This window comes from Marivirga salinae (assembly GCF_030503855.1).
GTDB lineage: Bacteria > Bacteroidota > Bacteroidia > Cytophagales > Cyclobacteriaceae > Marivirga > Marivirga salinarum.
The window spans coordinates 122,843-584,215 of the sequence record NZ_CP129971.1; the positions used below are offsets into that span (position 1 = coordinate 122,843).

A 461,373-nucleotide genomic window follows, 5' to 3' on the forward strand; every position below is an offset into this window, starting at 1 on the left:
GAATGAGTTTGAAAATATTAGTATTGGACTTTATACAGTCAAACAATGTATTCAAAAATTATCAGGAGATTTCTATATGCTTTTAGAGGAAAAGGAGCATACAAAGTTTGAAATTGAATTACCTAAAACCTTGCATTCCTTTTCACAAAAAACTGATTAACTATTCATCCTCGGTTACATTGATGGACATATCGCCTCCGATTGTTGTGGAAATCCCTATTCTTACTCCCCAACCTTTGTATTGGAAATTTTCATATTGGGTGGCCACTTCAACACGGAAGAATTTTAATAAACCCTCAACAGAATAACCTATTTCCGAATAATTATTGCTATCTGGCGTATACAAATAGTTTAGAAACACACCTTCTTTCAATCCCATAAATCGTGTAGCTGGAATTTGAGTGACTAATAATTTCCTGAATCGATGGAACAGGAAATTCTGTACATAATATTGGTCAGTGCTGAATCGGTAGTAATCAAGTAATCGGAATGATTTAACGGGATCTGATTGGGTAATAAAAGAACGATTACCTGGGAAATGCGCGTAATCCATAAATCCTAAAGCATTGTTATTCAAAAACCCACCAATATTAGTATTGATATAGGTTCTTCCTTTGGCGCCAAAATCAAATTCATCACGGTAACCAAATTCAAATTTATCAAAATCCACCTCACTGCCTCCTATATTTTTGAAGCCTTTATAATATTCCAATGTGAAACGAGTTTCTCTGCTAAATACTGGTAGTCTCACATTATTACGAATCCTATATTTCAAAAAAGGTTTATAATGAGCTTTGAAACTAGCTGTCAAGGCTGTTTGCCCATCAAAATCATCAATAGGATTAATGTTAACAGGAAAGTTAGGCGTAAACTCTCTATCCCATTCAATAATATGGAAATCACCATTATTCAATAAACGATTTCTCTCTTCATATTCTATTTCAGCTTCTATATCAAAACTTGCAGAGAATCTTCTATCAAAATTTAACTTGAGAAAATCTTTTTCATAAATCTTCATGAAATTCTGTTCCCAAATTGTCGTGAAACTTGTATTTATTAAGGGCTGTACTGCCGGTGCGTCATTGAACTGTTGTACATATCGCCCAACACGAAATTCTACTGCTCCTTTTTTGAACTGATACTTGGCTAAAACTTTACCTATTACTTTATTTCTGGCAACAGAATAGCGAACAGTAGGTTTTATTAAGGCATAAGAATTCCAATTGAAATAACTTCTGTCTATTTCTGAATTTTCTCTAGTAGTGTCATATTTAATTGGCAGCATTCTTTTGAGTCCAATGCTATAATCCATATTGAGTCCTTCTACTGTATTGTATTGAACTTTGAAAATAGGGTTATAAATTTTGAATCTCCATTGTTTTGCTGTATCCAAATAATAGCGCCCTCCAAATAAAATATCGGAGATCTGAAATGTAGATTGTTTTGCACTTTTAACAGAATCCTCCTCGGCTAATTTATCTTGAACAAGGTTAATACTGTCTAGTTTTACGTATCCTCTGCTCTCATCAGTTGACAATGGAATAGGACGGACTTGCACCCAAAACATAGAATCTTGATTATAAGCCCCAGAATCAATTTTAAAGTTATAAACTTCAATAATATCCAGCTTCGCTAAAGAATCCTTCTGGCTTTTTTTATAATCTTTCATGATACCCGAAAGATCTTCAGACTTTACCACTATCTCTTCTTTCTTTTTCGTTTCAGACAGCTGAGAAGCTTCTTCTATAATTTCCTCCGTCATCTTGCCTTGCTCGCCATCATCTTTATCCAAAATCTTGATTTTTTGAGGTAAAGCAGGATTTAATTCAATTTCATAATTACTGACAGAGGCTAAATATTTCCCTTCAAATGCAACACCCATCAATTTACCCTCAACATCAAACTGATGGGTGATCGGCATCCATGCCAAATCATTTATCTTCTGATAAACTTGTCGGATGCGAACTTTCACTCCTAATTCAATTTGTGCATCCAAATCTAAACGATAGAGTGCCCAATCCTCTTCAACTAATTGAATTTCTCCTTCAAACACATTAGGTGCGGGTACTTTTGGGATAACTTTTATTTTATTGATCAAATTATCACCATCCATAAAAGCACCTAAATGCATAAATTTATAATAATTAAAAGCTTTGGATGAGAGTGGGGAAATCACGGTAGCAATTTCATCCTGATAAAAACTCCCTGTAATGAACCGCATAGGATTCGCATTAAAATCAGTCTCTTTAGAAGCATAAATTGAAATTACTTTTTCGGAAAACTGATTGGGTCTCCTATAACTCACCTCACTTACCGATTCGGTAATAATCATCGTTTCAGTATCAATCCCTTGCTTTTTTAATACACTAGTCAGGTAAAACGGGATATCAGTGACTCTTCCTTTTCCTTTTACATAAACTCGTCCTGAATATGCATCAATTTGTTGCCGATGATAGCTACTTTTTGCAATGGCTTTACGCATCATCCAATTAGCAGGATCAGTTGCTTTGGCAGTAGTAGTTACCTCATTTAATAACAAACTTTGCTTTGGTAAAACCACATCCAACCTTATGCTTTCATCTGTTACTGTAATTTTCTTAGTAACCGATTCATATCCAACAAATTTATACTGAATGGTATAATCACCTTTTTTTAGTTGTAATTCATAATAAGCTTCTTGATTGGAGGAAGTCCCAGAACCGGTTTCCTCCACATAAATAGTGGCAAAAGATAATGCTTCTCCATCATCTCCATATACAACACCTCTAACGTCTTGAGCTTTAATTTGAAAAATAGAACAGAATAAAATACAGAGGGTAAATAGTTTCTTCATAAAATGGTTCAAACGGAGTTCAATTTAATAAATGGATTCTAAAATTTAACTATACAAATTTTATCATTTGATAATAACTATCAGTCAACTTCTACAATTTCTCATAAAGTTACTAATAGGGTCAATTTAATAGTAAGGTTGATAATTGAGTTCTAGTTGAAAAATAATTAGATGTACAACTTTTTCCCTATTATCCTATCTAAAACCGCATCTGGAACCAAATATTTTACTGAACGGTTATTTTTTATGGATTTTCTAATAAATGTAGCCGATATATCCATCATGGGAGCCTCCACAAATCGAACATTTTCATGATCTTCTAATTCTGATTTTTTTGCATTGGGACGAGGATAAACCAGTAATCCATAATCGCGTAGAATCACATCGCTATTTTTCCATTTAGGAAAACTTCTCAAATTATCTTCGCCAATGATTAATTTAAAATTGTGATTAGGATACTGGTCGGTTAAATAGGCTAAAGTATCTGAGGTATAGCTTGGTTTAGGCATATTGAATTCAATATCCGTAACTTTCATATGGAAATGATCTCCTATAGCCGCTTGGACTAAATCGTATCGATCAAATTCATGCGCCAATGATTTTTGCTTTTTGAATGGGCTTTGAGGAGAAACCACAAACCAAACTTCATCAATATCGGGCTCTTCCAACATAGTGTTGGCAATTATTAAATGCCCAACATGAATAGGGTTAAAAGTACCAAAAAAAAGACCTACATTTTTATTCATGAGCTTAATTTAAGCTTTCCCTATAAAACCAGCCACCATATCCTCTGCTTTTTTGAGGGATGTTGGCAAATCCTTATTAACCAAAGTAACATCAAACTCTTTTTCAAAAGTCATTTCAAACTTGGCTTTATATAATCTTTGGGATAGACTTGATGAGGATTCTGAATTACGATTTTTTAATCTTTCTTCTAATACTTCAAGAGATGGGACTTTAACAAAAACGGCTAATGCATCATCCCCAAAGTATTTTTTGAGCTTTAAACCTCCTTTTACATCTACGTCAAAAATCACGGCTTTGCCCGAATCCCATATTCTTTGAACTTCTTCTTTTAAGGTACCATAAAAATTTCCTTCGTAGACCTCCTCCCATTCTACAAACTCATCTTTATCAATACGGTTTTTAAATTCTTCAGGGGTCAGGAAATAATAATCAACTCCGTCAACTTCAGTTCTACCTCTTTTATCGCGCGTGCACGCAGAAATAGAAAAGCCTAGCTCAGGATGTTTATCTAATAAATGTTGTACTATAGTGGTTTTGCCAGCTCCGGATGGAGCTGAGAAGATAATGGCTTTACCGTTATTTTTCATTTTAGGGAAGCTGTTTCAGAAATTTTGTTTTGGATGGAATTTGCCAAATCTTTGGGAGTGCCATTGACTTTTATATGGTTCTTGAGACTGTCTTTGATTGTTTTGCTCAATAAATATTCCTTTCTGCAGCTTTCACATTCTTCCAAATGCTTCATCAATTCTTGATGTTGCTCTTCTGTAGCTTGTCCATCTATTACCAATAGTAATAGTTCTGTACACGCTTGGTTTTGCTCAACTTCCATGGTTTATTCGTTTATTAAAAAAATTTGGCGGTTACCTTTATTATGCAAATATGCCCAATGTTTTCCTCACCTAAAAATCTCCTGTAATTATTTTCGTTTATCCTTATAGCCCAAGGAACTAGCATATTGTTTTAATTTCTCTTTTAATAAATTTCTTGCCCTGTGCAATCTACTTCTGACCGTTCCTATGGGAATGTCTAAAATCTTAGCCATTTCCTCATAAGTGAATCCTTCAAGATCGCACAAAATAATTACTGTTCTGAAATCCACATCAAGCGAATTGAGTGCATTAGTGATTTCATCGCCAATTAAATGTTGAACGGTTTCAACCCTAAGGTCGGTCGTGATATTCTCATTAACAGAATCGGAATTATAATATGATTCTACTTCCTGATAATCTACCTTATTAGGTTGTTTACTTTTCTTTCTGTAATTATTGATAAAACTGTTCTTCAAGATTCGAAACAGCCAAGCTTTTGCATTGGTTCCCGTTTCAAAAGAATTTATGAACCTGTAGGCTTTCATGAAGGTTTCTTGCACCAAATCTTTGGCATCATCTTCATCCAAAGTAAGCCTAAAGGCGAAATTATACATCGCATCTATATGCGGCATAAATTCCTCATTGAATACTCTTTGTTTATCTTTGTTCTCGTATGACATACGCTCTCCCACAGACTAGTTTAATTATTGTATATAACCAAAAAATGGAGAGAAGGTTATACCTATGGATTCTTAAATTTACTTAAATTTTATTATGAATATTCTTATTCTTTGTGCGCAAGGTGGTGTAGCCGGTTCTACTTACAGTATTTCATATCTTGCAAAAGGTTTGGCTGAAAGAAATCATAACGTCTTTTTAGGATTGATAAAAGATTCATTTCTGGATAGCTTAGTCAAGGATTCAACAGTAAAAAGGGTCTATATGCCGTTTAAAGGCAAGACCGATAAAGTTACTCGTTCAATTATTAAAGAATTAATTGAGAAAGAAAACATTCAAATCATTAATGCTCAATCATCAAACGATCGTTACGTAGGGCCAATAATTAATTTCCTGCATCGTAAAAAAGTGAAAATTGTGCAGACCAGAAGGCAAAATCCTAAGAAAATGATAGGGTTAAATAAATTTTTTCAGAATATATTCAATAATTACTTCTGCGATAAGATTGTGGTGGTTAGTGAAGCTTTAAAAGAAATTTTTATTGAAAGAGGTATTCATGAAAATAAGCTTCAAGTAATTCATAACGGAACTCCCACTGAACAATATCAACCTAATTTAGAACTGCGAACCAAATTACAAAATGAACTAGGCTATACAGATGATGACATTGTAATTGGATGTGTAGCCCGTTATAAAAATCAACCACAATTTGTAAAAGCATTGCAATATCTTCCGAAAGAATGGAAAGTACTCTACGTTGGGCTAGATGAAGAAAACTATAGAAACCGGTTTCCTGATGAACCTGACATTCACGATGTACCACAAGAAGTGAAATGCATAGGCATTGTGAATGATAAAGCCACAGTGATTCAATACTATACTCTGATGACTGTAAACGTATTGCCTTCCACTATGGATGGATTTGGGCTCACATTAGTGGAAAGCATGGCTATGGGGACGCCAGTGGTAGCCACAGCTTTTGCAGGCATACCCGATGTAGTGCAACATGAAGAAAATGGATTGTTGTATGAAAATGAAAATTATGAAGAGTTTGCCCATCAAATCAAGCGTGTTGTAGAGGATCAAGATCTTAGAACTAAGCTTCTGGAAAATGGTAAAAAAACAGCATTCGAGAGGTTCTCAATTAAAAATACCATTAATAAGTATGAAGAGTTTTTTGAGGGTATTTTGCAGAGTTAGATTTGGGATAAAAGTTCCGTAATCCTCAAAAGAGGAATTAAATCTGTACCCAATAAGGAATAATGAGACATAAATAGAAATAATTTGATTGGATCTTAAGAAATCGAATTGATTAAACTAAAGTCTTATAAATCCTTTACTTTACATCTCTAAGATAAAAATGTCATTTTAAATACTTTATTTTGCAATGTATTGTTAAGCTTACTTAAGAAAAGAAGACAATACTCTTTAATGCATTAATTATCTTTAAATAAAAAAACTTACATTTTGAATAACCTATTTCGCAAACTAGTACCCAAATTTATAAGGGGGCCTTTTGAAAAAAACAAACTGAAATTCACTATTCTGAACTATTACAATTCAACTGATCAAGAATTTATTGATGAAGAGAAAAGAGATGCACTCAACTATTTGAAGGATAAAGGATTTAGTGTCTTCCCAAATCGATTTCAAGAGAAATACAAACGATCAGATATAGAAGTGCATGTTGACCCATCCAACCAACTTAAATATATTATTACAGATGGAAAGCGACTTTATTTCAAAAGAAAATCTTCGAAAAGAGGAGTGCGTAGAAATTATAACTTCCTTAAAATAGAACAAGATAAAAAATCACCTCACCGATATCTGACCAGCAAATTTAAAGTTGAAGAAAATGATATTTTGGTAGATGTGGGTGCGGCTGAAGGCAACTTACCATTAGAAGTGATTGAAAAGGTTAAAAAAGTTTATCTTTTTGAAACAGATGAAAGATGGATTGAGGCACTGGAAGCTACTTTTGCTCCCTGGAAGGATAAAGTAGTCATAGTTAATAAGTTTGTATCAAATGTAAATGATAAAAAGAATGTATCCTTAGATGTATATTTTAAGGATAAAGAGCCCTACAGTTTTTTAAAAGTGGATGCAGAAGGAGCAGAAGGCGATATTTTAGAGGGTTCACAAAAAACAATAGCAAACAGTGATAATTTAAAAATAGCGCTATGTTGCTATCACAAACCTCATGATGAAGATAAATTCAAAGCCCATCTCGAAAAAAGAGATTTTGAAGTTTCTTTTGCGGATGGATATATGGTTTTTCCTGAACCTAAAACTTTTAACCCTCCTTATTTAAGAAGAGGTGTATTAAGGGCTGTAAAATAAATGCTAAAATATTTCAGATTACTATTTAAAAAAGTGTGTTCTACCTTATTCAAACATTTTCATCAATTCCATCCCAACGCTATAATCTTTACGGACAGCAACACTATCGCCTTTTACTCTTTTAATTAAAAACCCATTTTTCGTGAAATATTGCTCAGCTTCAGCGTATTCCTCATCACCTAAATGACGACTTTCAAAAACGATTACTTTTGGTTTATGCTGATTTAAATCATATAATTTAATCACTTCAAAATCAAAACCTTCGACATCAATTTGCAATACATCCACTTCCTGAATTTGATATTTAGCTCTAAGAAAATCAAAGGTTTTAGATTCCACTTTAACTTCGTCAATATATTCCTCCCGACTAGCCGGAACTTTGATACCTTTTCTCTTTGCAATGATATCTATATCTCCCCGATCCACTTTGTCTTGTAAGGTTGGCTTATGAAAAGTAGTCAGTCCAGTGGCCCACCTTTCTCTGGTGAAACTGATTTTATACATATCCATCAAACTAATTTTATCACTTATGGCAATATTTTCCATATAAACACCTTCGTCTCGCATATAAAGAGGAAAAAGTTGATGTCGAAATACATCAGGTTGTGGCTCGATCAACAATCCTCTCCATTTATCTCGTTTCACATATTTATGAATTGGATCGTGGTTAATGCCATCATTAGCACCCACTTGGATTACAAATGGTCGATCAAGATTTTGGGAGACCTGATTATAAAAGTAGCCTAAAGTTCCTTTTTTAGGATTAAATAGATATCTATAAAAAAAAATGAAAATTACAGAGTTACGTGCCGATAATCTAAATACAAAATTTTTATAAGCTTGGGTAAAGTATTTTTTCATGCGTGATATAGTGAAGTTTTAAGGTCACATGGAATCTTTGATTAAAAATTCCTGCCTGCCGGCAGGCAGGCATCTTCATTTTAAATAAAATTTGAACCTGAATTTTTAAAGTCGATTTCATCCGAAAGGGTAATTAATATAAAAATGAAAGCACAATAATACGAAGAATCAGGTTTGAGAAAGAAAAATTAGATAATAATTAATTATACTCTTTTACTCGGTTTGATTATCTCGAATTAAACTGAAATCAATTCCTGATAGAATTTTTCATACTCTTCCACTGTTTTGCTGGTATGGAATACCGTTTGAATTCTATTTTGAGCTGCTTTTCCGTATTGAGTTATTAATTCAGGATTGTAAATATATTGCTTCATTCCATCTGCAAGTGCTTTTGCATTGGCTTTTGGAACGACTATACCAGACTCCCCAGAAACGACTAATTTCTTATTCCCAGGAATATCCGTTATCAATGGCGCCTTTCCTAATGCCATAGCTTCAATGGCCGCTTTAGTGATGGATTCACCATAAAGTGAAGCCAATACAAACACATCACAATTATTTTCTACTTCTAGAATATCCTTTCTAAATCCCAAAATATGAATCTTATCTTTTACTGGGCTCTCATTGATCAGCTTCAAGAATTCCGGCCTGTCCATATTATTACCTGCTAAGAATAATTCAAAAGGGGCATCTTTTTCTAAATAATGGGTTGCTTTTAATAAGTATTTTAACCCTTTCATTTTTCGGTCATTGGCCGTGCAGATAAATTTTACATTATCTGTGTTTTGTGTGTACTCTGACAAATCAGCTTTTTCATCTACCTGATACCATGAGACCTCATGTCCTTTATTAATAGTTTTGAAAATTATTCGATTGGAGAAAGAGTGTTTTCTAAATAGCTCTTCAATGGCTTTAACATTGCAGATTACAGCATCAACTCGTCTGTTAAAGTACTTCAAATAAATAAATGGATCATACCAAGCTATATTTCCAGTATACCCTCTATATAAAATTACTTTTACTGGTAATCCTTTGGCAGCTGGAACTCCATTGAAATACGCCAAACTATTATACATTTGAAAGATATCATAATCACCTTTTATCAGTTCTTCTCTAATAAAAACGATGCTCTCTTTATCTCTTTTTTTGCTTGGGTGAAATGGAATTACATTGATTCCGTGTTCCTTTAAACGTGGAATATATTCAGAATCTTCATAAGTCATTACCGTAATGTCATGCCCTTTTTTTGCTAAACCGATAAAAATTTCAGCTTCAGGCCTTACTGTAACAATGGATCTAAAATTACTGATGACTAATATCTTCACATTACTCTATTTAAAACTGTAATAAATTTTCTTAAGTCTATTGACTATCTTTTTGGATTGAGCTAAGCTAGGCTTATTCAAAGCGGAAGAATACTCTTTTCCAATATTCAGGAAATTTTGAGTGAAGGTTTTAGAACTAAACCCCCACTTCATAATAAATTGTATTCTTCCTGTATTTTTCCCTAACCTTTTGGTTGATTTTGATCCGAAATGATAAACTAGGCTATCTCCTTTTCCCTTAAAGATTCTAACTCCTGCCTCAAATATTTTCTTTGAAAAATCAGGGTCTGAGTACATTCCAGGACTGTATTCTATGCTTAAGCCACCAACCAAATCCCAAAGTTCAACTGGCATAATATTAGGTGGCCAAGTACTTCCACTCCAATCTTCTTTAATCAAACTTTTATACTCACTTAACAGCTTTTCTTCCTGAAAATTATCTAATCCATTTCCATAATTTTGAACCACAACACAATCGTTACCGGTATCAGTTGGCTCAATCAGGGTTGCCGAAAGCATAAACATTTTGGTGCCTAAAGATTTTATTTCATCATACAGTATTTTATCCCAGTCTGGAAGAACATACATATCATCATTCAAATACAGCATATAATCTGCTTGAAACAATTTTCTACAACTATTCAGAGCATAACAAACCCCTACATTAGTAGGACTATAAACATAATCAAGATCTTTTTGAGATTTCACCCATTCTAATGTATCATCTTTTCCCTCGTTGATAAACACTATGATTTGATGATTCAATTCAGAATGATTACGGATTGCTTTAATGCAGTTTTTAAGTATATCTAAATTATTCCATGTTGGTATCACAATAGAAAATACTGGTGAATTTTCCTTTTGGCTGCTATATGATTTGAAATTATCTAACATTCAATCTAATAAATTAGGTGTGTGATTTAATTTTTTCAGCTCTTTCTAATTCCCAAAGCTTTATAATCTTCAAATAGGTTTCAACGGCAGTAAGTAAACAAATCGTTAACCCTCTATAACCACCAAGAAAACCATGTTTTAGAAAATAATCACGAAAAAATCTCCAGAAAGGCTTAAAAATTAATTTAAATACATTGAACCTCTTACCCTGATCGTAAGCTGCTTTGGCTGCTATTCCAGAAAAATAATTGATCTGCCTAATGTGTTCCTCAATAGTGTGATAGGTATAATGAAACAAATCTCCTTTGAGAAACTTTTTGCTATTGCTTGAAAGTATTATTTTATCGTGTGGATTTGTGCCTCCCCATTTGGCATGATTTCTATCGAAAAGCCTTATTTTTTGATCAGGATACCAACTTCCGTGAGGAAAAAACTTACCACAATAAGAGGATAACCTATTGAAGTAATATGCATCATGGTTCCAATTCTCTTTTACTTCAAGGATTGATATAATAAGCGCTTCAGATAATTCCTCATCAGCATCCAAGGAAAGTATAAAATCGTTAGAAGCTTGTTGTAAGGCAAAGTTTTTCTGCTGAATATGTCCTTCAAATGGATTTGTTCTGAAATCACAATTAAATTCTGAACAAATTTCTTCCGTTCTATCGGTGGAGAATGAATCGACTACAATTATTTCATCCGCAACTTTTGCTAAAGAAGTTAAACATCTCTTGATGTTTTTTTCCTCATTAAAAGTAATAATAACCGCAGATAATTTAATCTTCAAGGAATGGGCGTTTAAAAAATTAAAAAGCCAACAACCTCTTCTATTCGAAAACTAAAGAGAGATTGTTGGCTAAAAAAAATATTAATATCTGTAATACTCTGGCTTGTATGGTCCTTCAACGGTAACGCCAATGTATTCCGCTTGATCTTTGCTTAATGAATCTAATTCAACGCCAATCTTAGCTAAGTGTAAAGCCGCTACTTTTTCATCTAAATGCTTAGGCAACATATAAACAGCATTTTCATAATTGTCTTTACGAGTCCACAATTCAATTTGCGCCAATGTCTGATTAGTGAATGAATTAGACATTACAAAAGATGGGTGACCAGTAGCACAACCTAAATTCACCAATCTACCTTCAGCTAATAAAATGATTTGCTTTCCATTCTTCATGGTAATCAAATCTACTTGTGGCTTAATGTTATCCCACTCAGCATTTTTATGTAACCAGTCTACATCAATTTCATTATCAAAGTGGCCAATATTACAAACAATTGCTTTATCCTTCATTGCTTCAAACAAATCTGAAGTAATGATATCTTTATTACCAGTAGCCGTTACAATAATATCGGCTTCCGGAACAGCTTTTTTCATAGGCTTCACTTCAAAACCATCCATTGCAGCTTGAAGCGCACAAATTGGATCAATCTCCGTAACGATAACTCTAACGCCAGCACCTCTCAAAGAAGCAGCAGAACCTTTTCCTACATCACCATATCCACCAACAACAGCAACTTTTCCAGCCATCATCACATCAGTAGCTCTTCTAATAGCATCTACTAATGATTCTTTACAACCATATTTGTTATCAAATTTAGATTTAGTAACTGAATCGTTCACATTGATAGCAGGCATCGGTAAAGTACCTTTCTTCATTCTCTCGTACAATCTATGAACACCAGTAGTAGTTTCCTCAGAGAGTCCGTTGATGCCTTCAGCAAGCTCAGGATAGTTATCCAACACCATATTGGTTAAGTCACCACCATCATCCAAAATCATGTTTAATGGTTTTTTATCTTCTCCGAAGAAAAGTGTTTGCTCAATACACCAGTTGAATTCTTCCTCTGTCATGCCCTTCCAAGCATAAACGGGAACTCCCGCAGCCGCGATGGCAGCAGCAGCTTGATCTTGCGTTGAAAAGATATTACATGAACTCCAAGTTACTTCAGCACCTAATGCCACTAAAGTTTCAATCAAAACTGCCGTTTGGATTGTCATGTGCAAACAACCAGCAATTCTAGCACCTTTCAAAGGTTGCTCCTTACCGTATTCTTCTCTTAATGCCATCAAACCTGGCATTTCTGCCTCTGCTAGCGTAATTTCTTTTCTTCCCCAAGCGGCTAGGGAAATGTCTTTTACTTTGTAATTCTCTGTATCTGTCATTTTAACTTATTTTCTTCTTTGTATATGCATTTAGCAACACAAAATTACCACATTAGTTTTAATAATTAAAGAGAGTATGTGTTTATTGGAGGAAATCTTGCTATTAAGACAGCAAGCGGACTTCCTTGAAGTGGTATTTCTTATGAATACCACTTTCATCCTCAATTTCAAGCACCCCATCAGGATGAACATTGCGTATTATCCCATTGAATTTTCCGATGGAATCTTCATAATAAGCCACTTTATCTTTAAGATATAGTTTCGATTCATACCATTCATGAATAAATCTGAAATCACCACTTCTTAAAATCAGATAATAATGCTCTAGTCGCTGAACGATGTCGAGTAATACTTTCTCCAACTCAAATTCCTTTTCAAATTGTTTTGCTAAAGAAGTTGCTGTGGGTAGTAAATCTTCTGTTTGATTTACATTCAATCCAATCCCAATAATGCTTTCAGAAATTCCGCTTTGATTGATAGAATTTTCAATTAAAATCCCCGCTACCTTTCTCTTATTTAAAATAAGATCATTCGGCCATTTCACAAAAACTTTAGCATCAGCAGATAAATTCTTCACCACATCCAAAAGTGCTAATGAAGCCATTCTATTCAACTCAAATTGCTGCGATGCTTTTAAGAAATGAGGTTTTAGAAATATCGAGAATGTTAGATTTTTTCCTTCTGGAGAATCCCATTGACTTCCTCTTTGCCCCTTGCCTTTAGTTTGGTGTTTTGTGATGATAATTGCACCTTCGTGAAGCTGTTTTTTGGCAGACATTTGTGCCATCAAATCATTGGTTGAATGACAGCTTGGCAGAGAAACGATATGTTTCCCTATAAATAAGGTGTTGGCAAAGATTTTATGCAATATTATTTCGTAGATTTACAGCAAAGAAACATCTTAGATTTGAAACCAAAAAATATTTAATGAATTCAGAAGCTTTAAGTAATTTAGTAGTGCAGGGAATGCAGGAGAGAAAAGCTCAAGACATCACTATTTTAGATTTAACAGAAGTAAAAAATGCAGTAGCTGACTATTTTGTTATATGTTCAGCAACTTCCGATACCCAAGCAGATTCCATATCTGAATCCATTGAAAAATTTGTTCATAAAGAAGCAAATGAAAAGCCTTGGATGACTGAGGGAAAAAACAATAAGGAATGGATTCTAATAGATTTTGCAAGTGTTGTTGCTCATGTCTTCAAAACCGACAAAAGAGAACACTATAATCTCGAAAGTTTATGGGGCGATGCTAAAATCATAGAGGTAGAAAGCGTTTAAAAATTTATCACAAACATAATGCTGAAGGCAAACGTTATGCAAGCAGCATTGTAATAGTTAAAAAGTAATGGCAGAAAATCCAAAAGCACCGAAAGACGGTAAAAGAAAAAAAATCATACCAAAGCCACCTCAAAAGCCAAATTATCAAATATGGGTAATTATCATTTTGATTTCAGTGGTATTTGGTATTTCATTATTCAGTGGCAGCAGTAATGCCATTAAAATTTCTGAAAAGAGATTTGAAAGAATGTATATGAGCAATGATGTTCAAAAAGTATTATTGCTTAAGAATCAAGGGGTGGTTGAAGTATATTTGAAAGAAGACGCCCTTCAAAATTCTAAATATATTCAGGAATTAGAAAATAGCAATCCTTGGAATTATCAGCAAGGACCTCATTATCAATTTGAAATTCCTAGCTTAGACATCTTTGACCAAAATTTCACTGAACTTGAAAGTCAGGTTCCACAGGAGGACAGAATTGGTTACGAAGTTGAAGAGCGCACACAATGGTCAGAAATGTTTTGGAGCTATGGCTTCTTAATATTCTTATTATTTGGTGTTTGGTTCTTGATGAGAAGAATGTCAGGACAAGGCGGCCCTGGTGGTCAAATCTTCAACATTGGAAAATCCAAAGCGGCTTTATTTGATGCTGAGAATAAAGTAAAAATCACATTTAAAGATGTTGCAGGATTAGACGAAGCCAAAGAAGAAGTGGCCGAGATAGTTGAGTTCTTGAAGAACCCTGGTAAATTCACCACTTTAGGTGGTAAAATCCCTAAAGGAGCTTTATTAGTAGGGGCTCCAGGTACAGGAAAAACATTATTGGCTAAAGCTGTAGCTGGTGAAGCTGAAGTACCTTTCTTTTCATTGTCAGGTTCTGATTTCGTGGAAATGTTTGTTGGTGTTGGTGCGGCTAGGGTAAGAGATTTATTCAAACAGGCTAAAGAAAAGGCTCCTTGTATTGTATTTATCGATGAGATTGATGCAATCGGTCGTTCCAGAGGTGGCGGAAAAATGCCAGGCTCAAATGACGAAAGAGAAAACACATTGAACTCTCTTTTAGTAGAGATGGATGGATTCTCAACAGATTCAGGAGTTATAATCCTTGCAGCTACCAATAGACCAGATGTATTGGATTCAGCCTTAATGAGACCAGGTAGATTCGATAGACAAGTAAGTATAGATAAACCCGACATTATTGGTAGAGAAGCTATTTTCAAGGTTCACTTAGGCCCTTTGAAAGTTGACAAAGATGTTGATGCTAAAAAATTAGCAGCTCAAACTCCAGGTTTTGCAGGTGCAGAAATAGCAAATGTTTGTAATGAAGCAGCTCTTATTGCTGCAAGGAAAAACAAAAAAGCTGTGGAAATGCACGATTTCCAAGATGCAGTGGATAGAGTAATTGGTGGTCTTGAGAAGAAAAATAAAATCATATCTCCTGACGAGAAGAAAATAGTAGCTTATCATGAAGCAGGGCACGCAGTTGCAGGATGGTTCTTAGAACATGCTGATCCTTTGGTGAAAGTAAGTATTGTTCCAAGAGGAATTGCCGCTTTAGGTTATGCTCAGTATTTACCAAAAGAGCAATTCTTGCATCAAACAGAACAGTTATTTGATGAGATGTGTATGGCTCTTGGTGGACGTGCTGCTGAGGAAATTGTATTTGGTAAAATATCTACAGGAGCCTTAAGCGATTTGGAAAGGATTACTAAAATGGCTTACAGCATGGTAAGTGTATATGGTATGAATGAGAAAATCGGTAATGTTTCTTACTATGACTCTAAAGATGGTGGTGATTATAAATTCACTAAGCCTTATTCAGAAGACACTGCTAAAGTGATAGATGAAGAGGTAGGTAAATTAATTGCCAAAGCTTATGAAACCACTAAGAAACTCTTAACTGAAAAAAGAGATAAGCTAGAAATCTTAGCACAGCAATTGCTTGAGAAAGAGATTATATTCCAATCTGATTTGGAGAAACTAATTGGTAAAAGACCTTTTGCTCAGCAAACAACTTATGAGGCTTATACTAATGGAAAAAATCAAGAGAAATTAGATAAGGAAAAGAAAGAAGAAGAGAAAAAGAAAGCGGAATCAGAAAAAGCTAAAGAAGAAACTACAGCGACTGACTCTACAAACTCTGATTCTACTGATCAAGAGGATAAAAAAGAAGACTGACAATATTTATTTTAATCAGCTTAATAGCCCTGCATTTTGCAGGGCTATTTTTTTGTGCTAAAATGTTTCAATTTACTTTCTAAACGATTGCTAATTTCTAAAGGAACTGATTCTGTTTCTATCACTTTTCCACTATTATCAGTTAACACATAAAAAGGAAAGTCTCTAATTTTTTGATCTTTTCTGAAGTTACTTTTCCTGAAAGCATTTGACTGTTCGGGCAATAAATGAAAACCCCCTACCCTATTTTGATAAATAAATGATTTCGTTTTATCAGGTATTTCGTATGCATCTATGCAGATATGAATAAAATTATATTGCTCTTTAAATTTATTTTTTAAATCTGCTAAAAGATTAAATTCAGTGGTCATACGAGAATCCCAAGTAGACCAAAAAACTAACACATGCTTTTTTTCAGAAGAATCCCGAGCAAAATAACTCTCCATTGATCCATCAATATCTATCCCAAAAAGGAAATCTATTTTTTGAATTCTAGACACCTCTTTTACTGCCTGGCTTTGAATTAAAGCCTCAGCAAGATTCTGCTGTTTTAAATCTAAATCACTTTTTAAAAATTCATAATTCTCTTTTAATTCAGATACAGTTAAACCTTCTCGGAAGAAATGTTCAAATACCAATAAATTTGATTCAGGATTATTAAAATCAGTATCAATGGTAGATTTTATTTCCTTTTTATTAAGTCCTTTGAACGAATTTACATGATAATTTTGATAGTATAATTTATACATCAATTGCCAATATTGGGTGTAGGCAGGAATAAAATTAATCCATTTTTCATCAAATTGATAACTGAATTTTTCAATAGCAAGATTATACAAATTTTTGGCACTTCGACTATTCCAAACAATAGTATTATAGTTCTTTTCTGCTCTAAATTGATCATCAGTTTGAGCAAGTCTTTTCAAACTATCTAATGCATTAGCATAGTACAAATCAATTTCATTTAGCTCCTCTAGAGCTGAATTATTTAAATCCACTTTAGCTGAATACCAATCACTTTTTGAAATCATCTTTACATTAGAAGAATTGATCTCTGGAGAGGATAAATTAATTTCAATATCTGTAGACAAATCCTCCATCCATAAATAATATTCTTTTTCACTAAAGCTAAGCCTGTAAAAATGAAACTTTGATTCTGCTAATTGAAAAATAGTTGAGGTGGGATAAATGAATTGGGGAGCGTAATCTAAAATTTGAGGATGTACAGCATCTTGAAATTTCACTTCAATATCTTCATCATGCAAAAATGTAATAGTCTTAGCATGAATATTTATGATAGAACTTAAAATTAGAAGAAAAACAAAAATGAACCTGACCATTATAATATTTATATTATTTAAAGCAAAAATATAGATATTAGCTGATATTCAAGTGTTAAAGTGCGATTAATAAAAATTTAATCCTTAACAGCTTTAAAAAGCTTTTTATAAATCGGCTTACGATATACAAATTGAAGCCATAAAACAGGATACAACAAAATGTCCATTAATATAAATGGTGATTTGAAAGTGATATCATCAATAATAAAAGATTGGTTTTCTTTCGTTTTCTCTACTATATGATGATGCTTCCAATATTTTAAAAAGAAAGGTAATTTGGTTCCTTCATCCACAAATTCAAAAACTGAATCAGAAGTATTGTCAAAAGTAATTTCACTTATCCAGTCTTGCTTAAAGAAAATAAAATTCAATTCTAAATGGACTTTATCTCCTTTTTTGCAGCCACCAAATTCTTTTAATTGAACTGGTGGAAATGGAGGGTTCAATGATAAAAACAGTTTTTCATTAAACCCTTCTTTAACCGATAAAAAATCTTGACTTACTTTGGTTTTAAGCTTTAAATGCATGAAAATGAAATCAATTTAAAGGGTAAATGTTTAAAATTACTCTTTAAATTTTGAGCCGTATTGGTGAGTAATTACTTCTTTATTCTCGAATCTAAGCTCAAAGATTTTATCGTATTCCTTTTCCTTAATTTCTTCCTGAGGACGTTCAAAATCCAAAGCTTCTATTTGTTCAAGAATAGTATTGCTATGACCTACCACTAAAATAGTGTCTGCATCCATTTTCTTCAATTGCTTTGCAAAATCTTCGAAATCTTTAGCATCATAGATTGAAAGTTCAAGATTTTGCTGTTCTGCTAATGGCTTTGCTGTTTCTCGCATCCGAACAAAATCAGTAGTGAAAACAGTATCGATATCAATATTTTTAAACCAGCTGGCTAAATCCACTGAACGTATCACTCCGTCTGTTGTTAGTGGTGGATCATTTTTAGGAACCATATCCTTTTCAGCATGACGAACCATATAAATAACCTTGTTTTCATTTTCATTTGAACAAGAAACTGCCAAAAATGCTACTAAAATAATCGCTATTAATATTCTCATTTAATTCTTATTTAAATTTATACTTTTGGAAATGCTACTATAAATTTAGCACCTTTTCCTAATTGACTTTCACACCAAACACTACCATTCATCTCCTCCACATACTTTTTAACAATAGACAAGCCTAAGCCTGTTGAAGTTTCGTCTCCAGTAGGCTGAGCAGACAAGGTCATATATTTGGTAAATAATTTCACTTTATCTTTTTCTGAAATCCCAGGCCCTTCATCAGCCACATACACGTGGTGATATTCATGATGACTTTCAGTACCTATAAAAACTTGACTTCCTAAAGGAGAAAATTTTAAGGCATTGCTAACTAAATTTTCAAATACTTGTTTTAAGAAAAAAGGATCAACCATTACCATTTTTCCGCTAATAATTTGAGAAATATCAATCGAGATATTTTTAGACTTTGCCTTTTCCTCAAATTCAGCTACAGTTTCTTTCATTATCGCAGCCATATCTGTTGCACTGACCTTATAATTTAAGCTCTTCTTTTGAATTGATTCTAAATCTAAGATACGTTCTACCAATTCTTTTAAATGAAGGTTTGAACTTTCAAGCTTTTCAAAAACTTCTAATTCCTCTTTATCCCATTTTTCGCTCTTAAAGCCCAAAATTGTAATTAAACCACTCATTTGATTAATCGGACTTTTCAAATCGTGGGCAACAATGCCAATCAATTCATCTTTTTGCTTATTTATATCTGAAAGTTCCTTATTTTTTCTTTGAAGTAAATGCCGTTGGTGAGTAATCTCGTCTTTATTTTGGTTTAATTCATTCAATAATTCCTGTAATTGTTCACTTTTGTCTTTTAAAAGCACATTGTCTCTTTGTCTCATTCTATTTGAGCGAACTAATAATAATCCAATAATGATTACAAAAACAAGACCTAAACTAACAGAAATGATTATGACCCACTGTAAATCTTTTTGACGTTCAGCAGCTATTAAGCTTTGGCTTTGGATTTCCTTTTCTTTATTCAAAAAAGCGATTTCATCTGCTCGATCTGAAACATTATCTCCTGCAAGACCCCAAATTAATTCTGAATAGTCATTTCCAAGATATCTCCTGATAATTTTATCTGCCTCAGCACGGTATAGATAACTCTCAAAATAGTTCTTAACTGTCATATCCCAGCCTTTTCCTAATTGATAAATGAATCTATATCCATCTCTCTTTACCTGGAACTTACTGTGTCTTTTTACTGGATTACCTTTTCCAATTTCAATCACATAAAATGGCAAGCCAACAAAGCCCACCATTTCCTTATTCCGACTTACTAAACGAATGATATCCTCATCATTTGGAACATCTACATAGTTTAATTCTAAATCAAATTTATTACTAAGCTTATCTAAATCATCTTTATAAGTAGTACTGGAAATTGTGGCAGCCTCAAAGCCATCAATATGTGTTTTCAAGGCTGCTCCATCCTTTAGGTATGGTACCGAGAGGTGGGTAATAAAAACACTGACATCAGGCATATATGAGTATGAAAATCCAACCAACTTTGCTCGATCATCGGTTTTTGAAATGACTGATATTCCAAATGCTGGAACATCAGATTTATTTACATATTCGAATACAGAATCGAAAGTTGGAACTTGCTCCCATTCAATGAATAACTTTACTGAGTACTTCTTTTCAATAAATCGAAGATAGGAATCCATCATTTCCTTTTCTATGCCCAATAAATTCCCTATCTCATCTTTATAAATAAAAGGCTCTATCGGATAATAATAAACCTTTACTTTACCTGATCCTTCATCAAGAATATCTTGAAAAGTTTTTGCTGACACAAAATTCCCTGTGAACAGAAATAAAAATAATATGATGGCTGATATTCTCAAATAATTGTGTTTCAATTCTTAAAATAAACAGAAAGCCTCCATTAAAAAAAATATTAAGCCATTTATGGACAATATTAATCAAATGCAATCCTAGCAAGAAACTAAATTTTATTGAGAAAAACCGTTGGGATTTTTACAGAAAGGTACAATCTACTTGTTAATCGTTGTTATTACTAAAGTCACCGCGCTTTATTGCCCTGTAAATTTCTACCCATGACATTGGGTTTAGTAAAGGATTAATTCTTACTGAATTCTGGGTTTGATTATAAAAAGCTTGTTCTTGAACAAACCATCTATGGTTCATTGAACCATCAGCGGGTAAAGATTTATACATCTGCTGAAGAGTTGCAGGATCTAAATTTTTATCCATATTACTAAATTCTTGAGGTAGACGAACGGCCAAAACAGCTTTTTTAAATGCTTCGGCAGTTGGAGGCATATTATAAACTTGAACCTCATCTAACATTTCTCTATCCTGCTCTAATTGGAAAATCACTTTTAAAGTAGAACTTTTTATTTTGGGCACTACATAGGTAGCTTTTTTAAAACCAACAGCACTGATAACTAGGCTATCTCCTTCTAATGCAGGCATGGAAAAGAAACCGTATTGATTTGTTGAGGTACCTCTTCCGAAAATAGGGGTATATATATGAACACCAGGTATTGCTGAACTGTCAGCGTCCAACACTACTCCAGTAAATTGAATTACTTTTTCCGGTTCATTCTTCTCTACTTGAGAGTAGGAGAAAAAAGACACAAATAACAAAATAATTAATATGGGAAGTTTTCTTTGAACCATATATCACAAATATAATAGATTTAAAACTAAATTATTAACGATTGAGTTACTCTTTAGTTATTGATGCCAAAAATTAATTTATAGATTATAATTTAAATTAGACGGTTAAAGTTCATTCAGCGTTTTGTACTTTTACTTTAGTAATTAATTAGCTTATGAGGCTCAAGAACTTTACTTTAAATTTCAGTGTACAATTCTATAAATGTCTTTCTGATGATTCTCGTTTACGTATGCTGTTTTTAGTCCATCAAAATCAGGAAATGTGTATTTCAGACTTGGAAATGATTTTAGATTTTACTCAGGCTAAAACCTCAAGACATTTATCATTTTTAAAGAATAATGGAGTGCTAAATTCCAAGAAAGTTGATCAATGGGTGTTCTACTATGTAAAAGAAGAGGTGAAAGATTTATTAGCCCAAACATTTAAATTCGTAGAAAAAGACCAACAATTACAAAAAGATTTAGAAACCTTTAAAGTAATGTATTCCAATAGAACACTTGCTTTAAATAAATTACACAGCAAAAAATGGGTGAAATAAATACTTATAAACATATCTTCTTTGATTTAGACCATACGCTTTGGGATTACGAGAAAAATTCAAACGAAGCTTTAGGCGAATTATTCCTTAAATATCAACTCGATACTCTAGGTATAAGTACATGTGATCAATTCAATCTTTGTTTTGAAGAAATTAATAGCGCTCTTTGGAGAGATTATAATAAAAATAAGATATCTCGAGATGGAATAAGAGAACAGAGATTTTTGAGAATTTTGAATCAGTTCGAAATAAATGACAACGATTTGAGTGAAAAACTTTCTACAGAATACTTGATGCTATGCCCTACTAAACCACACTTAATACCCTACACTTTTGAAGTACTTGATTATTTAAAAGATAATTATCAACTCCATATTTTAACTAATGGATTTAAGGATGTTCAGAAATTGAAATTAGAAAAATCCAGATTACATTCTTACTTTACAACTGTAGTAACTTCAGACAGTGCCGGTTACAAAAAACCTATGACCTCAATATTTAAATTTGCGATTGATAAAGCGGAGGCTAGAAAAAACGAGAGCATTATGATAGGTGATAATCTTCAAACTGATATTCTTGGTGCAAGAAATTTCGGAATGGACACTGTTTATTTCAATCCAAAAAAAGAGAAACATAAATCAAGTGTTACACATGAAATTGATTGCTTAAGCCAATTGAAATCTATTTTTTAGCAGTTATTTTCTCAACCCAACTGAAAAAATTATTCAACGTATCATAGAATGATTAAATTACAATTGGAATAATAATTGCTTACTTTATTCGAATATAAAAAATCATTATATCAATAAAATTGAATCAAAATGCAGAAGATACTACTAAGCGCTTTTTTATCCCTCTTATTTTCGCTTCAACTCTTAGCTCAAGAAAGCAATCAGCCTAAGGATCCTGCATTTGGAATTGGAGCGGAAGCTATTATTCTTTTGGATAGTGGACATAGTGTTTATAATGAAAATTTTGAACTGATCTTCACTCACACTACTAAAATTGAAATTCTTTCTGAGGAAGGGCTTAGTTGGGCTAATGTAATGATCCCCTACAGCGAAAATGACTCTTTACTATTTATTAAAGGGCATACTTACAATTTAGCTGAAAATGATTCTCTTCAAATAGATAGTTTGCAAAAATCAACCATTAAAAAAGAAGTTAATAATGGTATAGTGGAAAATTATTTTTCACTTCCTAAAGCTAAAGTAGGAAGCATAATAGAATATACTTATCAAATAAAAATTGCTAATTGGCAAGAATTAAATAGCTGGTATTTCCAAAATGATATCCCAGTTATAAAGTCAACTTACACTACTGAGGTTCCCAATTACTTATTATTTTATAAATATTTAGAAGGTTCTTTAAGCTTGGATAATTTTGACAGGAAAACTGTTAAAAAAATGATTAAAGAAAAGCAAACTGATGTTTTGATAGAAAATTTTGAAATAGATAGCGTGCCTGCCTACGTAGAGGAAGAGGATGTGCCAGGATATGATTACTTTATCTCTAAAATAAAATTCAAATTAGCTGAATATACCTTACCAGGTAAATCCACAGAATTCATACTCCCTCAGAATTATGAGGAATTAGCTTATAATTGGGCTGGTTCTCCTTATTTCGAGAATGTTTACAGCCGAAGTAGTTATTTACAAGATGAAATCGACAGAATATATCATCCTGAATTATTTAAAATAGATGTTATAAAAGGCTTTTATTTCTTCATTCGAAATAACTTTTCTGTAGACTTATCCTTTAATGAAAAAAGCTTAGAAGAAGCCTATAAAGCCAGAAAGGGTACGCCTCAACAAATCAACATGCTTTTAACAAAAATGCTTAACCAATCAGGTTTTGACGCCTATTTGATTGCTTTAAGTTCAATAGAAAATAGACCTACATATCCAGAAAACCCCTATTTCGAATTATTTGATGTTTATGTATGCATGGTGAGATACAATGGAGAAAATTATTTCCTAGATGCTTCCGATAAAAACTTACTATTCAATATGCTTCCTCCAAATTTCATTAACAATGGTGGTTTGGTTATTTCTCAGAAAGCACCAGGTTTTGTGCCTTTGGATTTTAATTTTGAGGATAATGAAATAGTAAATGCTGAATTTGAGATCTCAGATACTGCTACCATCAAAGGAACTTATGAGGTAAAGAGAAAAGGCTATGCAGTTTATTCTTTTGACTCACGTTTTCTTAATAACAATAGATCATACAATGATTATCTGATTGAAACCATATTTGAAAATATGGATTGGAATATTAAGAAACATGAAGTAAGTGATGAATTTGAAGAAAATAAATATTTAAAAGAGCACTTAACTTTTGTGAGACCGGTGGATTCCGTTGCAAAAAATTATATGGAGATTAACCCTGTTGTCTTTAATGAATTTTCAGATAACCCTCTAAAAGATGAAAAAAGACAAAACCCAATCACTCTATATACACCACTCATCAGGAAAGCTAGTTATTCTTATGAAATTCCAGAAGGCTGGACAATTTTAGAATACCCTGCTGATAAAAGTATAGGCTTACAAGATGGGAAAGGAAAGCTTATGTATCAGTACAAAAAAATAGGAAACACCTTAAAAATAGAATATACCATTGATTATGACCAAGTGATTTTCATGCCAGAGGAATACCCTATGATTAAAAAATTCTTAGATATAGTTAGTGAAACATTAAATCAAAAAATAGTTTTAATTCGTTAATTATGGTCTTTTAAATACTGTAAACTTTCAGCCACAACATCTCCCATCGTTTTGCAATTATTAAAATTAGGATGCTTATAATATTCAGCTAATTCCGCTTTCAAGCTAGCGATATTTTCAGGGGTTGAAATTACATCTTTTCGCATAGCTTTCATCAATTCTTTTAAGCTATGGTCAGATGCCTTCATTCTATTTACAATCAAAGAGCGTTCTTCTTTTTGATATTGCTTAACAGTGGCAGGTGTCATCAATTCCAAACCTAATTCAATAATTGGATTGTTCTGCTTAAAATATTGCGGCATATACACTGCTTTTCTGCCTTCATAGGATTGCTGATCAAAATCAATGGATTTAATTCGGTAATGGATTTCTTCAAAATCAGGTGTGATATCAATTACAAAATTACTAGAATGCATATCTCCTAACAATCGTACAAAACAGCGTTCTGTAAATTTCACAAATTCCTTGGCTAATCTGATTTTATTTAATTTATCATCATTCATATAATTTCTGATAAATTGATCTCCTGGAATTCCCGGAATATGCTCCTCAATTAATGTATCTCCATTTACGATATAACTCATCCTGTTTGGAGACAATAAATGTTCCAATTCTAAACCATAGATTCGGGAGGCATCAGCTTTTTTTATGTAGAAATAATCAAAATTATCATTAATTTGATTCACTATCCGCACTCGAAAAGGATATGTGTTCCCATAAGTACAAGCATCTACCCTATCTACATAAAGGTGCTCCATTACAGACAAATCACCATCTGCCTTTAGGATAGCATAGATATTTTTTAATCCGTAGTAGATATGCTTCATATCATCTTGAGGAAAAAACAAGGTTTCCCATAACGTATCATTATCCTCGCTATCATAAAGAGGAATTGCATTATTCGCCCTAGTTAAATCACTGTATTTGATTGGTATATCAAGTTGCCGACCATGATGCTTTAGGTACTTCACCAAATTATTACTGACCGGAAATATCTTCTTCTTTTTACTGATTAAAGCCATATTCGAATATAAAGCCTTTTCAGCGAAAATTTATTATGCAGTCTTTTTTCGTAGGTTTATTTCTTCAGTTTTCTCAGTAGATTTAGGATTAAGATTGATTTCTCCCATCTTTTTATGATTCGATTTATAGGCTGAGGTATCAGCATAATAAACTAATGACCAATTGCCATCCTTATCTTCTGTCAAAGCACTCATACTCTCCACCCAATCGCCTGAATTCATATAAATCAATCCTTCAATTTCTTTTAGTGCCGGCTGATGAATATGTCCACAAATGATTCCATCGCAATCTTTTATCTTCGCTATTTCAATCAATTGTTTTTCAAAATCATCAATATAAGAAACTGCTGATTTAACTTTTGATTTTACTACTTGACTGAGTGAATAATAAGGTAATCCTTTGCTTCTTCTATATTGATTATATTTGGAATTAACCCACAATAAAAAAGTATAACCCACATCTCCCAATTTGGCTACCCATTTAAGATTAGTGGTAATGGAATCAAAAACATCACCATGTACAACATAGAATTTCTTACCATTGCTTTCGATCATTAAATCTCTTTTAATAGTAAGATTACCCACTTTGAAAGGAAGAACTTGATCTAGGAAATCATCATGATTTCCTCTAAGATAAATGACCTCAGTTTTATGTTCCTCAATCATTTTTAGGATTCGGTTGAAAAAACGAGTGTGTTTTCTTTTCCAAGTGCCATATTTTTTGAGTTGCCATCCATCAATAATATCTCCATTCAATATTAATCTGTCGCAACTGCATTGCTTCAAGAATTTAACTAATTCTTTTGCCTTGGAGCCTTTCGTACCAAGATGTACATTGGATATAACTAAAGTTTTGTAGTGTGTTATCATGACCTTCGTTGGTTTCCTAAAGGTCATCATTGATTATTAATCCATTTTTAAGTCGTTGTTAAACAATTAAAAAGGATTTAAGCTAATCTTCAGCTTAAATAACATTGGTATAAAAATCAATCAACATTAAATTAACAATGAAGAATTGAAATTGAGGTGTTTTTAGACAGAACCTAATTAGAATATTATTCTCTTTTTTTAATAATAAGGCTTCTTCTTTGAACTGAACTAAATTGAATAAATCCTAAAGGTTCATTCTCTGGATTCGTGAGATTTTTAATATTCGTTGATGGATTTACAGGAGGTGGACTAAAAACTCCCCCATCATTGAACAATAGGTTTATAAATTCAACATAATATTGATAAACATCCTCATTTAAAGTATAAAGCTCCAGATCAACAGTATCCTTTTCTTCAAAAGATCCTGGAACTGGTAAGGATCGGAATTCTTTACCAAAAAATTCAGAAGTTAAAACAGAGTTAGAAAGTGCTCCTCTTGAATTTCTAAGCGTGTCATTTACTGTAATGTCTAATTTAAAATACTCTATACCTTCATTATTGAGCCTTCCGTTAACAAACATAAAATAGCCTTCACCAATTACTGGTTGTCCTAAATTTTGCAAATCCTCCTCAGATAAATAGTAAATTGAATCAAGAGTAGGGTTTTCTAATATTTCTCCCTTTGCTTCCAGTAATTCCCCATTTACTGAAATTTGAATTTTATATTCTGACCCAACATCTAGACTTAATGAATCAAAAGTCTGATATAAACTATCCTCAGAATTATAAATAAAATTACTAATTAAGTTATCCTTTGCATCTAACAAACTTATTTCAGCATTAGAAACTGGTTTCATATTTCCAGTATCATAATAATTCAAACTTTGTGATATTTTTATTCTCTGAATGGAGTTTTTATCCACAATTTCACCTTCAATCACTAGTCTAGTTTCAGATTGTTCTAAATCCAAATCAATTACTTCTTGACAGCTCCAACTTAAAAGAACAGCAAAAACCAGACTCAATATTTTATTTCTATTCGCTCTCATCAGTTAAAAGAAAAGTTATAGGTAACAGAAGGAATGATTCCAAACAATGCTGTCTTTACAGCAGCAGGCCTTGTACTCGTAATCGGCCCATCTTCTGATGCATTAAAAGTAGGATCATCATTATTCACTTGCCTAAATTCAATTGAAAAAGGGTTTTTACGATTATAAACATTATAAAATGAAAGGGTAATTTCATGGTTATAACGCTTCCAACCACTATTAAATTTATAGGTTAAGCCTAAGTCCATTCTGTGAAAATCTGGCATTCGGCTGGTATTTCTTTTACTATCATCATAATATGGAATATTCTGTCCATTCATGATGTATCTCCCTTCCGGAAATGATACAGCTGCGCCTGTTGCATATACCCAATTCCCAGAAAAAGATAGTCGCTCAGAAAATTTATGCGACAATACTAATGCAATATCGTGAGGTTTATCATAGCGAGCTAAATAAGGCTCTCCGCTTGCTACTCCTTCTATTTGTCTTTCAGTTCTGGAAAGTGTGTAGCTTAACCAGCCTGTGGTTTTTCCAATATTTTTTCTTAACATAAACTCAGCTCCATAAGACCAGGCTATTCCATCTGCTACTGCTGTTTCAATTCTATCATTTAATAAAACATCCTCTCCAGGAAGAAAATCCACTACATTTTGAAGCCATTTGTAATATCCTTCAACTGAGATTTCCCAAGCATTATCTTTAAAATTCCTAAAATAACCCAAAGCCACTTGGTCTCCGATGACAGGTTTTATATGATAATCAGCAGGAATCCATCGGTCGGTCGGAAAACCAGCGGTTGCATTGGTTGCCACTTGCAAATATTGGCGCATTCTATTATAAGAAGCTTTCAAACTAGTTTTAGAATTCACCATATACCGAATCCCTAATCTGGGTTCAAATCCTCCATAATGTTTTACCAATTCATTGCTTTGGTAAACATCAGTTCTAATTTCGTTTTCAGGTCTTTTGGGCAGACCATTTTCATAAATTGAAACCGAATCGGGACCAATCTTCGCAAAAGAAGAATAACGGATACCGTATTCCATACTTAATTTATCCGTAATAGTATGCTGATTACTGATATAAAGAGCCGTTTCCATTGCAAAATCGTTTTGTAGATTGAAATCCTGAATATTGGATTCTTGAGAGGTGATTTCTGCCGGAGCAAATACATGGTAAATTGCATTAGCACCAAAGAAAAGTGTGTTGTTATTATTTAGAAAATAATCAAAGTCCATTTTTAGATTATATTCTTGTAAACCTGAATTCCAATTAAAGCCTGTTCCAGCAGAATTGACATCAAATCCGTAATCGAAATTACTGTATAGCAAAGTGGTATTTAAAAACAATTTATCATTGAAAAGGTGATTCCATCTAGTTGAAAAGGTTGCATTACCCCAATCAAAACCGAATAGATCTTGAAATCCTAAATTATCACGACCAAAATAACCAGAGACAAATATTTTATCTTTATCACTGAATCTATAATTGAATTTTGTATTGAAATCATAAAAATAGAGTGTATTGTTTCTGATGTTCTCATCTTTAGCGAAAGCTAAAAACACATCTGCATAGGTTCTTCTACCTGATAAGAGCAAAGAAGATTTATCTTTCACAATTGGAATCTCAGCTGTTAAGCGACTACTAATACTTCCTATTCCTCCGGAAGCTTCAAATTCTTGGTTATTTCCTTCCCGCATTTGAATATCCAATATGGAAGAAATCCGTCCTCCATATTTAGCAGGAATTCCGCCTTTATAAATCTCTACATTCTTTACAGCATCGGGATTGAAAACAGAAAAGAATCCTAGTAAGTGACTAGCATTATATACGGTAGCTTCATCAAGTAGAATTAAGTTTTGGTCTGAGCTTCCTCCTCTTACAAACATCCCTGAAGTACCTTCTCCAGCAGTGGAAACACCAGGTAATAGTTGTAAACTTTTCACTACATCTACCTCACCAAAAAGAGCCGGCATAGATTTAATTCGTTCAATCTGCAGCTTTTCAGTGCTCATTTTTACTGAGCTAACGTTTTCATCACTTCTGGTAGCTGAAACCACTACTTCATCTAAGCGTGAAGTCTCCTCTTCTAAATTGAAATTGAGCGTAATATCATCAGAAATATCTACAGAAATATCTTTAGTAGTGTAGCCAACATAGCTTGCTTTTAGTGTATATTCTCCTTTTGGTAATTCAAAAGAATAATAACCATAAATATTGGTTGCCATTCCATTTCCAGGCTGATCTTTATCTACTACAGTAGCGCCAATTAAAACTTCTCCTGAGCCTGCATCTTTTACATAGCCGCTAACAGTGTACTTTTGGGCATATAATGAAGATGCTAAAAAAAATAGTAAAACGGTTATTCTAAAATGCATAAGGTTTGATAGTAGGGAATTATAATGCAAGAAGAACGAAGGTCATTGACTTTTGTTAATGAATTCATTAAAACTTAACAACAGCTTTTATAAATGGAGGATATAGAGGATAAATAAAACCGATGGTAATAAAATATTTAACCATCGGTATCAATTCAAGTTCTAAAATGAGAAAATTCTATTCAGCAGACTGAATTTTTTCATCAATATATTTTACTGCCTGATTGATAGTTGATAATTTTTCAGCATCCATATCTGGAATTCTAATATCGAAATTTTGCTCAAATTCCATTACCAATTCAGCGTAATCCAAGGAATCTATTCCTAAGTCTTTGATAAAACTTGCATCCGCAGTTACCTCCGAACTAGCTATACCTAGCTTTTCGACTAATATATTCGTAATGGTTTTTTGAATTTCTTCTTTTGGCATTTTGCTTATTTTTTCCACAAATATAACTATTTAAAGGGTAATCACTAAAATTTCAATACAAACTCTGTACCAACTCCTAACGCAGATTGAACTGATATATTACCTTGATGTTTTCTAACTATTTCTTTAGATAAACTAAGGCCTATTCCAGAACCATTTTTCTTAGTTGTAAAGAACGGAATAAATATTTTAGTCAAAGCTTCTGGCTCAATTCCAGCTCCATCATCTTTCACCGTAATAACGACTCTCTTTTTTGTGTCGAGGTTGGAACTAATCCAGATATTTTTTTCTACTTGCTCTGAATCAAATGCTTCCGATGCATTTTTAACTAAATTGATAATAACTTGTTCAATCAGTTCCCTATCTATTGGGATTTCAGGAATCCGTTCATCTAATGATTTATGAACCTTAATGGATTTCCCTTTTAGTTCTTTACTCATCAATAATGAAATCCCTTCTAAAAGCACATTTATATTTTCATTTTTTAGTTTTGGTGTTGGTGTATGTGTGAGATTTCTAAACTCATTCAAAAATCTAATTAACCCTTCACTTCTATTTTCAATGGTTTTAAGAGAATACATCAAGTCCTCCATATCATCTTTTTGGATCGGTACTTCCTCTGCACCATTTACTTTGTAATCGCTGAGCATTTCACGCGTTGTGCCCGTTAAAGATGAAATAGGAGTAACGGAATTCATGATTTCATGAGTTAAAACCCTGATCAGATTCCTCCAGGCTTCCATCTCTTTCTCATCAAGTTCAGTTTGAATATTTTGTAAAGAAACAAGCTTAAATTGTTTGTCATGCAATTGTAATTCAATAGCATAAACCGATAATTGCCTACTTTCTTCTCCAATATTTACCTGGATTAATTTACTCCCTCCTGTTTTAAGTTCTTTAAAAGTATCTACCAACTCTTCACTGACTTTAGCTAATTGTTGGATATTATTGACCTGATAAGAGGTGTTCAATAATTTTTTGGCAGCAAAATTATATAATTGTATTTCACCTGATTTATTAAAAGTGATAATCCCAATCCCAACATGCTGAACAATATTTCGAAAATACTGATATTCCGCTTCTTTTTCTTTCTGTCTATGTTTTATAGTGTTGATGATTGCAGAGTATTGCTGCTTTAATTCTTCATTTTTTTCTTCCGGTTCAAAATCTATTTCATTGTTTTTCAATTGTTCTAAAAAACGATTGATAGAGATTTCATTTGCCGCTTGTTCTTTAAAAAATGCTCTGGCTTGAATCACAATCAACACCAAAAATAATATACCCAGAAATGTAGATTCATTATAAACCGTCACAATTGCCCAAACAAAAATGGTTAAGGACAATAATACCAGCCGAATTAAAAACTTTTTTAAAAGTGGATTATTGAAGGTCATATTTACTTAATCTTCTATATAAAGAGGCTCTCGTAAGCCCCAACTCTTCGGCAGCCTTTGATATATTTCCCCCATGAATTTGTATTGCTTTTTGAATAGTATGTCTTTCTACATCCTCCAAATTAAAGCTATCATCCATTGCTGCTGATTGCTGTGAATTTGAATTCCCTCCTTTTGATAAAAAGAAAAAGTCATCTGCTTCCAAAGTAGATTGATCTGCCATTATTAAAGAGCGCTCAATGGCATGTTGTAATTCCCTGATATTTCCAGGCCACTGATATTTCTGCAATAGTCTTAAGGCATTTTGACTTATTTTCATATCGCCTTTTTTATACTTTTTAGCATAGATTTTCAGAAAGTGATCTGCTAAAAGGGGGATATCTTCTATTCGCTCTCTCAATGCTGGAAGATGGATTTCAACAGTATTGATTCTATACAATAAATCCTGTCTGAATTCGCCTTCATTTACCCTTGCATTTATATCTTCATTCGTAGCACAGATTAAGCGGGTATCGAATGGAATGGCTTCATTACTGCCTAAGCGAGTAACTGTTCTACTCTGTAATACATTTAATAATTTTGCTTGAAGGGGTGCACTTAAATTTCCAATTTCATCCAAAAATATGGTTCCCTTATCTGCAATTTCAAATCTACCTGCTCTATCTATTTTAGCATCCGTGAAGGCTCCTTTTTTATGACCAAAGAGTTCACTTTCAAATAAGGAATCAGTTAATGCTCCCATATCCACGCTCACAAAAGAATTATCTTTCCTAGTTGATTTTTTATGTAGTGCTCTAGCAATTAATTCTTTCCCTGTTCCGTTCTCTCCTAATATCAGCACATTGGCATCAGTAGCCGCTACTTTATCAATAATCGTGAACACATTCTGCAATGCCCTGCTCTCACCAATGATTGATTTGAATGGGGCGTCAATGGATTCTTCCAATTGCTGCTTTTCCTGTTCCAACCTGCTGACTTGATTATAAGAGTTTTTCAGTTGAGATGCCGCATGAATAGTGGCCACTAATTTCTCGTTTTGCCAAGGCTTTAACACAAAATCAGTAGCGCCCTTCTTCAATGCACTTACAGCCGTTTCCACATCGCCAAAGGCAGTTATTAAAATTACGACTGCTTTAGGATCTCTTTCTTTTATTTGCTCCAGCCAGTACATTCCTTCTTTACCGCTGGTTGTATCCTGACTGAAATTCATATCCAATAGAATCACATCGTATGTTCCCTGATTTAAAAGAAATGGAATTTTTCTAGGGTCTTTCTCAATGATGACTTCTTTCACATGTTTTTTCAACAGCATTTTAGCTGCAAACAAAACATCTTCATCGTCATCTATAATTAATACTTTATTGATTTCTTTTTCCATTTTATTTGAATTCTATGATGTATAAGATAAAAACAATGCCAAAGCCAAAAACGAGCTTTTGAGCTTACAATTTAAGAAATACCTTGAAAAAACTGTTCATTTTCGTACATTATTGTTACATAATCGAACAATTTTAGGATTTAAGCGAGAATATTTTTTCTTTAGGGAATGATAGTGGTAGCTTTGTGGTTTATAAAGAGAAATTACAAAAGCAAAAATTATGTCAACAGCAAAAAAAGGCGACAAAGTAAAAGTTCACTACACAGGTAAATTATCAGACGGTACCGTATTTGATAGTTCTTTGGAAAGAGAGCCGATTGAGTTCGAATTAGGTGCAGGACAGATGATTGCCGGTTTTGACAAAGCGGTAGATGGTATGACTATTGGAGACAAGAAAAGTGCCGACATCCCTAGCGCAGAAGCTTATGGTGACAAAAGAGACGATATGATGGTTCCAGTTCCTCATGACAAAGTTCCTGAAGAAATCAAACCAGAGGTAGGCATGCAGTTATCAATGCAACAGCCTGATGGTCAAGCTTTACCTGTTTTAGTAGCAGAAGTAAATGATGATCACATTGTTTTGGATGCTAATCACCCATTAGCAGGAAAAGACTTAAGTTTCGAAATAGAATTAGTTGAAATCAGCTAATCAGTTTAAAATTTTAAAAGTGAAAGCCCGGCAATTGTCGGGCTTTTTTTGTGCTCTATATTTTACCTCACACTCCTTTTCAAAATCATCTTAGCAAACAAACCCGGAAATAACCTCTTTAGTAAAACACCAAAACGCTCTGTTCCTCCAATTACAGTTTCCAATTTATCTTGTTCAACTGCTTTAACTATTCTTCTCGCGCATTCCCGCGCAGTCATTCCATTGGCTTGCGCATTATCCATTTCCCCAGTTGGCTTGCCGTCCGAACCTAAGGCATTTACTGAAACATCCGTCTTAATAAAGCCAGGGCAAACCATAGTGACCTTTATATTATCATTATGAAGTTCGGTGCGGAAGGAATCGAAAAAGCCGTGCAGCGCATGTTTAGCAGCAGCATAAGATGATCGCCAAGGAGAACCAAATTTACCCACTAGACTACTAGTGACCACAAAATGTCCAGCTTTTTGCTTAACCATATGTGGAGCTACAGCCTTTGTTAAAGCGATTGTTCCGAAATAATCGATTTCCATGATCTTTCTATCGACCGACAACTCGGTTTCTAAAGCCATACCTCTTTGACTAATTCCACCATTATTGAATAGTATATCAATCCTACCAAAATGAGCCAATACTTCTGCCACTTTTGAGTCAAAAGTTTTAATATCGGCCAAATCAAGGGGGAGAATCATGATATTCTTTGGTTTGGATGATTTGGCTTTTACTTCTTCCAAAACCTCTTGCCTTCTGGCAGAAATTACCACCTTAGCTCCCTTATTAATGAGTTCGTAAACAAGAGCTTCCCCTATGCCCGAACTTGCGCCTGTTACCCAGGCAATTTTATCTTTTACTTTTGTCATAATTAGCTCAATTCATCCTCTGATGAGCGAATTTACATTTTATCCTCTTCTTTTCTTTGAAATTTCAGGAAGAAAACAAAACTAATGTTATAGTTTTATAGAAAAATACTTTATATTCACACTTTCAAATAAATTAAAACCTGGTATGAAATACTTTTTCTCTTCTATAGGCATAATTTTGACTATTTTCTTCACTTCTTGTAATCAAACCAAGGAGAATGAAAAAAACGAATCAGAAATAAGGGTTTCCATCGATTCAGTTAGGGTGGATCCTAAAGGTGAAATAATTGATACAAAATATGGTCTGTATTCTTATGGATTCGATCAAGAAAAAAAGTTTATGTATAAGTTCAACACCAATAATCGCCATGGATTAGAGATAATTGATATGGGGAAAATGGAGTTAGTTGAATTTATTCCGTTTGAAGTAGAGGGTCCCAATGGCACTACCAGCAGAATTAGGTCAGTTCAATATATTTCAGATAATGAAATTATAATTACAAATAGTAAATCCATACTGATATTTAACAAAAAAGCCAAATTGCAACATAAATATCCCATTTCAGAAAACAAGTTTATGGGGGATTCAATACCAAAAGATCTAGAAATGGAGTCGAGTGGATTATTTGTCCCTGAAAAAAACCTATCCTTCAATTTAATCAATGAAGGTTTTGGCTATGTAAGGGGTTTTTCAAAATTAGATTTGTATGAAAATACTCGTCAACCATACTGGGTTGATGAATTAAAAAAACTGGATGATTATCATATATCCCTCAATTTAGATGGTAGAATGATAATGTTAAGAACTTATTTGCACACTATTTTTCAGGATGATAAATTCATATTAAGCCATGATATGGAAAATGAAGTTTACTACTATGACTTGAGGTTAGATAGCATCATTCATAAAAAATATACAAGTCAATTGAGTGCTAATAAAAATGAAGTTTATGGCAAATTAGAAGCTGAATCAAGAGAGGAACTAGGTGAAATCATGTCGAGCCGAAATAAAAGCATCCGATTTGGCAAGATTGTTTTTGATGAAGAAAGAAACCAGTTCTATCGTTTTTCATCTTTTTCAAGCAGCGATGACAAGGAAAAAGATGACTGGAGTATTATCTTGACTATTTTTGATAAGGATTTGAACCAATTAAAGGAAACTGATAATATCCCTTTAGATGAAGTTCCTGAAACTTACTTTGTGAAAGATGGTGAAATTTATGTTTACAAAAATATGGAGGATGAATTGGGCTTTTTGGTTTTGAGTTTATCCTAATGAACAAAATTTATTGCTGTATTCGATTTTTAATAATTCTGAAGTTATGAATTTAAAATCAGAAATAATTATCTTCTAATATCTTCACTTTCATTTCACGTTCTGAAATGCTTAATATCTTAAATTTAACTATCAAGTCACCTTCTGAGGTTTTAATAGTCAAAATAGATAGCTCAGGATTATGCTCATAAATTCCGTCTTCCATATAATGCGCATCAGCAGGATGCAATACTAAATATTCACATTTATTGTTAGAATAAAATGCATAGGTTGACCGAAACCAGGAAGGGCCTAAACGATCATCACCACAGGGATAATATACTTGAATTTCCTCTCCACTTTCCGCCAATGACCAGCAATTTCTATATGAAATGGAATCATCTTCTATGCAAGAAAAAAGAATTAGAATTAATAGAAAGGGAATTAAATATTTCAGCATCTTAAAGAAACATAATATGCTCTTTTAGTTGAAAATCATGATATCAATACCTAGTAACAAAAGCATCAGGAAAGCGATCTGCCATTTTGGCTTTTAGTTTATCAGCTCGTTTTCTATTTCTATATTCCCCTAAAATCAAGGCATAAACTTTAGTATCATTTAATTCCTTCACTTCAATAAATAAATTTGCTCTATACGATTTCTCAATGTTTTCGGAGAGTTTCAGCATATTATCAAACCCTTTGAAACTTCCCACTTGAACACCAAAGCCAGAAGGTTCTTTTCTCTTTACCTTCATTTCAAAGTAGGTTTCATTATCAATTTTTTGATCTGTTTGAACGGGTCTATTGCTATTTATTCTCCCATCTCCTGCATCTATCACTTCAATTTGAACTTCTGCCAACCCTTGATTTATAAATTTTAATTTTTCTGCAGCTGAACGAGATAAGTCAATCACTCTACCTTCCACAAAAGGCCCTCTATCATTTATTCGCACTTCCACTGATTCTTTGTTTTCCAAATTTGTCACCTTCACTATGGTTCCAAATGGAAGAAATTTATGGGCCGCAGTCAATTTTTTATGCTTATATTTCTCACCGCTAGCTGTCTGTTTACCTTCAAATTTATCAGCATAAAAGGAAGCAGTTCCTTTTTGAATTTGAGCAAATGAGACTCCAAGGCTAAGAATAAATAAAAAGAAAGTAAAAATTAGTTTATTGAGCATTTCAGTTCTTTTTTTGTGTGCATGAATTTAATGTTTGTAAAACTATTTTCACAATAATTTTTAAACGCTTATTTTGCCAATATTATAGAAAGATAAAAATTTGATTTCAGAAAAAGGACTTTTACGCCTAACAATTTTATTCGCAATTCTCTGCTGGCTTTCGCTAGTATTGGCAGATCTTTTTTTGCTATTTGCTGAAATTAATGAAGTGAATGCAGGAATCACTAAAGAAATCCCACAACTTTTACTTTCACTCTACATTATATTTGCTTATCTCTTTTTCAAAATTAGAATACAAAAGGCAGAAAGCATCAATTTTATTGATTTACTGTGGCATGTTTTTTCCACAGGGCTGATAGTTTCATTAATACAGCTTGCAGTTAGCTTATTTTTCTATCTATTAAGCGATACTAAATTGATGCAAAACCCCTTGATGGTGAATTTCTTCTACCATATTAATTTGGGTGCAGTTATTATATTTTTGGTTTCGACTTTCATTGTATGGAAAAGACTAATCCTATACCAAAAAAACAAACGCTTACTAGTTATATGGCAAATATTTGAATATTCTATATTGGCATCATTGTTATATAGCTTCTTCCAAATTGAATCTCAACAATGGTTATTTAATGGATTATTGGGTTTATTTATCTTATATGGCATAGTACTTTCCTTTAATTTAAAATGGATTGCTTACTTAAACTTTAAGCAAAAATGGAGAAGTATTCTACTTTTAGCTTTAGTTATTTTATATCTCTATTACTTCATCAATAATCTTTTTGGATTCTCCACAGAATTCAATCTGGTAATGGACTTATTAGATAATGTTTTTATTCTTTCTATAGCAGGTTTTATATTTTTATATGCACTGATATCCATACTAGTAATACTTTTCAACCTACCCACCTCCTCTGTTTTTGAGCAAAAAATTAGCGAGGTAGTAAATTTTCAGAGACTCAGCCAATCCATTCAAAAAGGAGACAATCAAAACCAAGTCTATGAAGTCCTTTTGGAAAGTAGTAATAATGCAGTCTTTTCTACTAGTGCCTGGTTGGAGGTTTATGAAGATGACGAGCCCAATGAAATTTTAAAGTCTAACATTTCAGATTTAAAAATCACTCAGGTTCGAAAAAGTATACAAGACAGTGGAATTTACGCATATTTAAACAAGTATAAAGCCAATAACTTCAAAAAGGAATTAAATCTTAATAGGTTAGCTACCAATTTAAATGACCCAGACTACGGTTCTGTTTTGGTGATGCCCTTGATTATTCAAGATCGACAAATTGGTTTATTGGTAGTCTTGAAGGATGTTTCTGATGGTTTCAATAAAGAGATGATCAATATCATAAGCTCCTTTGTGAATCAAGCTTGTATTTCCATAGAAAATTTCGAGTTATTAACGGAAGCATTAAAAAATGAACGATATACAGAGGAATTAAAAATTGCTTCTCGTGTTCAGAAAAGCCTTCTACCTCAGTCATTAATTTCGGATAAAGAATTTGAAATGCATGCTTTCTATGAATCAGCAGATGAAGTGGGAGGTGATTATTACGATTTCTTTAAAACTGCAGAGCATAAAACAGCTGTGATTATTGGTGATGTTTCAGGAAAAGGAACTTCTGCTTCCTTTAACATGTCTCAAATGAAGGGTGTATTTCATAGTTTGGTACAATTTGATTTAGACCCCAAAACATTTTTCAATAGAGCAAACCATGCCCTTAGTCATTGTTTAGAAAAAACATCATTCATTACTGCTGCTTATTATATTATTAACTCTCAAGAAAAGAGCCTAAGTTTTTCTAGAGCAGGACATTGCCCTGGGCTTCTTTACAGCAATAAGGATAAAAAAGCTGAGTATTTTCATAATAAAGGAATGGGCTTAGGGATTGTAAGAAATGCCAGTTATGAAAAATTTATTGATATCAGTAAAATATATTACAATAGCGGAGATATTCTTTTCTTATACACTGACGGGATAATTGAAGCAACTAATGCTGATGGTGAAGAGTTCGGTTATGACAGATTAAGAGACTATTTGGAGCAAAATAGTGACAAAAGCCCCAAAGAAATTCAAGACGGACTCATTAAACATTTATATGAATTTATAGGCTCTGAGAACTTAGAAGATGATTATACTGCTTTAATTATAAGATTTTTATAACATGGTATTCAACTTACTGAAAATAAGCACGTAATAAACTTAGTATGATTAACATAATAACACAAATAGAGGGAGAAGACCATATCTTAATGGTGGAAGGCGATGTTGATGCCAGTTCAAGTATTCATTTGGATGAAGCCTTAACTGAATTGGCAAATGACGATTTAGTGAAATTCATTCTAGTGGATGGAACGCAATTGAATTATATCTCTTCAGCAGGCTTGGGTGTTTTTATGTCCTATATTGATGATTTTAAAAGTAAGAATATCAAAATGGTAATATATGGTTTAAGCGAAAAGGTAATGAATGTATTTCAAATTTTAGGCTTAGATCAATTGATGACTATAGTAAGCGATAAGCAGGAAGCGAAGGAGAAGTCACATGAAGTTCAATCTTAAAGTATATTGCGAAAAAACACGCCTTAAAGATATTCGGGAGTTTATCACCGAAAAGCTGAAAGCGTACGTACATGATGATTTGGAGATAAACCAGATGGTTTTGGCAGTGGATGAAATCTGTGCCAATCTCATTATCCATTCCAATTATTGCAATGCTAAGGAAGCTATCAATCTTGAGGTTTTTGTAGAAAAAGATGGGGTTACCTTCAAAATTTCTGATGAAGGCGAAAAATTTAACCTTAATAATTATAAAGAACCTTCCATTCAGGAAGTGGTGCAAACCAAGAAAAAGGGCGGAATAGGATTAATGCTTGTCAGGCGAATTATGGACAAGGTTGAGTTTGTTAATAAAGAACAAAAAAACACTTGCATTTTGCATAAAAGGTTCAAACCCAATTAAAATCAATAAATTAATCCCTTCTCTACTTGCCTTATATTTTCCTGTGTGAATCCATTTGTATAAATTGCCATCCAAAAATTTAGTTTAGCCAAATGCGAAACATCAAAGGTTTAATAATTCCTCTTCTATTAATTTTCATTAGTTCTTGCAAGACTACTCAAAAACCGTCTAAATCTGAGGATATAACACCTCTTTTCACAATAGATTCCCTTTCAGTTTATCCTGATGAATTTATGTATGCTTATGAGAAAAGCAATAAAAATAAAGGAGAAACGGAGCCTATAGAAGACTATTTAGACCTATACATTGACTTTAAGCTAAAAGTTATAGAAGCCAAAGCTGAAGCTATAGATACTACGGAAGCTTACATTAACGAGCTAAACGGTTATCTAGAAGAGATAAAAAAGCCTTACCTCACTACTGAAAAGGTAAATAAAGAATTAGTGAATGAAACCTACGAGCGTTTACAGCAAGAAGTAAATGCTAGCCATATTCTTATCCGGGTGGATCAAGACGCAGCAGCAGAAGACACTTTAAGAGCTTACCAAAAAATCAGTGAAGTTAAAAGTAAATTTGAAGCGGGTGAAAGTTTTGAGGCATTAGCTAGAGAATATTCAGAAGACCCTTCTGCTAAAAGCAATAATGGGTTATTAGGTTGGTTTACTGCTTTTCAGATGGTATACCCATTTGAATCTGCAGCTTATCAAACAGAAGTAAGTGAAATTTCCCCAATTATTCGTACCCAATTTGGGTATCATATCATAAAGGTAAATGACAAAAGAGAAACCTTGGGACGGATTAAAATTGCTCATATTATGAAACGATTCCCTCCGCAAGCTTCAGCAGAAGATTCTGCAAAAACACAGGAAGCCATAAGAGACGTATATGAACAATTGAAATCTGGAGAGAATTGGTTCATACTAGCCACAAAAGAATCAGAAGATTTAAGTACTAAAGATAATGGAGGAAGCCTTCCATGGTTTGGAGCTGGTCGCTTACCGTCTTCACTTGAAACCGCAGCTTTTAGATTGGAAGAAAAAGGAGAAATATCGAAACCAGTGCAAAGTCCTTATGGATGGCATATTCTTAAGTTAGAAGATAAAAGAGGTGTCGGAAGCTTAGAAAGTATGAGAGAAAGTTTAAGCAGACGAGTTCAAAGAGACCAACGTTCCGATTTAAAGGAAGTGGAAGTAATTAGAAAATTAAAAGAAGAAAATAATTTCACCAAAAACTCTGAGGCTTATAATTTACTAAACTCAAAAGAAAACATAAGTAAAGATGATCTAAAAAAGAAAGAGCTAGAAATGACGCTTTTCACCATTTCCAAAAAAGAATTCTCTATTAATGATTTTCTAAATGAATACGATTCATCTAATAAACTAAATTTGGAATTAGAGAAATTTGAAAAATCAGAGCTATTCCAATATGAAGAAAACAACTTAGAAACAAAATATCCTGAATACAGATTTTTAAGGCAAGAATACAAAGATGGCCTACTTTTATTCGAAATTATGAATCAAAAAGTCTGGAGTAAAATTTCCGAAGACACTACTGCTCTAAAAAAATATTATGAAAAAAATAGAAGCGACTACAAAAGCAATGAAAAAATAAAAATAGCACGGATTACATTTTCAGATACTTCATCAATAAAGCCATTTAAAAAACCAATAAAAGGTCAATACTTTCCGTTAACTCAGCAGCTAGCGTATGATGATAGCAAAAAATTAAAAGAACAAATAAAAATTGATGATAGTATTGACCATAAAGTTTTTGTTGGATTGAGTTTACCAAAAAACATAAGTGAAAGCGACTCCATTAAGTTATTTAAAGACTTAAATCAAACATTTAGCAATATGGAAGTCGTGAAACTTATCTATTCCGATGAAAATAAAATATATTTGCAGTTGCTTTCAGAAGCAAACGAGCTTTTAGCCATAAATAATGAAAGAATTGAATCTGCTTCAACTGAAATTATAGACGTTTTGGAAGGGTCGAAATGGGATAATAAAAATGAAGGAGATTATTTTAAAAATGTAACTAAGAGCGGTATGATAGAATTAAATTATATCTTGGAAAGTTATCCGCCAGAGCAAAAAGCTTTTAATGAGGCCAAAGCAGAATTGATGGAGAATTATCAAAAACATCTTGAAAATGAATGGCTTACTGAGCTAAAGAAAAAGTACAATATCAATGTAAATGAGTCAGTATTGAATAAATTAAAATCAGAAATTGAGGAATAAATATCTAACAATATCACTATTATTATTTTCTATTTGCTTTTGGGGTTGTGATTATATCAACCTGAAAAATTTAAGTAATGAGGAAGAAGAAAGCGAAGAAGTAGAGGTGCCAGTAGCTCAAGTTGGTAGTTCAATATTATATCAAAATGATCTAGCAGGGATAGTTACAAGAGAAATAAATCCAAAGGATAGTGCAAATCTGGTTAATAGATACATTAATTCATGGATCAAAAAGCAATTGTTAATATCCGAAGCAGCTGAGAAAATTAATTTTGACCAAGCTTCAATTGAAAGAAAAGTATTGGATTATCGTTATGCATTGATGGTGCATGAATATAAAAAATATTATGTCGATAATAATTTAGATACTGTCGTTTCAAATCAAGAAATACAAGATTACTATCTGGAGAATAAAGATAATTTCGAATTAAAACAAAATATTATTAGAGGCTATTTTATTACGGTAACTAAAGATGCTCCAAAAATCAACCAATTAAAGAGCTTAATTAATTCTGATGATCCGAATGATTTTAAAGAATTGAAATCATATTGCTTTAGATTTGCTGAAACTTATTTTCTGGAAGATTCAGTTTGGATAAATTTTGATGAGGCAATAAGAAACACTCCATTTGTAAGTGTGACCAATAAGGTAGATTTCTTGAAGTCCAACAAATTTGTAGAAGATTCAAATGAGGAAAACCTTTACTTTTTAAGAATAAAGGAATATAAAATATCAGATCAAATTTCACCATTGGAATTTGTAAAGAATGATATCAAACAAATAATATTAAATAAAAGAAAGGTGGCTATTGCCAACCAATTAGAAGAGGAAGTTTTTGAAAAAGCGAAGAGTCAAAACAAATATGAAATTTACAAACCATAATATTCTATCATTTTTTATTGCACTTTCAATACTACTTTTGCCATTGTGTGCAAATGCTCAATCGGAGGTGAAAACAGTTGATAAAATTATTGCCAAGGTTGATAATTATATCATCCTCGAATCTGATCTAGCAATAGCTTATAAAGATTATTTATCAAGAGGATCTAACACAGGGCCAAATGGTCGTTGTGAGGTACTAGAAAACCTAGTTGTCAATAAATTATTACTAGCTAAAGCCGAAATAGATTCTGTAACAGTACCTGAAGCACAAGTGGATGCTCAATTAGAAAACAGAATGCAAATGATGGTACAACAAATCGGCTCTGAAGAAAAAATTGAGGAGTATTACGGTAAATCTTTGGATGAATTTAAAGTGGAGATAAGAGATGATGTAAGAGAGCAAATGATTATGGGAGAAATGCAAAGAACCATTACAAAAGGCTTAGAAGTTACTCCTAATCAAGTTCAAAAATTCTTTGACAACATACCTAAAGATAGTTTACCTTTCTATTCAACTCAAGTTCAAGTAGGTCAAATAGTGAAAAAACCTACTATGAGTAAAGAAGCAAAAGACAATATTAAAGCCCGTTTAAACGGCTTAAGAGAAAGAATAATGGAAGGGGAGAATTTTGAAGATATAGCTCGACTTTATTCTCAAGAGCCAGGTGCGAAACAAACAGGCGGAAATATCGGCTATTTTGAAAGGGGACAACTTGCTCCTGAATATGAAGCCACAGCCTTAAGGTTAAAGCCTGGGGAAATTTCAAAACCGGTTGAAACAGATTTCGGTTTTCACATAATTGAATTAATTAATCGAAGAGGAAATGAGTTTAACACCAGACATATTTTAATATTGCCGAAATTCACTCAAAAGGATGTGAACAAATCCATTCAATTTTTAGATAGTATAAGGAGCTTAATTATAAACGATAGTATTTCATTTGAAAAGGCTGCTGCAGAATATTCAGACGACATGAATACTTCATCAAGCGGTGGATATTTTATTGAAAGTGAAGCAGGAGGAACTAAAATTTCTGTAGATGAACTAGATCCGAATATTTTCTTTACAATCGATACTATGGAGGTTGGAAGTATAACAAAACCGCTAGTTTTCAGGCAACAAGACCGCTCTGAGGCAGTTAGAATCATATATTATAAAGATAAAGTAAGACCGCACAGAGCTGATATCAGAAAAGATTATCAAAAAATTAAGCAAGCGGCATTAAATAAGAAAAAAAGCGAAAAATTAGCGAAATGGTTTCAAGAGTCTAAATCGGAAGTGTTCATTGTCCTTGATGATCAATATAAAGACTGCCAAATTCTTAACTGAAAAATATGGAGAAATTTGAAAATGAAGTGGAAGCTGCAAATGCTTTACATGAAAAATTCGAAAGCTTAAAAAAAGAAATAGGAAAAGTTATAGTAGGTCAGGAAGAAGTAATCCGATTAGTGATTAGTTCTTTTTTCTGTCATTCTCACAGCCTTTTAGTTGGAGTTCCTGGTTTGGCAAAAACTTTATTGATTAATACAGTGGCTTCTGCCATGAATTTAAAATTTAATCGGATTCAGTTTACCCCCGATTTAATGCCTTCAGACATTATTGGTGCTGAAACTTTGGATAAAGACCGTAATTTTAAGTTTATTAAAGGCCCGATTTTTAATAATATCATCCTTGCAGATGAGATCAACAGAACTCCTCCTAAAACTCAAGCTGCTTTGTTAGAGGCCATGCAAGAAAAAAATGTGACCGTTGCTGGTGAAACTTATGTATTACCCGATCCATTTTTTGTGTTAGCTACCCAAAACCCAATTGAACAAGAAGGTACTTACCCATTGCCAGAAGCACAGCTAGACCGATTTATGTTCAATATCACATTGGACTATCCTTCTTATGAAGATGAACTAGACATTGTAAAGACTTCAGGACAAGAGCTTGAAGGTGTGAAAGCTGTTATGAGCTCTGAGGAAATACTTTATTTCCAGAAATTAGTTAATAAAGTTCCGGTTACTGATAATGTAATAGAATTTGCCGTTAAATTAGTACATAGTACAAGACCCAATACTGAAAAAGCATTCAATATTACGAATGAATATTTAGAGTGGGGAGCAGGACCTAGAGCTTCTCAGTTTTTAATAAAAGGAGCAAAATGCAATGCCTTATTAAGCGGAAAATATTCTCCAGATATTGAGGACGTAAAAGCAGTAGCTATACCAGTGCTTCGACATCGATTAGTTAAAAACTTTAAAGCTGATGCCGAAGGTATGAGCATTGAAAAAATTATTGAAGAGCTGATTTGGAAAGTAGAAGGAAAGGCGTAAAACGTATCCTTTAAAAGTGTCCCTAAAACTGATTCCCATATTAATTCGTAATTAAAAATAACTCTATAGGTAATTGACTATTTTAACAATTATTAATAAAAGGAGTTATTAGAATTATGAAGCTATTTTTTACAATTTTAGGAACCCTACTGATCTTCCAAGCTTGCGAAACAGCTCCGCCAGCTCAAGGCCCTAATGCACAAAATGCTAATAATCAAACCGATGATGATCAAGGAATAATCGTCATTAAAATCTCCACCAACTTAAATACCGAATTAACTGACTGGGTTTTCAGTCCTAGTAAAAGTATAAAAATACCTGACCTCCCTATTGATTCTATTATTTTCCAAGCCCCTGTAAGAAGTGTGAAAGAAGTACCTGGTGCAGAAGCGGTTCTATTTAATGTAAGTACCAACAGCTTTATTAGTAGTTCAATTTTAAAATCCAATGTTCGATATACTATCAAAAATTATCGTTCTGGAAATCTTAAAGGATATTTTAATTCTAGAGATTATGTATTAAGAGTAGGTTTGCGAAGCCAAGAAGAGGGTAATGCTGTGTCTATTCCTTATGAATGTAAATTGATAATTTATCATCAATTGTAAAAATATAAAAAGGCTCCCTATATCAGGAAGCCTTTTACTATTTAATTCTATTCTAGGGTGATTAAAGACCCAGCTCAATATTCAAATCTAACTTTTCACCAGCTCCCAATTCCACATCCGACTCTTCACCTACCACTTCTTGGAAGTTACCTTCTCCGTCAAAAGAAGCTATTACTAAATCATATGTACCAGAAGGTAAAAAGGCTAAATTATAATTGTCGTCCGCATCTACATTTGAGCTAGTAACTGCATTAGCAAATACAACACCATCTGCATTAGGCTCTGATTCGTTTTCTTGATATGCTCCATCATCATATGCATACACAACTAAACTTCCAGTAAACTCCCCACTAATGTTTCCTTCAATAGCGCCTACATTCGCATCTTCAATTAAACGTAGTGTTGGCTTTAAAATAAATTTACCCGAATTTCCAGCCTTCACAACTGACTTTCTCACATCAAAATCAATGACAATGGATGTTACACCTCCATCAGGAATGGTAAAATCTCCTACCACTTTATATCCAGTTTGCGCTCCGCTAGGAATTGTAATTTCCTCAATTGACTCATCTTCGAATTTAATGTAATGAGGAGGATTATCGCTACCAGAAGTAATAGAGCTTGAAAGACCTAATCTGATTTGATCATATAATCCACTCACCATTTCTCTTTCGTCTAAAAAGAAAGTTTCTCCACCTTGAAACTCCAATAAGTTAATAGCTTGAGGGTTTTCATATTCTTTAACAGTAGTCCAGCCTTCGGGGCCAAAAACTTCCACTTTAGATATACTAATGACTACTTCGGTCACATTTTCTGCTTCCAAAGGACCATCAGTCAAATAGAAAGACGCCCTGCCATTTCCACTTTCAATTCTATCGCAACCATAAAAAAGTACTAAAGCTGCTAATCCAAAAATTTTCCACAAATGTTTCATAATAATAATTTCCCGTTTTTATAAAAATACAACCGAAAGTTCAGGAAATTATTTTGTTTATCGATTGAAATAATATGTTTATCGACACATATGTAAGTTTTATGGAAGTATTAATGTTTAGTATGATTAAAAACAATAGCTTACTTTGCTAAAGCTTTTACAATCCTATCTTCTTGAATGACTACATCTTTCATTAATAAATTAAAAGGAAATTCTTTATGCTTTTTAGAATCTTTAAATGCATCCAAAATATTATAAAGACTTTTAGCCTTTTTTAAGGATAAATTCAATTCATATTCAAGATTACATTCTGAAACAAAATCATCACTAAACTCAGGAGCAATTAGCAAAGATTTAATAATATTGTAATCGTTTTTTTCAGCTAGCTTTACATAAGATTTTAATTGTCTGGAAACAGTGCTAAATTTATTGAATCCCTTGTCTTTCGAAGTTTTACATTCAACTAATATTAACTGTTTATTACCCAAATTCAATAAAATATCAATTTTATCTTTGCTCGTGTTTAATTCCTTCCGTAGCTTCTCATCAACATTAAATTTTAGTTCTTCAAATATTTTTTTAGTTAAGTCTTCAAATTGAATTCCAATATCAGCTTCCTTAATGTTCAATCCATTTTCCTTGATTTTATTTACATCTCTGTAAGCAAAATGCTCGTAATTTTCTAAAGATAGATTTTCTGCATCTTTGTATGATTCTAGAATATTAAGAATCGTATTTCCTCTAGTTTTGATTTCTAATTTAACACAGAATTTATTTAGATCTGTGGTATCAATTACTTCAAGAACATCGCGTGGTTTAATATTAAAATCGAGTAAATATTCGCTATTAAGAACATTATTATCTTGTAATTCAAATTCGTTTTTTAATAGCTCATTTGATTTTGGAAGTGTAGAATTTAAATCATTTAAAAGTTGTTCGTAACCTTCTAATGAAATCCCAACTCTTTCATCTCGATCAATTTCATCAAAATATTGGATTATATTCTCAACTTTCTCTTCAATTGTACTTCCTTTTAAGCTTTTGTTCGTGTTTAATCCATTTTCAAAAAGATCATTTAAGAATAATTTTTTGTCTGACAGCTTTGTACCATCTTTATAAATATCAGTTGTTAATAAAGCAATAAAAGGAATTCCTTCTTTGATAATTTTTTTAATTTTTTGATCTAAGCTTATGTTTTGCCACTCTATATTGTGTTTTCTACATGCTAAATTAATTTGAGGATCTTTTAGTGATTTCAATACTCTTCTAAAGTATTTATCTGCTACATCCTTTTTTCTTACCTTTCTTAGGTTTCTGATTATCTCATCTGCTACATAAACAGTATTGCTTTTTTTAGAGAAGAAAATCACTCCGATATTCTTAAGTTCATTGATTATATTATCAATATTTTGTTTCTCTATTGGTAAAACCATGTAGTTTATTAATCTCACTTCTTCTTGAGATAATTCTAACTTATTGGCAAGAGTTAGTAAAATTGATAATTCATCTTGAGTAACTTTTTTATCTAGATTATTCCCACTGTCATTATTATATGCAGTTTCTAAACAAGCTTTATAAATATGGTAATCTCTTTCTCTGAAATCATCTAGAGAATTATTTTCTTTATCAATTGTACTTTTTAACTCCTTTATTTTTGCTTTAAGTGATTTGATTTCGTTTTCATACAGTCTTGCAAGCCAATCACTTTTCATTATACAATTACCATCTCTGATTATTATATCTATTAAAACATCTAATTGGGAAGTTGTGTCTTTGAATTCGAATTCAATATATTTTTCAAATTCTACCTCTATTAATTTAAAAACCTTGGCAATATTAATATTGTCGATATTCTTCAGTTCTCGGTCACTCTCACTTAATATCTTATCAATATCTTTTCTATTGGTGGGATTCTCAGAGATGATCGAATCAATAATTTTGAGAAAAGAATTTTTCTCAAATGAGTTTAATTGGTCTAATACTTTTTCTAATTTCATGATTGTACGGTTTTGTCAATCATTCAATTTATTCAAAATAATATTCTAAAATTAGTATCAACATTTTTAATTAGACTTACGGTACAGATTTTTAGATGAAACGTTACTTTTATTCTTTAAGATTCTTCATATTGTCATTTCACTACAAGACACAAAAAAAGCCTCTCAGATTTCTCCGAGAGGCTTTCAAAAATTTATGATTTATTGATTCTTATTTAGAATCCTTTTTATCATCATCATTTACTTCTTCGTATTCCACATCATCTACACCATCACCGCTTTCGCCTTCAGGTTGTTGATCTGCTTGTCCGCCTGGCTGACCTTCAGCTCCACCAGCTTCTTGTTGCGCTTGGTAGATTTCCTGTGAAGCAGCTTGCCATGCATTATTCAAACCTTCCATTGAGCTATCAATTGCTTCAACATCTTGGCTGCTATGCGCTTCTTTCAATTTAGCTAGAGCATCGTTGATGGCAGTTTTATTGCCTTCAGATAACTTTTCGCCAAACTCTTTCATTTGCTTCTCAGTTTGGAAAATTAAAGAGTCAGCCTGATTGATTTTATCAATCTTCTCTTTCTCTTTTTTATCGGCTTCAGCATTTGCTTCTGCCTCTTTTCTCATTTTCTCGATTTCTTCATCTGACAATCCAGAAGAAGCCTCGATTCTGATTTTTTGCTCTTTTCCAGTTCCTTTATCTTTGGCAGATACATTCAAGATACCATTAGCATCAATATCGAATGTAACCTCTACTTGAGGAACTCCTCTTGGTGCTGGTGGAATTCCATCCAAGTGGAATCTACCGATTGAACGGTTATCCTTTGCCATTGACCTCTCACCTTGCAATACGTGAATTTCCACTGAAGGCTGATTGTCTGAAGCAGTACTGAATGTTTCTGACTTCTTAGAAGGAATCGTAGTGTTCGATTCTATCAATTTAGTCATGACTCCACCCATGGTTTCAATACCTAATGATAATGGAGTTACATCCAATAATAGAACGTCTTTCACCTCACCAGTTAATACACCACCTTGAATTGCAGCACCAATTGCTACTACCTCATCAGGGTTTACACCTTTAGAAGGTTTCTTGCCAAAGAATTTCTCTACTTCTTCTTGAATTCTTGGGATACGGGTTGAACCACCTACCAAGATAACTTCATCAATTTCAGAAGGAGATAATCCAGCATCTTCTAAAGCTTTCTTAACTGGAGCCATTGATCTTTTCACTAAGTCGTCAGATAATTGCTCGAATTTTGAACGACTTAATTTTCTAACCAAGTGTTTCGGCACGCCATCTACTGGCATAATATAAGGTAAGTTCACTTCTGTTTCAGTAGAACTCGACAACTCAATCTTAGCTTTCTCAGCAGCTTCTTTCAATCTCTGCAACGCCATTGGATCTTGTTTCAAGTCAATACCTTGCTCTTCTTTGAATTCGTTTGCTAACCAGTTGATGATTACCTGATCGAAGTCATCACCACCTAAGTGAACATCACCATTGGTAGATTTTACTTCAAATACGCCATCACCTAACTCAAGAATAGAGATATCGAAAGTACCACCACCTAAATCGTAAACGGCAATATTTTGATCTTTATCTCTTTTGTCTAATCCGTAAGCCAAAGCTGCTGCAGTAGGCTCGTTAATGATTCTTTTAACTTCCAATCCTGCAATTTGTCCAGCTTCTTTCGTTGCCTGACGCTCTGCATCGTTGAAATAAGCAGGAACTGTAATAACAGCTTCTGTAACTTCCGTCCCTAAGTAATCTTCTGCTGTAGACTTCATTTTTTGAAGTATCATCGCAGATAATTCTTGAGGAGTATAATTTCTATCTCCTACTTTAACTCTAACTGTGTCGTTAGCACCAGATTCTACTTTGTAAGAAGCAATTTTTTTCTCTTCTGAAATTTCAGAGAATTTCTTACCCATAAATCTTTTTACTGATGCAATTGTATTGGCAGGGTTGGTAATAGCTTGACGTTTTGCAGGATCACCTACTTTTCGTTCGCCTTTCCCTTCATCCAAAAACGCTACAATAGAAGGAGTAGTTCTTCTACCCTCACTGTTGGGGATTACAACGGGTTCATTACCCTCCATTACCGCCACACAGGAGTTGGTAGTACCTAAGTCAATTCCAATAATTTTTCCCATGATCTATCTTATTTTTCTAATTTTAAATTCATTTTTCACATCAAGTAACAATGGATGTGCCAATAAGAATTCCGTTCATTTTCTCTGACATTATGACATTCGTGAAAGAAATTCATGGGAAATCGTCAGCTTTTGAATCCTTTTGATTTTGAAAAACCTTTATTTTGTCATTGATTTAAAAAATCCATAGTCGTGATTAATGATATATAAAGGCACCTCATTATTTTTGAAAATCTTAATTAGTTACTTAAGTAACCTACACTGAATTTTTACCGTCAAAGTAATTATATTGGAACCACAAGATAGAAACTCGCACCTTACTTTTTACGCCTCTATAGCATTAAAGATGATTGTTTTTATAGCAGGCATTACCATTTTATGGATAGGTAAGCCTGTGGTCTTCCCCTTAGCGGCTGGTCTCTTACTTTCATTTATTCTTTTACCGGTAGTTAATTTTTTGGAGAGAAAATCCTTCCCTAAATTTTTTGCTATTTTGATTACTATATTGACCTTAATTAGCATAGTAGGTACAGTAATCTTTTTATATTCCAATCAGATTATTAAAATAATTGATCAGTTTGGCTCTTTCCAGAATCAAATAATTTATACAGTTAATAGTGTAGTAGAAGGCATCAATAAAAATCTCGACCTTAAAGAAAATCTGAAAACACCCGAGGTAATGAACAAAGCTAAGGAGGTTGTAGAAAATAATAAATTTCTCCCTCAGGTGATCAGTAGTGTTTTTAAATCATTAGGAAACATTTTACTTTTCCTCGTCTTCACCATCTTATTCCTAAACTATAGAACAGGATTGCTTAAGGCCATTAAAAAATTTGGCAAAGATCAAGAAACAAGGAATAACATAGAAGATGCCGTATTTAAGGCTTCTAAAGTTGGTAGAAACTATGTATTAGGATATTTACTTTTAATTATAATTCTGACAATCATAAACACCACTGGACTATTAATAATTGGGATTGAATACCCTTTGTTCTTTGGGTTTTTGCCTGCATTGTTTTGTATAATCCCTTATATAGGCTCATTAATGGGCGCCAGCCTCGTTTTGCTTTTTACGATATTTAATTATGACTCATTAGTATATCCTGTAAGTGTGGCAGGCCTTTTTTGGCTGAGTCAACTGCTGGAAAGCAATGTACTTAATCCTAAAATAGTAGGAGAGAATCTTAAACTAAGTGTGTTATTTGTAATTATTACGCTAATGGTTGGACAATTAATATGGGGAATAGCAGGGCTTATCCTTTCGGTACCGATGATGGCTATTTTTAAAGTTTTTTGCAACCATTTTGAACCATTGAAACCCATTTCATCATTAATTGGAACAGAAATACATATGGCCCCAGGAGAAACCCATTCAGATCTATTTACAAATATTAAAAGATTCTTCAATAAATCGGATAAGAAAGACTAGCCTATATTTATTTTAAATTCTCTGATTATAGAGGAGAATTAATCATCATAATATCAATATTTTTGCAGAGTGGAAATTCAAAAATCACATCATGAGTATAAAAGTGCTTCTATAGAACATCAAATTGTTTTAATAGCTGAAAATATTCGCACTCCTGAAAATGCAGGGATGATAATGAGGCTTGCTGATGCTTTCGGAATTCAACAACTATTTTTTGTGGGAGAACATGCCGTAGAGCTTAGCACAAAAGTAAAAAGAGCATCCAGAAATACTTATAAAACAGTTAACTTTCAATATATAGCTGATGCCACTGAAATTGTAACAGATTTCACAAATGAGGGTTTTACGCCAATAGCATTGGAAATTACGAACTCAAGTAAGCCATTAAAAGCATTTAAAGCCAAAAAAAATCAGAAATTTGTTGTCATTGTTGGAGGTGAAAGACAAGGGGTTTCTGAGACTTTATTAAAAATGTGCACCGAACATTACCATATTCCAATGTTTGGGAAAAATTCCTCAATTAATGTGGTCAATGCATTAGCTGTTGGACTTTACAAAATAACAGAGAACCATTAAATTGACTAAATCAATCTAGCTTGAAAAGTAAAAAGCCATTCACTTTTTACAATGAATGGCTTTAAAGTTAAAAATATTCAAACGATTTTATCCATTGGCTTTAGCCTGAACAATTGAATCAACTTTTTTTCTAAATTCCTCATCTTGTTGATAAGCCATCATAATATTTTGATATTTTTCTTCACTAATATCATGATTTTTAAGTGCTGCTACCATTTTAGACTGGGTTTTTTGATTATGCGCCATAACTTCTTGAGCAGCTGCATTAAATTTTTCTAATTCTTTTGGTTCAACTTCTTCATCAGACTGACCTTGTTGGATGGCTACTATCTCATTAAACCTTTCCAAATTCATATCATTTTCTTCAATGATTCCCATCACTTTTTTTTGTGACTCTTGTTGAACTTTGGTTACATCCAAATTCGCCTCTACAAAGGTCTCAATTTCATCATCACTATAATCTGTCGAAACTTCTTTCTGTTGCATTGGCATTTGCTGCTGAGCAAATAAAACGACTGCAAACATTGACATTATAGCGGTTGCGAAAATTCTTTTTTTCATCATTTTATGGTTTTTGATTAAAGAAATTATTTCATCTATAGCAACGAATTAGAAGTACATTGTTGCCCAAGCCAATAAAATTTCTGAAAGTTCTTGAAATACTGAAATAGAATAGCAGAATTTTAAATAGAGCTTAAATTGCTCATTCTTTGATAACAGCGAATACCTTTTGTAAATCTTCACCACCTAAATCATCCACAATTTTCAATTCATTCCATCCAGATTTAAAGGTAACAGCCATTTTATGTTGTCTATCCGTCTCCCCTATATATTCTTCATTGAGATACCAATACACTTTATTCACAGAAGATGTATGACCAACCTTGCAAATCACTTTTTGCAATTCACCATTAAAATCTACGGGGAGAAATAGCTTAGCATCCATATTTGGATAAATAATTTTACTACTTATTTCGGCTTTATATCTACTACATTCAGGATTGTGCGGTGGTATAGACTCTATAAAAGCTCCTTTTCTTCTTAGATAATACGCTATATCAGGTGGGTATTCTAATAGTTTTGTAGGTATTGCGCCTAAGTCATCCCAACAAGCTGAACAGGTTTGTAAATCCTTATTATAACTTAGATATTTCTTTTGATGATAATCACAACTTTTCATTGATCTCATGCCATATGGCGCATATACAGCATCAGCTTTCGGGCAATTTTCAGATGCTCTAAAGCCCGAAACAGAACAAATTTTCATTTCTCTAAAATCCATTTCATTAAATTCGAACCACTCTTTTGATGTTGATGGTAGTGCTTCAAGCAAATCAAAAAGTACTGGACCAGCAGAATTGGCTCCACTCAAGTTTTTATTACTCTCCCCATCAAAATTCCCGACCCAAACGGCAATGGTATACTCAGGATTTAAACCTACAGCCCAAGCATCTTTGTGCCCATAACTAGTGCCCGTCTTCCAGGAAAAATCTTTTGCATTATTAAATTTCTGCCAGAAATACTCACTTCCAGGCCGTTTCAAATCTTTTAACATATCTAGCGTAAGGTAAGAGCTTCCCGCACTGATCAATTGCGCTCCTTTTTGGCTTTTTGACTCAGGATCTTTCAAAATAATATTATTGGAGAACTTTCCTTCATTTGCAAAACCTCGATAAAGCATCACCATATCCCAGACACTGACTTCTGCCCCACCCAAGATTAGGGGCAATCCATATTCGTCTGCGGAACGAAAGAGACTTTTAATCCCTGCTTCCTGTAAGAAACTATAAAACTGAAATAATCCATAGCTATTGAGCAAACGAACCGCTGGTATATTCAGGGATTTCACCAAAGCCTCTTTTGCAGTTACAACCCCTTGGAAATCTTCGCTGGCATTATTTGGCGAAAAACCATCAAAATAAGTCGGCAGATCACGAATAAATGTTTCTGGTAGAATCAACCCTTCATCCATACTTAATGCATATAAAAATGGCTTCAAAATACTTCCGCTTGATCTGTAGGCCCTCACACCATCAACCTGACCTTTATTGGCGTTGTCATAAAAATCAGGTGAGCCAACATAGGCTTTAACCTCACCAGTTTTTGAATCTGCTATTAAACATGCCAGATTTCTAATGCCATCCGCTGCATAGAGTTCTTCATATTTTTGAGCGATGTAATTGGCTTTATCTTGTAAGTTTTTATCTATTGTGGTATTTAATATCTTTTGAGCGGGATATTGAGATCTTAAAAAGAAAGCTGCATGCGGTGCGGAACTTTTAAATGTGATAAATTCATCTGGAACAGGCTCCAGAATACTTAGTTGATAGCTAAGCTCATTAATATACTCCTTATCAAAAAGTTTTTTCAGTAATGCATTTCGCTTTTGAAATAATCTATTGTTGGTTTTGGAAGGATAAATCAAGCCCGGAGAATTTGGTAATACTGCTAAGGTGGCTGCCTCACTCCATGTTAGTGAATGAATAGGCTTGCCAAAGAATTTATGAGCTGCTGTCTGAAAACCAATAACATTCCCGCCATAGGGAGCATGTTGCAAATACATCTTAAGTACTTTTTCTTTCGAAAAATGAAAACTAATTTTGATGGCTTCAATAGCTTCAAGTACTTTATAAAAGATATTTCTATCATTCTGATGCCGTAATCGAACTACCTGCATTGGCAGCGTACTGGCACCACTGATTATTCTTCCTGATCTAATGTTTTGATAGGTCGCTCGGAAAACTGCCCCGATATCAACCCCTGAATGTAAGTGAAAATTTTGATCCTCATATAAAAGAACAGCATCTTCTAGTTTCTTCGGTATGGAGCTAGTATCTGGTGGTAGAAACCATTGCTCATTCTTATTCAGGAATACATGCAAGAGACTACCATCATCCGATTTTACTACTGTGCTATAATCAACCTCAAAATATGGTTTTCCAGGTGGGATGGAAAAATAAGTAATGGCAATGGAAATGACAATAATCAATCCCCACTGCCATTTTTTAAATTTAATCCATTTCCTCCACATATACTTTTCTGCTTGTGTTTTTGGCTTTATAATCAGGATTATACATAGCCTCCACTAAAGTAGCAGGCAGTTGATATTCACCTGCAGATACTGCATTTAACTTTACTACAAAGTCATATTCAATATTACCTTCCACATCAAAAAACCACATGGCTCTATCATCCCGAATATCCACATAATCTTCTTTATTGATATTCCACTGATTCATCCAGCTAGGAGCAACGGATTCCTTCAACCTAGTATTATCAATTTGCCATCCTGAAGGTAAAATTTGTACTAGAGCTATTTCAGAAGCCCTACTCGCTGGGGAAGTATTTTTTACGCTAAATCGAGCATAAAAAGTTTGACCCTGCTTTGTAGTTTCAGGATTTATAATCCTTCCTTCATCATCATAATATTCTACATCTAATGACAGGTTTTTCTCCACACTAGGAGCTTCATCCTTTAAAGGAACTCCATTCCAGGAAAGAGTAGCATATACTTTATCTACATTTGAATCATCATTCAAACTAATGCTGATATTTTTATTGAAATTGTTATTTATAGGCATTCTAAACCTGCCATTCTCATTAAATTCAACGGTACTTCCGTCAGCTAATTTAATTTCTCCACTGATTACTTTTCCACCACCAAAATCAATATTCGCCTTGTCAAAGTAATTTCCTAATGCTAGTAACATATAACCTGCGCTTTGGGTGCTTAGATATTCTGTTGAAGATAAAGCTTTAGCTACTTGTTTTGCCATCAGTTCAGCTGTTTCCATATCATCCATCAAAGTGGCGCAATACAGAATAATGGCATCATCACGATATTTAGAACCGAAATTATAGGAAAATGGCTCATACTCTTTTGTTTCTGTACTTGCTCCATCAATGATCTTATCCTTAACATTTTCCACACCTGATAGATGGTAGGCTGCTGCTAACATCCATTTTTCAGCATTGTTCATTTTCGAGAGTTCATTTTCCATTAACAAATTCATCTCCGAAATTGGTCTTTTCTTCGCTAGGCTAAGAATAAATACTCTGTTCACTCTTGTAGCTAACTTTCCACTTCTACGACTGGACTGCCTGTTCAGCCCGTTAATTGCACTTTCATACAAATAATCAGGAACCGAATATCCAAGATTTTCAGCTTCAATTAAGTAATGACAAGCATAATTGGTTCCCCATTCTGATGCTTTACTATTTCCTGGCCAATAAGAGAAACTTCCATCGCTAAGCAAAAACTGTTGTAAGCGGGTAATGCCCTCATTGATATTTTCATCGATTTCGCTAGATTCTTCTTCATCATAATAGCCCATTTTTTTCAGATACAGCTGAGGAAATACTGAGGAAACTGTTTGTTCAATACAACCATAAGGATAACGTATCAGCCATTTCAAGCGATGTTCAAAATCCATATTCGGAAAGATGTTAATATCTAGAGTGGCATTATTCGTACCCTCTAAACCTATTGAAGACACTTTCATATCGATATTTTTGCCTATACCAACATCCTGTGTTGTTTTATCATAAACCCTACTTGCTGCGGGGGTTATAGCAATATCAGTTTCATTCTCTACTTTGATATTGCCGGAACTGCCTTCTAACCTGATCTTCGCTTGTCCCACCACTTCCTTTACTTTCACTTTAAATTTAATCTGTGAATCTTCCTGATTACTAAAATCAACTGTTTTACTGGCATCACCGATTATTTCTAGTGGGCCAGTTATTTTTAAATCAAACTTGGCTGTTTTTACCAAAGGATTTACCTTGAATAAAGCAACAGGAAGGATAAACTCATCTCCAGGTTTTAATATCCTTGGAATTGTAGGCTGCATAATAATATCAGATTTAACGGGCACGGTTTTATCTGCATGACCATAGCTGCCATTTTGAGTACCCACTACCATTACCCTCACTGCTCCATTATAATTAGGCATATGGAATTTTACGGTAGCTTTTCCTTTTGCATCTGTCATGAATGGCCCCTTGAACATACTCACAGGTTTGAATCTTTTGGTGTCATCATTCAGGTCAGTTTGAGATTCCCTATAGTCCATTTCAATGCCACCACCAATGGAGAAAGTTTGGAACACATCATTTTTATTGGCACTGATTACATGTGAAAACACATCATAGGTCTCCACTTGAAGACCAATTTTTTTGTAAAAAGATGCCCAAGGATTAGGAGTCCTAAACTGAGTGAGGCTCAGAAGTCCTTCGTCTACTACAGCAATGGTAAATTGTGATTTTTTGCCGTTTGCAGTATTGATTTCCACCTCAAAATCTTCATTAGGCGTTAAATCTTGAGCCATCCTGATGTTGTATTCAAGCTTTGTATCAGGATCCTCAATCATAAGAGGAATAATACCAAACATTCTGATGGGTCTATCATTTTGTGTCTGATCATGTTGCTGAATAACAGAAACAGTCACATAAATATTCGGCACCATATCTTTTTTAATTGGAATATCAACCACTAGCTCTTCGGAAGACTGTTTGGAAGGATCTATCCAGAACCAATCCATCATATCACGTCCCTGCTCTATGGTGACTAAAACTCTTCCCGCTTTAGGATTTGGTAGTTTTATCTTGGCAGTTTCATATGGAGCATACTTTTCCTTATCGGATTTTAAGGCTAAATTCCCTTCGTTCAGATCTCCACCAGGCACGCTTCCGTAACGGTAGGCACTGAAGAAAGAAGAACTAACATGTCCATTTCCGCCATCACTTACTTCAATAAGAATATTCTCCTTGTTCCGCAGGACGAAAGCTGATATAATCAATCTGATCAGTAGTCGTTATTTTTCCTTCCGTTTCTAAATAGGTCTGGCTGTCCTCTTTGTATTTTAGCTGATAATTTCTTCTGTTATTGTACTGATACCACCATCTGCTATCATTTCTATAAACTTTATATTGAAGATTCTTACCACTCATTTTATTGCCTTTCTCATCCAATAAAACGACAGGAAACCTCACTTCTTCACCAGTTTTATAATAATTATAGCCGCTAGGGTCTTTTAAGCCAACATAATTAGGGTATCGATGGAGTTCCACTACATTATAATTTTCATTAGGCTGCCCTCCACTTTCAAATACTTTAGCAATTACTTTCGCTTTTAATGCTGAAGGAATAGTTCCTAAATCTGGAATTACCCAACTACTACTCAGAAGTCCTTCATCATCTAGTTCAGACTTTAAAATATTCTGACTCAAAGACTGAAAATCAACATCTACTCTACTGAAGTTAAAATCTTTATATTTTGGAAAATTGATTTCCCATGGGAGAATTTCAACACTGACTTCAGTTTTAAGATTAGCAGCAGGAGTTCCAAATAAGTAACGTGATTCTATATCAAAATCAAGTGTCTGATCAGTCCAGCTAAAAGTTCTTTTTTCTGGCCTCACTATCACTTTTAATTTCTCCGCTACTACAGTTTCAATTTTAAGATTTTCACTAAAAGATGATCCTCCCGCCTTAATTCGAATAGAATAATTTCCGGTTGGAGCTTTACTCTCTGTTTTAAACCCAAACACAAAAAATCCATCATTAGATCTTGGAACAGTGGCTTCATGGATAGTTTTATATTCTGGATCCCGAACGGTAATTGTTGCTTTATTATTTGAAGGGAATGTATTATTCGAGTTTCTAACTATAGCACTAACATGGATAGAATCTCCTGGCCTATAAACTCCTCTTTCTGTATATATAAAAGCTTGCGTTCTATTTCGACTTGAATGGGTGCCTCCTACATCAAATCCTGAGGTACTCCACTGCATTTCATCTTTCTTGAGGGCAGTAATTTGGTTGCCATTTTCAGCCAAAACATAATAAAAATAAGTACTCCCTGTGGATACATGACCATCAGAACCTGTGCTTAGTCGATCTCTTACATCTCCATTATAATCCAATAATTTGATTTTTACTCCAGAGAGCGGTTCAGCCGTTACTAGGTCAGTAGCAAAAATATGTGTTCCATTATTCGTTTCTTTGACTGTAATTCCTAAATCACTGACAAAAATGGGTTTATAAATCTGCCCTTTATCCTGTATATAACTTAACTTATTACTTTCAATTGGGATACTTACATCAGAAGGCGTGAAATTAATTCGAAGCAAAAAGATGCCATTTTCATAGGTGGAAAATAAATCGGAGAGATCAAATTCATTCAACACCCATTCATTTTTTTGATCCTTCAATTCAATGGTTTGGTTCTTTACAATTACTCCGACAGTACTTGAATAATTATTATTAAATGCTTCATTTCTTGTTTTCTCGCTCTTCAGCTGTTCTGCTGTAAGGAACTGACCAACCTTATCTGAAAACACTTTTTTCACTTCTAAATGGACACGTTTTAAATTAGTAGTGTAAAACTGAATTTTCTTTTTGTTGGAGGAAGGCAAAAGAATTCCATTTGACCCAAATTCAATCTGTGGCTGAATATTGGAAAGACTAATTTGCTCTGTTTTTTTAGCCTCAGTTTTTGTTCCCCATTTACTTCTAATACCCTTTTCAACAGTAACAGAATAAGTTTCTCCAAATTTAAACTCACCATCTAAGATGACTGCTTTTCCTAGTTTCTTAGGTGAGAATTTTACGTTAGGAGATATATTGATTAGACCAGTGATGTCTTGGTCGATATCCAACTCATCAGAAAAAGTTAATCTTAACCTAGGTTTTTTACCACTTTCATCTGCTGACAGCTTTGTCATTTTCATTTGAGTGATAGGCGCAATGTTGAAAACTTCTGAATAACCATTAGAAAGGGCTAAGTCATCTTTGTCAATAACAAACCTAAACTCCTGCTCATCATCATTTCTGTCAATTGGGCTGGATGTAAATTTGAAATTTTTATCATCTAATTGGCTCCAACTGAGTTTTATATCACCTCCTTTTATTTTGGTAGCTTTTTCAACAGCCTCAAGACTGGTCTTTTCAGTAAATGACAATCCACCACTATACAATACTTTTTTAGGATTGTTTCTGTCTACCAGTTCTACATTACCTGTCAAGCTATTGATATCCCTACCTATTACGAGCAAATTAAAGTTAATTTCATCCAATTTCTTCTCAGCAAAATCAGAGGATAATTTTTGTAGGTTGAGTTGCCCTTCAATTTTTTCCCGCATTGGTAAATCCCCTTCAGGAATAAATTTTAAGACTGTGCTACTAACCCATACTGCTTTTCCTTTCACTGATGGGCTAAAATCAAAAACATCAGAAGGGCTGCTTTCCACCTCATTTTCTTCAATAACAGGATTATTGAAAATCACCTGAACTTCATCATAATAATGAACTTCACCATTAGTGACATAGCTAACTTCTTTAGCAATTTCTTCCGATAATTCTAATGAGGGCACCTCAATGTTTTTCTCGGAATTTTCATTACAGGAAATTAAAAATATTAAGGAAATTAAAATGTAAGTGATTTGATTGAAGGGGAGTTTAAAAATCATGATTTATAGGCGTTATTTGAAAATTAGCCTTAAATCTAAATAAAATGATACAAATTAAAGAATATACAAATGGATTTATCATTAAAATAGAGAAATCGTATCAAGTTTCAGACTTAAGAATCCACTTTGGAGTCTCAGGAGCTTGATATTGTTCCATTTTAGCTAATAAACTTTGAATATTTTCATCACTCAAAAGCATCTCTCTGTTGATTTCTTTTAAGAATTTTTGTTCAGTCATTTGAGAAAGCATATCCAAAAGTGGTTGATAGAAGTTTTCTATATTCAATAAGCCAACAGGTTTTTTATGTAAGCCCAATTGACCCCAAGTCAAGATTTCAAAGAGTTCTTCCATGGTTCCAAACCCACCTGGAAGGGCAATAAAACCATCTGCCAAATCATGCATTTTCAGTTTTCTTTCGTGCATGGATTCCACCACGATCATTTCAGACAATTCAGTATGGGCAACCTCTTTGGTTTTCAAAAAATCGGGAATAACCCCTATCACTTCTCCCTTTTCGCTTAATGCACCATCCGCCACAGCACCCATTAAGCCAATTTTAGCTCCACCATAAACTACGCCAATATTTTTTTGAGCTAAAATTTTACCCAAAAGAAAAGCTTCTTCACTGTATTTTCCGTTTTTGCCTGCGCTTGAACCACAGAATACTGTTATTCTCTTCATAACTAATGATAACTTAAATTTAAGTCATATCAAATGATTTTCTGTTGCTTTCCATAATCCAGGAGTGCTTGATAAGAATCTCCTTTCAAATTTAATAGTTGTGCAAATGCTGGTTCTGTTTTAATTCCTGATTCTTTTAACCTGATTATCTCTTTTCTAAACTCTTCCTCTTTATCAATTAACACTTTATATTCAATAAGCATATGTTGATAAGCCATTTGCTGATTTGAAGGCTTATTTTGCGCAAAGATTTCTACTGGAAAATCTTCTAATTCAAAACGAACTATTACGGTTGGCTCATCTTGGAATGTTTTTTCCACTATTGAAAATCGGGGGTAATCATTAAAATGTTTCAGGATTTCTTTTTTAAAAACTTCCTTCTCTTCAAATGAGCAAACAATATCTAAATCACTATTTTTTATGGCTATGTCAATAGGAATTGTTCCAACTAGAAGAGGCTGAAAATTTGCCAGTTTATCCATGACTTCATTTTCAGTCAAAACTTTATGAGCTTCTTTTTGAAGCTGGTTCCCGTTTTTGAGATAGTCAATAGACTTAAAAATCATTTTGTTGTTTTTATTTAACAGTTTGAATTTTTGTTAAATACATAAAACAGTTTTACAAATTGTTGTACGGAAACAACACTCTTAAACCTTAAACAACATCCTCTCTCCCACACCTGCTTCAATTATTTTTCCATTGTCATATACTTTCTTCCCATTTACAAAAGTGCTTTCAATGGATGATTGAAAAGTATGCCCTTCAAAAGGAGACCAACCGCATTTGGCTAAGATGTTTTCTTTGGTGACAGCGTATTCCTTTTCCAAATCCACCAAAACACAATCAGCATGATAACCTTCTCGGATATAGCCCCGATCCTCTATTCTAAATAAAATCGCCACGTTATGAGATGCTTTTTGAGCAATTTTTTCCAAGCTGATTTTTCCTTGTTTGTAAAAATCCAAAAGGGCTAACAAACTGTGTTGGGCCAAAGGTCCGCCAGATGGGGCAGAAAAATATTTATTCTGCTTTTCCTCTAAAGTATGAGGCGCATGATCAGTGGCAATCACATCAATTTTATCATCTAACAAAGCCTGGAAAATTGTGTCTCTATCCTGAGCGGTCTTTACAGCCGGATTCCATTTAATGAAAGTGCCTTTTTCTTTATAATCAGCATCTGAAAACCATAAATGATGGATACAGGCTTCTGCAGTGATTTTTTTCTGCTCTAAAGGAATGGAATTATCAAATAATTCAGTTTCTTTTCCTGTTGAAATATGTAAAACGTGAAGTCTAGACCCATGTTCTTTCGCCAACTTCACCGCCAATGAGGAAGATAAATAACAGGCTTCTTCAGAGCGGATAATGGGATGCATTTCAATAGGGACATCCTCTCCGTATTCCTTTTTGAATTTTTCGGTATTGGCTCTAATGGTGGCTTCATCCTCACAGTGAGTAGCAATTAGCATAGGGACTTTAGAGAAAATATTGTTTAGGGTTTGTTCATTATCAACCAGCATATTTCCAGTTGAACTACCCATAAAAACTTTTACACCGCATACTGTCCTTGGATCGGTTTTTAATACTTCCTCAATATTGTCATTGCTGGCACCCATAAAAAATGAGTAATTGGCAATAGAGCTTTTAGCCGCAATTTGATATTTATCTTCTAATAATTCCTGAGTCAAAGCATTGGGAACTGTATTGGGCATTTCCATAAAAGAAGTGATACCTCCAGCCACAGCTGCTCTCGATTCTGTGAAAATATTGGCTTTATGCGTTAAACCCGGTTCCCGAAAATGCACCTGATCATCAATTAAGCCAGGAAAAAGGTATTTTCCATTAGCATCAATTACCTCATCTACCTCATCAGCATTGATACTAGAAGCAATTTTTTCGAAGCGACCGTTTTTCATCAGCACATCTAACTGCTGAATTCGCCCGTCATTTACTATATTTGCATTGACAATCAGAATGGTTTTCATATTTCAGTTAATTTTTCCTTAAAGAACAGACTTCATGTCGCAAGATACCGCATCCTTTCAAGATTTTAAACTCAACAAACAATTATTCAATGCCATTGATGATTTGGGTTATCAAAAACCGTCTGAAATCCAAGTTAAAGCTATTCCACGGATTTTAAACGGGCATGATGTAGTGGGTATAGCGCAAACCGGAACCGGAAAAACTGCGGCTTTTGTGTTACCTATTTTGATGAAATTAAAATATGCGCAAGGAAAAGATCCAAGAGGATTGATTTTAGCTCCAACTCGTGAATTGGCTATGCAGGTATATGAAAATATTTTGGAATTAGGGAAATATACGGATTTGCGTACGGTTTGTCTTTATGGTGGGATTGGCTCTAAAAAACAGGAAGCTGAAATAACTGCTGGTTGCGATATCATTGTGGCCACTCCTGGCAGATTATTGGATATTTACAATGCGGGTGTACTGAAAACTAAGCAAATTAAAACTTTTGTGTTAGATGAAGCTGATCGCATGATGGATATGGGCTTTATGCCTCAAATTCGAAGAGTATTGGAGCTTTTGCCGATGAAAAAACAGAATTTATTTTTCTCAGCCACTTTTCCTGAAAAAGTTGAAAAATACGCCTATGAATTTACTGACTTCCCCGAAAAGGTGGAAGTAACACCAGAATTTATGACTGCTGAATTAATCGAACAAAAATTATATCATGTCCCCAATTTCTTAACTAAAATCAATTTGTTGAAATATTTACTCGACAAAGAAGAATTCAGCAAGGTTTTAGTTTTTGTCAGGACTCGAACCAATGCCAATAATGTCTTCAATTTTGTAGAGCGAAAAATCACAAAAGATTCAAGAGTAATTCATGCCAATAAGGCGCAATCGACCCGAATCAATGCTATTAAAGATTTCAAAGAGGGTAATATAAAAGTTTTAGTGAGCACAGATGTTAGTGCAAGGGGAATTGATGTAGATGAAATCAGTCATGTGATCAATTTTGAGGTGCCTAATAAATATGAAGAATATGTGCACAGAATTGGACGAACTGGCAGAGCCGAACATCATGGCATTGCCATCAGTTTTGTAGATCCATCTGACATCTATCATATCGAGAAAATTGAAGAATTAATTAGCAAAAAAATTGCTGTTGAAGAACTTCCTAAAGAAGTAGAATTGATGGAAACTATGCCAAAAGAAAAGAAAGATATGGCATTGGAAATTGACCGTCAGAAACATCTGGACAACCCTGACTTTCAAGGGGCCTTTCATGAGAAGAAAAAGAAAAACCTTAGTGGAAAAGCAAGAGACAAGGCTTTTGGGAATAGACCTAAGGATAAGAGGAGGAAAAAATAAGTTGACAGCTTGGCGAGTTTTCAAGTTGGCAGGTTAATATGATTTGATTAATCGAAGAGAGGATGAATTGGTTCAATAACTTTTTGTCGATTGGATATTGTCAATTGTCTATTTATTAGGAATTACTGAAGGAGGTAGAATTAGTGAAAAAGTCTGGACTCTGGATTCTAGACTCTAAAATCTCAAGTATGAGTAAGTGGAAAACATTATTTACAGAATATAAATATATTTTAAGTTTAGGCTTTGTTTTCGCCTATTTTTCCAGTTTTGGGCAAACTTTCCTGATTTCACTTTATGTGCCTGATATTGAAAGTTGGTTGGGACTCAACAACACCACTATGGGGAGCTTGTATGCTACTGCAACTATAGCTTCCGCTTTTACTTTGCCTACTTTGGGCAGCTTATTTGACCGCATGAAACTAGGTAGTTATATGGCTATGATTTTGATCGGTTTAATGATCGCCCTCTTGGTTTTATCTTTTTCCATGCACATTATCATGGTATTTGTTGGGCTATATATGCTAAGACTTTTCGGACAGGGTTTGATGAGCCATACAGCAGTTTCCACCATGTCTCGATATTTTGATACCAACAGAGGAAAAGCTATTGGAATTGCGACTACAGGTCATCCTTTTGGAGAAGCTAGCTTACCAGTTTTGATGACCATAATTATCGGATGGTTAGGTTGGCGAGGCTCATTGCAGTTGAATGCTACCATAGTTTTAATCTTTATCATGCCTTTGGTTTATTGGCTATACAGCAAAAAGAAAAAAGAACAAGTTCAATCTGAACCCGATGTTGATTTGGGTAAAAGTAAAGTAAGCGCCTGGAAAATTTTAAAACATAAAGCTTTTTTAATCATTGCACCAGCTGTTTTTGCATTAGGATTCACCAATACCGCTATTTTCTTTTTCCAATTAAAACTAGGTGCTGCAAAAGGCTGGAGTGCCGCATGGGTTTCCTCCTCATTAGCAGCTTTTGCAGGGGCTAGTGCATTGGGAATGTTTATAGCTGGACCTTATATCGATAAATTGACAGCTAAAAAGTTATTCCCATTTGTTTTGATTCCTTATATTATTGGAGTTCTAACGCTCCTTATTAGTGATGTTCCCATTATCTATCCATTATCTTTAGCCTTAATGGGATTTGCAAATGGCTTCGGTGGAACAGTAAAAAATGCTCTCTTTGTTGAAATTTTTGGAGCAGATATTATCGGAAAAGTCAGGAGCTTGTTTGTAACGGTAATGGTATTAAGTACTGCTTTGGGCCCTTTATTTTTTGGGGTTTTGGTAGATGCAGGATATACTTTTAATGAATTATTCCTTCGTAATGCAATTGGAATTGCGGTTGTGATACTTTGGAGTTTTAGAGTTAGGAAGTTGTAAATCTTATATTTTAGCTAACAGGCTTTATACTTTATGTACCTTATTCATTTAATTTCACCCTATAGTATTCCGTATAATTGAAATATGAATGCAGTTGATGAAAAAATATTGAAAAATTGAATAATTTCATTAAATAAAAGAAAATCAAGACAATACTTCTGCTTGAGGACCAAGCACTTTCAAATGCTGGCTCGCTGCACTGTCATAGCTCCTAACCCCTCTGTCATTTAATTTGCAAACTTTCAAGTATTCATCACGTGCAGCCCGATTAGACTCCGTAAAAATAATAGTTCAAATGATAACTTAATCTCTGTTTGAACTAGAAATTACCGCTCCATTTTAGGCTAACAACACGAGTAATATTATATATTCTGTTGCTACTGTGTAGGCTATTTCTCCGGTTGAAATGATTTGTTCTAATAAATTTTCCATGTTTTTTTTATTAAAAGTATAAATAAAATTAAGATAAACCATATTTTGCATGCGAATTAGTAACAATAAAGTTAATAGAACTAGATAATAATAAGACCCATTTATTGATTATAAACTATCATGCCTCATAAATCGAACTTAGAAAAACACTTTCTTGAATCAATTGAACTCCCTAAAGAAGACCGCATCAAATACTTAGAACAGGTTATAGCGGAAGAACCAGAAATAGGCGTTGAGTTAAAGAAAATGATTGAAAATATCACTAAAGCAGATGCTTTTTTTGGAGAAATAGACCTGAATCTACAATCATATGTTGACCAACAATCAAAGCTTTCAGATTTAAATGGAGCCACCATAGATTCTTATAAACTCACTGAATTAATAGGACAAGGAGGCATGGCCACAGTATATAAGGCAAAAAGAGTGGATGGAGATTTTGAGCATGAAGTGGTTTTTAAAATGCTTTCCAGCATAATTGAGTCTGAAAACGCTAAAGTTTTCTTTAAAGAAGAACAACAAATCTTAGCGCAACTTAATCATCCTAATATAGCACGCCTTTATAATGGCGGGGTTACTAAAGATGGCATTCCTTACATAGTAATGGAACTGGTAGATGGAGTTCCAATAGATGAATATTGCAAGGAGAATAAATTAAATTTATCACAAAAGATAGATCTCTTTATAAAAGTAGGTCAAGCCATTAATTATGCTCATCAGCAATTTATTCTTCATCAAGATATAAAACCTAATAATATTTTGATCACAAAATCAGGAGAAGTTAAGCTTTTGGATTTTGGAATAGGTAAAAAGTTAGAGGATCAATCGGTCCCTTTAAATAAATTCATGGGAACCCCTGCATTTGCCAGCCCTGAACAATTATTAATGCAAGCAGTAAATACAGCAAGTGACATATATCAATTAGGCGTTTTATTATACTTACTAATTTTTGAAGAACTACCTTACGATAGGGATGTTAAACCGAGCAAAGTTGTAACCCAAATACTAAAAGACAACCCTCAGAATTTAACTACTATTAAAAGTGTTAATGGAATTCCAAAAGAATTGGAAGCAATCCTACTAAAATGTCTAAAAAAGCAGGCACAAGAAAGGTATAACTCGGTAGGCGCTTTATTAGAGGATATCTATAATTTCAAAACAAATAAACCAGTAAATGCCGTTCCCCAAAACAAAATCTACCTTACGAAAAAGTTTTTACAGAGAAACTCATTAAGTACTGCACTTTCTTCCCTAATACTTATCAGCTTACTGGGAGGTATCTTTTTCACAAGTAAGCAAGCTAAAATTGCCCTAAAGGAGAAAAATAAGGCGGAAAGTTCCCTAGTTTTTATTCAAGATCTTTTTAGTAGTGCTACACCATTGCAACAAGAGCAGAATGCAAAAGAAATAAAAGTATTTGACTTTTTAGAGAGCAAAAAAGATTTTGTTTTAGCGAATGAAAAAATGAGCTTAACAGATAGAATTGACATATTAAGCGAAGATGGCAGATACTCCTTAGTCAAAGGCGAGAATAACTATACTATCCTTAATAATAATACAAAAGAAAAAGTATTAGAAACTGAATTAGTTAATCCTGCAAATGAAGAATCACAAAACATAGATAAAACAGGCGGTACCAGTATGTTAATATTTGGTGCACTAAATAGAGCTGTTTCATTTGAATATAGTTCCGATACCACCCTGATTAAAGGCTATGATTTAACGAGTGGTGAGCAAATATACCAATTAGATACCATTACATTAGGAGTTTCTTATGCCGAAGAATTTGTAAAATCAGTGATGTTGGTGGTAGGACCAGAAGATAAAAAAATAAGAACTGGAAATGATACTGAGGTTCAAAATTTGCGAATGAGAGGAAAAAGAGAAGGCAGCGTAGTATTAAATAATTCAACCTTAAAAACATGTATTCATCCTATAGGAGAATTGAATGCCCTTCTTATAGTCGCTAGAGAAGGCGTTTTATTTTTTGATGTAGTATCAGGAGTTATAAAGTGGAATCAGGTAGATTTTCCTTCAGGGATAGCCGAAGCCATTTACATCCCCGAACAAAACTCAATTGTTCTGGCCAATGCTTATGCAACAGACTTCAATAAAGCGTTCGCAAAAAAAGTAATCTTTAATGTAGATGCCAGCACAGGGGAGCTCCTTTGGGAAACAGAATATAGTAGTAATTACAAACCAAACCGAAGCTTTGTTGTGGGCGACCGATTGTTATTAGATTATTATGGAATGGAAATATTCGACTTAAATACGGGTAAAAGCTTGGGGATGAATGTTGATCAAGAAAGAGTACTGAAATTTAGTAAATTATTTGACGGTGCATCAGCCGCTGCTACTCCCGGGCAAGAGACAAGTCTTTCTACAATAGCAACCTATATACCACCTGTTATAGCTGATGGATTTGCTTACTATTCAATTGGCATGGTGCAGGGCGACCCTTGGATGTATGGGAATGATAAACATATCCAGAAAATAGATATTTCAACAGGAGAAATAGTATGGACGTCAGAAAAAATAGTTGGGATAAATACTGAAATGACTCAAATGAATCTGGTAAATGATAATCTAATTTTAAAATATAAAGGGACAGGCCTCAAAAGTCAATACGAGCTCTTTTGGCTAGATATTCAGACTGGAAAAATATCAAAACGGGTGGAGAAAATTAAAACAGATAGAAATCAAGAATTAGTAGATTTTCAATATGGAAACGGTTATATGATTGACTATGATAAAGAAGGAATGTCCTATTATGATTTAAAAACTGCTGAATTAATCAAAAGAGAAGACAGGAAAAATCTAGCTACAAATTCTTCTTGGATCAATCAAGATATAGTCTTTTTTTATGAAGATGCTGTTGAAATAGTGAGAAACCAAAAACCCACTTCTTACAAAATGGATATGCCTGAGTTAGCTTATTCTTTAAATGGAAAAATTATAATTGAAGGAGCAAATGAAGTGTTAACTATTGATTCAGCTACTTTAAAAGAAGCTTCAAGGAAAAGCATGGAATCAAATTCCTATGTTGTTTTACCAGATGAAAATATTGCTATTAAGCAAGGAGAAAGATCAGTTACTTTTGTCGAACTTTAGATTAATGTATTTCAGGCTGCTTTCTGAGTTCTCTATGAAATAGGTCTGACTACGGTCAGACCTAACTGATGGGGTAATGTAAGACGATAGCCAGACTAGCAAAATGTAAGTCAGGCACAAAAAAAACCGCCTCCAATGGGGGCGGCTTTCCGGCTTAAAATGAAAAAACAACACCTAAACAAACACCTGTTTTGTTTAGGTCTCATTTTATGTTCCATTACATTTTTACAGTGAGTCCTAAAGTGCCATAGCTGAAAGATCCATAACCCGCTTCCATAAACACAGCAAAATTTTCGTTAAAGAAATATCTGAATCCCAGGTTTGGCCCGAAACTAACTACAACATCATCCTCAATATAATTTAAATCACCTGAATAATTTTCAATATTAAAACCGAAGATTAAAGTGGCATAGAAATCCCATTCTTCATCAATATCTAGTTCTAAAGCATCATTCAATAGTATATCGGTAAAATGAAAACTTGCCCTAGCTCCAAATGCTAAAATTGAATATCCTCCATCGAAACCAACTCTAGAATAATTATAGCTAGCTATGCCAGCATAAGGACCTACTCCAATATAATCTCCAACTCCAAGTTCATAGTTTGCAGTAATGGCTGGAATTGAAAAACTCCTTCCAGCACCTAAACCATAACCATAGTATCCAAAACCAAAGCCTGCATTAAAAAGATTATCTCCTTTTTGAAATGATTGAGCATTTGTATCGATTGACCAAAGGCTGATTATAGCAATTAATATTATTGTTAGTTTTTTCATTGTTTTATTTTTTGAAAATAAAACATGAGGAGCCTAAACTTCTCATGTACAAACTCTTATTTTATTAAGTTTATAGGAACAATATATTATCCATTCCATTATTAGTAAATGTATTATTAGCTTCAATCTGAGCTTCAGGGTCTGTGCTGCTAGAATTTAAGCCATTTAAGAAACTATCGGAACTAATAGTAATTCCCGTACCTTCTCCATTGGATATGGTGCAATCATTCATTTTCAATTCGCCCGAATTTATTGCAACATTTGATCTCCTCCATGCGCTATTTATGTAATCAATATCATCACTTCCTCCATAAGAAACTTCAACAAAACTGAATTCATTTACTGCAGAACTAGATTCAATTAATATACCTGCCCAGTTGATTCCACCTGCTTGATTAGCACTGGTAAACGTAATCATACTATTGGAAGTACCAATTGCTGATATAGTCCCGTTTGAATTTACAGTTAATTTCACATCCTCATTGAACCTCATTTCAGTGCCTTCTTCTATGTCTAAATCGGAACCAACTACGGAAGAGCCGTTAAATAAGTAGTAAGCAGATCCAGATAATTTAGCCATTGTCACATTATCAGATGTGGTTGAACCGTAGATTGTCACACCATTATCACCGTTACCTGAAAAGGTGGTATTCCCGTCAATTGCACCTACATCATTGAACTCTATATAAATCGCATACCCGCTATTATCAACAAAGTTATTACTAGCAAAAGTATTGAGCGATTCATTTCCACAATAGACCCCTACATCTTGACTGTTGGTTATAGTGGAGTTTGAAATCGTCAAATATCCATTATCTTGAATTCCTACATTGGCACTTCTCCATGCACTATTTTCATAGAACATATCTGAATTCCCAGCGTAGGAAACCTCAACATGATCTAATTTATTTGAGCTATAACCGGAATTAATATCTAAACCACCCCAGTGTAACCCTGCACTAATATTAGAGGAAGTCATTACAATCTTATTAGAAGCAGTGCCTTCAGCAATAATATTCCCAGTTTCATTTACTCTGAAAAACACATCTTCGTCAAAAGCAAACTGTACACCTTCTCCAATATTTAAGACGCTTTCCAGGTCAATTTCACCTGTCACTCTATACGATTGCTGATTGGCTAGCGCCACCATAGACTGGTCATCGGTCATCGTAGACCCATATATTCTTACAGAACTACTGTTGCCGTTACCAGACACATCCGAATTGCCATCAATTATACCTACTGCATTGAAAGGAATTGAAACTGGATATGAGCTATTCTCTTTAAAATTGTTGTTTTCAAAGGACCTTAGGTCTCCTGCAATATAAACCCCTTCCTCTTTACTATTTGAAACAGTAGAATTTTTTAGGGTCAATCTACCATTATCAGACACCGCTATATTCGCTCTTCTCCAACCACTATTTAAATACGCGATATCGCTATTGCCCGCATATGAAATTTCCGTGAAAGTCAATTCATTCTGAATATAACCTGAAATAAAATTAATACCTCCCCAATGTAAACCAGCAGGTATATTAGAGCTAGTAAATTTGATACTATCACTTTCAGTACCAACTGCATTTAAAAATCCTGATGATTCTACTCTAATAAATGCATCTTCTACAACTTGAACATATACACCTGCATCTACAGTTAACTCAGCATTTATATCTATACTTCTGGTAATAATATAATCTGGTAAGCTTGGATCATCATATACATTTTCCCAAGTTGTATTTTCATTAACATCTGAATTTATTTCAACAGGTGAAACTTCCGCTTCAATAGTGGCCTCCGCTGTACTTTCATTACCATTTCCGTCACTAACTGTTAAAGTGATGGTATATTCTCCAGCTAAATCAGCAGTAAAATCTAATGTAACGGTCTCTTCATTCACTAAAGTAGGAGTACTATTAGTTGGGGCTGATGTTACTTCCCATAGATAAGTCAAATCATCACCCTCAGGATCAGATGAATTTACTCCTGAAAGTTGAATAGTATTTCCAACATTAATTACATTATTATTATTTTCTGGAGCAATAAATTGATTATTTGAATCCGTAATGATAGCCTCAGGTGCTTCATTATCATTAACAGTAGCTGAAATAATCACATCATCAGAATCAGAATTACCATCTTCATCCTCAACTGTTAATGCAGCCACATATTCACCTGCTTCATCCGGAATAAATGTTGCCTCTGCACTTGATGCATTAGATATACTAGCACTACTTCCACTTGGCCTTTGAGTTAATTCCCAACTAAAGGTTAATGTTCCTCCCTCTGGGTCTGAGGAATTACTTCCGTTTAGAGTAACATTACTATCCACAAAAGCATTTATATCAGTACCTGCGTCTGCGTTTGGTGGCTCTCCCACTGTAGGTTCGTCTTTAGTACATGAAACCATAATAATGGATGCTAGTAAAAGCACCCCCCATTGTCTTATTTGTTTTAAATTTTTCATAATTGTTTAGATATAGTTTTTTCCTTTCTTAATGTTATACACCAACTTTTTCTTAATTGGGTCATATTTTAAAAAAAATTATTTGGTAATACTGCCACTTTGTAAATCCCCTCTACTTAAGGCCTAAAAAACAGGCTTCATGAATAAAGCCAGTTTATCTGTTATTAGATAAAAAGAATTGGTTTAAAAAATAATCTTGAACCAAGTCAATTCTTTATACAGCGTACAGAAAAACCATTTGATTTACCTTGTCTCCAAATTTCAATTCTATCTTTTCCGTAGCTAAGTCTTCCAGAATAACTATTTAAATCATTTTCAGGAGTGGTACTCCACCATCTTGTCTTACCTCCAATTCCATTAATAGGAAAATAACCATCAAGTTCTCGAAGGCTAGCAGGTAAACCGGTAAAGCCGCTTTCATTTGTACCATTTCCATTTTCAATCCAACCAGTGGTAGATTTCATCTTGAGACCAGCCACTTCCCAGCCGCCTAATGTTTCTGCTAATAAATCCCATTCTTCTTTACTTGGGACATGCCAACCCTCTGGAGCAAAACCCCGTGCATCAATTACAGCATACCAGTTGTAAAGTTTACCATATAGCGCCCCATTAGCAGGATCATTATCAAAGTAGCACCAGGCAGGTGTACCTTCCTCTCCAGCTTTTTCCCATTCTGCATCCGTTTTTGCACGTGGAATAGAATCTCCATTTTGAAAAACGCTTACATCCAAATTTTTCAGCATCCAAACCTGGTCTCCTATTGTAACAGTTTCAAAACTCTGAACACTAGTAGTAAATGCCTCTTCTTCACCATAGGCAGTTCCTTCATCATTTGTGGCATAGGCTCTAACGAAATACTTGGTTTCAGAAGCTAATTCTGATAATATGCTAGTAAAATCTCCATCTCTGAAGTCATTCGTTGTCATGCCTTCGTTTTCATTAATTTTGGGGTCAGAAGAAGTACTCCATACTACTCCTCGTTCAGTTACATCCGAAAGCCCCGTATCCGTAATAGTTCCTCCACTTTGTGCAGAATTATGTGTTATCTTGGAAACTGGTGTAGTCACTATCTCTGGTGAACCTTCAGGAGCTGCCTCTTCACTTTTATCATCGCAACTTCCACAAAGCAGTGCAATAAATACTAATAGTGTAATTAATTGTGTGCTTAAATTTTTCATAATTAATAATTGTTTTGATATAGTTTTTTTCCATTCATCATGTTACGCACCAATTTTTTCTAAATTGGGTCACATTTTTTAAAATTTTATTTACATTTTGTCCTTCACTATGAAACTATTATAAATACAATTTTTTCTAAATATATAGCAATAATAAGGCTAACTAAGGTATGTTACAACTCAGAAATAGTGTATGATGAGTTTCGATGAGTCATCAGATTAGCTGGATGAGTAAGCTATTTAGACCTGTAAAAAATCGCTAACCTTTTCTTTATAGCTTTTTGAGATTGGGAATATCTTTTTATTCATCATTTCTAATGAACCTCCATCACTTTTAAGGTATCTATTAATATACTCTGTATTTACTAGATACGATTGGTGAATCCTTAGAAAGTTATTTGAGTTAATAGCTTGCTCAATATACTTTAAAGTTTTACTTACAGTATTGGTGTTTCCATCTTTGAGGTGAATGATGCAATAATTATTATTAGATTCACAAGCAACTATTTGGCTATAAGGGACATAAGTTGTCCCATGCATATCATTAATAGCCAATCTTTCATTAGTAAAATGCTTTTCTTCTTTATTTATATCAGTAATGATTTTTGACACCACTTCTTTCAGCTCTGAAGCTTCAATGGGTTTTAGTAAAAAAGCTTCTGCTTTAAATTTGTAAGCAGGAATAGCATACTTACTGTGTGCAGTGGTAAAAATAATTCTAACATCGATATCTCCAATTGTTTCTAAAAATTCCAAGCCATTCATTCCAGGCAAATCTATATCCAAGAATAGAACATCTGGTTTTTCGGAAATCAGCATAGCTGTAGCTTTCACCAAATTTTGAGCCTCACCTACAATGGTAATTTGGTCACTACAAAATCTATTAAGGTCAAACTTTAAAGTCTCTAGACAATGAAGTTCATCATCTATTAATATTGCTCTTAATTTTCTTTCCATTAATAATTAGAGGTAAATATAAAACTACTTTTGTTCCAGCTGAAGCTCCATTTTCTAAATAGAGATCCTTTATTTCTAATCTCGCTTGATTACTGTCTAACAAATTTAAACGTTTTTGTGTCAGATCAACCGCCATAGATTTTTTCTTCCCTAGCTCAGCAAATTTATTTTCGTTATCATCATTATTCCTTCCTTTTCCATTGTCTTGAACTTCAAACCGAATTAAAGATTCTGATTCTAAGCTTATATTAACACTAATTAATTGGTTTTCCTTAGAATTATCAACTCCATGTACTATAGCATTTTCCAAAAAGGGTTGTAAAATTAGTGGAGGAATACTAACCTCTCGTTTATCAATGGAATCATCGACATCAACAGAATACTCAAAACTATCGTCTGCACGCATTTGCTCAATTCTCACATATATTTTAAGCATTTTCAACTCCTCATCAAGGCTAACATATTCGTTTTCACTACTTTCTAAAATATATCTTACCAGTCTAGAAAAATCGGTTAAGTAATCATATGCTTGATGCGAGTCGTTTTTGATAATTAAGGCTCTGATTGCATTGAGCGCATTAAATAGAAAATGGGGTTTCATTTGACTTCTTAACGCAGTCATTTTTACACGATCGATTTCTTTCTCAAGCGAAAGTTTCAAAACCTTTTGCTTTTCCCTTTCAAAAAGTTGCTGTTCATTTATAAGGGCCTCACTTCTTTCTATTACCTGCCTTTTCAGATCTTCGTTATATCTATTCAATAATTCTTCCTTCTCTTGGATTTCAGAAATCATGCGCTCTTTAAAAATGTTCCTTTCCTTTTGCATCAGATTAGACCGATAAGCTAAACCCAATGAAAACAATAGAATTTCTATTAAGGTACCAATACGCATGTAAATTACATCCAAAGCGAAAACAGATACAACAGCTCCAACTAAAAATAAAATGGATCCAACCATATAAAAAACCACTAATTTATTCTTGGCCTGTACTAAAATTACTATCTGCATATAGATGGTAGCTATGGTAGCTACTGTCCGTTCTATATAGGATAACCAATCATTAAATACTTGATTATTGAAAGTACTAATATTTAGAATAGATAGTAATATGGCTAGCAAAAAGAAGATTCTGACGTAATAGGCAGCTCTAAAGAAAATAGGGTAATCCTTTTTTGCATTTAAAAATAGTATGCCGAATTGGAGTGCTGCAAAATGAGCTATATATTGAAAGGTATCAGATATGAAAAAATTTATTCTCGGAAAATATTCTTCTATTTCAATGGTGATATTATTATATATAAATTCGGATCTTGAAAAGAGATAAATACCAAGCACAAAAATATAGAGGGAATAATAGAAATAAATTACTTTTCTTTCATATACATAAACACCAAGTGCATATAATAGAACAAAAAACATAATGCCTAAAAATCCAATGTTGATAAAATCAACCCAATATATTTGATTATAATCCATTCCTATTTTGAAAACATGGGTTATTGCCAGAGGCTATATTAGTAAAAAATGATTAATTAGTTTCAATAAAATTATAATCTTGATAGTCAAAGATATGCAATGATAAATAATCAAAACTATATTCGTTTTTCAATCCTTCCGTTCTTAGTATAAATTCATTTAACTTATCCTCCTAACAAATTCCTTTTTCTCGGGTTAGCCTTTTATCTTTGTAAGCTTATGGAAGTAGTCGAAAAACAAAATGGTCAGGTGGATTTTGAAAACCTTGACCCTAAAAAATATATCATTATTAAAGGCGCTCGGGTTAATAATTTGAAAAACCTTAGTGTTGCCATTCCTAGAAATAAATTAGTAGTAGTTACCGGATTATCTGGCTCTGGAAAATCATCCTTGGCTTTTGATACTTTATTTGCAGAAGGGCAAAGAATGTATGTCGAAAGTTTGAGCTCTTATGCACGCCAGTTTTTAGGCAGAATGGAAAAACCAGAAGTCGATTATATAAGAGGCGTTTCTCCTGCTATTGCCATAGAACAAAAAGTAAATACCCGAAATCCAAGATCTACTGTCGGGACAACCACCGAGATTTACGACTATATGAAACTCCTTTTCGCAAGAATTGGAGTGACCTATTCTCCTAAAACTGGAAAAAAAGTTACTAGAGATACCGTCACAAGCATTTCAGACGCCATCCATCAGCATAAGGAAGGTGAACGCTTTATGGTTTTGGCTCCTTTGATTGTACCTAAAGGCAGAACTTTGCAGCAAGAACTGGAGTTGCTTTTGAGTAAAGGCTATACTAGAGTGGTTCATAAAGATGAAGTTTTACAGATAGAAGATATTTTAGAGGAAAATCAATCCTTAAAAAGAAAAGACTTATTTATACTGATTGATAGAACTTCTGTTCAGAAAGAGGATGAAGACAATCAATTCCGAATTGCTGATTCCATTCAAACTGCTTTTTTTGAAGGGCATGGAGAATGTATTATTGATTATGTGGAATCAGATGGTAAAAAAGCATTTAATGATCGATTTGAATTGGATGGAATTCAATTTGAAGAGCCTTCCATCAATTTATTTAGTTTCAACAATCCTTATGGTGCTTGCAGAACTTGCGAAGGTTTCGGAAAAGTATTAGGGATAGATGAAGATTTAGTAATTCCTGATAAAACGCTTTCAGTTTATGAAGGCGCTATAGCTCCCTGGAAAGGCGAAACCATGAAAAAATGGGCAGAACCTTTATTGAAGCATGGAATCGAATTTGATTTTCCTATCCACCGACCGATTGAAGAATTATCAAAAGAAGAATATCAATTACTTTGGGAAGGAAATAAATATTTCAAAGGTTTGAATGCATTTTTTGATCACCTACAATCTAAAATGCATAAAATTCAGTACCGCGTAATGCTTTCCCGCTACAGAGGGAGAACCGTATGCCCGGATTGCAAAGGCACTCGCTTAAGAAAAGATGCAGGTTATGTGAAAATCAATGAAGCTTCTATTATTGATTTGGTTTTAAAGCCAATTGATAAATTAATTGAATTTTTCAGCACCATAAAACTCACTGAAAATGAGCAAAAAATAGCAGGTAGAATTCTCAAGGAAATCAATAACAGATTGGAATACCTGATGGAAGTTGGTTTGAGTTATCTGACATTAAACAGATTAACTTCTTCTCTTTCTGGGGGTGAATTTCAACGGATCAAATTAGCAACTTCATTAGGCAGTGCCTTAGTGGGTTCCATGTACATTTTAGATGAACCTTCTATTGGTTTGCATCCCAGAGATACTGCTAGATTAGTAAAAGTCTTGAAATCATTGCGAGATATGGGCAATACCGTAATCGTGGTAGAGCATGAAGAAGAAGTAATGCTGGAAGCGGATGAAATTATTGATATCGGTCCTGATGCTGGAGTTCATGGAGGAAATTTAGTTTTTCAAGGTAATTTAGAAGAATTAAAGAAGGCTGATAATACCCATACTGCCCGATTCTTAAATGGCAGCAATGAAGTAGCCGTTCCGAAAAGCAGGAGAAAATGGAAAAACAGCATCTCTATAAAAGGAGCTAAAGAAAATAATCTCGATATAAAAGAAGTGAAAATTCCTTTAGAGGTTTTGACTGTGGTAACTGGAGTCAGTGGTTCTGGGAAATCTACTTTGATTAAAAAGATTTTGAATCCTGCTTTAGCTAAAATGATTGGGCAAGGAAGTACTGAAAGCACTGGTAAATTTGAAAAACTTGATGGGGATTATAAAAAAGTAAAATCCATTGAGTTTGTAGATCAAAATCCTATTGGGAAATCTTCTCGCTCCAATCCGGTGACTTATGTGAAAGCCTATGATGCCATCCGTCAGTTATTTTCAGATCAGACTTTAGCTAAACAAAGGGGCTACAAACCTGCCTTTTTCAGTTTTAATGTGGATGGTGGAAGATGCGAAATGTGTCAAGGTGAAGGCATCCAGAAAATTGAAATGCAGTTTATGGCGGATATCGAGTTGACTTGTGAAAGTTGTAAAGGCCAGCGATTCAAAAATGAAATCCTTGAAATCAATTATAATGGTAAAAATATAGCCGAGGTACTGGATATGACTGTAGAGGAAAGTCTTGAGTTTTTTGCAGGCAATAATCCTATCATTAACAAACTACAACCCCTATTTGATGTAGGCTTAGGATATATCCGATTAGGACAATCTTCCAATTCATTGAGTGGTGGAGAAGCTCAACGAGTGAAATTAGCTTCTTACTTAGGAAAAGGTGGAAGCTTAAAAAATGATCACAACCTCTTTATTTTTGATGAACCTACTACAGGCTTGCATTTCCATGATATCAAAAAATTATTAGAATCCATTAATGCTTTAATCGAGCAAGGCAATTCAGTGATTATAATTGAGCACAACATGGAAGTAATTAAAACAGCTGATTGGATAATTGATTTAGGTCCTGAAGGCGGTGCTAAAGGTGGGAAAGTTGTTTTCGAAGGCTTGCCAGAAGATATGGCAAAGCTTAAGGATAATTATACAGCGGAGTTTTTGAAGGAGAAATTGTAATTCTGAAAGCCTAAGGCTTCTTTCTTTTAACCACAGAGATTCTCTAAGTATTTCACAAAGATACAAAAAGTGACAACTAGAGCTGTTGAATGGTTCTTACTAATTCTTCAAAATATTGCTTTGGAGACCTTTCAATGCGAACTTATTCTTTTTTATTAAAAAATAATTGAAAAAAAATATAACCGAATGAACGTTCATTCGTATATTTGCATCAATGGATAAAAGAGAACTCATATTAGAAGCCACTTTGGAATTAATCACGGAAAATGGATTTCATGCCACTCCAATGTCAATGATTAGTAAAAAAGCTAAAGTAGCGGCTGGTACAATTTACCATCACTTTGAAAACAAAGAAGTCTTATTAGAAGCTTTGTATGCTGAATCCAAAAAGAAAATGGGAAGAGCAATGCAATTGGCTACTGTAAATGGTGAAAATTATGAAACTGATTTTAAATCCATATGGATTTCTCTTTTCATCTTTTATGCTGATAATAGTAATACATTTCAGTTTTTGGAGCAATATGCACAGTCCCCTTTTATTAGAAAGGAGACTAAAGAAGAACAAAGAAAACATTATCAACCCATCATAGACTTTCTTGGTGAAGGAATTAGAAAAGGAAATCTAAAATCAATGGATGTGGAGATTTTAACAGAAATGGTGCACGGGACAGTAGCTTCAGCCGCTAAAATTTTTCATCAAAATAAAGGCTTATCCAAAAATGCAATTGATCAATTAGCACAGTTTGCTTGGCAAGCTGCAAAAGCATAAAAATTTTCAATAAAAACCGAATGAATGTTCAATCTAATGATAATAAAATGAAAACTGCATTAATTACAGGCGCTTCCTCTGGCATAGGCTTGGAGCTAGCAAAAATTCACGCACAAAAAGGAGACAACTTAGTTCTAGTAGCGAGATCAGAACAAAAGTTAAATGATCTTAAAGTAGAATTAGAAAGTAAACATAATATTAAAGCAACAGTAATTGCTTTAGATCTTTCTAAAACAGAATCTGCACATCAACTTTTTGACCTTACTGAAGAGAAAAATATTAAAGTTGATTATCTGATCAATAATGCTGGCTTTGGTGATTTTGAAGAATTTCACAAATCAGATTTAAATAAAGCCATGCAAATGATAGACCTTAATATAAAAAGCTTAACTATTTTAACTAAGCTATACTTAGATGGCATGTTGGAAAGAAAATCAGGAAAAATCATGCAATTGGCTTCCACCGCTTCCTTTCAACCGGGCCCATTAATGGCGGTGTATTATGCTACTAAACACTATGTTTTAGCTTTTTCAGAAGCTATAGCTGAAGAACTTAATGGATCTGGCGTTTCAGTTACTGCACTTTGCCCTGGACCAACCGCCTCAGGCTTTCAAAATGCAGCTGATTTAGGTGATTCTAAATTGGTGAAGAACAAGAAATTACCATCATCAGCTGAAGTTGCTGAATATGGATATAAATCCATGATGAAGGGAAAAAGAGTAGCCATTCACGGATTTCAGAATAAATTGATGGCTTTAAGTGTTCGTTTTACTCCTAGAAGTTGGGTCGCATCACTGGTGAAGAAACTATCTGAGAAAGGATGATAAACTAATCTAACTTATTCAATTTGAAAGTATAAAATCCATAATCATCATAAACTTCTAAGTTTAAGTTATTGAAACCAATTTTAGTGGCATTACTATAAAAGCTAAATTTCTCACGGTGGATGTGATCTAAGAACTCCATATCTAGGGTATAAATTCTTTCACTTCCATCGTGATATTGAGTTTTATGAAGTGTTAAAAACCAATCGCCACTGAAATATGCATCTAAAGAAGCATCATAGTATTCAGCATATCCGTCATCATAAAATGTGATTTCATCTCCCCTATAATCATCCATTAAATTTTTTCTAAAAAGAGCGAAATCCCCTTTGTAAAAAGCGCGGTCGAAATACCAAGTGCCTTCAATTCGATTCTCTCTTCTTTCCAATCTACCTCTGTCCGTACAAGAAGAAATAAAAATAACAACCAGTAAAAAGTAAGATAGCTTTTTCATAAGTCTGATTTTTGATTTATTCTACTAAATCAAAAATCAGACCAATTAGAATTATTTATAGCTATGACCAGGTTCATAAATCAACCTAATAAAACTACTTAAGCGTTCTTTTTCTTTGCTAATGGCATATCTCCTACCCTAAAATAATACTTTAAATTCAAATACTTATTCTTTGTACAAAATTGTAATATAAAAAGAATAAAAGAGTAGAAACGAATATTATATATAACTATTTCTGTATTTAATGTAATTGTAACTAATTAAGGCAAGATACGTGAATCTAAAAGACCATTTTTTTTATAAACTAAACCTTTTTATAATGAGCGTAATACAAATTATTTTAGCCATTTTTTTACCTCCTGTTGCTGTAGCAATGGGAAAAGGACTTACAAGTGCCTTCTGGATAAATCTAATCTTAACCATACTATTTTTTATTCCGGGTGTTATTCATGCCTTTTATGTGCTAACCAAATAATATTGTGGATCGAAAAAAAGAGAAAATTGCTCGCTTCGGCATTTTCACAAAAGGATTCGTCTATTGCTTAATAGGAGCACTTACTTTAACCGCTGCAATTAGTACAAGAGGAAAAAAAACGGGCACTGGTGGTGTATTAAGTACTATCGTAGAACAACCTTTTGGGCAGATATTATTAGGGATAACCGCTGCTGGATTGTTAGGCTATGTTTTTTGGAAATTCTATCAGGCTATAGCAGATCCTGAAGAAAAAGGAAATGACCTAAATGGTTTGTTTACTAGAGCAGGCTATGCCTCTTCAGGTGTATTTTATGGATTTTTAGCATTTACTGCATTAAAAATGCTCTTTTTTGCTGAAGAAGGATCTGGGGAAGACAATCAATCTTTTGTAGTTTCATTATTAAGTAAACCGCATGGGCAAATATTAGTAGGGATTTTTGCTGTTGCATTTTTAGGAAAGGCAGGTTATCAAATTTACATTGCTTATTCTGGTATATTTAAGAATAGAGTCCAAGCTGCCGAACTTGACAATAGAGTTGAGCGAATTATAATAAACTCCGGCTATGTAGGCTATACAGCAAGAGGCATTGTTGTGGGGATAATTTCTTATCTCATATTTCATGCTGCTTTTACAGCTAACTCAAAATCAGCTGGTGGCACTAAAGATGCTTTTAATTTTATTCAAAATGAATTTGGATTATTTGTTCTAGCTGTACTTGCCGTAGGTCTATTCGCCTTCGGTTTTTTTCTGTTGGTGAAAGCAAGGTATAGAACTATCAACATTTAAAATCTAAAAATTATGCAACTGAGGAAAAATAAATATTTGACGGAAAGTAATTACGATTCACTTGAAACTCTAGCAGCATTTGGCATAAGTTTCCTAGCTAAAGAGTTAGTGAAAAAAGGATGGAAAAAATTCACTAAAACGCCACCACCCGAAAGTCTTTACTCATCAAAGGTGAGTGCCAAAAAAGTGATACTGTTTTCAATGAGTCTTGCGCTTGTGAGCATGAGTATTAAATTATTGACACGCGAATTACTTGCCAAAGAATGGGACAAATTAGATGGTAAATTGCCCGAACGCTTAACTTAATTAAATACAAAAAAAATAATTTGACATAATGTTATGCAATCAGCATTTATAAATTATTGAAATAGTATCTGACTTAGTCAAGATGCTATTTCACTTAAATCATTTTTACAAACTAGAAATAATTTCTCCCATTTCTACTAAGGCCCACCATGTAGCGTATATAAGTGCAGCAATTATTGCTATTACCAACAGAATGATTAAAACTAAGAGCCCCTTGCCTGAACCCTGATGTTTACCCTCTTCATAATATTCCTGGGCCAAACGAAGATTTTTATCATTGGCCCTATACCAAACATCGAAAATGGCACCCAAAATAGGTATCGCTCCTATCAATGCATCAATTGAAACATTAATGAGCATTTTCGTAATCAATTTACCACCAGCTCCATTTTTCCGAATAGTGTAAATAAGCATTAAAGAAACAATGTATGAACTCAAATCTCCAACACCAGGAATTATACCGATCAGTGGATCTATCCCAAACTTGATTGAAGTTGAAGGTATTCTGAATTTTGAATCCATCAATTGTGATATTCTTCTGATCCACTTAAGGTCTGGCTTGGAGCTTGGTGTCATAAATATTAATTATGGATAGATTATATAAAACATTAAAAAATAATTCGAGTAAAAAAATATTAATATTTATTAAAGATTAAATCTAGATAGGCCTAATTGATAATAAACATCTTAAAAAATTTTATATGTCTACTTTCTTTAACAGAATTTCTGTAAATAGAGTTACCAAATAAATAGAGTCTATTAGATAATTACACAGAAACTGTTTGTAATTAGCTTTATTTCAGCTATAAAACATTTTTTTTGTGGTTTAATTTTAGAATTCATATAAAAGCAAAATTAATATGTCTGAAAACGAATTACTTGAGCAAATAAAAAAGAGGAATCCCAACGAACCAGAATTTATTCAAGCAGTAGATGAAGTAATTTCTTCTATTGGAATAGTTTTTAAGAAACATCCTGAGTATCACCGTTTGAAATTATTAGAAAGAATGGCTGAGCCTGAGCGATTAATCTCGTTTCGAGTTAATTGGCTGGATGATGCAGGAGAGGTTCAAGTCAACAGAGGATTTCGAGTACAAATGAATAGTGCTTTAGGGCCTTATAAAGGTGGTTTAAGATTTCATCCTTCAGTAAATCAAAGCATTCTAAAATTTTTAGCTTTTGAACAGATATTTAAAAATGCACTTACTGGCCTGCCATTAGGAGGCGGAAAAGGAGGGGCAGATTTTGACCCTAAAGGAAAATCTGATAACGAAATCATGAGATTTTGCCAGGCATTTATGAGCGAATTATATCGCCACATTGGGCATTTTACTGATGTTCCTGCAGGAGATATTGGCGTAGGAGGAAGAGAAATTGGCTATCTATTCGGTACATATAAAAAATTGCAAAATGAATTCACCGGAGTTCTTACCGGAAAAGGTAGAGAATGGGGAGGTAGCCTAATAAGACCCGAAGCCACAGGATATGGTTTAGTATATTTCTCTCAGTACATGTTAGAAAAAGTAGATGACAGTTTGCAAGACAAAAAATGTTTAGTCTCAGGTTCTGGCAATGTAGCTCAATTTACTTTAGAGAAATTAATTGAATTAGGGGCTAAACCTATTACTGCCTCTGACTCCTCAGGCTACATTATAGATGAAGAAGGCATCAATACAGAAAAACTTGACCTTATAAAAGAAATTAAAAATGTAAACAGAGGCAGAATTTCTGAGTACTTAGAAAAATATCCTAATGCTAAATATGAAGAAGTGGACTCAAACCAAGATTTTAATCCATTATGGAAAACTAAAGCCGATTGCGCTTTTCCTTGTGCCACGCAAAATGAGATCAACAAAAAGGATGCTGAAAACCTCAAGAAAACTGGTATAAAATTATTAACGGAAGGAGCAAATATGCCTTTGACTACTGAAGCAATTGATATCGTCTGCGAATCTGAAATCTTGTATGCTCCTGGAAAAGCCACAAATGCTGGTGGTGTAGCAGTTTCTGGATTAGAAATGAGCCAAAACAGAATCGGGGTATATTGGTCGAGAGAAGAAGTGGATGAGAAATTAAAAAACATCATGAAGAATATCCATGACAACTGTGTGAAAACAGCTGAAGAATATGATCTCAACCAACATGACTATTTAGCCTCTGCTAACATTTTTGGGTTTTTAAAAGTAGCCGATGCCATGAAAGCTCAGGGTGTTATTTAATTCCAATAATTTGCTAACATTGCAGTTAACTAAAACTGTTATGTTAGCTTTTCTTATTGATCCGAACCATCACTACTTTTCAGTTTAAACCTCTTTAATTCAAAATAAGTCCGATTATCAAATAATACTTTGAAAGTACAGCTGATTCTCCTAGTTTTCAAATTCACTATCAACCACCAAATATGAAATGGATATTAAGGCATCAATGGCTAAGTTTTAGAAGATCTCCTGCTTTTGAGAAAGATTTAGGAATAAAAATTTTCTTGGCTATTCTAGGCTTGCTTGTTTTAGTAAACTTAATTTTTGTAAGCGCCAATTTAAATGAAACCCTCCAAGCTTTAGGTATCAATAAAGAACCCACTCAATTGGTCAACCAGTTTCTCCTTTACTATTTCGTGAGTGAGCTGGCTCTACGTTATATAATGCAAACGGTACCGGTTTTGGATATTGAGCCTTATTTGCATTTACCGATACAAAAAAAGTTAATTACTCGCTTTTTAGTGATTAAATCCATTTTCAATCCTTACAACCTGATTGCACCTGCAATTTTTATCCCGTTAACTATCAGCACTTTCATCCCCGCCTTAGGAATTGAAAAGTCAATCGCTTGGCTAGCTTTTACGTTATTACTTTCCCACTGCCTTCATTTCTTCAACATTCTGATGAAGAAAAAATTGGAAAATAATCTTACCGTATGGCTAATATTCGCAGGCTTAATCACCTTGAATTTTGTTGGGGATCGCTTTATGAATTTTGAATTAATTCCGTTGGGTGATTGGGCGATGATTGTCTATAACTCACCAATTTTATTAATTCTTCCAATAGCGCTTTTAGGCTATCTAATATACATGAGTTTTCAATTTTTCTATCAAAATCTTTATGTAGAAGATCTATTTGATGCCAAAATGATGTCTGGCGAGGAATTTACAAGTAGACTTAGCAATTGGGGAAATAAAGGCTTGATGAACACACTAATTGTGCAGGAGTTAAAATTAATCTTGAGGCATAAAAGAAGTCGATCAAGCATTATGCTAGCAGGACTATTTCTATTCTATCCACTACTAATTTTTAGTATGGGACAAGAAGCACAATCAAAATCTATGGCGATATTAGTGAGTGTTTTCTTCACAGGAATATTTATTATTCAGTATGGCCAATTTTTATGGAGTTGGAATACGAACCAAATGGATTTCTTTTTGACCAAAATAAACCCCTACACTTATTGGGTAGAATCAAGATATAGATTGTTGATTTATTCTGTGATAATTACTGCTGTGCTTTCCCTTCCCTATTTTTATTTTGGATATGAGGTAATGCTCATAATGGGAGCAACAGCTTTATATAATATTGGCATAAACAGCATGCTGATTATGCGCATGAGCCTTTGGGGAGCTAAACCGATAGAATTAGATAAAAGCGCAATGATGAATTATCAAGGAGTTGGGGCAGCACAATTTGTAGTGGGCATTCCTTTAATTTTAGGGCCTATTGCTGTTTATTACGCCTTTTCTACAGTTTGGAATAACCAGATAGGGATTTCAGCTATTGCAATAGCTGGTTTGATTGGTTTAATTTTTAGAAAACCCTTCTTTAATTCCATTGCTAAAAAACTTAAAAAAGATAAATACAAACTTATTCACGATTTAACCATTTAGAAAAGTGATCAAAATAAACAACCTTAAAAAAAGCTATAAGAACATAACAGTATTAAATGTTCCTGAAATGGATATTCCAGAAGGGCAATCATTTGGTTTGGTCGGGAATAATGGCGCAGGAAAAACAACTCTATTGAGGATAATGCTTGATTTAATACGACCAAGTGATGGAGAAGTATTAATTGATGAATCAGCAGTAAACAATAGTGAGGAATGGAAAAGTTTCACTGGCTCCTTTATTGATGAAAAATTCTTAATTAGCTATTTAACACCTGAAGAATATTTTCAATTTATCTCAAAAATCAGAGGAGTAAGCAAAGGAGATCTTGAGCAACATTTAAAGTTATTTGAATCACTCTTTAATGATGAGATTTTTGGAAAGAAGAAATACATTAGGGATTTATCCAAAGGAAATAAAAAGAAGCTCGGAGTTGCAGCTGCACTTCTAGGAGACCCCAGACTTGTTTTACTGGATGAACCCTTTGAAAACCTCGATCCAACGAGTCAAATCAGACTGAAGAAAATTATACAGCAGTTCCAAGCTGAAAAATCAGTTACTTTCGTGATTTCCAGCCACGATCTAAATCATGTAACTGAAATTTGTGAACGAATTGTGATTTTGGATAAAGGTGAAATTGTAAAAGACATAGAGGTAACGGAACGTACTTTACAGGAGCTGACGGAGTATTTTGGGGAGAATATTTAAAGAGTTTATAATAAATTTTAAACTCTTAAGTTATATAGTCTTTATTTTAAAGAACTATTAACCTAAACCCATTTACAACATGAAACGCCTTTGTTTTATTATTTTTAACTTATGCTTTACAAATGCGATTATAGCACAAGACGAAATCCCTCACATTCCCATTTCATCTTACAATCCAGATGAATCAACTGAAGAACTAAACCAACTTAGCAGTTATTTCGAAAATGCAAAGCTTATTGGACTAGGAGAATCAACTCATGGCACTAGTGAATTCACTCTGATGCGCCATAAATTATTTAGGTTTTTAGTTGAGGAGCATGGATATAATACCATATTCCTAGAAGAAGATTATGCCACTTGCTTAAGAGCAGATGCCTACATTAAAGGTGCAGAAGATGACCCAAGTGAAGTGGTTAAATCATTTAACCAATGGCCATGGATGACACAAGAATTGGCAGATTTAATTGAATGGATGAGAGAATATAATGCTAATACAGAGAATGAACAATTAAGTTTTATCGGTGTAGATATTCAATACTTCAAAACCACTTTAGATGTGATTGATAGCATTTTAATTTCATACTCACCAACCTTAAAAAATGAATTAACAATTACAGAAACCACTAATAGTGAATTCATGTCAAAGTCTAATAATGAGGGTATAGAAAAATTTGAAGTAATATTGAAAGAAAGAAAAGCTGCTTCTGAAGATATTGAGTTATCAGTAGTCGATAAAAAAAAATTGAACCACCTAACAAGAGGCTTAAAATTTATTATAGAAGAAAAACACAATCTAAAATATGGTGCTTATAGAGATGTAAAGATGGCAGAAAACATCATGGCTCATTTTGAAGACGACCCACAAACCAATGGGATATTTTGGGCACACAATACACATATTTTAAATAGATGTGAAAATGAAAGGAAAGGGAATTGTAGAACTGGAGCAAATTTGAAGAATTGGATGGGCGATGAATATTATTCCATTGCTCTTGATTTTGACAAAGGCGCCTTCAATGCGTATTATTTATCAAATGAAGAGGGAGATAAAAATGATATAGATAATTATACCTTGGGAGAAGTTTCAGTTGATCCTGCAATAGAAGGATCTGTTGCATACCGTTTGCGAAAAAAGTATGATTCTGTAGTGTTCATGCCAACAGGAAGTTTTACAAAAAGGAAGGATAGAAAAATATCAGGAAGAACTGTGGGTGCAAGTTTTACGAATCGTTCTAAAAATGGCTCACAAACAATTTTTGAACCATTTTATGTTAAGAATTTTGATGCCATAATTGTAATTAAAAACACTAGTGCAACTGAACTACTGGTAGATTCTGCCAAATAAAAAAATAAAAGGGTGGTGACTAAGCCATCCTTTTTACAACCAAAAAGAATCAGGGCAAATAACTTTTCTCTGTTTCTTTTTGAATTTGAAGGTCATGGTGAGTTCATGGCTACCCCCACTGTACGGACCAATGTCTGAAATAATAAAATCGTAGGAATAGGTAAAAGCAAAATCTTCCATAGCGGAAAGACCTACTAAAGCACTAAAACTATCATCCTGACGAAAGGATGTTCCGAACCAGAAACTATTCTCTTTTTGGGCTCTAATATTAAAATCGAAATGTCCTGATGAAGGTCTGACAGATTTAAATAAAACAGAGGGTACTAAAAACCAACCTGATCTTTCGTCTCCTATATCAAGCTTGTATCCGATATTAGCAAAATAGTGTGCCTCTAAATCAAAAGTTTCTACTTGTCTTTCTCCTGTAGGCACAAACATGGTAGTATTGCTTATAATCTGAGTTACAGAAGCCCCGAAATAAAAGCGATCACTATAAAGCCAAATTCCAACTGATCCATCTGGAATAAATCGTGTAGGCATTAAGCGATCAATAATAGGATCATTTGAATTTTTAAAACTCAATTGCCCCATATCGATGGTGTGTTGCAATAAACCTAAAGAAACTCCTACGGCACCGTTAAGATTAGCTGTAAAAGGATGATTATAGGCATAATTCAGATGTGCAGAGGTTTGACTAACTGGCCCAGTTATGTCTTTTATTAAAATCGCCCCAATTCCATGATGCCCTCTTTTTTTCATAGTTGTTTGAAAGGGCATCTTTTTAAAAGGTGCATGATAACTAGCAAAAACGGTTTGAGGAGCATCTTCAAACCCTATCCACTGAATTCTACCACCCAATTTAATCTCATCCATATCCTGAGAACCTGCAATAGCAGGGTTTATCAGGAATTGATTAGTAGCATATTGCGTATACTGCGGCCTTTGTTGAGCCATCAAATAGTATGGAAACAAAGCCAAAATAAAAATCGATATGTAAATTATTTTTTTCAATATATCAATACAAAATAGTTATCGTTCCCGTCACTGCATCATAACCATCCTTTAAGTCTATTACATAATAATAAACTCCAGGAGCTAATACTTCCCCGTTAAACCTACCGTCCCACGGCTCATCGTAACCAATAGAATAAAACAACTCTTTTCCCCATCGGTTATAGATTTTAACTTCAGCATTAGGATATTGATTAATTTGATCTAATTGCCAAACATCATTAAAGGAATCTCCATTAGGAGAAAAAACATTTGGTGGTTCTACTGGAGGACGTACAACAACAGTAACCGAATCTACATCAGGACATCCATTTATTGTTAGTCCATCCACAAAATAAGTAGTGGTAATAACTGGGCTTACCTGTATTCTTGAATTTCTCACATCACTTTCAATGGAAACATCATTTCTCCATACAAAACTTTGCCCATCAGTTGCCTCTAAAATCCTGGTATCTCCTTCTCTAATACTGATATCATTACCCGCATCAATTGGATTATAAGGCACTACTCTAGCAGTGGCTGGTGGTGTAGTTTGAGGACATAACCCTTGAACATCAATTATGTTTGCTCTGTAATAGGTGTCTTCTTCTGGGAAGTCAACTAATTCTGCACTTGAAACACCTAAACTAGTCCAATTATCTAAATCAGTGCTTACTTCCCAGTCCAATACATTATAATTTCCTGGATCTAAACTTACAACCACGGAATCTCCAATACAGACTGGATTTGGGTTAGCTATAGTATTTCCTGTATATTGATAATCTAAGATATTAGCTGTTACTTCATTAGACATCACCTCATTTTCAATCACACATTCGGCACCGGAAATTAATTTCACTTTAATAATATCTTGATCTGATAAAAGCGTGCTATCAAATTCACTGCCTATTGACTCTCCATTAATAAACCATTCAAATTCTGGATTATCACCTTGATTATCCATATCTAATTCTACACTAACATCAGTATTTCTACAGACTAAGTCAGAAATGCTAATATCAATAGTAGGAAAAGAGGAAGGTACAACTGTGATAACTTTTGACAATTGATCGGTATTACATATAAAGCCATCAATATTTATGGAAACTTCCTTCTCCCCAGCTGAATTCCAGAATAATTCATAAGGACCAAAACCTGATCCGCTAATTATTTCTGCTCCATCAAAATCCCATGTATAATCTGAAATATCTAATCCTTCATCAACAAAGTTGACAACCGCTAATTCATGTTGGCAAATTGTATCGGATTCAACTTCTAAGTTATCAAGACTAAATACATTAAGTGTATGAAATGCAGTATCAGAAGGACATCCGTCTTTGCTTGCTACTACATATAAAGTTTTATCTCCACCTTCTGACCAGCCTAACTCATAGGTTTCATTTCCTAAATCATTAACAGTAGTTGCTCCATCAAAGCCCCAGTCATAGTTAGTACCACTTATCAAACTATCACCAAAACTAATATTTGCTGTTCCTTCCAAGCAGATGAAATCTGGAGCATTTATGGAAGCAGCGGGTTTTTCAAGTATGTCAATTGTTGTAGTATAAAAATCTTGACAACCATCCTCTAAAACACTCAAAGAAATCTCTATAGTACCCGCTGTATCTAATAGCAATTCAAAATCAGCCTCATTTTGGGTACCTATCTCTCCATTATAATTATAACTCCACCTTATAATACTAAGAGGGGAAATATCCCAATCTGGTACCAGCTTTAAAATATCATCTTGACACATAAAATCATCTGTCTGGAAAGTAGCATCTGGCAGTTGTTTTACATTTACTTGAAAGGTACTATCTGCGATACATCCCTTATTATTAATGTATACTGTCACATTTTTAATTCCTACAGTATCCCAAGTCACAAAATAATCCTCTCTTGTATTGCTTATTTTTGTTACCTGACTTGGATTATCAAAATCCCATTCTAATTCCCGACCATTTACCATTGGTAGGGTAAATACTATCCTAGCACTATCATTCGAACATATTTCTGTATCAGCTGAGATACTAAATGGAATTGGCGCTCCTACATTAATCACGAATGTGGAATCAAAATCATTACAAAGTGAACCATCAATGCTAAAGTTCACGAATTTCTCACCAATTGAATCATAGCTAAAGGTAATTTCTGTTGAATCAGTATTTGAATCTATTACATCCACCCCTTGGAAATCCCAACTCCAAGTTGCACCAGGATCAAAGAACTCTGGATTCACAGACGCCATTCCCAATGAATCTACACATAAGTTTGTATCGATTAATAAATTTGAGGCTGAATTATCATAAACCATGAGTGTTTGAAATGTTGTGTCAGAAATACATCCACCATCTTCCACAACTAAACTCAATTCTTTAAGACCACCAGTAGGCCATCTCACCTCAAAAGTTGAATCATTCAATTGCGTAGGAATACCATCTACCCAATCCCAATTGAGGAACCCTCCATCAGAAGTAGTTCCTGTGTAAGTTATTTTTGTAAGATCACCTAAACAATTTTCATCTGCTCCTAACTCGAAATCTGATGTTGGCTGTTCTCCAATAATAAAAGTTCTTTCAAAATCATCATCATTACAGGTTTCACCCGTAATCTCCAATCGAATCGTTTTAGGTCCAGTTGAGTTATAGGTAATTTCAAATAATGAATCTGTTACAATTTCATCCACTTCATCACCCGCTTCTAAATCTAAATCAAAATCCCAATCATAAGTAGCATTTTCTTCTGCCTCTCCTGTAAACCAAACGCGTGTAGAAGCTCCTTCACATAGCGAATCGTTTGCAGATGAAAATTCAAATTCTGCCAAGTTATTTACTGCTATAAAATCAGTAAATGATCGACTTCCACAATTTGCATTTGTAACAGTTAGCGTTACTGCTTTTCTTCCAGGAGTTTTATAAGTTACTATATAATTTTGTGAATTTGCAGGCGGAGTGTCTCTAACTGCCGTTTCTCCTGCTGCAGAATCTAGATCAAAGTCCCATTCAAAAGTATCGTTATCTAAATCATTATCTCCTTCATAAGTTATAGTACCCACAGCTACTCCAGTCGTTTCATCCAAACAAAACAGAGGTGCATCAAAAGTTGGATCAGGCCCAAGCAATACTCTGATGGTTCTGGTTCTGGTAGTGCTACAACCATTTAAAGTTGCTGTAACGGAAACGTCCGTATTAACATTAGTAGATCCTATATCTTCCCAAACAGCCGTGATTTGCGTGCTATCGGCATTTGAAGAAACAATCTCTCCATATGGCCCTAAATTCCAAGTATATTGGTATGAAGAATCTGGGTCATTTACTGTAAGTTCTCTTTCCACAAATTCACAGATGGTGGCTGGTAATCTAAAGTTTACGGTTGGTGAAGGATTGATAGTAATTTCTGGAAGTAGAATTGTATTTTCACAACCATTTTCTCCGATAATATCCACTGATATAAGATAGGTGCCAGGTGTATCCCAAATTACCTCATAAGCTTCTTGTCCTGCTAATTTTGAATATGAAGCGGCATCATCAAAACTTGTTCCCCAATAATATTCTGCAAAAATACCGGCAGCACCCTCTCCACCATAACTTACCAATGTAGGTTGTCCCACGCAGCCGACATCAACTGTAATTTCTCCTAAAGGTGTTGGTTTAACTACAACATCAAATTCTCTTACAATATCACAACTTCCATTAGTAAGTGTAAGTGCTACAGTTTTTGTTCCAGGTGTTGACCAAGTAATATTATTTGGATCACTGATATCCCAGCTACCATCAACTCCTGGATCAATGTTAACCACCTCATTTCCTCCTAAGTAAAATGTTAATTCATCAAAGGCACAAACTGGCCCCTGATCCACATTAAAATCAGTAGGTCCTTGCACTATATTAACATCAAAACTTACTGTATTTTCACATTCATTACTATTGATCACTGAAATCTCAATAGTTTTTGCTCCTCCAGCAGTATAACGAACACGGTAAGCTTGCTGACCTGCTACTTTTGTTGCATAATCCAAGTTAGCAGGATCAAAAGTCCAAATAAAATCATCTGTAAATGGATCAGCACTTCCGGTATAGGTTACAATAAACTCTTCTCCAATACAGAAATCTGTTGGAGCGTCATAAGTCATAGTTGGTAATGGTAATACTTCTACATCAACCACTGCTACAGCAGGACAATTGTTATCATCCTCTACTTCTACTCTAATTCTTTTAAATCCAGGTGTTGACCAACTGATCACAGATTCTCTATTAGTAGAAGCAGCAACATCTTCAATTCCGCCATCTGAATCTATTAGGTTCACATCTATACCACCTGTAAAATCAGTCCCTGCAACTCCGGTATATTCAAATGTAAAATCATCTCCTACACATAATGGGTTAGGGGTTGCAGTATATACCAAATTAGGTGCTGGATTTACAATGATATCATCAGAAATAGAGTTATTACAACCTCCGGTTCCTGTAATATTAACAGTTATGGTTTGAGTACTTACATCAGGAAATGTTAGTTCATATTCTTCATTTCCTAAATCAACTACAGTAACAGCATTGTCAATAATCCACTCAAAATCAAAATCAGATATAGTTCCAGTTCCATTATTAATTAGACCAACCCTAACTGGTGCATTTCTACAAACATCATCTGGCATATCAATTTCAAAATCAGGATATGGTAAAACTTCTATTTCACGTGTGAAACTATCCGTACAGCCTCCGTTATCTAAATCCAATGTTATCGTTTTGGTTCCAGGAGTTTGCCAGAATACTGAATAATTAGTATCGGTAGTGTTTTCAGTTATGTCTGCTGCATCATCTTCTTGGAAACCCCAATCTACATTTGTGCCAGTAGGTAAGCTACCATTGAAGTTGAAATCTACAGCTTCCCCGACACATACTCTATTGTCACTTCTTGTAAATGAGGCTACAGGAAATTGGTACACCGTTATTTGGTAATCCGCAGTATCAATACATCCACCATTATTTACGATTAATGAGAAATTTTTAACACCTGCAGTATTCCAAACTGGTGCAAAAACACCATTTTCAGGTTCATCATTGGTGGTGTCATTTGGCATATTGCCATAAATTATATCTACTCCATTAACTGTACTATTGGTAGTTAAAAGACTCATATCATAAGTAATATTAGCCGCTTCACCTTCACAAACATTTGAATCAAAATCCAAAGAAGTGTTGGCTGGGTCTCCAATATTAATTGCCAAGCTATCTGAGATGGTATTACATTGGCCCACTATTTCTAATTCAATCAATTTAGGGCCTGAATTATCCCATCTTAATTCATATTCCTCATTTTTAACTATTTCATTAACGATAGCTCCATCAAATTTCCAATTGAAAGTAGCTCCATCTTCTACTACACCCGAAAAGCTAATATTTATTGTTTCACCTATACAACCATTTGCTGGAAAAGCATTTAATTCAATGAAATTATAAACTGCATAATCAATGGTTTCAGTATTATTAGGACAACCATTCCCGGAAACATCTCTCACTTCCAGGATTGCTTGTTTATATCCACCATAATCCCATCCTTCAACAAATAAACTTAATCCATCCGCTGAAATGATCCCTGTTGCATTATCATCATTAGGTACTAATCTAAACCCAATTATTTCCACATCAGTATCAGTTGACTCTACCAATTCTATTTCATATGGATTAGGATCGTTAATACATACTTTCTCTTCAGCGTCAACCGTATATTCAGGTCCGGCTGATACATCTACTGTGGCAGTTTGAACGTCCACACCACAATCCCCATCAATAGTTAAGCTAATGGTTTTTTCTCCTGGAGTATTATATTCAACACTGAAAGTTGTATCATTTATTTGTTCAAAAATTGCACTGTCCCCAAAATTCCAAGTTGTATCAATATCTACCGTTAAAACATCTGGATAAGTCACAAAAACCGCAATATTTGTACAGGTATTGTTTGAGGACAGACCAAAATCAGGATAGAAATTTACGTTTATAGTAAAAGTTGTATCTACGGTACAACCTGCACCACCAATCATTTGTAAGCTTACTTCTTTTTCTCCTGGGCTATCAAATTCTACAGTCCAACTATCGGTACCATCAAAATTGAAAGTACCACCAGCTTGTTCTGTCCAATCAAAATTAGTTACTTCAGCAGCATTGCCTAAATAAGCAATTTCAAAACTTTGATTTTCACAAACACTTTCTGGAACATCCAAATCACCTAATTGTGGTAAATATCCAACATTTAATGTTTGGGTATCAATCGCTTGGCATCCGTTAGGCGATTGCACTGTAAGCTCGATGGTTTTAGTTCCTGAGGTTGGCCAATAAACTGTCCAAATTCCAGCTCCATTATAATTATCTACAATAGCACCATTCCAAATCCAGGAATATGAATTGTTAGCATCATAAATTGATGTTAAATCTACAGTTACTGGTTCGGTAGTACAAATAGTTCCTAAGTTAGGAATATTGGAAATTGGAGCTGGCAACACTGTAACATCTTCAGAAAACAAGATCTCACAATTACCATTCGAAATCTCCGCTTCAATAGTATAAGTTGCTGAAGTTCCTGTAACAGGAAAAGTAATTTCTATGTCTCTATCGTTACCGGATACCTGAGTATAAGTTACTCCGGTTGGCATTGTCCAGCTTACGGTATTAGATGCATTTCCCATATAGGTGAAATTAGCTGTAGCATTATCACAAATTTGGGTCTCCGTATCCATATCATCAGACGGAATTGGAAATATTTCTATGTCTTGAGTGACGGTAGAATCACATCCATTGATTGAATAGGTAGCCGAAATGGTTTTAGTACCAATAGAAGACCATGCAACATTCCAAACTTCAGGATCAGCTGTAGCAGCTTCAACTCCATCTGTACCAAAATCATAGCCATCTAAAGTTGCTCCTGCTATATCACTATCAAATGTAACCGACACTGTTTCGTCCATACAAGCTTCTGTAGGAGCTGTAATTTCAGGAACTGGCATAGGTGAAATTTCTATGGTAAAGTCTCTAATGACTGTACATCCATTTTTATTAATCTCTAGTGTTATAGTTTTGGTAGTATTTGCAGCGTCATAAGTATCCCAAGTGACGTCATATACCTCATCGCCTAAAGGATCTACATTATCAGCATCTTCAAATGTCCAATTAAAAGTGGTTCCAGCATCATTGGTATCTCCCGATCCTTCATAAACAAATCTGGCTGCTTGCCCTGCACAGGCAAATGCCGGATAAGATACAGCCGTAGTAGCAGGCTCTAATACGTCAATCGTATAAGTTTCTGTAGTTATACAACCATTATTATCTATTGATACTACAACATTTTTGGTGCCTGCTGAGTCCCATTCTAGTTCGAAATCAGTATTAGCATCATTTATACTTACCTGAGTACCTCCATCAAAATCCCAAGTAAAATCTCCACCTGCATCATTGCCAGTAAAAACAAATGACGTAGTTTCAGTAACACAAATTGAAGTATTGGGGTCAAAATCAATGACCGGTTTTTCAGCAATTTCAATTGTTTGAGTTAGTTCAGTGCTAGTACATCCATTTTCTGTAACTTGTAATTTAACAGTTTTAGTACCAAAAGAGCTCCACTGAACATTATAAGCTTCTTGACCACCAGTGGTTATTGGCGTTGCAGAACCATCAACTCCCCAATCCCAAGTAAATTCCAATTCAGGCGAGTTTAAGTTCAAATTAGCAGTACCCGTATAAAGCACCACTACATCTTCATCTGTACAAGCCCCTGCAGGTAAATCAAAGTCAGCTGTTGGCGTTTTACCTACATTGATATAAAAAGTAGTGTCTGTATCACAGCCATTTTGGCTAATATTTAAAGTAATCTCTTTGGAACCTAAACTAAGGCTATCCCAAGTCACATCAAATTCTCGATCTGTTGTTATTACATTTGAAACAGTTCCACCATCTAAAGACCAAACTAAGTCAGCAGAGGCATCTGCTGTTCCTATATATTCAAAGGTTGCGGGCTGTCCTGCACAAATATCAGTAGGGAAATCCACCTCTGTGGTTGGAACTGGAAGTACTTCAATAAAAAAGGTAGAATCATTTATACATCCGCCTTCATCAATTGATAAAATAATAGTCTTTGTTCCGGGATTATCCCACACTACTTCAGCATTAATATTATCTCCAGAATTTACTCCATCACCAAAATCCCAAGTAATATTGGCAATTGATGTATCTGCATTACCCAAATAATCAATGTTTACTGGATTAGTAGCACAAACACTATCAGGGGCGCTATAATCGAGGGTAGGTCTTCGAGTAATGTCAATGGTGACAGAATCGACTACCAAACAGTTTCCTTCTTCAATTTCGTAGCGAATGGTTTTGGTTCCTAAACTATCCCAACTAACATCAAAATTTCTACCTGGATCATTAATATTTTCAACGGTTCCTCCATCCCAATCCCAAGTAAATATTGCAGAATCTGTAGCATTCCCCGTGTATTCAATGTTTACATTTTGAAATTCACAGGCAGATGCCGGCAAATTGACACCTGGCGTGGGCACATTATTGACGGTAATTTGAATGGTGGTATCGGCTATACACCCATATTCATTCTCAATTTCTAAATTCAAATCGAAAACACCATTTGCATCATAAATAACGGAGTAGTCTTTAGTGTCTGCTCCTGTTTCAGATGAGGTGGAACCAGTAGTAGACCAAAAATACTCAATCATTCCTCCGGCTGGATCTTCAGATGCAGAAAAGGTTGCTAGATCTCCTTCACAAAGCTCTGTTGGCCCTACTATTCCCATCTCAGGATTGGGGAAACCTGTGATGACGATGGTGTCAGCTATATCAAAGCATTGTCTTTCACAGGGCGAAACCGCAACACCTTGCACCCAAAGGGTGTCTGATGCTTGGAAGATGGTATAGGTTAAATTTTCATTTTCTGTAGTATCTCCTGTACTCCAGACGTAGAAAGAACGATCTCCACCTGCTGCGGTTAATGTAATATCCTCTCCTATACATCCCTCAGTAGCAGAAGCCTGAATTTCTATATCATTACCTGCTATTGCTGCTAAATTCAATGATTCTATGGAGGTTGCATCTAAAACCTCATCAAAATAACGAATATAATCTATTGTAATATCAGCTACTGGATTGTCACTTAAACTACTAGAAGGTACAAAATATGATGTTTGATTTTGAAGGTTAAATTCATTGTCACCCTCAACTCTAAATTGTTCCTCACCATTTAAATAGACAACAATTTCATTATTATCGTAACTTATCGCAAGATTTATCCACTCCGTTGGAAAATCATTTGGATAATCAGGAGAAACTAAATCAGTTCCACATGCTTCCTCAGTTCCATTAGAACCTTGACCGGTGTAGTAACAAATATACCCATCAGGGTTAATAAATATTCCAGCTTTATTCTGATTAGAGAAATTCATAATAAAAACCCTTCCCTCATCATTATCGGCAGGAATATCGTCAACTTTAAAAAGTAATTCTACAGTATAATTATCTATAGAGGTCAAACTTCCGTTATCTACATCTAATCCTTGACCGGAAGTCATTTGATAGTGCTTATTATTATTATTTAAGCAAAGCTCTTCAGCATCAATAAAAGTAGCGGTGTCACTAGGTGGATTTGGCTCTAATGGATTAATCCCTGTCAGTCCATTATCGTTTTCAAGATCATTTACGAAATTGTAGCAGGCAGCAGGAACCAATACAGAATCCGGATGGAACTGAGCCAATGTAAGAAAAGGACTCAGAAGAAAGCCTAAGAGTATGAATGTCGATATTTTGTTAACCTTACTTACCACTTTACTATAAACAATTGTTTTTACAAGATGTATAATATGATTCCTTCGATAAACATATGTTTCCTTTATACCGCTATTGTTTTCCATAGAATACATCTTTATCATTTATATAAAGCTATAGATTAAGTTCTGCTAAAGAAATTGATTAACACATATAAACTGACGATGTAAGCTTCATTAATTATATTAAATATAATGATTTTTGAATAAAACCAATAATTACTTTGACTTTTCATACAAGCCTATCCATTCTTGGGGGCTCATTTTTTTGCATAACTCTCCTATTAACGTAAATGGTATGTTTTTTGGATTTTTAAATCTGATGCAGCTTTTGCCCATGTCTAACTTGGTTGACACTGTTTTTTGGTATTCATTTTTAAACCATTCCAATAATTCACTGTCAGAATAAATACCCATGTGGTATAGCGCTATATTATTCTTTTGTGATGCAATGCTGATAAAAGGAAGAGGTAAATCAGGATTAACGTGATAACCGCTAGGATATAAAGAATGAGGTACTACATATCCTATCATTCCATATGACATTTCTTCTTCAAATCCTTTCGGTAAATTATCTAGAATTGTCTTTCTAAATTTTTGAATGATAGGTTTTCTCTCTACAGGAATTGCTTCTATATATTCTTGGACAGTCTTTACATTAAATTGCATCTTTATTTTTTTAATTAAAATCTATAACCCTCTAAAAACTTCCCTCTCATTATACCAATAAACAGTCAATCTTCCAATTTCAGGATTCCAGATTTTCTGAAGAATTATATAATTAAACTCAGTTTAAACATTACAATGAAATAGTAGAGACGTATTTTACCTTATATAATTGACAACAGAAATACTGATTTAAAAAACTAATTGCACTAAAAAAGGGTAAGATTACTCCTACCCCTTAAAAACTCAGGTTAAAATTAAAACTGCTATGAATTTTATTCTCCAGCTCTTCCGCTAATGGTTTGTCCGTAAAACACCGCATTCATTAGCAATCGATTAGTTCCATACCAAAATGCTCTAAAATTAGTATTATCAGTAAATGAAATAACTTTCCCTCTGCCAACTCTACTTACCGTAACAGCTGAAGTTCCTTTTAATTTTTCTACATTTTCTTCTGAAATATAGCCATTCAATAATGGAGATTGCGTATATCTTAATGGATTAGCGTATTGGTTTTTAGATTTCTCCATAAACAAGGTACTGTTTCTAAATATAGGCATTCTCTCTTTTTCCAATCCATAAGTAAGCGGGTAACTTAAATCTAGTTCTACTTCAAAGATTGCCCCACCAATTACTTGCGCACCTCTATTGTTGCCCAAATCTTCGTAAGCTTCATAACCTGTGGTGTCAGGCTTACTTTCCACAAATTTCACCTTAGTCATTTTCTGATCTGATAGCCATTTAGCAGCAGATTTATAGGCTATTATAGTTCCGCCAGCTTGTGTCCACTCCTGTAATTTGTTTTTTTGACTGCCAATACTTCCATAGCCCCATCCATTTGGCATAATTAATACATTATATCGACTTAAATCTGCTCTTCTAAAATCATTCACATCTATTTTAGTAATAGGCATTTCATAATGCTGATCCATTAAAAACCAAATCTCCCCTGCATCATAAGGACTGATCCCATCACCCACTAACATGGCAATTTTTGGCTGATTAATTGATTCAAAAGAAGGACTTCCTAAGTTGATTCCGTTTGTATTTCCACTTTCTAATGAATAAATATTCACTCCAGAATTTTTAATTGCTTCTTCCAATGTTTGGTAAATCTGAATTGGAGACTGGTCTTGTTGCTTGACAGGAATTAGGATTGAACCGGTTGCCAAAGTGGCACCATCTTTTAAAATAATTTCTTTGGTATTCACTTTTGTTCTTAAACCAGCTTTTTGAATTTTATATAAGGCTTTTGGAGCATAGAAATCCTGCCATTCCAAAATATAAGCATATTCACTTTTACCTCCTTTAATATTCCCTTCTGGTCGATTTGCAGGATCAAATTTCTCTCCCAATAAACTTGAGTTAAATGTTCTTTTATCAAGGCTTTTATAATCCAGATTAAATGCCATTCCCATATTGAAAGCAGAAACATCATAGAATAAGCTATCTTTAAAGCTAGTTCTCACATCAAAAATGGCTTTGATTAAACGGCTTTGGTATTGCTTGGTAGGGATGATATAACTATTAGCTGCATCATAACCATTAGTGTTTCTAGCTAATTTATGGATTTCAATTTCATGTCTGTCCAGCATTTCCGCAAATCGAAACAATTTGGAAGCATCGTGATCAGAAACTACCCAAGCCTGCTCATTGGCTTCAGAAGCCATCTCCACAGAATTTTTGTAGAAGTCTCTTTGGAAACCGAGCAATTCTGCTCTCATTTCATAGCCCGCTTGAAGCGTACTTAAAGATGCTGTAAACTGATTTTTAATCGTAAATGGAAATTTTAAAATGCCATTTACACTTTCTTGTGCATGACCCCTTGAGCTCGCTTGCTCAAATAAAATCCCAATTGCACCTTGCACATCAGGGAAAGTGGAGCCTTTTCCATAATAGAAATCATCAAAACTTTCTTTACTATAATAAAGAGAACCAATTCTATCTAAAAACTCTGCATGATATTGCCCAATTTGTCCTGTCAAGTCTTGATTCTTTTGAGGTGTAATCGGATGCGTTCTTTCAGGAATACCAGGCTGGAAAAAGAAGGTACTATTGGTTCCCATTTCATGGTGATCGGTTAAAATATTAGGTTTCCATGCATGAAACTGTGCAATTCTGTTTCTTGATTCCACTAATTGAGTGGGCAACCAATCTCGATTCATATCAAACCAATAATGATTAGTTCTTCCACCTGGCCAAACCTCATTAAATTCTCTGTCATTAGGATCCGTCACCAAATGCTCACTTTTGTGCATATTGGCCCAAGTGGCAAATCGGTTCAAGCCATCAGGGTTAAAAGCTGGATCTAATAAAACCACTACATTTTTGAGTTTATCTTCAATATCTTGCCCTTTAGCCGCTGCTAAATAATAAGCTGTCAACATAGAAGCGTTACTACCGCTAGGTTCATTGCCATGAATAGAAAAACCCATCATAATTACCGATGGCATTTTAGTAATATCCAAATTTGAAGACAAGCCAGGATCAGTTAATTGCTTATGTTCCTCCTTGATTTTATCAATATCTGCATGATTATCAGGATGTGTAATTGTAAGCAATAATTGTGGTCTATCTTCATAAGTCTTACCTGTTTCTATAATGGTAATTCTGTCTGAAGCATCTGCTAATGCTTCCATATAATATACCAGCTTATCGTGAGTAACATGCCATTCTCCAACTTGATGACCGATAACACTTTCTGGAGTTGGAATAGAAGAATCATATTCCAAGCTATCAGGTAAAAAATAGGATAGGTCTTTTTGTGCTAAGGCATTTAAAGAATTGAAACCGCAAAGCAGTAAAATTATTATATAATGTTTTTTCATAATGATATCATATTTAAAAAATCAAATTACAAAAGATATAGAAAGAACACCAGCAGCTATTTTTAAGTGGTGAATATTATGTTTAAAAAATTGTTCTTCATTTAATGTAAAATAAATGTTAAATTGATATAAGGAATTGATTACCAGAATTTAACACTAAATAAATTATGTATTAATAATGTGAGTTTATTTTTAAAGTTAAAACTGAAGAAATGAAGAAAATTTTACTAAAATTTTATGGAACGATTGTGCTAATGATGCTTTTTGTGCAGTTAGCATGGTCACAAGGAACGACCAGTGCAATTATTACAGGAAAAGTTTCCGATAATAATGGTGAAGCAGTTCCTGGAGCAAATGTAATCGCAACACATACTCCATCTGGTGCGCAGTATGGAGTAGTAACGGATTTAAACGGTAAATACACATTACCTAACCTGAAAATTGGGGGACCTTATACTATGAAAGTGAGTTTTGTAGGATATGATGATAAAATTCAAAATGATATTTACTTACAATTAGGAGCAAAAAGGGAAATAGATTTTTCATTCGGAGGTGAAAGTGTAATTCAACTTTTGGAAGTTGAGGTAAGAGGATCAAGGCTCACTGCTGGTCAAGAGTCTGGTGCTTCAACTCAAATATCTCGGGATAATATTGAAAAAATGCCGACTCTTAATAGAGATTTGAATGATTTCACAAGACTTACACCTCAGGCCAAACAAGTTGACGGTGGTTTTTCTATTGCTGGTATTAATAACAGATATAATGCCATCTATTTTGATGGGGCTGTCAACAATGACGTTTTCGGTTTAGCTTCGAGTGGAACCAATGGAGGTCAAACAGGAGCTTCCCCTATAAGTATTGATGCAATTGAGCAAATTCAAGTAGTAGTTTCACCTTATGATGTTTCTCTAGGTGGATTTGCTGGTGGTGGAATTAATGCTGTTACTAAAAGTGGATCCAACAATTTTGAGGGTGGTTTATATACATATGCTCAAAATGAAAGCCTTGCCGGTGAAACCAATACAACATTAACAGAAAGAACTGGAAGTGAACCTGAACCTTTAGATGAATTTTCTACTAACTTTTATGGATTAAACTTAGGCGGTCCAATCATTAAAGATAAATTATTTTTCTTTGTTAATGCGGAATTACAAAGAGAAGAAACTCCATCACCATTTGATCTGGGTAGCTATCAAGGTAATACCTCAACAGCTGATCTAAATGCTTTAGGTGACTATTTGCAGAACACATATGACTATGATGCAGGTGGATTTGGAAACACAAGTGATCAGTTAGATGCAACTAGATTATTTGTGAAATTAAACTGGGATATTAATAATACTCATAAATTATTATTCAGACATAACTATACTGATATCCTTCAGACTAATAGAAATGGTTCAAATCAAGAAAGAATTAACTTTAGAAATAATGGTATCTTATTCCCATCAGTTACTAATTCTTCCGCATTAGAGTTAAGTTCAAATTTCGGAAGTAATGCTTCAAATAAATTAATTCTAGGCTTAACTATTGTAAGAGATGATAGAGATCCAATAGGTCAAGATTTCCCGACAGTTTTTATTGAAGATGGAGATGGTGGCATTAGTTTCGGTAGTGAAGCTTTCTCAACTGCCAATTTACTAGAACAAGAAGTTTTCACTCTTACTAATAACTTCAACCTTTATAAAGGAAAACATACATTTACATTTGGTACACATAATGAATTTATGAGCTTCAACAACGTATTTATACGACAAAATTATGGCTCATATAGGTATTTAAATATTGATCAATTTTTGAATAACGATGCACCTGATGAATATGATAGATCTTATTCATTAATTGATGAAGGAATTGGGGATGATACTGAAGCAGCAGCTAAATTTAATGCCATGCAGCTTGGTTTTTATGCTCAAGATGAAATTGAACTTTCTAAAAGAATCACTTTAACAGCTGGTTTAAGGTTAGATATTCCTATTTTGACGGATGATCCTGTAATTCATCCAACCTTCAATTCAGAAACCTTGCCTGCAATTGAGGCGGCTGGCTATGATATTGAAGGAGCCACAGGTGGAAAAGCCCCAGATGGTCAACTCATGCTTTCTCCAAGAGTAGGATTTAATTACGACATTTTCGACAATAACAAAACAATCTTAAGAGGTGGTTTAGGTGTTTTCACTAGTAGAATTCCTTTCGTTTGGCCAGGTGGAATGTATAATAACAACGGACTAACCGTAGGTGGTTTTAATGAAGAAGATGCACAGGACGCTGGAGCACCAGTTACTGAATTCATCCCTGAGCCTGCAAATCAACCAAGATTACCAGTTCCAACTCCTCAAGGACAAGTTGATTTATTTACTCAAGATTTTAAATTTCCACAAGTATTTAGATCAAGCTTAGCCATAGATCATAAATTAGACGGGGGTTGGTTTTTAAATGCTGAAGGTATTTTTACAAAAAACCTCAATAACGTTTACTACAAAAACATCAATTCTGATCCAACGGTTGATTTTCAATGGACTAATGGAGGAGATGATAGAAATGTTTACGTAGGAGAAAATATTGATGGAAGATACAATTCTATTTATTTAGCCAGCAACACTAATGAAGGCTATACTTACACCCTAACTGGTCAGGTTCAAAAGAACTTTGACTTTGGATTATTTGCCAATGTAGCCTATACTTATGGTGATGGTTTTGCAGTTTTTGAAGGTACGAGTTCTCAAAACTCTTCTCAATGGAGAGGTGCATTTAATGTGGACGGAAGAAACTTTGCTGAATATGGAAGAACTGATTTTTCTATTGGCAGTAGAGTAATTGCAAGCTTAAATTATAATGCTAACTGGGGTGGAACCGATAATTTCAACTCAGTTTTCAGTATTTTTTATAATGGTGAGTCAGGTCAGCCCTATTCATATGTATATGGTTCTGGAGAATCTAGTGCAAATAATATTAATAATGAAAGAGGGAGTACGAGTAGACCTTATAGTTTAATTTATGTTCCTGAAAATCAGGATGATATTTCATTAATTGATATTACAGATGGTCCAACCGCGGCACAACAGTGGGCAGCATTAAATAATTTTATAGAGGAAGATGATTACCTTTCAACTATAAGAGGTCAATATGCCAATAGAAATGGTGCTAGAGCTCCTTTCGTAAACCAAATTGATTTCAAATTCATTCAAAATTTTGCTTTTGATGCAGGAGGTAAAAATCATAGATTTCAATTTGAGTTTGATGTTTTCAACTTTGCAAACTTGTTGAATAGCGACTGGGGTGTAGTGTATAATAATCCATTTAACTATGAAATCTTGAATTTTGAAGGATACGAAGCAGATGGAACAACACCTCAATTCACCTTCACTGAGAATGATTTAGGTTTAGAAAGATATAATATTGTAAACAGAGCATCAAGATGGAGAGCTAGAATAGGTCTTCGATATATTTTTCGATAATATTTATTCAAAAATACTGTTCGAAATCCAAAACCCGGTTCAGCTATTGAACTGGGTTTTTTGCTTTCTCATATTCAAATGAAAATATTCGTATAATAAATTGAATTATTTGTCAATGTTAAGAAATTGTTAACAAACATATTCTTAATTTTAACTATTACTTAACTGTTTATCAGAAACATAAGATTTATTCTTCTTAGCTTTGTCCAAAATTTCAAATAAAATAATTCAACATGAAGAAAAATTTACTGAAGATTTGCGGACTAAGCTTGGCTTTGGCATTAATTGCCCAAGTTTCTTTTGCACAAACTACGGGTACTGTAGTCGGGAAAATTATTGACAATGAAACAGGTGAAGCTGTTACTGGAGCAAATGTGGTAGTACAAGGAACAACTATAGGAGCTGCTTCAGATTTAGATGGCGAGTTTAAAATCACAGGGGTTCCAACTGGAAAACAGAAATTTGAAGTTTCTTTCATTAGTTATGAAAGAATGACAATTGAAAAAAATGTAGCTCCTGCTCAAGATCAAGTAACTGATCTTGGAACTATTAAATTAAAAATTGCTGCCTTAGGCATGCAGGAAGTTCAGGTAATCGCTTCTATCGGTATTGATAGAGAAACTCCTGTAGCAATGTCTAATATCAAAGCTATCGAAATTGAGGAAACAATGGGTAACCAAGAATTTCCAGAAGTTTTAGAATCTACTCCAGGCGTTTATGCTACTAAAAGTGGTGGTGGCTTTGGTGATTCTGACATTACCATCCGTGGCTTTGAAAGCGTTAACGTAGGTGTTTTAATTAATGGTGTACCAGTAAATGACATGGAAAATGGTCGTGTTTATTGGTCAAACTGGGCTGGTTTAGCTGATGCTACTCAAACAGTTCAAATTCAAAGAGGTTTGGGTGCTTCAAAAGTAGCTATCCCATCAATTGGAGGTACAATTAACATCATCTCTAAAGCTTCTGATGCTGACAAAGGTGGTTCAGTTTCTGCTTCAGTTGGTAATGACGGTTACCAAAAGCAAATCGTTTCTGCTTCTACTGGTTTAACAGAAGATAATTTAGCCGTTACTTTTTCAATAGGTCAAGTTAGCGGAAATGGATATGTTGACGGTACTAGCTTTGAAGGTTATCAGTATTTCGCAAACATTGCAAAGAAAATCAATGATAACCATGAAGTAACCTTAACTGCAATTGGTGCTTCACAAGAACACGGACAAAGACAAAGCCGTTCTACTATTTCTGACTATAAAAATAGCGATAGAGGAATCCGTTACAATCCTGATTGGGGATATAAAAATGGTCAAGAAACTAGTATCGAGGATAACTTCTATACTAAACCATTATTTTCTTTAAACCACTATTGGACCATAAGTCCTAAATTAGATGTATCAACTGCTGCTTATTATTCAATAGGAACCGGTGGCGGTGGTGGAACTGCTACTAATGGTGGTGACTACGACAGAAGAGATGGTGTAGTTGATTTTGAAACTATAGTAGATCAAAATATCGATAATGGCGAATTTGGTTCAACTGCTATTTTAAGAGCATCACATAACAATCACCAATGGGCTGGCGCACTTTCAAGTGCTAATTACGCGCTTAATGAAAATATTGATATTTTAGCTGGTCTTGATTATAGATATTATAAAGGAGAACACTATCAAACTGTTACGGATTTATTAGGTGGTGAATATTTCCCAGATGATGCTGATGTAAATAACCCAAATAGAGCACTTCAAGTTGGCGATAAGCGTTCATATTACAATGACGGTATCGTAAATTGGGGTGGTGGATTCCTTCAAGGTGAATATTCTAAGGATAATTTGTCTGCTTTTGCTACTTTACAAGCTTCCAATACAAGCTACCAAAGGGTTGATTATTTCAATTATTTAGATAGTGATCCTAATCAAACTTCTCCGGTTTATAATTTCTTTGCTTTCGGAACTAAAGGTGGCGCAAACTATAACTTGACTAAAAATCATAATGTTTTTGCAAACTTAGGTTATTTTGAGAGAGCTCCTTTCTTTAATACAGTATTCCCTGTATTTACTAACGAAGCAAACATTGAAGCTGAGAATGAAAAAATATTGAGTTATGAATTAGGTTACGGTTACAGAGGTAGTAAATTCTCTGCAAACGTTAACGTTTATAGAACTACTTGGACTGATAAAACTTTCCAAATCACAGTTCCTAACCAAGGTCCACAAGGCACAAACTTATTTGCTAACATCTTAGGTGTTGAAGCAATTCACCAAGGTCTTGAAATTGATTTCCTTTATGAGCCAATTGATGGACTAACTTTCAACGGTATGGGTTCATTTGGTGATTGGAGATGGAATAACAACATTGAAAACGTTTCTGTTTTTGATGAAAACAACCAAGAAGTTAGAACTGTAAGTTTATTTATTGCAGATACTAAAGTGGGGGGATCAGCTCAAACAACTGCAATGGGTAGAGTTTCTTATGAAATTTTAGACGGATTGACAGTAAGAGGGGAGTATAGCTATTTTGACAATATCTATGCAAGATTTGATGTTTTATCAAGAACAACTGAAGAATCAGCTGGTGTTAATCCTTGGCAAGCCGAAGCAACTGGATTGGTTGATTTAGGTGCATCTTATAAATTCTCTATCTCAGATAAAGTGAAGGCTACTGTTTTAGGAAATGTTTATAACGTTTTTGACACTTATTACATCAAAAATGCTAGTCAAAACTCTCAAGACCCTAACAATCCATTAGTATGGTTTGAAACAGGAAGAACTTGGAGTGCAACATTCAGAGTTAACTTCTAATTAGAATATAAAACACAAAGAAGATATGAAATTATTTAATAAATTATATTTATTCCTCTTCGTAGCGCTTGCTTTTGCTTGTGATCCTTATGAAGAGACTTTCCAAGAAATTGAGGAAAGTACACCAGGTCCTATTGCTAACATTGAAATCACTCTTAATGATGATGATTACGCATTATTAGAAGAAGTTGAAGGCGCTGAGAGTGTTGCTCAATATGGCAACTTTGATAATGAAGAAGATGTAAGAGAATTTATTCCTATGATTCTTTCTCAGAAATACCCTCTTTTTGATAATAAGTCTCTAGTTACTGTTAACTATGACTTTTATAGAGGACGTGCTGATGAAGTAGAGACCGTTTACTAGAGCAGATCAATATGAAGTTACTTCAGAAGATTATAATAGTATTTCTGGTGATCCATCTACATATGGTTTGTTTACAGCTGCTCAAGCACCTTCTAATTATGTCCCCAACATATTAGCTGATACTTTAAATCCTGACGATTATCAATCAGGCGATTTAGTATTAGTTACGTATAATTATGCAGAAGAAGTAAATGACCCTTCTGTAAATGTTACTATGAGCGAAGATGAATATCAATCATTGGTAGATTACACAGAAACTACCAGAGGTGGTGATTGGATTGATTCTTTTGGAACATTGGAGTATTACTACGGTTCAAATTCATATTTCAGAAATTTTGATGGTAGAATTAACAGGAGAAAAGGGTACATTGAGGACAATGCTTTAAATGATGATCTCTTCGATGGTTCTACTACTCCTGAGGAAGACTCATTAAGAATTGAAGAAAGAATTCAAGATGGAATCGTTAAATTTTTAGAAATTAATTATCCAAATGCTACTCCGGAAGTAAATGGAACTGACAAATTTTTCTTTATCGAATACAACGTTTTTTATGGTGGAGATGCTGGTTCTATTGACTACTTTGTTAAATATCAAGTAGAAAACACAGCTCCAAATTTATCATTTACATTAGTTACCGGTCCAACTCAGGATGTTTTAAAATCTTCAGCACCTGCTATAAAAACTGGCGCATACTATGCTTTTGATGGAACTGAGTGGTCTGAAGAAAATAATAGTGATTACTATTATTTAAGCTCTGCTGATTACAATGCAATGGGCGCTCCAGGTCAATATGACAACTTTAGCAGTTCTGTTCTACCTGCTGATTATTTACCTGAATTATTAAATCAAAAATATCCTTACGCTTTAGAGGAAGATCAAAAAATATTGATCTATAAATATTTCTCATCTGGTGAGGTACAAATCAGAGGTGATTTATATACTTTCACATCAGGTAACTGGGAAGTTTATGGTAGTGTAATTAAGGAACAACTTCAATTTGCAAAAGAAGAAGGTGTTTGGGTTCCTGATAACACTATCGCTTATACTTTAACTGGTGAAGATTACCAACAAATTGGAAATATTGCCATTGAAAATGGTGACGTAGCTAGAGGAGAAAACCTTCAGTCATTTGGTAACTTCTATCAAAATTTCCCTGGTGGCGATACTCACTGGACTGACGAACAAATTGTGGCTGTTTTAGATCAATTCCTAAAAATCAAATACCCTGATTTAGGTCCTGGTCAAAAATTCACTATCACATATGTAGCTTACACAGGTTCAGCAGTTGAATTACAAATGAACTTAATCCAAAATGAAGAAGGAAATTACGTGATAAACGAATAATCTAACCTCACATACAATTTTTAAAGGCGTATCAGCTCTGTTTGATACGCCTTTTTTTTTGTGTAATTTTGTGAAAATTTAAAATACAATGATAAAAAATACCTTTTACTTACTGATTTCAATTGTTTTCTTTACTGCTTGTAAAAATCAAACTCCTCAACCAGAACAAAATGAGGAAGATGAAGACAAAAACGAAGTTTATATTCCCGAAATCATCGAAAGTTTTGATTGCTTTCCTCAGGATGGCGCTTCAACATTTGAAATTGTCACTTGGAATATAGAACAATATCCATTAGACACTGATACTCCTGGGGCCATTAAAACTACATTGGATACTATGAAAGTAGACATCATAGCCTTTCAGGAGGTTAAAACACCGGATAATTTGATTGAGGCTGTAATTGACAGCTTGCCTGATTGGGAATTTGTTTACGCAGATGTTCGATATAATCTTGAAATTGGCTATGCTTATCGCCCTTCTGAAATTGTTTCGATTGAATCATTAGAACTATTATTTCCTGATAGCAGCAATGCATTCCCTCGAGAACCAGTTTTTACAACCATAGAACATGTAAGCGGATTAAAAGTCAATCTTATAAACATTCACTTAAAATGCTGTAATGATGGCGAAGAAAGAAGAGCTGTTGCTAGTCAGTTACTGAAAGAATATATAGACACTAACTTATCAGATGAAGCTACTATTCTGCTTGGAGATTTCAATGACGAAATAGATGATGATAATAATCCATTTACAAATTTCATTGATGATAATGCTAATTATAGATTTGCTGATATGGAAATAGCAACAGGAAATTCTGAATTTTGGAGTTATCCTTCTTTCGGACCTGAAGGTAGCCATATCGACCATATTTTAATTTCAAACGAATTGTTTGACTTGGAAGTAGAAACTAAAACTTTAACATTAGGAGATTGCATATCAAGATATGAATATAATGTATCTGATCATCTTCCAGTTATGAGTACGTTTACCACTGATTAAATTTAATCCTAATAATATTTCCAAACCTCTGAACTCAGACTTCAGAGGTTTTTTTATACCCAATCATCCCCATTTCCTACCGCTAGAGATAAAGCCTTAAAATTCAGTAACCTTATTGCTTTAAGTAAGTTTTAACTATTCGTATGTTTGTACATCCATCTAGCTAAATATTTTTTAATACTTTACTATGAACAAGATTATCACTCGGATTATAGCCTCTATTGCAGTTTTAGCTATCATTATATATTTAGTATTTCCTAATATTTTCTCTTCCGAAGCAGAGAATAATTTAGAGACCCCACCTGCAGCAGGAAGCTCAAAAATTGCTATTGATGCACAAATCGTTGAATATGAAACATTCAAAAATGATATTGTACTTACTGGTTCCTTAATAGCAAATGAATCAGTCCAGCTAGCAAGTGAAATTTCTGGGAAAATTGATAATATCTATTTCAAAGAAGGGGAATACGTTAAAGAAGGTAAATTGCTAGTTCAAACCAATGTGGCAGATTTGAAAGCAAACTTACAAAGATTAAAGTATACTGCTCAGTTAAATGCTGAAATGGAAAAGAGACAAAAGCAATTATTAGAAAAAGAAGCCATAAGTAAAGAGGAATATGATATTGCTTTCACTAATTTTAAAACTACTCAGGCTGAAATGGATGCTTTACAGGCAGAAATTGATAAATCAAGAATTAGAGCACCTTTTACTGGATTTATTGGCTTAAGATATGTAAGTGAAGGAAGTTACATAACCCCAAGCTCTCAAATTGCTTCCCTTTATAATGTAGACCCCATTAAAATTGAATTTTCAGTACCAAGCAGATATAGTGGACTAGTGAAAAAGGGAAGTAAAATTACTTTTTCATCTGAAGCTGAAAATGAAGAAAGAAAAGCAACAGTTTATGCAATTGAACCACAAATTGATCCAGTTACCAGAACATTAACGGCAAGAGCAGAAACTCAAAATCCAAATAACGAATTGATACCTGGCCAATTTATTCGAATAAATTTGAGCTTAGAAAATAGGGAAAATGCTATTTTAATTCCAACTACAGCTATCATGCCTAAAGCAAATGGACATACTGTTTTTATTATTAAGGATGGAAGAGCACATTTGAAAGATGTAGAATTAGGTGCTAGAACTGCCAACCGAGTTGAAATTTTGAAAGGAGTTAATAAAGGAGATACTGTTGCAATTGCAGGGGTTCCACAGTTAAAAGATAGAGCAGAAATAGAAATTAAAAAGCTGGAAAAATAAAGAAATGGCCTCATTATCAGAAATAAGTATTCAAAGACCAGTTTTAGCCATTGTGCTTTCACTGGTCATATTAATTTTTGGCTTTATTGGATTTAATTTTCTTGGTATCAGGGAATATCCATCAGTTGATCCTCCAATTATTACTGTAACTACGGATTATGCGGGAGCCAATGCTGATGTGGTAGAATCTCAAATAACCGAGCCATTAGAAGAAGCTGTAAATGGTATTGCCGGTATTAGAACCATAACCTCAACCAGCGCAGAAGGGAGAAGTAGAATCACAATTGAGTTTAACTTAAGTGAAGACTTAGAAGCAGCAGCAAATGATGTAAGAGATAAAGTATCCGGAGCCAGAAGAAGATTACCTGAAGATGCTGAGCCTCCTACTGTTAATAAAGCTGATGCTGATTCTGATCCCATAGTATTCTTAAATATTAATAGTGAACAAAGAAGCTTATTAGAATTATCTGCCATAGCAGAAAATACTTTTAAAGAAAGATTACAAACCATTTCAGGTGTAAGTGAAGTGAGAATTTGGGGAGAAAAACGCTATGCAATGCGTCTATGGATGGATCCTATAAAACTTGCAGCTTACCAATTAACTCCCTTAGATGTATTAGATGCAGTGGAAAGCCAAAATGTGGAATTGCCCTCAGGAAGTATTGAAGGTGATATGATTGAATTAGTCGTAAAAACGCAAGGGCAACTTACCTCCGAGAAAGACTTTAATGATTTAATTGTAGCAGAGAGCAATAATAGTTTCGTTCGTTTTTCAGACATTGGTTATGCTGAATTAGGGCCACTAAATATGAGAACCGTCCTAAAAAGAGATGGGATTCCTATGGTTGGGGTGGTTTTAATCCCTCAGCCTGGTTCCAACAGCATTGATATTGTAGATGAATTCTATAAAAGAGTTGATAACATTAAAAAAGACTTGCCTGAAGATATCAATTTAGGAATTGGATTTGACCAAACTGAGTATATAAGGGAATCAATTAATGAAGTGCAGCAAACTATTATCATTGCCTTTCTCTTAGTAATCTTAATCATTTTCGCTTTTTTAAGAGATTGGAGAACCACTGTAATTCCAATCGCTACCATACCAGTCGCCTTAATTGGTACATTCTTCGTTATGTATTTGGCAGGTTTCTCTATTAATGTATTGACCTTGTTAGGTATTGTTTTGGCTATTGGACTTGTGGTTGATGATGCCATTGTAGTACTAGAAAACATCTATACTAAAGTGGAAGAGGGAATGGAACCAATGGAAGCGGCTAAAAAAGGAGCCATTGAAATTTTCTTTGCTGTTATTGCCACTACCGTAGCTTTGGTAGCAGTATTTATGCCTGTGATTTTCTTAGAGGGCATCACGGGTAGGTTATTCCGTGAATTCGGAGTAGTGGTAGCTACTGCCGTAATGATATCATCATTTGTGGCACTTTCACTTACACCGATGATGAGTAGCCGAATATTAAAAAGAAGAGAAAGGCATAATTGGTTCTACAGAAAAACAGAACCATTCTTTGTTTGGCTAAATAAAGGTTATGCTAGAAGTTTGGACGGATTTATGAAAGTACGATGGATGGGTATCCTATTATTCCTAGGTGCTGTAGGTTTAATCTACGGATTATTTAAAGTACTTCCTTCAGAGTTGGCACCTTTAGAAGACAGAGGAATGATTTCTGTAAGCACTACAGGGCCAGAAGGAGCTACTTTTGAATATATGGGTGAGTACATTGATAATTTAGTAGAGGTTACAATGGATACTTTACCTACTGATGGCTTAATCTCAGTTACTTCACCTGGTTTTGGTACTCAGGGAACAAATTCAGGATTCATGAGGATTATGTTGGTAGATGCTTCCAAAAGAGAAAAAAGTCAACAACAACTTTATGATGAATATACTCCAATTTTAAATGAATTTCCTGCTGCAAAAGCTTTTGCTTTCCAGCAGCAAACTATCGGTGGAAGAAGAGGTGGTTTACCAATTCAATATGTAATTCAAGCTACATCTCTTGACAAACTTCAGGCAATTCTTCCTGAATTTGTTGAAAAAGCGAGTAGCGACCCCACTTTCACTGTTGTTGATCAAGATTTGAAATTCACCAAACCTCAAATTGATATTCAAATTGATAGAGAGAAAGCCCAGACTCTAGGGATTTCAGTGATTGATATAGCGAGAACATTGCAGTTAGGATTAAGTGGTCAGCGTTTTGATTATTTCATTATGGATGGAAAACAATACCAAGTAATTGGTCAGGTTCAAAGAAATGATAGAAATGCTCCAATTGATTTAAGATCATTATACGTCCGAGCAGAAAATGGACAAATGTTGCAATTAGATAATTTAGTGACATTAGGTGAAAGCTCAACTCCACCATCTTTATATCGCTATAACCGATATATTTCTGCTACCTTATCAGCTGGTTTAGCACCAGGAAAAACGATAGGAGATGGAGTGAAAGCAATGGATGCAGTAGCATCTGATGTGTTAGATGAAACTTACAGTACTTCCTTATCGGGTGCTTCATTGGACTATTTCGAAAGTTCATCAAGTTTATTATTTGCTTTTGGTTTTGCTATTGTATTGATTTACCTGGTATTAGCTGCCCAATTTGAAAGCTTTAGAGATCCTGTCATAATATTATTTACTGTTCCATTGGCAGTTGGTGGTTCATTTCTATCTATATGGCTATTTGGAGAAACCTTGAATATTTTCAGCCAAATTGGAATCATCATGTTGATTGGCCTAGTTTCAAAAAATGCTATTTTAATTGTTGAATTTGCAAATCAGAAAAAAGCTCAAGGACTCAACGTGACAGATTCTATTACCGAAGCAGCCAAGTCAAGGTTTAGACCTATTTTAATGACAGCTTTATCTACCATTTTAGGAATTTTACCTATTGCTTTGGCCTTAGGGGCTGGTTCAGAAAGTCGAGTTTCTATGGGAATCGCTATTATCGGTGGATTAATATTCGCTACAGGTTTAACCTTGTATGTAATTCCGGCTATTTATTCTTATTTCGCAAGTAAACAAGCGCGTGTATCACGTGTTGAATCTTAATTTTTTATGATAAAGTATATTAGTATAATTTTTATCGGCTTTATTAGTTTCAATACTTTGGCCCAGGAAGTTAGCTTAAATAAGGCTATTGGTATTGGAATGGAAAATAATTTTTCAATTAGAACTGCTAAAAACATAGAAAAGGAAGCAGTAATCAATTCTGATTATGCTTTTTCAGGATTTCTTCCTGTGATTGATTTGACCGGTGCTCGAAACTTTGATGTGGAGAATGTAAATCAGGAATTTAGAACTGGTGATACCAATCAATTAGATGGTGCCAGATCAAATAGCATGAATTTCAGAGGAGACCTAACCTGGACTCTTTTTGATGGTACTAAAATGTTCTTAGATTACAAAACATTACAAATTGAACAAAACAGAACAAGATTTGAAACTCAAGCAGTATTGGAAAATACACTTGGGAGTATAATTCAATCTTACTTTCAGTTAGTCTTTGAGCAATATCAATATAAGGTATTGCAATCAGCTGTGAAATTATCAGAGGAAAGGTTAGAAATAGCTCAAGCCAATTATGAAGTAGGGAAATTCTCAAAAACAGAATTATTGGCTGCCCAAGTAGATTTAAATACTGATAAAAGTAATTTATTAAATCAGGAAGAGATCATGCAACAAGCACGTGTATCGCTTAACTTGCTCTTAGGTCAAGATCCTAATCAGGAATTCCATGCTACTGACAGCATGTCTGTAAATAATGAATTACAGCTAAATACATTACTGGACGATTTAGCTGAAAGAAACAAAGAGCTTTTAGCTTTAATGCAACAAGAAGACATTCTAAAAATTCAACATAAAAGTGTAAATACAGAATTGTTACCCCAGATAGATTTCAATATGGGCTATGGCTACACTAACTTTAACTCTCAAGCTGGTTTCTTATTACAAAATCAAGCAGTAGGACTAAGTTATGGTTTAAGCTTATCTTGGAGAATTTTTGATCAATTAGACAGAAGAAGGAGAAATCAAACCACCCAAATTGCAATTGAAAACAATGTAATTGCCATGGAGGAATTGGAAAATCAATTAAAAGGAGATTTATCCTCCGCTTATGTTCGCTATAAAAATAAACTTGATTTGATCAAATTAGAAAATGAAAATTTGGATGTAGCAAAAGAAAATGCTGAAATAGCCATTGAGAGATATAAAGTAGGTCGTTCTAACTCAATAGAGCTCAGAGAATTTCAACTAAACTCCATTGAAGCGGAAAGCAGGTTGTTAAATGCCATTTATTTAGCCAAGCAAGCTGAGATCAGTTTATTGGCTATTAGCGGAAATTTATTGACTCAGAAAACTGTCAACTAATATTTTTGCATGAAGATTGAAATCTTAATTTCTCTTATTTTTGCGCTAAATAAAGCAAACAATTATGTTCGAAAAACTTAAAGACAGATGGGATTTAAAATCTGGTTGGCAAGTATTTATAGTATTATTAGTATTTGCATGTACTGGGTTTACCGTCATGTTTTTAAAAGAACCTATCTTATCTTTAATAGCTGCTAAAGAAGAACGAAACTGGGTATTCACTACCATATATTATATCCTTATCCTTCCTGTTTATTTCATAATCCTCCTCTTCTATGGATTTATATTTGGACAAAGTACATTCTTTATTGGCTTTGTGAAAAAGACATTTAGTCGTTTTAAAAGGAAAGATAAATAATCACATAGAAACAGATAAAAACTAATATCAGAAGTCAGCTACAATATAGTTCCGGTCTAATCTAAGTGCAACATACTTCAAGCTTCCATCTTCCCACTCCTGACTTTATCGTTCCACCTTGAAGTTTACCCTTCTATTTTTAGCTCTGTTTTCTTTGGTATCATTAGGATAGGCCGGTTCGCTTTCTCCTTTTCCAAGATATTCCAATCTTGCTTTATCAATTCCATTACCTGTTAAATAATTAACCACAGATTGAGCTCTTTTCTCTGAAAGCATTTGGTTATATTCTTCAGGACCAGTGCTGTCGGTATGTCCAATAATAACCACTTCAATCTGACTATTATCTTTCATTACTTCCACCATTCTATTTAACTCAAACTTGCTGCTGGCTAGTAATTCATAGCTATCAAAGGCAAAGAATACATTATTCAACACAATCTCAGCTTTGTCCTTCACTGGTGCCAAAATCATATCGTTCGTAAAGCTTTTGGATTCTTTCTGATTGGTTAAATCTATATTCTCACTTATTGGTAAATAACCTTTCACTTTTGCAATGTATTGGTATTCCTTACCTGCCGGAAGTGTAATTTCATATTCACCGGTCGTAGGATCGGTTTCCACTTTACCAACTTCCACTCCATCTTGTGTTTCATAGGAAACTACAGCATCTAATGGTTCTTGAGTTTCCATATCCACAACTCTTCCGGAAATAGTAATAACAGGATCTAGCTCATTAAATAAAGGCATAGGTAATCGATAAATATTCATATCACCTACAGAATCTTCCTTAGTGTAGTAAGCAAAATTACCCTCAGCAGGCATACTGAAAAATAAATCGTCTCCACTGGAATTTACTTGTGGCCCCATGTTGTAGGGTTCACTCCAATTTTGCCAAGTATCATCCAATCTTCGGGTCATATAGATATCATTTTTACCAAACCCAATATATCCGGATGAAGAAAAGAAAAGGGTTTTATCATCTGAAGCTAAAAATGGAGAGGTTTCATCTGTAGCAGTATTTACATTCTCTCCCAAATTCATTGGAGCTGTCCATGTTCCGTCCCTTTTTTCAAAACTGACATATAAGTCTCTATCTCCATAAGAATTATCTCTTTTGATAGACATGATTAAGGTTTTTCTACTATTTGCTAAATAGAAGTTAGCTTTCTCTGCCATATTATAAAAATCATCGATGTCTAAGCTTTCTGGCTTCGACCATGAGTCTCCAGCTTTAGAACTTACAGACACACCTGAAAACAACTTATCTCTTTTTTCATCATATTTATTCCCGATCAGTAAAACCATGGTATTTCCATCAGGTGTGATAGAACTAACCCAATTAGGCCCATCACTATTAAGTGGCTCTCCTAAATTTTGAGCTTCTTGCCATTCATTGGTTACTGTATCTAAATCACTTACCCAGATATCTTCATAATCCTCTATCCCGCCTACATTATCAGGATGAAATTTCCTGCCAAAAAATAATTGCTTTCCATCCGGACTTAAGATAGGCTTTAACTCTTCATAAGGGCTATTCACTCTTTCATCTAACTTCTCAGAAACTAACTCTTCCTTAACATTGGGAACCAATTCCAATTGTAAATCTATTGGGGTTTCAGAATCTGTAATACCAATTGCATCAATACTGTAATAACCAGGAACAGCACTGCCGTCAAACTCAAGTTTTACAGCCGCAACATTATATTCTGTTAATTCAGTAAATAATCGTAAAAATCTACCTGGTTGATTTACAATTACTGGTTCCCTTTCGATCATAAGGTATTCATTGCCAGCTTCATCATAAAAATAGATTTTGGTAAGTGCACTAGGGTTATAAGACTCGGCTATTGCAATTTGCCTTATAGGCTTTGGGTTATCAAATCCAACCTTTACAAATTCTTCTCTTCCAGGTCTTCTGGGAGTCCATGCGCTTGGACTACCTTCACCCCATGGATAAACATTTGGCTTTCCTAGTAGCTGTTTTACAGAATATTGTGTTTCTTCTAACTCAGAGGAATATCCTATAACCTTATCAGCCCAATTAGCATCTTGAGCATAAGATTGAAAAAATGTTACAAAAATTAATGATAACAGTAGTGGTAATTGTCTTTTCATTTTCTTTCTATTCAGCCTTCAATATTCGAGCTTCTACTCTCCTATTATTTAACTTTGCTTCTTCAGTACTTTCTTTGCTTAAGGGTTGTGTACCTCCGAATGCTTTTGTTTTTATTCTATCAGAACTTACGGACTTGGAGGTCAAATAAGTTTTAACAGCTTTTACTCTTTTTTCACTTAATCGCATATTTGCAGACGCACTACCTCTGAAATCAGTATGTCCTTCTAATTGAATTTCCATATTTGGATATTCATTCATCATATTGAGTAATTTATCCAATTCACCATATGAATCTTTTAGAATTTCTGCCTTGCTTTGTTTAAAGTTTATATCGAGTCTTAAAGTAGCACCAGAACCTGATGGCATTAAGGAAAATAGTAATTCATCCATACCATCTTTGATTGCGATCTCTTCTTCAATTGCTATGTAACCTTCTGACTCTACTGTCACTTTATATTTGTTATTCTCCTTAACTTTAAATGAAAAGTCACCTGTCTCTTCCTCTGAGTGAAAAACTCTAATATCACCACCATAAGGTAAACTCTCCAAAGTTATTTTTGCTTCAATTGGGTTTTCAAGTGCTTCATTGATTACTTTTCCATCTAATGAAATCCATTTGCTACTTAGCTGCCCATGGGTCATTTGAGCTAAAAACATTAAAATAAAACTTAATTTAAAGAACAAACCTTTCATATGGTAATATCTGTTAATTTTTTATTAAAATAATTGTGTAAAACTAACTTTTAATATTGGAAAATATGAGATTATTCGATGAAAATATTGGAATTCTATTCGAGCGGCTTCTTATTAAACATCAAGTATCCAATATTGAACAGTAATAGAAAGGGAGTTTGGTCTTGATAATAATGTCCCGATATACTTATTGGACCTATAGGAGATTTATAAAATATCGCAGACATCCCAGATAAATAGTAATCAGGACTCAACTCGGTCTTACTTATAACATCCAGATTTTCTTCCCATTTAATCAACGGTTTAAAGGCATGTCCTTCTAAACGAAAATGAAAATCTTTATGTAATTGAATTTGATATTTGAGGCCACCCGCCATAAATAAGGGAGCACGAAAATTTTCCAAGTACTGACCCAAACTTTCAAATGTTGGGCTGTAAGCTGGTGTATTTAATAAAGTGCCTCTATAATTCGTAAAGGAATTAAGGTTAGAAGCCTTTGCAGTTATTGAAAATCCAAAGTCACCAAAGTTCACAGGGTAATATTTTTCTATTTCAGCATTTAGTTGAAACCAATTATGTCGTTTTACATTTTGATTAAGGTCAGAAGTTGAACCAGGAAGGTAGGTTTCCGTTCCATAATTATGTGTTAAACTAAATTCTACTTTAGACCCTTCAGTTGGAAAAACTCTTTCATTAAGATTAGAGTAGCTAACTGATAAAGCATGTTGCAATCCATAGAAGCGATTATAATCTAAGGTATCCGTTGTAATATAATCATCAATATTGGTATACTCATTAACTTTTCTTAACAAACTGCTTTTAAATTCTAGCTTCATTTTGTCAAAAATTGGCAAACCAATATTGACTCCGTAATTCCTATCAAACTGATTAATAGGAATCACCCTTCTACTGTCAAGAAAATTGCCAGTATTCAAAAAATCCCATCCGTTATATTTAAAAAACGGCTCTGCATAAAATTGATAACCAAAAGGGAATTGGATTTTTAATTTATATTGAAAGCTCTTATAAAACTGCCCTATCCCAACAGAAGTGTCGTGGTTGAATAATAAATAATTTAGGTGATCAAAACCTGCCCCCAAATAAAAATTGCTTAGGCCTGAACTACCTACATTACCACCAAAATTTAGTCGGATATTCTCTTCTCCTTCTGATGATAAATTGAATTTGTAATGCTCTTTATCTTGAATATAACCAATAGTAGGAAATACACTCCCAAAATACGGATCCGCTATCAATTTAAAATAATTCGTTTTTAATTCAGATATATCCAGCTCCTGTTTGCCTATCGGATTGATAATTCTCTCAATATACCTTTTTTCATCATCGCGAAAATCGGTGAACCCGAATTCAGAAAATTTTAAGGGTTCCATTTTATTTTTAAATAATGCACGTTCTCTTTTAAGTTCTTCTTGAGATTTTCGCATTTGTATTCTCTTTAACAAATCTGGGATCATCTTATTTGCGGCAACATATCCACTATCGATAATCTGAGCAGCTTTGGAAAAATCAAATCCCGTAAAAGCCTCCAAATCAGGTTCAATAAAAACATATTGGTTACCTAAATCCTTTGGGTCTACTTTATCCATAATCATATACAGCAATGATGTTGAAATTAGCTTCTTATCATTTTCAGGATATTCTTCAAAAATCTTAGTTGAAACATTTACACCAATTAAAAAATCAGGGTTATAGGATTCTCGCATATGAGTAGCAGGAAAATTATCATATATCCCTCCATCAAATATAAATTCTCCATTAATTTTCACAGGTTTATAAACATAAGGAACGGACATAGTTGCCCTAAGAACCTCTCCCAATTTACCGGAATCCATATAAACGGACTTTTGAGTAAAGATTTCAGCTCCAACAGCTTTAAATGGGACAAAAAGATTATCAAAATCCTCTCCAGCAACTTGATTGGCTTTTGCCATATACTCGGCTAAAGTGAAATTCAAAATTAAATCATTTGCTACTTGTGGTCGGAAGTTGGCTTCGAAAGTAGAATCAACTCCTAAATTGATCTCTAGCCAACTTGGATTAAGAGAGTTTTCAAAATAATAAGTATTAAAATCATCAGGAAATGTTCCATTAATCCAACTTTGGAATTCTGAAGACCTTGCCATTGAGTCTATTTCGAAAGGAGAATAACCTGCAGCATAAAAGCCACCTACCACTCCTCCCATAGAGGTTCCTATTATATAATCTACTGGAATTTCATTTTCTTCTAAAGCTTTGAGTACGCCAATATGCGCCAAGCCCTTGGCACCGCCACCGCTAAGTACCAAGCCCACTTTTTGAGAAAGAAGTGATTGATTAATAGTTATTAAAAGTATGAAAAGCAGAAGCTTTCTTACGCAATTCATTAGGTTCAGTTTTTATCTTTTTTACTTGAAGCCAAAAGATAAATAACTGAATTCAATTTCATTGCATTCCTGCCATTAAAACTTCATCATCACTATCAGGATAAGGGATTTTATCCAGTTTTGCCTTTACAAATCCTTTATATCGGTTAAAGTTAGTAAGGTAATCTTCTACTATTGGTTCTGATGGTGGTAGATCAACTTTCATTGCATCCACTTGTCGGCCATTCTTCCAAAATCTATAACATAAGTGAGGACCGGAAGCTAAACCAGTTGCCCCTACATAGCCAATTAATTGTCCTTGCTTTACTTTTCCGCCTGGGTTAATTCCACTTGCAATGCGTGACATATGCAAATATTGAGTAGAATAAGTGCCATTGTGACGAATTTTCACATTACGACCGTTGTATTTTTCATAGCGTGCCTTAGTAATTACTCCATCACCTGCTGCATAAATTGGAGTGCCAGTTGGTGCAGCATAATCAGTACCTAAATGAGCTTTATATCTTTTTTGTACAGGGTGAAATCGTTTTGCAGTATATCTGGAGCTAATTCTCGTAAACTTTACAGGATAACGTAAAAAAGCTTTTCTTAAACTTTTTCCTTCCTCATCAAAATAATCGACTCCATCTCCTTGATCAAATGCAATTGATAAAAATGGATTATTATAATGCACTAATTCAGCTCCTATTATTTCTTCTATTCCAACAGCCTTTCCTTCAATTACTCTTTCTCTATAAAGCACTTTAAATTGATCACCAGGATATATTTTGGTGAAATCAATTTGCCATCCATACATATCGGCCACTAAATCGACTAACTCTGGAGTACCTCCATTTTTCAGGATTTCTTCATATAATGAAGATTGAATAGTTCCACTAATTGATTTTTCTTGAATAGTAACAGGCTTTTTCTCCACATATACTTTCATGGAGTCTTTCAAATTGAAAACCACATATTCTTCAGGATTGGGCTCGTAAACCAATGCCCTAGCTGAAGGAAAAGAATCTTCCTCTTGATAGATGACTGTATATTTTTTGTTAGGAGCTATTTTCCTAACATCAAATACATTTTTTGATAGATTAGCTAATTGAAAAATAGTTTGATGAGATACATTATAGGCTAATAAAATATCAGAAATACTTTGATTACGCTTTACGGCATGCTCCTCTACTTGAAAAGAGTCTATTACCATACCATATAAAATAGTAGGTGCAAGTTGTAAAGGTTCTGTAGATACAGAATCTGATTTTACCTCAATTTTTTTATGAATTTCGCCTATTGAATTGTACTCAAATGTGTAAAAATAAGCTAGCGACATGACAGCCAAAACAACGACTGCACTCAATATTTTTCTCATCATTTTATTCTTACCTCTTTATACTGATTGCAATATTATTATATTTTATTAAAAACCAATGGATTAGCTATTATATTTTAAAGTGATTATTTAAAATTTAAACCATTTTATTGATATTTTTCTAAATGTAAAAACAAATTACGGTTTAGCTATGCGTATATCACTTAAATTTCTGATCATTTTAGATCATTTTTGAAAATATTTTTAGAACTATGATTTTTATCAGTTTTAATTGAATCAACAAAGCAACAGCTTTAATATGATCCAAAATATCTTCTAATAAACCATTCCCCGATCACTAAAAGAAAAATCAGTAAATAAGGAATAATGTTTTGAGTTAATGGAACAGTTTCACTTTCTCCACTTAAAATCCTTGGATACTCTTTAGCATTTAAGTAATCTCTCAAATCATCGGTTTGGTTTGAATAAAAAAACTTACCTTGATTTTTTTGTGCTGTTCTTGCTAAGAGGTCAAAGTCAGCTTGAAGATTCTGGCTTTCGATATCAAACTCTTCAACCACAAATTGTCCAACACTTTCAAAAGCTCTATCTTGAATAGTGGTAGTAGCGCTATACTCATAAATTCCCCCAGGTAAATTTCCCACCACAAAATCAGGCTTTAACCTATCAGGAGTGAACTCAAAATTGTAAATACTATCATTTGAAGATTTCAGTTCTAATTTGACAGGAATTCCATAAATACGATCATATACTTCATTGTAAATCTCCACCTGAAAATCAACTTCCTCATTGTCTGAAAAAGCTTCCTTTTTAGGGAATACCTTGAATCTGTCTTTTTGATTTTTTGCGGTCAAATATCGAATGCTTTTCATCACCCAATCATCGAAAAAATCATGGCTTTGCGTGTTTAGATATTCTACCATACGCCAAATCCTGAAATTTTGAACCAATAGTGTAGCTTGCCTGATTTCATCATTATTATAAAAAACAAAAACAGCTTCTTCCGTCTTAACATTTCCTACTTTTTTCATGAACAATCCCTTTGACAATGGATGAAAATTATGTTTTGCAAAAGGCATTGAGGCAGGAGGTAACTCATCTAATATTTCTTCTTGCTCATTGCTCAATTCAAACAGTTCAAAATTTGTATTGACATAAGCAAAGGCTTCATCAGATTCTGAGGATGGCACTAAATCAACCGATTCATTCAATTCATTGTGCCTTCTGAAATTCAATTGGGAGCCTGTAACAAACCATAGTGGGGTTTCAGCATTTTTCAATTTTCTGATCTCGCTATCAAAAGAATTTTTTATGTTGGGAAGATGAAATAAAATAGCCAGATCATATTCGTCTAATTTTTTTACATTTTCTTCACTAATCCCATCAATCGCTAAGGTGAAATCATAATTATCATTTCCATCGATTGCTGCAGAAAGTGCTTTAATATCGGGGTGTGGATAAGGTGCCAAAAGAAGAATATTCTTTTTTCCCTCTACTATATTGATGTAGGCATTTTTAGAATTGTTTTGAGTATTGAATTCATCTTCCAAAATTTCTACCTCCACTGTGTAATCCTGAAAGCCTGTTTTTTCAGCATCCACTAAAAATTGAACAGTAGATACTTCTCTTTCATTTTTAAATCCCACTAACTTTTGCGCTATAATTTCCCCATTATTTCGCAAACTCACTCGTGAATTTTCTCCTTCAAACCCAGTATGTAAAATATCTGCCTCTACAGGAAATTGATTACCTTGATAAGCTACTTTATTGTATCTAATTTGCTGTAAGACCACATCTTTCTTTTGGGTAGAATCTCCCAATCCAACAGTGGATAATTGAAATGGAAATGCATAATAGTCGGGAGAAATACCTTGATTATAGATCCCGTCAGAAAAAAGAATGACTTCAGAAATCAACTTATTATCAAAACTCTCCCCTGTATTTTTAATTGCTGCATTAAGGGGACTCTCTTTTCGATCATTTTTAATGCTGTCTTCTTCCGATAGAACGTTACCGTTGAGCCCTAAAATTGGAATATCAACTCCTTTTTTATCTTCCAGATCGGATCTTAATTGTTGTAACTCCTGCCAATAAATTTGCAAATCATTTTCACTTTTACTGAGGGATTCAGAATCATCCCAAAGAAAAATAATTTTGGATGGCTCGGATGTTGTTTTTTGAATATTTAAAAAGGGCTCTAAAAAAAGATAACCTATAATACTCACTACTAAAAACCGTAATACAAAAAGCACCTTATTCCAAACAGGAGTCCAAGGTTCCTTTTTACGGCTGTAAAGCATGTAGGCATAAACAAGGCCTAAAACCAAACATAAAATAAGCCAATAAGGTGAGTAAGCAGTTTTTAACATATCAATTGGCTAATTTTATAATTTATCATCATTATTAAAAAGAATTTTTACTAAGCTTTTATTTTTAGACTTATTTAGACTGCTAAAGGCACCAAAGCTTTTCCTGATAAATATGGGATTACATCATAAATGCTTTCCTGAATACAATACGCAATGTCTTTTTTAACATTTAATTTTGCCAATCTTTTTGCATGAGAAGAATCTTCCATATACTTCATCATATCTTTTCGGGCTGTGAGATACATCGCTTCTGCGGCTAATGGGGCATCACATGCAAATTCAAAATCACTTTTCAGCTGATGACAAAGTGCCCCTGCAAAAAGAGTGTCTTCCAAATTAAATTTTCCTTTCCAGCCCGCACATAATACTATAATGTCTTCCTCTTTGTTTTTAAGATAATTGGCTATTGCATCTAAATTCAAAAATGCACCAATCAAAATTTCTTTTGCTGCCAAACTTTTGTGGATGGCAAGAGTTCCATTTGTAGTTGTCACTGCTACCTTTTCTCCTTTCACTTTTTCATCCATATATTCAAAAGGAGAGTTTCCCATATCGAAACCTTCTGCTTTACTTCCATTTCTTTCGGCTGCAGCCAAATATCCATCATTTTGTAATGCTTTACATTCTTCTAAAGTTGCTACCGGCACAATTTCTTTCACTCCATTTGCCAATCCGCTCACCATGCAAGAGGTAGCACGCAATATATCCACCACCACTACTATCTTATTTTCCAATTCATATTGGTGCAAAAGATCTGGCGTTAAGCAAACATCTATATTCTTCATTATTAGGATTTAACTGAGTTGAAATGCAAAAATTGCAAATATATTTGAATTTATCTCCTTTATAAAGGTTTCATTCAAACCTGAGTTGTTTGTAATCTTAAACCATCACAGTCTTTCCAGACAGATTCTGGTAAGACTTTGGCTAAAAACTGAACTTCAAAAGACATTACAAAAAAGTGCTCTTTGCGAAAACTTTGCAGCTCGCGATATATTTTTGCGTCAAAGATGCCAGTGGACATGTTTTATTTTATAGTAGTAGTTAAGCAACTTCTAAATATATCCGAATAGGTAAACCCGTCATTTTCATTAATTTTGCGATCAATAATCGACTTATTGGTTGAGAACGCTCACTGAATTGACTAAATATTCTACCAAACAGAAAAATTCGTGCAAAAAATTAAACAGATAAATATTAAACCCTACCTTTTAATTGCAATTCTATTTATAATCGCTTGTGATTCCCCAAAGAAACAATCAGAAGTTCAAAATGGGAAAGAGCTGATTCAATATAGTCAAAACTTAAGCATTGAAGAGTTTACTGATTACTATAAAGTAAATGTCATGCAAGCTGCCAGCTCGGACAGCATTCAGTTCACTTACATTTTCTACAAAAATAATAAGCCAGAAGTAGAAGCAGATGCGCACATCTCAATTCCTGTTGAAAGAGTGGTTTGCCTATCTACCAATCATTTACCAGCTTTCACAGCGCTAGGCAAAACCGAAGCGATTGTGGGTTTTCCAGGCACACACTATATATATGAAGAAGCATTGCTAAAATTAGTTGAAAAAGGAAGTTTAAGAGATGTTGGACAAAAAAGCGGAGTAAATATTGAAATCCTAATGAGTTTACAACCAGATTTGGTGATGGGGTACACTATGGGTACTAGCTTTGAGCAATTAAAACCAATTCAAAAATCAGGAATCCCTGTGATTTTAAATGCTGATTATTTGGAAAATAGTCCTTTAGGAAGAGCTGAATGGTTAAAACTAACAGCCGTTTTGTTAAATAAATACCAAGAAGGCGATAGTATTTTTAAAAGTATTGAAGAAAATTATTTAGCTATAAAAAAATTGGCAGAAAAAACAGATGAAAACCCTTCTGTTATGACGGGAGTGATGTACGGTGATGTTTGGTATGTTCCTGGTGGAGAAAGTTATGCTGCTAAATTTATAGAAGATGCAGGTGGAAATTATTTATGGTCAGATTCTCAAAAAACTGGAAGCCTAGAATTAAGTTTTGAATCCGTTTTGGATAAGGCAAAAAAAGCTGATTATTGGATTGGGGCAGCATCCTTTACTCGTCTGGAAGAATTGAAAAACAGCAATACTAAATATGCTTTATTTGATGCCTTTGAAAATGATAAAGTTTATTCCTACACTAAAAGAGTTAATAAAAACGGAGCGAATGATTTTTTGGAATCAGGTTATTTGCGACCTGATTTAATCCTGAAAGACTACATTAAAATATTGCATCCTTCATTAATACCTGAAGAAGAAAGCACTTATTTCCAGCCATTGAAACCTTGAAAAAACTGACTAAATATCAACTGATTTTATTGTTATTGCCTCTTTTAGCAGTGCTTTTTGTGCTGTCTGTAAGTTTAGGTTCAGTAGTAATTCCTTTTGGGGAAATTATTGATATTCTGATAGGAAATGGATTGAAGGATAGTGCGAATTATCATATCATTAATTCTTATCGATTGCCCAAAGCATTGACTTCCATGTTTGCTGGTGCTGCCCTTGGTTTTGCAGGCTTACAAATGCAAACACTTTTCAGAAATCCTTTGGCGGGACCTTTTGTATTGGGAATCAGTTCAGGGGCAAGTTTGGGTGTGGCACTTTTAGTTTTATTAGGTGTTGGAGTAAACGGTGCACTAGCCTATTGGGGAATGGCAATAGCTTCCATAATGGGTTCTTCAGCTGTATTACTTTTGGTAGTTTTGACATCCGTTCGATTGAAAGACAGCATGTCCCTCCTTTTAGTAGGCTTAATGTTTGGCGCTTTTACCTCAGCTATTGTTAGCATTATGCAATATTTCAGTACTGCAGAAGACATTCAAAACTTCCTTTTTTGGACTTTCGGGGCTACTGGTAATTTGAGTTGGGAAGAACTTCAGATTTTCATTCCTGTAATCCTCATCGGGATTTTATTAGGCTATTGGCAAGCTAAACCTTTAAATGCGCTGCTGATGGGAGAAAATTACGCTCAAAGTATGGGCTTAAGAATTCAATATGTGCGATTATTCCTAGTCATTTCGACTAGTATTTTGGCAGGAGTTGTCACCGCCTTTTGTGGTCCTATCGCATTTTTGGGTTTAGCCGTTCCGCATATTAGTCGAATTCTTTTTAAAACCTCCAATCATTTTATTCTAGTACCGGCTACTTTACTTTTAGGAGCTTGCCTCTTGTTGATTTGTGATTTAATTGCTCAACTGCCAGGCATAGATTTAATTTTGCCTATTAATGCAGTAACTTCACTTTTTGGTGCACCAGTAGTGATTTGGTTAATTTTAAGAAGAAAAAATATAAGCAAGCATTTTGGATAATCTCAATTCAATACTGACCCTTTCTCAACTTTCTGTTGGCTACAAAAATGGTCAAGAGAATAATATTTTGATGGAAAATCTTAATCTAGATATTCCAAAAGGGAAATTCATTGCATTATTGGGAGCAAATGGAGTAGGGAAAAGTACTTTAATTCGAACCATTGCAAATCTCCAAAAACCTTTATCTGGAAATATCCTGCTCAAAGGAAAAAATATCACAGAATATGACAGAAAGGAATTTGCCAGACAAATAAGCTTAGTGTTGACTGACAGAATTCAAGGAGGAAATCTTAATGTAAGAGAATTGGTAGAAATGGGTCGGTATCCTCACACAAATTGGACAGGTAAATTGCGAAGTCATGATCATGAAAAAGTAGAAGACGCTATTCATTTATGTGCAATTGGTTATTTGAAAGATGCCAATATATTTGAAATAAGTGATGGCCAATTACAAAAAGCTATGATAGCCAGAGCTTTGGCTCAAGATGGAGAATTAATGTTATTAGATGAACCGACTGTCCATTTGGATGCTAATAATCGTTTTGCTGTTATGGAATTATTGCGAAAATTAGTGAATGAAACACAAAAATCAGTTTTAATGAGCACTCATCAGGTGGAGATGGCTTTGAAAATGTCAGATGAGCTCTGGCTAGCCAATTGTGGAGAAAACATAATCAACGGAACACCTCAAGAATTAACTACAAAAAAAGAAATTGAAAGAGCATTTCCTTATTTACAGAAACTGAAAATTGAACACTAAGGATATTTTGTAATCTCCCATTTAAATTCTCACAAAATAAATGCGCTCAATTCGTTTAAACAACCTTAATCATCGTTTCGATTTTCGGGACTTTTAACCGGAGTATAAGGTAAGTAAGTTCACAGAATCAAGACAGATTGATTTTTTTTATAAAAATGTTACACCTGTCATTTAATTGACAGCCGATCTCAAAAAAATCCAAAAAATATAATTAATTTTGGCACTTCAATAAAATTACTATCAACTCAACTGTGGGGAATTTTTTTAACAAGACTATTAAAATAAGTGAAGAAAAACACTATCTGAAAGTTGCGAGTCAGGGAGACCGCTCTGATTTTGGGGTTGTTCTAAGCAATGCTGAAAAAATTCATAATGCAATTCAATCCTCGAAAAAAGAATTGATTCTATTAGATTATACCAAGACCATTTTCAAAATGCCACATAATGAAGCTTTCAATTTGCTGAAAGTTTTTGAGTTGAAATTAACCGATTTCAGAAAGGTTAAAATGGCTATTATCATTAATCCTAGAACTGAAGAAATAGGAAGCTTTTGGGCTTCTATCTGTCAAAAAAGAGGATTTGATTTTAAAATTTTTCAGGATGCAGAAGAAGCTGAAACTTGGCTGTTAGAACAGAATTAAGCTGTTTGACATTCCTTACAAACACCATTCATTGTATAACTTATGCTATTCAATTGATATCCATTTTCTAATTGAACATCCGGAATTTTCACATCCTCCAAGCAGTAAGTTTGATTGCACTCTTGACAAATAAAATGTGCATGTTTATCTTGATGAACGTGCTCAGGGCAACTATCAGAACAAATGGCATAACGCATATTTCCATTGGGGTCTGGGGTTTGGTGCAAAATACCATTCTCCTCAAAAGAATTTAATGCCCTGTAAATGGTTACTCTATCATGGCTCGATTTTAAGTCTTTCTCAATATCATTTACAGATAAAGCATGCTTCGAATCCATGAAAATTTGAAGCATCTCCAATCGAATCTGCGTTTTACGCAACCCATTGGATTTCAAAATACTTTCTGCTTTAACTGTGGTTTCCATTGCTTTTTTATCTACCTCAAATATCGGAAAATTAAAAGAGAATTCAAATTAACGCAATGCATTTGCTTTAATCCTTTTCAACAGCTTCTCCTTGCAATTGTTTGTTATATAATTCCTTATAAGGGCCTTCTTTGCCTAAAAGTTCTTCTTCAGTGCCTTGATCCACTATCCTTCCATCATCCAAAACAATAATATGGTTAGCCAATTTTGCAGAACTCACCCGATGTGAGATGATAACGCTAGTACGATCTGCCATTATTTTCTTCAATGCATTAAGAATAGCGTTTTCCGTTTTAGTATCAACAGCAGAAAGCGCATCATCCAAAATCATAATCTTAGGATCGCGAGCTATTGCTCTTGCTATGGAAACTCTCTGTTTCTGACCTCCCGATAAAGTAATTCCCCTTTCTCCTAATTCAGTATCATAACCTTTAGGGAAATCTAAAATATTATTGTGCAAATCAGCATCTTTTGAGGCCTTTAAAATTTGCTCTTCACTTAAGCCTGAACTTCCAAAACTGATATTATTGCGAATGGAATCCGAAAACAAGAATACATCTTGAGGAACATAGCCAATTTGGCTTCTTAGATTTTCAACTTTGAAATCAGCAATCGGAGTATCATCTATCATAATTTTGCCTGCAGAAGGATCATACATTCGAGTGATAAGATTTGCAATTGTACTTTTACCCGATCCTGTAGTTCCAATAATAGCTAATGTTTCCCCTTGCTTAACTGAGAAACTCACTTCCTTCAAGGCCTTGATTCCGCTATCAGGATAGGTGAAACTCACTTTGTCAAAAAGGATCTCCCCAACTATATCTTTCTCTAAGTTTTTATGAGAAACAATTTCGGTTTTTGTATCCAAAAATTCATTTATACGCTTTTGAGAAGCCGCTGCTCTTTGAATTATACTAGTTACCCATCCTACGGAAGTTACTGGCCAGGTTAATAAATTGACGTAAATTATGAACTCAGCAATATTTCCAGCACTGATTGCACCGTTCATTACTTCAACACCTCCAATGTAAACCACCAAAATTACGCTTAAACCAACCATACCCATTATAAGCGGAAAAAATAGTGCTTGTATAAAAGTCAACTTAAGGGCTCTGAATTTATAGTTATTAGTTTCTTTCGTGAAGTTCTGCAATGAATCATCTTCTCTTACAAATGATTTCAGTACCCTAATTCCTGAAAAAGCTTCTTGCACTAATGTTGATAATTGAGACTGGCTTTGCTGGATTTCCTCGGAGCGTTTGTTGATCAAATTATTTACAAAATAGATGCTAATGGAAAGAAACGGTAAGGGAATTAATGAATACCAGGTAAGTGTGGCATTTACTGAAAACATGATAGGAATAACGATGCAGAAAAGTGTTATCAAGTTTACAGTATACATGATAGCAGGTCCTAAATACATACGAACCTTGCTTACATCTTCTGATATCCTATTCATGATATCACCAGTATTATTTCTTCTATAAAAGCTTAAGGGTAATTTTTGATAATGATTATAAATTTCATTTTTCAAATCATACTCTATATGGCGTGACATTACAATAATGGTTTGTCTCACTAAAAAGAGAAACAATCCCCTTCCCAATGCTAAAAGGATGATAATCCCCCCATATATTAATATAGCCGATGCAAATATCTCATAATAATTGGATTGCAAATCAAAGCCCTCGAACATGCGATACATTTCAATATTCTCTTTCACTAAATTGAAAGCATATCGCACTACTTGAGCGGGAAACACTGCAAAAAAATTGGACACAATCATAAAAATGATACCCAATAGCAACAGATATTTATACTTTAAAAGATATTTATTAAGATGTTTTAATTCTTGCACGGAATAACAACGTTTGATAAAGTAGATGGTTTAAAGCAAATGCTTTCCCACAAATTTGAAAATATTATATGCAAATATACAATTCCACTTACGGATTGATTTGATTTTTAAACCTATTTATCGAATAGATTTAAAATATTTATCAAAACAATACGATTTACAAAATACTGTCATTTCGCTATTTCCAATATTAAATTTTACATAGGAGCTTAAAGTAGAATCATCATTTTGCTAAAATTTAAATTTGTGGCCGTTATATTAGATTTATACAATTTTCAAGAAAATTGATTTGCAGGAATAATTCCGTTATTTTTGCGCTTGAATTTCCCGAAAAGATGGGAAAAACAGGAAACGACTTAAAGACATTAAATTAATTCCAAGATGGTAGAATTAAATGAACAAGAAGCTCAAAAAACATTTTCAGCATTCAATACAATCGCTGAAATGGGGCATGAACAAGTAGTTTATTGTTATGATAAACCTACAGGCTTAAAAGCCATTATTGCAATTCACAATACCATTTTAGGGCCTGCACTTGGTGGAACAAGAATGTGGACTTATCAAAATGATCAAGAAGCATTGATTGATGTACTCCGTTTATCAAGAGGGATGACTTATAAAGCTGCTATTTCAGGTTTGAATTTAGGTGGCGGAAAAGCAGTTATCATTGGAGACCCTAAAAAATTAAAGAATGAAGCATTTCTTAGAAGATTCGGAAGATTTGTTGACAGCTTAAGTGGTAGGTACATCACAGCTGAAGATATGAACATGAATACTTCTGACATGGTAAACATCTCATACGAAACAAAACACGTAATGGGATTGCCAGAATCTATGAAAGGTAGTGGAGATCCATCCCCTGTTACTGCATATGGCGTTTATATGGGCTTAAAAGCTACTGTAAATAAAGCTTATGGAATTGACAGTCTACAAGGAAAGAAAATTTCAGTTCAAGGAGTTGGTCAGGTAGGCCATTATTTGGTAAATCACCTTATGGAAGAAGGAGCTGAAGTTACAATAACAGATATCAATGAAAGCAATATCAAAAGGGTAACTGATAAGCACGATGTAACAGTAGTGCAGCCTGAAATGATATATGATGTGGATGCTGATATCTATGCTCCATGTGCAATGGGTGCTACAATCAATGATGACACTATTCAAAGATTGAAGGCGAATGTAATTGTTGGTGCTGCCAATAATCAATTAGCTGATGAGAAAAGACATGGTAAAATGCTAATGGATAAAGGCATTTATTATGCACCCGATTTCTTAGTAAACGCTGGTGGAATCATTAATATCTTCCCAGAATTGATGAAAAATTATAATAAACCTTTGGCTTTAGAGCAAACTGAAAAAATCTATGACAAATGTTTAGAGATTTTGAATAAAGCAGAAGCAGAGGGGATATCTTCTCACCAAGCAGCCATTGAAATTGCTGATAAGCGCATGGCTGATATGGGTAAGGTAAAATTAGCTTACTAAGTTTTGAATTATTAATTTTGCAGGGAAGGCAGAAGTTGTCTTCCCATTTTATTTATTTACCGTTCTTTTTATTACTGATTTATGCTGAACAGAAGGTCCTTAAGAATTAAAGTTATGCAAGCACTTTATGCCGTTCAAAAGTGCGAAGATGCAAATTTTGAGCTGGCAAAAGATTATATTGAAGAAATCTTCACTCCAGACCTTAATTCTATGGAGGTGCAAGACAAAGTACTCCTCAAACAAAACGCAAAAACTGCTAAAAAAATCTTCCAAAGTAATTATCGTGCAGAACAAATAAAAGAAGAACAGGACACCAATCCTGAAGTGCGTTCGGCAGTTAGTAATGCCATAGATTATTTTAGAAATAATGTCAAAAAAGATGTGTCTTTTATAAAGAAAGATATGTTAGAGGCTGTCAATAAGCTTTTAGAAAATTACTACTTATCTCTAAAGCTATTAGTTGAATTTTCAGAACTCACCAAAGAGGATATTGAAAAAAGACAAAAGAGATCAGCTGAAAATGGAAAACAAGTTTTCGAAAGTGAACTTAATCTTTATCATAATAAAGCCATCAAAATCATTAATGAAAATGATGCCTTACAAAATGAATTTATTCGCTTTGACATAAGTTGGAAAGATGATGAATTGGATGTTCAGGAGTGGTTTAGAGACTTACTTAAAAAAGCAGATTTCTATAAAGAATATACTCAACTAAATAAGCCAAGTTTTGAAGAAGATGTTTTGGTTTTGGATCAAATCTCGAGACAAATAATCTTAAAAAGTGAAGCCATTACAAACTTCATGGCAGAGCGTGATCTGTATTGGGAAGAGAATAAATCAGCATTAAAATCAATGTTGAAAAAAACCATTAAATCCATAGATGAAGATACACAACACATAGAATTAATTGAATTATCTGCAAATTGGGAAGATGACAGTGAGTTTTTTAAGAATCTTTTCACAGACACCATCAGCAATGATGATGAATACGAGAGTATTGTATCGGATTTTGCAAAAAATTGGGCAACAGAAAGAATAGCTATTGTAGATATGATCATTCTAAAAATGGCAGTTTGTGAAATGTTGAATTTCCCAAGCATACCAGTTAAAGTGACTATTAATGAGTATATTGAACTTTCAAAAAATTACAGCACCCAAAAAAGCAAGATATTTGTTAATGGAATGTTAGATAAGATCTCTGCAAAGTTGGAGAAGGATGGGGAAATCAAAAAAAGCGGAAGAGGCTTAATTGACAATAAATAACCAAGCATTTCCATATTCGTAAGAACTAAAAAAACTTTTGCAGTACATTTGAATCGTTTTTTAAGTACCGTATATTTACAGCTAAAGAAAAAAACATGAGCAAAGGAAGTAATTTATTCGCATTCATAGCAGGAGCCGCAGCAGGTACAATCGCAGGTATTTTGTATGCGCCCGACACAGGAGTAAACACAAGGGACAAGTTGACTTATCGCTTAGGTAAATACAAAGAAATGTTAGAAGATCTTTTGAATGATATTTCTAATGGAGAAGAAATAGGCTTAAGCGCTGCCCGTAGTGATGGCGAGAAGGTTGTTAACTCAGCAAAAGAAAAGGCTGAACAGTTATTAACTGATGTTGACGATTTATTAGGTCAAATCAAGAAAAAAGATCAATAATAAATTCAATTTTTAAATTAAATATCAAAATAAATTATGAAAAGTATATTTTATGCAATTTTTGCAGCAGGTTTGCTTTCACTAGCATCTTGTTCAGGAGACCTTGAAAAAAGAGTAACTGATCTGGAGAGAAGAGTAGCTGCATTAGAAGGAAATGGAGGCACTGCTTCAACTATCCAGCCAGCCGTTTCTGATCAAAAGAAACCTACTTTACAAAAGGCTAATGAAAAACCTGAAGGGCCTTTGCCAACAATGGAATTTGAAGAGAAAACACATGACTTTGGTAAGATTACAGAAGGTGATGTAGTAACAAAGGTTTTTACATTTAAAAATACTGGCGAAGCTCCTTTGATTATTTCAAACGCTACTTCGTCTTGTGGATGTACAGTTCCTTCTTATCCAAAAGATAAGCCAATTGCACCAGGTGAAGAAGGTGAGATTGAAGTGAAGTATAATTCAAGAGGCAAGAAAAACCAGGATAACAAAGTGGTAAGAATTACTGCTAACACTTGGCCAGCTACAAATAATTTAACAATCAAAGCATTTGTTGAGCCTAAGGCTGATAAAACAAATGCTGGACCCGTAAAACAATAATAATTAATGATACAATTTATTTTAGCTCAGGCAACAACAGGTGATGATAGCGCTTGGATGAGTCAATTACTCCTTTTTGGAGGTATAATTTTAGTGTTTTATTTCTTTATGATCCGACCGCAACAGAAAAAGCAAAAAGATCAAAAGAAATTTATTGCTGAAATTAAAAAAGGAGATAGTGTAGTTACCATCGGTGGCTTGCACGGAAAAGTTTTTCAGGTTGAAGAGGATAAAATTATTTTGGAAATTGATAAAGGAACCAAAATGATTTTTGAAAAATCAGCTGTATCACTAGAACAAAGTAAAAAACTTCAAGAAAAATAATTAATTATTGAAGCAATTTGAAAAAATATGGGAATGGTTGAGCAATTACTTATTGCCTCAATCAAATGAAACTATTAAAGTGGTAGTCTTGTGCATAGTCACAGCTACCACTTTTTGGTTTTTCAATGCGCTTAACGATAATTATTCAACTCGGATTACATATCCCATAAAATTCACTTACCCAGATTCAGCACTTGTGGAAGTAGAAGAACTTCCTAAAAAAGTAAGTATCAATGTTAGTGGAGGTGGATGGAATTTACTTAGAAAAACTTTTTGGTTTACAATTACACCAGTCGAAGTTCCTTTGGAAGACCCAGTAGAAACGAAATATATTCTAGGTAATTCACTTTATAGCCTTATTGCTGATCAAATGACTGAAATTCAATTGAATTTCGTAGAAAATGACACCCTTAAAATTGATATTGACTCAATGAAATCAACTCGATCAAAATTGATAGTTGATAGTTCAAAAATCAATTTAGCTGAAGGCTATGAAATTACTTCTCAAATCAGGCTCTCGCATGATTCTGCTAGTTTTTCTGGTCCAGAGCGTTTTGTTAAAGAAATACCTAACACTATCAATATCGATCTTGAAGAAGAGAATATTTCAAGTAACTTTTCAAAAGAAATTTACCTACCTACATTTGGCTCCAGCCTTGTTAGTAGAAACCCTGTGGAAGTTAAAATTGATTTCTCAGTGGCTAAATTCATCAAACAAGAGTTAATGCTTCCATTTGAAAAAATTAATGCTCCTGAAGATTCTAATTCATATAATTTTCAAGATAGCCTAGCTACCATGAATTTTAAAATTCGAGAAGAATTGGCTGGAAATTATAACTTAGACAGTATTAAACTATTTGTTGATTTTAATAATATCCAAGCTTCAGATTCTACTGTTTTGCCAGAAGCTAAAATGCTCCCTCACCAATTAAGGAATAGGGAAATTACCTTTCAACCTGTCAAGTTCAATTACAACGACCAATGAAAAAAATAGGGATAACTGGTGGAATTGGAGCAGGTAAAAGTTTAATCTGCGAAGTTTTTCAACTCTTGGGAATCCCTAATTATCCTGCCGACTATAGAGCTAAATGGTTGCAATCAAACGACCCAGAATTAAAAGCTAAAATAACTCATCACTTTGGAGATGAAGCCTATTTCGAAAATGGTGAACTCAACAGAGATTATCTGAGCAAAGAAGTCTTTGGTGATGATAAAAAACTAAAACTACTCAATAGTCTGGTGCACCCAGCTGTTGGTAAAGATTTTGAAAAGTGGTGCGCTCAACATGCTGACAAACCCTATATCTTAAAAGAAGCAGCTTTATTGTTTGAAACTGGCTCTTATAAACAATTAGATGCCACTATCAACGTGCATGCAAATCAGGAGTTAAGACTGAAAAGAACTTTAGAAAGAGATCCGCAAAGAACCAAAGAAAGTGTTTTGGCTATTATGAAAAAACAATTTTCAGATGAGAAGAGAATGGACTTAGCGGATTATGTGATTTATAATGATGAAAGTAAGTCAGTTATTAAGCAAGTGATGGAGTTGCATGAGGAGTTGGCGGGGTGATTTAGAGGGTCCGAGCAAGGATGTACTAACCAGCACGGTAAAATAGCATCGCAAAAATATTAAATCATCAACATACACATAAACATTCCACCGAAACCCATATCACAATTTCATTTTAGCCTAAATCTTACTAAATTAAGTTCAAAATAATTTTGAGACATAGCTAATTGATATATTATGAGTGATAGAATTCATACCCTCAGCGGGTACATACACGAATACCAAAGAAGCGTGCATCAACCAGAGCAGTTTTGGTCGAGAATTGCCGATTCATTTCACTGGAAAAAAAGATGGGACAAAACGGTAGAATGGAATTTTGAAGAGCCCAAAATTGAATGGTTTAAAGGTGCCCAATTAAATATTACGGAAAATATATTAGAGAAAAACCTTTTCACCATGGGCGATAAACCCGCTATCATTTGGGAGCCTAATGAACCTGGGGATGAAAATCAAATCATCAGTTATCGTCAGCTTTATGAAAAAGTAAATCAATTCTCTAATGCTATGAAGGCAAAGGGAGTGAAAAAAGGCGATAGAGTCATTATATATATGCCTATGGTACCTGAAGCAGCCATAGCTATGTTGGCTTGTGCCAGAATTGGAGCAGTTCATTCTGTGGTTTTCGCAGGTTTTTCCTCCAATGCTTTAGCAGATAGAATTAATGATTGCCAAGCAAAAATGGTCTTAACATCAGACGGGAATTTCAGAGGTGCTAAATCAATTCCTGTGAAAGCCGTTGTAGATGAAGCTTTAGAAAAGACTAAAACCATAGAAAATGTTATCGTTTTTAAAAGAACTGGTGAAGAGGTTGAAATGAAATCAGGAAGGGATATCTGGTGGGAAGATGCCATTAAAGGTCAATCAACAGAATGTCCAGCTGAAACCATGGATGCTGAAGATATGCTTTTCATTCTCTACACTTCTGGCTCAACTGGAAAGCCTAAAGGCGTAGTGCATACTTGCGGTGGTTATATGGTTTACACCAAATATTCATTTGAAAATGTATTCCAATATGACCAAGGAGATGTTTATTGGTGTACGGCTGATGTCGGATGGATTACAGGTCATTCCTATATTGTGTATGGACCACTTTTAGCAGGAGCTACAACAGTTATGTTTGAAGGCATTCCTACCTATCCTGATGCAGGAAGATTTTGGGATGTTGTTGATAAATACAAAGTGAATCAGTTTTACACTGCCCCTACTGCTATTCGAGCCTTACAAGCACATGGAACTGACCCTGTAGATAGTAGAGATTTGAGTTCATTAAAAGTTATTGGATCAGTTGGTGAGCCTATTAATGAAGAAGCCTGGCACTGGTATCATTCCCATGTGGGGAAAGGAAAATGCCCTGTAGTAGATACTTGGTGGCAAACCGAAACGGGTGGCATTATGATTTCTCCTTTAGCTGGCATTACTCCTACCAAACCTTCTTATGCTACGCTCCCACTTCCAGGTATTCAGCCAGTGATAGTGGATGCAGATGGAAATGAACTAAAGGGAAATTCAGTAGAAGGAAATCTATGCATGAAATTCCCTTGGCCGGGCATGCTGAGAACCACTTATGGCGACCATGAAAGATGTAAAAACACTTATTTCGCTACTTATAAAAATATGTATTTCACTGGCGATGGTGTGAAAAGAGATGAGGATGGTTATTACAGAATTTTAGGTAGAGTGGATGATGTGATCAATGTATCCGGACACAGAATGGGAACTGCTGAAGTGGAAAATGCCATTAATGAACATCCAAAAGTAATTGAATCGGCTGTAGTTGGTTATCCACACGAAGTAAAAGGACAGGGTATTTATGCTTATGTGATTTGTGATTTAGAAAATAGAACAGAAGAAAACCTAATCAATGAAATAAGTGAAACGGTTCGAAACATCATAGGAGCTATAGCCAAGCCAGATAAAATACAAGTAGTTTCAGGATTGCCAAAAACACGTTCTGGTAAAATAATGCGTAGAATATTGAGAAAAATTGCAGAAGGAGATACCAGCAATCTTGGCGATACTTCTACTTTATTAAATCCTGAAATAGTGGATGAAATTAAAGCGGGAGCTAAATAAATTACCAAACAGTTCCTGATGTTTCAGGAACTGTTTTTCAATTCAATACTGAAACCTACTTATTTTATACAAATAAAAGTAATTATTGTTATATTGGAGTTTATATGAAAACTCTATTCCCTCTATTCATATCTATCATATTCTGCACAGCTTTATCAGCTCAAAATCCTGATAGTTTAGAAAAATTATTGTCAACCGAACTATCCAAAAACGAAAGACAAGAAATATTAATAGCACTTTGTAAGACCTACCGAAATTCCAATCCAAATGCAATGAGGCTCTATGCCGAAGAGCTTATTATATTATCTGAAACTGACACATTAAGCAATAGTTATGCTTGGGGACAATATTATTTAGGCGACTACTTTTATTTAATTGATGATTTTGATAAAACTGAACAACACTTACTTTCGGCTTATGAGATTTTTCATAATAACGAAAACAAGTTGGGCCAACTTGAATCCTCTACATCCTTAGCCAATATATATTTTTTAAGAGACCGGTATAAAACTGCCTTAAACTTTGCTGAATCTTCACTAGATATGGCTTATGATCTGGAAAACAAAGCCCAACAAGCTAATCTATTAGCTTTAATCTGTGATATATATACTTATATGGAACGCTATAATTTAGCTATCCAACACTGTATTCAATCCTTAAAAATAAAAGAGGAATTACAAATTACGCAAGGAAAGGAGATTACGCTCAATACAATTGGACTCATTTATCAAGAAATGGGGACTTACGAAAAATCTAAGGATTATCTTTTAAAGGCATTGAAATTAGCAAAAGAAAATGGAGAACCTTACAATATTGCCACTACTCATAGTAATATTGGAAATTATTACCTGGCTATAGGGAAAATAGACAGTGCTTTATATAGCTTTAAAAATGCTATGGAAATAGATTCAGCAGCGGATGATAAAACCGGTTTAGCCTATTCCTTTTTTGATATTGGGAAAATATATCAAAGTAAAAATGTTTACAATGACGCATTACAATACTTTGAAAATGCAAAATCTCTATCGAAAGAACAAAATATGCCTGAATTAGAAGCTCGAATTGGACTGGAGACAGGAGATATTTATATTAATAAAGGTAATTATCAAAAGGCAATAATTGAATTAAAAAATAGCTCTACTATTGCTCAAAAAATCAATTCTTCCAGCATATTGAAAGATACTTACCAAAAATTATCGCGTTTATACGACAAAATGGGAGACAAAGATAATGCATTGATTTACATGAAGTTATTCATGCTAGAATCAGAAAGAAAATTTAAGGAAGAAAACATTAGGGCTATTGCTGAAATTGAAGCTTTATACAATATTGAAAAAAAGGAAAAGGAAATAGGTCTATTACAGAGAGATAACAATATAAAAGAATTACAAGCAGAACAAAGAAGCTTTTTCATTATTGCACTTAGTGCAGGATTATTCTTACTTATAATCTTAATCCTTATTCTTTACAATAGAAACAAACTGAAAACCAGGGCAAATCAAGCATTAAACGAACAGAATATTGCAATACAGGAACAAAAAGAAGAAATAGAAACCCAGAAAGAAGAATTAACTGAAAAAGGAAATGCATTAGCTGATAAAAACCAGCAGATTACCGACAGCATCACATACGCCAAACAAATTCAAGATTCTTTATTACCACAACTTCCAACAATCAAAGAAGTATTGCCTGATTCTTTCATCTTTTTAAAACCTCGTGACATTGTCAGCGGTGATTTTTATTGGTTCACACGCATTGAAGATAAAATTGCTTTTGCTTTGGTTGATTGTACGGGTCATGGAGTCCCTGGAGCATTTATGACTGTTCTGGCAAATTCACTTTTAAATCAAATTGTAGTTGAAACAGGCATTACATCTCCTGATTTGATTGTTTCTTTACTCGACCAGAAAATACAGCAAAATTTACATCAACAACAACTAGAAAATGCCAATACAGATGGTTTAGATATAAGTTTAGTAATGCTAGACAAAAAAAGAAAGAAGCTAGAATACACAGGTGCCAAAATTCCTCTTTATATATATCGAAAAAATAAAATTGAGGCAATAAAATCTGACAGGTTTAGTGTGGGTAGTACTCAACAGGAAAACAAAGTCTTCACAAAAAAGGAAATTGAATATGAAGCTGGCGATATAATCTATTTAAGCTCGGATGGTTATCAAGATCAATTTGGCGGCCCAAAAAATAAGAAATTTATGAAAAAGAATTTCCGAAATTTACTCACAAAGATTGGTGGATTAAGTATGATCGAACAAAAGGATCAATTAGAAGATAATTTTATTCAATGGAGAGGAAGTAACCCACAAACAGATGACATATTAGTAATTGGGCTTAAACTTACATAATGGATTTTAGAAGTTATAAAAGACTAATATATTACCTGTTAGCCTTTTTAGGAGTCTTCCTTTTTCTTGTATTTAACTTGCTTGAATTTGAGCTTCTTTCCGAGGAAGGGGAAATAGACACCCTATCGGATGCCTTTTGGTATTCTATTGTTACTTTAACCACAGTGGGGTATGGTGACTTGGTTCCTACCTCAACCGGAGGCAGAGCTATTGGCTACGTACTGATTTTTTTAAGTTTAGGAGTTTACGGTTTACTGATAGGTCAAGTATCATCAATTATTTCGAATATTAAGGAAAATAAGAAAATAGGAATGTACGGAACAGATTTCAAAAATCACATAGTAGTTATCGGTTGGACAAATTTTGGTAAAACCGTGATTGATCAGCTCATTAAAGCTGGAAGAAAAGTAGCTATTGTCACTAAAAATAGAGAGAATATAGACCTATTAAAAGAGCTCTATCAAGAGAAGAACTTATTTATACTATATAGTGATTATGAAAATTTCGAATTGCTTGAAAAAGTTAATATCAAAAAATCCAGTACAGTTTTTATAAATTTAGAAGACGATACAGAAAAATTAGTTTATATCCTGAATCTCAAAAAAGAATATGAAGGCTTAAATTATACCGTCACACTTGAAAACTCTAATCTGAAACAGACTTTTATGAGTGCTGGCGTGACTCATGCTATTTCTCGAAATGAAATTGCAAGCCAATTATTGGCTAGCTATATGTTTGAGCCAGACGTAGCATTATTTTCAGAAGAAATTTTAGCATTCCCTACTACTGATTCTGATTATGACATGAAACAATACAAGGTTTTAGAATCAAATCCTTATAATGGACAGCAATATGACAAAGCATTTTATGATTTAAAGAAAAATGAGAATGTTATATTATTAGGCTTGGTAAGAATTGATAATGGGGAAAGAATAGTCTATAAAAACCCGTCAGATAATTTCAATATAAAGGAAGGTGATTATTTACTTATGCTAATGAATCAAAAAACAGAAAAAAATATACGAAAAGTATTCCAATTACATGAAGGAGTTTAGTCTTCCAATCCATAAAATTCAAAATCTTTTCCTTTCCCGTATGCAGTAAGCTCGCTCAAATTAAATTCTTCCAGAGTGGTTAAGTCTTTACATACAAAATCTTTGTGACCTGTGGCTTTGGTTACTCTAAACTCATGCACCTCTCCATAATTAATTAAATAATAATCCTTTCCGACCCTTACTGTTTCTATTGAAATTGACATTATTAAAACACTTATAAATATTCAGTTCATTGAACTGGCAAAATTATATTAAGTTTCGATAATATTTAGGTAATGACTTAAAACAAGGACAATTTAATATCATCAACAATTCATTTTATATTTAATTCTATCATTCTAATTGTTGATATCTTTCATCCATCGCATCTTGATAAGCAATTTTCAGAAGCTATACCCAATAACCATTATTCAGGAAATACCCCTTCAAAAAATGGAAAGAGACTTTTTTCAGCATAAGGTTTATACGAAATAGGCATAGTAAAAGTGATAAATTCATTCGGATGATCTTTTACGTATTGAGCCTCATATTGGAATACATATTCACCCTCATTGGTTTCAGTAATGATACCTGCCAAATGATCTTTATAAAATACTTTTCCTTGTCTCATTTATTCAGTTCTTTACTGTTTACAGGAGCCAACTCATGTCCAAACATGCGAAGAACCAGGTTAACCTTATCATGATTCATATTGGTTTTTCCTTGTTCTATTTTTCGGATTACAGTCAGTGCAACTCCTGCACTTTCCGCAAATTCTTCTTGAGTAAGATTAACTTCTTTCCTCCGTTCTTTAACAAAGTCTGCTAAATTGCTTCATTATATGCATAAACATATAATTAAAGGCCAAGAAAAGTTAAATTGTATTTAAAAGGCATACAAAATCACAATATGAAGTATAATTTTTTTCTAATCAGGATAAAGACAGAACTGTAATTCTATAAAATTCCCAACTTTCAAAACTCACATCAACCCATTTTCTGATAACGAATGAAGACCCCACCTATCTCCATTTCATTTCTCCAGGCCTATATTCCGCCTTTAAATTTTCTAAAATTTCATCTTGCGTAAAAAAGACTGGTTTAAGTTTACCTTGGGCATATAGTTCTGCCTGATCATCATAATGATCTGATTCAGGGTGGTCACTTACACCATAAGGAATAATGGATTTGGCTTTTACCTGCTCTCCAAATTCAACTATAGAGACATAAGAATCGCCCGAGTGTGCTCTAATATTTAATCCTTTCAACCCTACGTCAGGTAAATGACCTTCAAAATCACCCGAGGATGCAAACATGATTCCTGTTATTGAAATCCCTCCGCTAATGGGATAACTGGTTTCAAGTGAATCAAAACTATATTGCTCAGGGTCTAGCGTGCGCTGGTGTCTGTAGATATCTCCCCATTTCACCTTCCACGAGCCTTTTTCATTTTCAAGTTTTTCTATGGCTTCTTCAAAAGCCACCAGGTTGTAGAATTTAGTACCTATTCTTCTCTGATGAAAGCGTTTGAAAGTCCAGATATAAAATAAGGAAGTTTCCACAGACTCACTACTGCTATATTTATCCCAGGACTGTAGTAATTTCAAGGGTTCTTCAATTTTAGCAATTCTTTCTGGATCCTCTCTATTCACTTCAATCACTTCCTTCATTAAAGCTTGCAAATTTTCGTCTGCATTCTGGATATAGGTATCAAATTTAGCGGACTCAAGAGATGCAATTGTAGCATTTTGCATGCTATCCAACATCACCCTAGCTCTCCTGCCTCTATTCGTATTGATCTCATAATATTTCATATAATCCGGATAATCGTCTGGATTAGGATTTTCATTGGTGGTCGTTTCAAAAGGATCGTTGTTACAATTTTGGATATATCCACAATCAGGGTTTAAGAGCTGTGGCAATTCCTCTAAACTATGGTAGCCTTGCCATTGACTTTTCTTCAAGCTTCCATCCACGGGGCGTTGCCAATTTAAAGAAGTATCGCGCTTTGGTATGATGCCGTTATACAGATAGAATATATTTCCTTGGTCATCTGCATAGGTAATATTATGTACAGAAAGTGAATTGAGGCGCAAAGCGTCTTTAAATGATTCAAGGTTCTCCGACAGAGCCATTTGGTAAAGTTGGTTGAGCATGCCGCCTTTCTCTAGTCCCGCCAGTTTTATACTAAGGGGCTTACCACTTTCAGATTCGGATAAAATTGGGCCGTGAATTGTTTTCCGGAAAGTTATTTTTTGATATGTAAAACCTGAATCAGTCTTAATCTTCATGCTATCCTGGTAAGATTCCACCTCTAAATATTCTTCTCCAAAGCTGTAAAGAGAAGAGTCCTCAGGGTGATCAAACTGAATTTCATAAGTATCGGCTACATCAGGGCGATTGACTGTCCAAGCCCAACCTAAATTTTCATTATGTCCCATCACAGGAATAATTCCTGCGCCATAGCCAACCACTCCATAAAAATTCAAGCCTTCCTCACTTGTCAATTGTACTTCATAAGCTTCATTATAATTGAGGTGAGGATTAGTAACTAGTATAGCATTATTTGACTTGGTTTTCCCTTTACCTAAAGCAAAAGCATTTGATCCAATACTTTTAATATCATCCATCAAATATTCTACAATCATATCATCATTCACACGCACTTGACCCAATCCAGCAAAGGCATTGTTTTTATATTCTGCCAAAATAAACCAAGGCTCAAAATGAGTCAGTAATCGAGGGCTTACTTCAGGATTGTTTTCGAGATAGTAATTTATGCCCATTGCATATGCATCACACAATTTTTTGATTTTTGGATCTAAAGATTTGTATTCTTCCTTTGAAAGCCGTTCAATTTCGAATGCTTTTATCCGAACGTCATTGCTTTTTCCAGCTTCGCCTTCAATTTCTGCTAATCTTCCAATCGACTGAATGAATTTCAATTCAATTTTATGAAACTGATCTTCTGCACGGGCATAAGCAAAACCAAAAATGGTGCTTTCATCTGTTTCGCCTTTCACATGAGGGATTCCATAGATATCTCTATAAATGGTAACTTCTTGAGCTAATTTTTCAGCTGTGGAAGGTGTTGAGTCTGTAGTGTTACAAGCAAAGCTTAAACACAATATGAAGCTGAATAGTATGTAATTTATTTTTTTGTTCATGGATGTATTTCTGAGGATTTAATATTCAAATATAAGATTTGTAAAGGATTCTGAAATAATTACCAGTTTTCAAGTAATGTACAAACCTTAATGATTACAAAGAAAACTATTAATTTTAGTATCCAATAATGTGCTTAGTGTATTAATTTTATATTTCAATATTTTTGAAAAGATCATTCTGTCTTTCAAATGTTAAGCCCTGTTATTCGGCTAAATCTATTTCAGCATTTTAAAAGACGAATTGTGATCCCATTTTCGCTCCTTGTAAATATCCAAATAATATGATTTCCAATCCGAAAACCTTTTAGAATTGATGTAAAGTGGTTTTTATTATTATTTTAGATATCAATTACAATGCAACAGTTGTGATAACTATTAAACATATGCAATCTCCCTTCTTTTATATTAAAGCCACATTCATAATATAACCAATTAATTATTTTCAGACTTCCCTAGTGTCTACATAATTTCCTGAATGATAAAAACCAACTTACTCATATATTTTGTTGGTCATTTTTTTAGAGCCCATCGCTTTCTAATAATTCAACTACTTGACTTATCAGTTTCACTCTATGCTCTAAGTTTCTATAATTTATTTTGTTAGCTGTATCAGTAGTTTTATGGTAATCTTTATGTATTCCAGAGTGAAAAAAGATAGCAGGGATTCCTTTTTTGTAAAAGTTGTAGTTATCAGATCTTGTAAATAATCCTAATGGGTCACTTGAATCATTTAAGGAATAATCAAATTCACACTTATCATATGCATTATCTGCTTTAATCATAAGTTCATTTAAGGCTTTGGACTGATCAGATCCAATACAATAAAGGTATTTATTACCAAAATGTTTGTCGTCCTTTCTAGAAATCATATCAATATTAATGTTGCATATTATCTTTTCAGGATTGAAAGAATGCTTATTTACGTGATATTCTGAGCCTAATAGTCCAGCTTCTTCGGCAGAAGTTGCCAAAAACATGATATTATAATTCAAATTTCTTGCTTTAGAGAATCTCTCAGCTAGCTCTAATAAGGCGGCAGTTCCAGAGGCATTGTCGTCAGCACCTGCAAAGAACCGATCACCTATTTTTCCCAAATGATCGTAATGCGCACTGATTACAATGGTCTTGTCAGTTTTCCCTGTAAGCAGCCCGACAACATTAGCTGTTTTAATAGTGTTTTCTATTTTTTCAAATTTCGCTTTTACTTTTATCTTTGGAGCATCTTCTATTTTATTTTGTTCAATTAATCTATTTAATTGATTGATAGATAAACCACTAATATTTTTTACTTGAGAATTAGGGATAAGTATGCCATTGACATACTGAATGGTATCCCATTCGGCAATTTTACTCTTTGTCCTATTCTCTCTGGGCAGAGAATGTCTTTTTGCTAAGTAATGACTTTTTAGTGTGAGTCTTATCGACTCAAATTGTTTGTCATTTTCAGGATTTGCTAAAATCACACCAAAAGCATTCCTTTTTGCTAACTTTTTTTTGTATTTAATACCTGCTCTAAGGTTATCAATGAAAATTAAAACAAAGCGGTCAGCCACCTCAATTTTATTTAATTCCTCATCCGTCCCCATTCCACCGAAAACTACTTCCTTTTCAATTTCCTCATTTTGAACATCATTTCCCTGAAATACCATATTTTCAAAATTTGTGAGTTTGGCATTTGGGGTTTCAATATAGACTTCCCCCCAGTATTTCTGCTTCACTTCAAATTCTTCCAGATAGCTACTTTCACTAAAAGTATTTAACCCCAACTCTTTAAAGGTGTCAGAAATAAATCTCTCGGCTTTCTTTTGTCCCTCCGTGCCGATTCCTCTTCCTTCAAGGGAATCCGCTGCCAAGATTTTCACTATTCTCTTAAGGTCTTTTTTGTCAATTTCAGAATTCTGTTGTTGCCCGAATCCTGTTAAAACGAAACTTATTAAAATTGCTGTTAATACTAATCTTTGCATGAAGTTGTAGTTTATTAATATTGACTGGCTCTGATAAATGGGTTTAGAAAGCGTTAAGAATGCAAACTAATAAAAAGCACATTATAATTAAAATCAACTTTATTCGTACCTATAATTAAGCATCATTCTTACTTTTCCTCGCTCAATAAAGCCTCAATAATAGGATATCTAATCTCAACATATTTATCACTGTTCGACAAATAAATAACAACCAAATCCTCATTTATCCCTCTCATAATTTGAGATTTATAACCATTTGCTCCACCATTATGACCAGCAAATAGCCGCTTTTTGCCACTTATTTCAGGGTCGTTTATAAACCAAGCAAAGCCATATCTTATTTCATCATTAAAGGGTGTAAAGATTTCTTTAAAACTCGCCTTTGAGATTAATTGAGTTCCCCTTAAGGCTTGGTCCCATTTAAATAAATCTCCAACGGTAGAATACATTCCTGCAGCAGAAAATGATTGAGACATGTCCCAGTGAGGAGCATTTAAGAAACTATTCTCTTTTTGAATATAGCCTGTCGCTAAGTTTTGTTGAATAGTATCTTGTGAATAGTAACCGGTATTTTTCATATCTAGAGGCTCAAGTATATTTTCTTGCAACAATTGGGCAAAATCTTTACTTGTTACCTTCTCTACAATTACGCCAATTAAATAATATCCTACAATTCCGGAATACTCGAATTGAGCACCAGATTCAAATTCTAAATTTTTTTCACCATATTTCTTAACAAAATCTTCCTTTGTCATTGGTTTATACCTGTCCGTCAAGTCTGCATTCGGAATACCATGAGTGTGAGTAAGCAAGTGCCTTATTGTGATTTTGTCTCCAGTTTCTTTTTTAAAGTTTGGAAGATATTTTGTAATGGGCTCATCTAGACTTAGCTGACCATTTTCAACCAACTGCATAACTAAAACTGCAGTAAATTGCTTTGTAAGTGATCCTATTAAAAATTTCGTGTCCAGATTATTTTCAATCCCGAATGATCGATTAGCTATTCCATAAGCATTCTGAAAGATAACTTGTCCATCTTGCCCCACTAAGACTACCCCGTTTAAATGTTCTTTAGCATCTATCTCATCCAATATTCCTGAAATCTTATCGGTCTGACCGTAAGTTGAAATGCTTACAAGGAAAAATAATATAGATATTAGAATTCTCATGGTTTTTGGTGGTTATGGTGTAGCGTTAAAGCTATAAAAATTGGGATTAATAGAGCACTAATCTTTCTTTCTGCTCAACCCCACTATGTCGTTTAAATTCAATAATTGTGGTGTAATTTACAATTTCCACCTCAAAAAACTAAGATCATATTGATATATGCTTCTTTATTATTATTTGAAATTTTTTAATTTAGTTCTAATTGTTGGCTAGAGTTCATCCATATTATCATAACTAGAAATAGAATTGCAGCTATTCTGTGATATATACGATTTTTCAAAAGCACCAATTCGAATGTAAGAGTTAACATTAGAATTCGAGCAATCCACCTATGATTTAGCAAATCCGATTTTATAGGCAGAGATATTTTCATTCGGAATGCTTTCTTCCTCAGCCAGCCTTTTAAATATTTTCAGAAATTCAATTAAATAATTTAATTTATCTGCTTCGAAATTGATAGGAAAGCAATCATCACCTCCCAGTTTTAAGATCTTCTTTTTAGTTTCAAATTCGATTTTATCTGAAACAATGATAATGGGAATAATATTATTCGAGGCACGAACTGTATGACCAATCTTACTTAAGTTTATAAAGAAGATAGGGTCAATATAATCTGTATGAAATATGATTACATCAGGCGTATTGCTTGAAGTAGCTTGTTCAATGGCAACAATCAACTGGTCGATAGTGAATTTTTCAACTCGAGCAAACATATTCAAATTCGGCTCATTAGCAGCCTCATTACTTATGTAAAATATCCTCTTATTAAACACCTTATCTTTAGTTAAAGAAAAATCTTTAATCTCATTGGTCGAATGGTTATGTATAGCTTCCATAGTGTTACTGTTCAATTTCTTCAAATATTCCGCTCAATAAACTGTGTAATGTGTAACTGCTCTGGATCAAAAGGCTTTTGCAAATACCCCTTCGCGCCTAATGAAAGGGATCTGTTCTTGAAAGCTTCCTCTGACCTATTGCTTATAAAAACAAATGGTATATCGGAAAACATACCACTCTTTGAAATACTTTTAAAGAAATCAAAGCCATTCATATTTGGCGTATTAAAATCTGAAACAATCATGGAAGGGATATTCCCTTTAGAAAGCCATTTCATTCCAGCCAAACCATCATTTTTAAAAATCAATTCATAGTCAGTTTTCAACAAAACATCCAATAAAAATCTCATTGGCTCATCATCCTCAACTATCAAAATCGTGTGCTTCCTATTCATGTAACTTATTTTACGATATTATTCACATTATCAATGAATATCTTTATACTTTTCTAATAAAATACTGATTTTTACTAATATTAAATCATATGTATCATCATTTTTTTACATAATTATTAGATTATATATTACATCTAATATCATATGTATAAATTCACAGTACAAATTTATTTTATTAATTATCAGTATTTTACGCAAACGAATTAAAAAAGTTAAAACTCATTTTATTTATAAATATTACATACTACTACAAGGATATCTGACACCATTTGGTAATTGATGATTTATAAGAATTTATCGTGTAATATTTATTACATTATTTAATATTATTATTACATTACTTTGATAAAAATTGAATAGATGTAGTAATGACTAAACGACTAAAACAAGAAAGAAAACTATTTAGGAATATATTTCACTCTTACTATTCCGGAATGAATAGCAGTGAATTTTGGAAGACAACAAGAGGCTCTATTGAATTAAATTTAAATTATTAAGCTAGCTGATATCATGCAACTCAAAAGGCGTTATCATACTATGCATAGGGATATCATATTGATTAGCATAAACATTACTTTCTAACAAGGGGCCTAATGTTACACCGACAAACTTGGTATTGCTTTTACATTTTTGTAAGAATCTATCGTAATAGCCTTTTCCATAGCCAATCCTGTGTCCGCTTTTGCTTCCCACCACCATTGGGACTAAAACACAGTCAATTTTATCAACTAAATAAGGAGTACCATCTTGTGGTTCTGGTATCCCCCATTTATTTTCTAGAAAAGTAGTATTCTCTGTGATTTTTACGTGACTTAAAACAGGATTTTTCAAATCGGAAATTGCTGTAATGATATCAATTTTAGGTTTTTTGCTCCATAAAAATTGGATGAAAGGAAAGATATCAGGCTCCTTGTTTTTCTTGATAGGGATAAATGTATGGATGCTTTTAAACTGGTGTATTTCTTGAAATTCAATTAAACGATGGTAAAGCAGCTGATTTCTTCTTTCATATTCAGCTTGACTTAAAAACTTCCTTTTCTCTAAATAAACTTTTCTTAAAGTATTTTTATCCATCCCATCGCATTATATGGAATTGTAAATTAAAAGGATTAAAAGACTTTGTCAATTTTCTGATAAACTTAGGATCAGCCATATAAAAGCTTAGAAAATTCTCTTTCCGCTCTTGAAGCCCATTGCCTGGAAATAAAAAATCTTTTATCTCATCGATTTGCCGCATTTTATCAGAATGCTTTCGCTTTTCTGCAGCTAACATTTTCTTTTCAATTTTATTTAGCGAATTGCTAATCTTTTCAGTTTCAGCTTCTGTCATTTGAGATAAACTCAAATCTACTTCACCCGCAAAATGCTTAATATTTTCTAATATTGCCTTTAATTCTTTACGCTCTTCATTTAAATTCAACTTCTGAGCGGTAATCTTTTTTGTAATTTGCTTTTTCAACAACTCCCTTTCGGTAAACAAATCAAGTTTATTTAACTTCAGTTTTTTTATTTTATGCCGAATCCTGTTAGGGATAATCATTCCAAAGTTTCGTGGCAATAAAATAGGGAAAGGGATTTGAAATGATTCAAAAACAGACTTCAACTGCATCCAATAGGCTACTTCTGCAGGTCCGCCCGTGTAGGCTAAATTAGGTAAAATTGCTTCTTGATATACTGGCCTTAAAACAACATTAGGACTAAATCTTTCAGGATGATTTTCAATTTCTGATTTTATTTCTTCTTCAGTAAAAGTCAACTCGGTATTTAATACCTTGAACTCCCCATTCTCCTTTACAATTCTTTCTCTTAATCCATCCTTCAAATAAAAAAAGTTGATTTCTCGGGGATAGGTCTGGGTTTTATAGCCTAATTCATCTAAAGATGCCGAGCAATTTTCAACCAACTTATTAACAGAATTATGTAAAATATCATCCTGAATAATATTTTTAAATTCTGTTTTTAAGCTAGCATTATCTGCATCAAGCACCACTAAGCCATATTTACCATAAAGTGTGTTTACATATTCACGAACTGCATCAGCTAGATTAGCAGATTGAGCGTAAGACTTATGAAAAACACTATTTTCACCACTAATTTTATTTGCTAAGTCATCTAAACCATCCGTTTTCATTCTACCTACGGCACCACTCTGTTCAGTATTCCATTTAAATTTTTTACCCTCCAGCTGAACAGATTTTATCTCCTCCAAATCATGATCTTCAGAAGCCATCCAGTAAACGGGAACGAAATTATAGTCAGGGTATTTGGCTTTTAATTGCTTACAAGCATTTATGACGGTAATTATCTTGAAATGAAAATATAATGGTCCGGTAAAAATATTAAGTTGATGACCAGTTGTAAGGGTAAAAGTCTTTTCATCACCCAGACTTTCAATATTTTGTTTAACAGCCTCCTCAACTTTAGAAACTTCTGCGTATTGAGCCTCTAACACTTGAACAAGCTGCTTTCTATTAATGCTATGTTGGGATTTCTCCTGAATTTGACCTTCAAAACTTTCAAGGCTTGGGTAGCGGTGATAGAATTTTTTAAGCTCCTCTTTTTGTTGTACAAAATCAGTAAATATTGGCGCAAAAAGACCAGTTTCTGAAAAATCAATACACGCTACCTTCATATTTTAATGTTATTTCAAATTACCGTATAAATCAAACTCAGTTGCATCAGTGATTTCTACTTCAACGAAATCTCCAATTCTAGCATAGCTTTCTGTGGCATCAATTAACACTTCATTGTCTACTTCAGGTGAGTCATGTTCTGTTCTACCCACAAAAAATCCACCTTCTTTTCTATCTACCAAAACTTTGAAAGTTTTACCGATTTTCTCTTGATTTAATTCTTGAGAAATTTGAGTTTGTAATTCCATTACGGCATCGGTTCTTTCTTGTTTGATTTCATCCGGAACATCATCCTCAAAACTAAAAGCATGTGTATTTTCTTCATGAGAATAAGGGAAAACACCTAAACGGTCAAATCTTGTATTCCTTACAAAATCCATCAACTCCTGAAAATCTTCTTCAGTTTCTCCTGGGTGACCAGCAATTAAAGTAGTTCTCAAGGCAATTCCAGGCACTTTCTCTCTGATTCGCTCGATTAAAGCCTCTTGTTTTTCACGAGTAGTTCCTCTGCGCATCATTTTCAGCATTTTAGTGGAGCCATGCTGAAGAGGCATATCTAAATAATTACAGATATTGTCTCGTTCTGCCATCACATCTAAAATATCTTCAGGGAAACCAGTTGGAAAAGCATAATGTAATCGAATCCATTCTATTCCTTCCACATCGGAAAGCTGCTTTAATAATTCAGCTAAGTTTCTTTTTTTATAAATATCCAATCCGTAATAAGTTGAATCTTGAGCAATAAGCAAGATCTCCTTAGTACCATTTCTGGCCATATTTTTAGCTTCTTTCACCAATTCTTCTATTGGGCGAGACACGTGCTTTCCACGCATAATCGGAATAGCACAAAAAGAACAAGGGCGATCGCAACCCTCTGCTATTTTCATATAAGCAAAATGATTGGCGGTAGTAGTTATTCTTTCCCCTACTAACTCATGCTTATAATCAGCATTGAATTTCTTCAAAAGCATTGGCAATTCCATAGTACCGAAAAAGGCATCTACCTGCGGAATTTCCTTTTCTAAATCATCTTTATATCGCTGCGAAAGACATCCTGTTACGTATAATTTCTCAATTATACCCTCCTCTTTTGCATCTGCATAGCGTAAAATAGTATCTATAGATTCTTGCTTAGCATTATCTATAAACCCACAGGTATTGACTACTATGATGTTAGAATCATCTTTATCTGATTCATGCGTAACATCAATATCATTGCCTCTCAATTGTGTCATCATCACTTCGGAATCCACTAAATTTTTAGAACATCCTAGTGTGACCACATTAACTTTGTCTTTCTTTAATCCTTTCGTCTTCAAAATTTTCTCCTCTTTAAAATATATCTAAAACAGTATACATCAAATTTTATGATTTAATTCAAAAAATCTAAAGCACATCATCCACCTTTCAACAACAGCTCCTGTTTCAAGATGCAAAGTTAATCAAATATTATAGGAATTGTTTTCAGATGTGATGAATTACAATCAATTCCTGCCTAACTCGTTTAGCTTGTCAGAATATATAATATCTTTGCACCCCAATGGAATCAATTATCAAAAAAAGCTTAGTAATATTATTAATCGCAGGCATTTTTGCTTGTGATGTTGATAGCAATTGTGGAAGCATAAACGTGGATTATGTGACCTTTGGCACTGTAACACTTAATGCTAATTTAGAAGAAGCACCGAAAAATGTGAGCTTTGACAGTATTATCAGCCCACAAACTGACAGTATCTTTAGATATAAAGACAGTATTTCTATTTCAAGTTTCAGATTACCATTAAGCCCTGTAGAAAATCAAACAGATTTCTTTTTTTATTATTCTATTAATAATGCTAATGACACTGTTAAATATGGTGATACGATTCGCTTCACCTATGAAAAATTGAATAGAGTAGATTCTCCTGAATGTGGAGTTGATTTCGAGTTTGTTGGCATGGATACTGCTTATCAAACATTTGATTCTTTAGTTATTGTAAATGATACATTAAAAAGGACTATAAATGCGCCTAATATTAAGTTGTTTATTTTTTAGTCTCATCAGCTTTTCCGTATTCGGGCAAAGAACTGGAAGTAATGCAGAAGTTGATTCAGCTGAACAAAAAATTGTAGAGCCTGAAAGACCAAAAGTGCCTAAATCTTTCTTTATTCCAACAGGGATTAGGATTGGAACTGATTTGGTGGCATTAGGTGTAAATGCCTTTGGCAACAATCGCCAGCGATATGAATTTCAGGCTGATGTTGATTTTCATAGAATTTATTTAATTGGGTCTTACGGTATAAATCAATACCAAATTAGTGGTGAAAACTTTGAATATAGCAATGATGGTAATTATTTCAGGATTGGATTAGAAGCTAACTTTCTAAAATTTGATCCTGACTACAATACTTTAACTTTTGGATTACGGTACGCAAGAGCAAATTATTCTGAAAGCTTAACGACCAATATGACTAGCCCAATTTACGGACCCTATGAAGAAAGCTTAAATAATGAGACAGTAAGTGCAAGATGGTTTGAAATGACAACCGGATTGAGAGTAATGGTTTTAAAAAACCTATATATGGGCTATACTTTTAGAATCCAGTTGAACCGCAAATTATTTGATGCTTCTAGTTTCAGATCTTATGATATACCCGGATTTGGAAGAGCGGAGTTTAAAAACAGATGGACATTCAATTATTATCTGACCTATAGAATTCCATGGAAAGAAAAACAAGTGATGGAAAGATCACGGTAATTCATGACCTTTCCAAAAGCCTTTATTTAACGCTATATTCTTTCACTGCCTCTATAAAATATTTTACATGATCAGGATTAATATCCGGATAAACACCATGTCCTAAATTGGCAATATGTCTGTCCGAACCGAACTGTTCCAACATTCTGACGGTGTGTCTTTTAATCGTTTCTTTATCAGCATACAAAACACATGGATCAAGATTTCCCTGTAAAGTTTTGTTATTTCCAACGGCTTTTCTTACCTCTATAGGATTCATCGTCCAGTCCAGGCCGATGGTTTGATAATCAAGCTTGCTTAAATCAGGAAAAGCGGCATGGGCGTCTTTAGCGAAGATAGTTTTAGGAACATCCTGTATGGCATCAGCAATTTTCCGTAAATATGGAATAGAAAATTCTTTGTATTGTTCATGGGATAAAATTCCTGCCCAGCTATCAAAAACCTGCACTAAATCTGCTCCAGCTTTAATTTGAGCTTTTAAATAAGCAATAGTGCTATCCGTAATCTTACTCAAAAGTTGATGAGATAAGTCCGGCTCTGTATAAAGCATAGCCTTAGCCTTAGAGAATGTTTTGCTACCAGAACCTTCCACCATATAGGCAAAAATAGTCCATGGAGCACCTGCAAAACCAATTAATGGAACTCTGCCATTTAATTCCTTCTTAGTGATTTCAATAGCTTTCGTCACATACGAAAGGCTTTCTTCCACATCGGCAACTCGAAGTTTTTCGACATCGGCTTTTGATTTGATCGTTTCTGGGAAACGTGGCCCTTTTTTTTCCACCATTTCATACGGCAATCCCATAGCTTCTGGGATCACTAAAATGTCGGAAAAAATAATAGCAGCATCCACATCCAGAATGTCAACAGGCTGTATAGTAACTTCAGCTGCTAATTCTGGAGTTTGCGCCAATTCAATAAATCCACTAACACTCGCTCTGACTTTTCTGTATTCGGGTAGTATCCTTCCAGCTTGTCTCATCAGCCAAACAGGAGTTCTTTCCACTTTTTCACCTTTTGCTGCTCTCAGCAGCAGATCATTTTTTAATTCCATATTGCAAATATACATTCATATTATGCTTCTGAATTATAATAATGCTAAACTTTTACGTTTCTTTGCCGATTAAAGGATTAGGTTAAATCTATACTGTTATGTCAATACTTTTTAGTGAATTTAAGGAATGGAAAGAATACTGCGAGGAGAAAGGTGTTAAACTTTTTGAACCAGTATTGGAGTATGAAAAAGATCAAAAGGGAAAAGATGCAGATTTCGTATGGGAAAATTTGCAAAAAGCCTATGATGTAATGCGAGATGCCGTAAAAACTGGACTGGAAGAAGACATGCAATCTCGATCTGGAATGATTAATAATGGAGCCAAAAAGGTATATAAAAATCCCATAACAGTTTTAGATCCTAATTTCCAGAAATTAATTGCCAGAGCATTAGCTGCAAAAGAAGTGAATTCTTGTATGGGGAGAGTGGTAGCTGCACCTACCGCAGGAGCTAGCGGAATTTTGCCAGGCACCATGTTTACGCTACAGGAAATTCACGGATTAGAGGATAGGAAAATATTAGAAGGGCTTTTAGTGGGTGCTGGAATTGCTTTAATTATTGAACAAAAAGCTTCATTAGCAGGCGCTGTTGGAGGTTGCCAAGCTGAAACAGGAAGTGCAGCCGCAATGGCTTCTGGGGCAATTGTTTATTGTTTAGGTGGAGATATTGATCAAGTATTTAATGCAGTTGCCATTACCATTCAGTGCATGTTAGGTTTAGTTTGCGATCCTGTTGCTGGACTTGTGGAAGTGCCTTGCGTAGTAAGAAATGCAAGTGCTGCAGCTATAGCCAATTCTTCTGCCCAAATTGCTTTATCCAATGTAAGTGGTGTTATTCCAGTTGATGAATGTGTAGATGCCTTAGGTGAAGTAGGGCAAAGCATGGAAACGAAATATAAAGAAACTGCAATGGGAGGTTTAGCAGCTACACTAACAGGTCAAAACATTTCTAAAAAAGTGTTAATTCAGGATATAGAAATGCTACCTGATGAAGAAGAAAATGATTGATTCACTTTATGATATGACTGTAATGGTATAATAAAGGTAAATCCCAACTAATATTAGCCCTTCGTAACGGTCCACAATCTTATTTAAAGCCATAAATGGTAATATGAGTAAGGTAATTCCCATCATCCATATCATATCTGAATTAACTATTACTTCACTTACTTCTATCTCAGATATCAGGCTAGTTATACCTAATATGGAAAGAATATTGAAAATATTAGATCCCATTAGGTTTCCTAGTGCCATATCGGTTTCTTTTTTAAATGCGGCTACAACAGAAGTTACTAATTCTGGCAAACTAGTTCCTAATGCTACGATTGTAATACCAACAATACGCTCACTGACTCCCATATAAATTGCTAAATCCTTGGAACTATTCACAAACCAGTCTGAACCAAAATACAGCCCAGCTCCACCAATTGCAATTAAGGAAAGATCCTTAATCATATTCTTCTTTGAAGCAGGAGTTGGCTCTTCAACTTCAATCCCAAGTTCTTCAGGGCTTATGTGATTTTTTCTTGATCTTCTAATAATAAAAAACAAGTACAAAGCCAAAAGTAATACAAATCCAATACCCTCATAATCATTCACATACCCTTCCTGAACTAAGAAATATAATAATAAAGAACAGCCCATGGTCATAGGCCAATCAATTTTTATGGAATCAGAATTAACAGGAATGGGTGCTATTAGAGCAGTAACTCCTAATACTAGTGCGAGATTACAAATATTAGAACCAATCACATTCCCCATTGTAATGTCTGGACTTCCAGCAAGTGCTGCCTGAATACTAATCAATAACTCAGGAGCAGAAGTACCAAAAGCCACAATAGTAACTCCAACCACTAAAGGGGACATTTTTAATCTTAAAGCAATTCTTGAAGCACCTCTAACCAATAACTCTCCTCCTAAAATAAGTACCGCCAAACCAACTATGAGCAATATGGTGTTAGATAGAGGCATAAATTAACGAGTGTGTTTTTGTCCGTAGCTTAAATCTCCGGCATCGCCTAACCCTGGTAAAATATAAGCATTTTCATCAAGCTCTCTATCTAAGGAACCTAAATATATGTCATAATTTCCTGTGAGATTATCATTTATAAACTGTACCCCTTCCGGTGTGCCTATGGCTGCTGCAATGATAATTAATTCAGGTTTAGCAATTTGCCTTATATGTTCAATAGCTTTGATTAATGATTGACCAGTAGCTAACATTGGATCAGCCAAAATTAAAGTTCTACCTTCCAATGGAGGTAGCGCTTCATAACCCATTTCAATAGTGAAATTAGTTTCGTCTGTGTGTTTCCTATAAGCTCCTATAAAGCCCGAATCTGAATGATCGAATATATTAAGAAACCCTTGATGAAATGGTAATCCTGCTCTTAAAACACTCACTAAAACAGGGAAATCATGCATTAAGGCAACAGATGTCTTTTCTAGAGGTGTTTGAATATCTCTATTTTGATAGTAAAGAGATTTTGAGATTTCATAAGCTAATAATTCAGCTATCCTCTCAAGGTTTCTCCTGAACCTATAGCGATCTTTTTGAATATCGATTTCTCTCAATTCCGCTAAAAAATGGTTTGCAATGCTATTTTCTTTATTTAAAATATACATTTATGGTAGTAGGTTGACATTATTTGGAGTCAAAACCTAAATATAATTTTATTTTTTAAGAAAAAAATTAAAAAATGGAAATATCCGGTTCAGAAGTTCAATTCTACTCTTAAAAGATTTTAACTTTGCACCAATGATAGATTACAAACTACTACAGCAACTATGCAGTATTCATGCTCCTTCAGGAGAAGAATATATGGTGAAAAACTTCCTGCTCAACTATATTAAGAAAAATCAATCCGATTGGAAAGTACAACCAAAGCTTCATCACGGTGAGGATTTCCAAGATTGTCTTGTACTGGTTTTTGGAGAACCAACAACAGCAGTTTTTGCTCATATGGATTCGGTAGGTTTTACTGTTCGTTATGAAAATCAACTTATACCAATCGGTGGGCCGGAAGCTAAAAATGGTTATAAATTAAAAGGAGAGGATTCATTGGGTCCTATCGCATGCGATTTAGAACTGAATGAAGAAAATCAAACCTTTTATAAATTTGGAAGAGGAATCGATAGAGGAGCTAGCCTAACTTTTGAATGTGATTTTAGAGAAACTGAAGAACACATCCAATCATGCTATTTAGATAACAGATTAGGTGTTTTCAATTGTCTTAAACTAGCAGAAACCTTAGAAAACGGCATGATCGTTTTTTCTGCTTATGAAGAACACGGAGGTGGAACAGTGCCCTTTTTGGCAAAATTTATGGTTGAGCAATATGGTATTCACCAAGCCTTAATTTCAGACATCACTTGGGTAACTGAGGGAGTTAAACATGGAAAAGGAGTAGCCATTTCAATGAGAGACCGTAATGTCCCTAGACAATCATTTGTTCAAATGATTCAAAATATGGCGGATAATTCAGGAATTCCTTATCAACTGGAAGTAGAAGCAAGCGGAGGAAGTGACGGTAGAGAATTACAAGATTCCCCCTACCCTATCGACTGGTGTTTCATTGGGGCACCAGAAGATAATGTCCATTCTCCAGATGAAAAGGTCCATAAAAAAGATATTGAGGCTATGGTGGCTATGTACAAATTCTTAATGAGTGAATTATAAAAATGATCAAGATTATAGATAAGGAATTTATTCCATACATATCAGCTGAAGAAATCAACAGCAGAATAAAGGAGCTTGGAACCGAAATCAGTAAGTCTTATAAAGATGAAAAACCACTCTTGGTAAGTGTGCTAAATGGTTCTTTTATGTTTACAGCTGATTTAATACGGACAATTGATACTGCTGTGGAGGTAACTTTTATTCGAGTAGCATCATATGAAGCTTTAAAAACTACAGGAAAAGTTCGGGAGATATTGGGGCTGAAAGAGAACGTATTTGGAAGAGATATTTTAATTTTAGAAGATATAGTTGATACAGGCACTACTTTAGAGCATCTGATGAATGCCTTTAAAGATTTAGGTACGAAATCCATTAAAGTAGCCACTTTATTGCATAAACCTGATGCCCAAGAAAAAGCCGACAAGCCTGATTTTGTAGGTTTTGAAATTCCTAATAAATTCGTTGTGGGATACGGACTAGATTATGAAGGATGGGGAAGAGAACTTAAGGAAATCTATCAATTAAGATAAATGTAACAATTTTAAACATAAATCTTTTATATTTGATTTTCATTTATACCAAAACCAACAATTAATTTCAAGAAATTTTATTGTTAGGTACTGGTTATAAAACAGTTATAAATTTTATTGGAGTAATTGCCTAATAGGCTCTATTTAAATTACAATCATGTTGAATATTATATTATTTGGCCCTCCCGGAGCGGGAAAAGGCACACAAAGCGAAAAAATAATCGATAAATATAAATTAACTCATATTGCTACTGGCGATTTATTTCGGAAGCATTTAGGAGAAGGAACAGATTTAGGAAAACTAGCTCAGAAATACATGGATGAGGGGAATTTGGTACCTGATGAAGTGGTGATTGGTATGGTAGACGAAAAAATCAAAGAGACCCAATCCAGCAGCAGTGGTTATATATTTGATGGCTTTCCAAGAACAGTTCCGCAGGCAAAAGCTTTGGATACTTTATTGAAAGAAAAAGGCGAAAAAATTGCCGGAATGATTGCGTTGGATGTTCCTGAAGAGGAATTAAAAAAACGAATTAAAGAAAGAGGAAAGACTTCTGGTAGAACGGATGATCAGGATGAAGCCAAAATAGAAAATAGAATTAAGGTTTATCAAGAAGAAACTTTACCAGTTGCCAACTATTATGATGGTGAAGGTAAATACGTTAAAATCCATGGAGTAGGAACTATAGATGAGATTTTTAGTAAAATTTCAAATGAAATTGATAAATTAAAATAAAATTTATCCAATTTTACTGAAGCCGACCTATTCAAATTAGGTCGGCTTTTTTATTTCCTGCTTAAATTAAACTAAATTTGCGCCTTAATATTTAGTCCCATGGCCAATCCCAATTTTATTGATTATGTTAAATTTTGCTCTCGCTCCGGTAAAGGAGGTGCAGGTGCTGTTTCTATGCGTAGAGAAAAGCACGTACCCAAAGGCGGGCCCGATGGTGGAAATGGCGGCCGGGGTGGCAATATTATTTTAAAAGGGAGCACCCAACTTTGGACTTTACTTCATTTGAAATATAAAAAGCACGTAATAGCCGATGGCGGTGCCAATGGTGGTGGTGCCAGAAGTTCAGGTGCTGATGGCAAAGACATTATTCTAGAAGTTCCATTGGGAACAGTTGCCAAAGACGCTGAAACAGGTGAAATCAGATTTGAAATAACGGAAGAAGGTGAAGAAAGAATCTTAACGGAAGGAGGAAGAGGTGGATTAGGTAATGCTAATTTCAAAACGGCTACAAATCAAACTCCACGCTATGCTCAGCCAGGTGAAGATGGCAAAGAAGAGTGGATCATTCTAGAACTGAAATTATTAGCTGATGTTGGTTTAGTAGGTTTCCCGAATGCCGGAAAAAGCACTTTACTTTCTGTAGTTTCAGCAGCTAAGCCTGAAATAGCAGATTATGCTTTTACTACCTTAACTCCAAACTTGGGAGTAATTCCTTATCGTGATCACAAGTCGTTTGTGATGGCGGATATCCCTGGAATAATTGAAGGTGCAGCAGCAGGGAAAGGTTTGGGAACCCGCTTTTTACGACATATCGAACGAAACTCCATTTTACTTTTTATGATTCCTGCCGACAGCAAGGACGTCAAAAAGGAATATCAGATTTTAATCAATGAGCTGAAAGAATACAATCCTGAATTATTGGACAAAAATAGATTGCTAGCCATCACTAAATCGGATTTGATGGATGAGGAATTAATGCAAGAACTCAAAAAAGAATTACCAAAAGATTTAGAGCATGTTTTCATTTCATCTTTAACTCAATACAATATTAACGAGCTTAAAGACATGATATGGAAAGCTATAAATTCTTAATAAAGCCTATCAATCTTTCAGTTTTATCATTATACAACAATCACTTAAAGCTTCATTAATGCTACTAAGTTGAACTTTTAGGTCTTTTCTTTTTATCCTTTCTACTAGCTATTGGAAATTACTTTTTATGTTCTATTGCCTATTTCGTGAGAAAAAATACATCCATCTAAATTTTATCCACAATAGAAACCACAGAACACAATAGATTTTTTTAAACCAAAATCAACTTTGAAAAAGTAAATAGATATTAAAAAGAGCTTAAACCTTAAATGTCATCTTGTCAGTGAACTACCATTTGGCAAACTCCTTGTTCAACTATGCTGAAATTAGAATAGAATAACATAATATAGTTATGGCTAAAGAAGAATTAGACGAAAAAGATTTGAATAAAGAAGCAGAAACTGCGGAAGATATAAAAGACGAGCAAAATCCTGAAGAAGAAACTCAGGACAATAGATCTGAGGAAGAAAAAACTGCTGAAGCAGAAGCGCAGGCTAAAGATGAAGAATTGTCAGATTTCGAGAAATTAGAGATAGAACTGGCAGAGTCAAAAGATAAATTCTTAAGACTCTATTCTGAATTTGAAAACTTCAGAAGAAGAAATGCCAAAGAACGATTGGAATTAGTGAAAACAGCTTCTGAAGAAGTTATTTCAGACCTTTTACCCGTTATGGACGATTTCGAAAGAGCTGAAAAATCTTTTGAAGATCAATCTGAAAATGACGGATTGAAAGAAGGCTTTTCTTTAATCAAAAATAAATTTGAGAAGACCCTAAGCAATAAAGGACTAAAAGCAATGGATAATGAGCCAGGAATCGAATTTGATCCTGAAATTCATGAAGCTATTACCAAAATACCTGCTCCTGATGAGAAGTTGAAAGGGAAAGTAGTAGATGTTGTAGAAAAGGGATACTTATTGAATGATAAGGTAATTCGTTTCGCAAAAGTAGTTATAGGAGAATAAATAACCTTAAATAGGCAATTATACAAGATGTTTTTTGTTCCCGATAGCTATTGGGCTTGATCAACAATATCAAATCAAAAAAATATCTTTTTAAATATTAGAATATAGATAAGATGGCTAAAAGAGATTATTACGATATACTAGGTGTTAGCAAAGGTGCTTCGGAAGCAGAAATAAAGAAGGCTTACCGAAAAGTAGCCATCAAGTTTCACCCTGATAAAAATCCTGACAATCCAGAGGCAGAAGATAAATTTAAAGAAGCGGCAGAGGCTTACGAAGTATTGCGTGACCCGCAAAAACGTCAACGCTATGATCAATTTGGTCATGAAGGCATGAAAGGCGGAGCAGGCGGCTTTGGTGGCGGAGGTATGAACATGGATGATATCTTCTCTCAATTTGGCGACATCTTCGGTGGTGGCGGAGGTGGCGGTTTCGAAAGCTTCTTTGGTGGAGGCGGTGGAGGTCGTAGAAGCCGAGGCAGAAGAGGTTCTAACCTTCGAATTAAACTTAAACTAGATTTAAAAGAAGTAGCTCACGGTGCTGAGAAGAAAATCAAAGTAAACCGATTAGTTTCAGCAGATGGAGTGACCTACAAATCTTGCGAAACTTGTGGCGGTTCTGGTCAGGTGAGACGAGTTACTAATACTATGCTGGGGCAAATGGTCTCCGCAAGCACATGCCCTACTTGCCATGGATCCGGTAAATTTATTGATAAAAAACCACCTCATGTAGACAACACTGGTCTTCAATCAAAAGAGGAAGTAATCAGTGTGAAAATTCCTGCAGGCGTAACGGATGGCATGCAATTATCCATGTCAGGCAAAGGGAATGAAGCTCCTATGGGTGGAGCAGCAGGAGATTTAATCATCCTGATTGAAGAAATCGAACATGATGTATTGAAGCGTGATGGTAATAATATTATTTATGACCTTTATGTAAACTTTGTGGATGCCGTTTTAGGCACTACCGTTGAAGTTCCGACCATAGACGGAAAAGTGAAAATCAAAATCGAAACAGGTACTCAATCAGGTAAAATATTAAGATTAAGAGGCAAAGGAGTTGGTGATGTAAATGGATATGGCAGAGGAGATCAGTTAATTCATGTGAATGTATGGACTCCAAAGAAAGTGACTGATAACGAAAAAGAAATGCTGGAAAGCATGAGAGCATCAGAAAACTTCAAACCTAGTCCTACAAAAGCTGACAAAGGATTTTTTGATCGAGTGAAAGAGTTTTTTAATTAAGCCCTCATCCTTAATAATGCACAAGCGGACGCTTGCGCAATCTGACTTTAACATTAATTTAAACCACTATTCTAAAAAGAGTAGTGGTTTTTTTATTTAAGCAACAACCTATTGAACAAGCGCTCCGTAAAAGTCCCATTATGGCTAAGGCTTTACAGAATATATTACTTTTCACATCCCTTTCTTTTCTTGCCTCAACAGTAGTTGGACAAGAATTACATAAGCATTTTGAGCTTAAGGAATCGAAAGGAATAGATAAAATTGAACTAAAAGTTTCAACCAAAGCAGGAAAATCGTTTTTAAATGCAGTAGATACTGATGAGCCAATATTAATATTAGGTGCTAGCGAAAATGATGTGGCAGCTAGCTCCTTTAAAATTGAGAAGCTACAAAATACACAAAAAGTGGATGCAGAACTCACCTGCAAAAGCCATATGGGCTTAAATTTTACTGAATCAGTCGCTAGTAACTTCTTCTCTTCTTCAGAACAGATTCATGATATATGGCAAATTAATTTATCGGAACATCAAGCTTTTGATTTGAATTTGAGTTTTTTAATGGGTGAAGCAAATGTAGATTTAAGCAGACTAGCAGTTGATAGACTAAAAATCAAGTCCGCTAGTGCAGATGTAAAACTCACCTATAATGAGGCTATCATGAATAGCATTGCCATGGATACTTTCTTTGTGAAAGTTAATTTTGGCAATATTGAAGTGAAAGATTTGAATTATGCTTTGGCTAAAGAAATTATTGCAGAAGTAGGCTTTGGCACGATCTCCATTGATTGCGGCTCAGATTGGAAAATGAACAGTAGGGTAACAGCTTCAGTTGGAGCAGGAAACCTCAATATACTGCTTCCACCAAAAGAAATCCCCGTAATTATCAGAATAAATAACTCTCCTCTTTGTAATATTAGAATGGCTGAAAATTTTGAAAAAATAGGTCATAATATCTTCGGAAATCAAGCCTATATTGACAATCCAGAAGAAAGTTTAGAGTTTTTACTTGATGTAGGGATGGGAAATATAGCTTTTAAGAATAGGTAGTATCCTATTTTTTTTTGACTTGCTTTTAGTAATTGACAAATGTGAAATCTTCACCACTTTAGCATTCTCAAAATCAAAAGTACCCATATTCATAACAATGAAAATAAACTGCTCCTTTCTAATTTATCCAATATTATGTCATTTTTTCAGATATCTAAATAAAACTACTCCTACCACTTAATTATCTAGACTTCATATATATAATCTTACAGTAGATTATGATATTAATCATTTGATAATGATTAAATATATTGGAAAATATCAATAGAACTGTTCACCTATTCTTTAATAAGATTAAAAAAGCATTAGTTTTACTTCGATTTATGGAAGGAAGTTAATTTTTATCCATCCACATTACTTACTTTTATTAATTTTTAAAAACACTTCAATAATGATTAAATACATCCCCTACCTCTCATTCATAGTTTTATTATTTAGTTCATGTAAACCAGAAGAAGAAAGTTTACCACAAATAAACGCTAATTTTTCAGCCTCAGATCTTACCATTCTGGAAGGAAAAGCGGTAACATTTACGGATCTATCAACAAACAATCCTTCTGCTTGGGAATGGGATTTTGGAAGTGAAAATATTAACACATCAACAGATCAAAACCCCACTGTGATTTTCGAGACATCTGGAGTTTATGATATTAAATTAGTTGCTTCCAATGAAAGTGTAAGTGATACAGAAATAAAGTCCAGTTTTATTACTGTAGTAGAATCTTTAAATGCCAAATTTGATCTTAATGACTCCATAATTAATCAAGGCAATCAAATTCAGTTTACTGATTTGTCTACAGGTTCATCATCCAATTTAGAATGGACTTTTGAAGGTGGAAATCCAGCAAGTTCAACAGAATCGAATCCAACAGTTTCATATGATTCATATGGAGTATATAAAGTTTCACTTAAAGTAAGTTCAGAATTTCAGCCAGAGGGAAGAACAGCAACAAAAACAGTAGTTGTTTTACCAACCAATGGCTTAATAGCATATTATCCATTCTCTGGCAATGCAGAAGACGAAAGTGACAATCAATTTAATGGTTCAATTAATGGCGCCTCAGCCACTAGCGATAGATATCAACAAGCAAATCAAGCTTTCAGTTTCGATGGTTTGAACGATTACATAGAAACATCGAATCAAATTGATGAAAATCTTAGTCAAGGCACTTCTTTTTCTGCTTGGATTAATATTTCTGAAGTGGGAAGTACGGTAAGAATTATTTCCAATTACAACGGGACGGGTATTGAAGGAAATTGTCTAGAGCGAATAGGATTCGTTTTTGGAGTAAGTGAAGATCAAGAGCTTACTATTTTCTATGCAACGAACGGAAATGATTATGATGGGAGAAAAACGGCATCCGGAAAAATAGTAGCTAATCAATGGTATCATGTTGTAGGTACTTGGGATGGTACTTTCAATCCTTCTGGCTTTAAACTTTATATAGATGGAGTCAGAAATGATCAAAAAGATTTCGAGCAGGGCATAGTTAATTGCGGTGGTTTTCAGGAATCTGAGAATCCATTCCATATTGGCATTGGGCATTGTTCAACCGGACCCTGTGCCCCATTCAATGGTGCTATAGACGAGGTAAGAATTTATAATAGGGTGTTAAATGCCCAGGAAATTTTAATCCTAACTAAAAACTAGAGTCAAAAAACGAACTAACCTTCAAATAGAAATGTATTTTTAGTCTAATATGGCTTAATTAAATATTGATTATATTAGGCTTAAAATCACAAGATGATCCATTATCAACATTAGTGGATCAACTCTAAAGAGAAGATACGCAGCATACCATTTTAATATCCACCAACTATTTAAAGAATGGTTGGTGGATATTTATATAAAATTTGATCAGGTAAAACAAGAAGGTTTTTGTAAGGTGTAGAATTGAGACCATTTCTATGTAAGAAAAATAAACTACCTCAGCAACAAGCTATTATAAAACCATATTACCTTTTCATAACACTTTTAATGTTTACAAATTCTTTTAATCCGAATCCACCGTGTTCTCGGCCATAACCCGAATTTTTTACCCCACCAAATGGCATTGCAGGATCGGCTAAACCGAAGGAATTGATAAATACCATTCCAGTATCAAAGTGCCTTTCTGCCATTTCGATAGCAGCTTCTTCATCTTTGGAGAAAATCCCTCCACCTAGTCCGAAATGGCTATCATTTGCGATTCGCATGGCATCTTCATTATCCTTGGCTTTAATTAATGAAGCTACAGGTCCAAAAAACTCATCTTCGTAAGCTGGCTGTCCAGGCTGTACATTTTCCAAAACGGTAGCAGGATAATAAAATCCTTCTCCGTCAGGCATTTTGCCACCACAAGCTATTTCAGCTCCCCTCTCGACACTTTTCAAGACTTGCTCATGGATATCATCACGAAGATCTTCGCGTGCCATTGGTCCTAATTCGGTAGTTTCATTATTAGGGTCACCCATGTTTACTTCTCTCATTGATTTCACAAATTTCTCTCGAAATTCTTCATACACTTTTTCAACTACTATGAAGCGTTTTGCAGCTATGCATGTTTCTCCATTGTTGTAAATACGCCCCATTACACAAGCTTTTACTGCTAAATCAATATCAGCATCTTCAAAAACCAGATAAGCATCATTGCTACCCAATTCCAAAACCGTTTTTTTCAACTCAGCGGTCGCTTTCTGCCCTATATTTCTTCCTGCCTCAGGACTTCCTGTAAGCGTTACTCCTCTTACCAGTTTATTTTTTATTACCTCATCAGATTGATCATGACTGATCACCAAGGTAGTAAACAAACCGGCTGGAATACCTGCTTTTGAATAAATTCGCTCCAATAACTTACCTGTACCTGTCACATTTGAAGCATGCTTTAATAATACCGAGTTACCTGCCATCAGATTGGCTATTGAATATCGGACCACTTGATAGCTAGGATAATTCCAAGGCTGTATACCATATATCACACCAACAGGCGCATAAGATACGCGACCTCTTTCCCCATTTACCATATCCCGCTCTTCTGTTTTCAGCTCCTTAGGTCCGATTTCAGCAGTATATTTGCAAATGGCAGCACATAAATCTACCTCTTGTCTACTTTGCTTTAGGGTCTTCCCCATCTCATCAGTCATCAATTGAGCCAATTCTTCTTTAGCATTGACTAATTCTATACCTATCGCTTTTATCACTTCAGCACGTTTTTCAGGAGTGACTTCCTTCCAAGTTTTGAAGGCTTGGTGGCATTTTGAAATGGACTCTATCACCTCTTCCTTGGTCATGTATTCATAGTGGTCGAGACTCCTGCCTGTTGATGGGTTGGTGGTCTCTATTGCTTCTTTGGTTCCTACTTCACTCATTTTTTTATGTTTTAAGGTTCATACTAATTATCCTTGTTCCGTTGGCATCAGATATACATCGTTAATATTTACTCGGTCAGGCTGATTTAACGCATAGAATATAGAATTTGCGATATCCTCAGCTTCCATTTTGGTCATTTCCTTCATTCCTTTCAGTTTTTCTTTAATATCATCGTCAGTAATGCCTTCAAACAAGCTTGTATCTACCGCACCTGGCTCTATGGATGTCACGTTTATACCATACTGAGGAGATAACTCTTTTCTTAAACCTTCGGAAAACATTTTTACTGCGACCTTAGTGGCACAATACACTGCCCCGCCTGGAAAGTAATTGTGCGCTGCCGAAGACGACATATTGATAATGTGACCACTTTTATTCTTGCGCATGGTAGGCAATACAGCAGCCACTCCATTGAGTACACCTTTAATATTGACATCGACCATCTTTTCCCACTCATCGGTTTTGAGTTTTTCTACAAAAGACAAAGGCATCAAACCCGCATTATTGATCAATACATCAATAGATCCGTATTTTTTCAGAGTTTGAGAAACAGCTTTTTCAAAATCAGCAGGCTTTGTGACATCGGTTTTTACCACTAATGCCTTGCCACCATCCTTCTCAATTTTATCTTTTAATTGATTCAATTTATCTTCACTCCGTGCACACAATACTACAGAAGCACCTTCTTTAGCCAATTTCATTGCTGTTGCTTCTCCTATCCCGCTAGAAGCTCCTGTTATAAGTACTACTTTATTTTTTAAATCCATCTTATGTTTTTTTAGAATTACTAAATTTACTTTATACCTGTTGACAAATATATTTAGACTGGAGGCATTATCTCTTACACATTTTTTGCAGATACTTGTATAAATCCCAGACCTATTTAAATTTGAATAAGTCACAGAATTGATTGCTTTATGTCGAAATAATTGACTTTTCAGTATCTTTAAGAAATTCGCAGTAAGTTTAAAGTATATTACTTCGAATACCTTAAATCAACAAGGTGAATTTTACACTAATTCTATACTTAACATCCTAAATAAATTATAGAAATTGAAAAATGTAAACTTGATATTTCGTTTGATAAAATCGGTTTCAGATCTTAGAAAGTTCAACAATGTAAATTCACGCTATCATCGTGAAGCAAAAGCTATTATAAATAATTTGACGGACTCTTTTGACCTAGAGACTGCTCAAAACATCCCTTCGAACTTTAAATTGAAGCTACAATGGTATATGGCTGAGTGTCTTTACGCTTGCGAAAAATTTAATGAAATATCAGGTCGAACTTCCACATCGCAGCAAAAACGAGCCTACTTACTAAGTGGCGCTTTGGGAGCAATGTGTGATTTCATTATCGATGATGTTGAGATGAAAGCAGAAAAGATTAAGGAATTCAAAAATCCAAAAACGGAAGATCAATATACCGATGTAGTTGAGAAATTATATGCACTCTTTTATCATAGTTTCATAAACTCACTTGAGCTAGAGGTAAAAGCAAGAGTAATTCAATATTATGAATTAATATTTGATGCTCAATTGAAAAGTAAACAACAATTTAATCCCTCCATTACTCAACAGGAAGTGGATGAAATATGTAAGAATAAATGTGGATATTCTTTATTATATATTCGTTCGTTAGTAACCGGAGAAATAACTGAAATTGAAAAAAAGGCTCTATACGAATTAGGTGGATATATTCAATATTGTAATGACGCACAAGATCTTTATAAAGATTTAAAAAAAGGTCTGCGTACTTTTGCCAGCACAAGATCGGATCTTGAAACGATTGCTAGAGACCTTGACAAACAAAAAACAATTGCCTTTTCTCTGATCAAGGAAACTCCTTTTGATCAAAAGAAAAAAGATGAGTTGTTATTTTCTCTGCATATAATGAGCATTGGAATAATCGCAAAACTCAACAGATACTCCAAAATTTGTGATGGAAATTTTTCTTCCGAGAAGCTTTCAAAGAAAAGTAAAGAGGAAGTCCGGTCGCAACTAGCTATAAAAAAGTTGCTTTGGTATTCCTTTCCAAAAGTAATCAAGTACAAATATGAGGATGTAGATAAATCATATGATTTTCAACTCAATTTAAATAATTAATCTGTTTTTATTCCTCACTATTATTAGATTTAATGCATAAATTGAATTAGCAAATTACTAAAATGACTGATTTTTTAACTCGGCTTAATATATTGGGTAAACATGAAATTGATTATTCCATTTCTTTATTTGAAAACACTAGACTTAAAAAAGGTGACTATTTTGTGACTGAGGGAAGCATATGCAATCAAATAGGGTATATTTTAAAAGGGGGTGTAAGAAATTTTTCTATTCAACTAGATGGAGAAGAAAATACGACTTGTTTCAAATTTGAAAATCAGTTTATTACTTCCTATGAAAGCTTTAGCCAGAAAAAAGCTTCAAAAATCAATATTCAAGCTATTGAGGATTGCGATTTATTAGTAATCAGTTACAACCAGTTTCATGAACTGTTAGAAAAATTCCCATCCTGGAGATCCATTTTAACTTGGGTGATGGAACAAGAATATATTGAAAAAGAAAAACATCTCAGAAACCTTAATAATAAATCAGCGAAAGAAAAATATCTTCATGTGCATTATAACTCACCTGAAATAATAAAAAGGGCACAAATCGGTTATCTTGCCTCTTATTTAGGTGTTACACATAGGACGCTAAGCAGAGTTAGAAAAGATACTCTTCTTTCAGCATCATAGGACAAATGTCCTTTTTGTAGCCTAAAAGCAGCGGTAGATTTGCAAAAAAGATAAAATGCAAAAAATCGCTCAGGATGTTTACCACATTCCCTTAATGCCTAGAAACAGTATAAACTGTTACATAATTGAAGGAGTACTAATTGACTCAGGAATAAAAGCTTCCTATAAAAGGATTAATAAATGTGTGAATGAAGTCCCCATTCATAGTCATGCCTTAACCCATGCCCACCCTGATCATCAAGGTTGTAGTGACATAATCTGTCAAGAATTTAAAGTACCCTTATACTGCCATGAAAAGGAAGTTTCAAGAACAGAATCAGGTTTCGCAACCAAAGATTATCCTTCAAACACTAATGTTATTGCCCGTTTCCAACAAAAATATTGGGCAGGATCAGGTCATAAAGTATCTAAAACATTAAAAAATGAGGACTCCGTAGGGAATTTCAGAGTTATCGAAACGCCTGGTCATTCTTCTGGGCATATTTCTTTTTTCAGAGAAAAAGATGGTGTTTTAATAATGGGTGATGTAGCTACCAATATGAATTTATTGACTACTATAAAAGGTTTGCACCTACCCCCTAATTTATTTACTTCTGACAAACTAGAAAACATTAATTCTTTAATAAAACTGTCTGAGTTAAATCCAAAAATCATTTGTTTCGGGCATGGTCCTGTATTAAACAATAGTAATAAAACTTTTGAAAAGTTTGTGAAAAAAATCAGATAATAGATTTAAAAGACAAGCGATCTGACAATCTTAATTTTTACAAAAGAGCGTAACAAAAACGGGCTGAATTTTATAACTTAGAGGAAGTGAGATCAACTTAGTATTTTAATTTCATTCTTAGGAAAATACCACATGAAAACCACGCCCAAACACGATGAACGAATGGCTCAAATGACCTTTGCCTCAGTATATCCACATTATGTCACAAAAGTGGAGAAAAAAGGCAGAACAAAAGCAGAATTGCATCAAGTCATTGAGTGGTTAACCGGTTTTGATGAAAAGATGCAGCAAAAACTCATTGATGAGAAAGTTACTTTTGAGGAATTCTTTCAAAGAGCTAATTTAAATCCTAACGCTAAGCTGATTACTGGGATAATTTGCGGCTACAGAGTGGAGGAAATTGAAAATAAGCTAACCCAAAAAGTTCGTTATCTTGATAAGATAGTGGATGAATTAGCTAAAGGTAAGAAGATTGATAAGATTTTAAGGAAAGCATAACTAAGCGAAATCGAATAATAAATACTAAGGGTTGAATTATTATGAATACTCTTATATTTGTGCCTTCATCAATTCAATATTCATGAAATCGACATTAAAAATTCAGCTTCGAATTTTACACCAACCGAAGATGAATTTATAATCAAAGATTCCATCCCGATAAATACGGGACAAGTTGTGGTAAACTAATAACAATAAAATACACATGAAATTTCCTGCGGCACAAAGTATTCTTTTAATCATTGCAGCTTTAGTAACTATTTTAACTTGGCTAATTCCAGCTGGTAGCTATAATTCGCTAAGTTATGAATCAACCACAGATCAGTTTAGCATCCAAAACCAAGATTCTAGTTATAATTTACCCGCAACTCAAGCTAGTTTAGAGCAATTAAACATCAAAATACCGCTGGAGAAATTTACGAGCGGGGCAATCTATAAACCCATCAGTATTCCCAATACTTATCAGCAACTACCCTCCCAGCCTCAAGGAGTAATTGAATTTTTGTCTGCACCCATAAAAGGTATTATAGAAGCAGCTGATATTATTTTTTTGGTTTTAATCATTGGGGGAATGATAGGGATCATGAATGTTACAGGAGCATTCAATGCAGGAATGAGCTGGCTATCGAAAGCATTAAAAGGCAGGGAATTTTTATTAATCATTTTCACCACTTTATTAATTTCATTGGGAGGAAGTACATTTGGATTAGCTGAAGAAACTTTAGCTTTTTATCCCATATTGATACCCATTTTCATAGCAGCAGGCTATGATTCTATGGTGGGGCTCGCCAGTATTTTTCTCGGTTCGGCCATAGGCGTAATGTGCAGCACGGTAAATCCATTTGCCACCATCATTGCATCAGATGCAGCCGGCATTAGCTGGACGAGTGGCCTTGAAGGAAGAGTGATTATTTATGTGGTTTGTATGGCCGTGACCATTGCTTATATCCTAATTTATGCAAGGAAAGTAAAAAGAAACCCTGAAAAATCATTAGTAGATGCCAGTTCTACAAAATCTTTAACTTACATAAATGAAGCAAGTAAAGGTAATGACATACCGCTTACTTTGAGATTACGTGCAATTCTAATGATTTTCACAGCTTGTTTTGTTATCATGATAATGGGAGTATCACAATGGGATTGGTGGTTTGTAGAAATGACTACTGTATTTTTTGCAGGTTCTATTGTGATCGGCTTTATAGCCAAAATGAAAGAAAGTGCCTTTATTAATTCCTTTATTCAAGGTGCTGGCGATTTGCTTGGTGTTGCTTTCATCATTGGACTGGCAAGAGGCATTACCATCCTTATGACCGATGGATTGATCAGCGATAGCATTCTATTCTATGCCAGTGAATTTACAACCGGTATGAATAAAGGAGTATTCGTGAATGTGCTTTTCTTCATTTATCAAGGCTTAACTTTTTTCATTCCATCGAGTTCTGGAATGGCAGTACTGACGATGCCAATCCTTTCTCCGCTTGCTGACAATGTGAATATCGGTCGTGAAGTAATTGTAAATGCCTATCAACTAGGAAATGGTTTATTCAATAGCATCAGCCCAACTGGATTGGTTTTAGCATCTTTAGGATTGGTGAAAATTGGCTATGAAAAATACCTCAAATTTATGCTACCACTCTATGCAATTTTAGCCCTGATTGGAATGGTTTTCCTTACGATTTTGAGTTACTAATTCTAAAGTTTAAACAAGTAAAAATGATTAAAAAAATAATTAAATTATTTCTATGGCTGGTTTTAGGGCTCGTATCAATAGTTGTTGTTTTCGGTATAATCTACTTAGTAAATCCTAGATATGTCGAAAAAAAGACAATGAATATTTTTTATCCTACTGTGAATATCAAAGAGAAATATCAGGATAAAATAGTAGTTGAAGTTCCTGAGGTTTATGAGCTTATGCAAATTGCCAGCAGTTTGACAGGAACTTTCAAAAATGATCCTAATTTAATTAAAAGCAGTAGTAGCTACTACCAAGATTTTAGAAACCATTTCCAAGAATTTGAAAATCATGATTTGGTGCTGAAATTAAATAAAGCCTTTGAAGAAAATCCTTATGGAAATAATCAGCATGCAATAAGAATGCTTTCATTAGGTCTTGATATTGATAATCAAAATTCCTTGATTGATAATGGGTTCATAAATATTAATCCGGCAACAAAGTATTTTCTTAGCACATCTGTTTTCTTTCCATCACTTAACACTAACTTAATTGAGGATTTTGCCAAAAAATCAAACTTTAAGGACTTTTATAAAGAGCATAAAGGCTATTACAGTAAGTTAATAAATAATTATAATGAACTCTGCGATTTTAAGGGAATGCAGACTTGGTTAGAAAAGAAATTTACATCTAAGTATCAATCTTATCGGATTATTTTTTCGCCATTAACTGGTGGATTCCATAGTACAACAAGCTTTCCGAATTCCGATAGAAGCATGGATCAAACTTTTATGTTTGTGAGCGCTCCCAGAGAAAATATAGCGAACTTATCACCTAAAGAATTTGAAACCGCTTCTAGTCTTTCTTCAAGAATAGTTTTTACAGAAATAGACCACAATTATGTAAATCCTGTAACAGACCAATTTTTGAATGAGCTGGATGAGGCTATGGATGACTATAAAAACTGGAACGGTCAAAACGGAGGCTCTTACCCATCCAAGTATAGTACATTTAATGAGTATATGACATGGGGAGTTTTTAATTTATATGCATTGGATACTTATAGCGAAGAAAATATGGATACGATTATTCAATATCCTACTGACTTCATTACTGAAAACAGAAAATTCATTCGATTTAGAGAATTCAATCAAGAATTAATCAGACTATACGAGAGCAAAGACAAACCTAAAATTGAAGAGCTATATGAGCCTATTTTTGAATGGATGAGAAAGGAGTATGAAACTAGCAATTAACATTAATTAAATGAAAAGTCTACTACTCGATTCCCCTCTAAAAATATTTTTGCTTGATGCTATTGGGGCAATCATTACTGCCTTAATTTTAGGAATAGTTTTCACAACATTTCAGGAATACATTGGAATGCCTAGAGAAATATTGATTTCATTATCCTTAATTGCTGTAGTATTTTGTATTTATTCTTTTAGCTGTTTTTTTATGCTCAAAAGAAACTGGAAGCCATTTTTGAAAGCAATAGCCATTGCAAATTTATTGTATTGTGTCGCTACAACAGTTCTGATCATTGCATTATCCCATCAACTCACCATTGTAGGGCTGCTATATTTTATGGGTGAAATAATAGTGATTGGATTCTTAGTTTATTTTGAGTTTTTAGTTTTGAATAGAATTAAAAATTCTTAATTGTAAACAAACTCCCCATGCTCACTCTTAACCGTCACTTGCTTTAGAGCTGAAGCTTCTACCCTTCCGATGATTTGAGCATCAATATTGAAAGATTCGGAGATATCGATAATCTTTTGCGCATCTTTTTCTTCCACATAAAGCTCCATTCTGTGCCCCATGTTGAAAACTTTATACATCTCCTTCCAATCTGTTCCAGATTCTTGTTGGATCATTTTAAAGAGAGTTGGGGTAGGAAATAAATTATCTTTGATGATGTGAAGGTTCTCCACAAAATGAAGCACTTTAGTTTGTGCACCACCACTGCAATGCACCATTCCAGCCACTTTACCTGACTGTTCTTCCAACACTTTCTTAATGACTGGTGCATAAGTTCGTGTAGGTGATAAAACTAGTTTTCCAGCGTCCAAATCTACCCGATCTACTTTATCAGTTAATTTTTTTGACCCTGTGTAAATTAAATTATCTGGAACAGAAGGATCAAAACTCTCAGGATATTTAGCCATCAATTCCTTGCTAAATACATCATGACGGGCGGAAGTCAGTCCATTACTACCCATTCCTCCATTGTACTCATTTTCATAAGTTGCTTGACCGTAAGAAGCCAAACCTACTACCACGTGTCCGGCTTTTATATTATCATTCGAGATTACATCTGCTCTTTTCATTCGAGCCGTAACGGTGCTGTCCACAATAATAGTCCTTACTAAATCCCCAACATCCGCAGTTTCCCCGCCTGTACTGATAATATTCACGCCATTGTCCCTTAGCATTTGTAAAACCTCTTCTGTACCATTTATAATGGCAGAAATTACTTCACCCGGAATCAAGTTTTTATTCCTTCCAATAGTAGAGGATAATAATATCTTATCGGTACATCCCACACAAAGTAAATCATCAATATTCATGATGATAGCATCTTGAGCAATGCCTTTCCAGACCGAAATATCCCCAGTTTCCTTCCAATACATATAAGCCAATGAAGATTTTGTACCTGCGCCATCCGCATGCATAATGGTGCAATAATCCTCATCCCCAGTTAGGTGATCGGGTACAATCTTACAAAAAGCTTGTGGGAAAAGTCCTTTGTCAAGGTTTTTGATGGCATTGTGAACATCTTCTTTAGAGGCAGAAACTCCACGTTGGTTGTATCTATCGGACATGATTCTAAAATTTATACAAAATTAAGGGGATTGAAGAAAGGAAACTAATTGTAGGTGTAGTTTTTCATATCTAACAGAAATATATTTAAAGCTTAAAATGACCCCATTCGGATTTAATACCATAGTATCAGTTTATTCTTTTTTGGTTTTAGGTGTTACTTATCTTATGTTATTTAAGTTAAAAAATAATTTCCTTCTGTATTTCCTTCCAGATAAATACACTTTAAAAGCAAACTTTACCATTCTTCACAAGTAGCATTTTGCTTTAGAAAATAATCACTATCTTAACTTATCAAATAAAATAATCCGCAAATCATGAAAAAAATATTCAGTCTACTAATTTTCTGTATGCTGTCATCAGCACTTATGGCACAAAATACACCAGAATGGATGCGTTATGCCAGCATATCACCTAATGGAAAAGAGATAGCATTTTCTTATAAAGGAAATATTTATTCGGTCAGCAAAGATGAGCCTTTAGCCATTCCAATAAGTATTAATAATAGCTATGAATATAAACCCATTTGGTCTCCAGATGGAAAACATATAGCCTTTGCCTCTGACCGGCATGGAAATTTTGATGTCTTTTTATATTCTACTGAAACTTTAAAAGCTAACAGATTAACCCACCATTCCAACCACGATTTACCAGAAAGCTTTACTGCTGATGGAAAATCAGTTTTATTCACTTCAGGAAGGAAAATGAATGTTGATAACTCACAGTTTCCTTATGGTAGATTTTCTCAATTATATAGTGTCAACTTAAAGGGTGACATGCCTCAAATGCAAATCCCAATCCCTTTGGAGGCTGTTTCAGTTAATAAAACAGGGAATAAATGGCTTTATATGGATTTAAAAGGCTATGAGGATTATTTTAGAAAGCATCATGTTTCCTCCATTACTAGAGATATCTGGGAGTATAATCCTGCAGATAAATCTCACAAAAAATTAACGGAATTTGAAGGGGAAGATAGAGAAGCAGTTTGGTCAGATGATCAGGAACACATTTATTTCCTAAGTGAGAGATCCGGAACTTTTAATGTTTGGAAAATGAAACCAGGTAGTTCAGAAGAAGCGGTTCAAATTACAAATTTCGAAACTCACCCTCTACGCTCTTTAAGTATTTCTGAAGAAGGGACTTTGTCCTTCACCTATCATGGCGAAATTTATACCGTGAAGGAAGGAGAAACACCAGAAAAAGTAAATGTTCTAATTCCATATGAGCAAGAAGTTGTTACACAGCTCGAGAAAATGAGCTCAGGTGCAACAGAAATGGCCTTATCACCAAATGGAAAAGAGATAGCGTTTATTATCCGCGGAGAAGTTTTTGTAACCGGAACAGAGAGTGGAATGACTAAACGAATTACCAATACTCCAGAACAGGAGCGTTCAGTACATTTTCACCCAGAGGGCAAAAAACTAATCTATGCAGGTGAACGAAATGGGAGTTGGAATATATACGAAACTGAAATTAAAGATGATGAAGAATCCTATTTTCACGCCTCTACACTACTAAATGAGAAAGCTCTATTAGCCAAGGAGGAAGAAACTTTCCAGCCTAAATATTCTCCGGATGGGAAAGAAGTAGCTTATTTAAGCAATAGAACCACATTAAAAGTTTTAAATCTAGCTAGCGGTCAGTCACGCACTGTTTTACCTGGAGATAAAAATTATTCTTATTCTGATGGAGATCAATATTATGATTGGTCACCAGATGGTAAATGGTTTGCCGTAGAATTTCTTGATAAAAAAAGATGGGTTCCCGAAGTGGGATTAGTTAAAGCTGATGGAACTCAAGAAGTAAAAAATGTAACTGAAAGCGGTTATGCTGAAGGCGGTCCACAATGGATATTAGATGGCAAAGCACTTATCTATTATTCAGATCGAGAAGGATTCCGATCTCATGGAAGCTGGGGTTCACAAGGAGATGTGTACGCCATGTATCTTACGAAGGAAGCTTTTGATCGTGCTCAGCTAAGCAAAGATGAATATGATTTATTGGTAGAACGAGAGAAAGAAGAGAAGAAGGACGAGCCTGAAAATGATGATAAAAAGAAATCTAAAAAGGAAGATGATATAGATCCTGTAAAAATTGAATGGGATAACTTAGAAGATAGAGTCGAAAAATTAACTATTTCATCATCATTTCTCAATGGGATGAAAGTTTCACCAGATGGTGAAAAATTGTACTATCTAGCCTCTAGGGACAATAGTGTGGATTTATGGGAATTGAATATCCGTGAGAAATCCACTAAAACCATTGGTAATTTTAAAGGAGGAGATGCCGCTATGGTGATGGATGAAAAAGGAGAAAATATTTATGTGATGGCTGGCGGAGGTATTTCTCAAGTAAAAACAGCTGATGGCAAAACCAAAGGAGTGTCATACACAGCAGAAATGTATTTAGATGCCAATGCAGAGCGCGCTTATATTTTTGAGCACATGTGGCGACAAGTAGTAAGGAAATTCTATAAAAAGGATTTACATGGTGTAGATTGGGAAGGTATGAAAGCAGCATATCAACCAAAATTATCACACATTAATAATGACAGGGATTTCGCAGAATTAATGTCAGAGCTTTTGGGTGAGTTAAATGGTTCACATACTGGTTGCCGTTATTACCATAGTGATAATAAAGGGGATCAAACAGCTGCTTTAGGTATTTATGAAGATTTAAGCTACACGGGTGCAGGTATAAAAATTGCTGAAATTATGGACAAATCACCTTTAGCTATCAGTGGTGAAAAGATTAGTGTAGGTAGCATTATTAAGAAGATAGACGGCCAAACTATATCAGAAAATGATAATTATCTTCCATTACTTAATCACAAAACTGGTAAAACGGTAGTTTTGGAAATAGAGGAAGCGCAATCCAACCAAACTAAAACGGTAAAAATAAAAGCCATTAGTTTAAACGAGGAAAACAACTTACGTTATGAACGATGGGTGAAATCAAGAAGAGAAGCTACTGAAAAATTATCAGGTGGCCGCTTGGGGTACGTTCATGTAAGAGGTATGAATTCTTCTAGTTTTCGAGAAGTTTATTCCGAATTATTAGGACGATATAACGATAAAGAAGCCGTAATTGTAGATACCCGTTTCAATGGCGGTGGGTGGTTACACGATGATTTAGCTACCCTATTATCTGGTGAGCAATATGTAAAACTAATGCCTCGTGGACAACATATTGGTTCGGAACCGCAAGGTAAATGGCAAAAACCTTCAGTCGTTTTAGTGGGAGAAGGTAATTATTCTGATGCACATTTCTTTCCTGTGACTTATCGCGCACTTGATATTGGTAAAATTATAGGTATGCCCGTTCCCGGTACTACCACTGCCGTATGGTGGGAAAGACAGATTAATCCTAATTTAGTATTTGGTATTCCACAAGTAGGCGTTACGGATATGGATGGCAATTATTTAGAAAATCAACAATTAGAGCCGGATGTAAAAGTTAAAAATATGCCAAGTGAATTGATTGAAGGAAAAGACAGTCAATTAGCAAAGGCTGTAGAGGTGTTGCTAGAAGATTTGGATTAAGATAAAAGGTTTTACATTTTTCGATCAGATAATGAATAACAAAATATATAGCTAACAATCAAAAAAAGCTCGGAAGTAACTTCCGAGCTTTTTAATTTTTGAGATGATTTTAAGATTACTTTTTCTTAAACTCAGTAATCGTTTTCTCAATGATTTCACAGCAATCATTTATTTGCTCTTCAGTAATTACCAAAGGAGGGGCAAATCGAATGATGTTTCCGTGGGTTGGTTTAATCAATAAGTCATCTATCAAGGTTTTTGAAGAGATTGTGAATATCTGCTTTAGAGGCAGAAACCGCGCGTTGGTTATACATATAGCTTTTCTTTGCTCAAAATAATTTCGTTTAAATTAATTACTTTAGCAATTTAGAATAATCGTAAATGTCCAGTTTACTATAATGAGAAAGTATTTAGTAATAGTATATGTAATTTTTGTCTCCCAAATTAGTCTTGCTCAAGATTACTTGATTACCAAAAATGGAGAAAAGATTATTGTCAATTCAGTTAAAGCCAAATACAACAAGGTTATAACCTCACAACCATTTTTCAAAGGTAAAATAGAATATCAAATTGATGAAATTGACTATTATTATAATACTTATGAAGGCTCCTTTTATTATTTTATTCCTATTGGTGAAGGTAAAAACACCTATGAATTATACAAGAGAGAATTAGAGGGCAAAATAAAATATTATCGGAAAGTAGATTATAATAGTATTTACAGTCCGAATGGTAACATCAATACAAGTACAGAGCATGTATATCTGGAAAAAAATGGTGATTTTAAGAAAGTACTCTATCGTGGAGGGATTCCAAGGAAGAAGAAAGAAAAGATTGCCAATCTTAAAGAATTTGTTGCAGATGATAAAATTGCATTTAATGAAGTGAATTCAGATTACTTCCAATTCAATTCAGATTATATAAAATCTATAGTAAATAGTTATAATTTAAGAGCACATAGCTTTAATAGTGCGTTGGCTCAAGATTCAACTAATGTTATATTTTATAGAGTTAAAAGGCGACAGTATAAAGCACCTTTGTTTTTTAAAATAGGGGGCAATGAATACGACTTAGTAAGGTATGACTCAATTCAATTGAATATACCGAATGGCCAAGAAATAAAAGTCTGTATTAAGAATTCCAATGATCAAATATGCCGACTCATATTACCATCCAATTACGTATATAACTATTATGAATTGTCACTGGATAAATTTGGCGAAGGTTCAATAGTTAGAATGGGGAGAGAAAATGCAGCTTTTCACTTAAATAAAATTAAACATAAAGTCAGCAAAAGATAAACTACTTAAAAATAATTAGATATTAGTCGTTTTTCATCGACTATGGGTGATCCGAACAAGTTACAAACTCAATAGAGTAAGATTAAAGTTTTATTAATGAGAAAATTTTAATCATTGCAACACTAAATCCTTGTTTTGGGAAGCTCTTTAATAGACCGGGCCGGTTTTATGATCTAAGATTTTTTAATTAAACCAAAAAAAGCTCGGAAGTTATTTCCGAGCTTTTTAATTTTTGAGATGATTTTAAGATTACTTTTTCTTAAACTCAGTAATCGTTTTCTCAATGATGTCACAGCATTCATTGATCTGCTCTTCAGTTATTACCAAAGGTGGAGCAAATCGAATAATATTTCCGTGAGTTGGTTTAGCCAATAAGCCATTTTCTTTTAAGGCCATACAAATATCCCAGGCAGTTGAGCTGTCAGGAGAATCATTGACTACTATGGCATTTAATAACCCTTTTCCTCTTACCAAGCTCACAAATTCAGATTTATCAACAAATTTCTGCATTCTGTCTCTAAAAAGCTGTCCTAGTTTACGAGCATTTTGAGCTAATTTTTCATCTTTCACCACGTCAAGAGCAGTAACAGCAATGGCAGTTCCTAAAGGATTTCCCCCAAAAGTAGAACCATGAGTTCCTGGAGTTAATACTTCCATGATCGGGTCATTTGCTAAGACAGCAGATACCGGATAAAACCCACCAGAAAGAGCTTTCCCCAAAATCAAAATATCAGGCTCCACATAAGTTGATTGCTTTTCGCAATGTCCTTCACAACTACAATCACCACAAACAGCTAATAAACTACCTGTTCTAGCAATTCCTGTTTGGATTTCATCGGCAATAAATAACACATTATGCTTTTGGCATATTTCTTTACATTTCTTTAAATAATCGGTATCTGGACGATAAACGCCAGCTTCACCTTGAATAGGCTCTACTAAGAATCCAACAATGTTATCTTCTCCTTGTAATATTTTATCTAAAGCCTCCGTATCGTTATAAGGTATTTTAATAAACCCAGGAGTATATGGTCCAAAGTTCTTTTTGGCAGTTTCATCACTAGAGAACGAAATTACAGTAGTCGTTCTACCGTGGAAGTTTTGCTCAGCAACAATTACTTTACCTGCATTTGGAGCTACTCCATTTTTTTCAGTTGCCCATTTTCTGGCGATTTTCAAAGCGGTTTCCACTGCCTCTGCACCCGAATTCATGGGTAACACTTTATCAAAACCGAAGTAATCTGTGATATATTTTTGGAAAGGGCCTAATATATTATTGTGGAAAGCCCTTGAAGTCAAAGTTAAAGTCTCTGCTTGTTTCTTAAGGGTTTCTAAAATTCTTGGATGACTGTGGCCTTGGTTAACCGCACTGTATGAAGATAAAAAGTCATAATATTTTTTTCCTTCTACATCCCAAAGAAAAACACCATCTCCTTTGGCTAATACAGCAGGTAGGGGATGATAATTATGAGCTCCGTACTTATTCTCCATGTCAATGGCTTGTTGACTGTTCTTGATTTCTTCAATCATAGCTTTGTTGTTTAAAAATTCGTAAATTGCACTCTCTTAAAATGTAAATCTAACAAAATGGGACGGCAATCCCTTGCAAATCAAAAAAAATAAGGACGTATTTTTAAGCTAAGGTTTGTGATTATCAAAATATTGCCGATATTTGCAGACCAATTTGAAATCGACAACAAAAATAATTTAGATAGATATGGCACGAGTTTGTCAAATTACCGGAAAAAGACCTCAAGTGGGAAACAATGTTTCACACTCAAATAATAAAACCAGAAGAAGGTTTTTGCCAAATTTGCAAAAGAAGAGGTTCTACCTTCCTGAGGAAGATAAGTGGATTACATTAAAAGTTTCTACTAGCGCAATCAGAACCATTAATAAAAATGGGATCACTTCAGTTTTGAAGAAGGCACGTGAAAACGGTAATGTATTAGTATAATTTTCTATTGCTCAAAAATATAAAGCACAATGGCTAAGAAAGGAAATAGAGTTCAGGTAATTTTAGAATGTACTGAACATAAAGAAAGTGGTGCTCCGGGTACATCTCGTTACATCACTACTAAAAACAGAAAAAACACTACAGAAAGATTGGAGTTGAAAAAATACAACCCAATTTTGAAGAAAAATACTGTTCACAAAGAAATTAAGTAATCATGGCTAAGAAAGTAGTAGCAAGTTTAAAAGATAAAGATGCTAAAGGTTACGCTAAAGTAATCAAAGCGGTGAAGTCAAAAAACGGAGGATATTCTTTCCGTGAGGAAATGGTACCTTTGGATATGGCCAAAGAGGCACTTAAAAGTTAATTACAGTTTTTAAGGTTTAAATTGATTTAAGTCCCTCTTTTGGGACTTTTTTTGTTTACCCACTTCTGTTTCTTTTCTTTTCTTAATTACTTTAGCGCTTTAATTTCGTATTATTGTAAGCCTCTAACCACCATTACCTTTAAACCATAAAAGAATGAGTATTTTCAAGATTTTCTCCAAAGAAAAAAAAGAGTCCCTAGACAAAGGTCTGGAAAAAACTAAAGAAAGTTTTTTTTCTAAACTTGGACGAACCGTAGTCGGTAAATCTCAAGTTGATGAAGATGTTTTGGATGAATTGGAGGAAATTCTGATCAGTTCTGATTTAGGGGTAAATACTACAGTCAAAATTATTGGTAGAATAGAGGAAAGAGTTGCGCGTGATAAATATTTAGGCACAAGTGAATTAGATAAAATCCTTAGAGAAGAAATTGCTGGGCTTTTATCTGAAAACAATACTCAAGATTTAAAAGACTTTTCTCTACCTGAAGACATCAAAAAACCATACGTTTTATTAGTTGTGGGTGTAAATGGCGTTGGCAAAACTACTACAATCGGTAAATTAGCAGCTCAATATAAAAAACAAGGCAAGAAAGTAATATTAGGTGCCGCAGATACCTTCCGTGCTGCTGCAGTTGACCAATTGAAAATGTGGGGAGAACGAGTCGATGTCCCTGTCGTTTCCCATGGAATGAATACCGATCCTGCCTCAGTAGCTTTTGATGCCGTTAAACAAGGCGTTCAAGAAGAAGCTGACATTGTCATCATCGATACTGCTGGAAGGTTACACACCAAAGTGAATTTGATGAATGAATTATCCAAAATTAAAAGGGTGATTCAGAAATTTGTGAATGAAGCTCCTCATGAAGTTTTATTAGTATTAGACGGATCAACAGGGCAAAACGCCATGATTCAAGCTAGAGAATTTACTAAAGCCACTGAAGTTACCGCTTTAGCCATTACAAAATTAGATGGTACTGCCAAAGGCGGAGTTGTAATTGGCATTTCCGAAGAATTTAAAATTCCTGTTAAATATATTGGCGTAGGCGAAAAAGTAGAAGACTTACAAGTGTTCAACAAAATGGAATTTGTGGATTCTTTCTTTAAGCGAGTTTAATTCCTTCTAATCTAACACAAAGATTTTACGACCATCAAAGTTGGAAATCATCCAAAAGGAATTTATAGTTATAATATAAAGCACTTTTCTGAGGAGTTTAGGTATTATTACTTTACTAATTTCAGAAAATCGCGAGGTACTTCTAAGAATTCTTGATAGCACGAAGTATTAGGACAATCGTCATTTAACCTTGTATGCTCAGCTATTCTTATGGTTATAGAATCTTCCTCTATATCTACTCCTTTATACATTTCACCTATTTCAAAAGTCCGTTCTCTTACACCTACAATGCCACCTACAGTTACTAAGGCTGAATATTCAGAAATGAATTCAAAATCACCTTTTATAACTTGAATTTCATCTTGGCTACAATTGAAAAGAAAAAATGGAACAAGAAGTAAAAGCAGATATTTCATTTCAGCATTTTTTAGTTAAATCATAGACACAGAATCATTAAAATTGGATGGATTCAGTACCCAAAATTTTAAATAAACTAAAGAAAATGCTACTGTACTTTTCTTTTGTAAAAGTTTAATAATTCTTATACCTGAAATTTATTTTACCTAATAAACAACAACCAAACCAATAGTAGTAAAGGCAATAAGAAAGGAATAGAGAATCTGATAATATAACCAAAGAAAGACGGCATTTTAATACCAACCTGTTCAGCAATTGATTTCACCATGAAGTTAGGTCCATTTCCAATATAAGTCATAGCTCCGAAGAAAACTGCTGCAATTGAAATTGCTGTCAAATCAGCAACTGAGTCATAAAACACACCCCCATTTGCAAATTGAGTTACTTCAGTTAATACAGAAATACTCCCCCCTTGTGAAGCCATAGCCGCTGCTAAGAAATTCAAGTAAGTAGGTGCATTATCTAAGAAGCCGGAAAGAACACCTGTTCCCCAATAGAGTGTATTATGAGTGATTAAAGCAGCTCCAGTTTCAGATTTTGCAAAATCTCCTACTAAGTCTAATGCCGGCATCATAGTACCAAAAATACCCACGAAAATAAATGCAACCTCTCTAATTGGCTCAAAACTGAATTCATTAAGCTCATGCACTTTATCCTTAGCAAATTTATAAGACAGATAGGTCACACTAAGCATAATTATCTCACGAATATATGAGAATTCCTGACCATCATAAGTTATGCCAGGCACCCATGAGAAAACATTAGGATCAATGAAAACAGAAACGATAATCACCGCCAACCAAATGAAATTTCTTTTCCCTGTGATAGTGATCTTATTATCAAAAACTTCATTTTCATCCTCTTCAACTCCTGATTTATTTCTTTTATCAAGAAAATAGAAGGCTACCGATAATATTGAAAGAGCAAATATCCAAGCTGGCCAGTTGTGTTCTAGTGTCCAGAAAAAAGGAACCCCTTTTAAAAACCCTAAGAAAAGTGGTGGATCACCAATTGGGGTTAAAGAACCTCCAATATTACTGACCATAAAAATAAAGAATATAATATGATAAGCTTTTATTCTGTTTTTATTTAAACGAATGAATGGGCGAATTAAAAGCATTGATGCCCCTGTAGTTCCAATCAAGTTAGCCACAACTGAACCTATCAAAAGCATGGCAATATTCACAACAGGTGTTGACTTTTTATTCACCTTAATAACAATACCACCTGAAGCAATATATAAGGAAGCCAACAAAGAAATAAATTGAAAATATTCAAATGCAGCGTGAACAGGACTATGCACATTGTGAATTACAAATAAATAATAGCTCACTACTAATACTGCCAAAATCACTGCAATTTTAGGATAGTTTTTATGCCAGAAATGTTCATAAAACAATGGCCCTGTTGCTATCATTAAAAGCAGTAGCACGAAAGGAATGACCGTCCAAGCCGGAGCCGAATGACTTTCCTCTTCTTCACTATCTACATTTTCAGAATGTCCTTCCTGACTGCTACCTGCTTCCACTAATTCAGTAGAAGTATTAGGTTCCGCGGAAAAAGACTTTGGAACAAAAATAGTGGTAAATACTAAGGTCAAAAATATTGCTGAAATAGAAAATAGTGATGTTCTCATGCAAATGATTTTTCAAGAGTCCTCAAGTTAGGAAGTTTCCTATAAATATACTTAAGAGGATTTGATTAATTAAATGTTAAATTAATTGACTTAAGGCGATTTCAAAAGAAGTCTTTGAAATATTAACATCCGAATTACTAGCCTCAAACGTTTTACGGAGAGCTCTTTCAATTGTTCTGGATGTATCCTCAAAAATAGCTTCATCCGTGATTTCTGCGTTTGTGGTCATCAAATAAGCAAAAACTCTAGCCATTCCACAATTAGCAATAAAATCAGGAATTACAGCTACTCTATTATCAGCATAATCCGCAATTGGCCCAAAAAATATTCCTTTATCTGCAAATGGAACATTTGCTCCTGCAGCTATTACTTCTAGTTTAGAATCCAGCATTTCATCTAAGTGCTCTTTTGTAATGAGCCTTGAAGCTGCTGCTGGAATAAATACTTCAGCCTCCAAAGACCAAATCTTTTCATTTATTTCTTTAAAAGGGATTAAATCATCAGAAATTAATTCATTCCCTTTTCTATTTAAGAATAATTCAGTGAGCGCATCCATACTAAAACCGTCAGTATTGATTAAGCCACCATTTCGGTCAATAATTCCTACAATTTTAACTCCTGCTTGAGCCAAGAAATAAGCAGCAGAAGCTCCTACATTTCCCCAACCTTGAATAATAGCTCTCTTTTCATTTAAGTTACCCCCCCAAATATGATAATAATGTTCAACTGACTTTGAAACCCCGTAGCCGGTGATCATATCTGCTATAGTATATTTCCTTTTAATATCAGGACTGTAATTTGGGGCTTCTATTACTTTAATAACGCCCTGTCTTAATTGTCCAAGCTTTTTGATTTTTTCTGGTTCAGTTGCATTATAATGACCATTTACAACTCCTTCTTGTGGATGCCATAAACCATATTGTTCTGTAATAGGAATTACTTCATGTATCTCATCCACATTCAAATCACCACCAGTCCCGTAATAGTTTTTTAATAAAGGAATAACCGCTTTATACCATCTTTCTAGAACTCCTTTTTTTCTAGGGTCATTAGGATCGAAATTAATACCTGATTTAGCCCCACCAATTTCAGGTCCTGAAACAGTAAATTTCACCTCCATTGTTTTAGCTAAGGATTCAACTTCATGTTTATCGAGCCCTGGTCTCATTCGGGTTCCTCCGCCTGCTGCACCGCCTCTTAGTGAATTAATAACCACCCATCCTTCTGCTTCTGTTTCAGGATCTTTCCATTCAAATACTATTTCAGGTCGTTTATTCTCAAATTTCTCTAAGAGTTCTTTCATTTTTATTCAATTTAGTCGGTTCGTAAAAGTTTTTTGATTAAAATTCTTCATCTATGTTTCCAAAGCGCCAAAACTACAAAAATATATTTCAAATATCGCCTAGCTTTTGACCAGATACTGTATTAGAATGAGCACCGGTAACTGAAGCCAAAGTGTTCCATTCATTTCTTACATTTAAAACACCTAAAAATGCAAAAATCAAGGCTTCTTTATAGTTTACAATTTTTTGATCAGCCACAACAAACTCAAAATTATGATCTAGCTTGGATTGAAGTCTTTCAATCAAGAAATGATTAAATGCTCCACCACCTGTCAATAAAACTTTACCCCCTTTTTTAGCTGAAACCAGAACATCATGAATCTGAGTTGCTATATGTTCAACAGCAGTAGCAAGCATGTCCTCCAAACTGTATTTAGATTGGTCGATTTTAGAAAGGATATCCGGTTCAATCTGCTCTATCCCCAAACTTTTAGGGGATTTCTTTTTTAAAAAGGAGAATTCATTCCATACTCCTAGTAGTGAATTAATGACCTCTCCTGATTTAGCTATCAATCCTTTATCATCGTATTCTAGGTCTTTTAAATTAGCAAGCCTATTTAAAAGAATATTGCAAGCACAGATATCATAAGCAATCCTCTCGTTTTCTTCATTTTGGTAAGATAAATTAGCTATTCCTCCAAGGTTAATACAAAAATCATATTCATTAAATAGAAGTGCATCACCAATTGGCACCAAAGGTGCTCCTTGACCACCTTTTGCGATATCTAAAGTTCTAAAATCAGAAATAACAGGACAACCTGTAATAGCATGAATAAAATTTGGATTCCCTATCTGCAAAGTCAAGTGATTTTCAGGAACGTGAAAAACAGTATGACCATGAGAGGCTACGAAGTCCACTTTTAATTTATTTTCAGTGATAAACTCTTTAACAGCCTCTCCCATCCATCTCCCTAACGCTACATCTAAAATATTTAAATCTAGTCCATTAAGTTTTATAGACTCACTTAATTTAGATTTCATATCTTCAGGGTACGGTTTTGTATCAAAATTTAAAACTTCCCATTCCCATTTCTGATTTGATAAAAGTTCAAATTTACAAAATGCAATATCCAGTCCATCCAAGGAAGTTCCGGACATTAAGCCAATAGCATTATAGGTGTGCTTTTGCATAAAATTATTTAATTTTAATTTTTAATATAGGAAATATGAACTTAGCCATAGATGTAGGCAATACTAAAACTAAAATAGGTTTTTTTAAGGAAGACCGCTTAGAATCTACCAAAACTTTTGAATCACTTTATGAGCTCAATCAGTTTTTAGATTCTAAAAAAATAGATTCTACCATAATTTCCAGTGTTAATACTGCCTATGATAAAATTTTAGAAGAATTACCCTCGCTTCAAAAACCAATTCTATTGAATACTGAGACGCCATTGCCTTTCAAAAATCAATATAAATCCAAAACCATAGGGCTTGACAGATTAGCTGCTGTGGCAGGTGCTCAATTATTACATCCTAATAAGAATGTTTTAGTGATAGATTTAGGGACTTGTATTACTTATGAATTTCTTGAACAAGGAAAAACTTATCATGGAGGCGCAATTTCTCCTGGAATGAATATGCGTTTTAAGTCCATGCATAATTTTACGGCTCGTTTACCGTTGGTTAAACCTGAGGAAGTGGATGATTGGATTTCCAATTCCACAGAAGGGTCTATGCTAAGTGGTGTAGTCCATGGGATTCGAGCTGAGATTGATACTTATATTCAAGAAGTTGAAAGCAAATATGCACCGCTTAAGGTAATAATCACCGGAGGAGATGCAAAATTCTTTGAATCTAAAATAAAAGCTACCATCTTTGCAATCCCTGAATTAGTTTTAGTGGGTTTAAATGCGATTTTACGATATAATGTACCAGTATAAAACGGGCTTAATAGCAAGTATAATATCCATCATATTTATTTCATCATCTTATTCTCAAGAGCTGATCTCTCCTTATTCAGCTTATGGTATGGGTTTGTTGTCAGAAAAAGGATTTGTTTCTAATAATGGAATGGGAAATGCAGGCATTGCTTATCAAAGCCCCTGGTTTATTCCTGTTTTAAATCCAGCCTTATTAGGCAGTCAAAGATTTAGTTCCTTTGAAGCAGGTCTTAGCATCAGTCAGAATAATATTAATGATGAAGTAACTAGATTTCGACAGGTAAATGGTGGATTGAAATACGTATCATTAGCTTTCCCAATAGTACCTGGGAAATATGGCATATCAATTTCATTAAAGCCATTAAGCTCTAAAAATTACGAAATTTTACAAAGAAGGAGATCTGCTGATAATGATCCACAAGCTGAAGTAACACGTTATCAAGGAAGCGGAACTATTTCACAGTTCAGTTTATCGAATGGATGGAATATTAATAAAAATATAGCCATTGGAGTTGAAGCAAACTACAACTTTGGTAATTTAACAGACAGAACAATCTACGAAGATATAATTAATGGAGCAGATACAGTTTCCATTCCTTATCTAGTATCTGCTGAAAACACAGATAATTTTTCTGATTTCTCATTTATATTTGGAACTAAGTTAACAAAGAAATTAGGGGAAAATTATCTATCCTTAGGTCTAACATATGATTTAGAAGCTAATTTAAATACAACTCGAAATACTTATTTACAATTGCTTACTTCCTCTGAAACGCCAGTTACTCAGTTAAATGATTCTTCATCTTTTATAACTTCTGGTTTAGAGGGCACTACCACATTACCTCAGAAATTCAGTGGTGGAATATCCTATATGAGCCCAAATAAATGGGCAATAATGGCAGATTTCACCTATCAGGACTGGAGAGAATATCAAAGTTTTGGAAATTTTGAAAGTAATTATGTAGAGCAAATAAAAATGAACGTTGGCGCTGAATATACACCTAATGTCCAGTCAGGTACACGTTATTTTGAAAGAGTTACTTATAGAGCCGGTATTAACATTTCCAACGGCCCAATCGTTATCAATAATAATTCAATAAATTCTTTTGGCATTACTTTTGGTACTACCTTACCGATAACTAAAATTTCAAATATTAATTTAGCATTTGAGGTTGGTCAAAGAGGGACCTTGTTAAACAGTTTAGTTCAAGAAAATTATTTGAATTTTAATTTAAGTTTTACTTTTAACGATAGATGGTTTTTACGAAGACAGTTTGATTAAATTTTAAGAAAGATGAAAAAGATTCTATTAACATTAACAGTTTTAATTGGTGTTCAAGCCTTAACGTTTGCACAAGAAGGTTGGAACTGGCCAGAAGATTCGGATAAAAAAGCAATAGCAATTGAGAAAAATGCGCTTTATTCGGATATGCTTACTGCAGAAAAATATGAAGCAGCAAAACCTCCATTAGACTGGTTATTAAAAGAGACTCCAGACTTAAACCCTTCTATTTATATTCAAGGTGTGAAGGTATATGAAAATCTGGCAGAGATTACAACAGGCCAGCAGCAAAAAAATATTCAAGACTCTGTTGTGGTTTTATACGATTTGAGAATGAAATATTTCAATGACGTTGAAAATGTTACCAACAGAAAAGCAAATGATGCTTATAATGTATGGAAAGAAAGAAAGGATAAATATAAAGACTTATATGAGATTGAGAAAGAAGCAATCGAAATGTTAGGCGCCAAAAGCTTTACTTCCAATACTATTTATTATATGGATGCTGCTAGAAGATACAAATTAACTGGTGGGCCATTAACTGATTTAGATATCATAGGAATTTATGATCAGATCCAAGGAATTTTGGATGAAATGGAAGCTAATGGTGAAAGCAAACAAAGTATTCAGAAAGCCAGAGATTATGTTGAGAAATTATTCAACGCATCCGTAACTATTGACTGTAATATTATTGATGAAAAATTACACCCTAAATTCATCGAAGACGGTAGAAAAGTTGAAGACGCTGAAAAAATTGTAAAATGGGCCTTAGCTGGTGGTTGTACAGGATCTGATTCTTTTATCGATGCAGCAAAAGTAGTACAAAAAAACACTCCTGAATTCGGTTTAGCTAGAATGATTGCTCTAAGATTGAAAGCAAAAGGAGATTTAAATGGTGCTGAAAAGTATTTCTCAGAAGCTTTAGGATTAACTGAAGATAACATCAAAAAAGCAGATGTTCAAATAGAGCTTGCAGATATCGCTTCTAAACAAGGAAATAAATCACAAGCAAGAACTTATGCTTATAATGCATTAGAGTCAGATCCATCTAGAAAAGAAGCTTATACTTTAATTGGTGATTTATACTTAAAAAGTTTCCAAGACTGTAAAGGTGGACAAGATGTGGTAAAAGATAGAGCGGTTTATATTGCTGCTTATGACATGTATCAAAAAGGTGGAGACGCTAACAGAATGGGAGTAGCTAAAGAGCAATTCCCTTCAAATGAAGATATCTTTAACTACGATTATGAAATTGGTGATGAAATAGAAGTTGGATGTTGGATAGGAGAAACTGTCCAAGTCCGAATCAGGGACTAATATTCATCTTTTAAAAGATAAGCGGTCTTGATTTAATAATATCTTGACCGCTTTTTTTATTTTTGTGCTATGAAGAATTTCTATTTTTCCTTACTTATAATTTTTATTCAATCATGTTCTTCAGGTTTAGAATCTAAACAGAAATTTGAAGAATATTCTGGCCCTACAATGGAGGCAGATACCGTACAAATAATATATTCTGATTCTGCAGTAGTTAGGGTGATTGTGAAAGCTACCAAACAGTATGAATTTGAAAATGGCGATAGAGAATTCCCTAATGACATATTTATTGAATTCTATGAAACTGATGGGGCCATGTCTTCTACTTTAGAAGCAAACTCCGCTTATTATACAAAAGAAACAGACATTTATAAAGCAGAAGGTGATGTAGAGGTGATTGGATATATAGATCCCAGAAAAATGAACTCAGAAGAATTATTATGGGAACCACAGAAAGAAGAAATTTATACAGATAAATTTGTGCGGATTCAATCTGAAGATCAAATATCCACTGGTACAGGTCTTGTTGCTAAGCAGGATTTTTCAAGTTATAGAATTTTAAACCCGAGTGGAACCATCTATTTAAAAGAAGATTCTAGCGCCCAAGAAGAACAAAAAATGGGAATAGAGAAAGACACTACTACAAAAAAGAACCTTAAAAAACGAAATGTCCCCAAAGAATAGAAATAATAAAAATTCAACCGAAAACCCTAAGCCTAATTTTATAATTATCGGCTTAGCTTTTGCTTTCTTTGTCATCGGTATACATCAATCCCTTACTGTTGGATTCGAATATTCTTATTGGATTTTTATGTTATCCATAAGTCTCTTACTTTTACATAGATATCTTAAACAAAAAAAGCAGCAAACACCGGACTCAAAAAAATAATGGAAAGCAGTTATTTATTATATATTATTATTTCACTACTCTTTTCTGCATTCTTTTCAGGAATAGAAATTGCTTTCGTTTCATCAAATAAACTGCATATAGAGCTACAAAGCCAACAAGGAATTATTTCAGGTAAAATTCTTTCAAAATTTTTAGAACGGCCGTCTTCATTTATTGGAACAACACTTATTGGAAACACCATTTCATTAGTGGTTTATGGTATCTATATGGCCAAAATGATTGAACCAATATTAATAGGTAATCTCCCTCTTTTCTTTCAAAATGATATCTTCATTTTACTGGCCCAAACTTTTATCTCTACTATATTCGTATTGTTTATAGCAGAATTCACACCTAAAAGTATATTTCTACTCAACCCAAATGGCTTATTATCATTTTTTGCATTACCTCTTTGGCTCATTTATTATGTCACTTATCCAATTGTATTTTTTATAGTTAGTTTATCAAAGCTATTTATTAAATATGTATTGAGATTAAAATACGAGGAAGATAAGCCTGTTTTTGGATTAACCGATTTGGATCACTTCGTAAAAAACACAGTCCAACTAGACCATCAGGAAAGCAAAGTAGAATTAGATAAGAAGATTTTTAATAATGCGCTAGAATTCAAAACTATTAAAGTTAGGGAATGTATGATTCCTAGAACTGAGGTAGTTGCTGTAGATATTGAAGACACTATTGAGGAATTAAAGGATGCTTTTAATGATAGCGGCCATTCCAAGGTTCTTATTTACAAAGATACGATTGATGATGTTATTGGGTATTGCCATTCACTTGCCTTATTTAAAAAACCTTCCACTATCAAAGAAATTCTTACGCCAATAATTATAGTGCCTGAAACTATGCCTGCAAATGAATTGATGATCCAATTTATACAAGAGCACAAAAGCTTGGCTTTAGTGGTAGATGAATTTGGAGGTACTTCTGGCATTGTAAGCTTAGAGGATATTATTGAAGAAATTTTTGGTGAGATTCAGGATGAACATGATGATGAAGATTTAGTAGAAGAGCAAGTTTCTGCCGATACATTTATTTTCAGTGCCAGATTAGAAATAGATTATATAAACGACAAATATTATTTAAATCTACCTGAAGGCGATTATGACACCTTAGGGGGGTTTATTCTATCAATAACAGAAAATTTCCCTCAATTAAAAGAGGAAGTAAGTAGCCCTCCTTTTCGATTTGTGATTGATAGTATGGAGGAAAACAGAATCAATCAAGTTAAATTAATTATCACAAACCCAAATTAAGCTAAAAGTAATAAATGGAATCACTTTGATATTAATCATTTATACTATTATTTTGCGAATCTTTGAAATAAACAAACATGGGAGTATTTAATACATTAAGAGTAAAAATGGGGTCGGTATTGATCGCCCTAATAGGATTATCCATTTTAGCTTTCTTGCTAACTGATTTGCTTGGGCCCGACTCAATGCTTTTAGGTGGCGGGAGATCCAATGACGTGGGTGAAATAGCTGGAGAAACTATCAACTTACCTGAGTATCAGCGTAAAGTTGAAGAGTTTAAGAACAATTTCAGAGCTGGGAACGGCCGTGCACCTTCTGATCAGGAAATGACTTCTATTCGTCAACAAGCATGGGATTTTCTTATTATTGAGAAAGCATTTCAAGAGCAATATGATGAATTAGGTCTTGAGGTTACTAATGAGGAATTAGTAGATATGGTTCAAGGTAATAACATCAGTCCTATCGTAAGACAGAACTTCACAAATCCTGAAACAGGAGAATTTAATAAAGAGCAAGTGGTTAATATCATAAGAAATATTGCTCAAGCTCCTGCCGAACAGCAAGCTCAGTGGTATTCTTTTGAATCTTCATTGGTTCCTGCTAGAGCCAGAACTAAATATGATGAATTATTGGCTAGCTCTAATTACATTACACAAGCTGAAGCTCAAAGGGCTTATGAAAAAGAAACTGAAAGCGCAGAAGTAGAGTATCTATACGTTAATTACAGTGTAATTGCAGATTCTTTAGTTTCTCCATCTGATTCAGAATTAAAAAGCTATTATAATGAGCATAAAGATCAATACGAATCTGATGCGACAAGAACAATAAGTTATGTGAGCTTTGAATTACTTCCGTCTGGAGAGGATTCTACTTACATAAAAGAAGAAATCGAGGAAATTAAAAAAGAATTTCAGAAAGTGGAAGATGATTCAGCTTATGCTCGTGTAAATTCTGACAGAAGCAATTCTTATAAAACATATCCAATAGCTCAGCTTCCTAAAATATTAGCATCAAACACTAATATTTTAAAAGAAGGTGATGTGATAGGCCCATACATAGAAAATGGTGCTTATATCTTATATAAAACTTCTAAAATTTATGATGATACTGTTTCATCTGTGAAAGCAAGCCATATTTTAATAGAGGCTGAGGACGACAGTGATGAAGCAGATTCAAAGGCAAAGAAAGAAGCACAAGAAGCATTGCAAAAAGCTTTAAGTGGTCAAGATTTTGCAGAATTAGCTAAAGATTTAAGTGATGGACCTTCAGCTACTAGAGGTGGTGACTTAGGTTGGTTCAAAGAAGGACAAATGGTAGATGAATTTAATGAAGCTGTTTTCGCTAAATCAGGAACAGGTGTTATAAATAAGCTTATCAAGACTCAATTTGGCTACCATATCATTAATGTAACTGAAGAAAAAACAGCTAAAACTTATAAAATAGCTACTATTCACAGAGATATTATTCCGACTGAAACTACTAGAGATAAATTATATAGAAAAGCAGACTTATTTGCAGCTTCAAATAGCAGTTATGCAGAATTCACTGCATCTGCTGAAGAAAATAATTATAGGGTAAGAAGTTCAGGTAAAATGAGTCCTAGTCAAAGAACAATTGGAACATTAGGTTCGGCAAGACCTTTAGTTAGATGGGCGTTTACTGATGCTACTGTTGGAAAAGTATCTGATGTACATGAAACAGACACACATTTTGTAGTGGCAGTTTTAACTAACAAAACTGAAAAAGGAACTTCTGATTTTAACGAGGTTAAAGCTTTAGTTACCAGAGAATTGAAAAAAGAATTGCAAGGTGAAAAAATTAAAGAAAAATTATCTGGTCTGTCAGGTTCATTAAATGAAATAGCTGCTGCTTATGGAAGCGATGCAAATGTTTACAGCGCTACTGATGTTAATATTTCTTCCAATTCACTTCCAAATGTGGGTCAAGCACCTAAAGTAATAGGAACTATTTTCGGTTTGGAATTAAATACTCAGTCGCAACCTTTAGAGGCAAATAATGGTATAGTAATCGTAAAAGTTCTAAATAGAACACCAGCACCAGAAATAGCAGATTATGCTTCTTATAAAGAGCAATTAGCGCAAAGCAGAAGCAGTAATGTTTCCTTTGCAATTAAATCTGCAATTGAAGAAAAAGCTGATATAGTAGATGAAAGATATAAATTCTATTAATTAGAGCCTATTTGGCAATTACATGAGAATCATTGGATCAACTAGAAAATCAGAATCAAATGACTAATCTTAGTGTAATTAAATTTTAGAATTCATATATTTTATTATATACTTAATGTTATAAGGGGCTTTTTAGCCCCTTTTTTTGTGATAATAATTATTTAAATAATGAGTAAAGAAAAAGATATCGAATCTTTCAGAGAAAAATTGGAAGCCGTTTCAGAATGGCCTAGTCTTTATATGTTCAAATTCATCATTGAGGCAGACAAGCAGGATGAAATTAAAGATATATTTGAAAATCATGAGATAATTGTTAAACCTTCGAGTAAAGGTAAATACGTGAGCTTGACCATTAAAATATTAGCGAATTCTGCTGAACAGATTATTGAAAAGTACATGGAGACCAATAAGGTGAAAGGGGTTATTGCTTTATAATCAATGGAGTTAATGTAACAAATCATTTTCACAGCGGTTACAAATATAAAAGCAAAACATTATGTGGAAAGAAGAAAACAATACACTAAAGAGAACATTAGAATTTAAAGACTTTACTGAAGCATTCGGCTTTATGGCTAAAGTAGCCATTATTGCAGAAAAAATGGGACATCATCCGAATTGGTCAAATGTATATAATAAAGTGAGTTTTGAATTGACTACTCATGATAAGGGAAACACCATTACCGAAAAAGAACAGAAAGCTTGCGGAGGAAATTGATAAATTAGTTTAGAAAATCTTTAATTTTGGGGATGGAGCAATCAGAAACTCAACTTTACTTGGTGCCCACCCCTATTGGCAATTTGGCGGATATGACCTATCGCGCAGTTAGTATCTTGAATAATGTTGATGTAATACTAGCAGAAGACACAAGAACTTCTGGGAAACTGCTAAAGCATTATGATATTAAAAAGCCGCTTCAGAGTTTTCATATTCATAATGAGCATAAAAAGGTAGAGCAAGTAATTGAAGAATTAAAAGCTGGAAAAATAATGGCATTGATTTCCGATGCCGGAACACCCGGAATCTCTGATCCGGGTTTTTTATTGGCTAGAGAAGCCTTGAAAAATGGCATTAAGTTAGAATCCCTCCCAGGAGCTACTGCCTTAGTACCAGCCCTAATCAAATCAGGATTTCCAAATGATAGATTTATATTTGAAGGTTTTTTACCTCACAAAAAAGGAAGAAAAACAAGAATAGAAAACCTTAGGGAGGAAGATCGCACGATCATTTTTTATGAATCGCCTCATCGTTTACTCAAAACATTAAAACAACTGGCAGAGGCTATGGGAGAAGATCGTATGGCATCTGTTTCAAGAGAGCTTACAAAGTTATTTGAGGAAACTATCACAGATACATTGGAAGGCTTGATTACACATTTTGAAAATACTCCCCCCAAAGGAGAAATTGTATTGGTTTTAAATGCTAAATCATGATTAAAAGATTATTATTAGGATTATTATTATTTGCTTCATTTGAAGCTTTCGCACAAAACAAATTATCTGAAAATGCTGAAATGAGTTTGATTACCGTAGCTCCTGGTGACGAACTTTATTCTGGCTTCGGGCATTCGGCATTATGGGTGGAAGATAAAAGCAAAGGCTTAAGTGTAGTTTTCAATTATGGAACTTTTGATTTTGAAACACCTGGTTTCTATATGAAGTTTGTAAGAGGAAAGCTAGACTATATGCTTTCGGCTGGAAGTTTATCCTACCTAGTAAATTCCGCTAAAGCAGAAAAAAGAACCGTTATTCAACAAAAGCTCAATTTAAGCTTAACTCAGAAAAATGAAATTTACAACTTCCTTTTAAATAATATAAAACCCGAAAACAGATTTTATCAATACGATTTTTTCTTTGATAATTGTTCCACTAGATTCAGAGATCTACTAGAAGATGTTTTGGGAAATGGTTTGGTTTGGGAAAGAGATGCGGAAGGGCTTACATTCAGAGAATATCTAGACATTTATTTGGCCAATAAACCTTGGCAAGATTTCGGAATCGATCTGGTTTTGGGCCAACCCACAGATGAAATTGCGGACAAAAGAAATGAAATGTTCCTTCCCGATTTATTGATGTTACATTTTGATGAAGCCACTTATAATGGAAACCCTATAGTTGAGGATAAAATCATTATATATGAAGCAGAAGAAGAGGAAGCAAAGCTAGGTTTTCAAATTCTTCCTGAATATATTACTTGGTTCCTATGTCTATTTGGAATTTTCCTAAGCGTTAGACATCATAAATCTAATCTGAGCGATGTTTGGTTCAATAGATTATTATTTGTCATTTCAGGACTTGTAGGCTGTTTAATCTTCTTTTTATGGTTTTTATCAGACCACGTAGCCACCGTCAATAATTGGAATATTATATGGGCTTTTCCTCTGAATGTGATTTTAGCTTTTATACTTTTCAAAAAACCAGCAAAAAAATGGCATACAGTTTTTTATGCGATATTTGGAATTGCTCAATTTATGATTTTAGGCTTTTTCTATACTTTACCACAAGCCATGCATGCAGCAGTTTTGCCAATTGTATTATATTTTGCATTTAAGTCCTTTAATCTTCTTTACAGAACTAAAAAAATGAATGTATAACGGTTAAGCCCAACTTATTACTTGAGATAACATAGAAGCTTACTTTTCAAGCTAAACTTTAACCACAAAAGAATTAACAGAACACAATAGATTTTATATAAATATAAAATTAAACTGATGAAATTAACAAGCATCCACCAAGAAGCCATAAAACTAGTTAAAGAAGTTGGCGAGTTTATAAGGAATGAATCCGAAAATTTCAATACCGATAAAGTAGAACACAAAGGCTTTAATGATTTGGTCAGCTATGTGGATAAGGAGGCCGAGAAACGATTAGTGGAAGGTTTAGGAGAAATTCTCCCTGAATCAGGTTTTATTGCTGAAGAAGGTACTTCAAATAAGCAGGGTGAAGAATATAATTGGATTATAGATCCTTTGGATGGCACTACCAATTTTGTTCACGGTCTGCCCGTTTATTCCATCAGCGTTGCTTTGCAACAAAATGATAAGATTGTATCCGGAATTGTACTGGAAATTAACAGAGATGAATGTTTTGAAGCGGTGAAAGGTGAATCTTCTAAATTAAACGGTAAACCTATATCAGTATCAAAGAATATTAACTTATCTCAAAGCTTAATAGCTACAGGTTTTCCTTACAATGATTTTGATAAGATGGATGATTACTTATCCATCTTAAAATATTTAATGCAAAACAGCCACGGATTAAGAAGGTTTGGCAGTGCTGCCGTTGATTTAGCCTATGTAGCCTGTGGAAGATATGAAGCCTACTTTGAATACAATCTGAATGAATGGGATGTGGCGGCCGGAGCCTTTATTGTACAACAAGCAGGAGGCAAAGTAAGCAGATTTAATGGTGATGATGATTTCATTTATGGCAGAGAAATAATGTCTTGCTCCTCAGATATTTACGATGAACTATTAACTATTCTCCAGGACCGATGGAAGCACAATTAGAAGTAGAAGGAAAAAGAATAAATTTAGGCGCAGGCAGGACAGATATCTCAGAAAAAAATGGTAGGATTTTTAATTTCATTGCGGGTTTCTTATTTCTAGCAATGACTATAATTATTATACCTAAATTATTAAATGAATCAGAATCAAATTTTGCTGATAAATTGCTACCACTTTTGTATCTCGCTATAGCAATTTTTTATTTGGGTAAAGCTAGTATTGCTCAATCCAAAACTTCTAAGTATGCTCCGCATTTCATTGTTTCTGAAAATGTCATGAAAATCAAAACAAGTGTTTTTAAAAAATCTGAATTCATTAATTGGGATGATGTGAAGAAAGTTGAATTCGGTAAATATAAAATTGGAATAAAGGATAAGGCTGGCTTGCAATATTACCCTTATAAAACTCGCAAGGAAACTTCAATAGAATTGAAAAACTCAATAAAAGCTATCGCTCAACAAAAAGGAATAGAAGTAGAAAATTCGTTAAAAAGATAAGCTAGTTGAATTAACCAGCTTATCTTTTTTTAATATTAATAATACCTAAGCTTTTTTAACTTCCGGTACAAACCCAGTCTTGATCATAGGCTTGACCTTGATCTTTTAAATCATCTTCATATTCTTGTACTTCATCAGGAGAGCCACAAAATTCAGTAGTGACATCATCATTTTGTTCAGTACAAGTAGTACATACTTCCACTAAGCCACAAGAACTTATTAAAAGTATTAAAGCAAGGGTTGATAGTTTGGTTTTCATAGTGCTATTATTTACTCTTTATTATCTTCTTTTTCCTCTTCCTCTTCAGGATCTATTGCCGGTCTTTCGTCTCGGTTTGCTATTTCCCAAGTAGTATAGAATACTAAATCAGTTCTCTTTTTTAATAAATCAAATTCAATTTTATCCACTGTATCTGTATGCTGATGATAATCTGGATGAGTCCCGTTAAAATAGAAGATGATCGGAACACCATTTTTTGCAAAGTTCCAATGATCTGATCGATAATAAATTCTATCAGGATGATCTTCGGCATTATAGGTGTAATCTAAATCTAATTTAGTGTAATTTGCATTCATCGCCTCACTGATTTCATGTAATTCAGTTGAGATTCTATCAGACCCAATCAAATATACAAATTCTCTATCATCCATATGAACAGAATCAACTCTACCGATCATATCTATATTCAAATTCGTTACCGTATTTTCTAATGGGAAAACAGGATTCTCAGCATAGTGAGCCGAACCTAATAAACCTTTTTCTTCACCAGTTACTGGCATAAATAAAATACTTCTTTTAGGGCCATGTCCATCTTCTTTCGCTTTCACAAATGCTTCAGCTATTTCCAAAATAGCAGTTGTTCCAGAAGCATCATCATCTGCGCCATTATATACTTTTCCATCTTGAATGCCCACATGATCATAATGTGCAGTCAGAACAATTAATTCTTCTTTCTTCTCAGTTCCTTCCAAATAGCCTAACACATTTTCAGTTTCCATTATCTCGGTATTTATTTCTGCAAACAACTCAGCAGAAGCAGTATCTCCAATTTTCAATTCAGAAATTGGTTTACCAAAAACATCCTCCGCTAACTCATTATACAGCACTACGCTAGCTAACCCTTCTTTTGAAGGCTCCGTTCTAGATAAAGAACCATGAGTTGCGTAATATTTCCCATAACGCAAAACCATGTCCATTTTGCTGCTGTCTTCTGCAAAAATAATTGCTCCCTTTGCTCCAAGGTCTTCAATAACTTTTAATGTTGGAGTGAATTGCCCTTCAGCTTGAAAAGCTAAAAATTTACCTTCTGCCTCTATATTTTTTAAATCTTCTTCTTGAGCCTTATTTACATATACTAAATCAATTTTATTTTTTTCAAAAGGAACATTTGCCCAATAAACCATTTGATCAAGGTTCTGAACAGTTTTACCATTCACCACCAATTCAGCCTTTCCTCTATAAGTTTGATATAAATTAAACTTTTGAAAATAAGAACCATCAACAGGAGCTGTTAAGCCTAATGACTCAAATTGATTTTTAAGATAATCAGCTGCCATTTTTTGTCCCTTTTTCCCAGTTTCTCTGCCCTCTAAAGAATCAGAGGCTAAAAGGGTTAAATGCTCGGTTAAATCTTCATGTGTAATCGTTTTGGCATACTTTCTAGCTTGCTTTTCCATTACTTGAGCTGATAACAGACTGACAGCCATAAAACTCATGATTAGAGTGGAGAAAAAAGTCTTCATAATTAAGGGTTTAAAGGTAAATTTATTTAAATTTTTTACTGTTTATTGAACAAAATTCCTAAATAATATATTGTACTTTTGTGGCACGAAACAGTACGTGAATATCTAAAATATTTATTAAAGATACTTTCTAATATTATGAAATTAAACCCGCTGTACCAAGAAAGATTTGATGTGAGGCATAATGCACCGGATAATCAGCAAATATCAGAGATGCTGAAAACGGTAAAAGCCGATTCCTTAGAACATCTTATTGATGAAACCATCCCAAAAGCTATTCAGCTTAAGAAGGATTTAAACCTACCTGAGGCTCAAACTGAGTTTGAATTTTTAGAGTCTTTCAAAGAGATTGCTCAGAAAAATCAAATTTTTAGGTCTTACATCGGGTTAGGGTATTACAATACGCATACACCTGGAGTTATTCAAAGAAATATTTTGGAAAACCCGGGTTGGTATACTGCTTATACTCCGTATCAGGCTGAAATTGCACAAGGTAGATTGGAAGCTTTGATTAATTTTCAAACTATGGTCATTGATTTGACCGGAATGGAAATTGCAAATGCTTCTCTTTTAGATGAAGGTACTGCTGCTGCTGAAGCTATGAGTATGTTCTACGGTTTAAGAAAAGGAAAGAAAAAATCTGCTAAGGTTTTCTTTGTTGATGAAAATACTTTCCCGCAAACCATCGATATTCTTAAAACAAGAGCTAATCCGATGGGAATTGAGTTGAGGTTTGCTGATTTATCTCAATTAGATGTAACAGATCCTGATATTTTCGGATTTTATGCTCAACAAATAAACCTAAAAGGTGAAGTAAATGATCTTAAACCAATCATTGAAGCAGCCACTGAAAATAACATCCATTCCACTATTGGGGCAGATTTATTGGCTTTAACTTTATTGACTCCTCCAGGTGAAATGGGAGCTGATTGTGTAGTAGGTACATCACAACGATTCGGAATTCCATTAGGCTATGGTGGACCACATGCCGCTTATTTTGCTACTAGAGAGGCTTACAAAAGACAAGTTCCAGGTAGAATCATTGGCGTATCTATAGATAAAGAAGGGAATAAAGCCTACAGAATGGCGCTTCAAACTAGAGAGCAACATATTAAAAAAGAAAAAGCAACTTCTAATATTTGTACTGCTCAAGTATTGTTAGCCATCATGTCTGGTATGTTTGGTGTTTATCACGGTCCTGTTGGATTGAAAAAAATTGCAGTGAGAACTCATTCTCTTGCTAAATTATTGGCTAATGCCCTTACATCCTTAGGTTATGAAGTAAGTAATAAAAATTTCTTCGATACTATTACAATTCAGCTTGAGTCTGAAAAATTAAGAGAAAAACTTCACTCTTTATTATACGAAAGAAAAATCAATCTTAATTTAAGCGGAACACATACTGTTTCGATTGCATTAAATGAAACCACTCGTATTCATGATATAAAAGAGTTGATCGAAATTTTCGCTTTGGTAGTGGATGAGGATGCTGATAAATATTCTGTTGAAGATAAAATTAATCAATTAGAATTAGACTGGCCAAAGCAATTGATTCGTGAAAGCAGATTCATGGAGCACCCGATTTTTAATCAGTTTCATGCTGAGCACGAAATGTTGAGATATATCAAAAGGCTAGAAAATAAGGATTTATCCTTAGTGCATTCTATGATTTCATTGGGCTCTTGCACCATGAAATTAAATGCCACTGCCGAAATGATTCCAATCACATGGCCAGAATTGGCACATATTCATCCTTATGCTCCAAAAGAACAAGCTCTAGGTTATAGAGAAATGTTCATTAAGTTGGAAAATATGTTGACTGAAATCACCGGATTTGCTGCTACTTCTTTGCAGCCTAATTCAGGTGCTCAGGGAGAATATGCCGGTTTGATGGTAATCAGAGCCTATCACCAAAGCAGAGGGGACGATCATAGAAATGTTACTATTATTCCTTCCTCCGCACATGGCACTAACCCTGCAAGTGCAGTTATGGCTGGAATGAAAGTGATCATTACGAAATGTGATGATCAAGGAAACATTGATTTGGATGATTTAAAAGCTAAGGCGGAAGAATATAAAAATAACTTATCTTCCTTGATGGTAACTTACCCTTCAACTCACGGAGTATTTGAGGAAAGTATTCAAGAAATCTGTCAAATCATTCATGATAATGGTGGCCAAGTTTATATGGATGGTGCCAACATGAATGCTCAAGTGGGTTTAACTTCTCCTGCAAATATTGGAGCTGATGTTTGTCATTTGAATTTGCATAAAACATTCTGTATTCCTCACGGTGGTGGCGGACCAGGTATGGGACCAATTTGTGTGGCAGAACATTTAGAAGATTTCTTACCGGGCAATCCTTTAGTACCTACTGGTGGAAACCAAGCTATTACGGCTATTTCAGCAGCACCTTGGGGAAGCGCAAGCATATTAGCGATAAGTTACGCTTACATCTCCATGATGGGCAGCCAAGGGCTTAAAAGAGCTACACAGTTAGCGATATTAAATGCTAATTATATTAAGGAATCATTAGCGGGTAGTTATCCTGTGCTTTACACTAACCAAAAAGGACGTGCTGCCCACGAAATGATTATTGATTGTCGAGCTTTCAAAGAATTTGGTGTTGAAGTAGAAGATATAGCTAAGAGATTGATGGATTATGGATATCACTCTCCTACTGTTTCATTCCCAGTTCCAGGTACAATGATGATTGAGCCTACTGAAAGTGAAAGCAAAATGGAATTGGATAAATTCTGTACTGCTATGATTTCTATTAGAAAGGAAATACAGGAAATAGCAGACGGAAAAGCGGATGCTGAGCAGAACGTATTGAAAAATGCACCTCATACTATGTCGGTAGCATTAGCAGAGAAATGGGAATTGCCTTACTCACGAGAAAAGGCAGTATTTCCATTAGAATCAGTTCGTCAAAGCAAATTCTGGCCAAGTGTTAGCCGAATTGATAGTGCTTATGGCGATAGAAACTTGATGTGTAGTTGTATTCCAGTATCTGAATATGAAGATAAGCCAGAAGAGGCTCTAGCATAGTTTAAATAAGCTTAAAAAGTAAAAAGCCTTTCAGATTAATTTCTGAAAGGCTTTTTTATTGACTTTTATCAAGCTTAATCCTTATTCTTTCCCCACCAGTTGGCGGAGAAAGAAATCGGACTTAAACTAAAACAATATTGAATATTTAACTTATTAAGCTTCTACTGCTTTCTTTTTTCTCTTCGCTAAATCTAATACAACTGGAGTTGCAATAAAGATAGAAGAGTACGTACCTACTAAGATACCAACCAATAAAGCAAAAGAGAATCCTCTTAATACTTCTCCACCGAAAATAAATAGAATTAAAATTACCAATAACGTAGTTAAGGAAGTCATTACAGTTCTGCTTATCGTATTATTGATTGCCGTGTTGAAAGTTTCTTCATTAGTGGCTTTCGATTTAATACCCAAAGTCTCCCTAATCCTATCAAACACTACCACAGTATCGTTAATGGAGTAACCAATAACTGTTAAGATAGCCGCAATAAATACCTGATCGATTTCGAATGAGAAGCCCAGTAATTTTGCTATGGCAAATGCTGACAACACGAATAGAGTATCATGGAACAAGGCCACAACAGCACCTAAACCAAATTGCCACCTTCTAAATCGGATTAGGATGTAGATAAAGATTGCAATTAATGCAAATATTACGGATTCCTGAGATGAGTTTCTAATATCATCGGCAATGGTTGCCCCCACTTTCGAAGAACCGCTAATGGTAAAGTCATTATCACCCATTGCAGATTCAGTTTCCACGTAACTCATTCCGGTTGCTTCCGCTATACCATCAACGATTTTAGTTTTAACTGTATTATCTGCTTCTGTTGATTCTTCATTTACCAAATATGAAGTAGTTACTTTAAGGATATTATTGGCACCATAAGTTTTCACTTCAGTTCCAGCATCTTCCAGTTTTCCATTTAAAGCTACTTTAAGACTAGTAGTTTCAACTTGCTCTGCAAATCTCACTATATAAGAACGACCACCGGTGAAATCAACGCCTAATGTCAATCCTTTAGTAACCATTAATATAATACCAATTGTAATTACTATTCCAGAACCTATATAAGCCATTTTTCTCTTGCTCATAAAGTTGAAATTGATATCGTTCAATAAGTTCTTAGAGAATGGAGTAGCAAATGAGATCTTACTTTGGTCACCTTTTTTGCTCATCCAACTTACAATTACTCTTGTGATAAATACCGCTGAGAAAAATGAACATGCAATACCAATCATTAAGGTAATAGCAAATCCTTTAACAGGTCCTTGTCCTAACCAATATAAAATAGCACCAGTTAAGAAAGTGGTTACGTTAGCATCCACAATTGAACTATAAGCTTTTGAATAACCAGAAGAAATAGCTTTTAATAATGGTGAACCTGCTCGCATTTCCTCTCTGATTCGTTCAAAGATTAGTACGTTGGCATCAATGGACATACCAATTGTCAATACTATACCAGCAATACCTGGCAATGTCAATGCCGCATTCAATTGGGCTAAAATTCCTAAAATAAAGAAGATATTGAAAACTAAAGCTATGTTAGCAATCAAACCACCTTTAGAATAATAGGCAACCATGAAAATCAATACCATACCCAAACCAGCAACAATAGAAATAATTCCTTGTGCTCTAGCTTCTTTACCTAAAGTTGGACCAATGATTGCTTCCTCCACAATTCTAGTTGGAGCTGGTAAAGAACCTGCCTTCAAGATATTAGCTAAATCTTTAGCTTCTTCCATAGTGAAATTTCCCTCAATAATGGACTTACCATTTGGGATTTCTTGGTTTACCCTTGGTGCGGAATACACATAGTTATCTAAAACAATAGCAATTCTATTGTTGATGTTTTCTCTAGTGATTTTCGCCCATTTTCTAGCTCCTGTTGGATCCATGCTCATATCAACAGCCGGCTGACCTCCCTGATCAAATGTTTGTCTTGCATCGTTGACTACCTCGCCTGTTAATAATGCTTGGTTTCCTCTTTGAGTTCTTACTACATATAGTTCTAAAAGCTCAGTTCCATCATCCAATTTTCTTGGTTTTACATCCCATAAAAGTCTTGTGTTTCTTGGGAATAAAGCTTGAATATCTTCTCTTTGAATGATATCATTAATTTTAGATGTATCAGTTATTTCATAAACCAATCCATATTGACTTTTGATTAAGCTGAACAAAGGAGAAACATTTTGTGAATTCTCCAATGAATCAAGATTAGCATTTGTGGTTGTATCAGCCTCTTGTCCTTCAGTAGCAGTAGTATCTGTCTCCTCATCTTGCAATAAGTCTGCTAAATTTCCACTTTCTTCTTGATATGTTTCAGTTGAATCATCAGAACCTAATTCATTTTTCTGATTGGCTTTTTGTTCTGCTACTAATATTTCATTCGCTTCAGAAAGCGCTTCAGATACCTCATTGATTTCAATAACTTGTAAGAACTCCAACTTTGCCACACCTTGAAGTAATTTCTTTACTCTTTCAGGATTATCAACACCTGGTAATTCAATTTGAATTCTACCAGTGTTCTCTAGTTTTTGAATATTAGGTTGAGAAGTACCAAATCTATCAATCCTAGTCCTTAAGATTTCAAAAGAACGATCAATTGCATCATCAACTTCTGAACGAATAATTCTTAATACTTCGCTGTCTTCCGTTTGAAAGCTGATCCTATCTCTGTTAGCAGAAGTAGCAAAGAATTCACTTAATTTCTTGTCAGGGTTTTGTTCCTTAAAAGCTTGGTAAAATAAATCAACAAAGGAGCCCTGACTAGTTTTCTGTCTTTCTTTTGCAGTTTCTAATGCATTAATTAATGCTTCATCTCCATTATTACCGCTTAATCCTTTAATGATATCCACTGGAGAAACTTCCAAAGTCACGTGCATACCACCTTGTAAATCTAGACCTAAGTTTAATTCCATGTCTTGAACTTCCTTATAGGTGAATTCAACCCCTAAAAGGCTATAAACAGGAACATTGTAGACTGAATCTAAAAAACTCTGTCTTTTTGAATAATCAATATTTCCTTCCGCATTAGTAGCGTAAGCTGTGGCATCATCTTTTATGCCGTTTGAAACAAATGTGAATGACAAATAATAGATACATAATAATGTAACTATTGCTGTCATGAACACGATAAATCCTTTGTTTTTCATGTTAATTGTAGTATTTGAAGTGATTTTATAAAACCATGGAATTTCACGGTTTCATATGTTTAATTAATATTAAATTGATTGAATAAATGATCTGAAGAGATCAAAATTTTGAAATGACTAACTTACTATATTAGGGCGCATTTGGTGATATAATGAGCCTAAATAAAGTATAAAAGTAATTTTGATAAGCTTTTTCTACGCATTCAAGTATTGTGAAATCCTCTGTATTGGGATTAGGAATTTCTAACAACAAATCAAATGAATGGAATAAATTGAATTGCATTACTGGCAAAAGCACATCGTAAGCCATCATGCGATATTCCGCTTGTGGCTTTTCTTTTTCGCTTTGCTCTGTTTTCTCAACCTTTTCAGAAATATCAGCAACATAAGGTTGCTGAAAAAATAACAATACAGCCATTGCCAGTCCAAATATTAGACTGCCTGATTGCTTAATTGACCTTATGTTATTTTTCCTTTTCATTCTTAGGGATGCAAATGTAATTAAAAATCAGGAAATTCAATATAAAAAGATAAACTGATCACTTTCCACCACAAAACTTCAGAAGAAAACATATGGTAGCCAAAGGCTACTTGTACTTTAACCACTGAGTTGCACAGAGGATTTCGCAAAGGCCACAAATATTATAATTCTTTACCATGAATTCCTATCTAAAAGGGAATCAAACATACCTTATATATGTTTGATTGAGCTAATTCGTATATTAGAGAGCCTAACAACAGCTTTAGCTGTTCCTTTGTGTTACTTTGTGAAATACTTAGAGAATCTCTGTGGTTAAGAGAAAAGCCTTAGGCTTTCCTTTTGTTATCTCTTATGTTTTTCCCTCGGCCTCACCATTCCAAACATTAAGCGAGTGTCATGAAATTCTGCTCCAATTAAGATTCTTCTTTTTCTGATTTTCAACTTGCTGGCGGATCAAGCTATTTTCTTCCATTTCCAGATTTGGATCCTTAGCAATTATTGCCTGTGCACTTTGTCTTGCAATGGATAAAATGGGTTCATCCTCTCTTAAATCACCAATCAATAAATCTAATTGCCCGCTTTGCTGAGTGCCCATCATATCACCTGGCCCCCTTAAATTCATATCTACTTGAGCAATTTCGAAACCATCGGTAGTACGAACCATAGTTTCAATCCTTGTTCTAGCTTCTTTGCTTAATTTATAACTACTTACCAATACACAATAGGATTGCTCAGCACCACGCCCCACTCTTCCGCGTAACTGATGCAATTGCGCTAATCCAAAACGTTCCGCATTTTCAATTACCATCAATGACGCATTCGGCACATTCACACCCACCTCAATTACAGTAGTAGCCACCATTATTTTGGTTTCTCCTTTTACAAATCGAGCCATTTCAAAATCTTTATCAGCAGCTTTCATTTTTCCATGCACAATGCTGATCGGGTATTCAGGAAATGCCCTTGCTATACTTTCATAGCCATCCATTAAATCTTTCAAATCCAGCTTTTCTGATTCTTCAATCAATGGATAAACCACATAAACTTGCCTGCCTTTTTTTATTTCCTTTTTTAAAAATCCATTTAATTTAAGTCGGTTAGCATCATATTGATGAATAGTTTTGATGGGCTTTCGACCTTTTGGCAATTCATCGATTATGGAAATATCCAAATCTCCATAAACTGACATGGACAGAGTTCTAGGGATTGGTGTGGCAGTCATAATCAAAACGTGAGGTACGAAATTTTCATTCTTTTTCCACAAACGTGCTCTTTGTGCTACGCCATAGCGATGTTGTTCATCCACAATCGCTAAACCTAAATTTTGAAACTGAACTACTTCCTCCAAAAGTGCATGAGTTCCTACCAATATTTTTAACTCGCCCGACTTCAAACTTTCGTGAATTTCTCTTCTTGCTTTGGTTTTGGTAGAACCTGTAAGTAAAGCAATAGTAACCCCAATTTTATCTGCAAATTCTTTTAAGCCTTCATAATGTTGATTGGCTAAAATTTGAGTAGGTGCCATTAAGGCAACTTGTGCCCCGCTGTCAATAGCGATAAGTGCCGAAATAAAAGCAACAATAGTTTTTCCACTTCCCACATCGCCTTGCAGTAAGCGATTCATTTGCTTGCCACTCTTGAAATCTCCAAAAATTTCTTTGATTACTTTCTTCTGAGCATCAGTTAATTCAAATGGTAAATGAGATTGATAAAATTCAGTTAGTAGGTCAGTTTTTTGCAGCAATTGACCTTTGAATTTCTCCAGCCTTACCTTTTTTTGCATCAACAACCGAAGCTGCATAAAAAAGAATTCATCAAACTTCATCCTGAATCGAGCTTTTTGAAGCAACTGCTGATTTTTGGGCACATGAATTTGAACCACGGCATCTTTCTTTGCTAAAAAGCCATACTGCTGCAAAATATGAGCTGGAAGTGTTTCAGGGATTCTGTTGTAAGCTTCTTTTAGTAAAGTTTTCTGAAACTTGAAAATCGCTTTACTGTCTAAATACTTTCTTCTTAAAGTTTCTGATGTTGAATAAACCGGTTGAAGAAATTCATTTTGTGAAACAGCAGGAGTTAGCACTTCCAATTCCGGATGCGCCATAGTGTATTTACTTCCAAAGCGCTTTGGCTGACCATAAACCACATAATCTACCCCAATTTTTAATTTAGGGCTGATCCAATTAATCCCACTAAACCAAACCAATTCTATGGTACCGGTTTCATCTGCAAATTGTACTGCCAATCGTTGTTTACGTCCAGCACCTACCAACTGCTTTGATCGAATTTGTCCCTTTACTTGTACATTGGACATTTCTCCTTGAAGCTCTCTTACCTTAAAAAACTTCGTTCTGTCTTCATATCGAAAAGGATAATGCTGTAATAAATCGGCATAAGTGAAGATTCCTAACTCCTTATTGATGTGGGCTGCCTTTTGTGGCCCCATCCCTTTCAGAAATTCTATGGGTGTTTTGAAAAAGGAGGTCATCTTAATCCCACTCTAAAGTATTCAAACTATGAATTATATCCTTTTTGACATACTCGATGACTGGCGCCAATGAATCATTTTCTGTTGCGGTTCTAAAATAAAGTGCTCCTCTCAGAAAATTCTCAGTGGAATCGGTAGTGTAAAATTGAAACTGACTTGGTACATCTCCTTTCAATTCGGCTACCGAGACTTTTTTCCCAGTTGGGGTCATTAAAATTGTTTCTTGTATGGAACTAGCTTTGATTTGATGTTTTGTTGTTAATTTATATGCATCATCAATATTGGTTCTTAAGCTATCTCGATTATTATTGAGAGATTTGTAAGTGATATGAACCTCAGCTATAAATTCTGGATAGAACAAGGCAAACCAATATCGTCCCCTGTTATAGGATGAATCGGGTAATATTTTAGCATGAGCAGAATACTCAAAACTATAAGGAAATGAATCGGGTAAAGCTTTATATTCATGATCGGGCAAATCAATTCTATTATAACCATTGGGTTTAGGATAATAATCCGCTTCGCAAGCCAAAAATAAAATAGAGATGACAACAGACAGAATAATAGTTTTGAATAAATTCATAGAACAAATTTAAGGGCTTAAGTTAATCATAAATATAAATTGAGGAAAGATTTTGAGTAATGAGCTTATTTTTCAGGATGTGTAGTTTAAGCAAGTTCGTTTTTCTTTAAATTTAGACCTTTAATAGCAAGTTTTATTATGACCTCAGACGAATTTAGAAAGCATGCCCACTCCATGGTTGATTGGATGGCGGATTATTTAGATAATGTAGAACAATATCCGGTTATGGCTCAGGTAAAGCCAGGAGATATTAAAGCTAAAATTCCCGAAAGCTTTTCTGAAGAACCAGAGCAATTTGAAAAGATTTTCAAAGATTTTGAGGATAAAATTATGCCCGGCATCACCCACTGGGAAAGCCCAAATTTCTTTGCCTATTTTCCGGCATCAAAAAGTAAGCCTTCTATTTTAGGTGAAATGCTGATGAGTACTTTAGGCACTCAAGGAATGGTGTGGCTTACCTCCCCAGCTGCCACCGAATTAGAAGATCGCATGATGGAATGGATGCGCGATTTGTTAGGCTTATCAACTGATTGGACTGGCTCCATTCAAGATACTGCCTCCACAGGTACATTTAATGCGCTCATAACCGCCAGAGAAAAAGCTTCTGGTTTTCAGATCAATGAAAAAGGCTTTGCAGGCATGCCGAAATATCGAATTTATGCATCCGAACAAGCACATAGCTCCATAGATAAAAATGTGAAAATAGCCGGTTTTGGTTATGAAAACCTGGTCAAGATCCCAGTGGATAAAAATTTCGCTATGATTCCAGAGGAGTTAGAGAAAGCAATTGAAAATGATCTTGCCTCAGGATTTCAACCATTATTTGTTTTAGGTGCAATGGGCACAACCGGCACTACGGCTGTAGATCCTTTAGATGAAATCGGAGCTATTTCTCAAAAGTATAAACTTTGGTTTCATGTGGATGCCGCCTATTCTGGTGCAGCATTGATCTGTCCTGAAATGCGTTGGATGAGCAAAGGCATGGAATTGGCAGACAGCATGGTTTTTAATCCGCATAAATGGTTATTTGTAAACTTTGATTGTAGTCTATATTATGTAAAAGATCCAAAATCATTAACTCAAGCATATAGCATAACTCCAGAATATTTAAAAACAGATTTAGATCATGAGGTAAATAATTATCGTGATTGGCATATTCAGCTAGGCAGAAGATTTAGAGCCTTGAAATTATGGTTTATGTTGAGAAGCTTTGGAGCAGAAAATTTAAGAACTATTATAAGAAATCATTGCGAATGGGCACAATGGTTGAAAACTGACATTGAAGCATCTGAAAATTTTGAAATGCTGGCTCCAGTTTCTGTTAATTTGCTTTGCTTTCGATATAATGATCGCAAAATGAATGAGGAAGAGTTGAATACATTCAATGAGAAATTATTGAAAAGCATAAATACTACCGGTAAAATCTTCATCACCCACACCAAACTAAATGGAAAATACACCTTAAGATTAGTAGGCGGTCATCCCGATTTGAAAAAAGATCATTTGGAACGGGCTTGGGAGCTCATTAAAGAAATATCCAAATCTATTAAGATTACATAAACCCCTATTTCTTTGATTTCTCTCTTATAAAATATATCAATAATGAAAAAATAATGATGTAGAGTACGTTTATTTTATGAAAATCAATACTCGGGAATGATTGTAAACGCATTCGAATTGGATTTCCATTTGAATAGTAAATACTATTTTCATATAATGGATAGATCATAAGATTAAAAACATCCGGGATTATCAACATTGTTAATAAAGGCAGAATAATGATCAAACTCATAAAAACTGTGAAATTTTTAATTAGTAATGATAACAGATAATAGAAAGCACAAAGACTTATAAGATAAGGGAAATATCGAGGTATAAACTTTATTAAATAGAAGTGAGAACGTTTTTCAGGATCAATTTGAAATTCCGGCTTTAAAATAAATGTGAGTTCTGAAAATAGTATAATAAATAAGCCTGCAATCAAGCAGAAGAGTATCGAGATAAGGATTAAGCTTAAGATTTTTATTGCATCAAAATTAAAAAGTGAATAGGGCGAACGATTTAGCAATGAATACCCATTGGCAGCTATTTCCATATAAATGGAACTTGCGACAATCAAACCAATTAAAGAAGGAAGTAAAAAAGACAATATAGAAATATAACCATCGTACACATAAAGCCATTTATTTGAAAAACCTGATTGCCCAAACATCATATTAAATCTCTGTTCACTTAGATTAATTTGATTGATAAACATACCAGTTAGCAGCACCACTAATATTCCAAAAATAATCCACAGAGGCTTGTATTTTCTGATTTTATAGAACTCAGTAAGAAGAAGTGTTTTTTGAGTGTTTAGTTGATTAACAGTATTCATTATAAATAGAATTGATAGTTAGCGGTTCATTACTTGCTTTTAAGGTTTGATGGAATACAACCTTCCCTTTTTTAAGGGCTAGGATTTCAGGCTGAAGTTTATCTAAAAAATCAAAGTTGTGGCTTGCAATAAGAAAGCTAACCTCATGATTCTGATTTAATTTTTTTATCAAGGCTATTAAATCTTTCACCCCAGCTTGATCAAGCCCGTTGGTAGGCTCATCCAATAGAATAAGTTCTGGTTTATGAAGAAAAGCAATACCTAATCCAAGCCTTTGTTTCATCCCCATCGAGATGGCTTTCACTTTTTTATCTTTCTCATCGGATAAATCAATAATATCCAGTATTTCCGACACTCTGTTTTCTTTTAATTGGTAAAGTTTAGCCACATAAATCAAGTTTTCTTTTATGCTTAAATGAGGATAAACACAGGCATTACCAATTAATGAGCCCAATATCTGATTGTAAACAGATTTTGGGTAGAGTAAAATATTCTTTTCATTAAGGCGGACTATGCCTTTATGATTGGTATAAGTTTTTGATAAAATATTGATAAGGGAGGTTTTGCCACTTCCATTTTCTCCGATTACACTCAAAATTGAATTCTTATTCATTGTAAAATTGAGGTCTTCCAAAATATGTTGGTTTCCTATTGATAAGGATAAATCTTTTATGCTTAAAATAGCGGTGGTGGACTCCATAAATTCAAGCTTCTTGTTTTAAGGTGATAAGAATCTTTATAGTTACAGGGCAATTATAATAAATGATTTTTTAAATTACTAATTATTTAGTTTATGATTCAGATTTATTAATTAAGAATCCTGATTTCTTTAAGTTTATTGTATTTAGTTGAATTTTAGCTATTTAAAATAGCTATATCTAAGGATAGCCCATGGTGCCAATAGGTTATAGGGCGAAAAAATAAGCTAAATTTAAACTTGAATACCTATTTTCAGTTTCCTTTAGCATGAAGAAATTTATTTTACTTTTCTTTTTATCCTGCATGGCTTGCTCGGTTAATACTTCCAAAAAGGTAGAGTTGGAAAAGCTAAGATTCAGTTATACTGATGATGCTTACATATTTTTCAGAAATATGAGACAATCTCAATATGATTTGGAAGTGATGGAAGAAGGTGGCTGGCGAATTTACAGGCATGAAGACCGACAAGAAGATACAACAGATTTTTATTTCAATGTCACATTAGTTGTGAATTGGCGAGTGAATAGAGTTTATCCTATAATAGAAATGACAGAGCGTTATAAAAAAGAAGGACTAACTGTAAAATGGAAAGCCTTGGAATCTGAAAATAGTGGAGAGATCAAATTAGAAGGAAATCGAAGAAGAGATGAAATGCTATTTGTTACCAAACTCTACAACAAAATGACAGAAGAAGTGGAGTTTTTTATCTCAATTGGGAATAAAAAAACTCCGCTTTTTCCTAATACTGACGCTAAAGAAGCCTTTAGAATTAGCTTATATGATTTTTATCGGATGACAGCTTTACTTTAAAACTCCTCAAAAACACCATCATCCCATTCCTGCGCTACTTTAATATTCCCCAGTTCTCGCTCATCCCTGCCTGATGAAAGCATAATATCGCCATATTCCTGATAATCAGTCCAAACATTTTGAAAACTAGCAGCACTGTCAGACGCATTTCTAAAGTAATCCCATTGCAGTAATAAATGAGATTGAGGATCGATATAAGCTTTATATTTATTTTGAGGAGTAAATCCTACTTTCTCAAAAGTAAGGCTGATCACTTCAGCTTCTTCTCCATTTTTGGTAGTGTCTTGTCCAACATATTTTAATTGCACACCAGGATCTTTTAATTTAAAAGGGAAAACCAGCCAATAAGAATCATTCACCCAAATTTGCTTTCCTCTTTCAATGTATTTAGCTAAAGAATCAGCTTTCGTCAATTCTCTTTCTCCAATTTTCACTCTACCTGTATCTTGATTGATATTAATCAAATAAGTAGACTCTTGACCTGGAAAATCGATTCGTACATTGCCAGTGTATTTATCCCATATCAAATCACGAGCTCCTAGAAAATTCCAGGCGATGTATCGAGTATTATTCCAGTTTTCTTCCCCACCATGAGCTGCTATTACTTTATCAGCAAGCTCAACAGCCTTTTGATCTGATTTAGTAGCATCGAAAGAAGTTGAGTCTTCTTTTGTGGGCTCTTGCTTTTCCTCCGTTTTTTCGGTTGGCTGACAAGCAAATATTGTAAGGATAAATGTGCTAAGTAGTAGTATGTTTTTCATAATCTGTTAATTGATTTTACGCTAAATTGTTTTAATTCTCCTTTGTGAAACTTAGCGTGATCTTCATTTAATTTTGTGGTTAAATCAAAAAGGCTTTTTAAAAGTCACAATTTTCCTTAACACATCATAGTAAAGCGTTACAAATAAAATAATACTCATCAACCATATAACAGCTAAATTAAACTGCAAAGTATTGAAAATATAGCCTGCAAAATATTTCTCACCAGCATAAAACTGAGTTCTGAAATCAAGCACATGATCTGGCTGAGGCTCCATAAACACAGGATAGATTTTTTGAATTAACCTTCCATCATACTCTATAATCCTATTTGGATCATTGGTGTTTTTAACCAAATTGGCTACTGTTTTATTATAGTAGTTATCCCGTAAATATTCGAACTGCTTTTTCTTATCAGGGCTTTGAGTCAACATAAAGATTGCTTTCTCCTTTTTGTTATTCGCTTCATTAAAGAAGTTATTATAAAATCTACCCAGAGTATTTAAAAAGGATTCTGTCTTAATAGCCGTCCAATTATCAAATTTATCCACAGTCAATTTGTGATAGGCATCAAATTTATCTTCTCCTACCACGTCAAGTTCCAATCCTATTTCTCTCCTCAATAAATTCACCGCTTGTTCAAATTCTGGATCTTCTCTATTATCTAAATTATTCTTTAAGAACATCAATTTCGATTTAAGCTTTGGTAAATAATAAACCGTTTTATATTCCGATTGCGCCATTTGCCTTTCTAATTCATAGAATGGCTGTGTATATTCATTGGATTTAAACTGCGCTACCATTGAAGCTTCAAATGCCCAACGAGAAGCCATCAATTCACCAACAAGTGGCACTTGATCAGGAGTAGTTATTTGTGGATTGAGATTATCAAATTTCACCACCACCCCGCTTAAAATTAATTGTGGAATCAACAAAATCGGGATTAAAATATAAATCGTAATGGCTGAATTAAAAGCTGAGGAAATATTCAATCCCAACATATTGGCGAAGCAAGCGGTGGTGAAAAGTATCGCCCAATAAGTTAAACTCATGCCATCAACTTCCAATATCAAATCTCCTATTATGACATATGTAAAAGTTTGAACAGCCGAAAAAAGGAAAAGAATTCCAATTTTTGAGAATAAATAACTGCTTCTGCTCAAATGCAAAAAGGATTCCCGCTTTAATATTTTTCTGTCTTTTATGATTTCCTCAGCACTTACAGTAAGTCCCATAAATAGGGCTACTATAATGCTCATAAAGAAAAAAGCAGGAATATTAAGATTGTCTATAAATAAATATTCGTTCTTTTCATTCTCAGGATAGTACCTGATAATGTAAGCCAAAAGCATTGCTAAAATAGGAGCTTCCAGTAAATTAATTAGTAAATATTGCCTGTTTGCTAATTTGGATTTAAAATCTCTTCGGAAAAATAGTCCAACTTGTTTTGCCCAATTTGGTATTCTTAATTCTGGTTCTGGTAAAGGATCTGGGTTATTGACTTTTGGAATATTAAGTTGGTTTTCAAACAGGCTAAACCATTTTTTAGGACTTATTTTTCTTTCATCCGTGGCTTTTCCATATTCATTCACCACTTTGGTCTCAATGATATTGAAAATCTGCTCAGGATTTACATTTCCGCATTCAATACAAGCCGCCTGATCTTTGTCAATGGTATTAATTTGGTTTTTAAAATAAAGAACGGCTTCAACAGGATTGCCATAATAGATTTGAAAACCACCCACATCCAAAATCACAAGCTTATCAAACATGCGGAAAATGTCAGATGATGGTTGATGAATCACCACAAAAACCATTTTGCCTTTTAGGCTTAGTTCTTTTAGTAAATCCATTATATTTTCTGAATCTCTTGATGAAAGCCCCGAAGTTGGTTCATCCACGAAAAGCACTGAAGGCTCTCTTAGTAATTCCAAGCCAATATTCAGCCTTTTTCTTTGGCCACCACTAATGGTTTTATCTAGAGGTGAGCCTACTTTCAAATGCTTGGTTTCTGATAACCCAAGAGAAGCCAATGTATTGGAAACTAATTCTTCTATTTCTGCTTCTGATTTATCATCAAAACAAAGCTTAGATGCATAATAAAGGTTCTCATAAACAGTTAATTCTTCAATCAGTAAATCATCTTGAGGAACATAACCAATTATTCCTTTAATGGCATCAGGATCTTTATGAATATTAATCCCATTAATTTCAACTTTACCTTCAGAAGGATTTTCATTTCCGTTCAGCACATTCAACAAAGTAGATTTTCCTGAGCCAGAAGCTCCCATCAATCCCACTAATCTTCCTTTGTCTTCTGCTATATTCACATTATGCAGTCCTTTGTGCCCATTAGGAAAAGTAAAACTGATATTTTCTGCAACAAATGAGATATTAGAAGTATTAGTATCTGTTTTATAATGGCTAGCTACATCACTGTAGAATATGGTTTGTGATTTTTCGCCTTTTATAGTACTACCTGAAGGGAAAAGTGTAATAGCATTCTTTCTTAATGGAATACCATTCATATTTAACTGAGCATTCCCTAAGTTTTTCACAAAATACATTTCCGTGCCAGAGAGCTTTAATATCGCCACAAAGCCGTCTAAATGCTCTTCCTGAATAAAATAGGTAGGGTCAGGAACCATATCATTGTTCTCCGCAACTATCAGGAATTTATCGGATTCAAAGTCCTCAATATTTTTTGCTAGGGCAAAGGCTTGAATATAGGCAATGATTTCTGCTGGGAGTTTAATTTTCTCGCTTACATAATCAAGGATTTCTGTTTCTTCATCTGCAATTTCTCCATCTGCGAGAATGAGCTCTATAAGTTGAAGGGCAAGAACTATTTTTTGAGGATAGGTGAATTCTTCATTTATTTTTTTACAGATACGGGCTATTTTTTCATCTCTACCAGTGCCTTCATCTGAATGAGCAAATTCATCGAACATTTTAAGATGGCGTTCTGCTGATTCTTCAGAAAGGGTTTCATTTAGAAACTTTTTTACATTATCTCGCTCGTCTTCCGTAACAGTACCTTCTTTGGCAATTATAGCAAACAATTCCAGTAAGGCTTTTAATAAATTTTCACTCATGGCTTAGCAAAGAATATTAATATAATTAATGAATACAGAATGGATTGGATCAAAACCAAAGAAGGGCGATTGTAAAGGCAATGCCTCTGAAAATCAGCCCTTCTTTAGCATGAATTTTTAATGAGAAATCATCCGGTTACATCATCTCTGATTTTACCCATTTGATTGGTAATGTTGTCTAAAGCTTCATCTTCTAATAATTCTCCGCCTCTACCTTCATCCATCAATTTTTGAACATCTAATTTTTTATACTCTGCTTGAAGTCCTTCCAAATCCTTAATTAAAGTTTTGATATAATCATCTTGATCTACACTTTTTAACAATTCAATTAAATCAATCAATGGCTCTTCTTGTTTGATGATAACATCTACCAAAGGAATCAAAATTAATGATCTGGCTTCATCAGGAAGCTCATTAGGATAATTTTCAACTAATGCCGTTGCAATATATAGTCCTTCTATGAACGAACCTGCCAATAATAAAGCAGCAACTTTAGGACGATCTGTTTTTCTCAAATGATCATCTGCATTATTAATAGCTTCATTAACAATCATTGCTAATGAATCCGTATTAGAAAGATTCGCTTCAAAGCGTTCTACAGTTTGAGGATCAAATGAACCAGATAAAGCCAGTTGATCTGCTAATGGTCTGATTTCAGTTAAGTAATTCAAAGCTTTTTGAGATTTCTCATAAGCACTTAGATAAGCAACATCTGTCGCATAAACTCCTAAGTTTACAGCAGCTTCGTTGTTCTGACTGTAATTACTTACGTTTTTCACGTTGTGGAGCAAGCTTTCATTGAAATCAGCACCTGTTTCCATTAATAAGTAAGGAATTTCTGAAGGAGACGGCATTTCTTTTACCACGCCTGAAATTTGCTCTCTCACTTCTTCTTGAGCTTTTTCAAATGCTTCGGAATTCTTGTTCTCTTCTTCTTTCTTCTGTGGACTACACGCGGCCACTGCCAATACGGCTACAAATACTATTGATCTTAAATACATGTTCATTGTTTATGGTTTTTATTCTGAATCATTAAAATTATAAAATAATAATTATAAATAATATTGTTTTGCCAAGCAGATTTCGAAAAATTAATAAATAGAAGTATTAATAAAATAAAGTCAACCTAGTAAATCCTATTCGAATCTTTCTTTATTTGATTGGAATTAACTAATATGTTTTATAAAATCTCATATAACACCCCCTAAAATTTCACAGTGATAACCCTCTGAAATCTCAAAAACCTTGAAGATGAAAACACCTTCAAGGTGCAGTAGTTGGACGGGAAGTGGTGAGGAATTAATTTTATTCATTAGTAGTTACGATTCTTCCAATTTATTTTTTTGAATAATTGTCACAACTTTTCAATTCTTACGTAATTACATGTACATACATATAATTTCGATATAATGGAAAAAATTATTTATAAAGCAGAATCAAGAGGACATGCCAATCATGGATGGTTAGATACCCATCATACATTTAGTTTTGCATCATATTACGATCCAAATAGAATTCATTTTGGGGCACTGAGAGTATTAAATGATGATAAAATCACAAGCGGAACAGGTTTCCCAAAACATCCGCATGACAATATGGAAATTATCTCTATCCCCTTAAAAGGAGATTTAGCTCATGAAGATAGCATGGGCAATAATGCTACAATTAAGCAAGGAGATGTACAAGTAATGTCTGGTGGAACAGGCATTATGCATTCAGAATTTAACCCAAATAAGGATATTGGTACGGAATTTTTACAGATTTGGGTATTTCCTAATAAGGAAAATATAGAACCTAGATATGGTCAGGTGCATTATCCTGTGGCAGATAGAAAAAATAGTTTTCAAATGGTGGTTTCACCGAAAGATAGTGGATTAGATACCTGGATTCAACAAGATGCCTGGTTTCACTTAGCCGATTTTGAAAAAGATTTTGATAAAACTTACGAATTAAAGAAGAAGGATAATGGATTGTTTGTATTCTTACTAGAAGGAGAAATTGAAATTGGTGGGGAAAAATTGGAAAAGCGTGATGGAATTGGATTACTCAATTTGGAGGAAGTAAACATCAAAGCAAATGCAAATTCTGAGATGTTACTGATGGAAGTTCCAATGGATTGGTAATCATTATTTTTGAATCTTACAGGTAATTAAATGCCTGTAAGATTTTTAATATTTTAAAATTTCCAACAACTAATTACCTAAGTCTCACAATAAATCGTTTAGCTTGCAGGTTTATATTATGTTATGAACCAAAAGCTATATTCAACCCTATTAATATTTACCTTTCTCATTGTTTCCTTTGAAGATGTTAATGCTCAAAATGGCTTGAAAGGAAGGAATAATATCAAAGCTTCTCATAGCTTTTTCAGGTATTACGGTTTCCAAAATTCTCATTTCTTTCAATCAGAATATAATAGAGGGGTAACAAAATTTTTAGAAGTAGGTACCTATTTAGCCTCACATCCTGATTTTTACCTTTACGAATGGGTTAATCCACCGCCTGATGCACCTCGATTTGTTGAAGGTTCCGCACGAGCCTTTAATTATGGAGTCCAAAGCAATTTCCATCCATTACAGCTTTTCCTCAAAGAAGGACATCGTTTTCGGTTAGATTTATATATCAATGCAAAAGTAGGAGGACGCTATTCTCCAGTTCCTAATTATTCACTTCGACAAAAAGAACATTATTTCTTTTATAATATAGGTGGAGGATTGGCCTATCATCTTTATAAACACTGGGGTATTTTTATAGAATATAGTTACAGATCGCCTGCTAAATTCAGATATGGCTTAAGTATAAAATTTTGATGATGAATAAATTAATTTCTACCTGCTTTATTATAAGCATTCTCTGCTTTAGCTCTTGCATAAAATTATTGGAGGATGATTTCCCTGAGTTTGATAATGATTGGATTATTAACAATATAATGATTGCGGGGGATAGTATAGAAGTAGAAATAACCAAAACAACGTCCGTAAATGGTGAAGGAAATCCGCCAGTTGAAGATGCAGTTGTTCAATTAATGGTTGAGAATGAAACTTTTAATTTAACATATGATGAAAATTCAGCCACATACAAGTTGAATCAACAGATTGAAACGTCTAAAGATTATCACTTTGAGGTTTTTGATGCTTTAGGAGAACTTAAAAGTAGTTTTAATCAACTCATACCGCCTCCTCAGCCTATTTTGAATATCGAACATATTGATGTGGCTGGTACTGATGATGAAGGGGTAAGTCATCCTGCCATTAAAATAGAAGTCCCAAATAATCCATCAAAGGACTATTTTTATGTAAATATTCGTCTTTTAAAAATTTATGATTATGAATTTGAAGATGATAACAGATTCGAAATCTTTAAAATTGAAGATCCTATTTTGTTAAATGAAGGTGTGCCTTTTCCTTTATTCTCCAATGAGTTAATGACTGGAAACAGTCAGGAAGTCTTAATGAATTATACTGCTGGTATTGCTCCTAGAAGTAATGATGAGCCTTGGGTTTCTGAAGTCGTTCCTTTAGTGGTTGAATTATGGACACTAAATGAAGCGTATTATGAGTTCCTAAAGCAGAACTATCAATACGAAAACAGTCGCTATCCGATCATAGGTTCAGGAAACCAAGCGGCTATTTCCAATTTTAATAATATTGAAGGTGCCTATGGCATTAATGCAGGCTATTCCTTTGTAAAAACTGACACCATCTATCCTTCTGGAACCGAAAACTATTTTGACCAATGAACTGGATTAAAACCCTTTGCTTAAGTTTATTTATATTAATCAGCTGCGAGAATGCTTTCTCTCAGGAAGTTAATGTTTCGGGATACGTTAGGGATGCATCAGGGAAAGAGAAATTAATTGGGGCTCATATTATCAATCTCCAAACTAAAAAAGGAACAATTAGTGACCATAATGGCTATTTTAGCTTAAATGCTAGTCGTAATGACTCTCTAAGAATTTCTTATGCGGGCTACAAAAGTCAGACGCTATTAGTAAATGAAAGTAGCCAAAATATATACATTGATCTTAAGATGAATAGGGATCTAAAAGAAGTTAAAGTGACGGGTGTCAGAGATGTTTTCCAGCCCATGACTCAGCTTAAATCTAAGGATTTCAATAATATTCCCACTATAGGTGCGGCTCCAGATGTTTTAAAAGCAGTTCAATTATTCCCTGGAATTACTGCGCAGAATGAAGGAAGTAGTCAGTTGATCGTTAGAGGTGGAAGTCCAGGTGAAAACTTATACATGATCGATAACATACCTCTAATTTATGTCAATCATTTAGGGGGTTTTTATTCTGTTTTCAATCCAGATATGATTAATTCCATGGAAATTTATAAAGATGGTTTTCCTGCCCGATATGGAGGTAAATTATCTTCCATTATTAGCCTTTCGCAATATGAAGGAAATGCCGAAGAATTTAAAGGGAATTTCAGTATCGGCCCCATGGCCACTAGCCTTATGGTGGAAGGGCCTGCGCTCAATAAAAAAGCAACTTATATGCTAAGTGCAAGAAAAACGATGATTGATGGATTAATGGCATTAGGGACTACACTTTCTGAGGGCAATGACTTCACTTTTGCTTATGGCTTTCATGATATCAATGGAAAATTCACTTATAATTTGAATGATAAGCATACCTTATCAGCCAATTTTTATCAAGGCGATGATTACCTAAATTTATGGGCGGAATCTGCTTCAACTATTCCCAATACAGTAGGTAAAACACGATTGCAGACCGTTTGGGGTAATTGGCTGGGAGCTGTACAATGGAAATATAAACCCAATTCAAAACTAGTAGGAGAAAACAGTTTTTCGGTGGTTCGTTATCGCCTAAAGAACAACAGTTTTTATTATGAAGATGAAGATAATAACCAACCTACGTTTGACAACCGTTTTCAATCTTCTCTGATCGATAACCGCTTGCAATCTGACTGGAAATATTTTAATAGCAATTCCCTAATTACGTATTTTGGCGCACAATTATCTTACAAAATCCATCAGCCAAACAGTACGAACGCACAAAATATTATTACCGAAAATGAAATCATTCCTGTTTTAGAAGGCGCACTTTATTTTGATGAGCACATAGATTTCTGGAAAAATAGCTCTTTAAAAGTTGGGGGCAGATTTAACTTTTATCAGAATGATAGGTATTCAGATTTTGACTTTGTGCAGCGAGGGCAATTAGCAATTGGAGTTACTACTAATCAATGGCTATTAGCACGTTTTACCAGTGCAAGCCAATACGCACATTTGCTTTACACAACTGGAGATATTGGCGCAAATGAGATTTGGATTCCGGCTGATGAAGATGCCGCTGCTTCAAGATCAAATCAGCTTTCTTTGGGCTATAAAGCAAATTTCCAGCAAAATATGTGGCAATTAGAAAGCAATATCTACTATAAGGAACTGAATAATTTAACTACTTACAAAGAAGGCATAGCAGCTGTACTGGGAGATTCAAACTGGAAAAACAAAATCACAAGCGGAGGAACAGGAGAAAGTATGGGATGGGAAACTATGCTGCGAAAATCAAAAGGTAAATGGACGGGATTTGCCTCTTATACTTTATCGAAAACGGAATACCAATTTCCTGAAATCAATAATGGAATGCCTTATGTGTATGAATATGACAGACCTCATATTTTCAACATCAACTTGAGCACAAAGATTAATGAAAAATGGGATTTCTCTGCTAATTGGACTTATCAGACAGGTCTTCCTTTTACTCCTGCCATTGGGCTTCGAAATACACCAGACCCATTTAATCCTGAAATAGAGAGAGAAACCTTAATTTATGGAGAAAGAAATTCAGATAGAATGCGAGATTATCACAGGCTTGATTTAGGATTCAATTACCATAAAATTACAAAAAGAGGAAATAGAGCCATTTGGTCATTTTCAATCTATAATGCTTATAATCGCCAAAATCCCTATTTTAATTATTATCATGTTAATAACAATGATGATTTTACATTAGGACAACTTGATTTCTCTCAGGAACCGATGAAATTATACCAGAGAAGCTTTTTTCCAGTTATACCATCATTCTCTTATAAAGTTTTTTTTGATAACGGCATTTTTGATAGAAGGTCAAAGGAAGAGCGAGCAAACAGACCTAGAAGCAACTTTTGGTATCATAAAGAATAAAATTGGTCGTAAAATAGAAAAGGGTAGTATTGCTACCACCCTTTTCGCCTACAACCATAAAACTATGAACGGTAACCAGCCATCCACAGAAAGATTTCAATTTCAACCAAAACCTTCTATATCAAAGACAACCAAACTCTTAAAAGGGTTGGAATACAGTAAAAACTTTATTTGAGATTAGTTTAAAGGGAGATCATTTTGATCTTTTTTCAATATGCTGTTGAGAGATTTTGAATTAAAAACTAATGCCTGCGAAATCAGACCAAGTATAATCAGTAAGCCTAATTCTAAATAGGAAATACTAGCATTGCTTGTCACTATTGATTGTGAATTATTATACAAGGCTTCCCCTTCTTTCATCTGTATTTTGGAAAGATCATTGAGCAGCTCCACATTTTGATCATATAATGCCGTTAGTTGTGAAAACTGAAGTTTAGGATCATTTTCCATAATTCTTAACTGCGCATTGTTTTGAAGATAATCTTTAAAAATAGTACTCTCATTAATAGTAAGATAGGTTTTCTGATAATCAGCTATTAATGAGTCCATTATTACATTTATAGTGTTAATCTCATTTTCTATGATTTGGTCATCCTTTGAATCAAATTGCGTAAGTAAATACTTTTTTTCTTGGGTGGCATTAGCCATTTTGAAAATATAATTCTCCACTAATAGCCTATCTTTATAAACAGATCCAAATGTATCTCCCAATTCATTTAAATTATTGTTTTGCAAGCGATTATTGACCAGTACTATAATTAAAATTACAGCTAAAGCAGAAGCTAATTTAAGTTTCTGTTGTACGAAGTAGGAGAAATGCATAATCTTTCGTTTTATTTATTAAAAGGTAAGCAATTCTACCAAAATAAAACAGTAAGAAAGAAGAATTACTTACTTCTGTTAGAATAGGTGAAATCTTCCTTAAGCTAAAGATGAATTATTATAAGAATGACTAAATTCACAATGATGAAAACAAAAATTGCAATTCTGAGGGGGATCAATGTTGGTGGGAAAAGAAAAATCCTAATGGCTGATTTAAAAATGTTAATGCAGGATTTGGGCTATCTCAATATCCAAACCTATATACAAAGTGGAAATCTTATTTTTGAGATAGATGATAAGCATCAAAATAAGGGAATAGCAGAGGGAATTGAAACTGCCATTTTGGGAAAATTTGATTTCGAAGTTCCTGTGATTGTTTTGTCTGCAGAAGAAATAGAAAATGCGGTTACCAAAAACCCTTTTTACAAAGCTGATGCTGATATAAATAAATTACATCTCACTTTCCTAAATGAATTGCCTGATAAAGATAACTTGGCTTTAGTTGAATCATTCGATTATTCACCTGACCAATTTAAAATAATAGGGAAAAATGCATTTATTTATTGTGAAGGAAGTTACCATAAGTCTAAATTAACCAATGACTTCTTTGAAAAGAAATTAAAAGTAAAAGCGACCACAAGAAATTGGAAAACAGTTTTAAAGCTTTGGGAGCTTAGTAAATAATTAGGATAGCTAAAACCACAATGACAACATTTTTTTTTCACGGCAAAACTAAAATAGTGCATCTTATCGGTTTAAAGGCACTATTTCATTGTTTAATGGTGTCCCAGAGAGCATGATTAGTATTAAATTGCTATTTTTTGCTTTTCAATACTAGCTTTTTCATCCATACTTTTTCCATTGATGAAAAAGTATGCAAAAAATCTAGGTAAAATGATGCTACTACCCACAATTGCCAACGCCTGCCCGCCATTTTACCCTCCAGCCCGCTTTTTCGCTTAAGGCGAAAGCGGGGGAATTAGCTATTAATGAATTTATCAATATAACCTTATTTAACCTGTTTCTAAACACATTTTTATCATTTGACTAAAATTATTAACTCTTTGAGTAATTATGGTGTCTCAGCGAGGAAAACAGGAGGAAGCTGATAGTAAAAGCTACCACAAGAAATTGGAAAACAGTGTTGAAGTTGTGGGAGCTTAGCAAATAATCGTATCCACCATTATTAAATCAAATTTCAATTAATTCATAACTTCCACTTTGCACCCAAATAAAAGTTTCTCCCAGGAGCCGGCTGAAAAAACCGATTACCAAATGCATTTAAATCATTGCCCAAACTGTAGGTGGTATTGAAAATATTCTCCATTCCTCCGAAAAGATTCAATTTTATAGAACCAGGCACTTTGAAATCAATATTCGCATTTAAAAGGTGATAAGGATCGGCAAATATTTCATTATCATCAGTTAAGGGTGTTTCACTTACGAAACGGTAATGAAGATTTAAATTCAATCCTTTCAACATAGCAATATTTAGGGTTTGATTAAAAGTATGTTGAGGGACACCTGTTAATAAGTTTCCAGAAAAGTCAATTCCATCATCTTCATATCCATCAAAAGTAAATTGATAAAAATTATAACTCGTTCTACTGTTGATTTGGTTAATAAATCCTTGCTGGTTATCATACCAATTTGCATTCACTCCCCATTCAGTGCCTGTTTGATTAGTAGCTCCAGCATTTCTAAAAAGCGATACTCCATCCTCATTTGTATAAGAGGTAATGGTTTCCCGTAGTGCAGAATAAAAAAATGTGGCATCCAATTGCACTCTTTTACCATAATATTTGTGTCCAATTTCATAAGTCCTGCCCTTTTCAGCCTGTAAATTTCTGTTGATACTGCCTTCATTGGTTCTGATTTCATCTAAAGTCGGACTAGAAAAACCTTCACTTAAAGAAGCAAAAGTCATGTTACTGGAAGACCACTGATGCTTTAAAGCAATTCTTGGAATTAATTCATTATCAAAATTTCTATTGAATTTAAATGGTTCTGTAATTGCATTTACTCTTCTGTTGACATCATATTCCAGCAGATTACTACTTAGGCCTACTGTCAATTCCCATTTTTCATAACCGATTTGAGTTTGCAAGAAGAAAAATTTTCTATCGATATTTAAATCATCTACAAAACGGATGGTATCTTTTTGTCCATCCACATTTCCGTAATTATTAGCGGAATTATCCGCATATTGCCATTCCAACCCGGCATCCCACTGCCAATCAATAGCATCTACATTCATATCATAAGTCCATTGATGCCGCAAAGCAACTTCTCTGTTTTGATCTTCCTTATAATCCAAAATAAAAGGATTCTGAAACCATGTATAAGTGCCAGCTATATGAGTAGATTGACTTAAGTTTTCGCCAAAAAAACTAGTGTAGCCAACTCCATAAAACACAGTCCTTTGGTCAATGGATGAATTTTGAGGTGCACTACCTGCCCGAGCTTGAGTTGGATCTTCTGTAAATTGCTCAGCAGTTAAACCTCCTGGAATTTCATAGAATAAATCATTGTACAAAAGATGGAAATCCAGTTGGTGATTTTCATTGATTTGATAACGTGAAGAAAGTTGATAATTCTGTCTATCTAATTCATTATGATCTCTGTATCCCTCATTTTGTTGGTGATCAACTGCATAAAAGGTAGTCCATTTTCCTGATTCGATTTGTCCTTTTATCCCGGCATTTAATTGATTATAACTTCCACCTGAAACTTGAATTTGTAATGGACTTTCTTGCTGAGACGGAAAGTTGCTGATTTGCATAACGCCTCCCAAACCTGCTCCGAATAAGCTTCCTGCAGGGCCTTTCACTACTTCCAATTCCTGCATTTGCGTATTACTCAGTAAGTTCAGAGCTGTTGAGCCATTGGCTTCCGTAAAAGGTAAACCATTCCAGTAAACCTTAACATCACGCACTCCAAAAGGCGAGCGGATGGAGCTTCCTCTTATACTTACTCGATAGCTGGCAATAGCTCTTTGCTCTAGATTGACGCCAGGCAAAGTGTTCCAAGCCATCACTGGGTCATGAGGTGAGAATTTCTCCAGTTCTTTTGGGCTTAAATAAGCAATAGGAGCCGATTGCTTGTTAATTTGTTCTCCTTTACTGAAACCCGTCACCGTTACTACTTCAAGAATAGAGTCATTTTTGATTTCTTGTGCATTACTAAAGCTAACTAAGTTTAAAATGCAGGCGAAAACAATTAAAAATTTATGCATGAAGGTTATTAAAAATGTTGTGTGATGTTTTTACAACAGCGCTAAAGTAAAAGGGTTTTGATTATTAGGATTACCAGCTTCCACCAGCACCACCGCCTCCGGTCATTCCGCCACCGAAGCCGCCAAAACCACCGCCTCCACCACCGAAGCTACCTCCTCCGGAATTGAAGTCACCGAAAGAACCACCGTGGCTTCTGCCGCCACTGCCTAAAAGCATCATCAAAGTTAGCATACCCATGCTTCCGCCTCCCATATGGTGATTTCTTACTCTGCGAATACGAGAAATAATCGTAATAATGATAAAGAAAAATATTAAAAAAGCACCTAATCCAATTCCCTTGCCTGCATCATTATCTGCTATTTTATCAGCCGTATATTTCCCAGCAGCCAAGTCAAAAATTATAGTAGTAGCTTCATCCAATCCTTTATAATAGTTATTGTTACGGAACGCAGGTTTCATATATTCATTAATGATGGTGCTGGCTGCTCCATCAGGCACTACATCTTCCAATCCATAGCCGGTATTGATAAACATTTTTTTGTCTTGCATGGCAACGGTAATCAACAAACCATTGTCTTTACCAGCCTCACCAATTTTCCATTTATCAAAAACCTCAACACCAAACTGATTAGGATCATATTGACCATAAGTAGGCACTATTAAAATAGCAACTTGAGTAGAAGTGCTATCATTATATGCAACAAGTTTTCGCTCTAATTGCTGTTGCTCTCCTTTGTTCAGGGTATTTGTTAAATCATTCACCAACTTGGGTGGATTTGGTCTTGAAGGTATTTCATCCTGTGCAAAAACAGAAGTTGCCAAGAATAATGCTATGATAGAAAAGTATATATTTTTCATGCTAGTAGTTTACTGTAATTTGAGGGTTGAAGTTACGATGCAATTATCTTTTTTTAGAATATTTTACTTAAATTTAAAGCTATTTCATTTAGTAATTAGCTAAATATATTAGTATTTTAGCGATGTGAATTCATCTCAACACATAAAAGGAAGAGGCGCTCAACAACAGCTTTCCAATTCATTTTCTAAACAAGAATTTACTACGGAATGGGATGAGGGCGTGGATGAATATACTCATTTAGATAAACCCACCACTCAAATATTTTACGAACTTCCGAAAAAGATCATCAATAAAGTCAGCAGCCCTGATGTGGGCATGGAATATTCCATAAATCCCTATCAGGGTTGTGAGCATGGCTGTGTTTATTGCTATGCCCGTAATTCCCATGAATATTGGGGTTGGGATGCAGGCCTAGATTTCGAATCAAAAATTATTGTTAAAAAGAATGCGCCTCAATTACTTGAAAAAGAACTTTTAAATCCTAAATGGAAAGTGAAACCTATAGTGCTTTCCGGCAATACAGATTGTTATCAGCCATTGGAAAGAAAGCTGAGGATTACGAGAAGTCTATTAAAAGTAATGGCAAAATATCGACATCCTGTGGGAATCATCACCAAAAACACGGGCTTTTTAGAGGACTTGGATGTATTGGAAGATTTAGCCAAAGACAATTTGGTTCGCGTTATTTTATCAATTACAAGCTTGGATGAAAAGCTCAGGTCAGTTCTGGAACCCAGAACAGCTTCCTCCATAAAAAAACTGCAAGCCATCAAAATTTTGAGTGAAAAAGGAATTCCTGTTTCTATTATGAATGCTCCAATTATACCAGGTTTAAACCATACTGAAATTCCTGAAATCATAAAACGTGCTGCAGAAAATGGAGCTACTGATGCAGGTTATACGGTGGTTCGACTGAATGGCAGAATAGCGGAAATCTTCAAAAAATGGCTGGAGAATTATTTTCCTGATCGATTTGAAAAAGTATGGCATCAAATTGAGAATCTTCATCAAGGAAAAGTAAATGACTCCAATTGGGGACAAAGAATGAAAGGACAGGGAGCTGAAGCTGATATGATCAATCAACTTTTTCATATGGCAAAGAAAAAATATATGAAAGGGGGAGGAAAAATTCAGTTAAACACTTCCGCTTTCAGAAGAGGTGGTGCTTATCCATTATTTTGACTCAATCAACCTGCTATTGAATCATATTTTAGTATTTTTGATTTATGACATTTCTAAAAACATCTGTTTTATCCTTTTTATTCATTCTGCCATCACTTGTTTTATCTCAGACTACCACGGTAGAATTTCAAGTGAATATGAATGAGCAAATCACTCAAGGAAATTTTAACCCAAATACAGATTTTGTTGATATAGCGGGTTCATTTAATGATTGGGGAAGTCCCGCTTTAGTCTTAAATGATGATGATAGTGATGGGATTTATGCGGCAACTGAATCTTTTAATATTGGTCAGCAAATTGAATTAAAAGCTAGAATAAATGGAAGTTGGGGTGGTACTGAAGAATTTCCAAATGGTGGTTCTAACCGTTCTTTCACTATTGAAGAAAATGATGTGATAGAATTTTGGTACAATGATGAGGTTCCCGACAATGTACTTCAGGTAAATATTGCGGCTTCTTCAAATTTCGCTATCCCAGGCGAAGTAATTCAATTCACAGATTTATCAAATGGTAATCCTACTACTTGGGAATGGAATTTTACTGGGGGTACTCCCACTTTTAGCACAGAACAAAATCCTGTGGTTAGTTATGCCAATGAAGGAAGTTTTGATGTGAGTCTTACAATTCAAAATGCTGATGGAGAAATAGAAACTAAAGTATTTGAAAACTTCATCACCATAGGAAATACGGATACCTACTGGTGGAATGAGGCGGTCTTTTATGAAATATTTGTCCGAAGTTTTTATGATTCTGATGGTGATGGAATTGGTGATTTTCAGGGATTAATTCAAAAATTGGATTACCTAAATGATGGAAATCCTGCAACTCATCTTGATTTAGGTGTTAATGGCATTTGGTTAATGCCTATTCATCAGTCCCCCAGCTATCATGGATATGATGTGATAGACTACAGAGAAATTGAGAGTGATTATGGTTCTAATGAGGATTTTAAGGAATTTATAGCAGCAGCTCATGAAAGAGGCATAAAAGTAATCATTGATTATGTGATGAACCATAGCTCCAGTGAACACCCATGGTTTAGAGACTCTAAAAACTCTTCAAGTGAAAAAAGAAATTGGTACGTTTGGGAAGATACCAACCCGGGTGGAAGTGGTCCTTGGGGGCAAAATGTTTGGCACCAAAGCAATGGAGATTATTATTATGGTCTTTTCTGGGGTGGAATGCCAGATTTGAATTATGAAACTCCTGCAGTAAAGGAAGAAATGTTTGATATTTCCACTTTCTGGTTGGAAGAAATGAATGTGGATGGCTTCCGTTTAGATGCCGTAAAATATATTTATGAAACAACAGAAGGCTTGGAAGATGTTCCTGAGACTTTTCAGTTTTGGAAAGATTTCAGATCACATTATAAAGCAATAAATCCAAATTCATTTTCTGTTGGAGAGGCATGGACCTCCACAAATAAGGCGAGAGAATATGTTGGTAATGATGGTTTAGATTATGTTTTCGAATTTGACTTGGCAAATAGTATTATCGCTGCTGTCAGTAATGAAAATGCAGATGGTTTAATTTCAAAATCACAGGAAGTAATGGGCAGCTATCCATATTTACAGTTTGGGACATTTTTGACCAACCATGATATGGACAGAGTGATGAATGTCTTAAATAGCGATCAAGCCAAAGCCAAGCAAGCAGCAGAATTACTATTAACTTTGCCAGGGATTCCTTATCTCTATTATGGGGAAGAAATTGGAATGTTAGGTCAAAAGCCTGATGAAGATATCCGATTGCCAATGCAATGGAGCAATACTTCCAATGCCGGCTTTACAACTGGCAGCCCATGGCGTGCACCAGAGTCAGATTATCCCGATAAGAATGTGGCTGACCAACAAACAGAACCTACGTCTCTCTGGAGAACTTACCAAGATGTGATTTCAACTCGAAATACCCAACAAGCTTTGAAAACAGGAAATTACAGCGTTATCACTTCATCTGACAACTCTATATTTAGCTTTATCCGACAAGAAAATGAAGCACAAATTATTGTAGTTGCTAATTTGACCGGTGAAAACAAAAGCAATGTTGTATTGAATTCATCAAGCTCCAGTTTAATTGCTGGAGGTTACCAATTGGTAGATTTGCTCAGTGGAAATCAAGTAAGTTCGACCATCAATTCTGGTGGTAGCTTCAATTTGGAAATAGCCGAAATGGAAGCTCATTCAACTCATATTTATAAATTGATGACAGCTGAAGAAACCACTACATCGGTTGAATTTATGGTGGATATGAATGATTTAATTGAAAATGAAGGCTTTGACCCAAATTCAGAATCAGTGATTCTAATTTCAAGTGAAAATGCTATGGGAGCTGAAGAACAGATTTTAAATGATGAAGATCATGATGGAATTTATACACTTGCTTTAGCAGATCTTAACCTTGGTTCAGCCATTGAATTCAAATTTGGTATTAATGAGACTGAGAACGGTAGGGAAGAATTTCCCAATAGTGATAGACTTCGCGCTTACCTTGTGAAAGAGGGGGAGAATCAAGTGTTGAATACTTATAATCAGTTGGGAAGCAATATTACTGCAAATGAATTAGAAATTGATACGAAAAATCAGTTCCAAATTTATCCTAATCCTGCCAAAGAAAGTATTTACATAAAATGGAATGACCAAGCAACTGAAAATTTAAGCTACCAAGTGTTAGAAATGAGTGGAAGGGTGAAAATAGTAGGAAGATTTGAAAATGATGAATCATCTATTAACATTCAAAGTCTATCTACTGGGCTTTACTTTTTACAACTTAAAAATGGGAATGAAATGATAAGTAAGAAATTTTTGGTGGACTAAAGCCCACTTTAATTCCCCAAAATGGAATTATAAATGCTATTAGTTAAGCTATAAAGCCTCAACTTTCAATATAATCCTGAAAAATAACCTTGGTTATTTTCTTTTGTGTTCTCTTTTTTCTTTTGTGGTGGAAATGTGCTACTGATAATAGAACAAGCAAACATTACTTTTTAACCACAAAAGATACTAAAGAAAACAATAGAGTTTTCGCTAAAGCGAAAAACTTGTTAGTAGAATATGTTTAACTTAATAGCATTAGAGGCTTTACAGAGGTGTTGATTAGCAATTCTACAACAGTACCTATCTTCTTATATAGCTGGTCTTCAAATTAAATTATCCAACAAAAACAAATTCAAACAAGCAAAGAACACAACTTGCCAAACCAATAAAACCAACGCTATCTTATTCTCCAGAGGCAATTTAATAATTGCATAAAAACTATAAATTAAAAAGGAAATAATAGCCCAGCCTACATAATTTTGGATAGGGATTTCATTGTTTTCCCAATTCCAGAAATTCAATTCCATTGCTACAGGTTCAATCATGAAATCAATTAAAACGGTGATGAAAGTTGCCAAAAGTATTTTAACAATAACATTAAGCTTAAGAGGAAAAATGATACAAGCCACACAAAAAGTGATCAAAAACCAGTTTACTCCGATAATTACCGGAACCCCACCCAATTGTGGCCCCAAAGTGGCAGGATAGATATAATCTCCAAAGATCAACCCAAAATTTACGCCTAAATATTCTGCTGAAAAGCCAATTAAATAGCAGAATAGAAATCCCCATAATAAGCTTAGAGAATATTTTTTCTGATATAAAATTAAAATCAAAAAAGATAAGGAAAGATTAAATGCCGTTTTTTCAATAAACCAATCTTTGCTTTCAGATAGAATCCCTACAATCCCAAAAAAGTAAAAAGCCGTGATAATTATTCCACCAATAAGAGGACGAGATTTTATATTTTGAATAAAGGAGACCGATTGAGTTTTAATCATTTTACCGAAGGACTTAAATCGTCAATAATCTTGGCGGATAGCAAACATAATGGAATTCCTCCACCAGGATGAACACTTCCACCTGAAAAATAGAGATTTTTTATCTTTTGATGAAAATTGGGATGACGAAGGAATGCTGAATATCGATTATTAGAACTACTTCCATACAGTGCCCCTTGATAGGAAGAAGTCTTACTTTCGATTGTTCTAGGTTCCAATATGCTTTCTGTTTTTATATGTTGACTGATACCAACTTTCAGCATTCGCTCTAATTTCTGCAATACCGACTCTTTAATTTCGGGAATTAATTTATCCCAATCCTGTCCATTATTAGCTGGCACATTCACCATTACAAACCAATTTTCCATTCCTTCTGGTGCGTCCTCAGGAGTATGTTTGGAAGTGATATTTACATAAACTGTTGGATCGGGTGCAATGGATTTCATTTTGAAAATATGATGAAATTCATTTTGATAATCCTTGCTGAAAAAGATATTGTGTAAGCCAAGCTCATCAAGCTGTCTATCTATTCCCCAATAAAAAATCAATGCAGAACTACTTCTTTCCTGATTTAAAATAGCCTCAGGTTGTTTCTCTTCACTTAATAATTTCTTGTAAGTAGGGTAAATATCCATATTGCTCACCACTAATTCAGCCGGAACAAATTCTCCATTTTGCATCACGCCTTTCGCTTCTTTTTCCTCAACCTTAATTTTTTCTACTCCAGCATTATAGTGAAATTTCACGCCTAAACTTTCAGCTACTTTCACAAGCGTATCTGTAATTTGATACATACCGGCCTTAGGATAAAAAGTACCACGATTCAATTCTAAATTCGCAATGGATGTTAATATTCCTGGAGCCTGGTAAGGATCAGAACCATTGTAAGTAGCAAATCGATTGAAAAGCTGCACTAATTTTGGCTCTTTTAACTTCCGTTGATTCACTTGGTTCATGCTCTCGAACAAGCCAAACTTATAGATATTCAATAAGGCAGGCAGAATCTCTTTTGAAAAAAATGTGGAGGTTTTATGAAGTGATTTTTCTAAAAATATGCGAGCAGATTTTTCATATTTGAACTCAGCATTTTTAATGTAATCGGTTATAGTTTTAGCGGGGACATCAAAAACTTTTTCTACTTCTGCTCCAAATTTTTCAGGGTCAGTATAAGCTGTTATTCTTTTTCCATCTTCCCAGAAATATCGGCATGATTCATCTAATTTTTTATAAGGAAATTCAATATTGCTGTTTTCGTTTTGTAATTCTACCAAATCATCTACCAGTTCTGGTAAAGTAAATAATGAAGGTCCCGCATCAAATCTAAATCCATCTTGTTCAAAAACTGAAAGCTTCCCTCCTGGGTAACTATTCTGTTCGTACACATCTACTTTATAACCCTTCTTTGCCAAACGTATTGAGGTGGCTATTCCTCCAATTCCAGCTCCTATAATAATTGCGTTCATGAAATATTTTATTCGAGATTGCCAATTTAGCTTGATTTGTTGATTTTATGGAATCATTAATCAAGGAATTGATAAAGTAAAACACCAAATGTTTCTTAAGGTTTTGGATATTTGACATTGATGACAAGCCTAAAACAGATTTGAAAATGATAAATTGATATTTTAGCAAAACTATATTTTTAATTATATTTCTTCATTGGTTTCTTTAAATGAATACAATGAAACTAAATATAATTGTTACCTTTTGTAGATAAATTTTCAGGTTAATGAAAAAGCATAATTTCTTACAGAGAATTAAGAAATGGCTGTTCGATGCAAAATCGAATGGCTATATGTTGTTGATAGTTTTCTTTGTGAGTGGCTCTTTACTTATCATGAATTATTACACCATCCGAGTCCTTTCTGGGGTACGAGCCTACATTCAAGGCGAATCATATTACTCCAAAGGACAAAAAGATGCCTCACGCTATTTGTTAATGTATATTGATACACAAAATGAAGAATATTGGGAATTTTTTAAAGAAAATCTGAATATTCCTTTGTGTGATAGGGAAGCAAGAATAGCCTTACTGAATGGAAATAAAGAAAAAGCAGAAAAAAAATTAATTGATGGTAAAAATCACCCAGATGATGTTGAGGATATGGTTTGGTTATTTACAAGTTTTCAATCGATGCAGTTTGTACAAGACCCGCTGAAAAGCTGGACCAAAGCAGATTCCATATTAGTTCAACATCTTAACTTAGGCAATGAAGCTAAGTCCATAATTTTAAACGACACTTTAAATGATTCAAATAGAGATGATTTTAAGCAACGGATATTTGAACAAGGGATACAAATAACTATACAAGAAACTGATTTTCTAAAAAGCTTGGGAAAAACTTCCAGACAATTAAGAGATCTTATTTTTCTGGTAAATACCTTTTTAATTATTGTGATTGTAGGAGGAGCCAGTGTATTTTCAATGCGCATTATAAGTAAGCTTATAAACTCAGAGGAAAGATTAACTGAAAAGAATAAGGAACTTAAAAACACAAATGCTGAACTTGATAAGTTCGTTTATAGCGCATCTCACGATTTGAGAGCACCCATCACTTCTTTAAAAGGCCTGATTAAAGTCACAAAACTTGCAAAAGACCCAGATAAAGTCAATCAGTATTTTTCTTTATTGGAAAAAAGTCTAGAAAAGCAAGATGATTTTATCAAACAAATAATTTCGTTTTCAAAGAATAAGCGAGCAGATTTAATTATAGAAAGGGTTGATATTAAAGATTTAATTGGCAAAATCGTTGATCAATTAAAATACATGTATGATTTCTCTTCCTCTTCAATTGTAAAAACAGACATATCAATAAATCACTTTTATTCTGACCCAAATAGGTTAGATATAATTATGAGCAACCTTATTTCCAATGCCATAAAATATAAAGACCCTAATAAGGAAAAGAATATTGTTGAAATCAGTGTAATAAAAAAAGGAGATAGAATTCAATTATCTGTTAAGGATAATGGGATTGGGATATCTGAGACCAATAAAGACAAAATATTCGATATGTTCTATATGACAAAGCATAGCACGGAAGGAACAGGTGTGGGTTTATACATTGTAATAGAAACTTTAGAAAAACTGAATGGCAATATTACCGTTTATTCCGAGTTAGGGAAGGGAACGGTATTTACTGTTAATTTACCGGTTTATGTTTAAAGAAAATCTGCCATTTTTATTAGGTAAGATTTATAAAATAGTATTTGATGTTAGTATAAAATATGTTTTTAATCATTGATGATAGTGAAACCGATAGGTTAATTACCAGGCTATTACTTGAAGATTCTTATTCAAATCATAAAATAGTTGAGTTAGAAGGTGCTCAGGAAGGTATTGCGTGGTTAAAAAGAAATGTGCAAAGTGAAAAAACTTGTATACTTCTTGATATTAAAATGCCAGAAATAAACGGCTTTGAATTTTTGGATCTTTATGATAAACTTTCTGATACTGTTAAACACAATACCACTATTTATATGATTTCTTCTTCTTTGGATCCGAATGACATTAAACGGGCCAATGAGCATTATTACGTAAAAAATCTTTTAGAAAAGCCACTTAACCCTGACAATATTCGCCTTTGATCTATTTTTAAAATAAGAGTTGAAAAACTAATATAAATATTCAGTTCAATTGTAGCTTCATCATAATGTCGGTTTGAGCATCACTTCCCAGTTGAAAAACATGTTTATCAAAAGCTTCAAAGCCAATTTTTTCATAAAACTGAATTGCTTTTGGGTTTTCTTCCCAAACGCCAAGCCATAAATAATCTAATTCATTTTGCTTTGCAGTTTCTGCTGCTTTCTGATATAGTGCTTTGCCAATTTTCTGTCCTTGAAATTCCTTTAGCACATAAATCCGTTGTATTTCAAGTGACTTCCCAGCCATACTCTCAGTTTGGGATTCACCTAAGTTGATTTTTATATAGCCAATAATTTCACCCATAAGAATTGCAAAATAGAATTTCGAGTTCTTATTATTCAATTCCACTTTTAATTTTTCTGTAGCAAACTCTACATCCAAATACTGAAGCATATCCTCCTCCGTATTACCAGCTGCATAAGTTTCAAAAAAGGTTTTTTTGCTGATTTTTTGTAAGTCAGCTATATCTTGAAAAGTGGCTTGTCTTATTGAAAGGTTATTCATTTTTTTGATTAGAAAGCTAAACAGCTTCCTAGAAACTGATTGAAGATTTTTACTTTATTTTATCTATACGTTTTCAGACATCGCTTTAAATTCCTTTTGCTTCTTTTCGAACCATTCTATCATTTCTTCAGGGTTTTTCATGATTTCCTGCATTTCATTCATTGCTTTGATATGAGGCCGATCTCCCTTTTGAAACATTTCCATACCATGATTTTTACTCATTTCTGCAATTTCATCGAAAGAATTTGCCGTAAACTCTTTGTCGCAAGCTCCACCTAATTGTTTACAAGTCATCGTTTTCATAATTGGTTGGTTATATTATGTGAATTCTTCAATTGACTTTCAAGATACAAAATTTAACAATTTCAAATTGCGGATTTTCTTCTCTTAAGCTATTTTTCTATACATCATTACTTTATCTCGAATTTCAACTTATGAGCATTTTTCACCATTCTTTTTACCACCAGGCGATGAAAGGGCTTTACAACACTCATATAAATCCTTCCGGTTGAGTTATTGTACTGCACCAGTGTTATGAATTTAATGTTATGTAAATCTTCAATTTTGTTTGCAACAATAGCTCTAAAGTTTAAATGCGAATCGTTTGCACCTAACACTATTTCATTCTGAGTAATAGAGAATATTTTGAAAAACCCAATATATCCACCAACTTCAAAACGTTCATTATAATCAGCAGGCTTTTCAGTCTTTAAGCCGATTAATTTAGCTATTTTATTTCTCAAAGTAAATAAGCTTTTTATCCATTTGGGTGGATTATCCAATATCAAATGCGCAATTTCCTCCAAATTGTCTTTCTTATTTGTAGTCGAAAATGTGTCGTAAAAATCAATTTGATTGAGCAATCCTCTTTCCAAATATTCTGCTGGCGTGATTTCGTCTTTTACTTTACTCATGACACCTTTCTTTCTAATTGGAACAATTTTTCTAACTGGACTAGATTCAGTTTTTCTGGAATTATTTTTAATATGCTATTTCGAAAGGCAATTCCGATCGGGTTTTTCCAATGCGAAATTTTACCTATTTGCCAACTCTGATTAACGACTTGATGAGCCTTGGACATTCGTAATTTTTGATATGCTGCAAAAGCTCTTGAATCACTTTGATTTGCTAAACAATCCGCTAATGTGTAGGCGTCTTCAATGGATTGGCAAGCACCCTGCCCCATATTTGGCGTGGTAGCATGTGCTGCATCACCCATAAGACAAGCAAACTCATCATGCCACTTTTTTATAGGTTCTAAATCCTCCATAACCGTAACATGAATGGTATCAAACGCTGTTGCCTTGATGATTTCTTGGACGATAGGCGGATATTTTTCAAAATATAAACTCAATTTATCACTTGAAAACTCATTTTCGCTTTTCTCAAACGACTTGACTGCATACCAATATATTTTATCTTCGCTAAATTGAACAAAAGCAAATCTATCCCCCCTTCCCCAGATTTCATTTAATTCACTTTTATAAATAGAGGGTAATTTAAATTCTGTGACACCTCTCCAGCAAAGCTGCTTCATATTTCTAATCTTACTATTGGGAAACAAAGCTGCTCTTACTTTAGAATGAATGCCGTCTGCCCCCAGTAATAAAGAAGAATTTACTGATTTCCCATTTTCATACTTAAGTTGATAGCCTTCCTTTTCTTTTGTTAAATCTTTTAATTGATGGTCAGGATGAATCTCAGTTTGCTTCAAGTTGTCTAATAAAACTTCTTGTAGCTTTCCTCTATGAATGGCTATGGATTGTAGATTATATTTATCTCTAAAGTAATTCAAATCTACTTTAGAGATAACTTTCAGTTTATCATTTGTAATGTTCAGTGCACTTAGCGGGATTCCATTAGAATTCAATTGTTCTTCCAAACCTAAATTTCTGTAAACCTGCATGGCATTACTGGCTAAAATAATTCCAGCTCCTACTGGCTTTAACGTTTTTGCTTGTTCGTAAATTCTAGGTTGAAATCCTCGTTTTTCAAGAGCGATTGCTGTGGTTAAACCACATATTCCAGCACCAATTATATCTACTTTCATAACAATTTTTTAGATGTAGTACAAACGTACTAATAAATAACGAATAGTACAATCGTACTAAGTAATTATTTGTACATTTGTCCTAATAATTTTCTTAGCAATGAACAAAACAAAAGATAAAATATTAAAATGTGCCTTAAGCTTGTTTAATGAAAAGGGGGTTTCACAAGTTTCATTACGGGATATCTCTGCGGATATGGAAATAAGCTTAGGAAATTTAACTTATCATTTCAAAAAACGCGAAGAAATTATAGAGGCGCTTTATCTGGATTTAGTAAGTAAGTTGGATCATGCGTTTGAAAAAGAATTGCTTACTGAAAATTCCTTTGAGTTACTATTTGAAATACCAAGCGTAACTTTGTCCTGCTTTTATGAATACCGATTTCTCATGCTTGATTTTGTTTATATAAATCGTAATCATGATATGATAAGAAATCATTATCAAAAATTGATGAAAGTGCGTGAACACCAATTTGAAAGTTTAATTCAAGCTTTGATTAACGCCAAACTAATACGTGAAGAAATTATAGATAATGAATACAAGTATCTATTTCAAAATTTGAGAATTGTAGGAGATTTTTGGCTTTCAGCTAACTATATAGATAAAAATATCTCAGTTAAACAGAAAGATGTAATAGAAGGCACCCAATTATTAAACCAGATAATCTTTCCATATTTGACAGCTAAGGGACAATCGACTTTTTTCAAAGTATATAATTTATGATAATCTGTATAGCTTAAATCATTTTAAAAACTGATTCTATTCAAAATTGTTGATTCTGTTATTTATCTGTTGTTCATGCGTTTAACTTTTTCCCTTTGTTGAGCTAAAGTTTCTACTCCAAATTCAATTCTTTCAGCATCAGTCACCTGAGTGGTATCAATCTCACCTAATTTCCAAGGCTTGTCCCCCATTTTCTGATACTGTGTTCCATAAATTTGAGGCTCGCCTATGCTTAAAAGATATCTGTCAGTTGCAGCTGCCAATAACCATTTGTTTGCAGTTGAGTCCAATTCAATTGACTTTTCCATTAACTTCACAGCCATTGCATAGGCTGAAGAATCTCCACCATGCTGAAATACCATCGCAGCGTGTTGATAGTCTTTTGAGGTACGAACTTTGTTCGAATCGAGTAATTCAAACACTCTTTCTCTTCTTAAACTATCCCTTCTATTGACTTCCATCCAATTAATATTATCGGTTTGTCGGTCACCTTGATCGTTTTCGTAAATCTCGATAAGTTCTGAATTATCAGCAATTGGTTCATTAGATGCATCAGAATCATGCTCTTTGTTTCCCTCGCAGGAAACTAAAACAATTAATAAGATTAGAAGTGCATTAGTTTTCATAGGAGATTTTTATTTAGTAAAGCCCAATAATAACTTGAAAATTCTGATTGAGCGAATATCTCTTTCCTTTTTATGTGCGGTTTAACTCATTATCACTTTTCTAGCGTGCCCTTAAATCATTTACATATTCGTAAAATTTTCTGTTTGAAGCATCGATATGAATTACTCCACAGTCTCCACGTGATCCATAAAAAGCATTCATACGAACTTTTGTATAATCGTTGTTAAGTACTTTTATATGGTTTACATTTTCAATTGTTAGTAAATCAATAAAATCTAGTACAAAATCGCTAGTAAGATTAATACTTAAATTTAATGGTTCATTATCTTCAAAAGTCACAAAATAAAAAGGTTTACAATGAGAAATTATTTTATCGCCCTTTCTCTTATGAGTCGATATTTCAATTGTTGATGTGTCTGAAATAATACGATCATGAATTAAATTGATTTCTGTTTCTAAATCACTATTGATAAAAGCCTTAAGCCAGTTGAGGTTTTGCTCTTTCGTTATTATAGGATATTCTATTTCCTGCTGAGCATTTGCAGTTAGAGATGTTATGAATAAAGCTGTAAGTAGAATAAGTGATTTCAATAATTTAGGTATTCTGATGGTAGCGTCTTGATAAAAAACGTAGGGAGTAAAATAGCACCTTGCTTTCCTCTCCTACGAGCCAATACCGATTCCTAAATTTAAGTTATACTTGGCGGGTTTTCCAGAAACCGATGAACTTTCGTATTGCAGAATAACCCTATGTTTTTTTATCTTTTGTTAGACTCTTTTTCTACATTGAATTTGAGAATTCCCTCAATCATTTCCTTTTTCATAAGAAATGCGCTGTGAACTAAGCTATCTCGTTCTTTGTCGTATGTTATTCTAGAAAAAATGGCATTTCGCTCACTGAAATCCCGATATACTGAAAATTGAAATGCAGAATCTGTTGGGGTCACAGTTACTATGAAGTTTTCAATATTAGAAGTATCAACTTCAGCGTTCTTGACTTCCTGTATTGAAATTGGATAGTCCGCCAGTTGAACAGTTCTAATCCGTAATTGAGTTGGCTCATTCAAGTAGAATTTAGCAGCTTTTTGTGTTGTCGCTTCTTCAATTTGAATGACCTGCACCTTTCGTTCGAGTGAATATCTTTTTGCAACATCTCCTGGTATGTAATAGTAAGTTCTTACAGGCTTTTCTTCAAAAGCTTCAGAGTTCGAAACCACTGGTTCCTGTTTAGGTTCAGGTGTTGTGCATGCAGCAAGAAAAAGAATTAAAAAAAGTGTCAATGGGTTGAAATACTTCATGTTCTGAATTGAGTCTAACGCCACTGTATAAATTCGTGGCTGATTAAAAGTATAAAAATTTCAGTTTACTACCGAGGCAATCCGCAGGATTGGCTTATTAAATTAATTTTCATCAATAAGTCAATCCTTATCTTATGGATAAAGCAAGAGAGTTCAGGTAGTTTTTGTCATATTTTTTATTGTTACGAATAACCGCAAATAATCGATGAATGAGTTTAGACCGAACCGCATTTAAAACTAGCATTTTATTTTTTCCCTCTTCCACTTTTCTAGTGTAGTAATCTCTTAATTCCCCATCAACCTGGATGGCTGAAAGGGCTGCCATATGAAAGACTTGCTTTAATTTTTTATTAGCACGTTTAGAAACTCTTGCTTTGGTTTTTAAACTGCTACCAGACATAAATTGAAAAGGAGCTACACCAGCGTGACAAGCGAACTTTCTTGGGTCTGAAAAGTCTTTAAATCCTCTGGTAGCCACAATAGTTTGTATTGCTGCTTGTGTTCCTATTCCAGTTATTGAGGTAGATAGATTAAACTGATGCTTTAGATTATCATCGTCAGTTATGAGGTGATCAATCTGATCCTGTATGGATTTAAGCTGCAAGACCAGCGTTTTAATAATAGCCTTATATCGTTTGACTTTGTTTTTGTAGAAAGAGTCAGGGACATGTCCTTTTTGATCTTTGATTTGAGCAGTGTATTTAGTTTTGTCTGTTAAGATTAAATCTCTTTCATTTAATAAAAATTTGAGTTCTTCAATAACTTCATCATCTCTATTATATAATTTCACTAAGTCTTTAAATCGGAAAGCATAAATGGCTATTTTTTCAGAATCAATTTTATCATTTTTAGATCTAGAGATACCCGAACGGTGTTTGATCTGAGCAGCATTTTCAATCCACAGATCAATAGCCATAGCTTTACAAGCTTCAACTAAGGAGAAAATATAAAGTCCGGTAAACTCTGCACAAACCAAGCTGTTTTCAATATCAAAGCCATTTCTTTTAAGTGACTTTAAATGTACAATAATACTTTTAGAGTTGTTTTTACAAACTGAGTGATTGAGTTCACCATCTGTGTTTAAAGTAGTAATGTCAATTTTAGCTTTGCTAATATCAATACCAATAAAATTAGAATAATTCATAGATTTACTTTTAAGGATGAAACATAAAGGGATTAAGTACACTCCTAATGACCTTAATAGTCGAGACTAATATCTTATTGAGGTTTTGAGTACTTAAAAAATAGAATAGTACCTATAAGGATTCTAGATTTTATCTAGCGGATTGACTGGTTTACTATTCTACCTCCTTTCTTATTATAATACAATATCGTAAATCTAAGGTGCGGATTGACGGGCTATCTACAAAGAACAAAAGGCTCATTAACCTACTAACAGCCATGATTTATACAGAATGTTGAAATGAGTTTATTTTGGTTCCAGTAGCACTGTATTCTCAAACATTAATTTTTGATTTAGATGAGATTCTGTAACTCTGACTTTAATTTCTGTTTGACCAGGCTGTAAATTATCAATAACTAATTTTCCCCCAAGTGATTGAGAAACGGGAAGTTTTATAAAGCCTTGGTTATCATTTGGATAATCTGCTTCAAAGACCCTTTCGGTTGATAATTTCATTGCAACCATCATTATTTCTCCCTCATACTTTTGACCTGCTTTAAGACATTGTGTTTCATCAAATAAAACTGGATGAACAGCATCATATTGATAAAAAAGATCATCAAACTGTTTTCTATATGATTGAATCGTTTCAACTACAATAAGCGCCAAATTATTGCTAAAAATTACTTTGTTCGACTCAGTCACCTGATTCAAACTTTGTTCCAATACTTTATAACTTTCGGAAGTAGTATTTAGAGTTGTTATAAGCTCCTTTGTCTTAGATTTCGCCAAATCTATTTCATTGTCTTTTAATAGAAATGATATTGAATCATATGATTTCTTTAAATTGTCTTTTCGATGTTTGAGACGTACTCCTTCTAATCTAAAATTAGTTGCTTCAACTTCTTCATCCAACTTATTTGCCACCTCTGAAATTCGAGAATCAAGATATTTAGTCTGGGATAATAATAATTGATTTTCTTTATCAGCGCAGGATGATAAAGTTAAGATGATAGATATAATAATTAATGTTCGGAACATGGCAGTAATTCATTTCAACGTTAAGAATATAGGGCGTTGGGCAATTCAAAGCTCCAAACTACCAAAACGCTACATATTTTCTTAAATGTAATCATTTTCAGCTTTAGCACTATTTGCCCAATGACCTATATTTAGTGTTGGCAGTATTTTTTTATTCTAATTTATGGATAAGTTTTTTTAATGTACTACTGTCCATGCGATCTTTAAATTCTTGAGCAATTTTCGCTACTCTTTCGTCACTAAAGGAGTAAAGATCATTTTTTATGGCTTCCTTCAGCTCTTTCGCAAACAACTCTATTTTTGGTTTAACCCTACTATAGAAATTTTCCAACTTAGAGTGTAATAGTTCCTCGTGATCACTCATTTCAGGGATTTTGTAAATTGTATCACTATATGTATCAGAATGCTTTATTGAGTTGTTTAATTTCTGACAATCAACGCAATCATTATATCCTTCCAAAGTGGTAATATTTATGCTTTTACTTTTGAAAAATGATTTCATTGCCTCCCAATTGTAAAAATCTTTTGTATTTACATCACTGTAGGCAATTTTAATTAGTCGTTTCATTATTACCTCTATATTTTTGAATAAATACATGATTCTCATTTCAAGAAGAGACTCTAGATATTCTCTTGAAAAGTCCATGTCTTGATAGTATTGGCTAACTTCATCTATTCTCTCCCATTCCTCATCAGTAATTTTATGATAATTATTCTCGTCAACGTCAGTAATTTTGTTGCCTACCAACTCAAATTGCTTTTTAGCGTCTTGATACTCTTTTTTTAGGTTATCAACAGATTCTTGAGTTGCCAGTTCAAAATTTTCAAATTGGAAAAGAATGACTTGTTCAAGGTGATCTTTTTTTATTGACTTTTCAAAATTAAGAAAGCTATGATCTATATCCATTTGTCTTAAATTTTCAACAGTTTACGATTTATGTCCGTAAATTATACTATTTGTGAGATTTTCAAAATCTAAAGCAGTGTCGATAGAGGTAACTTAATTAAGCAACTCATTAATTTTCTTTTTGTCAAATGCGACCTCCCTTAATAATTTTAACTCGCTACTTTTAGTTAATTCTGTTTGCGTCAATTCTATGAATTTACTCAATTGATTTTTAAATTTCTTTAAATCTTCGCTGTCATTATTCGACATCTCTGAAAACTTTTTTGACAAACTAAGTATCAATTCTGTGTCCTTTTCAATTATATATTTTGAATAGTCAATTATGTCCGTGATAGTTTCTCGCTTTTGTTTAACCTTTTGGTATTTTATTTCATACTTGGTATGTATAAGCTGTAAACAATCTAAGTGAAGTTGACTGAAGCAATGACTGTATTGATTTTCTAGATTATTTTCAAAATCAGAACAACTAAAAGTCAAAAGCTTTTTTGCCCTATCTGATCCTAGTAGCTCAATAGCTTTGCAAAATGAATTACAAGTGATGTTATGCAAAAACTGATTTCTAAACTCCATTAATAGAAGAAGTTTTTGGTTTTCATCTTTCGAAAGTACTCCAATGTCAAAAAGTAAATCAATTTTATTCTTAAATGACAGACTAGAATTCTTATTTCCTAAAGCTTTTAGATCTTCTTTACTAACATTTAAAAATAAAAGCACCAGTTTTGTAATACTACTTTCTACACTAAGAGCAAATTCAAGTACTTTCGCTCTTTTTTTAATATTCATTTCATCTTGCATGTAGTATGATGTTATTACTGCCAACGGGCGCGTGTAAAAATCCGTGCGCCACTATTTATTAAGATGATGAAGATAGCAATTTTTACTTTGCTACCAATAACTTGAATGCCTTGACTGCTAAAGCTCTAAGTAGGCTATGATGCCGTCAGCCAAAAATTGCGGGAATTAACCACTTTGCTTTCCTGAAACTGCTGAAGCGCATGGTTTTTACATAGTGTTATCAGCTTCTATTCGAGTTCTAATAGTTCTTTCAGTCCATGTCTTTTGAGTTTTACAATCTCTTCAGAAACGCTTTTGTCAGTTTCTAACCCTATGAAAGTTTCATCATCCTTGTAGTTGACCAATATTCTTCGTTGACAGCTATCGAATTGAAAGTTTAAGTGATATTCGCTAACAATAGAATCCTTTACAAAGTATGCTGGCTCAGCATCTGGGTTCATCTCTCTTTCCCAATTATAATTTACTTCAATTCTATGTCCGTCAGAATGTAGAGTCAAGCCATTATCTGCAACTGAGTATGTTCCTTTGGTTACCACAAAGTCCGACATACAGTCATTGATTAATATATAGCTTGACTGAGTTGGAAATAATAGTTGCCCGCTACAGCAATCACACTCAAAATAGAAGTCACACTTCTTATAATTATCGAAATGTGTCTTAGAGCCGACTGTAAAAACCTTTCCTGTCAATGTTTCTTGCGCAAATGATTGTTCAAAGATAAAAAAGGATAGGAGCAATATAATTGTTCTAATCTTTGTCATTAGTGAGTAGTGGTATTGCTGATAACAATTGAATATAGTCACCCCCTGGTGACTATATATCTATTATACAGTTTTAAACATACTAATAATTTAATTGGAAACAAAGGGTGTAATAATAGACTTAAACGAATTTTTAAATCACTAACCGTAGATTTAAACGTTTATTAAACGTATAATTCTACATTTAACATATCGACATGAAATATTCATTAAGAGGATAGGAAAACTCCTTAATTCTCAGATGAATTAATAAAAAAATTTGAATTTGCTATGAAAATCTTAAATCAAAAACTCTTTAAGGTCAGCAATTTTGATGTTTCCTTCATAGTAGGCTTTACCAAAAATAACGGCAAAAACACCCATGTCATTTAGCTTTCGGATGTCATCTACATTGCGCACTCCTCCACTGGCTAATACACATATATCAGGAAACTCATCTAAAATACTTTGATATAAATCGAATGCTGGGCCAGCCAAAGAACCTTCTTTACTGATATCGGTGGTTTTTACATATTTCAAGCCTCTGTCATAGAAATATCGGATGTGTTCTATGATGTCAATATCAGTATTTTGCATCCATCCTTTATAAGCAATTTTTCCATTTAAAGCATCTGCGCCTAAAGTGATCTTTTCTCTTCCATAGGAGACAATCCAGGAAGCAAAAAGCTCTTTTCTTTCCACAGCTATACTTGCGGCCGTGATATAATCTGCTCCATATTCGTAAGCTTTGCTAATATCACCATCCGTATTGATTCCTCCGGTGAAATCGAGCTCTAAATCCGTATAACCATGAATGGCTTCCAAGATGTGATAGTTCACTGGAGAGCCTCTATGTGCCCCATCCAAATCCACAATGTGGACTACTTTTATCCCACTATCTTCCAGTTTTCTGGCTACATCTATTGGCGAATCATCATACACTTTAGCACCCGCAATATCTGCGCCTTCAACCCTAATAATTTTACCGTCTCTGATGGCGATGGATGGAATAATTTGAATCATAGTTAAAATGGTTAAGAGTATGATGTTAAAAAATATTAGCGATTTTACAAGCTACAGCCCTGTTACAATTTAGTTAAGCTTTAAAGGGCTTTGAAATTACAGCTTAAAATGGAATTTACAAAAGAAATAGGAAGAGAAAAATTTAGTTGTATGAATTTGAAATCATGCATTAAGTTAATTAAAAGCTAATTTTACAAGATTTTCTCCTTAATTTTGAACACTTTATGACGCAGTACGAAAAACAAATACATCATAGAATTAGCCGCTTTGTTCCTGAAAAATCTATTGATTTGGCTTTTAATTTATGGAAAGAAAAACCTTTTCGTTTTGTCATTGCTAAAGCTAGAAATAGTAAACTGGGTGATTTTAGGAAAAAACCTAGTGAAGATTGGGCTATCATCACAGTAAACGAAAACTTAAATCCATATTCATTTTTAATTACTTATGTGCATGAAGTAGCCCATCATTGGGTGTTTGAGAAATATAAAGGAAGGGTTTCGCCTCACGGAAAGGAATGGAAAAATGCTTTTAAGGAATTGATGTTGCCATTCCAAACAGCAGAAATTTTTCCTGAAAATATTCTGAAGGCATTAAATTTCTATATGATAAACCCAAAAGCAGCATCTTTGTCTGATATCCCATTGGCAAAAGCACTAAAAGCTTACGACCCTGCAAATCCTGATGAGATAAGTTTGTTAGAACTAAGCCAAGGAGAAAAGTTTATGCTTGAAAACAGGTTATTTGAAAAGCAGGAAACTCGAAGAACCCGGGTAAGATGTAAGGAAGTAAAATCAGGGAAATATTATTTAGTCCATAAAATGGCGATGATTATTCCTGAGTAGGGTTCATTGTCGTTTACTTAAGACATTTGCTCTCTACCACCATTTTAAACTAAAAGTAGCCAAGGCTACATTAACTTTTACCACAAAGATTCTATAAGTATTTCACAACTTGTCCCGTATTCATCGGGAAAGGAACACTAAGTGTCAGCTAAAGCTATTATTAGGCTCTCTGACATACCAAATTACTCAATAAAATTAATGACTGTTAACATAGGGGAAGTAAAAAAGCAAAAAATGACGTCCCTAGGCTGTCATTATATATTATTTTCTTTGTGAAACTTTTTGAAAAGCTTTGTAATCTTTGTGGTTAAAAGAAAACAGCCTTTGGCTGATCTTTCACGTCTATAGTGGTTAAATAATAAGGGTTGATAAAAAATTAGAAGTCCAATCTTTTCATCACATGCTCTTCTACTCTTTCACAAAAAACCTGAGGCTTTAAAGTTCGCCAATTTAAATGCTCAAACTGTCCACCGCAATTAATATATGTATCCACATTATATTGGGCCCATTCTTCCAAAACAAAATCTCGAAAATTCACACCTACTATCCAGCCATCTTCTACTTCATCAAACCATTCTTCATAATATTCATCATCCGAGCCATGAAAATTCAAGATGTTTTCACCTATTAGAATGTATTTGTTGATTCCCTGCAACAACATATGTTCAATGATATTTCTTTTCAGATGCATGATGTCATTGTGCAAAGTATCATTCCATTCCCCTATCATTTCAATTACTGCAATCCCATCATCATAATTAGCGTATAAGATTTTTATGTAAAGTGTTTCAGAACCAATAGGATCCCAAGCGGGATCTATATAATAGCCATAGATTGTATCAGTATAAAGCTCATAATTATATTCCTTTCCATGAAAAGGAGAATGCTCATCAGATGAGGAATCATAATATTTTAGCCAGTTGTAGTAGGGCTCGATGTGGTGCATTTTGCAGTACTAAATTATAGATTTAAAGTTATAAGTTTTAAGAATGGTTTTTGGGGTAAAAAAGTTTTAGAAATTTTTGATTTATTCTAAAGTCGGTAAAGTTTTGGTGCTAAAACCAAAATGGGGGACATAAATCATTCATTTAATAAAGACCCTCTCGGAGCTATTTTTACATCCAATTCTAAGCCTTCACTCTTTCCCAGCCTCAACAGCTTTCCTAACAGATCCATACTTCAGCAATAGCTTTTTAGCTACTTCATATTCAATTTCAAGCTCCTGCATAATCATTTTAGTGCCCCTATCCACCAATTTATCATTACTTAACTGCATATCCACCATTCTATTGCCTTTTACATGCCCCAATTGAATCATAGCTGTGGTAGAAATCATATTCAAAACTAACTTCTGAGCAGTGCCTGCTTTCATCCTAGTACTTCCTGTCACGAACTCAGGCCCAACAGGGATTTCGATAGGAAAATCAGAGACCTTCACTACTTCCGAATCAGGATTGCAAGTAATACAAGCAGTTCCAATTCCCTTTTCTTGAGCGATCTTTAATCCACCGATTACATAAGGCGTTCTTCCTGATGCAGCAATGCCAATTAAAAAATCCTTTTCAGTAATATTATACTCCTTCAAATCCTTCCAGGCTTGAGTTCTGTCATCTTCTGCAAATTCGACAGCCTTTCGGATGGCATTATCTCCACCTGCTATCAAGCCTATTACTTTATCATGTCCTACTCCAAAAGTAGGCGGACACTCAGATGCATCCAAAATTCCTAACCTTCCGCTTGTGCCGGCTCCGATATAAAATAATCTCCCCTCAGCTTTCATTTTAACTACTATCTTTTCCAATGCTTTTTCAATCTGCGGAAGCGCCTTTTGAACTGAATGCGCAACGGATTGATCTTCCTGATTGATCCCTTGAAGCAATTCGCCAATGGATAGATTTTCTAGATTATTGAAATTTGATTCTGATTCTGTAATACTCATGAATGCTGATTTTTATGATAAAGTGTCAAGCCTGCTATTGGGCTTTCCATAAAATTACCTGCTGTTAAATTATTTTTTGTTAATACCATTCTCATGATGGAATTAGCATGAAAAGCAACTCCTCCTACAAAATGAATTGGTAAATTCTGATGTTGCTTAAATTTCAAAACGGATTTTTCCAGAAATAATTGAAATGATTCTGAAATTAGCTCAAAAAAGAACTTTTCCTTTTGATGTATTAAAGAAAATTGAAAGAATTGAGCAAAAAATCGATTAGGATAAGACTTTTGATAAATCTGTTCAAGCACATAATCTAAATTGACTTCTGGAAATGCATTAGTAAATTCTTCAGCTAGTTTGCTAGGCATTTCATCTTCCAAATAAGCTTTGAGCGTTAATTTCCCAATAAAATTACCACTTCCTTCATCTCCTAAAGCATAACCTAATGAAATCATTCTTTCGGAAATAGTTGACCCATCATAATGGCAAGCATTGGCGCCCGTGCCTAAAATACAAACAATTCCTTCTTCATTTCCACAGCTTGCCCTTGCTGCGGCTAGCATGTCATCTTCCACAGAAATCTGATCACATTTAAAAAAATCTTTAAAAACCGATTTTATTTTTTCTTTATTCTTTTGTTGACCACAACCTGCTCCATAATAATTAATCTCATTTATATCTTGAAGATTTTTATCCTTAAAATCAACTCTCAAGCTTTCAATAAGCTCTTTCTCTGATATTAAATAAGGATTTATACCACTTGTTTTGAATTGTTCAATGGTATTGTCATCCATGATAAGTCGCCAATCTGTCTTACTCGAACCGCTATCTGCTATAAGCTGCATTAATCTTTATAATTATTTTAACGTGTAAATTTAACATGAACTGAAATTTATATAACTTAGGAATCAAATAATACTTAAAGTTGTGAAAAATAGTAAACTGATGGGACTTTTGGGACTAGATAAAATAATAGAATCATTACAAAAATTGCTAGAAGTACGTATAGCAATGATAAGAGAGGAAATAGAAGAAAAAGTAGCAGAGAAATTAGCTAAACTTTTGCCGCTACTTTTAGTGGTATCCACCATAAGCTTGTTGATTCTATTTGCCAGTTTGACATTAGCTTTTTATCTAACCGAAATTATGGAAAGCTATGTTTATGGTTTTGGAATAGTCTCATTAGGATATTTGTTACTGACCATCATCTTCATTCTATTGAAGGACAGTAAATTTATGAAAAAAGTATTTAGTGATTCCATCAACAAATCAACTAAAGTGGAGTAATTTTAATTTTTAAATTCAAGAAGCATGAGTAATAAAGATCAGCTACTAGAGAGAAGCAAGAAATATGAAAAAGATCTATCAGAGCAATTAAGCGAATATTCAGGTAAAGCTGAAAAGTTCGGGAAAAACGCTTTGATGATTGCTGGAGGAGTTTTTTTAGCTTACCAAGCTGTAAAGCTTATAACAGGAGGAGGCAAAAAAAACAGAAAATCTCAGGTTTATAAGGAAGTACATGAGGATGAAAGCGATTATGATGACTCCCCCCGAATTATTATAAGAAGGGATGAAAGTAGTAATAATAGTGGTATTATGACTTTGCTTAAAGCAGAGGTTGGCGGAATTCTGGTAGCAATAGCAAGAGATAAAATTCTGGAATTTTTAAGTCAGTTGGAAAATAGAAAATCTAATGACAGAGAAGAAGAAGCTTAACCATCTTATAACTCAAAAGGCAAACGGACAGAAATTTTTTGCCTTGCTCATTGATCCTGATAAAGTTCATGACAGAGCTTCTTTACAGCGCTTGGTCAATATGGCGATCGAAAATGAAGTAGACTTCTTCTTTGTAGGCGGAAGTCTGATTGTTTCTGATTTTCTAAGCAGTTGTATAGCTGATATTAAATCTGCCACTGATATTCCTATAATTCTATTTCCAGGAAATAATCAATATATCGATCTGCAATCTGATGCTATCCTTTACCTTTCTTTGATTTCAGGTCGAAATCCTGATTTATTGATAGGTCAGCATGTTTTATCTGCTCCGATTTTGAAAAGAAGTAAAATGGAAGTTTGGCCTACAGGCTATATGCTTATTGATGGCGGCAATAAAACCTCAGTTTCCTATATGAGCAATACGAATCCTATCCCTCATGACAAAAGTGACATAGCAGTAAGCACTGCCATTGCAGGTGAATTATTAGGTCTTCAGCTTATTTATATGGATGCAGGCAGTGGAGCTGATAAAATGATCAGTGAAAAAATGATTGCTTCTGTTAAAAGAGCAGTTGATATTCCATTAATAATTGGAGGTGGTATTAATTCCGTAGCTAAAGCAAAAAACGCCTGGAAATCAGGCGCTGATGTGATAGTTGTGGGTAATGCCATAGAGCAAAACCCACAATTATTGATAGAAATGACTGAAGCAAAGATTTTGCTCAATCAAAAATTACATAGAATCTAATAATTAAATACGCAGATCTATTCAGTTGATCTAAATATCAAGGAGGTATAAACCTTTATCGTTTAATTGCCAAATAGGCGCTATTTAAACGTTCATTAAAGATTCTCTTCTTCTCATTTTTCCTGCAGGAATTCCGAACATCATTTTAAATCTTCGGCAGAAGTATGCAGTATCTTTATATCCAACTTCATGTCCAATATCTCTGATGCTTTTCTTAGAAGTTCTCAATAAGGTAACCGCTTCTTCCATTCGCTGATACTCGATATAATCCTGAGGATTAATACCTGTTAGCATTTTGAAATATTGACCAACATAATCTTCCGACACATTAGCAACCTCAGCAAGCTTCTTATTGGATAAATCACCACCTAAGTGCTCATTTATATAGTTGAAGATGTCAATTAAACGAGGATCTTTAAAATAAGTACTATTAGTAGCCAATTGCTCAACAAATAATTTGTTACGAACAATATGTCTAAATAATTCAACTAGTAAATATTCCGTTAGGACTTTTACCATTCGGTCAGAGCCTGGTTCCTCGCTCTTTAATTCTTCAAAAACCTTATCGTGTAATGACTTGATGGTATCATTACTGAAAATGAATGGAGGAATGTCAAGTGATGCGAAAAAGTTAACAGAATCGAATACTTTCGCTTCGAATGAAATATAACTAAAGCTATCTCCACCTTCTATTAATAATTCATCATGACTAATGGAATTAAAATATTCCGCCTTGCCAGTTATGAATTTATCATTGGTAATGGTTTCGATTTGACTACCTCTACCGTAGGTGATTTGATGTGCTTTTCCACCAGGAATAAAAGCAAAATCACCTTCCTTAGCCAGTAATTTTTCTTCCCCCAACAGCACTTCTCCCTTATTGACCCAAATAACTTTGTTCTCTACTTCATAGAGGTTATTTACGGTTACAGGCTTTTGAATTTTAATATTCTTTGCTTTGACGAATTTAACGCCCAAAGACTCAATGATTTTGTTGTAATCTTCCATTTTCTTGTTTTATGAATGGATTAACTGTAAAAAGTAAAAGTATTGTTTTCAATAATTGTATAAATCTAATGAATAATAGCTTTATATCAAAACAAATAAAAAACGCACAACCCTAAATAGTATGTAAGGTTGTGCGTAATAACGAAGTAACTATTGAATTATTTTAAGATTTCCGCTTTAAATCCAAAAGAAAAATCCTATCGATAATCTTAATTATTTTAAGATATTTCTTGAAATAACAATTTTTTGTATCTCTGATGTCCCCTCATAAATCTGAGTAATTTTAGCATCCCTCATCAATCGCTCAACATGATACTCCTTAACGAAACCATATCCACCGTGGACTTGTACTGCTTCCACTGTAGTATCCATTGCAACTTGAGAAGCATATAATTTCGCCATTGCACTCGCTTGAGAAAAATCTTGCTTTTGATCTTTCAACCACGCGGCTTTCAAACAAAGCAAACGTGCCGTCTCTATTTGAGTTGCCATATCAGCTAATTTAAAAGCAATAGCTTGATGTTGACTGATTTCTTTACCAAATGCTTTCCTTTCTTTAGAATATTTTAAAGCTAACTCATAAGCACCTGATGCAATTCCTAATGCTTGAGAGGCAATTCCAATTCTACCACCATTTAAAGTAGCCATTGCGAAATTAAAACCAAAACCGTCTTCACCGATTCTGTTTTCTTTAGGAACTTTCATATCTTGGAACATCAAAGAATGCGTATCAGAACCTCTGATGCCTAATTTCTCTTCTTTTTTCCCTACTACAAAACCTTCAGTTTCTCTTTCAACAATCAAGGCATTAATTCCTTTGTGTCCCTTTTCTTTATCGGTTTGGGCAATTACCAAATAAACAGACGCACTGTTACCGTTAGTTATCCAGTTTTTAGTTCCGTTTACTAAATAATGATCTCCTTTATCTTCTGCAGTCGTTCTTTGAGAAGTAGCATCAGAACCAGCTTCTGGCTCTGAAAGACAGAAAGCTCCAATAATTTCACCAGTGGCTAGTCTTTTAAGATACTTTTCCTTTTGTTCTTCTGTCCCAAATTTTTCTAATCCCCAACAAACTAATGAATTGTTAACGGACATGGCAACTGACGCAGAACTATCAATTTTGGAAATTTCTTCCATTGCCAATACATAGGAAACAGTGTCCATTCCGCCACCATTATATTTAGGATCCACCATCATTCCCATGAATCCTAATTCTCCCATTTTCTTAATCTGCTCTGCAGGAAATTTTTCGTGAGTATCTCTTTCGATTACTCCAGGTAATAAATCATTTTGTGCAAAATCTCTAGCAGCAGCTTGAACCGCTAACTGCTCTTCAGTGAGTTGAAAATCCATCTATAAATTATTTTTTTGTCGTTTCAGTGCAAAAACAATGTGTTCCTGCAAAAGTTTTGCAAATATAGGAAAAATACATTTAATCTCGGATGCCTAGAAACATCAGTATGTAATATAACAATGTAACCAATGAAGCAATAGCTGCCACCAAATAAGTTCTTGCAGCCCATTTCAATGAATCTTTTGCCATATCATGTTCTTGTGGAGTAGTCACTCCAGAAGTTGTCATCCAGGCTAATCCCCTTTTACTTGCATCATATTCTACTGGTAAAGTGATAAAAGCAAAAAGTGTGAAAATAGTATAGCAACCTATAATAACCATTAATGCTATCTGAGGACTGATAAGACCATTAAGAATAAAAGCACCAAATAGCATAGCCATTAAAACAAAGTTCATGATTTTTGCACTTACATTTTGTATTGGGACCAGAGCCGACCGCAATTCCAAAAATGAATAAGCTTGAGCATGTTGTACCGCATGACCTACCTCGTGAGCAGCAATTGCCACCGCTGCAGCTGACCTATTATTATAAACCTCTTCACTTAAATTAACAGTTTTATTAGAGGGGTTATAATGATCAGTTAGCTGTCCAGCAACAGACATTACTTTGACATCGTGTATCCCATTATCTTTCAACATTTTTTCAGCAGCTTCTCTGCCCGAAATGCCTGAACTTAACCTTATTTGGGAATATTTTTTAAATTTATTCTTCAATTTGGATTGCACCGCATAACTAACTATGCCGAATCCTATAATAATTACTAAAATGAACATTTTATTCTATTGGTTTATTTTGTTAATAATATTGGTGGTAGAATATCCGTCTACCAATTCAATTGTCTCGACTTTTCCACCGTTTTCCATTACGATTTCTGCCCCTATAATGTTGCTAATATTATAGTCGCTACCTTTTACTAAAATATCGGGTATAAGTTGTTTTATTAAAGATAATGGAGTGTCTTCCGAGAAAAATACTACGGCATCTACAAATGATAATGCTGCTATAATTCTAGCTCTTGCTTGCTCATTATTCACAGGTCTTGTCGGACCTTTTAATTTACTGACTGAAGCATCTGTGTTTAGTGCTACAATCAATTTATCGCCTTTAGAAGCCGCCTTTTCCAAATAATCAACATGCCCTAAATGTAAAATATCAAAGCAGCCATTTGTAAACACCACTTGCTGATCTTTCCACTCCTGTCTTTTTTTGATTAAAGCTTCTAAATTCAATATTTTATCAGCTGTTGGCATAGGCTTGATTTGAATTTCTTTTTGGAATAATCATACTTATAAACAAAGATATAGAACCTACTACGATAATAGCAATAGAATTAGTGGTATGCAGAATGAAGGCGAAAATTATTCCTTCCTTTTCAGCCACTCCATATAATAACAATCCTGCGCCTACTAAATAATGAAAAGCCCCTATTCCGCCCTGAACTGGAGCGGCCATGCCAATCCCTCCTAATACTAATAAAATAAAGCCTGCTGAAAACCCAAGATTGGAAGTTGGCTCCATGCTGAAAAACATCACGTAGGTCATAAAGTAATAACACACCCAAATCCCTATAGTGGTAATCCAAAACAATCCAGGTTTTTTCAATTTTCTAACCGAAGTAATTCCTTCCACTAATTGACGAAGAAAAGCCGTTAACTTATTGAAGTACTTGTTTTTCCTTAAAAAAGCCTGATTTCTTTTTAAAAGAAAGAAAATCACAATACCGCCTATTAAAAAAGTGACCCCTACTATCATTAATGTGAGAAAGTTTTCTTCCAAGCCTGTAGCTTTATCTAAAAAGAGATTTAAAAAGAAATCCTTCAATCTACGAAATTCGATTATAAGTGTAAATGCAACTATTAATAGTAAGCAAATCATGTCGAAGATTCGCTCAGTCACCACACTCCCGAAACCTCTACTAACAGAAACATTATCCGTATTCTTCAAAATCCCACATCTAGATACTTCTCCCATCCTAGGGACTACGAAATTCGCAAGATATCCCACCATAACAGCTAAAAAAGTTCTGGAGGTTTTGAGATGGTAACCCATTGGTTCTAATAACATATTCCAGCGCCAAGCCCTCAAAAGATGGCTAAACATTGCTAAAGCGATAGAAAGATATATCCAAATCAGATTCGCATTTCTGAATCTTTCCATCATCTCATTAAAATCTACATCTTTATAGAGATACCAAAATAGTAAGGCTGCTATTGCTAATGAAAGCGTATATTTAAGAAATGATTGAAGTCCTTTTCTCAATGATTAGGGAAGTTTATTATTTGCATCTGGGAAAATTAAAGAAGGCTTAAATGATTTTGCTTCTTCAAAATCCATATGTGCATATCCAATGATGATGATGATATCACCAACCTGCACTTTTCTTGCAGCTGGCCCATTTAAGCACACCATTCCAGAGCCTCGCTCTCCTTTTATGACATAAGTCTCCAATCGCTCACCATTGTTGATGTTCACAATCTGGACTTTTTCATTTTCTATAAGGTTAGAGGCTTCCATCAAATCTTCATCGATGGTGATGCTTCCAACATAGTGTAATTCTGCTTGAGTAACCTTTACTCTGTGAATTTTTGATTTACAAACTTCAATTAACATACTATACTCTTCAAATTGGGGTGCAAAGTTATGAAATTAAATAGAGCCTATTAGGCAATTACCTGATATAAATTTATATCTGTTTGATATCCAGTACCAAATAATAAATCCTTAATTATTAGACTCCACTTAAATACATGTTATCTATTAATCTCACATTTCCCATAAACCCTGCAATGCACAGAACGGTATCTGGCGCCAAGTAGTTCTCTGTTTTGGTTAGTAAATCTTTATCGCTTACAATTTCAAAATATTCTAATTCTGCTTTATGGTTAGCAAAGAGTGATTCTACTTTGCTTTTTGCTGCTTCAGAAGATTGTTTCTCCATTAATATTGATTTCGCTTCTGTTAAAGCAATAGAAAATATTTTTGCCTTTTCCCTATCTTCTTTACTTAAGCGTTCATTTCTTGAAGACATCGCCAAACCATGAGGTTCTCTTTTAATAGGCACAGTAATAATTTCTAAATTAAAAAATAATTCCTCCACCAGTTTCTTGATGATAGTCAATTGTTGTAAATCTTTTTGACCGAAAAAACCATAGTCTGGAAGTACGATATTAAAAAACTTAGAGACAATTAAAGCTACTCCGCTAAAATGTCCTGGGCGGAATTTCCCTTCCATTACCTTATCCAAATCTCCAAACTCAAATTTTATTGTATTTCTTCCTGCATACATCACTTCATCGGAAGGTAAGAAAAGAACATCACAACCATTTTCCGCTAATAAACCTTTGTCAGCTTCTATGTTTCGAGGATACTGTTTTAGGTCATCCTGATTATTGAATTGGGTAGGGTTCACATAAATACTACAGACCACGATATCTACTTTTTCTTTTGCAGTAGCTACTAAACTCAAATGCCCATCATGCAAAGCCCCCATAGTAGGAACGAAGCCTATTTTTTTACCTTCTGATTTAAATTTTGAGATAAGGGCTTGTATTTCAGCAATTGAGCCTGTTGATATCATAAAAAAAGCGCTAAATTATAAAGTTTCGGAACAAATCTAGCTGTTTAATCAAAAAAATAATGGAAAGTGAGTATTTTTTTGTATTTTTGTGCTTCGTTTATGAATTAATCAAATCCAATAAGCATATGTCAAAGCTTCGAATTCTTTACGTAGCCAATGAAATCAATCCATTTTTAAAAACATCAGAAGTAGCAGAATTTGTACGAAAGCTCCCTCAAGCCATGCAGGAAAGAGGTATGGAGATTCGTATTTTAGTACCTCGCTTCGGACTTATTAACGAGCGGAAGAACAGATTACATGAGGTAGTGCGTCTTTCAGGAATCAATATCTCTGTGGGAGAAGAAGAAAAACCTTTAATTATTAAGGTAGCTTCTATCCCTAATGCTAAACTTCAGGTGTATTTTATTGACAATGAAGATTACTTCCAGCGTAAATTTGTATTCCATGATAAGGAGAATAATTTTTATCCTGACAATGATGAAAGAGCAATATTTTTCTGTAAGGGAGCGTTGGAAACAGTTAAGAAACTAGGCTGGGCGCCTGATGTAGTGCATTGTAATGACTGGATGACTAGCTTAATTCCAATGTACTTAAAAACCACTTATAAAAACGATCCAATATTTAAAGATGCAAAATCTGTATTTACTGTGTATAATACAGAATTCTCTCATAAATTTGGGACAGATTTGGTGGACAAGGTAAAAATGCTCGATATAGAAGATAGCATGTTGTCCAACCTAGAATCAGCCGATTATGAAGGGTTCATAAAAATCGGTGCAGAATATGCAGATGCAGTTATTAAAGCAGGTGATGAGTTTAAAGGAAACCTTGATGAATTATTTTCAACATTCGACAAAGAAAAGAAAGTTGACACCATTGAAAAAGGAGAAGATTTTGAAGAATCCTATTTCAACTTATATACAGAATTGGCAGGTTAATACTGCCACCTCAATTATTACAGGGCCAGCTCTCCTGCTGGCCTTTTTTTCCGCCTCATGTGAAGAACCTATAGAAGTAGAAAGTGATTTAGTTCCTGGAGGAAATAATACTGAAATAAGGTATATAGAAATCCCTCTTGAGGTTAAACATAGCGCTTTCGATTCTCTGCTTATTAGTTCTACAAATGTTAATGAAGGTTCTAGAAGGCAAGTTTTTGTTGGACACCAAAACAGCCCAGAAATCGGTGACTTTTCTGCTCAGGCATATTTTGGGGCACTTCTAGATAATGAGGCTATAAGAGACAGTGTGAAAGCGGGAAGTCAAGTAATAGAAACTAAACTGTTCTTAGATTTCAATTACTTTTACGGAAATGATTATAATAATTCTCAGCAATTTAAACTTTATCAATTAGATAATATTCTTCAACTTAGAGATGGGAATTATACTATTTATGACGAGATAAATACTGACGAAATAGTTTCAATTGACGAAAATACTTTTTTAAATCCAATTGATACAATTCCCAGTTTTATTAATTTAAAAGATAATCTGGGAGAAAAATTATTAAATCTAGCAAGAAATAAAGACCTGAATTTAGAGGATACTTATGATTCCTTAAAGGGTTTTAAATTAGAAGTTGAACCAGGACAAAATAATTTACAAGCTTTTAATTTAGCTAGTGGTGATTCGTATTTTGAAGTAATCTACCAATCTCCAACTGCAGATACATTACAGAGCGTAAGATTTAATTTAGTTGGATCAAGCTTTACGCATATAGATTTCCAACCTGGTTCTTTAATACCTAATAATTACAACGAAGGAAAAACTTTTGAATTAACTGATCCGAGTAAGGCATATTTTAATAATTTATTAGGAATAAGTCCGACACTTAATTTAGATCCTTATCTATCTTTTATTGATACTGTAGATTACATGCAAATCAATAAGGCGGAATTAACAATTGAAGATCAAGGTTTTAATGTAGTTGACAATCGCTCCGAACAATTTAGACCTATTCAGAATATGGTGCCCTACATCCTAAACGAAGAAGGAAATTTTTCTAAAAAAGGAGAGGATTTTTGGGCAATCCAAAATAATTTTAATTCAAATGGAGCAATCGCCAACCCAAATGGTGGCAGATTCCCTGGAAGCTTAAACTATGACGACAATAAGAAATCTATTAGAGGGGATATCAGCTTTTTCCTTCAAGAAATTTATAATGACCCCTCTTTTTGGGAAGACGAAAATAGGATTATTTTTACGGGTCAATTTATTTTAAGAAACTCTGATCCATTTATTGAGACACCAAAAATAAATATCGGAAACTTCGATAGCTTTTTGGTAAACAAAGAAAATATCAAATTAAAAATATATTATACCACTTTTAAATAAAATACAATATGTGTGGAATTGTAGCATATGTAGGTCATCAGAATGCATCTGAAATCATACTTAAGGGACTAAAGAGATTAGAATATAGAGGTTACGACAGTGCAGGTATTGCATTGATGAATGATAATGTTCTTAATGTATATAAAAAGCAAGGGAAGGTCTCAGAACTTGAGGCGTTCTTAAAAGATAAAAACACTAAAAGTACTATTGGTATTGGCCATACAAGATGGGCTACTCATGGTGCTCCAAGTGATGAAAATGCCCATCCTCATTTTTCTGAAAGTGGAGATTTAGCCATTATACATAATGGAATTATCGAAAACTATTCTTCTTTAAAGACAGAATTAGAAAACAAAGGCTACACTTTCAAAAGTGAAACTGATTCTGAAGTCTTCATCAATTTTATAGAAGATATCTATAAAAACAATGATGGCACTTTGGAAGAAGCGGTAAGATTAGCTTTGACGAAAGTAATTGGTGCTTATGCCATCGTTATAATGTCAACAAATCATCCTAACCAATTAATTGCTGCTCGTAAAGGAAGTCCCTTAGTAATTGGTGTAGGAAAAAATGAGTTTTTCTTAGCATCTGATGCAACACCTATAGTAGAATACACCAACGAAGTTATTTATGTAAATGACTATGAGATTGCCTTAATTAAAGATGGCGAAATCACTATAAGGGATACTAAAGATGTTAAAACCACTCCATATATCCAGAAAGTTGATATGGAATTGGAAGCCATTGAAAAAGGTGGGTTTGAACATTTCATGTTGAAAGAAATTTTTGAGCAACCGAAATCTATCAAGGATTGCTTTAGAGGTAGATTGATTGCAGATGAAGCCAAATTAGTATTGGGTGGGATAAGAGATTATGCTACAGCTCTTATAAATGCTGAAAGAATAGTAATTGTAGCTTGTGGTACTTCATGGCACGCAGGCTTAGTTGCTGAGTACATTTTTGAAGAATTTTGCAGAATTCCTGTTGAAGTAGAATATGCTTCAGAATTTAGATACAGAAATCCTGTTATTCGCGAAGGTGATATTGTATTTGCTATTTCTCAATCTGGTGAAACTGCAGATACTTTAGCTGCTATGGAATTAGCAAAATCTAAAGGAGCTATTGTATTAGGCGTTTGTAATGTAGTGGGTTCTTCCATATCAAGAGTTTCTCATGAAGGGGTTTATACTCACGCAGGACCAGAAATTGGGGTTGCTAGTACAAAAGCTTTTACAGCTCAATTGACAGTATTAACCATGATTGCTTTAAAGACTGCTTTAAGAAAAGGAACAATTGCAGAACAGCGTTATAGAGAAATTTTAGTTGACTTAGAAAATATTCCGAAAAAGGTAGAGAAAGCTTTAAAAACGGATGAACAGGTTAAAAAGATTGCTGAAATCTATAAAGATGCGAGAAACTTCTTGTATTTAGGTAGAGGATATAATTTCCCAGTAGCTTTAGAAGGTGCTCTAAAATTAAAAGAGATTTCCTATATCCATGCAGAAGGTTATCCAGCTGCTGAAATGAAGCATGGACCAATTGCTTTAATTGATGAAGAAATGCCAGTTGTAGTTATTGCAACTAGAGATAGTTCTTATGACAAAATTGTTTCCAACATTCAGGAAGTAAAAGCCAGGAAAGGAAAAGTAATAGCTGTTGTATCAGAAGGAGATTCCCTGATACCAGGCATGGTAGATCATACTATAGAAGTTCCGGGTACACATGAAGTTTTAATGCCAATGGTTTCAACAATTCCACTTCAATTGCTTTCTTATCACATTGCAGTGATGAGAGGTTGCAATGTGGATCAGCCTAGGAATTTAGCGAAGTCCGTGACTGTGGAATAATAGTTTGATAGATATTTTTTCAATAAATTGGGGTTCGGTATTAAAGTTTGAACAAGTTTAATAAAGTTTGAACATGTTTATTAAAGTTTGAACAACGATTTTAGATAAAAGAGGCCTTAAATGGCCTTTTTTTATGTCCTCTTTAAATCGATGAGTTTTTTTTTGCATTAAAAGTTTGAATAAAGCATCTTTCCAATATATTTTTTGTTTAATAAAGTTTGATATTCTGTTTACAATAGTTTGAACATCAATACAAAATATTAACTTTAAAAAATTTATCAAAATGGGGGCTCCTAAAAAATATAAAACTAAAATTAAAGATAACTACGGTGTTGGTGAAGGTATTGATTATAAGCCGTGGTACGAAGCAACAGAATATGTTCCAAAAACTGGCATCTACACCTCTCCAGGAGAGCGCGAGAAGAAACTAGGAAACAATACCAGAAAACTTGGAATAACAGTTCCAAGAATTCACCATTTACTTTCCAGTTACGAAATCTTCTTATTTACAGTTTTTGATTTAAATCCTAATATTATTGATATTAGGGAACAATTTCCACTATTGAAATTAGAAACTGTAAGAGACATTTTTAAATATTTTAATATAAAACAAAGACAGTCAGAGGAACCCCACGTACTAACGACTGATTTTCTAATTAGATTAGCAGATAGGACAGAACTTGCAGTGACTTTTAAGCCTACTGAATTCTTAACTAAAAGGCAAATGCAGTTATTTCAAGTAGAAAAAGAATACTGGAATAGAGAAGGCATTGTATGGAAACTGTGCACCGAAAAAGAAATACCTCCATCCAAATCTTACATTAAAAATATTAATGCATTACACGATAGTTTGAAGTTCTTTAAAAATGAACCCATACCATTCGATACTATTAATGCCATTTATTCATTTGTCAACGAATTTTCAAATAACTTAAGGAATCATTCTTTATTAGAAGTTGCGCAGATAATTGATGAAGATTTATCAATTGATACAGGTACATCAATTATGGTTTTTAAAGTCTTGATTGCGAAAGGGATTTTTCAATTAGATTTAAACCAAAATATCTTTTCAGAAAATGTTCAAATCAGTCAAATCAAAATCTTAAAAAATGGAGCTCTTAGTAAATCAGATATTGCAGCATAATTCCAATTTCTATAAAGTTCTATACTTTGATTTGAAATTAGATATTTGCGTATTAATCAATCTAAGCGAAGAACATAATAAACTTGAACATCTGGATATAGATTCGCTTACAAAAAACAACTATACAGAACCAACTAACCCACCCTCAAATTTTAATACCACAATCCTTAATGAAGTAATTTTAGAATTAAAAGATAAAACCTTAGAAAGGTGGGAAAAATCTTGGGAGCAAATAAAAGATCTTGTCACAGATGAACCTAATATTTTTGAAACTTCCTATTTGAATAAAAAGTGCAAAGAGGTTTCAGAACAGTATAATGTCTCAAGACATACTGTTAAGAGAAATATTTTTAATTATTGGAGAAATGGCAAGACAAAATATGCAATTTTACCGAAATACTACCTTTCTGGCGGAAAAGGAAAAGAGAGACAAATAGAACAAAAAAATGCCTTTAAAATAACAGAAAAAATAAAGGAGGAAATTCAAGCTGCTTACATAAAAAATCGACCTCAAGGTAAAGGAAGCACTTTAAGAGTAGCTTATCTAAACTACATCAGATTAAAATATAAAAAAGAGTTTGACAATAAGGAAACTAAAGATTACCCAAGTTTAACTCAATTCTATTATTGGGGTACCAAAAATTTATCAAGCAGTGATAAATTGGCAATAAAAAAGGGGGTATTGTCAAGAGATAAAGACCATAGATTGGTACCCGGATCTTCTTATAACAGCGTTTTCGGACCTGGTATTTTTCAGATAGATTCTACCCCCTCTGACGTGGAAATTGTATCCGAAATTGACTTAAATGAACCAATTGGATGTCCTACTGTATATTTCATTGCAGATATATTTAGTGGACTATGCACTGGAATTTACGTCACTTTAGAAAACCCATCTTATCACGAAGCTAGTTCGGCTTTATATTACTGTTTCAAAGGTTTTTCAATGTTTGCCAATGATATGCTTCTTGGTACTTTAAACAAGTTTGATGTTGATTCAACTAGTTTGTTTTATCCTAGTAATTTCCTTCCATATCAAATTGTTACAGATAATGGAAAAGAATTAGTTAGTCGTAATTCGAATAACATTATAATTGATCTGGGTATTGACATTGAGAACAAAGAAGCCTACAGAGCCGATTTAAAAGGTTTAGTTGAAAATTTTTTTAAAATCTATCACAAAGATTTAAAATGTTTCCCAAAAGAAATTGGGTATAAAAATGCGTCTGAGGGTAGAAGAGGTACTAAAAAAGCTAGAAAAACTGCGACTTACACTTTAAAGCAATATACTGCAATGATTGCAGTTGCAATGGCTAATTACAATCATAAATGTTCATTGAAAAAATATCCTTTAGCTCCTGAAATGATGAAGGATGGGCTAGTCGATCCATCGCCAATTGAAGTTTGGAATTGGGGAATGAAAAATAGAACAGGATTACTTCGGTCAAGTGATATCTCAAATCTCAAAGAATTAATGCTACCAAGAGCTGTAGGGAAACTAAATAAGCATGATCTTGAGTTTGAAAAAATCAAGTACGAAACGCCTCTTCATAAGGATTTGCGGAATATACAGCAACAAACAGGAGAAGTCAAATTAAATTATGATATTTCATATAATCCGAATAATATGAATACCATTAATCTTTTCTTCAACAATGAAATTATAAAATGTAGCATTAATGAGCAGAAAAACCCAGGACTACTTAATAAAAGTTTAAAAGAAATTAGAGCTTTTAACAAACTTCGAAAGAATGTAAAAAAAGAAAAAGAGCATGATAGAGATTCTGGGAGCATGAATCTTTTGGATATGGCCGATTCATTCAAAAAAGAAAATGACAAAAAAAGAAAATCTAAAGGACAAAAAAGTACTAGTAAAGCCAAGGTGGGCTACAATAGGGAAAGAGAAAAAGAACACGATAGAAAACAAAAAGAATTTAAATCCACTGAAGAGCCTAATTCAGATACAAAAGTCATTGATATCAATACATCAAGAGACAATAAAAGAATAGAACGTGATGTTGGTGATATTTTAGATGATATTTATAAAAATATGGACAATGAGTAATATACATGAAGCAGTTTATGTAAAGTCAGACAATCCTGATTTTGAGGATCACCCATTGATTGAAGCCTTACCAAGGCTGAATGACATTAAAGAATACTTCCAATATTGTGCAAGAAACTCCATTCACACTAGAGAAGAAGCAATTGGAAAACCTTATCATATCAGAAGAGATTATTTAAGCCAATTACAAAGAGATTTTGTATTGCCCAATTATGGAATTTGGGACGTTTACCAGATGATTGTCAATGCACTTTTTACAAGTTATTCATTTCGAAACCCTATTAAGCAAAACACCACAGAAAAAGTAATCAGAGATTATAGAGATCTATTACAAATAAAGGACCTTTCAGCAAAAGTTGCAGTAAGCAACAGTTGTTCCTTGTTTGGAATAAGTGGAATAGGAAAAACAACAGCAGTAAATCTGGCCATTAGCACTTTCCCTAAAGCAATATTGCATAAGAATTTAGAATGTGAGAATTTTATTCAAATCCCGATTGTAAAGGTAGAATGTCCAAAGGATGGTAGTTTAAAAGACCTATGCCGAAATTTTTTTGTAGAACTCGATAAAATTTTGGGTGATTCCACATATGAAAAAGATTTCTGTAAGAAAAGAGATAGCGAAAGTGACAGAATTAACGCTTTATCTAAATTAGTCCTTAAGCATCATATAGGAATCATAATAGTAGATGAGATACAGAATTTGGATGCACAAAAAAGTGGTGGTGAAAAAAGAATGCTTCGCTTCTTTTTAAATTTAGATAATACATTAGATATTCCTATCATGCTTGTAGGGACTAGAGACGGTATTTCAATATTTAAAGATGATGATAAGCTAATTAGGAGATTTACTGCAGCTGGGTTTTTGGAATGGAACCCTAAACCAGAAGACAGGGAGTGGGAAAGATTTATTCAACGCCTCTTCCTTTATCAGTATACAAAGGAGAAAGCTGATGAGAATATCGATTGGCCGCGATTATTTTATCATTATTCTCAAGGCATCTATGCACGCGCATTCCAAATTTTCAAAATTGCGCATCATATGGCTTTTGATTATAATAAAGAGAAAATTACCGTTTCCTTAATCAATCAAGTCATTAAGGAAAGGCTCTATATCGATGAGCCTTTATTTGAAATAAGGCGGAAAGAAAAAATTAATGAAAGTAATTATGATTTCCCAATAGAAGAAATTGACTACACTGATTACAGATCAATAGAAGTAAAAAATATATTAGTCGAGAAAAAGATTTCATCAAATTTTTTCAAAGGTAAGGTAACAAAAACGCTAGACAGAAATAAGGAATTAAGTGCGCAAGAAATAGCAGATAAAATAATCTTAGATTTCACATCGAAACCTAAAAAAACTAATACTGCAAGTAAAGAGAAGGATATTAATAAGGAAGAGGAAGTACTATCTGCAAATACCTTTGCTAATCTATTTTGTGAAGATAAAGACGAAACCTATCAAAAAGTAAAGGAATTTGGGGATATTTTCGACTTTGAAAAATTTAGCTTGTAAAAAATGCTTTATTATTGGCCTCAGACATATCCTGATGAGATTCTATACAGTGTGATTGCCAGATATTTAAAAATTTCCGGAAGTCGAGGTCCCAAGCATCTAATGATGAATCTTTTTGACAGAAAAACTATTAGTGCAACGCTTGATCTTCCTAGCGGACTAAAACATTTAATACACAACCTAGAAATGTTTGATAAGGATGTTGAAATGATTTTGGCCGATAACACCCTCTTCCCGTATTATCAGTCATTTTTAACTCCAACCAAAGCTGAGAAAGTTAGACATTCCATGTTAAGTAAATCAGGAGATATTCATACACTGATCGGAATTAACGCTGGGATTTTCCCCGCTGGAAAATCACCGAGATATTGCCCCTTGTGCGTTAAAGAAGATAAATCTGAAAATATATCACCATACTTGAGAAGAACCCATCAAATCCCATCAATACAAATTTGCACTCAACACAATATATATTTACTAGAATTGAATAAGAGTAGAGTTCATTTTAACAAACATGAGTTTTTATTTCTTGAAGACCACCTAGATCAATTTAGCTTAATTGAACAAAATGAATCTACTGAATACCTTAAAATTTGTAAGGATATTGAAAAATTGTTGAAAGGAAAGCAAAATACTTTTGATGCCGATGATTCTTTCTTCTATCGTAAGGAATTATTTAAACTTGGCTTAGTTAAAAACACAAATCAATTAGATATCCAGGGGTTATATGAAAGTTTTAATGAATTATATGACAACGCTTTATTGGCTAAATTTAAGTCATCAGTAAATTTGGTTAATCCTTCTTGTTGGTTAAAAGGAATATTTAGAAAACACAGAAAGGGCTTCGACCCCTCTCGACATATTTTAATTCATAATTTTTTCAAATATCTAGAAACAAAAAATGGAAGTCTGGAAATCAATGAAATCGAAAATATAAATTACCCTTGCTTAAATAAAGTATGTGAGCATTACAATCAGTCTATCCAAACTACATTTTCAAGACACATTGACAATAAATCCAAAAGGCAAATTACAGTGGTTGAATGTAATTGCGGGCATAAGTATACTTATAGTTACATTGCTAGTAAGCATAACTATTTTGTTAGAATAAAAGAATATGGCCCCGTATGGCATTCTAAACTAAATCAACTTTTGGTGGAGAAAACAATGAGTATAAGAGCTATTGCCCGAATGTTAGGCTGTGACTCCAAGACGGTCAATAGATTTAAATCTATTGTAGTAATAGGTAATTCTGAACATGAAATTGTATTGAAGAAAAAGCAAGAAATTTGGCAACAGCATATTAGAAAAAACCCTAAATCTGGGATTACTGAACTAAGGAAAAAGAAACCTACCCTATTTGCATTTTTATATCGGAATTGTAAAGAATGGTTACAAAAACAGCAATACTATAAATCTCAGCCAACTTCGAAATTAAGGATTAATTGGAAAGTAAGGGACCTTGAAATTCTTGAAGAATTAAAGATAGCAAGGTCAAATGCTCTGAAAGAAAATCCAAAAAAAAGGATTACAAAAAGCTTACTTCTCATAATGGTGAAAAAAGAAAAAATGTTTTATAACAATCAAAAGAAGCTTGAAAATTGCGAAGAATACTTATCTAAAATTCATGAGTCGAAGTATTTTCATAGAAAAAAAAGACTTGTTCTTTCTGCTTTAGAAATGAAAGACGAAAAAACCCAAATTACTTACTGGACACTCTTAAGAAAAGCAGGCATAAGAAAAGAATACCTTAACTATGAATTAATTCAAATTGCTAAAGGGATTGTAAATGGAACTTTTGAATTATCGAGACAATCATTCATTAAAACTGCATAATTATGGCATTTGAAGTTATCTCAGTACCAAATGCAGTCTTTTCAGATGATCAATGGCAGTTGGAAACCGAAGTCAAAAAACTAGGCATAAAACCTTATTATCAAAAAGAATACTTTCCAGTTGACAGGACTCCTAACATTTTAATTGGAGGGGAAATTGAAAATTTTGAACAATTAAACCCTAATGCCTTTCCAAAAGAAGATTTACTTTTTCAAGATTTTGGAAAAGGTGATTGCATTAATTTCAGGGATTTAAAGACTGGAGATTTTGATTTTTCTAATCCTAGAATATTATATAATGAATCAATGATATATCGAATAGAACATAATGGGGAATATTATGCTTTCTTTTGTTACGATCTATTTCGGGTATTACTATTCATCACTAGTGAAATAGGTTCATTCATTTTTAAAAATGAATTTTTAGAAATTGCCTTGGATCACTGTGAAATAATAGAAGAGGATTCTAAAAAAAAATTAATACTACAGTTTAATGATTTTCTTCCTATAAATTTATTAAAAAATCAAAATTTCATTTTCAATGTTGCTTACCTTTTGTTTTGCAAACCAGTAAAAAAATATTGGGATGATATTAAATTCAGTCCAACTATATCAAAAAGGGACTTTTCGTTCAGCCAATTAAATTTAAAAGATGTAAAGATGAATGTGTGCGTTAAAAAATACGCACATTTCAATTTAGTGCTTCAAATAAATGATATTGACATAAATGAGACATTACCATTTGAAGTAATAAAAGTAATCCTTCCCGAATTGACCAAGACTCAATCTGCTAAAGATCCTTCTGATAAAAAGAAAAAAGGATTGGAAAATGAATTTCCTATCTTCCCAGATGTTAGTAAAAAAGGTCACAATCAGCAAAAAAGAAGATCCAAAATACCCATAAGCATTGGTAATAACTTTGTAAAAAAACGACCGAAAATTGTTTATAAAAGAAGCGCAAGTAATAATAGGAAGCCAAGGAAATCAAATACCTACAATAAAAATATTCCTAACAAAGAATTGAGATTTAGTTTTGGAGGAAAATCATTTGATGTTAATAATGTTAAAGCCAAGCTTGAATCAAACCTACATTTTAAGGAATTTGATTACTCTAAAATCCCTAATGGATTATTCACCTTTTGTAAGGCTTTTGAAATAACTGCAAATGGCTTTGATCTATCTTTCAAGTATGAAATCAGAGATGTTCCTGAACACCTTGTATTTTCTAACATAAATGGACAGAAACGAAAAATCTTAATTATTGAAGTAACGGATCCTGATCCATTTTTTTTGTTAGAAGTGGATTCTTCAGATGGGAAATATATCTCAACTTTGGTTTTTGAAGATGTTGAAAATATTGAAAAGGAAGAGTTTTTAGAAAAAGTCATTTTAAAAATGAGTGCAAATGGAGGCGTTTGGCCAGCTCAATACTTGGCAGATTATAGTAGGCATTGGGGTATAAGACATCCAAGAGGTCTTAAATCAAAAAAATCAGAGGATCAGGAAAATTACGAAAAAGTACAGATTAAATTAGTTGCTAATTTAAAAGATTTTTTTGCTGCATAGCTTCCTTCTTGAGGAAAAATATGATTAGTAATCTTAAAGTATCAATTTTAACCATTGTCAAAATCTTCATCAGATTCATCGAATAATACGGACATATTATGTGATTCTAAGAATTTTTCCCTTAATTTAAGTCATTATTCTATCAATTTAATCCATAAATGACTGCAACAGCCAACCAAAACCCTGAGCAAATTGCCAGAGACCGTATTGATCAAATGCTGATGGGTGCTGGGTGGTTGGTGCAAGATAAATCCAAAGTAAACTTATCGGCAGGACTAAGTATAGTTGTTGGGGAGTATCTAAATTGTCCAAACTCAAAGAAGTTTTATTTAAAAGAAACCTGGTCAGAAGAAAACCCTGATGGCAGATGGAGAAAGTATTCTTATGATGAAATCATTGACAATATTGAGGCTGGATTAGAGAGTTTTAGAGTGATTCAGAAGGAATAAGTAAAGTAAAAAGTTCATTAACTTATTTTTACCTTTTTATCACACTTCAAACTAGCCAAAAGATGAGCAATAAGGAAACACCTAAAAGATTAGCTCCTACTATTAAAACCTTGAGGGCATTATTTGCAAAATCAGGTAATAGGTGTGCTTTTCCAAAATGTGACCATCCTTTAATAGATGAGGATCAAAACTTTATTGCACAAGTATGTCATATTGAGGACGCAATGCCAGGCGGTAGATTTAACGAGAACATAAGTAATGAGGAAGCAAGATTACATGATAACCTAATATTATTATGCTATAGACATCATATCAAAACCAATAATATTGAGAAATTTCCTGTTAAAAAGTTACGTGAAATTAAATCAAATCATGAATCTAAATTTTCCGAAACCTTTGGAGTTGAAGAAAGAACATTGATTAATATTTTCAACGACCTTAAAAGTATTAAAGATGATACAATAACTATAATTAAAACGCAGAATTTACAAAATGATAAATTAGATGAATTAAAATCACTATTGCTATCAAAACATCAAGAAGAAAATATCACAAAAAGCAATTATGTTGATGAAATCAATTCAATTTTAAAATTAAGGGATTCAAATAACCAAATTGCCGCTTTGAAACTTCTTAATGATTTTAAAAATAGTAAATGGGAAAAGCTTAATGAAATTGAAAAGTATAAATTGATTGCTAATATTGGTATTTGCCATTTGGATCTTAACAATATTAAAGAAGCAGCAAATTCATTTATAGAAGCTTTTAATTATAATCAAAAGAATGCTAAAGCTGCTGGATTTGCAGCTTTGGGATACTCTATTCTAGGTAAAACTGAAGCTGCAAGAGAAAAAATAAATCAAACCATCTTACTAGATCCAGATAATTCAAATGCCTATGTCGCCTTGATCAAAACCGAGATTGAAAATCTTAGTTTGGAGGAGCTCTTAATTAAAATACCTTTAAAAATCCGTGATACAGTGGAAGTGTCATTTGCATTGGGTGGATTTGCAAGGCATAAAAACGATTTTAAAGGAGCAATATATTGGTATCAAAATGCGACTGAGCTTGCAGTAAAAAATAAAGAAGATTTAAAAGCATCTTTGGCATCAACTATACTTGAATCTGTCACAAATCCTTCTTTGTTTTTGACTAATCAAATAGATAATGAAACAAAAAATAAAATTAATTATTGTATTGAATTACTTTCGGAATCATGGAGCGAATTTAAAGATTCAGATTTAAGAAAGTCTAGATCGTGGATTCTAATTAATAGAGGAATTGCTAAAAAATTTCTTGGAAATATAGAAGGAGCTTATGAAGATATCAAGCAGGCTAAATTAGAATCAGATAATAGCTATTTTGCAATTAGACATTTAGCTATTGTCTCTTTTGAAATGGATAAATTAGATCAATCTCTAGATTTATTTGACCAACTGAAAACATATGAAACGGAGGATGATAAAGATGAATTTAATATCGATATTTTTAGGTCAAGCGTCTTTCACAGAAAAAATGATTTCAAAAATGCAATACTCACGCTCAAAAATATCTTAAATGATGATATAAGTGAAATATCAAAAGTGCACGCTAAAGGAAATTTAATTTTAGCTTATTTAGCTTCAAACAACATTAACAAAGCAAAAGAATTAAGTTATCTAACAATCAAAGACCATCCAAAATATTTAAGAGGGTATATTGAAGCTTCTAAAGTCTTTATAAAATTAAATGACAAAAAAGAGGCTTTAAAAATTTTAGAACAAGGCTATGAATATTTGAACGATACTTCCAGTCACGTAGAAATCAAAGAATTTGCATTTCAGTATTCAATACTAGAAGAGCATAACAAGACAATTGAAATATTAGAGCCAATTATTAATCCTGAGATATACACGGAGTTAAGCAGGACATTATTAATGGCATATTATCATGCGGGCGAAACAGGTAAAGCGCTTAAACTATGCCAAGTAATAAGATCGAAAAATAGTCCGATAGACGTAATTGCGGATATGCAAAGTACTATATATGAATCAATAGGTGATTTATCAATGGCAATTGACGTCTGTGAAGAGTATTTGGACATATATCCAGACGATCAAAGAATTCAAATCCGATTGGCACTCCTTTATTATAAGATAAAGGAAAATAAGAAAGTAAAAGAAATCCTTGACAGCTTAAATATCTTGGGTGTCTTACCTTTAGATATTCAACATCAATTGGCTTACTTAAATATTTTGGTAGGCGAACTAAAAAGAGGTCTAAGTATAGCATTTGAAAATAGAAGAAACAATTATAATAATCCTGATGCTCACTTAAATTATATTAAGCTAGTTTCTGAATTCAACCAACTTGCCGAGCATGTTACAGAAACAGATGAAGTTAACATTGATACCGCAGTTAAAATCAAAAATGAGAATGACGAGATTTTAACCTATTATATTTTAAATGAATCTGAGAAACTCTTTACAAAAGAGCTTTTAATAACGGATCCATTTGCTCAATCTTTAATAGGGTCTAGAACTGGGAATGTAGTAGAAATAGACCAAGGTATCGGGGAACCTCAAAGGTTTGAAGTGGTAGGAGTTCTAAGTAAATATGTTTACGCTTATCAAGAAAGTATAGAATTAATAAAAAATAGATTCCCAACTTCAAAGGGGTTTAAGGTTTTTAATACAGGAAAAACTGGAGATATACGAAAAGATTTAAAACCTATTTTCGATTCCCTCGATCAATTGGAAAACTTTGATAACAAGCTTAGCCATTATTATAAACAAAGATTATTTACTATTGGAGCCTGTTCGGAATTAAAAGGTGAAAACCCCATAAAATTCTGGTCATATGTTATTAGTAACCATGAACTAGGACTGCATACTAAAATTTCTTTAAGAAGGAATTTTGTATTAGCTACTGAACTCATAGATAAAGAAGCTGGTATCGTCATTGATATTATAAGCCTTTTAACGTTAGCTTCAACATCTAATTTAGAATTACTTGAAGTAATCCCCAATATAAAAGTGCTCTCCCGTTCAACAATTGATTGTATTGACGAATTAGTCAGAGAAATAGATGGATTCAGATCTGATGGATATTTATTAGTTGGTAAACAAAAAGGTGAATATATTAAAGAGAAAGTTACAAAAGAACAGATAGAAAATAATAAGAAGCATTATCAGGGATTACTATCTTGGGCAGAAAATAATTGTGAAATATTGCCATGTAATGAAGCACTTACAATGAACGCATCAAAAAAAGACACTCTAAATAAAACAATAGGCAAACCTTTTATTGATTCAATTCTAATTGCAAAGGAACATGGTTATCTTTTTTTAGCAGAAGAAGAAACTTTAAGAGCAATAGCTTTGCAAGATTATCAAGTAAAAAGCTTTCCCACTTACGATTTACTTAATTTTAGTTTTAAGACGGGTACAATTAGTCTTGATTTATTTGATGAAGAAATTGTGGGACTAATTGGTTTAGGTTATAAGTATTTACCAGTTAACTCTGAAATATTGATGAAATGTGCTGAAAAAGCTGGTTATCAGCCAATCCCCCCTTTTGATCTCGCAATTAAAACTTTAGACTTTTCAATTAGTTCTGAAGATTCTTCTGTTCAAGTGTCAGCTGATTTCTTTTACATGTTGTATGCTTCAGTTTCTCTTCCAGAAATAAGACTAAAATTGATTGTCCCTATTCTGTATGTTTTAATTTATAGAAGGAATCCAGTTAAAGTACTTCGAAAATTATTAATTCAGATTGAAATCAAATTCAGCATTCTACAGAAGCAAAAGGATGAAATTCAATCTATTATTAGAGACTTTATTAAAGGTAAATATGGATAATACGTAATGTAAATTCCTTCTTACTAATGAGTCAGATGACTATTTAGATCCGATCATGCTAATGATTTAGGTTAAATGATGATTAGAAGTAAAAAATTCAAAGAATTGAAAATGGATCGGACAAAAGTGATAATATGGAGCCAGAATCACACCATATTAAGCTCACGCATGAAGTTGGTTAAATAAACATTTGAATTTGCCCTTTCAGAATCATACTGAATCTTTCATTTAAAATATTTCCAAGATGTAGAAGCATCAATTAATGGGACACCCCTAATTTTTGTCGATTTCATTAATATTTCATTGCAAGCTCCCATTCTTCCCAAAACAAGCATTGAAGCGATTAGTCCAGAATTATTGGTACCCATAAACTGTTTTGACTGACCTTAGACTCTCCAAATATTGTCAAAGTAAATGACCGATAAAATCCTATTTATCCAAAGTAACACGATTTTAGATATTCAATGGTCTTCCACCATTTATTTCTTCTATTTCAGGTTCATAAACAGTATCATCATCAGGTACGATACTAAAAATTACGTCAATATCAATGTATCGTATTTCATCAATAATGACTGGTTTCGTTTCCATAAAATTCCATTCCCTAGTGTCCTCATCTTTATACATATATTCTTCATCATCTATAATGATTTCCACTCGATAGTTTAACCAAACTTTCAGTTCAACGGATATGTAATCTTCTGATATGTTAGTAATACCATACTCTTCAATATCAGTTTCTACCTCAAGTATTGTTACATCGTGAACATCATAGTGATTAGAATATTCATAGTACTTTGAATCATCATCAAGTTGACGCTCAACCCATTCCTTTATTTCAAGTTGCAAGTTTTCAGAGTCATTAAAAATGATATCCTCAATTTGATCCAAACGCTTTTGGTGTTTATTGCCTTCTATAAGTTTTATTTTATCACTTAGGTACTGATCAAAGTCCTCAATAATTTCAAGGTGATTACTTTTGTAGTTTAGCATATCATTATCCTTTGAAAATGCTAAAACTTTAACTCCGTTTTCTTCTGCCCAGATTTCGACAGTCTTCAATGCGAATGCATCTGGGAATTCGCTTTTCTTACCTCCTGAACTAAAGGGAAACTTCTTTTCAAAGTAACTTTTAAAGATATCTCCGATGTTTAAAGTTGGATAATCAATTATTTCAAAATTTGACTGCGTTAATTTGTCACTCATGATGTCACGAAGCTCTTTCTTAAGTTGTATAGTATCGAAAGGTTCAAATTTGCTTGAAAGAGAAGGTATATTTCTTAAAATTCGAGTGTCATTTCTATATTTTTTAAACTGTTGCCCAGCTTCATTAATATTCTTTGTAATTCGGTTTAAGATTTCATCATAAGTTAATTGCGGTAGCACTACTTTAATTTCCTCTCTTTCTGCTAATTTGTATACTTCTTTTATTCTTTTACTCTCCAAAAAGTTATTAGCCTCAAAAATTGAGGTATCTATGAAAATTGTGTCCATAATTTCTTTCTTATGTGTAGTAATGACCAGATATCATCTGTTAATTATACGTTTTAAATATCGGGTAAAATATCCCATGACACAAGCCTTTGCGAATCGCTCTGATCGCATATTCATTTTTAGCGTTTTTAAGAACATTTACATGTAGAATTGAGCCATCACACCGCCAATTAAATCGTCAAACGTTAGTATCTCTAATTCACGATAATCACTTTCTATTTCTTTCCATTCATCAATACTAAAGTTCCATCTTCGTCCAACTACAAGAATTCTTTTTGGATTATGTACTTTAATTTGATATTTCTCTTCTACCCATCTTCTGTTATTTGGATCTTCAAAGTAGGTTCTGTAATTCCTTGTTTGAGATATATATGAGTTAATTTCGGTAGAAAAAGTCCCTCTATTGCATTTACCTACTATTGAATTTCCTTTTAAGTTGGGAAGTTTAAATTCAATAATGTCAGAATAGCCATTAGGTCGCTCAATAAAAAAATCCGGGATTATAGAATCTCTTTCTTCACTTTGCCACTCACACTTTATCTGACCAAAAACCTTTTTTCCTAGAAATCCCATGGTAAGAATGAATTTGTTTTCATCTATTTCCAAGAATCTGGTTATTTCAGGTTCTGATGTTTCAGAGTTCCCAGTAAGTTCAATGAAACGATTTAACTGTGGAAGTTTGGTGTATTTGTAATCTTCTTGGTCAGGCAGGGGATAAATATAATGTGCATCAAGTTCTATCAATTGCTCATTATAAAAACCAAAATTGATTGAGTAAGAATCATATCCTTCTTGAGAATCATCATAAGAAACTGGAATGAAATCTATCCATTTAATATGCCTAGTTTTTAAGCCATTTTCATCTGCGTCAAAAAAGAGTCCATTGACAATTCTTGAGAATTGTCTCTCTGGGATCATAAAACCATTGCTGTTAAAACCTAAGATCCCATCTTGAGCAGAGAAATTCCATTTTAGTTCTCTAAGCTTATCAAACCCTTTGTTTGATGGTAAAATTAAGTCCTCGGAAAAAGGAGGTAAGGGGAGTTTAAATGAGTTAGCAGTACCATCGTATTTAAACCCTATAACCTCATCAAAAAAGTCTTTTTCACCTAAGGTGTGATCATTACATAAAAATGTGTAGTGCTTTTTTTGTTCAATTTGCCAGTTCTTTCCTTGCCTGTATATTCAATTGCAATATGTTGTTTTCCAAGATGAATAATTATTGTTTCATGGTTTAAAATGAAACCAGTAAAGGATTTTAATAACTCAGGTTTTTTTGACAAATACTGATATAAGGGAAACCAGTATCGGTCACCCATTTCTTGGGCAAGATATCCAATTATTCCAGTGTAATCTAAAATTTCTGGTTCATTCTCTTTCATACATTGTTAATAAAGCCTAGCTATGATGAGTAGGGATTAGAATGCCCTAAAATTCTACTCTTGCATAGTCTCTTTTTGTTTTAAATTTATTAAATGTAGCGAAGTTTTAAATTTCCAAGAAATATTCCTGATCTATAAATTCGCATTCATTCAGCATATGTTAGAATTCGCTCATATTATTTGGTGCTTAAAATCTATCGAATGTAATTTACCAGATTCATCATATTTGTTCACATCACTATCAATACAGTAAACCATCAAACAAGAAGCTGGCTTTGCATTTATAGAAACTCTAGGCCAATACTGAAATTTAGTTTTATGTTTTTGATTGGATATAAGACTTAGTTCTCTTCTAACGCCTAAAATTTCTCTTAAATAGCTCTTTTTATAATTCGTATTTTTGCATTCGATTCCTAAGTATACTTGTTCGTGGGTAGGTCTATGACCATGACGAATTTTTGGTGCAGTTATAAGAATATCCAACTCATGATATTCTCCACGGCTTGGATGTCTTCTTTTCGAATTTGAAGCGTAACTTAGAGTCAAAAATTCCACATCTGTCCATATCTCAGCAATAACATTATCTGGATATAACTCATAATCGGATTTGGTTTTATACAGATCAAATCTCGGATATTTTCTGTTAACGGCACTTGGAGAAGACTTTAGTTTGTAGCTATTGTCATTCTTTAAGACTATAAAGAGTTTTTCGGTTTTATTTAATGATTCTAATACCTTGGATAAAACAAAAGCCTCATATATTTTTCCCCTAGTCAGTTTACTAGAAATAATCTGATTCTTTGATGACCGATAGGCTCCAAACAATTTCTCTAATTTTTTTTTCTGCTTATCTAATTCAGTTTGTATCATCAAAAACTAATTCCGTTATCCATTCCTCTATCTCTATTCCTTCTAATCACCTTTTGTAATTCAATTATGCCCTGTTCAAGTTTCGTAAAGTCTGGAATATCATAAAAATTGATCGTTTGTATTTGGTTCAGCCTTCTTTCATTATCGGTCAATTCAACTTCAAATCCTTGAAAATCTTTTCCATTCTGAATATCAACATTCTCGTTTATACGAAAATTGATCTTTCTCACATTTTCCTTTTGGTATATTCCAAATAACCTAATTAAGCGAGTTATGTACTTGTCTAGGAAAATTTCATTCGTATAAGTAATTTCTTGTGAGGCATAATTATATGCAACATCATGAAGATCTTCTAAATCAGACTTCTTAAGTTCAGATTGTAAATATTCGTATATCTCTTGTGCTTGACTATCGCTCATCATCAAAGTTTATCGTAATGAATGCCAATTAAATAAAAACATAAAATGTAACTATCCCAAAATAGTTGATATAATATGAACTACATTAATAATATATCAACTTCACTGTCCTTGTAACCAAAAAATGAAAGATTGAATATTTGCAGGTTTTGGTTGCAGATGAACTTGAGGAATAAATATAGGAGATAAATTATAAAATACATCCTAAAAACACAGGAGTTAATCGAAAAGTATGTGAATTATTAGATTAAAAAAATAAATAATTTGGATCGCTATTAAGGGTCATAAACCAAATGATATTCTGTCTGATGATTTTACATTCTTACTGACGAATTTGGTTATTCCTAACAAGTTTTTCAAATTGATATTTTCCCTAAAGTGTTTTTAAAACAGTGGTGGTGACATGAGTTAATAAATGTTGTATAAATATAACATTTTGCCTGATTTTCGTTAATTTGTTGTGTATATACAACAAAAATAGTTATGCCAAAGGCATACAAACTCTATTCAAATACAGAAATTCTTCAAAGAATCGGTAAAGCACTTAAAGACAGAAGAAAATTCAAAGGTATCACTCAGGAAGAACCCTCCTTTCAAACGGGCTATGATAGAGGAACAATAGTTCGTTTAGAATCAAGTGGTAAGGATTCCCTAGTGGTTCTAATTGAAATCTCAAGACATTTAGACATGCTGGATAGTGTAGTTGATGCAATAGATAGGTGAGGAACTTCCTTTGGAAGGGATCAAGGAAAAGAGAAGGTTGTTCGGAAAGTAATCCTTAGTTAACTGACCAGAATAGATTAATCTTAAAAATAAATCTAGGCTAGTTAAAACTTTTACAATAAGTTAACACGGTATTGATCTATATTTTAGGTTTTTGTTTTCTCAAAAGCAAATACTATCTTTAGGACTTATGGGGGTCTTAGATCTAGAAAAAAACAAGACCAAATTAAAGGCGAGCTAATAGCTCGTCTTTTTTTATGCTATTTTTATTTATTGAAAGGACAGATGTTTTTCAAATTGTAAAGCATTTGGGATTAAGTGTAATTCAAGTGTTATCATTCAGTCGTTACAATTCAATCGATTTTTCATTCTAAAATAAATCATCAACTATGAAAACCGAACCAATTGACATAAAATACCTCAACATTCCCAATATCTGTTTTTCCCTTACAGAAAAAGATGACGAAAGAGAAGAGAAGTTCATTAAGCAAAGAATGGAGAGAGGATTTGATGACAGCGAAACATGGGGCTTAGATCACACCATTGCTAGTTTCATTATTCCCCGATTGGAAAGGTTTCAAGAACTAGCGAATGAAAGATTAGACCGAGATAAAGAGCAAGTTCAAGATGTTGATACCCTTTTAGAAGCTATGAAACTGATTGAAAGAGACGGAGGAATCCATGATTGGAATAAAGAGGAAGAAGAAACGGTAATGAAAGGTCTTGCACTTTTCCCAAAAGTGTTTTTAAAGTTGTGGTGGTGACATGAGTTAATAAATGTTGTGTTTATACAACATTTTGCCCTTATATCGTTAATTTGTTGTATATATACAACAAAAATAATTATGTCAAAGGCATACAAACTCTATTCAAATACAGAAATTCTTCAAAGAATCGGTAAAGCACTAAAAGACAGAAGAAAATTCAAGGGCATTACGCAGGAAGAACTCTCCTTTCAAACCGGCTATGATAGAGGAACAATAGTCCGCTTAGAATCAACTGGTAAAGTTTCCCTAGTGGTTTTAATTGAGGTTTCAAGATATTTAGATATACTAGATGGTGTAGTTGATGCTATAATAGATGAAGAACTTCCTTTAGAGGGGATTAAAGAAATGAATAAATTATTTGGGAAGAAAAAATAAATTAGTTTTCTCCAAAAATAATTGTCTAATCAATATTGGAAATCAGATTGAATTGGTTTTCCGGTTGAAGGAAAGGATAAGATTTTGGAAACGTAGGTTCTAGTTACTAACTTATGGGTTAGTATTTAGTAGATTATCTCTAAAGAAGTTGAATTGTGTGGTATCCTATTTTAATTCTCATTTAATTGTAAGTACTATTAAACCTCCAGTTATTAATTTTTATCCAGTTGATGAAAAACGACCTTGTATCTTTAATTAACGAAAAGACTGAATTAATAGAAAGGATCAGCTTATTTGATAATGTAGTAATAATTTCGCCTTACAACTTCGGTAAAGAAACTTTAATCAACTACTCAATTCAAAAAGCGTCAGTTGAAAAGAAAATCGTGTCCATTTCTTTAAATATGCTTTTTTCAGTCTCAGAGGATGATTTTCTATGCAAATATGCTACTGTAATTCTAAACAGCCTAAAAGCAATTTTTAAAGATTCTTTAGAGTCTTCTTTGCGGAAAATGTCCTCTTCGAAAATATCTTATATCATTGAAGCCACCGAAAGTGGCGGTGATAAAATTTCAGTGCCGACTAGCAATGCACCATTTAATATCTTACAAAAGGAAGCAATTTTAAATCTACCAGAAAGGATAGCAAAGGAGAAAAAAATTGATTTATTGATATGCTTATCGGAATTTCAAAGTGTATTGTCATGGAATAAGATCAAACCGTCCTTTTTAGACTTATTCCATGAGATTACTACAAGACAGAATCATGTTAGTTACTGCATCTCTGGATCTCATATCTACCAAATGAACAAACTATTTGAAAATAAGAATAGCGTTCTTTATGAATTTGGCCACATTTTATATTTGGAGTCAATTTCAGTGGATGAATTTTCAGATTACATCGCGAATCATTTTGAGAAGCTCGGTAAGATAATGGATAGGGATTTGATTTTTAAAATTCTGGATGTAACTGAAGGTAATCTGAGCTACACTGAGTACCTCATTTCAGAAGTCTTAAAATCTAATAAGAAGATTATTTCCCATGAATGGGTAGAAAACTGTATTGAAATACTTCTTAGAAGATATATTGCTAGCTACAAATCGAAATTGAGCCAATATAATGTAAATCAGAGACTCCTCTTAGTTGCGCTCTCAAAATCAAACGGTAAAAAGATATACTCCTTAGATTTTATTCGAAAAAGTGGACTGGAATATTCAGCCAAGGTCGATAAAGTCAAAAATTCGCTACTTAAGGAAGGCACCATTTATACGATTTCAGATAAAACTATCAAATTCGCAGATCCATTGTTCAAATATTGGTTAGCGGAAAATTTTGATTAAATTGAAATTATATAAAGTATGGGTAAGCAAACATTAAAAAATCAACTGCTCCCTGTTAAAACTTTCATGTTCTTGCAGATCAATATATCCTAATTGATTGGTCATCAATTTAGTTTCCCCAATTGGAAAATCTCTTATTTTAGAATGATGATGTCCGTAAATCCAATAATCAGGTTTGAATTCCATTATAAAATCTCTCAATTCAACTGCGAAGGCCTCGTTCAATACACTGCCTTTGTATTTTGATGGGTAATTTAATTTAGTAGGAACATGATGTGTTATTACGATTGATTTTTCATCTTCATTACAATCTTTTAATTCTTTCTGAATAAATGAAAGACAATCCTTATGTAATTGATTATATTTTTTTGGTCTAAGGCTTAATCCATCGTCTTTAATCACCCTAAAATCATTCATACCATGCTTTATTTCATTTGCATATTGAGTTCCAATATAAGTCCAAAGTGTGCTAAATATGATTCTGTAATTCCCTATTTGAATTGATTTATTATTTAGCAAAATAACATTATCTCGGATATGTTCCTGAAATGACCCACTTCTGTCATTTATATCGGATCGGTAATATTCATGATTGCCAGGAATCCAATAGGTCATTTCAAAATTATCTGAAACATAATCAAAAAAGTTATCTGCAACATGCATCATGTTGAAAGGGATAATGTCACCTGCTAATATTAAAATATCACCTTCAGCTTGCAAGGGATATTTCTCAATAAAGGCTTTATTCATTATGAATTCTAAATGGAGATCAGAGGCAAATTGGATTTTCATTAGCTCAATAAATATAATTGATTGATTTTCTATTTTTAAAAGTTAAATCCACATTCAATAAAAACGACTATTAATGTTATTAATTCTTCCACTCACAATATCAGGATCATTTTCAGTAATACCATTTAGTTCTTTAAAAGCTCCGTCAATCAATTTAGAATGTTGTTTAATTTGTTGGAGTTTTAATTCTGATGCTGAACGAAACTTCTTGATTTTCTTATTTGATTCTTCAAAGTTCATTTCTTATTGAATTTTTTATCAATTGTAGATTTGATTTTTCCTGAGTCAAAAAAACATTCAGCTAAAGAGTCCATTCCATCTTTGAAATCCTTTTTTAGTAACTTGACGTCATTGTGGAGATCATTTAGACCAATCTCAATCTTAGAGATCTGTTCCTGCCTTTGATTGAGGATTTTCATGATTCTTAGCCGTTTTTCATTGTATTTATTCATAGTAAAGTTAATTTATGAATACTTTTTGGTTTTACTCCCTAAGCCAAAATGATATAGGATCAAAAATTGTTCCCCAAATCTAGATTAGATTCTATCTTTCAGGTCTATCCAAAAACTTTACACTCCGCAAATCAATCAATTCTAAATCACCGGAATCTAATTCAATTAGTGCTTTGGTAATAGTTTCATCTCGATTCGACATATATACGTATCGATGAAAGTACCCCTTATCATTAAAGCGGGGTCCATATTTAATTAGTACTCTTCTTAAGTGACTCATTTCAGAAATAGCTGTATTCCGATCTAAATATAAGGATAAATCTTTAAATCCGCACAAATAGTCTGTGTTCTGGGATTTCTTTTCAATCTACTTTTACAAAGTGGATATTGACATAAAAATAGGAGAACAATTGGCACATTTAAGAAAATCAAAAGGCTTTACCCAAGAGCAATTGGCTTCTATTTTGGATTTACATGAAGACTATATTAGTAAAATAGAAAGAGGACTGAGGAGCCCATCCGTTAAAACTTTACTATTGATACTCGATAAATTAGAAGTGAAGTACTCTTATTTTTTTGCTTCTTTGGAGAGTAATTGAATTAGAATTCTCTTTTAGGTATGTTAAAAGCACTTTTGGTAATTGATTTGACTGGATTACTAATAAATTAATTAGTAACAATAAAATTAGTAATTTATTTATTAGTAATTTTTAAGTTAGTAGCCTTGGTATAACATTAAGAATTTTACTACTTTCATTATCAGGTAGCTCAAGATCTGGAAAATTGATGCAATCCATTAGAGGCGAGAAATTATCTCGCCTTTTTTTAATCTCTATTACACTTCTACGGTTCAATGATTACACTTCACCACTGCCAGATTATAATTATTCATTAGCCATAAATCTCTATTATGAAAAGGCTCAAGGTAAGGTTCTATAATCATTCATTTCAATCATATCAGTAGTCTAAAAGCTTCAAAAGTTATTTACTTAAGTGCTAATTCTATTCTAGAAAAGAATTGGTGAAAAATAAAACTGAATTATACAATCTTTAAAATATGGTGAAAAATAGCTTTCGAAATCTTCTTCTGAAGGACTATAATGTATTGTCGTAAAAGCATGTTACTATGCTTTTCATGTACTTTAGTACAATTAATAAATAAATCCTTTTTGAATGATCTGTAAAGAAATGTATTTACCTTTATTTAGAGCGTTATATTTTCTTAAGATATTAATTAGAAATGATATGAATAACACAAGAATTTCTCGACATTAATAAAAGTGCAGCAATTTTAAAGTTTGAGTATGAGTAAACTTAATTCCGAAAATAACAATTTCTTATACTTCAATCCTATACCCTCATGGATTTACGATTTGGAGAACTTTCATGTTCAAGATGTTAATCAAGCAGCTTTAGATCATTATGGTTACTTAAGGGAAGAATTTTTAAACCTAAACTTAACAGATTTAATACCTCTAACTGAACTTGAGAAAGTAAAGAAATCACATACAGAATTAGAAGAAAAAGATAGTAACATTTTTTTTGGAACAATTGGTCATTATAAAAAGAACCACGAACTAATCCAGATGGAGGTTAGCGGACTGAAAATTGAATATGAAGGGCTGAATTGTATGCTTGTATCATGTCAAGATGTGACTGAAAAGCAAAATTACATTAAAAGACTAAAGGAATCTGAGGAAAGATTAAAAGCTGCCACAGCTATAGCTAATCTTGGCTATTGGAGGTTGGAATTGGATGCCAATACTCTTTCATGGACTGATGAGGTCTACAGGATTTGGGGTAGAGAGCGGGATAGTTTTGAGCTTAATTATGAAAGCTTTTACCAAACTATCCATCCCAATGATCGAAGAGCTTTTGATGAAGAACAACAAGATTCTTTTGCAGGGATAAAAGATCATGAAATTGTGCACAGAATTCTTTTGCCAGATGGGAACATACGTTGGGTGCATGAGTTGGGTCGATTAATTAAAAATGAAAAGGGAAAGCCTATAGCTTTTGAGGGTACTGTTCAAGATGTAACGCAAAGTAAAAATGAAGAACAAAGATTAAAACTTCTGGAGAGTGTAGTAACTAATACGAATGATGCAATTTTAATTACTGAAGCAGAACCCCTAGATGAGCCTGGTCCTAGAATTATTTATGTAAATGAAGCATTCACTAAAATGACAGGCTATTCAGCAGAGGAAGTAATTGGGAAAACGCCACGAATTTTACAAGGACCTGATTCGGACAAAAAGGAGTTAGCCAGGCTAGGAAAGGCACTACGTAATTGGAAAAGTTGTGAAGTTACTACCTTAAATTATAAAAAAAACGGGGAAGAATTTTGGATCAATTTCACTATTTCGCCAGTTGCTAACGAAAACGGCTGGTACACCCATTGGGTGGCAATAGAGCGGGATGTAACTGAACAAAAGCTTAAAGAGATAGAAAAAGAACTTTTAGGAAGAATCAGCTTGAATTTTAAAATTGAAAATGACCTAACCACTTCTACTAAGGAATTATGTAAAACTGTAAATCAATTTGGTAAGTTCGATTTTGTAGAAATATGGATACCTAATATTGAAAATTCTAAAATCCAACTGATTGCCAAACATGTAAGGACCAGTTTTGGTAATGTTTTTTATAAAAACAGCAAAGCCGTAAAATCCACTTCTATTGCTGAAGGATTACAAGGCACGGTAATGCAAAAACGAACATCCATTCTTTGGAAAGATGTTAATATTAATGAAGATTTTGTTCGTAAAGAAGCTGCCAAGAAAGCTGGTATTGAAACAGTACTAGGAATACCACTATTCTTTGATAAAAAAGTTATAGGAGTGCTTGTGATCGGTACTCAAAACGAAATCTCATATTTAAAAAAGTATGTAAAGATATTTGAACAATTTCAGAAATTTATTGGCTCAGAAATAAGTAGAAAAAAGCTTGAGAATGATTTAAGTCATCTTTATCAAGCTGTCCCTGATATTTTATGTTTAGCTGATTTTAAGGGGAGGTTTCAGAAAATGAACAAAGCAGGTTGTCATTTATTGGGATATTCAGAGGAAGAAATCCTATATCGTAATTTTGTTGAATTTTCACACCCTGAGGATCAAAATATTTTAAGTAATGCGCTTACAAAATTAAATAAGGGAAAAACCTCAATTAAATTCGAAAATCGTTATTTATCCAAAAATGGTAGTATTATTTGGTTAAGCTGGACTTGTAATTCAGATGTAAAGGAGGGGTTGATTTATGCTACAGCAAAAAATATAACAGAAGAAAAAAAGCTTAAGGAATTGAACCGACAAGCTAACACACTTGCCAAAATTGGAAGCTGGGAAATAGATGTTTTACAAGAAAAGATATTTTGGTCTGACATGGTTCATCAATTGCATGAAACAGATTCAAGAACTTTTGTACCACAAATAGATGGCGTAATTAATTTTTACAGAGAGGATTTTCGTGAAATGGTTAAGTCATGTAGGGATAATTGCATTGAATTCGGGCTAGACTTTGATTTTGAAGCTATTTTAGTTACTGCTAATAAAAATGAGCGATGGGTGAGGGCTATTGGTACAGCTGAATTAATAGATGGAGAATGCAAAAGGCTTTATGGTAGTTTTCAGGATATTCATGATCAAAAGGAAGCAGAAGTGCGTTTGCAATCTTTAGCTGATAATTTACCTGGTGTAGTTTTTCAATATATTTTGTTACCTGATGGAACGGACACATTGAAATATGTAACGAATGGTGCAAAACAAGTGTGGGGTTTTCGACCAGAAGAGATAGTTCAAAACAATGAATTAGTCTGGAATCAAATTAAAGCGGGGGGAAATTTCGATGAGGTACAGAAAAGTATTCAAGAATCCATTCGGTCAAAATCAAAATGGACTGCGAGATGGAAGTATGTTTTACCGAGTGGTGAATTTAGAACTCATTTAGGTTATGGCGCTCCATACTTTTTATCTGATGGATCGATTTCCTTTAATTCTGTGATTTTAGATATCACCCAAGAAGCCAAAAATGAAGAGCTTTTAGAACAGGCAACATCAATGGCAAAGATTGGCAGTTGGGAACTAGAGATGGTCAACCAAAATGAGGACTCCATGTATTGGTCACCGATGACTAAAGATATTTTAGAAGTTGATGACAACTACAACCCGTCACTAACAGGAGGGTTTGAGTTTTATGTTGAAGAAAGTAAGCAATTAATACAAAAAGCGGTTGATGAGTTAATAAAGGATGGGAAAGAATTTGATGAAGAGCTGCTCATTATAACGGGATCAGGAAAGGAAAAATGGATAAGATGTATAGGTAAAAGTGAACGAACGCAAGGCTCATGTGTTAAAATATTCGGAAGTTTTCAAGATATTAATAAAGCTAAATCTTTAGAATTTCAAATAAGTGAAATATTGGGCAGTATATCAGATGCTTTTTATGCCTTGGATAACCACTGGAATTTCACATATTTTAACAAAGCAGCGGAAAGATTATTGAAATTAGAAGCGGCAAATGTAATTGGGAAAAGTATATGGGAAATTTTCCCTAGTTCAATTAACACACCGCTAGAAAAGATTTATCATCAGGTTACCAAAACAGGTACACCTGAAACTTTTGAATATTATTTTCCTGGCGATGGAAAATGGTATGAAATAAATGCTTACCCATCTAGGACTGGGTTATCATCCTTTTTCAAAAATATTGATGATCGAAGAAAAGCTGCGGAAGACTTAAGAAAGGCATATGAAGAGAAAAACACAATATTGGAAAGTATTGGAGATGCTTTTATTGCAATCGATAAAAACTGGATCGTCACCTACTGGAATAAAGCTGCTGAGGAATTTATAGGGCGTAAAAGAGAAGAGATTATAGGAGAAAATTTGTGGGATGTATTTCCAGATGCTATTGATACTGTATTTTATGAGCAGTACCATAAAGCTGTAGAAACCAATGAGTCAATCACTTTTGAAGAATATTATTCAACTATTGGGAAATGGTTTGATATAACAGCTTACCCTTCTGATGAAGGCTTAACTATTTATTTTAAAGACATTTCATTAAGAAAGGAAGCAGATATTCGGCTACAAAAAGCTAATGAAAGATTTGAGAAAGTGACCGAAGCCACCAATGATGCTATTTGGGATTGGGATATTGAAAATAATACTTTTTATAGGTCAGAAGCAATAGACAACTTTTTTGGCAACGATACTGCAAAAAAACTTTCCGAGGAAGAATTTTGGAAAGATAAATTTCATCCAGAAGATCTTGATTATGTAAAGGAAACTGTAAATAATTGTTTAAATGATCCTTTATGTGACCGATTGGAAACACAGTATCGAGTTATTAATGCTCAAAATAAAATTGTATTTGTTAAAGACCGTGCTTTGATTGTTCGTAATAGTGATGGGAAAGCTATTAGAATGCTAGGGGCTATGACAGATATTACTGAGCGTAAGAACTTTGAACAAAAATTATTAGAACTCAATAGCTCCTTAAAAAAATATACTAAAGAGCTTGAACTATCGAATGAAGAATTAGAGCAGTTTGCTTATATCGCCTCTCATGATTTACAGGAACCTTTGCGCATGGTTTCAAGTTTTATGGATCTATTGAGTAAAAAATACGAGGATAGCCTAGATGAAAAAGCACTGCAGTATATTTATTTTGCAACTGATGGGGCTAAGCGTATGAAGAAGATTATTTTAGATTTATTAGAATATTCTAGGGCAGGAAAATTTGATGCTGCTCCTGTCAAAATAAACATGAATAAAATTACAGAAGATTACCAAGTATTAAGGAAAAAACTAATTGCTGAAAAAAATGCTGTTATAAAAATTGATAACTTACCGACCATTCAATCCTATACTGCTCCATTAACACAAACCATTCATAGTCTTATGGATAATGCTATAAGATATAGTAAAGACGACCTCAAGCCTAGAATTCGTATCTTTTCTCAGGAATTGGATGAGTATTGGCAGATTGGTGTGGAAGATAATGGAATTGGAATAGACCCGCAGTTTTTTGATAAAATATTTGTCATTTTTCAACGACTACATAATAAAAATAAATACACCGGCACAGGTGTTGGACTATCAATTGCTAAAAAGCATGTGGAATCATGGGGAGGTAAAATATGGCTAGAATCTTCAGTAGGGAAAGGGTCTACTTTTTATTTTACAATACCAAAGAAAAGTAAAAATGAAAAATTATGAAAGAAGCACATATTTTATTAGTTGAGGATAATGAGGGAGATATATTTCTTACCTTAAATGCTTTTGAAGAATGTAAAATTAAAGCGGAAATCAGTGTTGCTCGAAATGGGCAGGAAGCATTAGATTTTTTATTTCAAAAAAATAATGACCAAAATTCACAGTTACCTGATTTGATCTTATTGGATATTAACCTTCCAATTTTTACAGGGCATGATATATTACAACAAATAAAGGAAGATACTGATCTAAAGAAAATACCAGTTATTATGCTTACTACCTCCTCTAATCCGAAGGATATAAACAAAGCTTATGAGAACCATTGTAATAGTTATGTCGAAAAGCCTCTTGATATGGACGAATTTTTAAATGCAATATTGAAAATAGAAGAGTTTTGGTTGCAGTTATCGACTTTACCAAAATCATGATATAAATACAACATCAATAGACCTGTAGAAAGAAAATCTAATTATAGATGTTGCTAAAGTCAAAATAGCAAGGATTTTACTTTCTTCATTCAAATTCCTGGGGCTAACTCAACGCAGCTAACAGCTGCACCTCAAACGGGTGGTGGGGAATTTGGGAAAGGATGTGGAATGCTTCCTATCGTATTAGCACAACAGTTTGATCAAGGCACCATGCGGGTTGATGAGGGCAGGTGAACGCAGGAAGAGCGGTTGCAAATAATGGAGTTTACGGAATGGTTTGCAATCCGCTGTGTGTCGAGCCGTCTGCGAGTGCGACCCCGGGTGGTAGACCGAGAGTGACCGAAGGGAACGGGGGCTAGCAATGAGCGGAGAGTAACGGAGCGAACAAGGCTTGGCGTGGTTTTTAGTTAAAAAAAGCTGTAGCCGTTTTAATCATAAACTCTAACAGCTTTTTTTAAAAACCATGACAAGCCGCAGCCCGGGGGCGCCCGCAGGCGAGCCTAACTCTGGCAACCGGGGGCTGTTACTTTTAAATGGAGTTTACGGAATTTTAAAGGAACAGACCAGGGAGGTTGCCGTGATGTACTTGGGCTAAGCTGCAAGGGGCATGACAGCACTTGCCCCGAAGGGGTTGGCTTTTGGCTTTAAATACCTTATAAATTAACACTTATTTAAAGCCTGAAGCCAATGCTGGCGAGACCCTTTGCCGCAGCCCAAGGGCAGCACACCATAGTGCCTGGCCGTGCGGCTGGTATATCAAACAACAACTTTTTGGCTTGGGAGCCAAAAAGACCGCTTCCTTTTGCTTTTTTACCTCTTTATCTGCTTAACAAAAAAAAAGCAAAAGCTATGAGGGAAGGATTGTGCGGGTAAGTGCGGTTGGTTAGCCGAGGGCCTTTGATTTACCCTTTAGGGAAATTAAAGGCTTTCGGCTGAGGGAGCCATGGGCTTTGGCTAATTTTTTGGATTGTGGAAGGGATGTAGGGAAATTAGGCAATGCGCATGGTTTAAGCATGGTAGAAGACTGTGAATTGAGGTTTATTTAAAGCACTTAGATTTGTGATCTGAATATGCATTTGCTATAAAATGGATATTCTGGATTTGGAATTGTTGTTAAGAATGTTTTTGTAAGTTGAAGTATTAAGAAGTACAAAGTATTATATTTTACAGAATAAGAATATGATTTAACATATCCTTATTCTGTTTTTTTTTAAAATAATTTACGCACTCACAAATTTTTAAGATATTTCATCTAATATTTTTTTATTAAAACTTAGCTATCAGCCTGATAGGCATTAATAAGGACTGCTTAGTTAATCTAAAACGAATTTTCGTGTAAAATTCAATTTTTTCAATCAACCTTAAATTTAATGCAATACATATTTCCTCAAGTTCGGTTCCTGTACACTTGGCACATTGATCCCATATATTAATGTGGCCAACTTTTAAATCTTTAAAACAGGTCAAACCACATTTGGAGAAAATGGATTGAAATTCTGATAATGCTAAGCATGTATTCATCAATTTAAAATTTCCATACCCTGCCCTTTTATCTAAAAACAGCTGGTTTAAGAAGTCAAGGCTGACTTCTTTATTTCTTTTATACCCTCTCCAATTTGTATCAGGTTCTATCTGTATTATATTAAATTTTGGCTCTGATTTTAATGAATTATTATTTTGAGAATATCCTTGATAAATTGTCAAATAAATTAATCCAACAATTAAAAGTCCGATTCTATTCATTTGATACCTTAGTTAAAAGCTGCGAAATTTGTTATTGAAGTTTGATGACAGCAGTTATCGGTTAAAGCAAGTGCGTTAGTGCAAAGTTTTAAAATATCTTCCTTTTGGATTAAGTTTTCATGTGTTAATAGTAACAATTAAGCACTGCAGATTGCACTTGCCATAACCGAATATAGTTGCTGTTATTTTTCTAGTTTATATTTGGAAATATGAGGAGATACATCTCCACCAAAATATAAATAGCCGTTATGCTCTTCAACTGAAGTGGCTTCAGCTACGACCTCACCCGTTGTGTCGTGATATGCTTTTAAAATTTCTCCATTCTTACTCAAATGCATAATCATCCCATAAGGAACCGCCTCTGGTTGCAATATAGATGGGAGACCATAAACTAGTTTTTTAGCCATAGGTTTTGGATGTATTTCATCTAGTGATTTATTTCTTTTAGTAGAAAATCCAAGCCAAAAACTTCCGTCAGATCTTCTTGAAATTCCATTTGGAAACCCTGGTAAATTATCTATAAATACATCCTTAGTTCCCTTTTTATCACCTTTAAGCCAATATCTAATTATTCTATATTTTGCCGTTTCAACCATTAAAACAAAATCATCATTTTCAGAAACTGCAACACCGTTTCCAAAATATGTTCCATTAATCAGGGTCTTTACTTTTTCAGTTTGTGGATTGTATCTGTAAAGTCCTCCATCTGGTTTAGATTCCATTAATATTTTCCAGATATGCTTATTGCTAAAATCCACTTTTGATGATGTATTAGTGAAATATATATTACCGTCTTTAGCAATATCAACATCATTTGGTATTAAGAACTTGTTTCCGTTTTCATCTTTACTAGCTAAAGTTTTAATTTCACCATTTTGGTTAATGCTTATCAAGCCCCGTTCTAAGTCTCCACCAATAAGATTTTGATTACTATCAAAATGTAATCCCGTTACCCAAGATTCTGAATTTGCAAACACAGAAACTTTTCCTGACGGATCAATTTTTAAAACTCTACCATCTGTGAAGTCTGTTTTGGAAATATGTACTCCAGCATACAAATTCCCTTGATTGTCTACTGCAATATCCTCTGGACCAAACCAACCATCTAGATCTATCTGTTCAGTTGATTTTAACAATTCATTTTCAGCAAGCACTCCTTCAAGTTTTGGCATTTTTGGAGGGTTCCATGCTACTGGACTTATTGCTCTTGAATTATACATAATAGCCATAAAGGATATTGCTATTGTGGCAATTATTATGGCAAACGCTAGCGTTATTTTTCTTGTGATTTTCATTGTGTTTATATATTTGATTTATAAAACACAAAGAAACGACTGTCCTAATATCTAAACGTTGACATTTGTTAAGAAATAGAAATCTCTTTCCTAACTCGACTTAAAGACTCTGGGGCAATTCCAAGAAAGCTGGCGATTTGATGTTGAGGAACTCTTTGGGCAATTTTCTTATCGTAATTTTCCAAAAAATATAAGTACTTATGTCTCGCTGTTTTTGTCTGCATTGTTAAACTTCTTTCTAATGCACATATATGATTTCTCTCAGCTAAAATTCTTCCGAATTTTTCAAATTTTGAAGATTCTTTGTATAGTTGAATCAAGTTATGAAATGATAATTCATAAACGATACTGTCTTCAATTACTTCTAAATTTTCTAAAGATTTTATTTGATTTAAAAAGCTACTAAACACTGTAATAAATTGACTGTCGCAAGCGAAATATGTGGTAACCTCTTTATCCTCTAAGTTTTTATATGTTCGTAATAGTCCAGATTCAATAAAATACAAGGTCTTTGCTGTTTTCCCTTCCTCAAGTAAAACAGTATTCGATTTATACTCTTTTCGAATTAAATGTTTGGAAAATTCTTCCCATTCCTTTTCTGTTAATCCGATTGTTTTTTCTAATAAGTTACTTAGTTCGTTCATTTTTTTCGGGTGCTAACGATTAAAACCTACAAGAAGTTGGCGATTTCTAAGAACAAATTTGATCCCTTTACACAGGTTTATAAAATTTACTGGTTTTCATATTAACCTGGGGTATTGTTAACTAAAGGATGATACTTTTCCAATGCTATCATCAAAATAGCTTACTATTTTCTTTTTATAGCTTTCAGCAAACTCAGACTTCATAATTTGCGCATGCTTAGCTTCGCTAACTGTCCACAATTCAGAAGGAACAGGACAATTTTTCATGAATCTTTCCCCCATTTCTACAGGTGACCAGTTATCTGAGTGCGAATAAATGAACAAAATATTTTTTAATTTGGTAGCTTCTTTAATTCGTTCCACCATATTAATTTTTCTTCGATATTTTGGCATTAGGACGTTCAATATTTTCAAGGCTTTGTATGCAATTGGAAAATGAATCCAAAATTCATCTAATGTTGTTGCTGCACTTTCTATTATTGCAAAATCATAACAATGGTTGTTGTCGGCAAAGGAAATTGTTGCCCATTGCCCACCCAGTGAAACTCCGTGATATCCTATTGGTAAATCAGGGGTTAGATTTTTTGCTTTTTGACCAATGCTAATGATGTCCTCAAAGTAGGAAAAATTTCCATTTGTACTTTCTCCAAAGCCATTTAGGTCGAAAGCTAAAATATTATATCCATTCGATCTTAAGAAATCAGCATAGCCACTCTTTAGAAAGTAGCCCTTAGCTTCCTTTCCCATTGGATGGCCTAGTACTATTGTAGCCTTTGCATTAGGAACAAGCGATTTTGCAAACAATCCAAAAAGCGTCCCTCCTGAATCACTTTTTGTTGAGACTTTTTGCCATTCTGATTTTTTTTCAGCTGAAAGAGGGTTTTTCCATTTTACCATAAATTGACCAAAAAAAGGTCTTTTAAGCATTTTGTATATCATCTCCAATGAATTTAACTTTAAATGTTAGCAAGGTAAACACAGCCGAAATAAATCTACCTGACATAGGTTAGTTTGACTTTGTTTTTTTCTTTCTAATCCTACTTAAGCTTTCAGGATGAATACCAAGGTATTTTGCGATGGAGTCAATTGGAAGTTGGTGAATAATCTCAGATTTGTTATTAATGAGTTCTAAGTAAATTTCTTCCCTTGTCTTAGTTAATAGGTCTTTTTCTCTTTTCACTTTCTTTAAATAGAGTTTCTCCGTTTCATATCGACCTAATTTGTTGGCTAATAAAGAATTTTTATACGCAAGCTGTAATTCTGAATTTTCAACTACCTCTAATTCACAGTTGGTTGTAGCTACTATTTGAACATCTGAAGGGGTGGATTGAATTAAAGATGTGTAGGAGCAAAAGAAGTTTTCCGGAAAGAAAAAATCAATTATTCTTACATCTCCTTTGGAGTTCATTATATTGACTTGAGCTATACCATCAATCAAAAAGTAAATGCAATTTTCAATTTCACCAAAATCGCACAAAGTATGACCGACAGTAACACTCTTCTTTGACGTGCGGAAGGGTAAGTCTCCTTCATTGAAGTTTTTATCGATATGTTTTTTTATATATTGGGCTATATTCATAAAATTCTATCTAAAATTAATTAATCATGGATAAGAAAATATTACTTAATACATTCTAATTGTGATCTTCAATTTCGATTGCTGAAATATTGAAACAAACTAGAAGATTAAATTCAATGTAAAGTATAATTCTATTATTTACAATTTAAGCATAAATTCAAGATGGTTGAATATCAAGTTGATATGAAGTAAAAAATGAAAGTTTGAATGCGTTTTTTAAATTGGGTAGCATTATTTGGGATATGAAAAGTAGTAGGTGAAAATAGAATAAAAGGAGGTAAGTAAATGTTATGTGCTGGCTTTTTTATCCGTTTCTTTTGAATATAAGCTGAAGTCCCAATCCAATAAATACGTATCCGCTTACTTTTTTCATTATTTTTCCAATTCTATCATTACTCCGTAAAGTATCTGTCATAAAAGATGCTGAATAAGCTAAAAATAAGCACCAAATTGTTCCAGTGAGTAAAAATGTCCCGCCTAAAATTAGAAAAGGAATAGAACTATTTACATATTCAGGTTTAATGAATTGAGGTAATAGAGACATAAAAAAGATAGCAACTTTTGGGTTTAACACATTAGTCAGAAATCCTTGACGATATATTTTCCATAAGTCAATTTTTTCAAATTCGGTTTTTTCGTTGTCAAATATGTTGGATTTGTCAATGAGTGTTCTAATACCTAAATAAATAAGATAAGCAGCTCCAGTCCATTTTACGATATTAAAAAGTAGAATTGATTTAGCTAAGATTACAGATAACCCAAAAGCAGCAAGTACAACGTGTATAATGGCTCCACTTCCGATTCCGAGTACAGAATATATTCCTGCTTTTTTCCCTTGAGCAACACTGCGGGTAATTATGTAAATTGAATCAGCTCCTGGTGTCAGATTCATAATAATTCCTGCTAATAAAAATCCTAAATAGTTTTCAATTCCGCTCATTTTATATTTTGTTAGTCATTTTTTGCGCTTGCACATAAAGGATTAATGATAAAAAACATCCTAAGAATGTAGGTGTTCATCGAAACGGATCTGGATTATGCCTGAAAAAAAAAGATGCCATCAGCACCCCGACAGATCGCTAGCCAAAAGCTTTCAGAAGCTATGAGTCCATATACAATTTTAGCAGCAGTCTTCATAGTCTTAATTCCCCTTTCAATACTATTTGAGCTTCGCTTTTTATCCTTAATGCTGTATCGCTAATAAGTTCGACTTCCATAAATCCAGTTCTTTCAGAACATTGATAAGAATTCATTTTCATTTTATTCAGTCTTGTACTCCAATACTTGGATAAGAATGTATGAGTTCCTCCAGTTACTGGGTCTTCATTTGTTCCGCTCCAAGGCCAAAAGTATCTTGATTCAAAATCATAACCTTCTCTTTGAGAAATAGAAGTTACTAGTACACCGTTAATCGAATGATGAGAGCGTTTTAGTCTTTCAAAATCGGGTGATAAATTTTTTAATAGTTCACTACTCTCAATTTCTAGCAGTAGGATGTTGGTTTCCTTGTTAAACACACTATTTGATATTTCTTTAAGACCGAGGGCTTTCAGCAGTTCAGTGGGTGCTTTTTGCGGAACGGTATCGTAAACAGGGAATTCCATTTCGATGGAATGTCCATATTTTTTAATTATTAAATTTAAACCCTGAATATTTTCAAAATGAATTTTCTCCATCTCGGGACCGCGTTCAAATAGTACCGCAGATGCTGCTAATGTTGCATGTCCACAGAGGGGAATTTCCATTTTTGGAGAAAAATATCTTATTGAGTATTTCTTCTGTCCTTCAATTTGGATGATAAATGCTGTTTCCGAGACACCTAATTCTTTTGCAATTAATTGCATCTGTTCATTCAATATTGATTCATTCAAAATGCAAACACCGGCAGGATTTCCCTTAAAAGGCTTATCGGTAAAGGAGTCAACTATATATGTTTCTATTCTTGTATTCATTGTTTTATTGGTATTAACGATAAAGCCTGTAAAAAATATCTTGAAGTAGGTTTTTGTTGATGATGAACTTATTTCTGCATGTAGAGAGACTTGATGAATCAACGTCTTTATGCATCATCTCAGATAATTTTTTTGTGCAGCTTCCCGGCCTATTATTACGGACTTTCTGTGTTTACCCCATCTATACTCACCAAAGTCTCCTGTAGCACGTATCACTCTGTGACATGGGATTAAGATGGCAATTGGATTCTCACTAATAGCGGTGCCTACGGCTCTGGATGCATTAGGATGATCAATTTCGTTCGCTATTTTACCATAAGTAGATAAATTACCGCTCGGAATTTTAATCAGTGTTTCCCATACTTTTAACTGAAAAGGAGTGCCTTTTAGGTGAAGTTTAATCTTATCTATTTGAGACCAATCATTATTAAAAATTAACAAAGCATTATCTTGATGTTGATCTTTAGCTTGCTTGAATATGGCATTTGGAAACTCTAACTGTAATTGTTCAAATGCTTCTGTATGATCGTTGAAGAATGCCAAATGACAGATCCCTTTTGTTGTTGATGCGACTAAAATATCCCCAAAAGGGCTTTTCGCAAAACTATAATTGATGGCTATTTGACGAGCTCCATTTTTATATTCACCCGGAGTCATTCCTTCGATATTGATAAATAGATCATGCAATCTACCAGTACCGGAGAGGCCAATTTCATACGCAGTCTCCGCAACCGATACCTCATTCTGTTTTAGTATTTTTTTTGCATAGGAGGTACTTAGATACTGCATGAACTTTTTTGGACTGACACCTGCCCACTTTTTGAAAATTCGCTGAAAATGGTAAGGACTTAAGTGAACATGCTCTGCAACCTCTTCTAAATTAGGTCGATTTTTAAAATGGGTTCTAATATAGCTAATAGCCTGTTCTATCCTTTTATAATCAAAATGATTTTCTACTTCCATTAATTTTCTAGTTTCAACCAATGCAAAATAGTATTTATGATTCTTCTATTAAACCCACTTCTTGCTGAATTGTAATTTTCTAAAAAGTACCTTTAGCCTTTAATAGTTAATACTACTCTAGGAAATTCTTTTAAGCCGAAAGGATTTCTGCAACTTCAATTAATCTCCTAACACTATTATTACTTTAAATTATAATACGATAGCATATTTCCTTCTTTTTTGATATCACCTGTATAGACAAAACCAAGTTTCTTTAATAAGCTAATAGAGGAATTATTTGAAGGTATAGTTATTGCAATTATATTATCGTAATTGTGCAGACTTCTTATTTTTTCCAGAAATACCATACAAGCCTCAAAGGCCATACCTACACCTTCAAATTCTGGTAGCATAGCAAAACCAAAGTCAGGATATTCTTCTGTTTCCCTTTTTAAAAAGGTAATTATACCAACGGGAGTTTGAGAATCTTTCAATTCAAAAACGTGGTAATTGAGATTAACATCTTTCAAAATATTTTGAATGAAAACTTCAGCCTCGCTTACAGTTGAAATATTTCGTTCTCCTATGTACTTTTTCCAGCTTTTAGTATTTACCAATTCATTGAAAAAGCCTGCATCTAATAAGTTGATCGGTCTTATTTCTAGTCTTTCCGTTTTTAAGTATATTTCCATATATAATAATAAATTTTGTTAAGATACAGGCTTTTTAAAATCTAAAATTGACCTACTTCTGATGGCCATAAATCACTTCAATGTTTGGAAACATCTTATGGAAATTTATGAGCTGAGATAAGCTATTTTCAGCCACTTTTTGATCATCTATCCAGCCAGGTTCGATATTGTTTTCAAATCCATATTTTGTATGGCTAGCATCGCCAGTTAAAAGCTTAGGGCCCGCCTCTGTCATCAATAAATATGATAAGTGACCATTTGAATGACCTGGAGTATGAATACCCAAAAATGATCCGTCTCCAAAGATGTCGATAACCTGTTTGAATGGTTCCTTGCTTATACCTTTTGACCAATCCATTTCAATAATTTGTGATTCATTTGTTAAATGGTTAGAATGGTATAGTAATGGAATATCTAAATATTCATCTCCTTTCCCCACATACTTTGGTAGGGATGAATCTAATTCGGGTAATCCTGCAGTATGATCTCCATGTAGATGGGTGAAAAATATACCTTCTATATCTTTATTTTCTTTCTTTAATTGTGATGCAATATTTTGCCCTTCTTGCTGCTTTGATTCAATAATGAAATTTTTAGCTAATAAGCCTTTAATGTTTCCATCTTTTTGAAAGGTATTGTCTAGCCCTGAATTGATCATGAACCAACCTTTTTCTTTATGGTGAAACATAAACACAAAGACATCTACCCACATTTCATCACTTAAATTGTGATCTTTCTCCAGCTTTTTAGTGTTTAACATACCGTCCAATGGAACTTTAACTGAACCTGTATTGAGCACCTTAAACTGATCGATTGCTGATGTATTTTGAAATATTGTTTTCCAATTTTTATTTGTTATGCTGCTTTTTGGAAGCTCATAAGCAATTCTTTCTGGTTTTACAGAATTTTTCACAATGGTTGTTAGACTAGTACCGATCGTTAGTACTGCCACAACTATAACTGTCAATGAAATTTTCTTTCTTTTACTCATAATTTTGTAATTTTTTACAAAGTTATAGTCACTGCGGAAAGGAAACTTGAATGAATTTGCTGTTCTTCGCGATTAAAGAAGGGGGGACACCAATCATCTTAGTAAATGTTCGGCTTAAATGGGCTTGATCACTAAATCCTGCCTCATAAGCTGCCGTTGTAAGTAATTGACCATCCAATAATTGCTTTAAGACTATTTGCAATCGGTGCCAAAGTATATAATTCCGAATTGGTAAGCCTTTTATTTCTTTAAATAGATGGAGCAATCTACTTTCACTGAGGTGAGCCACTTCCATGAGTTGTTGGGTGGTAATTTCTTGCTTGATATTGGCTTTAATATAGTTTACAACCTCTTGGATTCTCTTCTCTTTATTTACTGTTTCTACAGCGCTTTTAAAATCTAAAGAACTTTCAATGATTTGTCTAATACCTGCCCAGTTTTCATTCTTTATTAAGCCTACAATTGTTTTTGTATCAATACTTGAAATTTGAGTAGAGGGATATTCAATTATTTGATCGCTTTTTAATTGATTGCTTAAAATCCATTCCCCTAAATTTGATTCAGGATCAATTTCTACACTAATAATTTCTATTCCATTTGCATCACATTCATGGGCATGGTTAGGAGCTAAAAGTAATCCTTTATGCTGCATCCAATTTCCATTTACATCTTTTGACTGAAATGTACCTTCGACAGCAACAACAAATTGAATAATGGGATGACTATGCTGGGTGACTGATCGAGCATGGCTACCATAAAATAGCCTTATGTCTTTCCATATAATAAAGTGGTTCATCATTTAAATATCATTAGACCTAAACACTAAGCTAAAACTTTTTCTTCTTCTGTTAAATTCAAAAATTCTACACCTCCAATAATTTGCCTTTCTACCAATGTTTAGGATGCATTTCAGTTACAAAGGAATCAACTTCCATATTTAATTCATTCACCAATTCATCAATTTCTATTTTCGTTGTATTATAATTAGTAATGCAAGCCCTAAAGGTAGAAATACCATTAATGGGATAAAGCGATAACCAAGATTTCCTATTCTTTAGGATATTGCTCATTATTTGTTCAGTGAATTTCGGGTCTTGTTCAAACTCCTCTTTTGTGAAGCATACCACTGGAAGATCAGTATGATTTCGGATAACCCAAGCATTTTTTAACAATTGACTTTTTAAATAACGTGCCATATCACTCTGATGATTAATTATTTGCTCATAGCCCTCCCACCCATAAGTTAATAAAGATAGATAAAGCTTTAATCCCATAAATCTTCTTGACCACTGGATTGAATGTGTAAATGGCTGGGTCACTTTGAGTTTATCAGCATCCTTTGGCATGTATTCTGTATTTATTTCGAAAGTTTTATTCAAAACATCATTTTTAGAGGTTAAAAAGATGCTTGCACCCATAGGAACTGACATCCATTTGTGTGCATCAAAAGTAATTGAATCGGAGTCTTCAATGCCTTTTAAATGAACCTTTAAATCATCACTTAATACCGCACCACCCCCAAAAGCTGCATCTACATGAAACCAGAGATTATGATATTTCGCTATTTCATTTAGTTCCACAAGATTGTCAATAGCACCTGTACCGGTAGTTCCAGCAGTACCAATGATCATTAATGGATCGTATACCGAATAGTCAAGCTTCTCTAGCTCTTGCTGCAAAATAGCTATATCCATTTTTAAATGAGAATTAATTGGAATTGCTTTAATAAGGTTGGTGCCCAAACCTACCACTTTTACAGCTTTTTGAATGGAGTGATGTGCTTCTTGAGAACAGAAAATGATGGGTTTTTTATCAATGCTAAACATACCTTCTGAAGCAAGAGCAGGATACTTATGATTTAAAGCACACAAAATTGCTGTAAGATTGGCCTCAGCACCCCCAGTTGTAAAAACACCGTCTGCCCTTTCGGTTTGATACCCAAATTTATTTGCAAATTCTCTAATCAATAGATCTTCTACTTCCACTGCAAAAGGTGCATGGCTCCAACCCGCTAATTGAGGATTATATGTTGCTGTTATTAAGTCAGCCATAATTCCAGCGTAATTGGAACGTGGATTGAAAAGGCCAAAGTATTTAGGATGCGGAGTATGGACAGAATACTTCTCAAGGCCATTAATAATATGATCAATGGCCTTTTCGGGATGTATTCCATTGGCTAATTCTTGTGAGAGGAGCGATTCTCTTATGTCTTTAATGTTTAGCTCTGGGTTAGTAGTTCGCTCTTTGGTTGAGCTGTAATAATCCTCCAGCTTATCAAAGACGTATTCAATTATCTTTTTTCTGCTCTGTTTATCAAAATCAAATTGCATAGGAATTCATCAATTATGTTTTAACAATATTCCTAACAATCATAAAATAATAAAACCCGATTCTTGCTGTTAATGATTTATAATTACAACACTGGAAGATTGCCATTTAAAAATCAGTCGTTATTCTTCGAGCGGTTTAAAAATTTTCTCAAATGCGTGGTAAACAGCTATATGTAGTGCATCTCCATGAGATTTATCTTCTAAAAATTCAAAGAACAATTCCGTATGCTCTGTTTTTTGTTGATTTAACTTATGAAACAACTCTTTAGCTGTTCGCTCCATAACTTCTCCCTCTTTTCCTACTGCTATGTAAATAGACTTATTTAAGTGATTAACCTTTGCTTGTTCATCCAATAGCTTTTCATCATCCCACCACAAACTTGGACTTACAATGATATAGTTATCAAATAATTCCGGCTTTTCGAATAGTATTTGCGTTGCGAACAGCCCTCCTAAAGATTGGCCAATAATAGTTTTAGATGAGTCTGTTTTAAATTTAGCTTCAATAAATGGTTGCAATTCTTTTTCTAAGAAGCTAATGAAGTTTTCAGACTTCCCCGATGTAGGAAATTCTTTTTGGTCAAGTTCATTTTTAGAAGGATAAGTAAAATCTCTTTTACGATCTACATTTCCAATTCCAACCACAATGGATTCCGGAATTATATTGATCCATGGGAATGAACCAAACTGAACAATGCCCGCTATATGTATAAAGTCTTCATCTTTTGAACCATCTAGAAGATAAATTACTGGATAGTTTTTTGAGCTGTCAGGCGAATAGCTTGAGGGTAGATAGATATTTAACTTTCTTGTTTCGTCTAGAATTTTGGATTGAATATTTATAGACTTTCCAATAGTGAATTCGGTTTCACTAATTTTTTTTGGCAAGGATTGCGCAGCGGTAATAAAGCCGTTCACAATTAATATGATTACTAATGGTATATGTTTCATTTTTTGGGTTTTCATAGTGGTTTTAAAATGCTAAATATTAAGTTAAGAATCTAGTTGTAATATTATTTCTGAACAACAAGTTTAATCGAGTAAAAATCAAGACTTAGCCCTTTGGCGCAAGATTGAGCCTATAATGATCTCAGTACTTTATTATTAAGGGCATTTCTGGCCTGAAATCTACTGTTGTTCCTGTTTTAAAATTATCGAAGGTTATAGTCATCAATTCTTCTTTGCCCATTTTAAAATGAAATGCATCGAAGTTGTTAAGAGTTGTCATGGCTTCCGACCGATCGTTTGTATTTCGGCTTTTGATCATAATAGATGTGGCCTCCTTTATACCGTTTGGATGATTCAAAAGATGTGTAAAACGTTCTGGCTTAAATTTCTTATGGTTGGGGACAATGAAAATAGCTGGTTCCAGAAAATGAGTGTAGATTGATTTTGACATCATGTAATAAGTACTGTCTTCCATCCAATCTTGTTGGTAAATAAAACTTTCAAATTCTTGCTGTGAAGTATCCTTGCTCAAGAGATGTAAACCTATGCCAAAAGGAGAAGCCTTATTAGTTTTCCAGTCGGGTTTTAAAGACATGCTTTTTAGATTGTGCTGAATATTATTCTCATTAAACTCTTGTTGATTTTCAACGCTGATTAGTTCGATATACATATTACCCACTAGGATATAACTGCCTGCTGTACCCTGACCTTTGTGAGGTTTCCCTTGATGCGTCACAAAACCATTTGATTCAAAAAGTTGCTTTACTTTTGAATGATCCTTACACCATATAAAGATATGGTCAATTCCAAGGCTATTATTGGAAATGATTTGCCCATTTGTTTTGGTAAACAGCACCAAATTAAATGCAATTAGTAGAAGAGTGGTTTTCATATGATTTAAGTACATAATTTTTCTTCCAATCTTGTTTTAGCAGTCATCCTCCATTCGCTTTTTAGCATACTTAAAATCATACTATCTCTTCTTTCACCATTGGGCTTGTACAAATTGCTTCTTAATATGCCCTCTTCTTGGCAACCGACACTTTTTATTGCATTTATACTTCTAATGTTTTGCTTATCCACTCGAAATTGGATCCTTTCCATCAAGAGTTCTTCAAAAGCAAATTCAAATAATAAATACTTACAATTTTTATTGAGTCCAGTGCCTTGAAATTTTTTACCATACCAAGTAAATCCGATTGAACAGGTCTTGTGCAAAGCATCTATTTCATATATTCTAGTACATCCTGCATACTTCTGCAGCTTTTTATCAAAAACACTAAACGGATAAGCTATCCCCTTTTGCCTATTCACTATTGCCTCTTCAATATAACTGAGGAGGTTCTCTTTAGATGAGACATCATGAAGCGTGTATTTCCATAGCCCCTGTTCCTTAGTCACGATATCCGATAGATTATGGACATCTAACAGCATCAAAGGTTTTAATCTCACCCTTGGATTCTCTAGGACGTAATGCTTTTCTAAATCAATCATTCCCATAGATTATGAAGAAATCTAATTACATTCTTGTTAGCAATCTTATCTGTAATTTGAGAGCCGAATTTAGAATCAATTACCTCAAGGACATGTGGATAGCAACTAGCATTTTCATGTTCTTTATAGAAAAAAGGTATTCTTGACTTATCTGGATGATCTTTGTGGTAAAAATAATCTGCACCAAAACAGATATTATCTTGAGCTCCAATATTGATTGCATGTTCAAGATGGTCAAAAAGAGCATTTGGATTACTATTATTCACAAAAGCTCTCAAAAAATTAAGTCCTATTAGTCCTTTTTGATCAATAATTTCTTGCGCTAACTCATCAGGTAGATTGCGTGGATGATCGAAGACATGTCGATAATTTGAATGACTGGCTATGATCGGAATATCAAAATTCTGTTTAGAAATGTAGTTGATGATATCGTAGGCTAAAGCATCACTCGTATGGGAAAGATCAATAGCAATTTTTTTATTATCTAAATAATCTATTAATGTTTTCCCATCTTCTTTTAAGCCAATTGAAGTATAATTCCCACCACCAAATCTATTTTCGGCATGGTGGGTTAATCCAATATATGTGATATTTCCTACTAAGCCTTTTATTTCCTCTAAGTTTTGTAAACCCTCTTTTAGCGATAAATCTTCATCGCAAAAGGCAGAAGCATTCTCAATAGAAGCCAACATTCCAATTCTTTCAATCTCATCTACTTCAGGAATAATTCGATTTTTAATCGAATTCAGTTGACTATTATTAATATTTAAACCATAAAATAGTTCAGCTTGCTTGATCCCAAGATGATGACTTCCTTTTGTAGTGAGAGCAAAAATTGCCATTATCTGGAGCTTAACATTTCCTTCCAGCAAGTATGGTATTGCGCATCCCAAATCCCTATCATGAAGATTTGAATTTGGATTTAGTAAATAATATAATAAGTCACAATGTAGATCTATGACAGGTTTCTTCATGATATTGATATTAGTCTTCACTAAATAGAAGTTCAAGAGTTCGGTTAGGCCTGAATTGCTCAAACTTAAACAGTTTTTGCATCCAAAACTTGAATGAATTTGCTAATAGCTGATAAAACTGATTTTCGATTCGCTATTTCTGTAAACCATTTTTAATATTTTATTGTCAAATTCAAGCTTTCAAATTCTTTTGATTTATTCTGACTTAAATTGTCAAATTCAAGTGTTAGATGGGTTCTATTTCCCTTTTTCAATTTAATAGGACTCTTCCGAATATAGTTCTTAAATTCGATTCCACCTTTTTCCGTTAGAATTTCAAATTCCACTCCTGAAAGATTTTTTATGCCATTTTGATGTTCAATCGGTTCGTTATGCTCTTTTCCTTCTCCTCGAAATGGAAGCCTGAAAGTCCAGGGTAAACTAGGATATTCTTCATTTGTTAGTATATCTATCGACATACCTTTTGGTAAAAAATCAGGTTGGTAAATTTCGCTTTTCTGGAATAGTTCATCCGTTAATTCTGAATTTACCAAACACAGACCAAAAGGTGAATTTCCGTTTCTCCGAAATTGAGAACGTTCCCAAAGTTTTGTCCTTCTGGTTAATTCGCTTTGAATTTCCTCCTCGTTCACCACCCATAAGATTTCAAGGAAAAAATTGCCAAAGTAAAATTTCCGGTTTTTTGTACCCTGACCTGGATGAATCCGACTACTCCCTTCGGATAAACCAAATTGAACCAACTCATTCGCTTCTTCTCCACTGTTACTAGAGAAAATAAATATGTGGTCTATTTTCATACTTTTTAGAATTGGTTCATTGTTTTTAAATCACTAAAAATATGCACAAGCTGTACATGCCTCTTAATTTGATCAAATCTAATCATCTTTACTAATTGAAAACTGAATGTGCTTTTTAAGCAACTAGGATTGATTTCCATCTTGTGCTTGTTTACTCAAGGGATGCATATAGGGCAGAGTACTGAGACGTTTTCCTATCTTAGAACACCGATAACCCTTAAGGCACATCGCATGATTGCCTGCTTTATATGCACCCTTTTTAAAAGCTTTCTTTTTTCAATCAATTAACGATCCGCTGAGATTTTCACCAATACTTTCCCTGTGTCAAAACCAGTATTAAGTATTAAGCAGGAACTCTCCAGCGTTTTAAGGATAAGCAATTCCGAACTGGATGGATTATTTTTTCCTACTAGCATGAAATGCCTATTCATCGGGTGTTCGTATTGGCCGTCTTTTGTTATAAAAAAACTTTCATGATTTTCATCATCTGATAAACCAATTTGATTTAGGAATCCCGAAAGGTCATCTTTAAAATTGGTATTGATATCATTCCAATCGGCTATTTCTGATTCCGGACCATATTGGAGTCTTAGTTCTTTTATAGGTAAATCGTAGGGTGTCAGAAACTCATGTTTTGTGAGTACATATTCAAATCCATCTTGACCTGTAATACTGTTATTAGATAGTTCTAAAATGTTCATTTCTTCCATTTTTTCGCAGGCTTGCAGGGGGATAATTAACAAAGCAGTAATTAATGAAATGATTCCAGTGTGTTTCATAATTGCATTTTTCATTATTGTTTTTTTTAATGATAGAAGTTTTACTTAAAGATTTCACTTGTTATTCCTGTTCTAATTTTTCGGTCATTTCTTTAAGGCTGTCCAAATGCGGACCAAAAGCTTTTTGATTCATTTTATGCGTCAAAAAGTATTGTATTGGAACAAATAAGACTATCGCAGCCATTGAAATGATTAATAGAAAAGGATCCAGAAAAAGACTTTCTGGGCTTTCTTCGCCCATAATTAAAAAAGTAATGATCATCCCAGCTACTATGCTGAGTGGATATAATAATGCAGCGATAATTTCGCTGAATTTCACATAGTCTTTGATTACCGCATGTTGAGATTTCAATTTTTTTAGGATGTTTTCATTGGGTTGATTTAATATTAGACTTATCCGTTTAAGAATACGAAATGATCTGAATAAGAAGTAGATCGCATATGCGCAAAATGCTATTAATAGTGAAGTCAATAAAGAATGACTAAATACAAATATTAATAACAGAAAAATCATTAACAGGCCAGCACCAAAATAAGCCTGTTGTCTCATGATCTGTTGTAACTTATTTAATGGATGGACACTGCTAGATGGTTTAAGTTTTCTTAAATCTTCCGAGCTGATGTTTGTTGTAGTAGTATCATCAGGATTCCAGTATTTTTCAAAATTCATAGCTCAATTATCTTTAAGTATTGTTTCTAATTTATTTTTGATACGAAATAGTTTCACATTACAGTGGTTTACACTTATTCCCATAAAATCTGCAATTTCTGGATTGGTAAATGCATCGAGGTGCATGGTAATGATTGTTTTATCAATGTCGTCCAGCTTTTTTATCGCCAAGTAAAGTCTGCTTCTTATTTCGCTTTCTTCATTATTTTTATCTCCAGGTATATATTCTACTTCTTTATCTAATGGAGAAGTAGTGAGTCTGCTCTTTTTTTTGAGGCTGGTAAGTATTGAATTCAAACTAAGCCTGTATAACCAAGTACTGAATTTGGATTCACCCCTAAATCGGTCTTTGGATATCCAGCAACGCATTAAGATCTCTTGAAACATATCTTCCCTTTCATCTGAAGTATCTATATACATATTGATCAATCTTTTGATCAGGCCCGTATTTTCATTGATATGTGTTAAGAATTCATTTTCATTCATCGATTAAACTCCTCATAATGGTTAATTACTATTTCTAAGAGTAGATAAAAAGAGCCCGTTTCAGACTCTTTCTTATTGGACGTAGTACAACTTAGTGGTTGATTTTGTAAAAAGCCTCTCCAATTGTAATTCCAGAACTTAACAAAAGAGAACCAGCAAGAATTACTATTATAGTAATTGCAGCTACCTTTTCGTTTTTCTTTAAACTGTTAAATTTTGACTGAATACGCATTGTTAAATCTTCCATGTTTTTAAACTTTTTTAGAGTGATATTTTTATAATTTTCTTATTAGTACTTTATGGAGCACAAAAATTACAGGATTCAGAAAAAAATTGAAATAAAATAAAAAAGTCGTTGCTCCGGCTGTATTAAAAGTGAAAATCTGTTTTTAATTTGTATCTAGAGTATCTTTATGAAAGCGCCAGTATGAAAATGGATAGATACTGACTTTCATTTATTTTTTGTTCTCGCTGGTAACTTATTTTCTTAAAAAGTCAGAAACAGCTTGTTTTACTAAGTGGACATCACAAAATGCAGCAATGTGGCCACAGTATCCTTTCAACTCGAAATAATCACATTCCAATATTTTTGATAATTCTCTAGAATAAATAGGATTTACTAGGTGGTCCAGTTCCGCTGTAATAATAAAGATTTCGGATTTGACAATGTCTACTATATTTTCTGGACTTATTTCCCTATCCTTGTAGATATTATGCTTAAGTATAGCTCTAGATTGGAATAATTTATTAAACGGGTTGTTAGGCCGACTGTATCTAGCTGAAATGACTTCTTGAAAATCTTCATTTTCGTAAGCTTCAAAAACTTGCGTTGGTGAAGTGCCTACAAGCAATCCGATGTCACTTATTCTGTTCATTGCATCATCCAAAGTCTCCTTGTCCTTACCAGCGTCTTCAATCAAAGTCACTGTTGTGTTCCATAAAACTTTGTCGTAAAATGATGCTTTTGTCGTTCCATTGATTGCAATTAATTTATTCATAAAGTCTGGATATGCTACCATCCATTCAAATGCTTGCATTCCGCCCATTGAAACTCCAATTAATAATTCTACATGGTCAATCTTCAAATGATTCACTAAAAGTTCATGCTGAGATTTTACCATATCTCGAATACCTATATTTGGAAAGCTCATATAGTTAGATGGAGATGAAGAAATGCCATTTCCTAATGCGTCTGCAACAATTAGGTATTTTCCATCTGTATCTATAATACTTCTTAAGTAGTCTAAATTGTCCTCACTGGTTCCTAAATGCCAGGTAGGCATAAAGACGACATTGCTCTTATCGTTATTTAATTTACCGAAAGTTCTATATCCAATTTTACAATCTTTAATTGTATCGTTCGCAGTTGTTATTAAATCACCAATATTTTGAATCTGTAATTTTGATTGTGCGAGACTAGGAAAATGGAAAATGCAAAATAGAATTATTGTGATGGCTAATTTAAGGCTCATAAGTATCTCTAGAGTTGATTGGGTTTTTAATATTCTACCAATTGAATTATAGGCTAGCTCAATATTAAAGTAGATGAGGCATTAATGCTTGTACGGATTTGCTATTTTTAACAGTCAAGTTCTGCGGCACTATATTGGTTTAGAGAAAGGTTGGAATGCAGAAGTTATTTGAATTTGTTTGATTTAATGTCAAAAAAAAGCGCTGGATCCCCACCCAGCGCTTATATTTCAACCAAAACCTTACAAAGTCATTGACTTGATAAGATGATTCAAATGTAGTTAAGCAGTTAGGAATTAGCAAATTGTTAATTCAAATATTTTATTTAGTTTACAGGATGCATGTCGCAAAGTAGCAGTAATTTAAAAATTAAATCAAAACATATAAATATGTGCTTTTTTGGTAAAATCTTAATTAAAATTAAATTTATATCTTAAGAAATACCATTAAATAGTGAGATATGCTTACTTATAGTATTATATTCAAATGCTGCAATATGTCTTTAGTGAATTTTGATAACGGCCTTTTTTCATGTTCCGAATTGTCAAGATAACTACCCCAAATAAATCGATCGATTTCGGATTGCTGCTTTCCTAAGCCTCTGTAAGACTCGATTAACCCATCATAATACGATGCATTATAGGCTTGAGCTTTACTAATAATCTCCTTTAAATAGTCTGAGTGTTCTTCATATAATTCTTTCAAATGAAATACTTTTATATTACTGTTTATGTTCGAGAAGTCAATTTCAACATCGTTTTTTAAAACCCAATCCAGAGAGGCTTGCTCTCCCTCTTTCGTTTTCAATATGAATTTACAGTTATCATTAAAGCCTTTAAAGTAAGGATGTATATCAATATCACCTATTAATTTTGTGTGATTACAAGTAGAGCAGGATGGGATCAAATTATAAAAAGATAATGCTAATTCAGGATATGACGCCTTTGGTTTAAAATGATCAAGTTCAGGACTAATTCTACCTTCTTTAATTGTAAAGGTATATTGCCTGTTGCAGTAAGGACATGCCCTTAAGTTTAAGCGTTCAAGTAACCAATGGCCATGACTGGAACGCATGACTTTATATTGGTTTATCATATAATTTTTAAATTCCTCAAAGTCGTCTGGATTGGCTACTTTTAATCTTCCATATATAGTGTGGATATTATCAAAATCTTCTGGCTTGGCCTTAATAATATCAGGTAAATTTGTAATGAAATATTCTTTTAACCGATTGGAATTGGCTCTTCGATTTGTAAGCTGTAATCTTGAAAGGTATTCGTCAATGATTTCTTCTAAATTATTACGTTCTATCTTTATCATTTTCCTGACTTTAATTTTTCAATTTCATCTCTTAACTTTTGAATCTCAGCATTAAGATTCAATAGTTCTTTATTAGGGTTTAGTTCATTATATTTTTTTAGTAGTTGACTTTTAATAAATGGTTCACCTACCAGAAGAATCTCATTATATAAATATTCATCAATTTTACCTTTATGAAGTTTTGCAAACATTTCATTTATTTTACGCTTAGCGAAATCACCAATTGGTACACCATCAAGAAAAAAGCCATTTTGTAAAAGTGAGTGGATATTAGCTCCAAATGTATTTTCCTGCATATTATCATATACCTGTTTACCATTATCTAAAAATAATACATTGTTTTTTGGGATGTCCGATAAAATAAAGGGGGAATGAGTAATCAGTTGAATATTAATGCTTTCAATATTAAAGTTCATCTGGCAAATACTATTAATAAGATGGTTAACAAATTGTCTCTGATATTCAGGATGAAAATATAACTCTATCTCATCTAGGATTATATTGATGTGTTTATAGCTTATTCTTCTGTGATTACTTTTAATGGAGCTTAAGTTTCTTATATGATAAAGTATAGAACTTGTTGTATAAACAAACTGTTTTTCTCCCGAGCTTAGCTGAGAAAATTTATACAGAGAATTATTTTTACCTTTCTCAGACAAATTAATTTCTGTACTGAAACAATGAGGTGGTATCAAATCTATATAGCGCCATTTTTTGAGATCCTTTCTGCGACTTATAGTTTCTGAAAATTCTTGTATTGAGTAATTCTGTGATGTTATGTGTCTTAGCTCAAGAAATGCTAAAATCTGTCTGATTCTATATGTGATATGGCTTCTGTGATTATCTATTTCAATTAGCAATTCCGTTAATTCTTCATTTCTCTTATCATCCCATTTATCCGAATACTCTGAAGCTAATGCTGCATAATTATCAAATGCATCATAACGACTTACTTTTATAGTTTTATAAGCAAGATATAATAAAGCTATTTCATATTCCGTATCTTTTTTAGTTGACTGTCTAAACCGGTATCTAGAGCTCCAAAAGGCTATTATTTTATTTTTTAATTCTTCGAAAAAATCATCTGGCATTTGTGTACCACTATTATTATTCCATTGTTTTTTGATGTGCAACCATTTATTTTTCACTAATTCAGGCTGAAGTTCAATTGATAAAGAGCTAACAATGTTTTTTTCGTTAATTTCAGTAAAAAGAACATTTTGTTTCATATTCTCATTAAAAAACAAAGAGAATAACCTGTCGATAGCTAATTCATTTTCTCTCAAAATATTGATATTGCCATCTTCCCTCATGGGGTTTAATACTAGTGGAGTTTGATAGCCATCATTTTTGTGAAAAACACCCTTAAGCCATGAAACCTTTTCAGCTTCTTTACCTCCTGACATATAATCAAAAGAATTAAATGCATGTAAAGAATAATTCATTACTATTGAGTAAAAAAGATTAAGACTCAGTACTTTTTTCTTTCTTAAACCCGTGCTTCTCCATTTATTTTCTGAAAATTTCAGAAGAAAAATCTTATCTCCTCTTTGCTCAAGAAGATAATAATAAGAACCTAGTTCAAAATACATTTGGGCATAAATCGATCTTACAAAGGTTAGATTCGCGTCAACAGAATGAGATAAAATTTTACAGGCTATATTATTTATTAAACTCAATATAATATCTATCAGAGCACTTTTACCGCTTCCATTCTTGCCCACAATTGCTGAAATAGATATCTGAGGTTGCTTTGAGAAACTTTGGTTGAAAAATTCCGGACTCAAGTTACCGTTCTCTTTTTTATTAATCTTGAGTCTTTCTTGATTATCGGTCTCCAATAGTTCATAATCTCTATAGAAGTAATAAGGTTTATTGGTTTGGAGATTTTTTTTTACTTGCTCTCGACATTCATTTAATATGTTTACTGCAATAATTTTAAGTTGGCTTTCCATGAAAGTAAATATTTTTGGTTGAAAGTAAATTAATTCTCAAAAAAACTAGTAATAATAGATTTATGCACAACTATTCTAAATTATATAAACTGTCAAGGAATGCAGCTCGTGCATTACTGATTTTTTCTTCGACTGAGTTTGCAGGATTTGGGTTCTTCCACAAGTTACTGTCATATATTCTTTCTACGATATTCTCCAAATATCTTTCGTAATTCATGCCTGACTGTGTGATTCCATAAACCTTATAAAGTCATTGACTTGTTTAGGGATTGGTAATATATACAAGCCGTTTATTAAATGCAAAATTAATTTTATAACTATTCAAAATTAGATAGAGCCCATTCTTTATTAAGATTGGCTTCCAATGCGGTTTCTTTGTTGGATTGAAACATCCAGAAGAAATCTAGGGCTGATCTTTCTTCTATTTGATCTATGGTTACCAGGGCATCGCTGATTGTTTTTTTAGCGTCTTGCTGTTCGAATATAAAGCTTGCTGCATTGATATAATCTCCTTCTTCTTTTAATGCTACTATCTTCCAATAGCCTGTTGGTATTTTATGGGCTTCATCAGAACCTGGTAATGTGCCAATTGACTCGCCATCATATAAGGGACCTGTCATGACATAGACTTCTCCTGTTTCTTCGCAAAGCTCTCTTACTTTCTTTTCTATTTTAGCCCATACACCTGAGTTTAGACTGCCATTTTGAGGGGTGATGTTGGAGAGGTAATTTGTTTGTTGCCAATCAGGATGGCCATCAAATGATGCTAGAGGTGCCTGATGTCCTCTATGTGTTTTTAGTTCTGCAAATGCCCCATCATAATCGCCATGATCTCCAGGATAGGGTTCTAATGTTTCATCATCTTCTAGCCATGGGTCTTTTTCCCAGTCCCGGGTTTTCTTTGAGCCATTGATTATATCAGGTGTTAACCTGTAGGCTACCCAGTCTGCGAATTTTGTATCGTCATTATTGCTGAGCGCATAGATGTCTCTATTGATTAAGTCATTTGTTTCTGGCGTGCCATATGGATAGCCTCCTAAAAAATGTTTGCAATGGATTTCGGGTCTGTTCTCCTGACTAAGAACTGAAAATGGAAGTAATAATAGAAGGAGGAGTAAAATCTTTTTCATCTTTGATTTTGGTTGTTGGTGGGTTTAATATAGTGATTTTATGCAAAAAGAATTGAAAAGTGATAAATAATGCATAAAAATACTAAATCACTTTGATGTTTTGAGGAAGGGAATTTTTAATCCCCTTTTTTATGTTTGTGTGGCTTGAGTGATGGTGTATTACCAGGTGTTTCTTTATTATCTCTTTGGCGCTTGTCTGGTTTTCCTGTTGATTTAGCAATCTTTTTTGGACCTGTTTTAATTCCCATAATGTACCTCCCTTTTATTTGGTTTGTATTGTTTATACAATATAGTAATTAATTATTAATGAGGAGGTTATAGTTTTCGAATATTTTTCTGCTGTTTGAATACTATTTGTAAATGAACGTTTGTAGATGGCTTTAAATAGTAAGAGATTAAGAAAAATTGTTGGCTATTTATAATCTTTTTATCTAATTTGATGTTAAATATTTTTGAGGTTTCTTAACTTTATAAAATGGCAGTACAAATCAAAAAAGAAATAGTAAATCAAAAAAAGTATAAGATTACTAAATCTGGAACTTTTTATATTGATCAAAAAGACATTATTAAATCAGATCGATTTAAGCAAATCGTTCACCGATTAAAGCCTGTTAGTAAGCTTAAAAAGGGATGAGTTGGAGCTTACTTCTTTTACCACTTTTAGGAGGATATTATTTTTTGTCTAGGTGTATTAAGTGGAAGTATTTTTATAGGCGTATTGAACGACAAAGACTCATTTTCAATTCCCTTCTAGTAGGATTTATCTTTTTCTTAAGTGGATATTCAATATGGTTTACACTTAAAAGCGTTTTCCCTTTCGAAGTTGAGCACTTTATTTTATTCAGCGGCATAAGTGTACAATTTTTCTTCCCTGCTCTCCTTTCATTTCTTATAGCTTTCTTATACACAAAATCCTTTAATTTGATTAAAAGGGAAAATGAAAATTGGTATTTGGCTGAAGTTATTCGCAAAACTGGAAATTCATTACAAATAGATTTTCTAAGAAGCTATTTTTTAGAAGAGATTGTTATGATGACCTTGAAAAATGGGAAAGTGTACGTTGGACTTGTCTCAGAATTACATGAACCACATCCGGATTCCTCTTTTGTTAGATTAATTTTATTTTATAGCGGCTACAGAAATGAAAAGATGGATGTGAATTTAGAAAAGGATTATAATCTCAATGTTTACAGTGATGGAAATGAAGATACGGATTTAGTGTCGGTGGTTATTTCTGAGCCTGAAATCTTAAGCATGACTTTCTATAATCAAGATGTTTATGATCGCCTGAATTCAGAAAATTAGAGGCTTTATCTGTAAATTATACTTATGTTTTTCTTATAAGTTCTCACTTCCTTTTGATAATAAGTATTTAAAATCTTCATTTGGTAAGATTTTAGATACTATGAAAGTAGCCGTTTCCTTATTGATTATTTTTGACAAGGTTAGATCAACGATTTTCCCTTGTACCAATTGCTTCCAGTTTTTCTTATTCAATGTTTTACTTAGTGTTTTGAGTTCTTCTAATTCATTAAATAGTATTTCTTGACCAAGACCAAGTATTTTGAGTTCTTTCATTACCTCATCAATTGAATTTTTACTGTCCTTAACCGTTTTTCGTTTCCTTGATCTCTGCCATTTTCCTAATTGTAATTCGCCTTTGATTGTAATTTGGTATTCATCATTAGAAGAATTTATAAAATATAATTTGGCAAGCTCATGGATTACTTCTCTTAATTCATCTTTACCCCTAGGTAAAACAATTCCATTTCCTGCTAAAATCCATTCAATAGAGTAGAAATGTTTGTCTTTTAGTTTATTTAATTTAAAAAGTATAAGGTATAAGATATCGTCAATAGAGTGTTCTTTGATGTTAATTAAGGGCTCCTTTTTAAGAATTGTATCTGAATGTGAAAGAACTGCAATGAATTTTTCTAAGAATTCAATTTTGTTGTTTAAAACTCTATTTACCTTTCTGTCCTTATCTTGGATTGAATCTCCACTCTTTATGTAATACCATCCAAAAAAATCACCAATTCCGTAGGATTCATAATTATTCCATAACCAATTATCAGGATCGGTAAATGAGTTATCGAAAACAATCTGTATTTTTTCATCAAAAGAATCTCTTTTCTCAATAGCATTTTTCAAATCATACTCACTTCTATTTTCCTTTTTGTAAAGCTCCTTTAAATCGTCAATGACAGGTGTTATCGATTCATTAAATTTTTGAAGCGATGATTTGATTCGAATATTTTCCATTTATTTAGCATTTTCAAACGGATCCTGCATGCTTTTTTGTTTAAGCCATACTGTTTAATCTTGTAAAAATACATCAATTTTCACCGCTTCTGTATTGGCTACATAGAGGAAAAATTCGCTTTGACTTTGGTTGAGGATGTTCTGCATCTGTTATATTATTAGAGTTTAGCAAGGAGCTCTTTTGCTTTGGTTCGATTATAAGCATCATCCGGTGAAATCTTATCATAAACCATGAAGTAGTGATAGTTTTTTCCTGCTAAATCAGCCCATTTGTTTCCTAATCTTCTCTTGGACGCACTATCAGGATTGTCTCTGTCGTCACCTTTCGTTTCAAGTAATATGATATTTCCTGATTTGGTTACCACTATGAAGTCGGGGTAATGATTAGATTTGAATCCATTGATCGAAAACCCCTTACTTCTACCAAGGTTTCTATGCCAGAATGCAATGTTGTTCATACTGGCAATATCTGTAATGATAGTAGTTTCAAAATTATTCATGGAGCCTTCACGCTCATATAAGGAATTGCTAATGGAACCACCTAATATGCCAGGCACAATTGCATCTGCAAATTGCCAAGTGGGTTTTGTCACAACCTTACCGATTTTGACCATGTCGTTAAACTGTTCTTCCGCATAAGCATCAGCATGTAGTCTTACCTTAGCTTTGATTTTTTCAGCGTAACTATACTTCCTAACCAAAATATCCTTCAATTGCTCGGGATTAAGGCTGGCTAAAATACGCTCTATGTATTTGCGTATTTCCTGATCAGAGATCGGATACATATTTCCTACAAGCTGAATAAGCTGATGTGCAATGTCTTTTACTTGGTTTTCTTTTGGTTTAGCCAGTATGTACTCCACCATTGGATCTTTTACTAACTGATCCTCTATTTTTGTGAAGCGTGGGGTGTATTCATCTTTACCCACTTTTTCAATATCCACTTTGTATAGGTCAGAAGAGATTTGGTCAAAGTCTATTTTGGTATCCTCATTTGATAGCTTGAAATTCTTTAACAGTGCTTCTTGATTTAGCAGTTCTTCACCTGTGCCAAATATGTCACCTTGAGGCGTTTCCAAATAAAATTGTGGGAGTTGTATTTCCTTGGCAACCTCTCTATGCTGCTCAATAAGTTTATATCTTTTTACTTTATCGCCCATTTCCATGAATTGGTTTTCGTCAATTGGTTGGCTTTGCTGTTTTTCAATTTCAGCCTCCATTTCTTTGTTTTGCTCTTCGGCCATTGATTCAATTTCAACTACTACAGCATCTTCTGAAGGAGTCTCTGCTTCAAACTCAGGATTGAAAGAAACACGGTCTTTGTCGATTTCATCTTCTTGATTCGTATCTGATTCTTGTTGTTCGGGGAAAAGGAAAGATTCCATGGGATCGCCTCCCGAGGATTTTTTTTCCTCCTCTGGCATTATGTCTCTTTGGCGATAATCCTTTTCACTGAAACCAGATGCTTGTAGGCCTTCTACAATATTTTGAAGTGTGTCATTGAATTTTGCTGAAGCAGTTAGCACATAGGAAACATTAAGTAAAGAAGCTGCATGCTTCATTACGTAGGGCTGGCGTAAGACACGCCCTAAGATTTGTTCTACATCTACTGCTGATGATTTGTCGGCAAGGGAAGCCAATATGTAAGCAAAAGGACAATCCCAGCCTTCCTTTAGTGCATTGATGGTAATGATGTATCGAACAGGGCAAGATTTATCCATCAAATCAATGCCTTTTAGTTCATCCCTATCTGCCGTTTTAATTTTTATTTGTTCCTCAGGAATTCCAATTTTCAGCAGTTGCTCCTTTAGCTTGTCAAAAGTGGTATTGTCATTATTCGTTTTGGGTTGTGCTTGAAACAGTACGATAGGGCGGATGTATTTTCCACCCTTTTTATGTTGGTCTATTGCCAGAACTTCTAGTTTTCTTTGAAGATGTAGCGCACTATTAATGACTTCTGTTTTATCATGGTGGTTATAAACAATTACGGGAAGCTTTACCATATGCTCCTTCTTCAGCTCAATAGCAGGTACTAAGCTGATGATGTTGCTGTTTTCCTTAGGTGTAGCAGTTAGGTCAAGAATGAAAGATGGATTGAGGTTTTTGAGCATGTCAACACTCAGCTTACTTTCAGCATTATGACTTTCATCTACTACTAAAACAGGATTTAAGCTCCTAATTACATTGATGAGTGCTGTTTCGTCTGTGTTGTCGAGTACATGAGAATGGTCTTTGTACTGCGCTACAAAAGGGGCTAATTGCCCATTTTCCTGGAATACTTTTCTATCTTCTTTGTTGGATGCTCGGAGACTGGCGAAACTCATTACAATAATAGTGAGCTGGTCTTGAACCACCGTAGGATTGAAGTTTGAGCCTTGGAGTAAGTCCTTTTTTTCGTAAACTTCTACTCTATGATTAAAAAGCGTGTCTAATCGTTGTCGATACGGATGTTCCGGATTGCTAAGATTGCTTACAGTTTGGTTTAATAAATTGCTCCATGGGACTAACCAAACAACTGCTTTGGGTAATTCACTACCAAAAGCATTGAAAATAGTGTGCAGTGCATTGCAGGCAATAAAAGTTTTGCCCCCAGCTGTCGGTACCTTGATACAGACGTTTGCAGCATTTGGGATATTGTTTTTATAGGGCTCCATACCTTCACCAGTGATGGGGTTGTAAGGACCAATCTTGTCTTCCCAATAATTATTAAAGGCCACATTGATTTTCTTGTATTCCTGCACGTAGCCCAGATATTGCTCAAGGTCTTGAATGACTTTATGTTGGTAGCTTTTTAATTCCATGCTTAAATTGTTTCAAGTTGAGTAATCCAATTATTGAATCGAGGTGATTTTGCTCTTAGATTTACTAGCCCAATATTATCGGCTAAAATGGTTCCATAAACTATTTTATTATAGCCATCAATCAGTCTATACAACCTCTTGGAAGGTGCATTTTTAGGATTATCATTGATTAATTCCGGATTTGGATATTGATCCAGTATTCTTATTAATTCTGGCTTATCCTTAAATTCTGATGACTCGAAAGTTGCCTCAAATGAATCAAGATTATTAAATAACAAACCTTCAAATTCATGCAATTGGTAATATGGCATAAATCTGTTTCTCAGGTCATCTGGTATCTGATTTAACATAGCTGATTCAAGAAATGTCATCCGTTCGGCTCTATCTACTATAGACTTAGATTCGTCCCATTCGGGATATTTGAACTTGTCAGGGATTCCATAATAGTCAATCAGCGTTGTGACTGTTGAATTGCCTTCTCTGAGATGTCCTAAAATTTGGTCTTTCAAGATTTTCCAAGGCACAATACCGCCAGCTGATTTCTTTATCAGCGGAGTTTGAATAAAAATATTTTTTGAAGTAAAGTGAGGTTCTAAAACATCTCTTATAAATTCCTGTTCTGTAGGACCCTCACAAATGATTACTAATCTCTTCATACACTTACTTGTTTGGTTGTCCTCCTAACAAAATATTTCTTTGCCACAAATCACCTACATTGTAGGTATCTAGCCACTGTTTCAAGTCCTCCTCCTTGAGCCTATTGAATTGACTTTCACCCTCAACTTGATCTACAGTAATAATATCTTCTGGTTCGAAGTGATTCACTAAATCTGCAGATTGAGTAGCTAAAATAACTTGAACCTCTTTAGCTGCTACACTTTTAATCATGCCAGCTAATTTAGAAATAGCAAAAGGATGTAAGCCCAGCTCTGGTTCATCAATTATAATGCTACTTGGAAGATTCGGTTGCATAAATAATGTGGTAAGTGCAATAAATCGTATAGTTCCATCTGATAAATCGGAGGCTCCGTAAATCGTAGATCCATATTTACTTTTCCATTGTAGACGCGTATAACCTTCTTTATTAGGTTGAAAAAAGAAATCGGAAAAGTATGGAGCAATGCTTTGAATCGTTTGAATTATTCTGTTGTAAACTATCTGATAGTTATTTTGAATAAAATACAGAAAAGCGCTTAAATTACTACCTTCTTCATACAAGTAAAATTGATCATTATCCACATGACTCATTTGACTAAAAGGAGAGTTTTTACTTGTATCATGGAAATGGTATTTTCTATAGCTGTTGAGGTGCTTTATCACATATTTAGCTCTATAATTGTCTGTAGCTTTTATCCTTGCCTCAGTTCCAAAATTTGCAATATTTCTCCCTTCATTTCCTTTGTATATCAAATACTCTGTATCAAAAATGAAGTGTTCTTCACCTAACTGCAATGTGGCTTTATATCCGTTGATGCCTTTGCCAAAACTTGTGCTAAAATTGATTGAATGAGTGTTTTCAGAACCTTTGTGTAACATCTTTTCTGCACCCCCTCTTAACGCTATGTATTCTTTAAGTTGTCTATCTTGCAAAGCATTCAGAAACTCGAAGAAAGAGATAAAATTACTCTTTCCAGAGCCATTTGACCCAATCAGAATATTAATAGGATTCACTTCTAGCCTAATGTCTTTAATTGATTTATAACCTTGTATTTCGATCCAATCCATAACTTAAAATCTGGTTATATCCCTCGGGATTTTCTTGAAAATGATATTGTGTTTTGCCATAAACTCTTTTGATAGCAGGCAATTATCTGCATAAATTACATATTTTTCAGCCTTGGTTTTGATGGTAGCCAAGAAATCATGGTCAAGTGTGGTGATTTCATCCGGATGGTAATAAAAATAATAGGCGGTTTGGTCACGCTCACCCAAATAATGTTTGCTTTCAGCCTTTTTATTTTGAGATTGCTTCAGTCGTTCCTCCTTCGCAATGACGGGAATTGAAGTTTTTGTTTCACTATACCAGATGTACTGTCTAATCTTATCGATTCCCACTTCTTCGTTCAAGTGTTCTTGATTTTCTCCAATGAATAGTGGCTCGCCTAGCTCGTAGTAATCAAAACTACCTCCAGTACCTTCTATTGTTTTTTTACCCTCTCCATAGCCTTTTGCAACACGTTTTACCCTTTCTGCTGTGATATCTTCTGCATAGTCTTCCATCTCAACAAGAATAAACTTACGATTGCCCCCATCTAGTTTATTGAGGTTAAGTACTGCATGAGCAGTAGTACCTGAACCAGCAAAAGAGTCGAGAATAATGGATTCTGAATCCTGAAAGGAGTTCAGCAATAATTCTAATAATCTTACAGGTTTAGGATAATCAAATGCACTCTTTTTGAAAATTCCTTCGAGATCAATACTGCCTGAACTTTTTAAACTAATTATAGAACGAAGAAGAAAGTCATTTACCTCATCTAAATATTTTATTGAACTGGGCTGTGTGTTTTCGTCTTTTGCAAACCAAATCTTTCCGCATTTATAAGAACCATCAGGTAATTCTTCAATCTCATCATAATTTACATTTGCTAAAAATGTGTCTTCTTTCCATCTCCAGCCTCTGTCTGGAACTTTACAAGGTTTATTAGATTTTGGATGAAGTACATCATAACGGGGACCAAAAGTTTGCCCATTCGGCCAACTCATATTAATCTTGCCCCATAGCTTATAATTACGATCAAGATTATTATATAAGGTTATTCCTCTGTCATATCCGTTTTTCTTATATAGTTTTTTAACTTCTGTTTCGGTTTCAGCAATTGATAGATTCTTCCGTTTAGATTTTTGAATGAGTTCTTCTATTTCATCAATACCTTCTTTTAGCTGAGTAAAGCGGTGGTCATGTTTACTTTGTTTTGAATAGAGAAGAATATACTCATGAATGTTACCGATTCCTTTATCATTCTTTGGCACTCTTTTATTCCATACTATCTGCTCAATAAAATTATTTGATCCGAAAATCTCATCAAGTAATATCCTAATCGTATGAATTTCATTTTCATCAATTGAAATAAAAAATACACCGTCATCCTTTAATAGTCTCTGAAGTAACCGCAATCTAGGATACATCATACAAAGCCATTTGTCATGCCTACTAAGATCTTCTCCTTCTTTTCCAACTATTTCTCCTAACCACTTTTTAATCTTTGGGTGATTCACATTGTCATTATATACCCACTTTTCAGTTCCTGTATTGTAGGGAGGGTCAATGTAGATGCATTTGATTTTGCCTTCGTATTCGGGTAAGAGAGCCTTCAATGCTTCCAGGTTATCTCCATGAATAATCATGTTCCCTGCCTCTGCTGAAGATTCGGCAGACACGCCTTTTTCGGCACTAAAGTGGTATTGATGCTCTAAAACACGAAAGGGTACATCTCTGTGATGATTGACTACCTTTTCTTTTCCTATCCAATTAAGTGTTGGCATTTAAAAATTGATTGATATGACTAAATCCTAAAATTACTGATTTCAAATATATGAATTTTATATGAAGGCTAAACGTTTAGGTTTAGTCTTAGTGTTGATAATTGTATAAGTTTGTATAATTCAATAAAGTATTAAAACTAACTTAATTCATTTTCGAAAATCAAGAAAGTAAATCACCGCAATTTGAGTTTGGTTCAGCACTGAATGACGAACTCTATGAGAATTTAAAGAGAGGTCCAGGCTTTATAGAAAGGATAAAACCTTTGATTGAGCAAGGAGCTGATATTAATGCTCGAAATTCGAATAAGGAAACGGTATTTCAGGCAACTGGAAGTTATTACAGCAAGTTAAATCATGATATTGTACGTTATTTGGTTTTAGTAGCTAAGGCGAACATAAATGCTCATGATGATGAATATGTTACAAGCTTGTATTCCTTGGCATTAAGTGAAGATCCTGAGCGGTTAAACCTATTCCTGGAATTAGGAGCCAATCCTAATTCCATAACACCAGACACTTTCGAGACTGTTTTAGACGATATTGAATCACTTCATTATTCAGCCTATGAAGTTTTTGAGAATAAGGAAGAATCTTTACTGGAGGCAATTGAAATCTTAAAATCTTATGGAGCAAAAAGCGCTCATGAATTATTTACCACTGAGCCAAAGGAATATCTTGCTGTGAATATGTTTTATCCTACATTTTTGGTTTCTAAATATGGGCAAATGAAGGTGGAAGATTTGACTAGTGATCCTGCTGTTTTAAAAGAGATTAATGAGTTGGAAAGACTCAAAAAGCAGTATGAAAATATTGGTGATGATAAAGAGCAATTAGCGTTTTATAAAGGGGTTGTGGGGAATCATGTTCGGAGAATTAATGTGTTGTTGGAGGGGTTGGAGGTTTTGAAGGGGGTGGAGATAGTGGGTTTGGCCAAATAAAAAGTCATTTAACCTTTAACTTTATTATATCTTTTTTAATCTTAGACATAATATCAAAGTTACATATCTAAAGTAAACTTCTATGAACCAGAACCTACAGCGTAAGATAAAGAAGCAAATCCATGATACTTTCGCAATTAAAATTGACCCTAAACCGAACAAAATAACTGTTGTTCAATCCAAGTTTAGAATTTCAAAAAAGTTAATGGCGGAAGCTTCTAAAAAAGTGATTCCCATAATGAAGGAATATTTGCAAGGAAAAGGTGAATATGAAAAGCGTGAGCTGAAGGAATTTGCTCAGATTGAATTGGAGAAAGAGTTTGAGGAGTTTATGAAGGGGTAAGTACTATTGAATAATGCAATCTTATACGGTCAAAGAATGCTAGTAAAATAGAAAGATTTATACTGGACGTATTAACCGGCAAGTATAAGCGTAGTGTGGGATTAGAAGCCCTTCACTTTCGGTTTAACTTTATGTTTATTAAAATTCAATTCGTTTAAATTTAGCCCTTTCGCGCGCATTATGCTTTTACAACGTGATTTATTCCTAAATTGCCATTTTTGCAAATTTAAATTTTTATGAGTCAACAACTAAAGAAGAAACATAAATTAATTGGAACACCTTTTTTGGGTTTATGGACTTCAACCCTTGGCCTTTTTGCAGGTTTAACAACAATTGTGCTTTATGGTGTCGCAGGAGCGGAATTCAAAGAGTCGCTTGGCCTTTCTGGAGCAATGCTTGGAATTTTGCTGTCGTCTCCGCATCTTAGCAAAGCTATTTTAAGAATACCCTTTGGAGCTTGGGTTGATGAAGTGGGAGGTAAAAAACCATTTCTAATTCTTCTCGGCTGTAGTATATTGGGGCTAACTGGTATTACAACATTACTTTACCTCTATTATCCTAACGAATTTGATTCAAGTCTTTTTCCTTTGTTGCTCTTTTTCGGAGTTTTAGGCGGTGCAGGTGGAGCAACATTTACAGTTGGTGCACCTCAAACTTCATATTGGTTCCCCAAGAATCGACAAGGTTATGCACTAGGAGTTTATGCTGGATTTGGTAATATAGGTCCTGGTGTTTTAAACTATGTCATTCCTGTTTTGATTGGAGTCATAGGTTTAGCAGCTGCATATTTAAGTTGGCTTCTTTTTCTTGTGTTCGCTACTCTAATATATGCCTATTTTGCAATGGACTCCTATTATTTTCAACTGAAAAAGAAGGGTGAAACAGACGAGCGTGCAAAATGCATTGGAAATGACTTAGAGCAGGATGTTTTTCCTTCTGGAAGTACTCGTGAATCACTCAAAAAATCTGCGTCAAATTATCGCACTTGGATATTAGTATTTCTCTATTCTATTTCATTTGGAGGTGGATTTACTGCACTTGCAGCTTGGTTTCCTACGTATTGGACTCTGTTTCATGATATGGATATAGTGAGCGCGGGACTTGTAGCTGCAATATTTACGATTTATGGTTCTGTTATCAGAGTGCCTGGAGGTAAATTTACAGACAAATATGGAGGTGAAATTGTAGCTGCCATGAGTTTTGGTATTATGGCTATAGGGGCATTAGTTTTAGTTATGTCATCTGCTTTTTACTCTTCGTTTATAGGAATGCTAATAATAGGTACAGGAATGGGTATAGCTAATGCAGCTGTTTTTGGCTTAGTCCCTAAATACGTTCCTGATGCTGTCGGTGGTGCTTCTGGTTGGATAGGAGGAGTTGGAGGTGCGGGGACACTTATAATAATACCACTTTTAGGTTTTTTTGTCGATACTTATGGTCAAATTGGTTATGCCCGAGGATTCATAGTTTTTGTCATTCTCAGCACGCTTTGTTCATTAATTTCTATTGCTCTAAGAGTGAATAACAAGAAACTTAATTATCAGGGCAAATAAACTTAGGATTAGTCAGATTTTTAAAATATTGTAAAGGTAGTTGTATGCCCGTGCTTTCTTTTCGTTCCCTGCTCTTTGTCAATTTTTTTGCTTTAGTACTTGTCTTTGATCGACCTGGCAAAATGTATGGATGAAGTTTGAAGGCATTTACTTTGCAGCCTTGAGAAACATTTAAATTATAGTCTCATGCCTTCCTGAAAAAATATTTTTCTCCATCTAATCTACGTTTTATTATGGATAAATTTAAAACTAATTTTATCTAGTCCCATTCGACAAACCAAGTACCGGATGCTTCCGAAAGGTCAATTATCGAATGAGCGTAACTAGAAAGCGTATCATAATATCTGCGAAATATCTCACTTAAAGTCCTTTCCGATTCGAAAACAGAAAGCAATGAGGCTTGTCCTTCCTTGTACTTTTGCATTGTCATGCTCCGTGCATTTTGGGCGTCCTCCAGAATGCTTTCTGCAAATAATGTTCTCTTTTGCTTTATCAGCCTGTACTTTTCCCAGCTTTTCCTTAGCTCGGTTTCTGCTTCAAGAGATTCAATATCCACGGATAGTTTCGCCTGTTCAAGTCGATTGAGACTTACTTTGTATTTTCCGGAATTAAGACCTGAAAATTTTAAAGGCAATGCCACCCCGGCAAGAAAAGCATTGAATGGTTGCCTGAACTCACTTCCATATTCATAACCAACAATTAAATTGATGTTTGGAAGGCGGTTCGCTTGTGCCTTTTGCACCCCGGCTTCTGCAGCATTTAGCTTGTAAGAAGCAGAGATCAAGTCAGGGCGGTTTTCAGAAAGCTTCTTCAGTAAAGAGTCAATATGGGGTATCTGAAGATTAATCATTAAATCTCCGTCAAACACCAGAGAGTCTTTTGGAATACCACCGAGCAAGAGATAGGTATTGGCTTTTAATTCTGTAAACCTGATTTTTAAATCCAATATGCCGGCCTTGAAAGTCCTTGTCTCAATGCGGATCTGTAGACTATCGATTTTACTCCTTCTATTAATATTCTGATTACGATCCGTATTTACTTGAATAAGACTATTCCATTGCTCAAGAATAGATTCCATTTTCTCTATCAGTAGTTGATTCTTCAGTACCTCTATAAAATTACGCGCGGCATCGGCACGTAAACGCAGTAAAAAATCTTCCAGATTGGCATTTGCAGCTAATTTTTCGGCACGTGCTTGTTCAATCCTGTAACGTCTTTTTCCGAAAAGTACAATGGGGATTTGCAGTTCATATTCGATGTTAGCTGGGAAATTGGAGAATTCTTCTCTCATGAATTGAGGTGAAAGCATCTCTAGCTCAGGATTTTCATAAACCTTAGCCGCTAAAAGCGATGCTTCTGTTGCTGAAACCTCATACTTCTCTCTGATGAATGAGAGGTTATGGAGGAGCACCTGCTGAAGATATTCATTAAAAGTTAGTTCTTGTACCTTAATTTCGTTCGCTTGGGAAATTGAAGCCGAGCTTGCAGAAAGAAATAGAAGAAAAAAAAACAATGTTCGTCCATTTAATGTAGAATCTGAAAAAATGGATTTGAAATTTAGATTCTTAACCAATTCAGTTTTTTTTGAAAGATGGTTTAAAAAATGAAAACCTGTGTTTTCGAAACACAATAGATTCCACAGCAAACCCTGTAAAGCAATAGTTAGCAACTATAAGCCGTACTTTTAGGGCTTCTGTGAAAACCATATTTTCTGTTTATCGAAGTTTAATGGCACTGATATATCGATCAGCTACATTATCCCAGTTAATAATATTTAAAACAGTATCGACAAAATCTCCTCTTCTATTTTTGTGTTTCAGATAGTATGCATGCTCCCACACATCAATAACCAGTAAAGGTACCACGCCCCATTGTGTTAATTTTTGATGGTTTTCGCATTGCAATAAGGTAAGGGATTGTGAATAGGGCTGATAGCCCAATATGCCCCATCCACTGCCTTCTACTGATTTTGAGATTTTGGAGATGTACGCTTTCAGGTTATCAAATGAGCCAAAGTCTTTTTCTATCTGTTTCAGTAATTCCGCTTTGGGTTCTGTTTTTTTATTGGTCAGGTTCGTCCAGAAAATAGAATGTAGCACATGGCTCGAAAAATGATAAGACAACTTTCTTGTCCATAAATCCACCTGATCAAGGTCACCTGATTTTAAGTGGCTTTTAATTTTTTCCAGGTCTTTGTTTGCACCCTGTACCGCTCCGCCATGATGAAATTCATAATGTAGGTGCAGGGTTTCTTCATCCATGTGTGGTTCTAAAAATGTTTTGTTGTATGGAAGTGATTTCTGAATAAAGTTTCCATTACTATCCACCAACTTATCGATTCCATTTTCATTCACATTTTGTGAAAATGCACTATTTAGGGGAAGTATACTAGCTCCTCCTAATATAGCTGAGTTACGTAAAAATTCTTTCCTGTTCATAATTAATCTGTTTTTTGTTAGTTAAAAGGTTATAAAATAATACCAATTTGAAAACCGAAGCTTACCGTGGCAGGCAACTCATTTCCAAAACGAAACGGAATGGGTATAGCAAGATAATAGGTCACCTTTTCCTTTTTTATTATTGGTTTGTTTATAACGGCTGTAAAACCATAACGACCATTCGTATTGAAAGCAAGCCTGCTTAAAAAATTAAAACCTCCGATGTTTCGGTAGATAACACCCGGGTGAAATAACAGGCCGGTTACACTGCTCCTACAATCATTAACTGAAATCGTAGGCACAAATTCTATACTATAAGCTATTTTAGCACTTTGTAGGAAGTTGATGCCAACGGGAAATCCCACCCTGTAATTATTATTAAAATTAAAGTGATTTTCATCCTTTGTAAATGTAGCAATTGGATGAACTATACTGAAGTAGCTTTTTATCTTTGGATAATTGGTTACTTTGTTATCTACCTGTGAGAGCGCAACTGTACTTGTTAAATACGATATAAGCAAAATAAGTATGAGTTGTTTTTTGGCTCCCTTCATTACTAGTTTAATGATTTATCAAATACAAGTATCGGAAAGGAATCTGTAGAAATTTGGGAGGATAACCTGATTACCCGAAATCCACCTCAAAAATATGCAAGTCGTCTACTTCACGATAATGAAGGCTCCAGCCATTTGTTTCAGCGATTTTTTGGGCTATAGCCAAACCCAACCCCCAGGTATCGGGATTACCGGATTGCTTGTAGAAACGGTTGAACAATTTGTTCTTCTCCAATACCGGTCCTTTCTTTTGCTTTTCGTGGCCTGTATTGGCAATTATGAGTTTGTTGTCCTGTGTTTGAATGTTTAGCATGCCATCCTCAACATTATGCAGAAAGGCATTTTTAAGCAGGTTTTGCACCAGGATCTCAGTAAGCATCGCATTTCCCTGCGCGACCAATCTATTTTGTGTTTTCGTTTTCACCGATATATTAAGGGCAGCTTTCTGTTCTTCATAATATTCCAGTGAGCGGCTGATAATTGTGTTTACGTCAACTTGTTCTGCAAGAAGAAACTGCCGGTTTTCTATTTTAGATAAAAGTAACAGCGTTTTATTCAGTTTCTTTAAGCGCTGTGTAGAGCCGATAATGCCTTCCAAAATCTCTGCTTGCTCTTTTGTGAGTTCAGCCTGTCCGATGAGTGCTTCCAGCCTTGATTGGATAACAGATAATGGGGTTTGCATTTCATGAGAAGCATTTTCAATAAATTGCTTCTGGCTTTCAAACACTTCCATGTTTTTAAGTACAAGATCCATAATGGTCTCATTTAGCAGCTGGAATTCATCTATCGGGGAGGTGGATAATTCCGGTAACTGCTGCTTGTCGAGACGAAAATGCCGTAGCTTTTCAAGCATTTCAAAAAACGGTTTCCATATTTTTTTGGAGATAATGCGGTGAGATAAATAAAATGAAAGCGCCAACCCCAGTAATAAACCTCCTAGTGTAATCGCAATTGTACCAATCATTTCAGCTGCTTCTAGGTGCGGCTTTACAATTTCCAATCGGTAATGTTTGCCCTGTAATTTCACAAAGGCGGTTAGCTTTCTATATTCATCCAGCTCATTATCCACAGGTTCATAGATAAGGATATCTGTATAGCTTTCTTTGCCTCGTTGGAAAACTGCTTCTTCAATAGGATAAAAGGTAAAATCATCCAGTGGGTTGTCTCCTTTGAATGGTGCATCAGGATTATCTTGGAGGTAAGCCAGTAGGTTGACTTTGCGGTTGTACAACACTTCATCTACATTTTGAAGTACATTCCAGCTAAGTACCAAGTAAAACAATATGGAAAAAATCCCGAACAGGATCAGGAAATATAGAATTTGAATGCGAGAAGTATAGGTAAGCAGCTTCATAATGTTTTGATTTGATAACCTACTCCATAGATGTTGTCTATTTCTACCTGTGCCCCAGCTTCTTTTAACTTTCTTTTGAGGTTCCTGATCTGTGAGAATAGAAAATCGAAGCTCTGTGCTTCGTCCACATAGTCGCCCCAAATATATTCAGCCAATGATACTTTGGAGATCACCCGCTTATGGTTGTTGATCAGGTGCGTAAGAATGGCATATTCTTTTTTGGTGAATGAAATATTATTTTCAAGGTCGTCTATCCCTACCAGGTACTGGTCAGGTTCAATAACCAGATTGGCATAGCGGACAAGTTTGTTGGTTTTGAATTGTTTTCTACGGATGATGGCTTTTATCCGGGCATTGAGTTCGGAAAAGTAAAACGGTTTGGTAAGGTAGTCATCAGCCCCAAGGCCGAGACCTTTTAATTTGTCATCCAACGAATTCCGTGCTGAAAGAATAATTACTCCATCGGTCTTTCCTTTCTTAAAAAGTGTTTCCAGCAGGTCAAAACCGCTCCCGTCAGGAAGATTGATGTCTAGGATAATGTAATCATATTCATAAAGGGAAATGCGCTCCATAGCAGACTGGAACCTCGTTGCAGAATCAAAAACAAACCCTTCTTCGGAAACAAAATCTTCCAGACTTTTTAGCAATTGGGGTTCGTCTTCTATTATGAGTAATTTCATAACTTCAAAATACGGTTTTAATTCTGTAGAAATGTTGGCGAAAATCAAGCTCTTTTGGTATTAGCCTTGACTTTGCGTGCCGTCAAAAACCAAATGTGGCTAATTTACGGTTGGTTTTCTTCATTATGGCATACAAATCTCTATTTGTATTAAGCAGTATATTTTATTGAACTATTATTTTGCTGTTTAGTTTATTCGCAAATAAGAATTTGGATACAAATAATATACATTCAAGGGAAATACCAGGTATCTTAATACAAATAGCGTCCTTCCTAAAAGCTAAATTTATTATAAGTTTTTTCTACCTTTTTTAGATAGTCCAGACACAAGCCAAGAAGCTTGCACTGGAGAATCTAACGCGTTTTTTTTCGTAACTTGATCGATTGGGATGATTTCTGAATAAAGTTTCCATTACTATCCACCAACTTATCGATTCCATTTTCAGTCACATTTTGTGAAAATGCAGTACTTAAGGGAAGTATACTAGCTCCTCCTAAGATAGCTGAGTTACGTAAAAATTCTTTCCTGTTCATAATTATCCTATTTTTGATTTATAATTTTTTAATGCTCTGATATTTATAAAGTTTTATTTTTTAATCTGCCCAAAGGCTTTCCCCACCTTTTTCACAGGTAATTTACAGGTTTTATTTCTGCACACATAAATCATGGTGTTGACTTTACTTAACTTGTTTTCAAGCAAAGGCAGGTTTTCTTTTTCTCCTCCCATGAATAAATTTTTATAGTTCTTCTCCTTTAGCCACTTTCAACTCATATTGCGCTGCGTTGTAATCACCAACTGATTTCAAATAATCAATTAGCGCCTGTAAGTAGAATTGCTGTGCCTGAAAAACCTCAAAAGGCTTGGCTGTGCCGTTTTCCTGCTTTTTAATGCTTTGATCGACTGCTTCGGCCGTAAGCTCCAATGATTCCTTTGCAATTTCTACTTGCTGCTTTCCCAGATCAATTTTTTGCTGAGCATTGGTTATTTCCTCCCGAATTTGAGCTTTCATTTGCTCAGATTCTATTTCTGCTAAGCTTATCCGGCTATTATAAACTTTAAGCTCTCCACCGGAAAACAGTCTTCCCAAAGGAATATTCCACATTAACGAGGCATTTAGTGCCCTTGTTGGATACTGTTGCCTGGTTTCGGGGAAACGGTTTGGTTCCATTGCGCGCACATTACCTGATAAATTTCCGAAATAAGACCCATAAGCACCTACTGCTAGTTCGGGAATTAGCAGACCAACTGTAGTGGTTTTCTTTTCGGTTTCGATGGCTTCCAGATCTAGTGCTATAGCTTTTATTTCTGCCCTGTTATGCCCTTCGACACTCTCCACTAATAAATCTTCTTCAAACTGAAGAACAGTCATCATGCTATCTGCACTGACTAACTGAATTCCCTTTTTAAAATTTAATATATTCACAAGCCTGGAAGATTTTTCCAGAAATCGCTTGTGGGCATTCGCCATTTCCACCTTTAGATGATTACGATTGCTTTTAGCCAAGAGTAATTCGGACTCGTAAAGCAAGCCTGACTCCACCTGATGATCGATTTGACTGGCAATAGAATCAGCCTGGCTTACCAAATTTTGATAAGCGCTTAACTCTGCCTGTGCGGCCTGCAATTCATAATATGCCTTGATAGCTTCTAAAATAACCTGATTTCTTTCCGCTTCAGTTTTGTAGGATGAAGCATCTGATTTCAGGGAAGCTGCTTTGGACTTGAATATGCCATCTGCAAAATCCCAGTTTGCATTTAAGCCAATCCCGCTCCATAAATTACTTCGATCTACTTCCAGGAAAAAACCTCCATCCGCATTCATGGCCGCTCCTGCCAGCTGATGTGTTTGCAGGCCAGCATAAATATCGGGCAGCCACCATTCATTAGCTTCAGTATTTTGAGCATTCGCCAATTCCTGACGTTCCTGATATTCTTTAATGGTCAAGTTATTAGCCCCTGCCAGCTCCATTACTTTCTCTAAAATAAGTGGAATGGTGTCTTGAGCCATAGTCAGGTGGCAATAGGCAATAAGCAAAACTATAATTGAAAACTTAACTTTTTCTCTAAAGATAATTTTTCTTCAGGTGAGCTTATGAATTCATCAACATAAGTTAAAATTATTACTTCCTTATTACCGTCTATGATACTCTTAATTGATACTTTCATTTTGTTTTTTTAGGTGTAATAAATATTTCAGTTTTAATATGCCAGAAACGTAGCTTTGCGTTAAAAATATTTAGCCTGACTAAATATTCCATTTCTTTTTATAGACATCTTGATAATCTGAATCACCACAGATACAATTTTTACTTAGGTTTTTAATGTAATTGAAATTACCTGGATTTTCTTTGTTAATTTTAGCTAGAATCTGCCACTGAGTTACATCAAAATTTTGCTTCCTACTAAACTCACTTTTTTCTATGACTAGTTCTGCTGCTAATAGGATTCCTGCCAAAGCAGATTGAAAAGAGAGTGGAACATCTACTTTCTCAACCAATTTACTATCTTTAAGCTCTAGCACTTTATAACCACAAATCACTTCTGAGTAGAAATCAGTTAGGTTTTTACCAATATATTCTTTTAGTGAATTCTTTTCTAAATCATTTTTCTCGGAATATTTGTCAATAAATTCATGATCAATTTTATTACTAGGTTGTAAATATTTATATAAAAAATTTTCTTGACCCTTCAAGTTTAAGGATTCAACCATTAAGGTTAAGTCACCTTTTTCTTCTTTGGTTGGAATATATATGCATGCCAAGCAAGAGTCTTCAATAAAATTTAAATGCCTTGATATCCCAACTCTAGAGTCGTCTGTATAAGCATTGATAATCTTTTGAGGTAGACTGCTCTGTATGTTTATTCTTTCTTCTTTTGAATCAACAGCTACAAGAACCATTTTAGATGTACAAGATCCTTTATAATCTTCCCCTATGTAGTTCGCCCATTTCTTTTTATAAGAAACAGGCTTAAATTTATTATCGTTTAAATGCTTTTTAGCTACATCTACTTTCCACTTATTTTCATCAGTCTCATTAAATAAAATATATCTTTGAAGATTAGATTTATCCAACTTTTCATGATCAATTAGGTTAATTCTTCCTTTAAGACCTTTTAATTTTGAAAGTGCCCAGACGGTTGCAGAACCAATTGCTCCAATCCCAACTAAGTCAAACTCGTCTAAATCTAAATTTTCAGTTTTAATATTAAAATTAGCACCATAATATTGATCTAGAATTGAAAATCTAACATTATCATCAATTGTGAATTTAAGTTCCTTTTCAAACACTGATCTGAATAAATTGGAGGCAGCTATACATGCAGCAATGCTAGCACCAAACGGATTCTTAGAAAATGCGAAACTTTGAGGTCTCGTAGTAGAGAAAAGGGCAGTCCAATTATCAGACCCAAGATAAAATCTGATTTCGCCTTTTAGCTGTTTTGGTTTTTTACAGGTTGATAGTATTATGCTTGGAGTTTTATCATTTTCAATGTCAATTTCTTTATTAATCTTTTTTGCATATTTCGAAAGTTTAGTAATGGTTTTTTCAGCTCCTATAAGATCACATTTGAAACTAATTCTCGGATAAAGTCTGGCTATTATACTTATAAGTAACTCCAAACAACATTTAGCCTCATAAGAACTATGGTACTGATCATCGAATTCGAGGCAAATGAGTTGATTATTTAATTTTTCTTTTATAAATCTATCCGAATCAGAAGACATCAATTTGTTCAAAGCCAACAGATCCTTTTCAAAATATTTTGCAAATCCCATTATTCCATAATAAAAGTTGACTGAACTAATTCACTGCTAAGTTCTTTCCAGCCTTTAAACCGATCAAGCTGATATACAGCCCAAAACTTGGTGTCGATATTATCGCGAGCAAAATTTGGCACCACTATAGATAAGCCTCCATATCTGGTGACAATACAGTTTTCATCATCAGCCAATGAGTGATATGCCTTACCGGGATGAGTATGCATTTGAATGTAAAGAGTTAGTTTATTATCGTAGGCAAAATCACCCAATCTATCTAATTCCTCATGAGAAACATAATACAATAGTCCTTCTGAAGTGCAATAAGACTCTTGCTCAGGGATATAAAGTTTTGAGACATTAAATACTTTTCCTTCAAGTTTACCCAGAAATAATACTACACTCTCTAATCCATCTCTTCCTATCTTTCGCATAAATAAATATGCATCTTCCATAATATCCATAGGGATATTTATTTTTGTAATTGATTCTAAATCTGTCATTTGCTTACAGGTCCTTTTTCCATTGCATCAAAAGTTTTGTTCCAATTTGAGATTGCATATAACTGTAGACTATTAAGAATATTATTAATGGCTCCTTTACCCGTATTTCTATATAAATGCCATGAATCACCATTGTGCTGAGGATGCTCATGATATTCTCTATTTCCTCTTAAACATATAAATATGTCATCGTTCAAATCCTTAAGTAAAATATTTTGAATAGTTGTTATTTTAGAGTTTGATTGTTGATCTGGATGTATTCTTATGTCTAATATTGGCAGTTGTTTCGTAACTTTAGAATCAAAAGGATTTATAAACTTTATAGAAGGAGGAAGCAAATCATAATTTCTGTAGTCAACCCTGATTGCAAATAAGAAAGAAGGGTATTGTCTTACTTTAAAGCCATTCTGAATTTGATCTAAAACACTATACTTGGTTAAAAAGAAAGCAAATTCAAAAAAAGGAAACTCCATACTTAGACAAATAATACCTTCCTTTCTATAATCATTTTCATGATCAAGAAATAAATTTACTTGCCGATCAAATTTTCTTCTTGTAACTTCAATATCTACAAATTGAGTCTCCTTAATTACATCCACCTCCGCCATCTCTTAATGTTAATTTCAAAAGATCATTATTAGCCAAACCTAGCTCTTCAACTTTTTTGGAAGTATCAAGTTGATTACCATTAAAGGTAACAATCCAATCACCTATTTCTCTACCGTGATTTTTAAGTGCTTTTTTAACAGATACAGAAAGTGGTTGATTTAAATTTACGTTTGTTATATTCTCAGTTTCAGAACCGATTCTAAACGTTAATGTAATTAATTGTGTTTTATTCATTTTTCTTTATATTTAATTTATATTTTAGAATTTGGCTTTAAATAGCCTTCATTAATAAATGCTGACCAACTTTTAAAAGTTGCCATGAAGTGGCAATTTTATTTGTCAAACTAGCATATAAACCTAAAGCCTTCATTTTATTGTTTGTATATGAAAGAAGATTCTGTTGATTGGGAACCAGTATTATCTAAACTAATTGCTTATGCTTATTCTTTGCTAAATAATCTTGAGAAAGATGACAAAGGTGAGGTTGCCAAGGATCTTGCCGTTGATGCAATAACTAAACATTTGGAAAATCCAAGTAAATTTGATCCTAAAAGGAATCCAAACTTTATTTGGTATCTTAAATATAACATATTGAGAAGCTTGGTTTATAACCATAATAATTCCAGTAGGGTTAAGTTGGAAAATCATTCTATTCTGTTCAAAGATAACAATGACGCTCCTGAGCGTTACTATTGTGAGAATATGAATATTGATGAAAATATTGATGCCAATATATTATTGAAAGAAATTAAATTATTGATCAAAGATGATAAATCATTAATTTCAATTTTTGAAAAACGATATTTTGAAGGGAAGAAAAAATCAGAGATTTGTGAGGAATTAGAAATCTCTCCAGATGAATATAACAATAGACTTAAAAGTCTAAAAAGAGTCTCTAAAAAACATCTGATTACTATTATCTAATAGACTAATTATGGAAAATTTAAATAGTGAGGTGATATACCTGAAATTTAAACACGACATGGCTGAAGTGGTAAGTTCATCAGCTAATTCTGCCAAAAATTTCCTTATTGAGGAAGGATTAGACTACGATAGTTTAATCAATTCAGCATTAAGTCAAATTAAGGAAAAAACTAAAAAGGTAAATAAGAATGCAGACCTATCAAAAGGGCAACTGTATTTTAGAAGAGTAGTGTTAGCTGGAGAGATAGCTAAACAGCTGCATGGAGAAATAACTTTTGGACATGTGAAATTTCAAAAGTTAATGTTTTTAAGCGAAAAAATTTGTAAATACAATTTAAAACATAGATACCTTAAACAAGCTGCAGGACCGATGGATAATAAGTTTATGCATAGTATTGATAGGGAGTTCAAAAAGCAAAAATGGTTTGAAGTAAAAAGGGTTGGTGCGCACAATAAATTTGTCTATAATCCTTTACCCGGTTTGAAAAAGCAAGAAAATTTTTATAAATCTTATTATTCAACTAATCACCACAAAATTCAGTGGCTTATAGACTCATTTAGAAGCTCAAGGACTCATAAAGTTGAACTGGTAGCTACTTTATTTGCATGTTGGGAAGATTTAAAGGATGAAAATGTTATTATTAATGAAAATACATTGACAAACAAACTATATCAATGGTCAAAGGAAAAGAGTAAATATAGAAGTGAAGAAATTCAAGGCGCTATTAAGTGGATGGAGGAAAACAACCTTAAACCAGAATCCCTTTACTAAAATTTATTTGAAATGTGTTCAAACTTTATTAAACAAAAATCTAAAATAAGTTCAAACTTTATTAAACAAGTGTTCAAACTTTATTGTTGAACCCTAAAATATAGAGGAGTCAATCAGATTGACTCCTTTTTTTGTGTTTTGAAATTACTGAAGATAGTGTAGCCGAGATTCCATATTTGTAGGCAGGAAATGGATTTTCATTACTTAGAAATCTGAGAAAACCGTTAAGCTGATGTTTATTCTCTCACTTGATTTAAAAATTTTATTTCAAAATCCTACCGTCTTCCATCACAATAGTTCTATGGGTATTTTTTGCGAAATTTTGGTCGTGGGTTACTATGAGTAAGGCTTTATTGAAAGTATTGACCAATTCATTAAAAATATCAAATACAATTTCTGTATTTTTACTATCTAAATTTCCTGTTGGTTCATCGCACATTAAAATAAGTGGGTCGTTAATCATAGCTCTAGCAATCGCCACTCTTTGTTTTTCCCCACCCGAAATTTGATAAGCCATTTTCTTTGCTAGTTTTTCTATCCCTAACTTTTTTAAAAGATCATAGGCATTATTTTCTAATAGCTCCTCAGAGAATTTATTCAATTTGAAACCCGGAAGCATGACATTTTTCAATACACTAAACTCATTAAGTAGGTAATGAAATTGAAACACAAAGCCAATCCTCTCATTTCTTACCAAGGCCAATTGTTTTTCCGTTTTGCCCGACATCAATTCATTGTCTATTATTAGTTCACCGGTATAATCTGAATCCATTGTAGAGAGAATATAGAGCAAGGTTGATTTTCCGCAGCCAGACTTACCTGTTACTGATACAAACTCGCCCCTTTTGATGTTAAAAGATATATCCTTTAAAACATCAATTTTTACAGGATCGTAAAATGATTTAAATATTGATTTGGCTTCTAAGGCAATTTTATTTACCATTTTATTTTCCTCTTATGATTTCCACAGGATCCACCCTACTTGCCTTTTGTGATGGAAACAAACCTGCTAAATAGGTAGTAGCCACCGCAAAAACAACGGCTATGGTATAATATTGTATTCCATAATCAACAGGATAAGTGTTGATAGTTGGCAGAGCCGAAGAATCAAAAGGAATATTATCTATCATCACCGAAAAAAGAAGGCCTAAAAAAACACCCGCTATTGCCCCTGTAACGCCAATACTTAATGAAATCGCAATAAATATTTTCTTAACATCCGCCCCTGAGAATCCTGTGGCTTTGAGAATAGCAATCGTATCCATTTTCTCATAAATCATCATATTGAGAATATTGTAGATACCAAAGCCCGCAACAATTAAAAGGACTATGCCTACTGCAAATTAAATTATGGTTCTTGCACTGCTACCAGTCTCAAACTGGGCATTCGCTGTTTGTATATCTTCTGCATCGACCCTAAAAATCTGCTTGTACTCTTTGGCTATAAATGGCGCCTCTCTTATTTTATGAAGCTTAATTTGAATATCAGTAATATAGGTGGATGGCTTGCCTAATAATTTCTGACAGGTGGCCAAACTAGCATAGCTCTGTACTTTATCTAATTCGGCAATTCCAGACTGAAAAAAGCCTACCACCTTTAATGAAAATTGCTCCCCATTCACAGTCGTCACTTGAATGAGGTCCCCTTTATTTGCTAGCATTTTTTCTGCAACTCCCTTACCTATAATTATACTATTTGATTGATTTTTTAAGTCCATATAGTTGCCATTAATTACATAATCTTCGAAATTGAAAAGCAATGCCTCTTGTACAACATCTACCCCGTTAATATTGCCGTTGAGCTCTACATTTCCCAAATTGTAAAATGCCTGAGCAGTTAATTTGGGAGCAACACCCAAAACCCTAGTGTCAGTGCTTAATCTTTTTAGGATATTTTCCACATTGTAAATTTCCTTTCGTGCAATGGATGGTTTTACAGAGGTGATAAAATTATGGTAGCTTTTGTAGGTCGGATCTAAATCAATAGGCTGTTGGTCGGATGGTCGTATATCATTATATAACCTAATGTGAGGGGTTCGGTTTAATACCAAACCATCTAAAAGCGCATTTAACCCTTCCATAAATCCCAAGAGAGAAACAAAAAATGCCACACTAAAAGTAACACCAATTGCAGCCACCATCGTTTGCTTTGACCTAGCCGACATCAGGGCTCTTGCTATTTCAAAAATGTGCTTAACTTTCATTCTTTTGGCATTCTAATTTCAGTATGCTCATCAATACCGCTAAGTATCTCGGTAAGGGTAAAATCCTTTAAGCCGATTTCTACTTCTTGAACAGAGCCATCTTCCAACATTACAAAGGATTCATTTATCAAATAGCTTGTGGGGATAGTTAATATATCCTTCTTACTATTGATAACAATATTCGCTTCTAAAGTAAGGTTCGGATATAGAACATCTGGTTCCTTAGAAAAAATAGCTCCCACTTTAAAAGATCTGGTTCGTTCATCCATCATTGGATAAATAAAACTAACCTGAGCCTCAAAAATATGCCCTTGGTAACTATCCATTCTGATGAGCACTTTTTGACCCTTTCGGATTTTTACAATATCAAATTCATCAACATTAAACTCAATAAGAAATTTTTCCTGTCCAACAACTGCCAATGGGTTCATTGAATTAGCCAGTTCACCTTGTTTTGCGTTAATTTTATAAACAAAGCCATCCAATTCACTTTTAATAGTTAAATCTTTCTCCGCAGATTGCGCTATTTTTAGATTGTTTTTGCTTTGAACAGAAGATAATTTTAATTGACGGTTGAGGTCTTCATAAGTAACTTGTGCTTTTTTTAAATTTACTTTGGCATTTTCAAAACTTAACTCTCTTTGCTCTAGCTCAATCTTTGAACCTATATTTTGCTGCCATAATGTTTTCTGTCTTACAAATAAAAGTGAATCATTAATAACTTTTTTGTGTGCCAACTCAATTGCATTTTGAGCCTCTAAAAGTTTTTCTTTATTCCGTTTATAATCATTTGAAAAAGCAGAAATTCGGGCATTATCTGTAGATAATTTAGCACTGCTATTTTCTATTTGAAAAAGGGGTTCGCCTTTTCTCACAAAATCACCTTCTCTTACAAAAATCTCTTCAATTTTACCGTTAAATTGAGTGAATACTTCATATTGATTTACGCTTTTCAGGATACCAGAAGCATAAACACTTTCGGTAATGTCAGATTTTTTTGGTGTTATCGTTTCAGAATTATTATTACATCCTGTTAAAACCAATAAACCAATTAATAGCGGTCGTATGAGCTCCTTTTTCATTTTCAATACTTAAACTGACATCATTATATTTAACGTTTCATGGCTATTATAGGGCTGGTATTTTTAGAAATGAATTTTCTAAAAATACCAGCTTACATTCATTATTTAGCCGATTTACAAAGTACTTAAGCCCTGCTTATTAGTCTTTGCTATTAAAAACCGTTCTTTCTTATCATCACTTGTTTTTATTCTCTTAAAAACTTTTACAAGCTCAAACCAAATTACTGAGATAAAACCAATCAATACACTTAGTAGTAATTGCTTTAGATTCAAGCTTTCGAATTCAAAAAAGCTTGTAAATGGATTTACATAAAGCATCAATCCGACAAGGAATATTGTTATAAAAATAATATACAAAACCATATTGTTCTTGTACTTCAAGGTTTTCAAAATGGAAAAATAAAAAGAGCGATTTATAAGCGTTAGAAAAATATTGGCAGTGATCAAGACAGTGAAAGTCATGGTACGAACAAGTGCTTCATTATATCCATTAAACACGGAATATTGGTAAACAAACAATGTTCCTGCAGTTATAAACAAGCCTTGAATAATACTTATAGAAAGTTCTCTCCAATTGAAAAATGTTGAGCTAAGCGGCTTAGGTTTCTGAAGCATGGTATTTTCCTCCATTGGTTCATTTTCATAAATGATGGAGCAAGTCGGCCCCATTATTAATTCTAAAAATATAATATGAATTGGTGAAAAAATATGAGGATAAGCCCAACCAAAAGCTAATGGGACAAAAACAGTCAAAATTATGGGGATATGAATGGATATGATGTATTGAATTGCTTTTTTAAGATTAGCATAAATCTTTCTCCCCATAGCAATAGCTTTAACCATTTTAGACAAATCATCTTCCAATAGAATCAATGATGCTGCTTGCTTTGCTATTTCAGTTCCTTTTTTACCCATAGCAATACCAATATGTGCAGCTTTTAAAGCTGGTCCATCATTTACTCCATCGCCTGTCATGGCCACTATTTGATTATTGGATTTTAAAGCATTGATTATTTTTAATTTGGCTTCAGGAAACATTCTGGTAAAAATGGTAGTCTCCCTAACACAACTTTTCATTTCTGCTTCTGATAATTCCATCAGCTCTTCTCCCGAAATTGTTTTATCATAATTTTGAAAGCCAATTTGTTTAGCAATAGAAGCAGTAGTAGCGGCATTATCTCCAGTAATGATTTTCACATGAATACCAGCAGAATAAAAATCTTCGAGCACTATGTTAATGTTCTTTTTTGGAGGGTCATAGAATGCAATTATTCCTTTAAGTTCAAAAGGTAAATCCTGTTGCTTTTCGGGATATTCCCCAACAGAAAAATCGGATACTCCTACCCCTAATACCCTGTAACCTTCTCTAGCTAAAAGTTGAATAGCCGAATGAATGTCTTTCTTCTCAGATTCAGAAAGATTAGAAATATTAATCAGCGCCTCGGGCGCCCCTTTAGCTGCTATAATTTTTTTATTTTGATTATCCGAAAAGACATGTGTCATCATGGGCGGTTTGCCTCCTAATGGATATTCGTGAATAAGTTTGAAATAGAGTCTTTTATCATTATTAGTTGAATCCGAATAGGCTTGGTGCAATGCCACCTCCATAGGGTCGAAAGGAATAGGCTCACTTGCCCACATGGCTAATTCAATTAATTCTTTTTCTTCCTCGTTTAACTTTTCATTAGGATCTACTATTTTATTGCTCTTTAATAAAAATAATTTAGCCAGACTCATTTTATTTTCTGTCAGCGTCCCTGTCTTATCTGTGCATATAACAGTAGCACTGCCTAGGGTCTCAACTGTTTTCATTTGCTTAACTACAATACCCGATTTCATTAAGCGCCAAGCACCTAAGGCCATGAATGTGGTGAAAGCCACAGGGATTTCTTCTGGTAAAATACTCATTGCCAAAGTAAGCGAATGGAGTAAACTACTCAATATATTTTGCGATTGCCAATAATTAATGACCCAGACCAATACAAAAACAATGGCACCGAAAATAGCCATCCATTTCACAAAATTTTTAATCTGTATTTCTAAGGGAGTTTTCTCTTCGCTTATACCTTCTAAACTTGTTCCAATTTTCCCTAATTTGGTTTCATTGCCAATTGCAGTAATTTTCGCAATTGCTAATCCACTGGCTACTGTAGTTCCACTGTAAACAAATTTATCTTCTTTATCTTTATCTTTAAAAACTGAAAGAGATTCTCCTGTGAGTATAGATTCATTTACTGAAAAATCATTTGAGTGGAGAATAGTGCCATCGGCAGTAATTGAGGTACCTTCCTCAACCATCAAACAGTCTCCCATAACAATATCTTCACTTTTTATTTCTTCAATTTTATCATTGCGGATAACTTTGCAATAAGGTTGAGAAAAATCTTTTAATTTATCTAAGGCATTTTTGCTTCTGGAATATTGATATAAAGAAATGGAAGTGATGAATAGAATGGCAACCACTAAAAACAAACCGTTTCCTGTCTCACCACTGATAAAATAGATAATGGAAGCAACCAATAATAATATGACCATTGGCTCCTTAGCAATGCGTTTCACAATATCTAGAATAGTATTTTCTTGTTTGTAGGTTAATTTATTTTGCCCAAATTTCTTCTTAGCAAGACTTACTTCTTTACTATTTAAACCTTTTATATTGAAATGATGCGCTGACATTCTTTTAGAAAGCTTTTAGTAATTCGGGGATACTATTACTGCCCAGAAAGCAGCGTAATTTAGTCTTCATCTTCGACTTCTGAATTTTCAAAAAGAATTGATGTATCATTAGATAACTCTGTGTGCCTTATTTGTCCACCCAAATAGCCGGTTCTTGCCACTAATCCGAAACTAATCAGGGATATCAATAAAATTACAAAAGCTATTTTTCTAGTGAGATTCGACTTTTTAAGTGTCATCAATATTCCCAAAATAGAGGCAACTCCAAGAACTATTAATGATACTAATGCAAAAACAGCAAAATCTTCATGTTGATCAATCATATTTTTAGCTACACCTTGTATATTTTCAGCAGTTTCTTCTGCCGCTTCACCTGTTAAAAAAGCAATGACGCCTCCTATTGCAGAAATTATAAAAACGTTATATGCAGCAATTTTTGTAGGGTTACTTTTTGTCCAAATTCCGTGTGCAAGAACGAATCCACCTAAAATTGAGCCAAAAACTGGAAGGTGATTTATTAATAGATGAATATGAGTTTGATCCATTGTTTTTATCTAAATATCGCCATGATATTTTTAGATAGCGATGATAATGGTCTTTTGGATTTATGATTTTTGTTGGGGTTTCTCTTTTACCCTTAAGCTTTGATTTAATGCAGATTATATTAGACTTTCATATAGAATAAGGTAAAAGTCAATTTTAAAAGCTGCCAATCAAAAGTGAAATTAAGAGATCTGTGGTTTAATTTGTATGTCCTCAATTTGCTCTATTTAAATAGCATGAGTTATTTGAAGTAAAATAGAATTTTTAGAAATAGAGCCCCGTTCCCGCCATGCCACGCATGCTCGTAAATTCACCTGCCCTATCCCTTCCCTTCAGCAATCTATCTCCCCAACGCTAACTTCCCTTTCACCAATTTATAAAGCTCACCACTCCAAATCACTAAAGAAGCCATGGCTACTAGGACTATAAACTCCAAGGCACTAACAGGTTGAAAGGCAAAGATCCTTTCAAAAAACGGTACTTCAATAATAATAATTTGTATTAAAATTGACACGAAAATGGCAATATTGATATATTTATTACTAAAAAAGCCAATATTGAAAATAGACTTTTTCAAAGAGCGCATATTGTATAGGTTGAATAATTGGGTAAAGGCCATGATAATAAAAACAGTAGTCCGTGCCTTTTCAATCCCTTCGGGCAAGTAATGAAAATAAACAATTAAAGAAAGTGATGTCATAATAACGGTCATGATCAGTATCAATGGCAATACAATTTTATTGAGTATCTTTTCTTTTTTATTTACTGGTTTTTCCTCCAAAACATCATTATGGCCTTTTTCAGTGGCTAAAGAGATATCACAAATACCATCTGTTACTAAATTGAGCCAGAGAATCTGTGTGGCAGTTAATGCCATAGGCAATCCCAAAAATATCAAAGTGACAAGCGTAGTGATTTCAGCAAAATTGGTAGTCACTAAAAAGAAACTGGTCTGACGAGCATTTGTAAATACTATCCGACCTTCTTCCACAGCGGCAACTATAGTGGCAAAATTATCATCTGCTAATACAACTTGCGCTGCATCTCTGGCTACATCAGTGCCCATTATTCCCATTGCTACACCTACATCCGCTCTTTTTAAAGCTGGGGCATCATTTACCCCATCTCCAGTCATTGCAATTAACTCGCCCATTGCTTGTAGTCTTTCTGCTATTTTAAGTTTGACGTTAGGTGTTAACCTTGCGAATACATTCACATTTTTAATAGCTTCATCAAATTCTAGATCATCCATTTGTAGCAACTGTTTTTCGCTTAATGCTAAGATTTCACTATTATCAGCTGAATCTATTATAGAAACCGATTTGGCTATTGCTATGGCTGTATTGATGTGGTCGCCCGTAGCCATAATTACTCTAATACCTGCCTTCTTGCAATTTTCAACTGCTTTCCTGGTATCGGGTCGTGGTGGGTCTATCATGCCTGTTATACCAGCAAAAACCAAATCACCCAAGTTTTGCTCATCTATTTTTTCCGTATTGGGATTTACTTTTTTATAAGCAAGACCAATTACCCGCATGGCATCTTCCGACCAAGATTCTATTTTATTGTGAAGAGCTTCACGGTCATGATCGCTAATTTTTACTTCCCCTTTTTCTGTTAAAATTTGAGTGGAAAGTTGTAGTATTTTTTCTGGGGCACCTACGATTAATAATTCTTTAATCTCACGATTAGCCAGTAAGGTCGCACGAATTTTATGTTTTGAGTTGAAGGGCAAGTCATCCAATTTTTGATTCTTATCTTCTTCCAATAAACTTAAGCCTGCTTTTCTTGACATACATAATAGTGCCCCTTCGGTAGGGTCTCCCATCAATTCATATTGATTTTTTTGGATGTTGTGCTTTATTTCTGAATTATTAGAAATGGCGGCTATTTTAATTATTCTTGATAAAATCTTATCATTATTAGGGTCTATGATTTTATTATTTTTCGTAAAATTACCAACAGGAGACCAGCCTTCTCCACTTACATGATAATCTGAATTGCCAAGCCCACCAATTTTTTTAACCGTCAACGTATTTTGGGTGAGAGTGCCCGTTTTATCCGTTATTATTGTTGTTACTGCTCCTAGAGTTTCCACGCTGGTGAAATCACGGATAATTGCATTTCTCTTGGCCATTCTTCTAGAACCAATCGCCAGAACAATAGCTAAAATGGCAGGCAATCCTTCTGGTATGGCGGCTACTAAAGCAGCCATGCTAACCAATATAATTTCATCCATTTCGTAATCGCCAGAAAAATAGCTAGCTAGGAATAATGAAATAGTACTCAGGATCGCAATAATCACCATTTGGCGAGCCAAAACATTGGTCTTTTTCTGGAAATTGGTCTTTTCTCTTTTAATACCACTTAAGGTTCGAGATATTTCCCCAATAGCAGTATTTAGTCCTATACTTGTCACCACAACTTTTGCATATCCTGATGCTACAAAAGTCCCTTTCCAAACCATATTCTTTCTATCTGCAATTACCGTCTCTACTGGAACAGCTTCGCAGTCTTTGCTAATTGGGATAGACTCACCCGTCAAGGAGGCTTCCATGCATTGTAGGTTTTTAGCTTCAATCAAACGACCATCAGCAGGTATACTCTCCCCCTCCTCCAATACAATAATATCACCCGGCACCAAATCACGTGAAGGAATCATGAAAGTAACTCCATTTCGAACTACTCTAGCCTTATGAACAACCATCTTTTTTAATGAATATATGGTTCTCTCCGCTTTCAATTCCTGAATGAAACCGATCATAGCATTGATTATAACTACTGCTATTATGACATAGGTATCCGTCTTATGTCCTGCAAAAAAAGCAATTAATGCTGCCACCAAGAGAATAATAAACATGAGACTTTTAAATTGCTTGAGCAGTATTTTCCACCAGGGCATAGCACTAATCTCTGGCAATTCATTCCAACCATGAAGGTTACGCAGTTCCTTTACATCCTCATCAGAAAGTCCATCCAATTTACATCCACACAAATTCAAGGTTTCCTCTATACTTAAGGCATGTGGGTTTAAAGCTTTATTTTTTTGAAAATTTCTAACCATGGACGGACCGTTTTGGAAGCTTAACTAGCTTCAAATTAATACTTATTTCTATCAATAGTGATGATAAAAATCAAGAGATCAGCTGATTAAAGTGTTGAAGAAATCCTATTGTAATTCGATAATATAATAAACCTAAACACATACCATCACTCAAAATGACGACAACTATCTTTCAATCCCTAAACAATTGTCATTCCTTTTAAAAAGTCAGATTTCTAAATTACACCTACTTAATCATGTTTTAATGCCTACTTAAATAACATAAAGATGTCAAATCCAGCATTTATATTATTTTTTGATGAAATAAACATAAAAGATATTGCCAAGGTGGGTGGTAAAAATTCCTCACTCGGGGAAATGTATAATCAGCTTACACCTAAAGGAATTGGCATCCCTAATGGATTTGCACTATCAGCCGATGCCTATCGCTTATTCTGCAAAGTCAACCAGCTTGAAAAACCACTACATGATTTATTACTTTCACTGGATACTAATAACTATTCAAACATAAAAGCTGTAGGTGAAAAAGCACGAAATTTAATAATGGAAGCTAAATTTCCACCAGAAATAATTGAAAGCTTAAATAAGGCCTACCAAAAACTTTCAACAGAATGTGGAATTGAAAACTTAGATGTTGCAGTTCGAAGTAGCGCTACAGCTGAAGATCTGCCTTCGGCTAGTTTTGCAGGTCGAATGGAATCTTTTCTGAATATCAGTGGTGAAAAGCAATTATTGGAAGCAGTTCATACTTGCTATGCTTCTTTATATACTGATCGCGCAATCAAATACCGTCATGAAATGGGATTTACTGAGCTTGATGTAGCTATTTCAGTAGGAATACAACAGATGGTTAGAAGTGATAAAGCCGCTTCAGGAGTAATATTTACCATTGACCCTGATAGCGGATTTAAGGAGGCCATTGTTATCAATAGCTGTTGGGGGCTGGGAGAAAATATAGTACAAGGTAGAGTCACTCCTGATGAATGGATCGTATTTAAGCCAACTCTCTCTGATAACCATTTAAACCCCATTTTAAAGAAGCATTGCGGTAAAAAGGAATATACAATGCGCTATGCTGAGCACTCAGAGAATGCATCAGCAGAAAAAACCATAATAAATATTGAAACCATAGAAGAGCAACAAAGGACATTTTCTTTATCCTCAAGAGAAGTAATTAAACTAGCCCAGTGGTCTTTTTTGATTGAGAAACATTATGGAAAAGCGATGGATATCGAATGGGCAAAAGATGGGTTGAATGACCAATTATATGTAGTACAGGCCAGACCTGAGACTGTACAAGGAAAAGAAAATAAAAAAATAAGGGAAATCTATTCGCTAAAAGATAAAAGTCAATTACTTGCTCAAGGTATTGCCCTTGGTGATAAAATAGCCTCTGGAAAAGCTCGAATTATACTAGACCCGAAGGATGGTGATCAATTACAACAAGGAGAAATATTAGTGACAGATATTACCAATCCTGATTGGGATCCAATACTGAAAAGGGCTTCTGCAATCATAACCAATAAAGGAGGGCGAACAAGCCATGCTGCAATTGTGGCTAGAGAACTTGGCACTATCGCAGTTATTGGGAGCGGAAATGCAACGGAGGCTATCAAAAATGGTCAGCTTGTGACCGTATCTTGTGCTTCTGGTAAAGGTCTGGTTTATGACGGCCTCCTAGAATGGGAGGTTTCTAAGCAGGATTTAAGTCAATTGGGCATGCCAAAAACAGCTCCAATGCTTATTCTTTCCGACCCTGAACGTGCTTTTGACCTTAGCCATTATCCTAATAAAGGGGTCGGCTTAATGCGCTTAGAATTCGCTATCAGCAATACCATACGAATTCATCCGCTGGCTTTAATAGACTATGAAAAAGTATTGGATAAAGAAATTAAGGCAGAAATTGATGAATTGACTAAAGGTTACGAAAGCCGTGAAAGCTATTTTGTGGATAAACTTTCAGAGGCAGTTGGCTTGGTGGCTGCTGCTTTCTATCCCAAAGATGTAATTATTCGCATGAGTGATTTTAAAAGTAATGAATATGCGAATTTGATAGGCGGAAAATACTTTGAACCGGAAGAAGAGAACCCCATGATAGGTTTAAGAGGTGCATCAAGGTATTACAGTAGTTTTTATAGAAAAGGCTTTGCATTGGAATGTGAAGCCATGAAAAAAGTTCGCACGGAAATGGGATTAAGTAATGTGAAGCTAATGATTCCATTTTGTAGGACGGTAGAGGAAGGAGAAATTGTGATTTCTGAAATGGAAATAAATGGTCTGAAGCAAAAGGAAAATGGACTGGAAATCTATGTTATGATAGAAATTCCCAGCAATGTGCTATTGGCAGATGAATTTGCTCAATTATTTGATGGTTTCTCTATAGGCTCCAATGATTTAACACAATTGACTTTGGGTCTTGACAGAGACTCTGAATTGGTAAGTTATTTATTTAAAGAAGAAAATCCTGCAGTAAAGGCACTCATTCGTGAAAGTATTCGTGCAGCAAAAAGGAATGGAATAAAAGTGGGTTTGTGCGGGCAAGCTCCTAGTGATATGCCTGATTTCGCCAAATTTTTGGTTGAAGAGGGTATTGACAGCATTGCCTTTAATCCGGATGCTCTAATTAAGGGCATTGAAAACATGCTTGAAGCTGAGAAACTTAAACCCATCTCTTTATGATAACTGTAGAAAAATACGGCATAATACTAAGCCCTACCGAAAATGAATTTGAAAATATGGGTGTATGCAATCCTGGTGTTTACCAAGATGGAAATACGGTACATATTTATTATCGAGCTGTTCAAGAGGGGAATTTTTCTACTATTGGTTATGCCAAAACCAATGAGCCATCTAAAATTATCGAAAGATACACTCAACCGCTTATTAAACGAGATTTTGAGTATGAGCAACATGGAGTTGAAGACGCTAGAATTGTTAAAATTGAAGATACCTATTATATGACCTATACCGCGTATGATGGGGTGAATGCATTGGGAGCATTAGCCATCTCGAAAGATCTTATTCACTTTGAAAAAAAGGGCCTAATTACTCCTCATATAAATTATCAAGATTATGTACGATTTATCCAACAGAGTGATCAGAGCAAGCTAAACCCCAAATACTATTATTTTTTCAACCTTTTTGCCGAGATAGGACTAGTCGATGATGAGTTCAGATACCTCAGAGATAAAGATATTGTATTATTCCCAAGAAAGATAAATGGAAAATTTGTAATGCTACACCGAGTCTGGCCCGGAATACAAGTTGTCTATTTTGAAGATTGGAAAGATTTAACGCCATCATTTTGGGAGCAGTATTTTAAAAACCTTACAGATTTTATTGTTATAGATCCCAAAGATGAATTTGAAGTAAACTATATAGGAGGAGGTGGTCCGCCTATTGAAACAGATGATGGATGGCTAATGATTTATCATGGTGTACAAGAATCTCCAACAGGAAAGATTTACCATGCCAAAGCCGCCTTGCTTCATATTGAAAAACCGGAAATTGAAATAGCTCGATTGCCCTATCCGCTTTTCTCTCCAACAAAAGATTGGGAGGTGGAAGGAGTTGTAAACAATGTCGTTTTCCCCACTGGTCATGCCCGATTTGGAAATCAGCTTTACCTCTACTATGGTGCGGCAGATAAGCATATTGCGGTGGCAAAACTGGATATAACTGATTTGCTGTGTGAGCTCAGAAAACAACCATAACCTAATATTATCATGGAAACCTCAAAAATGAAAATGTTAATAGTAAGCTCCTACCCACCTCGGCAGTGTGGAATAGCTACTTTTTCAGAAGATATTATCAATTCAATAGCAACAGTTTTTGGCAATAGTCTTCCAATTGAAGTCTGCGCCTTAGAATCTAACCACAATCATTTTAATTATCCAAATGAAGTGAGTTATGTATTGCAAACATCCGAATTAGACGAATATCGCATTCTTGCAGATAAAATAAATGCTCGTTCAGATATCGGATTAGTTTGCATACAACACGAATTCGGATTGTTTGGTGGTGAATATGGAGATTATTTACTTTCCTTTTTGTTGGCATTGAGTAAGCCTATCATAACAGTTTTTCATACGGTTTTGCCCTTTCCCGATGAAAAAAGACTTAAAAATGTGCGAGCTATTGGTGATTTATCCAATCGAATAATTGTACTCACCAACAGGTCAAAAGAATTATTGATAGATCGTTATGGCTACCCAAACTCTAAAATAGGAGTGATTCCTCATGGCACTCATATTGTATTGTGGGAGGAAAAGAAAATAAATAAATATCAATTTGGGTATAAAGACAATATCATATTATCCAATTTTGGTCTACTAAGTGAAAATAAAGGTATAGAAACTGTTTTATACGCCTTGCCGGATATCATTGAAAAATATCCTGAAGTAATCTTTTTGGTCATTGGGAAAACGCATCCTGAGGTAGTCAAAAGAGAGGGAGAAAAATACCGTAATAAGCTCAAAAATATCATCAAGGAATCTAATTTGGAAAAGCATGTAGTTTTTATAGATGAATATTTAGCCTTGGATCAATTGTTAAAATATATTTCTCTTTCGGACATCTATTTATTTTCTTCAAAAGACCCACATCAGGCAGTCAGTGGAACTTTTGCCTATGCAATGAGTGGAGGGTGTCCTATAATCTCAACCCCTATTCCGCATGCTGTGGAATCTATTAAAGATTCTGGAATATTGTTGGAGAAATTTGATGATCCAAATGAATTTAGGGATGCAATATTGCACCTTATAGAAAACAAAGAGCAAAGAATTGAAATGGGAAAAAGAGGTTATATTGCTACACATGCCTCTACTTGGGAAAACGTAGCCATTCAATATGCTTTGATTTTTGGAGAGCTAACCAATAAAATGGAAGAATTGCGATTCAACTTTCCTCCAATCAAGTTAGATCATATAATCAATATGACCACCAAAGTTGGTATGCTTCAATTTTCAAGACTAAGCGAACCTGATGTGGAGTTTGGCTATACTTTGGATGATAATGCAAGAGCATTAGTATATATAGTTAAATACCACTCTTTTAACAGAGATTCTACTTCCCTAAAATTAGCCTATACCTATTTGGCATTTATTGAAAATATGCAAAGCGGAAATGCAGATTTTAAAAATTATATAGATTATAATGGAAATTTTACATCACAAAATGAAGAATCAAATCTTGAAGATGCATATGGACGTGTATTTTGGAGTTTAGGCTATGTTTTAAGCAAAAGGGAAATACTTCCTTTAGATTTTGTTCTAAGAGCGGAAATTCTTTGGAAGAAATCCATCAGTTGGATTGGTGAGATAAATTCCCCAAGAGCAATTGCCTATATCCTAAAAGGACTATACAAATACCATAAGGTTCATCCTGAGACGCATATAAAAGAACTTACTTTAGAGTTATCCGACAAACTATTGAATTATTACAATCTAAGTGCTAAAGCAAATTGGCACTGGTATGAGGACTACGTTTCTTATGCCAATAATATACTACCAGAGGCCATGATGTATGGCTTTTTGGTAACCGGCAATAAAGAGTACAAAAAAATAGCAGAGGTAACATTTGATTTTCTTTTGTCGCATTATTTTATGAAAGGACAGATCAAAGTAGTTTCCAAGAAGGGATGGTTCAAAAAGAAAAACGAAAGAGAATTCTACGGGGAGCAACCAATTGAAGTCGTTTCCACCATAGTGACACTTGATCTTTTCTATAAAGTAACCGGAAACCAAAAATATAAAAATCAATTTAAGGTAGCCTTCAGTTGGTTTTTGGGGAATAATCACCTTAATCAGATTATGTACAACACAAAAAATGGTGCCTCATATGATGGACTTGAAGATAATGAAGTCAATATAAATCAAGGGGCAGAATCTGCTTTATGTTTCTTCAATGCACAAATGATTATGGAAAAATATTTAAACAAACAATCGGCTCACAAAACAAAAGACACCTCTAACAAGCGGCTATTTGAGAGTGAACTGCAATTAAATAATTACTTGCTATCACAAAATCACAAACAAACAAAAGAATGGAAACAGGATGTAGAGGCAAAGTAATTAGGATGAATTCAAGGGTTCATGAAGTCTGATTTTCAATAAATAAAGGTAGTGAGTTTTTTAAGCCATGTTTGGTTTGATAGCAAATGTAAAACATTAGAAAACATGAAAACAATTAATAAAATATTACTCCTCACTGACTTTTCAGATGTTGCCAATAATGCCGTTGATTATGCATTACAAATAGCTAAAAAAGTAAAAGCAGAAATTGAAATTTTACACCTTATCTCTACTCCTGTAGATTGGGTTAAACTTACATTAGATAAAGAGAAGATGTTTCCTGAAACAAAGGCTGAAATTGGAATTGCAAATTCTAAATTGACAGAATTATTAAAGAAGTTCACAGATCAAGGAATAAAAGCAACAAAAACAATAGTCTATAATGAGGGGACTCAGAATATTTCACAATTTATAAAGGAAGATAAATATGAATTGATTGTAATGGGATCTCATGGCTACAAAGGAATTAAAGATTTTGTAGTGGGATCAAATGTCACTAATGTTATTAGAAATACAAAAATCCCGATTTTAGTTGTGAAAAAACCACTAAAACGAGATTCATTTAAACGAATAGTCATGTCCTCAACCTTTGAAGAAAAGCATAAGCCTTACTTTCAACATATGATAGGGTATGCAACCGATTTAGATGCAAAAATGGATTTACTATATATCAATACGCCATATCATTTTAAGGAAACAAAAGAAATAGATGAAATGCTTCTTTTATTTGATAAAGATTGCCCGGACAATATGTGCAATAAGCATCATGTAGATGCATTTAATGAGGAAAGAGGCATTCAGTTTTTTATGGATAAATCCGATGCAGATCTTTTTGCAATTGCCCCTGAAAGGAAGTCAAATTTTTCACACTTTTTTTCATTAAGTTTAACAGAGGCTATTATCCATCATCTTCAAATACCTGTATTGATTTTTCACGTATAAACTAGAATACTTGAGTAAGAACTATTAGTGTTAGAAAATAAGAATCAATAAAACAACAATAGTGATACATGAAGGCTGGTTGTAAATATTAAAAATGAAGAATCTAATAATTGATATATGGAATTCATTGATTACTATAAAGTTTTAGGACTACCCAAAACAGCATCTAATAAAGAAATTAAAGCGGCTTATCGTAAGCTTGCCAGAAAACACCATCCCGATTTAAATCCTAATAATAAGGAAGCAGAAAAGAAATTTAAAGCAATAAATGAAGCTAATGAGGTTTTAAGTGATCCGGAAAAACGTAAAAAATATGACGAGTTCGGCAAAGATTGGAAACATGCAGATGAATTCAAAAAAGCCCGCCAGCAGCAAAATCAAGAAGCTCAATTTGGTAGGGAAACTTATTCGGATTTTGGTGGATTTTCAGGAGATTTTTCCGATTTTTTTGAATCTATGTTTGGTGGTGGTGGAGGAAGAAGAACCAGACAAACAAAATTTAGAGGACAGGATTTTAAAGCTGAACTACAATTAAAATTAACAGATGTTTATAAATCACAAAAACAAACACTAACCATTAATGGAAAGAATATTCGTTTAACAATTCCTGCAGGCATTGAAAACGGTCAAACAATAAAAATAAATGGTTACGGTTCCCCAGGAGTAAATGGCGGTCCTAATGGAGATTTATACATTACCTTTTCAATAAAGAATGATACCAAATTTAAAAGGGAAGGAAGCAGTTTATATACAACTGCTGAATTAGACCTCTATACCGCATTACTGGGTGGTGAAGCTTTGATTAATACATTTGATGGAAAAGTCAAACTGAAAGTCGCCCCAGGAACTCAGTCAGGCACAAAGGTAAAACTGAAAGGAAAAGGTTTTCCAGTTTATAAAAAGGAAAAAGAATTCGGGGATTTGTTTGTTACTTATCAAGTGAAATTACCTACAAATCTATCAGAAAAGGAAAAAGAACTACTCAAACAATTAAAAAAAATAAGGGAAAATGGACTCAGATAATTTAATACTGGTTGAAAAATGTTGCTCAATTTTAGATGTTGAGGTTTCTTTCATTAACTCCTTAAATGAAAATGGCTTAATTGAATTGATTGTGGTGGAAGATGAAAAATACATTTCTAATGAACAGTTAAAAAGACTTGAGCGCGCAATACAATTTTACTATGGGCTTAATATTAATATTGAAGGCATTGATGTAATTTACCATTTACTCAATCAAATCAATGATTTACAAGAGGAATTAAGGATAGCAAAAAATAAGCTCAATTTATTGGAATTGGATTAATCGTGAATGTATGTGGAGAATTAACCATATACTTATAATTAACCTTTTAAGCATCTTTGTACTTTTTTTCAGCTAAAAAAACAACACTTTTTAGAATGTAAGCCTTATACCCGAAGTCCAATAGAAACCATTCTTAAGTTCTTCTTCATAAGTACCTTGGTCTGTAACAATAGTCGAGGGATTTTTAGGAAACGTCCATGTTGTGGCAGCATATAAACGGATTTTACCCATTTTATAACTTATCTGCACATCGGCTTCATAATCTAATATTTGAAATTTTTCTGATTCTAAAATTTGGGAATTTTGGATCGGTTGTGAAGCACCACCCATCCCTTTACCCTTTCCAGCACCTGTTTGCTCATTTCTCATGGTATAATACTCATTATAATATTGTTGCGAACCAGCATTGAGATAAACTGCAGGAGTTATTCGTAATTTATTTCTTATAGCATAAAATGTCCTAGTAATTTCTGCACCAAAAAACACATCTGTGCCTTCGCTAAAGCCTAAACTAACATCTGCAAAAATCATAAAGGCAGAAAAGTCATAACCTCCATGTACATTTATAAAAGTGCTCATTTCAGCTTGGACAACATAACTCAAGTCATTGAAAAAGTACTGAGAAATGGAAATACCTGCAGCGAATTGACTTCCATAATAATCATACCCCCCAGAAAAAGTGGTCAAATCTACCCTACCCTCTCCCGGAGTGGTCAAATATGAAAGAGCTGATCGGATAGAAAAACCCGACTTGTGATAATATCCTAACGATGGTGATAAATAGGGTGCCTTTGCTGAATCAGATCTGCCCATGAAATAATAATCACTATTATATAGAATCCCTATCCTTAATTCCGATTTATCAGATGTTGAATCTTGAATATGAGATTTTTTAGATTGGGCGTGTATCTCATGCATACAAAGAAATACGTTCATTAAGGTGATCAACAAAATACTATTCAATAGTTTCATGACAACAAAAAAAAGTTATTTTTTAATTATTAGCGCTTAGCTAATTTGAAAAACTGTAGCACGAGCTACCCTATTAATGTAGTCGTGTTACAGTTTTTGTTAATGGGACTCAGTTATTCATTTTTCCTTTTCGAGTTCCCATTTTACCTTTCATATTTTCCTTATCTGACCTATCCATATTCCGTTTCATCATTTTGTCTCTGAAGCGATCTTGCGATTCATAACGTTTGCCTTCCATGTCCAGACATTCCCCATCTTTTAATTGAAGTCGTTTTCGATCCCTTAATTCTACATTACCGTCAGGATTTACAATTGTCCCATTTTTAAGAGTGAGTTGCTCTCGAAGTTGCATTTTTTGATTGTTCGAAACACGGTACATTTGACCATTTTGAAACATTAGGTGTTCTTGAGCCATTGCTTTTTCCCTGTTTTGCATATGCTGACGAAACTGTCTTTGAGAAGCATAACGGTTACCTTCCATATCCAAACATTCGCCATTTTTTAGTCTCATTTGCTTTTGATTTTGCAATTGAAAACTGCCATCAGGATTTACGATACCTCCATTTTTCAGCCTAAGCTGTTCTTGCAATTGAATCTGTTCCTGATCTTTAATTTGGTACATTTTGCCATCTTTCATCATAAGATGTTCCTGAAGTCGGGTTTGGTCCCGATCCTGAGCAAGTAGTGAAACAGCAAACAACATCATGATTGCTGCTAATTGAATTATCCTTTTCATAACTGTTCTTATTATAATTAATCATTTATTACTCTTTCTTTCATAATCCACTTTTATAGACAACTACTTTATTATTTTCTATTTTCAGTGATTTAGCTTTATAAAAGTGGTTTGATTTCTCACCAACAAATGACGCAAAAAACAGGATCAATAAATATGATGTAATTCTTAACCTTCAATGTATTTTATCATTGAATACTACTCTAAAGTAAATTGATTTTCAATTGATTTATCTGGATCTACTATTCAATAGTATGCGCCTATTCAAGCTTGTTTGGATAGGCTGAAAATTGATTTAAAGGAAGAATAAAATATAATTAGCCCCCTGACCGTGATCTTTGAGCTGGTATTACTTGAGCGGCTTCTTCGGACAGGTGTAGAGGTTCTAGTTCTTGGCATAGTTGGTTGCATTCTCAAATTTGACCTTTCCCAAGTACGTTGATGGAAGTCTCTTGCACGGTTTATTTCATAACTGCGTGTGGGTCTAGTGGATCTACTAATATTTCTATCGTAAAATGAGTTTCTGCTTGAAATGGTATTTCTGCTTCCACCGTTAAGATTAGGATATTTTCGGCTGCTATTTCTGAGAAATACATCCCGACCGACAGTTGTAGCAGGTCTTTTTTCTAACCTTCTTTGATAATCTTGTTCGAAACGTCCATATTCTTTAAATCTTTCAACTCGCCTATTATCATCAGTTATCAATTCCCTGACCACCCGGCTTGAACTTCTATTCTCCCATTCTCGAACTGCAGTTCTAAAACCTGTTCTATCAATTCTTGGAACACGTGTATAATGACGAATTACATAATCACTAAAATGTGGGTATAAATGATGATGGTAAGGATATGCAAAATACCAATTCATAAAGAAATAGGAAGGCATTCCCACAATAATGATTGTATTTTCGGTCCCATAGTAATAACCCCAGTGGTACCAATAAGGATACCAATACCAGTAATTGGTAGGATACCACATAGGATACCCAAACCAATAAGGATAATGATGATAAATATCTACTCTTTCTTCCGATTTTTGAGGAGCATCATCTAATTCTTCTGAAGATTGGTTTACACCTAAATACAAAGGATCATATTCAATATCGGCATTCTCATCCACAAATTCATTTGATAATTTTTCAAATTCACGTAATGCTTCCGGATTATCAGCTAAGCCTGCTTCCCATTCAGCTACTTCTTCGGCATATCTTTTGGAGGCTTCTGTTTGAATTGAATCTGCTATTTTATTCACTAAAGCAGCATCTTTAGTATAAAATTCACCAACTAGTAAAGTCAGCCCAAGATTATCCACTAATAAGTGAATAATTTCCGGATTCTTCAGCAAGATTTTGAAAGCTTCTTGGCTTTTCTCAGGATATTCACTTAGGATATTGTCAATATTATTTTGTGCTTCCGAAGAAAGTATATTTATTTTCTTTAAAATGTTGAAATGTATAGTCCCTAATTCTATTGCAGTAGCATGAATAGCTTTGGGATAGTCTGATAAAATAGCTGAAATTTCACTTTCCTTTTTAGGGCCTCCTTCAACAATTTTTTCAATGAGTCCATTATATTTTGTCAGTTCCCAGAATTTTTTCTGCTCTTCTTCCGCCAAAAATTCTATTGTTGAATTGAAAGAATCCCCAATTGTATTTTGAAGTGCATTTAGTTTAACAAGAACTGCAGGCTCTCGAGTGCTCTCTAATATTGCTCCCCTTATTGGTTCAGGATAAAGTGAAAGAGCCTCAGCCGCTTCTTGACTTTCATAAAGTATCTTCATTGACTGACTATCCAAATCTTGTGCGACAAGCAAGCTAGTACTAAAAAAATAGGCTAGAAATATTATTATCAGCGTTTTCATAATATTAATTTTTAAATTCATTTTAGCAGTTTAGAAATTCTAATTCACTGATTTTTCATATCTGCCACTCTTTTTTGTTATCTTAATTCTAAAAACAATAGCCTTTTTCTCTTTTTCTACTATTACAGGAGCCATTGGCTGACCTTGAGGATTAAGGGTTTCGCTAGTAATCACAGGAGCCATTTTTTCCATAATAATATCTGTAGCCGTTTGGATTTCAACTTCATCTGAAATCTCTTCATATGTTCCCCATAGAATTACACTACGCCAATTCACCATATTCTCAATTATATCCACTTGAAAACATACTTCGTTGTTTTCACGCATTATTTCAATCTTAAGACCTTCTTTTGAGCGGGCAAAAATATAGGGGTCCTCAAAGGCATATCCAATTGGCACGATATAGGGTTTGCCTTTTGCTTGACATCCTATTCTTCCCATGAACTGGCTTTCTAGCACGTCATTTATTTGTTTATCTGTTAATTCACCAAGCATAACCTAAAGCCTTTAAAGAACAAAAGCGGGAAGTTATTTTTCCCGCTTAAGAACCAATGACAGTTTATTACCTTTTACAATTTTTATTCTGTCATGATTTGCATAACTAGCGGCTATTTCCCCAATATCAGATTATTTCTGTTGTTCGACATAACAGTTTTGTAGCCTTTTAGAGCATTATTTTCTATATGCCTATACGGGATTAAGACTTTCGTTATGTTAAATCAAAGCTAGGTATAAAACACTATACAAATCGATGACAAAATCATGATGTGCTTAAGATTTTTATCATTAATTATGAGTTAAAACAACTTGAAATACTGCTTTTTCTCTTAAAATCCTTTCATACATGAAATTTGATCTACGAAATGAAATTAGATGATTTAGTGTTATGAAAACGAAAGAAAATATACTGGGATAGAAGTGATAAAAATCTTTATGCTTGGGAATAAGAGTCATAATATTATTTTAAATTATTTGCCAAATTTGATTAGAGATGAACTTTAATAGCTATGATTATAATAGTAATGGGTTTGCCAGGGTCAGGAAAAAGTTTCTTTTCCCAACATTTAGCTAAAGCTTTAAATGCTGAATATTTAAGTAGTGACCGAGTTAGAAACACACTTAAAATGGGGGGCAAATATAGCTTGACTGACAAGTTATATGTTTATGAGTGGTTGGCTAATCTTGCTGAAGGAGCAATAGATAGAAAAGTAAAAGTAGTGGTAGATGCTACCTTCTATTTGCAGCAAACCAGAGAATTTTTTTTGGAAATTGCTAAAAGACGAAATGTAGAAATGAAATGTATTTTGATTCAGGCTTCTGAAGCCTTGATTAAAAAACGTCTGGAAGGGCACCGAAAAGAAAGTGAAGCTGATTATAAGGTGTACAAAAAAATCAAAAAAGAGTATGAGAATATCGATATTCCCTGTCTCCGACTTACTTCTAAATCTGATAATATCGATTTAATGTTGCAACAAGCTCTAGATTTTATTGATTCTAAAAAAAATGAAACCGTCTGATATACGACAATTGGCATCAAAAGGAAGCTTTGGTAAAAAACCGATTAAAGCTTCCATAATCGAAACTCATATTTCATGGGTGCTATTGAATGAGGACTTTGCTTTTAAAATCAAGAAACCCGTTAAACTTACTTTTCTCAATTTTTCTACTCTGAATTTAAGAAGACATTATTGTATGCGTGAATTATTTTTAAACCAATCCTACTCAAATATATACTTGGATGTTTTACCTATCCGCAAAGAAGATAATAATTGGACTATAGGGGATGGAAATGGTGATATCATTGACTATACAGTAAGAATGAAACGACTTCAGAATGAAAAGAAAATGGATGTTATGCTTAATGATGATAAGCTTAACAAAAAACATATCGAACAACTGTCAAAAACAATTTCAAGTATACATCAGGAGGCTGAAATCGTAAAAACAGATTTTAATTTGACTAATCTTAAGGAATTATTCAACGGTTTTGTTGATATAAAGCCTTTAGTATTGAAGTATTTCTATGTAAGGGATGCTAATCTAATTGATAGATCCATTGCATGGAGTAATAAGTTTTTGGAATCCCATGAAGTAAGAATGAAACAAAGAAGAAAGGAAGGCTTCATAAGATTACTCCATGGGGATCTCCATTGTGGGAATATATTCATTTCCAATCCTCCTGTTATTTTTGACTGCATAGAATTTGATGATAACTTAAGACAGATTGATTTATTAAGTGAAATTGGATTTCTATGTATGGATATAGAAGCACATGATGAGCCTAATTTGAGTGATTATTTTGTAGAAAAATACAACAAACTATTTAATGTTATTCAGACTAAAGAGGATTATGAAATACTACATTATTATAAATGCTTTAGAGCAACCATAAGGGCAAAAGTTTCAATTTTAAGTGCAGTCCAACAACAAAATTCCTCCAAACTTAAGGAAGCGCTTTCCAAAGCCAAAACCTACCTTAGACTACTAAAAACCTACCTTCCTTCAAAAGTTTACATTAATTGATAATAGAATCATTTGGCTGGTTTCCTCACAAATCCTTGGAGCCGCATTGAAAAAACACCTGCTGACAAATATCATTGAAACTACCAACCACTGTCATTTCAGCCCCCCCCTTAAATGTCCAATTTGCATATACTTAACGATTTAAACCCTGGGAATCATGAATGCAGTAAAACACCCTAAAAAATGGGAATTTGAGACCGATGTACTAATAGTGGGTACAGGAGGTGCTGGTCTAACGGCTGCAATAGTTGCCCATGACCACGGTGCAAATACGATGATAATCGAAAAATCTGATAAGGTTGGAGGAACGACTGCAGTATCTGGAGGTATAATTTGGGTGCCTATCAACCATCATATGAAAAAAGCAGGCTTAAAAGACAGCCGAGCAGAAGCGATGACCTATATCAAAAAACTGGCGGAGGACAGAGTTGATGATAGTATTATTAAAAGTTTGATCAATAACGGACCAAAAATGGTCAAATATATAGAAAATAAAACTCCTTTAAAGTTTGCTTTAATAAAAGACTACCCAGATTATCATCCTGATTGGGAAGGCGGTAAACCAAATGGAGGAAGATCTTTAGAGTCTGGTTTATTTGATACGAATGAACTTGGTAAGTGGAAGGGTAGATTGAGAAAAAGCCCAATTTTTGGATTTACCCCTATTACTTTTGAAGAAGCCATGAAATGGAAAGTGTTTAGCAATCCTAAGGATATGGATATGGATGTAGTTTCTGAGCGTTTGCAAAAAGGGATAGTAGGTTATGGGGAGGCATTGATTGGAAACCTTTTATCAGCTTGCTTAAAACGTGGAGTAGAACCATTGCTAGATACCTCAGCAAAACAATTAATTATGGATGACGAAAACAGGGTAATTGGATTGCGAGCAGATCATCATGGTGAAAACACCTACATCAAGGTGAATCGTGGAATTATTATGGCTTCCGGTGGCTATGAATGGAATGAGGCTATGGTAAAACAATTTTTGCCTGGTTCTCCAATGGGAATATCCACTTGTCCTCCTCATAATGAAGGAGAAGCAATCAGTATGGCTATGGAAGTAGGCGCCAATTTGGCCAATATGAGCGAAGCTTGGTGGTTCCCAGGATTGCAAGTTCCTGATGAAGAATATGATGGAAAGCCTTTAATGCGCTTATGCTTAGCTGAACGCTCTTTACCTCATACAATCATTGTTAACAAATATGGTAAGCGGTTTGTAAATGAAGCACACAATTACAATGATGTTGGCAAAACATTCAATGTATTTGATCCAGTAAAAGGAGAATATCCTAATGTGCCTGCTTGGTTGATTTTGGACAGTAAATTCTTTGAGAAATATGTATTTGTAACCTCAATGCCGGGAGATACTCCACCAAATTGGGTGAAAAGAGGCAATACATTAAAAGAATTAGCTGAAACAATAGGTGTTGATTCTGATGGACTTAAACAAACTATAATTCAATTTGATCAATATGCAATAAAAGGGGTAGATCTTGATTTCCATAGAGGTGGAAATACCTATGATAGATTTCAAGGTGATCCAGACCATCAACCTAATCCCAACTTAGGAAAAATTGAAAAGGGTCCTTACTACGCTATTCAAATACATAAGAGTAATCTTGGCACCAAAGGCGGCCCTAAAATTGACGTCAATGGCAGAGTTTTAAATGTTCATGATGAAGTAATTCAAGGATTATATGCAGTAGGAAATGCAGCTATGGGAGTTACTGGTCCTGGGTGTGGCGGTGCTGGCGGAACAATTGGTCCTGCTATGACCTTTGCTTATTTGGCAGCAATGGATGCTGCTATGCAGAAATCAGATTTGAAACCACAAAAAGAAGAAAGCTATGCCCGAATTAGTTCATGAAAAACAAATGAGGGCTCGAGTGCAAGAAGTTTGGGACTTTGTGAAAGACCAAAACAACTGGGCGCCTTTTCTTATGGGATATCAAAATCATCAGATACTTAATGACAAAGAATCCATCTGGAAACTAAAGTCATCAATAGCAGGAGTTACTTATTCATTTAAAATGGAAGTACTCATTACAGAATGGGAAGAAGGCAAAAAAATGGGCTTTGAACTGAGAGGTCTTACTCACCCTGTAAAAGGAAGCGGCACTGTCACTTTAAAAGAGGCCGGAAGTAGACTTACTGATGTGTCTTTCCACTTACATTTACAAGGAAGAGGAATAACTACCCCAGTAATGAATTTGGTAGTAGGACCTTTGCTCAAACCTATGGCCGAGCAACTTCTTGATAAAATAAATGAAGTAATGGAGCAAACTTCGGTAAGGGCTTAAATTATTCAAATAATCGCCTTCTTCAATTTCTGCATTTCCCGAATAATAATTCCATGATGATGGATTTCAATTACCCCCTCCTCTTTGAAATCAGCCAATGTTCTATTAAGCGATTCAGTAGCCGTTCCAACTAAATCAGCTATATCTTTACGAGAGATCGTGATCAGGAAATTCTCATTTTCTGAATTTTGAAACTGCTCATGCAATTGAAGTAAAGCAATGGCAGTGCGTTGTCTGATAGAAAAATAAGCTAATTCTAACATTCGATTTTCCGTATCAAATAATCTATTTGACAATATTTTTATAAAATCAACTGCAATTTCCTTATTATTAAAAAGGGCACTTAAGAATTCCTGTTTAGGAATTGAGAGTATTTCCGCTTCCTCAATCACTACAGCACTTTCTGTATATGTCTTATTTTTAAGTAAGGATATATATCCTAAAAAACTTCCTGGTTCTAAAAATCCAGTTACCAATTCTTTCCCATCTCTTGTGGATTTATAAGTTTTAACCAATCCTTTTTTGAGGTAATAAAGTTCATGGGGTTGTCTATCTTCCAAAAAAATCATTTCCTTTTTTTTATACGTCTTACTTGCTTGATTTTCCAATAATTTATTCAACTCCTTTAATTGACGTCTTTCATCTGTGATGTCATTTATACCTAAGCTGCCCTGCTGAAAGGATGTTTTCAATAAATAATTTTTTTGCAAACGCTTTTCAATAACATTAAGCAAATCAAGTCCTTCAAAAGGTTTAGTAATATAGTCATCGGCACCGAGGTTCATTCCAATCCTAAAATCAGCCTTTTCTGCTTTTGCGGTTAAAAAAATGAAAGGGATATCCGATGTTTTTTTATCCTTACTCAAGATATGCAATACACCATAGCCGTCTAATTCAGGCATGATTATGTCACACAAAATGAGATCAGGAATGTTTTGCTGAGCCAAAACCACTCCCTCTCTTCCATTCGATGCGGTTAAGATTTCATAGCTGGCAAGTGTCAAAATATCAGAAATGTTTTCTCTCATTTCGATATTGTCTTCTATTACAAGGATTTTCTGGCTCATCTTAATAATAATTTAATTTCTTGATAATGGATTACCATTCGAAAAGGGTATTATGGGCAGCTCAACAGTAAATGTACTACCCTCATTTAATTTACTTTTAAAGTGTATTTCTCCATCCAGTAGGGCAACATATTTTTTAACAATGTTAAGCCCTAAGCCTGTTCCCTGAATGTAGGAAGCATTATCTGCCCTATAAAAGCGTTGGAAGATATGGGGTAAATCCTCTTCAGGAATTCCAATCCCCTGATCTTGTACTTTAATAATCAATTTTTCAGAATTCACTACAGAACTGAATTGGATTACCCCATCCTCTTTTGAATACTTTATGGCATTTGATAATACATTGAGTACAATATTTCTAAGTATTTTTTTGTCCGTTTCTATTTTGCGAATTCCATTGTGCTTATATTCCAAAAATTGTGAGATTTGTTTTTGAAGACTCATTTCATTTTTGATGTCAAGCAAGTACGATTCTATGTCTATTAATGAATAGCTTGTTTCTACTTTTCCTTCTTCAAGTTTACTTAATGAAAGAAAATCGTTTAAAATTTCGGTTAAATTATTAACCGATTTATTAATTCGAAGAATATGTAAGTCCTTTACTTTCTCATAGTCTTTTCCCTTATGATTCTTGAGCAAGTAAGCTGAAGTAAGGATAGTACTGAGCGGTGTGCGAAATTCATGTGAAGCAGTTGAGACAAATCTTGATTTCAATTTGCCTAATTCCTTTTCACGTTCAAGATTTTTAATTAAAGTAAGCTCATTGCGTTTAGTGGTATTAATATTGGTAATAACGATTAAAATTTTATCAATGGAATTATTATTCTCTGGCAGCGGAACAGCTTTAACATTATAAAAATTATTCTTAATCAATACTTCAAAAGTGATCGTTTCGCCCTTAAAACTTTTTTTAAGCTCTGATTCAACGGCAATTTTTTCGGAAGTATGAAGATTGTCAAATACTTTCCCTTCCAAAAAAATTGCTTTATCAAGTCGTTCCTCGTATAGCCTGGTTCCATCTACCAGCAAATAATTCATGTCTTTGTTCATAATGCCAATAATACCGTTTGGAAAGTGGCGTGCCATAGCTTCATATAACCGCTGGCTATCCACTAAATTTTTCTCTGCTATTTCTCTAGCTATTATTTCCTTTTGAAGTTCCGTATTTGAATCTTCCATTATTTTGTAAGCTTCAGAAAGTTTTTTGGTTCTATCTTGTACTCTAGCTTCCAGCTCTTCATTTAGGCGATTGATTTTTTGAAGATTCTGCTTACGTTCAGTTATATCTGTTATAAAAGCTATTACGTACAACTTATTATTCTCTCTAAAATGTCCTAAGCTAATTTCTGCCATAAATTCTGTTCCATCTTTCCGTTTACCAAAAAGCTCCAGTCCTTCACCCATTGCCCTATTATGTGGGAAATTGCTGAAATTATTTCTATGCTTGATATGTGATTTTGAAAAACGATCTGGTATCAATTGTTCAATTTTCCTACCCTTCAACTCCATTTCATTGTAACCAAATAATTCTAGTGCATGGGGATTTACCATTCTTATATCACCTTTTATATCGGTAACAATTATACCTTCAGTTGCATTTTCAAATATTGCATTTAAATGCTTTTTGGCTTTCCGTTCATTTTTTAAGGTATGCCTATACCATACACTAAAACAAATAATCATCCAGACTGTAATACCTGCTAATATTCTGTTATTCGTCAAAATTGTTTTTCCATTAAAATCAGATAGTAGATATCCAGCAATAATGAATATGGTGGTTAATACGCCTATGAAAACAGCATATTTTTTACTTCCCGATAATAATAATATAAATGGTAGTACAATTAAATAGGCAATTGTGATAAGATTATAACCAGGCCTTAGCTCATAAAAAAACATGCCGAATAGCAGAATTACAGGGGCTAAAAGTACTACGGAGTTACGGTATGATTGATTTAAATTTCCCCTCATGTCAAATGTGAAAAACTATCCTAATTTACGACTTTTTCTATACTCTAAACAAAAGTATTTTTTACTTATGGAATATGTTATGACAATTGTTTTGGTTCTAAATGATATTTGTCATCATGAAAGGCAAAATTATAAGAGTACAATAACAAAAATCATCTTTTAAATATTTCTTTAGTAGTACATTGAAATAAACCTTTAAGTGGTCAAAGCAGGTATTGAAATGGCGAGAATCAACGATAACGGCATGGTAGTATTGAAAGAAAGATACTTATTTAGGCATGAAGAAACGGGGATAAGCGAAAGCCCTGAAGAAATGTTCAGACGTGTAGCCAATTCAGTAGCTTTAGCAGAATTAAACTTTGGAGATGAAAACCAAAATTTGGCTTGGGCAGAAAAGTTTTTCAAAATAATGGACGAGCTTCTTTTTTTACCCAATTCCCCTACCCTAATGAATGCTGGCACACCTAATCAACAATTAAGTGCCTGTTTTGTACTGCCGGTTGAAGACAATACGGAGGCAATTTTTTCATGTCTAAAAACAGCTGCTTTAATTCAAAAAAGTGGAGGGGGTACAGGCTTTGATTTTTCAAAAATCCGACCAAAAGGAGATAATGTTGCCAATGGCGGTAAAGCGGCAGGGCCTGTGGCATTTATGAAGATATTTGATGTAATGACTGAAAACATTCGGCAATCGGGCAAAAGAAGGGGTGCCAATATGGGCGTATTGCATATTAATCATCCCGATGTCGAAGAATTTGTCAATAGCAAAAGTACGGGAAAGAATTTGCAAAACTTTAACATTTCAGTAGGGGTTACAGATGCTTTTATGCATGCGATAAAACATGATTCTTCATGGGATTTGATTCATCCAAATACTGGAAAGAAAGTAAAGGAACTATCCGCAAGAAGCTTATGGCAGTCCATTATTAGAAATGCCAAAAATAATGGTGATCCTGGTTTGTTATTCTTGGATGAAATCAACAGATGGAATCCTACACCCAAAATTGGTATAATTAGTTGCACTAATCCTTGTGGAGAAGTGCCTTTGCTTCCATATGAAGCCTGTAATCTAGGTTCTATCAATTTAGCGAAAATGGTTGCTTCGCCTTATAAAAAAACTGTTAAAATAAAGTGGGACTTACTGGAAAATACAGTGAATACAGCTATTAGATTTTTAGATAATGTTATAGATGTCAATACCTATATTATTCCTGAAGTTGAGCAAATTACAAAAGGAAATCGAAAAATAGGATTAGGCGTAATGGGCTGGGCAGATATGCTAATTGAATTGGGAATTCCATATGCTAGTGATGAGGCAGTAGCATTGGCTGAAAAACTTATGAGGTTTATTAAAGATCGAGCCTGGCAGACATCTCAAAATTTGGCTAAAACCAGAGGAGTTTTTCCAAACTGGGAAAAAAGCACACATTTTCCGGATTTTCCCTTACGCAATGCCACTTGTACCGCCATAGCGCCAACAGGATCAATATCAATTATAGCTGGGGTTTCTTCTTCTATTGAACCCTTGTTTGCACTTGCTTATGAACAAAGAAATGTCCTTGATAAAAGGAGTCTTAAACATATTAATTTTTCCCTGATAGAATACTTAAAGGCAAATAGCATTTATACAGAAGAAATATTGAATTGCATTAATGCCAGAGGAAATCTGAAAGAATCCAATGGACTGCCAAAAGAAACAAAAGAACTTTTTAGAACAGCTTTAGAAATCAATTTTTCAGACCACCTCAAACACCAACTTGCCTTCCAGATGTACACCGATAATGCCATTTCAAAAACCATCAATCTTTCTTCATCTGCAAGCAAATATGATATTGATAAGGCATTTAAAATGGCGTGGTCGGGTAAAGCCAAAGGAATTACATTATATAGAGATGGCTCTAAAAGCAAACAGGTACTTAATAGTGGTATAGGTTTCCCTTCTACAGAGCGCACAAATTGTAAAGTTTGTACAGTTTAAATAAAATAACAAATGTGCTTATTAAAGACGATAGATGTCATGGAAATTGTTACTGATTTATGATAGATTGCTAAAGTAAATTAAATAATACGGCAATGAATACAGCAAAAACAATTTTAGGAATTGTGGCAGGAATTACCACAGGTGCAGTTATAGGTGTTTTGTTCGCTCCTGAAAAGGGAAGGGATACTCGAAGAAAAATGATCAAAAGAAGTACAGACTTGAGTGATGCCATAGACAAAAGGATTGAATCCAAATTTGAAGAATATGAGCGTAAATTAGATGAAATGGTGAAAGACTTAACCGGAAGAATCTCTCCGCTTACAAATACAAAAGATGAACACCGCAAAAAGGAGCATGTCAATTGATATTTAAAAGTATTCTTTCAGAAAAAGAGATTTTTGTATTCTAGAGTCAAAGTAATGTCGTTAAGTTTAGCGTTAAATACACCTTATCCATCAACTACTGCATAAGGGAATTTGTCTATACTTAACGACATTCAATTTAAGAGCAAAAGAGTTGTAAATAGTTTATTTTTCCTTCTTACGAAAATATCTCCTAAGAAAAATACTGTGCTTCAAAGCCTCCATATTTTGATTGAATCCATCGGATCCCATGCGGATATTTTCCATACTTTTATTAAGGTCATGCATGAAAACAGTATCCATAAGCAATGTGCCAATTGCGCCTTCACCTTTCTGTATCTTACTGGAAACCACTTTTAAATCTCCTGTTATATAGGCCAAGCTATCGGAGATTTCTTCAATGTTGACAATAGTTTGTTCAAGTTTATTGCTGAGTGTACTTTCAGTCAATAAGGCACCCAAAGTGCCTTTCCCCTCACTAATACCTTTCACTATATTGGATAAATCCCCAGTAATAATGGCCGTCTTTTGACTGGTCAACTTAATTTCTACAATGGCTTCTCTTATATTTTCGGAAATCACTGTATCCGCCAAAATACTCCACAGACTGTTTTCGCTATTTAATTTCTCAGAAATTTCCTTTAAATTCTTAACTATTAATGCCACATCCTCATTGGTGCGGTTGAGTGTATGCATCATTTGATCAGTAGCGACCGGCTCTATGGTTCTTAATAAATCCCCTTCTTCAATCATGTCGGCCTGTTGATTTACCAGATTTATATTTACCAACTTATTACCCATTAGCCCGTCAGTTCCAATACTTGCTATGGCATTTTTTTTAATATATTTCTGTGCGTTCTTCTGGATAACCATTACAACTCTGATGCTGGAATCACTGAAAATCTTAACGCTTTCTACAGTACCAATATTGATACCCGAAAAATGAACATTATTCCCCGTCATCAATCCATTCACGTCTTTAAAATCAGCTATAACCCTGATTTTTGAACCAAAAAGATTTTGATTGCTTCCAATGGTGTATAAAGCAGTGATCAGGAGAATTGTTCCTATAAACACAAGGATTCCCAATCGTATGTTTTTTGATTTTTGATTTTTCATAGTAGTCTCATTCAAAAAAGGATTTCACCTTAGAATCTTTTGATTTTTTAAGCTGGTTATATGTTCCATCATCATAGCACATGCCGTCAATCAACATGAATATTCTATTAGCCACTATCTTAATACCATAAATATCGTGTGAAATAATGATGGATGAGGTATTATACTTTTCCTGAATATCCAACATCAAATGACTAATCTCTTTGCCTGTAATAGGGTCAAGACCAGTTGTAGGTTCATCGTAAAGTATTATATCTGGCTTTAGAATCAAGGTTCTTGCTAAGGCAATCCGCTTTTTCATGCCTCCCGATAGTTCAGAGGGCATCATTTCTTCCGTTTCAGGTAAGCCAACATTAGTCAGTGCTTCATTCACTAGTTCATCTACTTCCTCCTTACTTTTTTCAATTCCATGTCTTCTCAATGGAAATTCTAAATTTTCCCGCACAGTCATAGAATCATAAAGTGCATTGCTCTGAAATAGAAAGCCCGTCTTCTTACGAATATCATAAAGTTCATTACTTTCCAAATTGGTTACTTCCTGTCCAAGCACTTTAATGCTTCCTGAATCTGGCTTTATTAAGCCAATAATACATTTAATTAATACTGATTTCCCAGAACCTGATTTACCCAATACAGTTAAGTTCTCACCCTTATTCAAAGTTAAATCTAGATTTCGTAGCACATGATTATCCCCAAAAGATACATTCAGTCCATCTATTGAAATCATCTTTTTTAGTGTATTATCAAGCTTAATATGGTTTTTCATTTTTTCCATAGATGACTTAAGTCAAGCCTAAAACATCAGTAATTTGAACAGCTAGTAAATCAAGGATGAAGACCAGAAAAGATGAAATCACTACAGCAGAATTAGCTGATTGTCCTACACCTTCTGTGCCCTTTTTTGAAGTAAATCCTTTGTAACAACCTATAATACCAATGGCAAAGCCAAAGAAAAATGTTTTGATAACCGCAGGAATCACATCACTATAACGCAGGGTTTGAAATACTTGAGCCCAATACAAATCCCAACTCACCACACCTTGAATATTAGCTCCCAAATAAGCACCGTATAGGGAAATTGCGTTGGCAAATATGGCTAAAAGGGGCACCATTAAAGTAGTGGCCATTACCCTTGTTACCACCAAATATTTATAAGGATTGGTACCGGAAACTTCCATAGCATCTATTTGCTCGGTAACTTTCATAGAACCAAGTTCTGCCCCTATGCCTGAGCCAATTTTGCCAGCACAGATAAGTGCTGTAATGACTGGAGCAATTTCTCTCACTATAGAAACTGCAGTCATTTTAGGAAGCCATGCCTCGGCACCAAAATCAACTAGTGTTGGTCTAGATTGGATAGTGATTACCAGACCCATAATAAATGCTGTAACTCCAATTAGTAGGAGGGACATATAGCCTATATAGAAACACTGTCTTAAAAATTCATTGAATTCAAAACGAGGCTTAAATAACTCTTGGAAAAATCGACCGCTAAAACGAGCTATTTCTCCAGCTTCGTTCAGCATTTTTTCGATATTTGTAGGTATCTTCATCCGGTTTTTCTTCTTTCTTTCAAATCGTTGAAAGATATTTTTCTACTATCATTAAAGGAAGTTAGTATATATTTCATCTCGGATGTATGACGAAAATCACTGCTTTTTTTGATATTTATCTCAACCTATTCACATTTAAGAAGAAATGGTAACCGAATGATTACAAAAAATGGGAAAAGGTTATAAAAAAATAGGACTGTCTCATATTTAGTTAGAAACAGTCCTATTTTTTTTGGTTCAAAAAGCTATGCAATTTTAATTTCCTTTTTAGGAAGTGCTTTTTCCACCTCTTTTTTTGGAACTTTGATTTTCAAAATACCATCCACATAAGTGGCTTCTGATTTATCAAATTTCACACTTTTAGGAAGGGCGAAAGATCTACTAAACGAACTGCTGCTAAACTCTTTTCTGGTAAAGCGCTCTGATTCTTCAATCTTTTCATCTTCTTTCTCAGCACTAATGGTCATAATATCGTTTTCAATGGTCACGTGGAAATCCTTTTTATTGTATCCCGGTGCTGCCAGTTCGATATTATATTCTTTACCATTTTCCTTGATGTTCACTGAAGGAATATTTCTGTCAATGCCTAAGTTTAACCATCCTGGCCCAAATGCACGATCATTGTCAAAAAAATCTGACAATAAAGTAGGGAAAAAGTCCCCATTCTTTTTTTCACTAAGTAAATTCATGGCTTTTATATTTAAGAGTTTGTAATAATTAACTACTGTAAATTTAAAGTTAAGTAGAGTGTAGAAAAATGACCTTTATGGCTGATTCAAAAGATTTTTATCATTTTGTAAATATTGATTTCATGTCTGGTAGATTGTATCATAAGATTTATTGACAAGCCCCAATGCAGATACCAATTAAGCATTATGTATCCCTTCCCAATAATCTCTTACAAATGCCAATTTTTGACTTTTTGTTATCTTATCTGAATTGCGCAAAGTAATCCTCTTCTGCTCAAAGTGCTTACTTTCATTTAAATGATTATTCAAAAGGTCTTTAGCTTTACCTTGTCCAAATATCAAAATGTCATCATAACTTAACAGCTTATTTTCCAGTGTTTTGATGTATGATTTTAATTCATTCTGAGAGATACTGTGGTTAGTTTTTTCATTATTGGATGCAAATAAAGGCATTGAACCAAACCTGGTATTATTACTTCCTTCACCTTCTTCTCTTTTGATTTTTTTGTAAGGAGAAATTACCTCATCTATAAAGGTGTAATTACCATCCGACCTCCCAATAAATTGTGCTTTAGAGAGATTCAGAAATACTGCGATTTTCTTTGAATCAGACATAACCTTAAATTTTAGATAAATTATGAAGTACTGAAAAAAATTATTGGGCTACCCAGCCGCCATCCACTGCCAGTGCTTGACCTGTTACAAAAGAAGATGCATCAGAACAAAGCCATATGACTGCTTCTGCAACTTCCTCAGGTTTCCCTAACCGGCCTACAGGTTCCATATCCATAAACTGTTTTTCTATTTTCTTATCCTTGCCGGTAAATCGGTCTATCATAGGCGTTTTAATAATACCTGGACAAACCACATTTACTCTGATACCTAATTTGGCATAATCCGAGGCGGCATTCTTTGTCAATCCAACAACTGCATGTTTGGACGCAACATAGGCAGGGGTTCCTGCAAAACCTACAAGCCCTGCAACAGAAGCATTATTGACAATGGCGCCTTTTCCTTGCTTGAGCATATGCGGAATTTGATGTTTCATGCACAGCCAAACTCCGTCAATATTTACATTCATAACATTAGTCCAATTATTATTGGTGCATTCATGCGCTGGGGCGGCTAATCCTTCAATTCCGGCATTATTGAAAGCAAAATCAATCCTTCCAAATTTTTCTATTGTTTGCTCTACCATATTGATAACATCGGATTCTTTAGACACATCACATTTTACAAATATTGCAGTGCCCCCTAATTTTTTGATGGTATTGAGAGTTTCCGAGTCTTCTACCACATCTGCAATGGTCACTTTTGCACCATGTTTGGCAAATAGGATAGCAGTGGCTCTTCCTATACCAAAAGATCCACCAGTAACTATGGCTACTTTATCTTTAAATTGATTTTCCATGATAATACTTGTTAAAAGAAATCTTTGAAATTAATCTAAATGTAGTATGCTAGAAAAAGAAAAGGAATGACTGGTGTAGCCATCATGTTGGATTTTTGTCATTAATTATTTGGGACTGAAATCTTTGTCTTAATACAAGCGCCAAGCCCAATTGTCAAACAAACTATGAACTTGAATTTTTTCTGGCTCTTTCCAGTCTTATTGGCGGTTTCTATATTGAGGATTCTTAAATTTATAATTGATTACTCAAGATATTTTAAAGAATTAAATTCAGTTGCTCACTGAAAAACTTGTAGCTTTGCTTAGTGCAAATTCGCATATATTTTTATCCAATATTTAATCTATATTACAAAATTGGCAAAAGTTAAATCAGCATATTTCTGTCAGGAATGCGGACATGAATCACCTAAATGGGCTGGAAAATGTCCTTCTTGCGGGCAGTGGAATACTTTCGTGGAGGAGGTAGTGACAAAAGAAAAATCTTCCAGTGGTTATCAATCATCTAGTAAAAGAGCCAATAAACCCGTTGCTATTCAAGAGGTAGAAAGCACGAGTGAAGCAAGAATTAAAGTAGCCGATCGTGAACTTAGCCGAGTTTTAGGAGGGGGAATTGTACCTGGTTCATTGGTTTTAATTGGCGGAGAGCCCGGTATAGGGAAATCTACTTTAATGCTTCAGATTGCCCTTCAACTTTCTAATCTTAAAGTGCTATATGTAAGCGGTGAAGAAAGTGCTCAGCAAATTAAAATGCGAGCAGACAGAATGGAGCATGATTCCAAAAATTGCTTTATCCTCACCGAAACCCATACTGCTGATATTTTCAGGGAAGTAGAAGCTTTAGGTCCAGATTTATTGGTGATTGATTCCATCCAAACTTTACATTCCCCAAAAATTGAATCTGCAGCAGGAAGTGTGGGCCAGGTGAAAGAATGTACAGCGGAACTGATGCGCTTTGCCAAAGAAAATAAAATCCCAGTATTTCTAATTGGGCACATCACAAAAGATGGAGCAATTGCAGGACCTAAAGTTTTGGAGCATATGGTGGATGCAGTTTTACAATTTGAAGGGGATCGTCATCTTACTTACCGCATTTTAAGGACTACCAAAAACAGATTTGGCTCTACTAATGAATTGGGCATTTACGAAATGATGCAAAACGGATTGCGTCAAGTTAGCAATCCCTCCGAAATATTAATATCACAAAAAGATAAAGACAGTAGTGGAACCGCAATTGGGGCTACCTTAGAAGGCAACCGTCCTCTTTTAATTGAAATCCAAGCCTTGGTGAGCCCTGCCACTTATGGTACTCCTCAGCGATCTGCCACGGGCTATGACAACAAAAGATTGAACATGTTGTTGGCAGTTTTGGAAAAAAGAGGGGGATTTCGATTAGGCATCCAAGACGTATTTCTAAATATTGCAGGAGGAGTTCGTGTGGAAGACCCTGCTATAGATTTGGCTGTATGTGTGGCCATTATTTCTTCCTTGGAGGAAATTCCATTATCATCAAAAACTTGCGTTGCTGCTGAGGTAGGTTTGAGTGGAGAAATCCGTGCAGTAAACCGAATTGAAAACCGAATAGCAGAAGCAGAAAAATTAGGCTTTACGGAAATATTGGTTTCCAAATTTAGTATGAAAGGAGTCGATACTTCTCGCTATAATATTGAAATTAAGACCTTTAGTCAGCTAGGAGAGGTAGTAAGCTATTTGTTCGGTTGATAATTAGAATATTATATTAGGTTTCATTTAACAGATAGATTTACTTCTTAAGGTATAAAATATATTTTCGATTTAATCTATTCTTACATCAAGTATTAAATGATATACTTTAACCATTTTTCCAACTGAATTAATTTTCACATATTTGAGTTTTTTCTTTCAAATTGAATTTTTATGCAAGAGTTTTTTCAAGAATTAGGGTTTTCAAGTAACATATTTGCCTTTGTAATTCTTCCATTACTAATTTTTTTAGCACGTGTGGCTGATGTTTCCATAGGTACTATGCGTGTAATCTTAGTGATGCAAGGTAAAAAAGGTCTTGCTCCGCTCTTGGGTTTTTTCGAATCCTTAATATGGTTATTAGCTATCGGTCAAATTTTTAAGCACATTGATAATCCGGTGAGTTACATATCTTATGCTACAGGCTATGCTTTTGGAACTTACATAGGCATAATTGTAGAAGAAAAAATGGCAATTGGAAGAGTAGTAGTAAGAGTAATTACTGCCTTACCTGCAAATAATTTAATTGATTATCTAGAACAGAAAAACCATCGGTATTCTAATATCGATGCCACAGGTAATGACGGAAAGGTGAATATCATTTTCACAGTTGTGAAAAGAAACGTTTTGAAAGAATTGATTCCTAAAATTCAAGAATACAATCCAAAAGCATTTTTCACTATTGAGGGCGTGAAAAAAGTTAGTGATGAAGATGCATCATATAAAGAAAATAAAGGCATCCTTATTGGTAAAATGTTGGATATTCGGAGTAAGTAAAATGGATGTTTAATTCTTTTATAAACAAATTTTATGATTGCTTTTTGCATACTCTAATCCATTATGCTAATTTGTATAAAATTACGTTTGTAATTTTAATTTTTTACTACCAGATTTAAAGTAGAATAAAAAATTGTTGTTAAATATGGCATCATTTTAGCTTATTCACATATTTAAAAAGAATCATAAATCCTCATGAAGGAAATTGCTATAAAATATTTCTTAATAATATTTATACTGGGGTTTAGTTTGAACCTTGCCCAAGCTCAGAATGAATCGCTGTTTGCTGACGTCCGATCTGCACTTAAGGCAGGTAGTTCAAAAGAATTATCTCAACACTTCCATGATAATATAGAGTTAAATATTAAAGGGGAATCAGGTAATTACAGTAACGTACATGCTGAAATATATTTAAAGGAATTTTTTAAAAAACACGAGCCTATCAGCTTTGAATATGCTCATCAAGGCAGTTCTAATGAAGGTTTGAAATATGCAATCGGAAATTATGTTCATTCCGAAGGTACTTATCTAGTTCTTATAAGGGCTAAAAAAATTAACGGTAAAGAAAAGATATATATAATTGATTTCTCCGAAGAGTAATTAACTGTAATCATCCCGTCTTCCAACCAAAATAGTTCACCATTCCTGCTAAAATTTTTCTTGCCTCCTCACTGAAACATCCTGTTGTAATCAATCTAAAAAACAAAGGAAACAGCTATTATTATAAAATAAATTAAGTTTTAAGGTATGGCACAATTTTAGCTGACTCACTTTTTTAAATTGAATTATTAATCCTAATGAAGGGAATTGGAATAAAATTTTTCTATCTCCTATTATTTTCAAGCTTTAGCAATGGGGATCTATATGGCCAAAACGAGTCCCTTTTTGCAGATGTTCGCTCAGCACTAAAAGCTGGTAGCTCAAAGGAATTGTCCCAATATTTCCATGATAATATCGGACTCAATATCAAAGATGAATCGGGAAATTATAGTAAAGTCCATGCCGAAATCTATCTAAAAGAGTTCTTTAAAAAACATGAACCTATTAGCTTTGAATATGCCATCCAACAAAGCACTAAAGAAGATTTGAAATATGCCATCGGAAATTATGTTCATTCCCAAGGCACTTATTCTTGTTCTCATAAGAGTTAAGAAAATTGATGGCGAAGAAAAGATATATATGATTGATTTCTCCTTGGAGTAAAAAACCTTATCTTTTCCAACTCAAATTTTCTTCTGGCATAACAAACCATAAAATAATATATACTAATATTCCTGGAAAAGCTGCGCTTAATATCGAAATTAAGACATAAAGTAAACGTACTTTTCCTGCATCCCAACCAAAATATTTAGCTATCCCACCACATACTCCTGCAAAAACTCTTTCTCTTGTTCTTTCTAATTTCTTTTCCATTTTTCTATTTTTATTATTTTCTAGTTCAATATAAATGCCAAACTTAAAAATCAGGCTTAATTCTCATATTTAACACTATTACCTTTTTTTACTGTTCATTTATGAACACTTGTTTTTACCATATTGAACACTGTTCAAAATCATTATATTTGTGGCTTTAATATTAAAACAATTCGATGCATAATATTGTAAAGTCTTTAATTTACTCTTTTTTACGCACATTAATGAATGTGAGTATGGCTTTTAGTTATCGTAATATCATAGTTACAGGTTATGATAAAATCAAAAATTCTATGCCCGCTCTATTTGTCAGCAACCATCAAAACACATTTATGGATGGTCTAGTTTTGGTAAAAGTTGGGCATAATATAAGACCCAATATTCTGGTACGTGCTGATATATTCAAATCAAAATGGGCATCCATTGCACTTGACATCATTCGTTTAATCCCAATATACAGGAAAAAAGATAATATGGGCAGTGTGGCTCAAAACAATGAAATATTTAAAAAATGTATCGATCTATTTAAGAAAGGTGAGCCATTATTGATTTTTCCGGAAGGGAATCATGCGATAAAAAGATTTTTAAGACCGATTCAAAAAGGCCCCGCCCGAATTGCTTTTCAAGCAGAGGAAGGAAATAATTTTCAGTTAGGGCTAAATGTAGTGCCTTTTGGTTTGCATTATGAAAGACATCCGAAAAGATGGCATGATCTACATGTGCACTTTGGAGATGCCTTTAAAGTAAGCGATTTTCAAAAAGTTTATGAGGAAAATCCCACCAAAGCCAATAAGCAGTTTAATGATAAAATCAGGAAAGATATATCAGCCGAAATGGTGGATATTCAATGGCATGCAGAATATGAATTTATGGAGCACGTGAGAACATTGTTAAAACCGTACGCCATGAAATGGGCTGAGAACAAGAAATCCATTGTCCATGCAGAAAATGAAGTAGTAAATAGAATTGCATATCATCTTCAGGAAAATGAAGATTTAACATCCTCACTGAAAGAGAATACAAATAATTATTTTCGAGAAGTAAATAAAAACAAGCTGTCGGAGGATTTTAAAGCTAAAAAACCAACAATAGTTGAGTTTCTATTTAAAGCAATTGGCATTTTAATAGGTTTGCCTTTTTGGATAATAGCTAAAGTGATCAATTTCATACCTGAATTTATTATTGAAAAAAAAGTAATAGCAGGAGTCAAAGACATTACCTGGCATATTTCATTAAGAACTGGGATTTCTATGTTTCTGTATCCTATATACTATTTATTGATTTTTATAGTATTAGGCTTTAGTATAGGTTGGATTATAGCGGGTATCACAGTTTTCACATTCCCATTAATTTCCGTTGTAATGTACGAAACAGAATATCATTATAAGAAATTGAGAAATGCATTTATTCTTTTCAAAAAGCCTGAAATAATAAAGCAAGAACAAGAATTAGTGAAGGAGTTTAAAGGCTTATTTGTGTGAAAAACAAATAGAAAAAAATGATATCTTAGCTAAAAATGATATGAATTAAATAAAAAGTCTCACTTTGGATTTCACTAAGAATTCTATGAAATGTACTGCTAAAGCTGATTATTTTCAACCCCATAGAAACACCCCATTGACCAGCTAACGTCTTTTTCTTTGTGATCTTGTGATGAAATAAAAGCAGCCCTCGGCTGTTTCTATTAAATTTTAGCCCCCTACAAAAGGAGCCAGAAAAAATCCAGCAATTACCAGTACAATCACAGCAATGATATTTAATAAAATCCCTGCTCTAACCATTTGCTTGATGCTTATATAGCCACTGGAAAAGACAATAGCATTGGGCGGAGTGCTAATGGGCATCATAAAAGCACAACTTGTAGCCATGGCGACCGGTATGGCTAACAGTAATGGATCAACATCCAATCCTTTTGCAATGCTTAAAACCATAGGAATTGCTATTGTGGTAAGCGCAACATTACTCATCACCTCAGTTAAGAATAGAGCTAATGCAGTTAAAATTAATAACAATAACCATAATGGAATATTCTGATACTGACTGATCGCTTCTCCTATCATATCTACAAATCCAGCGGTTTCCATTGCTTTGGCAAGTGTCATTCCTCCTCCAAATAATATTAAAATACCCCAAGGAAGATTTTTCATATCTTCCCAGTTCATCAACATTTTACCTGACTTATTGAGCGGGATTAAAAATGTAGCCAATCCACCAGACATAGCTGTAACCGTATCATTTAAGATTTCAATTCCTAAGAGTGAATTGATTTGAGATTTGAAAATCCAACATAAAGCGGTAATACTGAATATTACTGCTACCCATTTTTCTTCTTTACTCCATTTGCCAAGTTGCTTTAACTCTTGACTAATAAATAATTCAGCTTTCTCAATTTTAGTGATACCATGACGGAAAAGCACTTTTGTCAACATTTGATAAATAATGATTAGCATAACCGCCACTGTTGGAATGCCAATAATTAACCAGCTTACAAAGCTGATCTCTTTACCTAAAATACTTTTAACTAATCCTACTAAAACTACATTTGGAGGTGTCCCAATGATAGTAGCCATACCCCCAACATTTGCGGAATATGCAATCCCTAAAAACAAAGCTGCTTTAAAGCGATTGAATCCTGAAAATGTATTTTCATGTGCCTCCAATAATTTAACCACCGATAGTGCAATGGGCAACATCATAACCGCTGTGGCTGTATTGCTTATCCACATACTGAGTACGGCAGTAGCCAACATAAAGCCCAGAATTATGCCATTGGCATTTGTTCCAGTCAAGCGAATTAAGTTTAAGGCAATTCTTCTGTGAAGCTGATGTTTTTCCATGGCCAAAGCCAACATAAACCCGCCCATAAATAGGAAGATGATAGGACTAGCATAAGGAGCTGTGGCAGCGGTAAGATTAAACACCCCTGTACTAGGAAATAAAACCATAGGTAAAAGAGCCGTAGCAAAAATCGGGATAGCTTCAAATACCCACCAAACAATCATCCAAAGTGCAATGGAAAATACATCCCAACCTATTTCAGGAAACCAAAATTGGGGATTCGCGATTTGGATTATTAGGAAAAGTAATGGCCCTAATACCAAAGCCGAATATTTCAAAATGGTTTTTTGATGCATAATTACAGTTTATTTTCCAAAGGCTTATTCTTCTCAAAATATCTACACATATGCGTGATTTTGCACTCCTCACATTTTGGCCTTCTTGCCACGCAAACATACCTTCCATGTAAAATCAACCAATGATGGGCCACATGCACATATTCTGAAGGAATGTGTTTAATTAAGGTTTTTTCTACTTCAAGTGGGGTTTTAGCATTATTGTTGACCAAACCTAACCTTTTGGACACCCTAAAAACATGAGTATCAACTGCCATGGCTGGTTGATTATAAACAACAGAAGCAATAACATTAGCCGTTTTTCTACCAACACCAGGCATTTTTTGTAAATCTTCTACTGATTCGGGAACCTCGGAATTAAAATCTTCCACCAACATTTTAGCCATGCCTAGCAAATGCTTGGTTTTGTTGTTCATAAAAGAAATACTTTTGATATAAGGTAAAACCTCATCGAAGTGTGAATTAGCTAAATGCTCTGGAGTGGGAAAAGCTTCAAAGAGCGCAGGAGTGACCATGTTTACTCTTTTATCCGTGCATTGGGCAGATAAAATAACAGCCACAAGCAGTTGATACGGATTTTCATAATGTAATTCCGTTTCTGCTTGTGGCTGATTTTCTGAAAAATATTCTAAAAATGCTTCGTAGCGTTCTTTTCTTGTCATTTGCTAATCCTTTACAGGATGCAAATTAACAGCTTTTGAATATTCTAAAATAGTATTGATGGTTTTTTCTGAAGGAGCCATCATTCCTTCATCCATTTGCTCTCTCAGCCATAATAGTTCATGGTATTGCTCCAAGAGCTCCATGTCCTCACTTAAGGCCAGTTCGATTTGCCGATTTTCCTCCGGCTCTGTTTCTTCATAAACATATCGGATTAAATCGTCATGAGTAAAAATTTTGGTCATAGGCTATATTATATTGTTGCATCTTTTTCCTCAAATTAATGAGGGCATAGCGCATTCGTCCTAATGCAGTATTGATGCTCACGCCCGTTTGATCTGAAATCTCCTTAAAACTCATGTCCATATAGTGGCGCATGATCAGCACTTGTTTTTGTGCGTCAGGCAATTCCTGAATCAATTTACGAAGCGATTTATGCACATCTCTCTTCATTTGTGCGTCCTCAAATGTGCCTTCTGCAAATTCGAGGGTTTCGAATACACTATTTCCATCATCCATAACGATGGTAGGGTACCTTTTATTTTTCCTGAACTTATCAATTGCTAAATTATGTGCAATTCTTAAGATCCAAGGCAAAAATTTACCTTCCTCATTATAACGACCGGATTTTAAAGTTCGTATAGCCTTAATGAAAACTTCTTGCATTAAATCTTCAGCTACATACTGATCTTTAACAATCATGTAGATAGTTGTGAAAATTCTAGACTTGTGGCGGTTTACTAATTCTTCAAACGCTACTTCATTACCATTGATATACTGTCCGACTAACTGGCTGTCATCTAGCATTGTTTTTTGATTATTCATCTTAAAACACCTTGTTTAGTTTGGTAAAAGTTTATTCTATAGCGTCAATATTTAGAGGTATAACATTCATTTATTAGATCGAAAGTATTCAAATGATTTTAAAACACAAAAATATTTTTCGATTTATTTTATAATGACAGCAGAAATGTAAAAAAGGTTGGAGAGCACATAATAATAATTTTTAAATTACGTTATTCTGCATTTTTTTATAGAAGAAAATAGCTCCAAATTTCTTTTAAAATAACTGAAAAATTTATCTTGTCTATGAGAAATGTGTACATCATCTGTTTCTATATGTTTTTTTGAATATATCTTCATTTTATCTTAATTAATAATAGATTTGTACAGTTCTTTTGGTATATTTATCGAAATATTATGATAAATCGAGGAGAAATAACACAACTACTGGTTCAAGTAAATAAAGGGGATATGAATGCTTACAATAAAATATTCCCCGTTATTTATAATGAATTACGACATATAGCACATAGGATACGTTTTCAATATTTTGGAATAGAAACATTGAACACAACCGCTATTGTGCACGAGGCCTATTTAAAAATTATTAATTCTGAAGCTAACTGGAATAGTCGCGCCCATTTTTATGGGGTAGCAGGAAAAGCCATGCGTCATATTTTATTAAATGCAGCACGCAGAAAAAATGCCATAAAAAGAGGTAGGGATGCACAACATCTTTGTTTTGAAGAATGGGAAGAAAAAATAAATTTATCCGATGAATGTTCAGATGAATTGTTAAGATTAGATGAGGTTTTGACCGATCTAGAAAAAAAGGATAGTAAACAAGTGAAAATAGTGGAGTGTAGGTTTTTTGCCAATATGACCATAGAAGAAACAGCAATAGTACTTGATATATCACCCTCCACCGTAAAAAGAAATTGGCAAGTAATCAAAGCTTGGATTTACAGTCAGATTCAAGCCAAAAAAACGGCTTAAAAACAATGGGTTATTCTTGGAGTGAACTGGAAGACATCTTCCAAAATGCATTAAAAATGCCTGTCGCTGAGCGGGAAAACTATGTAGAAAATAAAGCAAAAAACGATGAGCGATTGAAACAAACTGTGCTCATGATGCTCCGAGATGCCGAAAATGCTGACCAATATTTTGACAAACTTCAAGAAGGGATTGCCCATGGATTAGAAGAAAAAAAGGAAGATATTTATCAACAAGGAGACATAGTTGATAAGTATAAGATTGTTAAGCCCTTGGGACGGGGTGGAATGGGTCAGGTTTATTTAGCTGAAAGAAATGACCGGCAATTCGAACAAAATGTTGCGATCAAATGCTTTTCTTCAGAAGAGGTAAAAGAAAATTTCTTTGAAAATTTCCGAAATGAAAAACAGTTTTTAGCTAACCTTAATCATACAACTATAGCGCATATTATTGATGGAGGGGTTACAGATAATGGAGTCCATTACATCATCATGGAATATGTAGACGGATTTCCAATTGATGAATATTTAAAAAAGCATGAATTATCTACTCAAGAAAAGCTACAGCTTTTTTTAAAAATCTGTGATGCCATCAATTATGCTCATAATAGATTAATACTTCACTTGGATATTAAACCATCCAATATTTTAGTCAATAAAGAAGGGCAAGTTAAATTATTGGATTTTGGAATTGCTCAAAAAATGGGCGAACCATTAAAACAAAATCATTTATTAGTCTCCCCTTTTTATGCTGCTCCTGAACAATTAAAACAAAAGCCCATTAGTGTTGCTACAGATATTTTCCAAATGGGGATTTTGTTGCACTTAATACTCTCAAATGATTTGCCATTTCAAAAAGGAGAAGATCCTACGTATTCAAAGAGAAGCCTCAAGTTTGCGGATGAAGAAATTAATACGGAACTCCTCTCTATAATTAAAGTTTGTTTAAATGAATCGCCAGAGGACAGGTTTGTTTCAGTTTCAGCATTAAGTCAAGAGATTGAAAATTATTTAAGCTCTAGACCGGTAAATGTACATAGCCAGAATTGGACTTACCTAGCCGGTAAATTTATTAAAAGAAATAAGATTAAGATTTTGCTTTCTGTATTACTGATTATATCCATGATAATTGGTATTGTCTTTTCATCTTATCAGGCTAATAAAGCTAGAGAAAGCGAACTGAAAGCAATTAAAACAAATGAATTTCTATTAGATATTTTCAAAAGTGCTGACCCTAATTTGACAGAAGGAAGTCTTACTATAAAAGAAATTTTGGATAACAGTGTAAATAGTATTGAGTCAAAATTTGAAGATGAAGAATTTAAACTTAGCCTTTATGATCGTTTAACAAATATTTACACAAATGTTTATTTATGGAATGAATCTAGGGAACTAGCTGAAAAAGTACTTAATAGATATAAAGAAATAGATAACTACAGCAAGCTAAAAATAATGAGTACGCTCGGAGGAAATTATAGAGAGCTTTCTGAATTTCAAAAGGCAGATTCAGTTTTTAAATTGCTGCTAAATAGAATAGAAGAGCCAAAGGGAAATTTACCTTTAGAATTTAAGATTGAAAACATACTAGCATTTGCTAAATCTCAACAAATACAAGGAAATTATGATACTGCCCTTCAAATTATTAATAAAGTGAATAATTACATCACTAATGACGTTCGTGAAATGTATAGAGCAGATATTTATAATCATTACGCCTCTGTTTATAAAGATTTATCCAAATTTGATTCAGCATCCTATTATCAGACAAAAGCTATAAACACACTAAAACAAAAAACAAGCCCAGAACATCATCATGCATTAGGTATTTACTATAATAATCAGGGAAATTTATTTAAAGATATGTCTCTCTACGATTCTGCTATAGCTTCATTTGAAAAATCAATTAGTTTAAAAAAGAAAATTGACTCCAAAGCAAATATTGATTTAGGGATCACTCTAAGTAATCTGGGAGGCGTTTATTATAAAAAGAAGAATTATGATAGTGCCTCTATTATTCTGAACAGAGCGATAGAAATATTTAGTAAACAGCTCAAACCAGATAACAATTTTATTGTCTCCACTAGATATAGTTTGGCAAATATTTATTACACCCAATTAAAATTTGAAAAGGCTTTATCAGAATATAAGGAAATACTAATTGCAGATACTGCTAATTTCGGGATGGAACATCCTTATGTGGCAGACGATTACATATCCATTTCTAATTGCTATATTGAATTAAATGAAACTGATAAAGCCTATGAATATTTGAAACGAGCTAAAGGCATAATTGAAACCAAATTTGATGAAAGTCATCAAAAGACTTCTTACCTCTACAATAAATTCGGAATTTTATTCGAAAAGCAAGAAAATTACGCAATGGCACAGATGTATTTTCAGGAATCTTACACTTTGGCTAACAAATATCTTGGAGAAGATCATCGCAATACCAAAATATATAAAGATGATGTAGAGCGTATATCCAAAATTATGAAAGGAGACGTTAATAAAATGTGATGTATTGAGAATTCTATTTGATACTGAACTATTTTATAAAAAAGCTATATAGCTTAAGTAATGTAGCTATTGAAGTTATTATTCTACAATTACTGATTTGGTTTTATTGTACTCCGAACTTCCCGCTTCAACTATGAAAAATTTGGGATTATAATAACTTAAATCATATTCTTTGGTGAATAGCCCTGATTTAGAAACGGTCTCTTGTTTTATTAAATTACCTATTAAATCATAAATTTTAATGGTGGTTGATTTGTCATTTTCTTTGTAAAAGCTAAGGGTAAACTTTCCAGTTTCTGTCTTTTTTAACTTAAAATCAAATTCAGGATTTACTAATAACTTTTTAGGATAGCTGACTCTCCCTTCTTTTTCAACGCTTTCTATTTGAACGCTATCACTAGAGCTTTCCTGAGCATGGGAAATCGATAGTGCAAAACAAAATAAAAAAAGTATAAGTAAAACTCTTATCATATTTAAAGGAGACAATTATTCTTCATCGAATTTTTCTAATGCAAAATCTTTGCCATTAAAAGATGCAAAAGTATTATAATTAACCCACTCCCCTAAATTTATATAACGCGAATTTTTATTTACTTCTAAATCAAGTGGTAAATGCCTATGTCCAAAAACATAGAAGTCATGATGAGTCTGCTTTTCAATCTCTTTTGTATAAGCCCATAACCATTCTCCTTCTCCCAAGAATTTCTCTGTTTCATCAGTGCTGCTGCTTATCCTACTGCTGGCAGACCATTTATTTGCAATACTTATTCCTAGATCAGGATGGATTTGACGGAACAACCACTGACAAACTTTATTATCAAACACTTTTTTAAGGAATTTGTATTGTTGATCGCCAGGTCCCAAGCCATCTCCATGACCAATCAACATTTTTTTATTATTGGCTAATAAAGTTATAGGCTCTCTAAAAACTTCAATACCCAATTCCTCTGTGAAATAACCAAACATCCACATATCATGGTTACCGGTAAATAGATAAATAGGCAAACCTGAATCTGCTAATTCTGCCAATTTACCTTGAAATCGAATAAATCCTTTAGGAATGGCTTTTTTATATTCATGCCAAAAATCAAATATATCGCCTACTAAAAATAAAGCAGAAGCATCTGTTTGAATTTGATCCATCCATTGGACAATTCTCTTTTCTCTTAGATGACTTTCTTTTAAGTTTGGCGCTCCCAAATGAAAATCTGAAGCGAAATATATTTTCTTTTCTGCCGGTATGTCCAGTTCGAGGGTTTTCATTATTGGCTACAAAGCTAAAAAAAGGATATTAAAACTTACCTTATTTCCATATTTAAGAACAGAAAACTTTATGTTATATAGAGCTTATTAGATAAATCAGCACATAAAAAAAGCTGAATCTTTTTAAAGACTCAGCTTTAGTTTTCCTAAACTAAATTTTAATTATTTACCTAAGAAAGAACTTAACATCCAGTGATGTTTCTCCATATCTTGAATAAAGGTATTCAACATATCTTCAGTACCAACATCACCTATGTCAATAGCTGCATTCATGGCATCCGTAAGATATGAAAGTAATATTTGATAATCTTTCAATATTTCTTGAACCATTTCTTCTGCAGGTAAATCTGTTGGAGATTCCTTAATATTAGAGTGCTCCATATAATCACTTATGTTACTTAGTGGTGTATGTCCAAAAACTCTAATTCTTTCTGCTATCTCGTCTATGCTCTCCTTGGCAATGTCATATCTCTCTTCAAATTGCTCATGCAAATCAAAGAAATCTGCACCTTTAACGTTCCAGTGAAAGTTTCTTAATTTCTGATAATGAAGATGATAATTTGCTAATAAAGAATTCATTACTTCAACAAGCCTTTGCGTTTCTGACTTATCAAAACCTAATTTTCTATATCTTTTTTCCGCTGTTGTACTCATATATTTATTTCTTAGTTTTAATTAAATAAAAATAAACCCTAAAAGATCAGCTGAAATTAGTTTTTATAATTAACTGAATCTTTCAGTTGATCGATTGTTTCTTTTCCTTTGGATGAAACGCTATCGATTTCTTTATTTAATGTTGATTTCAATTCATCAATTTTCTTCATTGAATCTTTGTAAGATTTATCAACATTCTTTTTCAATTTCTTTCTAGTTTTATCTCCTTTTTCAGGTGCATAAAGTAATCCCGCAACTGCTCCTGTTAATAATCCTAAGCTAAATCCTGTCAAAATTTTTACTCCGTTATTCATAGTGATTTTATTTAGTTTTTTATTATTTATTACTTATACTGTAATAACACTTTTAATTAAATAATGTTACATATATTGACAATTTTGTTGGAAAAATGTTAATATTGTTGACATATGACAAAAATATCGAACAACATAAAATATTTACGGACTGAAAAGGGTTTGAGTCAAACCGCTATGGCAGAAGCAGTTGGACTCAAAAGAGGCAATATTGCATCATATGAAAAGGAACTAGCACAGCCTAGTATCGAGAATTTGGTCAAAATAGCGGACTATTTCGGTATAGATATACATCAAATAGTAAATGAGGATTTACAATATTCCTCAAAAAAAATAAATGAGGAGAGAAACCCATTGAAAATTTTTGAAGAAAGTTTTCCTTTTCAGGGACTTAAAGACCGAGTTAATGCATTGAAAGGAAATCATAATTCAGATGATAAAATCAAAAGGCTAAAAGATCAAAACAAGGATATTCATAAAATGGTTGATGGTTTTAGAGCTTTTCATAAAATGAGAATCAGCTCAAACCAAAACCCAGAGGAACTCAACAAAAAGCTTTCAGCAGACTATGAAAACTTGTTGGATATATTGCAAACAGTTTTAAAAAGTAATACAGATTTGATTAAAATAATTGACAAAAACCATGACTAAATTCTTAAAACTATACTTTCTGTTAATTTTCATTTCAAGTTCATCTTATGCACAGAATTACCAAAAAGATGTGCAATCCATTGAATCCATTATGACAGCTTTAACGGAGGTTATTTCAGGTTCTGCAGATGAAGAAAGAGATTGGGAAAGGTTTAAATATCTATTCTCTGAAAATGCGAAACTGATTCCAACCCAGAAATCAGAATCTGGAGACGTGGCCTATAATTACTGGACTCCGCAGGAGTATGTAGATATGTATAAGAAAAATAGAGGTGGCACTGCTTTCTATGAACAAGAGCTCTACAGAATAACAGAATCATTTGGAAATATTGCCCATTGTTTTAGTACCTATGCTGTGCGAACTGAAGAAAATGGAGCAATTGAAAGACGGGGCATCAACAGCATCCAATTACTGAAAGCAAAAGACAGATGGTATATTATGAATGTATTTTGGAGCAATGAATCTGATGAGGAAAAGCTTCCTCAAAAGTATCTATCAAATTAATTGGTATTTATTTACCAAATACTTGCTCTTCTACAAATGTCAAAATAGTATCGCTCATATTAGAAATTGACTCAGGCCCAGTGCCATATCTTGATACATTTTTTCTAATCCCGTTTCGATTATAACTAAAATTTTGAGTAGGCAAATCTAGCATATCCGAACGATACTCTTCCTTTAAATTCATCCAGTCTGCAGCATCTATAATCCCAAGTAATGCTTCAAATTGTTCATCTTCTAACACCACTTCTTTTTTACCCGATATTTCTGTGTTTTCTTTGCCATTAAACACCAATCTTTTATCGCCATAAAGAGATAATTCAAAAACAGGACAAGGCCCCATGCATGCGGTAGTATTTAAGCTAAAAATCTCCTCTGCTTTTTGTGAGCTCATGCTTTTATTGCTTTTACAAGAAATAAAGGAAAATAGAATTAGAGATATTAAACTTAAAAAGGTTGCCTTATACATACTATTAATTTTTACTATTGATTTCTTACACAAACAAGAAAAAGTATTTTTAGTTACATTTTCGGACTAAGATGATTAATTTTAGTCAAAATAATTAAAAATTAAGTTATGAAAAAAATATTAACCTTAACCATTTGTATCATAATCATTGGATTTAATACAGCAAATGCACAAGTTTTCAAAAAATTTGATCCCGTAATTTGTCCAGTTGATCATAATAGTTATGATACTTCCGTACCTCCTCCAGAAAAATTTAAAGCATTTAATGCGCGTGGCGTTAAGCAAAACACTGCTGACATCATTGTAAATTACAATGGATTTGACGATAATGAAGAAGCTAAAATTGCTTATCAATATGCAGTGGATATTTGGGCATCCTTAATAAAATCACCTGTTCAAATAGTTGTTAATGCTAATTTTAGAGAGTTAGGACAAGGTGTTTTAGGGTCAGCAGGCCCTACAAATTTTGTTCGTGATTTTCCTGGTGCTGTAAAAAGCAATACTTTTTACCCTATAGCCTTAGCTGAAAAAATAGCAGGTTACAATCTTAATACTCCTGGTGATGCTGACATTAATTCCAATTTCAATAGTGACTTTGATTTTTATTTTGGTCTTGATGCAGACCCTCCATCTGGTCAGTATGATTTTGTTTCAATAGTGCTTCATGAATTAGGTCATGGATTAGGCTTTACTGGTGCAACTTCTTTTGAAAATGGTATTGGAAACTGGGCTTTAAATTCTAATGATGATGCTTCTATCTATACTAATTTTGTTGAGCTTGGAGACGGTACTTTGATTACAGATATTCCAAGTGGAACTTCTGAAGCCGGTAATGCTTTTACTAGTAATGATTTATTTTTTAATGGACCAATATCAGTTTCTTCACTAGGTGTTACTCCTCAGCTTTATGCACCTTCAAATTGGAACGGAGGTTCTAGCTATTCCCATTTAGATGAAGCCGAATATCCAGCAGGTGACGACAACTCTTTAATGTCTCCTCAGTTTGGTTCTGGTGAGGCAATTCATGACCCTGGTATATCATTAGACATTTTTGCTGATATGGGATGGGTTCATACTTATCTTAATCATGAAAACACAAACAATGTTACCAATAATCTAACAGATGCTTTCGAAATCAATTTATCCGTTTCTAGTGATACAGGCTATAATGAATTAAATCCCGTATTGGTTTATTCAACAGATAATTTTGAAAATAGTATAACAGTTGAAATGACCAGTGCAGGTGATAATGTAAACTATACTGCCGAGATCCCTAACCCAGGTGTTGAAGCAAATATCAAATATTACTTTGAGGGAGTTGAAGACAAGGCAGGGAGAATTTACACCGCCCCCTCAAATGCTCCGAATAAGTTTTATGAAATCAACATTCTGAATTTTACTACCAAAACTCTTCCTTATGAACTTGCAAATGGTGGCGACTTTGAAAGTAATGAAAATGACTTTCGTTCTATAATCCTTACAGGCAATGAAAATTTATGGGAGTACGGTCAACCTGGAAACGTATTGAATCAGACTACTTCTGGCGATAATGTCTGGAAAACTAAATTATCTGAAAATATTGGCCCACTTAATTCAAGCCTTAGTAGTGCATTAATTTCTCCAATCTTCGATTTCTCTGATGATACTAAAAATCATGAATTATCCTTTAAATTTTTAATGGAAAATGCATTCACTGAAGCAAACGGATTGTTTTCTTCCGGTCCATTTGGATTACAAGTTCAATTTAGCCTAAACGAGGGTCAATCTTGGGAAATATTAGGTGAGGCGAATGATCAAAGAGGAACCAATTGGTATAATGTAGAAGAATCAAGTCCTTCTGTTTTTCCTATAGAAGAAAATGCAGGGTGGATTCAGCAAACAATTGAAGTAATAGATGGGGACACAACATTTATTCCTACAGAAGCCAGGTATAATGTTAGTTTCCTTAGTGGAAATGATAAAGTGAATTTCAGGTTCGTTTTCTTCGTTGCTCAAGACTATGTTGCTGCAGGTTATGAAGCTGATGGTGTACTTATTGACGATTTTGAAATCACAACAAGTAGTCCTACAGCAGATTTTGTTTCTTCATCTGAAGGCTTAACATATCCTGGCGATGAGGTAAATTTTGAATATATATCAAAAGGTGCAACTGCTTTTGAATGGAACTTTGGAGATGGAAATACATCAACTTTAGAAAATCCATCACATATTTACACAGAAGGTGGTACGTATGATGTTTCATTAACGATTACAAGTCCTGATGGTACTGATACTAAAATCAAAGAAAAATTAATTAAAGTGGTACCAAGCAGACAAATTCCATACACTCTTGAAGATGGCGGGAATTTAGAAGGAGAGAATCAAGATTTTAGTATTCTTAATATTTCTGGAAGCGGATTCAGCCTAGGATCAAGTTCGATAGAAGGTAAAGCTGGAACAGCAAGTGGTGAAAATGCATTTGTGACTGCCATAAATGATGAGTTATATGTTGATGACTCTGAGGCTTATGTTTATACACCAGAATTTGAATTTACTGGTATTGGAAACTATGAATTTTCTTTTGAAACCAATTATCAATTTGAAGACAACTGGGATGGATTTATTGTTGAATACACAATAGACCGTGGAGAAAATTGGGTGAAACTAAATGATGAACAAGAAGAAGGTTGGTATAACCAAATAAGTGATCCACTTTCTGTTTTTGGTAGTGAAGTCCCTATTTTTAGTGGTAATACTGCTAACGAATTTGAAAAAAAATATACAGACGTTTCATTTCTGGGAGGTGAGGGTAAAGTAAGTTTCAGGATTAAATTCTTAACGGATGCTGCAACAGTAGATGTAGGTATGGCAATTGATAATATTGAATTATCAGGCCCCGAAGCTGGTCCAGCGATACCAGACTTTATTGCTGATATCCAGTCAGGTTGTGAAGGTACGGTTGTTACATTTAGAAATGAATCTATCGGTACAATTAAAGATTTAGAATGGAATTTTGGAGAAGGTGCAGAACCTCAAACTGCTAGTGGTTTAGGTCCTCATGAAGTAGTTTATAATTCTGAAGGGAATTACAATGTTAGCCTTACGGCAGAAGATTTTGTTGGCACTTCCATTACGGAAGAAAAAGAAGCTTTTATTTCAATTGGTGCTAGCCATACTCCTTCTATCACTGCTGGGGAAAGAAGCGAAGATTTTACAGTTTTATTAACGGCAACCGAAGGTCAAGCTTACCAATGGTATATGGATGGAGATACTATCCCTAATGCAACTGAACAAACTTACTTAGCGGTGGAGGATGCACAATATTCTGTAGCGGTAATAATTAATAACTGTTTAGGGTTTTCTGATGGTAATAATATCATTACTTCAAATGATTCTCCATTAGCAAGAAGCTTTTCTGTGTTTCCTAATCCTCTTAAAAATAGCAAGGAATTAAATATCTCTTTTGAAAATGAGTATATCGGTGACTATAGCGTAGAAGTTTATAGCTTAAAAGGTAGTAAGATTTTATCTAAGAAATTTAATAAACTCGGAATTCAAGAAGCTAAAGAAATGAACTTAAATAATGCTATTGAAGGCCTTTATTTAGTAAGAGTTACTACAGGAAATCAAAGTACTCAAATAAAAGTTCTAATCGAGTAAGAATTATTTAATCAATTTAAACCCACAAGATATTTCAAATCTTGTGGGTTTTTTTATTTATAAACCAAATGGTGCCTTATTTTCAAATCTCATTATTTCCTGATTTTTAGGATGTCGGAATTGAATATATTCTGCGTGTAACATCAACCTTTCTGACTTATTTCCATAAAGCGTATCACCAACAATAGGTGCATCTAAACCCTCTGGATGTGCGGAATGAACTCTTAACTGGTGGGTTCTTCCGCTTACAGGAATGAAAGTCACCATACTTTTCTCTTTATTCTGGCTTATTAAATTCCATTTGGTTAAAGCTTTTCTTCCCTTTTCAAAATCCACTTTTTGCATAGGGCGATTATCTTCATCCACAGCAAGTGGCAAGTTCACTTCTCCTTCTTTTTGCTTCAATTTCCCTTCCAACAATGCGCAATATCTCTTATGGATTGTTTTATCCATAAACTGCTTTTGCAAAAATTTATGACTTTCCAAATCTTTACTTATGAGCATAATTCCGGAAGTCAGTTTATCCAATCTGTGCGCTAAAAGCGGCCCCGTAGCTTTCGGATATTTATTCTGCATCCGAATTAATACAGAATCTTTTATTTCTTTAGAAGGAATGCTTAATAAACCAGCAGGCTTCACTATAACTGCAATTTGTTCATCTTCATAAAGTGTTTCGATTACCTTGTCTTCAGCCGTATATTGCAATAATGGGTCATCTTCGAGCTTTAAGCCTTTTAACATATGTCCTAAAATAGGTTTACATTTTCCGCTGCAAGCAGGATAAAATCTACCCTCCTTTCTTAATTCAGACTTAGGGGCCTTTCCCCACCAGAATTCACCCATTGCCAAAGGTTTGTATTCTTGGAGAAAGGCATATTGCAATAATTTGGGCAATGCACAATCTCCTGCTCCAGATGGAGGATAGCCTATTGGTTCAAAAATTTCCTCCACTCCTTTTCTCTTTCCATAAACATTTAAGAACTGATATTGGTCAAAAATCTGCTTTTGAAGTTTATTGGATTTTTGCTTTCTCTCCTTTTTTAATTGCTGGATTTGAGATTCATAAACGGCTACTTTCGATTGAATGGAAGCTATTTTCTTTTTCCATTCTTTATAAAATTTCTTATATACCAGATCTTTAGCAATGCTCTCTTTTCTGAGCTGTTCATCCAACTTATCAAAAGCACTAGGACTTAAATTCACCATTCCCTCTTCACGCTTTTCCTTTCTTATGGCTTTTGCAGCTTGCTTCTTTTCTTGCTCTGATTTTAATTCCAAATTAGAGATTTTAGTTTGCTTTTTTAGCTCTTGCATCAAGCTGTTGAAATTTTGATCTTCCTCAAGCATCTTGATTTTTCGGTTAATCTTCACCAATTCCTCCTCTCCTTTTTTATAGAAACCTTCCATTTCCATTCTATTATAAATAGGAGGAACAAAATTTACAGGAGCTTTCCCAGCATATTCTTGCCCAGAAAAAGAAACCAAATAGCCTAGCTGTCCAGCTTTATTTTGTACCACTAAAATGCCATACATCTTACCGCTGATTTCATTTTTAATTTTTACAGTTCTTAAGATTTCTTGCAATTCATTAGCTGCTAATTCAGTAAGCGGATGTGGTTCATAAGAAAAAGGGAAAGTAAATTTATTAGGTAACTCATAATTTGAGATGTCTGATTTGAAGTTTATGAAATAAGAATTCTGCATAGAAAGGAGTGATTATAATGCCGGTTGCTAAATAGAAGTTAGTGACTCAAAATTAAGTAATTTAATATTCTGCTCCACACTAAAAGTACTTTCAATAAAATGATCAAATATATTGATATAAATCATTTAAAGATCTGATCTATCTTACTAACTCCAAACAACCTATAACGTTCTGATAATTAAGGTATAAACACAATAATCATGAAAAATAAAAGAGTAGTAATAACAGGAGGAAGCGGGGCAATTGGAAGAGCGCTTGCCAAGGAATTATTGGTTAGAGGAGCTTCAGTATTGATTACGGATTTAAGAGAAGAGGATTTGAAAAATGCCAAAGAGGAATTAGGTTCTGACAAGCTGTATACTTTCAAAGCCGATGTAAGCCAAGAAAAAGAGGTCGCTAAATATGTGGCTTTTGCTAAAGAAAAATTGGGAGGTATAGACATTTTCTATAATAATGCAGGAGTAGAAGGTAAAGTAGCTCCATTAGATGAATATCTTTTGGATACATTTGACCAAGTAATAAATGTAAATATAAAAGGCGTTTACTATGGTTTGAGACATGTATTTCCAGTAATGAAAGAAAATAAAGATGGTGGAAGTATCATCATCACTTCATCAGTAGCAGGTATGATGGGCACACCCAATATATTGCCATATGTAACCAGCAAACATGCCGTGATCGGGATGATGAAATCGGCCGCATTGGAAGGAGCACCGCATAACATTAGAGTGAATACTGTTAACCCATCACCTGTTGATAATCGGATGATGCGTTCGTTGGAAGAAGGCTTTGCACCAGGAGCAGGAGCTGAAGCTAAAAAGGGTTTTGAGCAGAGTATTCCGTTGCAGCGCTATGCAAGCAATGAAGATGTGGCAAAACTCATGTTATTTTTAGGGAGCGATGATAGTAGTTTTATCACTGGAACAGTCAACCCTGTTGATGGTGGAATGACTGCTTGATTTTAAATTAGTTTTATTCTATTAAGTAATAATAAAGTTTGCATCATTTTTATATAATGTCTTAAATAGGTTTTAATCACACTTAAATAATATTATAAAGAAAGCTTTGAATAGTTGGGCATAAAGTTTAAAATATATGATTAATTTTGAAATTAAATTAATTGCCTAATGATATTAGCTGCTAGTGTAGATATTCCTATTTTAAGTGACATAGTAGTCATTTTAGGGCTTTCTATTTTTGTAATTCTCCTTTTCCGTAAATTAAAAGTGCCGCCAATTATCGGTTTTCTGATTACAGGTATAATTGCAGGGCCTTATGGTTTTCAATTAATTGATGCAACAGAAGGTGTAAAAGTATTTGCAGAAATTGGTGTAATCCTACTTCTTTTCATTATTGGAATTGAATTCTCCATCAAAAGCTTAATATCCATCAAGCGGGCAGTTTTCATTGGAGGGACGGTTCAAGTGGTGGGTACCATTTTATTGGTAATGTTAATTGCTCTCAATACTGGCTTCGATTGGAGCGCGGCTGTTTTTCTTGGTTTTCTTTTCTCTTTAAGTAGTACAGCCATTGTCCTTAAAATCATTCAAGATAAAGGAGAAACCACTACACCACATGGTAAAACCATTTTAGCCATTTTAATTTTCCAGGATATTATAGTGGTACCTATGATGTTATTTACTCCTCTTTTAGCAGGAGAATCACAAAATATTTGGATGGAAATCCTCATGATGGTGCTAAAAGCAGCATTTTTAATAGCTTTTGTATTAGTGAGTGCTCGTTATATAGTTCCTTGGTTATTCTATCAAATTGCTAAAACCAGAAGTAAAGAGTTGTTTATTTTGGTCATAGTATTGATTTGTTTCTCAATAGCTTGGTTGAGTGCAGCATTAGGACTATCGCTTGCATTGGGTGCCTTTTTAGCGGGGTTAATTGTTTCTGAATCTGAATATAGTCATCAGGCAGCAAGCAATATTCTTCCCTTTCACGAGCTGTTTACATCCTTTTTCTTCGTGTCAATTGGAATGCTTTTGGATATCTTTTTCGTGGCCGATCACTTTTTTATAATCTTAGGCTTAATGGTGGCAACTGTAATTGGAAAATCCTTAATTGCCACATTAGCAGGTGCCATGTTAGGTTATCCAGGAAGGACTTCCTACAGGATAGGATTCTCTATTTTTCAAGTTGGTGAGTTTGCTTTTATTTTATCAACAGTCGGGATCACTTATGCGGTAATTTCTGATTTGACTTATCAATATTTCCTTTCTGTATCTTTATTCACAATGGGAATTACTCCCTTTATGATGAGTATTTCACCAAAATTGGCTGATAAATTAGCTGCCAGTAAATTGGCCTCCAAATTAGGCAGTAAAACTCAAAAAATGTTTTTCTCATTTCCTACTAATCCAGAAGATGCTAGCGAAACACCTGAGGAAGAATTGGACAAACACATTGTCATCATAGGATTTGGATTGAATGGTCAAAATGTGGCTAAAGCAGCAAAAAGCGCAGGCATTCCTTATGTGATTTGTGAAATGAATCCTGATACCATTAAGAAATATAAAGCTTTAGGTGAGCCTATTCATTACGGAGATGCCATTCAAGCTGAGGTTTTAAAAGGACTAGGAGTTTATAAAGCTAAGGTTGTAGTGATTGCAATTTCTGACCCATTAGCCACTAAACGGATAGTTACACAAATCAGGGAGATTAGCAATACTATCCATATTATTGTAAGGACTAGGTTCATAGCTGAAACAGAAGAAAATTTACGTTTAGGAGCAGATGAAGTGATCCCTGAAGAATTTGAAACTTCAGTAGAAATTTTTACCAGGGTATTGAATCAATATTTCATCCCTCAGAAAAAAATTAAAGAATTTGTTCGAAATGTAAGAGCAGATAATTACGAAATGTTAAGAGGCGTAATTAAAAGAAATCCTATGCAGAAGTTAACAGAGGAGTTCCCCAATTTAACTACTGCCTGCTATGATATAGAAAAAGATAATGACGATATTACGGATAAACCGATAGCGGAAACTAACATTCGACATAAGTTTGGTGTTACAGTCATTGGACTAAAAAGAAATGGAGACTTAACCACACAAATAGGCCCTGAAACCACTCCAAAAAAAGGGGATACTATTTTTGTATTTGGTAAACCCGATGATTTGGAACAATTTTACGACAAAATTAGCATCTAATATTATTGCTTAAAATCAACAATTTAATATTTATATATCAGTGGAGAATACAGTTTTAACATCACTCGCCAAAAAATATGGCACCCCATTATATGTTTATGATGCTGATAAAATAGCATCACAAATCAAAAGATTGAACGATGCCTTTTCTGGCATTAATCTTAAGCTAAAATATGCTACCAAGGCATTGAGTAATGTTTCTGTATTAAAATGGATGAAAAAACATGGCACTGGATTGGATGTAGTTTCTATTCAAGAAGCCTATTTAGGATTAAAGGCTGGATTTGATCCCAAGGATATTTTATATACTCCAAATTGTGTTTCCATTGATGAAATTATAGAAGCTGTTGATCTAGGATTGATGATTAACATTGATAATATTTCCATTTTAGAGCAATTTGGTCATCGTTACCATGATACTGTCCCAGTGTGTATTCGATTAAATCCTCACATCATGGCGGGAGGTAATTCCAAAATTTCAACCGGTCATATTGACTCAAAATTTGGAATTTCCATTTTGCAGATGCGTCATTTACTAAGGGTGATTGATAATTATAATATCAATGTGATTGGCTTACATATCCACACTGGATCCGATATCTTAGATTCAGAAGTATTTTTAAGGGGAACGGAAATCATTTTTGAAGCAGCTGAAGATTTTCCAGATATCGATTTTATTGATTTTGGAAGTGGTTTTAAAGTGGCTTATAAAGAAGGAGATGTCACCACAGATATTGAAGAACTAGGCAAAGAAGTAAGCAAAAGATTTAAAGAATTCTGTAAAAAAAGAGGAAAGGATTTAGAGCTTTGGTTTGAACCAGGCAAATTCTTGGTTTCTGAAGCAGGCTATTTCCTTTCAAAGGTGAATGTGATCAAAACCACTCCAGCCACTGTTTTTGTTGGTCTAGATACAGGAATGAATCATTTATTGCGCCCTATGATGTATGATGCTTATCATCACATTGAAAATATTTCCAATCCATCTGATACTCAAAGAGTTTATACAGTTGTTGGATACATTTGTGAGACCGATACTTTTGGAACTGACAGAAGATTATCAGAGGTTAGAAAAGGTGATATTATTGCCATAAAAAATGCAGGGGCTTATGGATTTTCCATGGCTTCAAATTATAACTCTCGATACAGACCTGCAGAAGTTATGGTTCATAATGGAAAAGACCAGCTCATCCGGAAAAGAGAGTCTTTAGATGATTTATTGAAAAACCAAGTAATTGTTGATTTTGAATAAGCTCTATATTTTCTGCTTCAGCTGTATAGCTTTTATCCATTGCTTACCTACACTAGGGCAAGAAAATAAAGTAGATGATTTTAAAAATCAATCACATTTTATAACAGGTATTGGAGGGAGTTATGTAAATGTTTTGGACGAAGGCATTTCTCCTTTATTATATAATGGAATTGGAGGTGGCGTAATTTTAGGCCACTTTCAAGAAAAGGAGAATAGCATCAATACATCCTCTGCGAAATTCGATTTTAACAACCCATCAAGCAGTATTAGCAATGCTGAAATGTATACCTTTAGACTGGAAGGACATTACCAGCACTACTGGAAAATGAAGGATGATGAAAAATGGGACTGGAAAATAAGACCAGGATTTGATTTGTCTGCGAAATGGGCTTTAAGACAACATCTTAGTTTCACTAATAACAGTCAGCATATAGAGACCAGATTTTCAGTTGCTCCGTCTTTAATGATTGAGAATACTTTCCAACTTTGGAATAGAAATTTCAATTTTGGTTATTTCACGAGTATTCCAATATTGACCTATGCTACCCGCCCATTATTTGCCTCCACTAAGTTTCCCGCTTCGGTAAACAAAGAAGAGGTTGAGTTTTTGGATTATGTGAAAGACGGTGAGATCATAAGCTTTGGCAATTATTTCAAATGGTCATCTCAGTTTTATTTGTACTACCCACTAAAAAATGGTAACGGATTAAGGCTTGATTATTTCTGGAATTTTGAAAGCTATAAAGCTCAAAATCCAATGATAACAGGTGAACATTCCATCATGATTAGTACTTTCTTTAAAATATGAAATCAACTCATTTTATCATATTGCTCCTTATATTTTTTGGATTTTCTTCTTGCGAACGGCTTTTCATCAAAGAAGAGCCTGAACCCGAAAATGCGGCAATTTTTGATCATTTATGGGAAACAGTAGATGAGAAATATTCATTTTTTGCTGATAAAAATATTGATTGGGATTCAACTAGAGATGTTTTCAGACCTAAGGCCGTTAATGCAAAAAACAGCATTGAGTTGTTTAATGTATTAGCGGATATGCTTTTTATTCTGGAAGATGGTCATGTCAATATATCTGCAGGAATCGATTTATCCCGAAATTGGGACTGGTTTTTAAAATACCCTTCGAATTTCAATTTTGATGTGATTGAAAGAAATTACCTCATTCCAAGTGAAGATTATCAGATTTCGGGTCCACTTCATAATACTATAATAGACTCAGTTGGCTATATGTATTATGAAAGCTTTTCAGACAATGTAAGTACTTCCTTAATGGATTATTTAGTATTCAAATTTTTGATTAATGAGCAAGCAGGAAGTTTTCAAATCAATAGTTTAGATGGGCCTGTTGCTGGCTTAATAATAGATGTAAGAAATAATGGTGGAGGAAGTATCAGTAATGCCTTCACAATTGCCAATCGATTTGCAGGTGAGAAAATTAAAGTTGCCGATTGGTTTTATAAAACTGGCCCAGGTCATGATGAATTTTCACAAGCTGAGGAAAAATTTCTTGAATTTGATGGGGATGAAGAATATAAATTTAATAAACCCATAGTAGTACTCATCAACAGAAGCAGTTACAGCTCAGCAAATTTCTTTGCAAGTATGATGAGCTTTTTACCGAATGTTACCTTAATAGGTGACCAAACAGGCGGTGGTGGCGGGCTTCCTATAAACAACGAACTTCCAAATGGATGGCGCTACAGATTTTCCTCCACCAGAACGCTTGATGCAAATGGAAATAATATTGAATTTGGAGTAAAACCTGATATTGAAGTAGCGCTAGATTCTACAGACTTTATTGACGGAAAAGACAGAATGATTGAAGAAGCAATCAGTTTTATTAAAAACCAATAATTGCACTTTTCTAATATTTTTGATTACGCCTCAAAACGCAACATCAAGCTAAATTCAAACTAACTTTTATCATTTAAGAATACTTCTAAAGTTAACTTAAAGTATACATTTAATTCATACAGATAAAAATGGGGTAATATTAACCTAAGTATTTTTACTTAGTGCTATTTTGTTTAATAAATTCTCTATTTACTGTAACATATTATTATGTACTCAAAACCTTACATTTCGTGAAAGAAATGACTATTATATTTAACAAAAAAAAGATTCAAGTTATCAAAGGTTTTTTTATCCACAATTAACGCAAGTTATCCACACTTATCCACATAAAATACTTATAGGCTTGATATACAGCAACTTAAAACATATTTAGTTAAATGCAAAATGTGGACAAGCATCAGTAACCCAATCACTTAGCTTAAATCTTACCATAAAACAACTACCAAAGTAATAGATGTAATATTTAATAAATTCGGATTATTCGATTTGCTGTCTTATCAGCTTTTTACGGTATGCATTGAAAATTCTGGACTTGGAAACAAATCCTTCATATTTGCCATCTTCTAGCACAGGTAAATTCCATGCCCCCGTCTTTTCAAACTTCATCATAACAGATCGCATATTCTCTTTGCCTGTTACGAAGGTTGGCGGGCTGTGCATAAGGGTGTTTACAATAATATTTTTTCGAGATTCTTCATCAAACATTATTTCTCTAATATCATCCAAGGTTACGATCCCCATCAATTCGCGTTCTTGATTCACAACAGGAAAAATATTTCGTTTTGAGAAGCGAACCAAATCAACCAACTCTCCTAAAGTGGCATCAGGATCAATCGTGAGTAAGTCAGTTTCAATCACTTTTTTCAAGTCTATCAAACTTAGCACTTGCCGATCCTTATCATGATAAATTAAATCTCCCTTTTCAACCAAAGGCTTGGTGTACATGGAATACTTTTCGAAATAGGAAATAGTGCTATAAGAAATAGCAGAAACTATCATAAGAGGTACAAATAGTGTATATCCACTAGTGATTTCAGCTATTAAGAATATAGCAGTTAAAGGGGCGTGTAATACCCCACTCATGACACCACTCATGCCAACCAATGTAAAGTTACTGAGGCTTATAGGATCTGTCATTCCAGCCTTATTGACTAAATATGCAAACAAAAAGCCTGTTACACCTCCCAAAAATAAGGAAGGGGCAAAAATACCTCCGCTACCACCAGAACCTAGAGTTAAAGCAGTAGCAACTGGTTTTATTAGAATAATTCCGGCTGCAAAGAGTACAATTAAAAAGAAAGACTCAATGTCATCAAAAAACAAACTATTGTTTAATATATCTTGTGCATTTCCTTCAAGAAGTTTAGTAATGGTATCATAACCTTCACCATAAAGAGGAGGCAAAAGAAAGATTAAAAATCCTAAAGATACACCTCCCAAGATTGCTCGATTCAAATCGCCTTTCACATTCTTAATCAATCCTTCTACTTTCCCAACTACTCTAGTAAAATACAAGGCAACTAAACCTGTAAAAATCCCTAAGAAAATATAAAAAGGGGTGTCAGCTGCAATAAATTCATCTGTTAAATTAAATGAAAAAAGGACATCATCTCCCAGCAAAGTAAGCGAAACTAAAGCACCACATACGGAGGCAATCAAAAGTGGAATGAAAGAACTTATAGTAACTTCTGCCAAAATTACTTCAATACTGAAAATCACACCTGCTATTGGCGAATTAAAAATAGCAGAAATTGCTCCTGCTGAACCGCATCCAATTAATAAAGTACGCTGCTTATAATTCAAGTGGACTAATCGCCCGATATTAGAGCCAATGGCTGAACCCGTAACCACAATGGGGGCCTCCAAACCAACTGACCCACCAAAACCTACAGTAAGCGTACTGGTGAGCATTCTTGAAAAGGTTTTGGTTCGCTTTACTATACTTGACTTTTTTGAAATGGAATATAAAATATCAGTTATTCCGTGCCCTAGTTTTTCCTTTAAAATATATTTTGATAAAAGCAGTGTAAGTACTATCCCAATAAGCGGATAGCTGAGATATAGGTAATTCCCAAATTCCTGTTGGAAATCACGAGTTAAAAAGTTCTGGAGCAGATGAACGCTTTCCTTAAGTGTTACAGCAGCCAAACCTGCTATAATACCAATTACACCACTAGTAATAATGACAAAATTAGTGGTGCTGACATGTTTAACACGCCAAATAAGAAACTTAAGTAAAAGCCCTTTAAATTTCATGTGTATAAGTTTATTTTCAACGGCCACAACTTGCCCCGTATATATCGGGATACCCTATGAGAGAACCTGCCTACGTAAGACAGGTTCGCGATAAATATTCAAAACCAACTGAAATATATTTGTCTTTGAATATTTATGCTCATTTCATTCACGCAAAGGTATATAAATATAAAGCTATTCAAGCTTGAAATAAATGTAATTTACTACATTATCAACATAATTTGGGAATGCCATTATACCCATAGTATTTCTAAAAATTGAATCTAAAAAGAAATGAGTTTTTTGAAGTAAGACTGTATTAGTTAGCTTACTCGTCCTAATTTTTTAGCAATTGGTCGATAAATAATTCATATATCCCAACCTTTTGGCACACATCTTGGTCTTTAGTGTATAGTTTTACAAAAACTTTTAGACATGGATAGGTATAGAATAAATTTTGTTTGTAATAAACTACCTGACCAGAAAACTGGATTAAGTGGTTTTAAAGTAGGTGAGAATTACGAAGGACGAGCATTCAACGGACTATTTGAAATAAATGCGAAATGGGGCTCTGGAAATGAGAGTAAATTGATTTCAAAATCACTGTTTGACGAGTATTTTGAGTTAGTTCAGGAAAATCAATACGTTAAAAATTCTGCATGAAAAGATAAAAACCTGTCTAGTTTATAATTAGGCAAAACATATTTCCAATAAAAAAACCGAAGTTTAAGCTTCGGTTTTTTTATTGGATTTCAAATCTGACTCTCTATTCAGGCTGAGGTGTAGTTCTTAAATAAGGTTTAATAACTGTATGCCCTTTCGGAAATTTAGCTGGTATTTCTTCATCTTTTACAGCTGGGGTAATGATAACATCTTCTCCAAACTTCCAATCTGCTGGAGTAGCCACTTGGTGTTTAGCAGTCAATTGTAATGAATCAATTACTCTTAAAATCTCCGTAAAGTTTCTACCCGTGCTTGCCGGATAAACAATACTTGCTTTTATTTTCTTATCAGGCCCGATGAAGAAAACTGAACGAACTGTTGCAGTGGCAGAAGCATTCTCATGAATCATGTCATATAAAGTCGCAACTTTTCTTTCTTCATCTCCAATAATTGGAAATTCTACTGAGGTGTTTTGAGTTTCATTTACATCTTTTTTCCATTCATTATGTGATTTTACATCATCTACGCTGACTACAGCCACTTTAGTATTACGTTTTGCAAACTCATCTTTCAATTGAGCTGTTCTTCCGATCTCCGTTGTGCAAACTGGAGTAAAATCAGCAGGGTGAGAATATAAAATCCCCCAGCTGTCACCTAGCCATTCGTGAAAATCAATTTTTCCTTCTGTTGTATCCGCCTGAAAATTGGGTGCGGTATCTCCTATTCTAAGTCCCATAATTTCTCTTTTAATTTTAGTGAATTACAGGATTATAACGCTTTGTTTAAGAATGTGTTTATACAAAAAAGTTAAGTGATAAAGGTTACTCAATGAAAATTAACATTAGTCCATTTTTATTTATTAAAAAATTTTGGCTGCTACTTTTGGGATAAATGTAAATTAACTAATTTAAACTTCAAATATAGTTAAAATGAAATCGAAGCTTTTAATACTGATTTTAACTTTCCTTACTTGTTTGGTATCCTTAAAACCCATTAAAGCACAGAAAAAGTGGAATTTTGGCCCTAAAGTAGGAATGTATAATTATCAAATGGCCAATAATATTTCTGGAAGATATAATGACATTGATGTTAAAGTACATTTACCAATATGGAAAATTTACGAACCTCGCTTTAATTATATGGGGGTTTTTATTGAGCAACCACTAAAGGATATCCCATATTTTAGTATTACCTATGACCTATCTACTTTCGAACGTTATTTATTTATTTCCCCTTATGATTATAACCCACCACAAGGATTTGTTATACCTCAAGCAGGCGTATTCATTACAGAATATCAAAATTACACTTTAGGTATTTTGCCTTCCCTTCATATCAATAGAGGTTTAGATATGCGTTTGTTTGCAGGTTATGAAGTTCATTATTTACACCATAAAGATGAATCTCTAAACACCTCTGCTTACTCTGATAGATGGATTGAAAACAATAAAAGGCGAATTGAAGTAGCCAATAAATTTATAGAAGAGAATCCCATGGTATCATTCATACACCACCTGGCGGTAGGAGCTGAAGTTAAATATTGGAGATTAGGTTTTGAAGTAAAGTATTTAATGGGTATCAATTCACCACTAAGAAGTGTGAAATTTAATGAAGAATTTACCTATCCACTTAATACTTATGTAAATAGCTTATACTACTCACTTAAATTTTATATCCGGAAGGATAAAGGTTAAAGAAATTATTTAGAAATGGGATCATGCTTTAATGAACCCCATTTTTTTGGCATGAACAAATGCCTCCTCGGTATTTTCCAATAGTAATAAAGGCACTCCCTTTTCCTCAAACTCTTGAGATGTTTTTTGATCAAAATCATCTTTTTTTCCGATTTTTCGGATATAAACTGCTAATATTCTATTTGGGAATTCGTGTAAAGCTTGGCGATAAATTTCAGTATCTCTTTGTCCACTGTCCCCAATCAAAATAAATTTCAATTTAGGGAAAAGTGTCATCAATCGATTTATTTTATCCTGCTTATGTTGATGGCTTCCCCCACCTGTAAAAAGTAAATCCCGCAAGCCAGATTTATACTCTTGCAACAGGAATGGTCCTTTGGGTATCTTTCTGATTCTGAAAAAATCTTGCAAAAATTCGTACAAATTCCATTCACTACTGCTTACATAGAAAAAAGGATTTCCCTTGGATCTAAGTTTTTGGTAGAATTCTGAAACGCCCTCAAAAGGTAAACGTGTTTTGGCATTTTTGGTCATGATCAGTCGAAGCTTCTTAAAAAGCTGAGTGGCATGGGAAACTAAAATGGTATCATCAATATCTGAAATAGTGCCGAATTCAGCTTCCTGACCCACAATCAAAAATTCCCCTCTTGTTCTATATATTTCTTTATCATCATCATTAATAACATAGATAGCTTTATGCCAGCCGGGCTCAAAAGAATGTTCTGGCTCCACCCAAACACTGAAATAACCAAACTCATCGGTTTGTGTGGTGAAATTTTCTTTTCCTAATATAATTTGAACATCCATTTCAGGAATTGGAGAGCTTAAGTAACGTGAAAGCATTATTCTGAAATTCCTTCTTCTCTTATCCGAAGCTTTTGTCTCAAATTCTGGTCGATTTTCTAAAACACCCCCCTTCAGATAAATCAGACCTTGATTTCCATAGCCCATGAAAGGAACAATTTTAAGTGGAGAAATTATACCTAATAATCGTTTTAAGTAGAGGGCAAATCGTATATTTAGAGTGCGTATAATAATTTCTAAATTTTAGTTTAAATCAAAGATTCAATGAAACCATTGAATATCAAATACAATTAACATGAAACCCCAAAAGTTACTTTTTATCATCAATCCCAAATCGGGACATAATGATAAATCCAATCTGGAAAAACAAATCTCCAGTGTTTGTGATAAAAATAAGAAGGAATATGCGCTTTTCTATACATGTGGTAAAAATGATAGAGAAAAAATAAAAGAAAAGCAGTCAGAGTATCAAGCAGATACATTAGTAGCTTGCGGAGGTGATGGCACAGTTAATATGGTGGCTCAAGTTTTATTACATTCTCAAGTTCAATTAGGCATTTTGCCTTTAGGCTCTGCCAATGGCTTGGCTCATGAATTAGATGTCAATGTAGGGATAGATGAAAGTCTGGAACTGTTAATGAAAGGTAATATAAGGTCCATGGATGTTATCCAAATTAACAGCGAACTTATCTGCCTCCATTTAAGTGATCTGGGTTTTAATGCCCAAATGATTAAAGATTTTGAAGAAAGTGGTGAAAGAGGAATGCTATCCTATGCCAGGTCTTTTTTCGGATCTTTAATAAATAAAAAAACTAGGGAATTCAGAATTGAATTTAACGGAACAGAAAAAACAGTAAAAGCTGAAATGATTATTCTGGCCAATGCCTCCAGCTATGGAACAGGGGCCGTAATAAATCCCCACAGTAGAATGGATGATGGCTTTTTCGAATTGGTCATTTTCAAGCCAATCCCTGTAAAGGACTTAATTTCCTTGACTTTGAAATCTTTTCTAGGTGATATTAAAAACTCTCCCTATGTTGAAATTTATAAGGTAGAGGAAGCTACAATTTATTGCAAGGAGCCAGAGCTTTTACAAATTGATGGTGAATTAATAGGAGATAGAAATGAAGTTAAAGCCGTTATGCTCAAAGACGCGCTTAATGTAATATCATAATTATGGATAACGAAAATCTACAAAAAGAAAAAGTTCCGTTCAGAAAAGGATTTATTGCTATTATAGTATTAGCTATTGCACTCTTTGGTTTGTATAATTCAGCCCTATACTTTCTGAACTTTTTAGGACTAATTTAATAATCCGTCACCATCTTCTCTACTTCATTTAATTTCTTAATGGATGATCTACCTGATGTTGCATAGATAATTTCACCTGCTTTATTTACTACATAAAAATATGGCATATCTTTTTCATCCATTTTTAGTAAGTCTTCGTAATCGCCCATTTTTCCGCTATATACAATTACATGAGGATGCAGTTTTTCATCAACATCTTTCTGCATTTTCCTTATGGCAGAGCCAGAAGCTCCTCTTTTCAATCCCGTGAACATTGGAATAAATACTACATTAACATCAGGCTTCATTTCAGGAATTAGTGCGTTTGGATCAGCTTCTCTAATAAATCTCTCCCAAACAGGCTGAAACCATGTTTGCAAATCATCTTCTGCTTTTTTGCTAAAGGCAATGCCGATTAAGGTCATCTTATCTTGTGTAGCTGATGGAACCGTAATTTCTTCATCCGTTAAGCTGCTTCCGGTCATCTCCGGAAAAGTATCGCCAACTTGAGCGTTTGAAACATGAATTATGAGAAATAAACTTGCGAGTGTTAAGGTTAATTTTTTCATACAATTCGAAACGTTGGTTATTTAATTCTGTTTTATTCAAATCTACAAAATTCCAATATATACTCCATTTCATTTTTTTGATAATATGGTTTTAGTCTTAAATTGCCGCGATAATGCAAAAACCCGAGAATAAAATTTTCTTCCCCGCATTGGCTGGTATAAGAATTATTGCCGCATGGATGATTTTTTTACATCATATTGCGGGAGAAGTAAAAACCGTTTGGTTAAGCAGCATTTTTAAAGAATTCCATGTGGGTATTTTCTTTACTATCAGTGGTTTTTTAACTTACATTCTCTATTTCAAGAAATATAAAGATGGGCAATTTTCATTCAAAAGATTTATCCAAAAACGACTAGCTAGATTGCTTCCAATATATTGGTTCTTGCTTATAGTTGCAGCCGTTTGGCAATGGGAATCCTTAAAATCATTTATACTTTCCTTTTTACTACTGCAGAGCTATTTTGAAGAGTTTAAATTTTCATATGTAGGTCAAGCTTGGACTATTCCCGTCCAATTAATGTTTTACGCAAGCGTACCCTTATTTTTTTCATTAATTAAAAAATCTAAATACTCCTTCGTATTCTGGCCGCTTTCAATTTTACTTTTGGGATTAGTCTTAATGTATTCCTTTTCTACAATTTCATTTCATGGTTTTCTAGCTGATCTCGATTTTTTATTGATTTATACCTTTTTCGGAAGGGTTTTTGAATTTACGATTGGAGCGTTAATAGCTCATTTATGGCATAACAGAAATAATTCAAAGATCTCAAATTTTAAACCAACACTTATAGGAGCCATAAGCTATTTCATTATTCTAATTATTATCTCAAGCTTCCAAAACCCAGAAAATTCATATGGAATATATCACCCCATCGGATTAGTATTAAACCATATTTTTCTCCCTTTTTCAATCGGTCTGTTTTTAATTGGGCTTTGTTCTGAAAAAACCTATTTCTCTAAATTTTTATCTACTCCAGTTATGATACTGTTGGGCAATTCGGCTTATGCTTTTTACCTTATTCATTTAGGCTATTTTTCAGAGTTTATCTATTTTCATGTTTCCAGCAATTTGATCATCCGTTTTGTTAGTCTAAATATTCTAGCAGTATTGATATATAAATTCATGGAGCTTCCGGTGCAAAGGGCACTTTTATCATTTAGAAAATAGTAGCAAATATGCAAGAACATTTTTTCCATTGTCCGCATTGTTTTCAAGAAATTAGCATGCTAGTAGATTTAAGCATCTCAAAACAATCCTATATTGAAGATTGTGAAGTTTGCTGTAATCCATTACAAATCAATTTAGAAATTGATGAGGGCGAAGTAATATATTTTGAGGCTAACCCTGCTCAATGATTTTAATTAATACACTTCAATAGAATATAATTTTTACTAAATTGATATGAAATAACCCTACTCCATAAAATTATGAAAATTGATTGTTCGCATCAGCATATATTAGTAACAGGCGGAACCAGAGGAATTGGCGCTGCTATCACCAGAACCTTAGTAGAATGTGGCGCTACTGTTATTGCTCATTACAATAGAAATGAAGAGTCTGCCCAAAAGCTTAAAAAAGAATTAGGTTCGAGCATCCATCTCATCAAAGCCGATTTATCAGGCGCTATGGAAGTAGCCCGATTGTTCAGCGAAACCTTAGAATATTTTGATGGGAGATTAGATGGTATTGTTAATAATGCTGGAATCGCATTATCATCAGATATAAATAAGAATGCTATTGAATGGACAGATGATTGGTTGAAAACCATGGATGTGAATGTAAATGCAGTTGGTTTATTATGCAAAAGAAGTGTAGTGCAATTTCAAAAACAGGAAAATGGCGGTAGAATTGTAAATATTTCATCAAGAGCTGCTTTCAGAGGAGATACCGCTGATTATTTGGCTTATGCCACATCCAAAGGAGCAGTAGTTTCTTTAACCAAATCAATTGCAAGAGCTTTCGGCAAGCAGAATATTAAAGCTTTTACTGTTGCTCCAGGTTTTGTAAGAACTGATATGGCGCAACCATTCATTGACCAATATGGAGAAGGATTTGCTTTGGATGATATTGCCCTTACAAAATTAACTGAGCCGGAAGATGTTTCTCCCACTATTGCCATGTTGATATCTGGTTTAATGGATCACGCCACTGGGACTACTATCGATATTAATGCTGGAAGTTATGTCCACTGATATTTCAAAAGACAAGGAAAGGTGCCCTTGGTGTTTAGGCTTTGATCAATATATTCAATATCATGATGAAGAATGGGGAGTGCCTGTTCATGATGATCAAACCCACTTTGAATTTCTAATTCTGGAAGGGGCTCAAGCAGGTTTAAGTTGGGCAACCGTTTTAAAGAAAAGAGAAAATTACAGAGAACTTTTTGCCAATTTTGATGCAAAAAAAGTAGCTGAATTTGATCAATCCAAAATCGAAGAATTACTCCAAAACCCAGGGATAATCAGAAATAAATTAAAAGTAAATGCTACTGTAATCAATGCAAAGAAATTTCTGGAAGTACAGAAAGAGTTTGGAAGCTTTGATAAATACATCTGGTCATTCGTCAACCATAACCCCATCATCAATCAATTAAAATCAATGAAAGATGCACCTGTCACTTCACGTGAATCGGATGCATTGAGCAAAGATTTAAAGAAAAGAGGTTTTAAGTTTGTAGGCAGCACTATCATTTATGCACATATGCAAGCCTGTGGCTTAGTGAATGATCATCTTACTTCTTGTTTCAGATATAAACAAGTCATAGATAGCAAGTAATAAAACCTATCGGCTTACTTGTAGTTGTTTCTATAAACTTTGACTTTTCTTGCTTTCCTCACGGGAAATAATAAGATTAAATATCTGTGATAAGTTCATTAATAGCTAACTCCCCAACTTTCGCCTTAAGCGAAAAAGCGGGCTGGAGGGTAAAATGGCGGGCCAGCGTTGACATTTGTGGGAAGAAGCATCATTTTACCTAGATTTTTTGCATACTTTTTCATCAATGGAAAAAGTATGAATGATAAAGAGAGTATTGAACTGCAAAAATTGGTAATTTAATGTTTACTGCTTTCCTCAGGGACAGACACTGTATCACAAGAAAAAAAGCCTTTAAAGAACAGGACTCAATGTTCTAAGTTGGCTGAGGAAAACTTAGAATCCATGTTTGGTGTCACACCAACCATTTAAACCTCTGTTGAAAACCCTGTCAGATTTCTTACACTAGTTTCTGTTAAACGATCACTTTTCTTCTGCAAAAGAAGCTGTTATAAATCTGATATCCCCTACCTTTACGGTTTAAAGTAAAAGCCATTAAATATGACCATAGCTGATAAATCTGAATTCTACAGCAACAAAATAAATCTTTTCAAAAGCGAAGTTGAAAAATACCGAAAGCTTACCAATCGATTCGGGACTTTTCGTGTATTATATTTTTTAGCCACAATTGTTTTGTCTGTTTATTTCATCAATGAAAGAGATGGGTTCGCTACCTCATTAGTGCTTATTCCCTTTCCTTTAATATTTGGATGGTTGGTCAATCGTCATAAATCGAAAAAAAGATTACTGGAGCTTAGTCGAAATAGAATCTTAATTCTAAATGAGGAAATTGACCGATTAAACTTAAAATTAGATAAACTTCCGAGTGGTGATCGATTTAATGAAAGTTTACATGAATACGCTCCTGACATGGATATATTTGGAAGACATTCCGTTTTTTCATTAGTCAATAGAAGTGCTTTAACTTTTGGTCAGGAAAGCTTAGCGACTTGGCTTAAAAATCCAGCCACCAAAGAAGAAATCTTAACAAGGCAAGAAGCAGTAGAAGAAATCAAAAATGAATTTGAATGGCGATTAGAATGGTGGGCAGAAAGTCGCTTAAAAGAAGGAAAGGGTGAAGATGAGGACTTAAAAGGTCTTTTTAGTTTTTTCTCTAAGTCTGAAGAGGAGAAAATTAAGCCGATATTCAAATTCATTCCATATATAGCGCTTTTTCAATTATCGCTCTTTTTCATTTTATCACTCACTGGGTTTTTACCTTGGTCATTTGTGGGTTTAGGCTTTCTAATCAATATATTGCTATTGATCCCCATTCAGAAAACCATTATGCGCCTTCAGGCTGAAACGGAGCAGATTGCAGTCCATCTAGAACAGCATAAAAATCTTTTTAAAATGGCTGAGGAAAAGAAAGTGGAAGCTTCTTTATTTAAAAATTTACAAAGTCACTTTCAAAACCCTAAAGCCTCGCAAAAAATCAATAAGCTTTCCAAAATTCTCAATTGGATGCATTCTCGTGCCGGAATGATGTATTGGATAATTAATCCATTTTTGCAGATTGATTATTGGGTTTTGAATAATGTAATACACTGGAAAAACCAATATGGCAAATCTATTCAAGGCTGGTTTAATGCGATTGGTGATTGGGAAGCCATTATGAGCATGGCAGATTTTGCTTTTGCACATGACAACTATAAAAATGCTGAAATATTAGACACAAAATGTGATTTAAGAGCAAAAGATTTGGGACATCCTTTATTGGCTCATAATGAAAGAGTATGCAATGATTTTGAAATGATGGGCCCAGGTGCGGTAACTTTAATTACGGGTGCTAATATGAGTGGGAAAAGTACTTTTGAGCGCTCATTAGGTGTCAATATGGTATTGGCACAAATGGGTGCAGTCTGCTGTGTTGAAAGCTTCGAATTAAGTCCGCTACAATTATTTACCAGCATGCGAACGCAGGATAATTTAGAAGAAAACACTTCTTCTTTCTATGCTGAGTTAAAAAGATTAAAGCAATTGGTCGATATGACAAAAGTGCCACAAGAACGCCCGATTTTCTACTTACTAGATGAGATTCTAAAAGGCACCAATTCAGAGGATAGAAACATAGGAGCTGAAAGTTTGATTAGGCAACTGATGAAAACCAACAGCATGGGCTTAATTTCTACCCACGATTTATCCTTAGCAAAACTGGAAGATGAATTAGATAATTTCCAAAACTACAGCTTCAACAGTGATGTAAGCGGAGAGGAAATATTATTTGATTACAAATTGCATAATGCTCCTTGCCATACTTTTAATGCGGTGCCGTTGATGAGGAAAATGGGGATTGAGATAATTCCAGCTCCCTAACCCGCCAGCTGGCGGGGAATTTTTCTCACAGATTTATCTTAGTAGAAAATGATAAATACTTCCGCATGCCTCTGGCTGGTGGAAATTACTTGCTCCTCTGGAGCAATTTCTAATGTGCAGAATTGGTGAAAATTCAAAAACCATTACAAACAAAATTCTTCAAAGACCTTAGGCTGTGTAAATCAGCAAGCTAGGACTAACATCATAATTAAAATTTTATTAAATTTATGATATGATTAATGTCAAGCAAAAAGAATTTATTCTCCAAACCCTAGCGGAATATAACCCAAAATCAGTAGGTGTCTTTGGTTCTTATGCTCGCGGAGAGAATACCTCCACTAGTGATCTAGATATTTTGGTTGATTTTGAAAACTCTCCTGATTTATTAGAGATAATAGGAATAGAGCAAAAACTGACTGAAAAACTTGGTATTAAAGTTGATTTAATTACGACTCGCTCTTTGCATCCAAGCCTAAAAGATTATGTTGAAAAAGATTTAATAGCCTTGGCTTAATGAAGAAAAACCCTCTCATTTATTTAAATCATATAAAAGATTGTATTTTAAAAATTCAAGAATATACATCTAGTATTAATGAAAGAGATTTTCTAAATAATTCTCTTATTCAAGATGGCGTAATAAGAAATCTTGAGATAATTGGAGAAGCCACAAAGCAACTTGACCCTGAGTTTAGATTAAAATATCCGAATATCGAATGGAAGAAGATTGCGGGAATGCGAGACAAATTGATACACGATTACATTGGTGTGGATTTATGGGCAGTTTGGGCTGTAGTTGAAAAAGTAATTCCTGAATTTAAAGAAGAATTAACTATTATTATTAGTAGGGAAAAGAACAAAAACCAATAATCTCAATTCATATTCTTTCTCCTGCCTCCGACTGTTAGGAATTACTTGCTCCTTCTGAGCTTTAACTCATGTAAGGCATTGAATAAAGTGACACTAGATTAAATTAAAAATCAAAAGTTTTTCTGTGCGTTTTCCCCCTTTGAGGGCTAAGAGACTAAGCTAAAGAAAAACCCAAAAACTCAATATCAATATCGCCCACAGAATTCCTAGAAAGTGCCAGCCTTTGGTTAGTAGTTCATATTTTAAATGCCAATAAGGATTGGTTTCGGCTATCAGATATTGAACAGGATCTTTAGAAATTCTTTGGGTTTGGAGGATTAGATATCCCAAATAAGTATGAGCTGCTAAAAAATGTAGTGCATGCACGCCTGTCAAGACATAAAAAAAGGAGGAGGACACATCGGATGAAAACAGAACTTCTGATTCTCGTAAAGCTTTCCAGCCTAGAAACTGACATAAAGCAAAGCCTAGACCTAAAAAGAAGGTGAATCGCAAGGCAGTTAATAAGGATGAAATTTCTTCTGTTTTAAAAAGACTGTGGATCGGATGAATCATAAAACTGGAAGCTCCAATCAAAACGGTGCTTAATGCAAAAACTGCTGGGATTTCAATGTCTGTTTGTCCTTCATTTCCCAGACTCATAAAAAATGAAAAAAGAAGAAATAAAAAGATTAATGAGCTACCCAATAAACTCAAAATAAAAATCATTTTGTATGGGTGCAGTTTCTCTACCCTCTCAAAAAATGATAAATCCTCTTTCTTCGTATTTTTATCCATTTCTTTAAAGCAATCTGCTTATTTTATCCAATTTTCAATCCATTTTTAGCGTCTTTTTCAACGCTTAGCAGACTAATTTTATCTCCATCTACCGCTCCTAAAACCAAACATTCGCTCATGAAGTTCGCTATCTGCTTGGGTGGAAAATTCAAGACCGCCACTATCTTTTTGCCAGGTAAATCTTCCAATTTATAGAGATTAGTGATCTGAGCAGAAGTCTTTCTCATGCCCAACTCACCAAAATCAATTTGCAACTTATAAGCAGGTTTTTTGGCTTCAGGGAATTTGGCTGCTTCCACTATAGTTCCCACCCGCATTTCAACTTTGGAAAAATCGTTCCAGCTTATTTCATTAGTCTGTTCATTCATAACTCTTTATAATGCGTTTAGTTATTTTATTGTTAATTCTTGCTGTGAAAGTTGAACTATGCGCCATTCCCATTAGTTTGTTTTACCTTTGCATGGTGTTTACGAAATAAGAACGAAAAAGTAAGCACAAAATTTAAATAGCATATAAATTGAAGATTAAAGACTTTCTAAAATTATATAAAGATGATGCCATCTTGCAAACGATGGTGGCTTCCCTAAAACCCAACGAAGACCAGACCATCCAATTTAAAGGATTGGTGGGCAGTTTGGATGCCATAGCCGTTGCGGTTTCGCATCTTTTAAATCATCAAAACCAACTCATCATTTTGCATGATAAGGAGGAAGCGGCATACTTTCAAAATGACTTACAAAACCTTTTAGATTTTAAAGAGCCCCTCCTATTCCCCACTTCTTACAAAAGGCCTTATCAGTTTGATGATATAGAAAATGCCAATGTGTTGATGAGAGCTGAAATTCTGAACCGCATCAATAACAAATCCTCCACAGGAGAAATTATTGTGACTTATCCGGAGGCACTATCCGAAAAAGTAATCAATAAAAAATCATTAAAGTCGAACACCTTCACTGCCAAAGTGGGCGAAAATCTGGATGTGGAATTCATTGCAGAGTTATTACAAACCTATGACTTTGAACCTACTGATTTTGTGTACGAACCCGGGCAATATGCCATTCGAGGTGGAATCATAGATATCTTTTCTTATGCCAGCGATGAACCTTTCAGAATAGAATTATTCGGTAATGAAATTGATAGTATCCGTACTTTTGATGTGGCTTCCCAGCTTTCCACAGAAACGGTTAAGCAAATCAACATCATCCCTAATGTGCAAACCAAATTATTAGAAGAAAGCAGAGAATCTTTGCTTGAATATCTTCCAAATAACACCAAAATTTGGTTTAAGGATTATAAGCAAACCCTAGATGTACTTGAGCAATATTTCGATAAAGCTTCCCATTCTTTTCAGGAAATATTAGAAAGCACTCAGCAAACAAAAGTGGTTTTAGAACCCGAAATGTTGTTTGAAACCCCGGAAAGTTTCAAAAAAGGACTGGAAAAATATATTAAAGTAGAATTTGGCAATCGCTTTTATTTAAAAGCCAATCAGGAATTTGAATATCAAGCCAAACCCCAACCATCTTTCAATAAAAACTTTGATTTAATTGCGGAGAATTTATCCAGCAATCAGGAAGCGGGATTGGTTAATATCATTTCTTCGGAATCTTTAACTCAAACCGAGCGACTGAAAAACATATTTGAAGAAATTGACTCTTTCATCAAATTTCAGTCTTTGCCCCATACTTTGAGAGCTGGATTTGTAGATGAACAATTAAAACTAGCCTGCTATACCGATCACCAAATCTTCGAGCGTTTCCACAGATATAAAACAAAGGACAAGCAAAGCAAATCCAAAGCCATCACCATACGGGAATTGAAAAACCTTCAGCCAGGTGATTTTGTGACCCATATCGATTATGGTGTGGGGCGTTTTGCAGGTATGGATAAGGTGGACAATAACGGCAAAAAGCAAGAAGTCATCCGTTTAATTTATCGGGACAATGATTTGCTTTATGTAAGCATTCATGCCCTCCACAAAATTTCAAAATACAGCGGAAAAGAAGGAAACAATCCTACCATCAGTAAATTAGGCTCGCCTGAATGGGAAAACAAAAAGAAGAAAGCCAAGAAGCAGGTAAAAGACATCGCCAAAGATTTAATTGAACTTTACGCCAAAAGAAAATCTGCTCCTGGTTTTGCTTGCGAAAAAGATAGCTTCCTACAAGCCGAATTGGAATCTTCTTTTATTTATGAAGATACACCTGATCAGGCAAAATCTACTGCTGACGTAAAATCAGATATGGAACAGCCACACCCTATGGACAGATTAGTCTGCGGAGATGTGGGATTCGGGAAAACGGAAGTTGCCATTCGAGCAGCTTTCAAAGCGGTGGACAACAATAAACAAGTGGCGGTTTTAGTGCCAACGACCATTTTAGCTATGCAACATTTCAGGACTTTCTCTGAAAGACTGGAAAAAATGCCGGTTACAGTGGAATACATTAACCGATTTAAGACCACCAAGCAGATCAAAGATATTCTTAAGCGAACCGCAGAAGGCAAAGTCGATATTCTGATAGGAACGCACCGAATCGTGAATAAAGATGTGAAATTTAAGGATTTGGGCTTATTGGTGATTGATGAAGAGCAGAAATTTGGAGTTTCGGTAAAAGATAAATTGAAGCAATTCCGTGTGAATGTGGATGTACTGACCCTAACTGCCACACCAATTCCTAGGACTTTGCATTTTAGCCTGATGGGCGCAAGGGATTTAAGTGTGATTCAAACTCCTCCTCCCAACCGTCAGCCTGTGACCACTCAATTAAACACCTTCAATGAAGAAGTTTTGCGTGATGCAATTGCTTTTGAATTGCAAAGAGGCGGCCAGGTGTTTTTTGTGCACAACCGAATTGGAGATATCGAACAAGTAGGTAATATCATTCTCAAATTAGTGCCCGATGCCCGAATTGGCGTTGCCCATGGACAAATGGATGGGGCCAAATTGGAGAAAGCGATGATGCGCTTTATTGAAGGCGAATATGATGTGCTGGTTTCCACCAATATCATCGAATCAGGATTGGATATCCCAAATGCCAATACCATTATCATCAATCATGCACATATGTTTGGTATGTCCGATTTGCACCAAATGAGAGGTCGGGTTGGGCGTTCCAATAAAAAAGCTTTTTGCTATCTTTTGACTCCGCCTACCATAGGATTGAGTTCCGATTCAAGAAAACGATTGACCACTTTGGAAGAATTTTCTGATTTGGGAGATGGCTTTAAAGTCGCCATGCGAGATTTGGATATCAGAGGTGCAGGAAATATGCTGGGAGCCGAGCAAAGTGGATTTATAACCGATTTAGGCTTCGATATGTATCATAAAATATTAGATGATGCCGTTGCCGAATTGAAAGAAAGCCATTTTGCCGATTTATTTAAAGATGAATTAGCCAAAAAGGCAAAAATCATCGCACAGGATTGCACCATAGAAACCGATTTGGAAATCCTGATCCCTGAAGATTATGTGGGCAATATCACCGAAAGATTGAGCCTTTATTCTCAATTGGATAATATCAAAAATGAAGAAGAATTAGGTGTTTTTGAAAAATCATTGGAAGATCGTTTCGGAAAAATACCAGAGCCTGTTTACGATTTAATAGAAACCGTACGTATCCGCTGGAAAGCCGAAAGCCTTGGTTTTGAGAAATTGTTAATTAAAAATGGCAGTTTAAAAGCTTACTTTGTTTCTGCGGATAATAAAAAATACTTCAATTCAGATATCTTCGGCAGGATTTTAACTTTCGTTCAAACGCATCCTAAAAAGTGCAAAATGAAAGACTACAAAGGCAGACCGATATTGAAAATAGAGGATATAGAAAACATAGAACAAGCCAAAGCTATTATATTTGATATGGCTGGAGAAGAAATTACAGAATCATGACTTATCATAGAGATTAAATATTTCTAATCTACATTATAAGTTTGGGGTATAAGCCTCATTTAATCTTTTATATTGATATAGTTTATGCATTCCCTCAAAGGTCAAATAATAACTCCCAAACATCTTTTTTTTAGATTCCACTCAGCAAAAGTTCTTTATTTTTAAAAAGAAATAGTGATAGCACTTATAATATTTGTAGGGTTTAATAAATAGATTTTTGGCTCGCCTATCAATGAAAAATATTAAATCTCACTGACCAATCTAATTTTTTAAAACGCTCGCAATTTTTTGTTTGAAAGTAGAGTTTTAGTTTATTAACTTGTCGAAATTAAAAATACTCCTGAATGACATAAAAAGTATACTTAAGAATAGGATCTCCTGCTATTCTAGTAAGAAATAGTAGTTAGATCATTTTTACATATACGCTTATAAAAATAATGAATATTCCCCCTATTACTATAAAGTATAAGTCATGGTTATACTTATTAATTCTGTCATTAGTTTTTGCTGGAGTTTATATTTATACCTTTGATTCTAAAATTGCTGTTCTGGGCGACAATGCCTATTATTACATTTTGGGAAAAGCATTAGCTGAGGGTGAAGGTTACGTAAACATTTCAAACATAAACAAACCACCCAATTATCATTATCCTCCTGGCTACCCTGCAATTATTGGTCTGACTTTGTTTTTGGGTGCAAGCACCTTTTCTATAAAGGTATTAAATGGCATTTTTCTTCTTTTGACTATCTATATATTTTATTTTCTTTTCAAGAAGCTTCTAAATGAAGATATTGCTTTTATTGCCTCTTTAATGATTCTACTTAACTCACATATCTTGTATTATTCTTCTATTATGATGTCTGAGATACCTTTTATGTTTTTCAGTGGACTATCTATTTTACTGTTTTTCAAGGCATCAGAGAAGGGTTACAATATAAAGGATTTAAACTTTATTGGCGCTTTACTAAGCATGTTGATTGCCTATTATATCAGGTCGTTAGGATTGGCAATTTTTGCAGGCTTTTTTTTACATTTTATCATTAAGAGACAATGGAAATACTTGGTCATTTGTTTCTTCTTTTTAGTTGTTGGAGCCTTACCCTGGTTTATTAGAGGACAACATACAGAAAGTAGCTCTTACTTGAATCAACTTTCACTAATAAATCCGTACCAGCCAGCTTTAGGTAGGGCTGGATTTGGAGATTTTGCAGAAAGGGTTCTTGAAAATATATCTCGGTACATAACCTTCGAAATACCATCAGCCTTATTTCCAAATATCGATCCAGATTACTGGAATGATGCAACCCTAGGAGATTGGGTCATTGGTAGCATCTTGATTGGGATTGCTATTTTAGGACTAATAAGTCAAAGGAAACATAGATGGATTTTAATTGGCTATACTCTTGGAACATTTGGAATATTAATGATTTGGCCATCAGTATGGATCGGAGTCCGGTTTATTGTTCCGTTTATCCCCATATTAATTTACACTTTTCTCAACGGGATAAATGAAATATTTCAAAGAATCGCATCTGCTTTAGGTCAAAAATCTTTAACGCCTTTATTGCTTTTATTTATTCTACTATTTGCTTGGGGTCCAATTAAGAACCTCCACAAAACAGCAAAGGCTGACTATTATCCTGCTCTGAATAATTATTTTAAAATCGCCAATTGGTTAAGTAAAAACGTGAAGCAGGATGCAGTGGTCAGTTGCGCTAAACCAGCCCTGCTATATTTAAAGGCTAAGACTTTTACAATGAGGTATAAATTTGACCAAAATCCCGGTGAATTAATTCAAGATTTGGAAGATAAACAAGTTGATTATGTAGTTCTTGATCAGTTTTATAAAAATACTTATAAATATTTGATTCCAGCCATAAGAAATTATCCTCAGCGTTTTCAAAAGGTGATTGAACTAGAAAAGCCCAATACCTATTTATTAAAGTTTAAGGAAAAAAATGATTAATAAACTCTCAATCATCATACCTGCCTTTAACGAAGCTCGTACTATTGCCTTGGTTTTAGAAAAGATAAAAGAGGTGGAACTCATTAATAATATTGAAAAAGAGGTGATTATTATCAATGATGCTTCAACTGATAATACAGAAGAAACAATTCGAACTTATCAAAATAATAATCCAGAACTTACAATTCTTTATTTTTCCCAGCAAATAAACATGGGTAAAGGAGCAGCTTTAAATAGAGCCATTCAGGAAACCAGTGGTGAATATTTAGTAGTCCAGGATGCCGACCTAGAATACGATCCTAAAGAATATAATACTCTTTTACAACCTGTTGTAGATGGTGTAGCCGATGTTGTTTATGGAAGTCGTTTTCAGGGAGGTAATCCCCATAGGGTTCTTTTTTTTTGGCATACTTTAGGAAATAAATTTCTTACCTTTCTTTCTAATATGTTGACCAATCTTAATTTAACAGATATGGAAACAGGTTACAAATTGATAAAAACACCTATAGCTAAAAGTTTGAACTTGAGAGAGAAGCGATTCGGGTTTGAGCCAGAGGTGACAGCCAAAATAGCAAAAGTGAAAGATATAAGAATATATGAAGTAGGGATATCCTATTACGGAAGGACTTATGCAGATGGTAAAAAGGTTTGCTGGAAGGATGGATTTAGAGCAATCTACTGCATTATAAAATTTAACCTCTTCTAGTACTTTTTTATTAGATACAAAGTGCAGATATAATAAAATGTGTTATTGCCTTTTAGATAGAAGCAAATCAAAAAATGGCAATTTAAATTAGCAATATGAGGGATGAAAAATCATTCTTTTTTAATATGGTTGGGGAAGAAGTGGAAACGGCTTAGTCAGTTTTTCAACAATTGCTATCTTTACAGCGTATTGATAGAGTGAATAAATTTTTCCAAAAGAAAACCTACATCATGAACAAAAAAGTAATCTTAATGATATTGGATGGCTGGGGTTTAGCCACCAACAAAGAAGTTTCCGCTATAGATAAAGCCAATACCCCTTTTGTGGATAGCCTTTATGGCAAATACAAAAACAGCAAACTGGATGCCTCTGGTTTGGCAGTGGGTTTGCCTGAAGGGCAGATGGGAAATTCCGAAGTCGGACATATGAACATTGGCGCAGGCAGAGTGGTCTATCAGGATTTAGTGAAAATCAATAAAGCAATAGAGGAAAAATCCATCAAGGAAAACCCTGTTTGGGCTGAGGCCATGGATTATGCTAAAAAGAACAATAAAAAAGTGCATTTTATTGGATTGGTTTCTGATGGAGGCGTTCATTCTCACATTGGGCATTTGAAAGGCTTGTTGAGCCTGGCTCATGATGAAGGCGTTCAAAATTTATTCGTTCATGCCTTTACTGATGGAAGAGATACTGACCCAAATGGTGGAAAAGCTTATTTGAAGGATGTTGAAGAACATGCTGAAAAAACAGGAGCAAAAATCGCTTCCGTTACGGGTAGATATTTCGCCATGGACAGAGACAACCGATGGGAAAGAGTAAAATTGGCTTATGATGCCATGGTGAAAGGGGAAGGTAAAACGACTGACTCCATATCGAATGCCATACAGTCTTCTTATGATGAAGGCGTTACGGATGAATTTATCAAACCTATTATTCATACTGAAAATGGAAATCCTGTTGCCAAAATTGAAGAAGGCGATGTGGTAATTTCATTTAATTTCAGAACGGATAGAGGTAGGGAAATCACACAGGCTTTAACCCAAAAAGCATTCCCTGAGCAGGATATGAAGCCATTGGATTTGCATTACATCACCATGACCAAGTATGATGATACTTTCAAAGGCGTAAAAGTGCTCTTCGAAAAGGATAATTTGGTCAACACTTTAGGTGAGGTTTTAGAAAAACACGGCAAAAAGCAAATCCGAATTGCTGAGACTGAAAAGTATCCGCATGTGACTTTCTTTTTCTCTGGCGGAAGGGAAACGGAATTTGAAGGTGAGAAACGCTTGATGTGCCCTTCTCCAAAAGTAGCTACATACGACTTAAAACCAGAAATGAGTGCCTATGACATCCGAGATAAAATCATTCCTGAATTGAAAAAAGGTGAGGCTGATTTCGTTTGCTTGAATTTTGCCAATCCTGATATGGTAGGGCATACGGGAGTATTTGAGGCGGCAGTAAAAGCTTGCGAAACGGTGGATAGTTGTGCTCAGGCCGTGACCGAAGCAGCCAAGGAAAATGGATATGCGGCCATCATCATAGCTGACCATGGTAATTCCGATTATATGGTCAATGAAGATGGAAGTCCGAACACCGCTCATACCACCAACTTAGTGCCTTGCATTTTGGTTGATGATACCTTTAACGGTAGCATTAAAGATGGTAAATTAGGGGATTTAGCGCCCACTATTTTAAAAATTATGGATGTTGAAATTCCTAAAGAAATGACGGGTGACATACTGATTAGTTAATAAATTTAGAAGGGGTTTGATAAAACAAACCCCTTTCAATTTTCATTTATAGAACATGAAAAATCTCAACAGTATTCTTTTTGCGATTATAATAGTTTTCTTTTTTGCCTGCGAAACAGCGGTAAGGGAAAAACCCATCAATGAATATTATGATGTGGATGCCTTAATTGACAAACAGTCCAAGTTACTGACTGAACTACAGCCTACAATTGAAAAATCTATTGAAGTGGATGGCAAAAAGGAGAAAGATACTATGGAATTTGATTCCTTAGGCTGGAAAAACGAGCTGGAAGTCTTTAAATTGGCTGACATCAATAAGCCTACTTTATATGATGCTTATGAAGCCACTGAGGAGCAAACAACCGATGGAAAAATCTGGCGCTACACCACTGGAAAGCCTTCTTTAGGCATAGAATATTTATATGTATATTTTGATAATGACAGTGCAGTAACCAAACTGGAAGCTCGTTACCATGAAAACAATGCACTTTATGTGTCAGAAAGAAATTTTGAAATCACATTCAAAAAATCTGAAGATTATAGCGTATTAGATTCTTACAAAATCTTCGGCAGACAAAAAATGGCCATGAAAGATGAGGTTACTTTTTCTATTGAGAGTGAGGTGGTGGATTAACTAAGCCAACTTAAAAACTGATTCATATTTCTATTGTCTTGCTATTCCAGGTTTTTTTTTAGACAACCACCCCGTCCGCTAGCTAGCGGATGAGGGGTTTAAACTAAAACCCCACAGCCACCCGTTCCTTCACCACCCTCGTATTTCCTTCCGCAGTGAAAAGTTCAAAGTAAATTATATAATAGCCAGTTCTTACTTTTCTGCCATTGGAATCTACTCCATCCCAGCGGAAAAAGCCTGTCTTGCTTAGCGTTTCATTATTGGCCAAGGTGTTAACTATGGTGCCTTTCATATCGAATATTTTTACCGTGGCTTTTGTACCAGCATCTTCCAAACTATAATTGATTAAAGTGAAATTTCTGCCTGGCTGATTATGCGCAAAAGTCTTTGGATTGGCTTCAATATTGCCATAACTAGTGTTTTCCACGGTGAATTGAGAATTAGCTTTTCCAGGCGTGGCATAGCCCACTGCTGAAGCAGCAGAACTCCATGAATCTGCTTTATTTATAGGCGCTTCAGGATGGATTCTTTCCAATGATACACCATCCACTGTGCGTAAAAATGGCAAATGCAAATCATCCGAATATTCGAAATATTCCTCTAATTCCTGATTGGCTGAAACTACTCTTACTATTCCTTCTGCATTCGTTAAAGTAGGCAAATTCGCTTCTATGATATTTCCCTTAACATGAGAAGTGGGATAATCTTTAAGGGTGCTTGCTTTATCAGAAGTTAAAGCCAAATGTTGGCCTGGTGCTATGATTACATTTTCATTTTCCAAAATCACATTTTCATCACTATTACCTTCTATCGTCCAACCGCTTAGGTTAATATATTTACCCGAAATATTCAGTAACTCAATAAAATCAGTTCCTCCAGATTTTTGGTCGTACAGCACTTCATTTAAGACTATATCACCTTGTTCGGGCGGTTCTGATAAAGCAAAATTCACTTGATTAGCATCTGAATTGATGAGGTTTCCTACACAGTCAGTCAAGTTATTAGCACTTAAATTATAGCGAACTTTTACTTTTAATTCATCTGCTAATTTTAGTTTTACTGAACTTAAGTCCAACATATCTACGCTTTCGATTTGAATAGAAGGACTGATACTGAATTGATTTCTTCGGATTTGGGTGATAGCTATAACCTCATTAAAATAAGCAATAACTTCTGTTGAATTTGGAGCAAATGCATTTACCAATTCAGGCCCGTTTTGGTCTATATTCTCTTCTATTACTGAATTTTTCAATCCTGGTGTGCCTTGTCCATCAGCAATTGAAGCTCTCCAATTGGAAAATCCAAGACAAGGATTACGGACATCAATTATTTCCAATGACCATCCGCCTTCATCATATTTGAAATTTTCTTTGTACCAGCTGTCTCTATAAAATGCTTGATTGATAATGCTTTCATCTGTGATTAATTGTAAATCATCCCCTCTATTATTGAGATTTGGCCACGGGCTTAACCCAATTACCCTTGCATAAGGACTTAAATCTTCTTGAGCAGAACTTGGAGCCAATAACAAATATTCCCCTGCTTCAATATAATTTAAGCCTAAGCTAGCCGTATCTCGCTCATCCATAAATTTGACATCCGTCAGCGAAAATAGTTGGTCTGTTGGATTGTAAATTTCCACATATTGGCGATTAGGCAATTGCTGATCTTCATTCGGGTTTGCCATTATTTCTGTAATGATAAGTTCATTAAAACTAGGTTTTGCTGGACTGGTCAAAATGGTTTGCTGCTGGAAATCTACTAAAGCATTTTTTGATAAATCAGATACTCCATTTATTGTTAAAAAATAAGGAAATCCTGCTACCCAATCATTTTCCCAAATCAGCACAACTTTATTTTCACTCCATAGCTGCGCTTCCTGTAAATTTATTTGAGGAGATAAATCATAATTATCAGGATTCTCGGCACTTGCTGTGTCTAAAGGCTCATCAAAAGTCAAAAGCAAAATAGAATCTGAAAGAAATAATAGAGAATCGAAATGTGGAGGAACGATATCATATAAAAGGCCTGAACTCAGATTTTCAGAAATATTACCATTGCAATCCTCAACCTCATTAATAGTGATTTCATAGTTAATCTGATTTACTAATTCATTTGCTAGGTTTAACTTTACCGAATTATCAAACGCTTCCTCCACCAAAATTTCTGTGATTTCATTTTCAGGAGTGACAATATATTCCGCATTTGACAATGAATTTAGATTCATCTTTTTGTCAAATTGAATTTCTAATTGAGTGGGAGAAGTTGCTTTGAAAGAAATTATTTCAGGAGCATTACCCGTAAATTCCAAATCTACAATACTGTTCTCTCTCCCGGGAGTTCCACCAGCAATAGCCTCTGAAGCTCGCCAGTTATTTTGGTCAAAACAAGGCAAATTTGGATTGATAATTTCAATGGAATAGCCCCCTTCTGACTTTTCCTCATCTTGGTACCAACTTAAATTATATCCCAATCCATCCATTTGAATACCTTCTGGATTTTTGATGATCACACTATCTTCACCATTGTTAAGTGCCCGCCATGAAGAGGGAATTAATACTTCACCAAAGTCCGCATAGCTTTCTTCAGCTGAGGAAGGAGCCAAAATCAAATGTTCTCCAGGATATAAAATATAGGAAGGCAATGTACCTGAGGAAGAAGTATTATCAGAAATTTCCCAATTCTCTAAATCAATAAACTTATCAGAGCGATTGTAGATCTCCACAAATTCTTCATCCGGCAACCCCAAAACAGGAGTTGGGTCAGGAAAAAATTCAGTAATAATGACATCTCCAATTTCTGCCTCTTCTACTTCAAAATAGAAAAATTCAATAGAATCTGACTCTAGTATATTTCCCTCTAAATCGCTTATGCCTTCCACCGCCAACCTATGGTTAACTCCACTTTCAAATCCTTCCTGAAAATTAAGCCAAACAGTATCTTCATTATGCTGAATAGTAGAAGGTAAAATTTCTCCTGGGCTTAATAGATAACTATTGATATCCGTGGCTGATGATTCGGTAATTTCTTCTGAAAACAATAATTGAATCTCATTTGCACTTAAAATTTCGTATTCTAAAATCTCTGGAGGAATGGTGTCAAATACATAATCTCCCAAATAAATATTACCAAAATAAAAGCTATTACTTCGGCTGGAAGTAAAATAACAGATAAAACCCGAATAAGCCGTTTCATTAAAACTAGCTTCATTTCCAGTAGCTATGGTCCTAAAATTTTCACCTTTGTTTGGGTCAATGCCAATTTCCCAGTTTGCTTCTGCATCCCTTCTGACTCGAATGCGAACATCAAAAGCAGAGGCAAAATCACCATCTCCTCCCCTAGCGATTAATGTTTTGTTATCTCCATTTCTATAAAAGAGACTAATACCGTCATCACTACCGTTTTCTCCTATTTCCAGATAGTAACCTTCTTGAATACTCCCGTCAATTTCAAAATCTCGCAAATCAGCAGTGGTACTGATTAGATAAATTTCGACTTTATTCGAATTAGAAGGACTAAAATCCAGACTCACATCAAAGCGCCATTCTTTTTCATCGAGATTACCGTTTTCTGTTAAAGTAGATAAATAAGCAGGACGCAAGGATTCTTCCTCAAAATTGAGTTGTAATTGAGAGGATTCATTTACAATAAAATCATTGGTATCTCCTGTCCATTCAGGATTATTACTAAAATTACCATCCGAAAAATCATCTTGGAGTAATTGGGCGTATAGGTTGAAATAAGAACTGTACAATAAAATACTCAGGATCAGTATCTTTTTTATCATCAGGTTTTGGCTTGGTTCTGTTTCAAATATACTATTTTTGCGACTAAATCATAAAACGAAACATATTTCTGAGCGAATTTGTAATTAGGTTTAAAAAATAGAAAGATGAAAATAGCTGTTGTAGGTGCCACTGGCTTAGTGGGTGGTGAAATGTTAAAGGTTTTGGACGAAAGAAATGTCCAATTTGATGAATTACTTTTAGTAGCTTCAGCTCGTTCTGCGGGTAAGAAAATGAGCTTTAAGGGTAAGGAATATACTGTTATCACTTTGGAAGAAGCCGTGGAAGCCAAGCCAGATTTAGCTTTATTTTCAGCTGGAGGTAACACTTCTTTAGAATGGGCTCCAAAATTCGAAGAGATTGGGACTGTCGTAATTGACAACAGCTCAGCCTGGAGAATGAATGACCGCATTAAATTGATTGTCCCTGAAATCAACGGGCATGAATTGAAAATTGACCATCGTATAATTGCTAATCCAAACTGTTCTACCATTCAGATGGTAATGGCTTTAGCTCCTTTACATAAAAAATACAAAATGCAACGCATTGTGGTTTCTACTTATCAATCCGTAACGGGAACTGGGAAAGCAGCCGTTGATCAACTGATGGATGAAAGAGCTGGAAAAGAAGGAGAAAAAGTTTATCCACACCCAATTGATATGAATGCATTGCCTCATATAGATGTGTTTTTGGAAAATGATTACACCAAAGAGGAAATGAAAATGGTGAATGAAACCAAGAAAATCTTCAGTGATAATTCCATTGGACTTACTGCAACCTGCGTTCGTTTGCCTGTAATGGGCGGACATTCAGAATCTGTCAATGTTACTTTCGAAAATGATTTTGATGTAGCTGAAGTAAAAGAAATTTTAGCGAATACTCCAGGTATTGTTTTACAGGATGATCCTAAAAACAATGTATATCCATTGCCATTAAATGCGCATGGAAAAGATGAGGTTTTTGTGGGAAGAATCAGAAGAGACGAATCGGCTAAAAACACTTTAAATATGTGGATAGTAGCGGATAACTTGCGAAAAGGTGCGGCTACCAATGCAGTTCAGATTGCAGAATATATGATTGAACACAGCTTAGTTCATCCTTATGGAATTGAGCGTTAAAGAAGAATATTGGAAATTCATAAAAGACCATGAGCAGGATATTCCTGCTCAATTGGTTTTAAAGCAAAAGCAATTTCCAGATTTACCTTTAAAGGAACTTGTTTCCCAAATTGCATCTCGCCAAAAAGCAAAAACAAAATTACCTGAATGGTACGCTGAAAAAGTTTGGTTTCCTCCTAAGTTATCTTTAGAACAATGCAGTTCTCAGGCTACTGCAAAATTCAAAGCCAGTTTAATCTCAGGAAATAGCTTTGCTGATTTAACTGGGGGTTTTGGAATTGACACTTATTATCTCTCTCAAAATTTCGCGGAAAGTTATTATGTAGAACAACAAGAGGAGCTATGTAAATTGGCTAACTATAACTTTGATGTTCTAAACAGTAAAATTGAAATCAACCATTCGCAGTCTGAAGAATTTCTCAAAAACCTTCAAAAACCTTTAGACTGGATATATCTTGATCCTGCCAGAAGAGGAGACCGCAATCAAAAAGTATTTTTATGGGAGGATTGCAGTCCAAATTTAGTGGAGCTTTTGCCTCTGCTTTTTGAAAAAGCACAAAACATCATGGTGAAAGCAGCACCTATGCAGGATATTAGCCGAGCAATAGCTGAACTTGAAAATAAAGTAAAGGCTGTTTACATCATCGAATGGCAAGGAGAAGTAAAGGAATTGCTTTACATATTGAGCAAAGAGGCGGTGGAGAACCCGGAAATTCATGCTGTTCAGATATCAGAAAATGGAACTCCTATTTTCACATTTACTGCGAATAAATTAAAAGAAGCTGAGATTTCTATAAACTATGAATTACCTCAGCAATATTTATATGAACCTTCGCCCGCCATGATGAAAGCAGGATTTTTCAAGCAATTGGCTCAAAATTTTCAGCTTTCGAAGCTTCATCCCAATACTCATCTATTTACTTCCAATGAAATTAAAGAAGATTTTCCTGGCAGGGTATTTAAAATAGAAAATCAGGTTCCGGTACAAAAGAAGGAATTGAAAAAATACATTCCTGAAATGAAAGCGAATTTAGCAAGCCGAAATTTTCCTATGCCGATTGCACAATTGAAGAAGAAATTGGGATTGAAAGATGGGGGAGAACACTATCTTTTTGCTACAACTTTGAAGAATGTGGAGAAGATTTTATTGCTTTGTAAGAAGTTGAAGTAAGCACGAGCTAAGAAGCTCGCGCTAGCTTTAAAAGTGTAAAAGTTTTAGGTATTGAAGTAAGGATAAATGCAAGTCTGAAGCTTAGAGTATAGAGAGGCGAACCTTCGGTGCTGACCTTTGGAACTGCTAAGGTCAAACGGTACTCAGACCGGATTGAAAAAAAATAATAATCTTACAATAAGCAGCAATAAAAAAGGAATCCCATAGTATTTCAAAACCTTAATTCGGTTAGGTGCATCATTCCACCATAAGACCCACCAAGGTTTGATGTAACCCAAAAAAAGGGGAAGCCCGAAGCAAATCAAAATTAAATTAATATAATTCAAGTACTTATCCGGTTTAATCTATCGGTTATCGAAAATAACTTTAAATGCGAAACAAAATTAAGCATTTGTCGGATATTTACTTGAAACAAATTTTTTAATATGATTACAATTGCAGAAAACAAGCAATATTCTTTAAAAGTAGATATCACTAAAAACAGAGCATTCTTAAAAATCAATGGCTTCTGGAGAAACAAAGAAGACATTCCCGGATATTTACAAGACTGGGATGAAGCTATAAAAAAGTTATCGAAAGGCTTTACTTTATTAACAGATGCCACTGAGATGACCATTCACCCTGGAGATGTAAGAGATGTACACTCCAAAGCCCAAGAAAAAATTATAAAAGCAGAAGTTAAAAAAGTGGCAGAATTACACAGCAAAAATGTCTCCATCATGCAATTAGATGGTGTTTCCAGAAATAGTGGAATGCCAAAGAAAAATTTTAATGATAAGGAAGAAGCTTTGAAATGGCTAGATGCTTAATGGAAGATTAAATAAAGCTCGAGGATATTCTCGAGCTTTATTTCTACCTTACAGGTAAATCAAATCCAAAGCGTTGATTAAATCCAACAATTCCTTGTACCCCCCCTGAATGAATAGCCAGAATATGATCATCGGATGAGATATTATCTTTTTTCCATTCCATCATTAAGCCATATATCATTTTGCCAGTATAAACAGGATCAAGTGGGATAGCCGTTTTTTCATAAAATTCAATTATAAAATCTATTAACTCTTGTTTCCATTTCGCATAACCTCCGAAGTGGTATTTTGTGGTCAAATCCCAGTTGCCATTATCATTCCCTATTAAGTTTTTCAACTCATCTTTTACCCAATCTCCCTTTAAAACTGAAATTCCTAAAATTTTCTGGTGCTCGGCTTTGCCTTCGATTAAACCCGCTAAGGTTCCACCAGTACCGAAACATGCCGCTATCAAATTATAGTGCTTTGGAATAAAGTCATGGATTTCAGCAGTACCATTTAATGCCAAATCGTTTGTACCACCTTCAGGAATAATGAATGGGTTATCATATTTCCTTTTTAAATCATCTAAAAACTCAACTGTATTTTTCTTTCGATAGTCTTCCCTATTAATAAAGTAAAGCTCCATACCATACTTTTTCGCCAGATTTAAGGTTGGATTTTCTACTACCTCTCCTCTAATAATACCTATAGATTGGAAACCACTTTTTCTTGCTGAAATAGCTGTTGCCACAATATGATTGGAAAAAGCACCCCCAAAAGTTAATATTTTTTTATGCCCATTTTTTTCCGCTTCCAAAAAATTATACTTGAGTTTAAAAAACTTATTTCCTGATGCTCCTTGGTGGATTTTATCCAATCGTAGGATATCAAATATCAATCCGGCAAATTGAACCCTTTGAATGGGTACATCATCAGGCGAAAAGAATTTTTTGACAGACATAAAGCTAATTTATGGGTAATTAGCTAAATTTATTCTGTTCAACTCATTTTTGTTGAAAAAAAAACAATTTTTATGAAGAAGTATTACATCATTTTTATTCTAGCAACTGTACTTTTTTCATCTTGTATGAAATCAGTTTCTATCAATACTTTGCGCCCAGCAGATATCAACATTCCTAATGAAATTCAATCCATAGTATTGGTGGATAGAACTGCATATGAAAAAGAGGCAATTGGCGTTATTGAAGGGATTCTGACAGGAGAAGGGATTAATGAAGATCAAGATGGTGTGATGACCATGTTTTCCAGTTTACAAAATAGTTTGCGGGTTTCTCCTCGATTTGATGCTGTATTGGCATCTGAAAAACTAAAGGGTCAAACTATTTTAGGCTCATTTCCTGAACCGCTAGATTGGCGGCAAGTTGATCAATTAACCAGAAAGTATAATACTGATGGTTTATTGGCTATAGAAATATTTGATAGCAATTTTATCGTGACAAATGGAAAACGAAAAAACACTAGAACTGTAGAGGATGAAGAGGGTAATAAAAGAGAGGAAGAGTATACTGAATTTTTTGCTGAAGGAGTGGGAAATACCAGAATAGGTATTCGTTTGTATGATGCTAAAAACAGAACCGTAATTGATCAGGACATTTATACTGAAAATAAAACTTGGGAAGCTTCTGCCACTAGTTTGAAGGAAGCTTTGGCTCAACTCGTAAGTAAATCTCAAGCGACAAAATATTTAGCTCAAGCAGTTGGAAATAATTATGCAATCAAAATTGCTCCAATGCCTGTCAGGATTTCAAGAAGCTACTATACCAAGCCGAAAAAAAATGCCTATTTAAGCAAAGGAGCCAGACAAGCAAGTGTAAACCAATGGGAGTCTGCTATTTCTACCTGGAAAACAGGATTAAGAAGCACATCTGATACTAAAGAAAGCGGTAGAATGGCCTATAATATTGCAGTTGGGTATGAGATAATAGGTGACTTATTTCTAGCGCATGAATGGGCAGGAAGATCTTTTGTTGATTATGGGAATAAAAAAGGAAGAAGTTATGCCAGCCAGCTTAATAACCGCATGATTACAGAAGAAATATTGGATGAACAATTACGTCTGCCTGAACCTAAAACTCAAAATAACAAACAGAACGACATCCAAATTAAAGAGAAACAAGAAAAGCCTACCAAAGAAAAGCCCACCATACAACTTAAAGTGAAAGACAATTGATTTAATTAATAATTAGGAATTAAGCTTTAAAGATATGCTAGAAATCTCTGTTTAATAATGACTAATTCTTTAATTATTAATTACACTTCGTTGGCGGACAGCTTCAAAAATAGCAATCGCTCCAGAAACGGATACATTCAAAGAAGCAATTTTACCGGTTGTAGGGATTTTAGCTAAAAAATCGGCTGTTCTAATTAAATCATTACTTATACCATCTTCCTCCGAACCCAAAATGATAGCTAAAGGCTGTGCCATAGGTGTATCGTAAATCAAATCTTTCCCTTTCTCAGTACAAGCAACAACTTGTAACCCACTTTTTTGTAAATATTCTACAGTGCCTTTCAAACTGTTTTCTCTGCAAACTGGAATGTAATGCAATGCACCTGCAGAAGTTTTGACTGCATCTGAATTTATTTGAGCACTTCCTTTAAAAGGAATCACAATTGCATCTACCCCAGCGCATTCGGCTGATCGGGCGATGGCACCAAAATTTCTCACATCCGTAACTCTATCCAAAATTAAAATTAAAGGATCTTTGCCTTTGGCATATGCTTCATTAATCACATTATCCAGAGAAGCATAACTAACGGCTGAAACCATCGCAATTACACCTTGATGGTTCTTCATTGTGATGCGATTAAGCTTTTCAATCGGAACTTTAGTATAAGGCACTTTTCGTTCCTTGCAAAGTTCCATCAATTCGCTTACCAATTCATTCCGGACATCCTTTTCAATGTAGATATTATCCATTTCCTTACCGGAATGAATGGCTTCTATGACAGCTCGTGTGCCGAAAATATAGTCCTTATCGTTGAGTTTTGGTCTTTTGTTAAATGCTGCCATAGTCTTGAGTATTAAAATGCAAAATTCTTAATCTAAAATGGGAAAAGCTAATAATATAATGGTTAAATAGAATGATTTCCGCTAAATAAAAATTGTAAGGTAAAATGGGCTTTATTATTCCCTTTTTTACTATAATAAGATTTCATTTATCTAGACACCCTCATAATTCTCTCAAACAACACCCCTGTAGTACCCTCAAGGGGACAATCTCACAGATTTATATCACTAGAAAACAATATAGTTTATCGCTATTTTCATTTATCATCAAGTAATCAAATTGGATACTGTGATGTTAAATTACATTTAAAGGAAAATGTAATTCCGTGCAACTCCCCCCTTGAGGGGGGCTTAGGGGGGTGTCTAATCAACTTAACAAAAGCACCCATAATTTTTCAATTTTAAAAATAGCGAATACTTCACAAAAAAAATAGCCCACAATTGCTTGTGAGCTATTTTATAAATCAAATTTTCTAAACTTTACATTTTCTCATAGAGAACTCTAAGTTGATCCTGATACTCAACTGCTTGTTCGTTCATTCCGTATTGTCTCATTACTTGAACAATCTGACTAAGGATGGCAAAACTAATTTGCCTCTCTCTACCCATATACATCAATTCATGATTTACTAAGTAGCGGAATTGTTCAAAATTTTGCTCCCAAAGTGTGTTAATAATTTCATTAGCTTTCTCTTCATTTCCTGTTGCCAAATAAACTTGAATATAATCCAAAGCTGTCATATCATAAGGAACTACTTCATTCGGAATCTTTTTAATAATAAAATCAATTACCTCCAAAGCTCTTTTTTCATCCCCTTCACTTACTAATGATTTAGCCAATGCTGTATATACTGAGCGATGATTCAAGAAGAAATTTCTATAATTCTCATTATAATAAACATCCGGGTCAGCAGTATTAGTGAAATGGAAATTGTTCATCAAGTTATTGTACATCACTTCTGTGTTGACAAATTCTGATTGAACATCATATCTTTCAATTGGTAACAATCTGTATGTCAATCCTTCTTGAACTACATATTTCCTCAAATCCATTTTAATTCCATTTAAGGAAGTAGTATTGAAATAAATTGGTCGTTTCCAATCGTTTTCATTCATGATATCCAATATCATTAAATCCTTTTTCTCCAATCCATTTCCTTTCACATTCCAAACCATCCTATCCACAAGCATATCCACTTTATCTTCAGGAATTATACCTAAACTTTTAACATGCTCAGTATCAACATTCAAGCTTAATTGCTTAGAAGGCAACATATTGTAGCTCCCCACGGAAGTGGGTACTTCAAGGCTCTTATTATCATTTTTGATAAGGCTTAAATAGCGGTCTATAGGAATTGCACCTTTAATACCCGCATTAGCCATATAAGGCAAATAATCATTTTTACCTCCTTGCGCCACTTGTTCTTCACTTAAAGTTATTGGCAATGGTTCAGAATCATATGCATTTTGGCGCATTTGATTGATATACCAATCGGTATTGAAATAACTTAATACAATTACCCTAACATCAGTCCTAAATCCTTCTACTTCCTGAACAAACCAAAGCGGGAAAGTATCATTATCGCCACCAGTAAACAAGATTGCATTAGGCTCACATGATGCCAAATAATTTCGTGCTGCATCAACAGAGAAATATCGATCTGAACGATCGTGATCATCCCATCCTTCTGAAGCCATAATTCCTGGTACTATCAAACAAATCACTCCTGCTACAGCGCCTGCAACTTTAGGTTTTTTGATAGCTCTTTCCAATAAAGAAGCAACTGCCAATACACCAAAACCTATCCATATTGCAAAAGCATAATAGGACCCAGCATAAATATAATCTCTTTCCCTAGGTTCCGTTGCTGGGGAATTTAAATAAAGAATTAAGGCAATTCCCGTTAAGAAAAAGAATAAACCTACTACGCTAAAGCCCTTTACATCTTTTCGATATTGAAAGAAAATTCCAATTAAACCCAAGATAAATGGAAGCATATAAAAATTATTTCGTGCCTTATTTTCTCTCATGATTTCAGGCAATTCGCTTGTATCCTGGAACATTGTTTTCCAACCTGCTCCTTCAATATCGCTTTCTCTACCAGCAAAATTCCACATCAAATAGCGAAAATACATATGCCCTAATTGATAGCGGAATAGGAATTTAATGTTGTCGGCAAAGTTGGGTTTTTCATTCTGCCGCAAACCTGTCCATCTTCTATATTCTTCTGCATGGCCAGGAGCACCACTATACATTCTAGGTAAAATAGTGGTTCTTTTCGGATCATGTTGAGTCGTGATTTTATGATCTGTGATTTCATATTCCTCTTCACCTTTACTGTAAACAGGATCTCCTTTATCTTGAGAAACTACTTCTGCATCGAAATACTGACCATGCAAAAGGGGTCTTGACCCATATTGATCTCTATTTAAATAAGACAATAGTGTCATCACATTTTCAGGATTATTTTGGTCAATTGGTGGGTTGTAATTTGACCTAATCATCACAATAAAATAAGACGAATATCCTATTAAAATAAAAGTAAATGCTAACAGAAATGTGTGTAGCGTTATTTTCTCTTTTTTAATGGCATAATAAATACCATAGGAAATTCCTCCAACTAAAAGTAAAGCAAAAATAAGGGCTCCAAATCCAAATGGTAATCCAATTGAATTAATAAAGAAAATTTCAAATTGACCAATCAAGTTAGGAACTCCTAAAATGATGAATTGCCAGATAAATATTAGGATTGCACTGCTTATAAGTAGCGCAAAGAAAATACCTTTGAAGGTTACATTTTTGTACTTCTTGAAATAGTAAATCAAGCCTAAAGCTGGTAGCGCCACTATATTCAATAAGTGAACACCAATTGATAGACCAATAATATACGCTATTAAGATTAACCAACGGTTTTCAGTGGATTCATCCTCAATTAAATCCCATTTTAACATTGCCCAAAAAACTAAAGCAATTAAGAATGAAGACATAGCATAAACCTCTGCCTCCACAGCTGACCACCAAAATGAATCAGAAAAAGTAAAAGCTAAACTACCAATTGCTCCTGCAGCGATAATTTTTATGGTTTGTGCAGTATTTGCTTCTCCCACTTTAATTTTTAATATTTTATGAGAAAGCAAATTGATTGACCAAAACATAAAAAGGATGGTAAATCCACTACTTAAAGCAGAAACTAAGTTTACTGCAAAACCCACAGATTCTACATCACTTGCAGCAAACATGGAGAACATTCGGCCAATCAGCAAGAAAAACGGAGCACCTGCTGGGTGTGGCACTTGTAACTTATAAGCACTTGCAATAAACTCTGCACAGTCCCAAAAACTGGCTACAGGCTCTAAAGTGAAGATGTAAACGGCAGAAGCGATTAAGAATATAATCCAGCCACTGATGTTGTTAATCTTTTGATATGACATCATAAATCGTTTTGTTTTTTTATAACAGAGGCGAAAATAAGAAATTTCATGCTTTCGGGCATTAGAACGTAGCGATTAATTCGGGATTGCATTGATGATTGCTAAATTTTACACTTAACACCCTTGTTATTTCTACTACTCACTTAATTTTCTTAAAAATTTAAGTTCATAAGGAAAAGAATTATTCTGAGGAATACCTCTTCATCTATTTTCCCCTTGCATTATTTAAATAGATGGTGAATCTAAATATTTTAGTTATCCTTTATAGGATGTTTAAATAATAGGATACCAAATATCAAGCTATACAAAATGTAAAATATTGTTAAAAACCATAGGATGGATGGTAAATTAAGCTCAGAAAATAAGCCTTTAATTAAAGACAAGCCTGCAATCATAAAATGAGATGAATTAGCCATTATTATCGGGCGATTATATATTCCACCAATTAAATTTGCTTTAGACATCCAATTTAACATAGCAAATGCAAAGTATAAGGCTCCTATTATTTGCAACAGAAGTAATGATGTTTCACTTGAGGAAAGTTCCAAATAACCTATCCGCAAATCAGGAGTAAATGTTAAAACCACTCCTAATCCAAATAAAATTATTGAGCTGCTTATCATTATTAGTTTTGTGTTCATCTCACCAATATTTATTTATAAAAAGTTTATAATAATAAACCCTAGAAAAGATCAAATAATCAGGTAAAAAAATTAATAAAGCATGACCTTTAAGGTGAATAAGTAAGCTCATAGAAGAAAATCAAACTATGAAAGTAACTTTTCAATAGATAGAATTAATAAAAATTACTTCCCTCCTATAAATTCCCTTAAATTTGCCTTTCATTATTTATGAGATATTTTTTCACCATAGCATATAAAGGAACAAACTACCACGGATGGCAAAAACAGCCCAATGCAATAGGTGTACAACAAAAAGTTGAAGATGTTTTTTCCACTATTTTAAACCAAAAATCAGAAATTGTGGGAAGTGGAAGGACTGATAGTGGCGTACATGCTACGGCTCAAGTTTTTCAATTTGATTTTTCAGGTGAGCAGAAGGATGCAGAACAACTTTTATATAAAGCCAACAAAATGCTACCCAAGGACGTAGCTTTAAAGCATGTCTGGCAAGTAAAAGATGAAGCCCATGCACGTTTTGATGCCACAAGTAGGGCGTATCAATATCATATTGTGACTGAAAAAAACCCATTTGCTATTGACCAAGCATATATTTTCACTTACGATCTAGCAATTGATAAAATGAATTTAGCCGCAGAAAAATTGTTGAACTATCAAGATTTTGAAAGTTTTAGCAAAGTGAAAACAGATGTTTTTACCTTTAACTGCGATATATTTGAAGCCTTTTGGAAACAAGAGCAAGAATCATTGGTTTTTCACATCAAGGCTAATCGGTTTTTGAGAGGAATGGTGAGAGCGATTGTAGGTACATTATTGGATGTGGGGCAAAACAAAATAAGCATAGAAGATTTTGAAGATATTATAAAAGCTAAAGACAGAAATTCAGCAGGTAGAGCCGTTCCGGCAAATGGATTGTTTTTAACAGAAGTTCAATATCCTAAAGACATTTATTTATAAAATCAGCTAGTGAAGAAAGACAATATAAAAAGCGGAAATATTATTGATACAAACGTGCTGAGGCGTTTGTATAAATTCGTGAAGCCTTATCAAGGTCGCTTCTATTTCTTGGTGTTTTTAACTGTAGCTTTGGCAGTTTTAGCTCCCGCCAGACCATTTGTTATTCAAAAAGCAATTGATAATCCAATTGCTAACGGAGATTTTCAAGGCTTAATTAATATGACCTTGATTTTGGTTGGTTTACTTATTATGCAAGCCATAGTGCAATATGGACACACTTATTTATCGGGTTGGTTGGGTCAATTTATTATTCGTGATATCCGAATTAAGCTTTACCGTCATTTACTTAGCTTAAGACTGAAATTTTTCGATAAAACTCCTATAGGAAGGTTAGTAACAAGAAATGTTTCCGATGTAGAGACCTTATCAGATGTTTTTAGTCAAGGGCTTGCTGCCATGATTGGTGATATTCTCCAAATCCTTTTTATCCTCGGGATGATGTTTGCCATGAGCTGGAAACTTACATTGGTTTCACTGGCAACTCTACCATTGCTTTTCTTAAGCACTTATATTTTTAAAGAGAAAGTAAAAGTCGCTTTCAATGAAGTGCGAAATGCTGTTTCTAATCTAAATTCTTTTGTGCAAGAGCATGTAACAGGCATGTCTATCGTACAAATTTTTACTGCAGAAAAAAGAGAATACGAGGAATTTAAAAAGATCAATAACGAACATAAAAAGGCTAACATACGCTCGGTATTATATTACTCCATTTATTTCCCTGTAGCGGAAGTAATTCAAGCAACCGGAATTGGTTTATTGGTTTGGTATGGAGCAAAAGGAGTAGTAAATGAAGTAGAAACTGGCATTACATTAGGGATGTTGATTGCCTTCATTCTTTATATTCAGATGTTCTTTAGACCCATCCGTTTAATAGCTGATAGATTTAACACGTTGCAAATGGGAATTGTAAGTTCATCACGAATTTTAAATTTGCTAGACAGCAAAGAAAACATCCCTAATAATGGAGATTACGCACCTGAAAAAGTTAAAGGAGATATTTCATTTAAAAATGTAGAGTTCGCTTACAATGAAGAAGATGTAGTATTGAAAAACATTTCCTTTGAGGTGAAAGAAGGTCAGTCCGTAGCATTAGTTGGGGCCACAGGCGCTGGAAAATCATCTGTTATTAATTTATTGAGCCGCTTTTATGACATTCAAAAAGGAGAAATTACGCTTGACGGAAGAGATTTGAAGGAATATGACCTATATGCATTGCGTAAAAATATAGGAGTGGTATTGCAAGATGTTTTTCTGTTTTCAGATACTATTCTCTACAACATCACTTTAGGAAACCCTAATATTAGTCTTCAGGAAGTAAAAGATGCCGCTGAATTAGTAGGTGCAAGGAAATTTATTGAAAGACTACCGGGCGGATACGACTATAACGTGATGGAAAGAGGGGCTACATTATCAGTAGGACAAAGGCAGTTAATATCATTTGTTCGCGCTATGGTTTATAATCCTAAAATTATTGTGTTGGATGAGGCAACATCTTCTGTGGATACGGAAACGGAGGAAATGATACAAAATGCCATAGAAAAGATGATGAAAGGAAGAACCAGTATTGTGATAGCTCACCGATTATCTACTATACAAGAAGCGGATAAAATAATTGTGTTGGACAAAGGAGAAATCAAGGAAACCGGCACTCATCAAGAGCTATTAGATAAAGGTGGTTTCTACCATCAATTACATAATATGCAGTATAAAGAGATGGCTTCTTAGTAATAGGATGTTTTTGTAAATTGAGCAGTTTTACTATCGAACGAGGCGCCAGTAGCCTATCACAACCAAGAGTATGGCGATAGACTGAAAAGGTTTTCTTCCGCTAGCGTCCGGCTGGTGGATATTACTGCTGCATCAGGCGGATTTTATTGGTTGTTTTGCTGCCAGCAAGTTTAAATTCAGCATCTCAATAAGAGAAAAATCAAAAACTAGATTATATCGGATAGCTTGAGGTTTGAAGGATCTCTCATAAAATCGTTTTTAAAAATGGCCTATAAATAATTGGTCAGAGAAGATATACAAAGGCCTTATTTATTCTTTGCCAGAGGCAATAGTAACCATCACTAGCGGGACGCTAGCGATAGAATTTCAATTTAACTTTTGTAGTTGAATCAAGATCAGGCTTCTTAGCTATTTCTTCTGATCTAAATCCTCGTAAAATTCTCTTTCTCTATACGGGTGTTTGATACCAAATGCAGTTATTAACATAGTTTCAAAAACAGGACCTAGCCAAATAAGTAAAATACCAGTCCCCCCTAAAATAAGAGACTCACTGTATAATGTGTCCATATTTTGAATCCAAAAAAGAGCATGGAGAATACTAGTAATTATTCTGAGGATAAATGTCCAATTCTTACGCCATGTAATAATAATGAGGGTGTTTTGCAAAACAATTAGTAAACCAAAAACCAAGACGTAATCATTGAAAAACCAATCAAGGAATAAGTTTTCAAAGACAGTTCTTTTTGTTTCATCACTAAAAAAAGGCTCAAATAAAAAAAGTAATTGATAAACCCCATAAAACAATAAAATTTGAGCTAAGCTAATGGCAAGGCCAACAAAAATTCTTTTTCTGAGCATAAGATTGAATTATTAAAGTCAAAAGATACGAAAAGGCAGGAAATTCACAAAGTAAATATTTCTCCTAGTCTGCTATCAGTAGATATTCATTAAGCATGAGAAACTTAATTTATTGAGAAATCGTATCTTACTATATGGAAAAAGAAAGCCACCAAAAGAAAAAAGAAGCCTCTAACACAAAAAATAAAGAGTTAAAGAAAGAAAAAGAGGAGTCCACTGAAAAGGAACCAGACGAGGAAAGAAATGGAATTATACCTGAAGATATGGATTTCAAGAAATTCATGGGTTGCGGAGGATAACTTTTTAAAAATCTAGTGATAATTCCCGCTCTTATTTGTATGAAATTTCAGTATAAATTAAAAAAGGCAGTCAAAATTAATTTGACTGCCTTTTTTAAAGATAATTTAAACGAATATCAATTATTTATTTCCACCAGCTCTAATCATAGCACAACGGAATCCGATAGTAGCTGTAGATGAATCTTGTTCTATAAATCTTCTAGTACCAGGAGATAACCAATAAGCAACATCTGCCCAAGAACCACCTTTATAAACTCTAATATTATCATTGATTAATGAATTAATCGAGTTTGGATCTCTAGCTCCATTGTCATAATCACTTTGAGGATCTAAAGTACCGTCTCTTCTAACTGGATTTAAATCTTCGAAATCTTGGAATGAAAGTGGACGATATAAATCCCATACCCATTCGTTAACATTCCCAGCCATGTTATAAAGACCATAATCATTTGGCGGATAGTTATAAATATAGTCAGTTACGAATGCGCCATCATTCAATTTACCTGCGATACCACCATAATCACCACGACCTCTTTTGAAGTTGGCTAGGAAGTAACCCATTTCTTTTCCGTAAGGGTTTCTTAATGAGTGACCATCCCACGGATAAATTCTTTTATAAAGCTGAACTTCATCAACCCATTGCGTACCAATTAAAGCAGTAGCAGCATATTCCCACTCCGCTTCAGTAGGCAAACGATAATCAGGTAAAACAACACCTGTTTCTAATGGAATTCTACCACCTGATTCAGCCGGAACTTCAATACCTGCTTCTTCAGCTAATTTATAATTTACCATTATTGATCTCCATTTGGCATATTCATTAGCCTGCTCCCAGCTAACACCTACTACTGGGTGATAACGGAAACCTGGGTATCTCAAATAATGATCTACATAAGGATCGTTATAAGCCAATTTTCTAGCCCAAACAGTAGTGTCTGGCTTTACTGACTCATAATAATCTCTAGAAGAATCTAATTGAACATAGTGTAAGAACTCTAGCCAGTGAATGTTGGCAACTTCCGTTTCATCCATGTAAAATGAAGAAACCGTAACTGTTCTCTCAATATTATCTCTTGTATGAAGGATATCCTCTTCAAAAGAACCTAAAACAGTTCTACCTCCTTCAATATAAACTAAATTCGGTCCATCAGGCTGTCCACGAAACTCAGCCACCTGAAAGCCTTCTTCGCTATTATATTCTAGACCTGTTGCCGTACTTAATACTCCCGGCCCTTTGGCTGTCGGGTTGCCACTGCCGCAAGCAAACAATAAAGCTACTGCTACTGCAAGCATGGCATGTTGGATTCTAAACACACACTTTTTCATATCCTGTTATTGTATTCGTTTAATATACACTGTTTAATCACTTATATATCAATGCAATATATAAATAATTGGTAAATATAAGCTTACCAAACACTAAATTCAACTATTAAAATGAAATTTTAAAGTATTTTAATACAAATTCGACCAATATGTAATAATTTTAAATCAGTTACACTAAAACGTCTATCGGATTTGCTTTATTGTTTCACTCTTCTGTCCAAACTTTAGTGCCCTCCGTACAATTCGTGCAAATATCGATCTCACTTCTCGATTTTAAAAGCTTATTTCTAAATTCCTGATAAGCATCTCCAGTCCAGATAGAAGCAAAACTATCCCGATTCAAATTTCCAAGTTGATGAGTGGCATCTTTATCGAAACAACAAGGGACAACTCTTCCATCCCAAGTTACGACACAACTGTGCCACATTTTCCAACATTGGTTTAACAATTTATTTTTAATAGCATAAAATCCGTTCTCTAATTTTCTATATCGACTGTATTTCGGGTTATCAGGAATTAGCGGAGAACCATTTTTATAGTCATATATCTGTGCTGTTTTTAATTTCACCTCATCTACCCCCAATTCATCCGCCAATTTATAGATCTCAGGAATATCCTGCTCATTGGGTTTCACTACCAAAAACTGAAAAATAATATGTGGTGTATTAGATTTCAACTCTTTCTTCCATTTCACCACATTTCTAGTTCCTTCTAATACTTTTTCTAGCTTTCCTCCTATTCTATAGGATTCATAAGTTTCCTGTGTAGCTCCATCAATTGAGATAATTAATCTATCCAAACCACTTTCCACCGTTTTTTTGGCTATCTCATCATCCAAAAAATGGGCATTAGTTGAGGTGGCAGTGTAAATATTATGCTTTGAGGCAATTTTTACTAAATCCAAAAAATTCTTATTGACATAAGGCTCTCCTTGAAAATAAAACAACATATAAATTAAATGCTCCTTTAATTGCATTAACATATTCTCAAAAGTCTCAGCTTTTAACATTCCTACCGGGCGTGAAAAGGAACGCAAACCGCTGGGGCATTCAGGACATCTTAAATTACAAGAAGTTGTAGGCTCAATAGCTATTGAAATTGGTTTTCCTTTTATTCGGGAAACTTTAGCATTTTTGGATTGATGATAGCTTGACCATAATAAAAAGGCGTTCATCGCTTTTTTAAAAGTTATCTTTTTCAGTAGATTAAGGCTATCTTTAAAATGCATTTTTTATATTTTGATGCTCAACGCAAAAACGAACTTAATAAATACCCATGAACTTTAAAGCAATCCTTCGATTAATTCCCTGGATAATTGTCTTAGTACTTTTAGTTTTTCTATGGCTCAAAAGATTAGGGGATTTTACCACTCCGGAAAAAAGTCAATTTGAAAGCACTTTAGTCCTTCAAGAAATAGAAAAGCTTGGCAAATTAGAACTGGTGAAATATAACTATAAGGAAGTAGTTGAAATGGAGAATGTAGCCAAGCGCTATCTAGACTTAGGTTATTTCTATATTCCAGGTGGGCAAGACCAGAAAGCGATTCTAATTGCTCAAGGAGAAGCCGTTGCTTGTATTGATTTACAAAAAATCAAAAAAGAAGATATAGAATTAAAACAGGATACCTTGATTGTAAATCTACCCCAGCCTGAAATTTGTTATTACAAAGTGAATTTACAGAATAGTAAATTTTATGATTTAAAAACTAGCTCCGACAATAAAAAAGCAGCCGATTTTGTGGATGAGGTCTATGCAAAAGCAGAGGCACAAATTAAAGATGCCGCTCTTCAGTCTGGAATATTGGCAGATGCCAAAAATATGAGCAGTAGCGTGTTGAAACCTTTCTTAGAAAATATTACAGGCGTCACTGTTATTTTGAATTTTTCTGAAAAACCGGAGGCTATTCGGTTTGAGTTGGATTAGGGATGGATCCGAGCTGGGAAGCTCGCACCAGCGGTGAAAGTTGGAAGATGGAAGCTAGGAGTCGGAAGTTTGAGGTACGAGCTGGGAAGCTTGCACAAGCGGTTGGATGTTGGGTGATGGGTGTAGGATGATTAGGTCAGTACCGCAGGTCAGACCGGAAATAGAAGAAAATGGAATAAAATATGTCTAAAAGAGATATAGATTTTTTATAGAGGCAGTGCATACCCTGCCTCTACAAGAAAAAATCACCTCTCCAAAAATTCACCTAATAACGATCCCCCTTCTTTTCTGGAGTTTTTGCTGTAAGGCGCTATGGCTTGTATTAATTTTCTAATAGGCATAGACTGTAACCATACTTTCCCTGTACCTCTTAAAGTGGCTAAGAATATTCCCTCACCACCAAAAAGCATAGATTTAATGCCTCCACTGGTTTGAATATCAAAATCTAAAGATGATTCATAAGCCACCACGCATCCCGTATCCACTTTTAAAGTTTCGTTGTTCAGCTGCTTTTCAATAACTGTTCCTCCGGCATGTACAAAAGCTCTTCCATTTCCTTGGAGCTTTTGCAGGATAAAGCCTTCGCCACCTAATAAACCAGATCCGATTTTTCTATTTAATGTGATGGAAACTTTTGTTCCCATGGCCGCACATAAGAATCCGTCTTTTTGTACGATCACCTCATTATTGTAGTGGTTTTTCAAATCCAAGGCAATAACGGTTCCTGGGTAAGGACCTGCAAAAGCTACATGTGCTTTTCCTTGTCCTTGATGAGTAAAATGCGTCATAAATAAGGACTCGCCAGTAAATATTCGGCTTCCAGCAGACATTAGTTTGCCTAAAAAGCCTTCATTTGGGTTGGAACCATCACCCATTTTGGTTTCAAATAAAATGGAGTCATCCATATAAACCATAGCTCCTGCTTCCGCTATTACAGTTTCCTGTGGATCTAATTCGATTTCCACTAGTTGAACTCCATCTCCTAAAATTTTATAATCTACTTCGTGTGATTGTGCATGCATAATTTTAAAGTTTATGAGGCTAAAATAATAAATTATTCATAAACCAATTGCATTTGCACTCTTCTGTTTTGGGCTTGGCCTTCTTTTGTTTCATTAGTGGACAGCGGTTCACTTTCACCTTTGGCAACCAACTTAATTTTGCTTTTAGACACTCCATTTTTATACAATATCATTCCAATTCTTTTAGCACGATCATAGGATAGCTTCATATTATACTCCTCTGTGCCTATCCCATCAGTATGGCCGGTTAATTTTACTTTCACTCTATCATTTTGCCTTAATATCTCAGTCATTTCGCGAATGTATTTTTCGTCTTCTTTGCTGAGATTGATATCATCAAAGTCAAAATGAAAATCATAACTTAAATCTTCCAATTCATGAGGAAGATAGGTGACAACTCCTGCTGAAGTATTAACTTTTATAGTTTCAATTTCATGTTCATCATCTTCCCTTATTTGATTTTCCGTAGTATCTTCTTCTTTTTTGTTTTTCGTATTGTCAGATTTCTGTTCTTCATCATCATTTTCCTTATCTTCAGAGGGTTCTGAATTGAATCTGAAATTACTTTTTCGCTTTGGTCTTTTTAGTCTTTTGATGGAAAGCATTACTTCAAAAGTGCTATTATTACTGATGTTATTTTTCAGGATATTAAGGTCATAGCTCCCTCCTATTGAAATATTTTCAGATTCATAAACTGCCCCTAACATAAAATTATTTGCGGTAGAATATCTCATCATGGTTTTAATTGATTCCGTTCGCATATTACCAATAGCATAGCTAAAGGATGGGCCAGTAATTAATTCCGTAACTGGCCCTTCGTGGCGTATAAGCAAATCTTGCTTGATATGCCATTGATAATTCTCCATTATGGTGGCTGAGGCAGTTAACATTGATAAAAATGGAGATCTATTCTTACTATTTTCGTAAAAAGAATTTTCTGGCTTGTTTAAATTATGAAGTGCATAACTTGCTGAAAACAAACTTTTACCATAACGATCGAGCTTTTGCCAATGGAGACCTAAAGCAAAAGAAATATAATTTTTATTTATAACGCTCTGATTTTCTCCGCTTGGCAAACTGGTGTCGAATCCAAAATATTCAACATATTGACTACCGGTTGTCAATTGATTTGTTTTAAGCGTCTTACTTTGAAAATTTGAATTGAGTCCTATTGACATCTCAGAATATTTACTCAAAGGAACATTTATAGCATAAGAAGCACTTATTTGATTGAAAGAATAGATATCAATACCATTACTTTGGTCATTCATTAATGAAACCGAAAGACCCGACCATCTTCTTTCCTCATTGAAAAAGGGTTGATTAAATTCAGCATAGGAGGTCATGAATTCAATATCTTCAGTAGTATATTGATTTCTGAATATGAAAGTCCCGCTCTGATAATCATCAGTAGAAGCAAAAGCAGGGTTCACTCTATTAGGAGTGTATTTATACAAAGAATGCATGAAATTTTGCCCTAATAAACTTCCTGCCATTAAACCCAAAAAAATTGTGATGAATGCTTTCTTCATGACGGTTTATTTACTGAGTAAAACCTTTCCTTTTTGATTCCCATTGAGTTGAATAGGTGCTCCATCACTATAACTTCCCCTTACTTGCCAAAAGTAAATACCTGCTTCAGCTTTACTTCCTGCTTTTGACCCATCCCAGCCAGAAGTATTCATCATTTCATGATTATTGGTCTTGAAAACAATATTACCTTCCCTGTCATAAATTATAAATTCAAATTGAGCCACATCCACTAGCCCATAAATCCGCAAATTGTCATTTTTTGAATCGCCATTAGGGGTAAATAATTCAGGGATAAAGGCTTCCTGCAGTACTTTTACTTCCACAGAATCATAAGTAACACAACCAAGAGCCGAAACCCCTTTTACTGTGAATTTTGTAGTGACTTGTGGTGAGGCAACTGGATTAGATATGTTGTTTTGACCTAATGCCTGACTTGGATTCCATTCATATTCTGCAGCTCCAATAGCATTCAATTGAACACTTCCGCCTCTCTTGATTTCAACAGTATTATTGGTAATCTCTACTTTACTATTGTCAATATTTATGGAGAATTGACCTTCAATTAAGCAGCCATTTAAGTAAGCTTCAAAGCTGATCAACTCATTTTTCTCTATGAAAATACTAGTTGAAAATTTATTAGAAATAAAGCCTGACGTTGCAGAAAACCACTTTAGGCTATCTACTTGCTGAGGGAAGTTTAAAGCTACTTCTTCAGCTTCACATATTACAATATCCTCAATCTTAAAATCAGATTCATCAATTATTTGAATTTTGTAACTTTGATAGCTCCCACAATCTACATAATCAACATCTCTTGCGTAAATTATCTCACCCATACTTACTTCCAATGTCAAGGTATCTGATGTGCCTAAAAATCCCTTTTGTTCAGAATACCAATATCGCATTACAGATGAATCTCCCAATGTAATGGTTTTACCAATGCATGTATTCATCAAGTTTTCAGTTATAGATTCACATATTTCAAATTCACCACATGCTATGTATCGGCCACCGCATTCCACAGGGCAAAAATCTCCTGAACTGCCTTCTGGAATAGCAACTACCAATGAATTATCAATTGGTTGAATACCATAGCTGTAAGTTCCTGCAGGAAGACTATCAAACTTCAGCTCATTCCCATAGTAGTTATTACCTCTCATGGTTTTCAACCTGCTGGAATTATTAATATCAAAATTTGGTGCTAAAAAATCAGTATTAAATGAATTCTTACCTAAAAAAACATCATAAGTAATATTATCTGCAGCAGTATGATCATCATCTGAATCATTCCAAACAATAGCGACTCCTTTGGCAGTCTGAAAAGCAATATGAAAGCTGGGTACATAAGGAGGTGAATTTTCTTCTAGCGTCTTGTTTTCCCAATAGTAAATGAAATTCCCTGTGCTATCTACTTCTGAGATGGAGCTCATATCTAACTTACCATCTCTATTTTGATCATAAAAGTTGAAATGCAACATCATGGAATCACTTACTATTCCAAATTCATAAGCTTCTTCTTCCTTTTGATAAATAATTGCAGACTTTGTACTATCCATTATAAAAATATCCGTTAAGCCATCCGCATTAAAATCAGCTAAAAAGCTTTTTTCAACTTCAAAAGCAGGGGAATCTATTAAAATATAATTTTCAAAATCAATGCTATCATTTATGAAAACTGCATGTTGAGCATCGTCATTATTGCTTTTATAGGTGGAGAAAAAATCCAGTTTGCCATCATGATTATAGTCGCCCAGTCCAATACTATTGTAATTGGCTTGTGGAAGTTTTGATTCTTTTACATCTATTGAATCTATGTGGTTCGAGTAAATTAAGGGCGTAATTGGCACATTGGATTCATTTGAAGTAACCAAAATATCCATTCTGCCATTTTGGTTAATATCCAAAAAATTAATTTGGGAATGTTTGCTTAATGTTATCAAAGATTCAGGTTCTGAATTGAATCCATTCCCACTGTTTTTTAAGATTGACAATTCTAAAGAATCCGCTGAATTTTTCAATAGCAATATATCTTTTAAGCCGTCTTTATTCCAATCTTGAATATATAACTGCTGGACACCCTCAAACTGCTCTTGAAAACCGATTTCAAATTGTCCATCTATTTGAGATAAAACACTCAGGTATATTTGATTTGAATTATCTCTAGTGAATCCAATAATATCCAATTGATTATTATTGTCGAGATCTTCAATCCCAATTGGAAAGGCAGTGAAAATTGGAGTTGTAAGGCTGTCTTCACTTAAATTCTCCCAATTGAAAGTGGTGATAATTGTACTATCTGCTCCAATATTGGATTGCAATATGAGTTCATGTTCTGCATTGTTATCAATATCCAGCCAATGTGAATTAATAATGGTTTCGACAGAAAGCTGAGCAGAATCTACTTTTTGCATATTTTGCGCAGAAGTAAATTGTGGCTGCAATAAAATTAGGGCGTAAAATAAGGTTAATAGCTTTTTCATAATTTTTGTCCTTTATTTTTCAATATTAAATGAAAGTTGAAGGCTCACTTTTGAATCAACTGCTTTGCCATTTCGCACAGCTGGTTCCCACTGTGGCATATTTGAAATCAGTCTAATGCATTCTTCATCAAATGCTTCTCCCAAAGAATTTTGAATTTCTATTTTTGAAGCATCTCCTTCTTTAGTAATGGTGAAAATGACATTTACTGTCCCTTCAATTCCTTGTTTTTTATCCACCTTTTCAGGATATTTTAGCTGTTTATTAAAGTAATTTGATAATGAATCCATTCCTACTGTTGGAAATGCCTTTTCATAGCCCATTTGGAAACTCGGCCTTTCGGAATTTTGAGTTTGCTTATTCTCTATGTCATTTTCATTATTCTTTGGCTGTTTGCTTGCCTTTGTTGACGGATTAGGAACTTCTTTTTCATTTTTTTTGATCCCCTTATCGCTTTCTGCTTTTGGGAACTCTAGCTTTTGGGCTTCTTTAGAAGAAATAGCATTTTCTACATTATTTATTTCTACTGCACCAGTTTCGGCTTTTTGCAAAAACAGCCCTTTCCAATAAATCAAACCTATTGTTATTGCACCAATGATAGCTGAAAAAATCCCAACCTTTAACAGCTTCTTTCTTGTTTCAAGATTCTTCTGGATATGTTCCGTTCGCTTATCCAAGATATTTTTAAAATTCTTGTGCTTAGCAATATCATCATTCGATAAGCTGGGTAAATCTTCTATATTTTGATATTGACTTTTCATTTTACATTCATTTTAATTCTTAGCTTATCCAATATGCGATAACACTTAACTTTGGCATTATTTTCTGTGATGTTGAGTACTCGGGCGACTTCTTTAAAGGACATCTCATTAAAAAACCGTAGTTCTATAATGTCTAACTCTTTCGGTTTTAGGCTTTGAACTGCCCACTTGAGTGCTTCAACATCATGTTGAGAATCTTCTAAAGGAAATTCGTCAAATAGATTTTCTGATTTCAATAGATCAAGTGGAATGACTCTGTGATATTTCTTTTTTCTAAATGCCTGATTAGATTCATTTAATGCAATTTTGTAGAGCCATGAAGAAAAAGGAAAGCCTTTATCTTTATAATGCTTGATTTTGATTAAGGCTTTATAGAAAACCTCTGAGCATATCTCAGCAGTGACGATTTCATCTGCATGCCTTTTATAAAGGAATCTGAAAATCTGAGAAAAATATTTATCGTATAGAGGCTCAAACCACCTAGGATTTTCCTTTGCCCTTTCGATCCATTCTTTTTCAGAGGCTTCTTGCATTAACTTTTCGCTATAGTTTACGAGTTCATCCACTTTTTACTATTCATTTACCCCTATAATACAAAGGGGTCAGGAAAGATACAGCTTTGGTGAAATATTTTAAATTATTAATACGAGGTACGAGGTACGAGCTGGGAAGCTCGCAGCAGCGCTGGGAAGCTCGCGGCAGCGGTTGGGTGTGGGGTGATAGGTGTTGGATGATTAGGTCAGTAACGCAGCAGGTCAGACCGGAAGTAGAAGTAGATTTGGTCTGACGGTTGGAACCGTCTGACCGATAATTGAAGTCCTCAATTTGTAAACCACAATAGTATCCGTCAGACGCTTAGAATTTCGTATTCAATTTTCAGTGAATGGGAAAATTTAGTATTTCAACTCTATTTTTTGAAAGCGTCAGACCAAATTTTCCTACTTATTTCAATAAGGACTAATAGTCTTAAAATCCACCAGAGGCGGTAGTAGTTTCCACTAGCCGGAGGCTAGCGGACGTAACCCTTTGCTATCTATCGCCATCCTCTGGATGGTGATGATTACTGGCGACTCTGGCGCTGAATAATAAGACAGCAAAAGTTTCTTTATTACCCATTATTCAATAAATATTTCTAGCCTTTTTTTAATAGCGATTTGTATTCATTTCTGAAGTCTCATACTGGTGTAAAAGTATTAAACTAGAGCAGTATCTCTTAACTTAACGACATTGGCTCGTAACAGTGGTAAAAGCGCTGGAAATAATAAAATCTGAACATCATCAAAATTCGTTTGTTAAATAAGTAGAACAAAATAGATTAATTGATGATGAATAATTTTACTAAGGTAGTTTTAACAACAATAATTGGATCCATTTTCATTGGCTGTAGCTCTGGAAATCAATCAGATGAGCAAAGCCAAATAATTCAATATGATACTATTCAAGTAACCGCAACAGCCTATAATTCCGTTGAAGCACAAACCAAAAAAGGAAATCCTGCGCTTGCCACTTGGGGAGACACTTTGGAGCCAGGCATGAAGGCCATTGCAATTTCGAGAGACTTTCTAAAAGAAGATTTATTGGGCCATAATTCTGAAGTCAAAATTGAAGGGCTAGACGGCACCTATGAAGTGCTGGATAAGATGAATAAGAGATGGACCCGTAAAATTGACATCTATATGGGCCTTGATGAAGAGGCTGCAAGAAATTGGGGTAAACAAGAAGTTAAGATTTATATTCCTGTTGATACTGTGGAAGTGCAATAAAGAGAGTAAGTAGATAGGAAAATAACTAGGGTACGAAGTACGAGCTGGGAAGCTCGCACTAGCGCTGGGAAGCTCGCACCAGGCTGGGAAGCTTGCAGCAGCAGTTGGGGAGCTCGCAGCAGCAGTTACACATAGCAAATCCTAGCCAAAACTTATTC

404 protein-coding genes and 1 pseudogene (1 of these 405 running past the window's edge) are annotated in these 461,373 nt (G+C 34.0%); 186 read left to right on the top strand and 219 right to left on the bottom strand.

The genetic code is table 11. The annotated features are described in order from the left end of the window. Positions 1 to 160 carry the 3' portion of a tetratricopeptide repeat protein gene (locus QYS49_RS00530; protein WP_308349672.1) on the top strand. The gene continues 1,958 nt to the left of window position 1, outside the view, so only the last 160 of its 2,118 coding nucleotides appear in the window; the start codon falls outside the window, past its left edge; it ends in the stop codon at positions 158 to 160. Here QYS49_RS00530 and QYS49_RS00535 read toward each other — a convergent pair whose 3' ends face one another. From QYS49_RS00535 to QYS49_RS00555, 5 genes are all read right to left on the bottom strand, one after another. Beyond that, entirely contained in the window at positions 161 to 2,833 is a 2,673-nt protein-coding gene (locus QYS49_RS00535) for a DUF5686 and carboxypeptidase regulatory-like domain-containing protein (protein ID WP_308349673.1), read from the bottom strand. It abuts the gene before it with no gap. 167 nt (positions 2,834 to 3,000) lie between these two features. Then, a complete protein-coding gene (nadD, locus tag QYS49_RS00540; RefSeq protein ID WP_308349674.1) occupies positions 3,001 to 3,579 on the bottom strand; it encodes a nicotinate (nicotinamide) nucleotide adenylyltransferase in 579 nt (192 codons plus the stop codon). Positions 3,580 to 3,588: 9 nt separating this feature from the next. Further along, positions 3,589 to 4,167 carry a guanylate kinase gene (gene gmk, locus QYS49_RS00545; RefSeq protein ID WP_308349675.1) on the bottom strand — a complete coding sequence of 193 codons (579 nt, stop codon included), beginning with the start codon at positions 4,165 to 4,167 and terminating at the stop codon, positions 3,589 to 3,591. Further along, positions 4,164 to 4,409 carry an anti-sigma factor family protein gene (locus QYS49_RS00550; RefSeq protein ID WP_308349676.1) on the bottom strand — a complete coding sequence of 82 codons (246 nt, stop codon included), beginning with the start codon at positions 4,407 to 4,409 and terminating at the stop codon, positions 4,164 to 4,166. The genes gmk and QYS49_RS00550 overlap by 4 nt, the downstream gene beginning before the upstream one ends. Before the next feature lie 87 nt (positions 4,410 to 4,496). Next, positions 4,497 to 5,069, bottom strand: coding sequence for a sigma-70 family RNA polymerase sigma factor (locus QYS49_RS00555; RefSeq protein ID WP_296619090.1), 573 nt, complete (start codon positions 5,067 to 5,069; stop codon positions 4,497 to 4,499). 94 nt (positions 5,070 to 5,163) lie between these two features. Here QYS49_RS00555 and QYS49_RS00560 point away from each other — a divergent pair, with 94 nt between their 5' ends. Together QYS49_RS00560 and QYS49_RS00565 are read left to right on the top strand one after the other, a co-directional pair. Continuing rightward, positions 5,164 to 6,267 carry a glycosyltransferase family 4 protein gene (locus QYS49_RS00560; RefSeq protein ID WP_308349677.1) on the top strand — a complete coding sequence of 368 codons (1,104 nt, stop codon included), beginning with the start codon at positions 5,164 to 5,166 and terminating at the stop codon, positions 6,265 to 6,267. Between the two features lie 267 nt (positions 6,268 to 6,534). After that, positions 6,535 to 7,407, top strand: a complete 873-nt coding sequence (locus tag QYS49_RS00565; protein WP_308349678.1) for an FkbM family methyltransferase — start codon at positions 6,535 to 6,537, stop codon at positions 7,405 to 7,407. Between the two features lie 45 nt (positions 7,408 to 7,452). On the opposite strand, the gene QYS49_RS00570 is transcribed toward QYS49_RS00565, so the two are convergent. The 6 genes from QYS49_RS00570 to QYS49_RS00595 all read right to left on the bottom strand — a co-directional run bounded on the left by QYS49_RS00570 (position 7,453) and on the right by QYS49_RS00595 (position 13,525). Continuing rightward, positions 7,453 to 8,268, bottom strand: coding sequence for an FkbM family methyltransferase (locus tag QYS49_RS00570; protein ID WP_308349679.1), 816 nt, complete (start codon positions 8,266 to 8,268; stop codon positions 7,453 to 7,455). Between the two features lie 236 nt (positions 8,269 to 8,504). Further along, positions 8,505 to 9,593: a glycosyltransferase family 4 protein gene (locus QYS49_RS00575; protein WP_308349680.1), complete on the bottom strand. Its 1,089-nt coding sequence runs from the start codon at positions 9,591 to 9,593 to the stop codon at positions 8,505 to 8,507. Between the two features lie 6 nt (positions 9,594 to 9,599). After that, positions 9,600 to 10,487 (bottom strand): glycosyltransferase family 2 protein, encoded by an 888-nt coding sequence (locus QYS49_RS00580; RefSeq protein WP_308349681.1) that lies wholly within the window; start codon positions 10,485 to 10,487, stop codon positions 9,600 to 9,602. A 13-nt stretch (positions 10,488 to 10,500) separates the two neighbouring features. Beyond that, positions 10,501 to 11,274 (bottom strand): glycosyltransferase family 2 protein, encoded by a 774-nt coding sequence (locus tag QYS49_RS00585; protein ID WP_308349682.1) that lies wholly within the window; start codon positions 11,272 to 11,274, stop codon positions 10,501 to 10,503. 81 nt (positions 11,275 to 11,355) lie between these two features. Continuing rightward, a complete protein-coding gene (ahcY, locus tag QYS49_RS00590) occupies positions 11,356 to 12,657 on the bottom strand; it encodes an adenosylhomocysteinase (protein ID WP_308349683.1) in 1,302 nt (433 codons plus the stop codon). A 103-nt stretch (positions 12,658 to 12,760) separates the two neighbouring features. Beyond that, on the bottom strand, positions 12,761 to 13,525 hold the full coding sequence (locus QYS49_RS00595; RefSeq protein ID WP_308349684.1) for a biotin--[acetyl-CoA-carboxylase] ligase: 765 nt from the start codon (positions 13,523 to 13,525) through the stop codon (positions 12,761 to 12,763). 59 nt (positions 13,526 to 13,584) lie between these two features. Here QYS49_RS00595 and rsfS point away from each other — a divergent pair, with 59 nt between their 5' ends. Both rsfS and ftsH read left to right on the top strand, forming a co-directional pair. Next, positions 13,585 to 13,938 carry a ribosome silencing factor gene (rsfS, locus tag QYS49_RS00600; protein ID WP_308349685.1) on the top strand — a complete coding sequence of 118 codons (354 nt, stop codon included), beginning with the start codon at positions 13,585 to 13,587 and terminating at the stop codon, positions 13,936 to 13,938. Positions 13,939 to 14,005: 67 nt separating this feature from the next. Continuing rightward, positions 14,006 to 16,117 carry an ATP-dependent zinc metalloprotease FtsH gene (gene ftsH / locus QYS49_RS00605; protein ID WP_308349686.1) on the top strand — a complete coding sequence of 704 codons (2,112 nt, stop codon included), beginning with the start codon at positions 14,006 to 14,008 and terminating at the stop codon, positions 16,115 to 16,117. A 44-nt stretch (positions 16,118 to 16,161) separates the two neighbouring features. On the opposite strand, the gene QYS49_RS00610 is transcribed toward ftsH, so the two are convergent. The 5 genes from QYS49_RS00610 to QYS49_RS00630 all read right to left on the bottom strand — a co-directional run bounded on the left by QYS49_RS00610 (position 16,162) and on the right by QYS49_RS00630 (position 21,176). After that, positions 16,162 to 17,457 (bottom strand): TlpA family protein disulfide reductase, encoded by a 1,296-nt coding sequence (locus QYS49_RS00610; RefSeq protein WP_308349687.1) that lies wholly within the window; start codon positions 17,455 to 17,457, stop codon positions 16,162 to 16,164. Positions 17,458 to 17,534: 77 nt separating this feature from the next. Beyond that, positions 17,535 to 17,984, bottom strand: a complete 450-nt coding sequence (locus tag QYS49_RS00615; protein WP_308349688.1) for an SRPBCC family protein — start codon at positions 17,982 to 17,984, stop codon at positions 17,535 to 17,537. 36 nt (positions 17,985 to 18,020) lie between these two features. Next, entirely contained in the window at positions 18,021 to 18,524 is a 504-nt protein-coding gene (locus QYS49_RS00620; protein WP_308349689.1) for a histidine phosphatase family protein, read from the bottom strand. Between the two features lie 17 nt (positions 18,525 to 18,541). Further along, positions 18,542 to 20,326 (bottom strand): ATP-binding protein, encoded by a 1,785-nt coding sequence (locus QYS49_RS00625; RefSeq protein WP_308349690.1) that lies wholly within the window; start codon positions 20,324 to 20,326, stop codon positions 18,542 to 18,544. A 208-nt stretch (positions 20,327 to 20,534) separates the two neighbouring features. Then, positions 20,535 to 21,176 carry a carboxypeptidase-like regulatory domain-containing protein gene (locus tag QYS49_RS00630; RefSeq protein ID WP_308349691.1) on the bottom strand — a complete coding sequence of 214 codons (642 nt, stop codon included), beginning with the start codon at positions 21,174 to 21,176 and terminating at the stop codon, positions 20,535 to 20,537. Positions 21,177 to 21,331: 155 nt separating this feature from the next. Between QYS49_RS00630 and QYS49_RS00635 the strand changes: the two genes are divergently transcribed. The 3 genes from QYS49_RS00635 to QYS49_RS00645 all read left to right on the top strand — a co-directional run bounded on the left by QYS49_RS00635 (position 21,332) and on the right by QYS49_RS00645 (position 24,438). Beyond that, positions 21,332 to 21,715, top strand: a complete 384-nt coding sequence (locus QYS49_RS00635; RefSeq protein WP_013453971.1) for an ArsR/SmtB family transcription factor — start codon at positions 21,332 to 21,334, stop codon at positions 21,713 to 21,715. Further along, on the top strand, positions 21,703 to 22,407 hold the full coding sequence (locus QYS49_RS00640; RefSeq protein WP_308349692.1) for a YjjG family noncanonical pyrimidine nucleotidase: 705 nt from the start codon (positions 21,703 to 21,705) through the stop codon (positions 22,405 to 22,407). The genes QYS49_RS00635 and QYS49_RS00640 overlap by 13 nt, the downstream gene beginning before the upstream one ends. A 129-nt stretch (positions 22,408 to 22,536) precedes the next feature. Then, entirely contained in the window at positions 22,537 to 24,438 is a 1,902-nt protein-coding gene (locus QYS49_RS00645) for a DUF3858 domain-containing protein (protein WP_308349693.1), read from the top strand. On the opposite strand, the gene QYS49_RS00650 is transcribed toward QYS49_RS00645, so the two are convergent. The 7 genes from QYS49_RS00650 to QYS49_RS00680 form a co-directional block, all read right to left on the bottom strand. Further along, the gene (locus QYS49_RS00650) at positions 24,435 to 25,460 is read right to left on the bottom strand and encodes a hypothetical protein (protein WP_308349694.1); all 1,026 of its coding nucleotides are present in this window, start codon (positions 25,458 to 25,460) and stop codon (positions 24,435 to 24,437) included. The two genes, QYS49_RS00645 and QYS49_RS00650, sit on opposite strands and share 4 nt — an antisense overlap. A gap of 33 nt (positions 25,461 to 25,493) precedes the next feature. Next, the gene (locus QYS49_RS00655; protein ID WP_308349695.1) at positions 25,494 to 26,330 is read right to left on the bottom strand and encodes a UDP-2,3-diacylglucosamine diphosphatase; all 837 of its coding nucleotides are present in this window, start codon (positions 26,328 to 26,330) and stop codon (positions 25,494 to 25,496) included. 185 nt (positions 26,331 to 26,515) lie between these two features. Further along, the gene (locus tag QYS49_RS00660; RefSeq protein ID WP_308349696.1) at positions 26,516 to 27,379 is read right to left on the bottom strand and encodes a DUF4249 family protein; all 864 of its coding nucleotides are present in this window, start codon (positions 27,377 to 27,379) and stop codon (positions 26,516 to 26,518) included. Beyond that, entirely contained in the window at positions 27,379 to 29,757 is a 2,379-nt protein-coding gene (locus tag QYS49_RS00665; RefSeq protein WP_308349697.1) for a TonB-dependent receptor, read from the bottom strand. Before QYS49_RS00665 ends, QYS49_RS00660 begins: the two co-directional genes overlap by 1 nt. Before the next feature lie 178 nt (positions 29,758 to 29,935). Continuing rightward, on the bottom strand, positions 29,936 to 30,187 hold the full coding sequence (locus QYS49_RS00670) for an acyl carrier protein (RefSeq protein WP_308351562.1): 252 nt from the start codon (positions 30,185 to 30,187) through the stop codon (positions 29,936 to 29,938). Between the two features lie 44 nt (positions 30,188 to 30,231). Beyond that, on the bottom strand, positions 30,232 to 31,581 hold the full coding sequence (locus QYS49_RS00675) for a sensor histidine kinase (RefSeq protein ID WP_308349698.1): 1,350 nt from the start codon (positions 31,579 to 31,581) through the stop codon (positions 30,232 to 30,234). Further along, on the bottom strand, positions 31,568 to 32,959 hold the full coding sequence (locus QYS49_RS00680) for a sigma-54-dependent transcriptional regulator (protein WP_308349699.1): 1,392 nt from the start codon (positions 32,957 to 32,959) through the stop codon (positions 31,568 to 31,570). Before QYS49_RS00680 ends, QYS49_RS00675 begins: the two co-directional genes overlap by 14 nt. A 220-nt stretch (positions 32,960 to 33,179) precedes the next feature. Here QYS49_RS00680 and QYS49_RS00685 point away from each other — a divergent pair, with 220 nt between their 5' ends. Then, positions 33,180 to 33,608 (top strand): FKBP-type peptidyl-prolyl cis-trans isomerase, encoded by a 429-nt coding sequence (locus QYS49_RS00685; protein ID WP_085518834.1) that lies wholly within the window; start codon positions 33,180 to 33,182, stop codon positions 33,606 to 33,608. A gap of 62 nt (positions 33,609 to 33,670) precedes the next feature. On the opposite strand, the gene QYS49_RS00690 is transcribed toward QYS49_RS00685, so the two are convergent. Next, positions 33,671 to 34,465 (bottom strand): SDR family oxidoreductase, encoded by a 795-nt coding sequence (locus QYS49_RS00690; RefSeq protein WP_308349700.1) that lies wholly within the window; start codon positions 34,463 to 34,465, stop codon positions 33,671 to 33,673. 145 nt (positions 34,466 to 34,610) lie between these two features. On the opposite strand from QYS49_RS00690, the gene QYS49_RS00695 reads away from it, so the two are divergent. After that, positions 34,611 to 35,741, top strand: a complete 1,131-nt coding sequence (locus QYS49_RS00695) for a DUF4221 family protein (protein ID WP_308349701.1) — start codon at positions 34,611 to 34,613, stop codon at positions 35,739 to 35,741. Between the two features lie 58 nt (positions 35,742 to 35,799). On the opposite strand, the gene QYS49_RS00700 is transcribed toward QYS49_RS00695, so the two are convergent. Both QYS49_RS00700 and QYS49_RS00705 read right to left on the bottom strand, forming a co-directional pair. Continuing rightward, entirely contained in the window at positions 35,800 to 36,180 is a 381-nt protein-coding gene (locus tag QYS49_RS00700) for a hypothetical protein (protein ID WP_308349702.1), read from the bottom strand. Between the two features lie 43 nt (positions 36,181 to 36,223). After that, a complete protein-coding gene (locus QYS49_RS00705) occupies positions 36,224 to 36,904 on the bottom strand; it encodes a septal ring lytic transglycosylase RlpA family protein (protein WP_308349703.1) in 681 nt (226 codons plus the stop codon). A 169-nt stretch (positions 36,905 to 37,073) separates the two neighbouring features. Between QYS49_RS00705 and QYS49_RS00710 the strand changes: the two genes are divergently transcribed. The 8 genes from QYS49_RS00710 (at position 37,074) to QYS49_RS00745 (ending at position 45,913) form a co-directional block, all read left to right on the top strand. Beyond that, positions 37,074 to 39,068 (top strand): SpoIIE family protein phosphatase, encoded by a 1,995-nt coding sequence (locus tag QYS49_RS00710; RefSeq protein WP_308349704.1) that lies wholly within the window; start codon positions 37,074 to 37,076, stop codon positions 39,066 to 39,068. A gap of 44 nt (positions 39,069 to 39,112) precedes the next feature. Further along, on the top strand, positions 39,113 to 39,466 hold the full coding sequence (locus QYS49_RS00715; RefSeq protein WP_308349705.1) for an STAS domain-containing protein: 354 nt from the start codon (positions 39,113 to 39,115) through the stop codon (positions 39,464 to 39,466). Beyond that, positions 39,450 to 39,866 carry an ATP-binding protein gene (locus QYS49_RS00720; RefSeq protein WP_308349706.1) on the top strand — a complete coding sequence of 139 codons (417 nt, stop codon included), beginning with the start codon at positions 39,450 to 39,452 and terminating at the stop codon, positions 39,864 to 39,866. The genes QYS49_RS00715 and QYS49_RS00720 overlap by 17 nt, the downstream gene beginning before the upstream one ends. Before the next feature lie 92 nt (positions 39,867 to 39,958). Beyond that, a complete protein-coding gene (locus tag QYS49_RS00725) occupies positions 39,959 to 42,106 on the top strand; it encodes a peptidylprolyl isomerase (protein WP_308349707.1) in 2,148 nt (715 codons plus the stop codon). Continuing rightward, positions 42,096 to 42,989 (top strand): peptidylprolyl isomerase, encoded by an 894-nt coding sequence (locus tag QYS49_RS00730; protein WP_308349708.1) that lies wholly within the window; start codon positions 42,096 to 42,098, stop codon positions 42,987 to 42,989. The genes QYS49_RS00725 and QYS49_RS00730 overlap by 11 nt, the downstream gene beginning before the upstream one ends. Beyond that, positions 42,970 to 44,319: a peptidylprolyl isomerase gene (locus QYS49_RS00735; RefSeq protein WP_308349709.1), complete on the top strand. Its 1,350-nt coding sequence runs from the start codon at positions 42,970 to 42,972 to the stop codon at positions 44,317 to 44,319. The genes QYS49_RS00730 and QYS49_RS00735 overlap by 20 nt, the downstream gene beginning before the upstream one ends. A gap of 5 nt (positions 44,320 to 44,324) precedes the next feature. Beyond that, positions 44,325 to 45,308 carry an AAA family ATPase gene (locus QYS49_RS00740; protein ID WP_308349710.1) on the top strand — a complete coding sequence of 328 codons (984 nt, stop codon included), beginning with the start codon at positions 44,325 to 44,327 and terminating at the stop codon, positions 45,306 to 45,308. Between the two features lie 116 nt (positions 45,309 to 45,424). Continuing rightward, entirely contained in the window at positions 45,425 to 45,913 is a 489-nt protein-coding gene (locus QYS49_RS00745; RefSeq protein ID WP_308349711.1) for a hypothetical protein, read from the top strand. Positions 45,914 to 45,974: 61 nt separating this feature from the next. On the opposite strand, the gene QYS49_RS00750 is transcribed toward QYS49_RS00745, so the two are convergent. The 3 genes from QYS49_RS00750 to dnaK form a co-directional block, all read right to left on the bottom strand. Then, positions 45,975 to 46,847, bottom strand: a complete 873-nt coding sequence (locus QYS49_RS00750) for a DUF4382 domain-containing protein (protein WP_308349712.1) — start codon at positions 46,845 to 46,847, stop codon at positions 45,975 to 45,977. A 140-nt stretch (positions 46,848 to 46,987) separates the two neighbouring features. Continuing rightward, on the bottom strand, positions 46,988 to 48,844 hold the full coding sequence (locus QYS49_RS00755; protein WP_308349713.1) for a hypothetical protein: 1,857 nt from the start codon (positions 48,842 to 48,844) through the stop codon (positions 46,988 to 46,990). Positions 48,845 to 49,055: 211 nt separating this feature from the next. After that, entirely contained in the window at positions 49,056 to 50,993 is a 1,938-nt protein-coding gene (dnaK, locus tag QYS49_RS00760; RefSeq protein ID WP_308349714.1) for a molecular chaperone DnaK, read from the bottom strand. A gap of 346 nt (positions 50,994 to 51,339) precedes the next feature. Between dnaK and QYS49_RS00765 the strand changes: the two genes are divergently transcribed. Together QYS49_RS00765 and QYS49_RS00770 are read left to right on the top strand one after the other, a co-directional pair. Further along, positions 51,340 to 52,422, top strand: a complete 1,083-nt coding sequence (locus tag QYS49_RS00765) for an AI-2E family transporter (protein ID WP_308349715.1) — start codon at positions 51,340 to 51,342, stop codon at positions 52,420 to 52,422. Between the two features lie 69 nt (positions 52,423 to 52,491). Continuing rightward, entirely contained in the window at positions 52,492 to 52,998 is a 507-nt protein-coding gene (locus QYS49_RS00770) for a TrmH family RNA methyltransferase (RefSeq protein WP_308349716.1), read from the top strand. A gap of 87 nt (positions 52,999 to 53,085) precedes the next feature. On the opposite strand, the gene QYS49_RS00775 is transcribed toward QYS49_RS00770, so the two are convergent. From QYS49_RS00775 to QYS49_RS00805, 7 genes are all read right to left on the bottom strand, one after another. Then, positions 53,086 to 53,562, bottom strand: coding sequence for a DUF4168 domain-containing protein (locus QYS49_RS00775; protein ID WP_308349717.1), 477 nt, complete (start codon positions 53,560 to 53,562; stop codon positions 53,086 to 53,088). A 139-nt stretch (positions 53,563 to 53,701) separates the two neighbouring features. Next, positions 53,702 to 56,029 (bottom strand): penicillin-binding protein 1C, encoded by a 2,328-nt coding sequence (pbpC, locus tag QYS49_RS00780; protein ID WP_308349718.1) that lies wholly within the window; start codon positions 56,027 to 56,029, stop codon positions 53,702 to 53,704. Continuing rightward, positions 56,010 to 58,799 (bottom strand): alpha-2-macroglobulin family protein, encoded by a 2,790-nt coding sequence (locus QYS49_RS00785; protein ID WP_308349719.1) that lies wholly within the window; start codon positions 58,797 to 58,799, stop codon positions 56,010 to 56,012. Before QYS49_RS00785 ends, pbpC begins: the two co-directional genes overlap by 20 nt. Continuing rightward, positions 58,750 to 61,470: an MG2 domain-containing protein gene (locus QYS49_RS00790; protein WP_308349720.1), complete on the bottom strand. Its 2,721-nt coding sequence runs from the start codon at positions 61,468 to 61,470 to the stop codon at positions 58,750 to 58,752. The genes QYS49_RS00785 and QYS49_RS00790 overlap by 50 nt, the downstream gene beginning before the upstream one ends. Positions 61,471 to 61,570: 100 nt before the next feature. After that, on the bottom strand, positions 61,571 to 62,152 hold the full coding sequence (locus tag QYS49_RS00795) for an LOG family protein (protein ID WP_308349721.1): 582 nt from the start codon (positions 62,150 to 62,152) through the stop codon (positions 61,571 to 61,573). A 29-nt stretch (positions 62,153 to 62,181) separates the two neighbouring features. Continuing rightward, complete coding sequence (locus QYS49_RS00800) at positions 62,182 to 62,718, bottom strand: DUF4269 domain-containing protein (RefSeq protein ID WP_308349722.1); 537 nt, start codon at positions 62,716 to 62,718, stop codon at positions 62,182 to 62,184. An 81-nt stretch (positions 62,719 to 62,799) separates the two neighbouring features. Beyond that, positions 62,800 to 64,137: a dihydroorotase gene (locus QYS49_RS00805; protein WP_308349723.1), complete on the bottom strand. Its 1,338-nt coding sequence runs from the start codon at positions 64,135 to 64,137 to the stop codon at positions 62,800 to 62,802. A 34-nt stretch (positions 64,138 to 64,171) separates the two neighbouring features. Here QYS49_RS00805 and QYS49_RS00810 point away from each other — a divergent pair, with 34 nt between their 5' ends. From QYS49_RS00810 to QYS49_RS00820, 3 genes are all read left to right on the top strand, one after another. Beyond that, complete coding sequence (locus QYS49_RS00810) at positions 64,172 to 65,491, top strand: DEAD/DEAH box helicase (protein WP_308349724.1); 1,320 nt, start codon at positions 64,172 to 64,174, stop codon at positions 65,489 to 65,491. Between the two features lie 188 nt (positions 65,492 to 65,679). After that, positions 65,680 to 66,876, top strand: a complete 1,197-nt coding sequence (locus QYS49_RS00815) for an MFS transporter (protein WP_308349725.1) — start codon at positions 65,680 to 65,682, stop codon at positions 66,874 to 66,876. A gap of 552 nt (positions 66,877 to 67,428) precedes the next feature. Continuing rightward, the gene (locus QYS49_RS00820) at positions 67,429 to 70,416 is read left to right on the top strand and encodes a serine/threonine-protein kinase (protein WP_308349726.1); all 2,988 of its coding nucleotides are present in this window, start codon (positions 67,429 to 67,431) and stop codon (positions 70,414 to 70,416) included. A 217-nt stretch (positions 70,417 to 70,633) separates the two neighbouring features. On the opposite strand, the gene QYS49_RS00825 is transcribed toward QYS49_RS00820, so the two are convergent. From QYS49_RS00825 to QYS49_RS00845, 5 genes are all read right to left on the bottom strand, one after another. Further along, positions 70,634 to 71,191 (bottom strand): hypothetical protein, encoded by a 558-nt coding sequence (locus QYS49_RS00825; RefSeq protein WP_308349727.1) that lies wholly within the window; start codon positions 71,189 to 71,191, stop codon positions 70,634 to 70,636. A 70-nt stretch (positions 71,192 to 71,261) separates the two neighbouring features. Next, positions 71,262 to 73,655 (bottom strand): PKD domain-containing protein, encoded by a 2,394-nt coding sequence (locus QYS49_RS00830; RefSeq protein WP_308349728.1) that lies wholly within the window; start codon positions 73,653 to 73,655, stop codon positions 71,262 to 71,264. Positions 73,656 to 73,861: 206 nt separating this feature from the next. Next, complete coding sequence (locus tag QYS49_RS00835; RefSeq protein WP_308349729.1) at positions 73,862 to 74,833, bottom strand: fibrobacter succinogenes major paralogous domain-containing protein; 972 nt, start codon at positions 74,831 to 74,833, stop codon at positions 73,862 to 73,864. Positions 74,834 to 75,073: 240 nt separating this feature from the next. Further along, on the bottom strand, positions 75,074 to 75,790 hold the full coding sequence (locus QYS49_RS00840) for a LytR/AlgR family response regulator transcription factor (protein WP_308349730.1): 717 nt from the start codon (positions 75,788 to 75,790) through the stop codon (positions 75,074 to 75,076). Beyond that, entirely contained in the window at positions 75,756 to 77,267 is a 1,512-nt protein-coding gene (locus tag QYS49_RS00845; RefSeq protein WP_308349731.1) for a sensor histidine kinase, read from the bottom strand. The genes QYS49_RS00840 and QYS49_RS00845 overlap by 35 nt, the downstream gene beginning before the upstream one ends. A gap of 219 nt (positions 77,268 to 77,486) precedes the next feature. Here QYS49_RS00845 and uvrA point away from each other — a divergent pair, with 219 nt between their 5' ends. The 3 genes from uvrA to QYS49_RS00860 all read left to right on the top strand — a co-directional run bounded on the left by uvrA (position 77,487) and on the right by QYS49_RS00860 (position 81,905). After that, positions 77,487 to 80,312: an excinuclease ABC subunit UvrA gene (uvrA, locus tag QYS49_RS00850; RefSeq protein ID WP_308349732.1), complete on the top strand. Its 2,826-nt coding sequence runs from the start codon at positions 77,487 to 77,489 to the stop codon at positions 80,310 to 80,312. Between the two features lie 214 nt (positions 80,313 to 80,526). After that, entirely contained in the window at positions 80,527 to 81,081 is a 555-nt protein-coding gene (locus QYS49_RS00855) for a TetR/AcrR family transcriptional regulator (protein ID WP_308349733.1), read from the top strand. Positions 81,082 to 81,128: 47 nt separating this feature from the next. Continuing rightward, positions 81,129 to 81,905 carry an SDR family NAD(P)-dependent oxidoreductase gene (locus tag QYS49_RS00860; protein ID WP_308349734.1) on the top strand — a complete coding sequence of 259 codons (777 nt, stop codon included), beginning with the start codon at positions 81,129 to 81,131 and terminating at the stop codon, positions 81,903 to 81,905. Between the two features lie 4 nt (positions 81,906 to 81,909). On the opposite strand, the gene QYS49_RS00865 is transcribed toward QYS49_RS00860, so the two are convergent. After that, the gene (locus QYS49_RS00865) at positions 81,910 to 82,359 is read right to left on the bottom strand and encodes a hypothetical protein (protein WP_308349735.1); all 450 of its coding nucleotides are present in this window, start codon (positions 82,357 to 82,359) and stop codon (positions 81,910 to 81,912) included. Positions 82,360 to 82,678: 319 nt separating this feature from the next. Here QYS49_RS00865 and QYS49_RS00870 point away from each other — a divergent pair, with 319 nt between their 5' ends. The 3 genes from QYS49_RS00870 to QYS49_RS00880 are packed head-to-tail and all read left to right on the top strand — an operon-like array spanning position 82,679 to position 83,927. Continuing rightward, positions 82,679 to 82,834, top strand: a complete 156-nt coding sequence (locus QYS49_RS00870; protein WP_308349736.1) for a YqaE/Pmp3 family membrane protein — start codon at positions 82,679 to 82,681, stop codon at positions 82,832 to 82,834. 4 nt (positions 82,835 to 82,838) lie between these two features. Continuing rightward, entirely contained in the window at positions 82,839 to 83,621 is a 783-nt protein-coding gene (locus tag QYS49_RS00875) for a DUF1206 domain-containing protein (RefSeq protein WP_308349737.1), read from the top strand. A 12-nt stretch (positions 83,622 to 83,633) separates the two neighbouring features. Further along, the gene (locus QYS49_RS00880; RefSeq protein ID WP_308349738.1) at positions 83,634 to 83,927 is read left to right on the top strand and encodes a DUF4235 domain-containing protein; all 294 of its coding nucleotides are present in this window, start codon (positions 83,634 to 83,636) and stop codon (positions 83,925 to 83,927) included. A 105-nt stretch (positions 83,928 to 84,032) separates the two neighbouring features. Here the strand turns inward: QYS49_RS00880 and QYS49_RS00885 are convergent, their stop codons facing one another. Beyond that, a complete protein-coding gene (locus QYS49_RS00885) occupies positions 84,033 to 84,503 on the bottom strand; it encodes a DUF4112 domain-containing protein (protein WP_308349739.1) in 471 nt (156 codons plus the stop codon). 284 nt (positions 84,504 to 84,787) lie between these two features. Here QYS49_RS00885 and gdhA point away from each other — a divergent pair, with 284 nt between their 5' ends. The 4 genes from gdhA (at position 84,788) to QYS49_RS00905 (ending at position 89,852) form a co-directional block, all read left to right on the top strand. Then, positions 84,788 to 86,146 (top strand): NADP-specific glutamate dehydrogenase, encoded by a 1,359-nt coding sequence (gene gdhA / locus QYS49_RS00890; RefSeq protein ID WP_308349740.1) that lies wholly within the window; start codon positions 84,788 to 84,790, stop codon positions 86,144 to 86,146. Between the two features lie 182 nt (positions 86,147 to 86,328). Next, positions 86,329 to 87,801 (top strand): DUF5687 family protein, encoded by a 1,473-nt coding sequence (locus QYS49_RS00895; RefSeq protein WP_308349741.1) that lies wholly within the window; start codon positions 86,329 to 86,331, stop codon positions 87,799 to 87,801. 4 nt (positions 87,802 to 87,805) lie between these two features. Then, entirely contained in the window at positions 87,806 to 88,507 is a 702-nt protein-coding gene (locus tag QYS49_RS00900) for an ABC transporter ATP-binding protein (protein ID WP_308349742.1), read from the top strand. 79 nt (positions 88,508 to 88,586) lie between these two features. After that, positions 88,587 to 89,852 carry an erythromycin esterase family protein gene (locus tag QYS49_RS00905; RefSeq protein ID WP_308349743.1) on the top strand — a complete coding sequence of 422 codons (1,266 nt, stop codon included), beginning with the start codon at positions 88,587 to 88,589 and terminating at the stop codon, positions 89,850 to 89,852. A 33-nt stretch (positions 89,853 to 89,885) separates the two neighbouring features. Here QYS49_RS00905 and QYS49_RS00910 read toward each other — a convergent pair whose 3' ends face one another. From QYS49_RS00910 to QYS49_RS00925, 4 genes are all read right to left on the bottom strand, one after another. Then, positions 89,886 to 90,863, bottom strand: coding sequence for a PorP/SprF family type IX secretion system membrane protein (locus tag QYS49_RS00910; RefSeq protein WP_308349744.1), 978 nt, complete (start codon positions 90,861 to 90,863; stop codon positions 89,886 to 89,888). Between the two features lie 4 nt (positions 90,864 to 90,867). Further along, positions 90,868 to 100,752 (bottom strand): PKD domain-containing protein, encoded by a 9,885-nt coding sequence (locus QYS49_RS00915; protein WP_308349745.1) that lies wholly within the window; start codon positions 100,750 to 100,752, stop codon positions 90,868 to 90,870. A gap of 132 nt (positions 100,753 to 100,884) precedes the next feature. Beyond that, positions 100,885 to 101,334 (bottom strand): DUF1801 domain-containing protein, encoded by a 450-nt coding sequence (locus tag QYS49_RS00920; protein ID WP_308349746.1) that lies wholly within the window; start codon positions 101,332 to 101,334, stop codon positions 100,885 to 100,887. Positions 101,335 to 101,606: 272 nt separating this feature from the next. Then, on the bottom strand, positions 101,607 to 104,159 hold the full coding sequence (locus tag QYS49_RS00925; protein ID WP_308349747.1) for a M14 family metallopeptidase: 2,553 nt from the start codon (positions 104,157 to 104,159) through the stop codon (positions 101,607 to 101,609). A gap of 212 nt (positions 104,160 to 104,371) precedes the next feature. Here QYS49_RS00925 and QYS49_RS00930 point away from each other — a divergent pair, with 212 nt between their 5' ends. The 9 genes from QYS49_RS00930 to QYS49_RS00970 all read left to right on the top strand — a co-directional run bounded on the left by QYS49_RS00930 (position 104,372) and on the right by QYS49_RS00970 (position 119,124). Further along, positions 104,372 to 107,617 carry a TonB-dependent receptor gene (locus QYS49_RS00930; RefSeq protein ID WP_308349748.1) on the top strand — a complete coding sequence of 1,082 codons (3,246 nt, stop codon included), beginning with the start codon at positions 104,372 to 104,374 and terminating at the stop codon, positions 107,615 to 107,617. 233 nt (positions 107,618 to 107,850) lie between these two features. Further along, positions 107,851 to 110,412 carry a TonB-dependent receptor gene (locus QYS49_RS00935; protein WP_308349749.1) on the top strand — a complete coding sequence of 854 codons (2,562 nt, stop codon included), beginning with the start codon at positions 107,851 to 107,853 and terminating at the stop codon, positions 110,410 to 110,412. A 25-nt stretch (positions 110,413 to 110,437) separates the two neighbouring features. Continuing rightward, the gene (locus tag QYS49_RS00940; RefSeq protein ID WP_308349750.1) at positions 110,438 to 110,776 is read left to right on the top strand and encodes a hypothetical protein; all 339 of its coding nucleotides are present in this window, start codon (positions 110,438 to 110,440) and stop codon (positions 110,774 to 110,776) included. A 67-nt stretch (positions 110,777 to 110,843) separates the two neighbouring features. Continuing rightward, a complete protein-coding gene (locus tag QYS49_RS00945) occupies positions 110,844 to 112,121 on the top strand; it encodes a hypothetical protein (RefSeq protein WP_308349751.1) in 1,278 nt (425 codons plus the stop codon). An 88-nt stretch (positions 112,122 to 112,209) separates the two neighbouring features. After that, positions 112,210 to 113,121, top strand: a complete 912-nt coding sequence (locus QYS49_RS00950) for an endonuclease/exonuclease/phosphatase family protein (protein WP_308349752.1) — start codon at positions 112,210 to 112,212, stop codon at positions 113,119 to 113,121. 187 nt (positions 113,122 to 113,308) lie between these two features. After that, the gene (locus QYS49_RS00955) at positions 113,309 to 114,382 is read left to right on the top strand and encodes an efflux RND transporter periplasmic adaptor subunit (RefSeq protein WP_308349753.1); all 1,074 of its coding nucleotides are present in this window, start codon (positions 113,309 to 113,311) and stop codon (positions 114,380 to 114,382) included. Positions 114,383 to 114,386: 4 nt separating this feature from the next. After that, positions 114,387 to 117,446, top strand: a complete 3,060-nt coding sequence (locus QYS49_RS00960; RefSeq protein ID WP_308349754.1) for an efflux RND transporter permease subunit — start codon at positions 114,387 to 114,389, stop codon at positions 117,444 to 117,446. 6 nt (positions 117,447 to 117,452) lie between these two features. After that, positions 117,453 to 118,766 (top strand): TolC family protein, encoded by a 1,314-nt coding sequence (locus QYS49_RS00965; RefSeq protein WP_308349755.1) that lies wholly within the window; start codon positions 117,453 to 117,455, stop codon positions 118,764 to 118,766. A 64-nt stretch (positions 118,767 to 118,830) separates the two neighbouring features. Further along, a complete protein-coding gene (locus QYS49_RS00970) occupies positions 118,831 to 119,124 on the top strand; it encodes a DUF6787 family protein (RefSeq protein ID WP_308349756.1) in 294 nt (97 codons plus the stop codon). Between the two features lie 105 nt (positions 119,125 to 119,229). Here QYS49_RS00970 and QYS49_RS00975 read toward each other — a convergent pair whose 3' ends face one another. From QYS49_RS00975 to QYS49_RS01000, 6 genes are all read right to left on the bottom strand, one after another. After that, a complete protein-coding gene (locus QYS49_RS00975) occupies positions 119,230 to 121,239 on the bottom strand; it encodes an OmpA family protein (protein WP_308349757.1) in 2,010 nt (669 codons plus the stop codon). Between the two features lie 7 nt (positions 121,240 to 121,246). Beyond that, positions 121,247 to 121,897 (bottom strand): OmpA family protein, encoded by a 651-nt coding sequence (locus QYS49_RS00980; RefSeq protein ID WP_308349758.1) that lies wholly within the window; start codon positions 121,895 to 121,897, stop codon positions 121,247 to 121,249. A 131-nt stretch (positions 121,898 to 122,028) separates the two neighbouring features. Then, positions 122,029 to 124,317 (bottom strand): patatin-like phospholipase family protein, encoded by a 2,289-nt coding sequence (locus tag QYS49_RS00985; protein ID WP_308349759.1) that lies wholly within the window; start codon positions 124,315 to 124,317, stop codon positions 122,029 to 122,031. 58 nt (positions 124,318 to 124,375) lie between these two features. Next, positions 124,376 to 125,677 carry a M23 family metallopeptidase gene (locus QYS49_RS00990; RefSeq protein WP_308349760.1) on the bottom strand — a complete coding sequence of 434 codons (1,302 nt, stop codon included), beginning with the start codon at positions 125,675 to 125,677 and terminating at the stop codon, positions 124,376 to 124,378. A gap of 251 nt (positions 125,678 to 125,928) precedes the next feature. Next, entirely contained in the window at positions 125,929 to 128,004 is a 2,076-nt protein-coding gene (locus tag QYS49_RS00995) for a hypothetical protein (protein WP_308349761.1), read from the bottom strand. A 74-nt stretch (positions 128,005 to 128,078) separates the two neighbouring features. Next, complete coding sequence (locus tag QYS49_RS01000) at positions 128,079 to 128,789, bottom strand: 2-phosphosulfolactate phosphatase (protein WP_308349762.1); 711 nt, start codon at positions 128,787 to 128,789, stop codon at positions 128,079 to 128,081. 387 nt (positions 128,790 to 129,176) lie between these two features. Between QYS49_RS01000 and QYS49_RS01005 the strand changes: the two genes are divergently transcribed. The 4 genes from QYS49_RS01005 to QYS49_RS01020 all read left to right on the top strand — a co-directional run bounded on the left by QYS49_RS01005 (position 129,177) and on the right by QYS49_RS01020 (position 132,736). After that, positions 129,177 to 130,316, top strand: a complete 1,140-nt coding sequence (locus QYS49_RS01005; protein ID WP_308349763.1) for an ABC transporter substrate-binding protein — start codon at positions 129,177 to 129,179, stop codon at positions 130,314 to 130,316. Beyond that, the gene (locus QYS49_RS01010; RefSeq protein ID WP_308349764.1) at positions 130,313 to 131,335 is read left to right on the top strand and encodes an iron chelate uptake ABC transporter family permease subunit; all 1,023 of its coding nucleotides are present in this window, start codon (positions 130,313 to 130,315) and stop codon (positions 131,333 to 131,335) included. Before QYS49_RS01005 ends, QYS49_RS01010 begins: the two co-directional genes overlap by 4 nt. Further along, the gene (locus QYS49_RS01015) at positions 131,328 to 132,095 is read left to right on the top strand and encodes an ABC transporter ATP-binding protein (protein WP_308349765.1); all 768 of its coding nucleotides are present in this window, start codon (positions 131,328 to 131,330) and stop codon (positions 132,093 to 132,095) included. Before QYS49_RS01010 ends, QYS49_RS01015 begins: the two co-directional genes overlap by 8 nt. Before the next feature lie 251 nt (positions 132,096 to 132,346). After that, positions 132,347 to 132,736, top strand: coding sequence for a hypothetical protein (locus QYS49_RS01020; RefSeq protein ID WP_308349766.1), 390 nt, complete (start codon positions 132,347 to 132,349; stop codon positions 132,734 to 132,736). Here the strand turns inward: QYS49_RS01020 and QYS49_RS01025 are convergent. Continuing rightward, a complete protein-coding gene (locus QYS49_RS01025) occupies positions 132,733 to 133,161 on the bottom strand; it encodes a Fur family transcriptional regulator (RefSeq protein ID WP_308349767.1) in 429 nt (142 codons plus the stop codon). The genes QYS49_RS01020 and QYS49_RS01025 overlap by 4 nt on opposite strands. A 67-nt stretch (positions 133,162 to 133,228) precedes the next feature. Continuing rightward, complete coding sequence (locus QYS49_RS01030) at positions 133,229 to 135,019, bottom strand: ABC transporter ATP-binding protein (RefSeq protein WP_308349768.1); 1,791 nt, start codon at positions 135,017 to 135,019, stop codon at positions 133,229 to 133,231. 381 nt (positions 135,020 to 135,400) lie between these two features. On the opposite strand from QYS49_RS01030, the gene QYS49_RS01035 reads away from it, so the two are divergent. The 10 genes from QYS49_RS01035 (at position 135,401) to QYS49_RS01080 (ending at position 146,140) form a co-directional block, all read left to right on the top strand. Continuing rightward, on the top strand, positions 135,401 to 136,504 hold the full coding sequence (locus tag QYS49_RS01035; protein ID WP_308349769.1) for a Glu/Leu/Phe/Val family dehydrogenase: 1,104 nt from the start codon (positions 135,401 to 135,403) through the stop codon (positions 136,502 to 136,504). Between the two features lie 114 nt (positions 136,505 to 136,618). Then, positions 136,619 to 137,767 (top strand): transcription antitermination factor NusB, encoded by a 1,149-nt coding sequence (nusB, locus tag QYS49_RS01040; RefSeq protein ID WP_308349770.1) that lies wholly within the window; start codon positions 136,619 to 136,621, stop codon positions 137,765 to 137,767. Between the two features lie 95 nt (positions 137,768 to 137,862). Next, positions 137,863 to 138,162 carry a YtxH domain-containing protein gene (locus tag QYS49_RS01045; RefSeq protein ID WP_308349771.1) on the top strand — a complete coding sequence of 100 codons (300 nt, stop codon included), beginning with the start codon at positions 137,863 to 137,865 and terminating at the stop codon, positions 138,160 to 138,162. Positions 138,163 to 138,198: 36 nt separating this feature from the next. After that, positions 138,199 to 138,756, top strand: a complete 558-nt coding sequence (locus QYS49_RS01050; RefSeq protein ID WP_308349772.1) for a DUF1573 domain-containing protein — start codon at positions 138,199 to 138,201, stop codon at positions 138,754 to 138,756. A gap of 6 nt (positions 138,757 to 138,762) precedes the next feature. Beyond that, positions 138,763 to 139,080 (top strand): preprotein translocase subunit YajC, encoded by a 318-nt coding sequence (yajC, locus tag QYS49_RS01055; RefSeq protein ID WP_308349773.1) that lies wholly within the window; start codon positions 138,763 to 138,765, stop codon positions 139,078 to 139,080. A 7-nt stretch (positions 139,081 to 139,087) separates the two neighbouring features. Further along, positions 139,088 to 140,065, top strand: coding sequence for a YbbR-like domain-containing protein (locus QYS49_RS01060; RefSeq protein ID WP_308349774.1), 978 nt, complete (start codon positions 139,088 to 139,090; stop codon positions 140,063 to 140,065). After that, positions 140,062 to 140,649 carry a dephospho-CoA kinase gene (gene coaE / locus QYS49_RS01065; protein ID WP_308349775.1) on the top strand — a complete coding sequence of 196 codons (588 nt, stop codon included), beginning with the start codon at positions 140,062 to 140,064 and terminating at the stop codon, positions 140,647 to 140,649. The genes QYS49_RS01060 and coaE overlap by 4 nt, the downstream gene beginning before the upstream one ends. Before the next feature lie 177 nt (positions 140,650 to 140,826). Beyond that, on the top strand, positions 140,827 to 142,722 hold the full coding sequence (gene acs / locus QYS49_RS01070) for an acetate--CoA ligase (protein WP_308349776.1): 1,896 nt from the start codon (positions 140,827 to 140,829) through the stop codon (positions 142,720 to 142,722). A gap of 104 nt (positions 142,723 to 142,826) precedes the next feature. Then, positions 142,827 to 145,085 carry a tetratricopeptide repeat protein gene (locus QYS49_RS01075; RefSeq protein ID WP_308349777.1) on the top strand — a complete coding sequence of 753 codons (2,259 nt, stop codon included), beginning with the start codon at positions 142,827 to 142,829 and terminating at the stop codon, positions 145,083 to 145,085. Beyond that, the gene (locus tag QYS49_RS01080; RefSeq protein WP_308349778.1) at positions 145,085 to 146,140 is read left to right on the top strand and encodes a potassium channel family protein; all 1,056 of its coding nucleotides are present in this window, start codon (positions 145,085 to 145,087) and stop codon (positions 146,138 to 146,140) included. Before QYS49_RS01075 ends, QYS49_RS01080 begins: the two co-directional genes overlap by 1 nt. On the opposite strand, the gene QYS49_RS01085 is transcribed toward QYS49_RS01080, so the two are convergent. The 11 genes and pseudogenes from QYS49_RS01085 to rimO all read right to left on the bottom strand — a co-directional run bounded on the left by QYS49_RS01085 (position 146,137) and on the right by rimO (position 157,599). Then, a complete protein-coding gene (locus QYS49_RS01085) occupies positions 146,137 to 146,343 on the bottom strand; it encodes a hypothetical protein (protein WP_013454054.1) in 207 nt (68 codons plus the stop codon). The two genes, QYS49_RS01080 and QYS49_RS01085, sit on opposite strands and share 4 nt — an antisense overlap. A 203-nt stretch (positions 146,344 to 146,546) precedes the next feature. Continuing rightward, a complete protein-coding gene (locus QYS49_RS01090; protein WP_308349779.1) occupies positions 146,547 to 146,750 on the bottom strand; it encodes a HipA N-terminal domain-containing protein in 204 nt (67 codons plus the stop codon). Continuing rightward, positions 146,747 to 146,935 (bottom strand): annotated as a pseudogene (locus tag QYS49_RS01095) (helix-turn-helix domain-containing protein); the annotation flags it as partial. The gene QYS49_RS01090 and the pseudogene QYS49_RS01095, both read right to left, overlap by 4 nt. Before the next feature lie 205 nt (positions 146,936 to 147,140). Continuing rightward, complete coding sequence (locus tag QYS49_RS01100) at positions 147,141 to 149,285, bottom strand: penicillin acylase family protein (RefSeq protein ID WP_308349780.1); 2,145 nt, start codon at positions 149,283 to 149,285, stop codon at positions 147,141 to 147,143. A 518-nt stretch (positions 149,286 to 149,803) separates the two neighbouring features. Continuing rightward, positions 149,804 to 151,249 carry a M28 family peptidase gene (locus QYS49_RS01105; RefSeq protein ID WP_308349781.1) on the bottom strand — a complete coding sequence of 482 codons (1,446 nt, stop codon included), beginning with the start codon at positions 151,247 to 151,249 and terminating at the stop codon, positions 149,804 to 149,806. Positions 151,250 to 151,377: 128 nt separating this feature from the next. Further along, a complete protein-coding gene (locus QYS49_RS01110; RefSeq protein WP_308349782.1) occupies positions 151,378 to 152,418 on the bottom strand; it encodes a serine hydrolase domain-containing protein in 1,041 nt (346 codons plus the stop codon). A gap of 327 nt (positions 152,419 to 152,745) precedes the next feature. Beyond that, positions 152,746 to 153,252 carry a response regulator transcription factor gene (locus tag QYS49_RS01115; RefSeq protein ID WP_308349783.1) on the bottom strand — a complete coding sequence of 169 codons (507 nt, stop codon included), beginning with the start codon at positions 153,250 to 153,252 and terminating at the stop codon, positions 152,746 to 152,748. 20 nt (positions 153,253 to 153,272) lie between these two features. Further along, positions 153,273 to 153,647 (bottom strand): response regulator, encoded by a 375-nt coding sequence (locus tag QYS49_RS01120; RefSeq protein ID WP_308349784.1) that lies wholly within the window; start codon positions 153,645 to 153,647, stop codon positions 153,273 to 153,275. A 498-nt stretch (positions 153,648 to 154,145) separates the two neighbouring features. Next, the gene (locus QYS49_RS01125) at positions 154,146 to 154,721 is read right to left on the bottom strand and encodes a 5-formyltetrahydrofolate cyclo-ligase (RefSeq protein WP_308349785.1); all 576 of its coding nucleotides are present in this window, start codon (positions 154,719 to 154,721) and stop codon (positions 154,146 to 154,148) included. Then, positions 154,714 to 156,279 (bottom strand): bacillithiol biosynthesis cysteine-adding enzyme BshC, encoded by a 1,566-nt coding sequence (bshC, locus tag QYS49_RS01130; RefSeq protein WP_308349786.1) that lies wholly within the window; start codon positions 156,277 to 156,279, stop codon positions 154,714 to 154,716. The genes QYS49_RS01125 and bshC overlap by 8 nt, the downstream gene beginning before the upstream one ends. Positions 156,280 to 156,288: 9 nt before the next feature. After that, complete coding sequence (gene rimO, locus QYS49_RS01135; RefSeq protein ID WP_308349787.1) at positions 156,289 to 157,599, bottom strand: 30S ribosomal protein S12 methylthiotransferase RimO; 1,311 nt, start codon at positions 157,597 to 157,599, stop codon at positions 156,289 to 156,291. 221 nt (positions 157,600 to 157,820) lie between these two features. On the opposite strand from rimO, the gene QYS49_RS01140 reads away from it, so the two are divergent. Beyond that, on the top strand, positions 157,821 to 158,315 hold the full coding sequence (locus QYS49_RS01140; protein WP_308349788.1) for a DUF6452 family protein: 495 nt from the start codon (positions 157,821 to 157,823) through the stop codon (positions 158,313 to 158,315). Next, positions 158,284 to 159,018 (top strand): DUF6048 family protein, encoded by a 735-nt coding sequence (locus tag QYS49_RS01145; RefSeq protein ID WP_308349789.1) that lies wholly within the window; start codon positions 158,284 to 158,286, stop codon positions 159,016 to 159,018. The genes QYS49_RS01140 and QYS49_RS01145 overlap by 32 nt, the downstream gene beginning before the upstream one ends. Before the next feature lie 22 nt (positions 159,019 to 159,040). Here the strand turns inward: QYS49_RS01145 and hemE are convergent, their stop codons facing one another. Beyond that, complete coding sequence (gene hemE, locus QYS49_RS01150; protein WP_308349790.1) at positions 159,041 to 160,072, bottom strand: uroporphyrinogen decarboxylase; 1,032 nt, start codon at positions 160,070 to 160,072, stop codon at positions 159,041 to 159,043. Between the two features lie 98 nt (positions 160,073 to 160,170). Between hemE and sdaAA the strand changes: the two genes are divergently transcribed. Beyond that, positions 160,171 to 161,079 carry an L-serine ammonia-lyase, iron-sulfur-dependent, subunit alpha gene (gene sdaAA / locus QYS49_RS01155; protein WP_308349791.1) on the top strand — a complete coding sequence of 303 codons (909 nt, stop codon included), beginning with the start codon at positions 160,171 to 160,173 and terminating at the stop codon, positions 161,077 to 161,079. A gap of 6 nt (positions 161,080 to 161,085) precedes the next feature. Here sdaAA and QYS49_RS01160 read toward each other — a convergent pair whose 3' ends face one another. Both QYS49_RS01160 and upp read right to left on the bottom strand, forming a co-directional pair. Then, positions 161,086 to 162,042, bottom strand: coding sequence for a calcium/sodium antiporter (locus QYS49_RS01160; RefSeq protein WP_308349792.1), 957 nt, complete (start codon positions 162,040 to 162,042; stop codon positions 161,086 to 161,088). 3 nt (positions 162,043 to 162,045) lie between these two features. Beyond that, positions 162,046 to 162,696, bottom strand: a complete 651-nt coding sequence (upp, locus tag QYS49_RS01165) for a uracil phosphoribosyltransferase (protein WP_308349793.1) — start codon at positions 162,694 to 162,696, stop codon at positions 162,046 to 162,048. Positions 162,697 to 162,829: 133 nt separating this feature from the next. On the opposite strand from upp, the gene QYS49_RS01170 reads away from it, so the two are divergent. The 8 genes from QYS49_RS01170 to QYS49_RS01205 all read left to right on the top strand — a co-directional run bounded on the left by QYS49_RS01170 (position 162,830) and on the right by QYS49_RS01205 (position 171,013). Then, complete coding sequence (locus QYS49_RS01170) at positions 162,830 to 163,750, top strand: M20/M25/M40 family metallo-hydrolase (protein ID WP_308349794.1); 921 nt, start codon at positions 162,830 to 162,832, stop codon at positions 163,748 to 163,750. A gap of 2 nt (positions 163,751 to 163,752) precedes the next feature. Then, a complete protein-coding gene (gene hpt, locus QYS49_RS01175; RefSeq protein WP_308349795.1) occupies positions 163,753 to 164,280 on the top strand; it encodes a hypoxanthine phosphoribosyltransferase in 528 nt (175 codons plus the stop codon). A 157-nt stretch (positions 164,281 to 164,437) separates the two neighbouring features. Further along, positions 164,438 to 165,016, top strand: coding sequence for an adenylate kinase (locus QYS49_RS01180; RefSeq protein ID WP_308349796.1), 579 nt, complete (start codon positions 164,438 to 164,440; stop codon positions 165,014 to 165,016). A gap of 99 nt (positions 165,017 to 165,115) precedes the next feature. After that, on the top strand, positions 165,116 to 166,108 hold the full coding sequence (gene obgE / locus QYS49_RS01185; protein WP_308349797.1) for a GTPase ObgE: 993 nt from the start codon (positions 165,116 to 165,118) through the stop codon (positions 166,106 to 166,108). 352 nt (positions 166,109 to 166,460) lie between these two features. Beyond that, the gene (locus QYS49_RS01190) at positions 166,461 to 167,072 is read left to right on the top strand and encodes a nucleotide exchange factor GrpE (protein ID WP_308349798.1); all 612 of its coding nucleotides are present in this window, start codon (positions 166,461 to 166,463) and stop codon (positions 167,070 to 167,072) included. 113 nt (positions 167,073 to 167,185) lie between these two features. Next, the gene (gene dnaJ / locus QYS49_RS01195; RefSeq protein ID WP_308349799.1) at positions 167,186 to 168,316 is read left to right on the top strand and encodes a molecular chaperone DnaJ; all 1,131 of its coding nucleotides are present in this window, start codon (positions 167,186 to 167,188) and stop codon (positions 168,314 to 168,316) included. 140 nt (positions 168,317 to 168,456) lie between these two features. Beyond that, positions 168,457 to 169,362 (top strand): toast rack family protein, encoded by a 906-nt coding sequence (locus QYS49_RS01200; protein WP_308349800.1) that lies wholly within the window; start codon positions 168,457 to 168,459, stop codon positions 169,360 to 169,362. 391 nt (positions 169,363 to 169,753) lie between these two features. Continuing rightward, positions 169,754 to 171,013: a LamG-like jellyroll fold domain-containing protein gene (locus QYS49_RS01205; RefSeq protein WP_308349801.1), complete on the top strand. Its 1,260-nt coding sequence runs from the start codon at positions 169,754 to 169,756 to the stop codon at positions 171,011 to 171,013. Positions 171,014 to 171,318: 305 nt separating this feature from the next. Here QYS49_RS01205 and QYS49_RS01210 read toward each other — a convergent pair whose 3' ends face one another. Both QYS49_RS01210 and QYS49_RS01215 read right to left on the bottom strand, forming a co-directional pair. Beyond that, complete coding sequence (locus QYS49_RS01210) at positions 171,319 to 172,710, bottom strand: NAD-dependent succinate-semialdehyde dehydrogenase (RefSeq protein WP_308349802.1); 1,392 nt, start codon at positions 172,708 to 172,710, stop codon at positions 171,319 to 171,321. 27 nt (positions 172,711 to 172,737) lie between these two features. Continuing rightward, the gene (locus QYS49_RS01215) at positions 172,738 to 173,478 is read right to left on the bottom strand and encodes an SDR family oxidoreductase (protein ID WP_308349803.1); all 741 of its coding nucleotides are present in this window, start codon (positions 173,476 to 173,478) and stop codon (positions 172,738 to 172,740) included. Between the two features lie 286 nt (positions 173,479 to 173,764). On the opposite strand from QYS49_RS01215, the gene QYS49_RS01220 reads away from it, so the two are divergent. From QYS49_RS01220 to QYS49_RS01250, 7 genes are all read left to right on the top strand, one after another. Continuing rightward, entirely contained in the window at positions 173,765 to 174,817 is a 1,053-nt protein-coding gene (locus QYS49_RS01220; RefSeq protein ID WP_308349804.1) for a hypothetical protein, read from the top strand. Positions 174,818 to 174,879: 62 nt separating this feature from the next. After that, positions 174,880 to 175,452, top strand: coding sequence for a Crp/Fnr family transcriptional regulator (locus QYS49_RS01225; protein ID WP_308349805.1), 573 nt, complete (start codon positions 174,880 to 174,882; stop codon positions 175,450 to 175,452). 55 nt (positions 175,453 to 175,507) lie between these two features. After that, positions 175,508 to 176,179 carry an MBL fold metallo-hydrolase gene (locus QYS49_RS01230; RefSeq protein ID WP_308349806.1) on the top strand — a complete coding sequence of 224 codons (672 nt, stop codon included), beginning with the start codon at positions 175,508 to 175,510 and terminating at the stop codon, positions 176,177 to 176,179. Positions 176,180 to 176,311: 132 nt separating this feature from the next. Continuing rightward, complete coding sequence (locus QYS49_RS01235) at positions 176,312 to 176,677, top strand: DUF2200 domain-containing protein (protein WP_308349807.1); 366 nt, start codon at positions 176,312 to 176,314, stop codon at positions 176,675 to 176,677. 205 nt (positions 176,678 to 176,882) lie between these two features. Then, a complete protein-coding gene (locus QYS49_RS01240; protein ID WP_308349808.1) occupies positions 176,883 to 178,367 on the top strand; it encodes a YfcC family protein in 1,485 nt (494 codons plus the stop codon). A gap of 137 nt (positions 178,368 to 178,504) precedes the next feature. Next, positions 178,505 to 179,605 (top strand): DUF4932 domain-containing protein, encoded by a 1,101-nt coding sequence (locus tag QYS49_RS01245; protein WP_308349809.1) that lies wholly within the window; start codon positions 178,505 to 178,507, stop codon positions 179,603 to 179,605. Between the two features lie 10 nt (positions 179,606 to 179,615). Further along, positions 179,616 to 180,011: a hypothetical protein gene (locus QYS49_RS01250; protein ID WP_308349810.1), complete on the top strand. Its 396-nt coding sequence runs from the start codon at positions 179,616 to 179,618 to the stop codon at positions 180,009 to 180,011. Here the strand turns inward: QYS49_RS01250 and QYS49_RS01255 are convergent. After that, complete coding sequence (locus tag QYS49_RS01255; protein WP_308349811.1) at positions 180,008 to 181,174, bottom strand: AIR synthase related protein; 1,167 nt, start codon at positions 181,172 to 181,174, stop codon at positions 180,008 to 180,010. The genes QYS49_RS01250 and QYS49_RS01255 overlap by 4 nt on opposite strands. A gap of 315 nt (positions 181,175 to 181,489) precedes the next feature. Between QYS49_RS01255 and QYS49_RS01260 the strand changes: the two genes are divergently transcribed. After that, the gene (locus QYS49_RS01260; protein WP_308349812.1) at positions 181,490 to 184,714 is read left to right on the top strand and encodes a S41 family peptidase; all 3,225 of its coding nucleotides are present in this window, start codon (positions 181,490 to 181,492) and stop codon (positions 184,712 to 184,714) included. Positions 184,715 to 184,829: 115 nt separating this feature from the next. Here the strand turns inward: QYS49_RS01260 and QYS49_RS01265 are convergent, their stop codons facing one another. Continuing rightward, positions 184,830 to 184,967, bottom strand: a complete 138-nt coding sequence (locus tag QYS49_RS01265; protein WP_308349813.1) for a hypothetical protein — start codon at positions 184,965 to 184,967, stop codon at positions 184,830 to 184,832. A gap of 145 nt (positions 184,968 to 185,112) precedes the next feature. On the opposite strand from QYS49_RS01265, the gene QYS49_RS01270 reads away from it, so the two are divergent. Continuing rightward, on the top strand, positions 185,113 to 186,015 hold the full coding sequence (locus QYS49_RS01270; RefSeq protein ID WP_308349814.1) for a hypothetical protein: 903 nt from the start codon (positions 185,113 to 185,115) through the stop codon (positions 186,013 to 186,015). Between the two features lie 249 nt (positions 186,016 to 186,264). Here the strand turns inward: QYS49_RS01270 and rocD are convergent, their stop codons facing one another. Further along, positions 186,265 to 187,545, bottom strand: a complete 1,281-nt coding sequence (gene rocD / locus QYS49_RS01275) for an ornithine--oxo-acid transaminase (RefSeq protein ID WP_308349815.1) — start codon at positions 187,543 to 187,545, stop codon at positions 186,265 to 186,267. Positions 187,546 to 187,732: 187 nt separating this feature from the next. On the opposite strand from rocD, the gene rpmB reads away from it, so the two are divergent. The 4 genes from rpmB to ftsY all read left to right on the top strand — a co-directional run bounded on the left by rpmB (position 187,733) and on the right by ftsY (position 189,450). Next, entirely contained in the window at positions 187,733 to 187,972 is a 240-nt protein-coding gene (gene rpmB, locus QYS49_RS01280) for a 50S ribosomal protein L28 (protein ID WP_296620451.1), read from the top strand. 29 nt (positions 187,973 to 188,001) lie between these two features. Further along, positions 188,002 to 188,184, top strand: a complete 183-nt coding sequence (rpmG, locus tag QYS49_RS01285; RefSeq protein ID WP_085518014.1) for a 50S ribosomal protein L33 — start codon at positions 188,002 to 188,004, stop codon at positions 188,182 to 188,184. 2 nt (positions 188,185 to 188,186) lie between these two features. Then, positions 188,187 to 188,336 carry a DUF4295 domain-containing protein gene (locus QYS49_RS01290; protein ID WP_308349816.1) on the top strand — a complete coding sequence of 50 codons (150 nt, stop codon included), beginning with the start codon at positions 188,187 to 188,189 and terminating at the stop codon, positions 188,334 to 188,336. 154 nt (positions 188,337 to 188,490) lie between these two features. Then, positions 188,491 to 189,450 carry a signal recognition particle-docking protein FtsY gene (gene ftsY, locus QYS49_RS01295; protein ID WP_308349817.1) on the top strand — a complete coding sequence of 320 codons (960 nt, stop codon included), beginning with the start codon at positions 188,491 to 188,493 and terminating at the stop codon, positions 189,448 to 189,450. 107 nt (positions 189,451 to 189,557) lie between these two features. Here the strand turns inward: ftsY and QYS49_RS01300 are convergent, their stop codons facing one another. From QYS49_RS01300 to QYS49_RS01315, 4 genes are all read right to left on the bottom strand, one after another. After that, complete coding sequence (locus tag QYS49_RS01300; RefSeq protein WP_308349818.1) at positions 189,558 to 189,866, bottom strand: hypothetical protein; 309 nt, start codon at positions 189,864 to 189,866, stop codon at positions 189,558 to 189,560. Positions 189,867 to 190,009: 143 nt separating this feature from the next. Further along, complete coding sequence (locus tag QYS49_RS01305) at positions 190,010 to 191,503, bottom strand: sodium:proton antiporter (RefSeq protein ID WP_308349819.1); 1,494 nt, start codon at positions 191,501 to 191,503, stop codon at positions 190,010 to 190,012. A gap of 76 nt (positions 191,504 to 191,579) precedes the next feature. Beyond that, complete coding sequence (locus QYS49_RS01310) at positions 191,580 to 192,806, bottom strand: Glu/Leu/Phe/Val dehydrogenase dimerization domain-containing protein (protein ID WP_308349820.1); 1,227 nt, start codon at positions 192,804 to 192,806, stop codon at positions 191,580 to 191,582. An 88-nt stretch (positions 192,807 to 192,894) separates the two neighbouring features. After that, the gene (locus QYS49_RS01315) at positions 192,895 to 193,977 is read right to left on the bottom strand and encodes an anhydro-N-acetylmuramic acid kinase (protein ID WP_308349821.1); all 1,083 of its coding nucleotides are present in this window, start codon (positions 193,975 to 193,977) and stop codon (positions 192,895 to 192,897) included. 35 nt (positions 193,978 to 194,012) lie between these two features. Between QYS49_RS01315 and QYS49_RS01320 the strand changes: the two genes are divergently transcribed. The 12 genes from QYS49_RS01320 to QYS49_RS01375 all read left to right on the top strand — a co-directional run bounded on the left by QYS49_RS01320 (position 194,013) and on the right by QYS49_RS01375 (position 205,680). Further along, a complete protein-coding gene (locus tag QYS49_RS01320; protein ID WP_308349822.1) occupies positions 194,013 to 194,729 on the top strand; it encodes a type III pantothenate kinase in 717 nt (238 codons plus the stop codon). Beyond that, positions 194,698 to 196,011: a BamG family beta-barrel-assembly machinery protein gene (bamG, locus tag QYS49_RS01325; RefSeq protein WP_308349823.1), complete on the top strand. Its 1,314-nt coding sequence runs from the start codon at positions 194,698 to 194,700 to the stop codon at positions 196,009 to 196,011. Before QYS49_RS01320 ends, bamG begins: the two co-directional genes overlap by 32 nt. A 12-nt stretch (positions 196,012 to 196,023) precedes the next feature. Beyond that, positions 196,024 to 197,328 carry a tetratricopeptide repeat protein gene (locus tag QYS49_RS01330; RefSeq protein ID WP_308349824.1) on the top strand — a complete coding sequence of 435 codons (1,305 nt, stop codon included), beginning with the start codon at positions 196,024 to 196,026 and terminating at the stop codon, positions 197,326 to 197,328. A 69-nt stretch (positions 197,329 to 197,397) separates the two neighbouring features. Further along, positions 197,398 to 198,012, top strand: coding sequence for an LPS export ABC transporter periplasmic protein LptC (gene lptC / locus QYS49_RS01335; RefSeq protein ID WP_308349825.1), 615 nt, complete (start codon positions 197,398 to 197,400; stop codon positions 198,010 to 198,012). Positions 198,013 to 198,216: 204 nt separating this feature from the next. Beyond that, entirely contained in the window at positions 198,217 to 199,491 is a 1,275-nt protein-coding gene (locus QYS49_RS01340; RefSeq protein ID WP_308349827.1) for a hemolysin family protein, read from the top strand. A gap of 77 nt (positions 199,492 to 199,568) precedes the next feature. Further along, on the top strand, positions 199,569 to 201,680 hold the full coding sequence (locus QYS49_RS01345) for a SurA N-terminal domain-containing protein (protein WP_308349828.1): 2,112 nt from the start codon (positions 199,569 to 199,571) through the stop codon (positions 201,678 to 201,680). Between the two features lie 168 nt (positions 201,681 to 201,848). Next, entirely contained in the window at positions 201,849 to 202,115 is a 267-nt protein-coding gene (locus QYS49_RS01350; RefSeq protein ID WP_308349829.1) for a DUF493 domain-containing protein, read from the top strand. 61 nt (positions 202,116 to 202,176) lie between these two features. Next, positions 202,177 to 202,395: a 4a-hydroxytetrahydrobiopterin dehydratase gene (locus QYS49_RS01355; RefSeq protein WP_308349830.1), complete on the top strand. Its 219-nt coding sequence runs from the start codon at positions 202,177 to 202,179 to the stop codon at positions 202,393 to 202,395. A gap of 32 nt (positions 202,396 to 202,427) precedes the next feature. Continuing rightward, the gene (gene rsmI / locus QYS49_RS01360) at positions 202,428 to 203,111 is read left to right on the top strand and encodes a 16S rRNA (cytidine(1402)-2'-O)-methyltransferase (RefSeq protein ID WP_308349831.1); all 684 of its coding nucleotides are present in this window, start codon (positions 202,428 to 202,430) and stop codon (positions 203,109 to 203,111) included. After that, the gene (locus QYS49_RS01365; RefSeq protein ID WP_308349832.1) at positions 203,108 to 204,271 is read left to right on the top strand and encodes a lipoprotein N-acyltransferase Lnb domain-containing protein; all 1,164 of its coding nucleotides are present in this window, start codon (positions 203,108 to 203,110) and stop codon (positions 204,269 to 204,271) included. The genes rsmI and QYS49_RS01365 overlap by 4 nt, the downstream gene beginning before the upstream one ends. Positions 204,272 to 204,388: 117 nt before the next feature. Then, the gene (locus QYS49_RS01370; protein WP_308349833.1) at positions 204,389 to 205,186 is read left to right on the top strand and encodes an inositol monophosphatase family protein; all 798 of its coding nucleotides are present in this window, start codon (positions 204,389 to 204,391) and stop codon (positions 205,184 to 205,186) included. Further along, positions 205,171 to 205,680, top strand: a complete 510-nt coding sequence (locus tag QYS49_RS01375) for a hypothetical protein (protein ID WP_308349834.1) — start codon at positions 205,171 to 205,173, stop codon at positions 205,678 to 205,680. Before QYS49_RS01370 ends, QYS49_RS01375 begins: the two co-directional genes overlap by 16 nt. A 55-nt stretch (positions 205,681 to 205,735) precedes the next feature. Here QYS49_RS01375 and QYS49_RS01380 read toward each other — a convergent pair whose 3' ends face one another. Together QYS49_RS01380 and QYS49_RS01385 are read right to left on the bottom strand one after the other, a co-directional pair. Then, entirely contained in the window at positions 205,736 to 205,939 is a 204-nt protein-coding gene (locus QYS49_RS01380) for a hypothetical protein (RefSeq protein ID WP_308349835.1), read from the bottom strand. A gap of 11 nt (positions 205,940 to 205,950) precedes the next feature. Then, the gene (locus QYS49_RS01385) at positions 205,951 to 207,423 is read right to left on the bottom strand and encodes a M28 family peptidase (RefSeq protein WP_308349836.1); all 1,473 of its coding nucleotides are present in this window, start codon (positions 207,421 to 207,423) and stop codon (positions 205,951 to 205,953) included. 138 nt (positions 207,424 to 207,561) lie between these two features. Here QYS49_RS01385 and gcvP point away from each other — a divergent pair, with 138 nt between their 5' ends. Continuing rightward, complete coding sequence (gene gcvP, locus QYS49_RS01390; protein WP_308349837.1) at positions 207,562 to 210,474, top strand: aminomethyl-transferring glycine dehydrogenase; 2,913 nt, start codon at positions 207,562 to 207,564, stop codon at positions 210,472 to 210,474. A 153-nt stretch (positions 210,475 to 210,627) separates the two neighbouring features. Here the strand turns inward: gcvP and secDF are convergent, their stop codons facing one another. The 4 genes from secDF to gldD form a co-directional block, all read right to left on the bottom strand. Then, positions 210,628 to 213,627: a protein translocase subunit SecDF gene (secDF, locus tag QYS49_RS01395; RefSeq protein WP_308349838.1), complete on the bottom strand. Its 3,000-nt coding sequence runs from the start codon at positions 213,625 to 213,627 to the stop codon at positions 210,628 to 210,630. A gap of 130 nt (positions 213,628 to 213,757) precedes the next feature. Next, complete coding sequence (locus QYS49_RS01400; RefSeq protein WP_308349839.1) at positions 213,758 to 214,108, bottom strand: hypothetical protein; 351 nt, start codon at positions 214,106 to 214,108, stop codon at positions 213,758 to 213,760. 394 nt (positions 214,109 to 214,502) lie between these two features. After that, positions 214,503 to 216,596: an ATP-dependent DNA helicase RecG gene (gene recG / locus QYS49_RS01405; protein ID WP_308349840.1), complete on the bottom strand. Its 2,094-nt coding sequence runs from the start codon at positions 216,594 to 216,596 to the stop codon at positions 214,503 to 214,505. A gap of 1 nt (position 216,597) precedes the next feature. After that, positions 216,598 to 217,179: a gliding motility lipoprotein GldD gene (gene gldD, locus QYS49_RS01410; protein WP_308349841.1), complete on the bottom strand. Its 582-nt coding sequence runs from the start codon at positions 217,177 to 217,179 to the stop codon at positions 216,598 to 216,600. Positions 217,180 to 217,317: 138 nt separating this feature from the next. Here gldD and QYS49_RS01415 point away from each other — a divergent pair, with 138 nt between their 5' ends. Beyond that, the gene (locus QYS49_RS01415; RefSeq protein WP_308349842.1) at positions 217,318 to 218,739 is read left to right on the top strand and encodes a pyridoxal phosphate-dependent decarboxylase family protein; all 1,422 of its coding nucleotides are present in this window, start codon (positions 217,318 to 217,320) and stop codon (positions 218,737 to 218,739) included. A gap of 4 nt (positions 218,740 to 218,743) precedes the next feature. On the opposite strand, the gene QYS49_RS01420 is transcribed toward QYS49_RS01415, so the two are convergent. Together QYS49_RS01420 and QYS49_RS01425 are read right to left on the bottom strand one after the other, a co-directional pair. Continuing rightward, positions 218,744 to 219,556 (bottom strand): ABC transporter permease, encoded by an 813-nt coding sequence (locus tag QYS49_RS01420; protein ID WP_308349843.1) that lies wholly within the window; start codon positions 219,554 to 219,556, stop codon positions 218,744 to 218,746. Then, a complete protein-coding gene (locus QYS49_RS01425) occupies positions 219,543 to 220,256 on the bottom strand; it encodes an ABC transporter ATP-binding protein (RefSeq protein ID WP_308349844.1) in 714 nt (237 codons plus the stop codon). Before QYS49_RS01425 ends, QYS49_RS01420 begins: the two co-directional genes overlap by 14 nt. A gap of 266 nt (positions 220,257 to 220,522) precedes the next feature. Here QYS49_RS01425 and QYS49_RS01430 point away from each other — a divergent pair, with 266 nt between their 5' ends. Continuing rightward, a complete protein-coding gene (locus tag QYS49_RS01430; protein ID WP_308349845.1) occupies positions 220,523 to 221,065 on the top strand; it encodes a hypothetical protein in 543 nt (180 codons plus the stop codon). Here the strand turns inward: QYS49_RS01430 and QYS49_RS01435 are convergent. From QYS49_RS01435 to QYS49_RS01445, 3 genes are all read right to left on the bottom strand, one after another. After that, entirely contained in the window at positions 221,062 to 221,826 is a 765-nt protein-coding gene (locus QYS49_RS01435) for a hypothetical protein (protein ID WP_308349846.1), read from the bottom strand. The two genes, QYS49_RS01430 and QYS49_RS01435, sit on opposite strands and share 4 nt — an antisense overlap. Positions 221,827 to 221,910: 84 nt before the next feature. Then, positions 221,911 to 224,919, bottom strand: a complete 3,009-nt coding sequence (locus QYS49_RS01440; protein ID WP_308349847.1) for an ATP-binding cassette domain-containing protein — start codon at positions 224,917 to 224,919, stop codon at positions 221,911 to 221,913. 128 nt (positions 224,920 to 225,047) lie between these two features. Beyond that, on the bottom strand, positions 225,048 to 225,920 hold the full coding sequence (locus QYS49_RS01445) for a hypothetical protein (protein ID WP_308349848.1): 873 nt from the start codon (positions 225,918 to 225,920) through the stop codon (positions 225,048 to 225,050). A gap of 408 nt (positions 225,921 to 226,328) precedes the next feature. On the opposite strand from QYS49_RS01445, the gene QYS49_RS01450 reads away from it, so the two are divergent. From QYS49_RS01450 to QYS49_RS01465, 4 genes are all read left to right on the top strand, one after another. Next, positions 226,329 to 227,042 carry a pirin family protein gene (locus QYS49_RS01450; protein ID WP_308349849.1) on the top strand — a complete coding sequence of 238 codons (714 nt, stop codon included), beginning with the start codon at positions 226,329 to 226,331 and terminating at the stop codon, positions 227,040 to 227,042. A gap of 123 nt (positions 227,043 to 227,165) precedes the next feature. Next, positions 227,166 to 227,729, top strand: coding sequence for a hypothetical protein (locus QYS49_RS01455; protein WP_308349850.1), 564 nt, complete (start codon positions 227,166 to 227,168; stop codon positions 227,727 to 227,729). A 2-nt stretch (positions 227,730 to 227,731) separates the two neighbouring features. Continuing rightward, complete coding sequence (locus QYS49_RS01460) at positions 227,732 to 228,658, top strand: DUF4249 family protein (protein ID WP_308349851.1); 927 nt, start codon at positions 227,732 to 227,734, stop codon at positions 228,656 to 228,658. Beyond that, positions 228,655 to 231,072 (top strand): TonB-dependent receptor, encoded by a 2,418-nt coding sequence (locus tag QYS49_RS01465; protein WP_308349852.1) that lies wholly within the window; start codon positions 228,655 to 228,657, stop codon positions 231,070 to 231,072. The genes QYS49_RS01460 and QYS49_RS01465 overlap by 4 nt, the downstream gene beginning before the upstream one ends. Before the next feature lie 177 nt (positions 231,073 to 231,249). On the opposite strand, the gene QYS49_RS01470 is transcribed toward QYS49_RS01465, so the two are convergent. Further along, a complete protein-coding gene (locus QYS49_RS01470) occupies positions 231,250 to 231,894 on the bottom strand; it encodes an MCP four helix bundle domain-containing protein (protein ID WP_308349853.1) in 645 nt (214 codons plus the stop codon). Positions 231,895 to 232,038: 144 nt separating this feature from the next. On the opposite strand from QYS49_RS01470, the gene QYS49_RS01475 reads away from it, so the two are divergent. After that, positions 232,039 to 232,578, top strand: a complete 540-nt coding sequence (locus tag QYS49_RS01475) for a DUF1697 domain-containing protein (protein ID WP_308349854.1) — start codon at positions 232,039 to 232,041, stop codon at positions 232,576 to 232,578. Between the two features lie 523 nt (positions 232,579 to 233,101). Here QYS49_RS01475 and QYS49_RS01480 read toward each other — a convergent pair. Then, a complete protein-coding gene (locus QYS49_RS01480) occupies positions 233,102 to 235,129 on the bottom strand; it encodes a TonB-dependent receptor (RefSeq protein ID WP_308349855.1) in 2,028 nt (675 codons plus the stop codon). 70 nt (positions 235,130 to 235,199) lie between these two features. Beyond that, positions 235,200 to 235,988: a TPM domain-containing protein gene (locus QYS49_RS01485; RefSeq protein WP_308349856.1), complete on the bottom strand. Its 789-nt coding sequence runs from the start codon at positions 235,986 to 235,988 to the stop codon at positions 235,200 to 235,202. A 124-nt stretch (positions 235,989 to 236,112) separates the two neighbouring features. Here QYS49_RS01485 and QYS49_RS01490 point away from each other — a divergent pair, with 124 nt between their 5' ends. After that, positions 236,113 to 237,171, top strand: a complete 1,059-nt coding sequence (locus QYS49_RS01490) for a PA0069 family radical SAM protein (RefSeq protein ID WP_308349857.1) — start codon at positions 236,113 to 236,115, stop codon at positions 237,169 to 237,171. A 44-nt stretch (positions 237,172 to 237,215) separates the two neighbouring features. Continuing rightward, positions 237,216 to 239,984 (top strand): alpha-amylase family glycosyl hydrolase, encoded by a 2,769-nt coding sequence (locus QYS49_RS01495; protein WP_308349858.1) that lies wholly within the window; start codon positions 237,216 to 237,218, stop codon positions 239,982 to 239,984. A gap of 323 nt (positions 239,985 to 240,307) precedes the next feature. Here QYS49_RS01495 and QYS49_RS01500 read toward each other — a convergent pair whose 3' ends face one another. Then, complete coding sequence (locus tag QYS49_RS01500) at positions 240,308 to 240,985, bottom strand: carotenoid biosynthesis protein (protein WP_308349859.1); 678 nt, start codon at positions 240,983 to 240,985, stop codon at positions 240,308 to 240,310. Continuing rightward, complete coding sequence (gene crtD / locus QYS49_RS01505; protein WP_308349860.1) at positions 240,982 to 242,448, bottom strand: 1-hydroxycarotenoid 3,4-desaturase CrtD; 1,467 nt, start codon at positions 242,446 to 242,448, stop codon at positions 240,982 to 240,984. The genes QYS49_RS01500 and crtD overlap by 4 nt, the downstream gene beginning before the upstream one ends. A 266-nt stretch (positions 242,449 to 242,714) precedes the next feature. On the opposite strand from crtD, the gene QYS49_RS01510 reads away from it, so the two are divergent. Next, positions 242,715 to 244,151 (top strand): sensor histidine kinase, encoded by a 1,437-nt coding sequence (locus QYS49_RS01510; protein WP_308349861.1) that lies wholly within the window; start codon positions 242,715 to 242,717, stop codon positions 244,149 to 244,151. 62 nt (positions 244,152 to 244,213) lie between these two features. Beyond that, a complete protein-coding gene (locus QYS49_RS01515) occupies positions 244,214 to 244,573 on the top strand; it encodes a response regulator (protein ID WP_308349862.1) in 360 nt (119 codons plus the stop codon). A 40-nt stretch (positions 244,574 to 244,613) separates the two neighbouring features. Here the strand turns inward: QYS49_RS01515 and QYS49_RS01520 are convergent, their stop codons facing one another. The 4 genes from QYS49_RS01520 to QYS49_RS01535 form a co-directional block, all read right to left on the bottom strand. After that, positions 244,614 to 245,135, bottom strand: a complete 522-nt coding sequence (locus tag QYS49_RS01520) for a GNAT family N-acetyltransferase (RefSeq protein WP_308349863.1) — start codon at positions 245,133 to 245,135, stop codon at positions 244,614 to 244,616. A 63-nt stretch (positions 245,136 to 245,198) separates the two neighbouring features. Further along, positions 245,199 to 245,438 (bottom strand): DUF1059 domain-containing protein, encoded by a 240-nt coding sequence (locus QYS49_RS01525; protein WP_308349864.1) that lies wholly within the window; start codon positions 245,436 to 245,438, stop codon positions 245,199 to 245,201. A gap of 107 nt (positions 245,439 to 245,545) precedes the next feature. After that, positions 245,546 to 246,049 (bottom strand): DUF2867 domain-containing protein, encoded by a 504-nt coding sequence (locus QYS49_RS01530; protein ID WP_308349865.1) that lies wholly within the window; start codon positions 246,047 to 246,049, stop codon positions 245,546 to 245,548. Beyond that, positions 246,046 to 247,185: an FAD-dependent monooxygenase gene (locus QYS49_RS01535; protein ID WP_308349866.1), complete on the bottom strand. Its 1,140-nt coding sequence runs from the start codon at positions 247,183 to 247,185 to the stop codon at positions 246,046 to 246,048. Before QYS49_RS01535 ends, QYS49_RS01530 begins: the two co-directional genes overlap by 4 nt. 100 nt (positions 247,186 to 247,285) lie before the next feature. Between QYS49_RS01535 and QYS49_RS01540 the strand changes: the two genes are divergently transcribed. Further along, a complete protein-coding gene (locus tag QYS49_RS01540; RefSeq protein WP_308349867.1) occupies positions 247,286 to 247,909 on the top strand; it encodes a TetR/AcrR family transcriptional regulator in 624 nt (207 codons plus the stop codon). Between the two features lie 62 nt (positions 247,910 to 247,971). Here the strand turns inward: QYS49_RS01540 and QYS49_RS01545 are convergent, their stop codons facing one another. The 9 genes from QYS49_RS01545 to QYS49_RS01585 all read right to left on the bottom strand — a co-directional run bounded on the left by QYS49_RS01545 (position 247,972) and on the right by QYS49_RS01585 (position 255,463). Continuing rightward, positions 247,972 to 248,535: a hypothetical protein gene (locus tag QYS49_RS01545; RefSeq protein WP_308349868.1), complete on the bottom strand. Its 564-nt coding sequence runs from the start codon at positions 248,533 to 248,535 to the stop codon at positions 247,972 to 247,974. A gap of 100 nt (positions 248,536 to 248,635) precedes the next feature. Next, positions 248,636 to 249,127 (bottom strand): hypothetical protein, encoded by a 492-nt coding sequence (locus QYS49_RS01550; RefSeq protein ID WP_308349869.1) that lies wholly within the window; start codon positions 249,125 to 249,127, stop codon positions 248,636 to 248,638. A gap of 167 nt (positions 249,128 to 249,294) precedes the next feature. After that, on the bottom strand, positions 249,295 to 249,834 hold the full coding sequence (locus tag QYS49_RS01555; protein ID WP_308349870.1) for a hypothetical protein: 540 nt from the start codon (positions 249,832 to 249,834) through the stop codon (positions 249,295 to 249,297). A gap of 127 nt (positions 249,835 to 249,961) precedes the next feature. Continuing rightward, a complete protein-coding gene (locus QYS49_RS01560) occupies positions 249,962 to 250,978 on the bottom strand; it encodes a transposase (protein ID WP_308347325.1) in 1,017 nt (338 codons plus the stop codon). A gap of 285 nt (positions 250,979 to 251,263) precedes the next feature. Continuing rightward, positions 251,264 to 251,998, bottom strand: a complete 735-nt coding sequence (locus QYS49_RS01565) for a hypothetical protein (protein ID WP_308349871.1) — start codon at positions 251,996 to 251,998, stop codon at positions 251,264 to 251,266. A gap of 151 nt (positions 251,999 to 252,149) precedes the next feature. After that, complete coding sequence (locus QYS49_RS01570; protein ID WP_308349872.1) at positions 252,150 to 252,905, bottom strand: hypothetical protein; 756 nt, start codon at positions 252,903 to 252,905, stop codon at positions 252,150 to 252,152. A 93-nt stretch (positions 252,906 to 252,998) separates the two neighbouring features. Beyond that, a complete protein-coding gene (locus QYS49_RS01575) occupies positions 252,999 to 253,700 on the bottom strand; it encodes a hypothetical protein (protein WP_308349873.1) in 702 nt (233 codons plus the stop codon). 227 nt (positions 253,701 to 253,927) lie between these two features. Continuing rightward, positions 253,928 to 254,248, bottom strand: coding sequence for a hypothetical protein (locus QYS49_RS01580; RefSeq protein ID WP_308349874.1), 321 nt, complete (start codon positions 254,246 to 254,248; stop codon positions 253,928 to 253,930). Between the two features lie 492 nt (positions 254,249 to 254,740). After that, the gene (locus tag QYS49_RS01585; protein WP_308349875.1) at positions 254,741 to 255,463 is read right to left on the bottom strand and encodes a 1-(5-phosphoribosyl)-5-[(5-phosphoribosylamino)methylideneamino]imidazole-4-carboxamide isomerase; all 723 of its coding nucleotides are present in this window, start codon (positions 255,461 to 255,463) and stop codon (positions 254,741 to 254,743) included. A gap of 224 nt (positions 255,464 to 255,687) precedes the next feature. On the opposite strand from QYS49_RS01585, the gene QYS49_RS01590 reads away from it, so the two are divergent. Beyond that, positions 255,688 to 256,305 (top strand): SprT-like domain-containing protein, encoded by a 618-nt coding sequence (locus tag QYS49_RS01590; protein ID WP_308349876.1) that lies wholly within the window; start codon positions 255,688 to 255,690, stop codon positions 256,303 to 256,305. A gap of 376 nt (positions 256,306 to 256,681) precedes the next feature. On the opposite strand, the gene QYS49_RS01595 is transcribed toward QYS49_RS01590, so the two are convergent. From QYS49_RS01595 to QYS49_RS01605, 3 genes are all read right to left on the bottom strand, one after another. After that, positions 256,682 to 257,251, bottom strand: a complete 570-nt coding sequence (locus QYS49_RS01595; protein ID WP_308349877.1) for a hypothetical protein — start codon at positions 257,249 to 257,251, stop codon at positions 256,682 to 256,684. 189 nt (positions 257,252 to 257,440) lie between these two features. Continuing rightward, entirely contained in the window at positions 257,441 to 258,244 is an 804-nt protein-coding gene (gene murQ, locus QYS49_RS01600; RefSeq protein WP_308349878.1) for an N-acetylmuramic acid 6-phosphate etherase, read from the bottom strand. Next, positions 258,241 to 259,089 carry an N-acetylglucosamine kinase gene (locus tag QYS49_RS01605; RefSeq protein WP_308349879.1) on the bottom strand — a complete coding sequence of 283 codons (849 nt, stop codon included), beginning with the start codon at positions 259,087 to 259,089 and terminating at the stop codon, positions 258,241 to 258,243. The genes murQ and QYS49_RS01605 overlap by 4 nt, the downstream gene beginning before the upstream one ends. A gap of 82 nt (positions 259,090 to 259,171) precedes the next feature. Here QYS49_RS01605 and QYS49_RS01610 point away from each other — a divergent pair, with 82 nt between their 5' ends. Genes QYS49_RS01610 through QYS49_RS01620 form a run of 3 tightly spaced genes read left to right on the top strand, consistent with a single transcriptional unit; the run spans position 259,172 to position 260,708 of the window. Continuing rightward, positions 259,172 to 259,531 carry a phage holin family protein gene (locus tag QYS49_RS01610; RefSeq protein ID WP_308349880.1) on the top strand — a complete coding sequence of 120 codons (360 nt, stop codon included), beginning with the start codon at positions 259,172 to 259,174 and terminating at the stop codon, positions 259,529 to 259,531. A gap of 24 nt (positions 259,532 to 259,555) precedes the next feature. Continuing rightward, positions 259,556 to 259,960, top strand: a complete 405-nt coding sequence (locus QYS49_RS01615; protein ID WP_308349881.1) for a hypothetical protein — start codon at positions 259,556 to 259,558, stop codon at positions 259,958 to 259,960. Next, positions 259,938 to 260,708 carry a phosphoglycerol geranylgeranyltransferase gene (locus QYS49_RS01620; RefSeq protein ID WP_308349882.1) on the top strand — a complete coding sequence of 257 codons (771 nt, stop codon included), beginning with the start codon at positions 259,938 to 259,940 and terminating at the stop codon, positions 260,706 to 260,708. Before QYS49_RS01615 ends, QYS49_RS01620 begins: the two co-directional genes overlap by 23 nt. Before the next feature lie 84 nt (positions 260,709 to 260,792). Here the strand turns inward: QYS49_RS01620 and QYS49_RS01625 are convergent, their stop codons facing one another. The 7 genes from QYS49_RS01625 to panC form a co-directional block, all read right to left on the bottom strand. Beyond that, positions 260,793 to 261,716 (bottom strand): AraC family transcriptional regulator, encoded by a 924-nt coding sequence (locus tag QYS49_RS01625; RefSeq protein ID WP_308349883.1) that lies wholly within the window; start codon positions 261,714 to 261,716, stop codon positions 260,793 to 260,795. Positions 261,717 to 261,929: 213 nt separating this feature from the next. Next, positions 261,930 to 263,069 carry an acyl-CoA dehydrogenase gene (locus QYS49_RS01630; RefSeq protein WP_308349884.1) on the bottom strand — a complete coding sequence of 380 codons (1,140 nt, stop codon included), beginning with the start codon at positions 263,067 to 263,069 and terminating at the stop codon, positions 261,930 to 261,932. A gap of 79 nt (positions 263,070 to 263,148) precedes the next feature. Next, on the bottom strand, positions 263,149 to 263,844 hold the full coding sequence (locus tag QYS49_RS01635) for a zinc metallopeptidase (RefSeq protein WP_308349885.1): 696 nt from the start codon (positions 263,842 to 263,844) through the stop codon (positions 263,149 to 263,151). 6 nt (positions 263,845 to 263,850) lie between these two features. Next, positions 263,851 to 264,321 carry a D-glycero-beta-D-manno-heptose 1-phosphate adenylyltransferase gene (gene rfaE2 / locus QYS49_RS01640; protein WP_308349886.1) on the bottom strand — a complete coding sequence of 157 codons (471 nt, stop codon included), beginning with the start codon at positions 264,319 to 264,321 and terminating at the stop codon, positions 263,851 to 263,853. Further along, positions 264,308 to 265,330, bottom strand: coding sequence for a lysylphosphatidylglycerol synthase transmembrane domain-containing protein (locus tag QYS49_RS01645; RefSeq protein WP_308349887.1), 1,023 nt, complete (start codon positions 265,328 to 265,330; stop codon positions 264,308 to 264,310). The genes rfaE2 and QYS49_RS01645 overlap by 14 nt, the downstream gene beginning before the upstream one ends. A 3-nt stretch (positions 265,331 to 265,333) precedes the next feature. Further along, a complete protein-coding gene (gene panD / locus QYS49_RS01650; protein ID WP_013454177.1) occupies positions 265,334 to 265,681 on the bottom strand; it encodes an aspartate 1-decarboxylase in 348 nt (115 codons plus the stop codon). Between the two features lie 118 nt (positions 265,682 to 265,799). Next, the gene (gene panC, locus QYS49_RS01655; protein ID WP_308349888.1) at positions 265,800 to 266,648 is read right to left on the bottom strand and encodes a pantoate--beta-alanine ligase; all 849 of its coding nucleotides are present in this window, start codon (positions 266,646 to 266,648) and stop codon (positions 265,800 to 265,802) included. A gap of 125 nt (positions 266,649 to 266,773) precedes the next feature. On the opposite strand from panC, the gene QYS49_RS01660 reads away from it, so the two are divergent. From QYS49_RS01660 to QYS49_RS01705, 10 genes are all read left to right on the top strand, one after another. Then, positions 266,774 to 267,586, top strand: a complete 813-nt coding sequence (locus tag QYS49_RS01660; RefSeq protein ID WP_308349889.1) for a glycogen/starch synthase — start codon at positions 266,774 to 266,776, stop codon at positions 267,584 to 267,586. Next, complete coding sequence (locus tag QYS49_RS01665) at positions 267,543 to 268,979, top strand: hypothetical protein (RefSeq protein ID WP_308349890.1); 1,437 nt, start codon at positions 267,543 to 267,545, stop codon at positions 268,977 to 268,979. Before QYS49_RS01660 ends, QYS49_RS01665 begins: the two co-directional genes overlap by 44 nt. Positions 268,980 to 268,987: 8 nt before the next feature. Then, the gene (gene glmS / locus QYS49_RS01670) at positions 268,988 to 270,826 is read left to right on the top strand and encodes a glutamine--fructose-6-phosphate transaminase (isomerizing) (RefSeq protein ID WP_308349891.1); all 1,839 of its coding nucleotides are present in this window, start codon (positions 268,988 to 268,990) and stop codon (positions 270,824 to 270,826) included. Between the two features lie 283 nt (positions 270,827 to 271,109). Then, a complete protein-coding gene (locus QYS49_RS01675; protein ID WP_308349892.1) occupies positions 271,110 to 271,970 on the top strand; it encodes a TnsA endonuclease N-terminal domain-containing protein in 861 nt (286 codons plus the stop codon). After that, a complete protein-coding gene (locus QYS49_RS01680) occupies positions 271,936 to 274,035 on the top strand; it encodes a TnsB C-terminal domain-containing protein (protein WP_308349893.1) in 2,100 nt (699 codons plus the stop codon). The genes QYS49_RS01675 and QYS49_RS01680 overlap by 35 nt, the downstream gene beginning before the upstream one ends. Further along, positions 274,028 to 275,551, top strand: coding sequence for an AAA family ATPase (locus QYS49_RS01685; protein ID WP_308349894.1), 1,524 nt, complete (start codon positions 274,028 to 274,030; stop codon positions 275,549 to 275,551). The genes QYS49_RS01680 and QYS49_RS01685 overlap by 8 nt, the downstream gene beginning before the upstream one ends. Positions 275,552 to 275,554: 3 nt before the next feature. Then, positions 275,555 to 277,387 carry a TnsD family Tn7-like transposition protein gene (locus QYS49_RS01690; RefSeq protein WP_308349895.1) on the top strand — a complete coding sequence of 611 codons (1,833 nt, stop codon included), beginning with the start codon at positions 275,555 to 275,557 and terminating at the stop codon, positions 277,385 to 277,387. Between the two features lie 2 nt (positions 277,388 to 277,389). Next, on the top strand, positions 277,390 to 278,952 hold the full coding sequence (locus tag QYS49_RS01695) for a Tn7-like element transposition protein TnsE (protein WP_308349896.1): 1,563 nt from the start codon (positions 277,390 to 277,392) through the stop codon (positions 278,950 to 278,952). Between the two features lie 158 nt (positions 278,953 to 279,110). Beyond that, positions 279,111 to 279,401, top strand: a complete 291-nt coding sequence (locus QYS49_RS01700; RefSeq protein ID WP_308349897.1) for a hypothetical protein — start codon at positions 279,111 to 279,113, stop codon at positions 279,399 to 279,401. A 416-nt stretch (positions 279,402 to 279,817) separates the two neighbouring features. Beyond that, entirely contained in the window at positions 279,818 to 283,240 is a 3,423-nt protein-coding gene (locus QYS49_RS01705) for a PIN domain-containing protein (protein WP_308349898.1), read from the top strand. Positions 283,241 to 283,693: 453 nt separating this feature from the next. On the opposite strand, the gene QYS49_RS01710 is transcribed toward QYS49_RS01705, so the two are convergent. The 5 genes from QYS49_RS01710 to QYS49_RS01730 form a co-directional block, all read right to left on the bottom strand. Then, positions 283,694 to 284,734 carry a PIN domain-containing protein gene (locus QYS49_RS01710; protein ID WP_308349899.1) on the bottom strand — a complete coding sequence of 347 codons (1,041 nt, stop codon included), beginning with the start codon at positions 284,732 to 284,734 and terminating at the stop codon, positions 283,694 to 283,696. 138 nt (positions 284,735 to 284,872) lie between these two features. Further along, the gene (locus QYS49_RS01715) at positions 284,873 to 285,652 is read right to left on the bottom strand and encodes a Shedu anti-phage system protein SduA domain-containing protein (protein WP_308349900.1); all 780 of its coding nucleotides are present in this window, start codon (positions 285,650 to 285,652) and stop codon (positions 284,873 to 284,875) included. Between the two features lie 191 nt (positions 285,653 to 285,843). Next, positions 285,844 to 286,116: a hypothetical protein gene (locus QYS49_RS01720; protein ID WP_308349901.1), complete on the bottom strand. Its 273-nt coding sequence runs from the start codon at positions 286,114 to 286,116 to the stop codon at positions 285,844 to 285,846. A 171-nt stretch (positions 286,117 to 286,287) separates the two neighbouring features. Beyond that, positions 286,288 to 286,986: a hypothetical protein gene (locus tag QYS49_RS01725; protein WP_308349902.1), complete on the bottom strand. Its 699-nt coding sequence runs from the start codon at positions 286,984 to 286,986 to the stop codon at positions 286,288 to 286,290. Continuing rightward, the gene (locus tag QYS49_RS01730; protein ID WP_308349903.1) at positions 286,986 to 287,405 is read right to left on the bottom strand and encodes a hypothetical protein; all 420 of its coding nucleotides are present in this window, start codon (positions 287,403 to 287,405) and stop codon (positions 286,986 to 286,988) included. Before QYS49_RS01730 ends, QYS49_RS01725 begins: the two co-directional genes overlap by 1 nt. A gap of 483 nt (positions 287,406 to 287,888) precedes the next feature. Between QYS49_RS01730 and QYS49_RS01735 the strand changes: the two genes are divergently transcribed. The 4 genes from QYS49_RS01735 to QYS49_RS01750 all read left to right on the top strand — a co-directional run bounded on the left by QYS49_RS01735 (position 287,889) and on the right by QYS49_RS01750 (position 290,610). Continuing rightward, complete coding sequence (locus QYS49_RS01735) at positions 287,889 to 288,128, top strand: helix-turn-helix domain-containing protein (protein WP_308349904.1); 240 nt, start codon at positions 287,889 to 287,891, stop codon at positions 288,126 to 288,128. 389 nt (positions 288,129 to 288,517) lie between these two features. After that, entirely contained in the window at positions 288,518 to 288,892 is a 375-nt protein-coding gene (locus tag QYS49_RS01740; protein ID WP_308349905.1) for a hypothetical protein, read from the top strand. A gap of 81 nt (positions 288,893 to 288,973) precedes the next feature. Then, entirely contained in the window at positions 288,974 to 289,270 is a 297-nt protein-coding gene (locus QYS49_RS01745; RefSeq protein ID WP_308349906.1) for a helix-turn-helix domain-containing protein, read from the top strand. A 230-nt stretch (positions 289,271 to 289,500) separates the two neighbouring features. After that, positions 289,501 to 290,610 (top strand): ATP-binding protein, encoded by a 1,110-nt coding sequence (locus tag QYS49_RS01750; protein ID WP_308349907.1) that lies wholly within the window; start codon positions 289,501 to 289,503, stop codon positions 290,608 to 290,610. A 33-nt stretch (positions 290,611 to 290,643) separates the two neighbouring features. Here QYS49_RS01750 and QYS49_RS01755 read toward each other — a convergent pair whose 3' ends face one another. From QYS49_RS01755 to QYS49_RS01770, 4 genes are all read right to left on the bottom strand, one after another. After that, positions 290,644 to 291,402 (bottom strand): metallophosphoesterase, encoded by a 759-nt coding sequence (locus QYS49_RS01755; protein WP_308349908.1) that lies wholly within the window; start codon positions 291,400 to 291,402, stop codon positions 290,644 to 290,646. Positions 291,403 to 291,456: 54 nt separating this feature from the next. Beyond that, positions 291,457 to 291,642, bottom strand: a complete 186-nt coding sequence (locus tag QYS49_RS01760) for a hypothetical protein (protein WP_308349909.1) — start codon at positions 291,640 to 291,642, stop codon at positions 291,457 to 291,459. Then, on the bottom strand, positions 291,639 to 291,854 hold the full coding sequence (locus QYS49_RS01765) for a hypothetical protein (protein WP_308349910.1): 216 nt from the start codon (positions 291,852 to 291,854) through the stop codon (positions 291,639 to 291,641). The genes QYS49_RS01760 and QYS49_RS01765 overlap by 4 nt, the downstream gene beginning before the upstream one ends. A 91-nt stretch (positions 291,855 to 291,945) precedes the next feature. After that, a complete protein-coding gene (locus QYS49_RS01770) occupies positions 291,946 to 292,191 on the bottom strand; it encodes a hypothetical protein (RefSeq protein ID WP_308349911.1) in 246 nt (81 codons plus the stop codon). Positions 292,192 to 292,234: 43 nt separating this feature from the next. On the opposite strand from QYS49_RS01770, the gene QYS49_RS01775 reads away from it, so the two are divergent. From QYS49_RS01775 to QYS49_RS01785, 3 genes are all read left to right on the top strand, one after another. After that, a complete protein-coding gene (locus tag QYS49_RS01775; protein ID WP_308349912.1) occupies positions 292,235 to 292,453 on the top strand; it encodes a helix-turn-helix domain-containing protein in 219 nt (72 codons plus the stop codon). Positions 292,454 to 293,158: 705 nt separating this feature from the next. Then, on the top strand, positions 293,159 to 298,069 hold the full coding sequence (locus tag QYS49_RS01780) for a PAS domain S-box protein (RefSeq protein ID WP_308349913.1): 4,911 nt from the start codon (positions 293,159 to 293,161) through the stop codon (positions 298,067 to 298,069). After that, on the top strand, positions 298,066 to 298,494 hold the full coding sequence (locus QYS49_RS01785) for a response regulator (RefSeq protein ID WP_308349914.1): 429 nt from the start codon (positions 298,066 to 298,068) through the stop codon (positions 298,492 to 298,494). Before QYS49_RS01780 ends, QYS49_RS01785 begins: the two co-directional genes overlap by 4 nt. Positions 298,495 to 299,760: 1,266 nt before the next feature. On the opposite strand, the gene QYS49_RS01790 is transcribed toward QYS49_RS01785, so the two are convergent. The 26 genes from QYS49_RS01790 to QYS49_RS01915 all read right to left on the bottom strand — a co-directional run bounded on the left by QYS49_RS01790 (position 299,761) and on the right by QYS49_RS01915 (position 322,933). Further along, on the bottom strand, positions 299,761 to 300,237 hold the full coding sequence (locus QYS49_RS01790; RefSeq protein WP_308349915.1) for a hypothetical protein: 477 nt from the start codon (positions 300,235 to 300,237) through the stop codon (positions 299,761 to 299,763). Between the two features lie 182 nt (positions 300,238 to 300,419). Then, positions 300,420 to 301,532 carry an SMP-30/gluconolactonase/LRE family protein gene (locus QYS49_RS01795; RefSeq protein ID WP_308349916.1) on the bottom strand — a complete coding sequence of 371 codons (1,113 nt, stop codon included), beginning with the start codon at positions 301,530 to 301,532 and terminating at the stop codon, positions 300,420 to 300,422. Positions 301,533 to 301,600: 68 nt separating this feature from the next. Continuing rightward, on the bottom strand, positions 301,601 to 302,176 hold the full coding sequence (locus tag QYS49_RS01800) for a Crp/Fnr family transcriptional regulator (RefSeq protein ID WP_308349917.1): 576 nt from the start codon (positions 302,174 to 302,176) through the stop codon (positions 301,601 to 301,603). A 117-nt stretch (positions 302,177 to 302,293) separates the two neighbouring features. Further along, positions 302,294 to 303,115, bottom strand: coding sequence for an alpha/beta hydrolase (locus QYS49_RS01805; protein WP_308349918.1), 822 nt, complete (start codon positions 303,113 to 303,115; stop codon positions 302,294 to 302,296). Positions 303,116 to 303,182: 67 nt separating this feature from the next. After that, on the bottom strand, positions 303,183 to 303,755 hold the full coding sequence (locus tag QYS49_RS01810; protein ID WP_308349919.1) for a Crp/Fnr family transcriptional regulator: 573 nt from the start codon (positions 303,753 to 303,755) through the stop codon (positions 303,183 to 303,185). Between the two features lie 304 nt (positions 303,756 to 304,059). Continuing rightward, entirely contained in the window at positions 304,060 to 304,695 is a 636-nt protein-coding gene (locus QYS49_RS01815) for a LysE family translocator (protein WP_308349920.1), read from the bottom strand. Between the two features lie 193 nt (positions 304,696 to 304,888). Beyond that, positions 304,889 to 305,707 carry a PhzF family phenazine biosynthesis protein gene (locus QYS49_RS01820; protein WP_308349921.1) on the bottom strand — a complete coding sequence of 273 codons (819 nt, stop codon included), beginning with the start codon at positions 305,705 to 305,707 and terminating at the stop codon, positions 304,889 to 304,891. A gap of 114 nt (positions 305,708 to 305,821) precedes the next feature. Further along, positions 305,822 to 306,670, bottom strand: a complete 849-nt coding sequence (locus QYS49_RS01825; RefSeq protein ID WP_308349922.1) for a methylated-DNA--[protein]-cysteine S-methyltransferase — start codon at positions 306,668 to 306,670, stop codon at positions 305,822 to 305,824. 179 nt (positions 306,671 to 306,849) lie between these two features. Further along, positions 306,850 to 307,341, bottom strand: coding sequence for a GNAT family N-acetyltransferase (locus QYS49_RS01830; RefSeq protein ID WP_308349923.1), 492 nt, complete (start codon positions 307,339 to 307,341; stop codon positions 306,850 to 306,852). Between the two features lie 52 nt (positions 307,342 to 307,393). Further along, positions 307,394 to 308,332, bottom strand: coding sequence for an MBL fold metallo-hydrolase (locus QYS49_RS01835; RefSeq protein WP_308349924.1), 939 nt, complete (start codon positions 308,330 to 308,332; stop codon positions 307,394 to 307,396). A 28-nt stretch (positions 308,333 to 308,360) separates the two neighbouring features. Then, complete coding sequence (locus tag QYS49_RS01840) at positions 308,361 to 309,131, bottom strand: helix-turn-helix domain-containing protein (RefSeq protein WP_308349925.1); 771 nt, start codon at positions 309,129 to 309,131, stop codon at positions 308,361 to 308,363. A gap of 88 nt (positions 309,132 to 309,219) precedes the next feature. Then, the gene (locus QYS49_RS01845) at positions 309,220 to 310,662 is read right to left on the bottom strand and encodes a pyridoxal phosphate-dependent decarboxylase family protein (RefSeq protein ID WP_308349926.1); all 1,443 of its coding nucleotides are present in this window, start codon (positions 310,660 to 310,662) and stop codon (positions 309,220 to 309,222) included. A 120-nt stretch (positions 310,663 to 310,782) separates the two neighbouring features. After that, the gene (locus QYS49_RS01850) at positions 310,783 to 311,628 is read right to left on the bottom strand and encodes an alpha/beta hydrolase (protein WP_308349927.1); all 846 of its coding nucleotides are present in this window, start codon (positions 311,626 to 311,628) and stop codon (positions 310,783 to 310,785) included. Positions 311,629 to 311,752: 124 nt separating this feature from the next. Then, complete coding sequence (locus QYS49_RS01855) at positions 311,753 to 312,502, bottom strand: VOC family protein (protein ID WP_308349928.1); 750 nt, start codon at positions 312,500 to 312,502, stop codon at positions 311,753 to 311,755. Between the two features lie 5 nt (positions 312,503 to 312,507). Then, a complete protein-coding gene (locus QYS49_RS01860; RefSeq protein WP_308349929.1) occupies positions 312,508 to 313,104 on the bottom strand; it encodes a GNAT family N-acetyltransferase in 597 nt (198 codons plus the stop codon). Continuing rightward, positions 313,101 to 314,078 (bottom strand): dipeptidase, encoded by a 978-nt coding sequence (locus tag QYS49_RS01865; RefSeq protein ID WP_308349930.1) that lies wholly within the window; start codon positions 314,076 to 314,078, stop codon positions 313,101 to 313,103. Before QYS49_RS01865 ends, QYS49_RS01860 begins: the two co-directional genes overlap by 4 nt. Before the next feature lie 152 nt (positions 314,079 to 314,230). Continuing rightward, positions 314,231 to 314,875 (bottom strand): VOC family protein, encoded by a 645-nt coding sequence (locus QYS49_RS01870; RefSeq protein WP_308349931.1) that lies wholly within the window; start codon positions 314,873 to 314,875, stop codon positions 314,231 to 314,233. A gap of 284 nt (positions 314,876 to 315,159) precedes the next feature. Further along, positions 315,160 to 315,669, bottom strand: coding sequence for a hypothetical protein (locus QYS49_RS01875; RefSeq protein WP_308349932.1), 510 nt, complete (start codon positions 315,667 to 315,669; stop codon positions 315,160 to 315,162). 46 nt (positions 315,670 to 315,715) lie between these two features. Then, positions 315,716 to 316,324 carry a hypothetical protein gene (locus QYS49_RS01880; RefSeq protein ID WP_308349933.1) on the bottom strand — a complete coding sequence of 203 codons (609 nt, stop codon included), beginning with the start codon at positions 316,322 to 316,324 and terminating at the stop codon, positions 315,716 to 315,718. A 3-nt stretch (positions 316,325 to 316,327) separates the two neighbouring features. Beyond that, positions 316,328 to 316,810 carry an RNA polymerase sigma factor gene (locus QYS49_RS01885; RefSeq protein WP_308349934.1) on the bottom strand — a complete coding sequence of 161 codons (483 nt, stop codon included), beginning with the start codon at positions 316,808 to 316,810 and terminating at the stop codon, positions 316,328 to 316,330. 91 nt (positions 316,811 to 316,901) lie between these two features. Continuing rightward, positions 316,902 to 317,057, bottom strand: coding sequence for a hypothetical protein (locus QYS49_RS01890; RefSeq protein ID WP_308349935.1), 156 nt, complete (start codon positions 317,055 to 317,057; stop codon positions 316,902 to 316,904). 232 nt (positions 317,058 to 317,289) lie between these two features. Further along, positions 317,290 to 318,282: an alpha/beta fold hydrolase gene (locus QYS49_RS01895; RefSeq protein WP_308349936.1), complete on the bottom strand. Its 993-nt coding sequence runs from the start codon at positions 318,280 to 318,282 to the stop codon at positions 317,290 to 317,292. Between the two features lie 466 nt (positions 318,283 to 318,748). Continuing rightward, the gene (locus QYS49_RS01900) at positions 318,749 to 319,600 is read right to left on the bottom strand and encodes an HNH endonuclease (protein ID WP_308349937.1); all 852 of its coding nucleotides are present in this window, start codon (positions 319,598 to 319,600) and stop codon (positions 318,749 to 318,751) included. Beyond that, positions 319,597 to 321,555: a hypothetical protein gene (locus QYS49_RS01905; RefSeq protein WP_308349938.1), complete on the bottom strand. Its 1,959-nt coding sequence runs from the start codon at positions 321,553 to 321,555 to the stop codon at positions 319,597 to 319,599. Before QYS49_RS01905 ends, QYS49_RS01900 begins: the two co-directional genes overlap by 4 nt. Before the next feature lie 317 nt (positions 321,556 to 321,872). Beyond that, a complete protein-coding gene (locus QYS49_RS01910; protein ID WP_308349939.1) occupies positions 321,873 to 322,685 on the bottom strand; it encodes a DNA/RNA non-specific endonuclease in 813 nt (270 codons plus the stop codon). A 116-nt stretch (positions 322,686 to 322,801) separates the two neighbouring features. Continuing rightward, entirely contained in the window at positions 322,802 to 322,933 is a 132-nt protein-coding gene (locus QYS49_RS01915) for a hypothetical protein (protein WP_308349940.1), read from the bottom strand. Between the two features lie 227 nt (positions 322,934 to 323,160). On the opposite strand from QYS49_RS01915, the gene QYS49_RS01920 reads away from it, so the two are divergent. After that, on the top strand, positions 323,161 to 323,319 hold the full coding sequence (locus tag QYS49_RS01920) for a hypothetical protein (RefSeq protein ID WP_308349941.1): 159 nt from the start codon (positions 323,161 to 323,163) through the stop codon (positions 323,317 to 323,319). Between the two features lie 287 nt (positions 323,320 to 323,606). Then, positions 323,607 to 323,990, top strand: a complete 384-nt coding sequence (locus QYS49_RS01925) for a hypothetical protein (RefSeq protein WP_308349942.1) — start codon at positions 323,607 to 323,609, stop codon at positions 323,988 to 323,990. Between the two features lie 33 nt (positions 323,991 to 324,023). Here the strand turns inward: QYS49_RS01925 and QYS49_RS01930 are convergent, their stop codons facing one another. The 5 genes from QYS49_RS01930 to QYS49_RS01950 all read right to left on the bottom strand — a co-directional run bounded on the left by QYS49_RS01930 (position 324,024) and on the right by QYS49_RS01950 (position 331,231). Then, positions 324,024 to 324,947, bottom strand: coding sequence for a hypothetical protein (locus tag QYS49_RS01930; protein ID WP_308349943.1), 924 nt, complete (start codon positions 324,945 to 324,947; stop codon positions 324,024 to 324,026). Positions 324,948 to 325,105: 158 nt separating this feature from the next. Next, positions 325,106 to 327,748, bottom strand: coding sequence for a DEAD/DEAH box helicase (locus tag QYS49_RS01935; protein WP_308349944.1), 2,643 nt, complete (start codon positions 327,746 to 327,748; stop codon positions 325,106 to 325,108). 2 nt (positions 327,749 to 327,750) lie between these two features. After that, entirely contained in the window at positions 327,751 to 328,404 is a 654-nt protein-coding gene (locus QYS49_RS01940; RefSeq protein WP_308349945.1) for a DUF4276 family protein, read from the bottom strand. A 4-nt stretch (positions 328,405 to 328,408) separates the two neighbouring features. Beyond that, positions 328,409 to 329,473: an AAA family ATPase gene (locus QYS49_RS01945; RefSeq protein ID WP_308349946.1), complete on the bottom strand. Its 1,065-nt coding sequence runs from the start codon at positions 329,471 to 329,473 to the stop codon at positions 328,409 to 328,411. 3 nt (positions 329,474 to 329,476) lie between these two features. Beyond that, complete coding sequence (locus tag QYS49_RS01950) at positions 329,477 to 331,231, bottom strand: site-specific DNA-methyltransferase (RefSeq protein WP_308349947.1); 1,755 nt, start codon at positions 331,229 to 331,231, stop codon at positions 329,477 to 329,479. Between the two features lie 263 nt (positions 331,232 to 331,494). On the opposite strand from QYS49_RS01950, the gene QYS49_RS01955 reads away from it, so the two are divergent. From QYS49_RS01955 to QYS49_RS01965, 3 genes are all read left to right on the top strand, one after another. Then, positions 331,495 to 332,169 carry an ankyrin repeat domain-containing protein gene (locus tag QYS49_RS01955; protein WP_308349948.1) on the top strand — a complete coding sequence of 225 codons (675 nt, stop codon included), beginning with the start codon at positions 331,495 to 331,497 and terminating at the stop codon, positions 332,167 to 332,169. 82 nt (positions 332,170 to 332,251) lie between these two features. Beyond that, the gene (locus QYS49_RS01960) at positions 332,252 to 332,512 is read left to right on the top strand and encodes a hypothetical protein (RefSeq protein WP_308349949.1); all 261 of its coding nucleotides are present in this window, start codon (positions 332,252 to 332,254) and stop codon (positions 332,510 to 332,512) included. Between the two features lie 236 nt (positions 332,513 to 332,748). Continuing rightward, positions 332,749 to 334,065, top strand: a complete 1,317-nt coding sequence (locus tag QYS49_RS01965) for an MFS transporter (RefSeq protein ID WP_308349950.1) — start codon at positions 332,749 to 332,751, stop codon at positions 334,063 to 334,065. A gap of 259 nt (positions 334,066 to 334,324) precedes the next feature. Here QYS49_RS01965 and QYS49_RS01970 read toward each other — a convergent pair whose 3' ends face one another. The 13 genes from QYS49_RS01970 to QYS49_RS02030 form a co-directional block, all read right to left on the bottom strand. Beyond that, positions 334,325 to 335,638, bottom strand: coding sequence for a TolC family protein (locus tag QYS49_RS01970; RefSeq protein WP_308349951.1), 1,314 nt, complete (start codon positions 335,636 to 335,638; stop codon positions 334,325 to 334,327). 142 nt (positions 335,639 to 335,780) lie between these two features. Beyond that, positions 335,781 to 336,503, bottom strand: coding sequence for a superoxide dismutase (locus QYS49_RS01975; RefSeq protein ID WP_308349952.1), 723 nt, complete (start codon positions 336,501 to 336,503; stop codon positions 335,781 to 335,783). A gap of 29 nt (positions 336,504 to 336,532) precedes the next feature. Beyond that, positions 336,533 to 337,057: a hypothetical protein gene (locus QYS49_RS01980; protein WP_308349953.1), complete on the bottom strand. Its 525-nt coding sequence runs from the start codon at positions 337,055 to 337,057 to the stop codon at positions 336,533 to 336,535. A 70-nt stretch (positions 337,058 to 337,127) separates the two neighbouring features. Then, positions 337,128 to 338,411: a sensor histidine kinase gene (locus QYS49_RS01985; RefSeq protein ID WP_308349954.1), complete on the bottom strand. Its 1,284-nt coding sequence runs from the start codon at positions 338,409 to 338,411 to the stop codon at positions 337,128 to 337,130. After that, positions 338,408 to 339,091 carry a response regulator transcription factor gene (locus tag QYS49_RS01990; protein ID WP_308349955.1) on the bottom strand — a complete coding sequence of 228 codons (684 nt, stop codon included), beginning with the start codon at positions 339,089 to 339,091 and terminating at the stop codon, positions 338,408 to 338,410. Before QYS49_RS01990 ends, QYS49_RS01985 begins: the two co-directional genes overlap by 4 nt. Positions 339,092 to 339,444: 353 nt before the next feature. Next, complete coding sequence (locus tag QYS49_RS01995; protein WP_308349956.1) at positions 339,445 to 339,624, bottom strand: hypothetical protein; 180 nt, start codon at positions 339,622 to 339,624, stop codon at positions 339,445 to 339,447. A 53-nt stretch (positions 339,625 to 339,677) separates the two neighbouring features. Then, positions 339,678 to 339,818 (bottom strand): hypothetical protein, encoded by a 141-nt coding sequence (locus QYS49_RS02000; RefSeq protein WP_308349957.1) that lies wholly within the window; start codon positions 339,816 to 339,818, stop codon positions 339,678 to 339,680. 10 nt (positions 339,819 to 339,828) lie between these two features. Then, a complete protein-coding gene (locus tag QYS49_RS02005; protein ID WP_308349958.1) occupies positions 339,829 to 341,100 on the bottom strand; it encodes a TolC family protein in 1,272 nt (423 codons plus the stop codon). A 29-nt stretch (positions 341,101 to 341,129) separates the two neighbouring features. Further along, positions 341,130 to 341,258, bottom strand: a complete 129-nt coding sequence (locus tag QYS49_RS02010) for a hypothetical protein (RefSeq protein ID WP_308349959.1) — start codon at positions 341,256 to 341,258, stop codon at positions 341,130 to 341,132. Positions 341,259 to 341,337: 79 nt separating this feature from the next. Beyond that, positions 341,338 to 342,870, bottom strand: coding sequence for an E2 ligase fold family C protein (locus QYS49_RS02015; RefSeq protein WP_308349960.1), 1,533 nt, complete (start codon positions 342,868 to 342,870; stop codon positions 341,338 to 341,340). Next, positions 342,870 to 343,355 carry a hypothetical protein gene (locus QYS49_RS02020; protein ID WP_308349961.1) on the bottom strand — a complete coding sequence of 162 codons (486 nt, stop codon included), beginning with the start codon at positions 343,353 to 343,355 and terminating at the stop codon, positions 342,870 to 342,872. The genes QYS49_RS02015 and QYS49_RS02020 overlap by 1 nt, the downstream gene beginning before the upstream one ends. Continuing rightward, on the bottom strand, positions 343,352 to 343,954 hold the full coding sequence (locus QYS49_RS02025; RefSeq protein ID WP_308349962.1) for a putative metal-binding protein: 603 nt from the start codon (positions 343,952 to 343,954) through the stop codon (positions 343,352 to 343,354). The genes QYS49_RS02020 and QYS49_RS02025 overlap by 4 nt, the downstream gene beginning before the upstream one ends. After that, positions 343,941 to 344,198: a DUF2604 domain-containing protein gene (locus tag QYS49_RS02030; protein WP_308349963.1), complete on the bottom strand. Its 258-nt coding sequence runs from the start codon at positions 344,196 to 344,198 to the stop codon at positions 343,941 to 343,943. The genes QYS49_RS02025 and QYS49_RS02030 overlap by 14 nt, the downstream gene beginning before the upstream one ends. Before the next feature lie 150 nt (positions 344,199 to 344,348). Between QYS49_RS02030 and QYS49_RS02035 the strand changes: the two genes are divergently transcribed. Both QYS49_RS02035 and QYS49_RS02040 read left to right on the top strand, forming a co-directional pair. Continuing rightward, the gene (locus tag QYS49_RS02035) at positions 344,349 to 344,888 is read left to right on the top strand and encodes an RNA polymerase sigma factor (RefSeq protein ID WP_308349964.1); all 540 of its coding nucleotides are present in this window, start codon (positions 344,349 to 344,351) and stop codon (positions 344,886 to 344,888) included. Between the two features lie 10 nt (positions 344,889 to 344,898). Next, positions 344,899 to 345,660, top strand: coding sequence for a hypothetical protein (locus QYS49_RS02040; RefSeq protein WP_308349965.1), 762 nt, complete (start codon positions 344,899 to 344,901; stop codon positions 345,658 to 345,660). A 262-nt stretch (positions 345,661 to 345,922) separates the two neighbouring features. On the opposite strand, the gene QYS49_RS02045 is transcribed toward QYS49_RS02040, so the two are convergent. The 7 genes from QYS49_RS02045 to QYS49_RS02075 all read right to left on the bottom strand — a co-directional run bounded on the left by QYS49_RS02045 (position 345,923) and on the right by QYS49_RS02075 (position 355,229). Then, the gene (locus QYS49_RS02045; protein ID WP_308349966.1) at positions 345,923 to 346,603 is read right to left on the bottom strand and encodes an ABC transporter ATP-binding protein; all 681 of its coding nucleotides are present in this window, start codon (positions 346,601 to 346,603) and stop codon (positions 345,923 to 345,925) included. 1 nt (position 346,604) lies between these two features. After that, positions 346,605 to 346,991, bottom strand: coding sequence for an ABC transporter permease (locus QYS49_RS02050; protein ID WP_308351563.1), 387 nt, complete (start codon positions 346,989 to 346,991; stop codon positions 346,605 to 346,607). A 12-nt stretch (positions 346,992 to 347,003) separates the two neighbouring features. Then, entirely contained in the window at positions 347,004 to 347,864 is an 861-nt protein-coding gene (locus tag QYS49_RS02055) for an ABC transporter permease (RefSeq protein WP_308349967.1), read from the bottom strand. Beyond that, entirely contained in the window at positions 347,861 to 348,946 is a 1,086-nt protein-coding gene (locus QYS49_RS02060) for an efflux RND transporter periplasmic adaptor subunit (RefSeq protein ID WP_308349968.1), read from the bottom strand. The genes QYS49_RS02055 and QYS49_RS02060 overlap by 4 nt, the downstream gene beginning before the upstream one ends. 114 nt (positions 348,947 to 349,060) lie before the next feature. After that, positions 349,061 to 351,622 (bottom strand): cation-translocating P-type ATPase, encoded by a 2,562-nt coding sequence (locus QYS49_RS02065; RefSeq protein ID WP_308349969.1) that lies wholly within the window; start codon positions 351,620 to 351,622, stop codon positions 349,061 to 349,063. Positions 351,623 to 351,681: 59 nt separating this feature from the next. Next, positions 351,682 to 352,167, bottom strand: coding sequence for a DUF2231 domain-containing protein (locus QYS49_RS02070; protein ID WP_308349970.1), 486 nt, complete (start codon positions 352,165 to 352,167; stop codon positions 351,682 to 351,684). Between the two features lie 338 nt (positions 352,168 to 352,505). After that, entirely contained in the window at positions 352,506 to 355,229 is a 2,724-nt protein-coding gene (locus tag QYS49_RS02075; protein ID WP_308349971.1) for a cation-translocating P-type ATPase, read from the bottom strand. A 267-nt stretch (positions 355,230 to 355,496) separates the two neighbouring features. Between QYS49_RS02075 and ppsA the strand changes: the two genes are divergently transcribed. The 6 genes from ppsA (at position 355,497) to QYS49_RS02105 (ending at position 363,548) form a co-directional block, all read left to right on the top strand. After that, positions 355,497 to 357,908, top strand: a complete 2,412-nt coding sequence (gene ppsA, locus QYS49_RS02080; protein WP_308349972.1) for a phosphoenolpyruvate synthase — start codon at positions 355,497 to 355,499, stop codon at positions 357,906 to 357,908. Continuing rightward, complete coding sequence (locus QYS49_RS02085; RefSeq protein WP_308349973.1) at positions 357,905 to 358,942, top strand: glycoside hydrolase family 130 protein; 1,038 nt, start codon at positions 357,905 to 357,907, stop codon at positions 358,940 to 358,942. Before ppsA ends, QYS49_RS02085 begins: the two co-directional genes overlap by 4 nt. 12 nt (positions 358,943 to 358,954) lie before the next feature. Beyond that, positions 358,955 to 361,300, top strand: a complete 2,346-nt coding sequence (locus tag QYS49_RS02090; protein WP_308349974.1) for a glycosyltransferase family 4 protein — start codon at positions 358,955 to 358,957, stop codon at positions 361,298 to 361,300. Positions 361,301 to 361,405: 105 nt separating this feature from the next. Continuing rightward, positions 361,406 to 362,242 carry a universal stress protein gene (locus QYS49_RS02095; protein ID WP_308349975.1) on the top strand — a complete coding sequence of 279 codons (837 nt, stop codon included), beginning with the start codon at positions 361,406 to 361,408 and terminating at the stop codon, positions 362,240 to 362,242. A 117-nt stretch (positions 362,243 to 362,359) separates the two neighbouring features. Beyond that, the gene (locus QYS49_RS02100) at positions 362,360 to 363,265 is read left to right on the top strand and encodes a DnaJ C-terminal domain-containing protein (RefSeq protein ID WP_308349976.1); all 906 of its coding nucleotides are present in this window, start codon (positions 362,360 to 362,362) and stop codon (positions 363,263 to 363,265) included. Next, positions 363,252 to 363,548 carry a chaperone modulator CbpM gene (locus QYS49_RS02105; RefSeq protein WP_308349977.1) on the top strand — a complete coding sequence of 99 codons (297 nt, stop codon included), beginning with the start codon at positions 363,252 to 363,254 and terminating at the stop codon, positions 363,546 to 363,548. The genes QYS49_RS02100 and QYS49_RS02105 overlap by 14 nt, the downstream gene beginning before the upstream one ends. Before the next feature lie 90 nt (positions 363,549 to 363,638). Here the strand turns inward: QYS49_RS02105 and QYS49_RS02110 are convergent, their stop codons facing one another. The 4 genes from QYS49_RS02110 to QYS49_RS02125 form a co-directional block, all read right to left on the bottom strand. Next, positions 363,639 to 364,466 (bottom strand): hypothetical protein, encoded by an 828-nt coding sequence (locus QYS49_RS02110; protein ID WP_308349978.1) that lies wholly within the window; start codon positions 364,464 to 364,466, stop codon positions 363,639 to 363,641. A gap of 163 nt (positions 364,467 to 364,629) precedes the next feature. Then, positions 364,630 to 365,256 carry a DUF6799 domain-containing protein gene (locus QYS49_RS02115; protein ID WP_308349979.1) on the bottom strand — a complete coding sequence of 209 codons (627 nt, stop codon included), beginning with the start codon at positions 365,254 to 365,256 and terminating at the stop codon, positions 364,630 to 364,632. A gap of 264 nt (positions 365,257 to 365,520) precedes the next feature. After that, the gene (locus QYS49_RS02120; protein WP_308349980.1) at positions 365,521 to 367,116 is read right to left on the bottom strand and encodes a hypothetical protein; all 1,596 of its coding nucleotides are present in this window, start codon (positions 367,114 to 367,116) and stop codon (positions 365,521 to 365,523) included. 39 nt (positions 367,117 to 367,155) lie between these two features. After that, positions 367,156 to 367,611: a pyridoxamine 5'-phosphate oxidase family protein gene (locus QYS49_RS02125; RefSeq protein ID WP_308349981.1), complete on the bottom strand. Its 456-nt coding sequence runs from the start codon at positions 367,609 to 367,611 to the stop codon at positions 367,156 to 367,158. Positions 367,612 to 368,123: 512 nt separating this feature from the next. On the opposite strand from QYS49_RS02125, the gene QYS49_RS02130 reads away from it, so the two are divergent. The 4 genes from QYS49_RS02130 (at position 368,124) to QYS49_RS02145 (ending at position 371,939) form a co-directional block, all read left to right on the top strand. Then, the gene (locus QYS49_RS02130) at positions 368,124 to 368,633 is read left to right on the top strand and encodes a P-loop nucleotide/nucleoside kinase family protein (RefSeq protein WP_308349982.1); all 510 of its coding nucleotides are present in this window, start codon (positions 368,124 to 368,126) and stop codon (positions 368,631 to 368,633) included. Then, positions 368,620 to 369,639, top strand: coding sequence for a phosphotransferase (locus QYS49_RS02135; RefSeq protein WP_308349983.1), 1,020 nt, complete (start codon positions 368,620 to 368,622; stop codon positions 369,637 to 369,639). The genes QYS49_RS02130 and QYS49_RS02135 overlap by 14 nt, the downstream gene beginning before the upstream one ends. Before the next feature lie 157 nt (positions 369,640 to 369,796). After that, on the top strand, positions 369,797 to 371,506 hold the full coding sequence (locus QYS49_RS02140) for an FAD-dependent oxidoreductase (RefSeq protein WP_308349984.1): 1,710 nt from the start codon (positions 369,797 to 369,799) through the stop codon (positions 371,504 to 371,506). Beyond that, positions 371,487 to 371,939: an SRPBCC family protein gene (locus tag QYS49_RS02145; RefSeq protein ID WP_308349986.1), complete on the top strand. Its 453-nt coding sequence runs from the start codon at positions 371,487 to 371,489 to the stop codon at positions 371,937 to 371,939. Before QYS49_RS02140 ends, QYS49_RS02145 begins: the two co-directional genes overlap by 20 nt. Before the next feature lie 5 nt (positions 371,940 to 371,944). On the opposite strand, the gene QYS49_RS02150 is transcribed toward QYS49_RS02145, so the two are convergent. Next, complete coding sequence (locus QYS49_RS02150) at positions 371,945 to 373,006, bottom strand: response regulator (protein ID WP_308349988.1); 1,062 nt, start codon at positions 373,004 to 373,006, stop codon at positions 371,945 to 371,947. Between the two features lie 12 nt (positions 373,007 to 373,018). Further along, positions 373,019 to 374,977 carry a sensor histidine kinase gene (locus QYS49_RS02155; RefSeq protein ID WP_308349989.1) on the bottom strand — a complete coding sequence of 653 codons (1,959 nt, stop codon included), beginning with the start codon at positions 374,975 to 374,977 and terminating at the stop codon, positions 373,019 to 373,021. Between the two features lie 220 nt (positions 374,978 to 375,197). On the opposite strand from QYS49_RS02155, the gene QYS49_RS02160 reads away from it, so the two are divergent. Then, the gene (locus tag QYS49_RS02160; protein ID WP_308349990.1) at positions 375,198 to 376,955 is read left to right on the top strand and encodes an adenosylcobalamin-dependent ribonucleoside-diphosphate reductase; all 1,758 of its coding nucleotides are present in this window, start codon (positions 375,198 to 375,200) and stop codon (positions 376,953 to 376,955) included. Between the two features lie 95 nt (positions 376,956 to 377,050). Further along, positions 377,051 to 377,323 (top strand): YtxH domain-containing protein, encoded by a 273-nt coding sequence (locus QYS49_RS02165; RefSeq protein ID WP_308349991.1) that lies wholly within the window; start codon positions 377,051 to 377,053, stop codon positions 377,321 to 377,323. Between the two features lie 162 nt (positions 377,324 to 377,485). Here the strand turns inward: QYS49_RS02165 and QYS49_RS02170 are convergent, their stop codons facing one another. The 6 genes from QYS49_RS02170 to QYS49_RS02195 form a co-directional block, all read right to left on the bottom strand. Next, positions 377,486 to 378,439 (bottom strand): MlaD family protein, encoded by a 954-nt coding sequence (locus QYS49_RS02170; protein ID WP_308349992.1) that lies wholly within the window; start codon positions 378,437 to 378,439, stop codon positions 377,486 to 377,488. A 7-nt stretch (positions 378,440 to 378,446) separates the two neighbouring features. Further along, positions 378,447 to 379,205 carry an ABC transporter ATP-binding protein gene (locus tag QYS49_RS02175; RefSeq protein WP_308349993.1) on the bottom strand — a complete coding sequence of 253 codons (759 nt, stop codon included), beginning with the start codon at positions 379,203 to 379,205 and terminating at the stop codon, positions 378,447 to 378,449. Between the two features lie 16 nt (positions 379,206 to 379,221). After that, complete coding sequence (locus QYS49_RS02180; protein ID WP_308349994.1) at positions 379,222 to 379,992, bottom strand: MlaE family ABC transporter permease; 771 nt, start codon at positions 379,990 to 379,992, stop codon at positions 379,222 to 379,224. A 245-nt stretch (positions 379,993 to 380,237) separates the two neighbouring features. Further along, a complete protein-coding gene (locus tag QYS49_RS02185) occupies positions 380,238 to 380,681 on the bottom strand; it encodes an Hsp20/alpha crystallin family protein (RefSeq protein ID WP_308349995.1) in 444 nt (147 codons plus the stop codon). A gap of 177 nt (positions 380,682 to 380,858) precedes the next feature. Then, positions 380,859 to 381,296 (bottom strand): hypothetical protein, encoded by a 438-nt coding sequence (locus QYS49_RS02190; RefSeq protein ID WP_308349996.1) that lies wholly within the window; start codon positions 381,294 to 381,296, stop codon positions 380,859 to 380,861. A 40-nt stretch (positions 381,297 to 381,336) separates the two neighbouring features. Further along, the gene (locus QYS49_RS02195) at positions 381,337 to 382,092 is read right to left on the bottom strand and encodes an SDR family oxidoreductase (RefSeq protein ID WP_308349997.1); all 756 of its coding nucleotides are present in this window, start codon (positions 382,090 to 382,092) and stop codon (positions 381,337 to 381,339) included. Positions 382,093 to 382,446: 354 nt separating this feature from the next. On the opposite strand from QYS49_RS02195, the gene radA reads away from it, so the two are divergent. From radA to QYS49_RS02215, 4 genes are all read left to right on the top strand, one after another. Further along, positions 382,447 to 383,811: a DNA repair protein RadA gene (radA, locus tag QYS49_RS02200; RefSeq protein ID WP_308349998.1), complete on the top strand. Its 1,365-nt coding sequence runs from the start codon at positions 382,447 to 382,449 to the stop codon at positions 383,809 to 383,811. Positions 383,812 to 383,985: 174 nt separating this feature from the next. Then, positions 383,986 to 384,588: a DUF2179 domain-containing protein gene (locus QYS49_RS02205; protein WP_308349999.1), complete on the top strand. Its 603-nt coding sequence runs from the start codon at positions 383,986 to 383,988 to the stop codon at positions 384,586 to 384,588. 195 nt (positions 384,589 to 384,783) lie between these two features. Beyond that, positions 384,784 to 385,188, top strand: coding sequence for a DUF4783 domain-containing protein (locus QYS49_RS02210; protein WP_308350000.1), 405 nt, complete (start codon positions 384,784 to 384,786; stop codon positions 385,186 to 385,188). A gap of 197 nt (positions 385,189 to 385,385) precedes the next feature. Next, positions 385,386 to 385,739 (top strand): DUF4783 domain-containing protein, encoded by a 354-nt coding sequence (locus tag QYS49_RS02215; protein ID WP_308350001.1) that lies wholly within the window; start codon positions 385,386 to 385,388, stop codon positions 385,737 to 385,739. A gap of 58 nt (positions 385,740 to 385,797) precedes the next feature. On the opposite strand, the gene QYS49_RS02220 is transcribed toward QYS49_RS02215, so the two are convergent. Further along, positions 385,798 to 386,001: a PspC domain-containing protein gene (locus QYS49_RS02220; RefSeq protein WP_308350002.1), complete on the bottom strand. Its 204-nt coding sequence runs from the start codon at positions 385,999 to 386,001 to the stop codon at positions 385,798 to 385,800. Positions 386,002 to 386,177: 176 nt separating this feature from the next. Between QYS49_RS02220 and QYS49_RS02225 the strand changes: the two genes are divergently transcribed. After that, positions 386,178 to 387,482, top strand: a complete 1,305-nt coding sequence (locus QYS49_RS02225) for a 1-acyl-sn-glycerol-3-phosphate acyltransferase (RefSeq protein WP_308350003.1) — start codon at positions 386,178 to 386,180, stop codon at positions 387,480 to 387,482. A gap of 210 nt (positions 387,483 to 387,692) precedes the next feature. Here the strand turns inward: QYS49_RS02225 and QYS49_RS02230 are convergent, their stop codons facing one another. Genes QYS49_RS02230 through QYS49_RS02245 form a run of 4 tightly spaced genes read right to left on the bottom strand, consistent with a single transcriptional unit; the run spans position 387,693 to position 390,620 of the window. Further along, positions 387,693 to 389,135: an SLC13 family permease gene (locus QYS49_RS02230; RefSeq protein ID WP_308350004.1), complete on the bottom strand. Its 1,443-nt coding sequence runs from the start codon at positions 389,133 to 389,135 to the stop codon at positions 387,693 to 387,695. 2 nt (positions 389,136 to 389,137) lie between these two features. Further along, positions 389,138 to 389,797: an endonuclease III gene (gene nth, locus QYS49_RS02235; RefSeq protein WP_308350005.1), complete on the bottom strand. Its 660-nt coding sequence runs from the start codon at positions 389,795 to 389,797 to the stop codon at positions 389,138 to 389,140. Positions 389,798 to 389,800: 3 nt separating this feature from the next. Further along, entirely contained in the window at positions 389,801 to 390,040 is a 240-nt protein-coding gene (locus QYS49_RS02240) for an anti-sigma factor (protein WP_308350006.1), read from the bottom strand. Continuing rightward, a complete protein-coding gene (locus tag QYS49_RS02245; protein ID WP_308350007.1) occupies positions 390,018 to 390,620 on the bottom strand; it encodes an RNA polymerase sigma factor in 603 nt (200 codons plus the stop codon). Before QYS49_RS02245 ends, QYS49_RS02240 begins: the two co-directional genes overlap by 23 nt. 375 nt (positions 390,621 to 390,995) lie before the next feature. On the opposite strand from QYS49_RS02245, the gene QYS49_RS02250 reads away from it, so the two are divergent. Together QYS49_RS02250 and QYS49_RS02255 are read left to right on the top strand one after the other, a co-directional pair. Continuing rightward, on the top strand, positions 390,996 to 391,574 hold the full coding sequence (locus QYS49_RS02250; RefSeq protein WP_308350008.1) for an ECF-type sigma factor: 579 nt from the start codon (positions 390,996 to 390,998) through the stop codon (positions 391,572 to 391,574). Next, positions 391,517 to 394,087 (top strand): serine/threonine-protein kinase, encoded by a 2,571-nt coding sequence (locus tag QYS49_RS02255; RefSeq protein ID WP_308350009.1) that lies wholly within the window; start codon positions 391,517 to 391,519, stop codon positions 394,085 to 394,087. The genes QYS49_RS02250 and QYS49_RS02255 overlap by 58 nt, the downstream gene beginning before the upstream one ends. Before the next feature lie 78 nt (positions 394,088 to 394,165). Here the strand turns inward: QYS49_RS02255 and QYS49_RS02260 are convergent, their stop codons facing one another. The 4 genes from QYS49_RS02260 to QYS49_RS02275 all read right to left on the bottom strand — a co-directional run bounded on the left by QYS49_RS02260 (position 394,166) and on the right by QYS49_RS02275 (position 396,318). Then, positions 394,166 to 394,558, bottom strand: coding sequence for a T9SS type A sorting domain-containing protein (locus QYS49_RS02260; RefSeq protein WP_308350010.1), 393 nt, complete (start codon positions 394,556 to 394,558; stop codon positions 394,166 to 394,168). Between the two features lie 15 nt (positions 394,559 to 394,573). Then, positions 394,574 to 395,350 (bottom strand): UDP-2,3-diacylglucosamine diphosphatase, encoded by a 777-nt coding sequence (locus QYS49_RS02265; protein ID WP_308350011.1) that lies wholly within the window; start codon positions 395,348 to 395,350, stop codon positions 394,574 to 394,576. A gap of 162 nt (positions 395,351 to 395,512) precedes the next feature. Beyond that, positions 395,513 to 396,004 (bottom strand): Dps family protein, encoded by a 492-nt coding sequence (locus QYS49_RS02270; RefSeq protein WP_308350012.1) that lies wholly within the window; start codon positions 396,002 to 396,004, stop codon positions 395,513 to 395,515. Between the two features lie 56 nt (positions 396,005 to 396,060). After that, positions 396,061 to 396,318 (bottom strand): YtxH domain-containing protein, encoded by a 258-nt coding sequence (locus QYS49_RS02275; protein WP_308350013.1) that lies wholly within the window; start codon positions 396,316 to 396,318, stop codon positions 396,061 to 396,063. A 114-nt stretch (positions 396,319 to 396,432) separates the two neighbouring features. Between QYS49_RS02275 and QYS49_RS02280 the strand changes: the two genes are divergently transcribed. Both QYS49_RS02280 and QYS49_RS02285 read left to right on the top strand, forming a co-directional pair. Further along, entirely contained in the window at positions 396,433 to 396,969 is a 537-nt protein-coding gene (locus tag QYS49_RS02280; protein WP_308350014.1) for a helix-turn-helix transcriptional regulator, read from the top strand. Further along, the gene (locus QYS49_RS02285) at positions 396,962 to 397,474 is read left to right on the top strand and encodes a hypothetical protein (protein WP_308350015.1); all 513 of its coding nucleotides are present in this window, start codon (positions 396,962 to 396,964) and stop codon (positions 397,472 to 397,474) included. The genes QYS49_RS02280 and QYS49_RS02285 overlap by 8 nt, the downstream gene beginning before the upstream one ends. Positions 397,475 to 397,481: 7 nt before the next feature. Here QYS49_RS02285 and QYS49_RS02290 read toward each other — a convergent pair whose 3' ends face one another. Next, positions 397,482 to 397,865 carry a DUF6438 domain-containing protein gene (locus QYS49_RS02290; RefSeq protein WP_308350016.1) on the bottom strand — a complete coding sequence of 128 codons (384 nt, stop codon included), beginning with the start codon at positions 397,863 to 397,865 and terminating at the stop codon, positions 397,482 to 397,484. 183 nt (positions 397,866 to 398,048) lie between these two features. Between QYS49_RS02290 and QYS49_RS02295 the strand changes: the two genes are divergently transcribed. After that, the gene (locus QYS49_RS02295; protein WP_308350017.1) at positions 398,049 to 401,579 is read left to right on the top strand and encodes a PKD domain-containing protein; all 3,531 of its coding nucleotides are present in this window, start codon (positions 398,049 to 398,051) and stop codon (positions 401,577 to 401,579) included. A gap of 57 nt (positions 401,580 to 401,636) precedes the next feature. On the opposite strand, the gene QYS49_RS02300 is transcribed toward QYS49_RS02295, so the two are convergent. After that, the gene (locus QYS49_RS02300; protein WP_308350018.1) at positions 401,637 to 403,283 is read right to left on the bottom strand and encodes an RluA family pseudouridine synthase; all 1,647 of its coding nucleotides are present in this window, start codon (positions 403,281 to 403,283) and stop codon (positions 401,637 to 401,639) included. 201 nt (positions 403,284 to 403,484) lie between these two features. Here QYS49_RS02300 and QYS49_RS02305 point away from each other — a divergent pair, with 201 nt between their 5' ends. From QYS49_RS02305 to QYS49_RS02325, 5 genes are all read left to right on the top strand, one after another. Then, positions 403,485 to 404,243, top strand: coding sequence for an SDR family NAD(P)-dependent oxidoreductase (locus tag QYS49_RS02305; protein WP_308350019.1), 759 nt, complete (start codon positions 403,485 to 403,487; stop codon positions 404,241 to 404,243). A gap of 168 nt (positions 404,244 to 404,411) precedes the next feature. Then, on the top strand, positions 404,412 to 406,442 hold the full coding sequence (locus QYS49_RS02310) for a monovalent cation:proton antiporter family protein (RefSeq protein WP_308350020.1): 2,031 nt from the start codon (positions 404,412 to 404,414) through the stop codon (positions 406,440 to 406,442). Between the two features lie 28 nt (positions 406,443 to 406,470). Further along, a complete protein-coding gene (gene lysA, locus QYS49_RS02315; RefSeq protein ID WP_308351564.1) occupies positions 406,471 to 407,691 on the top strand; it encodes a diaminopimelate decarboxylase in 1,221 nt (406 codons plus the stop codon). Further along, positions 407,684 to 408,499, top strand: coding sequence for a hypothetical protein (locus QYS49_RS02320; protein ID WP_308350021.1), 816 nt, complete (start codon positions 407,684 to 407,686; stop codon positions 408,497 to 408,499). Before lysA ends, QYS49_RS02320 begins: the two co-directional genes overlap by 8 nt. Further along, entirely contained in the window at positions 408,496 to 409,563 is a 1,068-nt protein-coding gene (locus QYS49_RS02325) for a S41 family peptidase (RefSeq protein ID WP_308350022.1), read from the top strand. Before QYS49_RS02320 ends, QYS49_RS02325 begins: the two co-directional genes overlap by 4 nt. 477 nt (positions 409,564 to 410,040) lie before the next feature. Here QYS49_RS02325 and QYS49_RS02330 read toward each other — a convergent pair whose 3' ends face one another. Further along, positions 410,041 to 411,819: a chloride channel protein gene (locus QYS49_RS02330; RefSeq protein WP_308350023.1), complete on the bottom strand. Its 1,779-nt coding sequence runs from the start codon at positions 411,817 to 411,819 to the stop codon at positions 410,041 to 410,043. 414 nt (positions 411,820 to 412,233) lie between these two features. Here QYS49_RS02330 and QYS49_RS02335 point away from each other — a divergent pair, with 414 nt between their 5' ends. Continuing rightward, a complete protein-coding gene (locus QYS49_RS02335; protein ID WP_308350024.1) occupies positions 412,234 to 412,461 on the top strand; it encodes a hypothetical protein in 228 nt (75 codons plus the stop codon). Between the two features lie 103 nt (positions 412,462 to 412,564). On the opposite strand, the gene QYS49_RS02340 is transcribed toward QYS49_RS02335, so the two are convergent. Further along, positions 412,565 to 413,197, bottom strand: coding sequence for a peroxiredoxin (locus QYS49_RS02340; protein ID WP_308350025.1), 633 nt, complete (start codon positions 413,195 to 413,197; stop codon positions 412,565 to 412,567). Between the two features lie 193 nt (positions 413,198 to 413,390). Here QYS49_RS02340 and QYS49_RS02345 point away from each other — a divergent pair, with 193 nt between their 5' ends. After that, positions 413,391 to 414,155 (top strand): hypothetical protein, encoded by a 765-nt coding sequence (locus QYS49_RS02345; RefSeq protein ID WP_308350026.1) that lies wholly within the window; start codon positions 413,391 to 413,393, stop codon positions 414,153 to 414,155. 21 nt (positions 414,156 to 414,176) lie between these two features. Here the strand turns inward: QYS49_RS02345 and QYS49_RS02350 are convergent, their stop codons facing one another. Then, on the bottom strand, positions 414,177 to 415,106 hold the full coding sequence (locus tag QYS49_RS02350; protein WP_308350027.1) for an App1 family protein phosphatidate phosphatase: 930 nt from the start codon (positions 415,104 to 415,106) through the stop codon (positions 414,177 to 414,179). A gap of 148 nt (positions 415,107 to 415,254) precedes the next feature. Between QYS49_RS02350 and QYS49_RS02355 the strand changes: the two genes are divergently transcribed. Further along, a complete protein-coding gene (locus tag QYS49_RS02355) occupies positions 415,255 to 416,133 on the top strand; it encodes a diacylglycerol/lipid kinase family protein (protein ID WP_308350028.1) in 879 nt (292 codons plus the stop codon). Between the two features lie 2 nt (positions 416,134 to 416,135). Beyond that, positions 416,136 to 416,270 (top strand): hypothetical protein, encoded by a 135-nt coding sequence (locus QYS49_RS02360; RefSeq protein WP_308350029.1) that lies wholly within the window; start codon positions 416,136 to 416,138, stop codon positions 416,268 to 416,270. Here the strand turns inward: QYS49_RS02360 and QYS49_RS02365 are convergent. Continuing rightward, entirely contained in the window at positions 416,267 to 416,818 is a 552-nt protein-coding gene (locus QYS49_RS02365) for a hypothetical protein (RefSeq protein WP_308350030.1), read from the bottom strand. The two genes, QYS49_RS02360 and QYS49_RS02365, sit on opposite strands and share 4 nt — an antisense overlap. A 113-nt stretch (positions 416,819 to 416,931) precedes the next feature. Between QYS49_RS02365 and QYS49_RS02370 the strand changes: the two genes are divergently transcribed. The 7 genes from QYS49_RS02370 to QYS49_RS02400 all read left to right on the top strand — a co-directional run bounded on the left by QYS49_RS02370 (position 416,932) and on the right by QYS49_RS02400 (position 422,817). Beyond that, on the top strand, positions 416,932 to 417,987 hold the full coding sequence (locus tag QYS49_RS02370) for an acyltransferase family protein (RefSeq protein ID WP_308350031.1): 1,056 nt from the start codon (positions 416,932 to 416,934) through the stop codon (positions 417,985 to 417,987). Positions 417,988 to 417,995: 8 nt separating this feature from the next. Then, positions 417,996 to 418,175: a CPXCG motif-containing cysteine-rich protein gene (locus QYS49_RS02375; RefSeq protein WP_308350032.1), complete on the top strand. Its 180-nt coding sequence runs from the start codon at positions 417,996 to 417,998 to the stop codon at positions 418,173 to 418,175. A 72-nt stretch (positions 418,176 to 418,247) separates the two neighbouring features. Further along, positions 418,248 to 419,012, top strand: coding sequence for an SDR family NAD(P)-dependent oxidoreductase (locus QYS49_RS02380; protein WP_308350034.1), 765 nt, complete (start codon positions 418,248 to 418,250; stop codon positions 419,010 to 419,012). Next, complete coding sequence (locus tag QYS49_RS02385) at positions 419,002 to 419,595, top strand: DNA-3-methyladenine glycosylase I (RefSeq protein WP_308350036.1); 594 nt, start codon at positions 419,002 to 419,004, stop codon at positions 419,593 to 419,595. Before QYS49_RS02380 ends, QYS49_RS02385 begins: the two co-directional genes overlap by 11 nt. Before the next feature lie 540 nt (positions 419,596 to 420,135). Next, positions 420,136 to 421,950 carry a MutS-related protein gene (locus QYS49_RS02390; RefSeq protein WP_308350037.1) on the top strand — a complete coding sequence of 605 codons (1,815 nt, stop codon included), beginning with the start codon at positions 420,136 to 420,138 and terminating at the stop codon, positions 421,948 to 421,950. A 232-nt stretch (positions 421,951 to 422,182) separates the two neighbouring features. Then, on the top strand, positions 422,183 to 422,464 hold the full coding sequence (locus tag QYS49_RS02395) for a nucleotidyltransferase family protein (protein WP_308350038.1): 282 nt from the start codon (positions 422,183 to 422,185) through the stop codon (positions 422,462 to 422,464). Continuing rightward, positions 422,464 to 422,817 carry a HepT-like ribonuclease domain-containing protein gene (locus tag QYS49_RS02400; RefSeq protein WP_308350039.1) on the top strand — a complete coding sequence of 118 codons (354 nt, stop codon included), beginning with the start codon at positions 422,464 to 422,466 and terminating at the stop codon, positions 422,815 to 422,817. Before QYS49_RS02395 ends, QYS49_RS02400 begins: the two co-directional genes overlap by 1 nt. 159 nt (positions 422,818 to 422,976) lie before the next feature. Here QYS49_RS02400 and QYS49_RS02405 read toward each other — a convergent pair whose 3' ends face one another. Beyond that, on the bottom strand, positions 422,977 to 423,594 hold the full coding sequence (locus tag QYS49_RS02405; protein WP_308350040.1) for a hypothetical protein: 618 nt from the start codon (positions 423,592 to 423,594) through the stop codon (positions 422,977 to 422,979). A 23-nt stretch (positions 423,595 to 423,617) separates the two neighbouring features. Then, a complete protein-coding gene (locus tag QYS49_RS02410; RefSeq protein ID WP_308350041.1) occupies positions 423,618 to 423,962 on the bottom strand; it encodes a tRNA-binding protein in 345 nt (114 codons plus the stop codon). A 149-nt stretch (positions 423,963 to 424,111) separates the two neighbouring features. On the opposite strand from QYS49_RS02410, the gene mfd reads away from it, so the two are divergent. The 5 genes from mfd (at position 424,112) to QYS49_RS02435 (ending at position 432,538) form a co-directional block, all read left to right on the top strand. Beyond that, positions 424,112 to 427,480: a transcription-repair coupling factor gene (gene mfd / locus QYS49_RS02415; RefSeq protein ID WP_308350042.1), complete on the top strand. Its 3,369-nt coding sequence runs from the start codon at positions 424,112 to 424,114 to the stop codon at positions 427,478 to 427,480. A gap of 437 nt (positions 427,481 to 427,917) precedes the next feature. Then, on the top strand, positions 427,918 to 429,447 hold the full coding sequence (locus tag QYS49_RS02420) for an ArnT family glycosyltransferase (RefSeq protein WP_308350043.1): 1,530 nt from the start codon (positions 427,918 to 427,920) through the stop codon (positions 429,445 to 429,447). Beyond that, positions 429,440 to 430,153: a glycosyltransferase family 2 protein gene (locus QYS49_RS02425; protein ID WP_308350044.1), complete on the top strand. Its 714-nt coding sequence runs from the start codon at positions 429,440 to 429,442 to the stop codon at positions 430,151 to 430,153. Before QYS49_RS02420 ends, QYS49_RS02425 begins: the two co-directional genes overlap by 8 nt. A gap of 230 nt (positions 430,154 to 430,383) precedes the next feature. Further along, complete coding sequence (gene gpmI, locus QYS49_RS02430) at positions 430,384 to 431,904, top strand: 2,3-bisphosphoglycerate-independent phosphoglycerate mutase (RefSeq protein WP_308350045.1); 1,521 nt, start codon at positions 430,384 to 430,386, stop codon at positions 431,902 to 431,904. A 55-nt stretch (positions 431,905 to 431,959) separates the two neighbouring features. After that, positions 431,960 to 432,538, top strand: a complete 579-nt coding sequence (locus tag QYS49_RS02435; RefSeq protein WP_308350046.1) for a hypothetical protein — start codon at positions 431,960 to 431,962, stop codon at positions 432,536 to 432,538. 103 nt (positions 432,539 to 432,641) lie between these two features. On the opposite strand, the gene QYS49_RS02440 is transcribed toward QYS49_RS02435, so the two are convergent. Beyond that, complete coding sequence (locus tag QYS49_RS02440; protein WP_308350047.1) at positions 432,642 to 436,325, bottom strand: lamin tail domain-containing protein; 3,684 nt, start codon at positions 436,323 to 436,325, stop codon at positions 432,642 to 432,644. A 105-nt stretch (positions 436,326 to 436,430) separates the two neighbouring features. Between QYS49_RS02440 and QYS49_RS02445 the strand changes: the two genes are divergently transcribed. The 3 genes from QYS49_RS02445 to QYS49_RS02455 all read left to right on the top strand — a co-directional run bounded on the left by QYS49_RS02445 (position 436,431) and on the right by QYS49_RS02455 (position 439,421). Next, on the top strand, positions 436,431 to 437,441 hold the full coding sequence (locus QYS49_RS02445; RefSeq protein ID WP_308350048.1) for an aspartate-semialdehyde dehydrogenase: 1,011 nt from the start codon (positions 436,431 to 436,433) through the stop codon (positions 437,439 to 437,441). Continuing rightward, a complete protein-coding gene (locus QYS49_RS02450) occupies positions 437,425 to 438,612 on the top strand; it encodes a THUMP-like domain-containing protein (protein ID WP_308350049.1) in 1,188 nt (395 codons plus the stop codon). Before QYS49_RS02445 ends, QYS49_RS02450 begins: the two co-directional genes overlap by 17 nt. A 425-nt stretch (positions 438,613 to 439,037) precedes the next feature. Continuing rightward, on the top strand, positions 439,038 to 439,421 hold the full coding sequence (locus tag QYS49_RS02455; RefSeq protein ID WP_308350050.1) for a cupin domain-containing protein: 384 nt from the start codon (positions 439,038 to 439,040) through the stop codon (positions 439,419 to 439,421). Between the two features lie 43 nt (positions 439,422 to 439,464). Here QYS49_RS02455 and QYS49_RS02460 read toward each other — a convergent pair whose 3' ends face one another. Further along, entirely contained in the window at positions 439,465 to 440,364 is a 900-nt protein-coding gene (locus tag QYS49_RS02460; RefSeq protein WP_308350051.1) for a 1-aminocyclopropane-1-carboxylate deaminase/D-cysteine desulfhydrase, read from the bottom strand. A gap of 72 nt (positions 440,365 to 440,436) precedes the next feature. Between QYS49_RS02460 and QYS49_RS02465 the strand changes: the two genes are divergently transcribed. Continuing rightward, the gene (locus QYS49_RS02465) at positions 440,437 to 441,594 is read left to right on the top strand and encodes a DUF6340 family protein (protein WP_308350052.1); all 1,158 of its coding nucleotides are present in this window, start codon (positions 440,437 to 440,439) and stop codon (positions 441,592 to 441,594) included. A gap of 69 nt (positions 441,595 to 441,663) precedes the next feature. On the opposite strand, the gene rlmB is transcribed toward QYS49_RS02465, so the two are convergent. The 3 genes from rlmB to QYS49_RS02480 all read right to left on the bottom strand — a co-directional run bounded on the left by rlmB (position 441,664) and on the right by QYS49_RS02480 (position 446,507). Then, on the bottom strand, positions 441,664 to 442,437 hold the full coding sequence (rlmB, locus tag QYS49_RS02470; RefSeq protein ID WP_308350053.1) for a 23S rRNA (guanosine(2251)-2'-O)-methyltransferase RlmB: 774 nt from the start codon (positions 442,435 to 442,437) through the stop codon (positions 441,664 to 441,666). Positions 442,438 to 442,914: 477 nt separating this feature from the next. Beyond that, positions 442,915 to 445,866 (bottom strand): glycosyltransferase family 117 protein, encoded by a 2,952-nt coding sequence (locus tag QYS49_RS02475; protein ID WP_308350054.1) that lies wholly within the window; start codon positions 445,864 to 445,866, stop codon positions 442,915 to 442,917. Positions 445,867 to 446,117: 251 nt separating this feature from the next. After that, the gene (locus QYS49_RS02480; protein WP_308350055.1) at positions 446,118 to 446,507 is read right to left on the bottom strand and encodes a hypothetical protein; all 390 of its coding nucleotides are present in this window, start codon (positions 446,505 to 446,507) and stop codon (positions 446,118 to 446,120) included. A 210-nt stretch (positions 446,508 to 446,717) separates the two neighbouring features. On the opposite strand from QYS49_RS02480, the gene truA reads away from it, so the two are divergent. Both truA and QYS49_RS02490 read left to right on the top strand, forming a co-directional pair. After that, entirely contained in the window at positions 446,718 to 447,464 is a 747-nt protein-coding gene (gene truA / locus QYS49_RS02485; protein ID WP_308350056.1) for a tRNA pseudouridine(38-40) synthase TruA, read from the top strand. Between the two features lie 9 nt (positions 447,465 to 447,473). Beyond that, complete coding sequence (locus QYS49_RS02490; RefSeq protein WP_308350057.1) at positions 447,474 to 449,249, top strand: ABC transporter ATP-binding protein; 1,776 nt, start codon at positions 447,474 to 447,476, stop codon at positions 449,247 to 449,249. Positions 449,250 to 449,660: 411 nt separating this feature from the next. On the opposite strand, the gene QYS49_RS02495 is transcribed toward QYS49_RS02490, so the two are convergent. Further along, positions 449,661 to 450,110, bottom strand: a complete 450-nt coding sequence (locus tag QYS49_RS02495; RefSeq protein WP_308350058.1) for a hypothetical protein — start codon at positions 450,108 to 450,110, stop codon at positions 449,661 to 449,663. A gap of 134 nt (positions 450,111 to 450,244) precedes the next feature. On the opposite strand from QYS49_RS02495, the gene QYS49_RS02500 reads away from it, so the two are divergent. After that, a complete protein-coding gene (locus tag QYS49_RS02500; RefSeq protein WP_308350059.1) occupies positions 450,245 to 450,409 on the top strand; it encodes a hypothetical protein in 165 nt (54 codons plus the stop codon). A 120-nt stretch (positions 450,410 to 450,529) separates the two neighbouring features. Here QYS49_RS02500 and gldJ read toward each other — a convergent pair whose 3' ends face one another. Both gldJ and QYS49_RS02510 read right to left on the bottom strand, forming a co-directional pair. Continuing rightward, positions 450,530 to 451,735, bottom strand: a complete 1,206-nt coding sequence (gldJ, locus tag QYS49_RS02505; RefSeq protein ID WP_308350060.1) for a gliding motility lipoprotein GldJ — start codon at positions 451,733 to 451,735, stop codon at positions 450,530 to 450,532. 205 nt (positions 451,736 to 451,940) lie between these two features. Then, the gene (locus tag QYS49_RS02510) at positions 451,941 to 452,963 is read right to left on the bottom strand and encodes a radical SAM/SPASM domain-containing protein (protein WP_308350061.1); all 1,023 of its coding nucleotides are present in this window, start codon (positions 452,961 to 452,963) and stop codon (positions 451,941 to 451,943) included. Positions 452,964 to 453,010: 47 nt separating this feature from the next. Here QYS49_RS02510 and QYS49_RS02515 point away from each other — a divergent pair, with 47 nt between their 5' ends. Beyond that, positions 453,011 to 453,658: a DUF4230 domain-containing protein gene (locus tag QYS49_RS02515; RefSeq protein ID WP_308350062.1), complete on the top strand. Its 648-nt coding sequence runs from the start codon at positions 453,011 to 453,013 to the stop codon at positions 453,656 to 453,658. 2 nt (positions 453,659 to 453,660) lie between these two features. Beyond that, entirely contained in the window at positions 453,661 to 453,789 is a 129-nt protein-coding gene (locus QYS49_RS02520) for a hypothetical protein (protein WP_308350063.1), read from the top strand. Between the two features lie 114 nt (positions 453,790 to 453,903). Here QYS49_RS02520 and QYS49_RS02525 read toward each other — a convergent pair whose 3' ends face one another. From QYS49_RS02525 to QYS49_RS02545, 5 genes are read right to left on the bottom strand one after another with little or no spacing between them, the layout of a single operon-like run. Next, complete coding sequence (locus QYS49_RS02525) at positions 453,904 to 454,680, bottom strand: TIGR00266 family protein (protein WP_308350064.1); 777 nt, start codon at positions 454,678 to 454,680, stop codon at positions 453,904 to 453,906. Between the two features lie 32 nt (positions 454,681 to 454,712). Beyond that, a complete protein-coding gene (locus QYS49_RS02530) occupies positions 454,713 to 456,212 on the bottom strand; it encodes a PorP/SprF family type IX secretion system membrane protein (protein ID WP_308350065.1) in 1,500 nt (499 codons plus the stop codon). Positions 456,213 to 456,218: 6 nt separating this feature from the next. After that, positions 456,219 to 458,693, bottom strand: coding sequence for an FG-GAP-like repeat-containing protein (locus QYS49_RS02535; protein ID WP_308350066.1), 2,475 nt, complete (start codon positions 458,691 to 458,693; stop codon positions 456,219 to 456,221). Between the two features lie 12 nt (positions 458,694 to 458,705). Then, positions 458,706 to 459,452, bottom strand: coding sequence for an energy transducer TonB (locus QYS49_RS02540; RefSeq protein ID WP_308350067.1), 747 nt, complete (start codon positions 459,450 to 459,452; stop codon positions 458,706 to 458,708). Beyond that, complete coding sequence (locus QYS49_RS02545) at positions 459,449 to 460,018, bottom strand: RNA polymerase sigma factor (RefSeq protein WP_308350068.1); 570 nt, start codon at positions 460,016 to 460,018, stop codon at positions 459,449 to 459,451. Before QYS49_RS02545 ends, QYS49_RS02540 begins: the two co-directional genes overlap by 4 nt. Positions 460,019 to 460,774: 756 nt before the next feature. On the opposite strand from QYS49_RS02545, the gene QYS49_RS02550 reads away from it, so the two are divergent. Continuing rightward, a complete protein-coding gene (locus QYS49_RS02550) occupies positions 460,775 to 461,215 on the top strand; it encodes a 3D domain-containing protein (protein ID WP_308350069.1) in 441 nt (146 codons plus the stop codon). Positions 461,216 to 461,373 lie beyond the last annotated feature (158 nt).

What these genes read in the sequence shown, in the direction of transcription:
- QYS49_RS01455 (WP_308349850.1), top strand. Translation starts at nt 227,166, where the DNA reads ATGAACCAAAAGCTATATTCAACCCTATTAATATTTACCTTTCTCATT.
- QYS49_RS01555 (WP_308349870.1), bottom strand. Translation starts at nt 249,834, where the DNA reads ATGAAGTATTTCAACCCATTGACACTTTTTTTAATTCTTTTTCTTGCT.
- QYS49_RS02355 (WP_308350028.1), top strand. Translation starts at nt 415,255, where the DNA reads ATGAAACCCCAAAAGTTACTTTTTATCATCAATCCCAAATCGGGACAT.
- QYS49_RS01780 (WP_308349913.1), top strand. Translation starts at nt 293,159, where the DNA reads ATGAGTAAACTTAATTCCGAAAATAACAATTTCTTATACTTCAATCCT.
- QYS49_RS02145 (WP_308349986.1), top strand. Translation starts at nt 371,487, where the DNA reads ATGCCCGAATTAGTTCATGAAAAACAAATGAGGGCTCGAGTGCAAGAA.
- QYS49_RS01800 (WP_308349917.1), bottom strand. Translation starts at nt 302,176, where the DNA reads ATGAACGAACTAAGTAACTTATTAGAAAAAACAATCGGATTAACAGAA.
- QYS49_RS01075 (WP_308349777.1), top strand. Translation starts at nt 142,827, where the DNA reads ATGAAAACTCTATTCCCTCTATTCATATCTATCATATTCTGCACAGCT.
- QYS49_RS00745 (WP_308349711.1), top strand. Translation starts at nt 45,425, where the DNA reads ATGAAGCTATTTTTTACAATTTTAGGAACCCTACTGATCTTCCAAGCT.
- QYS49_RS00985 (WP_308349759.1), bottom strand. Translation starts at nt 124,317, where the DNA reads ATGAATTGCGTAAGAAAGCTTCTGCTTTTCATACTTTTAATAACTATT.
- QYS49_RS00880 (WP_308349738.1), top strand. Translation starts at nt 83,634, where the DNA reads ATGCAACTGAGGAAAAATAAATATTTGACGGAAAGTAATTACGATTCA.
- QYS49_RS01930 (WP_308349943.1), bottom strand. Translation starts at nt 324,947, where the DNA reads ATGGAAAATATTCGAATCAAATCATCGCTTCAAAAATTTAATGAATCG.
- QYS49_RS01365 (WP_308349832.1), top strand. Translation starts at nt 203,108, where the DNA reads ATGATTAAAAGATTATTATTAGGATTATTATTATTTGCTTCATTTGAA.
- QYS49_RS01835 (WP_308349924.1), bottom strand. Translation starts at nt 308,332, where the DNA reads ATGAGTAAAAGAAAGAAAATTTCATTGACAGTTATAGTTGTGGCAGTA.
- QYS49_RS00920 (WP_308349746.1), bottom strand. Translation starts at nt 101,334, where the DNA reads ATGCAATTTAATGTAAAGACTGTCCAAGAATATATAGAAGCAATTCCT.
- QYS49_RS00655 (WP_308349695.1), bottom strand. Translation starts at nt 26,330, where the DNA reads ATGATAACACACTACAAAACTTTAGTTATATCCAATGTACATCTTGGT.
- QYS49_RS02220 (WP_308350002.1), bottom strand. Translation starts at nt 386,001, where the DNA reads ATGGAAAAGAAATTAGAAAGAACAAGAGAAAGAGTTTTTGCAGGAGTA.
- gcvP (WP_308349837.1), top strand. Translation starts at nt 207,562, where the DNA reads ATGAAATTAAACCCGCTGTACCAAGAAAGATTTGATGTGAGGCATAAT.
- hemE (WP_308349790.1), bottom strand. Translation starts at nt 160,072, where the DNA reads ATGGAATTAAAAAATGATCTGCTGCTGAGAGCAGCAAAAGGTGAAAAA.
- crtD (WP_308349860.1), bottom strand. Translation starts at nt 242,448, where the DNA reads ATGAACGCAATTATTATAGGAGCTGGAATTGGAGGAATAGCCACCTCA.
- QYS49_RS00620 (WP_308349689.1), bottom strand. Translation starts at nt 18,524, where the DNA reads ATGAGAATATTAATAGCGATTATTTTAGTAGCATTTTTGGCAGTTTCT.
- QYS49_RS01230 (WP_308349806.1), top strand. Translation starts at nt 175,508, where the DNA reads ATGCAAAAAATCGCTCAGGATGTTTACCACATTCCCTTAATGCCTAGA.
- truA (WP_308350056.1), top strand. Translation starts at nt 446,718, where the DNA reads ATGAGATATTTTTTCACCATAGCATATAAAGGAACAAACTACCACGGA.
- QYS49_RS01920 (WP_308349941.1), top strand. Translation starts at nt 323,161, where the DNA reads ATGGCAGTACAAATCAAAAAAGAAATAGTAAATCAAAAAAAGTATAAG.
- QYS49_RS02535 (WP_308350066.1), bottom strand. Translation starts at nt 458,693, where the DNA reads ATGAAAAAGCTATTAACCTTATTTTACGCCCTAATTTTATTGCAGCCA.
- QYS49_RS02030 (WP_308349963.1), bottom strand. Translation starts at nt 344,198, where the DNA reads ATGAATAAAACACAATTAATTACATTAACGTTTAGAATCGGTTCTGAA.
- QYS49_RS00805 (WP_308349723.1), bottom strand. Translation starts at nt 64,137, where the DNA reads ATGAAAACCATTCTGATTGTCAATGCAAATATAGTAAATGACGGGCGA.
- QYS49_RS02420 (WP_308350043.1), top strand. Translation starts at nt 427,918, where the DNA reads ATGAATATTCCCCCTATTACTATAAAGTATAAGTCATGGTTATACTTA.
- QYS49_RS01585 (WP_308349875.1), bottom strand. Translation starts at nt 255,463, where the DNA reads ATGATTCAAATTATTCCATCCATCGCCATCAGAGACGGTAAAATTATT.
- QYS49_RS02450 (WP_308350049.1), top strand. Translation starts at nt 437,425, where the DNA reads ATGGAATTGAGCGTTAAAGAAGAATATTGGAAATTCATAAAAGACCAT.
- QYS49_RS01140 (WP_308349788.1), top strand. Translation starts at nt 157,821, where the DNA reads ATGGAATCAATTATCAAAAAAAGCTTAGTAATATTATTAATCGCAGGC.
- QYS49_RS01355 (WP_308349830.1), top strand. Translation starts at nt 202,177, where the DNA reads ATGTGGAAAGAAGAAAACAATACACTAAAGAGAACATTAGAATTTAAA.
- QYS49_RS01660 (WP_308349889.1), top strand. Translation starts at nt 266,774, where the DNA reads ATGTCAAAGCTTCGAATTCTTTACGTAGCCAATGAAATCAATCCATTT.
- QYS49_RS01560 (WP_308347325.1), bottom strand. Translation starts at nt 250,978, where the DNA reads ATGAATTATTCTAATTTTATTGGTATTGATATTAGCAAAGCTAAAATT.
- QYS49_RS01415 (WP_308349842.1), top strand. Translation starts at nt 217,318, where the DNA reads ATGACCTCAGACGAATTTAGAAAGCATGCCCACTCCATGGTTGATTGG.
- QYS49_RS01050 (WP_308349772.1), top strand. Translation starts at nt 138,199, where the DNA reads ATGAAAAGTATATTTTATGCAATTTTTGCAGCAGGTTTGCTTTCACTA.
- QYS49_RS01810 (WP_308349919.1), bottom strand. Translation starts at nt 303,755, where the DNA reads ATGAATATAGCCCAATATATAAAAAAACATATCGATAAAAACTTCAAT.
- QYS49_RS01200 (WP_308349800.1), top strand. Translation starts at nt 168,457, where the DNA reads ATGGCTAAGGCTTTACAGAATATATTACTTTTCACATCCCTTTCTTTT.
- QYS49_RS02250 (WP_308350008.1), top strand. Translation starts at nt 390,996, where the DNA reads ATGATAAATCGAGGAGAAATAACACAACTACTGGTTCAAGTAAATAAA.
- QYS49_RS00885 (WP_308349739.1), bottom strand. Translation starts at nt 84,503, where the DNA reads ATGACACCAAGCTCCAAGCCAGACCTTAAGTGGATCAGAAGAATATCA.
- QYS49_RS02290 (WP_308350016.1), bottom strand. Translation starts at nt 397,865, where the DNA reads ATGAGCTCACAAAAAGCAGAGGAGATTTTTAGCTTAAATACTACCGCA.
- QYS49_RS02400 (WP_308350039.1), top strand. Translation starts at nt 422,464, where the DNA reads ATGAAGAAAAACCCTCTCATTTATTTAAATCATATAAAAGATTGTATT.
- QYS49_RS00840 (WP_308349730.1), bottom strand. Translation starts at nt 75,790, where the DNA reads ATGGAAAGAAAATTAAGAGCAATATTAATAGATGATGAACTTCATTGT.
- QYS49_RS01085 (WP_013454054.1), bottom strand. Translation starts at nt 146,343, where the DNA reads ATGTCAATTTCAATAGAAACAGTAAGGGTCGGAAAGGATTATTATTTA.
- QYS49_RS01125 (WP_308349785.1), bottom strand. Translation starts at nt 154,721, where the DNA reads ATGGATAAAAATACTTTAAGAAAAGTTTATTTAGAGAAAAGGAAGTTT.
- QYS49_RS02120 (WP_308349980.1), bottom strand. Translation starts at nt 367,116, where the DNA reads ATGAAAACGCTGATAATAATATTTCTAGCCTATTTTTTTAGTACTAGC.
- QYS49_RS02475 (WP_308350054.1), bottom strand. Translation starts at nt 445,866, where the DNA reads ATGTCATATCAAAAGATTAACAACATCAGTGGCTGGATTATATTCTTA.
- QYS49_RS02065 (WP_308349969.1), bottom strand. Translation starts at nt 351,622, where the DNA reads ATGTCAGCGCATCATTTCAATATAAAAGGTTTAAATAGTAAAGAAGTA.
- QYS49_RS00825 (WP_308349727.1), bottom strand. Translation starts at nt 71,191, where the DNA reads ATGAAAAAACTAACAATAATATTAATTGCTATAATCAGCCTTTGGTCA.
- QYS49_RS00955 (WP_308349753.1), top strand. Translation starts at nt 113,309, where the DNA reads ATGAACAAGATTATCACTCGGATTATAGCCTCTATTGCAGTTTTAGCT.
- QYS49_RS01575 (WP_308349873.1), bottom strand. Translation starts at nt 253,700, where the DNA reads ATGCAAGATGAAATGAATATTAAAAAAAGAGCGAAAGTACTTGAATTT.
- QYS49_RS00670 (WP_308351562.1), bottom strand. Translation starts at nt 30,187, where the DNA reads ATGCCAAAAGAAGAAATTCAAAAAACCATTACGAATATATTAGTCGAA.
- yajC (WP_308349773.1), top strand. Translation starts at nt 138,763, where the DNA reads ATGATACAATTTATTTTAGCTCAGGCAACAACAGGTGATGATAGCGCT.
- QYS49_RS02365 (WP_308350030.1), bottom strand. Translation starts at nt 416,818, where the DNA reads ATGAAAAAATTAACCTTAACACTCGCAAGTTTATTTCTCATAATTCAT.
- QYS49_RS02325 (WP_308350022.1), top strand. Translation starts at nt 408,496, where the DNA reads ATGAAATCAACTCATTTTATCATATTGCTCCTTATATTTTTTGGATTT.
- QYS49_RS00990 (WP_308349760.1), bottom strand. Translation starts at nt 125,677, where the DNA reads ATGATGAGAAAAATATTGAGTGCAGTCGTTGTTTTGGCTGTCATGTCG.
- QYS49_RS02465 (WP_308350052.1), top strand. Translation starts at nt 440,437, where the DNA reads ATGAAGAAGTATTACATCATTTTTATTCTAGCAACTGTACTTTTTTCA.
- panD (WP_013454177.1), bottom strand. Translation starts at nt 265,681, where the DNA reads ATGTTAATTGAAGTTTGTAAATCAAAAATTCACAGAGTAAAGGTTACT.
- QYS49_RS02295 (WP_308350017.1), top strand. Translation starts at nt 398,049, where the DNA reads ATGAAAAAAATATTAACCTTAACCATTTGTATCATAATCATTGGATTT.
- QYS49_RS02525 (WP_308350064.1), bottom strand. Translation starts at nt 454,680, where the DNA reads ATGCATGCACAATCACACGAAGTAGATTATAAAATTTTAGGAGATGGA.
- QYS49_RS01210 (WP_308349802.1), bottom strand. Translation starts at nt 172,710, where the DNA reads ATGAGTGAAGTAGGAACCAAAGAAGCAATAGAGACCACCAACCCATCA.
- QYS49_RS00735 (WP_308349709.1), top strand. Translation starts at nt 42,970, where the DNA reads ATGAAATTTACAAACCATAATATTCTATCATTTTTTATTGCACTTTCA.
- QYS49_RS00535 (WP_308349673.1), bottom strand. Translation starts at nt 2,833, where the DNA reads ATGAAGAAACTATTTACCCTCTGTATTTTATTCTGTTCTATTTTTCAA.
- QYS49_RS01950 (WP_308349947.1), bottom strand. Translation starts at nt 331,231, where the DNA reads ATGCCAACACTTAATTGGATAGGAAAAGAAAAGGTAGTCAATCATCAC.
- QYS49_RS01235 (WP_308349807.1), top strand. Translation starts at nt 176,312, where the DNA reads ATGAAAACCACGCCCAAACACGATGAACGAATGGCTCAAATGACCTTT.
- QYS49_RS02165 (WP_308349991.1), top strand. Translation starts at nt 377,051, where the DNA reads ATGAATACAGCAAAAACAATTTTAGGAATTGTGGCAGGAATTACCACA.
- QYS49_RS02335 (WP_308350024.1), top strand. Translation starts at nt 412,234, where the DNA reads ATGGATAGGTATAGAATAAATTTTGTTTGTAATAAACTACCTGACCAG.
- QYS49_RS01605 (WP_308349879.1), bottom strand. Translation starts at nt 259,089, where the DNA reads ATGCAGCTTATAGCAGATAGCGGTTCGAGTAAGACAGATTGGCGACTT.
- QYS49_RS02480 (WP_308350055.1), bottom strand. Translation starts at nt 446,507, where the DNA reads ATGAACACAAAACTAATAATGATAAGCAGCTCAATAATTTTATTTGGA.
- QYS49_RS00820 (WP_308349726.1), top strand. Translation starts at nt 67,429, where the DNA reads ATGCCTCATAAATCGAACTTAGAAAAACACTTTCTTGAATCAATTGAA.
- QYS49_RS01735 (WP_308349904.1), top strand. Translation starts at nt 287,889, where the DNA reads ATGCCAAAGGCATACAAACTCTATTCAAATACAGAAATTCTTCAAAGA.
- QYS49_RS02175 (WP_308349993.1), bottom strand. Translation starts at nt 379,205, where the DNA reads ATGAAAAACCATATTAAGCTTGATAATACACTAAAAAAGATGATTTCA.
- QYS49_RS01815 (WP_308349920.1), bottom strand. Translation starts at nt 304,695, where the DNA reads ATGAGCGGAATTGAAAACTATTTAGGATTTTTATTAGCAGGAATTATT.
- glmS (WP_308349891.1), top strand. Translation starts at nt 268,988, where the DNA reads ATGTGTGGAATTGTAGCATATGTAGGTCATCAGAATGCATCTGAAATC.
- QYS49_RS02040 (WP_308349965.1), top strand. Translation starts at nt 344,899, where the DNA reads ATGGAAAATTTAAATAGTGAGGTGATATACCTGAAATTTAAACACGAC.
- QYS49_RS01940 (WP_308349945.1), bottom strand. Translation starts at nt 328,404, where the DNA reads ATGAAGAGATTAGTAATCATTTGTGAGGGTCCTACAGAACAGGAATTT.
- QYS49_RS00960 (WP_308349754.1), top strand. Translation starts at nt 114,387, where the DNA reads ATGGCCTCATTATCAGAAATAAGTATTCAAAGACCAGTTTTAGCCATT.
- bamG (WP_308349823.1), top strand. Translation starts at nt 194,698, where the DNA reads ATGCGATTTTACGATATAATGTACCAGTATAAAACGGGCTTAATAGCA.
- panC (WP_308349888.1), bottom strand. Translation starts at nt 266,648, where the DNA reads ATGATATCAACAGGCTCAATTGCTGAAATACAAGCCCTTATCTCAAAA.
- QYS49_RS00580 (WP_308349681.1), bottom strand. Translation starts at nt 10,487, where the DNA reads ATGTTAGATAATTTCAAATCATATAGCAGCCAAAAGGAAAATTCACCA.
- QYS49_RS01290 (WP_308349816.1), top strand. Translation starts at nt 188,187, where the DNA reads ATGGCTAAGAAAGTAGTAGCAAGTTTAAAAGATAAAGATGCTAAAGGT.
- QYS49_RS00685 (WP_085518834.1), top strand. Translation starts at nt 33,180, where the DNA reads ATGTCAACAGCAAAAAAAGGCGACAAAGTAAAAGTTCACTACACAGGT.
- QYS49_RS00715 (WP_308349705.1), top strand. Translation starts at nt 39,113, where the DNA reads ATGATTAACATAATAACACAAATAGAGGGAGAAGACCATATCTTAATG.
- QYS49_RS00930 (WP_308349748.1), top strand. Translation starts at nt 104,372, where the DNA reads ATGAAGAAAATTTTACTAAAATTTTATGGAACGATTGTGCTAATGATG.
- QYS49_RS02005 (WP_308349958.1), bottom strand. Translation starts at nt 341,100, where the DNA reads ATGGCTCAAGACACCATTCCACTTATTTTAGAGAAAGTAATGGAGCTG.
- QYS49_RS01580 (WP_308349874.1), bottom strand. Translation starts at nt 254,248, where the DNA reads ATGTCGGACTTTGTGGTAACCAAAGGAACATACTCAGTTGCAGATAAT.
- QYS49_RS00645 (WP_308349693.1), top strand. Translation starts at nt 22,537, where the DNA reads ATGCAGAAGATACTACTAAGCGCTTTTTTATCCCTCTTATTTTCGCTT.
- QYS49_RS01820 (WP_308349921.1), bottom strand. Translation starts at nt 305,707, where the DNA reads ATGAATACAAGAATAGAAACATATATAGTTGACTCCTTTACCGATAAG.
- dnaJ (WP_308349799.1), top strand. Translation starts at nt 167,186, where the DNA reads ATGGCTAAAAGAGATTATTACGATATACTAGGTGTTAGCAAAGGTGCT.
- QYS49_RS00680 (WP_308349699.1), bottom strand. Translation starts at nt 32,959, where the DNA reads ATGGAAAAAGAAATCAATAAAGTATTAATTATAGATGACGATGAAGAT.
- QYS49_RS01545 (WP_308349868.1), bottom strand. Translation starts at nt 248,535, where the DNA reads ATGAAAACTAATGCACTTCTAATCTTATTAATTGTTTTAGTTTCCTGC.
- QYS49_RS01495 (WP_308349858.1), top strand. Translation starts at nt 237,216, where the DNA reads ATGACATTTCTAAAAACATCTGTTTTATCCTTTTTATTCATTCTGCCA.
- QYS49_RS01620 (WP_308349882.1), top strand. Translation starts at nt 259,938, where the DNA reads ATGACAGAGAAGAAGAAGCTTAACCATCTTATAACTCAAAAGGCAAAC.
- ppsA (WP_308349972.1), top strand. Translation starts at nt 355,497, where the DNA reads ATGTCAAATCCAGCATTTATATTATTTTTTGATGAAATAAACATAAAA.
- QYS49_RS01025 (WP_308349767.1), bottom strand. Translation starts at nt 133,161, where the DNA reads ATGGAAACCACAGTTAAAGCAGAAAGTATTTTGAAATCCAATGGGTTG.
- upp (WP_308349793.1), bottom strand. Translation starts at nt 162,696, where the DNA reads ATGTATATTTTAAATAAAGAAAATAGCATTGCAAACCATTTTTTAGCG.
- QYS49_RS02115 (WP_308349979.1), bottom strand. Translation starts at nt 365,256, where the DNA reads ATGAAAAGGATAATTCAATTAGCAGCAATCATGATGTTGTTTGCTGTT.
- QYS49_RS02345 (WP_308350026.1), top strand. Translation starts at nt 413,391, where the DNA reads ATGAAATCGAAGCTTTTAATACTGATTTTAACTTTCCTTACTTGTTTG.
- QYS49_RS01345 (WP_308349828.1), top strand. Translation starts at nt 199,569, where the DNA reads ATGGGAGTATTTAATACATTAAGAGTAAAAATGGGGTCGGTATTGATC.
- QYS49_RS01860 (WP_308349929.1), bottom strand. Translation starts at nt 313,104, where the DNA reads ATGATTGATTTAGAAAAGCATTACGTCCTAGAGAATCCAAGGGTGAGA.
- QYS49_RS02410 (WP_308350041.1), bottom strand. Translation starts at nt 423,962, where the DNA reads ATGAATGAACAGACTAATGAAATAAGCTGGAACGATTTTTCCAAAGTT.
- QYS49_RS00950 (WP_308349752.1), top strand. Translation starts at nt 112,210, where the DNA reads ATGATAAAAAATACCTTTTACTTACTGATTTCAATTGTTTTCTTTACT.
- QYS49_RS00690 (WP_308349700.1), bottom strand. Translation starts at nt 34,465, where the DNA reads ATGACAAAAGTAAAAGATAAAATTGCCTGGGTAACAGGCGCAAGTTCG.
- QYS49_RS01480 (WP_308349855.1), bottom strand. Translation starts at nt 235,129, where the DNA reads ATGCATAAATTTTTAATTGTTTTCGCCTGCATTTTAAACTTAGTTAGC.
- QYS49_RS02425 (WP_308350044.1), top strand. Translation starts at nt 429,440, where the DNA reads ATGATTAATAAACTCTCAATCATCATACCTGCCTTTAACGAAGCTCGT.
- QYS49_RS01300 (WP_308349818.1), bottom strand. Translation starts at nt 189,866, where the DNA reads ATGAAATATCTGCTTTTACTTCTTGTTCCATTTTTTCTTTTCAATTGT.
- QYS49_RS01110 (WP_308349782.1), bottom strand. Translation starts at nt 152,418, where the DNA reads ATGAGAATTCTAATATCTATATTATTTTTCCTTGTAAGCATTTCAACT.
- QYS49_RS02340 (WP_308350025.1), bottom strand. Translation starts at nt 413,197, where the DNA reads ATGGGACTTAGAATAGGAGATACCGCACCCAATTTTCAGGCGGATACA.
- QYS49_RS01690 (WP_308349895.1), top strand. Translation starts at nt 275,555, where the DNA reads ATGCTTTATTATTGGCCTCAGACATATCCTGATGAGATTCTATACAGT.
- QYS49_RS01720 (WP_308349901.1), bottom strand. Translation starts at nt 286,116, where the DNA reads ATGAAAGAGAATGAACCAGAAATTTTAGATTACACTGGAATAATTGGA.
- QYS49_RS00650 (WP_308349694.1), bottom strand. Translation starts at nt 25,460, where the DNA reads ATGGCTTTAATCAGTAAAAAGAAGAAGATATTTCCGGTCAGTAATAAT.
- QYS49_RS01700 (WP_308349897.1), top strand. Translation starts at nt 279,111, where the DNA reads ATGACTGCAACAGCCAACCAAAACCCTGAGCAAATTGCCAGAGACCGT.
- murQ (WP_308349878.1), bottom strand. Translation starts at nt 258,244, where the DNA reads ATGAGTATTACAGAATCAGAATCAAATTTCAATAATCTAGAAAATCTA.
- QYS49_RS01515 (WP_308349862.1), top strand. Translation starts at nt 244,214, where the DNA reads ATGTTTTTAATCATTGATGATAGTGAAACCGATAGGTTAATTACCAGG.
- QYS49_RS02445 (WP_308350048.1), top strand. Translation starts at nt 436,431, where the DNA reads ATGAAAATAGCTGTTGTAGGTGCCACTGGCTTAGTGGGTGGTGAAATG.
- QYS49_RS01270 (WP_308349814.1), top strand. Translation starts at nt 185,113, where the DNA reads ATGAGAAAGTATTTAGTAATAGTATATGTAATTTTTGTCTCCCAAATT.
- QYS49_RS00800 (WP_308349722.1), bottom strand. Translation starts at nt 62,718, where the DNA reads ATGATTTTTAAGTCTATTGACTATCTCAAAAACGGGAACCAGCTTCAA.
- QYS49_RS00560 (WP_308349677.1), top strand. Translation starts at nt 5,164, where the DNA reads ATGAATATTCTTATTCTTTGTGCGCAAGGTGGTGTAGCCGGTTCTACT.
- QYS49_RS01315 (WP_308349821.1), bottom strand. Translation starts at nt 193,977, where the DNA reads ATGCAAAAGCACACCTATAATGCTATTGGCTTAATGTCCGGAACTTCC.
- QYS49_RS02240 (WP_308350006.1), bottom strand. Translation starts at nt 390,040, where the DNA reads ATGACCAAAATTTTTACTCATGACGATTTAATCCGATATGTTTATGAA.
- obgE (WP_308349797.1), top strand. Translation starts at nt 165,116, where the DNA reads ATGGCCAATCCCAATTTTATTGATTATGTTAAATTTTGCTCTCGCTCC.
- QYS49_RS02435 (WP_308350046.1), top strand. Translation starts at nt 431,960, where the DNA reads ATGAAAAATCTCAACAGTATTCTTTTTGCGATTATAATAGTTTTCTTT.
- QYS49_RS02270 (WP_308350012.1), bottom strand. Translation starts at nt 396,004, where the DNA reads ATGAGTACAACAGCGGAAAAAAGATATAGAAAATTAGGTTTTGATAAG.
- QYS49_RS02395 (WP_308350038.1), top strand. Translation starts at nt 422,183, where the DNA reads ATGATTAATGTCAAGCAAAAAGAATTTATTCTCCAAACCCTAGCGGAA.
- QYS49_RS01045 (WP_308349771.1), top strand. Translation starts at nt 137,863, where the DNA reads ATGAGCAAAGGAAGTAATTTATTCGCATTCATAGCAGGAGCCGCAGCA.
- QYS49_RS02015 (WP_308349960.1), bottom strand. Translation starts at nt 342,870, where the DNA reads ATGGGATTTGCAAAATATTTTGAAAAGGATCTGTTGGCTTTGAACAAA.
- QYS49_RS01445 (WP_308349848.1), bottom strand. Translation starts at nt 225,920, where the DNA reads ATGTATTTAAGATCAATAGTATTTGTAGCCGTATTGGCAGTGGCCGCG.
- nadD (WP_308349674.1), bottom strand. Translation starts at nt 3,579, where the DNA reads ATGAATAAAAATGTAGGTCTTTTTTTTGGTACTTTTAACCCTATTCAT.
- rpmB (WP_296620451.1), top strand. Translation starts at nt 187,733, where the DNA reads ATGGCACGAGTTTGTCAAATTACCGGAAAAAGACCTCAAGTGGGAAAC.
- QYS49_RS02075 (WP_308349971.1), bottom strand. Translation starts at nt 355,229, where the DNA reads ATGGTTAGAAATTTTCAAAAAAATAAAGCTTTAAACCCACATGCCTTA.
- QYS49_RS01890 (WP_308349935.1), bottom strand. Translation starts at nt 317,057, where the DNA reads ATGGAAGATTTAACAATGCGTATTCAGTCAAAATTTAACAGTTTAAAG.
- gdhA (WP_308349740.1), top strand. Translation starts at nt 84,788, where the DNA reads ATGTCTGAAAACGAATTACTTGAGCAAATAAAAAAGAGGAATCCCAAC.
- QYS49_RS01685 (WP_308349894.1), top strand. Translation starts at nt 274,028, where the DNA reads ATGAGTAATATACATGAAGCAGTTTATGTAAAGTCAGACAATCCTGAT.
- QYS49_RS00975 (WP_308349757.1), bottom strand. Translation starts at nt 121,239, where the DNA reads ATGAAAAGACAATTACCACTACTGTTATCATTAATTTTTGTAACATTT.
- QYS49_RS02550 (WP_308350069.1), top strand. Translation starts at nt 460,775, where the DNA reads ATGATGAATAATTTTACTAAGGTAGTTTTAACAACAATAATTGGATCC.
- QYS49_RS01350 (WP_308349829.1), top strand. Translation starts at nt 201,849, where the DNA reads ATGAGTAAAGAAAAAGATATCGAATCTTTCAGAGAAAAATTGGAAGCC.
- QYS49_RS02010 (WP_308349959.1), bottom strand. Translation starts at nt 341,258, where the DNA reads ATGAAAGTATCAATTAAGAGTATCATAGACGGTAATAAGGAAGTAATA.
- QYS49_RS01900 (WP_308349937.1), bottom strand. Translation starts at nt 319,600, where the DNA reads ATGATAAAGATAGAACGTAATAATTTAGAAGAAATCATTGACGAATAC.
- QYS49_RS01190 (WP_308349798.1), top strand. Translation starts at nt 166,461, where the DNA reads ATGGCTAAAGAAGAATTAGACGAAAAAGATTTGAATAAAGAAGCAGAA.
- QYS49_RS00815 (WP_308349725.1), top strand. Translation starts at nt 65,680, where the DNA reads ATGAGTAAGTGGAAAACATTATTTACAGAATATAAATATATTTTAAGT.
- QYS49_RS02210 (WP_308350000.1), top strand. Translation starts at nt 384,784, where the DNA reads ATGAAGGAAATTGCTATAAAATATTTCTTAATAATATTTATACTGGGG.
- QYS49_RS01425 (WP_308349844.1), bottom strand. Translation starts at nt 220,256, where the DNA reads ATGGAGTCCACCACCGCTATTTTAAGCATAAAAGATTTATCCTTATCA.
- QYS49_RS00700 (WP_308349702.1), bottom strand. Translation starts at nt 36,180, where the DNA reads ATGCTGAAATATTTAATTCCCTTTCTATTAATTCTAATTCTTTTTTCT.
- QYS49_RS02045 (WP_308349966.1), bottom strand. Translation starts at nt 346,603, where the DNA reads ATGGTAAATAAAATTGCCTTAGAAGCCAAATCAATATTTAAATCATTT.
- QYS49_RS00660 (WP_308349696.1), bottom strand. Translation starts at nt 27,379, where the DNA reads ATGAGAGCGAATAGAAATAAAATATTGAGTCTGGTTTTTGCTGTTCTT.
- QYS49_RS01980 (WP_308349953.1), bottom strand. Translation starts at nt 337,057, where the DNA reads ATGAAGGGAGCCAAAAAACAACTCATACTTATTTTGCTTATATCGTAT.
- QYS49_RS02540 (WP_308350067.1), bottom strand. Translation starts at nt 459,452, where the DNA reads ATGAAAAGTCAATATCAAAATATAGAAGATTTACCCAGCTTATCGAAT.
- QYS49_RS02500 (WP_308350059.1), top strand. Translation starts at nt 450,245, where the DNA reads ATGGAAAAAGAAAGCCACCAAAAGAAAAAAGAAGCCTCTAACACAAAA.
- QYS49_RS01750 (WP_308349907.1), top strand. Translation starts at nt 289,501, where the DNA reads ATGAAAAACGACCTTGTATCTTTAATTAACGAAAAGACTGAATTAATA.
- QYS49_RS00855 (WP_308349733.1), top strand. Translation starts at nt 80,527, where the DNA reads ATGGATAAAAGAGAACTCATATTAGAAGCCACTTTGGAATTAATCACG.
- QYS49_RS02140 (WP_308349984.1), top strand. Translation starts at nt 369,797, where the DNA reads ATGAATGCAGTAAAACACCCTAAAAAATGGGAATTTGAGACCGATGTA.
- QYS49_RS01080 (WP_308349778.1), top strand. Translation starts at nt 145,085, where the DNA reads ATGGATTTTAGAAGTTATAAAAGACTAATATATTACCTGTTAGCCTTT.
- QYS49_RS01330 (WP_308349824.1), top strand. Translation starts at nt 196,024, where the DNA reads ATGAAAAAGATTCTATTAACATTAACAGTTTTAATTGGTGTTCAAGCC.
- QYS49_RS01535 (WP_308349866.1), bottom strand. Translation starts at nt 247,185, where the DNA reads ATGAAAGTAGATATAATTGGTGCTGGAATATGTGGTTTAACCACAGCA.
- QYS49_RS01615 (WP_308349881.1), top strand. Translation starts at nt 259,556, where the DNA reads ATGAGTAATAAAGATCAGCTACTAGAGAGAAGCAAGAAATATGAAAAA.
- QYS49_RS00755 (WP_308349713.1), bottom strand. Translation starts at nt 48,844, where the DNA reads ATGAAATTAGAAAAAGTATTAGACCAATTAAACTCATTTGAGAAAAAT.
- QYS49_RS02360 (WP_308350029.1), top strand. Translation starts at nt 416,136, where the DNA reads ATGGATAACGAAAATCTACAAAAAGAAAAAGTTCCGTTCAGAAAAGGA.
- QYS49_RS01510 (WP_308349861.1), top strand. Translation starts at nt 242,715, where the DNA reads ATGAAAAAGCATAATTTCTTACAGAGAATTAAGAAATGGCTGTTCGAT.
- QYS49_RS01470 (WP_308349853.1), bottom strand. Translation starts at nt 231,894, where the DNA reads ATGCATTTCTCCTACTTCGTACAACAGAAACTTAAATTAGCTTCTGCT.
- QYS49_RS01905 (WP_308349938.1), bottom strand. Translation starts at nt 321,555, where the DNA reads ATGGAAAGCCAACTTAAAATTATTGCAGTAAACATATTAAATGAATGT.
- QYS49_RS01525 (WP_308349864.1), bottom strand. Translation starts at nt 245,438, where the DNA reads ATGAAAACGATGACTTGTAAACAATTAGGTGGAGCTTGCGACAAAGAG.
- QYS49_RS02385 (WP_308350036.1), top strand. Translation starts at nt 419,002, where the DNA reads ATGTCCACTGATATTTCAAAAGACAAGGAAAGGTGCCCTTGGTGTTTA.
- QYS49_RS01435 (WP_308349846.1), bottom strand. Translation starts at nt 221,826, where the DNA reads ATGAAAAACATACTACTACTTAGCACATTTATCCTTACAATATTTGCT.
- QYS49_RS01385 (WP_308349836.1), bottom strand. Translation starts at nt 207,423, where the DNA reads ATGAAGACTTTTTTCTCCACTCTAATCATGAGTTTTATGGCTGTCAGT.
- QYS49_RS00935 (WP_308349749.1), top strand. Translation starts at nt 107,851, where the DNA reads ATGAAGAAAAATTTACTGAAGATTTGCGGACTAAGCTTGGCTTTGGCA.
- QYS49_RS02055 (WP_308349967.1), bottom strand. Translation starts at nt 347,864, where the DNA reads ATGAAAGTTAAGCACATTTTTGAAATAGCAAGAGCCCTGATGTCGGCT.
- QYS49_RS01440 (WP_308349847.1), bottom strand. Translation starts at nt 224,919, where the DNA reads ATGAGTGAAAATTTATTAAAAGCCTTACTGGAATTGTTTGCTATAATT.
- QYS49_RS02265 (WP_308350011.1), bottom strand. Translation starts at nt 395,350, where the DNA reads ATGAAAACCCTCGAACTGGACATACCGGCAGAAAAGAAAATATATTTC.
- QYS49_RS00775 (WP_308349717.1), bottom strand. Translation starts at nt 53,562, where the DNA reads ATGATGAAAAAAAGAATTTTCGCAACCGCTATAATGTCAATGTTTGCA.
- gldJ (WP_308350060.1), bottom strand. Translation starts at nt 451,735, where the DNA reads ATGAAAAAGTGTGTGTTTAGAATCCAACATGCCATGCTTGCAGTAGCA.
- QYS49_RS01790 (WP_308349915.1), bottom strand. Translation starts at nt 300,237, where the DNA reads ATGAATAGAATCGGACTTTTAATTGTTGGATTAATTTATTTGACAATT.
- QYS49_RS01715 (WP_308349900.1), bottom strand. Translation starts at nt 285,652, where the DNA reads ATGATCCCAGAGAGACAATTCTCAAGAATTGTCAATGGACTCTTTTTT.
- QYS49_RS01460 (WP_308349851.1), top strand. Translation starts at nt 227,732, where the DNA reads ATGAATAAATTAATTTCTACCTGCTTTATTATAAGCATTCTCTGCTTT.
- QYS49_RS02060 (WP_308349968.1), bottom strand. Translation starts at nt 348,946, where the DNA reads ATGAAAAAGGAGCTCATACGACCGCTATTAATTGGTTTATTGGTTTTA.
- QYS49_RS01745 (WP_308349906.1), top strand. Translation starts at nt 288,974, where the DNA reads ATGTCAAAGGCATACAAACTCTATTCAAATACAGAAATTCTTCAAAGA.
- QYS49_RS00665 (WP_308349697.1), bottom strand. Translation starts at nt 29,757, where the DNA reads ATGCATTTTAGAATAACCGTTTTACTATTTTTTTTAGCATCTTCATTA.
- QYS49_RS02185 (WP_308349995.1), bottom strand. Translation starts at nt 380,681, where the DNA reads ATGAATTTACTTAGTGAAAAAAAGAATGGGGACTTTTTCCCTACTTTA.
- QYS49_RS02245 (WP_308350007.1), bottom strand. Translation starts at nt 390,620, where the DNA reads ATGAATAATCAAAAAACAATGCTAGATGACAGCCAGTTAGTCGGACAG.
- QYS49_RS01215 (WP_308349803.1), bottom strand. Translation starts at nt 173,478, where the DNA reads ATGGATTTAAAAAATAAAGTAGTACTTATAACAGGAGCTTCTAGCGGG.
- QYS49_RS01500 (WP_308349859.1), bottom strand. Translation starts at nt 240,985, where the DNA reads ATGATTAAAACTCAATCGGTCTCCTTTATTCAAAATATAAAATCTCGT.
- coaE (WP_308349775.1), top strand. Translation starts at nt 140,062, where the DNA reads ATGAAAAAAATAGGGATAACTGGTGGAATTGGAGCAGGTAAAAGTTTA.
- QYS49_RS01945 (WP_308349946.1), bottom strand. Translation starts at nt 329,473, where the DNA reads ATGGATTGGATCGAAATACAAGGTTATAAATCAATTAAAGACATTAGG.
- QYS49_RS00895 (WP_308349741.1), top strand. Translation starts at nt 86,329, where the DNA reads ATGAAATGGATATTAAGGCATCAATGGCTAAGTTTTAGAAGATCTCCT.
- QYS49_RS00870 (WP_308349736.1), top strand. Translation starts at nt 82,679, where the DNA reads ATGAGCGTAATACAAATTATTTTAGCCATTTTTTTACCTCCTGTTGCT.
- QYS49_RS02180 (WP_308349994.1), bottom strand. Translation starts at nt 379,992, where the DNA reads ATGAAGATACCTACAAATATCGAAAAAATGCTGAACGAAGCTGGAGAA.
- QYS49_RS01935 (WP_308349944.1), bottom strand. Translation starts at nt 327,748, where the DNA reads ATGGAATTAAAAAGCTACCAACATAAAGTCATTCAAGACCTTGAGCAA.
- QYS49_RS01380 (WP_308349835.1), bottom strand. Translation starts at nt 205,939, where the DNA reads ATGAAAACCAAACTATCAACCCTTGCTTTAATACTTTTAATAAGTTCT.
- QYS49_RS01370 (WP_308349833.1), top strand. Translation starts at nt 204,389, where the DNA reads ATGAAATTAACAAGCATCCACCAAGAAGCCATAAAACTAGTTAAAGAA.
- QYS49_RS02085 (WP_308349973.1), top strand. Translation starts at nt 357,905, where the DNA reads ATGATAACTGTAGAAAAATACGGCATAATACTAAGCCCTACCGAAAAT.
- QYS49_RS00860 (WP_308349734.1), top strand. Translation starts at nt 81,129, where the DNA reads ATGAAAACTGCATTAATTACAGGCGCTTCCTCTGGCATAGGCTTGGAG.
- QYS49_RS02230 (WP_308350004.1), bottom strand. Translation starts at nt 389,135, where the DNA reads ATGCATCAAAAAACCATTTTGAAATATTCGGCTTTGGTATTAGGGCCA.
- QYS49_RS00750 (WP_308349712.1), bottom strand. Translation starts at nt 46,847, where the DNA reads ATGAAACATTTGTGGAAAATTTTTGGATTAGCAGCTTTAGTACTTTTT.
- QYS49_RS01675 (WP_308349892.1), top strand. Translation starts at nt 271,110, where the DNA reads ATGGGGGCTCCTAAAAAATATAAAACTAAAATTAAAGATAACTACGGT.
- rsmI (WP_308349831.1), top strand. Translation starts at nt 202,428, where the DNA reads ATGGAGCAATCAGAAACTCAACTTTACTTGGTGCCCACCCCTATTGGC.
- QYS49_RS01805 (WP_308349918.1), bottom strand. Translation starts at nt 303,115, where the DNA reads ATGATATACAAAATGCTTAAAAGACCTTTTTTTGGTCAATTTATGGTA.
- QYS49_RS02260 (WP_308350010.1), bottom strand. Translation starts at nt 394,558, where the DNA reads ATGATAAGAGTTTTACTTATACTTTTTTTATTTTGTTTTGCACTATCG.
- QYS49_RS02110 (WP_308349978.1), bottom strand. Translation starts at nt 364,466, where the DNA reads ATGCATGAGATACACGCCCAATCTAAAAAATCTCATATTCAAGATTCA.
- QYS49_RS00705 (WP_308349703.1), bottom strand. Translation starts at nt 36,904, where the DNA reads ATGCTCAATAAACTAATTTTTACTTTCTTTTTATTTATTCTTAGCCTT.
- QYS49_RS02515 (WP_308350062.1), top strand. Translation starts at nt 453,011, where the DNA reads ATGAACTTTAAAGCAATCCTTCGATTAATTCCCTGGATAATTGTCTTA.
- QYS49_RS01825 (WP_308349922.1), bottom strand. Translation starts at nt 306,670, where the DNA reads ATGGAAGTAGAAAATCATTTTGATTATAAAAGGATAGAACAGGCTATT.
- rpmG (WP_085518014.1), top strand. Translation starts at nt 188,002, where the DNA reads ATGGCTAAGAAAGGAAATAGAGTTCAGGTAATTTTAGAATGTACTGAA.
- QYS49_RS00970 (WP_308349756.1), top strand. Translation starts at nt 118,831, where the DNA reads ATGTTCGAAAAACTTAAAGACAGATGGGATTTAAAATCTGGTTGGCAA.
- QYS49_RS01895 (WP_308349936.1), bottom strand. Translation starts at nt 318,282, where the DNA reads ATGAGCCTTAAATTAGCCATCACAATAATTCTATTTTGCATTTTCCAT.
- QYS49_RS00555 (WP_296619090.1), bottom strand. Translation starts at nt 5,069, where the DNA reads ATGTCATACGAGAACAAAGATAAACAAAGAGTATTCAATGAGGAATTT.
- QYS49_RS02000 (WP_308349957.1), bottom strand. Translation starts at nt 339,818, where the DNA reads ATGGGAGGAGAAAAAGAAAACCTGCCTTTGCTTGAAAACAAGTTAAGT.
- QYS49_RS01910 (WP_308349939.1), bottom strand. Translation starts at nt 322,685, where the DNA reads ATGAAAAAGATTTTACTCCTCCTTCTATTATTACTTCCATTTTCAGTT.
- acs (WP_308349776.1), top strand. Translation starts at nt 140,827, where the DNA reads ATGAGTGATAGAATTCATACCCTCAGCGGGTACATACACGAATACCAA.
- QYS49_RS02330 (WP_308350023.1), bottom strand. Translation starts at nt 411,819, where the DNA reads ATGAAATTTAAAGGGCTTTTACTTAAGTTTCTTATTTGGCGTGTTAAA.
- QYS49_RS00965 (WP_308349755.1), top strand. Translation starts at nt 117,453, where the DNA reads ATGATAAAGTATATTAGTATAATTTTTATCGGCTTTATTAGTTTCAAT.
- QYS49_RS00640 (WP_308349692.1), top strand. Translation starts at nt 21,703, where the DNA reads ATGGGTGAAATAAATACTTATAAACATATCTTCTTTGATTTAGACCAT.
- QYS49_RS02390 (WP_308350037.1), top strand. Translation starts at nt 420,136, where the DNA reads ATGACCATAGCTGATAAATCTGAATTCTACAGCAACAAAATAAATCTT.
- QYS49_RS02440 (WP_308350047.1), bottom strand. Translation starts at nt 436,325, where the DNA reads ATGATAAAAAAGATACTGATCCTGAGTATTTTATTGTACAGTTCTTAT.
- QYS49_RS01755 (WP_308349908.1), bottom strand. Translation starts at nt 291,402, where the DNA reads ATGAAAATCCAATTTGCCTCTGATCTCCATTTAGAATTCATAATGAAT.
- QYS49_RS01090 (WP_308349779.1), bottom strand. Translation starts at nt 146,750, where the DNA reads ATGAGACAAGGAAAAGTATTTTATAAAGATCATTTGGCAGGTATCATT.
- QYS49_RS00995 (WP_308349761.1), bottom strand. Translation starts at nt 128,004, where the DNA reads ATGTTAAAAACTGCTTACTCACCTTATTGGCTTATTTTATGTTTGGTT.
- QYS49_RS01885 (WP_308349934.1), bottom strand. Translation starts at nt 316,810, where the DNA reads ATGAATGAAAATGAATTCTTAACACATATCAATGAAAATACGGGCCTG.
- rfaE2 (WP_308349886.1), bottom strand. Translation starts at nt 264,321, where the DNA reads ATGCCAACAGCTGATAAAATATTGAATTTAGAAGCTTTAATCAAAAAA.
- QYS49_RS01625 (WP_308349883.1), bottom strand. Translation starts at nt 261,716, where the DNA reads ATGGAAGATTACAACAAAATCATTGAGTCTTTGGGCGTTAAATTCGTC.
- QYS49_RS01520 (WP_308349863.1), bottom strand. Translation starts at nt 245,135, where the DNA reads ATGAATAACCTTTCAATAAGACAAGCCACTTTTCAAGATATAGCTGAC.
- QYS49_RS00630 (WP_308349691.1), bottom strand. Translation starts at nt 21,176, where the DNA reads ATGGTTCAAAGAAAACTTCCCATATTAATTATTTTGTTATTTGTGTCT.
- QYS49_RS00915 (WP_308349745.1), bottom strand. Translation starts at nt 100,752, where the DNA reads ATGGAAAACAATAGCGGTATAAAGGAAACATATGTTTATCGAAGGAAT.
- QYS49_RS01990 (WP_308349955.1), bottom strand. Translation starts at nt 339,091, where the DNA reads ATGAAATTACTCATAATAGAAGACGAACCCCAATTGCTAAAAAGTCTG.
- QYS49_RS00695 (WP_308349701.1), top strand. Translation starts at nt 34,611, where the DNA reads ATGAAATACTTTTTCTCTTCTATAGGCATAATTTTGACTATTTTCTTC.
- QYS49_RS02130 (WP_308349982.1), top strand. Translation starts at nt 368,124, where the DNA reads ATGATTATAATAGTAATGGGTTTGCCAGGGTCAGGAAAAAGTTTCTTT.
- QYS49_RS01250 (WP_308349810.1), top strand. Translation starts at nt 179,616, where the DNA reads ATGAAAAGTCTACTACTCGATTCCCCTCTAAAAATATTTTTGCTTGAT.
- QYS49_RS02280 (WP_308350014.1), top strand. Translation starts at nt 396,433, where the DNA reads ATGACAAAAATATCGAACAACATAAAATATTTACGGACTGAAAAGGGT.
- QYS49_RS00765 (WP_308349715.1), top strand. Translation starts at nt 51,340, where the DNA reads ATGATTGTTTTTATAGCAGGCATTACCATTTTATGGATAGGTAAGCCT.
- QYS49_RS01725 (WP_308349902.1), bottom strand. Translation starts at nt 286,986, where the DNA reads ATGATACAAACTGAATTAGATAAGCAGAAAAAAAAATTAGAGAAATTG.
- QYS49_RS01760 (WP_308349909.1), bottom strand. Translation starts at nt 291,642, where the DNA reads ATGAACTTTGAAGAATCAAATAAGAAAATCAAGAAGTTTCGTTCAGCA.
- QYS49_RS01595 (WP_308349877.1), bottom strand. Translation starts at nt 257,251, where the DNA reads ATGCACCACATCGAGCCCTACTACAACTGGCTAAAATATTATGATTCC.
- QYS49_RS02300 (WP_308350018.1), bottom strand. Translation starts at nt 403,283, where the DNA reads ATGCAGAATTCTTATTTCATAAACTTCAAATCAGACATCTCAAATTAT.
- QYS49_RS00905 (WP_308349743.1), top strand. Translation starts at nt 88,587, where the DNA reads ATGAAACGCCTTTGTTTTATTATTTTTAACTTATGCTTTACAAATGCG.
- nth (WP_308350005.1), bottom strand. Translation starts at nt 389,797, where the DNA reads ATGACAAGAAAAGAACGCTACGAAGCATTTTTAGAATATTTTTCAGAA.
- QYS49_RS01630 (WP_308349884.1), bottom strand. Translation starts at nt 263,069, where the DNA reads ATGGATTTTCAACTCACTGAAGAGCAGTTAGCGGTTCAAGCTGCTGCT.
- rsfS (WP_308349685.1), top strand. Translation starts at nt 13,585, where the DNA reads ATGAATTCAGAAGCTTTAAGTAATTTAGTAGTGCAGGGAATGCAGGAG.
- QYS49_RS00790 (WP_308349720.1), bottom strand. Translation starts at nt 61,470, where the DNA reads ATGATTTTTAAACTCCCCTTCAATCAAATCACTTACATTTTAATTTCC.
- ftsH (WP_308349686.1), top strand. Translation starts at nt 14,006, where the DNA reads ATGGCAGAAAATCCAAAAGCACCGAAAGACGGTAAAAGAAAAAAAATC.
- QYS49_RS02125 (WP_308349981.1), bottom strand. Translation starts at nt 367,611, where the DNA reads ATGCTTGGTGAATTAACAGATAAACAAATAAATGACGTGCTAGAAAGC.
- QYS49_RS01865 (WP_308349930.1), bottom strand. Translation starts at nt 314,078, where the DNA reads ATGAAGAAACCTGTCATAGATCTACATTGTGACTTATTATATTATTTA.
- QYS49_RS01710 (WP_308349899.1), bottom strand. Translation starts at nt 284,734, where the DNA reads ATGGACACAATTTTCATAGATACCTCAATTTTTGAGGCTAATAACTTT.
- QYS49_RS01965 (WP_308349950.1), top strand. Translation starts at nt 332,749, where the DNA reads ATGAGTCAACAACTAAAGAAGAAACATAAATTAATTGGAACACCTTTT.
- QYS49_RS00570 (WP_308349679.1), bottom strand. Translation starts at nt 8,268, where the DNA reads ATGAAAAAATACTTTACCCAAGCTTATAAAAATTTTGTATTTAGATTA.
- QYS49_RS01180 (WP_308349796.1), top strand. Translation starts at nt 164,438, where the DNA reads ATGTTGAATATTATATTATTTGGCCCTCCCGGAGCGGGAAAAGGCACA.
- QYS49_RS00940 (WP_308349750.1), top strand. Translation starts at nt 110,438, where the DNA reads ATGAAATTATTTAATAAATTATATTTATTCCTCTTCGTAGCGCTTGCT.
- QYS49_RS00610 (WP_308349687.1), bottom strand. Translation starts at nt 17,457, where the DNA reads ATGGTCAGGTTCATTTTTGTTTTTCTTCTAATTTTAAGTTCTATCATA.
- QYS49_RS01975 (WP_308349952.1), bottom strand. Translation starts at nt 336,503, where the DNA reads ATGAACAGGAAAGAATTTTTACGTAACTCAGCTATATTAGGAGGAGCT.
- QYS49_RS01960 (WP_308349949.1), top strand. Translation starts at nt 332,252, where the DNA reads ATGAACCAGAACCTACAGCGTAAGATAAAGAAGCAAATCCATGATACT.
- ahcY (WP_308349683.1), bottom strand. Translation starts at nt 12,657, where the DNA reads ATGACAGATACAGAGAATTACAAAGTAAAAGACATTTCCCTAGCCGCT.
- QYS49_RS02070 (WP_308349970.1), bottom strand. Translation starts at nt 352,167, where the DNA reads ATGGATCAAACTCATATTCATCTATTAATAAATCACCTTCCAGTTTTT.
- QYS49_RS02105 (WP_308349977.1), top strand. Translation starts at nt 363,252, where the DNA reads ATGGACTCAGATAATTTAATACTGGTTGAAAAATGTTGCTCAATTTTA.
- QYS49_RS02455 (WP_308350050.1), top strand. Translation starts at nt 439,038, where the DNA reads ATGATTACAATTGCAGAAAACAAGCAATATTCTTTAAAAGTAGATATC.
- QYS49_RS00830 (WP_308349728.1), bottom strand. Translation starts at nt 73,655, where the DNA reads ATGAAAAATTTAAAACAAATAAGACAATGGGGGGTGCTTTTACTAGCA.
- QYS49_RS01915 (WP_308349940.1), bottom strand. Translation starts at nt 322,933, where the DNA reads ATGGGAATTAAAACAGGTCCAAAAAAGATTGCTAAATCAACAGGAAAA.
- QYS49_RS01205 (WP_308349801.1), top strand. Translation starts at nt 169,754, where the DNA reads ATGATTAAATACATCCCCTACCTCTCATTCATAGTTTTATTATTTAGT.
- QYS49_RS01320 (WP_308349822.1), top strand. Translation starts at nt 194,013, where the DNA reads ATGAACTTAGCCATAGATGTAGGCAATACTAAAACTAAAATAGGTTTT.
- QYS49_RS00980 (WP_308349758.1), bottom strand. Translation starts at nt 121,897, where the DNA reads ATGTTTTTAGCTCAAATGACCCATGGGCAGCTAAGTAGCAAATGGATT.
- QYS49_RS02460 (WP_308350051.1), bottom strand. Translation starts at nt 440,364, where the DNA reads ATGTCTGTCAAAAAATTCTTTTCGCCTGATGATGTACCCATTCAAAGG.
- rocD (WP_308349815.1), bottom strand. Translation starts at nt 187,545, where the DNA reads ATGATTGAAGAAATCAAGAACAGTCAACAAGCCATTGACATGGAGAAT.
- QYS49_RS00550 (WP_308349676.1), bottom strand. Translation starts at nt 4,409, where the DNA reads ATGGAAGTTGAGCAAAACCAAGCGTGTACAGAACTATTACTATTGGTA.
- QYS49_RS02160 (WP_308349990.1), top strand. Translation starts at nt 375,198, where the DNA reads ATGGCGAGAATCAACGATAACGGCATGGTAGTATTGAAAGAAAGATAC.
- QYS49_RS02495 (WP_308350058.1), bottom strand. Translation starts at nt 450,110, where the DNA reads ATGCTCAGAAAAAGAATTTTTGTTGGCCTTGCCATTAGCTTAGCTCAA.
- QYS49_RS01850 (WP_308349927.1), bottom strand. Translation starts at nt 311,628, where the DNA reads ATGAAAACCCAAAAAATGAAACATATACCATTAGTAATCATATTAATT.
- QYS49_RS01375 (WP_308349834.1), top strand. Translation starts at nt 205,171, where the DNA reads ATGGAAGCACAATTAGAAGTAGAAGGAAAAAGAATAAATTTAGGCGCA.
- QYS49_RS02020 (WP_308349961.1), bottom strand. Translation starts at nt 343,355, where the DNA reads ATGACAGATTTAGAATCAATTACAAAAATAAATATCCCTATGGATATT.
- QYS49_RS02095 (WP_308349975.1), top strand. Translation starts at nt 361,406, where the DNA reads ATGAAAACAATTAATAAAATATTACTCCTCACTGACTTTTCAGATGTT.
- QYS49_RS02380 (WP_308350034.1), top strand. Translation starts at nt 418,248, where the DNA reads ATGAAAATTGATTGTTCGCATCAGCATATATTAGTAACAGGCGGAACC.
- QYS49_RS01635 (WP_308349885.1), bottom strand. Translation starts at nt 263,844, where the DNA reads ATGTTCATTTTAGTAATTATTATAGGATTCGGCATAGTTAGTTATGCG.
- pbpC (WP_308349718.1), bottom strand. Translation starts at nt 56,029, where the DNA reads ATGTGGAGGAAATGGATTAAATTTAAAAAATGGCAGTGGGGATTGATT.
- QYS49_RS02275 (WP_308350013.1), bottom strand. Translation starts at nt 396,318, where the DNA reads ATGAATAACGGAGTAAAAATTTTGACAGGATTTAGCTTAGGATTATTA.
- QYS49_RS01765 (WP_308349910.1), bottom strand. Translation starts at nt 291,854, where the DNA reads ATGAATAAATACAATGAAAAACGGCTAAGAATCATGAAAATCCTCAAT.
- QYS49_RS01420 (WP_308349843.1), bottom strand. Translation starts at nt 219,556, where the DNA reads ATGAATACTGTTAATCAACTAAACACTCAAAAAACACTTCTTCTTACT.
- QYS49_RS01530 (WP_308349865.1), bottom strand. Translation starts at nt 246,049, where the DNA reads ATGAGTAAAGTAAAAGACGAAATCACGCCAGCAGAATATTTGGAAAGA.
- QYS49_RS01465 (WP_308349852.1), top strand. Translation starts at nt 228,655, where the DNA reads ATGAACTGGATTAAAACCCTTTGCTTAAGTTTATTTATATTAATCAGC.
- QYS49_RS01260 (WP_308349812.1), top strand. Translation starts at nt 181,490, where the DNA reads ATGAAAAAAATATTCAGTCTACTAATTTTCTGTATGCTGTCATCAGCA.
- QYS49_RS02170 (WP_308349992.1), bottom strand. Translation starts at nt 378,439, where the DNA reads ATGAAAAATCAAAAATCAAAAAACATACGATTGGGAATCCTTGTGTTT.
- QYS49_RS01310 (WP_308349820.1), bottom strand. Translation starts at nt 192,806, where the DNA reads ATGAAAGAACTCTTAGAGAAATTTGAGAATAAACGACCTGAAATAGTA.
- nusB (WP_308349770.1), top strand. Translation starts at nt 136,619, where the DNA reads ATGCAAGCACTTTATGCCGTTCAAAAGTGCGAAGATGCAAATTTTGAG.
- QYS49_RS01100 (WP_308349780.1), bottom strand. Translation starts at nt 149,285, where the DNA reads ATGAACAAAAAAATAAATTACATACTATTCAGCTTCATATTGTGTTTA.
- QYS49_RS01450 (WP_308349849.1), top strand. Translation starts at nt 226,329, where the DNA reads ATGGAAAAAATTATTTATAAAGCAGAATCAAGAGGACATGCCAATCAT.
- QYS49_RS01855 (WP_308349928.1), bottom strand. Translation starts at nt 312,502, where the DNA reads ATGAAAACCACTCTTCTACTAATTGCATTTAATTTGGTGCTGTTTACC.
- QYS49_RS00845 (WP_308349731.1), bottom strand. Translation starts at nt 77,267, where the DNA reads ATGGATTATAATCAAATATATTGGGTTGATTTTATCAACATTGGATTT.
- QYS49_RS02350 (WP_308350027.1), bottom strand. Translation starts at nt 415,106, where the DNA reads ATGGGCTATGGAAATCAAGGTCTGATTTATCTGAAGGGGGGTGTTTTA.
- QYS49_RS01305 (WP_308349819.1), bottom strand. Translation starts at nt 191,503, where the DNA reads ATGAGAACATCACTATTTTCTATTTCAGCAATATTTTTGACCTTAGTA.
- QYS49_RS01570 (WP_308349872.1), bottom strand. Translation starts at nt 252,905, where the DNA reads ATGGATATAGATCATAGCTTTCTTAATTTTGAAAAGTCAATAAAAAAA.
- QYS49_RS01240 (WP_308349808.1), top strand. Translation starts at nt 176,883, where the DNA reads ATGAAATTTCCTGCGGCACAAAGTATTCTTTTAATCATTGCAGCTTTA.
- gldD (WP_308349841.1), bottom strand. Translation starts at nt 217,179, where the DNA reads ATGAATTTATTCAAAACTATTATTCTGTCTGTTGTCATCTCTATTTTA.
- QYS49_RS01995 (WP_308349956.1), bottom strand. Translation starts at nt 339,624, where the DNA reads ATGAACAGGAAAGAATTTTTACGTAACTCAGCTATCTTAGGAGGAGCT.
- QYS49_RS00835 (WP_308349729.1), bottom strand. Translation starts at nt 74,833, where the DNA reads ATGAAAAATTTAAGCACACAATTAATTACACTATTAGTATTTATTGCA.
- QYS49_RS01730 (WP_308349903.1), bottom strand. Translation starts at nt 287,405, where the DNA reads ATGAGCGATAGTCAAGCACAAGAGATATACGAATATTTACAATCTGAA.
- QYS49_RS01000 (WP_308349762.1), bottom strand. Translation starts at nt 128,789, where the DNA reads ATGAAGAATATAGATGTTTGCTTAACGCCAGATCTTTTGCACCAATAT.
- QYS49_RS01880 (WP_308349933.1), bottom strand. Translation starts at nt 316,324, where the DNA reads ATGAATTTTGAAAAATACTGGAATCCTGATGATACTACTACAACAAAC.
- QYS49_RS02405 (WP_308350040.1), bottom strand. Translation starts at nt 423,594, where the DNA reads ATGGATAAAAATACGAAGAAAGAGGATTTATCATTTTTTGAGAGGGTA.
- QYS49_RS02135 (WP_308349983.1), top strand. Translation starts at nt 368,620, where the DNA reads ATGAAACCGTCTGATATACGACAATTGGCATCAAAAGGAAGCTTTGGT.
- QYS49_RS01340 (WP_308349827.1), top strand. Translation starts at nt 198,217, where the DNA reads ATGGAAAGCAGTTATTTATTATATATTATTATTTCACTACTCTTTTCT.
- sdaAA (WP_308349791.1), top strand. Translation starts at nt 160,171, where the DNA reads ATGTCAATACTTTTTAGTGAATTTAAGGAATGGAAAGAATACTGCGAG.
- QYS49_RS01255 (WP_308349811.1), bottom strand. Translation starts at nt 181,174, where the DNA reads ATGTCCGATAGATACAACCAACGTGGAGTTTCTGCCTCTAAAGAAGAT.
- gpmI (WP_308350045.1), top strand. Translation starts at nt 430,384, where the DNA reads ATGAACAAAAAAGTAATCTTAATGATATTGGATGGCTGGGGTTTAGCC.
- secDF (WP_308349838.1), bottom strand. Translation starts at nt 213,627, where the DNA reads ATGAAAAACAAAGGATTTATCGTGTTCATGACAGCAATAGTTACATTA.
- QYS49_RS00865 (WP_308349735.1), bottom strand. Translation starts at nt 82,359, where the DNA reads ATGAAAAAGCTATCTTACTTTTTACTGGTTGTTATTTTTATTTCTTCT.
- QYS49_RS01840 (WP_308349925.1), bottom strand. Translation starts at nt 309,131, where the DNA reads ATGATGAACCACTTTATTATATGGAAAGACATAAGGCTATTTTATGGT.
- QYS49_RS01540 (WP_308349867.1), top strand. Translation starts at nt 247,286, where the DNA reads ATGAACAAAACAAAAGATAAAATATTAAAATGTGCCTTAAGCTTGTTT.
- QYS49_RS02035 (WP_308349964.1), top strand. Translation starts at nt 344,349, where the DNA reads ATGAAAGAAGATTCTGTTGATTGGGAACCAGTATTATCTAAACTAATT.
- QYS49_RS02205 (WP_308349999.1), top strand. Translation starts at nt 383,986, where the DNA reads ATGCAAGAGTTTTTTCAAGAATTAGGGTTTTCAAGTAACATATTTGCC.
- QYS49_RS01785 (WP_308349914.1), top strand. Translation starts at nt 298,066, where the DNA reads ATGAAAGAAGCACATATTTTATTAGTTGAGGATAATGAGGGAGATATA.
- QYS49_RS02195 (WP_308349997.1), bottom strand. Translation starts at nt 382,092, where the DNA reads ATGGAAAATCAATTTAAAGATAAAGTAGCCATAGTTACTGGTGGATCT.
- QYS49_RS02190 (WP_308349996.1), bottom strand. Translation starts at nt 381,296, where the DNA reads ATGTCTGATTCAAAGAAAATCGCAGTATTTCTGAATCTCTCTAAAGCA.
- QYS49_RS01160 (WP_308349792.1), bottom strand. Translation starts at nt 162,042, where the DNA reads ATGCCTCTATCTAACACCATATTGCTCATAGTTGGTTTGGCGGTACTT.
- rlmB (WP_308350053.1), bottom strand. Translation starts at nt 442,437, where the DNA reads ATGGCAGCATTTAACAAAAGACCAAAACTCAACGATAAGGACTATATT.
- lptC (WP_308349825.1), top strand. Translation starts at nt 197,398, where the DNA reads ATGAAGAATTTCTATTTTTCCTTACTTATAATTTTTATTCAATCATGT.
- QYS49_RS00615 (WP_308349688.1), bottom strand. Translation starts at nt 17,984, where the DNA reads ATGCATTTAAAGCTTAAAACCAAAGTAAGTCAAGATTTTTTATCGGTT.
- gmk (WP_308349675.1), bottom strand. Translation starts at nt 4,167, where the DNA reads ATGAAAAATAACGGTAAAGCCATTATCTTCTCAGCTCCATCCGGAGCT.
- hpt (WP_308349795.1), top strand. Translation starts at nt 163,753, where the DNA reads ATGATCAAGATTATAGATAAGGAATTTATTCCATACATATCAGCTGAA.
- QYS49_RS02225 (WP_308350003.1), top strand. Translation starts at nt 386,178, where the DNA reads ATGCATAATATTGTAAAGTCTTTAATTTACTCTTTTTTACGCACATTA.
- QYS49_RS02305 (WP_308350019.1), top strand. Translation starts at nt 403,485, where the DNA reads ATGAAAAATAAAAGAGTAGTAATAACAGGAGGAAGCGGGGCAATTGGA.
- QYS49_RS01985 (WP_308349954.1), bottom strand. Translation starts at nt 338,411, where the DNA reads ATGAAGCTGCTTACCTATACTTCTCGCATTCAAATTCTATATTTCCTG.
- QYS49_RS02310 (WP_308350020.1), top strand. Translation starts at nt 404,412, where the DNA reads ATGATATTAGCTGCTAGTGTAGATATTCCTATTTTAAGTGACATAGTA.
- QYS49_RS02375 (WP_308350032.1), top strand. Translation starts at nt 417,996, where the DNA reads ATGCAAGAACATTTTTTCCATTGTCCGCATTGTTTTCAAGAAATTAGC.
- QYS49_RS02285 (WP_308350015.1), top strand. Translation starts at nt 396,962, where the DNA reads ATGACTAAATTCTTAAAACTATACTTTCTGTTAATTTTCATTTCAAGT.
- QYS49_RS02100 (WP_308349976.1), top strand. Translation starts at nt 362,360, where the DNA reads ATGGAATTCATTGATTACTATAAAGTTTTAGGACTACCCAAAACAGCA.
- QYS49_RS00720 (WP_308349706.1), top strand. Translation starts at nt 39,450, where the DNA reads ATGAAGTTCAATCTTAAAGTATATTGCGAAAAAACACGCCTTAAAGAT.
- QYS49_RS02520 (WP_308350063.1), top strand. Translation starts at nt 453,661, where the DNA reads ATGGATCCGAGCTGGGAAGCTCGCACCAGCGGTGAAAGTTGGAAGATG.
- QYS49_RS02155 (WP_308349989.1), bottom strand. Translation starts at nt 374,977, where the DNA reads ATGAGGGGAAATTTAAATCAATCATACCGTAACTCCGTAGTACTTTTA.
- QYS49_RS02215 (WP_308350001.1), top strand. Translation starts at nt 385,386, where the DNA reads ATGAAGGGAATTGGAATAAAATTTTTCTATCTCCTATTATTTTCAAGC.
- QYS49_RS01740 (WP_308349905.1), top strand. Translation starts at nt 288,518, where the DNA reads ATGAAAACCGAACCAATTGACATAAAATACCTCAACATTCCCAATATC.
- uvrA (WP_308349732.1), top strand. Translation starts at nt 77,487, where the DNA reads ATGGAAGTAGTCGAAAAACAAAATGGTCAGGTGGATTTTGAAAACCTT.
- QYS49_RS01105 (WP_308349781.1), bottom strand. Translation starts at nt 151,249, where the DNA reads ATGCAAAGATTAGTATTAACAGCAATTTTAATAAGTTTCGTTTTAACA.
- QYS49_RS00925 (WP_308349747.1), bottom strand. Translation starts at nt 104,159, where the DNA reads ATGAAAAAACATTATATAATAATTTTACTGCTTTGCGGTTTCAATTCT.
- QYS49_RS01430 (WP_308349845.1), top strand. Translation starts at nt 220,523, where the DNA reads ATGAAGAAATTTATTTTACTTTTCTTTTTATCCTGCATGGCTTGCTCG.
- QYS49_RS00675 (WP_308349698.1), bottom strand. Translation starts at nt 31,581, where the DNA reads ATGACCTTCAATAATCCACTTTTAAAAAAGTTTTTAATTCGGCTGGTA.
- QYS49_RS01225 (WP_308349805.1), top strand. Translation starts at nt 174,880, where the DNA reads ATGACTGATTTTTTAACTCGGCTTAATATATTGGGTAAACATGAAATT.
- QYS49_RS01245 (WP_308349809.1), top strand. Translation starts at nt 178,505, where the DNA reads ATGAATATTTTTTATCCTACTGTGAATATCAAAGAGAAATATCAGGAT.
- QYS49_RS01115 (WP_308349783.1), bottom strand. Translation starts at nt 153,252, where the DNA reads ATGGAAGCTATACATAACCATTCGACCAATGAGATTAAAGATTTTTCT.
- QYS49_RS02370 (WP_308350031.1), top strand. Translation starts at nt 416,932, where the DNA reads ATGCAAAAACCCGAGAATAAAATTTTCTTCCCCGCATTGGCTGGTATA.
- bshC (WP_308349786.1), bottom strand. Translation starts at nt 156,279, where the DNA reads ATGAAGGTAGCGTGTATTGATTTTTCAGAAACTGGTCTTTTTGCGCCA.
- QYS49_RS01830 (WP_308349923.1), bottom strand. Translation starts at nt 307,341, where the DNA reads ATGGAAATATACTTAAAAACGGAAAGACTAGAAATAAGACCGATCAAC.
- QYS49_RS00810 (WP_308349724.1), top strand. Translation starts at nt 64,172, where the DNA reads ATGTCGCAAGATACCGCATCCTTTCAAGATTTTAAACTCAACAAACAA.
- QYS49_RS01695 (WP_308349896.1), top strand. Translation starts at nt 277,390, where the DNA reads ATGGCATTTGAAGTTATCTCAGTACCAAATGCAGTCTTTTCAGATGAT.
- QYS49_RS01795 (WP_308349916.1), bottom strand. Translation starts at nt 301,532, where the DNA reads ATGAAAATCACAAGAAAAATAACGCTAGCGTTTGCCATAATAATTGCC.
- QYS49_RS00795 (WP_308349721.1), bottom strand. Translation starts at nt 62,152, where the DNA reads ATGAAGAGAATAACAGTATTCTGTGGTTCAAGCGCAGGCAAAAACGGA.
- QYS49_RS01400 (WP_308349839.1), bottom strand. Translation starts at nt 214,108, where the DNA reads ATGAAAAGGAAAAATAACATAAGGTCAATTAAGCAATCAGGCAGTCTA.
- QYS49_RS00740 (WP_308349710.1), top strand. Translation starts at nt 44,325, where the DNA reads ATGGAGAAATTTGAAAATGAAGTGGAAGCTGCAAATGCTTTACATGAA.
- QYS49_RS01120 (WP_308349784.1), bottom strand. Translation starts at nt 153,647, where the DNA reads ATGAATAGGAAGCACACGATTTTGATAGTTGAGGATGATGAGCCAATG.
- QYS49_RS00725 (WP_308349707.1), top strand. Translation starts at nt 39,959, where the DNA reads ATGCGAAACATCAAAGGTTTAATAATTCCTCTTCTATTAATTTTCATT.
- QYS49_RS01035 (WP_308349769.1), top strand. Translation starts at nt 135,401, where the DNA reads ATGGTAGAATTAAATGAACAAGAAGCTCAAAAAACATTTTCAGCATTC.
- QYS49_RS00635 (WP_013453971.1), top strand. Translation starts at nt 21,332, where the DNA reads ATGAGGCTCAAGAACTTTACTTTAAATTTCAGTGTACAATTCTATAAA.
- QYS49_RS01485 (WP_308349856.1), bottom strand. Translation starts at nt 235,988, where the DNA reads ATGAAAAATATATACTTTTCTATCATAGCATTATTCTTGGCAACTTCT.
- QYS49_RS01145 (WP_308349789.1), top strand. Translation starts at nt 158,284, where the DNA reads ATGCGCCTAATATTAAGTTGTTTATTTTTTAGTCTCATCAGCTTTTCC.
- QYS49_RS02090 (WP_308349974.1), top strand. Translation starts at nt 358,955, where the DNA reads ATGGAAACCTCAAAAATGAAAATGTTAATAGTAAGCTCCTACCCACCT.
- recG (WP_308349840.1), bottom strand. Translation starts at nt 216,596, where the DNA reads ATGACCTCCTTTTTCAAAACACCCATAGAATTTCTGAAAGGGATGGGG.
- QYS49_RS01870 (WP_308349931.1), bottom strand. Translation starts at nt 314,875, where the DNA reads ATGAAAATAGACCACATATTTATTTTCTCTAGTAACAGTGGAGAAGAA.
- dnaK (WP_308349714.1), bottom strand. Translation starts at nt 50,993, where the DNA reads ATGGGAAAAATTATTGGAATTGACTTAGGTACTACCAACTCCTGTGTG.
- ftsY (WP_308349817.1), top strand. Translation starts at nt 188,491, where the DNA reads ATGAGTATTTTCAAGATTTTCTCCAAAGAAAAAAAAGAGTCCCTAGAC.
- QYS49_RS01680 (WP_308349893.1), top strand. Translation starts at nt 271,936, where the DNA reads ATGGAGCTCTTAGTAAATCAGATATTGCAGCATAATTCCAATTTCTAT.
- QYS49_RS02530 (WP_308350065.1), bottom strand. Translation starts at nt 456,212, where the DNA reads ATGAAGAAAGCATTCATCACAATTTTTTTGGGTTTAATGGCAGGAAGT.
- QYS49_RS01170 (WP_308349794.1), top strand. Translation starts at nt 162,830, where the DNA reads ATGATAGATTACAAACTACTACAGCAACTATGCAGTATTCATGCTCCT.
- QYS49_RS02150 (WP_308349988.1), bottom strand. Translation starts at nt 373,006, where the DNA reads ATGAGCCAGAAAATCCTTGTAATAGAAGACAATATCGAAATGAGAGAA.
- QYS49_RS01565 (WP_308349871.1), bottom strand. Translation starts at nt 251,998, where the DNA reads ATGTTCCGAACATTAATTATTATATCTATCATCTTAACTTTATCATCC.
- QYS49_RS01875 (WP_308349932.1), bottom strand. Translation starts at nt 315,669, where the DNA reads ATGAAAAATGCAATTATGAAACACACTGGAATCATTTCATTAATTACT.
- QYS49_RS01475 (WP_308349854.1), top strand. Translation starts at nt 232,039, where the DNA reads ATGAAAACAAAAATTGCAATTCTGAGGGGGATCAATGTTGGTGGGAAA.
- QYS49_RS01590 (WP_308349876.1), top strand. Translation starts at nt 255,688, where the DNA reads ATGACGCAGTACGAAAAACAAATACATCATAGAATTAGCCGCTTTGTT.
- QYS49_RS01845 (WP_308349926.1), bottom strand. Translation starts at nt 310,662, where the DNA reads ATGCAATTTGATTTTGATAAACAGAGCAGAAAAAAGATAATTGAATAC.
- QYS49_RS02510 (WP_308350061.1), bottom strand. Translation starts at nt 452,963, where the DNA reads ATGCATTTTAAAGATAGCCTTAATCTACTGAAAAAGATAACTTTTAAA.